The 447182-nt window shown below is 68.1% G+C and carries 449 protein-coding genes and 3 tRNA genes (2 of these 452 only partly in view); 175 read left to right on the top strand and 277 right to left on the bottom strand.

All coding sequences use genetic code 11. The features are described 5' to 3' along the window. From AB0E56_RS08055 to AB0E56_RS08045, 3 genes are all read right to left on the bottom strand, one after another. Positions 1-338: the 5' portion of a carbohydrate ABC transporter permease gene (locus AB0E56_RS08055; RefSeq protein ID WP_359798042.1), read on the bottom strand. 622 nt of this gene lie to the left of the window's left edge; the window shows 338 of its 960 coding nt (coding positions 1-338); the start codon lies at positions 336-338; its stop codon lies off the left edge, out of view. After that, positions 335-1474 (bottom strand): sugar ABC transporter permease, encoded by a 1140-nt coding sequence (locus AB0E56_RS08050; protein WP_359798040.1) that lies wholly within the window; start codon positions 1472-1474, stop codon positions 335-337. Before AB0E56_RS08050 ends, AB0E56_RS08055 begins: the two co-directional genes overlap by 4 nt. A 103-nt stretch (positions 1475-1577) precedes the next feature. Continuing rightward, a complete protein-coding gene (locus tag AB0E56_RS08045) occupies positions 1578-2897 on the bottom strand; it encodes an ABC transporter substrate-binding protein (RefSeq protein WP_359798039.1) in 1320 nt (439 codons plus the stop codon). 282 nt (positions 2898-3179) lie between these two features. Here AB0E56_RS08045 and AB0E56_RS08040 point away from each other — a divergent pair, with 282 nt between their 5' ends. After that, a complete protein-coding gene (locus AB0E56_RS08040; RefSeq protein WP_359798038.1) occupies positions 3180-4184 on the top strand; it encodes a LacI family DNA-binding transcriptional regulator in 1005 nt (334 codons plus the stop codon). Between the two features lie 70 nt (positions 4185-4254). Here AB0E56_RS08040 and rplL read toward each other — a convergent pair whose 3' ends face one another. Both rplL and rplJ read right to left on the bottom strand, forming a co-directional pair. Next, positions 4255-4638, bottom strand: a complete 384-nt coding sequence (gene rplL, locus AB0E56_RS08035; RefSeq protein ID WP_017201501.1) for a 50S ribosomal protein L7/L12 — start codon at positions 4636-4638, stop codon at positions 4255-4257. 48 nt (positions 4639-4686) lie between these two features. Then, positions 4687-5175 (bottom strand): 50S ribosomal protein L10, encoded by a 489-nt coding sequence (gene rplJ, locus AB0E56_RS08030; RefSeq protein WP_183150716.1) that lies wholly within the window; start codon positions 5173-5175, stop codon positions 4687-4689. A gap of 339 nt (positions 5176-5514) precedes the next feature. Between rplJ and AB0E56_RS08025 the strand changes: the two genes are divergently transcribed. Continuing rightward, positions 5515-6195 carry a YqaJ viral recombinase family protein gene (locus AB0E56_RS08025; RefSeq protein WP_359798035.1) on the top strand — a complete coding sequence of 227 codons (681 nt, stop codon included), beginning with the start codon at positions 5515-5517 and terminating at the stop codon, positions 6193-6195. Positions 6196-6224: 29 nt separating this feature from the next. Here the strand turns inward: AB0E56_RS08025 and AB0E56_RS08020 are convergent, their stop codons facing one another. The 5 genes from AB0E56_RS08020 to AB0E56_RS08000 are packed head-to-tail and all read right to left on the bottom strand — an operon-like array spanning position 6225 to position 9263. After that, positions 6225-6722 (bottom strand): hypothetical protein, encoded by a 498-nt coding sequence (locus tag AB0E56_RS08020; protein WP_359798034.1) that lies wholly within the window; start codon positions 6720-6722, stop codon positions 6225-6227. Next, entirely contained in the window at positions 6719-7351 is a 633-nt protein-coding gene (locus tag AB0E56_RS08015; RefSeq protein ID WP_359798033.1) for a hypothetical protein, read from the bottom strand. Before AB0E56_RS08015 ends, AB0E56_RS08020 begins: the two co-directional genes overlap by 4 nt. Beyond that, positions 7348-7962 (bottom strand): signal peptidase I, encoded by a 615-nt coding sequence (locus tag AB0E56_RS08010; RefSeq protein WP_359798031.1) that lies wholly within the window; start codon positions 7960-7962, stop codon positions 7348-7350. Before AB0E56_RS08010 ends, AB0E56_RS08015 begins: the two co-directional genes overlap by 4 nt. 49 nt (positions 7963-8011) lie before the next feature. After that, on the bottom strand, positions 8012-8629 hold the full coding sequence (locus AB0E56_RS08005) for a SipW-dependent-type signal peptide-containing protein (protein WP_359798030.1): 618 nt from the start codon (positions 8627-8629) through the stop codon (positions 8012-8014). A 7-nt stretch (positions 8630-8636) separates the two neighbouring features. Beyond that, complete coding sequence (locus AB0E56_RS08000) at positions 8637-9263, bottom strand: SipW-dependent-type signal peptide-containing protein (protein WP_359798028.1); 627 nt, start codon at positions 9261-9263, stop codon at positions 8637-8639. A 301-nt stretch (positions 9264-9564) separates the two neighbouring features. Here AB0E56_RS08000 and AB0E56_RS07995 point away from each other — a divergent pair, with 301 nt between their 5' ends. Further along, positions 9565-11250: an MDR family MFS transporter gene (locus AB0E56_RS07995; protein WP_359798026.1), complete on the top strand. Its 1686-nt coding sequence runs from the start codon at positions 9565-9567 to the stop codon at positions 11248-11250. After that, positions 11237-11725, top strand: a complete 489-nt coding sequence (locus AB0E56_RS07990) for a MarR family transcriptional regulator (RefSeq protein ID WP_359798024.1) — start codon at positions 11237-11239, stop codon at positions 11723-11725. Before AB0E56_RS07995 ends, AB0E56_RS07990 begins: the two co-directional genes overlap by 14 nt. Here AB0E56_RS07990 and AB0E56_RS07985 read toward each other — a convergent pair. Continuing rightward, complete coding sequence (locus tag AB0E56_RS07985) at positions 11664-12608, bottom strand: LysR family transcriptional regulator ArgP (RefSeq protein WP_359798023.1); 945 nt, start codon at positions 12606-12608, stop codon at positions 11664-11666. The two genes, AB0E56_RS07990 and AB0E56_RS07985, sit on opposite strands and share 62 nt — an antisense overlap. Positions 12609-12678: 70 nt before the next feature. Between AB0E56_RS07985 and AB0E56_RS07980 the strand changes: the two genes are divergently transcribed. Further along, a complete protein-coding gene (locus AB0E56_RS07980; RefSeq protein ID WP_359798022.1) occupies positions 12679-13341 on the top strand; it encodes a LysE/ArgO family amino acid transporter in 663 nt (220 codons plus the stop codon). Positions 13342-13347: 6 nt separating this feature from the next. Here the strand turns inward: AB0E56_RS07980 and AB0E56_RS07975 are convergent, their stop codons facing one another. The 9 genes from AB0E56_RS07975 to AB0E56_RS07935 form a co-directional block, all read right to left on the bottom strand. Further along, complete coding sequence (locus AB0E56_RS07975) at positions 13348-13704, bottom strand: DUF1801 domain-containing protein (RefSeq protein WP_359798021.1); 357 nt, start codon at positions 13702-13704, stop codon at positions 13348-13350. Between the two features lie 48 nt (positions 13705-13752). Next, positions 13753-14556, bottom strand: coding sequence for an amino acid ABC transporter ATP-binding protein (locus tag AB0E56_RS07970; RefSeq protein WP_359798020.1), 804 nt, complete (start codon positions 14554-14556; stop codon positions 13753-13755). Next, entirely contained in the window at positions 14543-15208 is a 666-nt protein-coding gene (locus AB0E56_RS07965) for an amino acid ABC transporter permease (RefSeq protein ID WP_359798018.1), read from the bottom strand. Before AB0E56_RS07965 ends, AB0E56_RS07970 begins: the two co-directional genes overlap by 14 nt. A gap of 3 nt (positions 15209-15211) precedes the next feature. Continuing rightward, positions 15212-16024: an amino acid ABC transporter substrate-binding protein gene (locus AB0E56_RS07960; RefSeq protein ID WP_359798016.1), complete on the bottom strand. Its 813-nt coding sequence runs from the start codon at positions 16022-16024 to the stop codon at positions 15212-15214. Positions 16025-16199: 175 nt separating this feature from the next. After that, positions 16200-16889 (bottom strand): 50S ribosomal protein L1, encoded by a 690-nt coding sequence (gene rplA / locus AB0E56_RS07955; protein ID WP_359798014.1) that lies wholly within the window; start codon positions 16887-16889, stop codon positions 16200-16202. Between the two features lie 11 nt (positions 16890-16900). Then, positions 16901-17332: a 50S ribosomal protein L11 gene (gene rplK, locus AB0E56_RS07950; protein ID WP_359798012.1), complete on the bottom strand. Its 432-nt coding sequence runs from the start codon at positions 17330-17332 to the stop codon at positions 16901-16903. A gap of 289 nt (positions 17333-17621) precedes the next feature. Then, positions 17622-18653, bottom strand: coding sequence for a transcription termination/antitermination protein NusG (gene nusG / locus AB0E56_RS07945; protein ID WP_359798011.1), 1032 nt, complete (start codon positions 18651-18653; stop codon positions 17622-17624). Between the two features lie 42 nt (positions 18654-18695). Next, positions 18696-18968, bottom strand: coding sequence for a preprotein translocase subunit SecE (gene secE / locus AB0E56_RS07940; protein ID WP_359798009.1), 273 nt, complete (start codon positions 18966-18968; stop codon positions 18696-18698). A 40-nt stretch (positions 18969-19008) separates the two neighbouring features. Continuing rightward, a tRNA-Trp gene (locus tag AB0E56_RS07935) sits at positions 19009-19081 on the bottom strand. Positions 19082-19358: 277 nt separating this feature from the next. Between AB0E56_RS07935 and AB0E56_RS07930 the strand changes: the two genes are divergently transcribed. Together AB0E56_RS07930 and AB0E56_RS07925 are read left to right on the top strand one after the other, a co-directional pair. After that, complete coding sequence (locus AB0E56_RS07930; protein ID WP_359798007.1) at positions 19359-21098, top strand: HSP90 family protein; 1740 nt, start codon at positions 19359-19361, stop codon at positions 21096-21098. 25 nt (positions 21099-21123) lie between these two features. Beyond that, a complete protein-coding gene (locus tag AB0E56_RS07925) occupies positions 21124-23922 on the top strand; it encodes a hypothetical protein (RefSeq protein ID WP_359798005.1) in 2799 nt (932 codons plus the stop codon). 8 nt (positions 23923-23930) lie between these two features. Here the strand turns inward: AB0E56_RS07925 and poxB are convergent, their stop codons facing one another. The 8 genes from poxB to gabT all read right to left on the bottom strand — a co-directional run bounded on the left by poxB (position 23931) and on the right by gabT (position 34978). Further along, complete coding sequence (gene poxB, locus AB0E56_RS07920) at positions 23931-25655, bottom strand: ubiquinone-dependent pyruvate dehydrogenase (protein WP_359798003.1); 1725 nt, start codon at positions 25653-25655, stop codon at positions 23931-23933. 111 nt (positions 25656-25766) lie between these two features. After that, complete coding sequence (locus tag AB0E56_RS07915) at positions 25767-26657, bottom strand: hypothetical protein (RefSeq protein ID WP_359798002.1); 891 nt, start codon at positions 26655-26657, stop codon at positions 25767-25769. 172 nt (positions 26658-26829) lie between these two features. Then, entirely contained in the window at positions 26830-28194 is a 1365-nt protein-coding gene (locus tag AB0E56_RS07910) for an NAD-dependent succinate-semialdehyde dehydrogenase (RefSeq protein WP_359798000.1), read from the bottom strand. Between the two features lie 11 nt (positions 28195-28205). After that, complete coding sequence (locus AB0E56_RS07905) at positions 28206-29672, bottom strand: NAD-dependent succinate-semialdehyde dehydrogenase (protein WP_359797998.1); 1467 nt, start codon at positions 29670-29672, stop codon at positions 28206-28208. Positions 29673-29717: 45 nt separating this feature from the next. Next, positions 29718-31262 (bottom strand): APC family permease, encoded by a 1545-nt coding sequence (locus AB0E56_RS07900; protein WP_359797997.1) that lies wholly within the window; start codon positions 31260-31262, stop codon positions 29718-29720. Continuing rightward, complete coding sequence (locus AB0E56_RS07895) at positions 31262-32146, bottom strand: universal stress protein (protein ID WP_359797995.1); 885 nt, start codon at positions 32144-32146, stop codon at positions 31262-31264. Before AB0E56_RS07895 ends, AB0E56_RS07900 begins: the two co-directional genes overlap by 1 nt. After that, a complete protein-coding gene (locus AB0E56_RS07890) occupies positions 32146-33528 on the bottom strand; it encodes an NAD(P)/FAD-dependent oxidoreductase (protein WP_359797993.1) in 1383 nt (460 codons plus the stop codon). Before AB0E56_RS07890 ends, AB0E56_RS07895 begins: the two co-directional genes overlap by 1 nt. Positions 33529-33616: 88 nt before the next feature. Beyond that, on the bottom strand, positions 33617-34978 hold the full coding sequence (gene gabT / locus AB0E56_RS07885; protein ID WP_359797991.1) for a 4-aminobutyrate--2-oxoglutarate transaminase: 1362 nt from the start codon (positions 34976-34978) through the stop codon (positions 33617-33619). Positions 34979-35075: 97 nt separating this feature from the next. Here gabT and AB0E56_RS07880 point away from each other — a divergent pair, with 97 nt between their 5' ends. Continuing rightward, positions 35076-36584, top strand: a complete 1509-nt coding sequence (locus AB0E56_RS07880; RefSeq protein WP_359797989.1) for a PucR family transcriptional regulator ligand-binding domain-containing protein — start codon at positions 35076-35078, stop codon at positions 36582-36584. Positions 36585-36615: 31 nt separating this feature from the next. On the opposite strand, the gene AB0E56_RS07875 is transcribed toward AB0E56_RS07880, so the two are convergent. Beyond that, entirely contained in the window at positions 36616-38067 is a 1452-nt protein-coding gene (locus AB0E56_RS07875) for a helix-turn-helix domain-containing protein (RefSeq protein ID WP_359797987.1), read from the bottom strand. 133 nt (positions 38068-38200) lie between these two features. Here AB0E56_RS07875 and aceA point away from each other — a divergent pair, with 133 nt between their 5' ends. From aceA to AB0E56_RS07860, 3 genes are all read left to right on the top strand, one after another. After that, entirely contained in the window at positions 38201-39526 is a 1326-nt protein-coding gene (aceA, locus tag AB0E56_RS07870) for an isocitrate lyase (RefSeq protein ID WP_359797985.1), read from the top strand. Positions 39527-39575: 49 nt separating this feature from the next. Next, the gene (gene aceB / locus AB0E56_RS07865) at positions 39576-41231 is read left to right on the top strand and encodes a malate synthase A (RefSeq protein WP_359797983.1); all 1656 of its coding nucleotides are present in this window, start codon (positions 39576-39578) and stop codon (positions 41229-41231) included. A gap of 95 nt (positions 41232-41326) precedes the next feature. After that, positions 41327-41758, top strand: a complete 432-nt coding sequence (locus tag AB0E56_RS07860; protein ID WP_359797981.1) for a hypothetical protein — start codon at positions 41327-41329, stop codon at positions 41756-41758. A 16-nt stretch (positions 41759-41774) separates the two neighbouring features. On the opposite strand, the gene AB0E56_RS07855 is transcribed toward AB0E56_RS07860, so the two are convergent. After that, positions 41775-42293, bottom strand: coding sequence for an Lrp/AsnC family transcriptional regulator (locus tag AB0E56_RS07855; RefSeq protein ID WP_359797979.1), 519 nt, complete (start codon positions 42291-42293; stop codon positions 41775-41777). 106 nt (positions 42294-42399) lie between these two features. On the opposite strand from AB0E56_RS07855, the gene ald reads away from it, so the two are divergent. Together ald and AB0E56_RS07845 are read left to right on the top strand one after the other, a co-directional pair. Beyond that, positions 42400-43485: an alanine dehydrogenase gene (gene ald / locus AB0E56_RS07850; protein ID WP_359797977.1), complete on the top strand. Its 1086-nt coding sequence runs from the start codon at positions 42400-42402 to the stop codon at positions 43483-43485. Positions 43486-43656: 171 nt separating this feature from the next. Next, a complete protein-coding gene (locus tag AB0E56_RS07845) occupies positions 43657-44856 on the top strand; it encodes a pyridoxal phosphate-dependent aminotransferase (RefSeq protein ID WP_359797975.1) in 1200 nt (399 codons plus the stop codon). A 103-nt stretch (positions 44857-44959) separates the two neighbouring features. On the opposite strand, the gene AB0E56_RS07840 is transcribed toward AB0E56_RS07845, so the two are convergent. From AB0E56_RS07840 to AB0E56_RS07785, 12 genes are all read right to left on the bottom strand, one after another. Beyond that, positions 44960-45361 (bottom strand): VOC family protein, encoded by a 402-nt coding sequence (locus AB0E56_RS07840; protein ID WP_183152859.1) that lies wholly within the window; start codon positions 45359-45361, stop codon positions 44960-44962. A gap of 96 nt (positions 45362-45457) precedes the next feature. After that, positions 45458-46879: a GntP family transporter gene (locus AB0E56_RS07835; RefSeq protein ID WP_359797973.1), complete on the bottom strand. Its 1422-nt coding sequence runs from the start codon at positions 46877-46879 to the stop codon at positions 45458-45460. A 39-nt stretch (positions 46880-46918) separates the two neighbouring features. After that, positions 46919-47809 (bottom strand): NAD(P)-dependent oxidoreductase, encoded by an 891-nt coding sequence (locus AB0E56_RS07830; RefSeq protein ID WP_359797971.1) that lies wholly within the window; start codon positions 47807-47809, stop codon positions 46919-46921. Then, positions 47806-49233, bottom strand: coding sequence for a four-carbon acid sugar kinase family protein (locus AB0E56_RS07825; RefSeq protein WP_359797969.1), 1428 nt, complete (start codon positions 49231-49233; stop codon positions 47806-47808). Before AB0E56_RS07825 ends, AB0E56_RS07830 begins: the two co-directional genes overlap by 4 nt. A 150-nt stretch (positions 49234-49383) precedes the next feature. Beyond that, complete coding sequence (locus tag AB0E56_RS07820; protein WP_359797967.1) at positions 49384-50094, bottom strand: FadR/GntR family transcriptional regulator; 711 nt, start codon at positions 50092-50094, stop codon at positions 49384-49386. Next, on the bottom strand, positions 50091-51224 hold the full coding sequence (locus AB0E56_RS07815; RefSeq protein ID WP_359798273.1) for a UDP-N-acetylmuramate dehydrogenase: 1134 nt from the start codon (positions 51222-51224) through the stop codon (positions 50091-50093). Before AB0E56_RS07815 ends, AB0E56_RS07820 begins: the two co-directional genes overlap by 4 nt. Positions 51225-51234: 10 nt before the next feature. Continuing rightward, a complete protein-coding gene (locus AB0E56_RS07810; RefSeq protein ID WP_359797966.1) occupies positions 51235-51636 on the bottom strand; it encodes a MaoC/PaaZ C-terminal domain-containing protein in 402 nt (133 codons plus the stop codon). Then, complete coding sequence (locus tag AB0E56_RS07805) at positions 51636-52106, bottom strand: MaoC family dehydratase N-terminal domain-containing protein (protein WP_359797964.1); 471 nt, start codon at positions 52104-52106, stop codon at positions 51636-51638. The genes AB0E56_RS07810 and AB0E56_RS07805 overlap by 1 nt, the downstream gene beginning before the upstream one ends. 30 nt (positions 52107-52136) lie before the next feature. Continuing rightward, positions 52137-52934: a sulfite exporter TauE/SafE family protein gene (locus AB0E56_RS07800; RefSeq protein ID WP_359797962.1), complete on the bottom strand. Its 798-nt coding sequence runs from the start codon at positions 52932-52934 to the stop codon at positions 52137-52139. 37 nt (positions 52935-52971) lie between these two features. Then, positions 52972-54519: a tripartite tricarboxylate transporter permease gene (locus AB0E56_RS07795; RefSeq protein ID WP_359797960.1), complete on the bottom strand. Its 1548-nt coding sequence runs from the start codon at positions 54517-54519 to the stop codon at positions 52972-52974. Beyond that, positions 54519-55088: a tripartite tricarboxylate transporter TctB family protein gene (locus AB0E56_RS07790; RefSeq protein ID WP_359797958.1), complete on the bottom strand. Its 570-nt coding sequence runs from the start codon at positions 55086-55088 to the stop codon at positions 54519-54521. The genes AB0E56_RS07795 and AB0E56_RS07790 overlap by 1 nt, the downstream gene beginning before the upstream one ends. 1 nt (position 55089) lies before the next feature. Beyond that, positions 55090-56109, bottom strand: a complete 1020-nt coding sequence (locus AB0E56_RS07785) for a tripartite tricarboxylate transporter substrate-binding protein (protein WP_359797956.1) — start codon at positions 56107-56109, stop codon at positions 55090-55092. Positions 56110-56273: 164 nt separating this feature from the next. Between AB0E56_RS07785 and AB0E56_RS07780 the strand changes: the two genes are divergently transcribed. Together AB0E56_RS07780 and AB0E56_RS07775 are read left to right on the top strand one after the other, a co-directional pair. Further along, positions 56274-57494: a PAS domain-containing protein gene (locus AB0E56_RS07780; protein WP_359797954.1), complete on the top strand. Its 1221-nt coding sequence runs from the start codon at positions 56274-56276 to the stop codon at positions 57492-57494. A gap of 88 nt (positions 57495-57582) precedes the next feature. Further along, a complete protein-coding gene (locus AB0E56_RS07775; protein WP_359797952.1) occupies positions 57583-59157 on the top strand; it encodes an AMP-binding protein in 1575 nt (524 codons plus the stop codon). Between the two features lie 24 nt (positions 59158-59181). Here the strand turns inward: AB0E56_RS07775 and AB0E56_RS07770 are convergent, their stop codons facing one another. The 12 genes from AB0E56_RS07770 to AB0E56_RS07715 form a co-directional block, all read right to left on the bottom strand. Continuing rightward, entirely contained in the window at positions 59182-60615 is a 1434-nt protein-coding gene (locus AB0E56_RS07770; RefSeq protein WP_359797951.1) for an FAD-dependent oxidoreductase, read from the bottom strand. Then, on the bottom strand, positions 60612-60893 hold the full coding sequence (locus AB0E56_RS07765; protein ID WP_359797949.1) for a (2Fe-2S)-binding protein: 282 nt from the start codon (positions 60891-60893) through the stop codon (positions 60612-60614). The genes AB0E56_RS07770 and AB0E56_RS07765 overlap by 4 nt, the downstream gene beginning before the upstream one ends. Next, positions 60890-62068, bottom strand: a complete 1179-nt coding sequence (locus AB0E56_RS07760) for an FAD-dependent oxidoreductase (protein ID WP_359797948.1) — start codon at positions 62066-62068, stop codon at positions 60890-60892. The genes AB0E56_RS07765 and AB0E56_RS07760 overlap by 4 nt, the downstream gene beginning before the upstream one ends. Then, positions 62065-62994, bottom strand: a complete 930-nt coding sequence (locus AB0E56_RS07755) for a dihydrodipicolinate synthase family protein (RefSeq protein WP_359797946.1) — start codon at positions 62992-62994, stop codon at positions 62065-62067. Before AB0E56_RS07755 ends, AB0E56_RS07760 begins: the two co-directional genes overlap by 4 nt. A 27-nt stretch (positions 62995-63021) precedes the next feature. Further along, a complete protein-coding gene (locus AB0E56_RS07750; RefSeq protein ID WP_359797944.1) occupies positions 63022-63411 on the bottom strand; it encodes a nuclear transport factor 2 family protein in 390 nt (129 codons plus the stop codon). After that, the gene (locus AB0E56_RS07745; protein WP_359797943.1) at positions 63408-65087 is read right to left on the bottom strand and encodes a DUF885 domain-containing protein; all 1680 of its coding nucleotides are present in this window, start codon (positions 65085-65087) and stop codon (positions 63408-63410) included. The genes AB0E56_RS07750 and AB0E56_RS07745 overlap by 4 nt, the downstream gene beginning before the upstream one ends. Then, a complete protein-coding gene (locus AB0E56_RS07740) occupies positions 65084-66310 on the bottom strand; it encodes an amidohydrolase family protein (RefSeq protein ID WP_359797941.1) in 1227 nt (408 codons plus the stop codon). Before AB0E56_RS07740 ends, AB0E56_RS07745 begins: the two co-directional genes overlap by 4 nt. Continuing rightward, positions 66307-67143: an ATP-binding cassette domain-containing protein gene (locus AB0E56_RS07735; RefSeq protein ID WP_359797939.1), complete on the bottom strand. Its 837-nt coding sequence runs from the start codon at positions 67141-67143 to the stop codon at positions 66307-66309. Before AB0E56_RS07735 ends, AB0E56_RS07740 begins: the two co-directional genes overlap by 4 nt. Beyond that, positions 67140-67964 (bottom strand): ABC transporter ATP-binding protein, encoded by an 825-nt coding sequence (locus AB0E56_RS07730; protein ID WP_359797937.1) that lies wholly within the window; start codon positions 67962-67964, stop codon positions 67140-67142. The genes AB0E56_RS07735 and AB0E56_RS07730 overlap by 4 nt, the downstream gene beginning before the upstream one ends. Then, positions 67961-68866, bottom strand: coding sequence for an ABC transporter permease (locus AB0E56_RS07725; RefSeq protein WP_359797935.1), 906 nt, complete (start codon positions 68864-68866; stop codon positions 67961-67963). Before AB0E56_RS07725 ends, AB0E56_RS07730 begins: the two co-directional genes overlap by 4 nt. Beyond that, positions 68863-69867, bottom strand: a complete 1005-nt coding sequence (locus AB0E56_RS07720; protein WP_359797934.1) for an ABC transporter permease — start codon at positions 69865-69867, stop codon at positions 68863-68865. The genes AB0E56_RS07725 and AB0E56_RS07720 overlap by 4 nt, the downstream gene beginning before the upstream one ends. 96 nt (positions 69868-69963) lie before the next feature. Beyond that, positions 69964-71562 carry an ABC transporter substrate-binding protein gene (locus tag AB0E56_RS07715; protein ID WP_359797933.1) on the bottom strand — a complete coding sequence of 533 codons (1599 nt, stop codon included), beginning with the start codon at positions 71560-71562 and terminating at the stop codon, positions 69964-69966. A 177-nt stretch (positions 71563-71739) separates the two neighbouring features. Here AB0E56_RS07715 and AB0E56_RS07710 point away from each other — a divergent pair, with 177 nt between their 5' ends. Then, complete coding sequence (locus tag AB0E56_RS07710) at positions 71740-72285, top strand: XRE family transcriptional regulator (RefSeq protein ID WP_359797931.1); 546 nt, start codon at positions 71740-71742, stop codon at positions 72283-72285. A gap of 81 nt (positions 72286-72366) precedes the next feature. Here the strand turns inward: AB0E56_RS07710 and rplQ are convergent, their stop codons facing one another. The 44 genes from rplQ to AB0E56_RS07490 form a co-directional block, all read right to left on the bottom strand. Continuing rightward, positions 72367-72933, bottom strand: a complete 567-nt coding sequence (gene rplQ, locus AB0E56_RS07705; protein ID WP_359797930.1) for a 50S ribosomal protein L17 — start codon at positions 72931-72933, stop codon at positions 72367-72369. A gap of 32 nt (positions 72934-72965) precedes the next feature. Continuing rightward, the gene (locus AB0E56_RS07700; protein WP_017201565.1) at positions 72966-73955 is read right to left on the bottom strand and encodes a DNA-directed RNA polymerase subunit alpha; all 990 of its coding nucleotides are present in this window, start codon (positions 73953-73955) and stop codon (positions 72966-72968) included. Between the two features lie 133 nt (positions 73956-74088). Further along, positions 74089-74487, bottom strand: a complete 399-nt coding sequence (rpsK, locus tag AB0E56_RS07695; RefSeq protein WP_045249905.1) for a 30S ribosomal protein S11 — start codon at positions 74485-74487, stop codon at positions 74089-74091. A 31-nt stretch (positions 74488-74518) separates the two neighbouring features. Beyond that, the gene (gene rpsM / locus AB0E56_RS07690; protein ID WP_359797927.1) at positions 74519-74893 is read right to left on the bottom strand and encodes a 30S ribosomal protein S13; all 375 of its coding nucleotides are present in this window, start codon (positions 74891-74893) and stop codon (positions 74519-74521) included. 145 nt (positions 74894-75038) lie between these two features. Then, complete coding sequence (rpmJ, locus tag AB0E56_RS07685; RefSeq protein ID WP_005050492.1) at positions 75039-75155, bottom strand: 50S ribosomal protein L36; 117 nt, start codon at positions 75153-75155, stop codon at positions 75039-75041. A 64-nt stretch (positions 75156-75219) separates the two neighbouring features. Next, the gene (gene infA / locus AB0E56_RS07680) at positions 75220-75441 is read right to left on the bottom strand and encodes a translation initiation factor IF-1 (protein WP_017201569.1); all 222 of its coding nucleotides are present in this window, start codon (positions 75439-75441) and stop codon (positions 75220-75222) included. 162 nt (positions 75442-75603) lie between these two features. Next, on the bottom strand, positions 75604-76266 hold the full coding sequence (locus AB0E56_RS07675; protein ID WP_359797924.1) for a thioredoxin domain-containing protein: 663 nt from the start codon (positions 76264-76266) through the stop codon (positions 75604-75606). Continuing rightward, positions 76266-77117 (bottom strand): type I methionyl aminopeptidase, encoded by an 852-nt coding sequence (gene map / locus AB0E56_RS07670; protein ID WP_359797922.1) that lies wholly within the window; start codon positions 77115-77117, stop codon positions 76266-76268. The genes AB0E56_RS07675 and map overlap by 1 nt, the downstream gene beginning before the upstream one ends. Position 77118: 1 nt before the next feature. Further along, entirely contained in the window at positions 77119-77715 is a 597-nt protein-coding gene (locus AB0E56_RS07665; RefSeq protein WP_359797920.1) for an adenylate kinase, read from the bottom strand. Beyond that, a complete protein-coding gene (secY, locus tag AB0E56_RS07660; RefSeq protein WP_359797919.1) occupies positions 77712-79034 on the bottom strand; it encodes a preprotein translocase subunit SecY in 1323 nt (440 codons plus the stop codon). Before secY ends, AB0E56_RS07665 begins: the two co-directional genes overlap by 4 nt. A gap of 183 nt (positions 79035-79217) precedes the next feature. Then, entirely contained in the window at positions 79218-79868 is a 651-nt protein-coding gene (gene rplO / locus AB0E56_RS07655; RefSeq protein ID WP_359797917.1) for a 50S ribosomal protein L15, read from the bottom strand. Next, positions 79868-80053: a 50S ribosomal protein L30 gene (gene rpmD / locus AB0E56_RS07650; protein ID WP_017201575.1), complete on the bottom strand. Its 186-nt coding sequence runs from the start codon at positions 80051-80053 to the stop codon at positions 79868-79870. Before rpmD ends, rplO begins: the two co-directional genes overlap by 1 nt. Next, the gene (rpsE, locus tag AB0E56_RS07645) at positions 80053-80730 is read right to left on the bottom strand and encodes a 30S ribosomal protein S5 (RefSeq protein WP_359797915.1); all 678 of its coding nucleotides are present in this window, start codon (positions 80728-80730) and stop codon (positions 80053-80055) included. The genes rpmD and rpsE overlap by 1 nt, the downstream gene beginning before the upstream one ends. Before the next feature lie 20 nt (positions 80731-80750). Beyond that, the gene (gene rplR / locus AB0E56_RS07640; protein ID WP_017201578.1) at positions 80751-81110 is read right to left on the bottom strand and encodes a 50S ribosomal protein L18; all 360 of its coding nucleotides are present in this window, start codon (positions 81108-81110) and stop codon (positions 80751-80753) included. A gap of 2 nt (positions 81111-81112) precedes the next feature. Then, positions 81113-81649 carry a 50S ribosomal protein L6 gene (gene rplF / locus AB0E56_RS07635; protein WP_359797913.1) on the bottom strand — a complete coding sequence of 179 codons (537 nt, stop codon included), beginning with the start codon at positions 81647-81649 and terminating at the stop codon, positions 81113-81115. A gap of 6 nt (positions 81650-81655) precedes the next feature. Next, complete coding sequence (rpsH, locus tag AB0E56_RS07630) at positions 81656-82054, bottom strand: 30S ribosomal protein S8 (protein WP_017829198.1); 399 nt, start codon at positions 82052-82054, stop codon at positions 81656-81658. 132 nt (positions 82055-82186) lie between these two features. Beyond that, positions 82187-82777: a 50S ribosomal protein L5 gene (rplE, locus tag AB0E56_RS07625; protein WP_105670832.1), complete on the bottom strand. Its 591-nt coding sequence runs from the start codon at positions 82775-82777 to the stop codon at positions 82187-82189. After that, positions 82777-83136, bottom strand: a complete 360-nt coding sequence (rplX, locus tag AB0E56_RS07620) for a 50S ribosomal protein L24 (RefSeq protein WP_359797911.1) — start codon at positions 83134-83136, stop codon at positions 82777-82779. Before rplX ends, rplE begins: the two co-directional genes overlap by 1 nt. A 2-nt stretch (positions 83137-83138) precedes the next feature. Beyond that, on the bottom strand, positions 83139-83507 hold the full coding sequence (rplN, locus tag AB0E56_RS07615) for a 50S ribosomal protein L14 (RefSeq protein ID WP_017201583.1): 369 nt from the start codon (positions 83505-83507) through the stop codon (positions 83139-83141). Beyond that, the gene (rpsQ, locus tag AB0E56_RS07610) at positions 83504-83821 is read right to left on the bottom strand and encodes a 30S ribosomal protein S17 (protein ID WP_359797909.1); all 318 of its coding nucleotides are present in this window, start codon (positions 83819-83821) and stop codon (positions 83504-83506) included. The genes rplN and rpsQ overlap by 4 nt, the downstream gene beginning before the upstream one ends. Then, positions 83821-84138, bottom strand: a complete 318-nt coding sequence (rpmC, locus tag AB0E56_RS07605) for a 50S ribosomal protein L29 (RefSeq protein ID WP_017829202.1) — start codon at positions 84136-84138, stop codon at positions 83821-83823. Before rpmC ends, rpsQ begins: the two co-directional genes overlap by 1 nt. Next, positions 84138-84557, bottom strand: a complete 420-nt coding sequence (rplP, locus tag AB0E56_RS07600) for a 50S ribosomal protein L16 (protein ID WP_045264642.1) — start codon at positions 84555-84557, stop codon at positions 84138-84140. Before rplP ends, rpmC begins: the two co-directional genes overlap by 1 nt. After that, positions 84557-85312, bottom strand: a complete 756-nt coding sequence (rpsC, locus tag AB0E56_RS07595) for a 30S ribosomal protein S3 (RefSeq protein ID WP_017201587.1) — start codon at positions 85310-85312, stop codon at positions 84557-84559. Before rpsC ends, rplP begins: the two co-directional genes overlap by 1 nt. Continuing rightward, positions 85312-85710, bottom strand: a complete 399-nt coding sequence (gene rplV / locus AB0E56_RS07590) for a 50S ribosomal protein L22 (RefSeq protein ID WP_359797906.1) — start codon at positions 85708-85710, stop codon at positions 85312-85314. The genes rpsC and rplV overlap by 1 nt, the downstream gene beginning before the upstream one ends. Continuing rightward, the gene (gene rpsS, locus AB0E56_RS07585; protein ID WP_017829205.1) at positions 85710-85991 is read right to left on the bottom strand and encodes a 30S ribosomal protein S19; all 282 of its coding nucleotides are present in this window, start codon (positions 85989-85991) and stop codon (positions 85710-85712) included. The genes rplV and rpsS overlap by 1 nt, the downstream gene beginning before the upstream one ends. A gap of 12 nt (positions 85992-86003) precedes the next feature. Further along, positions 86004-86843, bottom strand: a complete 840-nt coding sequence (gene rplB, locus AB0E56_RS07580) for a 50S ribosomal protein L2 (protein ID WP_017201590.1) — start codon at positions 86841-86843, stop codon at positions 86004-86006. Between the two features lie 20 nt (positions 86844-86863). Further along, a complete protein-coding gene (rplW, locus tag AB0E56_RS07575; RefSeq protein ID WP_017829206.1) occupies positions 86864-87187 on the bottom strand; it encodes a 50S ribosomal protein L23 in 324 nt (107 codons plus the stop codon). Continuing rightward, positions 87184-87846, bottom strand: coding sequence for a 50S ribosomal protein L4 (gene rplD, locus AB0E56_RS07570; RefSeq protein WP_183150773.1), 663 nt, complete (start codon positions 87844-87846; stop codon positions 87184-87186). Before rplD ends, rplW begins: the two co-directional genes overlap by 4 nt. 2 nt (positions 87847-87848) lie before the next feature. Further along, complete coding sequence (rplC, locus tag AB0E56_RS07565) at positions 87849-88508, bottom strand: 50S ribosomal protein L3 (protein ID WP_359797903.1); 660 nt, start codon at positions 88506-88508, stop codon at positions 87849-87851. Between the two features lie 8 nt (positions 88509-88516). Beyond that, a complete protein-coding gene (rpsJ, locus tag AB0E56_RS07560; protein WP_017201594.1) occupies positions 88517-88825 on the bottom strand; it encodes a 30S ribosomal protein S10 in 309 nt (102 codons plus the stop codon). 844 nt (positions 88826-89669) lie between these two features. Next, complete coding sequence (locus tag AB0E56_RS07555) at positions 89670-89882, bottom strand: hypothetical protein (protein WP_183150775.1); 213 nt, start codon at positions 89880-89882, stop codon at positions 89670-89672. Between the two features lie 151 nt (positions 89883-90033). Beyond that, complete coding sequence (gene tuf, locus AB0E56_RS07550; RefSeq protein WP_017829210.1) at positions 90034-91224, bottom strand: elongation factor Tu; 1191 nt, start codon at positions 91222-91224, stop codon at positions 90034-90036. A 150-nt stretch (positions 91225-91374) separates the two neighbouring features. Continuing rightward, complete coding sequence (gene fusA, locus AB0E56_RS07545) at positions 91375-93489, bottom strand: elongation factor G (RefSeq protein WP_359797900.1); 2115 nt, start codon at positions 93487-93489, stop codon at positions 91375-91377. An 87-nt stretch (positions 93490-93576) separates the two neighbouring features. Beyond that, positions 93577-94047: a 30S ribosomal protein S7 gene (rpsG, locus tag AB0E56_RS07540; RefSeq protein ID WP_017201608.1), complete on the bottom strand. Its 471-nt coding sequence runs from the start codon at positions 94045-94047 to the stop codon at positions 93577-93579. Positions 94048-94052: 5 nt separating this feature from the next. Continuing rightward, positions 94053-94421, bottom strand: coding sequence for a 30S ribosomal protein S12 (rpsL, locus tag AB0E56_RS07535; RefSeq protein WP_017201609.1), 369 nt, complete (start codon positions 94419-94421; stop codon positions 94053-94055). Positions 94422-94662: 241 nt separating this feature from the next. Beyond that, positions 94663-95310: a spermidine/putrescine ABC transporter substrate-binding protein gene (locus AB0E56_RS07530; protein WP_359797897.1), complete on the bottom strand. Its 648-nt coding sequence runs from the start codon at positions 95308-95310 to the stop codon at positions 94663-94665. A gap of 175 nt (positions 95311-95485) precedes the next feature. Further along, entirely contained in the window at positions 95486-95917 is a 432-nt protein-coding gene (locus tag AB0E56_RS07525) for a hypothetical protein (protein ID WP_359797895.1), read from the bottom strand. A gap of 65 nt (positions 95918-95982) precedes the next feature. Further along, positions 95983-97005, bottom strand: a complete 1023-nt coding sequence (locus AB0E56_RS07520; protein WP_359797893.1) for an ABC transporter — start codon at positions 97003-97005, stop codon at positions 95983-95985. Between the two features lie 112 nt (positions 97006-97117). Beyond that, a complete protein-coding gene (locus tag AB0E56_RS07515) occupies positions 97118-97270 on the bottom strand; it encodes a hypothetical protein (protein ID WP_183150780.1) in 153 nt (50 codons plus the stop codon). A 68-nt stretch (positions 97271-97338) separates the two neighbouring features. Next, the gene (locus AB0E56_RS07510) at positions 97339-97992 is read right to left on the bottom strand and encodes a hypothetical protein (protein WP_359797892.1); all 654 of its coding nucleotides are present in this window, start codon (positions 97990-97992) and stop codon (positions 97339-97341) included. Continuing rightward, positions 97989-98321 (bottom strand): PadR family transcriptional regulator, encoded by a 333-nt coding sequence (locus AB0E56_RS07505; RefSeq protein ID WP_359797890.1) that lies wholly within the window; start codon positions 98319-98321, stop codon positions 97989-97991. The genes AB0E56_RS07510 and AB0E56_RS07505 overlap by 4 nt, the downstream gene beginning before the upstream one ends. A gap of 69 nt (positions 98322-98390) precedes the next feature. Beyond that, positions 98391-99305, bottom strand: a complete 915-nt coding sequence (locus AB0E56_RS07500) for a sugar ABC transporter permease (protein ID WP_359797888.1) — start codon at positions 99303-99305, stop codon at positions 98391-98393. 1 nt (position 99306) lies between these two features. Then, complete coding sequence (locus tag AB0E56_RS07495; RefSeq protein ID WP_359797887.1) at positions 99307-100911, bottom strand: ABC transporter permease subunit; 1605 nt, start codon at positions 100909-100911, stop codon at positions 99307-99309. A gap of 70 nt (positions 100912-100981) precedes the next feature. After that, on the bottom strand, positions 100982-102190 hold the full coding sequence (locus AB0E56_RS07490; RefSeq protein ID WP_359797885.1) for a maltose ABC transporter substrate-binding protein: 1209 nt from the start codon (positions 102188-102190) through the stop codon (positions 100982-100984). A gap of 188 nt (positions 102191-102378) precedes the next feature. Between AB0E56_RS07490 and AB0E56_RS07485 the strand changes: the two genes are divergently transcribed. Further along, positions 102379-102867 carry a YajQ family cyclic di-GMP-binding protein gene (locus AB0E56_RS07485; RefSeq protein WP_045264630.1) on the top strand — a complete coding sequence of 163 codons (489 nt, stop codon included), beginning with the start codon at positions 102379-102381 and terminating at the stop codon, positions 102865-102867. A 483-nt stretch (positions 102868-103350) separates the two neighbouring features. Then, positions 103351-103983 carry a GntR family transcriptional regulator gene (locus AB0E56_RS07480; protein WP_359797883.1) on the top strand — a complete coding sequence of 211 codons (633 nt, stop codon included), beginning with the start codon at positions 103351-103353 and terminating at the stop codon, positions 103981-103983. A gap of 6 nt (positions 103984-103989) precedes the next feature. Here the strand turns inward: AB0E56_RS07480 and AB0E56_RS07475 are convergent, their stop codons facing one another. Genes AB0E56_RS07475 through AB0E56_RS07455 form a run of 5 tightly spaced genes read right to left on the bottom strand, consistent with a single transcriptional unit; the run spans position 103990 to position 108875 of the window. Beyond that, positions 103990-104997 carry an alpha/beta hydrolase gene (locus tag AB0E56_RS07475; protein WP_359797881.1) on the bottom strand — a complete coding sequence of 336 codons (1008 nt, stop codon included), beginning with the start codon at positions 104995-104997 and terminating at the stop codon, positions 103990-103992. A 57-nt stretch (positions 104998-105054) separates the two neighbouring features. Then, positions 105055-106428 carry an FAD-dependent oxidoreductase gene (locus tag AB0E56_RS07470; RefSeq protein WP_359797879.1) on the bottom strand — a complete coding sequence of 458 codons (1374 nt, stop codon included), beginning with the start codon at positions 106426-106428 and terminating at the stop codon, positions 105055-105057. A 59-nt stretch (positions 106429-106487) separates the two neighbouring features. Further along, a complete protein-coding gene (locus AB0E56_RS07465; RefSeq protein WP_359797877.1) occupies positions 106488-107549 on the bottom strand; it encodes a polyprenyl synthetase family protein in 1062 nt (353 codons plus the stop codon). A 46-nt stretch (positions 107550-107595) separates the two neighbouring features. Further along, complete coding sequence (locus tag AB0E56_RS07460) at positions 107596-108315, bottom strand: class I SAM-dependent methyltransferase (protein ID WP_359797875.1); 720 nt, start codon at positions 108313-108315, stop codon at positions 107596-107598. Then, positions 108312-108875, bottom strand: a complete 564-nt coding sequence (locus AB0E56_RS07455; protein ID WP_359797874.1) for a hypothetical protein — start codon at positions 108873-108875, stop codon at positions 108312-108314. The genes AB0E56_RS07460 and AB0E56_RS07455 overlap by 4 nt, the downstream gene beginning before the upstream one ends. A 56-nt stretch (positions 108876-108931) precedes the next feature. Between AB0E56_RS07455 and AB0E56_RS07450 the strand changes: the two genes are divergently transcribed. Beyond that, positions 108932-110185, top strand: coding sequence for an isochorismate synthase (locus AB0E56_RS07450; protein WP_359797872.1), 1254 nt, complete (start codon positions 108932-108934; stop codon positions 110183-110185). Between the two features lie 6 nt (positions 110186-110191). Here AB0E56_RS07450 and AB0E56_RS07445 read toward each other — a convergent pair whose 3' ends face one another. From AB0E56_RS07445 to AB0E56_RS07435, 3 genes are read right to left on the bottom strand one after another with little or no spacing between them, the layout of a single operon-like run. Further along, positions 110192-111034 (bottom strand): polyphosphate kinase 2 family protein, encoded by an 843-nt coding sequence (locus AB0E56_RS07445; protein WP_359797871.1) that lies wholly within the window; start codon positions 111032-111034, stop codon positions 110192-110194. A gap of 16 nt (positions 111035-111050) precedes the next feature. Continuing rightward, positions 111051-112700, bottom strand: a complete 1650-nt coding sequence (menD, locus tag AB0E56_RS07440; RefSeq protein ID WP_359798272.1) for a 2-succinyl-5-enolpyruvyl-6-hydroxy-3-cyclohexene-1-carboxylic-acid synthase — start codon at positions 112698-112700, stop codon at positions 111051-111053. A gap of 14 nt (positions 112701-112714) precedes the next feature. Next, positions 112715-113065: a PLD nuclease N-terminal domain-containing protein gene (locus AB0E56_RS07435; RefSeq protein WP_183150789.1), complete on the bottom strand. Its 351-nt coding sequence runs from the start codon at positions 113063-113065 to the stop codon at positions 112715-112717. Positions 113066-113140: 75 nt separating this feature from the next. On the opposite strand from AB0E56_RS07435, the gene AB0E56_RS07430 reads away from it, so the two are divergent. From AB0E56_RS07430 to AB0E56_RS07415, 4 genes are all read left to right on the top strand, one after another. Next, positions 113141-113569 carry a hypothetical protein gene (locus AB0E56_RS07430; RefSeq protein ID WP_359797869.1) on the top strand — a complete coding sequence of 143 codons (429 nt, stop codon included), beginning with the start codon at positions 113141-113143 and terminating at the stop codon, positions 113567-113569. Positions 113570-113640: 71 nt separating this feature from the next. Then, complete coding sequence (locus AB0E56_RS07425; protein ID WP_359797867.1) at positions 113641-114297, top strand: thioredoxin domain-containing protein; 657 nt, start codon at positions 113641-113643, stop codon at positions 114295-114297. A gap of 126 nt (positions 114298-114423) precedes the next feature. Then, positions 114424-115230: a tyrosine-protein phosphatase gene (locus AB0E56_RS07420; protein WP_359797865.1), complete on the top strand. Its 807-nt coding sequence runs from the start codon at positions 114424-114426 to the stop codon at positions 115228-115230. 43 nt (positions 115231-115273) lie between these two features. Then, entirely contained in the window at positions 115274-117349 is a 2076-nt protein-coding gene (locus tag AB0E56_RS07415; RefSeq protein ID WP_359797864.1) for a DUF2156 domain-containing protein, read from the top strand. A gap of 24 nt (positions 117350-117373) precedes the next feature. On the opposite strand, the gene tet(42) is transcribed toward AB0E56_RS07415, so the two are convergent. Beyond that, positions 117374-118660 carry a tetracycline efflux MFS transporter Tet(42) gene (gene tet(42), locus AB0E56_RS07410; RefSeq protein ID WP_359797863.1) on the bottom strand — a complete coding sequence of 429 codons (1287 nt, stop codon included), beginning with the start codon at positions 118658-118660 and terminating at the stop codon, positions 117374-117376. A 70-nt stretch (positions 118661-118730) separates the two neighbouring features. On the opposite strand from tet(42), the gene AB0E56_RS07405 reads away from it, so the two are divergent. Continuing rightward, the gene (locus AB0E56_RS07405) at positions 118731-119348 is read left to right on the top strand and encodes a TetR/AcrR family transcriptional regulator (protein ID WP_359797862.1); all 618 of its coding nucleotides are present in this window, start codon (positions 118731-118733) and stop codon (positions 119346-119348) included. A 20-nt stretch (positions 119349-119368) separates the two neighbouring features. On the opposite strand, the gene arfB is transcribed toward AB0E56_RS07405, so the two are convergent. From arfB to AB0E56_RS07390, 3 genes are all read right to left on the bottom strand, one after another. Continuing rightward, complete coding sequence (arfB, locus tag AB0E56_RS07400) at positions 119369-119809, bottom strand: alternative ribosome rescue aminoacyl-tRNA hydrolase ArfB (protein ID WP_359797860.1); 441 nt, start codon at positions 119807-119809, stop codon at positions 119369-119371. Between the two features lie 55 nt (positions 119810-119864). Beyond that, a tRNA-Met gene (locus AB0E56_RS07395) sits at positions 119865-119940 on the bottom strand. Positions 119941-120027: 87 nt separating this feature from the next. Continuing rightward, positions 120028-121014: a WYL domain-containing protein gene (locus AB0E56_RS07390; RefSeq protein ID WP_359797858.1), complete on the bottom strand. Its 987-nt coding sequence runs from the start codon at positions 121012-121014 to the stop codon at positions 120028-120030. 62 nt (positions 121015-121076) lie between these two features. On the opposite strand from AB0E56_RS07390, the gene AB0E56_RS07385 reads away from it, so the two are divergent. From AB0E56_RS07385 to AB0E56_RS07375, 3 genes are all read left to right on the top strand, one after another. Continuing rightward, complete coding sequence (locus tag AB0E56_RS07385; RefSeq protein WP_359797857.1) at positions 121077-122123, top strand: ATP-binding cassette domain-containing protein; 1047 nt, start codon at positions 121077-121079, stop codon at positions 122121-122123. Continuing rightward, a complete protein-coding gene (locus AB0E56_RS07380) occupies positions 122120-122899 on the top strand; it encodes an ABC transporter permease (protein WP_359797855.1) in 780 nt (259 codons plus the stop codon). The genes AB0E56_RS07385 and AB0E56_RS07380 overlap by 4 nt, the downstream gene beginning before the upstream one ends. Positions 122900-123047: 148 nt before the next feature. Further along, positions 123048-123908, top strand: coding sequence for an SDR family oxidoreductase (locus tag AB0E56_RS07375; RefSeq protein ID WP_359797853.1), 861 nt, complete (start codon positions 123048-123050; stop codon positions 123906-123908). Between the two features lie 10 nt (positions 123909-123918). Here the strand turns inward: AB0E56_RS07375 and AB0E56_RS07370 are convergent, their stop codons facing one another. The 5 genes from AB0E56_RS07370 to AB0E56_RS07350 form a co-directional block, all read right to left on the bottom strand. After that, on the bottom strand, positions 123919-125307 hold the full coding sequence (locus AB0E56_RS07370; protein ID WP_359797851.1) for a DUF6716 putative glycosyltransferase: 1389 nt from the start codon (positions 125305-125307) through the stop codon (positions 123919-123921). Beyond that, positions 125304-126176 (bottom strand): N-acetylneuraminate synthase family protein, encoded by an 873-nt coding sequence (locus tag AB0E56_RS07365; RefSeq protein WP_183150798.1) that lies wholly within the window; start codon positions 126174-126176, stop codon positions 125304-125306. Before AB0E56_RS07365 ends, AB0E56_RS07370 begins: the two co-directional genes overlap by 4 nt. Positions 126177-126270: 94 nt before the next feature. Next, positions 126271-127431, bottom strand: coding sequence for an acylneuraminate cytidylyltransferase (locus tag AB0E56_RS07360; RefSeq protein WP_359797849.1), 1161 nt, complete (start codon positions 127429-127431; stop codon positions 126271-126273). A gap of 14 nt (positions 127432-127445) precedes the next feature. Then, a complete protein-coding gene (locus AB0E56_RS07355; RefSeq protein ID WP_359797848.1) occupies positions 127446-128789 on the bottom strand; it encodes a polysialyltransferase family glycosyltransferase in 1344 nt (447 codons plus the stop codon). Then, a complete protein-coding gene (locus AB0E56_RS07350) occupies positions 128786-129766 on the bottom strand; it encodes a glycosyltransferase family 2 protein (RefSeq protein ID WP_359797846.1) in 981 nt (326 codons plus the stop codon). The genes AB0E56_RS07355 and AB0E56_RS07350 overlap by 4 nt, the downstream gene beginning before the upstream one ends. Before the next feature lie 406 nt (positions 129767-130172). Between AB0E56_RS07350 and AB0E56_RS07345 the strand changes: the two genes are divergently transcribed. Beyond that, on the top strand, positions 130173-131111 hold the full coding sequence (locus AB0E56_RS07345; protein ID WP_359797844.1) for a hypothetical protein: 939 nt from the start codon (positions 130173-130175) through the stop codon (positions 131109-131111). A gap of 9 nt (positions 131112-131120) precedes the next feature. Next, positions 131121-131426 carry a DUF4229 domain-containing protein gene (locus AB0E56_RS07340; protein WP_359797843.1) on the top strand — a complete coding sequence of 102 codons (306 nt, stop codon included), beginning with the start codon at positions 131121-131123 and terminating at the stop codon, positions 131424-131426. A gap of 36 nt (positions 131427-131462) precedes the next feature. On the opposite strand, the gene AB0E56_RS07335 is transcribed toward AB0E56_RS07340, so the two are convergent. The 3 genes from AB0E56_RS07335 to AB0E56_RS07325 form a co-directional block, all read right to left on the bottom strand. Continuing rightward, entirely contained in the window at positions 131463-132437 is a 975-nt protein-coding gene (locus AB0E56_RS07335) for a 1,4-dihydroxy-2-naphthoate polyprenyltransferase (RefSeq protein ID WP_359797841.1), read from the bottom strand. Between the two features lie 51 nt (positions 132438-132488). Then, complete coding sequence (locus AB0E56_RS07330; protein ID WP_359797839.1) at positions 132489-132779, bottom strand: DUF4287 domain-containing protein; 291 nt, start codon at positions 132777-132779, stop codon at positions 132489-132491. Positions 132780-132885: 106 nt separating this feature from the next. Further along, positions 132886-133344, bottom strand: coding sequence for a winged helix-turn-helix transcriptional regulator (locus tag AB0E56_RS07325; RefSeq protein WP_359797837.1), 459 nt, complete (start codon positions 133342-133344; stop codon positions 132886-132888). A gap of 71 nt (positions 133345-133415) precedes the next feature. On the opposite strand from AB0E56_RS07325, the gene AB0E56_RS07320 reads away from it, so the two are divergent. Further along, the gene (locus tag AB0E56_RS07320) at positions 133416-134855 is read left to right on the top strand and encodes a DUF6421 family protein (protein WP_359797835.1); all 1440 of its coding nucleotides are present in this window, start codon (positions 133416-133418) and stop codon (positions 134853-134855) included. A 131-nt stretch (positions 134856-134986) separates the two neighbouring features. After that, on the top strand, positions 134987-135646 hold the full coding sequence (locus AB0E56_RS07315; protein WP_359797834.1) for an SDR family oxidoreductase: 660 nt from the start codon (positions 134987-134989) through the stop codon (positions 135644-135646). 51 nt (positions 135647-135697) lie between these two features. Here AB0E56_RS07315 and AB0E56_RS07310 read toward each other — a convergent pair whose 3' ends face one another. After that, positions 135698-137161: an MFS transporter gene (locus AB0E56_RS07310; RefSeq protein WP_359797832.1), complete on the bottom strand. Its 1464-nt coding sequence runs from the start codon at positions 137159-137161 to the stop codon at positions 135698-135700. 55 nt (positions 137162-137216) lie between these two features. On the opposite strand from AB0E56_RS07310, the gene AB0E56_RS07305 reads away from it, so the two are divergent. After that, on the top strand, positions 137217-138284 hold the full coding sequence (locus AB0E56_RS07305; RefSeq protein WP_359797831.1) for a low specificity L-threonine aldolase: 1068 nt from the start codon (positions 137217-137219) through the stop codon (positions 138282-138284). A gap of 33 nt (positions 138285-138317) precedes the next feature. Here AB0E56_RS07305 and AB0E56_RS07300 read toward each other — a convergent pair whose 3' ends face one another. The 7 genes from AB0E56_RS07300 to AB0E56_RS07270 form a co-directional block, all read right to left on the bottom strand. Next, entirely contained in the window at positions 138318-139040 is a 723-nt protein-coding gene (locus AB0E56_RS07300; protein ID WP_359797829.1) for an FCD domain-containing protein, read from the bottom strand. Positions 139041-139054: 14 nt separating this feature from the next. Continuing rightward, positions 139055-140497: an aldehyde dehydrogenase family protein gene (locus tag AB0E56_RS07295; RefSeq protein WP_359797827.1), complete on the bottom strand. Its 1443-nt coding sequence runs from the start codon at positions 140495-140497 to the stop codon at positions 139055-139057. A 1-nt stretch (position 140498) separates the two neighbouring features. Beyond that, positions 140499-141884, bottom strand: coding sequence for a glutamine synthetase family protein (locus tag AB0E56_RS07290; RefSeq protein ID WP_359797825.1), 1386 nt, complete (start codon positions 141882-141884; stop codon positions 140499-140501). After that, positions 141869-142633, bottom strand: a complete 765-nt coding sequence (locus tag AB0E56_RS07285) for a glucose 1-dehydrogenase (RefSeq protein ID WP_359797823.1) — start codon at positions 142631-142633, stop codon at positions 141869-141871. The genes AB0E56_RS07290 and AB0E56_RS07285 overlap by 16 nt, the downstream gene beginning before the upstream one ends. A gap of 22 nt (positions 142634-142655) precedes the next feature. Continuing rightward, the gene (locus tag AB0E56_RS07280; protein WP_359797822.1) at positions 142656-143429 is read right to left on the bottom strand and encodes a gamma-glutamyl-gamma-aminobutyrate hydrolase family protein; all 774 of its coding nucleotides are present in this window, start codon (positions 143427-143429) and stop codon (positions 142656-142658) included. Positions 143430-143466: 37 nt separating this feature from the next. Beyond that, positions 143467-144951 (bottom strand): APC family permease, encoded by a 1485-nt coding sequence (locus AB0E56_RS07275; protein WP_359797820.1) that lies wholly within the window; start codon positions 144949-144951, stop codon positions 143467-143469. Positions 144952-145073: 122 nt separating this feature from the next. Further along, positions 145074-145679, bottom strand: a complete 606-nt coding sequence (locus AB0E56_RS07270; protein ID WP_359797818.1) for an NUDIX hydrolase family protein — start codon at positions 145677-145679, stop codon at positions 145074-145076. Positions 145680-145751: 72 nt separating this feature from the next. On the opposite strand from AB0E56_RS07270, the gene AB0E56_RS07265 reads away from it, so the two are divergent. The 8 genes from AB0E56_RS07265 to AB0E56_RS07230 all read left to right on the top strand — a co-directional run bounded on the left by AB0E56_RS07265 (position 145752) and on the right by AB0E56_RS07230 (position 155759). Further along, positions 145752-146408 (top strand): alpha/beta fold hydrolase, encoded by a 657-nt coding sequence (locus AB0E56_RS07265; RefSeq protein WP_359797816.1) that lies wholly within the window; start codon positions 145752-145754, stop codon positions 146406-146408. A 246-nt stretch (positions 146409-146654) separates the two neighbouring features. After that, positions 146655-148337 (top strand): ATP-binding cassette domain-containing protein, encoded by a 1683-nt coding sequence (locus AB0E56_RS07260; protein ID WP_359797814.1) that lies wholly within the window; start codon positions 146655-146657, stop codon positions 148335-148337. A gap of 148 nt (positions 148338-148485) precedes the next feature. Then, the gene (locus AB0E56_RS07255) at positions 148486-153087 is read left to right on the top strand and encodes an ATP-dependent helicase (RefSeq protein WP_359797813.1); all 4602 of its coding nucleotides are present in this window, start codon (positions 148486-148488) and stop codon (positions 153085-153087) included. Positions 153088-153130: 43 nt separating this feature from the next. Further along, positions 153131-153379, top strand: a complete 249-nt coding sequence (locus AB0E56_RS07250) for a type II toxin-antitoxin system prevent-host-death family antitoxin (RefSeq protein ID WP_359797812.1) — start codon at positions 153131-153133, stop codon at positions 153377-153379. Beyond that, entirely contained in the window at positions 153376-153642 is a 267-nt protein-coding gene (locus AB0E56_RS07245) for a Txe/YoeB family addiction module toxin (protein ID WP_359797811.1), read from the top strand. Before AB0E56_RS07250 ends, AB0E56_RS07245 begins: the two co-directional genes overlap by 4 nt. 19 nt (positions 153643-153661) lie before the next feature. Next, positions 153662-154498 (top strand): EI24 domain-containing protein, encoded by an 837-nt coding sequence (locus AB0E56_RS07240; protein WP_359797809.1) that lies wholly within the window; start codon positions 153662-153664, stop codon positions 154496-154498. Then, positions 154498-155271: a DNA-formamidopyrimidine glycosylase family protein gene (locus AB0E56_RS07235; RefSeq protein ID WP_359797808.1), complete on the top strand. Its 774-nt coding sequence runs from the start codon at positions 154498-154500 to the stop codon at positions 155269-155271. Before AB0E56_RS07240 ends, AB0E56_RS07235 begins: the two co-directional genes overlap by 1 nt. An 80-nt stretch (positions 155272-155351) precedes the next feature. Beyond that, entirely contained in the window at positions 155352-155759 is a 408-nt protein-coding gene (locus AB0E56_RS07230; protein ID WP_359797806.1) for a DapH/DapD/GlmU-related protein, read from the top strand. 37 nt (positions 155760-155796) lie between these two features. On the opposite strand, the gene AB0E56_RS07225 is transcribed toward AB0E56_RS07230, so the two are convergent. Next, entirely contained in the window at positions 155797-156456 is a 660-nt protein-coding gene (locus tag AB0E56_RS07225) for a response regulator transcription factor (protein WP_359797804.1), read from the bottom strand. Then, a complete protein-coding gene (locus tag AB0E56_RS07220) occupies positions 156449-157696 on the bottom strand; it encodes a PspC domain-containing protein (protein WP_359797802.1) in 1248 nt (415 codons plus the stop codon). The genes AB0E56_RS07225 and AB0E56_RS07220 overlap by 8 nt, the downstream gene beginning before the upstream one ends. A gap of 114 nt (positions 157697-157810) precedes the next feature. Here AB0E56_RS07220 and AB0E56_RS07215 point away from each other — a divergent pair, with 114 nt between their 5' ends. The 4 genes from AB0E56_RS07215 to AB0E56_RS07200 are packed head-to-tail and all read left to right on the top strand — an operon-like array spanning position 157811 to position 161244. Continuing rightward, positions 157811-159430: a PspC domain-containing protein gene (locus AB0E56_RS07215; protein WP_359797801.1), complete on the top strand. Its 1620-nt coding sequence runs from the start codon at positions 157811-157813 to the stop codon at positions 159428-159430. After that, positions 159430-159741: a hypothetical protein gene (locus tag AB0E56_RS07210; RefSeq protein WP_359797800.1), complete on the top strand. Its 312-nt coding sequence runs from the start codon at positions 159430-159432 to the stop codon at positions 159739-159741. Before AB0E56_RS07215 ends, AB0E56_RS07210 begins: the two co-directional genes overlap by 1 nt. 10 nt (positions 159742-159751) lie before the next feature. Beyond that, on the top strand, positions 159752-160492 hold the full coding sequence (locus tag AB0E56_RS07205) for a LysR substrate-binding domain-containing protein (protein WP_359797798.1): 741 nt from the start codon (positions 159752-159754) through the stop codon (positions 160490-160492). 35 nt (positions 160493-160527) lie between these two features. Beyond that, the gene (locus tag AB0E56_RS07200) at positions 160528-161244 is read left to right on the top strand and encodes a GMP synthase (RefSeq protein ID WP_359797797.1); all 717 of its coding nucleotides are present in this window, start codon (positions 160528-160530) and stop codon (positions 161242-161244) included. A 1-nt stretch (position 161245) separates the two neighbouring features. Here the strand turns inward: AB0E56_RS07200 and AB0E56_RS07195 are convergent, their stop codons facing one another. Both AB0E56_RS07195 and AB0E56_RS07190 read right to left on the bottom strand, forming a co-directional pair. Beyond that, entirely contained in the window at positions 161246-161716 is a 471-nt protein-coding gene (locus tag AB0E56_RS07195; RefSeq protein WP_359797796.1) for a glutaminase, read from the bottom strand. After that, the gene (locus AB0E56_RS07190; RefSeq protein ID WP_359797795.1) at positions 161713-162927 is read right to left on the bottom strand and encodes a cation:proton antiporter; all 1215 of its coding nucleotides are present in this window, start codon (positions 162925-162927) and stop codon (positions 161713-161715) included. The genes AB0E56_RS07195 and AB0E56_RS07190 overlap by 4 nt, the downstream gene beginning before the upstream one ends. Positions 162928-163013: 86 nt before the next feature. Here AB0E56_RS07190 and purU point away from each other — a divergent pair, with 86 nt between their 5' ends. Further along, positions 163014-163865, top strand: a complete 852-nt coding sequence (purU, locus tag AB0E56_RS07185) for a formyltetrahydrofolate deformylase (protein ID WP_359797793.1) — start codon at positions 163014-163016, stop codon at positions 163863-163865. On the opposite strand, the gene AB0E56_RS07180 is transcribed toward purU, so the two are convergent. Continuing rightward, complete coding sequence (locus AB0E56_RS07180; RefSeq protein ID WP_359797792.1) at positions 163862-164923, bottom strand: nitronate monooxygenase; 1062 nt, start codon at positions 164921-164923, stop codon at positions 163862-163864. The genes purU and AB0E56_RS07180 overlap by 4 nt on opposite strands. Positions 164924-165020: 97 nt before the next feature. On the opposite strand from AB0E56_RS07180, the gene AB0E56_RS07175 reads away from it, so the two are divergent. Then, positions 165021-165293, top strand: a complete 273-nt coding sequence (locus AB0E56_RS07175) for a DUF6412 domain-containing protein (RefSeq protein ID WP_183150827.1) — start codon at positions 165021-165023, stop codon at positions 165291-165293. 62 nt (positions 165294-165355) lie between these two features. Next, positions 165356-166135 carry a membrane protein insertase YidC gene (yidC, locus tag AB0E56_RS07170; RefSeq protein WP_359797791.1) on the top strand — a complete coding sequence of 260 codons (780 nt, stop codon included), beginning with the start codon at positions 165356-165358 and terminating at the stop codon, positions 166133-166135. Here the strand turns inward: yidC and AB0E56_RS07165 are convergent. Then, the gene (locus AB0E56_RS07165) at positions 166107-167024 is read right to left on the bottom strand and encodes a DMT family transporter (protein WP_359797789.1); all 918 of its coding nucleotides are present in this window, start codon (positions 167022-167024) and stop codon (positions 166107-166109) included. The two genes, yidC and AB0E56_RS07165, sit on opposite strands and share 29 nt — an antisense overlap. 64 nt (positions 167025-167088) lie before the next feature. Then, positions 167089-167988 (bottom strand): SDR family oxidoreductase, encoded by a 900-nt coding sequence (locus AB0E56_RS07160; protein ID WP_359797787.1) that lies wholly within the window; start codon positions 167986-167988, stop codon positions 167089-167091. Positions 167989-168162: 174 nt separating this feature from the next. Here AB0E56_RS07160 and AB0E56_RS07155 point away from each other — a divergent pair, with 174 nt between their 5' ends. Both AB0E56_RS07155 and AB0E56_RS07150 read left to right on the top strand, forming a co-directional pair. Next, on the top strand, positions 168163-169164 hold the full coding sequence (locus AB0E56_RS07155; protein ID WP_359797785.1) for a PfkB family carbohydrate kinase: 1002 nt from the start codon (positions 168163-168165) through the stop codon (positions 169162-169164). After that, positions 169161-169934: a 5'/3'-nucleotidase SurE gene (locus AB0E56_RS07150; protein WP_359797784.1), complete on the top strand. Its 774-nt coding sequence runs from the start codon at positions 169161-169163 to the stop codon at positions 169932-169934. Before AB0E56_RS07155 ends, AB0E56_RS07150 begins: the two co-directional genes overlap by 4 nt. Here AB0E56_RS07150 and AB0E56_RS07145 read toward each other — a convergent pair. Beyond that, on the bottom strand, positions 169931-170278 hold the full coding sequence (locus tag AB0E56_RS07145; RefSeq protein ID WP_359797783.1) for an ATP-dependent DNA ligase: 348 nt from the start codon (positions 170276-170278) through the stop codon (positions 169931-169933). The two genes, AB0E56_RS07150 and AB0E56_RS07145, sit on opposite strands and share 4 nt — an antisense overlap. Before the next feature lie 80 nt (positions 170279-170358). Here AB0E56_RS07145 and AB0E56_RS07140 point away from each other — a divergent pair, with 80 nt between their 5' ends. The 4 genes from AB0E56_RS07140 (at position 170359) to AB0E56_RS07125 (ending at position 172320) form a co-directional block, all read left to right on the top strand. Beyond that, the gene (locus AB0E56_RS07140) at positions 170359-170715 is read left to right on the top strand and encodes a hypothetical protein (protein WP_359797782.1); all 357 of its coding nucleotides are present in this window, start codon (positions 170359-170361) and stop codon (positions 170713-170715) included. Positions 170716-170784: 69 nt separating this feature from the next. Next, on the top strand, positions 170785-171291 hold the full coding sequence (locus AB0E56_RS07135; RefSeq protein WP_359797781.1) for an FHA domain-containing protein: 507 nt from the start codon (positions 170785-170787) through the stop codon (positions 171289-171291). Between the two features lie 91 nt (positions 171292-171382). Further along, on the top strand, positions 171383-171796 hold the full coding sequence (locus AB0E56_RS07130) for a CBS domain-containing protein (protein ID WP_183150833.1): 414 nt from the start codon (positions 171383-171385) through the stop codon (positions 171794-171796). A gap of 5 nt (positions 171797-171801) precedes the next feature. Beyond that, positions 171802-172320: a CinA family protein gene (locus AB0E56_RS07125; RefSeq protein ID WP_359797779.1), complete on the top strand. Its 519-nt coding sequence runs from the start codon at positions 171802-171804 to the stop codon at positions 172318-172320. Here AB0E56_RS07125 and AB0E56_RS07120 read toward each other — a convergent pair. The 6 genes from AB0E56_RS07120 to AB0E56_RS07095 form a co-directional block, all read right to left on the bottom strand. Continuing rightward, positions 172314-173402: an alcohol dehydrogenase catalytic domain-containing protein gene (locus AB0E56_RS07120; protein WP_359797777.1), complete on the bottom strand. Its 1089-nt coding sequence runs from the start codon at positions 173400-173402 to the stop codon at positions 172314-172316. The genes AB0E56_RS07125 and AB0E56_RS07120 overlap by 7 nt on opposite strands. 8 nt (positions 173403-173410) lie before the next feature. Beyond that, positions 173411-174118, bottom strand: coding sequence for a phosphonatase-like hydrolase (locus AB0E56_RS07115; RefSeq protein ID WP_359797775.1), 708 nt, complete (start codon positions 174116-174118; stop codon positions 173411-173413). After that, entirely contained in the window at positions 174115-175254 is a 1140-nt protein-coding gene (locus AB0E56_RS07110; protein WP_359797773.1) for a TIGR03364 family FAD-dependent oxidoreductase, read from the bottom strand. The genes AB0E56_RS07115 and AB0E56_RS07110 overlap by 4 nt, the downstream gene beginning before the upstream one ends. Beyond that, positions 175251-177008 carry a phosphonate ABC transporter, permease protein PhnE gene (phnE, locus tag AB0E56_RS07105; RefSeq protein WP_359797771.1) on the bottom strand — a complete coding sequence of 586 codons (1758 nt, stop codon included), beginning with the start codon at positions 177006-177008 and terminating at the stop codon, positions 175251-175253. Before phnE ends, AB0E56_RS07110 begins: the two co-directional genes overlap by 4 nt. Next, the gene (phnC, locus tag AB0E56_RS07100; protein ID WP_359797770.1) at positions 177005-177829 is read right to left on the bottom strand and encodes a phosphonate ABC transporter ATP-binding protein; all 825 of its coding nucleotides are present in this window, start codon (positions 177827-177829) and stop codon (positions 177005-177007) included. Before phnC ends, phnE begins: the two co-directional genes overlap by 4 nt. A 140-nt stretch (positions 177830-177969) precedes the next feature. Continuing rightward, the gene (locus AB0E56_RS07095; protein ID WP_359797768.1) at positions 177970-178899 is read right to left on the bottom strand and encodes a phosphate/phosphite/phosphonate ABC transporter substrate-binding protein; all 930 of its coding nucleotides are present in this window, start codon (positions 178897-178899) and stop codon (positions 177970-177972) included. 170 nt (positions 178900-179069) lie between these two features. On the opposite strand from AB0E56_RS07095, the gene AB0E56_RS07090 reads away from it, so the two are divergent. Further along, positions 179070-179813, top strand: a complete 744-nt coding sequence (locus AB0E56_RS07090; protein WP_359797767.1) for a GntR family transcriptional regulator — start codon at positions 179070-179072, stop codon at positions 179811-179813. A gap of 250 nt (positions 179814-180063) precedes the next feature. Here the strand turns inward: AB0E56_RS07090 and AB0E56_RS07085 are convergent, their stop codons facing one another. Beyond that, positions 180064-181206 carry a histidine kinase gene (locus tag AB0E56_RS07085; protein WP_359797765.1) on the bottom strand — a complete coding sequence of 381 codons (1143 nt, stop codon included), beginning with the start codon at positions 181204-181206 and terminating at the stop codon, positions 180064-180066. A gap of 226 nt (positions 181207-181432) precedes the next feature. Between AB0E56_RS07085 and AB0E56_RS07080 the strand changes: the two genes are divergently transcribed. Continuing rightward, positions 181433-182089, top strand: a complete 657-nt coding sequence (locus AB0E56_RS07080; RefSeq protein WP_359797763.1) for a response regulator transcription factor — start codon at positions 181433-181435, stop codon at positions 182087-182089. Between the two features lie 27 nt (positions 182090-182116). Here AB0E56_RS07080 and AB0E56_RS07075 read toward each other — a convergent pair whose 3' ends face one another. Beyond that, a complete protein-coding gene (locus AB0E56_RS07075) occupies positions 182117-182980 on the bottom strand; it encodes an EamA family transporter (RefSeq protein ID WP_359797762.1) in 864 nt (287 codons plus the stop codon). Positions 182981-183247: 267 nt separating this feature from the next. Here AB0E56_RS07075 and AB0E56_RS07070 point away from each other — a divergent pair, with 267 nt between their 5' ends. The 3 genes from AB0E56_RS07070 (at position 183248) to AB0E56_RS07060 (ending at position 186607) form a co-directional block, all read left to right on the top strand. Further along, a complete protein-coding gene (locus tag AB0E56_RS07070) occupies positions 183248-184531 on the top strand; it encodes a M18 family aminopeptidase (protein WP_359797761.1) in 1284 nt (427 codons plus the stop codon). A 67-nt stretch (positions 184532-184598) separates the two neighbouring features. Beyond that, positions 184599-186041: a cytosine permease gene (locus tag AB0E56_RS07065; protein WP_359797760.1), complete on the top strand. Its 1443-nt coding sequence runs from the start codon at positions 184599-184601 to the stop codon at positions 186039-186041. Beyond that, complete coding sequence (locus AB0E56_RS07060) at positions 186038-186607, top strand: isochorismatase family protein (protein ID WP_359797759.1); 570 nt, start codon at positions 186038-186040, stop codon at positions 186605-186607. Before AB0E56_RS07065 ends, AB0E56_RS07060 begins: the two co-directional genes overlap by 4 nt. A gap of 72 nt (positions 186608-186679) precedes the next feature. On the opposite strand, the gene AB0E56_RS07055 is transcribed toward AB0E56_RS07060, so the two are convergent. Further along, the gene (locus tag AB0E56_RS07055; protein ID WP_359797757.1) at positions 186680-187993 is read right to left on the bottom strand and encodes an MFS transporter; all 1314 of its coding nucleotides are present in this window, start codon (positions 187991-187993) and stop codon (positions 186680-186682) included. A gap of 81 nt (positions 187994-188074) precedes the next feature. Between AB0E56_RS07055 and AB0E56_RS07050 the strand changes: the two genes are divergently transcribed. Next, entirely contained in the window at positions 188075-188920 is an 846-nt protein-coding gene (locus tag AB0E56_RS07050) for a LysR substrate-binding domain-containing protein (RefSeq protein WP_359798270.1), read from the top strand. Positions 188921-189059: 139 nt separating this feature from the next. On the opposite strand, the gene AB0E56_RS07045 is transcribed toward AB0E56_RS07050, so the two are convergent. Beyond that, a complete protein-coding gene (locus tag AB0E56_RS07045) occupies positions 189060-189770 on the bottom strand; it encodes an MBL fold metallo-hydrolase (protein ID WP_359797755.1) in 711 nt (236 codons plus the stop codon). Positions 189771-189850: 80 nt separating this feature from the next. On the opposite strand from AB0E56_RS07045, the gene AB0E56_RS07040 reads away from it, so the two are divergent. The 6 genes from AB0E56_RS07040 to AB0E56_RS07015 all read left to right on the top strand — a co-directional run bounded on the left by AB0E56_RS07040 (position 189851) and on the right by AB0E56_RS07015 (position 195543). Further along, positions 189851-190375, top strand: coding sequence for a WHG domain-containing protein (locus AB0E56_RS07040; RefSeq protein WP_359797754.1), 525 nt, complete (start codon positions 189851-189853; stop codon positions 190373-190375). 58 nt (positions 190376-190433) lie between these two features. Then, positions 190434-191489: an alpha/beta hydrolase gene (locus AB0E56_RS07035; RefSeq protein WP_359797752.1), complete on the top strand. Its 1056-nt coding sequence runs from the start codon at positions 190434-190436 to the stop codon at positions 191487-191489. A gap of 174 nt (positions 191490-191663) precedes the next feature. Further along, positions 191664-192515, top strand: coding sequence for a tryptophan 2,3-dioxygenase family protein (locus tag AB0E56_RS07030; RefSeq protein WP_359797750.1), 852 nt, complete (start codon positions 191664-191666; stop codon positions 192513-192515). Further along, positions 192515-193474: a hydrolase gene (locus AB0E56_RS07025; RefSeq protein ID WP_359797749.1), complete on the top strand. Its 960-nt coding sequence runs from the start codon at positions 192515-192517 to the stop codon at positions 193472-193474. Before AB0E56_RS07030 ends, AB0E56_RS07025 begins: the two co-directional genes overlap by 1 nt. Position 193475: 1 nt before the next feature. Then, positions 193476-194714: an aminotransferase class V-fold PLP-dependent enzyme gene (locus AB0E56_RS07020; RefSeq protein WP_359797748.1), complete on the top strand. Its 1239-nt coding sequence runs from the start codon at positions 193476-193478 to the stop codon at positions 194712-194714. Further along, a complete protein-coding gene (locus AB0E56_RS07015; protein ID WP_359797746.1) occupies positions 194704-195543 on the top strand; it encodes a PaaX family transcriptional regulator C-terminal domain-containing protein in 840 nt (279 codons plus the stop codon). Before AB0E56_RS07020 ends, AB0E56_RS07015 begins: the two co-directional genes overlap by 11 nt. Here the strand turns inward: AB0E56_RS07015 and AB0E56_RS07010 are convergent. After that, entirely contained in the window at positions 195540-196034 is a 495-nt protein-coding gene (locus AB0E56_RS07010) for an FBP domain-containing protein (protein ID WP_359797745.1), read from the bottom strand. The genes AB0E56_RS07015 and AB0E56_RS07010 overlap by 4 nt on opposite strands. A 295-nt stretch (positions 196035-196329) precedes the next feature. On the opposite strand from AB0E56_RS07010, the gene AB0E56_RS07005 reads away from it, so the two are divergent. From AB0E56_RS07005 to AB0E56_RS06995, 3 genes are all read left to right on the top strand, one after another. Then, a complete protein-coding gene (locus AB0E56_RS07005; RefSeq protein WP_359797744.1) occupies positions 196330-196677 on the top strand; it encodes a hypothetical protein in 348 nt (115 codons plus the stop codon). A gap of 134 nt (positions 196678-196811) precedes the next feature. Beyond that, the gene (locus tag AB0E56_RS07000) at positions 196812-197129 is read left to right on the top strand and encodes a hypothetical protein (protein ID WP_359797742.1); all 318 of its coding nucleotides are present in this window, start codon (positions 196812-196814) and stop codon (positions 197127-197129) included. 170 nt (positions 197130-197299) lie between these two features. Further along, a complete protein-coding gene (locus tag AB0E56_RS06995) occupies positions 197300-197509 on the top strand; it encodes a CsbD family protein (RefSeq protein ID WP_359797741.1) in 210 nt (69 codons plus the stop codon). A 78-nt stretch (positions 197510-197587) separates the two neighbouring features. On the opposite strand, the gene AB0E56_RS06990 is transcribed toward AB0E56_RS06995, so the two are convergent. Further along, positions 197588-197752 (bottom strand): hypothetical protein, encoded by a 165-nt coding sequence (locus AB0E56_RS06990; protein WP_017201713.1) that lies wholly within the window; start codon positions 197750-197752, stop codon positions 197588-197590. A gap of 120 nt (positions 197753-197872) precedes the next feature. Between AB0E56_RS06990 and AB0E56_RS06985 the strand changes: the two genes are divergently transcribed. From AB0E56_RS06985 to AB0E56_RS06960, 6 genes are all read left to right on the top strand, one after another. Continuing rightward, positions 197873-198139, top strand: a complete 267-nt coding sequence (locus AB0E56_RS06985; RefSeq protein WP_359797739.1) for a Rho termination factor N-terminal domain-containing protein — start codon at positions 197873-197875, stop codon at positions 198137-198139. Between the two features lie 8 nt (positions 198140-198147). Next, entirely contained in the window at positions 198148-199278 is a 1131-nt protein-coding gene (locus AB0E56_RS06980) for a YbdK family carboxylate-amine ligase (protein WP_359797738.1), read from the top strand. A gap of 41 nt (positions 199279-199319) precedes the next feature. Then, on the top strand, positions 199320-200717 hold the full coding sequence (locus AB0E56_RS06975) for an MFS transporter (RefSeq protein WP_359797736.1): 1398 nt from the start codon (positions 199320-199322) through the stop codon (positions 200715-200717). Positions 200718-200848: 131 nt separating this feature from the next. Then, complete coding sequence (locus AB0E56_RS06970; protein WP_359798268.1) at positions 200849-201592, top strand: endo alpha-1,4 polygalactosaminidase; 744 nt, start codon at positions 200849-200851, stop codon at positions 201590-201592. A gap of 112 nt (positions 201593-201704) precedes the next feature. Further along, positions 201705-202757, top strand: a complete 1053-nt coding sequence (locus AB0E56_RS06965; RefSeq protein ID WP_359797734.1) for an iron-containing redox enzyme family protein — start codon at positions 201705-201707, stop codon at positions 202755-202757. After that, entirely contained in the window at positions 202754-202957 is a 204-nt protein-coding gene (locus tag AB0E56_RS06960) for a CDGSH iron-sulfur domain-containing protein (RefSeq protein ID WP_359797733.1), read from the top strand. The genes AB0E56_RS06965 and AB0E56_RS06960 overlap by 4 nt, the downstream gene beginning before the upstream one ends. A gap of 83 nt (positions 202958-203040) precedes the next feature. On the opposite strand, the gene AB0E56_RS06955 is transcribed toward AB0E56_RS06960, so the two are convergent. From AB0E56_RS06955 to AB0E56_RS06935, 5 genes are all read right to left on the bottom strand, one after another. Continuing rightward, positions 203041-204432: an NAD(P)/FAD-dependent oxidoreductase gene (locus tag AB0E56_RS06955; protein ID WP_359797731.1), complete on the bottom strand. Its 1392-nt coding sequence runs from the start codon at positions 204430-204432 to the stop codon at positions 203041-203043. Between the two features lie 116 nt (positions 204433-204548). Beyond that, a complete protein-coding gene (locus AB0E56_RS06950; protein ID WP_359797730.1) occupies positions 204549-205361 on the bottom strand; it encodes an ABC transporter permease in 813 nt (270 codons plus the stop codon). A 7-nt stretch (positions 205362-205368) separates the two neighbouring features. Further along, complete coding sequence (locus tag AB0E56_RS06945) at positions 205369-206196, bottom strand: ABC transporter permease (RefSeq protein WP_359797728.1); 828 nt, start codon at positions 206194-206196, stop codon at positions 205369-205371. A gap of 74 nt (positions 206197-206270) precedes the next feature. Further along, positions 206271-207455, bottom strand: a complete 1185-nt coding sequence (locus AB0E56_RS06940) for an extracellular solute-binding protein (RefSeq protein WP_359797726.1) — start codon at positions 207453-207455, stop codon at positions 206271-206273. A 62-nt stretch (positions 207456-207517) separates the two neighbouring features. Next, positions 207518-208588 (bottom strand): ABC transporter ATP-binding protein, encoded by a 1071-nt coding sequence (locus tag AB0E56_RS06935; protein ID WP_359797724.1) that lies wholly within the window; start codon positions 208586-208588, stop codon positions 207518-207520. Between the two features lie 118 nt (positions 208589-208706). Between AB0E56_RS06935 and AB0E56_RS06930 the strand changes: the two genes are divergently transcribed. Genes AB0E56_RS06930 through AB0E56_RS06910 form a run of 5 tightly spaced genes read left to right on the top strand, consistent with a single transcriptional unit; the run spans position 208707 to position 212000 of the window. Beyond that, positions 208707-209495, top strand: a complete 789-nt coding sequence (locus tag AB0E56_RS06930; protein ID WP_359797722.1) for a GntR family transcriptional regulator — start codon at positions 208707-208709, stop codon at positions 209493-209495. A gap of 38 nt (positions 209496-209533) precedes the next feature. Then, entirely contained in the window at positions 209534-210241 is a 708-nt protein-coding gene (locus AB0E56_RS06925; protein WP_359797720.1) for a cache domain-containing protein, read from the top strand. Positions 210242-210291: 50 nt separating this feature from the next. Beyond that, positions 210292-210675, top strand: a complete 384-nt coding sequence (locus AB0E56_RS06920; protein WP_359797719.1) for a metalloregulator ArsR/SmtB family transcription factor — start codon at positions 210292-210294, stop codon at positions 210673-210675. After that, on the top strand, positions 210672-211163 hold the full coding sequence (locus AB0E56_RS06915; RefSeq protein WP_359797718.1) for an SRPBCC family protein: 492 nt from the start codon (positions 210672-210674) through the stop codon (positions 211161-211163). The genes AB0E56_RS06920 and AB0E56_RS06915 overlap by 4 nt, the downstream gene beginning before the upstream one ends. Before the next feature lie 51 nt (positions 211164-211214). Continuing rightward, on the top strand, positions 211215-212000 hold the full coding sequence (locus tag AB0E56_RS06910; protein WP_359797717.1) for a DNA/RNA non-specific endonuclease: 786 nt from the start codon (positions 211215-211217) through the stop codon (positions 211998-212000). A gap of 4 nt (positions 212001-212004) precedes the next feature. Here the strand turns inward: AB0E56_RS06910 and AB0E56_RS06905 are convergent, their stop codons facing one another. Beyond that, positions 212005-213093: an alkene reductase gene (locus AB0E56_RS06905; protein WP_359797715.1), complete on the bottom strand. Its 1089-nt coding sequence runs from the start codon at positions 213091-213093 to the stop codon at positions 212005-212007. A 245-nt stretch (positions 213094-213338) separates the two neighbouring features. Then, complete coding sequence (locus AB0E56_RS06900; protein ID WP_359797713.1) at positions 213339-213872, bottom strand: hypothetical protein; 534 nt, start codon at positions 213870-213872, stop codon at positions 213339-213341. Positions 213873-213940: 68 nt separating this feature from the next. Here AB0E56_RS06900 and AB0E56_RS06895 point away from each other — a divergent pair, with 68 nt between their 5' ends. Further along, positions 213941-214519, top strand: coding sequence for a hypothetical protein (locus tag AB0E56_RS06895; protein ID WP_359797711.1), 579 nt, complete (start codon positions 213941-213943; stop codon positions 214517-214519). A 124-nt stretch (positions 214520-214643) separates the two neighbouring features. Here the strand turns inward: AB0E56_RS06895 and AB0E56_RS06890 are convergent, their stop codons facing one another. From AB0E56_RS06890 to AB0E56_RS06875, 4 genes are all read right to left on the bottom strand, one after another. Further along, positions 214644-215141 (bottom strand): MarR family transcriptional regulator, encoded by a 498-nt coding sequence (locus tag AB0E56_RS06890; protein WP_359797709.1) that lies wholly within the window; start codon positions 215139-215141, stop codon positions 214644-214646. A gap of 54 nt (positions 215142-215195) precedes the next feature. Further along, positions 215196-215651 (bottom strand): MarR family transcriptional regulator, encoded by a 456-nt coding sequence (locus AB0E56_RS06885; RefSeq protein WP_359797707.1) that lies wholly within the window; start codon positions 215649-215651, stop codon positions 215196-215198. A 1-nt stretch (position 215652) separates the two neighbouring features. Next, positions 215653-217368, bottom strand: a complete 1716-nt coding sequence (locus AB0E56_RS06880; RefSeq protein ID WP_359797705.1) for a DHA2 family efflux MFS transporter permease subunit — start codon at positions 217366-217368, stop codon at positions 215653-215655. 79 nt (positions 217369-217447) lie between these two features. After that, a complete protein-coding gene (locus tag AB0E56_RS06875) occupies positions 217448-217723 on the bottom strand; it encodes a helix-turn-helix transcriptional regulator (RefSeq protein ID WP_359797704.1) in 276 nt (91 codons plus the stop codon). A 291-nt stretch (positions 217724-218014) separates the two neighbouring features. Between AB0E56_RS06875 and AB0E56_RS06870 the strand changes: the two genes are divergently transcribed. Together AB0E56_RS06870 and AB0E56_RS06865 are read left to right on the top strand one after the other, a co-directional pair. Then, complete coding sequence (locus AB0E56_RS06870; RefSeq protein WP_359797702.1) at positions 218015-218485, top strand: hypothetical protein; 471 nt, start codon at positions 218015-218017, stop codon at positions 218483-218485. 30 nt (positions 218486-218515) lie between these two features. Continuing rightward, a complete protein-coding gene (locus tag AB0E56_RS06865; protein WP_359797700.1) occupies positions 218516-219097 on the top strand; it encodes a hypothetical protein in 582 nt (193 codons plus the stop codon). Between the two features lie 140 nt (positions 219098-219237). Here AB0E56_RS06865 and trpS read toward each other — a convergent pair whose 3' ends face one another. From trpS to AB0E56_RS06845, 4 genes are all read right to left on the bottom strand, one after another. Further along, positions 219238-220278 (bottom strand): tryptophan--tRNA ligase, encoded by a 1041-nt coding sequence (gene trpS, locus AB0E56_RS06860; RefSeq protein WP_359797699.1) that lies wholly within the window; start codon positions 220276-220278, stop codon positions 219238-219240. Between the two features lie 165 nt (positions 220279-220443). Further along, positions 220444-221535 (bottom strand): aspartate--tRNA(Asn) ligase, encoded by a 1092-nt coding sequence (gene aspS / locus AB0E56_RS06855; protein ID WP_359797697.1) that lies wholly within the window; start codon positions 221533-221535, stop codon positions 220444-220446. Continuing rightward, on the bottom strand, positions 221478-221744 hold the full coding sequence (locus AB0E56_RS06850; protein WP_359797695.1) for an OB-fold nucleic acid binding domain-containing protein: 267 nt from the start codon (positions 221742-221744) through the stop codon (positions 221478-221480). The genes aspS and AB0E56_RS06850 overlap by 58 nt, the downstream gene beginning before the upstream one ends. A 139-nt stretch (positions 221745-221883) precedes the next feature. Next, on the bottom strand, positions 221884-222831 hold the full coding sequence (locus tag AB0E56_RS06845) for a DMT family transporter (protein WP_359797693.1): 948 nt from the start codon (positions 222829-222831) through the stop codon (positions 221884-221886). Positions 222832-222865: 34 nt separating this feature from the next. Here AB0E56_RS06845 and AB0E56_RS06840 point away from each other — a divergent pair, with 34 nt between their 5' ends. Together AB0E56_RS06840 and AB0E56_RS06835 are read left to right on the top strand one after the other, a co-directional pair. Beyond that, positions 222866-223519, top strand: a complete 654-nt coding sequence (locus tag AB0E56_RS06840; RefSeq protein ID WP_359797692.1) for a helix-turn-helix domain-containing protein — start codon at positions 222866-222868, stop codon at positions 223517-223519. Beyond that, positions 223516-224268: a GDSL-type esterase/lipase family protein gene (locus AB0E56_RS06835; RefSeq protein WP_359797690.1), complete on the top strand. Its 753-nt coding sequence runs from the start codon at positions 223516-223518 to the stop codon at positions 224266-224268. The genes AB0E56_RS06840 and AB0E56_RS06835 overlap by 4 nt, the downstream gene beginning before the upstream one ends. Here AB0E56_RS06835 and AB0E56_RS06830 read toward each other — a convergent pair. Beyond that, positions 224237-224605, bottom strand: a complete 369-nt coding sequence (locus AB0E56_RS06830) for a hypothetical protein (protein ID WP_359797688.1) — start codon at positions 224603-224605, stop codon at positions 224237-224239. The two genes, AB0E56_RS06835 and AB0E56_RS06830, sit on opposite strands and share 32 nt — an antisense overlap. Before the next feature lie 75 nt (positions 224606-224680). On the opposite strand from AB0E56_RS06830, the gene AB0E56_RS06825 reads away from it, so the two are divergent. Then, positions 224681-225046 (top strand): hypothetical protein, encoded by a 366-nt coding sequence (locus AB0E56_RS06825; protein WP_359797687.1) that lies wholly within the window; start codon positions 224681-224683, stop codon positions 225044-225046. Between the two features lie 78 nt (positions 225047-225124). Here AB0E56_RS06825 and AB0E56_RS06820 read toward each other — a convergent pair whose 3' ends face one another. The 6 genes from AB0E56_RS06820 to AB0E56_RS06795 form a co-directional block, all read right to left on the bottom strand. Next, positions 225125-229315 carry a PQQ-dependent sugar dehydrogenase gene (locus AB0E56_RS06820; protein WP_359797685.1) on the bottom strand — a complete coding sequence of 1397 codons (4191 nt, stop codon included), beginning with the start codon at positions 229313-229315 and terminating at the stop codon, positions 225125-225127. A 188-nt stretch (positions 229316-229503) separates the two neighbouring features. After that, positions 229504-230256 carry an ABC transporter ATP-binding protein gene (locus tag AB0E56_RS06815; protein WP_183150887.1) on the bottom strand — a complete coding sequence of 251 codons (753 nt, stop codon included), beginning with the start codon at positions 230254-230256 and terminating at the stop codon, positions 229504-229506. Then, complete coding sequence (locus tag AB0E56_RS06810) at positions 230246-231010, bottom strand: ABC transporter ATP-binding protein (RefSeq protein ID WP_183150888.1); 765 nt, start codon at positions 231008-231010, stop codon at positions 230246-230248. Before AB0E56_RS06810 ends, AB0E56_RS06815 begins: the two co-directional genes overlap by 11 nt. Then, on the bottom strand, positions 231007-232122 hold the full coding sequence (locus tag AB0E56_RS06805; protein ID WP_244632132.1) for a branched-chain amino acid ABC transporter permease: 1116 nt from the start codon (positions 232120-232122) through the stop codon (positions 231007-231009). Before AB0E56_RS06805 ends, AB0E56_RS06810 begins: the two co-directional genes overlap by 4 nt. Continuing rightward, the gene (locus AB0E56_RS06800; protein ID WP_359797682.1) at positions 232106-232990 is read right to left on the bottom strand and encodes a branched-chain amino acid ABC transporter permease; all 885 of its coding nucleotides are present in this window, start codon (positions 232988-232990) and stop codon (positions 232106-232108) included. Before AB0E56_RS06800 ends, AB0E56_RS06805 begins: the two co-directional genes overlap by 17 nt. 7 nt (positions 232991-232997) lie before the next feature. Continuing rightward, positions 232998-234236, bottom strand: coding sequence for an amino acid ABC transporter substrate-binding protein (locus AB0E56_RS06795; protein WP_359797680.1), 1239 nt, complete (start codon positions 234234-234236; stop codon positions 232998-233000). 127 nt (positions 234237-234363) lie between these two features. Between AB0E56_RS06795 and AB0E56_RS06790 the strand changes: the two genes are divergently transcribed. The 6 genes from AB0E56_RS06790 to AB0E56_RS06765 all read left to right on the top strand — a co-directional run bounded on the left by AB0E56_RS06790 (position 234364) and on the right by AB0E56_RS06765 (position 240355). After that, entirely contained in the window at positions 234364-235377 is a 1014-nt protein-coding gene (locus AB0E56_RS06790; protein ID WP_359797678.1) for a LacI family DNA-binding transcriptional regulator, read from the top strand. Positions 235378-235419: 42 nt separating this feature from the next. Then, positions 235420-236124 carry an FCD domain-containing protein gene (locus AB0E56_RS06785; protein WP_359797676.1) on the top strand — a complete coding sequence of 235 codons (705 nt, stop codon included), beginning with the start codon at positions 235420-235422 and terminating at the stop codon, positions 236122-236124. A gap of 118 nt (positions 236125-236242) precedes the next feature. Then, on the top strand, positions 236243-237115 hold the full coding sequence (locus AB0E56_RS06780) for an NAD(P)-dependent oxidoreductase (RefSeq protein ID WP_359797674.1): 873 nt from the start codon (positions 236243-236245) through the stop codon (positions 237113-237115). A gap of 41 nt (positions 237116-237156) precedes the next feature. Further along, positions 237157-238503 (top strand): MFS transporter, encoded by a 1347-nt coding sequence (locus AB0E56_RS06775; protein WP_359797673.1) that lies wholly within the window; start codon positions 237157-237159, stop codon positions 238501-238503. After that, the gene (locus AB0E56_RS06770) at positions 238503-239357 is read left to right on the top strand and encodes a transketolase (protein WP_359797672.1); all 855 of its coding nucleotides are present in this window, start codon (positions 238503-238505) and stop codon (positions 239355-239357) included. Before AB0E56_RS06775 ends, AB0E56_RS06770 begins: the two co-directional genes overlap by 1 nt. Further along, a complete protein-coding gene (locus AB0E56_RS06765; RefSeq protein ID WP_359797670.1) occupies positions 239354-240355 on the top strand; it encodes a transketolase C-terminal domain-containing protein in 1002 nt (333 codons plus the stop codon). Before AB0E56_RS06770 ends, AB0E56_RS06765 begins: the two co-directional genes overlap by 4 nt. 7 nt (positions 240356-240362) lie before the next feature. On the opposite strand, the gene AB0E56_RS06760 is transcribed toward AB0E56_RS06765, so the two are convergent. Both AB0E56_RS06760 and AB0E56_RS06755 read right to left on the bottom strand, forming a co-directional pair. After that, positions 240363-241862 (bottom strand): arylsulfatase, encoded by a 1500-nt coding sequence (locus tag AB0E56_RS06760; RefSeq protein WP_359797669.1) that lies wholly within the window; start codon positions 241860-241862, stop codon positions 240363-240365. Between the two features lie 84 nt (positions 241863-241946). Next, entirely contained in the window at positions 241947-242840 is an 894-nt protein-coding gene (locus tag AB0E56_RS06755; RefSeq protein ID WP_359798266.1) for a formylglycine-generating enzyme family protein, read from the bottom strand. A gap of 80 nt (positions 242841-242920) precedes the next feature. Between AB0E56_RS06755 and AB0E56_RS06750 the strand changes: the two genes are divergently transcribed. Then, complete coding sequence (locus AB0E56_RS06750) at positions 242921-243226, top strand: NIPSNAP family protein (protein WP_359797667.1); 306 nt, start codon at positions 242921-242923, stop codon at positions 243224-243226. 32 nt (positions 243227-243258) lie between these two features. Here AB0E56_RS06750 and AB0E56_RS06745 read toward each other — a convergent pair whose 3' ends face one another. The 7 genes from AB0E56_RS06745 to AB0E56_RS06715 all read right to left on the bottom strand — a co-directional run bounded on the left by AB0E56_RS06745 (position 243259) and on the right by AB0E56_RS06715 (position 251553). After that, positions 243259-243597: an L-rhamnose mutarotase gene (locus tag AB0E56_RS06745; protein ID WP_359797665.1), complete on the bottom strand. Its 339-nt coding sequence runs from the start codon at positions 243595-243597 to the stop codon at positions 243259-243261. Next, a complete protein-coding gene (locus tag AB0E56_RS06740) occupies positions 243594-244910 on the bottom strand; it encodes an MFS transporter (protein WP_359797664.1) in 1317 nt (438 codons plus the stop codon). The genes AB0E56_RS06745 and AB0E56_RS06740 overlap by 4 nt, the downstream gene beginning before the upstream one ends. A gap of 66 nt (positions 244911-244976) precedes the next feature. Next, positions 244977-246434 (bottom strand): L-fucose/L-arabinose isomerase family protein, encoded by a 1458-nt coding sequence (locus AB0E56_RS06735; protein WP_359797663.1) that lies wholly within the window; start codon positions 246432-246434, stop codon positions 244977-244979. Between the two features lie 41 nt (positions 246435-246475). Continuing rightward, a complete protein-coding gene (locus AB0E56_RS06730) occupies positions 246476-247930 on the bottom strand; it encodes an L-fucose/L-arabinose isomerase family protein (protein ID WP_359797662.1) in 1455 nt (484 codons plus the stop codon). 48 nt (positions 247931-247978) lie between these two features. After that, positions 247979-248989: an ABC transporter permease gene (locus AB0E56_RS06725; RefSeq protein ID WP_359797661.1), complete on the bottom strand. Its 1011-nt coding sequence runs from the start codon at positions 248987-248989 to the stop codon at positions 247979-247981. A gap of 26 nt (positions 248990-249015) precedes the next feature. Then, positions 249016-250518: a sugar ABC transporter ATP-binding protein gene (locus tag AB0E56_RS06720; protein ID WP_359797660.1), complete on the bottom strand. Its 1503-nt coding sequence runs from the start codon at positions 250516-250518 to the stop codon at positions 249016-249018. A gap of 27 nt (positions 250519-250545) precedes the next feature. Then, positions 250546-251553, bottom strand: coding sequence for a substrate-binding domain-containing protein (locus AB0E56_RS06715; protein ID WP_359797659.1), 1008 nt, complete (start codon positions 251551-251553; stop codon positions 250546-250548). Positions 251554-251747: 194 nt separating this feature from the next. Between AB0E56_RS06715 and AB0E56_RS06710 the strand changes: the two genes are divergently transcribed. Next, the gene (locus tag AB0E56_RS06710) at positions 251748-252776 is read left to right on the top strand and encodes an alcohol dehydrogenase catalytic domain-containing protein (RefSeq protein ID WP_359797658.1); all 1029 of its coding nucleotides are present in this window, start codon (positions 251748-251750) and stop codon (positions 252774-252776) included. A gap of 93 nt (positions 252777-252869) precedes the next feature. Then, positions 252870-253892: a LacI family DNA-binding transcriptional regulator gene (locus tag AB0E56_RS06705; RefSeq protein ID WP_359797657.1), complete on the top strand. Its 1023-nt coding sequence runs from the start codon at positions 252870-252872 to the stop codon at positions 253890-253892. A 15-nt stretch (positions 253893-253907) separates the two neighbouring features. Here AB0E56_RS06705 and AB0E56_RS06700 read toward each other — a convergent pair whose 3' ends face one another. The 4 genes from AB0E56_RS06700 to AB0E56_RS06685 are packed head-to-tail and all read right to left on the bottom strand — an operon-like array spanning position 253908 to position 259621. Further along, positions 253908-256517: a family 78 glycoside hydrolase catalytic domain gene (locus AB0E56_RS06700; protein ID WP_359797656.1), complete on the bottom strand. Its 2610-nt coding sequence runs from the start codon at positions 256515-256517 to the stop codon at positions 253908-253910. Beyond that, the gene (locus tag AB0E56_RS06695) at positions 256514-257374 is read right to left on the bottom strand and encodes a carbohydrate ABC transporter permease (RefSeq protein WP_359797655.1); all 861 of its coding nucleotides are present in this window, start codon (positions 257372-257374) and stop codon (positions 256514-256516) included. The genes AB0E56_RS06700 and AB0E56_RS06695 overlap by 4 nt, the downstream gene beginning before the upstream one ends. Next, positions 257371-258264, bottom strand: a complete 894-nt coding sequence (locus tag AB0E56_RS06690; RefSeq protein ID WP_359797653.1) for a sugar ABC transporter permease — start codon at positions 258262-258264, stop codon at positions 257371-257373. Before AB0E56_RS06690 ends, AB0E56_RS06695 begins: the two co-directional genes overlap by 4 nt. Before the next feature lie 55 nt (positions 258265-258319). Next, positions 258320-259621 carry an extracellular solute-binding protein gene (locus AB0E56_RS06685; RefSeq protein WP_359797651.1) on the bottom strand — a complete coding sequence of 434 codons (1302 nt, stop codon included), beginning with the start codon at positions 259619-259621 and terminating at the stop codon, positions 258320-258322. A 114-nt stretch (positions 259622-259735) separates the two neighbouring features. On the opposite strand from AB0E56_RS06685, the gene AB0E56_RS06680 reads away from it, so the two are divergent. The 10 genes from AB0E56_RS06680 (at position 259736) to AB0E56_RS06635 (ending at position 269120) form a co-directional block, all read left to right on the top strand. Further along, positions 259736-260770, top strand: coding sequence for a LacI family DNA-binding transcriptional regulator (locus AB0E56_RS06680; protein WP_359797649.1), 1035 nt, complete (start codon positions 259736-259738; stop codon positions 260768-260770). A gap of 64 nt (positions 260771-260834) precedes the next feature. Next, the gene (locus AB0E56_RS06675; RefSeq protein ID WP_359797648.1) at positions 260835-262235 is read left to right on the top strand and encodes a threonine/serine exporter family protein; all 1401 of its coding nucleotides are present in this window, start codon (positions 260835-260837) and stop codon (positions 262233-262235) included. Between the two features lie 209 nt (positions 262236-262444). Further along, on the top strand, positions 262445-262720 hold the full coding sequence (locus tag AB0E56_RS06670) for a hypothetical protein (protein WP_359797646.1): 276 nt from the start codon (positions 262445-262447) through the stop codon (positions 262718-262720). Positions 262721-262795: 75 nt separating this feature from the next. After that, positions 262796-262963 (top strand): hypothetical protein, encoded by a 168-nt coding sequence (locus AB0E56_RS06665; protein ID WP_359797644.1) that lies wholly within the window; start codon positions 262796-262798, stop codon positions 262961-262963. A 39-nt stretch (positions 262964-263002) separates the two neighbouring features. Next, on the top strand, positions 263003-263641 hold the full coding sequence (locus tag AB0E56_RS06660) for a cyclodeaminase/cyclohydrolase family protein (protein WP_359797643.1): 639 nt from the start codon (positions 263003-263005) through the stop codon (positions 263639-263641). Positions 263642-263734: 93 nt separating this feature from the next. Next, positions 263735-263881, top strand: a complete 147-nt coding sequence (locus AB0E56_RS06655) for a hypothetical protein (protein WP_359797642.1) — start codon at positions 263735-263737, stop codon at positions 263879-263881. A 156-nt stretch (positions 263882-264037) separates the two neighbouring features. Next, positions 264038-264823, top strand: a complete 786-nt coding sequence (locus AB0E56_RS06650) for a hypothetical protein (RefSeq protein ID WP_359797640.1) — start codon at positions 264038-264040, stop codon at positions 264821-264823. A 19-nt stretch (positions 264824-264842) separates the two neighbouring features. Further along, positions 264843-266372 (top strand): VaFE repeat-containing surface-anchored protein, encoded by a 1530-nt coding sequence (locus tag AB0E56_RS06645; RefSeq protein WP_359797638.1) that lies wholly within the window; start codon positions 264843-264845, stop codon positions 266370-266372. A 144-nt stretch (positions 266373-266516) separates the two neighbouring features. Then, positions 266517-267221, top strand: coding sequence for a sigma factor-like helix-turn-helix DNA-binding protein (locus AB0E56_RS06640; protein ID WP_359797636.1), 705 nt, complete (start codon positions 266517-266519; stop codon positions 267219-267221). Positions 267222-267317: 96 nt separating this feature from the next. Continuing rightward, the gene (locus tag AB0E56_RS06635) at positions 267318-269120 is read left to right on the top strand and encodes a sigma-70 family RNA polymerase sigma factor (RefSeq protein ID WP_359797634.1); all 1803 of its coding nucleotides are present in this window, start codon (positions 267318-267320) and stop codon (positions 269118-269120) included. A 3-nt stretch (positions 269121-269123) separates the two neighbouring features. On the opposite strand, the gene AB0E56_RS06630 is transcribed toward AB0E56_RS06635, so the two are convergent. From AB0E56_RS06630 to AB0E56_RS06605, 6 genes are all read right to left on the bottom strand, one after another. Continuing rightward, positions 269124-270170, bottom strand: coding sequence for a LacI family DNA-binding transcriptional regulator (locus AB0E56_RS06630; RefSeq protein ID WP_359797632.1), 1047 nt, complete (start codon positions 270168-270170; stop codon positions 269124-269126). Next, complete coding sequence (locus tag AB0E56_RS06625; protein WP_359797630.1) at positions 270167-273010, bottom strand: FAD-linked oxidase C-terminal domain-containing protein; 2844 nt, start codon at positions 273008-273010, stop codon at positions 270167-270169. Before AB0E56_RS06625 ends, AB0E56_RS06630 begins: the two co-directional genes overlap by 4 nt. Next, positions 273007-275613 carry a glycosyl hydrolase gene (locus tag AB0E56_RS06620; RefSeq protein ID WP_359797628.1) on the bottom strand — a complete coding sequence of 869 codons (2607 nt, stop codon included), beginning with the start codon at positions 275611-275613 and terminating at the stop codon, positions 273007-273009. Before AB0E56_RS06620 ends, AB0E56_RS06625 begins: the two co-directional genes overlap by 4 nt. A gap of 1 nt (position 275614) precedes the next feature. Beyond that, the gene (locus AB0E56_RS06615) at positions 275615-276448 is read right to left on the bottom strand and encodes a carbohydrate ABC transporter permease (protein WP_359797626.1); all 834 of its coding nucleotides are present in this window, start codon (positions 276446-276448) and stop codon (positions 275615-275617) included. Next, positions 276445-277299 (bottom strand): sugar ABC transporter permease, encoded by an 855-nt coding sequence (locus AB0E56_RS06610; protein ID WP_359798264.1) that lies wholly within the window; start codon positions 277297-277299, stop codon positions 276445-276447. The genes AB0E56_RS06615 and AB0E56_RS06610 overlap by 4 nt, the downstream gene beginning before the upstream one ends. Before the next feature lie 149 nt (positions 277300-277448). Next, positions 277449-278768 (bottom strand): ABC transporter substrate-binding protein, encoded by a 1320-nt coding sequence (locus AB0E56_RS06605; RefSeq protein ID WP_359797625.1) that lies wholly within the window; start codon positions 278766-278768, stop codon positions 277449-277451. A 191-nt stretch (positions 278769-278959) separates the two neighbouring features. Between AB0E56_RS06605 and AB0E56_RS06600 the strand changes: the two genes are divergently transcribed. Then, a complete protein-coding gene (locus AB0E56_RS06600; protein ID WP_359797624.1) occupies positions 278960-280045 on the top strand; it encodes a zinc-dependent alcohol dehydrogenase family protein in 1086 nt (361 codons plus the stop codon). After that, positions 280042-280779, top strand: coding sequence for an SDR family oxidoreductase (locus AB0E56_RS06595; RefSeq protein ID WP_359797622.1), 738 nt, complete (start codon positions 280042-280044; stop codon positions 280777-280779). Before AB0E56_RS06600 ends, AB0E56_RS06595 begins: the two co-directional genes overlap by 4 nt. Before the next feature lie 16 nt (positions 280780-280795). On the opposite strand, the gene AB0E56_RS06590 is transcribed toward AB0E56_RS06595, so the two are convergent. Next, a complete protein-coding gene (locus tag AB0E56_RS06590) occupies positions 280796-281743 on the bottom strand; it encodes a YhfZ family protein (RefSeq protein ID WP_359797620.1) in 948 nt (315 codons plus the stop codon). A gap of 65 nt (positions 281744-281808) precedes the next feature. Beyond that, complete coding sequence (locus tag AB0E56_RS06585) at positions 281809-283296, bottom strand: FAD-binding oxidoreductase (protein WP_359797619.1); 1488 nt, start codon at positions 283294-283296, stop codon at positions 281809-281811. 162 nt (positions 283297-283458) lie between these two features. Between AB0E56_RS06585 and AB0E56_RS06580 the strand changes: the two genes are divergently transcribed. Genes AB0E56_RS06580 through AB0E56_RS06555 form a run of 6 tightly spaced genes read left to right on the top strand, consistent with a single transcriptional unit; the run spans position 283459 to position 289517 of the window. Continuing rightward, positions 283459-284193, top strand: a complete 735-nt coding sequence (locus tag AB0E56_RS06580; RefSeq protein WP_359797617.1) for an ATP-binding cassette domain-containing protein — start codon at positions 283459-283461, stop codon at positions 284191-284193. Beyond that, a complete protein-coding gene (locus AB0E56_RS06575) occupies positions 284190-285206 on the top strand; it encodes an ABC transporter permease (RefSeq protein WP_359797615.1) in 1017 nt (338 codons plus the stop codon). The genes AB0E56_RS06580 and AB0E56_RS06575 overlap by 4 nt, the downstream gene beginning before the upstream one ends. Positions 285207-285246: 40 nt before the next feature. Further along, positions 285247-286251, top strand: a complete 1005-nt coding sequence (locus AB0E56_RS06570; RefSeq protein ID WP_359797613.1) for an ABC transporter substrate-binding protein — start codon at positions 285247-285249, stop codon at positions 286249-286251. Between the two features lie 54 nt (positions 286252-286305). Beyond that, complete coding sequence (locus AB0E56_RS06565) at positions 286306-287145, top strand: hypothetical protein (protein ID WP_359797611.1); 840 nt, start codon at positions 286306-286308, stop codon at positions 287143-287145. A gap of 3 nt (positions 287146-287148) precedes the next feature. Next, positions 287149-288513 carry an FGGY family carbohydrate kinase gene (locus AB0E56_RS06560; protein WP_359797609.1) on the top strand — a complete coding sequence of 455 codons (1365 nt, stop codon included), beginning with the start codon at positions 287149-287151 and terminating at the stop codon, positions 288511-288513. Continuing rightward, positions 288510-289517: a PfkB family carbohydrate kinase gene (locus AB0E56_RS06555; protein ID WP_359797607.1), complete on the top strand. Its 1008-nt coding sequence runs from the start codon at positions 288510-288512 to the stop codon at positions 289515-289517. The genes AB0E56_RS06560 and AB0E56_RS06555 overlap by 4 nt, the downstream gene beginning before the upstream one ends. A 300-nt stretch (positions 289518-289817) precedes the next feature. On the opposite strand, the gene AB0E56_RS06550 is transcribed toward AB0E56_RS06555, so the two are convergent. After that, the gene (locus AB0E56_RS06550; RefSeq protein WP_359797605.1) at positions 289818-290462 is read right to left on the bottom strand and encodes a TetR/AcrR family transcriptional regulator; all 645 of its coding nucleotides are present in this window, start codon (positions 290460-290462) and stop codon (positions 289818-289820) included. Between AB0E56_RS06550 and AB0E56_RS06545 the strand changes: the two genes are divergently transcribed. Beyond that, positions 290461-291903 carry a DHA2 family efflux MFS transporter permease subunit gene (locus tag AB0E56_RS06545; protein WP_359797603.1) on the top strand — a complete coding sequence of 481 codons (1443 nt, stop codon included), beginning with the start codon at positions 290461-290463 and terminating at the stop codon, positions 291901-291903. The genes AB0E56_RS06550 and AB0E56_RS06545 overlap by 2 nt on opposite strands. 34 nt (positions 291904-291937) lie before the next feature. Here AB0E56_RS06545 and AB0E56_RS06540 read toward each other — a convergent pair whose 3' ends face one another. From AB0E56_RS06540 to AB0E56_RS06530, 3 genes are all read right to left on the bottom strand, one after another. Next, a complete protein-coding gene (locus AB0E56_RS06540; RefSeq protein ID WP_359797601.1) occupies positions 291938-292429 on the bottom strand; it encodes a glutathione peroxidase in 492 nt (163 codons plus the stop codon). Positions 292430-292479: 50 nt separating this feature from the next. Further along, positions 292480-292929 carry a MarR family transcriptional regulator gene (locus tag AB0E56_RS06535; RefSeq protein ID WP_359797600.1) on the bottom strand — a complete coding sequence of 150 codons (450 nt, stop codon included), beginning with the start codon at positions 292927-292929 and terminating at the stop codon, positions 292480-292482. 100 nt (positions 292930-293029) lie between these two features. Next, positions 293030-294040: an alpha/beta hydrolase gene (locus AB0E56_RS06530; protein ID WP_359797598.1), complete on the bottom strand. Its 1011-nt coding sequence runs from the start codon at positions 294038-294040 to the stop codon at positions 293030-293032. 102 nt (positions 294041-294142) lie between these two features. On the opposite strand from AB0E56_RS06530, the gene AB0E56_RS06525 reads away from it, so the two are divergent. The 3 genes from AB0E56_RS06525 to AB0E56_RS06515 all read left to right on the top strand — a co-directional run bounded on the left by AB0E56_RS06525 (position 294143) and on the right by AB0E56_RS06515 (position 295645). Then, on the top strand, positions 294143-294304 hold the full coding sequence (locus AB0E56_RS06525) for a hypothetical protein (protein WP_359797597.1): 162 nt from the start codon (positions 294143-294145) through the stop codon (positions 294302-294304). A 165-nt stretch (positions 294305-294469) separates the two neighbouring features. Further along, the gene (locus tag AB0E56_RS06520) at positions 294470-295204 is read left to right on the top strand and encodes an alpha/beta hydrolase (protein ID WP_359797595.1); all 735 of its coding nucleotides are present in this window, start codon (positions 294470-294472) and stop codon (positions 295202-295204) included. A gap of 90 nt (positions 295205-295294) precedes the next feature. Then, on the top strand, positions 295295-295645 hold the full coding sequence (locus AB0E56_RS06515) for a glyoxalase (RefSeq protein ID WP_359797593.1): 351 nt from the start codon (positions 295295-295297) through the stop codon (positions 295643-295645). A 32-nt stretch (positions 295646-295677) separates the two neighbouring features. Here AB0E56_RS06515 and AB0E56_RS06510 read toward each other — a convergent pair whose 3' ends face one another. After that, on the bottom strand, positions 295678-296886 hold the full coding sequence (locus AB0E56_RS06510; RefSeq protein ID WP_359797592.1) for an MFS transporter: 1209 nt from the start codon (positions 296884-296886) through the stop codon (positions 295678-295680). Between the two features lie 92 nt (positions 296887-296978). On the opposite strand from AB0E56_RS06510, the gene AB0E56_RS06505 reads away from it, so the two are divergent. Then, positions 296979-297512: a CGNR zinc finger domain-containing protein gene (locus AB0E56_RS06505; protein ID WP_359797590.1), complete on the top strand. Its 534-nt coding sequence runs from the start codon at positions 296979-296981 to the stop codon at positions 297510-297512. Between the two features lie 14 nt (positions 297513-297526). On the opposite strand, the gene AB0E56_RS06500 is transcribed toward AB0E56_RS06505, so the two are convergent. Then, positions 297527-298498, bottom strand: coding sequence for a YafY family protein (locus tag AB0E56_RS06500; RefSeq protein WP_359797588.1), 972 nt, complete (start codon positions 298496-298498; stop codon positions 297527-297529). Between the two features lie 61 nt (positions 298499-298559). Between AB0E56_RS06500 and AB0E56_RS06495 the strand changes: the two genes are divergently transcribed. The 4 genes from AB0E56_RS06495 (at position 298560) to AB0E56_RS06480 (ending at position 303115) form a co-directional block, all read left to right on the top strand. Beyond that, positions 298560-299717: an epoxide hydrolase gene (locus tag AB0E56_RS06495; RefSeq protein ID WP_359797586.1), complete on the top strand. Its 1158-nt coding sequence runs from the start codon at positions 298560-298562 to the stop codon at positions 299715-299717. 115 nt (positions 299718-299832) lie between these two features. After that, a complete protein-coding gene (locus AB0E56_RS06490) occupies positions 299833-300762 on the top strand; it encodes an alpha/beta hydrolase (protein ID WP_359797585.1) in 930 nt (309 codons plus the stop codon). 2 nt (positions 300763-300764) lie between these two features. Next, positions 300765-301793 carry an aldo/keto reductase gene (locus AB0E56_RS06485; protein WP_359797583.1) on the top strand — a complete coding sequence of 343 codons (1029 nt, stop codon included), beginning with the start codon at positions 300765-300767 and terminating at the stop codon, positions 301791-301793. Between the two features lie 86 nt (positions 301794-301879). Continuing rightward, complete coding sequence (locus AB0E56_RS06480) at positions 301880-303115, top strand: MFS transporter (RefSeq protein WP_359797582.1); 1236 nt, start codon at positions 301880-301882, stop codon at positions 303113-303115. 47 nt (positions 303116-303162) lie between these two features. Here the strand turns inward: AB0E56_RS06480 and AB0E56_RS06475 are convergent, their stop codons facing one another. Then, positions 303163-303474, bottom strand: a complete 312-nt coding sequence (locus AB0E56_RS06475) for a hypothetical protein (RefSeq protein WP_359797581.1) — start codon at positions 303472-303474, stop codon at positions 303163-303165. A gap of 113 nt (positions 303475-303587) precedes the next feature. On the opposite strand from AB0E56_RS06475, the gene AB0E56_RS06470 reads away from it, so the two are divergent. Continuing rightward, a complete protein-coding gene (locus tag AB0E56_RS06470) occupies positions 303588-304160 on the top strand; it encodes a YdeI/OmpD-associated family protein (RefSeq protein ID WP_359797579.1) in 573 nt (190 codons plus the stop codon). Positions 304161-304914: 754 nt separating this feature from the next. On the opposite strand, the gene AB0E56_RS06465 is transcribed toward AB0E56_RS06470, so the two are convergent. Beyond that, positions 304915-305796, bottom strand: coding sequence for a helix-turn-helix transcriptional regulator (locus AB0E56_RS06465; RefSeq protein WP_359797578.1), 882 nt, complete (start codon positions 305794-305796; stop codon positions 304915-304917). A 166-nt stretch (positions 305797-305962) separates the two neighbouring features. On the opposite strand from AB0E56_RS06465, the gene AB0E56_RS06460 reads away from it, so the two are divergent. Continuing rightward, positions 305963-306988 carry a zinc-dependent alcohol dehydrogenase family protein gene (locus AB0E56_RS06460; RefSeq protein WP_359797576.1) on the top strand — a complete coding sequence of 342 codons (1026 nt, stop codon included), beginning with the start codon at positions 305963-305965 and terminating at the stop codon, positions 306986-306988. A gap of 101 nt (positions 306989-307089) precedes the next feature. Next, entirely contained in the window at positions 307090-307851 is a 762-nt protein-coding gene (locus AB0E56_RS06455) for a glucose 1-dehydrogenase (RefSeq protein WP_359797574.1), read from the top strand. A 959-nt stretch (positions 307852-308810) separates the two neighbouring features. Here the strand turns inward: AB0E56_RS06455 and AB0E56_RS06450 are convergent. Next, on the bottom strand, positions 308811-309950 hold the full coding sequence (locus AB0E56_RS06450) for a tyrosine-type recombinase/integrase (protein WP_359797572.1): 1140 nt from the start codon (positions 309948-309950) through the stop codon (positions 308811-308813). 363 nt (positions 309951-310313) lie between these two features. On the opposite strand from AB0E56_RS06450, the gene AB0E56_RS06445 reads away from it, so the two are divergent. The 3 genes from AB0E56_RS06445 to AB0E56_RS06435 all read left to right on the top strand — a co-directional run bounded on the left by AB0E56_RS06445 (position 310314) and on the right by AB0E56_RS06435 (position 311956). Next, positions 310314-310547 (top strand): helix-turn-helix domain-containing protein, encoded by a 234-nt coding sequence (locus AB0E56_RS06445; RefSeq protein WP_359797570.1) that lies wholly within the window; start codon positions 310314-310316, stop codon positions 310545-310547. A gap of 188 nt (positions 310548-310735) precedes the next feature. Then, the gene (locus AB0E56_RS06440; protein ID WP_359797568.1) at positions 310736-311491 is read left to right on the top strand and encodes a hypothetical protein; all 756 of its coding nucleotides are present in this window, start codon (positions 310736-310738) and stop codon (positions 311489-311491) included. 87 nt (positions 311492-311578) lie between these two features. Beyond that, entirely contained in the window at positions 311579-311956 is a 378-nt protein-coding gene (locus AB0E56_RS06435; RefSeq protein WP_359797566.1) for a hypothetical protein, read from the top strand. A 401-nt stretch (positions 311957-312357) separates the two neighbouring features. On the opposite strand, the gene AB0E56_RS06430 is transcribed toward AB0E56_RS06435, so the two are convergent. Beyond that, on the bottom strand, positions 312358-312717 hold the full coding sequence (locus AB0E56_RS06430) for a hypothetical protein (RefSeq protein ID WP_359797564.1): 360 nt from the start codon (positions 312715-312717) through the stop codon (positions 312358-312360). A gap of 163 nt (positions 312718-312880) precedes the next feature. Continuing rightward, positions 312881-313057, bottom strand: coding sequence for a hypothetical protein (locus AB0E56_RS06425; protein WP_359797563.1), 177 nt, complete (start codon positions 313055-313057; stop codon positions 312881-312883). 60 nt (positions 313058-313117) lie between these two features. Here AB0E56_RS06425 and AB0E56_RS06420 point away from each other — a divergent pair, with 60 nt between their 5' ends. Genes AB0E56_RS06420 through AB0E56_RS06410 form a run of 3 tightly spaced genes read left to right on the top strand, consistent with a single transcriptional unit; the run spans position 313118 to position 315062 of the window. Further along, complete coding sequence (locus AB0E56_RS06420; protein WP_359797562.1) at positions 313118-314350, top strand: ATP-binding protein; 1233 nt, start codon at positions 313118-313120, stop codon at positions 314348-314350. Between the two features lie 17 nt (positions 314351-314367). After that, positions 314368-314631: a helix-turn-helix transcriptional regulator gene (locus AB0E56_RS06415; RefSeq protein ID WP_359797561.1), complete on the top strand. Its 264-nt coding sequence runs from the start codon at positions 314368-314370 to the stop codon at positions 314629-314631. Next, positions 314628-315062: a hypothetical protein gene (locus AB0E56_RS06410; RefSeq protein WP_359797560.1), complete on the top strand. Its 435-nt coding sequence runs from the start codon at positions 314628-314630 to the stop codon at positions 315060-315062. Before AB0E56_RS06415 ends, AB0E56_RS06410 begins: the two co-directional genes overlap by 4 nt. A 42-nt stretch (positions 315063-315104) precedes the next feature. Here the strand turns inward: AB0E56_RS06410 and AB0E56_RS06405 are convergent, their stop codons facing one another. Both AB0E56_RS06405 and AB0E56_RS06400 read right to left on the bottom strand, forming a co-directional pair. Beyond that, complete coding sequence (locus tag AB0E56_RS06405; RefSeq protein ID WP_359797558.1) at positions 315105-316001, bottom strand: DUF6602 domain-containing protein; 897 nt, start codon at positions 315999-316001, stop codon at positions 315105-315107. Positions 316002-316023: 22 nt separating this feature from the next. Further along, a complete protein-coding gene (locus AB0E56_RS06400) occupies positions 316024-320907 on the bottom strand; it encodes a type ISP restriction/modification enzyme (RefSeq protein ID WP_359797556.1) in 4884 nt (1627 codons plus the stop codon). Between the two features lie 212 nt (positions 320908-321119). On the opposite strand from AB0E56_RS06400, the gene AB0E56_RS06395 reads away from it, so the two are divergent. The 5 genes from AB0E56_RS06395 (at position 321120) to AB0E56_RS06375 (ending at position 325098) form a co-directional block, all read left to right on the top strand. Continuing rightward, positions 321120-321725 carry a GIY-YIG nuclease family protein gene (locus AB0E56_RS06395; RefSeq protein WP_359797555.1) on the top strand — a complete coding sequence of 202 codons (606 nt, stop codon included), beginning with the start codon at positions 321120-321122 and terminating at the stop codon, positions 321723-321725. A gap of 8 nt (positions 321726-321733) precedes the next feature. After that, complete coding sequence (locus tag AB0E56_RS06390; RefSeq protein ID WP_359797553.1) at positions 321734-322873, top strand: hypothetical protein; 1140 nt, start codon at positions 321734-321736, stop codon at positions 322871-322873. A gap of 120 nt (positions 322874-322993) precedes the next feature. Beyond that, positions 322994-323524 (top strand): hypothetical protein, encoded by a 531-nt coding sequence (locus tag AB0E56_RS06385; protein WP_359797551.1) that lies wholly within the window; start codon positions 322994-322996, stop codon positions 323522-323524. A gap of 65 nt (positions 323525-323589) precedes the next feature. Continuing rightward, on the top strand, positions 323590-324228 hold the full coding sequence (locus tag AB0E56_RS06380; protein ID WP_359797549.1) for a hypothetical protein: 639 nt from the start codon (positions 323590-323592) through the stop codon (positions 324226-324228). A 99-nt stretch (positions 324229-324327) separates the two neighbouring features. Next, entirely contained in the window at positions 324328-325098 is a 771-nt protein-coding gene (locus tag AB0E56_RS06375; protein ID WP_359797547.1) for a metallophosphoesterase, read from the top strand. 97 nt (positions 325099-325195) lie between these two features. Here the strand turns inward: AB0E56_RS06375 and AB0E56_RS06370 are convergent, their stop codons facing one another. Continuing rightward, the gene (locus tag AB0E56_RS06370; protein ID WP_359797545.1) at positions 325196-325681 is read right to left on the bottom strand and encodes a hypothetical protein; all 486 of its coding nucleotides are present in this window, start codon (positions 325679-325681) and stop codon (positions 325196-325198) included. Between the two features lie 183 nt (positions 325682-325864). Beyond that, entirely contained in the window at positions 325865-326089 is a 225-nt protein-coding gene (locus tag AB0E56_RS06365) for a DUF2283 domain-containing protein (RefSeq protein WP_359797544.1), read from the bottom strand. A gap of 111 nt (positions 326090-326200) precedes the next feature. Here AB0E56_RS06365 and AB0E56_RS06360 point away from each other — a divergent pair, with 111 nt between their 5' ends. Genes AB0E56_RS06360 through AB0E56_RS06350 form a run of 3 tightly spaced genes read left to right on the top strand, consistent with a single transcriptional unit; the run spans position 326201 to position 328053 of the window. After that, the gene (locus AB0E56_RS06360; protein ID WP_359797543.1) at positions 326201-326707 is read left to right on the top strand and encodes an excisionase family DNA-binding protein; all 507 of its coding nucleotides are present in this window, start codon (positions 326201-326203) and stop codon (positions 326705-326707) included. Positions 326708-326709: 2 nt separating this feature from the next. Next, entirely contained in the window at positions 326710-327282 is a 573-nt protein-coding gene (locus AB0E56_RS06355) for a PIN domain-containing protein (RefSeq protein ID WP_359797541.1), read from the top strand. Between the two features lie 12 nt (positions 327283-327294). After that, positions 327295-328053 (top strand): nuclease-related domain-containing protein, encoded by a 759-nt coding sequence (locus AB0E56_RS06350; protein ID WP_359797540.1) that lies wholly within the window; start codon positions 327295-327297, stop codon positions 328051-328053. Between the two features lie 36 nt (positions 328054-328089). Here AB0E56_RS06350 and AB0E56_RS06345 read toward each other — a convergent pair whose 3' ends face one another. Next, complete coding sequence (locus AB0E56_RS06345) at positions 328090-328944, bottom strand: GIY-YIG nuclease family protein (protein ID WP_359797538.1); 855 nt, start codon at positions 328942-328944, stop codon at positions 328090-328092. 96 nt (positions 328945-329040) lie between these two features. On the opposite strand from AB0E56_RS06345, the gene AB0E56_RS06340 reads away from it, so the two are divergent. After that, positions 329041-329553, top strand: a complete 513-nt coding sequence (locus AB0E56_RS06340) for a hypothetical protein (protein WP_359797537.1) — start codon at positions 329041-329043, stop codon at positions 329551-329553. 89 nt (positions 329554-329642) lie between these two features. Then, a complete protein-coding gene (locus AB0E56_RS06335) occupies positions 329643-330407 on the top strand; it encodes a DUF4839 domain-containing protein (RefSeq protein WP_359797535.1) in 765 nt (254 codons plus the stop codon). Between the two features lie 14 nt (positions 330408-330421). Here AB0E56_RS06335 and AB0E56_RS06330 read toward each other — a convergent pair whose 3' ends face one another. Then, complete coding sequence (locus tag AB0E56_RS06330; RefSeq protein WP_359797534.1) at positions 330422-330916, bottom strand: hypothetical protein; 495 nt, start codon at positions 330914-330916, stop codon at positions 330422-330424. Between the two features lie 2 nt (positions 330917-330918). After that, positions 330919-331143 carry a DUF2283 domain-containing protein gene (locus AB0E56_RS06325; RefSeq protein WP_359797532.1) on the bottom strand — a complete coding sequence of 75 codons (225 nt, stop codon included), beginning with the start codon at positions 331141-331143 and terminating at the stop codon, positions 330919-330921. A 318-nt stretch (positions 331144-331461) separates the two neighbouring features. Between AB0E56_RS06325 and AB0E56_RS06320 the strand changes: the two genes are divergently transcribed. The 5 genes from AB0E56_RS06320 (at position 331462) to AB0E56_RS06300 (ending at position 336883) form a co-directional block, all read left to right on the top strand. Next, positions 331462-332487, top strand: a complete 1026-nt coding sequence (locus tag AB0E56_RS06320; RefSeq protein ID WP_359797530.1) for a LacI family DNA-binding transcriptional regulator — start codon at positions 331462-331464, stop codon at positions 332485-332487. Between the two features lie 102 nt (positions 332488-332589). Next, a complete protein-coding gene (locus tag AB0E56_RS06315) occupies positions 332590-333912 on the top strand; it encodes an extracellular solute-binding protein (protein WP_359797529.1) in 1323 nt (440 codons plus the stop codon). Positions 333913-333970: 58 nt separating this feature from the next. Next, positions 333971-334897 carry a sugar ABC transporter permease gene (locus AB0E56_RS06310; protein ID WP_359797528.1) on the top strand — a complete coding sequence of 309 codons (927 nt, stop codon included), beginning with the start codon at positions 333971-333973 and terminating at the stop codon, positions 334895-334897. Further along, positions 334897-335763: a carbohydrate ABC transporter permease gene (locus AB0E56_RS06305; RefSeq protein ID WP_359797527.1), complete on the top strand. Its 867-nt coding sequence runs from the start codon at positions 334897-334899 to the stop codon at positions 335761-335763. The genes AB0E56_RS06310 and AB0E56_RS06305 overlap by 1 nt, the downstream gene beginning before the upstream one ends. A 22-nt stretch (positions 335764-335785) precedes the next feature. After that, positions 335786-336883 (top strand): glycoside hydrolase family 172 protein, encoded by a 1098-nt coding sequence (locus tag AB0E56_RS06300; RefSeq protein ID WP_359797525.1) that lies wholly within the window; start codon positions 335786-335788, stop codon positions 336881-336883. 298 nt (positions 336884-337181) lie between these two features. Here the strand turns inward: AB0E56_RS06300 and AB0E56_RS06295 are convergent, their stop codons facing one another. The 12 genes from AB0E56_RS06295 to AB0E56_RS06240 form a co-directional block, all read right to left on the bottom strand. After that, positions 337182-338441 carry a mannitol dehydrogenase family protein gene (locus tag AB0E56_RS06295; protein ID WP_359797523.1) on the bottom strand — a complete coding sequence of 420 codons (1260 nt, stop codon included), beginning with the start codon at positions 338439-338441 and terminating at the stop codon, positions 337182-337184. A 393-nt stretch (positions 338442-338834) separates the two neighbouring features. Beyond that, complete coding sequence (locus AB0E56_RS06290) at positions 338835-339857, bottom strand: LacI family DNA-binding transcriptional regulator (protein ID WP_359797521.1); 1023 nt, start codon at positions 339855-339857, stop codon at positions 338835-338837. 71 nt (positions 339858-339928) lie between these two features. Beyond that, a complete protein-coding gene (locus AB0E56_RS06285) occupies positions 339929-341404 on the bottom strand; it encodes a hypothetical protein (protein WP_359797519.1) in 1476 nt (491 codons plus the stop codon). A 36-nt stretch (positions 341405-341440) separates the two neighbouring features. After that, positions 341441-342277 carry a carbohydrate ABC transporter permease gene (locus tag AB0E56_RS06280; protein ID WP_359797518.1) on the bottom strand — a complete coding sequence of 279 codons (837 nt, stop codon included), beginning with the start codon at positions 342275-342277 and terminating at the stop codon, positions 341441-341443. After that, on the bottom strand, positions 342274-343128 hold the full coding sequence (locus AB0E56_RS06275; protein WP_359797516.1) for a sugar ABC transporter permease: 855 nt from the start codon (positions 343126-343128) through the stop codon (positions 342274-342276). Before AB0E56_RS06275 ends, AB0E56_RS06280 begins: the two co-directional genes overlap by 4 nt. 14 nt (positions 343129-343142) lie before the next feature. After that, positions 343143-344468 (bottom strand): ABC transporter substrate-binding protein, encoded by a 1326-nt coding sequence (locus AB0E56_RS06270; RefSeq protein ID WP_359797514.1) that lies wholly within the window; start codon positions 344466-344468, stop codon positions 343143-343145. 291 nt (positions 344469-344759) lie between these two features. Then, on the bottom strand, positions 344760-345665 hold the full coding sequence (locus AB0E56_RS06265) for a carbohydrate kinase (RefSeq protein WP_359797512.1): 906 nt from the start codon (positions 345663-345665) through the stop codon (positions 344760-344762). Continuing rightward, positions 345662-346024 carry a putative quinol monooxygenase gene (locus AB0E56_RS06260; protein ID WP_359797510.1) on the bottom strand — a complete coding sequence of 121 codons (363 nt, stop codon included), beginning with the start codon at positions 346022-346024 and terminating at the stop codon, positions 345662-345664. The genes AB0E56_RS06265 and AB0E56_RS06260 overlap by 4 nt, the downstream gene beginning before the upstream one ends. Before the next feature lie 85 nt (positions 346025-346109). Then, positions 346110-347507, bottom strand: a complete 1398-nt coding sequence (locus AB0E56_RS06255; RefSeq protein ID WP_359797508.1) for a glycosyl hydrolase family 32 — start codon at positions 347505-347507, stop codon at positions 346110-346112. Positions 347508-347539: 32 nt separating this feature from the next. Continuing rightward, positions 347540-348277 carry a carbohydrate ABC transporter permease gene (locus AB0E56_RS06250; protein WP_359797506.1) on the bottom strand — a complete coding sequence of 246 codons (738 nt, stop codon included), beginning with the start codon at positions 348275-348277 and terminating at the stop codon, positions 347540-347542. Between the two features lie 101 nt (positions 348278-348378). After that, positions 348379-349335, bottom strand: a complete 957-nt coding sequence (locus AB0E56_RS06245; protein ID WP_359797504.1) for a sugar ABC transporter permease — start codon at positions 349333-349335, stop codon at positions 348379-348381. Then, complete coding sequence (locus AB0E56_RS06240; RefSeq protein WP_359797502.1) at positions 349332-350609, bottom strand: ABC transporter substrate-binding protein; 1278 nt, start codon at positions 350607-350609, stop codon at positions 349332-349334. The genes AB0E56_RS06245 and AB0E56_RS06240 overlap by 4 nt, the downstream gene beginning before the upstream one ends. A 246-nt stretch (positions 350610-350855) precedes the next feature. Between AB0E56_RS06240 and AB0E56_RS06235 the strand changes: the two genes are divergently transcribed. Continuing rightward, positions 350856-351845, top strand: a complete 990-nt coding sequence (locus AB0E56_RS06235; RefSeq protein WP_359797501.1) for a LacI family DNA-binding transcriptional regulator — start codon at positions 350856-350858, stop codon at positions 351843-351845. A 288-nt stretch (positions 351846-352133) separates the two neighbouring features. Here the strand turns inward: AB0E56_RS06235 and AB0E56_RS06230 are convergent, their stop codons facing one another. The 12 genes from AB0E56_RS06230 to AB0E56_RS06175 all read right to left on the bottom strand — a co-directional run bounded on the left by AB0E56_RS06230 (position 352134) and on the right by AB0E56_RS06175 (position 362430). Then, positions 352134-352919, bottom strand: a complete 786-nt coding sequence (locus AB0E56_RS06230; protein ID WP_359797499.1) for a triose-phosphate isomerase family protein — start codon at positions 352917-352919, stop codon at positions 352134-352136. Continuing rightward, positions 352912-353385 carry a ribose-5-phosphate isomerase gene (locus tag AB0E56_RS06225; RefSeq protein WP_359797497.1) on the bottom strand — a complete coding sequence of 158 codons (474 nt, stop codon included), beginning with the start codon at positions 353383-353385 and terminating at the stop codon, positions 352912-352914. Before AB0E56_RS06225 ends, AB0E56_RS06230 begins: the two co-directional genes overlap by 8 nt. Then, complete coding sequence (locus AB0E56_RS06220) at positions 353382-354662, bottom strand: Tm-1-like ATP-binding domain-containing protein (protein ID WP_359797495.1); 1281 nt, start codon at positions 354660-354662, stop codon at positions 353382-353384. Before AB0E56_RS06220 ends, AB0E56_RS06225 begins: the two co-directional genes overlap by 4 nt. 60 nt (positions 354663-354722) lie before the next feature. Then, positions 354723-355361, bottom strand: coding sequence for an NAD(P)-binding domain-containing protein (locus AB0E56_RS06215; protein WP_359797494.1), 639 nt, complete (start codon positions 355359-355361; stop codon positions 354723-354725). Then, positions 355358-355669 (bottom strand): antibiotic biosynthesis monooxygenase family protein, encoded by a 312-nt coding sequence (locus tag AB0E56_RS06210; RefSeq protein WP_359797492.1) that lies wholly within the window; start codon positions 355667-355669, stop codon positions 355358-355360. The genes AB0E56_RS06215 and AB0E56_RS06210 overlap by 4 nt, the downstream gene beginning before the upstream one ends. A 31-nt stretch (positions 355670-355700) precedes the next feature. After that, positions 355701-356513, bottom strand: coding sequence for a carbohydrate ABC transporter permease (locus tag AB0E56_RS06205; protein WP_359797490.1), 813 nt, complete (start codon positions 356511-356513; stop codon positions 355701-355703). Next, the gene (locus tag AB0E56_RS06200; protein WP_359797488.1) at positions 356500-357459 is read right to left on the bottom strand and encodes a sugar ABC transporter permease; all 960 of its coding nucleotides are present in this window, start codon (positions 357457-357459) and stop codon (positions 356500-356502) included. The genes AB0E56_RS06205 and AB0E56_RS06200 overlap by 14 nt, the downstream gene beginning before the upstream one ends. After that, positions 357459-357968 (bottom strand): nuclear transport factor 2 family protein, encoded by a 510-nt coding sequence (locus AB0E56_RS06195; RefSeq protein ID WP_359797487.1) that lies wholly within the window; start codon positions 357966-357968, stop codon positions 357459-357461. The genes AB0E56_RS06200 and AB0E56_RS06195 overlap by 1 nt, the downstream gene beginning before the upstream one ends. Beyond that, the gene (locus tag AB0E56_RS06190) at positions 357965-359539 is read right to left on the bottom strand and encodes a GMC family oxidoreductase N-terminal domain-containing protein (RefSeq protein ID WP_359797485.1); all 1575 of its coding nucleotides are present in this window, start codon (positions 359537-359539) and stop codon (positions 357965-357967) included. Before AB0E56_RS06190 ends, AB0E56_RS06195 begins: the two co-directional genes overlap by 4 nt. A gap of 29 nt (positions 359540-359568) precedes the next feature. Beyond that, positions 359569-360987, bottom strand: a complete 1419-nt coding sequence (locus tag AB0E56_RS06185) for a sugar ABC transporter substrate-binding protein (protein ID WP_359797483.1) — start codon at positions 360985-360987, stop codon at positions 359569-359571. 124 nt (positions 360988-361111) lie between these two features. Continuing rightward, positions 361112-361585 carry a cupin domain-containing protein gene (locus AB0E56_RS06180; RefSeq protein WP_359797482.1) on the bottom strand — a complete coding sequence of 158 codons (474 nt, stop codon included), beginning with the start codon at positions 361583-361585 and terminating at the stop codon, positions 361112-361114. Next, positions 361582-362430 (bottom strand): phosphoenolpyruvate hydrolase family protein, encoded by an 849-nt coding sequence (locus AB0E56_RS06175; protein ID WP_359797480.1) that lies wholly within the window; start codon positions 362428-362430, stop codon positions 361582-361584. Before AB0E56_RS06175 ends, AB0E56_RS06180 begins: the two co-directional genes overlap by 4 nt. 175 nt (positions 362431-362605) lie before the next feature. Between AB0E56_RS06175 and AB0E56_RS06170 the strand changes: the two genes are divergently transcribed. Together AB0E56_RS06170 and AB0E56_RS06165 are read left to right on the top strand one after the other, a co-directional pair. After that, complete coding sequence (locus AB0E56_RS06170; protein ID WP_359797478.1) at positions 362606-363226, top strand: GntR family transcriptional regulator; 621 nt, start codon at positions 362606-362608, stop codon at positions 363224-363226. Between the two features lie 46 nt (positions 363227-363272). Further along, the gene (locus tag AB0E56_RS06165) at positions 363273-363509 is read left to right on the top strand and encodes a hypothetical protein (RefSeq protein WP_359797477.1); all 237 of its coding nucleotides are present in this window, start codon (positions 363273-363275) and stop codon (positions 363507-363509) included. Positions 363510-363987: 478 nt separating this feature from the next. On the opposite strand, the gene AB0E56_RS06160 is transcribed toward AB0E56_RS06165, so the two are convergent. From AB0E56_RS06160 to AB0E56_RS06145, 4 genes are all read right to left on the bottom strand, one after another. Further along, positions 363988-364908: a uracil-DNA glycosylase gene (locus AB0E56_RS06160; RefSeq protein WP_359797475.1), complete on the bottom strand. Its 921-nt coding sequence runs from the start codon at positions 364906-364908 to the stop codon at positions 363988-363990. 879 nt (positions 364909-365787) lie between these two features. Further along, complete coding sequence (locus tag AB0E56_RS06155; RefSeq protein WP_359797474.1) at positions 365788-366639, bottom strand: metallophosphoesterase; 852 nt, start codon at positions 366637-366639, stop codon at positions 365788-365790. 407 nt (positions 366640-367046) lie between these two features. Beyond that, positions 367047-367298: a hypothetical protein gene (locus AB0E56_RS06150; protein ID WP_359797473.1), complete on the bottom strand. Its 252-nt coding sequence runs from the start codon at positions 367296-367298 to the stop codon at positions 367047-367049. A gap of 30 nt (positions 367299-367328) precedes the next feature. Beyond that, positions 367329-367964: a hypothetical protein gene (locus AB0E56_RS06145; protein ID WP_359797471.1), complete on the bottom strand. Its 636-nt coding sequence runs from the start codon at positions 367962-367964 to the stop codon at positions 367329-367331. A 216-nt stretch (positions 367965-368180) separates the two neighbouring features. On the opposite strand from AB0E56_RS06145, the gene AB0E56_RS06140 reads away from it, so the two are divergent. After that, positions 368181-369074 (top strand): hypothetical protein, encoded by an 894-nt coding sequence (locus AB0E56_RS06140; RefSeq protein ID WP_359797470.1) that lies wholly within the window; start codon positions 368181-368183, stop codon positions 369072-369074. Between the two features lie 156 nt (positions 369075-369230). On the opposite strand, the gene AB0E56_RS06135 is transcribed toward AB0E56_RS06140, so the two are convergent. Both AB0E56_RS06135 and mobC read right to left on the bottom strand, forming a co-directional pair. Then, complete coding sequence (locus tag AB0E56_RS06135; protein ID WP_359797468.1) at positions 369231-370643, bottom strand: relaxase/mobilization nuclease domain-containing protein; 1413 nt, start codon at positions 370641-370643, stop codon at positions 369231-369233. 2 nt (positions 370644-370645) lie between these two features. Beyond that, on the bottom strand, positions 370646-371164 hold the full coding sequence (gene mobC, locus AB0E56_RS06130) for a plasmid mobilization relaxosome protein MobC (RefSeq protein ID WP_359797467.1): 519 nt from the start codon (positions 371162-371164) through the stop codon (positions 370646-370648). A gap of 626 nt (positions 371165-371790) precedes the next feature. On the opposite strand from mobC, the gene AB0E56_RS06125 reads away from it, so the two are divergent. Then, positions 371791-374010 (top strand): hypothetical protein, encoded by a 2220-nt coding sequence (locus AB0E56_RS06125; RefSeq protein ID WP_359797465.1) that lies wholly within the window; start codon positions 371791-371793, stop codon positions 374008-374010. A gap of 247 nt (positions 374011-374257) precedes the next feature. On the opposite strand, the gene AB0E56_RS06120 is transcribed toward AB0E56_RS06125, so the two are convergent. From AB0E56_RS06120 to AB0E56_RS06105, 4 genes are all read right to left on the bottom strand, one after another. After that, the gene (locus AB0E56_RS06120; RefSeq protein WP_359797464.1) at positions 374258-376717 is read right to left on the bottom strand and encodes a S8 family peptidase; all 2460 of its coding nucleotides are present in this window, start codon (positions 376715-376717) and stop codon (positions 374258-374260) included. Between the two features lie 140 nt (positions 376718-376857). Further along, positions 376858-377814, bottom strand: a complete 957-nt coding sequence (locus tag AB0E56_RS06115; RefSeq protein WP_359797462.1) for an ATP-binding protein — start codon at positions 377812-377814, stop codon at positions 376858-376860. A 239-nt stretch (positions 377815-378053) separates the two neighbouring features. After that, positions 378054-378144, bottom strand: a tRNA-Ser gene (locus AB0E56_RS06110). A 45-nt stretch (positions 378145-378189) separates the two neighbouring features. Beyond that, positions 378190-379236, bottom strand: a complete 1047-nt coding sequence (locus AB0E56_RS06105; protein WP_359797461.1) for a hypothetical protein — start codon at positions 379234-379236, stop codon at positions 378190-378192. Positions 379237-379367: 131 nt separating this feature from the next. Here AB0E56_RS06105 and AB0E56_RS06100 point away from each other — a divergent pair, with 131 nt between their 5' ends. Beyond that, on the top strand, positions 379368-380144 hold the full coding sequence (locus tag AB0E56_RS06100; protein ID WP_359797459.1) for a hypothetical protein: 777 nt from the start codon (positions 379368-379370) through the stop codon (positions 380142-380144). 11 nt (positions 380145-380155) lie between these two features. Here the strand turns inward: AB0E56_RS06100 and cydC are convergent, their stop codons facing one another. From cydC to AB0E56_RS06075, 5 genes are read right to left on the bottom strand one after another with little or no spacing between them, the layout of a single operon-like run. Beyond that, a complete protein-coding gene (cydC, locus tag AB0E56_RS06095) occupies positions 380156-381823 on the bottom strand; it encodes a thiol reductant ABC exporter subunit CydC (protein ID WP_359797457.1) in 1668 nt (555 codons plus the stop codon). After that, positions 381820-383481, bottom strand: coding sequence for a thiol reductant ABC exporter subunit CydD (cydD, locus tag AB0E56_RS06090; protein ID WP_359797455.1), 1662 nt, complete (start codon positions 383479-383481; stop codon positions 381820-381822). Before cydD ends, cydC begins: the two co-directional genes overlap by 4 nt. Further along, positions 383478-384506, bottom strand: a complete 1029-nt coding sequence (cydB, locus tag AB0E56_RS06085; protein ID WP_359797454.1) for a cytochrome d ubiquinol oxidase subunit II — start codon at positions 384504-384506, stop codon at positions 383478-383480. Before cydB ends, cydD begins: the two co-directional genes overlap by 4 nt. A gap of 14 nt (positions 384507-384520) precedes the next feature. Then, positions 384521-385936 carry a cytochrome ubiquinol oxidase subunit I gene (locus AB0E56_RS06080; RefSeq protein ID WP_359797453.1) on the bottom strand — a complete coding sequence of 472 codons (1416 nt, stop codon included), beginning with the start codon at positions 385934-385936 and terminating at the stop codon, positions 384521-384523. Next, positions 385923-386636, bottom strand: coding sequence for a helix-turn-helix domain-containing protein (locus AB0E56_RS06075; RefSeq protein WP_359797452.1), 714 nt, complete (start codon positions 386634-386636; stop codon positions 385923-385925). Before AB0E56_RS06075 ends, AB0E56_RS06080 begins: the two co-directional genes overlap by 14 nt. A 100-nt stretch (positions 386637-386736) precedes the next feature. On the opposite strand from AB0E56_RS06075, the gene radA reads away from it, so the two are divergent. Further along, positions 386737-388104, top strand: coding sequence for a DNA repair protein RadA (gene radA, locus AB0E56_RS06070; protein WP_359797450.1), 1368 nt, complete (start codon positions 386737-386739; stop codon positions 388102-388104). Positions 388105-388119: 15 nt separating this feature from the next. Here radA and AB0E56_RS06065 read toward each other — a convergent pair whose 3' ends face one another. From AB0E56_RS06065 to AB0E56_RS06050, 4 genes are all read right to left on the bottom strand, one after another. After that, positions 388120-388530, bottom strand: a complete 411-nt coding sequence (locus AB0E56_RS06065) for a dehydrogenase (protein ID WP_359797449.1) — start codon at positions 388528-388530, stop codon at positions 388120-388122. A gap of 338 nt (positions 388531-388868) precedes the next feature. Then, on the bottom strand, positions 388869-389516 hold the full coding sequence (locus tag AB0E56_RS06060; RefSeq protein ID WP_359797447.1) for a hypothetical protein: 648 nt from the start codon (positions 389514-389516) through the stop codon (positions 388869-388871). Between the two features lie 71 nt (positions 389517-389587). Beyond that, the gene (locus AB0E56_RS06055; RefSeq protein ID WP_359797445.1) at positions 389588-390088 is read right to left on the bottom strand and encodes an amino-acid N-acetyltransferase; all 501 of its coding nucleotides are present in this window, start codon (positions 390086-390088) and stop codon (positions 389588-389590) included. A gap of 122 nt (positions 390089-390210) precedes the next feature. Continuing rightward, positions 390211-392742: an ATP-dependent Clp protease ATP-binding subunit gene (locus tag AB0E56_RS06050; RefSeq protein WP_183150960.1), complete on the bottom strand. Its 2532-nt coding sequence runs from the start codon at positions 392740-392742 to the stop codon at positions 390211-390213. Between the two features lie 273 nt (positions 392743-393015). Here AB0E56_RS06050 and AB0E56_RS06045 point away from each other — a divergent pair, with 273 nt between their 5' ends. From AB0E56_RS06045 to AB0E56_RS06020, 6 genes are all read left to right on the top strand, one after another. After that, the gene (locus tag AB0E56_RS06045) at positions 393016-393657 is read left to right on the top strand and encodes a hypothetical protein (protein WP_359797444.1); all 642 of its coding nucleotides are present in this window, start codon (positions 393016-393018) and stop codon (positions 393655-393657) included. Then, the gene (locus AB0E56_RS06040; RefSeq protein WP_359797442.1) at positions 393657-394430 is read left to right on the top strand and encodes a hypothetical protein; all 774 of its coding nucleotides are present in this window, start codon (positions 393657-393659) and stop codon (positions 394428-394430) included. Before AB0E56_RS06045 ends, AB0E56_RS06040 begins: the two co-directional genes overlap by 1 nt. Further along, on the top strand, positions 394427-394663 hold the full coding sequence (locus AB0E56_RS06035) for a helix-turn-helix transcriptional regulator (RefSeq protein ID WP_124896437.1): 237 nt from the start codon (positions 394427-394429) through the stop codon (positions 394661-394663). The genes AB0E56_RS06040 and AB0E56_RS06035 overlap by 4 nt, the downstream gene beginning before the upstream one ends. A 41-nt stretch (positions 394664-394704) precedes the next feature. Continuing rightward, positions 394705-394950 (top strand): CopG family transcriptional regulator, encoded by a 246-nt coding sequence (locus AB0E56_RS06030; protein ID WP_359797441.1) that lies wholly within the window; start codon positions 394705-394707, stop codon positions 394948-394950. Further along, entirely contained in the window at positions 394947-395399 is a 453-nt protein-coding gene (locus AB0E56_RS06025; protein ID WP_359797440.1) for a TA system VapC family ribonuclease toxin, read from the top strand. Before AB0E56_RS06030 ends, AB0E56_RS06025 begins: the two co-directional genes overlap by 4 nt. A 106-nt stretch (positions 395400-395505) precedes the next feature. Then, the gene (locus tag AB0E56_RS06020; RefSeq protein ID WP_359797438.1) at positions 395506-396930 is read left to right on the top strand and encodes a dicarboxylate/amino acid:cation symporter; all 1425 of its coding nucleotides are present in this window, start codon (positions 395506-395508) and stop codon (positions 396928-396930) included. Positions 396931-396991: 61 nt separating this feature from the next. Here AB0E56_RS06020 and AB0E56_RS06015 read toward each other — a convergent pair whose 3' ends face one another. Together AB0E56_RS06015 and AB0E56_RS06010 are read right to left on the bottom strand one after the other, a co-directional pair. After that, on the bottom strand, positions 396992-398725 hold the full coding sequence (locus AB0E56_RS06015) for a sodium:proton antiporter (protein ID WP_359797436.1): 1734 nt from the start codon (positions 398723-398725) through the stop codon (positions 396992-396994). A gap of 45 nt (positions 398726-398770) precedes the next feature. After that, complete coding sequence (locus tag AB0E56_RS06010) at positions 398771-399088, bottom strand: MerR family transcriptional regulator (RefSeq protein ID WP_359797435.1); 318 nt, start codon at positions 399086-399088, stop codon at positions 398771-398773. 124 nt (positions 399089-399212) lie between these two features. Here AB0E56_RS06010 and AB0E56_RS06005 point away from each other — a divergent pair, with 124 nt between their 5' ends. The 4 genes from AB0E56_RS06005 to AB0E56_RS05990 all read left to right on the top strand — a co-directional run bounded on the left by AB0E56_RS06005 (position 399213) and on the right by AB0E56_RS05990 (position 401282). Continuing rightward, positions 399213-399635, top strand: coding sequence for an Hsp20/alpha crystallin family protein (locus AB0E56_RS06005; RefSeq protein ID WP_359797433.1), 423 nt, complete (start codon positions 399213-399215; stop codon positions 399633-399635). Positions 399636-399700: 65 nt separating this feature from the next. Further along, positions 399701-399928, top strand: coding sequence for a DUF2795 domain-containing protein (locus AB0E56_RS06000; RefSeq protein ID WP_359797431.1), 228 nt, complete (start codon positions 399701-399703; stop codon positions 399926-399928). Between the two features lie 40 nt (positions 399929-399968). Further along, positions 399969-401009: an LLM class flavin-dependent oxidoreductase gene (locus AB0E56_RS05995; protein ID WP_359797428.1), complete on the top strand. Its 1041-nt coding sequence runs from the start codon at positions 399969-399971 to the stop codon at positions 401007-401009. A gap of 66 nt (positions 401010-401075) precedes the next feature. Next, positions 401076-401282, top strand: coding sequence for a methyltransferase (locus tag AB0E56_RS05990; RefSeq protein WP_359797426.1), 207 nt, complete (start codon positions 401076-401078; stop codon positions 401280-401282). A 45-nt stretch (positions 401283-401327) separates the two neighbouring features. Here the strand turns inward: AB0E56_RS05990 and pheA are convergent, their stop codons facing one another. Continuing rightward, positions 401328-402278, bottom strand: coding sequence for a prephenate dehydratase (gene pheA / locus AB0E56_RS05985; protein WP_359797425.1), 951 nt, complete (start codon positions 402276-402278; stop codon positions 401328-401330). A gap of 77 nt (positions 402279-402355) precedes the next feature. On the opposite strand from pheA, the gene pgm reads away from it, so the two are divergent. After that, a complete protein-coding gene (gene pgm, locus AB0E56_RS05980; RefSeq protein WP_359797424.1) occupies positions 402356-403999 on the top strand; it encodes a phosphoglucomutase (alpha-D-glucose-1,6-bisphosphate-dependent) in 1644 nt (547 codons plus the stop codon). 63 nt (positions 404000-404062) lie between these two features. Here the strand turns inward: pgm and AB0E56_RS05975 are convergent, their stop codons facing one another. The 6 genes from AB0E56_RS05975 to AB0E56_RS05950 all read right to left on the bottom strand — a co-directional run bounded on the left by AB0E56_RS05975 (position 404063) and on the right by AB0E56_RS05950 (position 415278). After that, positions 404063-409408, bottom strand: coding sequence for a cell wall-binding repeat-containing protein (locus tag AB0E56_RS05975; protein ID WP_359797422.1), 5346 nt, complete (start codon positions 409406-409408; stop codon positions 404063-404065). A 265-nt stretch (positions 409409-409673) separates the two neighbouring features. Next, positions 409674-410780, bottom strand: a complete 1107-nt coding sequence (locus tag AB0E56_RS05970; protein ID WP_359797420.1) for a glycerate kinase — start codon at positions 410778-410780, stop codon at positions 409674-409676. Further along, positions 410777-411847 (bottom strand): LacI family DNA-binding transcriptional regulator, encoded by a 1071-nt coding sequence (locus AB0E56_RS05965; RefSeq protein WP_359797418.1) that lies wholly within the window; start codon positions 411845-411847, stop codon positions 410777-410779. The genes AB0E56_RS05970 and AB0E56_RS05965 overlap by 4 nt, the downstream gene beginning before the upstream one ends. 98 nt (positions 411848-411945) lie before the next feature. Then, a complete protein-coding gene (locus AB0E56_RS05960; protein ID WP_359798263.1) occupies positions 411946-412818 on the bottom strand; it encodes a sugar phosphate isomerase/epimerase family protein in 873 nt (290 codons plus the stop codon). Between the two features lie 107 nt (positions 412819-412925). Further along, the gene (locus tag AB0E56_RS05955; RefSeq protein ID WP_359797417.1) at positions 412926-414107 is read right to left on the bottom strand and encodes a dihydrodipicolinate synthase family protein; all 1182 of its coding nucleotides are present in this window, start codon (positions 414105-414107) and stop codon (positions 412926-412928) included. 7 nt (positions 414108-414114) lie between these two features. Beyond that, complete coding sequence (locus tag AB0E56_RS05950; protein WP_359797416.1) at positions 414115-415278, bottom strand: Gfo/Idh/MocA family oxidoreductase; 1164 nt, start codon at positions 415276-415278, stop codon at positions 414115-414117. Between the two features lie 146 nt (positions 415279-415424). Here AB0E56_RS05950 and galT point away from each other — a divergent pair, with 146 nt between their 5' ends. From galT to galE, 3 genes are read left to right on the top strand one after another with little or no spacing between them, the layout of a single operon-like run. Continuing rightward, complete coding sequence (gene galT, locus AB0E56_RS05945; protein ID WP_359797414.1) at positions 415425-416624, top strand: galactose-1-phosphate uridylyltransferase; 1200 nt, start codon at positions 415425-415427, stop codon at positions 416622-416624. Then, positions 416621-417802, top strand: coding sequence for a galactokinase (gene galK, locus AB0E56_RS05940; RefSeq protein ID WP_359797412.1), 1182 nt, complete (start codon positions 416621-416623; stop codon positions 417800-417802). The genes galT and galK overlap by 4 nt, the downstream gene beginning before the upstream one ends. 49 nt (positions 417803-417851) lie before the next feature. Further along, positions 417852-418832, top strand: coding sequence for a UDP-glucose 4-epimerase GalE (gene galE / locus AB0E56_RS05935; protein ID WP_359797410.1), 981 nt, complete (start codon positions 417852-417854; stop codon positions 418830-418832). 4 nt (positions 418833-418836) lie between these two features. On the opposite strand, the gene AB0E56_RS05930 is transcribed toward galE, so the two are convergent. Genes AB0E56_RS05930 through AB0E56_RS05920 form a run of 3 tightly spaced genes read right to left on the bottom strand, consistent with a single transcriptional unit; the run spans position 418837 to position 422287 of the window. Then, positions 418837-420162 (bottom strand): MFS transporter, encoded by a 1326-nt coding sequence (locus tag AB0E56_RS05930; RefSeq protein ID WP_359797409.1) that lies wholly within the window; start codon positions 420160-420162, stop codon positions 418837-418839. Further along, on the bottom strand, positions 420159-421088 hold the full coding sequence (locus AB0E56_RS05925; RefSeq protein WP_359797408.1) for a polysaccharide deacetylase family protein: 930 nt from the start codon (positions 421086-421088) through the stop codon (positions 420159-420161). Before AB0E56_RS05925 ends, AB0E56_RS05930 begins: the two co-directional genes overlap by 4 nt. Positions 421089-421138: 50 nt before the next feature. Next, the gene (locus AB0E56_RS05920; protein WP_359797406.1) at positions 421139-422287 is read right to left on the bottom strand and encodes an ROK family transcriptional regulator; all 1149 of its coding nucleotides are present in this window, start codon (positions 422285-422287) and stop codon (positions 421139-421141) included. Positions 422288-422738: 451 nt separating this feature from the next. On the opposite strand from AB0E56_RS05920, the gene AB0E56_RS05915 reads away from it, so the two are divergent. Further along, positions 422739-423596 carry a M23 family metallopeptidase gene (locus tag AB0E56_RS05915; RefSeq protein WP_359797403.1) on the top strand — a complete coding sequence of 286 codons (858 nt, stop codon included), beginning with the start codon at positions 422739-422741 and terminating at the stop codon, positions 423594-423596. A 58-nt stretch (positions 423597-423654) separates the two neighbouring features. Beyond that, complete coding sequence (locus AB0E56_RS05910) at positions 423655-424179, top strand: GNAT family N-acetyltransferase (protein ID WP_359797402.1); 525 nt, start codon at positions 423655-423657, stop codon at positions 424177-424179. 14 nt (positions 424180-424193) lie between these two features. On the opposite strand, the gene AB0E56_RS05905 is transcribed toward AB0E56_RS05910, so the two are convergent. Further along, positions 424194-425645 (bottom strand): gamma-aminobutyraldehyde dehydrogenase, encoded by a 1452-nt coding sequence (locus AB0E56_RS05905; protein WP_359797400.1) that lies wholly within the window; start codon positions 425643-425645, stop codon positions 424194-424196. Positions 425646-425744: 99 nt separating this feature from the next. Here AB0E56_RS05905 and AB0E56_RS05900 point away from each other — a divergent pair, with 99 nt between their 5' ends. Both AB0E56_RS05900 and AB0E56_RS05895 read left to right on the top strand, forming a co-directional pair. After that, positions 425745-426212: an Lrp/AsnC family transcriptional regulator gene (locus AB0E56_RS05900; RefSeq protein ID WP_359797399.1), complete on the top strand. Its 468-nt coding sequence runs from the start codon at positions 425745-425747 to the stop codon at positions 426210-426212. 28 nt (positions 426213-426240) lie between these two features. Continuing rightward, the gene (locus AB0E56_RS05895) at positions 426241-427644 is read left to right on the top strand and encodes an FAD-dependent oxidoreductase (RefSeq protein WP_359797397.1); all 1404 of its coding nucleotides are present in this window, start codon (positions 426241-426243) and stop codon (positions 427642-427644) included. 36 nt (positions 427645-427680) lie between these two features. Here the strand turns inward: AB0E56_RS05895 and AB0E56_RS05890 are convergent, their stop codons facing one another. The 5 genes from AB0E56_RS05890 to AB0E56_RS05870 all read right to left on the bottom strand — a co-directional run bounded on the left by AB0E56_RS05890 (position 427681) and on the right by AB0E56_RS05870 (position 432265). Beyond that, positions 427681-428640 carry a site-specific DNA-methyltransferase gene (locus AB0E56_RS05890; protein ID WP_359797396.1) on the bottom strand — a complete coding sequence of 320 codons (960 nt, stop codon included), beginning with the start codon at positions 428638-428640 and terminating at the stop codon, positions 427681-427683. Next, on the bottom strand, positions 428619-429668 hold the full coding sequence (locus tag AB0E56_RS05885; protein ID WP_359797393.1) for a biotin/lipoate A/B protein ligase family protein: 1050 nt from the start codon (positions 429666-429668) through the stop codon (positions 428619-428621). The genes AB0E56_RS05890 and AB0E56_RS05885 overlap by 22 nt, the downstream gene beginning before the upstream one ends. A gap of 38 nt (positions 429669-429706) precedes the next feature. Further along, positions 429707-430444, bottom strand: coding sequence for a DUF1684 domain-containing protein (locus AB0E56_RS05880; protein WP_359797392.1), 738 nt, complete (start codon positions 430442-430444; stop codon positions 429707-429709). Positions 430445-430639: 195 nt separating this feature from the next. Beyond that, positions 430640-431491, bottom strand: a complete 852-nt coding sequence (locus AB0E56_RS05875; RefSeq protein WP_359798262.1) for an alpha/beta hydrolase — start codon at positions 431489-431491, stop codon at positions 430640-430642. A 36-nt stretch (positions 431492-431527) separates the two neighbouring features. Further along, positions 431528-432265, bottom strand: coding sequence for a copper homeostasis protein CutC (locus tag AB0E56_RS05870; RefSeq protein ID WP_359797389.1), 738 nt, complete (start codon positions 432263-432265; stop codon positions 431528-431530). A gap of 63 nt (positions 432266-432328) precedes the next feature. On the opposite strand from AB0E56_RS05870, the gene AB0E56_RS05865 reads away from it, so the two are divergent. The 3 genes from AB0E56_RS05865 (at position 432329) to AB0E56_RS05855 (ending at position 434463) form a co-directional block, all read left to right on the top strand. Then, a complete protein-coding gene (locus tag AB0E56_RS05865; RefSeq protein ID WP_359797387.1) occupies positions 432329-432769 on the top strand; it encodes a MarR family transcriptional regulator in 441 nt (146 codons plus the stop codon). Positions 432770-432774: 5 nt separating this feature from the next. Next, entirely contained in the window at positions 432775-434112 is a 1338-nt protein-coding gene (locus tag AB0E56_RS05860) for an MFS transporter (RefSeq protein ID WP_359797385.1), read from the top strand. 63 nt (positions 434113-434175) lie between these two features. Then, on the top strand, positions 434176-434463 hold the full coding sequence (locus AB0E56_RS05855) for a hypothetical protein (RefSeq protein ID WP_359797383.1): 288 nt from the start codon (positions 434176-434178) through the stop codon (positions 434461-434463). 268 nt (positions 434464-434731) lie between these two features. On the opposite strand, the gene AB0E56_RS05850 is transcribed toward AB0E56_RS05855, so the two are convergent. The 6 genes from AB0E56_RS05850 to AB0E56_RS05825 all read right to left on the bottom strand — a co-directional run bounded on the left by AB0E56_RS05850 (position 434732) and on the right by AB0E56_RS05825 (position 439237). Continuing rightward, a complete protein-coding gene (locus AB0E56_RS05850) occupies positions 434732-435268 on the bottom strand; it encodes a hypothetical protein (protein ID WP_359797382.1) in 537 nt (178 codons plus the stop codon). A 32-nt stretch (positions 435269-435300) separates the two neighbouring features. After that, on the bottom strand, positions 435301-436506 hold the full coding sequence (gene rocD, locus AB0E56_RS05845) for an ornithine--oxo-acid transaminase (RefSeq protein ID WP_359797380.1): 1206 nt from the start codon (positions 436504-436506) through the stop codon (positions 435301-435303). Beyond that, positions 436503-437381: a dimethylargininase gene (gene ddaH / locus AB0E56_RS05840; RefSeq protein ID WP_359797378.1), complete on the bottom strand. Its 879-nt coding sequence runs from the start codon at positions 437379-437381 to the stop codon at positions 436503-436505. The genes rocD and ddaH overlap by 4 nt, the downstream gene beginning before the upstream one ends. A 166-nt stretch (positions 437382-437547) precedes the next feature. Then, complete coding sequence (locus AB0E56_RS05835; RefSeq protein ID WP_359797377.1) at positions 437548-438540, bottom strand: NAD(P)-dependent alcohol dehydrogenase; 993 nt, start codon at positions 438538-438540, stop codon at positions 437548-437550. Then, positions 438537-438773 (bottom strand): helix-turn-helix transcriptional regulator, encoded by a 237-nt coding sequence (locus tag AB0E56_RS05830; RefSeq protein ID WP_359797375.1) that lies wholly within the window; start codon positions 438771-438773, stop codon positions 438537-438539. The genes AB0E56_RS05835 and AB0E56_RS05830 overlap by 4 nt, the downstream gene beginning before the upstream one ends. Further along, positions 438773-439237, bottom strand: a complete 465-nt coding sequence (locus AB0E56_RS05825; protein ID WP_244632158.1) for a hypothetical protein — start codon at positions 439235-439237, stop codon at positions 438773-438775. The genes AB0E56_RS05830 and AB0E56_RS05825 overlap by 1 nt, the downstream gene beginning before the upstream one ends. A 151-nt stretch (positions 439238-439388) precedes the next feature. On the opposite strand from AB0E56_RS05825, the gene AB0E56_RS05820 reads away from it, so the two are divergent. Further along, positions 439389-439928 carry a hypothetical protein gene (locus AB0E56_RS05820; protein ID WP_359797372.1) on the top strand — a complete coding sequence of 180 codons (540 nt, stop codon included), beginning with the start codon at positions 439389-439391 and terminating at the stop codon, positions 439926-439928. Here AB0E56_RS05820 and AB0E56_RS05815 read toward each other — a convergent pair. Genes AB0E56_RS05815 through AB0E56_RS05805 form a run of 3 tightly spaced genes read right to left on the bottom strand, consistent with a single transcriptional unit; the run spans position 439889 to position 446558 of the window. After that, positions 439889-443551, bottom strand: a complete 3663-nt coding sequence (locus tag AB0E56_RS05815) for a proline dehydrogenase family protein (RefSeq protein ID WP_359797370.1) — start codon at positions 443549-443551, stop codon at positions 439889-439891. The genes AB0E56_RS05820 and AB0E56_RS05815 overlap by 40 nt on opposite strands. Before the next feature lie 59 nt (positions 443552-443610). Continuing rightward, complete coding sequence (gene pntB, locus AB0E56_RS05810) at positions 443611-445008, bottom strand: Re/Si-specific NAD(P)(+) transhydrogenase subunit beta (protein ID WP_359797368.1); 1398 nt, start codon at positions 445006-445008, stop codon at positions 443611-443613. Beyond that, positions 445005-446558 carry a Re/Si-specific NAD(P)(+) transhydrogenase subunit alpha gene (locus AB0E56_RS05805; RefSeq protein ID WP_359797367.1) on the bottom strand — a complete coding sequence of 518 codons (1554 nt, stop codon included), beginning with the start codon at positions 446556-446558 and terminating at the stop codon, positions 445005-445007. Before AB0E56_RS05805 ends, pntB begins: the two co-directional genes overlap by 4 nt. A gap of 188 nt (positions 446559-446746) precedes the next feature. On the opposite strand from AB0E56_RS05805, the gene AB0E56_RS05800 reads away from it, so the two are divergent. Continuing rightward, positions 446747-447182, top strand: partial view of a hypothetical protein gene (locus tag AB0E56_RS05800; RefSeq protein ID WP_359797364.1) — the 5' portion only. It continues 269 nt past the right edge of the window; 436 of the gene's 705 nt are visible here — the first part of the coding sequence; the start codon lies at positions 446747-446749; the stop codon falls past the right edge of the window.

Genomic DNA, 447182 nt, shown 5'->3' with positions numbered 1-447182 from the left:
GCGGGGATCGTGATGACGATCGAGTTGAAGAACGATTCCAGGATCGTCAGCTGCGTGGTCCCCGACTGCAGCACGGCCACGTAGTTGTCCAGCGTCAGCTGCGGGTTGGTGAAGACCGTCCACCAACCCGTCGTCTCGATCGCGTCCCTGTCGCGGAACGACGAGATGAAGAGGCCGAGCGTCGGGATGGTCCACACGACCGCGATCACGATCGAGGCGACCGACGCCCACGGCCGGCTGAGACGCTTGCGCGCGCGCCCTGCTGAGGCCTCGAACCGCCCGGCGGTGGTGATCGACCTGGTGCTGGCTGCGGTGTCTGAGTTCACGGTGTCGGTCATCGGATCTCCCGCTGCTTCTTGATCTGGCGTGCGTTGTAGATGACGATCGGCAGCACCAGGATGAACAGGATGACGGAGAGCGCGGCGCTGCGCCCCGCCTCGAACTTCGAGAACTGGGTGTACATCTCATTCGCCAGCACCGAGGTGCCGTAGTTTCCACCGGTCATCGTTCGGACGATGTCGAACACCTTCAGCGAGGCGATGGAGATGGTGGTGAGGACGACGATGAGCGCCGGGCGGATCGCCGGTATCGTCACCGACTTGAACCGCTGCCAGGCATTCGCACCGTCGAGTTCCGCCGCCTCCAGCAGCTCGGCCGGGACGCCCTTGATCGACGCGGAGAGCACGACCATCGCGAACCCGGTCTGCACCCAGATCAGCACCACGATCAGGGCGAGGGTGTTCCACGGGCTGTTCAGCAGGAACTGCTGCGGCTCGCCGCCGAACCAGACCAGGATCTGGTTGAGCAGACCGATCTGCTCGAACTCAGGGCCGCGGTATGCGTACAGGAATCGCCAGATGATGCTGGCGCCCACGAACGAGATCGCCATCGGCATGAAGACGAGGAGCTTGTAGACCTTCTCGCCCCGGGTGCGGTCGATGAAGACCGCGTAGGCGAGGCCGACGACGGTCGAGAGCGTCGGGACGAGCAGCACCCACACGATCGTGTTGATGACCGAGATCACGCCGTCGGACTGGGTGAAGATCCACAGGTAGTTGGAGAACCCGACGAAGGTGCTGCCGGTCGAGTTCCAGAATGAGGCGTACACGGTCTGGATCGACGGCAGGATGAGGCCGGCGAGCAGCAGCAGCATCGCCGGGGCCATGAAGGCCACGAGCTGGATCAGGTACCCCGCACCGTCGCGGGACCGGTAATCCAGGAAGAAGAACAGGGCGCCGACGGCGACCGCCACTCCCATCGCCCAGTAGTAGGAGTTGAAGAACCACATCACCGCGAGCGGGATGAGCAGGCACATCGCGAGGCGGATGCCGGTGTAGAGAGCACCTCTGCGCGGTGCGATATCGACGAGCAGCAGGATCACCACGACGACCACCGCGAACGCGATGACCACGGCGAGGGCCTGGAGGATCGGCGGGAGTGTCCCGATCCATTGGAAGAACACAGTCGCGTTCATGGATTCCCCTTCAGGAGACGGAGCTGATCAGCGGTCGACGCGGCGGAGCGCTGACCGGGTGTGAGAAGGAGGGCCGCCCCGCCGGGCGGCCCTCCTCATCCGATCAGCTCGACGGCCAGCCGGTCTCGATCTGGGTCAGCACCTCATCGGTGGAGGTGCCGTTGATCCAGGCGACCATGCCCTTCCAGAACGTGCCGGAGCCGACAGCACCGGGCATCTGGTCCGAGCCGTCGAAGCGGAACGTCACCGAGTCGTCCTGGAGGAGCTTGATCGACTCCTGCAGGATCGGGTCCTCGACGACGCTGAGGTCGACGCCCTTGTTCGCCGACGTCACGCCACCGAGGGCGAGACGGCTGTTCGCCCACTCGGGGCTGGACAGGTACTCGAGCACCTTCTGCGTCGCCTCGGAGTCGCTGAACGCGCCGACGATCTCGCCACCGCCGGTGATGAGCGTCTCGTCCGGGCTCGGGCTCGGCGTCAGGAACGCCCAGACGTCGCCGTCCTCGGCGAAGTTCGTGCCCTCGGGGTAGAAGCCCGACAGGAACGAGGCCTGGTGCGTCAGCGCGCATTCACCGCTGGCCACCTTCCCCGCCACATCTCCGAACGCCGTGGAGTTGATCGACCGCACGTCACCGAAGCCGGCGTTGACGTACTCCGGGTTCAGCAGCAGCTCGCCGGTGGCGTCGAACGCCTCCTTGATCTGCGGGTCGGTGAACGGGATCTCGTTCTTGACCCACTGGTCGTAGACATCGGGGCCCGAATTGCGGAGCACGAGGTCTTCGATCCAGTCGGTGCCCGGCCAGCCCGTCGCGACGCCGGACTCGAAACCGGCGCACCATGGCGCGGCGCCACTCTTGTCCTTGATGGTCTGCGTCAGCGTCAGCAGCTCGTCCCAGCTGGTCGGCTCTTCGACACCCCATTCGGCGAACTTCGTCGGCGAGTACCAGATCCATCCCTTGACGCTCGCCATCAGCGGTGCGCCGTAGAACGTGTCCTCGTAGGTGCCGAAGTCGACCCACCCCTGGGTCCAATACTCCTCGGCGTTCTTCTTGACCGCTTCCGGAGCCGGCTTCAGGAGGTCACGTGAGGCGTAGTCCGCGAACAGGCCGGGCTGCGGGAAGATCGCGATGTCGGGCGGGTTGCCGCCCTGTGCGCGCGTGCCGAGCTGCGTCTCGAAGTCCTGACTGCCCTCGTACTTGATGTCGATGTCGTTCTCCTCGGCCCAGTCCGCCCAGGACTCCTGGAGCAGTTCGGCCTCGGCGTCGACGATCGTGCCGTAGATCGTGACGGTGTTGTCTCCGCCGCCGCCTCCACCGCCACCTTCCGGCGCCCCTCCGGGAGCTCCGCATCCGGCGAGCGCGATGCCCGCGACCCCCAGCAGGGCAAGTGGCGCATAACGCCGGGAACGCTGTGACAGAGCCATGTGAATTCTCCTCTTCGAGTACAGGTTCCCTCGTGGTGCGACGCCACCCCGCGGCATCGTTCGGGAACCGATTCCAGGCCAACATACTGTTGTACCGTGGCCCCGCACAACACGCGAGGGTCACAAGCTCGCAACCATTCGAGGCCGCGCTCGAGCGCGGATGGGAGCGCTCCCTCGTGAACCATGTGGAACCGGTTCCTTTTTCGCACGTCACGGACTACGCTGTCACCCGGCGCGCTCAGCGCCGCCCCACGCAGGCGTGATCAGGTCGAGGAGGACCGGATGAGCACGATCGCGGATGTCGCGGCGCGTGCCGGGGTGTCGAAGGCCACGGCGAGCCGCGCCCTGAGCGGACGAGGTTACGTCTCGGAAGACACTCGCGCGCGGGTCGAGGGTGCGGCGCGCGACCTGTCCTACGTCGCCCATTCCTCTGCCACGAGCCTCGCGACCGGGCGGACCCAGACGGTGGGTGTGGTGATGCCGCCGGTGGACCGGTGGTTCTTCGCCGAGTTGCTCGCCGGCATCCAGGAGTCCCTGTTCGCGCTCGACTACGACCTCTCGCTCTACGGCGTCCCCGAGGGCTCGCAGACGAGGGAGCGCCTGTTCGAGAGCGTGCTGCCCGGTCGACGCTTCGACGGGATCATCGCCGTCGGAATCCAGCCGAGTGCGCGCGAACTCGAGCGCCTCCAGCGCACGGCCCGCCCCCTCGTGAGCGTCGGCCCGTACAGCGAGGGCTCGAGCGCCGTCTCCATCGACGACACGGCTGCCGCGCGCATCGCCACCGAGCACCTGATCGAACTCGGGCACAGCCACATCGCCTTCGTCGGCGGATCGACGGATGCCGGCGAGCTGAGCTTCGGAGATGCCAGGCGACTCGACGGCTATCGCGGCGCCATGCACGCGGCCGGCCTCTTCGACCGTGCCCGTGTCGCCGGGGCCGCGCCGACCATGCCCGGCGGATACACGGCGACGGCCGGACTCCTGGGGGACCGCCGGAATCGGCCCACCGCGATCGTGGGGGTGTGTGACGAGGCGGCGATCGGCGCGATCATCGCCGCCCGACGGCTCGGGATCGCGGTGCCGACCGAGCTCAGCGTCGTCGGCATCGACGACCACGAACACGCCGACATGTTCGCGCTGACCACGATCGGCCAGTCACCCAGGGAGCAGGGGCACCAAGCCGTCCGACTGCTCGTGCGGCGCATGGATCAGCCGGAGGCTCCGCTCGAGCAAGTCGCCGCAGCATCCGCTCTCGTGGTGCGCAATTCGACCGCTCCTCCGCGCTGACTTCGCTGGGGGAAACGCACGAAGGCCCCGGGCAGAACCCGGGGCCTTCGTGAAGAACGCTGAAGCGTGATTACTTGAGGGTAACCGTCGCGCCGGCCTCTTCGAGAGCAGCCTTGGCCTTCTCGGCGGTCTCCTTGTTCGCGCCCTCGAGCACGGCCTTGGGAGCACCGTCGACGACGGCCTTGGCCTCGCCGAGACCCAGCGAGGTGAGCTCGCGGACGGTCTTGATGACCTGGATCTTCTTATCGCCAGCAGCCTCGAGGATGACGTCGAAGGAGTCCTTCTCCTCTTCAGCCTCGGCAGCACCTGCGCCACCCGCAGCGCCGGCGACGGCGACGGGTGCAGCAGCGGTGACCTCGAACTTCTCCTCGAACGCCTTCACGAAGTCGTTGAGCTCGACGAGGGTCAGGCCAGCGAACTGCTCGAGCAGCTCCTCGGTGGAAAGCTTCGCCATGATGTATCTCCTAGATAGATGGGGTTGTTGTACGAGAACGTCGGACGCTTACGCGGCCTCGGCGGTCTCGAGCTTTTCGCGAAGCGCGTCGATGGTGGCCGCAGCCTTGCCCATCGTCGCCTTCATCATGCCCGCAGCCTTCGCCAGCAGAACCTCACGGCTCTCGAGCGAGGCGTACTTGTTGACCTCGTCGGCGGTGAGGGCGTTGCCCTCGAAGATGCCGGCCTTGATCACGAGAAGCGGGTTGGCCTTGGCGAAGTCACGCAGAGCCTTGGCGGTGGCGACGAAGTCGCCGTGCACGAACGCGACAGCCGACGGACCCTTGAGGTCGTCGTCCAGCGCGGAGATGCCAGCCTTGTTGGCGGCGATCTTGGTCAGCGTGTTCTTCACCACGGCGTACTCAGCGTCCTGACGGATGCTGTTGCGCAGCTCCTTGAGCTGGGCAACCGTCAGACCGCGGTACTCGGTCAGCAGAACGGCAGTCGAGTTCTCGAATGACTTCGTGAGCTCGGCGACCGATGCATCCTTCTGCGCCATGGTCACTCCTTGGTGTGTACGAGGCGCCGCACGGTGGTGTGGCGCCGACCTGGACCACCTGCACAACAGAAAAGCTCCGGCGCAAGCGCACGGAGCTTCGGGAAGTTCGTGTCCTGCGCGGGCCCCTGCTGAGCAGAGCTTCGATCCTGCGTACTCACGCACGCACGATGACCAGCGGTCTTCGGTTACCCACACTCTACCCCACGCCCTTCCTTCCCCCAAATCCCCGCCCCTTCCCTCCCCACCCCTGACGACAGGTCGCGCGCTCGGAGGGAAAGGGAAGGAGAGGGGGCGGCGTGTGCGGGAGGGAGGGTCGGCGGACGGGGTTAGGGTCGAAGAGTGAACCCGGAACTCGATGCACGCATCGTCGCGGATTCACGCGACCGCGTGGCGTGGCTGCGGGCGCGATCACGGGGCATCACCGCGACCGACGTCGCAGGTCTCACCTCCGAGAAGTCCATCGCCAGGGCGGCCGACTCGAAGCTCGGCGGCGGCCCCCGCTTCGGCGGCAACGCGTACACCGATCACGGTCGACGGCGCGAACCCGAGATCGCCGCCTGGGTCGCGGCGACACACGGCATCCTCCCCTCGTCCGCCCTCTTCCGCGCCGAGGTCGAGCACCGCCACCTCGCCACGCCCGACGGCATCGCGGTCGACGCCGACGGACGCGTGAAGCTCGCCGAGATCAAGACGACGAACAAGGCTTTCCGCGGCATACCCCGCACGTACCTCCGCCAGGTGTGGTGGCAGCAGCATGTGCTGGGAGCCGAACGGACCCTGTTCGTCTGGGAGGAGCACGTCGACTTCGCCCCGGTCCACGACGAGCCGCGCTGCGTGTGGATCGACCGCGACGACCGTGAGATCGCGAAGCTCGTGGCCCTCGCCACCGACCTGATCGACGAGCTCTACCGCCGCACCACCGGCCAGCAGGTTCCGAGCCGGATCGTGGACGCCGCCGCGAGCCGCCGCGAGCAGCTGCGCGAGCGCGACGCCTTCCGCGCGCTGGCCCTCGCCGACTGATCGGGCGCCCCACCGGCACGACACGCCGCTCAGGTACAGGTGTTGTTGCCGCCGAGACCCAGCAGACCACCGACCGACAGCGTGCGCGTCACAGCCGGCGATGCCCATGACGTCCCGGAGTAGATGCTGTCGACGCGCACGGTGTTGGTCGATCCGAGAAGGCTGCCCAGGAGTGTGTTGAGCAGCCCGGAGCTGATGGTGGCCGAATAGGTGTACGGCCCCGTCCCGCTCTGCGTGACGCTGGTGTTGTCGACCACCACATTGTTGATAGACAGCCGCTGCTGCACCTTCTGATAGGGCGACGTCCACGTGATCGTGAACCCGGTGAAGGTTCCGAGGAGGCTCGTGACCGTGCATGAGGTCACCGTGGGCGTCGAGAGTGTCGCCGCGGTGAAGGAGCCGGAGGCGTATTCGCGGTCGGTGAAGGCGGCATCGGTCAGCGGCACGGGGGGCGCGGACGCGATGCCGACGAGCACGGCGACTCCGACGAGGCCCGCAGCCAGACGTGCGCGTGTCGAGCGGCTCATGGTGCACGCTCCTCGTCGCGCGCCGCTTCTCGGCGATGCCGCAGCACCAGCGACGCGCCCCAGAGCACCAGCGCCGCACCCGCGGCCATGGCCCACGGGGCACCCGGTGGCGTTCCTGTCGTCGCGAGGCCTCCGTCCGACCCGATGCTGACCGTCTCCCCCGCACCCTGCGCGAGCACGCGGACGTCGGTGCTGCCGGACGCGTCAGCAGGATCGAGGACGATGTCGAGACGGACGTGCGCGGTCTCGGTGTCGGCGATCTCGGCGAGCGGCACTTCGACCCCGTCGCGCGGGATGCTCCACGCCGTGCGCAACTCGTTCGCGCCGCCCGGACACCCGGCGGGGGTCCACGCCTGCGAGCACAGGGAGATGTCCAAGAGGAGTCGGGCGTCTCCCGTGGCGCTGACGGCGATCCGCACCACTCCGGGATCCGGGGCGTTCGCACTCACCGCGACATCCCAGCGCACGGGCTGACTAGGGAGGAGATCGGCTGCCGCCTCCCAGTCGGCGACCGAGACGAGGCGCAGCACGGATCCCTGGATGACCTGCGTCGACGGCGCCGCCCATGCGGTCGTGGGGAGCGCCGCCAGGACGACGGCGAGCGATGCGGCGGCGAGCACGCGTCTCATGGCCCGTTCCCGTCGACATCGACACCGCTCCGACCGGATCGGCGCGGCCAGAACGCCCACACCACCAGGGTCGTTGCCGCCACCGTCAAGGAGCCCAGCACGACGGGGTTGCCCATGCCCGCGACGATCAGCGCGATGCCGGGAACCGCGAACAGCACCGTGCGCACGGACGTGACCGGGTACGGGAACGGGTCGTCGGCGGCGTTCGCGTCCCCCCGCATCGTGATGATGCGCTCATCGGCAGCCGCACCGGGCGCGATCGTCGTGACGCGGTGAGTCACCGGGAGCTCGCCGTCGCGATCCACGGTGACGACGTCTCCGACCTCGATCTCGCTCGCGGGTACACGCTGCACGACCGCTACGGCACCCGCGGGGATCGTCGGTGCCATCGAGCCGGTGCGGAACATGATGAGTGTGACTTGCGCGGTGAAGGCGAGCACGACGAGAAGGATGCACACAGCGCCGGCGATGGCAGCCAGCCAGAGCAGGATGTCGCCGAGGATCCGGCCGGGGCGCAGGCGCGCACGGACGGGAGTCGAACCCGTGCCAGGCCGCACGGCGGGCGATGGCGCAGCCTCCCGCAAACTCCGCCGTGTCGTCGGGGTGGTCATCTCCTCCTCCTCTCCTCGGCGTCCGCGCTCCTGTCGACGAAGCGCCCTGCTACGACGACGTCCCCTGGATCTGCCAGGTCTGAGCCATCGTGAGCCCCTGGGCCGCATTGGGCGCGGTGCTCGGGAGCGTGACCGCGAAGCAGTAGTTGACCTGGGCCGTTCCGTTCGCTGCCACGACCTGCGCCGTCGCTCCCGCTGCCGTCAGCGCCGAACCGTCGGCGACCACCGAGGTTCCCCCGGCGTAGCTGGTCGACGTGCAGCTCGTGCCGGAGATCGTGCGCACCCCGTAGGTCAGGTAGGACGCGAGGCCCGTGCCCGTCGGTGTTCCCGCCGTCAGCAGCAGCGTCCCCGCGACCGAGGGATTGGCCGTCTTGACGCTGAACAACGCGTATGTCGTGTTCCCCGGCGCCATCGCGGTCGGAGCCAGCTGGAAGTTCAGAGCGGCGGCCGTGCCTGTGGTGGCGTGGCTCGAGAACGTCGCCCCGTCGACCGCGCCGACGATGTCGAACCTCCCCGCGACGAAGTTGGCGGAACCGAACTCGGAGTCGTTCCATGCGGCGAGAGTCGCAGCCGCGCCGATCCCGAGCACGAGCCCGCCCGCGAGGACGGCTCGCAGCCGAAGGGAGTGCAGCCGACGTCGCTCCCGCGCCGCTCTGCGGGTGGACATCGCGGACTCAGTTCGTCGAGGTCGCCGTGAACTCCCAGGTGGCGTTGGTCACCAGGCTGGGCTCCAGCGCGGCATCCGCCGTCACGGCGATGCACAGCTGCACCGCCGTCCCCGGGTCCGTCGCGGTGGCGCCTGCGGTCAGCGGCACCGTGGTGGCTCCGGTCTGGGCGTCCAGCGTCGCACCGCTGGCGATCGGGGTGCCCGTCGCCGTCGTCGCATCGCAGGTCGCCCCCGGCGCGAGCTGGTAGATCGCATAGGAGAGGTGGTCGGAGTTCGAGGAGGCGGCGGCATCGGCCGTGGTGCCGTCCGCGACGAGATCCGCTCCGGACGTGGTGCCCGCAGCGAGCCGAACCCAGAACCCGGCGTAGACGGAGTCGGTGGGCGACATGTTGTCGACCACGTCCGCCGGGAGGCTGAAGTCGAGCGTCGCGGCCGTGTCGCCGTCCTCGGTGTTGTGATCGGCATAGGTGGTGCCGTCGGTCGAGCCCTGCAGGTTGAACGCGCCCGCCGTGAACGTGCCGTTCGCGAACTCGGAGTCGTTCCACACCGCGAGTGTGACAGCGGTGCCGACGCCGAGCACGAGCCCTCCGGCGAGCACCGCCAGGACCTTGCGCTGGGTTGCCTTGGTTGCCATGTCGCTTCCCCCTCAGGAATCCGTGAGCCACGTGAATGCCTGTGTCCGGGTCGCTCCTCGACGATGAGCATCCGCGTGTGTGCGCCATCCTCTCCCCGGCCCTCGCGCAGAACAAGGTGATTTCGCGCACGACCGTCGCCCATCGCGCGCAGTCCGAGGAGGTCGGCGGATTGTTGACGTAGATCAACGATCGTCGTATAGTTGACCCAGTTCAACCATCCTGAGTGCGCGCCAGAGCTGTCGCAGCATCCTCCCCGCGACTCACGAAAGGTCCCGCATGCCCACGGACTCTCCCGTAAAGATGACGCATCGCCAGGTGCTCGAGGCCCTCACAGGCCTCCTGCTCGGCATGTTCGTCTCGATGATCGCGACCACGGTCGTCTCCACCTCGATGCCCGTCATCGTGCACGACCTCGGCGGCGACCAGGCCGCGTACACCTGGGTCATCACGGCCACGCTCCTCACGACCGCGATCTCCACGCCGATCTGGGGCAAGCTCGCCGACCTGTTCAACCGCAAGCTGCTCATCCAGATCGCGATCGTCGTCTTCGTCGGCGCCACCGCCGCGGCCGGATTCGCGCAGGACACGAACACGCTCATCGCCTTCCGCGCCATCCAGGGCATCGGCGGTGGCGGACTCGCGGCATTGAGCCAGGTCATCATGGCCGACATCATCAGCCCCCGCGAACGGGGCAGGTACATGGGACTGTTCGGCGCCGTGATGGCGGTCGCCACCGTGGGAGGCCCGCTGCTCGGCGGATGGATCACGGATGTCGCGAACTGGCGCTGGAACTTCTTCGTCGCACTGCCCTTCGCCGTCACGGCCCTGATCATCCTGCAGAAGACTCTGCACATCAGCACCGAGCGCACCCGCAAGGTGTCCATCGACTATCTCGGCATCGTGCTGCTCTCGGCCGCGGTCTCGCTGATCCTGATCTGGATCACCAACGCCGGATCCACGTTCGACTGGTGGAGCACCGAGACCGCGCTCATGGTGGGCGGCGCGATCGTCGCGGCCATCGCCTTCGTGATCGTCGAGCTCAAGGTGCGCGAGCCGCTCATCCCGCTCACGCTCTTCCGTGGGCGCACGTTCACCCTCTCGGTGCTCGCGTCGATCTCGATCGGCGTCGCGATGTTCGGCACCTCGGTGTACCTCGCGCAGTACATGCAGCTCTCCCGCGGCGCTACGCCGACCGAGGCCGGCCTCATGACGTTGCCGATGATGGCCGGACTCCTGATCTCGTCCATGGTCATCGGTCAGCTCGTGACCCGCTTCGGCAAGTGGAAGGGCTACCTGGTCCTCGGCTCCGTGCTGTTGATCGCCGGCTCGGTCCTGCTCTCGACGCTGCACTACGACACGAACTTCGTGCTCGTCTCGATCTACATGTTCGTGATGGGCGCCGGCGTCGGCATGACGATGCAGAACCTCGTCCTGATCGTGCAGAACGTCGCGAAGCCGAGCGAGATGGGTGTCGCGAGCTCGGGCGTGACGTTCTTCCGGAGCCTGGGCGGCACGATCGGCGTGTCCGTCATGGGCGCCGTGCTGGCGAACAGCCTCACCGGCCTCTTCTCCGATGGGAAGGAGCGCCTGGGAGCGGCGATCGCGAAGCTCGGCGAGAAGGGCGCGGAGGTCGCCGCCCAGCTCTCCAGCGGAACGCTCCCCGAGGTCAGGCTCCTGCCGGAACCCGTGCGCTCGATCATCGAGGACTTCTACGCGCAGGCCATCTCGCACGCGTTCCTGATCGGCATCCCGCTCGCCGTGATCAGCCTGGTCGCGATCCTGTTCCTGCCGAACCGCCCCCTCACGACCATGACCACGACCGAGCGCGCGCAGGCCGACGCCGCGAAGAAGAGCACGGTGGAAGACGCTGCCGACGTCGCGATCGCCGATGCGGCGGCCGTCTCCGGTGCGACGACCGGGAGCGTGGCTGTGGTCGGTCGGTCCGGCGACGGCCGCACGGATGCGTCATCCGATGCCGGACGCTGAGCGCGCCTCCGACACCCCCGAGGCGCGGGCCGCTGCGGTCCGCGCCCTCGAGGCGGAGTTCGGCGAGCTGATCACGCACTTCCGCCGCGTGATCACCGAGAACGCGAACAGGGTGAGTCCAGGCATGCTGCCGGGCGCCTACAAGATCTTCACCACCATCGCGCGCTGCGAGAAGGCGACGGTCTCGACCCTGTCGGAGCGGATGCTCATGGACAAGGGGCAGGTCAGTCGCACCGTGCGCGAACTCGAGGAGCTCGGCCTGGTCGAGCGCTCCACCGACCCGGTCGACGGCCGCTCGTTCCCCCTTCAGCTCACCCCTCGGGGCGAGGAACGGCTCGCAGCTGCACGCCTGCCTCAGGAGGGCAGACTCCTCCGGACGCTCGAGGACTGGAGTCTCACCGACATCGGCAATCTCACCCGGCTGCTGCACGCCCTGGCGGCCGGCGTGACGCCCGGCTCTTCCGCGGCGGAGTGACCGACCGGCGACCGAGCACCCGATGAGCCTCGGCCGCGATCTCCTCCGCGATCGTGTCGAGCAGTTCCGAGCGCAGATTCCACTGCTGCCAGAAGAGCTCGACCCGAAGCGCCGGTCCCCCCAGAGGCACGAGCCCGGCGGAGTCCTGCAACACGGGCAGCATCCCCCAACCCAGTCCCAGCTCGACGGCGAGCGCGTAATCGTGAGAGGCCGGGACGTAGTGTCGCGGCACACCGTCCTCGCTGACCGACATCGCCCGCAACCACTCGTGCTGCAACGTGTCCCGCCGATCGAAGTCGACGAACGGCGCGGACGCCAGGGCCGTCGCCGTGACTCCCTTCGAGAACCATCGCTCCGCGAAGGCGGGCTCGGCCATCGCGCGATACTCGAGCACACCGAGGGGTGTCGCAGAGCACCCGGCGACCGGAGTCTCCTCGCTGGTGACGGCGGCCATCACTGTGCCCGATTCGAGCAGCCGAGCGGTGAAGTTCTGGTCGTCGCGGTGCAGATCGAAGTCGATGCCATGTCCGGCTGACAGCCGGGCGAGTGGGGCGAGGAACCACGTCGCCATCGAATCGGCGTTCACGGCGAGGGGGACGCTGATGCGAGGGGCGCCGCCGGCATCGTCGATCCCCACACCGACGAGCGCGTCGTGTTCGAGCAGGGCGACCTGCCGCGCCAGACGGACGACGGCCTCGCCTGCTTGCGTCAGGCGCGCTGGCTTGGTGCGGACGACCAGGATGCGACCGAGCTGCTGCTCGAGCGTCTTCAACCGTTGGCTCACTGCCGAGGGGGTGATCCGAAGTCGCCTCGACGCCGCGTCCAGGGTGCCTTCGTCGACGATCGCGGCGAGAGTGGCGGCCAGGTGCGGATCGATCCTCACATAAGAGATGCTAATGGTTCGGTAGGAATCTTCGCTTCTCCTGATGTCGTTCGGTTCCTAGGCTGGAGCCATGCTCACCGTCCTCGCCGGCCTCGGTCTCGGCCTCTCCCTGATCGTCGCCATCGGCGCGCAGAACGTGTTCGTGTTGCGACAGGGGATTCGTCGAGAGCACGTGATCGCCGTCGTCGTCATCTGCGCGCTGTCCGATGCCGCCCTGATCGTGGCGGGCGTCGCCGGACTCGGGTTCGTCCTGTCGGCGGCGCCCTGGCTCGTGGTCGTGGCCCGATGGGCGGGTGCGCTGTTCCTGGCGGTCTACGGCATCCTGGCCGCGCGTCGCGCCTGGCGTGGCGGCGAGGAGCTCCGCGTGGACGGAACCGACATCGCGGGCACCGACCCGTCGATGCTCCAGGGCCCGACGACGACACTCCCCCGCACGGGGCTGGCACCGGTCATCCTCACCACGCTGGCCCTCACCTGGCTCAATCCGCATGTCTACCTCGACACCGTGCTGATGCTCGGCTCGATCGCGGCCACCCACGGCGACGAGCGCTGGCTGTTCGCTGGAGGGGCGATCGCGGCCAGCATCCTCTGGTTCACGGCGCTGGGCTTCGGCGCCCGCTATCTGGGCCGGTGGCTGCGCACTCCCCGGTCGTGGCGGATCCTCGACGCCGTGATCGCGGTCGTCATGATCTCGATCGCGATCAGCCTCGTCGTCCCGGTACTCGGCGGCTGACGGGCGTCAGGCGCCGTCGATCTGGGAAAGACGGGCCCGGATGAGGCTCTCGAGCGCCTCGGTCGGGATCGGATGCTCGGGCTGGAAGCGGATCGTCCCCTTGTCGATCCCGATCCCCGGATGCTCCTCGAGGGCGCCGGTCACCGCGGCGACCGCATCCTGACTGAACGGATACACGCCGATGTGCTTCTTCGCCCGCATCACCGACAGAAGGGGCTTGCCCCGGTGCACGAGGGCCGGCATGCCGTAGCCCTTTCCCTGCTCCGCGTCCGGCGCCTCCCTGCGCGCGATCGCGTAGATCCGATCGATCGCGTCACGATCCGCCTGGTTCTGTTCTGCGAGGTAGTCGTCGATGGTTCCCACGATCGCATCCTGGCACTGTTCGTCGAGCAGGTCGAGGGTCCCGGCGGATCAGGCGCCGTCGAGCGGACGCATGATGCGGGCGAGGAACCGTCGGGTGCGCTCCTGCTGCGGCGCGCGGAAGAGCTCGTCCGGAGGGCCCTGTTCGACGACGACGCCGTCGTCCATGAACAGCACCTGATCAGCGGCCTCGCGCGCGAAGCTCAGCTCGTGGGTGACGACGGCCATCGTCCACCCTTCGTCGGCGAGTTCCTTGATGACCAGGAGCACCTCGCCGACGAGCTCAGGGTCGAGCGCGCTGGTCGGCTCGTCGAAGAGCAGCAGATCGGGTTTCAGGGCGAGCGCGCGCACGATGCCGACGCGCTGCTGCTGGCCGCCCGAGAGCTGATGCGGTCGGGCATCGGCCTTGTCGGCGAGTCCCACCCTGTCGAGCAGGGCGAGCGCCTCGTTCACGACCTCGGTCTCGGGTCGCCCCTGCACCCGCCACGGCCCCTCGATCACGTTCTCCAGGACCGTCAGATGGGGGAAGAGATTGTGGTGCTGGAACACCATCGCCGACCTGTCCCGCAGGGCGAGCCGCTTCTGCTTCTGCTCACGGGGTCGCGGCCTGGGGTCCGACGAGAAGTCGAGGTCGGGTCCGCCGGCGACCACGATCGTTCCGGCGTCAGGGGTCTCGAGGCCGTTGAGCGCGCGCAGCACGGTCGTCTTGCCGGAACCGCTCGGCCCGATGAGCACCACGACCTCGCCGCGGTGCAGGGTCAGATCGATGCCGCGCAGCACCTCGTTGCCGCCGAAGCTCTTGCGCAGGCCACGGGCGGTCAGAAGCGCGTCCGCGGTGTTCTCAGTGGGCGACACGGCTGTCGAGTCTCCTCTCGAGGGCGCTCTGGCCGAAGGAAAGCACGAGACAGAACACCCAGTAGACCAGCGCGGCGGCGAGGTACACGACCATGAACTCGAGCGTCGTCGCGGCGATCTGCTGCGCGACCTTGAACAGTTCCGTCACCAGGATCAGCGAGGTGAGAGACGTGTCCTTGACGAGCGAGATGAACGTGTTCGACAACGGCGGCACCGACACCCTCGCCGCCTGCGGGAGGATGATGCGGGTGAGCGTGCGCGTGCGGTTCATGCCGACCGTGTACGCGGCCTCCCACTGCCCCTTGGGGACCGAGAGGATGGCGGCGCGGACGACTTCGGCGCCGTAACCGCCGACGTTGAGCGACAGGGCGATGATCGCGCTCGGCCACGGATCGAGCGTGATCCCGATCGACGGCATGCCGTAGAAGATCACGAACAGCTGCACGAGCATCGGCGTTCCGCGGATCACCGAGATGTAGAACCGGGCGACGCCCGAGACGACCGGGTGCACCGAGATCCTCATCAGCGCGACGCCGACCGCGATGACGAGCCCCAGGGCGAACGACAGCAGCGCCAGCGGCACCGTGGCCGTCAGACCCGCCCAGGCGATGGGCCCGAGCGAGTCGAAGAACAGCTGCCAGGGGCTCTCCATCGACTACTGGGTGACGTCTTCGCCGAAGTACTTGTCGCTGATCTCGGCCAGCGTGCCGTCGGCGCGGAGCTCCTCGAGCGCGCCGTCGACGGCATCGACGAGCGCCTCCTTGTCCTTCGTGAACACGAAGGCCTGCTCACCCGCCTCGTCGGTCTCTGCCGCGATCTTCAGACCGGTCGGGCTGTTCGTCGTCTCGTAGTCGAGGAACGTCAGCTTGTCGTTCACAGTCGCATCGACGCGCCCCTGACGCAGCAGCTCGACGGCCTGCGCCCATCCCTCGACGGCTTCGACCTTGGCTCCGGAGTCCGTGGCGAGCTCATACCAGTTGCTCGTCAGCGACTGCGCGGTGGTCTTGCCGTCGAGGTCGTCGAACGAGGAGATCGAGTCGTCGTCCTCCGCCACCACGATCACACCGGGCGAGACGGTGTAGGGCGCACTGAAGAGGTACTTCTCCTCACGCTCGTCGTTGATCGAGACCTGGTTCGCGATGACGTCGAAGCGTCCGGCGTCGAGGCCGGCGAAGATCGCATCCCACTGCGTCTCCTGGAACTTCACCTCGAGGCCGAGCTTGTCGGCGACCGCCTGGATGATCTCGACGTCGAAGCCTGTGAGGTCACCGGAGCCGCCGTCGTCGTGGAAGCTGAACGGGCGGTAGGTGCCCTCGGTCGCGACCGTGAGGGTACCGTCCTGCACGAGCCCGAAATCGGAGTCTCCGTCGCTGCCGGAAGTGTTCCCGGGGGTGCTCGACCCGCTGCAGGCGGTGAGCGCGGCTGCGGCGACGACGAGTGCGGTGACGGCGATGAGACGACGGGACATGGACCCTCCTGGGGTGAGATGCGCGGGTGCGAGTTTACGCGACGGCCGCGGGAACTCCCTCACAGTACGCGTGGTCGCGGCCGTTCGACGCATCCGATGACGATTCGTTTCCGAGGGTCGCGCTGACGCAGAAACGCCCCCGGGTTGAACCCGGGGGCGCTTCAGCGAGTCAGACTCAGATGGAGTTGACGTCCAGCGGGATGCCGGGGCCGAAAGTGGTCGACACCGCACCCTTCTGGATGTAACGGCCCTTCGAGCTCGACGGCTTGAGGCGGACGATCTCCTCGAGGGCAGCGCCGATGTTCTCGTTCAGCTGCTCTGCGGTGAAGGACGCCTTGCCCACGACGAAGTGCACGTTGGCGTGCTTGTCGACGCGGAACTCGATCTTTCCGCCCTTGATCTCCTCGACGGCCTTGGCCGGGTTCGGAGTCACGGTGCCGGTCTTCGGGTTCGGCATCAGACCACGGGGTCCGAGCACCTTTCCGAGACGACCGACCTGGCCCATGAGCTCCGGAGTGGAGACAGCGGAGTCGAAGTTGGTCCAGCCGTCGGCGACCTTCTGGATGAGCTCAGCGCCGCCGACCTCATCTGCACCTGCGGCGATCGCGGCCTCGGCAGCGGGGCCGGTGGCGAACACGATGACGCGGGCGGTCTTACCGGTGCCGTGCGGCAGGATGACGGTGCCGCGCACCATCTGGTCTGCCTTGCGGGGGTCGACGGCGAGCTTCAGCGCGACCTCGACGGTCGAGTCGAACTTCGACGAGCCGGTCTCCTTCGCGAGGGCGACGGCCTCGGTCGGGGTGTAGAAACGGTCTGCCTCGATCTTCTCGGCGGCAGCCTTGTAAGCCTTGGACTTGGTAGCCATGATTATTCTCCTCAGCCCTCGACCGTGATGCCCATGGAACGGGCGGTGCCGGCGATGATCTTCGAGGCGGCCTCGACGTCGTTCGCGTTCAGATCGGCCTGCTTCTGCTCGGCGATCTGACGGACCTGCTCCTTGGTGATCTTCGCGACCTTGACGGTGTGCGGGGTCGACGAACCCTTCGGCACACCGGCGGCCTTCTTGATGAGCTCCGCAGCCGGCGGGGTCTTCAGGATGAACGTGAAGCTGCGGTCCTCGTAGACGGTGATCTCGACGGGGATGACGTTGCCGCGCTGCGACTCGGTCGCGGCGTTGTACGCCTTGCAGAACTCCATGATGTTGACGCCATGCTGACCGAGCGCGGGGCCGATCGGCGGCGCCGGGTTGGCTGCACCGGCGTTGATCTGAAGCTTGATCAGGCCGGTCACCTTCTTCTTCGGTGCCATTCTCTTTCCTTTCGTCGAATCGGATGCCGAAGCATCCGTTTCTCCCACGAGTCCGGCATCTCCGGACCGTGGTCGCGTGCGCGCGCCGAAGCGTCGCACAAACCACACAAGTATACCCGACCAGAGCGACGCGCTGGCGCGCCGCCTCCCGCCCTCGCTCACTCCCCCATGAGGGGCCAAGACACGCCGCGCCTGTCGCATGCAACACGGCGTTTCCTGACCCCTCGACAGGGCCGCAGACGCGAGAACGGCCACCCCCGGAGGGACGGCCGTTCTCGAGGGACCGGTGTCAGACCATCTTGGTGACCTGGTCGAACGACAGCTCGACCGGGGTCTCGCGCTCGAACAGGGAGACGAGAACCGTGAGCTTGCCGCTCTCGGGCTTGATCTCGCTGATCGAACCGGGAAGCCCCGCGAACGAGCCCTCCTTGATCGTGATGGTCTCGCCGACCTCGAAGTCGACCTCGGCCGGCAGCGGGCGGGCGACGGCGACGCCGCCCTTCGATGCGATGTTCTTGGCCGTGGGGACGTCCTTGACCTCGACGAGCGACTTCAGCATGTTGAAGGCCTCTTCGAAGCGCAGCGGCGTCGGGTTGTGCGCGTTGCCCACGAAGCCCGTGACACCGGGGGTGTGACGCACGACCGACCAGGTGTCTTCCGTGAGCTCCATGCGCACCAGCACGTAGCCGGGGATGCGCACGCGGGTGACCATCTTGCGCTGGCCGTTCTTGATCTCGACGACATCTTCCATCGGGACCTCGACCTGGTAGATCTCGTCCTCGACCTCGAGCGTCGACTTGCGCTGCTCGATGTTGGCCTTCACCTTGCGCTCGAAGCCCGCGTAGGAGTGGATGACGTACCACTTGCCCGGAAGCATGCGCAGGTCCAGGCGGAAGGCCTCGTACGGGTCTTCCTCGGCATCCTCGTCGGACTCGTCGCCGGCGGGGCGGTCGTCCTCGCCGTTCACGTCGGGGCCGTCGTACGGGGTGACCTCTTCGGCCTCCTCCGCCTCCTGCTCGGCGACCTCTTCGGCCGCAGATTCGTTGAGGACCTCAGCGGCAGCCTCAGACTCAGCCGCTTCGTCCAGGTTGAGAGCGTCGTTCACGATGGCGTCCGCCTCCGGGTCGTCGATGTCGATGTCGATGTCTTCCGTGTCATCCTCATCGCCGTCCTCGTCTTCGACGTGGACCGCGACGTGTTCGGCCGAGGTGACCGAGAGCTCTTCCTCGGCGAGGACGTTGCCCTCCTGGGCTTCGTCTTCCTCGCTGGACTGCTCTGCGGCGGTCGCCCAGTCGGCGTCGTCGGAATATCGTTCAGACACGTTGCTTCTTCTCCATAGCTGCGGCGCGAGCCGCGGGGGTCATCAGCCAGGGATTCCGAACACCCAGTGCGTCACGAATGCGAACAGAGTGTCCAAGCCGTAGACGATGCCCATGACGATGATCACGAAGACGAGCACCACCAGGGTGAACTTGAACAGCTCCTTGCGAGTCGGGGTGACGACCTTGCGGAGCTCGGCGATGACCTGGCGGATGAACAGGGCGATGCCCCCGAAGAACCGGGAGAAGGGGTTGCCCTTCTTCTCACGGGTGGCGCCGGCCGCGACGAGCTCGCCGCGCGGTTCGTCCTGATCCATCCTGAATGTACCTTTCGTGTGTCAGCGTTGCGCTGACGCGCAGGGCGGACAGGAATCGAACCTGCAACCTGCGGTTTTGGAGACCGCTGCTCTGCCAATTGAGCTACCGCCCTAGAGACCGGAAGGCCTCGTGGGTGTCTTCCACTCTGCCACCGCATCTGCGATCGGGAGACCCCAGGCACGGCGAAAGAATGCAGAAAACAACTGCTCCACAAGCATACGGCATCGATCCGATGCTGCCGAACCGGAACCGGAATACGCGTTGTTGCTAGGCTCGGCGAGCGGGAAACAGGGGGAAGGGGCGCGAGTGAGCGCGGATGTGCAGCAGTTCCAAGTGGATCTGCGCGGAGTCGTCGACCTGCTCAGCAGGCAATCTACTCCAGTCCTCGGGTGTACCTGCGAGAGCTCCTGCAGAACGCCCGCGACGCGATCGCCGCACGCCGCGAGGTCGACGGCGGAGGCGGACGCATCCGGATCACCCCGCTGACCGCCGAGAACGGCGAGTTCGTGCTGCGGGACGACGGCGTCGGCCTCACCTCCTCAGAGGTCGCCGACCTGCTGGCGACCGTCGGCCGCAGCTCCAAGCGCGACATCTTCGACCTCCCCCGCAGTGACTACCTCGGCCAGTTCGGCATCGGGCTGCTCAGCTGCTTCATGGTCGCCGACACCATCGTGATCCGCTCCCGCAGCGCCCGTGGCGGCGCCTCTGTGGAGTGGACCGGGAGCGCCGACGGCACCTTCCAAGTCGTGGAGATCGAGGAGGAGCTGCCGATCGGCACCAGTGTTCACCTCGTGCCGCGCTTCGACGCCGACGAGCTGCTGAGACCAGCCGCTGTGCACGAGCTGGCGACCACCTTCGGCGAGTTCCTACCGGTCCGCGTGACGGTCGACACCGCTGCGGGCGACATCGACATCACCAGGGATCCACCGTTCCTCGATGCCGCGAGCGATCCCGATGCGGCGGTGCAGTACGGACGCGATCTCCTCGGCGCGAGCCCGCTCGACGTGATCGAGCTGAGCGAACCTGCTACCGGCACTCGTGGCCTCGCCTACGTCCTCCCCTATGCCCCTCCCCCCGGCGCGCGCCAGGCATCGCGCATGTACCTGGGGCGGATGCTGCTGTCGGAACGCGTCGACGACGTGCTCCCCGACTGGGCGTTCTTCGTGCGCGCTGTCGTCGACTCCACGGGCCTCGCCCCCACGGCCAGCCGGGAATCCCTCGTCGAAGACGCGGCGCTCGAGCGCGTGCGCGAACAGCTCGGCGCCGGCATCCGCCGTTGGGTCCTCGAACTGGGACTGCGCGAGCCGCATCGCCTCGCGCAGTTCGTCGCGGTGCACGAGGTGGGACTCAAATCGCTCGTGCGACACGACGAGGAGCTCGCGCACTTCATCTCGCGCTGGCTGACCGTCGAGACGACGCACGGAACCGTGCGCATCGGCGACCTGGTGCAGCGCTATCCGCACGTCCGCTACGCGCAGAGCGTCGACGAGTTCCGGCAGGTCGCCGGCATCTCCCCCTCCGACGAGGTGCTCGTCAACGGCGGGTACCTGTACGACGCCGACCTGATCAGGATGCTGCCGGAGCTGTACCCGCATGTCACCGTGGAGCAGGTCGACGTCACCGGCGAACTCGACCGTCTCGATCCACCTCCCCTCGACGACCGCGAGGCCGCCCTCGCCCTGGAGACCCGCGCCGGTGCGGTGCTGGCGGCGTCCGAGTGCTCCGTCGTGGTGCGCTCGATCGACCGCCCCGACCTCTCCGGGCTCTACGTCGCCGATCCCGAGGTGCTCAGGGCCATCGACCGCAGTCGCACCAAGGGCATCACCGGCGCCCTCTGGGGTGGCGTACTCGACCGCATCGACCAGGCACGGTCGTCCGCGCGGGAGGAAGACCTGCGCGCGCGGCTGTGCCTGAACTGGTCGAACCGCGTGGTCCGGGCACTCGTGCGCGTGCAGGACGACGCCGTGTTCGCCCGCACCGTGCAGCTGCTCTACATCCAGGCCCTCCTGGCGGGGCACCATCCTCTCTCCGACGCCGATCGCGCGCTGATGACCACCGCGCTCGCCGACCTCGTCTCGCTCTCGGCCGGACTCGAAGGGGATCAGATCCCCTTCGGGGACGCCCGCTGACACTCTCCACCGAAGGGTTCCGTCCATGGCACGTCCGAAGAAGCGCTTCCAGCAGTTGATCGAGGAGATCGATCGCACGCCCTGGGGGCCGGCTGAGCAGGCCCTCGTCGCGGAGGCGGTGGCGCTCGCCGTCGAGATCGGCGATGAGCGCCTCGAGTACGAGGCGCGCATGCGGCAGACCGCCTCGGCGAACATGGGCGGCGCGACCGACGTGATGCTGAACTCGTTCGCGTGGTGCCTCGCGCATCACGACGCCGATCCGCAGCGTTTTCCCGCGGACCTCGACAACGGGGGCGCCGACCTGATGTGGCAGTTCAAGTGGATGGCGTCCTCGCTGCGCTCCTCCCCTGCGTTCTCGCAGGAGCAGATCGCCGCCGTGCTCGACGACATGGAGTCGCACTACCGTGCCGCAGGCCTCGGCGTGAGCGGTGTGCTCACAGCGCGGTTCGAAGACGCCTGGGATGCCGGGCGCATGGACGAGGCGGAAGCGCTGCGCGTGCAGCTGGAGACGACGCCTCGCGACGACCACAGCCACTGCGATGCGTGCGGGCGCAGTCAGATCGCCGGGTTCTACGCGGAAACGGACCGTGACGCCGAGGCGATCGTGCTCGTCGAGGAGATGATCGAGGGCGGGTTCTCCTGCGGGGAGGAACCCGAGCACGCGCTCTCCCGCGCGCTGCTCCCCTACCTCCGCGCCGGACGCTCCGACGAGGCGAAGACCGCCCATCTGCGCAGCTACCGTCTGGCCAAGGACAACCCCGACAACCTGCGCATCGTCGCGAACAACATCGTCTTCGCCGCGATCACGGGCAACGAGGCACGCGCCCTCGCGCTGGTGGAGAAGCACATCGCCTGGCTCGCGCACGACGGACTGAACGTCGACGCGCACTTCGCCGCCCTCGCAGCCCTCGCCGTGGCGCTGGACCGCGTCACCGCTGCCGGGCACGGCGACGCACCGGTGCGCGGCGCGGAGTCCCCGGCGCTGGTGCCGTTCTTCGGCGCGCACGACGGCGCCTGGAGCGCGTCCGAACTCGCGGCGACGGCGTGGACCGCTGCCGAGCGCATCGGCGCGGCGTTCGACGAGAGGGACGGCACCGACGGGCACGCGCGCAGCCTGGAGCGGATGCGGGCCCTCGCCGGCGAGCAGTACGACGTGCCGATCCGGTCCGACGTCTTCGTCGCCCCCACCACCTCCGCCGCCCCCACCGACGCGGACGCGTGGTTCGAGCGCGCGATGCAGCTCGCGCAGTTCGGCGCCGAGCACGAGACGCTCCAGGCTCTCCCGCACGCTCTCGAGGTCGAGGATCCGGCGAAGCGGGCTCAGCTGCTGTCGATGCGCCTCGGCATCCTGATCGCGCTGGAGCGGGCGGACGAGGCCCTCCAGCTGCTCCCCGAGCGCATCGCCGCGCTGCGGGCGGCCGGCCTCGACGCGCAGGCCGACCTCGAGCAGCGCCTGGGGCTGGCGACCTTCGGCCTCGACACACCGGAGACGACGGCAGCTCTGGAAGAGGCCATCGCCGCCGCCGACGATCTCCCCGCCTGGTCACGCGGCGACCTCGCGATCAGCCGCGCCGCCCTGCACCTGCGCTCGAACGAGCCGGATGCCGCGCTGGATCACGCCGAGGTCGCGGCCAGGTCGTTCACCGAGGCGGAAGACGCACGACTGGCCAACACCACGACCCTGCTGGCCATCTCGGCGGTGCTCAGCAAGGGCGACCTCGAAGCAGGATCCGCACTCCTCGATCGCCTTCTCGCGCAGGACGACCTCAGCACGGGGCACCGCGCGCAGGCTCTGCAGACGCGCGCCAGGGTCCGCGGCGGCACGGGTTCGTACGGCGAGGGCGCTGTCGACGCCGATGAGTCCTGCCGCCTGCTCGCCGACCTCGGCGCGACGCGGGCGCTCGGTGAGGCGCACCTCCTCGCCGGCGCCCTGTGGGAAGACGCGGACGACCCGGAGAAGGCCGTCTCCCGTTACCGCCTCGCGGCCAGGATCGCCGCCGAAGAGGGTGGCGACGCGACCGGCGTGGACTTCCGCCTCGCGCGCGCCATGCTGCGCGTCGGCGATGCGGAGGAGGCAGCCGAACTCTTCGGCGACGTGCTGCAGCGCGAGGAGGAGGCCGAGGCTCCTGCCGGCTCTCGCGCGATGACGGCCTCCATGCTCGCTCGTGCCCTGAGCGCTGCCGGCGAGTTCGGGCAGTCCGTCGGCGCGCACGGCTATGCCTCCGAACTGTTCGGTCAGGCCGAGGAGCATGCGGATCAGGCGATGTCGATGACCGAGCAGGCCAAGATCCTCGCGCGCTTCGAGGAGCACGACGACGCGATCGCCCTGCTCGAGTCGGCCGCCGAGATCGTGCGGCGCGCCCCGGACGCGGTCGGAGCACTCACCGAGGTCCTGCACAGCCTGGGGCAGGCGTACGGCGGACGCGGTGACGAGCGGGCGTTCGCGCTCTTCGACGAGGTCGCCGCCCTCGCACAGCAGCACGAGGCCGGGTGGCTGCTCGCCGATGTGACCGACTCTCGCGGACGTGCCCTGGCCGAACTCGGTCGCGTGGACGAGGCCGTCTCCGCCGCTCTCACGGCCGCAGACGGATTCGCGGCGCTCGGAGACCTGGGCTCCGCGGGAGGCTCCGAGCTGTTCGCCGCGCGCGTCCTCGCCGGCAACGAGCGCTCAGCCGACGCCGTACCCGTGTACCACAGCGCGATCGAACATGCGGTAGGCCACCCTCCGCTGCACCAGGTCGCTTCGCTCGAGCTCGGCAACGTGCTCGAAGCACTGGGGCGCCACGGCGAGGCGGCCGAAGTGCGTGCCGTCGTGGAGAGCTGAGCGCCCCCTCAGAACAGCTGTCGCCAGTTCGCCTTGGCGAGGTCGAGGAGCTCGTCGCCGCGGCCCGACATCACGGTGCGGATCGCATACAGCGCGAAGCCCTTGACCTGGGCGGCCTCGATCGCGGGCGGCATGGACAGCTCCTGCCGCTCGGTGACCACGTCCAGCAGAGCGGGGCCGTCGTGCGCGAGCACCTCTCGCACCGCATCGGGAAGATCCTCGCTGCGCTCCACACGCCGCGCGAAGATGCCCATCGCCTCGGCGATCGCCGCGAAGCTGGGGTTGTCGAGGCCGGTGCCATAGGTCACGAAGCCCGCGGCCTTCATCTCGAGCTCGACGAAGTTCAGCGAGGAGTTGTTCACGACGATCGTCTTCACCGGGAGCGCATTCTGGGTGAGCGTGAGCAGCTCGCCCAGCATCATCGCGAGCCCGCCGTCGCCGGCCAGGGCGACGACCTGCCGGTCGGGATACGCGACCTGAGCGCCGATGCCGTGCATCAGGGCGTTGGCCATGGATCCGTGCGTGAACGACCCGATCAGTCGGCGCTCCTCGGTCATCGACAGGTAGCGCGCGGCCCACACGGTCGGTGAGCCCACATCGGCGGTGAAGATCGCGTCGTCAGCGGCGTACTCGTCCAGCAGCCGCGCAAGATACTGCGGGTGGATCGGCCGCTTGGACTTGGCCGGGACCGCCAGCTCGTCGAGCTTCTTGCGCGTCTTGCGGTAGTGCGCGACGGCGTCGTCGAGATGCCCGCGGTCGTCGTTCCTCGCGATCCGCGGCAGCAGGGCCTCCGCCGTGGCACGCACGTCGCCGACCAGACCCAGGTCGAGGGGATGCCGTTTGCCCAGCTGTGATCCGCGGATGTCGACCTGGATCGTGGTCGCACCGTCCGGATAGAACTGCTCGTACGGGAAGTCGCTGCCCAGCACCAGGAGGGCATCGGCCGCCTCCATGGCTCTGAATCCGGATGCGAAGCCGAGCAGGCCCGTCATGCCCACGTCGAAGGGATTGTCGTACTCGATGAACTCCTTGCCACGAAGGGCATGCACGATCGGTGCTCCGAGCTTGTCGGCCAGGGCGATGACCTCGTCGTGCGCCCCCTCGACCCCGGCGCCGGCGAGGATCGTGACGCTCTTCGCCGCGTTCAGGAGCGTCGCCGCCTTCTCGAGCTCTGCGGCGCTGGGGACGATCACGGGACGGGCGCGTTCGATCACGACGGCACGGTCGTCGGCGATCTCGGCCAGCGCGACGTCACCGGGGATGACGAGCACGGCGACGCCGCGCTCCTCGATCGCCGCCCGCATGGCGATCTCCATCAGCCGGGGCATCTGCTTCGGGTCGGCGACGTACTCGACATAGACGCTGCACTCGCGGAAGAGCTCCTGCGGGTGCGTCTCCTGGAAGTACCCTGTACCGATCTCGGTCGTGGGGATGTGCGCCGCGATGGCCAGCACCGGGACGCGGGAGCGCTGCGCGTCGTACAGGCCGTTGATGAGGTGCAGGTTACCGGGACCGCAGGAGCCGGCGACGACCGCGAGCTCGCCCGTGGTGGCGGCATCCGCCGCGGCGGCGAACGCGGCGGACTCCTCGTGCCGGACGTGCACCCAGCGGATCGTGCCGTCCTTGCGCAGCGCATCCGTGAAGCCGTTCAGCGAGTCCCCGGGGATGCCGTAGACACGGTCGATCCCGTTGGCGTGCAGAGTCTTGACGATGTTCTCAGCGACGTTGGCCATGTTCCGACCCTACGCCCGCCGCGGTCGTGCGGGGCGGCGCTACGTCCAGGCTGAGAGGTCAAGATATGCCGCTCGCACCCCGTGGCATCCGGCTTTCTTTGACTCCTCACCTCAACGAGTCGCCGTGAGCAGACGACGAATCCGGCGCACGAGCGCGTCAGGATCGTCGAAGTCTCGGCGGGTGACCACGATCATGCGATAGCCGAGCGATTCGAGCTCGGCGCGGCGGATCTGATCCCGACTCCACTGATCAGGGTCTCGGTGGTGATCCCCGTCGTACTCGATGACGAGGCCTTCGTCGGCATAGAGCATGTCGACGCGCGCCACGAATCTGTGATCGTGCCAGATCTCGACATTGCACTCCGGACGCGGCAACCCGGCCTCGATCAGAATCAGCCGCACCATGGATTCGCGCGGGGACTCGGCACGACCATCCGCCAGTTCGAGCGCGCGCTGCCGCACTCTCGCCCCGCGCCCACCCGCGAATCGTTCATGGAGACGCACGAGTTCCTCCGCCGAGACGAGCGGATGCCGAGTACTGAGGAGCGCATCCGTGAGGGCGAGGAACCGCGGCAGACGCATGACGCGAGACACGTCCACCCACGTACGCGCAGGCGACAGCACGGCCAGACCTCGGCGTCGGACCACGTCGTCACTCTCCAGCACGAGCCGATGACCGAGAACACCCTTCCTGCGAATTCGGGTCTCCTCCGGGGGCACGCCGATCCGCGGCCGCGCCCATGCCTCTGCTTCCTGCTGCGCCGCCAATGGCAGACCCCACAGGCAGGCGGCCGTCGTGCCGCAGACGAACGCGTGCGGCGGAAGCGCAGCCAGCAGCAGGGACACGGTCTCCGCGCCGACGAGCCGTCTGCGAGCGCGCGTGCCGTGGAAGGGGCTCGAGAGATCCTTCGCTCGCAGACGGCGCGGGGTGATTCCCCGTGCGAGCGCATCGGGGACGGTGAAGCCGTTCGGAGTCCCGGGCGGCAACGGCGATGGATGCATCCGCCGATCTTCGCCCCTGCGCTTGCCTGCGGCGTGCGCCTGCCCCGCGTGCTGTGGACACCATTCCCACGCGAGCTGCCGTGCAGAGAGAGATATGCAGCAGGTGAGGAGTCGAAGAACGCCGCCTCCCGAGACCGGGAGGCGGCGTTCTTCGACTCTTCAGCGCGAGAGGTCAGCCGACGCGGATGAGCTTCTTGTTCACGAACTCGTCCGCGGCCAGGTGCCCGAGCTCACGAGAGGTCCCACTGCGCTTGATGCCGCCGAAGGGCAGCTCGGGGCTGTCCGCCAGGACGAGGTTCACGTAGACCATGCCGGCCTCGATCCGGTCGGCCACACGCTCGGCCTGTTCGGGGTCGGTCGTGAAGACGTACGACCCGAGGCCGAACGTGGTGTCGTTCGCGAGAGCCACCGCTGCGTCCTCGTCCGCGACGCGGTACACGACCGCCGCAGGTCCGAACAGCTCCTCGCGGTACACGTTCATCTCGGGGGTGACGTCGGCCAGCACGGTCGGCGCGAAGAAGGCACCCTCCCGCGTGCCGCCGGTGAGCAGCGTCGCGCCCTGCTCGACCGCCTGGTCGATCTGCTTCTGCAGGTTCTCGGCGGCCGCCTCGGACGAGACCGGACCGAGCACCGTGTCGTCGAGCATGGGGTCGGTCGCCTCGACCGCCGCCATCGCCGCCGTGAACTTCTCGGCGAAGGCGTCGTACAGCTCGTCGACGACGATGAAGCGCTTCGCCCCGTTGCACGCCTGACCGTTGTTGTCGAGGCGCGCGTCGACCCCCGCCTGCACCGTGGCGTCGAGGTCGTCCGTGGAGAGGACGATGAACGGGTCGGACCCGCCCAGCTCGAGCGCGACCTTCTTCAGGTTGCGGCCGGCGACCTCGGCGACGGCCGCTCCCGCCCGCTCGGAGCCCGTGAGCGAGACGCCCTGCACGCGGGGGTCGGCGATCATGTCGGCGATCTGCTCGTTCGTGGCGAGGACGTTCTGGTATGCGCCCTTCGGGAAGCCCGCATCGTGGTAGATCGCCTCGATCTCGCTCGACGACTCGGGGCACTGCGGCGCGGGCTTCAGCAGGATCGTGTTGCCGACGATCAGGTTCGGCGCCGCGAAACGCACGATCTGATAGGCCGGGAAGTTCCACGGCATGATGCCGACGAGCGGTCCGAGCGACGAGCGTCGGATGATCGCCGACCCGTCGCCGAGGATCTTGATGGGCTGGTCGGCCATGATGTCTTCGGCCTGGTCGGCGTAGTACTCGGCGATGTCCGCGGCGAAGTCCACCTCGCCCAGCGCGGCCTCGCGGGGCTTGCCCATCTCGCGCACGAAGATGTCGGCCAGCTCCTCCCGGCGCTCACGGTGCAGTTCGGCCGCGCGCCGCAGCAGCGCAGCCCGGTCGGCGACCGTGGTGGACCGCGACCACTCGCGGTGCGCCTCGTCGGCTGCCGCGACGGCCTCCTCGATCTGCGCGTCGGTGAACGTGTCGAAGGACGACAGCGTCTCTCCGGTGGCGGGGTTGATGACGGCGTAGTCGGTCATGACGTGTCCTCTCAGGAGATCGGGATCAGCGTGTACTTCGTGGACAGGTACTCGTGGATGCCCTCGAAGCCGCCCTCGCGACCGACGCCCGACTGCTTGACGCCGCCGAACGGAGCCGCCGCGTTGGAGACCACACCGACGTTGAGACCCATCATGCCCGTCTCGAGGCCGTCGATCATCCGCTGACCGCGCTGCAGGTTCTCGGTGAAGACGTACGAGACGAGACCGTACTCGGTGTCGTTCGCGAGGCGCACCGCCTCCTCCTCGGTCTCGAAGGTCGCGATCGCCAGCACCGGTCCGAAGATCTCCTCGCGGAGGATCGCACTGCCCGCAACGACGTCGGTCAGGACGGTGGGCTCGTAGAACGACCCCGTCCCCTCGACGGCCTTGCCGCCCGCGAGCAGCGTGGCTCCGCGCTCGACGGCGTCGTCGACGAGCTCGCCGGCCTTCGCCACGGCGTCCGCGTCGATGAGCGGACCGATCGCCACTCCCTCTTCCGTGCCGCGGCCGATCTTCATGCCGTTCACGCGCTCGGTCACGCGCTTGGCGAACTCGCCCGCCACGTCCTTGTGCACGATGAACCGATTGGCCGCCGTGCAGGCCTGTCCGATGTTGCGGAACTTCGCGGCCAGCGCACCCTCCACGGCCTTGTCGAGGTCGGCGTCGTCGAACACCACGAACGGGGCGTTGCCGCCGAGCTCCATCGACACGCGCAGCACGCCCTCCGCCGCCTGGGCGATGAGCTTGCGGCCGACCTCGGTCGATCCGGTGAAGGACAGCTTGCGCAGACGCGGGTCGGCGATGATCGGCGCCGAAAGCGCGCTCGACTTCGAGGTCTGCACCACGTTCACGACACCGGCGGGGAGCCCGGCCTCTTCGAGGAGCTTCGTGAAGTAGATCGTGGTCAGCGGGGTCAGTGCCGGGGGCTTGATCACGACGGTGCAGCCGGCAGCGAGCGCGGGCGCGATCTTGCGCGTCGCCATGGCGAACGGGAAGTTCCACGGCGTCACGAAGAACGAGGGCCCGACCGGACGCTGCGAGACGACCATGTGGCCCGTGCCCTCCGGGTTGATCCCGTACCGGCCGGAGATGCGCACGGCCTCCTCGCTGAACCAGCGCAGGAACTCGCCGCCGTAGACGACCTCGCCACGGGCCTCGGCGAGCGGCTTTCCCATCTCGAGCGTCATGAGCAGAGCCAGGTCCTCCTTGTGCGCCTGCACGAGGTCGAACGCCCGGCGGAGGATCTCGCTGCGCACGCGCGGCGCCGTCGCGGCCCATGCGTCCTGCGCGGCGACCGCGGCGTCGAGGGCGCGGATGCCGTCGGCGGGGGTCGCATCGGCGATGGTCCGGATCACGGCGCCGGTCGCCGGGTCCTGCACGTCGAACGTGCCGCCGGTCTCGCCGTCGATCCACTCGCCGCCGATGAAGAGGCCGGTGGGGATGCTGTCGAGCAGCGCCTGCTCGGTCTGAGTGCTCATGGGTTCTCTTTCCGTGAGGAGGATGGGGCTGGGGGTCGGGTCGGGTCAGCGACGGCGTCGGCTGGGCGGAGCATCGATGCTCAGCGTCTCGCCGCGGAAGAAGGCGGGACGGCGGACCGCGTTCCAGATCATCACGACGATGCCGACGACGATGATGAGCATCCCGAGGATGAACACGATGCCGACACCACCGATCTGCGACCCCGAACCGTAGGCGGGGTCCATGGAGTCGATCAGCGTGGTGAAGAAGAGCACCGCGAGGATCGCTCCACCGACGAGCGGGAACAGGAACGTGAAGAAGAAGTTCCGGGTGGAGTCGAACCACTGCTTGCGGAAGTACCAGACGCACGCGAAGGCGGTGATGCCGTAGTAGAAGCAGATCATCATGCCGAGCGTGAGGATCGTGTCCCACAGCGTGTCTTCGCTGACCACACGCATCACGGCGTAGAACGCCGACGCGACGATCGCCGAGACGATGGTGGCGTACCCAGGGGTGAAGAAGCGCGGGCTGACCTTCGCGAACGACTTCGGCAGCGCGCCGTAGTGGCCCATCGCCAGCAGCGTGCGTGCCGGTCCGACGAAGGTCGACTGCAACGACGAGGCCGAGCTGGTGAGCACGGCGAGCGAGACGAGGAAGGCGAGCGGTCCGAGGATCGGGCCCGAGAGGTGGAAGAACACGTTCTCCTGGATGTCCTCGTTGCCGAGGCCGAGCGCGCCCGTGCCGACGCCGGCGAACATGATCATCGCGACCGCGAGAAGCAGGTACAGGGAGACGATCGTGAGCACCGTGACGGTGGCCGCCCGGCCAGGGGTCTTCTCCGGGTCCTTCGTCTCCTCGTTCATGGTGAGGGTGACGTCCCAGCCCCAGAAGATGAAGATCGAGAGCGAGAGACCGGCCGCGATGGCGCTGAAGGACGAGATCGCGAACGGGTTGAACCAGTTCAGGTCGAACGGCTGGTAGTCGAACCCGTTCCCGCCCACCGCCTGCACGATCGCGGCGATGGCGAAGAAGACGAGCACGAGGATCTGGAAGCTGACGAGCCAGTACTGCAGCTTCTGCGTCGTCTGCATGTCGCGGTACGAGATCCAGGTCGCGCCGAGCATGAACAACAGGCAGACGCCGATGTTGATCCAGGTCACGCTCGCCAACCCGGCGATGCCGGGATTGCCGGTGATCTGCGAGATCAGAAGGAAGAGGAAGTCGACCGCGATGCCGGCGAGATTCGACAGCACCAGGATCGTCGCGACCACCAGCCCCCAGCCCGCCATCCAGCCCACCCAGGGTCCGAACGCGCGCGCGGCCCAGGTGAAGGATGTGCCGGAGTCGGGCATCCGGTTGTTCAGCTCGCGGTAGCCGAAGGCGACCAGGAGCATCGGGATGAAGCCGACCAGGATGATCGCCGGGATCTGCGCGCCGACCGTCGAGGCCACGGGTCCCACGGCGGCGGTGAAGGTGTAGGCAGGGGCGATGCACGAGATGCCGATGACGACGGCGCCGATCAGGCCGACCGTGCCGGCGCTCAGGCCCTTCGTGGAGATGCCGGTCGTGACGCCGGATTCGGGCTCCGTCGCCCGGTTGGTGCTGCTCATCAGCGGTCTCCTGCTTCGTTGCGGGTGCGCGGGACGACGATCATGGGTACGGGGAGCTCGTGCAGCATCTTCGCCGCCGTGGAACCGAGGAAGAGGCGACGCGGCTGGGCGAGCCGGCTGGAGCCGACGAGCACGACTTCACCGGGGAGCCAGGAGAGATGCGCGACGGCGTCTTCGACGGAGTCGCCCGGTGCCTTCTCGACGGCGGCGCTGCGTCCGTCTGGCAGCAGCTCGGATGCGACCGCGAGGACCTCCTGCGCATGCGTGTCGCCGACCGTGCGGATCGCGCCGGTGTCGAGACCGGGCGGCACGTCGAACGGCACCAGCGACACGAGCCGGAGATCGACCCCGCTGTCGCCGGCGAGCGCCACCGCCTCGTCGAGCAGGGCGTCGGCGCCCGGGCGCGAACCCACCGCGACGGTCACACGGGGGATCACGTGGTCGTCTTCCTGCGCGGTGCCCACGGGCGCGAGCGCGACCGGGATGGTCGACGAGTGCAGCAGCTCGGACGCGACGCTGCCGAGCCGGTGGCGCCCGAGGATCCCTCCCCCGGCCGCACCGATCACGATCAGCCTGGCGTCGAACTCCTCGCCCGCGGAGATGAGCCCCTCGGCGAACGACTCGGAGAATCGCACGTGGCCGCTGCGCGTCAGCTCCTGCGGGAGGCGGACGACGGCGTCGGAGAGCCACGTCCGGGCCTGCGCCTTGATGTGCTCCTCGTAGGCGCGCTCCGGCGGGACGGCCGCGCTGCGCGTGCCCTCGTTGGGCAGCACGATGACCAGGTGGAGGGTCGCCCCGATGCTGCGCGCGATCCGCGCGCCGAGGGCCGCGGCATCCGCTCCCGCATCCGTCGCCGTGTACCCCACGACGATCGAGCCGGTCATCAGCCGATGCTCTCGACGGCGCCGGCGTCGCGACTCGCGTCGACGATCTGGGAGGCGACGAGGTGTCCCATGCGGATGGCCCCGTCGACGTGCTGGTACCCGGCACCGGCCATGTCGCTGCACGCGAAGTGGATCGGGCCGACCGCCGTGCGCAGGTCAGGGCCGTAGCGGTGGAGGCCGCCGAGGTCGAAGCTCGCGGCGTAGGCCCCGCGGGTCCACTCCTCACTGCCCCAGTCGCTCTCGTAGTAGACGACCGGGTTCTTGGCCTCGGGGCCGTAGTAGTGCGAGAGCGACTCGAGGATGCGCTCCTTGCGCTCCTCCGCCGACAGCTCGAACACGCCGTCGGCGTTGGCGTCGGAGACGAAGCCCACCAGGGTGCCGCGCTCGTCGCCGTGGTTGGTGTTGTCGTACGCCTCGTGCGACAGCTCGTACGGGCTGAACGCCGTGCCGCTCAGGCCCTGCTCACGCCAGAACGGGCGGTCGTAGACGGCGTGGACCTTGATCACGAAGCCCATCGAGAGGTGCTGGTGCAGCTGGTGCTGCCGCCGCGGGAGAGGCGGCACGAAGGAGATGCGGTTGTACAGGATGGGCGCATGGGCGAGGATCGCGTGGCGGGCGCGCACCGTGACCTCGTCGGTCGTTGCCACGACGCCGGCGTCCGACCACTCGAGGCTGCGGACGGGCTGGTTCAGCAGCACGTCGTCGCCCAGACGCTCGGCCAGGCGCAGCGGCACCTGCTGCAGGCCGCCGACGACGCGCTCGTCGAGGATGAAGTCGGCATCGACGAGGTTCGAGTACGACCCGGCGGACGCCGCCATCAGCAGCGACTGCAGCAGCGAGAACGCGTGTGTCGGCTTGGTGAGCATCGCCGATCCGGTCGCGAAGGCCAGGTTGCGCACCGCTTCGTCGTCGTCGGTCTGCTGACGCAGCCAGGCGTCCCAGGAGATGGAGTCCCAGTCCGCCGCGTTCGGGTGCTCCCACGGCTTGTCCGGGTCGATCTCGGCGACCAGCGCGTCGAGGATGTCGGTGATCCGGGCGATCTCCGCCTCGGTCGACGGCGCCACCGGGAACATCTCGCCCGTGAAACGGTGCGCCTTCCCGTCGGGGCCGACGTACACACTGTCACCCTCGCGGTAGCGGCTGTAGGTCTCGAGCCCGAGCTCCTCGATCGCCTCCTTCAGCGCGTCCTGGTCGGGCGAGACCCACTGGCCGCCGATCTCGAGCATCGCACCGTCGATGACGTCGGTCCACAGTCGTCCCCCGACACGGTCGCGGGCCTCCAGGACGGCCACCGACAGGCCGGCTTTGCGCAGGTCGTTCGCCGCCGTGAGCCCTGCGGCTCCGGCGCCGACGATCAGCACGTCGCGAGTGATCTCAGCCATCTGCAACTCCTTCGTTGGGGGAATGCGGGGGAAGAAGTACCGGTCGCGACCCGAAATCCCCCGATCAGGGTCGCGACCGGACGAGTGGTCAGGCTGCGGCGAGCGCAGCCGAGACGATGTCGAGGCCTTCGTTCAGCAGGTCGTCGCCGATCGACAGCGGCGGGAGGAAGCGGATGACGTTGCCGTACGTTCCACAGGTGAGCACGATGACGCCCTGAGCGATGCACGCCTTCGCGACCGCGGCGGTGAGGGCGGCGTCCGGCGCCTTGGTCTCGGGGTCGACGAACTCTGCCGCGATCATCGCGCCGTGACCGCGGACGTCGCCGACGCGCGGGTCGTCCTGCTGGATCGCCGTGAGACGATCCTTCAGGATCACGCCGATCTCCTGCGCCCGCTCGATCACGCCGTCGTTCTCGAACACATCGATCGAGGCGAGCGCCGCGGCACAGGCGATCGGGTTTCCGCCATAGGTGCCGCCCAGACCACCGGAGTGCGAGGCGTCCATGATCTCGGCGCGTCCGGTCACGGCAGCGAGCGGAAGGCCGCCGGCGATGCCCTTCGCGGTGGTGATGAGGTCGGGCTCGATGCCGAAGATCTCGCTCGCGAACATGTGGCCGGTGCGGGCGAACCCGGTCTGGACCTCATCCGCGATGAAGACCACGCCGTTCGCACGGCACCAGTCGACGATCGCCGGGAGGAAGCCGTCGGCCGGGACGATGAAGCCGCCCTCGCCCTGGATCGGCTCGATGATGACCGCGGCCAGGTTGTCGGCGCCGATCTGCTTCTCGAGCTGGAGGATGACGCGGGCTGCGGCTTCGCCGCCCTCGAGGCCGTCGCGGAACGGGTACGACATCGGCGCGCGGTAGACCTCGGGGGCGAACGGGCCGAAGCCGCTCTTGTACGGCATCGACTTGGCGGTGAGCGCCATGGTCAGGTTGGTGCGGCCGTGGTAGCCGTGGTCGAAGGCGACGACCGCCTGGCGACCGGTGTGCTTGCGGGCGATCTTGATCGCGTTCTCGACCGCCTCTGCACCGGAGTTGAACAGCGCGCTCTTCTTCGCGAAGTCGCCGGGAGTGACGCGGTTGAGCGCCTCCGCGACGCCGACGTACGACTCGTACGGCGAGATCATGAAGCAGGTGTGCGTGAACTGCGCGGCCTGGGCGGCGACGGCCGCGGCGACCTTGGGGTGCGCGTTGCCCACGGTGGTCACGGCGATGCCGGAGCCGAGGTCGATCAGCGAGTTGCCGTCGGCGTCGACGACCACTCCGCCACCCGCGGCTACGGCGGCGATCGGCACGGTGTGGCCGACGCCTGCGGCCACGGCATCCGCCTTGCGCGCCAGGATCTCGGCCGAGCGTGGGCCGGGGAGGTCCGTGACCAGGCGACGCTCCTGCGGGAGGTCGGGTCCGCCGAGAGGGACTGCGGGGGCTGCGGTGTCGAGGAGTGCCATGTTCGCGAGCGTACGGCCGGTGCCGAGACTCTCGCACTCACCGACCCGTACAATCTAGGAGACCGTTTCGCCACTGTGTATATCCGGAAGGATCTCGATGGTCACCACCGACCAGCCGACCCTGCGCGCCCTGCTCCGTCGGCGTGACCTCGGCCTCGCGCTGGTGCCGCGCGAGAGCGACCTGGCGGAGGGAGCGCTCGATCGCCCGCTGCGCTGGGTGCACAGCTCCGACCTCGCAGACCCCACGCCCTTCCTGTCGGAAGACCTGGCGCTGTTGACCACCGGGACGCAGTTCGACGAAGCGGTCGACGTCGACACCTACGTCGGTCGCCTCGCCGACCGGGGTGTCCTCGGTCTCGGCTTCGGCACCGACGTGCATCGCTCCGGGATCCCCGATGAACTCGTCGCCGCGTGCGACGCCCACGCGATGCCGTTGTTCGCCGTGCCGTACCGCACTCCGTTCATCGCCGTGGCCCGCGCCCACTCCGAGGCCATCGCCGCCCAGGCCTATGCGCGGCGGTCCTGGGCGCTGGACACCCAGCGCGCCCTCGCGCTCGCGGCGCTGCGCCCGAGCGGACTCGACGCCACCATCGCAGAGCTCGGGCGGCGACTCGGGGTCTGGGCCGGGATGTTCGACGCGGCGGGGGCCGCCGTGGCCTCGCACCCACGCGATCAGCTCGACGCGGACGTGCTCGACGCCCTCGGCGCGCGGGTGATGGAGATCCTGACCCGCGGGTTGGAGGCCGGGCAGTCGCTCACCCTCGGCGAGAACACGTTCATGTTGTTCACCGTGGGACGCGGCGGCCACCTCCGCGGAGTGATCGCGCTGGCCATCGACGCGCTCGACCCCGAGGCGCGCTCCGTCGTCACTTCGGTGATCGCGATGGCCGGACTCGCGATGGAGCAGAGCGAGCAGCTCGCGAGGAGCCGTCGACGTCTGCACTCGCAGCTGCTCGGGTCCTTGCTCGCCGACGACCCCGCTCTCGCCAGAAGGGTGCTGGGCAGTCTGCCCTCTGCCCCGATGGTCGTCGCCGTCGCCGCGGACGCACCGGCTGGTCCGCTCACGGATTGGTGGGAGAGACACCGCGCGGAGCACGGGACCGCGGTGTTCCTCGCCGAGTCCGAGGACGGCGTCACGATGTGCGTGTCGGCCGACGACGAGACCCTGCTCGACGAGGCGGCCGCGCGGTTCGGCATCCGCGTCGGCGCCTCCGACCCCGACACCTACGACTCCTTCGCCCGCGCGCACGCCCAGGCACTCACGGCGTTGCGGCAGCAGAGTGCGCACGGGGTCGCCCGCTACGCGGACACGGTGGGGTCGAGCATCCTCACGGCGCTCGCCACGGACGAGGCGCGTCTGGTCGCGGAGTCACGGCTCGCACCCGTGCGCGAACACGACGCGCGCACCGGGGCCGAACTCGAACGGTCGCTGCGCACCTGGCTCGAGCACGATGCGAGGGCCGAGTCCGCTGCCGCCGCACTCGGCATCCATCGACACACCCTGCGCTCCCGCATCGCCCAGGCCGGCGCCCTGCTCGACGTCGACCTGTCGACGTTCCCCGCCAGGGCCGAGCTCTGGACCATCTTGCAGACCGCCCGCGACTGACCCCTCCCCCGAGCGCGCGGGGGCGGAGGGACTACCCCGGGGCGTGCGCCTCGAGGAACTCGTACACGTCCGTGGTGTCCACACCGGGGAAGGCCCCGGTGGGCAGGGTCGCGAGCAACGTGCGCGGGGTCTTCACGTTGGGCCAGGAGTTCTCGCGCCAGCGCTCCTCCAGGTCGGCCGGAGCCCGGCGGCAGCACACCTCGACCGAGTGCTTCGAGACCCCGCGATGAGAGGTGTCGCGCCCCACGAACCACTTCGTGTCGTCGAAGCGCACACCCACGCTCACGGAGTGCAGCCCCTCGCTCGACGACTCCACCCGCGCGGTGCACCAGTACGTGCCGTTGCCGGTGTCGGTGTACTGGTAGTACGGGTTGAAGCGGTCGTCCTCGTCGAACACGACCCGCGAGGTCCAGCGGCGGCAGCACATCTGTCCCTCGATGGCGCCGAGCCTGTCTGTGGGGAAGTTCACGTCGTCGTTCTCGTACGCCTTGGTGATGGTCCCGGACTCGTGCACCTTGAGGAAGTGCACGGGGATGTCGAGGTGACGCGTGGCGAGGTTGGTGAAGCGGTGCGCGGCCGTCTCGTACGACACGGAGTAGGCGTCGCGCAGGTCTTCGATCGAGATCGCCCTGCGCTGCTTGGCGTCTTTCAGCGCGGGCACCACATGCGCCTCCGGGATGAGGAGCGCACCGGTGAGGTAGTTGGTCTCGACGCGCTGCCGAAGGAACTCGGCATAGCTGCGCGGCTCGGAGTGCCCGAGGATGCGACTCGACAGCGCCTGCAGCACCGCGGTGCGAGCATCGCCCTTCGCGGGCACGCTGCTCGACAGATAGAGCCGTCCGTTGGCGAGGTCGGCGACGCTCCGGGTCGTCTGCGGCAGGTCGGGAGCGTAGTGCAGGGTGAACCCCAGGTAGGCCGCGATCTCGGAGGCGGTGCGCTGGGTGAGCGGACCACCGGGATGCCGGACCGCAGCGAGGATCTCGGCGGCCTTCTCTTCCAGGTCGGCGAAGTGATTGTCCTGCCGCCGCATCAGGTGTCGCAGTTCGACGTTCGCCCGCCGCGCTTCTTCCGGTGTCGCGGCGCGCTCGTCTTTGAGCCTGTCGATCTCTCCGTGCAGCGCGAGCAGCGCCTTCAGCGCATCAGTGGGCACGCTCTTCGCGATGCGGAACGGCTCGATGCCGAGCGCCTGGAAGGTCTGCCCCTTCATCGCGCGCTCCAGGGCGATCTCGACCGCGCTGCGCTCGTCCAACGGCTCGCCCTCCAGCAGCGCATCGATCGTGACGCCGAGCGCCTTGGCGATCGCCTGCAGCTGCGTGAGCTTCGGCTCGCGCTTGCCGGTCTCGATCATCGACAGCTGGCTGGGCGCCCGGTCGACGGCCGATGCGAGGTCATCGAGGGTCATGCCCTTCGCCGTCCGGAGCTGGCGGATGCGGCGGCCGATCGTGAGGGCATCGGTCTCTTCTGCAACGTCGACGGTGCTCATGCGGCCGATTCTGTCACAGAAACAGAATTTCGGACGATCTTCTCCTCGATTTCGGTTACCAAGGTCGCGGAACTTCACCCACAGTGGAACCACGCCACACCGGCACAGCCGCCGGATCCACCGAGGAGAGACCATGACGAACACCGCCAACACCCCGACGCCCCGCCCCGCCGGTCTGCGAGCCGGCGACCAGGTTCAGACGGCCGCCGAACTCCAGGAGATCTGGGACACCGACCCCCGCTGGGACGGCGTCGAGCGCACCTACACCGCCGAGGACGTCATCCGCATCCGCGGCTCGGTCAGGGAAGAGTCGACCCTCGCGCACCGCGGCGCCGACAACCTCTGGAACCTCCTGCACACCGAGGACTACGTCAGGGCGCTCGGCGCCTACACCGGAGGCCAGGCCGTGCAGCAGGTGCGTGCAGGGCTCAAGGCCATCTACCTCTCCGGGTGGCAGGTCGCCGCCGACGGCAACCTCGCCGGCCAGACCTACCCCGACCAGTCGCTCTACCCCGCGAACTCCGTTCCGGCCGTCGTGCGCCGCATCAACAACGCCCTCATCCGCCAGGACCAGCTCGAGCATGCCGAGGGCGAGACGACGCAGGACTGGCTCGCGCCGATCGTCGCCGATGCCGAAGCCGGATTCGGCGGACCCCTCAACGCCTACGAGCTCGCGCAGTCGCTCATCCAGTCCGGGGCGGCAGGAATCCACTGGGAGGACCAGCTGGCCAGCGAGAAGAAGTGCGGCCACCTCGGCGGCAAGGTGCTCGTTCCCACGCAGCAGCACATCCGCACCCTGAACGCCGCCCGCCTCGCGGCCGATGTCGCCGGCGTGCCGACCGTCATCATCGCGCGCACGGATGCCCTCGCCGCCGACCTGCTCACCAGCGATGTCGACGAGCGCGACCAGCAGTTCACCACCGGCGAGCGCACCACCGAGGGGTTCTACCGGATCCGCCCCGGCATCGAATCGGTCATCAGCCGCGGACTCGCCTTCGCTCCTTACGCCGACCTGCTGTGGGTGGAGACCGGAGAGCCCGACATCGCCCTCGCCCGGGAGTTCGCCGCCGCGATCCACGCGCAGTTCCCCGGTAAGCTCCTGGCCTACAACTGCTCACCGAGCTTCAACTGGAAGCGCCACCTCTCCGACGCCGAGATCGCGACCTTCCAGCAGGAGCTGGCCGATCTGGGCTACAAGTTCCAGTTCATCACCCTGGCCGGCTTCCACGCCCTGAACCACTCGATGTTCGACCTCGCCCGCGGCTACGCCGAACGCGCCATGAGCGCGTACGTCGAGTTGCAGGAAGCCGAGTTCGCCGCCGAGGCCGACGGCTACACCGCCACCAAGCACCAGCGCGAGGCGGGCACCGGCTACTTCGACGTCATCTCCACCGCGCTCAACCCCGACAGCGCGACCCTCGCCCTCGCCGGCTCCACCGAAGCCGCGCAGTTCCACTGATCCCCGTCGCCTTCCTCGCACCGCGACACACACCGAAGGACTCACGATCATGACCACTCCCACCGCTCCCCCGACCACGGCTCCCATCCAGACCACCCAGCAGGGCCCGTCGATCGAGGTCACCGGCCCCCTCCGCGACCGCTACGACGAGATCCTCACCCCGGCAGCGACCGCCTTCCTGACCGAGCTGCACCACCGCTTCGCGTCGCGCCGCCACGATCGTCTCGCCGACCGGATGCGCCGCCGCTTCGAGATCGGCAACGGGCACGACCCCCGCTTCCGCGAGGACACCGCGCACATCCGCGACGACCGGGACTGGCGCGTCGCCGGCGCCGGCCCTGGCCTCGAGGACCGCCGCGTCGAGATCACGGGTCCGACCGACCCGAAGATGACGATCAACGCGCTCAACTCGGGCGCGCGGGTGTGGCTCGCCGACCAGGAGGACGCCACGAGCCCGACCTGGAAGAACGTGATCGAGGGTCAGCTCTCCCTGCACGACGCCATCCGCGGCGAGCTCTCCTTCACCTCGCCGGAGGGCAAGGAGTACCGCGTCACGGCAGAGCGCACGCCCACGATCGTGATGCGTCCACGCGGCTGGCACCTGCCCGAGAAGCACATCGCGTTCACGGACCGCGCCGGACGTCGCACCTCGGCATCGGGCTCGCTGGTCGACTTCGGTCTGTACTTCCTGCACAACGCACAGGCTCTGATCGACGCGGGGCGCGGACCGTACTTCTACATCGCCAAGCTCGAGTCCAGCGAAGAGGCGAAGCTGTGGGACGACGTGTTCTCCTTCAGCGAGGAGTACATCGGCATCCCGCACGGCACGATCCGGGCGACCGTGCTGATCGAGACCCTGCCCGCGGCGTTCGAGATGGACGAGATCCTCTACGAGCTGCGCGACCACTGCGCCGGGCTCAACGCCGGACGCTGGGACTACATCTTCTCGATCATCAAGAACTACCGGGGCCGCGGAGCGCGCTTCGTGCTGCCCGACCGCAGCGAGGTCACGATGACGGTGCCGTTCATGCGGGCGTACACCGACCTGCTCGTGCAGACCTGCCACAAGCGGGGAGCCTTCGCGATCGGCGGCATGAGCGCGTTCATCCCGAACCGCCGCGACCCCGAGGTGACGGCGCGGGCCATCGAGAAGGTCTCGGCCGACAAGAAGCGCGAGGCGGGCGACGGCTTCGACGGCACCTGGGTCGCGCACCCCGACCTGATCCCCACGGCTCAGGCGGAGTTCGACGCCGTGCTCGGTGAGCGCCCCAACCAGGTCGACCGTCAGCGGGACGATGTCCACGTCGAGGCGCGCGACCTGCTCGACCTGCACATCGGCCGTCCGATCACCGCCCAGGGCGTGCGCGACAACGTGTCGGTCGCCATCCGCTACCTGGAGGCCTGGCTGCGCGGACTCGGCGCCGTGGCGATCGACAACCTGATGGAGGATGCCGCGACGGCCGAGATCAGCCGCTCGCAGGTGTGGCAGTGGATCCACCAGGACCGCACCACGCAGGACGGCACCCCGATCACGGCCGACTACATCGAAGGGCTGATCGCCGAGGTGCTCGCGCAGGCGACCCGCAGCCACGGCGACCGGTTCGACGACGCCGCCGACATCTTCCGCGAGGTCGCGCTGCAGGAGGAGTTCCCCACGTTCCTCACCCTGGGCGCATACAGCCGGTTCCTGATCGACGAGGACTGAGCGCGCGCAAGAGCCCCCGGGCCACGGCTGACGCTGTGGCCCGGGGCGCTTCCGTGTCCGGAGCCGGTTCGGGCACGCGGGCGTAGCCTGGAGGCATGACCGACGTCTGGGCGGACATCGCCACCGAGTTCCTGCACTTCTACCCGCGCGGCCGGCGGCTGCTCGCAGTGGCGGGGGCGGATGCCGAGCGCTCGAGACAGGCGGCGGACCAGCTCGGCGCCGCACTGACGGCGTCGGGACAGCACGTCGTCCGGGAGCACTCTCCGGAGGGCGAGGAGGGCGAGCTGCGCACCGTGGTCAGCGCGTTCCGGGAGGGACCGAAGAGCGACGACGTCCTGCTCGTCTCGGGCCCGGCCGCCCTGATCGGCGAGCGCACCAGGGGCATGTGGAACTATGCGCTGTGGCAGCTGACCGGCGACGAGCCGCCGCACACCGTCGCCGGATCGATCGTGGACGTGAGCGATCCCGAGCACCCGAAGCGTCGGTTCGCCGACTACTGCGCGCTGCCGGCCGCGTACGGCGCCTGACGCATTTCCGCGACGGTCACCGGAACGACGCGGCCACCGAGTTGCGGTGGTAGTCGAACACGATGCTCGTGCGCGTGGAGGCGACGCTGCTCTGCGCCGAGAGGTGCTCGAGCACGAACTCGCGCATCTCCGACGAGTCGGCGACCGCGATGTGCAGCAGGAAGTCGTCGTCGCCGCCGAGGAAGAACACCTGGATCACCTGGGGCAGCACGCGGACACGATCCGCGAACTCGACGATGCTCTCCCGCCGCCCGCTCGGGCGGAGAGTGACGCCGATGACGGCTTGGAGCCCGGCGCCCAGCATCCGCTCGTCCACGCTCGCGTGGAAACCCGTGATGACCCCGCGGTCGACGAGGGCGCGCAGGCGGGTGTGGGCGGTCGACGGCGCGACGCCGAGGCGACCGGCGAGTTCCGCGTTCGTCATGCGACCGTCTGCCGTGAGCAGCTGCACGATCCTCGCGTCGATCGCATCGAGGGCCGGGGCCCGAACGGTGTTCGGCTCGGGGGCGTCAGAGGTCGTCTCCATACGAAGCATTATTCAGGATCTCTCACCTTGACGAATGATCTTCACTGATTCTGTTGTTCCATCGATGTTTCTGCGATCCTGGGTGCCGACCCACGCACATCACCCTGGAGGATCAATGAAGATCGGCGTCCCCACCGAGGTCAAGAACAACGAGAACCGTGTCTCCCTCACCCCCGCCGGCGCCGACCGCCTGGTGCACGAGGGCCACCGCGTGCTCGTACAGTCCGGTGCGGGGCTCGGCTCGCGCATCACGGACGACGACTACCGCGACGCCGGTGCCGAGATCGTCGACACTGCGGCCGAGGCCTGGGGGGAGGCCGACCTCGTCATCAAGGTCAAGGAGCCCATCGCCCAGGAGTACGGCTTCCTGCGCGAAGACCTCACGCTCTTCACCTACCTGCACCTCGCCGCCGACCGCGCGCTCACCGAAGCCCTCGTCGCCGCGGGCACCACCGCCGTCGCCTACGAGACCGTGCAGCTGCCAGACCGCAGCCTGCCTCTGCTCGTGCCGATGAGCGAGATCGCCGGACGCCTCTCGGTCACCATGGGCTCGTACTCGCTGCTGCGCTCCCAGGGCGGTCGCGGGATGCTGCTCGGCGGTATCGCGGGGACGCCCCGCGCCAAGACCGTCGTGATCGGCGGCGGCGTCGCGGGCGAGCACGCCGCGGCGAACGCGCTGGGCCTCGGCTCGAAGGTCACCGTGATCGACGTGTCGCTGCCGCGCCTGCGCGAGCTCGAGCACCGCTACGGCGGCGCGCTCGAGACGCGCGCATCGAGCCGCTACGACATCGCGGAGGAGCTCAAGACGGCCGACCTCGTGATCGGATCCGTGCTCATCCCCGGTGCCGCCGCCCCCAAGCTCGTGACCGACGACATGGTCGCCACGATGAAGCCCGGCTCCGTCCTCGTCGACATCGCGATCGACCAGGGCGGTTGCTTCGAGGGATCGCGCCCGACGACGCACGACGACCCGACGTTCGCGGTGCACGACTCGATCTACTACTGCGTCGCGAACATGCCCGGCGCGGTTCCCGAGACGGCGACGCGGTCGCTCACCAACGCGACCCTCCCCTACGTGTCGGCGATCGCGGGCAAGGGCTGGGACCGGGCCGCGTCCGAGGATGCAGCGCTCGCGAAGGGCCTGAACGTGCAGGGCGGACGCATCACCCTTGACGCCGTCGCGCAGGCGCACGGCCTCTGACCCCGCGCCACCCGCACGCGCCGTACCCGTCCTGAGGGGTCAAGACACGCCGCATCCGCCGAACCGGCTAAGGCGTGTCTTGACCCCTCAGGATGCGTGCGCTCGAGAACACACGATCTTGATGCGTCACTGCCACCACGAGCCAGCTCGTCGCCGAGTACGCTCGTAACCGTGACCGAACGCGCTCCTCTCTCTCGCAAGCTGTCCGCCATCGCCGAGTCCGCGACCCTCAAGGTCGACGCCAAGGCCAAGGCCCTCAAGGCCGAAGGCAAGAACGTCATCTCGTACGCCGCGGGCGAGCCCGACTTCGCGACGCCGCAGTTCATCGTGGACGCCGCCGCCGAGGCTCTGGCCGACCCGGCGAGCTACCGGTACACCCCGGCGCCCGGACTGCCCGCCCTGCGTGAGGCGATCGCCGCGAAGACCCTCCGCGACTCCGGCCTCGAGGTCTCGCCGAGCCAGGTGATCGTCACCAACGGCGGCAAGCAGTCGGTGTACCAGGCGTTCCAGACCGTGGTGAACCCGGGCGACGAGGTGCTGCTCCCCGCGCCGTACTGGACCACCTATCCCGAGGCCGTCCGCCTCGCCGACGGCACCCCCGTCGAGGTGTTCGCGGGTGCCGACCAGGAGTACAAGGTCACGGTCGAGCAGCTCGAGGCCGCCCGCACGGCGCGCACCACTGCGCTCGTGTTCGTGTCACCCTCGAACCCCACCGGCTCGGTGTACACCGCCGAGGAGACCAAGGCCATCGGCGAGTGGGCGCTCGAGCACGGCATCTGGATCATCAGCGACGAGATCTACCAGAACCTCACCTACGAGGGCGTCAAGGCCACCTCGATCGTCGAAGCCGTCCCCGAGGTCGCGGGTCAGACGATCCTCGTCAACGGCGTCGCGAAGACCTATGCCATGACCGGATGGCGTGTGGGCTGGATGGTCGGACCCGCCGATGCCATCAAGGTCGCAGGCAACCTGCAGTCGCACCTCACGAGCAATGTGAACAACGTCGCCCAGAAGGCCGCGATCGCCGCCCTCAACGGCCCGCAGACCGAGGCAGAGCAGTTCCGCGAGGCCTTCGACCGCCGCCGCCGCCTCATCGTCTCGGAGCTGTCGAAGATCGACGGCCTCGTGGTGCCGAACCCGCTCGGCGCGTTCTACGTGTACCCCGACGTGCAGGGCCTTCTCGGTCGCACCTGGGGTGGCGTGACCCCGACCACCTCGCTCGAGCTCGCCGACCTCATCCTCGACCAGGCAGAGGTCGCGGTCGTCCCCGGTGAGGCGTTCGGCCCCTCCGGGTACATCCGCATGTCGTACGCCCTGGGCGACGACCAGCTCCTCGAGGGCGTGCAGCGCCTGCAGCGACTGTTCGCCTGAGCCGGCGGGTCACCGAGACCCCGCCCTTCCGCCGAGACCCCCTCGCAGCCGCGTCGGTACGAGGGGGTCTCGTCGTCTGCCCGGGGGCTCCGGAACCCCCGGTTCAGTCCTCGGGGTGGAAGCCGATCAGCCAGCGGATGCCGTAGCGGTCGACGAGCGTGCCGTCGTAGTCGCCCCACGGGCGCTTCTGCAGCGCGTCGATCACACGACCGTCGGCGGCGAGTGCGTCGTACCAGTCGGTGAGCGTCAGCGCATCGGCGGTGCCGAGCAGCGACAGGAACATGCCGCCCATCTGCACCGCGTCGTCGTCGGCGCCGGCGTCGGCTCCGGCGAGTTCGACGAGTCCGCTCAGCTGGCCGTGCGCGACGGCATCGCCCGGCCCGTCATGCCGACCGGCCGTCGCATAGTCGAGCAGCTGCAGCTCACCGCCGAACACCGACTGGTAGTGACGCAGCGCCTCCGCGGCGTTGCCGGGGAACAGCAGGTACGGGATCAGTCCGCTCATGCCGCGAGCGTAGCGCCAGCGGCGGACGCCGGCCACCGGGACCAGGCACGACGAACGGCCGCCACCCGAAGGTGACGGCCGTTCGTCGGCACGCGATCAGGCGACGGGGATCGCCGCGTACAGCACCCACGTGAGCGCGAAGCCTGCCACGCCCAGGACCGTGGTGAGCGGAGTCCACGTCCGGAGGCCGTCTTTGACCGACAGGCCCAGGTACCGCGTGACCACCCAGAAGCCCGAGTCGTTCACATGGCTGAGGCCGAGCGCGCCGTAGCCGATCGCGACGGCGAGCAGCGCGGTGTGCACGGTGTCGAGCCCCATCGCGGCGACCGAGGGCAGCAGAAGCCCTGCGGTCGTGGCGATGGCGACGGTGGCCGAACCCTGAGCGGCGCGCATGATGAGCGAGATCAGGAAGGCGGCCAGCAGCAGCGGCATCCCGCTCGAGGCGAGCACGTCGGCGACCGCGCCGCCGATGCCGGTCTCGGTGAGGACACGTCCGAACGCTCCTCCGGCTCCCGTCACCAGGATGATGACGGCGGCCGCGGGCAGAGCGGACTCCATGACCTCGCCGAGGTGTGCCGCAGACCAGCCCCGCCGGATGCCGAGCAGGTACATGGCTGCGGCGATCGCGACCATGAGGGCGAAGATCGGCTGACCGATCATGCTGAGGAAGCCGTTCCAGAAGGACCCCTTCTCGAACAGCGGCGCGACCGCGGTGCCGAGCATGATGAGCACGAGCGGAAGGAGGATGAGGCCGAGGACCGTGCCAGCACCCGGCGCCTTCTCGCCCTCGCCGAGCCCGCTGCTGAGCGTCGACTTCTCCGTGCCGAAGTTGTCGTACATCTCCTTCGTGGCTGCGAGCATCGCGAACTCACGGGTGTTGATCCATTTCGCGACGAGGTACGACAGCACGCCGAGCGGCACGGAGATCGCGAGCGCGAAGATCGTCACCCAGCCGATGTCGGCGCCGAGGATCGCGGATCCGCCGACGATGCCGGGGTGCGGGGGCACCGCGACGTGGACGGCGAGCATGATGCCGGCGACCGGGAGCCCGAACTTGATCGGGTTGAGCCCTGCCACTTTCGAGAAGGCGAACACGATGGGGATGAGGATGATGAAGCCGGCGTCGAAGAACACCGGGATGGCGAGGATGCCGGCGGCGACCACGAGCGCGATGCCGACCCGCTTCGGGCCCAGCCAACCCGTGAATCGCCCGGCGAGCGACTCCGCGCCGCCGGAGAGCTCGATGATCTTGCCGAGCATGGACCCGAGGGCCACCAGCACGGCGACCGAGCCGAGAGTGCCGCCGACACCGGCGATGATCGCCTGGATGACGCCGAGTTGCTCGGGCGTATCACCGTCGGCAGGGATCGTGGTGAGCGGCAGACCGGCCGCGATGCCGACGATGATCGACACCAGGATGAGGGCGTAGAACGCCTGCATCTTGAACCGGATGATGAGCAGGAGCAGCAGGCCGAGGCCTGCGAGGCCGATCAGGATGAGGATCGGAAGAGGAAGCATCTCTGGATCTCTTCTTTCAGTGAGGGCGCGACGTCGCGCTCAGGACAGTCGTTCGGGTGCGACGACGCGGATGACGGCGGAGTCGTCGAGGGCACCGAGGCCCTGCGCTTCGCCGAGGAGGAACAGCTGCTCGGCCGCGGCGGCGACCGGCGTGGACAGGTGTGCACGGCGGGCGGCATCGCCGACGATGCCCAGGTCCTTCACGAAGATGTCGAGGCGGCTCAGCACCTCGGCGCCTTCGGGGTCGTACGCCTCGAGCGCACGGGGGCCGCGGTTGCCGAGCATGAACGAGTTCGCCGCTCCCGCAGTGAGCGCATCCAGCGTGCGGGAGCGGTCGAGGCCCAGCGCATCGGCGAGGGCGAGCGCTTCGGCGGCAGCGGCGATGTGCACACCGCACAGCAGCTGATTCACGGTCTTCAGAGCCTGTCCGTCGCCGGGCTTGTCTCCCACGACGGAGAGCGTGGACGCGAGCTGCTCCAGCACGGGGCGCGCGGTCTCCACGGCGGCGGGGGTCGCGCCGACGACGATGAGCAGATCGCCCTCCCCTGCGCGCACGGGGCCGCCGGACAGCGGAGCGTCGACGAGCTCTGCGCCGTGGATGGCGAGTTGCTGGGCGATCGCCTCGATGCCCTCGGTGCCGACGGTGCTGGTGAGGATCACGGCCGCGCCATCGGCGAGATGCGTGGCGAGCCCGTCCTCTCCGAAGAGCAGTTCGTCCAGCTGCGCGCCGGTGCGCACGGCGACCAGCACGGCGTCGGCGCCGTTCACGGCCTCGGCCGCCGACGACGCGGGGATCACACCGGCTTCGGCGGCGAGGGCGACACGCTCGGCAGCGATGTCGAAGCCGCGGACCGTGAAGCGCTGGGCGAGGCGGCCGGCCATCGGCAGCCCCATGGCGCCGAGTCCGATGACAGCGACGGTGGTTGTCATGATTGTCCTTCCGGGTGGGTTCCATCGTCGCCTGCGAGAGTGGCGACGACCGTGACGAGGGAGTCCGCGTCGCCGACGTTTCCGGCGAACACGACGTAGGGGATGCCGACGGCGGGGCCTGTCTCCGGCTGCCACAGCGACACGAGGCCGGGGAGCATGGGCCCGAGCACGGTCGCGCGACGGATCTCGAGCGCCTCGCTGGCGACGTCGCTCGAGGTGATCCCGCCCTTGGCGATGACGAAACGGGGAGGGGCGATCGCGAGCACGCGGCGCACGAGTTCGACCACTCCGCTCGAGACGCGGCGCGCGATCGCGAGGCTCTCATCCCCGTCGGCACCGGTGATGAGCTCGCGCGTCGTATGCACGATCACACTCCCCTCGTCCAGCGCGGCCGCGGCGGCATGCGCCTGCTCCTCGAGGTGCGCCTCGCGTTCGGGGCCGATGAGCGCCCGCACGTCGAGCTCGATCGTGCGCGTGTTCGGGCGCGCGGCCTTCAGGGCGTCGAGCTGTGCGGTGGTGAGCGGCACGTGGCTGCCCACCACGACCAGCCCGCCGCGGTCGTGGGCGAAGGGGATGTCCTCCGCGCGCATCGGTTCGGCGATCTCCTGCCCGAGGTGCGCACGGACGTAGGGGGGTCCGACGCGGAGCAGCACGTCCTTCTCACGCAGGCGATGCAGCGCGAGGGCGACGGTGCTCATGTCCGCTTCCTCGACGACGTCGACGGCCACGACCGTACCTTCGGGCAGCGCGTCGAGGAACTCCATGACGGCGTGGACCCCCGCCCGGATGGTGCGGAGGTGGAGGCCGGCGACCGCGGAGGCCGGGATCCGTCCCCCGGTCTTCTCGGCCACCCAGTCGCGCAGGTCGGAGGAGCGGTAGCCGAAGGTGGCATCCGCGGCGAACGGGGTCTCGCCGACCGGGGTGGCCTCGCCGTCGGTGACCCAGTAGTGGACGGAGTCGACCGTGAGTCGACCGGCGTCGGGGAACGCGGGGATGAGCAGCGTCAGCGAAGGAGTCCGCCCGGTGCGCGCCGCGACCTCCGCCGAGAGGACATCGGTCTCGAGCGGGAAGTGTCCGCGCAGGGTGGAGTCGCTGCGGGAGACGAAGGTGACGCGCCGACCCTGGGCCTCGGCGGCATCGAGCGCCACCGCGACGATCTCCCGGTTGCGCGCAGCCGCGACGTCTTCGTCGAGCGACCGTGTGTTCGTGAGCACGTAGACCGCGGCCGCACCGGTCGCGAGAGCCTCGTCGAGGTCGGCGCGCTCCCATCGGGTGAGCACGGGGAGATTCGCGACCGACTGCGTTCCGGTCGGGTCGTCGTCCAGCACGATAAGCACGTCGGCGGGATCGACCTCGGCGCGCACGTCGGCGGCGGTGACCTCGAGCGGTGCGGGCAGGGGCGCCAGCAGGTCGTCGATGTGCACACGAACTCCTTCGTTCCGGGGAGACGGTCCGTGGCTGGGGAACCACGGACCATGTGGGGGATCTGGACCGTTATCCGATATCAGATATCGATGAGCGTACCCCAGCATCGCGTCATCGCCAAAACGACGCAGCGCGCGGATGGCGCGCGGTCAGCGGCCGTGCACGTAGTGCAGCAGGTCGTCGCGCGTCTGCCTCATGTGGCTGCGCATCGCCTGACGGGCGGCCGCGCCGGAGCCCGTGCGCATCGCCTCGAGCACCGCGGCATGCTCGGCCAGGGCGTGCTCGCGGATGTCGGCGACGGCGCTGGTCTCGCTGCGTGTCGCCTGCAGCATGGTCGTCAGCGGGCGCATCGAGGCGACCAGGATGCGGTTGTCCGCCGCCCGGATGATCACGTCGTGGAAGGCGAGATCGGCGGCCACGAATCCGTCGACGTCGGCCCGATCGTGCGCTGCACGCATCTCTTCCAGCAGCGACTCCATCTCGGCCAGGTGCGCGTCCGACCGCCGGCCCGCCGCGAATTCCGCTGCGCCGGTCTCGAACATCATGCGCATCTCGAGCATCTCCACGGAGGAGCGCTCGCGGGCGCCGGCGCTCTGCGCGTGCCGCACGACCGCGTCGAGGCCGGTCCACTCGTCGGTGGGCGCGATGCGGTGCCTGGTACCGGGCACCGCGACGATGACGCCCTGCGCCTGCAACAGCCGTACCCCCTCGCGCATCGTGAGGCGCGAGACCCCGAACTGCTGCGCGAGCTCCCCCTCAGGGGGCAGCGGTTGGCCCGCCTCGAGCCGGCCGCCGATGATCTCGTCGAGCAGACCGTCGACGACGGCCTGCGTCCGCGAGACCCGCTCGACCTTGGTCACAGGTCGACGCCCACCAGCACGGGCTCCGGCTGCAGCACCAGACCGAACTCCGCATGCACGCGGCTCTGGATGAAGCGGGCCAGCTCGGCGACCTCGGCGGCCGTCGCCCCTCCGCGGTTCGTCAGTGCGAGCGCATGTTTCGTCGACACCGACGCACGGGACCGCGGGAGCTTGAACCCCTTGCGGATGCCGGCCTGCTCGATCAGCCAGGCGGCGCTCACCTTGACGTCGGAGACCGTTGCAGGCTTCGACAGCGGCACCTGTCCGTCGTATGAGGCGAGCGGGATCACCGTCACCGCGTCGAGGTCGGGGGCGACCGGCCAGCGCGGGCACTCCGGAGGGAGCGCCGTCGCCACCGCCGCCGTCACGATCGCGTTCTGGAAGAACGAGCCGACGCCGTGGGTGTCGGGGTCGCTCTCGTCGAGCAGCATGCCCTTGGACGCGCGGGTCGCGAGGATGCGCTCGCGCACCCACGCCAGCGGCACCGGGGCCTCGTCGACGAGACCGAGCGCGCGACGCAGCTGCTCGCCGCGCACGATGCGCTCGTTCGCGACCACGAGGTCGACCGTCACCGAGAGGATCACGGCGCGGCGCAGCGGCACGCTTCCGTGGTGATGCTTGAGCACCGAGGTGCGGAATCCGAGTCCGAGGTCGGCGGCGGGAACGGTCGAGACCTCGCCGGTCGACTCGTCGATCAGCTCGACCTCGACCAGCGTCTCCTGGATCTCCTGCCCGTATGCGCCGATGTTCTGCACGGGGGACGCCCCGACGGTCCCGGGGATGCCGCTCATCGCCTCCAGGCCCGCGTAGCCGTGCGCGACGGCGTAGGCGACCAGGTCGTCCCAGCCGTGCCCCGCCTGAGCCCGCAGGCGGACCCGCCCCTGATGCGGGGACGGCAGCTCTTCGATGCCCTCCGTGCGCACACGGATGACGGTGCCCTCGAAGGGCTCGTCGCCCACGAAGAGGTTCGATCCGCCGCCGAGCACGAACCACTCCTCGCCGCGGTGCCAGGTCTCGCGCAGAGCCTCGATCAGCGCCGGGGTCGTCGTCGCATCCAGCATCCGCTCGGGCGCCGCACCCGTGCGGAGCGTGGTCAGCTCGGAGAGCCGTACGGGTTCGATCTCCTGCATCACAGCGCTCTCATCGGACGGCGATGCGCAGCTGCGCCTTGACGAGCACGGTCGTCTCGTCGAACGTGACCTTGAGGTCGATGCGCGCCACCTCGTCGTCCACCGCGCCCACCGTGGCGGTGACGTGGATGTCGGCGCCGTGGACGGGATCGACAACAACCGGCTTCGTGAAGCGCACGCCGTAGTCGAGCACGCGCGTCGCGGGGTCGAGCGCCGTGATCACCACGGAGGAGGCGATGCCCATCGTGAGCATGCCGTGCGCGAGCACACCCGGCAGGCCGACCGATGCGGCCACGTCGTCACGGTAGTGGATGGGGTTGAAGTCTCCTGAGGCTCCCGCGTAGCGCACGAGCGACTCACGGGTCAGGTGCACGGTGCGCTCGGCGAGCACGTCTCCGACGGTGTAGCCCATCAGGCGGCCTGCCCTTCGTCGGTGCTTTCCTCGGCGCCGACGAGCAGCACGCTCGTCGCGGTGACGACGTGGGCGCCCGACGCGTCGGAGATCTCGGCTTCGCTGGTGATCATCGCGTTGCCGCCCATCATCCGGATGCCGGTGACGCGCAGCTGCCCCGTCAGCTCGTCTCCCGCGACGATGGGTCGAGTGTAGGTGAAGCGCTGCTCGGCATGAATGGTGCGTGCGAGCACGATGCCGGAATCCTCCTGCGCCAGCAGCTGCTGGAGCGTGAGGTCTTGGATCACCATCGCGAAGGTCGGCGGAGCGACCACGTCGTCGAAGCCGAGCGCGCGTGCCGCTTCGACGTCGGAGTGCTGCGGGGCGTCGGCGAAGACGGCACGCGCGAACTCGCGCACCTTCTCGCGGCCGACGAGGTACGGGGCCGTCGACGGGAACTCCCGGCCGACCAGTTCTTGGTTCACTGCCACCCCTCGATCCTACCGAGGCCCGACCGACAGTCAGCCGCGGGTGCGTCCGCGAATCGCCTTGATCGCCATCTGGACGGCGATGACCACGAGGTATGCCGCGAACAGCATGTTGCCGAGCGTCGGGTCGACGATCGTCGCGAGCCAGGCGCCGAGGGCGGTCGTGGTGCAGGCGGAGACCCCGATGAGCAGGGCGGCGAGCAGATCGACGTTGCGGTTGCGGAGATTCCCGACGGTGCCTGAGATCGCTGTGGGGATCATCATGAGCAGCGAGGTGCCCTTAGCGACCAGATCGCTCGTGCCGAAGGCCAGCATCAGCACGGGGACCACGATCACACCGCCGCCGACGCCGATGAGGCCGGCGAGGATGCCGGTGCCGATGCCGACGGCGACGAGCGCGACACCCGTGAACCAGGTGAGTTCGAAGGCGGCATCGCGCGACGGGATCACCAGGAACAGACTGACGATCACCACGAGGAGGAAGCCCACGAAGCCCCAACGCAGAGCGGTCTGCGAGATGCGCGGCAGCAGTCGCGTGCCGATCTGCGCGCCGACCACGGCCCCGGCGGCCAGGATGATCGCCGGGATCCAAGCCACCGAACCGGTCGTGGCGTAGGAGATGACCCCGACGCTCGCGGTCGGCACGATCGCGGCGAGCGAGGTTCCGGCCGCCAGCCGCTGGTCGAAGTGGAGCAGGAGCACCAGCAGGGGGACGATGACCGTGCCGCCGCCGACGCCGAACAACCCGGAGAGGAGGCCCGCGAGGAGACCGATCCCTATGAATGCCGTGTAGGCGCGAGGCCCTCGTGCGGGGGCCTGTACGTCACTCACCGGATCAGCCTACTCGCGGCCTCCTCCCCGCTCGAACTCATACCTCGGAGTCGGCCTTGATCGGCACGGCGATCGACGCGGTCAGAGCCTGCTCGTACCGACGCTGCCGGCGTCGCAGCCACAGCCCGCCCACGATCAGGAGCGCGAGCACCCCGTAGGCGATCGCCGCGAACGGCTGCATGACCAGAGTGCTCGGGTCTCCCTGACTGAGCTGCAGCGCCTTGCGCAACTGCTCCTCCGCCATCGGCCCGAGGATCATCCCGACCACCAGAGGCGCCACCGGGTAGCCGTACCTCCGCATGAAGAATCCGAGGATGCCGACGACCAGCAGGATCACGATGTCGGACGGCGAGCTGTGCAGCGCGTATGCGCCGAAGGCGGCGAACAGCAGGATGCCCGCATACAGGTACGGACGCGGGATCTGCAGCAGCTTCACCCACATGCCCACGAGCGGCAGGTTCAACACGATCAGGATGACGTTGCCGATGTACAGGCTGGCGATCAGAGCCCACACCAGGTTGGACTGGCTCTCGAACAGCAGCGGTCCCGGCTGGATGCCGTACGACTGGAACGCCGTCAGGATGATCGCCGCGGTCGCGGTGGTCGGCAGCCCGAGCGTGAGCAGCGGGACGAGCACGCCGGCCGCCGCCGCGTTGTTGGCGGACTCCGGGCCGGCAACACCCTCGATCGCTCCGCGCCCGAACTCGTCACGGTGCTTCGACAGCTTGCGCTCGGTCGCATACGACAGGAACGTGGCGACGTCGGCTCCCCCGGCCGGGATCGTGCCGATCGGGAAGCCGATCGCCGTGCCGCGCAGCCACGGCTTCCACGACCTCCGCCAGTCGGCTTTCGTCATCCAGGACCGCCATCCACGGGTGACGGGGATCACGTCGACGCCCCCGTGCCGCAGCCGCGCGGCGATGTAGAACGTCTCCCCCACTGCGAAGAGCCCGACCGCGACGAGGACGATGTCGACGCCGTCCGACAGCGCGGGGAGTCCGAGCGTGTATCGCTGCTGACCCGAGAGCCAGTCGGTGCCGACGAGCCCGAGGAACAGGCCGACGCCGAGGGAGAGCATGCCTCGTGAGATCGAGCTGCCGATGAGGGCGCCGACCGTGATGAAGGCGATGACGATGAGGGCGACGTAGTCTGCGGGGCCGAGGTTCACCGCGAACTGCGCGAGCAGCGGGGCCAGCAGTGTCAGCCCCAGCGTCGCCAGGGTGCCGGCGATGAAGGAACCGATGGCCGCCGTGGCGAGCGCGGCGGCGCCACGCCCGAGCCTGGCCATCTTGTTGCCCTCGATCGCCGTGACGATCGAGGCCGACTCCCCCGGGGTGTTGAGGAGGATGCTCGTCGTCGAACCGCCGTACATGCCGCCGTAGTAGATGCCCGCGAAGGTGATGAGCGCCGTGGCGGGGTCGAGCGTATACGTCAGCGGAAGCAGCAGCGCGACCGTCATGGCCGGTCCGATCCCCGGCAGCACTCCGACCGCCGTGCCGACGAAGACGCCGAGGAATGCGAATGCGAGGTATTGCGGCTGCAGCGCCGTCGCGAATCCCTCCAGGAGCAGGGTCCAGCTGTCCATCAGAACATCCTTCCGAGCCAGCCGAGAGCAGGACCCCACGGCAGCGACAAGCCGAGCAGTCCGCCGAAGACGATCTGGATCACGAGGGCCACGGCGATGCCGATCACGAAGGCCATCCACCACCGCTTGGCGGCGAGCGACCAGGCGACGCCGCCGAACAGCAGAGCGGCCGCTGGCGCCCACCCCAGCGGCTCGATCAGGAGCAGGTGCGCGACGACCAGACCGGCCAGCTTGGCGAGAGTGACCCAGTCGGTCGGGAGGGTCTCGTCGATGTCCTCCGCCTCCTCCGCACCGCCGCGTTCACCGCGCAGGACACCGACCAGCACCGCCACGGCGGAGGCGAGCAGGATGACCGAGACGAAGATCGGGAAGACGGTCGGGCCGGCCTTCATGCCGACCGGGACATGGATCAGGAAGATGCCGACGACGGCGAAGACGCCGAGCGCGACCATGATGGCGGCGAACACCAGTTCGCCGACGGGGACGGAGGACCCTGATCGTGCGGGTCGGCCGTCCAGGCCGACCCGCACTCCCTGCTCCTCGGTCCCCGGTGAGGCGGGGACCGTCATGTCACTGCACCAGCCCGATGTTCTTCAGCGTCGCGGTGACCTCTTCGATGTTCCCCGTGAGGAACTCGTCGAACTCCTCGCCGACGAGGAACGCATCGGTCCACCCCTTGGTCTCCAGCTGCTCAGTCCACGCCTCCGACTCGTGCAACTCGGTGATCACGCGCACCAGTTCGGCCTTCTCCCCGTCGGAGATGCCGCCCGGGGCGATGACACCGCGCCAGTTGGTGAGGACGACGTCGTAGCCCTCCTCGGTGATGGTCGGGACGTCGGGCAGCTGCGGCACCTGCTCCTCGCTCGATACGGCGAGCGCCCGGAGTGCACCGCTCTCGATGTGCTGCGCGAACTCTCCGACACCCGAGATGCCCGCCGCGACCTTGCCGCCGATGAGCAGCGGCACGGCCTCACCACCGCCGGAGTTCGGGGTGTAGTTCAGCTTCTCCGCGATCTCCGCGCCGCCCAGGCCCGCCTCCTCGAGCATGAGCCCGGCGAGGATGTGATCTGCGCCGCCAGCGGAACCCCCGGTGATCGTGACCGCCTGACCGTTGTCGGCGATGTCCTCCACGAGGTCTTCGAGCGTGTCGTATTCCGATTCGGCGGGGACGACCACTACGAGCGGCTCGTCCGTGAGTCGGGCGATGGGCGTGGTGTCCTCGATCCGCACGGCGGAGGCATTGGTCTCCACCGCACCCACCATGACGAGTCCCATGACCATGAGGGTGGCCGGGTCCTTCTCGTTCGCGAGCTGCGCCAGCCCGACGGTGCCGCCCGCGCCGCCCACGTTCGTCACGGGGGCTGAACTCACCAGCTCATCCTCGGTGAGCACCTGCGAGAGCGCCCGGCCGGTCTGATCCCATCCGCCACCCGGATCGGCGGGGACGACGATCGAGACATCCGTGATGGTCGCGGCCTCGGCCTCGTCTCCACCACCGTCCGTCGCTGCGCCGCCCCCGGCGCAGGAGGTGAGGGTGAGTGCGGCCACCGCCGCCAGGGCGGTCAGGGCTCCGATGCGTGCGTTCTTCATGTGCGCTCCTCCTTGAGCGTTCGTGAATGCTGTGGATCAACAGTGGAAGGCGGCGACGTCGCGCTCAAGCTTCGGAAACCATTGGTCGCAGTTACGGAACTATTGGTCGCGAGCCGTGCACTCCCCCGCTCGCACCCCCTGCGTCGGACGACGACAATGGTCAGGTGGCCTCGAAGATGACGCTCCGTGTGCAGCTGTTGGTGCTGCAGGCGTTGATCGTGTTCCTGGTGACCCTCGCGACCGGTATCGTGGCGGGCGCCTTCCAGGAGCAGGCGCTCCGCGAGGCGTACAAAGACCGGATGCAGGCGGTCGCACAGTCGATCGCCGCCCTTCCCGCCGTGCAATCGGCCTTCGACGACGCCGACCCCTCCGCCGCGATCCAGCCCATCGCCGAAGTCATCCGCGAGGCGTCCGACCTCGCGTACGTCGTCGTTGCCAACGAAGACGGCATCCGGTACTCCCACCCGAACCCGTCGCGCATCGGGGAGAAGGTCTCCACCGACCCGTCGATACCCCTCTCGGGCGAGATCTACGTGGGCACGCAGACCGGGACCCTCGGCACCTCCTGGCGCGTCAAGGTCCCCATCCGCGACGACGAGGGCACCGTGATCGGCACCGCCTCCGTCGGCATCCTGGAGTCCGAGCTCAACGAGGAGTTCAGCGCGAACCTCGTGTGGCTGATCTCGGCGATGCTGGCTGCCGCCGTGCTCGGGGTGTTCGGCTCGGCGTGGGTGACCTCCGTCATCCGGCGCCGCATCTACCGGCTCGAACCCCACCAGATCGCGGCGCTCGTGAAGAACCAGGAGACCACGCTGCACGGTCTCAGCGAGGGCGTGATCACGGTCGACGACAGGGGACGGATCACCCTCGTCAACGATGCGGCCGCGCGCTTCCTCGGCACTGACGCGGCCCACCTCGACGGCGCCCCCGCCGCCGAGGTGCTGGGAGAGGAGCTGGCGACGGTGCTGCGCGAAGGCGAGGCGGCTGGTCGCCCTGTGATCGTCGGCTCGCATGTGCTGGTCGCGCGGAGCACCGGAAGCGAAGCCGATGACGGCGGTGTCGGGGCGACGCTGCTGCTGCGCGACCACACGGAGCTCCACGACGTCGTGCGCCGCGTCGAGGCGGCCGACGCCATCATCGCCTTCCGCCAGCGCTTCGGCATCCCCAAGGGCCTCAGCGCCGAGACGCTGGAGCGGGTGTCCTCCGCGCTGGCCGCACGCACCGACGCCACGGCGAGCGAGATCGGCGACGATCTCGACATCTCCCGGGTCAGCGCGCGACGCTACCTCGAGCACCTCGCCAGCTCCGGCCGGGCCACCCGCTCCCTCGATTACACGACCAAGGGCCGACCGAGCACCCGTTACGGCTCCATCGACGCCGTCTGAGGGTCATCCGACTCTGGGACGCAGTCCCGTTCTGTGCGACACTGGATCGCATTCGACGACGACGTCGCCCCGGATCGAAGGAGATCTCATGGTTCGCAGTGCCTATCCCGATGTGGAGATCCCCGACATCTCCATCCACGAGTTCCTCTTCGGCGATCTCGGCGACGACGAGCTCGATGCCGTCGCCCTCGTCGACGGTGCGAGCGGAGCCACCACCACGTATCGACAGCTCGTGGGCCAGATCGACCTCTTCGCCGGCGCCCTCGCCGCTCGGGGCGTGGGCGTCGGCACCACGGTCGGGGTGTTGTGCCCGAACATCCCCGCGTTCGCGACCGTGTTCCACGGCATCCTCCGCGCCGGGGCGACGGCCACCACGATCAACTCCCTCTACACCGCGGAGGAGATCGCGAATCAGCTGACCGATGCGGATGCCACCTGGCTCGTGACGGTCTCTCCACTGCTCCCCGGAGCACGCGCTGCCGCCGAGAAGCTCGGTCTCCCGGCCGACCACCTCATCGTGCTCGACGGCGCCGAGGGACACCCCTCGCTGCCGGCGCTGCTCAGGGAAGGACGGCCCGCTCCCGACGTGACCTTCGACCCCGCCACCCACCTCGCCGTCCTCCCCTACTCCTCTGGCACCACCGGGCGCCCGAAGGGGGTCATGCTCACCCACCGCAACCTCGTGGCCAACGTCTCGCAGTGCCGTCCCGTGCTGGGCGTCGAGGCGAGTGACCGCGTGCTGGCCGTGCTCCCCTTCTTCCACATCTACGGCATGACGGTGCTGCTGAACTTCGCCCTGCGCCAGCGCGCCGGGCTCGTGACCATGCCCAAGTTCGACCTGCCGGAGTTCCTGCGCATCATCGCCGAGCACCGGACGACCTGGGTGTTCGTGGCTCCCCCGATCGCGGTCGCTCTGGCGAAGCATCCGATCGTCGATCAGTACGACCTCTCGTCCGTCAAGGTCATCTTCTCGGGCGCCGCACCTCTCGACGGCGCCCTCGCGGCCGCCGTCGCGAACCGTCTGGGGTGCATCGTCACGCAGGGCTACGGCATGACCGAGACGAGCCCCGCCGTGAACCTCACCTCCGAGACGCGAGACGACGTCGACCGTTCGGCGATCGGCCCCCTCGTGCCCAACACCGAGGCGCGACTGGTCGACCCGGAATCGGGCGAAGACGTGGCGACGCCCACCGAAGGCGCCAGCGAGCCGGGCGAGCTCTGGGTGCGCGGTCCGCAGGTCATGGTGGGATACCTCAACCGCCCAGACGCCACGGCCGAGATGCTCGACGCCGACGGCTGGCTGCACACCGGCGATGTCGCGACCGTCACCCCCGACGGCATCTACCGCATCGTCGACCGGCTCAAGGAGCTCATCAAGTACAAGGGGTACCAGGTCGCCCCCGCAGTGCTGGAGGCCGTGCTGCTCGAGCACCCCGCCATCGCCGACGCCGCTGTGATCGGCGCACTCGATGAAGACGGCCAGGAGGTTCCGAAGGCGTTCGTCGTGCGGCAGCCGGACGCCGAGCTCGACGCGGATGCGGTCATGGCGCATGTCGCCGCCCACGTCGCGCCGCACGAGAAGGTGCGACAGGTCGAATTCATCGACGTGATCCCGAAGTCGAGCTCAGGGAAGATCCTCCGCAAGGACCTGCGCCTCCGCTGACGCCGGCCCCGTGCCGGCCTGCGCTCAGTCGCCGTCGAGGAGCTCGGCGTACGTCTGCAGGGAGACCGGCTTGACGGGCAGCTGCGCGGCGAAGCGACCGGCATCGGGGACCGTCCCCCCGCGCGCCGCGGCGACGGCACCGGCCACGGTCGTCTCGCAATACCGTCCCTGACACGGCCCCATGCCGGTGCGACAGCTGAGCTTTACCGCATCCACGGTGTCGGCATGCGGATTCGCCTGCAGGAATCCGTCGATGTCGGAGCGCGGGATCGCCTCGCACCGGCAGACCGTGGTCGCCGGTGTCGCGAGCGCCGTGAGGCCGGGGCGTTCCGGGGCGAACATCCGCTGCACGACCGCCGCGAACCTGCGCGCCTTCCGCAGGTCACGCTCGATGGCCCTGGACCGTGCGGCGGTCACGGGTCGGCCCAGACGTGCGGCGATGACCGCTGCTGCGGCGGTCCCCTCGGCGCGCGACTGCTCCGCGCCGGACACCCCCGTGGGTTCGCCCGCGGCGAAGACCCCGGGGACATCCGTCTCGAAATCGCGGTCGACGGCCACGAGCCAACCGCCCGCGACGGAGTCCCAGCGCATCGCGCACCCGAGGTGACGCGCGAGCTCGGTGGAGGCGTGGAAGCCATAGCCGAGCACGACGGTCCTGGCCGGAATCTCGCGTTCGGGGCCGCGTACCCGCCACGCACGATCGGCTCTCGCCACACGGACGGCGCTCACGTCCCCGTCGCCGAGGATCGCGGTGGGGACCGTCGCCGTCCTGATCCGCACGCCGCGCCGCACGAGGGTGAGCATGCAGCCGGCGAGCTCGGCCAACAGCCGCGCATGCCCGGGGACGGCCGGGGCGGCGAGGAACAGCTCGCGCAACGAGGGCAGTCCACGGGCGAAGACCACCTCCGTCACCTCGGCTCCCGCACGCACGAGCTGGGCGGCCACGATCAGCATGAGCGGGTGCGACCCCGCCAGCACGACGGGTCCTGCGGCACGCATGTGCTGGGACTTCAGGAGCCCCTGCGCCGCACCGGCCATCAGCACCCCCGGGAGCGTCCACCCGGGGATCGCCACCGGCATGTCATAGGCACCTGTCGCGATGAGCACTCGCCTGGCGGGCGCGCGTCGTGCGCCCTCCGGCCTCGCGACGAGCACCTCGAAGTCGTCGCGGCCGGTCGATCGGGTGTCGAGGATCCCGAACACGGTCGACTCGAACCACCACTCGACCCCTGGCGCGTCGGCGGCATCGGCGAGCAGCCGAGCCGCCCACGGATAGCCCACCGGGGAGCGCACCGGCTCGCCGAACTCCGCCGGGGGCTGCCGGAAGATCTGTCCGCCCGCGGCGCGCTGCTCGTCGATCACGAGCGTGCGCAGACCCTGCGCGGAGGCTTCGACGGCGGCGGCGAGACCTGCCGGTCCCGCCCCGACGATGACGAGGTCGTACGGCTCGGAGCTCATGCGTCCGTCCGCACGTCCATGCCCTCGCGGACCGTGGTCAGGCATGTCCTGGTGAGCGGTGCATCGTCGACCGTGACGGCGCACTCGAAACAGGTGCCCATGTTGCACAGCGGTGCCCGCCGCTCGCCGTACCTCCGGGCGAAGGTCCGCTCGCCCGCCGCGAGCATGGCCCCGGCGACCGTCTCGCCGGCGACCGCGATCACACGGCGACCGTCGACCGTGAAGGCCACGTCGCACCGACGCGGTGCGGTGCGTTCGGCGAGGGGTTCGTTCTTCATGCCATGACTCCGAATCTGTCCGGTGCGTACGGCCGGAGGTCGACCTGGGGCGTCCGCCCGGCGGCGAGATCGCACAGCGCGCTGGCGAAGCTCGGTCCGAGAGTGAACGCCGACCCCCCGGTGGCCACGAACATCCCTGGGCACCCCGGCACCTCCCCCACCAGCGGGAGCTGGTCTGGCGTGATGGTCGTCGTCCCCGCCCAGGAGCGGACGACGGGAAGTCGTGCGGTACCGGGGACCACGCCGATCGCCGCGCGGGCGTTCCCGACGATGGACTCCGGCAGCAACCGTGGGCGCACCTCGAGGTCCGGCGCCCCCGCCCTCCGGCCGAGGGCGGCAGGCCAGCCGCCGCCGATCAGCACCGTGCCCTCCTTGGTCTGCTTGAGCGACAGCTTCGTCCCGGCGTGCTGCACCAGGTGGTCGATGAAGGGCGCGGTGGGCGCGGTCACGCTCATCATGAGGGCGAGCGGGATGGTCGGCAGCTGCGCTCCGGCGATCTCTCCGACCTCGGTGGTCCACACGCCAGCCGCGATCATGACGGTCGTGGCGTGCACGCGCAGCTCGCCTTCCGGACCGTGCGCGGTGACCCTCCACCCGCCGGCGTCGCGCTCCAACGCCGTCACGCGGGTGTGCGTGCGGACGTGCGCCCCGCGCCGCACGGCTCCGCGGACGAGAGCGGGGCCGGCGATGCGGGTCTCGGCCTTGCCCTCCAAGGGGCAGTAGGCAGCGGCGACGACCGAGTCGGACAGGTACGGCGCGATCCGTCGAGCTTCGTCTCCGTCGAGCAGCGAGACATCCAGGCCCCACTCCTGCTCGAGGCCGACTTTGCGTTCGAGCACCGCGACCTGCTCCGCGGTCTCCGCGAGCATGAAGCCGCCGCGTTGCACGACGCCGACCGACTCGCCGAGCGCATCGCCCAGCCGCGTCCATGCCTCCGCCGCGTGCAGGTGCAAGGGCATGGCCGCGGCAGCCGTCCGCGCCGACTCCCAGCCGTTCTCGACCATCCGGTACTCGAGCTGGAAGTGCAGGCTCCCGGCGTTCTGCCCCGAGGCGTGCTGGTTCAGCTGATCCTTCTCGAGCAGCAGCACGGAGGCGCCCTCGCCCGCCAGCATCCAGCTCAGCGCCCCGCCCAGCAGACCGCCGCCGATGACGAGCGCGTCGTACCGCACGGTCACGACAACGGCACGGTCGTGATGCCGAGCCCCTCCAGCGTCGCGCGGACCCGGTCGACCTGCTCCTCCGAGAGTTCGAGCAGGGGGCGCCGCACGAAGCCCGCCGGCACGCCCTGCAACCGGAGCGCGGTCTTCATGATCGCCTGCTGGTTCCCGAACTGCGCGCCGTAGTCGGGGCCGAACCAGCTCGTCATGACCACCCGGTCGCGCGCGCCGAGCTCGACCGCCCGCGCACGATCCCCCGCGGCGAGCGCGTCCCAGAATCCCGGGTGATCGCGTCCGAGCGGAGCGCCCGAGCCCATCAGTCCATCGCCGTGCCCGAGCGACACGAGGTCGGCGCCCAGCGCGTTCGTGGGGACGCCGAAGTAGCGGACCCGATCCTCGACGAGGTACATCGCGTCGAGGAACGCCCGGAAGTCGCCGGTGGAGTTCTTGATCGCCACGACGTTCTCGATGTCTGCGAGCTCGCCGAGCAGATCCGGGCTCAGGTCGACGATGCATCCGCGCGGCCAGTTGTAGACCGTGATGGGGAGCGTCGTACCGTCGGAGATCTCCTGGTAGAACGCCACGATCTCCTCGCGGGTGGGCACCATGTACGGCGGCGGGGTCACGAGGATCCCGTCGAGGCCCGCCTCCTCCGCGGCGTGCGCGTGTCGGATGGCCTCGGCCGCCGTGAACGCGTTGCATCCGCCGATCACACGCATGTCCGCCCGGAAGCGGCCGCCGAGCGCGAACAGCTCCGCCCGCTCGGCCTCGGTCATGCTGAACCACTCGCCCGAGGTCCCCGCGAGGATGACGCCGTGCATCCCCTGCTCCGCGAGCCACTGCATCTGCCCCTCGAACGCGGTCGCGTCCAGCGCCCCCTCGCGGGTGAAGGGGGTGGTGATCGCGGGGATGTACCCGTGCCAGTCGACGGTGTTGCGGTCCATATGTGTCTCCTTCTCCGGCTCGGCCGCTTACGCGACGGGCATGTCCTGGGCGTGGTGGTGCACGATCCGCCAACCGCCCTCGTCGCGGCGCACCACGTCGGTGACGCGCACCCGTTCGATCAGTCGGTCGTCGTCGGCCGGGCGCACCTCCAGCTCGTAGCGGATCACGCCGGTGTCGCCGAAGTCGCTCGTCACGATCCGGGTGGGTACGACGCGCGGCAGGCTCGCACGTCGCTCCTCGGGGGACACGGCGGGTCCGCGCAGCTCGTCGAGTTCGGCGATGCCGTGCATGAGCGTGGGCCACGGCGTCTCCCACACGGTCACGTCGGCGGCGAGTCGCGCGTCGAAGGCCGCGCGGTCGGCGAGGTCGCGGTACAGGTCGAGGACGAAGCGCTCGAGGTCCGTCTGGGTGGTCATGCGTCTTCCTTCATCGAGTCGTGCAGCAGGCTGTCGCGCAGCGGCGCGAGGCCCATCGGCCCGAGCGCGAGAGCCCGGGTGTGGAAGTCGAGCGCCGAGGCCCCGCTCGCGGTGCGGGCCTCATCCCAGAGCTTGGCCCCGACCTTGAACGCGAGCGCCTGACCGGGCCAACCGAGGTAGCGGTCGACTTCGAAGCGAGCGGTCGCCGGGTCGACGAGGCCGTAGTGCACGAGGAAGTCCCGCGCGATCTCCGGGGTCCACTCGGTGCGGTCCGTCACCTCGTTGCGGCGCACCGGACGACCGGTGTGCAGCCCGATGTCCGCGACGATGCGCACGGTGCGCCACAGTTGGCCCAGCAGCATCCCGAGGCGCTCGGCCGGGGTACGCAGCAGCCCGAGCTCGTCCGACAGCGCCTCGGAGTAGTGCGCCCACCCTTCCGCGTAGCCGTGGATCTCGCACAGGTAGCGCTGCCACGGATGCAGAGACGTGTTCGCCCTGTTGACCGCATGTTCCAGGTGGTGGCCAGGCACGCCCTCGTGATGCAGGCTCGTGAGCTCCTGCCAGGTCGGCACCGAGGAGGCGCCGGCGGGGAGCGTCCACACGCTCTTGCTGCGGACCGAACCGTCCGGCGCGCCCGGCGTGTAGTAAACGACGCCCTTCGCCGCCCGCGGGACGACGATGTCGACCTCGCGGATGTCGGCCGCGAGGCGGAAGGCCGTGCCGTCCACCCGCTCCAGCGTCCAGTCCAGGCGGTCCCGGAGCCAGCCGACGACGTCGTCCGCGTCCACCCGGCTGTCGGCGTCGGCGGCGAGCACGCGTGCTGCCTCCGCCACATCGGCCTGACCGGAGACGCCGACGATCTCTCCCGCGACCGCGCGGGCGGCGCGCCACAGGCGGTCCAGCTCGCTCCAGCCGTAGTCGTACACCTCGTCGAGATCGAGCGCGGTGCCGAGGAAGCTCTGCGCCGTGGCGCGGTAGACGATCTCCCCCACGGCATCCTGCTGCGGCGCAACGGGGAGCAGCTCCTCGCGCAGCATCCGCTCGAACTCCGCCATGGACGCGGTGGCGGCCTGCGCCGCCCGGTCGAGCGCGGACCGTCGAGCGGGAGACAGCGCTGCCCTCCGGAGGGAGCGGAAGTAGTCGACGCCGTCGGGGTCGATCCACCCCGCGACCTGATCCGCGACCTCGCGTACCTGCCGCGCCGCAGCGACGCCCGTCCCGGAGAACTCTCCGCGCTCCCCCGCTGACCGCGCCCATCGCAGTCGCTCCTGCAGCTGGGTGATCGCGTGTGGCACAGCGGCCAGCCGCTCGATCACCACGTCGCCCGAGGTGTCGTCGGCGACCTCGACGTCGTCGAAGGCCTCGCGGATCTGGTGCACCGGTGTCGCGAGCGGGGCGAGCAGCCGGGCGGAGAACCCGGTGTCGAACAGCGCGACGTCGCTGTCCATGCGCTCGCGCAGAGCGGCATGCAGCCCCGCGTCCTGCGGTGCCGGCTCCACGGCGGCGAGCTCCGCGCGAGTGCGCGCGTCCAGGTCCCGTCGCTCGGTCGCCCAGGCCGCGCTGAAGTCCGGCAGCCGGTCGCCCGCCGGGACGCCGAGCGCCTGTGCGGCGGTCGGCTCGTGCTCCGCGAGGGCAGCCACGTAGGCGTCGGCGATGCGGATGGTCGGACGGGTCATCGCGAGGCCCGGTCGTCTCGCACCACGATGCCGCCCTGCATCACCCAGTCGATCCCGCGGAGCGCGGCGACGTCAGACGTCGGGTCGGCCGCCGTGACGATGAAGTCCGCGCGCGCACCCTCGCGGATGACACCGAGGTCGTCGGCGCCGAGCAGCTCCGCGGCATGCGAGGTCGCCGACCGCATCACGTCGAGCGGCGTCATGCCCGCGTCGACCATGAACTCCATCTCGCGCACCGTCGCGGTCGTCCCGTCGAAGGCCGCGGCCGGGGGCATGTCCGTCCCCATTGCGATGCGCACACCGCTGGCGATGGCGTTCTCCAGGCTCTCCCAGTGCCGGGGCCCCGCGCCGAGCGCGCGCTCCTTCATCCAGGAGGGCACTCCCTGCGCGTCGAAGAACTCCTCGCAGCGGCTCACCGAGATGGTCGGCACGTACCAGACGCCGCGCTCGCTCATCAGGTCGGTGACCTCGCGGGTGAGCTCGTACCCGTGCTCGACGCAGTCCAGTCCCAGCTCGATCGCACGGCGGAGGGTCTCGGACGGCCCGACGTGCGCGGTCACCTTGCGGCCCCAGTCGTGCGCGGTCTGGATGACGGCGGCCATCTCGTCGTCGGTCAGCTGAGGGGTGTCGATCTGCTCGTGCTCTCCGGCGATCCCGCCCGAGATGCAGACCTTGATCAGGTCGGCTCCGTGCCGGATCTGCAGCCTCGTCAGGCGCCGGAGGTCGTCGGCCCCGTCGCCCTCGAGCGCGTCAGACTCCCAGCCGTGTCCGCCGGTGCAGCACAGGGCGTGGCCTGCCGTGTAGAGGCGCGGTCCGGCGACGATGCCCGCGTCGATGCCTCGGCGCAGGGCGAAGTCGAGGTAGCGGCTTTCGCCGACGAGCCGCGCGGTGGTGACGCCGGCGTGCAGGGTGCGCCGCGCGCTGTCCGCCATCACGAGCAGCAGGTCGGGGTCGCCCTTCGAGGCGATCGCCGCACCGGCGGTGCCGGGCAGCGCGAGGCCGAGGTGCACGTGCATGTTGATGAGCCCGGGGCTGAGCACGCGCCCCGAGAGGTCGACGACGCGGGCGTCGCCCGCGTCCAGCGTTCCGGCGGGTCCGACGGCCGCGATCCTGCCCTCGGCGTCGACGAGCACGTCGAGGTCGTCATGCAGGCGGTCGGAGCGTCCGTCGAAGATCCGCGCTCCCGTGAGGAGGGTGCGGCGGTCCTGGTCGATGGCGATCATGCTTCTCCTCCTCGGGTGGGAACCGCTCCGGTCCCCGCCAGGTCTTCTTCTCGGCCGGGCAGCTTCTTCGTGGTCCCGATCTCCGGGATCGCCTCGATGAGACGCTGCGTGTACGGATGCTGCGAGTTCTGCCACAGCTGCTCGCTCGGTCCGCGCTCGATGATCTCACCCGCGTACATGACCGCGGTCTCGTCGGCGATCGCACGCACGAGCGACAGGTCGTGCGAGATGAACAGCATCGCCATGCCGAGGTCGCGCACGAGGTCCTGCAGCAGCTCGACGATCTGCGCCGAGGAGAAGGCGTCGAGTGCGGTGACGGGTTCATCGGCGACCACCACGCTGGGCTTCGCGGCCAGCGCGCGTGCGATCGCGAGGCGCTGACGCTGACCGCCCGAGAACTGCGCGGGGTAACGCGACGCCGCGGACTCGTCGAGGCCGACCAGACGCAGCAGACGTGCCACCTCCGCGGCACCGGCCGCGCGGTCGAGTGCGGTGGGAGCGCCGTCCAACAGCTGCGCGCCGATCGAGCGGCGCGGGCTGAGCGAGGCGTACGGATTCTGGAACACCATCTGCAGGCCGCGGTCCCGGCGCGGACGACGCCGCATCGTCAGCGGATGCAGCGACTCCCCCTCGAAGCGCACCGCACCGGAGGTGGGGCGATCGATGCCGACGGCGACCCGGGCGAGCGAGGATTTGCCGCACCCCGACTCGCCGACGAGGCCGACGATCTGACCGCGCTCGACGGTCAGGGAGACGCCCTTGACGGCGTGTACAGGAGGCGCACCTCGCCGCCGGTGGGTGACGACGACGTCCTCGATCTCCAGCGCGCTCATCGTGCCTCTCCTCGGGGGGTCCGCTCGGCCGCGAGCGACTGCGCGCGCGAGGCGATCAACGCCCTGGTGTACTCGTGCGACGGGGTGTTGAGGATCTCGTTGGTGGCGCCGTGCTCGACCACCGTTCCGTCCTTGAAGATGTAGGTGCGGTCCGCGATCGCGCTCATGACGCCGAGGTCGTGCGTGATGAAGAGCATCGACACCCCTGTCTCGCGGGCGAGCCGGTCGAAGAGGCGCAGGATGCCGGCCTGCACGGTGACGTCGAGTGCCGTGGTCGGCTCGTCGGCGATCAGCAGCCTCGGTTCGCACGCGAGCGCGATCGCGATGGCGGCGCGCTGCCGCATGCCACCCGAGAACTGGTGCGGGTAGGCGGTGATCGCCTGACGCGGGTCGCGGATGCGCACCAGGTCGAGCAGCTCGATAGCGCGCGCCGTCGCCTGCTTCTTGCTCACACCGGTGTGGTGGATCAGGTGCTCGGTGATCTGCGTGCCGATGCGCAGCAGCGGGTGCAGCGCCGCCGTCGGGTCCTGGAAGACGATCGAGATGCGGTTTCCGCGCACCTCGTCGAGCTCGCGCGTGCTGAGGGTCAGCAGGTCGCGACCATCGAACATCACCTTCCCTGACGCGGTCGCGCCTTCGGGCAGGATGCCCATCACGGCGGATGCGGTCATGCTCTTGCCGGAGCCGCTCTCGCCCGCGAGGCCGACGACCTCGCCCTCGGCGATGCGGATGTTCGTGTCGTGCACGAGCTCGACCTGGCCGTCGGGGGTCGGCATCACGACGGAGAGGTCCTCGATCGAGAGGAGGGGCGCAGCGGTCATCGCTTCCTCGCATTCCGGGAGCGCGGGTCGAGGTAGTCCTGGATCGCGTCGCCGAGCAGGTTGAAGGCCATCACGATGGTGAGGATCGCGAGGCCGGGGAACAGGCTGATCCACCAGTTGGCGAGGTTCTGCGACCCCAGGGCGATCATCGCGCCCCACTCCGCCGCCGGGGGCCGAGGCCCGAGGCCGAGGAACGAGAGCGCCGCGAGCATGAGGATCGCGTTCCCCAGCTCGATCGTGGCCATGACCAGCGCCGGTCCTGCACTGTTGGGGATGACGTCCTTCACGATGGACTTCATGGTCGTCGACCCGAGAAGGCGCCCGGAGTACACGTACTCCTGCTCGCGCACGCTGAGCACGGAGCTGCGGATGATCCTGGCGTACAGCGGCCACGACACGATCACGAGCGCGAGCACGGCGTTGCCGACACTCGGCCCGAACGCCGCGGCGACCGCCATCGCGAGGATGATCTGCGGGAAGGCGAGCACGAGGTCGGCCACGCGCATCAGCACGTTGTCTGCGGCCTTGCCGAAATAGCCGGCCGCGAGCCCGACGGTGCCGCCGACGAGCAGCGAGAACACCACGATCGCGAGGGCGAGCGGAAGCGAGAGCTGCGCACCGTAGATGACGCGGGTGAGCACATCGCGACCCAGGTCGTCGGTGCCCATCCAGTGCTCCGCGGTGGGCTCCTGCAGGAACGGACCGCTCGTCTCGAGCGGGTCGTACGGCGAGATCACGGGCGCGAGAAGCGCTGCGAGCGCCCAGGCGGCGATGACGGCGGTCGACACCACGGTCACGGGGGTCCAGAACGAGGTTCGCGGCGTGAATCTGCGACTGCGGAAGAGGCCGCGTCGGCGTGGCTCCTTCGCCACGGCGAGCCGGTCGGAGGACAGGATGGTCATTTCGCTCCGATCCGGGGGTCCACGATCGTGTACAACACGTCGACGAGGAGGTTGATCAGCGTGTAGACCACGGCGATGAAGAGCGTCACGCCGAGGATGGCCTGCAGGTCGAGCGAGAGCGCGCTCTTGTAGGCGTACTGCCCGAGGCCCGGCCAGGAGAGCACCTGCTCGACGAGGACGGCGCCGCCGAGCAGCGAGGCGAACATCAGGCCGGTCACGGTGAGCACGGGCAGCAGGCCGGCCTTGAACACGTGCCGCCAGGTGATGGTGCGACGCGGAAGGCCCTTCGCGGTCGCGGCGCGGATGTACTCGGCGTCCAGCACCTCGATCATCGCCGACCGCACGAACCGCAGCAGCCCGGAGACGGTGAGCGCGGTCAGGATGCCGACCGGGAGCACGAGGTGCCACACCGCGTCGGCGAACACGTCCCACTGCCCCGCCAGGACGGCGTCGAGGCTGTACATCCCGGTGACGGTGGGCGGCGGGTCGTACTCGTTGCTCAGGCGACCGCCGTTGGGCACGACGCCCAGCGCGTAGAAGAACACGTAGAGGGCGACCAGAGCCAGCCAGAACGGCGGGGTGGACAGACCGATGAGGGAGACGCCGCGGATGCCGCCGTCGATCGCCGATCCCTTGCGGGTGGCGGCGATCATGCCAAGGGCGACGGCGATGACGATCGCGAGGATCATCGCCGGCAGCGCGATCTCGAGCGTCGCGGGGATGTACTGCGCGAGGTCCTGGGTGATCGGCCGATGCGTCTGCTGCGAGACGCCGAGGTCGCCCTGGAACAGGTTCGCCATGTAGCGGCCGTACTGCACCCAGACGGGTTGATCGAGGCCCCACTTGCGCTCGAATGCGGCGCGCAGCTCGGGATCGTCGTACGCCTGCTGAGACAGGTTGGCCGCCGCGGGGTCGCCGGGCACGATGGTCATGAGCGCGAAGGTCACCACGGTGACGCCCCAGAGCAGGATGATCGCGCTGATCAGCCGTCGGCCGATCATGTGCAGGAGAGCTGGCTTTGCTCGTTCGCCTTCGGTGAGGGAGAGAACCGGAGGTCGGCCGCCCGAAAGGAGCGACGGGCGGCCGACCGGGGCGGGTTACTTCGCAGCGATGGCCGCGAGATCGACCGTCCATCCGGCGGGTGTGTAGTCCGCACCGACCAGGTTGGCGGTGGCGACGACGATTCCCGCGTTGTTGGCCAGCACGACGTACGGCGAGGTCTCGTTCATGACCTTCTGCCATTCGACCATCGCCTCGGTGCGTCCCTCGGGCGTCACCTCGGCGTTGACGGCGTCGCTCGCTTCGACGGCGCGCGGGTCGGCGCGCTCCGCGGTCCAGCCGACGCGGGTGGAGGTCGACGCGCCCGGTGCCATGTTGTTGACGAGCGAGTCGGATGCCGGGTAGTTCAGGCTGTTCGGCGAGAAGTTGATCTCGTTCTTGCCCTCCGACTGCGACTGCAGGAAGACGTTGATCGGCTGCGGCTGGAGTTCGATCTCGATGCCCGCCTTCTTCGCGTCCTGCTGCACCTTCGTGACGATGGTTCCCAGGTCGACACCGCGGTAGGTGATGGCCGGGTAGATCAGGTCGGCCTTCGGCGCGCTGATGCCGGCCTCCTCCAGGAGCGCGACTGCGGCGTCGATGTCCTGCGGCTGCACCTCGGACTCGTCCAGGGCGCCGCCGAAGGCGGGCGGGACCAGGCCTGCGGCGGCGGTCGCCCCCTCGCCGAAGAGCTCGGCGATGCCGGCGCCGTCGACGGTCGCGCGCAGCGCGGCGACGAAGGCCGGGTTGGAGGTGATCTCCGATACCGCAGGGTCCTGGTTCAGGCTGAGGAAGTACGAGGTGTCGGCGACGCCGGAGACCTGCAGGTCGTCGGAGAGCTCGGCGGCCTGGGGGCCGGAGAGGTCGAGCGCGATCTCGTCGGCCTTGGCCCGCGAGATCGTGAGCTTCTGGTTCTGCACGTCGACGTTCTGCACCACCACGCGGGAGTATGCCGGAGCGTCGCCCCAGTAGTCCTCGTTCGCCTCGAGGACGACCTTGGAGCTCGCGTCGTAGCTCTTGATCGCGTACGGACCAGAGCCGAGGCTGAGTTCGTCGAGCTGGGTGCCGATGCCGTCGGTGGTCGCGGCGTCCGCTGCATCCGTGGCACCGAGCTTCTCTGCGGCCTCGGCGTTGAGGATGCTGGCGGCCGGCATCGCGAGCACGACAGGGACGTTCGGGTTCGGCGTCGGGCTGGTGACGACCACGGTGTCGTCGCCGTCCGCGGCGAAGGTCAGGCCCTGCACGGTCTGCGACGACGAGCCCTGCAGGTTCTGCAGGCGGGTCAGGCTGAAGACGACGTCGTCCGCGGTGACCGCAGAGCCGTCGGCGAACGTGGCGTCGGGGTTCAGCGTGAACGTCCAGGCGGTGCCGTCTTCGGACTGCTCCCATTCGCTGGCGAGCTCGGGCACCACGGTCGTGACGTCGGAGCCTTCGTAGGTCACGAGCGTCTCGTACAGTGCGTGCACGATGATGTTCCCGGTCTGCTCGTAGACGAATCCGGGGTCGAGCGTCTTCAGGACGAAGGAGGTGTCGACGGTGAGCGTACCTCCCCCACTTGCGGCGGCGTTGTTCGATGAAGCTGAACAACCGGAGAGGGCGAGTGCAGCCACGACGAGCGAGGACGCCAGGGCAAGGGGTTTCGCGAAGGATGAGTTCATCGTCGATACTTCCTGTGATCAAGGGGAAAGACGCAGTAGAGTGCTGGAGTGTTGGTCCGGTGGCTCGTGCGCTTCGGGAGCGGATTTCAATCTGATCGAGATTTTCAATGCGATTAAAAGATACAATCACATTGAAATCGAACGCGCAAGACGGACCCCGTTCGATCGAAAGGACCGATGAACCACGTGCTCGGCGAACGCCTCAAATCCCTCAGAGCCGCCAAGGGTCTCACCCTCCGGCAGCTCTCCGACCTCTCCGGCCTGTCGGTGAGCATGCTCAGCCAGATCGAGAGCGGCTCCGCGGATCCGAGCCTCGGTTCCCTTCGCAGACTCGCGCAGGTGTTCGAGGCCTCGATCGCGACGCTCTTCAGCGATCCGGACGCTCCCAACGTCTCGGTGAGCCGCCCGGGCGCACGCCACCGCCTCAGCGGATCGGATGCCGGTTTCGTCTACGAACGGCTCACACCGGGTCGCGGCGACCTCGAGGTGCTGACGGCCGACATCCCTCCCGGAGCCGCGAGCTCCGAGCATCCGTGGGGGCACCCGTCGACGGAGTGCGCCTACGTGATCAGCGGCGAGCTGACCGTCGAGATCGCCGGCGAGACGCACATGATCGCCGCGGGCGAATCGATCACCTTCGACTCCCGCCAGCCCCACCGCTACCTCAACGCGAGCGATGACACGACCTCGATCGTCGTGTCCGTCACTCCCCCGTCGCCCTGATCCCTCGAGGTTCACACCGCAGGAACACGAAGAAGCCCGCCACCCCGGAAGGGGCGGCGGGCTTCTTCGTGAGTGAGATCCTTACTCGGACTTCTTCTCGACAGCGTCCTCGGCGGCAGCCTCGGCTGCTTCGCCCTCGGCCTGCGACTCGGCACCGGCGTCGGCGGCCTCCTCTGCGGGAGCCTCCTCAGCGGCGGGAGCCTCCTCTGCGGGAGCCTCCTCGACGACCTCGGCGGGCTTGTCGGCCTTCGGAGCAGCCGCCTTCTTGGTCGACTTCGCCTTCGGGGTGACGGGCTCGAGGACGAGCTCGATCACGGCCATCGGAGCGTTGTCGCCCTTGCGGTTGCCGACCTTCGTGATGCGGGTGTAGCCACCCTCACGGTCGGCCACGAGCGGCGCGATCTCGGAGAACAGGACGTGCACGACTTCCTTGTCACCGATGACCGACAGCACGCGACGACGCGCGTGCAGGTCGCCACGCTTGGCGAAGGTGATCAGACGCTCGGCGAGCGGGCGGAGGCGCTTGGCCTTCGTCTCGGTCGTCTTGATCGACTTGTGGGTGTAGAGCGCCGCCGCGAGGTTGGCAAGCATGAGGCGCTCGTGTGCGGGGCCGCCTCCGAGGCGGGGACCCTTGGTGGGCTTGGGCATAATCGTCTAGCTCCTGGTCAGAGTGTCGGGTTTCAGAAGGACTCGTCTTCGCTGCCGCCGTAGAAGTGGGCGCCGTCGAAACCGGGCACCGAATCCTTGAGCGACAGACCGAGCGAGATGAGCTTGTCGCGCACCTCGTCGACCGACTTCTGGCCGAAATTGCGGATGTTCATGAGCTGCGTCTCCGAGAGGGCGACGAGTTCAGAAACGGTGTTGATGCCCTCACGCTTCAGGCAGTTGTACGAGCGGACCGAGAGGTCGAGGTCTTCGATCGGCATCGACAGCTCGCTGGAGTTCACAGCCTCCACCGGCGCCGGGCCGATCTCGATGCCCTCGGCCTCGACGTTCAGCTCGCGCGCGAGACCGAACAGCTCGGTGAGCGTCTTGGCAGCCGAGGCGACGGCGTCGCGGGGGCTGATGGCCGACTTGGTCTCGACGTCGAGGACGAGCTTGTCGAAGTCGGTGCGCTCCCCGGCACGGGTCGCGTCGACGCGGTAGCTGACCTTGAGGACCGGCGAGTAGATCGAGTCGATCGGGATCTGACCGGCCTCGGCGTACTCGTTGCGGTTCTGCGTCGCGGAGACGTAGCCACGGCCGCGCTCGATCGTGAGCTCGAGCTCGAACTTCGCGGTGTCGTTCAGCGTCGCGATGACGAGCTCGGGGTTGTGCACCTCGACACCGGCCGGGGCCGAGATGTCTGCGGCGGTGACTTCGCCCGCACCGGTCTTGCGCAGGTACGCGGTGATGGGCTCATCGCGCTCCGAGGAGACGACGAGCTGCTTGATGTTGAGGATGATCTCGGTGACATCCTCCTTCACGCCGGGGATGGTGCTGAACTCGTGCAGCACGCCGTCGATGCGAACGCTGGTGACCGCGGCGCCGGGGATCGACGACAGCAGGCTGCGGCGCAGCGCGTTGCCGATCGTGTAACCGAAGCCGGGCTCCAGAGGCTCGATGATGAACCGGCTACGGTTCTCGACGATCTTTTCCTCGGTCAGTGTGGGACGCTGTGCAATAAGCACTCTGTGTTCCTTTCGATCACATGCCCGCTATATGACATGTGGTGGGGTGAGGTTTTGAGTTGTGGAAGTCGATGCCCGTACGCGGGCGACGAGCCGCTCGGACCACGAAGGGCCGAGCGGCTCGACACGCGTATCAGACGCGGCGGCGCTTCGGCGGGCGGCAGCCGTTGTGCGCCTGCGGCGTGACGTCCTGGATCGAACCCACCTCGAGGCCAGCGGCCTGCAGCGAGCGGATCGCGGTCTCGCGGCCGGAGCCCGGACCCTTCACGAAGACGTCGACCTTCTTGACGCCGTGCTCCTGCGCCTGACGCGCAGCGGACTCGGCAGCCATACCGGCGGCGTACGGGGTCGACTTGCGCGAGCCCTTGAAGCCCACGCCACCCGACGATGCCCAGCTGATGACAGCGCCGGACGGGTCGGTGATCGAAACGATGGTGTTGTTGAACGTCGACTTGATGTGGGCCTGGCCCAGCGCGATGTTCTTCTTTTCCTTGCGGCGCGGCTTGCGCGCGGCGGCCTTGGGTGCAGCCATGACAGTGTTCTCCTAGTCCCTGGGGCCGCGCTTAGCGGGCCTTCTTCTTGCCTGCGACGGTGCGCTTCGGGCCCTTGCGGGTACGGGCGTTGGTCTTGGTGCGCTGACCACGGACCGGGAGACCACGACGGTGGCGGATGCCCTCGTAGGAGCCGATCTCGACCTTGCGGCGGATGTCTGCGGCGACCTCGCGGCGCAGGTCACCCTCCACCTTGTAGTTGCCTTCGATGTAGTCGCGGAGGGCGATCAGCTGGTCGTCGCTGAGGTCCTTCACGCGGATGCTCTCGTCGATGTCCGTCGCCTTGAGGATCTCGACCGAGCGGGTACGGCCGACGCCGTAGATGTAGGTAAGGGCGATCACCACGCGCTTGTCGCGCGGGATGTCAACGCCGGCAAGACGTGCCATGCGGTTCTCCTGGGTGTTGTGGAGGTGTGGAACAGGATCGGTGCCCGGGCCTCCGCCCGAGGTGTCCCCCGCTCACGCGGGTTCTGATCCTGCCGTTGTGTATTCAGTTGTGAGATGTGCGCGAGCGATGCCGCGCAGCGGGGGCTCAGCCCTGGCGCTGCTTGTGACGCGGGTTGCTCTTGCAGATCACCATGACGCGGCCGTGACGGCGGATCACCTTGCAGTGATCGCAGATGGGCTTGACGCTGGGGTTGACCTTCATGATGTTTCCTGTTCGCTGTCTTCGTACCGCCCCGGTCCGGGGCAGGCCGTTACTTCTCGACCGATCAGCGGTAGCGGTAGACGATACGGCCGCGGGTCAGGTCGTAGGGGCTGAGCTCCACGACCACACGGTCCTCGGGGATGATGCGGATGTAGTTCTGCCGCATCTTGCCGGAGATCGTTGCAAGGACCTTGTGTCCGTTGCTGAGCTCAACGCGGAACATCGCGTTGGGCAGAGCCTCGGAGATCACGCCCTCGATCTCGATGACACCGTCTTTCTTAGCCATAGCCTCGCTGACGCTTCTGCAGACCGGTCGATCTGCGGTGGGTGATTGGATTGCGGTGCTGCGCCGACGGACACGCCGAATCAAGGCACAAAGCACCAAAGATCTATGTTAGACGCTCTGGAGGCATCCGGCAACTCGAACACCGGGTGCGAGGCTCCCGACTCAGCCGAGCAGCTTCTCCATCTCGGTGATCTCGCCGGCCTGCAGGTCGAGGCGCTTGCCGTTGACCTCGACGGTCGGTGTGCCGGCGATGTCGTTGGCCTTGGTCTGGTCGCCGACGAAGTCCATGTACGTGCCGTCCGCGATGCAGTCCGCGGCGGCTCCCCCGCCCGCCTGCTCGGCGAAGGCCGCGAGCTCGTCGTCGGTGAGACCAGGGGTGTTCTCCTCCGGCTGGTTCGCGAACAGGAGGTTGAAGTAGTCCAGCGCCGCTTCCGGCGCCTTCTCCGCCACGCAGTACACCGCTGCGGCCGCGCGCGTGGAGTACTTGGTGTTCTGCGAGTACCGGTCGAGGATCGAGATCGGGTGCAGGTTCAGCGTGATCGTGCCGTCGGCGGCTGCGGCCTGCAGCTGCTCGCCGTACTGCTTCTCGAAGTCACCGCAGATGGGGCACATGAAGTCGACGAAGGTGTCGATCTCGTCCTCGCCGTCGCCGAAGGAGATCGCGCCCGTCTCCTCGTTGATGATGTCGCTCTTCGGGGCAGCGCCGGGAGCCGTCGCCTGGTTGTTGAGGAACACCACGAGTCCACCGATCGCCACCAGCACCACGACAACGGCGATGGAGACGCCGATCGCGAACCAGTTGGTGTTGCTCTTCGCCGCTGCCATTACTTTCCGATCTCTCGAGGCTCGACCCCGAACGGGGCGAGTCCGGCTCTTCCACCATCGGGCGCGGTGAGCACCCAGATACCACCATCATGCAGGGCGACGCTATGTTCCCAATGAGAGCCGTCTGTGCCGTCGACGGTCGTGACCGTCCAGTCGTCGTCCTCGATGAACGTCGCGTCGCCGCCGGCTGTCACCATCGGCTCGATGGCGAGCACCAGGCCCGGCTTGACCTCTTCGCCGCGGTCCGGGGTGCGGTAGTTGAACACGCTGGGCGCTTCGTGCATCTTCCGACCGATGCCGTGGCCGACATACTCGCGGAGGATGCCGTACGGCTCGCCTGAGATCGCCGAAGGACCCTGAGCCTCGATGTAGTCCTGGATCGCGGCGCCGATCTCATCGATGTGCGACACGGATGCCATCGCGGCGATGCCAGCCCACATCGAGCCTTCCGTGACCCGCGACAGCTCCTCGCGGTGCGCCACGAGCTCCGGCCGATCCGGGTCGGGCACGACGACCGTGATCGCGCTGTCGCCGTTCCACCCGCGGTACTGCGCTCCGCAGTCGACGGAGACGATGTCGCCCGGCTGCAGGACCCTGTCGCCGGGGATCCCGTGGACGACCTGCTCGTTGACCGAGATGCACGTCGTGTGGCGATAGCCCCGCACGAGCTGGAAGTTCGACTCCGCTCCACGGGCGAGGATCGTCCGGTTGGCGACCGCATCGAGTTCGAGCGTCGTGATTCCGGCGGTGATCAGCGGCCGCACCGTCTCAAGCGCTGCCGCGGTGATGAGTCCGGGCTCGACCATGGCTCGCAGTTGAGCCGGGGTCTTGTAGATCGACCGCCGGAACATCTCAGGCTGCGAGGCGCAGGCCGCGCGCGGCGAGAGCCTTGGCGATCCGCTCGGTGATCTCGTCGAGCGTGCCGACGCCGTCGATCCGGTCGACGATTCCCTTGGCGCCGTAGACCTCGAGGATCGGCGCGGTCTCACGCTCGTAGATGTCGAGTCGATGGCCGATCGCCTCGGGGGTGTCGTCGGACCGCCCCTGCTCCGTCGCGCGGAGCGACAGGCGGGACATGCTCTCCTCGCGCGGCACGTCGAGGAGGATGACGGCGTCGAGCGCCTCCCCCCGCTCGGCGAGGAACGACTCGAGGTGCTCGACCTGCGCCGTGTTGCGCGGGTAGCCGTCGAGCAGGAAGCCCTGTGCCGCATCGGGCTGGGAGAGCCGGTCACGCACGATCTCGCTCGTCAGCTCATCCGGAACGAGGTCGCCCTTGTCGAGGATGGCCGTGACCTGCTGGCCCAGAGGCGTCCCCTCCTTGATGTTCGCGCGGAAGATGTCGCCGGTCGACACGACCGGGATGCCGTAGGACTCGGCGATGCGCACGCCCTGCGTGCCCTTTCCGGAGCCCTGCGGGCCGACGATGAGAAGACGTGCGGTAGCTGTCATCGGAGAAGCCCTTCATAGTGACGCTGCTGCAGCTGAGCATCGATCTGCTTGACGGTCTCGAGACCGACACCCACGATGATGAGGATCGACGCGCCGCCGAACGGGAAGTTCTGGTTCGCGCCGACCGTGGCCAGCGCGATCAGCGGGATGAGGGCGATCAGACCGAGGTACAGCGAGCCGGGAAGCGTGATGCGGGTGAGCACGTAGTCGAGGTACTCGGCGGTCGGACGCCCGGCACGGATGCCGGGGATGAACCCGCCGTACTTCTTCATGTTGTCGGCGACCTCGACCGGGTTGAAGGTGATCGCCACGTAGAAGTAGGTGAAGCCGATGATCAGCAGGAAGTACGCCGCCATGTAGACCGGGCTGTTGCCGGTGGTGAAGTTCGCGGAGATCCAGGTGACCCACTCGGGCGGAGTCGATCCGTCCTGCGGGGTGTTGAACTGCGCGATGAGAGCCGGGATGTACAGCAGGGACGACGCGAAGATCACCGGGATCACGCCGGCCATGTTGACCTTGATCGGGATGTACGTGTTCGTTCCGCCGTACGTGCGGCGGCCGACCATGCGCTTGGCGTACTGCACGGGGATGCGGCGCTGCGACTGTTCGACGAAGACGACCAGGCCCATCACGACGATGCCGACGAGGAGCACGAGCAGGAAGATCTCGAAGCCCTTGGTCTGCCAGATGAGGCCCATCGCGCCGGGGAACGTCGCGGCGATCGAGGTGAAGATGAGGAGCGACATGCCGTTGCCGATGCCGCGCTCGGTGACGAGCTCGGCGAACCACATGATGAGGCCGGTGCCTGCGGTCATCGCCATGATGATGAGCAGCTGCGCCCACCAGACGTCGTTCGTGAGCAGCTGCTGGCAGGCCGCGAGGTCGGTCGAACCGAAGAGCTGTCCGCTGCGCGCCACCGTCACGAGGGTCGTCGACTGGAGGAGTGCGAGCGCGATCGTCAGGTAACGCGTGTACTGGGTGAGCTTGGCCTGACCGGCCTGGCCCTCCTTGTGCAGCGCCTCGAAGTGCGGGATGACCACGCGGAGGAGCTGCGTGATGATCGTGGCGGTGATGTACGGCATCACACCGAGGGCGAAGATCGACAGCTGCAGCAGTGCGCCACCGGAGAAGAGGTTGACGAGTCCGAGCAGACCCTCGGTGCCCGCGTTCTCCGCGAGGCACGCCTCGACGTTCGGGAAGTTCACGAACGGAGCCGGGACGTTGGAGCCGAGCCGGTAGATCGCGATGATGGCGAGGGTGAAACCGATCTTCCGACGCAGGTCTGGAGTGCGGAAGATCCGCGCGATGGCGCTAAACAAGGACGTTCCTCCTGAAAAGGTTGCCGATACCCGAAGGACGGCTGAAAGACCAGGGTAACGCAAACCGGGGTTGCCGAATCGCGTCACCGATATCCAGGCCGCGGGACGCGGCGCCGGAGTCTGGGCTCGAGGTGTGCAACCACAAGAGGGGCCGGAGATTCTCCGGCCCCTCTTGTGCTGCGGTTACTTGACGGATCCGCCCGCCGCAACGATCTTCTGCTCGGCAGAACCCGAGACCTTGTCGACCGAGACGGTGAGTTTCACGGCGATGTCGCCGCCTCCGAGAACCTTGACCTTCTCGTTCTTGCGAACGGCACCCTTGGCGACCAGGTCGCCGATGGTGACCTCGCCACCCTTCGGGTACAGTTCCGCGAGCTTCTCCAGGTTCACGACCTGGTACTCCACGCGGAACGGGTTCTTGAACCCGCGCAGCTTCGGGGTGCGCATGTGCAGCGGCATCTGCCCACCCTCGAAGCCGACGCGAACGGTGTTGCGCGCCTTGGTGCCCTTGGTACCACGACCAGCGGTCTTGCCCTTGGAGCCCTCACCACGGCCGACGCGAGTCTTGGCGGTGTTGGATCCGGGGACCGGACGCAGGTGGTGCACCTTCAGCACACCGGGACGGGACGCCGCAGCATCCTTCGCCGGCGCGGCCTTCTTGGCAGCGGGCTTCTTGGCAGGAGCCTCAGCCTTGGCGTCGGCCGCGGAGGTCTTGGCCGGAGCCTTCTTCGCGGCCGGCTTCTTCTCAGCCGGCTTCTTCTCGGCGGCAGCCTTGGGAACCGCAGCCTTCTTCGTGGCCTTCTCAGCCTCGACGGCCTCGTTCTTCTCAGCCATTAGTCGATCTCCTCAACCTTGACGAGGTGTGCGACGGTCTTGACGTAACCGCGCGTCTGCGCGTCGTCGGGGCGGACGGTGGTGTCACCGATCCGCTTCAGACCGAGGCTGCGCAGCGTGTCGCGCTGGTTCTGCTTCTCGCTCACCTTGGACTTGATCTGCGTGACCTTCAGTCGCGCGGCCATCAGGCACCTACCTTCTGTGCGGCGATGGCGTCGGCCTCGGCACGCACGAGGCGTGCAGGGGCGACCTGATCGAACTCGAGGCCACGACGAGCGGCGACCGCACGAGGCTCCTCGAGCTGCTTCAGGGCGGTGACCGTCGCGTGCACGATGTTGATCGTGTTCGACGAGCCGAGCGACTTCGACAGCACGTCGTGGATACCGGCGCACTCCAGCACGGCGCGGACCGGACCACCGGCGATGACACCGGTACCGGCAGCAGCCGGACGGAGCAGGACGACGCCCGCAGCAGACTCACCCTGCACCGGGTGCGGGATGGTGCTTCCGACGCGCGGAACGCGGAAGAAGTTGCGCTTGGCCTCTTCGACACCCTTCGAGATCGCCAGAGGGACCTCACGGGCCTTGCCGTAGCCGACGCCGACCAGACCGTTGCCGTCACCGACGACCACGAGGGCGGTGAAGCTGAAGCGACGACCACCCTTCACGACCTTCGAGACGCGGTTGATGGTGACGACGCGCTCCAGGAACTGGTTGTCTCCACGGTCGCGCGAGTTGCGGTCGCGGCCACCCTGGTTGCGGTCACCGCGGCCACCGCGGCGGCCATCACGCTGATCGCGAGTCGGCTCTGCCTGCGTGGTGCCGGCAGCCGTCTCGGAAGTGGCAGCAGCCGCTTCGGTCACTTCGTTCTCCTTGTTGTCACTCACAGTGCCAGACCCCCCTCGCGGGCGCCGTCGGCGATGGCGGCGACACGACCGGCGTAGCGGTTGCCGCCACGGTCGAACACTGCCTCGGAAACGCCAGCGGCCTTCGCACGCTCGGCGAGGAGCTCGCCGACCTTGCGGGCCTTGGCGGTCTTGTCACCCTCGAGCGAGCGCAGGTCGGTCTCGAGCGTCGAAGCCGACGCCACGGTGTGACCCTTGCTGTCGTCGACCAGCTGCACGAAGACGTGGCGGGCCGAACGGTTGACGACGAGACGCGGACGCGCCTCGGTGCCGACGACCTTCTTGCGAAGGCGGGCGTGACGACGCGCGCGGGCGTCAGACTTTGACTTGAGAGCCATGGTTACTTACCACTCTTTCCGGCCTTGCGACGCACGTTCTCGCCGGCGTAGCGCACACCCTTGCCCTTGTACGGCTCGGGCTTGCGGATCTTGCGGATGTTCGCAGCTGCCTCACCGACAGCCTGCTTGTCGATCCCGCTGACGGTGAGCTTGGTAGTGCCCTCGACCGTGAGCGTGATGCCGGCGGGCGGGTCGATCAGGACCGGGTGCGAGAAGCCGAGGGCGAACTCGACCGAGCTGCCCTTCTGCTGCACGCGGTAACCGGTACCCACGACCTCGAGACCCTTGGTGTAGCCCTGGGTCACGCCGATGATGTTGTTGTTGATGAGCGTGCGGGTCAGGCCGTGAAGCGACCGCGACTCGCGCTCGTCGTCGGGACGGGAGACCACGACCTGGTTCTCCTCGACCGCGACCTCGATGGGGCTGGCCACCGTGAGGGTGAGTTCACCCTTGGGGCCCTTCACCGCGACCTCACGGCCGTCGACCGAAACGGTGACGCCCGCAGGCACGTCGATGGGAAGTCGTCCAATACGCGACATTTCGAATTACCACACGTAGGCGAGAACTTCTCCGCCCACGCCCTTCTGCTCTGCCTGACGGTCGGTGAGAAGACCGGAGGAGGTGGACAGGATGGCCACGCCGAGACCGCCGAGGACCGTGGGGAGCTCGGTGGACTTCGCGTACACGCGGAGGCCGGGCTTCGACACGCGCTTGATGCCGGCGATCGACCGCTCGCGGTTCGGGCCGTACTTCAGCGTCAGCGTCAGGTTCTTCCCGACGCGAGCGTCAGAGGTCTCCCAGCCGGCGATGTAGCCCTCCTGCTGGAGGATCTGGGCGATGTGCGTCTTGAGCTTGCTCGACGGCAGGGTCACGGAATCGTGGTGCGCCGAGTTCGCGTTGCGCAGACGGGTCAGCAGATCTGCGACCGGGTCTGTCATTGTCATTGTTGTTGTCCTTTGTTCATGAGGTTCCGGCTGCCGTTACACGACAGACGGCCTGCGATGACACGCAATTTTCTATTGTACGTGCACATCGACGGGCTCAGCGACACGAGACCACTGAGCCCGTCGAGGGTGTTACGCCTGTGCGTCTTCCGAGCGGAACGGGAAGCCGAGGTGACGGAGCAGTGCCCGACCCTCGTCATCCGTCTTCGCGGTCGTGACGACGGTGATGTCGAAACCGCGAACCCGGTCGATCTTGTCCTGATCGATCTCGTGGAACACGCTCTGCTCCTGGAGACCGAAGGTGTAGTTGCCGTTGCCGTCGAACTGCTTGGCCGAGAGACCGCGGAAGTCGCGGATACGGGGCAGGGCGAGCGACACGAGGCGGTCGACGAACTCCCACGCGCGGTCACCACGGAGGGTGACGTGCGCGCCGATGGCCTGGCCCTCACGCAGCTTGAACTGCGCGATGGACTTGCGGGCCTTCGTGACGATCGGCTTCTGGCCGGTGATCTTGGTGAGGTCGTCGACCGCGCCATCGATCACCTTGCTGTCGCGAGCTGCCTCGCCGACACCGGTGTTCACGACCACCTTGACCAGTCCGGGGATCTGCATGACGTTCGCGTAACCGAACTCCTCCTGCAGCGCCTTCTTGATCTCGGAGTTGTACTTCTGCTTCAGGCGCGGCTGGATCTTGCCAGCCGGCGCGGCAGTGTCGGTGCTCATCAGAGGTCCTTACCGCTCTTCTTCGCGTAGCGCACGCGGACGGTGCGCTTCACGCCGTCCTTCGTCTGCTCCTCGACCCGGTGGCCGACCTTGGTCGGCTTCTTGGTCGAGGGGTCGACGAGTGCGACGTTCGAGATGTGGATGGAGGCTTCGACGGTCTCGAGGCCTCCGGTCTTGGTGCCACGCTGCGTCTGTCCGACGCGGGTGTGCTTGGTGACGTAGTTCACGCCTTCGACGATGACGCGGTTCTTCTCGGCAAGGACGTCGAGGACCTTGCCCTGCTTGCCGCGGTCGCCGCCACGCTCCTGCGTGGCACCGGTGATGACCTGGACCAGGTCACCCTTCTTGATCTTCGCCATGATTAGATGACCTCCGGCGCCAGCGAGACGATCTTCATGAACTTCTTGTCGCGAAGCTCACGACCGACCGGCCCGAAGATACGGGTGCCGCGGGGCTCCCCGTCGTTCTTCAGGATCACTGCGGCGTTCTCGTCGAACTTGATGTAGGAGCCGTCCGGACGACGGACCTCCTTCTTGGTGCGGACGATGACCGCCTTGACGACGTCGCCCTTCTTGACGTTGCCACCGGGGATCGCGTCCTTGACGGTCGCGACGATGGTGTCACCGAGGCCGGCGTAACGACGCTTCGAGCCACCGAGCACGCGAATCGTGAGCAGCTCCTTGGCGCCGGTGTTGTCGGCGACCTTGAGTCGGGATTCCTGCTGGATCACTTGGCCTTCTCCAGAATCTCCACCAGGCGCCAGCGCTTCGTGGCGCTCAGCGGGCGGGTCTCGTTGATCAGGACCAGGTCGCCGATGCCGGCGGTGTTCGCCTCATCGTGCGCCTTGACCTTCGAGGTGCGGCGGATGACCTTGCCGTAAAGCGGGTGCTTCACGCGGTCTTCGACCTCGACCACGATGGTCTTGTCCATCTTGTCGCTGACGACGTAGCCACGACGCGACTTGCGGTACCCACGGGCATCCACATCGCGCACGTCGTGAGCAGCGTGCTCAGCCTCGACGGCGGCTTCCTTCTTGGTGGCCATCACTCAGCCTCTTCCTTCACGGCGTCGTCAGCGGAATCCGCCTTCTTCGCCTTCGACTTGGTCGCCTTCTTCGCGGGAGCCTCGACCGGAGCGGGCGTCGCACGGATGCCCAGCTCGCGCTCACGGATCACCGTGTAGAGACGTGCGATGTCGCGCTTGACGGCGCGGATGCGGCCGTGGCTCTCCAGCTGGCCGGTGGCCGACTGGAAACGGAGGTTGAACAGCTCCTCCTTGGCCTTGCGCAGCTCCTCGACGAGGCGCTGGTCTTCGAATGTGTCGAGCTCTGCCGGAGCGAGCTCCTTGGTGCCGATCGCCATTACGCGTCGCCCTCCTCGCGCTTGATGATGCGTGCCTTGAGCGGCAGCTTGTGAATTGCACGGGTCAGAGCTTCGCGAGCGAGCTCCTCGTCGACACCCGCGACCTCGAAGAGGACACGGCCCGGCTTGACGTTGGCGACCCACCACTCGGGCGAACCCTTACCGGAACCCATGCGGGTCTCGGCAGGCTTCTTCGTGAGCGGACGGTCGGGGTAGATGTTGATCCACACCTTTCCACCACGCTTGATGTGACGGGTCATCGCGATACGAGCGGACTCGATCTGACGGTTCGTCACGTAAGCGGGCGTGAGGGCCTGGATGCCGAACTCGCCGAAGGAGACCTTCGTGCCGCCGGTGGCCTGACCCGAGCGTCCCGGGTGGTGCTGCTTGCGGAACTTGACCTTACGGGGGATGAGCATTATGCCGACGCTCCTTCTGCGACAGGTGCCTCGTTGCGCGGGGCACGGCGGCGGTCGCCACCACGGTCGTCACGACGAGCCTTGGGTGCGTTGGCCTGCTCGCGAGCGAGCTCCTTCGCGGTCAGGTCGCCCTTGTAGATCCACACCTTCACGCCGATACGGCCGAACGTGGTCTTCGCCTCGTAGAAGCCATAGTCGATGTTCGCGCGCAGCGTGTGCAGCGGCACACGACCCTCGCGGTAGAACTCGGAACGGCTCATCTCGGCGCCGCCGAGACGGCCGGAGACCTGGATCCGGATGCCCTTGGCGCCGGCGCGCTGAGCGCCCTGGAGACCCTTGCGCATCGCACGACGGAACGCCACGCGAGCGGAGAGCTGCTCTGCGATGCCCTGAGCGACGAGCTGAGCGTCGGCCTCGGGGTTCTTGACCTCGAGGATGTTCAGCTGGATCTGCTTGCCCGAGAGCTTCTCGAGGTCGCCGCGGATGCGCTCGGCCTCGGCTCCACGACGACCGATCACGATGCCCGGACGGGCGGTGTGGATGTCGACGCGGACGCGGTCACGGGTGCGCTCGATCTCGATGTTCGAGACACCGGCGCGGTCGAGCTGCGTCTTGAGCAGGTTGCGGATCTTGATGTCCTCGGCGACGTAGTCGGCGTAGCGCTGACCCGGCTTCGTCGAGTCAGAGAACCAACGCGAGACGTGGTCCGTCGTGATGCCGAGACGGAAGCCGTACGGGTTTACCTTCTGTCCCATTACTTGCTCGCCTTCTTGTTGCTGTCACCCGTGGCGGCCGGAGCTGCCTCAGGCGTCGAGAGCACGACCGTGATGTGGCTCGTGCGCTTCTTGATCTGGAAAGCGCGACCCTGTGCACGGGGCTGGAAACGCTTGAGCGTCGTGCCCTCGTCCACATACGCGTTCTTCACGTACAGGTCCTGCTCGTCGAGGAACTCGCCGTCGCGATCTGCCTTGACCTGCGCGTTGGCCATGGCCGACGCGACAAGCTTGTAGATCGGCTCACTGGCGCTCTGCTGAGCGAACTTGAGGATCGCCAGAGCCTCCTGGGCCTGCTTGCCCTTGATGAGCGCGACGACACGACGAGCCTTCTGAGGGGTCACGCGGATGTGTCGCACGCGTGCGATCGATTCGACCATTAGCGGCGCCGCCCCTTCTTGTCGTCCTTCTCGTGGCCGCGGAAGGTGCGGGTGGGCGCGAACTCGCCCAGCTTGTGACCGACCATGGTCTCGGACACGAACACAGGGATGTGCTTGCGTCCGTCGTGGACCGCGATCGTGTGACCCAGCATGGCCGGGATGATCATGGACCGACGGGACCAGGTCTTGATGACGTTCTTGGTGCCGGCTTCGTTCTGCACGACCACCTTGCGAAGCAGGTGATCGTCGACGAAGGGGCCCTTCTTAAGACTGCGAGGCATCTTCTCTTACTCCTACTTACGCTTCTTGCCGGCGTTACGACGACGCACGATGTACTTGTCGCTTTCCTTGTTGGCGTGACGGGTGCGACCCTCAGCCTGGCCCCACGGGGAGACGGGGTGACGACCACCAGAGGTCTTACCCTCACCACCACCGTGCGGGTGGTCGACCGGGTTCATCGCGACACCACGCACGGTCGGGCGGACGCCCTTCCAGCGCATGCGGCCGGCCTTGCCCCAGTTGATGTTCGACTGCTCGGCGTTGCCGACCTCGCCGATGGTCGCGCGGCAGCGCGCATCGACGTTGCGGATCTCGCCCGAGGGGAGACGCAGCTGGGCGTAGGGGCCGTCCTTGGCGACGAGACGGACGGATGCACCGGCCGAACGTGCCATCTTCGCGCCGCCGCCGGGGCGGAGCTCGATCGCGTGGATGACGGTACCCGTGGGGATGTTCTTCAGCGGGAGGTTGTTGCCCGGCTTGATGTCAGCCCCGGCACCCGACTCGACGATGTCGCCCTGCTTCAGCTTCGCCGGAGCGAGGATGTAGCGCTTCTCACCGTCGAAGTAGTGCAGCAGCGCGATGCGCGCGGTGCGGTTGGGGTCGTACTCGATGTGAGCGACCTTGGCGTTGACGCCGTCCTTGTCGTTACGACGGAAGTCGATGACGCGGTACTGGCGCTTGTGGCCACCACCGATGTGACGGGTCGTGATGCGGCCCTGGTTGTTGCGACCACCGGTCTTCGAGAGCGGGCGCAGCAGCGACTTCTCCGGCGTCGATCGAGTGATCTCGGCGAAGTCAGCCACCGACGAGCCGCGACGGCCCGGGGTCGTGGGCTTGTACTTGCGAATAGCCATTATTGTCCTTATCCCCCGGATCAGCCGATTGCCGTGAAGATGTCGATGGTGCCCGACTTCAGGGTGACGATGGCGCGCTTGGTGTCCTTGCGCTTGCCGGTGCCGAAGCGGGTGCGACGAGCCTTGCCGACGCGGTTGAGGGTGTTGACCCCAGCGACCTTGACGCCGAAGATCTTCTCGATGGCGAGCTTGATCTCGGTCTTCGAAGCGCGCGGATCGACGAGGAAGGTGTACTTGCCTTCGTCGATGAGCCCGTAGCTCTTCTCGGACACGACCGGCTTCAGGATGATGTCGCGCGGGTCCTTGTTCAGGGCCGTCTGGAGAACAGATGCCTGCTCGCTCATGCGGAGACCTCCTGGTTGGCGCCGGACTTGGAGGCGATGAAGCCCTCGAGCGCGGCCTGGGTGAAGACGATGTCGTCGGAGACGAGCACGTCGTAGGCGTTGAGCTGGTCGAACGACAGCAGGTGCACGTTGCCGAGGTTGCGCAGGCTCTTGAGCGCGAGCTCGTCGCCGCGCTCGATGACGACGAGGACGTTCTTCGACGTGGCCACCTGTGCGAGGAAGCCCGCAGCAGCCTTGGTCGAAGGCGTGCCCTCGGTGCCGAACGTGTCGATCGCGTGCAGGCGGTCGCCGCGGAAGCGGTCGCTGAGCGCGCCCAGCAGGGCGGCGGCGATCATCTTCTTGGGCGTGCGCTGCGAGTAGTCGCGCGGCTTGGGGCCGTGCACGATGCCACCACCGGTCATGTGCGGCGCGCGGATCGAGCCCTGACGGGCGTTACCCGTGCCCTTCTGCTTGAAGGGCTTGCGGCCGGCACCCGAGACCTCGCCACGACGCTTGGTCGAGTGAGTACCCTGGCGAGCCGCCGCGAGCTGCGCGACGACGACCTGGTGGATGAGCGGGATGTTCGTCTTGACGTCGAACAGCGCGGCGGGAAGCTCGATCGAGCCAGCCTTCTTGCCGTCTGCCTTGAGGACGTCGAGCGCGAGAGTCGAGTCAGCCATGATCAGGCACCCTTCACTGCGTTGCGGACGTAGACGATGCGGCCACGAGCACCGGGGACGGCGCCCTTGACGAGCAGCAGACCCTTCTCGATGTCGACGGCGTGCACCGTGAGGTTGAGGACGGTCACACGCTCGCCACCCATACGGCCGGCCATGCGCATTCCCTTGAAGACGCGGCTCGGGGTCGACGATGCGCCGATGGAGCCGGGCTTGCGGTGGTTGCGGTGTGCACCGTGCGAAGCCGAGACGCCCTTGAAGTTGTGACGCTTCATGACACCGGCGAAGCCCTTGCCCTTGCTCGTGCCGACGACGTCGACGAGCTGGCCGGCCTCGAAGGTGCCGTCGACCGTGAGCTCCTGGCCCAGGGTGTAGTCGCCGGCGTCCGCGGTGCGGATCTCGGTGACGTGACGGCGCGGCGTGACGCCGGCTGCTTCGAAGTGCGCGGAGAGCGGCTTGTTCACCTTGCGCGGGTCGATCTGGCCGTACGCGATCTGCACGGCGTTGTAGCCGTCCTTCTCGGGCGTGCGGACCTGGGTCACCACGTTGGGTGCCAGCTCGATCACGGTGACGGGAACGAGCTTGCCGCTCTCGTTCCACACCTGGGTCATACCGAGCTTCGTGCCCAGCATGCCCTTGGAAATCTTGGAGTTGATGTCAGCCATGTCGAACCTCAGAGCTTGATCTCGATGTTGACATCGGCCGGGAGGTCGAGACGCATCAGCGAGTCGACGGCCTTGGGCGTCGGGTCGACGATGTCGATCAGACGCTTGTGGGTGCGCATCTCGAAGTGCTCGCGGCTGTCCTTGTACTTGTGCGGCGACCGGATGACGCACACGACGTTCTTCTCGGTCGGAAGGGGCACGGGTCCGACGACGGTCGCGCCCGCACGGGTCACGGTGTCGACGATCTTGCGTGCGGACGTGTCGATGACCTCGTGGTCATACGACTTCAGGCGAATGCGGATCTTCTGTCCCGCCATTGTCTGCTCTCTCTCTTTAGGCGTCTTACCGTCCGGGACCGGGTGGCCCTGGGGCATTGGACGCACGTCGGCGCTGTTCGCGCCTCGGCACGAGAACGGCTCTCGCGAGTCGATCTGCTGCACCACTGTTCTTCTGTCAGCCGGACGCGGTGAGGCGAACGGATGCCGACCTCCACCGCGCACGGCGGAACCCTCATGATGAGGGGTGTCGGGGTGTGTTCTGCTACCCGCGGCCTAGAACCCTGCACGCTCCCGGAGGAGGCGCCGTCTATGCACTGCCCTGGCAGTGATCCGGCGCACGCACAGCGGCGCCGAAATATCGAACCTGTCTATTCTGCCATGGCCGATTTCACTTCTGCAAACCCGGGCGTGTCGCGCCGTCGCGAGCGACGCTCCCGACACCTGATTCCGGCGTCAGATCCCAGGAGATAGCGGGGCGAGGCATCCCCATGCCTCGCCCCGCTTGGGGAGGGCGTTCAGTGCGAGGGGGCACACCGAACGCGAGTAGCCCGGCGTGAAGGGACGCCGAACTCCTCGACTGAAGGCGCGACGGAAGACCCGCCGCGCAGGCAGGGAGACGCTCAAGCGCACGGAGTGCGCGCGTCGCACGATGATCCCCAAGATCGTTGTCCCCAGTTTCAACGCGGAAAGCCGCGTGCTTCGGGAAACCGAACCCCTTCGGCTTCCCCGACCGCAAGATCCCCAGGCGGTCGAGACGATCCTACTCGATACGACAGTGAATTCGCCACATCCGCGGCGGTGCACGATGAAGGCTCTTCCCCGCACGCGCGAAGCGGCGACCCACCCGGAGGTGGATCGCCGCTCGGATCAGGTTCGGTTGGTGCTACTCGTTGCCGACGGCCTTGTCCGCGCTGTCCCGGATCTCATCGATCTTGTCGGCAGCACCGGGGGCGATCTTCTTCGCGAAGTCGGCGACGCCGTCGAGGACCTTGTCGCTGATGTCCTCCGCCTGCTCGCTCTTGACCGCGTCCGCGATCTTGTCCTTGTTCTGCTCGTAGAGGTCTTTGCCCTTGTTGACAGCGTCCTCGATACCCATGTGAATCCCCTTCTGACGTGAATGCCGTCGACCGGAGGTCGACCACACTCATTGTGCATGTCCCCTCCCCCGAAGGGAACCCTCCGCACACCGTGTCAACGACAGCGGGGCCGGACCCGAAGGCCCGACCCCGCTGCGAGGAAGCAGATGCTTACTTGATGATCTTCGTGACCGTACCGGCGCCGACGGTGCGTCCACCCTCACGGATGGCGAAGCCGAGGCCCTCCTCCATGGCGATCGGCTGGATCAGCTCGACCGTCATGTCGGTGGTGTCGCCGGGCATGACCATCTCGGTGCCCTCGGGCAGCGAGATGACGCCGGTGACGTCGGTGGTGCGGAAGTAGAACTGCGGGCGGTAGTTCGTGTAGAACGGGTTGTGACGGCCACCCTCGTCCTTGGACAGGATGTACGCCGTGCCCTCGAAGTCGGTGTGCGGCGTGACCGAACCCGGCTTGACGATGACCTGACCGCGCTCGACGTCCTCACGCTTCGTGCCACGGAGCAGGAGACCACAGTTCTCGCCGGCCCAGGCCTCGTCGAGCTGCTTGTGGAACATCTCGATACCCGTGACCGTGGTCTTGACGGTCGGACGGAGTCCGACGATCTCGACCTCGGAGTTGATGGCCAGCGTGCCACGCTCGGCGCGACCCGTGACGACGGTTCCACGACCGGTGATCGTGAAGACGTCCTCGACGGGCATCAGGAACGGCTTGTCACGGTCACGCTCCGGGTCCGGAACGCTGTCGTCGACAGCCTGCATCAGGTCCAGGATCGCCTGGGTCCACTTCTCGTCGCCCTCGAGAGCCTTGAGAGCAGAGACACGGACGACAGGAGCGTCCTCGTCGAAGCCCTGGCCGGCGAGCAGCTCGCGGACCTCGAGCTCGACGAGCTCCAGGATCTCCTCGTCGTCGACCATGTCGGACTTGTTCAGCGCGACCAGCAGGTACGGAACGCCGACCTGCTTGGCGAGCAGCACGTGCTCACGCGTCTGAGCCATCGGGCCGTCAGTGGCGGCGACCACGAGGATCGCGCCGTCCATCTGAGCCGCACCGGTGATCATGTTCTTGACGTAGTCGGCGTGGCCGGGAGCGTCGACGTGCGCGTAGTGGCGCTTCGGGGTCTCGTACTCGATGTGCGAGATGTTGATGGTGATACCACGCTGGCGCTCTTCCGGCGCCGAGTCGATGGAAGCGAAGTCACGCTGCACGTTGGTGTCGGACGGGTACTTGTCAGCAAGCACCTTCGAGATCGCTGCGGAGAGCGTGGTCTTGCCGTGGTCGACGTGACCGATCGTTCCGATGTTGACGTGCGGCTTGGTCCGCTCGAACTTGGCCTTAGCCACTGGGTCCTCCTCAGGACGTCGTTGTAGAGGTGACCGGGCACTGGTTTGCGACCGGTTCTCTACGGGTTAGGTTCTCAGTTTAGTAGAGAGGGAATGTGAAGTTGTAGGTGACCTGGGAGCCGGACCGGAGCCCGGCTCCCAGAAGGGTGATTACTCGCCCTTGGTCTTCTGGACGATCTCGTCGGCCACTGCGCGGGGAACCTCAGCGTAGCTGTGGAACTCCATCGAGTACACGGCACGGCCCGAGGTCTTCGAGCGCAGGTCGCCGATGTAGCCGAACATCTCGGACAGCGGGACCTGAGCGCGGACCACCTTGACGCCGGCGGCGTCCTCCATCGACTGGATCTGGCCACGACGCGAGTTCAGGTCGCCGATGACGTCGCCCATGTACTCCTCGGGCGTGCGGACCTCGACGGCCATCAGCGGCTCGAGCAGCACGGGGTTGGCACGACGAGCGGCCTCCTTGAAGCCCATGGAGCCCGCGATCTTGAACGCCATCTCCGAGGAGTCGACGTCGTGCGCCGCGCCATCGACGATGGTCGCCTTGACGCCGACCATCGGGTAGCCCGCGAGGACACCGACGTTCATCGCGTCCTGGAAACCGGCGTCGATCGACCCGATGTACTCACGAGGGATGCGACCACCGGTGACGGCGTTCTCGAACTCGTAGGTCTTCTCGGAGTCGAGCTCGAGCGGCTCGATCGTGAACTGGATCTTGGCGAACTGGCCGGATCCACCGGTCTGCTTCTTGTGCGTGTAGTCGTGCTTCTCGACGGCCTTGCGGATCGTCTCGCGGTACGCCACCTGCGGCTTGCCGACGTTGGCCTCGACGTTGAACTCGCGCTTCATGCGGTCGACCAGGATGTCGAGGTGCAGCTCGCCCATGCCCTTGATGGTCGTCTGACCGGTCTCGGGGTTGAGCTCCGTGCGGAAGGTCGGGTCCTCCTCAGCGAGCTTCTGGATGGCGACACCCAGCTTCTCCTGGTCGGCCTTGGTCTTCGGCTCGATGGCGACCTCGATGACGGGCTCGGGGAACGTCATCGACTCGAGGACGACCGGAGCTGCCGGGTCGGTCAGGGTGTCACCCGTGGTGGTGTCCTTCAGACCGATGACCGCGTAGATGTTGCCGGCGGTGACCGAGGGGACCGGGATCTCCTTGTTGGCGTGCATCTGGAAGATCTTCCCGATGCGCTCCTTCTTGTTCTTGGTCGAGTTGACGACGGCAGAACCGGAGTCGAGGTGACCCGAGTACACGCGCACGTAGGTGAGGCGACCGAAGAAGGGGTGCACGGCGACCTTGAACGCCAGGGCGGCGAACGGGTCGTTCGCGTCCGGGTGGCGCTCGATGATCGTGTCGTAGTCCTTCGGGTCGTGCGCCTCGATCGAGCCCACGTCGAGCGGGTTCGGGAGGAAGTCGACGACCGCGTCGAGCATCGGCTGCACACCGCGGTTCTTGAACGCGGAGCCGCAGAGCACCGGGTAGATCTCGCTGGCGACGGTCAGCTTGCGGATCGCGCCCTTGATCTCGGCGACAGTGAGCTCTTCGCCGCCGAAGAACTTCTCGAGCAGCGCGTCGTCGGTCTCGGCGACGGTCTCGAGGAGCTGCTGACGGTACTCGTCGGCCTTCTCCTTGAGGTCTTCCGGGATCTCCTGGATCTCGTAGGAGGCGCCCATGGTGACGTCACCCTTGGAGTCACCCGCCCACACCAGGGCGCGCATCTCGATCAGGTCGACGACGCCGATGAAGTCGCTCTCCGCGCCGATCGGCAGCTGGATGACGAGCGGCTTGGCGCCCAGACGGTTGACGATCGTGTCGACGGTGAAGTAGAAGTCCGCGCCGAGCTTGTCCATCTTGTTGACGAAGCAGATGCGGGGGACGTTGTACTTGTCGGCCTGACGCCACACGGTCTCGGACTGGGGCTCGACACCCTCCTTGCCGTCGAACACGGCGACGGCACCGTCGAGGACGCGGAGCGAGCGCTCCACCTCGACCGTGAAGTCCACGTGACCGGGGGTGTCGATGATGTTGATCTGGTTCTTGTTCCAGAAGCAGGTCACGGCGGCAGACGTGATCGTGATGCCGCGCTCCTTCTCCTGCTCCATCCAGTCGGTGGTCGAGGCGCCGTCGTGCGTCTCGCCGAGCTTGTGGTTGACGCCCGTGTAGAACAGGATGCGCTCGGTCGTCGTGGTCTTGCCGGCATCGATGTGCGCCATGATGCCGATGTTGCGGACCTTGCTCAGGTCCGTGAGCACGTCTTGTGCCACAGGAGTGTCCTTATCTTTTGGAGCAGTCGTACTGCGAAGAGGGGGTGCCCGCCCCTCGGTGTGTGACCGAGGGGCGGGCGAAGCTGTTTACCAGCGGTAGTGAGCGAACGCGCGGTTCGACTCGGCCATCTTGTGCGTGTCCTCGCGGCGCTTGACCGCGGCACCCAGGCCGTTCGACGCGTCGAGGATCTCGTTCTGGAGACGCTCGGTCATCGTCTTCTCACGACGGCCCTTCGCGTAGCTGACGAGCCAGCGCAGAGCGAGCGTGTTGGCGCGGTGAGGCTTGACCTCGACCGGCACCTGGTAGGTCGAGCCACCGACGCGGCGGCTGCGGACCTCGAGAGTCGGGCGCACGTTGTCGAGCGCCTTCTTGAGCGTGGCGACGGCGTCCTGACCGTTCTTCGCCTCGACGCCGCGGAGGGCGCCGTAGACGATCGACTCGGCCAGCGACTTCTTGCCGTCGACGAGGATCTTGTTCACCAGAGAGGTGACGATCGGTGCGCCGTATACCGGGTCGTTGACGACGGGGCGCTTCGGGGCTGGTCCCTTACGAGGCATCTAACTCAACCCTTCTTCGCGCCGTAGCGGGAACGAGCCTGCTTACGGTTCTTGACAGCCTGGGTGTCCAGGGCGCCACGGACGATCTTGTAACGCACACCGGGGAGGTCCTTGACACGACCGCCGCGAACGAGCACGAGCGAGTGCTCCTGCAGGTTGTGGCCCTCACCGGGGATGTACGCGGTGACCTCGGTGCCGTTGCGGAGCTTCACACGAGCGACCTTGCGCATCGCCGAGTTCGGCTTCTTGGGCGTGGTGGTGTAGACGCGGGTGCAGACCCCGGCCTGCTGCGGGTTCGACTTGAGCGCCGGCGCCTTGGTCTTGGTGACCTTGGGCGAGCGACCCTTGCGAACCAACTGCTGAATGGTTGGCACGTTCTCTCCTCATAGTGCTGCACGGTGACAGCGTGATGGGTTTCACATCATGACCCACCGGCACGCCGGATTCGACGAGCTTTTGGTGTGGTGGGTATGCCGTGGGGGCGGACCGGCATGGTGCCGACGCCCAGTGCGCACGTCAAGACGTGCACACACCTGGTCAAGTGTAATGCCGCGTAACGTGGCGGTCAAATGAACGTGCCCCTCGATGCGGCCTCCGCGCGCCGGATGCGCACTCTCAGGGCAGGTCGGGGTCGAACGGCGAGTCCAGGGACTGGGTCAGCTCCGCGAGCAGAGCCTCGATCTGCGGCTCGACGTGCTGCGAGATCGCCGCCTGGATGTGGATACGGTGCCGCAGCAGGATGCCGCAGATCTCCCGCCCGACGAGGTTCGCGTACTCGTCGGCGAGGGCGACCTCCTGGCGCAGAGCGATCTTCGCCTCCTCCGTCAGCGGCGGCAGCGCCGGCAGCTCGGCGGCGGAGTCATCGGCGAGCCCCGCGATCGTGAACAGGAAAGGCGCACCAGGCACCGGCTCGGGATCCAACGGCAACCCGTCGAACTCGGGGTCGAGGTCTTCCGCCGGGCGGTAGCTGCGGGCGCGGTTGCGGGCGGCCTGCTGGTCGAGTTCGCGCTGCAGCATCGGCAGGTTCCTCGCCGTGTAGTCGGCGACCGCGTGATCGACGATGGTCTTGATCCGCGTCGAGAGCCCGTGCTGTACGCCATGCGGGGTGTCCGCTCCGATGCCCGCCGCGGAGAGGATGGGCGACCCGAGGCAGCGGCGGCATGGCGCGACACGACCGCGATGGGTGGCCGGCTCCCAGCGCGGCACCCAGCGCAACCAGGCCTCGACGGCCTGGTCGACCTGCGTCTCCAGTGAGCGCTCCACCCCACCAGCGTACGGCGCGTCGCCCGTCGTGGTCACGATTTCCGGTGTTCCGGCGAGGCGGTCTTCGGTTCGACGCCGACGATCAGCCGAGGTGTGGACGATCGTCCGACTCCATGCCGCGGAACAGTCCGCAGATCGTCACCGTGTCGGCGGATCGGCACGAGGGAGCGCACCCTCACTCGTCTTCGTCGCGCTCCCACGGCCAGCGCGGATGTGAGGCGCGGGTGCGGCGCAGGGCGATGCCGCCCCAGCTCGCGACGAGTCCGGCCAGGAGGAGGACGGCGCTCGCCCCGCCGCGGACGAGGTCGCCTGCCACGGAGGTCGCGATGACGAAGCCGGCACCGAGCAGCACCCCGAGCCACACGATCACCAGGTGTGCAAGAGCGGTGAGAAGGGCGATCGTGACCGTCGCGCCGTACGATGGCCGGTCGCGACGGAGAGCCGACCACAGCGTGAACGCGAACACCGCAACGGCGACCGCCATCCCGATCGCCCCCGGGGCCTGCCCGAGCCCTGGCACCGCGATGATGTCCGTGTCGGTGGCCACGCTCAGCGCGCCCAGCCCGAAAAGCGCGAGGGCGAAGAAGCTGATCGTCGCGAGGACCACCGCGAGGACAGCCGAAACCCCCGCGGACTCGGGCCCGCGGGGGTTCGGTGTGGTGGAGTCCGTGGCTACCTCGACAGGGTCGGGCCGGCTTCGAGGGTGCGCTCATACTCGCGCTGCGCCTCGGCGTTCAGCTCGGTCTTGCGTGCACCGCTGCGGGAGACCCAGGCGCCGAACCAGATGGTCAGCTCGCGGGCGAACACGAAGGCGGCGATGGCCAGGGGCGCCAGCAGCTGCTCACCGGCGAGTTCGAGGCCCTCCGACGCCGTGAGCTTCCAGAACGGCGCCTCGAAGAGCTGCCCGAGGATGTGTCCGGCATAGGCGATGACGCCGACGATGATGCCGAACACGACCCAGAGGCCCCAGCGACCGCGGTTGATGATCGCTCCCAGCAGCCAGAAACCGAGGAAGAAGACGACGACCGGCGTCCAATAGCCCCACGTGGTCAGCGGTGCGAGCGCCTCCTGACCGATGTTTTCACCGTTGACGTCACCGGCGATCGCTCGGAGGCCGAGGGCCGTGCCGAGGTACAGGATCGCGAAGACGAGCGTGGCGAGGAGCCCGATGAGACCCGCGGTTCCGCGGTTGCCCCGGTCGCGCGGCGGCTCTGGGGCCTGGACGAAAATCGGCTGCGGCTGCGCTGCGGCGGTCGCGGCGACCAGCGGCTCGGAGGGGACGATCCGGGTGTCGGAGTCGTCTCCATACGGCGTGTACGCTGCGTCGGCCATCGCCGAGTCCTGGTGTCCGTACCGATCGGGATCCGTGGCGGGCGCCGCGAAGACCGAGGTGGCGTCGGCGTCTCTGGACTCGTCCGCGGGAAGCCGGGGTTCCTCGGCCACGACCGGGGATACGGCGGGCGGCGGCGACGCGAACGTGCCAGGGTGGTCGCGCTCTGCGGCCTCGAATGCGGCGAGGTCGGGATCGACCGGCCTCTCGGCAGCGGCGTCGGTCGGCTCCGCCTTCGGCGCGTCGGAGGCACCGGGGACATCCGCACCCGCTGCGGCGGCGGCGTCGAGGCCGGCGTTCGCGCTGCCGACGACGTCGTCTACGTCAGCCGGCTTCTCGGGCTGGGGAACGTCGGGGTCACTCATGGGGTGCGCCTCTCATCGGAAATGTGCATTGTGAGGGTACCGCCCGGCGGACGACCGCTCCCGCAGGCGTGCCGACGTGTCGTCATACACGGGACCTGAGCTCGCGCGCCCCTCAGGGAAGCGCATCGCGCAAGGCGTCCCCCGCGAACTCCGCGAGCGTCGGCAGGATCGGCAGCGAGAGCCAGATGAGCGCTCCGATGACGCCGACGCAGACGATGCCCGCGAACCAGCTCATCACGAGATTGCGCCCAGCGACACGTGCCATGCTCTCACGGTACGACCGCAAGGCAGCACGGCCGGGGAGCAACGCCGGGAGTCGTCCCCACGGTGCATTCAGCGGGGTACGCGCCCGCGGAGACGCCAGAGCAGCCAGAGCCCGGACACGGGGATCAGGAGGAGGCCGATTCCGAGGAAGCCCATCCACAACAGGTCGTACCACGCCGGCAGCAGCGGATTGACGACGGGCGCCGTCCCGGTGCCGGACGAACTGCCTCCGGAGTCCGACGCGCTGAACGTGACCATCGTGGAGACGAGGAGGAGAGACACCCCACCGACGACGAACGGGATGACGATCGCCACGACCTTCTCCCACGTCCTCCAGAGCGGGCTCAGGCTGACCAGCACCGCGCCGACGAACCATCCGAGGACAGGGAGGACGAACCCGCCGAAACTGAGCGTCAACGCCGCCGCGATCGCGAAACCGCGGGTCGACGTCGTCGGCGGACGAGGTGCGGACGGCGCGGCGACGGGCGGAGCGGTGACGATCGTGACGGCGCCGGGCACCTCGTCCTGCGCCTCGCGTGCGATGGCCACGGGGTCGCCGAGCTGCGCGATCCGCATCTCGGTGGCTGCGGCGTCGAGACCCTCGAGCTCCTCGACGATGCCCCCGCGGATGTCGGACGCGACACCGTGGGGCAGTCCCCGCATCGCCTCGTCGAGTCGCGCGAGGTAGTCGTCGCGCAGAGCGTCTGCGGTGGTCTCTGTCATGATCGTCCCTCTCCGACGATGCCCGTGACGACACGGGCGAACGGTGCCCACTGGGCGCGGAACCGGTCGAGCTGCTCGGTCCCGGCCTCCGTGAGGCGGTAGTACTTGCGCACGGGCCCGCTCTCCGACGGGAGGTCGAAGGTGCTGACCCACCCGTTGTCCCGAAGCCGTCCGAGCAGCGGGTAGAGCGTTCCGATGCTGGCGATCAGCCCCGCTCCCGTGAGCGCTTCGGCCAGCTGCCAGCCGTACATCGGCTCGCGCGCGAGCAGGCCGAGCACGCAGTACTCCACCACCCCTTTGCGCATCTGCGCGCCGATGTCAGCTGTCATGCATGACAAGGTAGCATGTGATGCACGCTACCGCGACGAGGAAGTGCGCGCGGGCACCTGAGGGGCTGGTCAGCCCTTCGTCGCGCCCGCGGTGAGTCCGCCGACGATGTACTTCTGGAGGAAGAGGAAGAGGATCATGACGGGGATCGCCGCCATCACGGCACCGGCAGAGAACGCGGACCAGTCGGCATAGCGTGGGTTCGCGACGAGCTTGGTGAGTCCGACGACGAGCGTCTGCTGTTCGACATCCACGAGCATCACACTCGCGATCACGTACTCGTTGACCGTGCCGATGAACGACAGCAGCCCGACGACCGCGAGGATCGGCGCCACCAGACGCAGGATGATCGTGAAGAAGATGCGCGCGTGTCCGGCGCCGTCGATGCGGGCGGCCTCGTCGATCTCCTTCGGGATCGTGTTGAAGAATCCGTACATGAGGTAGGTGTTCACACCGAGGGCGCCGCCCAGGTACACGAGGATCAGTCCGGTGTGGGTGTTCAGCCCGATCGCCGGGAACCAGTCCCCCAGCGTCGACATGAGCAGGAAGATCGCGACCACGGCCAGCAGCTGCGGGAACATCTGGACGACGACGATCGTGACGAGTCCGACACGACGCCCGGCGAAGCGCATGCGGGAGAAGGCATATGCCGCGCAGGCCCCGATGAAGACCGTCACGGCCCCCGTGACCACGGCGATCAGCAGAGTGTTCAGGAACCACTGGCCGTAGGGGTTCTGCGGATCGCTCAGAATGCGCACGTAGCTGTCGATCCCGACCGCCGAGAACAGCTGGTTGGATCCGGTCAGTGTCCCCTTCGGGTTCAACGACGCCGAGACGACGTACAGCAACGGGAACAGGGCGAACACGCTGACGACGATCGCGACCAGGTGTCGCCAGCCGGTGTCGGCGAACCAGGCGCCGAAGCTGCGGCGACGCGGGGCGAGGGCCTTCTCTTCCCTGGTGGAGCGAGGGGTGGCGGTGCTCATGTCAGTTCAGCTCCTCGAGGGCCTTGGTCTTGCGGAAGCTGATGATCGAGATGGTCGCGACCACGACGAAGATCAGGATCGTGAAGGCGGAGGCGAGACCGTAGTCGCGGGTCTGCCCGGTGAACGCGACCTTGTAGACCATGGAGATCAGGATGTCGGTGTGCCCGACCGGGATCGATACGTCGCTGAAGCGCGGACCGCCCTTGGTGAGCATGTAGATCAGGTTGAAGTTGTTGAAGTTGAACGCGAACGACGAGATCAGCAGTGGCGCGACCGTCACCAGCAGCAGGGGCAGCTTGATGCGACGGAAGATCTGCCACGGATTGGCGCCGTCCATCACCGCCGCCTCGTTCACGTCCTCGGGGATGCCCTGCAGCGCCCCCATGCAGACCAGGAACATGTAGGGGAAGCCGAGCCACAGGTTCACCAGCAGCACGGACGCCTTCGCCAGTGCCGGATCGGTCAGCCACGGGATGGACGCCCCGCCGAAGATCACCTGGTTGATGAAGCCGAAGCTCTCGTTCATCATCCCGGCCCAGACGAGCGCCGACAGGAACGCCGGGAACGCGTACGGGAGGATGAGGATGATCCGATAGCCGTTGCGGAACCGCATCTTGGTGTTGTTGAAGACCAGTGCGAGGAGCAGGCCGAGGAAGAACGTCGTGGCGACCGAGATCAGGGCGAACGCGAAGGTCCAGAGCGTGACCGAGATGAGCGGGCCGCGGATCGAGGAGTCGGTGACCGCACGCACGAAGTTGTCGAAGCCGACGGTGGTCTGCCATCCGGGCAGCAGCTGCTCCCCGGAATCGGACGTGAACGCGCCGTCGCCCGTGTCGGAGTAGACCGTGCCGGTCGTGGTGTCGGTGATCGTGTCGGCATCCGCGTCGTATGCGAGCGTCGAGACGTAGAGATAGCCCTTCTGGCCGTCGGGTGCCCGGAGGCTGCCGTCGTTCGGGTCGTCGCTGAACGGGACCGACAACTTCTCCAGTTCTTCCGAGAGCGTGAAGACGGTCGCGAGCGGAAGAGTGGTCCACCCGTCCGTCGAGACGGCCTTGCCGCCCTCGAACTCGGCGTCGACCTCTTCCAGCGGCTGCTCCGCGGTGCCCACGAGCGCGTCGCCGGAGTCGGGGTCGGTGACCAGCAGGCCGTAGGTGCCGAACTGCTCGACGACCGTGACGGGGAAGGTCGGCGAGTCCTCGACGCGCTCCTGCGCGGAGGCGAGGAGGGAGGAGATGGCCTGCTCCTTCGTCCCGTTGTGTCCCGTGCCGTAGTTCGTGAAGCCGATGTAGCCGGTGTAGAGCAGCGTGAAGACCTGGAACACGATCAGGAAGATGATGCCCGGCGTCAGGTACTTCGCCGCGATGCGCTTGCGGGAGAAGTAGATGTAGTTGACGAGCACGGCGACTGCGACGACGATGCCGAGGATCAGCCACTCCTGGTGCAGGAAGAGCACGAACGCCGCGTACAGCGCGATCGCGTCGACCACGGCCAGGAGGAGGATCTTCAGGAGCATCCAGCCGACCGGTCCGGATGCGGCTTCCGCGATCTTGGCCGCCTGCCGCTGACGTCGGGTCGGAGGAGCGATGCGCTCTTCGGTGTCTGTCATGTCGTCCTCGTCATGATCCTGCCGGGGCGGGCGGTGGACGCCCGCCCCGGCAGGGCCAGTGTGCTGTCTGCTACTTGATCGCGGCGGTCACGTCGTCGACGAGCTTCTGCCACGTCGTCGCCGGGTCCGCGCCGTTGATGATCGCCGCCTCGGCGACGCCCCAGAACTGCCAGACCGCACCCATGGCCGGGATGGCGGGCATCGGCACGGCATCCGCACCGACGGCCTGGAAGCCGGCGATGATCGGGTCGGAAGCCGCCGTGTCCGCTGCCGCGGTCAGCGCGGGCAGGACGTTGCCGGCCTTGAACAGTTCGAGCTGAACATCTTCGGTGCCGATGTAGTTGACGAGGAAGTCGTTCGCGGCGACCTTGTTCTTCGACTCGGAGCTCACGAAGAAGCCCTTCACGCCCGCGAACGGCGAGGCCGTCTCGCCGGTCGGGCTCGGGATCGGGTCGATCGCGACGTTGATGCCGGCGTCCGTGGCGGCGCCGACGTTCCACGGGCCGGTCAGCCAGAAGGCGGCCGTGCCGTCGAGGAACTGCTGCTTGGCGATCTCGCCGTCGATGTCGGTGTTCAGCACGCCCGCAGCGCCCTGCGCACCCAGCCAGTCGGCGAAGGCGAAGCCGCCTTCGCTGCCGAGCTGCAGGTCGGTGGAGTCGTAGCTGCCCGAGTCGTCGGTGCCGAAGACGGGAGCGCCGAACGCGGTCTGGAACGGGTACAGGTGATACGGGTTGCCCTCGGCCCCCTGCTCCACGACGAACGTGCCCTTCGAGACCATGTCGTCGAAGCTGGTGGGTGCCGTGGGCACGAGGTCGGCGTTGCGCAGCACCGCGATGTTCTCGACCGCGTACGGGAGCATGTAGACGGTGCCGTCGTAGGTGGCGGCCTGGAGCGCGACCGGGAGGTAGTCCTCAGCGCTGTCGCCGAGCTCGATCGGAGCCACGACGCCGTTGGTGGAGAGCTCGCCGAGCCAGTCGTGGGCGCCCATGACCACGTCGGGGCCCTTGCCGGTCGGCACCTGCTGGATGAAGTCGTCCTTCATGTCGTCGACGGACTTGCCGACGAGATCGACCTTGACGCCGGTCTTGTCCTCGTAGGAGTCGGCGGCGCCCTGCAGCGCATCGACGCGCTCCGCATCGACCCAGACGACCAGTGTGCTGCTGTCCTTCGAACCCGAGTCGTCGCCGCCGCTGGTGCCCGCGGAGCAGCCGGCAAGCGACAGAGTCGAAACGATGGCGATGGCGCCTGCGGCGACGATGCCCCTCTTGTTCACCTTCATTGGTGTGTGCCTCTCTCAATGCTGTTGGCCTGCATGGACTGCAAGCGCTTACAGTATGCATCGAAATCGAGGGACTTTGCAACGAGGCAGGGTTGCGATATCAACCTGTGACCGAGCGATTCCGACGATCGCCGTGTGAAAACGCTTCCACGACTCTCGAAAATCAGCAGGCTCGATACACTTCCTGTATGGCTGACAGTTCCTTTGACATCGTCTCGAAAGTGGATCACCAGGAGGCCGAGAACGCCCTGAACCAGGCACGCAAGGAGATCGAGCAGCGCTACGACTTCAAGGGCACTGGCGCATCGATCGCCTGGAGCGGCGAGAGCATCCTGATCATCGCGAACTCGGAGGAGCGGGCCAAGGCCGTGCTCGACGTGTTCCAGTCGAAGCTGATCAAGCGCGGAATCTCGCTCAAGAGCCTGGAGTCGGGGGATCCCTTCGCCAGCGGCAAGGAGTTCCGCATCGTCTCGACGCTCAAGGACGGCATCTCCTCGGAGAACGCGAAGAAGATCAACAAGATCATCCGCGACGAGGGGCCCAAGGGCGTCAAGAGCCAGATCCAGGGAGACGAGCTGCGCGTGCAGTCCAAGAGCCGCGACGACCTCCAGTCGGTCATCGCCCTGCTCAAGGGCGCCGACCTCGACCTTGACCTGCAGTTCATCAACTACCGCTGAGGCTGCGCGCCGACCCTGACGGCGAAGACCCCCATCCGCACTGGCCGGGTGGGGGTTTCTCATGCGGTCCTCAGGAGTGTCATGCTACCTTTCATCATATTGCATTCCGATATTTGGGCTGAAGTGCTAAAGACTGGATTCGGTCGCCTCGCTGCGGCTGACGACGTGATCGTGGGATGACGCACTGCCGGTGTACGGCTGGGCGATTTCGGGAATCGCGAGGGCCTACCCTCGTGGGGACGAGGCCACGGCAGTTCCATGCGTTCACGTCTTCCGCGGCCGGCGGATGTCCCGTATCCGCCGGCCGCAGAACCACGAGAAGAAGAACAAGAAGAAGGATCCCGTTCGCCCTTTGTTCCGCGCCCCCACGCGGATCACGGAGTCGGATGGGCGTAATCGGCATCCGATGCGGCCCCTGACCTACTCGCCCTCCGGGCGGACCGGGGGGCGCTCGGGATGAGAAGGGCTACTGGGGGCAGATCCATGGGCAGTATCGGATCGACGAGTATCGGCGAGAGCAAGCAACTCCTCGCCGAAGAGGTCTTCCACCACGTGGGGAGACTGATCATCGACGGCACATTGGCAGGGGGCGAGCGCATCCGCGACGTCGACGTGGCGGAGGAGCTGCACGTGTCGCGCACACCCGTTCGTGAGGCGCTCCAACGCCTCGAGAGGTTGGGACTGGTGACCATGTATCCGAGCAGGTACACCGAGGTCACGGAGGTGACCCCCGACTCGATCGCGCAGTCGCTGGACTTCGCGGGCTACCAGGCGGGGATCGCCGCGCGCCTGGCCGTGCCGCGCCTCTCCGCGGCACAGCGCGAGCACGTCGGCAGGCTCATCACCGCGCTGCCGGCCTCGCTGGACGATCCGAGCACGACGTGCCAGGCGCGATGGGCTGTGTTCTCCTACCTGGCCGACCGGAGCGGGAACGCACAGCATCGGACGCTGATGGAAGACGCGAGCATCGTGCTGTTCCGGAACCTCCGCGACTGGGTGGTACCCGCGGCGGACCGAGCTCGGATGCGCACGGTGTACGCCGACTTCGCCGAGGCGGTGCGACGCGGCGACGGCGACACGGCCGAACGCCTCGTCAGGGCGATGTACTGCCTGTGAGCGACCTCACCAGGTGGCGCGCCAGCCCGTGACCCAGCGGTCGAGACGCCGATAGGCCTCCTCGCGCGCCTCGTGCCGGGAGAGGAAGACGTCGTGCAGGGCGCCGTCGATGCGTTCGACCGTCACACTCGGGCCGAGCCGGAGCGCCGCGCGGGCGATGTCGTCGACGACGAGCACGGAGTCCGCGGAGGTGATGTCGTCCGACCACCGGGTCGGGGGGACGAAGCGCGCCGACAGCAGCACACACACGGGCGCGCTGATCGACAGCCCCGCCGCCACGGTCTTGTGCCCCGACAGGATCGCGTGCAGCCAGCCCGCGTACACCGCCATGGTCTGTGCAGGACGCCAGAGGGGATTCACCTCCATCGGGTCGTCCGGATCGGCGACCTCCTGCTGCGCGCGGGAGTAGAAGCCGAGGTCGACCTGGGGCGCTGCCTCCAACGGACGGATCCGCGCCTGCAGCTCGACCATCGGCGCGATCGCGGCACGTGCGGGCGCGAACTGGAACTCCAACCAGGGGCTGTTCAGGATGACCGCATCGGCCGCATCGGGGTGCCTCGACGCCCAGAGGCTCAGGGTGAGCCCCCCTGTCGAGTGACCGAGCAGGACGAGACGACGGGTATGCGGGGACTCCCCGACCGGACGCCCCATCGCCCCCAGCGCGGCGGCGATGTCTTCGTCGTAGGTGGCGAGATCCGCGACGTATCCCGGCGTCTGCCACTCACGCAGGCTGCGACCGTACTTGCGCAGATCGAGCGCGTAGAAGCGGGCGCCTCTGGAAGTCCAGAAGCGCGCCAGTCGCTTCTGGAAGAAGTAGTCGGACCATCCGTGCACGTACAGCACGTCGACGCCTTCGAGCAGGGGCACAGGGCCGCGGACGCGCTCCCACCACCCCGGCTCGACCGGAAGCGCACGGACCAGGGTGGCCATGACAGGACCCTGCTCGTCGACACCGAGGTCGAGGGTGAACTGCTCGAACTCGTCGCCGAGCACATCCGGGATCCAATCGGCCATGCGTTCCTCCCCCGTCGTCGCCAGGCTAGCCGACGCCGCCGCCAGGGGCCGACAGGGCTACTCGCCGCGCGAGACGCGCACCATCTCGTCGCGCGGGACCACCTTGACGCGCGCACGCTCCACCGGCGCACCCAGCGCGATCTCGTGCTCGTCGAGGCGGTGCCATCCGTCAAGGTCGGTCCAGCGAACGCCGCGCTCACGCAGGAGTTCGACGATCGACTCCTCCGAGGGATCTTCCGGGTGCCACCAGGAGCCCTGGTCGTTGATGATGTGCCGCACCGTCTCCATCGCATCGGACTTCGTGTGCCCGATCAGACCCACGGGGCCGCGCTTGATCCAGCCGGTGGCGTAGATGCCGGCGACGCGCTCGTTGGAGTCCTTCGCGAGCACCTGACCCTCGCGATTGGGGATCACACCGTGCTTCTTGTCGAACGGCACTCCCGGCAGCGGCGACCCGAAGTATCCGATCGCGCGGTACAGGGCCTGGAGCGGCACCTCGCGCAGCTCGCCCGTGCCCACCGCACCGCCCTGACCGTCGGGCTTCGTGCGCTCGTACACGAGGGCAGCCACCCGTCCGGCGTCGTCTTTGCGGACCTCCACAGGGCGTGCCCAGAAGTGCAGGTGCAGACGGCGCGAAGCGGAGCCTCTCGCGTTGTTCACCGAGTCGCGCTTGCGCCACGACTGCAGGATGCGGTCGATGACCATGACCTGCTTGTTGCTGGCGACGGCGTCTTTCGCCGCGTCGTCGTAGTCGAAGTCCTCGTCGTACACGACCATGTCGACATCGCGCAGTTCGCCGAGCTCACGAAGCTCCAGCGGCGTGAACTTCACCTGGGCAGGGCCGCGGCGCCCGAACACGTGCACATCCGTGACCGCGCTGGCCTGGAGACCCTCGTAGACGTTGGCGGGCACCTCGGTGACCAGCAGGTCTTCGGCGTGCTTGGCGAGCATCCGCGCCACATCGAGCGCGACGTTCCCGTTGCCGAGCACTCCGACGGACGCGGCGTCCAGCGGCCACTCGCGCGGAACATCCGGGTGCCCGTCGAACCAGCTGACGTAGTCGGCCGCGCCGTAGGACGCGACTGCGTCGATGCCGGGGATGTCGAGCGTGGTGTCGCGGATGGCGCCGGTCGCGAAGATCACGGCGTTGTAGTGCTTCTTGAGGTCGTCGAGAGTGATGTCCTCGCCGAAGCGGACGTTGCCGAACAACCGGATGTCACCGCGATCCAGCACATCGCGCAGGGCCGTGATGATGCCCTTGATGCGCGGGTGGTCGGGGGCGACGCCGTAGCGCACGAGCCCGTACGGCGCCGGGAGCTGCTCGAAGAGGTCGATCGACACGTCGAACTTGCGCTCGGCCTTCAAGAGGATGTCCGCGGCGTAGATGCCGGCGGGTCCCGCACCGACGATGGCCAGTCTGAGCTTGGTCATGGGAGGTCCTTTCGTATGCCGACGCAGCCGGCGGGCCACCAGAAGGCGCCCGCACCGGTTCAGCTGGAGCGTTCGGCGAGGGTCTCAGCGAATCGTGTCAGCGCCTCGCGCACCGTGCCACGCGGAAGCGGCTCGAGGGCGTCGACGGCATCCTGCGTCCAGGAGTGTGCGAGTTCGAGGGTCTTCTGCGTCACCGCGTGATCACGGAGCTCGTCCAGGACCCCGCCGAGGATCGCCGGGTCCGCACCGTCGGCGATGAGGGCGACCCCGTCGTCGATGCGTGCGGCCAGGTCGACCGACGCCGCATCACCCTCGGCCTTCAGCAGCAGATAGGGCATCGTCGGCACGCCGGCGCGCAGGTCGGTACCCGGCACCTTGCCCGTCTCCTCGGGCTTCGCCGACAGGTCGATCACGTCGTCGAGCAGCTGGAACGCGACGCCGATCTTCTCGCCGTACACACGGAGCGGCTCCTCGAACGCGGTCGGGGCGTTGGAGAAGATCACGCCGCCCTGAGTGGCCGCGGCGATCAGCGAACCCGTCTTGTCGGCGAGCACCTGGATGTAGAAGGCGATCGGGTCGTCGTCGGGCTGCGGGCCGAGGGTCTCGTGCATCTGCCCGAGGACCAGGCGTTCGAACGTGTCGGCCTGAAGACGGATGGCGCGCTCGCCCAAGCGCGACATCAGCTGGCTGGCGCGGGAGAACAGGATGTCGCCGGTGAGGATCGCGATGTTGTTGCCCCAGACCGCGTGTGCGGCAGGCACCCCGCGACGGCGGTCGGCGCCGTCCATCACGTCGTCGTGGTACAGCGAGCCGAGATGCGTGATCTCGAGCGCCTTGGCGACGTCGACGACTTCGGCGGTGTTGCCGTCTCCGAGCTGAGCGGCGAGCAGCGTGAGCACCGGACGGATGCGCTTGCCGCCCGCCTCGTAGAGGTAGCGGCTCGCGGCATCGGCCAGGGGGTCGGCGACGCGCACATCGTCGGCCAACCCGGTCTCGACGAGCTCGAGACCCTCTTCGATGGCGCGCGCGACCTTGCGGGCGGCGGGGCCGATGAAGACACGGTCGCTGAACCCGAGACGGCTCGCCAGCCGCGAACCCGGGGCGATGGGGCTCGAAGTCACGATCTCAGCCTACCTGCGTCGTGTGCGGCGATCGCGCCGGACGAGGTCACGAGGGCTTGCGCGCTCTGTGCAGGGCGACGATGCCGAACGACAGGTTGCGGTAGGCGACGTCGGTCCATCCCGCCTCGCGGATCCATGCGGAGAGCTTCTTCTGGTCCGGCCACTCGCGGATCGACTCGTTCAGATAGTCGTAGGCATCGCCGTTGGTCCCGGCCACGCGCGCGACCCGGGGCAGCACCTGCGCGTTGTAGAAGCGGTAGGCACTGCGGAAGAGCGCGCCGGGCGGGGTGGAGAACTCGTTGATCACGAGCCGGCCGCCGGGCCTGGTCACCCGGTACAGCTCACGCAGCGCCTTCTTCGGGTCGTTCACGTTGCGCAGCGCGTACGACATGGTCACCGCGTCGAACTCGGCATCGGCGAACGGGAGATCCGTCGCATCCGCCTGGACGAAGGACAGATTGCGCATGGCGCCGTGCCGACGCTCGCCCTCGGCGAGCATGCCGGGCGAGAAGTCGGCGGCGACGACCTCGGCCCCGCTGCGCGCGAGGGATGCAGAGGACGACGCGGTCCCCGCGCCGAGATCGAGGATCTTCTCCCCCGGTTTCGGCGCGACGGCGCGCGTGGTGGCGGCGCGCCACAGGACGTCGTTGCCGAAGGTCATGGCCGTGTTGGTGCGGTCGTACCCCGCGGCGACCTGGTCGAACATGCCGCTCACGCGGGCGGGGTCCTTGCCGAGATCGGCGCGGTTCTTCTCGTTCGAGGTCACGGATCCAGTCTAGGCGCGAGGCCCAGCGCCTCGAGGCGGTCGAGCCACGGATCCGCGGTGGCGTCGTCGAACGGTGCGACCTGGGTGCGCACCCGCTCCTCCAGGTCGAGGGCGAGATCTTCGAGGCGCGTCATGACCTCGACGGGGTAGCCGTATCGGACGCTGTGCTCCGCCCATTCGTCACGGTCGTCGACCCAGGTGCCGCGTGCACCCTCGACCCGGACGACGTCGAGGTCCATGTCGATGCCGGTCGCCAGCAGCGGGTCGTCCGACCACCGGATCTCCCAGCCGAGGTCGATGTAGACGCGCATACCCCTGGGGTGACGCCGGTTCACGGTCACGGCATGATCCGCACTCGCCGGCACCAGCGTCACGTTCGGGCCCGCCGCATGGAACTCCGCGCCAGGACGGATGCTGTGCCACCCGATCGGCTGGCCGATCCAGTCGCCCCACCCGTCCGCCCCGAGGTACACGCACTCGTGGCGCCAGTGCGGCGACCCGTCCCACTTCCGCCACTGGAAGACCATCTCGGTGCCGGGTGCGGGGCGCGCGTCGCTCATCCGTTCACCCTACGACGCCGGAGTTCCGGGTCGTCGACGCGGCATAGGCTGGACTCGTGCACACCACTCACCTGGTCGTGGAGACCCGCGAGATCGACCCGGTCGAAGACCTCCTGGCGTACGCCGACCCCGCCCGTCCGCTCGCCTGGCTCCGCCGCGGGGACGGGATCGTCGCGGTGGGCGAAGCCCTGACGGAGCTGCGCCCCGGCCCTGCGGCCGACATGGCCCGCACGGAAGCGCTCGCCACCGTGTGGCGCGGGATCTCGGCCCGCGCGGAGATCTCCGACCCCGTCGGACTCCCCGGCACCGGTCTCGTCGCCTTCGGCGCCTTCACCTTCGACGAGGAGTCCGCGGCCGACAGCGTGCTCATCGTGCCCTGGCGGGTGCTCGGCCGGCACGGCCACCGCTTCTGGGAGACGCGCATCCGACTCGCGGCCGACACCCGGCAGGCGGCGGGGCTCGCCTCGCACCCGTACGGACCGCATTGGGCCGGCACGGTCGGGCCCGGAGCGCAGAGCCCGCAGGGATATCAGGACTCTGTGCGTCGAGCCCTGGCGCGCATCGGCGAGGGCGAGCTGAGTAAGGTCGTCCTCGCCCGCGACCTCACCGGGACGATCCCCGTCGGCTCCGACCTGCGCCGCCTCGTGCGTGCCCTGTCGACCGGCTACCCCGACACCTGGGCGTTCGCGGTCGACGGGCTGATCGGCGCGAGCCCGGAGACCCTCGTCACCGTTCAGGACCGCACCGTGACCGCCCGCGTGCTCGCGGGGACGATCGGGCGCGGCGCCGATGCGGATGCCGACACCGAGGCGTCGACGCACCTCGCCTCCAGCACCAAAGACCTCGACGAGCACCAGTACGCCGTGCAGAGCGTGCTCGCCTCGCTGCGCGCGCACACGAGGGCACTGGCGGCGAGCGAGCAGCCGTTCCTGCTCAAGCTGCCGAACCTCTTCCACCTCGCCACCGACGTGGAGGGCGAGCTGGCCGACGGAGAGTCCGCGCTCGATCTCGTGCGTGCGCTCCATCCGACCGCCGCCGTCGCCGGGACACCGACCCCCGCGGCGATCACCGCGATCCGCGACCTCGAGCCCTTCGACCGCGGACGCTATGCGGGGCCGGTGGGGTGGGTGGACGCCGAGGGCAACGGCGAATGGGCCATCGCGCTGCGCTGCGCCCAATTCACGGCAGGGGAAGACGCCATCGGGGTCACCGCATACGCGGGTGCGGGAATCGTCGCCGGCTCCGACCCGGAGAGCGAACTGCTCGAGACGCGGGTGAAGTTCCGTCCTCTGGTCGACGCCCTCGCCTGACGCTGCTCAGCTGGCGGCGAGGCGCTTCTTCTCGGCCTCGACGTCGAAGTCGGCGGCGGGCCACTGCGGGTCGATGTCCTCGAGCGCCGCGAGCAGCAGCTCCTGCACCGCGAGCCGCGCATACCACTTGGCGTTCGCGGGAACGACGTGCCACGGAGCGACATCGGTCGAGGTGCGGTCGAACACGGCCTGATAGGCGTCCATGTACTGCGGCCACAGCATCCGCTCGTCCACATCGCCGGGGTTGTACTTCCAGTATTTGTCCGGCCGTTCGAGGCGCTCCATCAGACGCTCCTTCTGCTCCTCCGGCGAGATGTGCAGCATGACCTTGACGATGCGGGTCCCCGACGCGGCGATGCGCGCCTCGAACTCGTTGATCGCGTCGTAGCGGCGCTCGATCTCGGCAGGCGGCGCGAGCTCGCGAACGCGTCCGATCAGCACGTCTTCGTAGTGCGAGCGGTCGAACACGCCGATGAAGCCGGGTTCAGGCAGGCGCTTCTCGACGCGCCACAGGAAGTCGTGCGCGCGCTCCTCCGCGGTCGGCGCCTTGAACGCGGCGAGCGCCACGCCCTGCGGATCGACGCCGCCGACGACGTGCCTGACGATGCCGCCCTTGCCTGCCGAGTCCATCGCCTGGAGCACCAGGAGCACCGAGTCCTTCGCCGTGCCGACCCGGCTCTCGGCGAACAACCGCTCCTGGAGCCCGTTGAGGTCGTCGAGGCCCGCCGCGAGATCGGCCTGCCCCCGCGACTTGCCGTGGTCGTACCCGGGCTTGCTGTCCGGGTCGAGGTCGGCGAGACGGAAACCGCTGCCGACGCGGAGCGTCTGCGTCCAGGTGTGCGCGTTCATACGCACATCCTGCCAGTCAGCGCGGCAACGGCACCTCGATGATCTGACGTCCGCCGCGAGGCGAGGTCAGCGCCTGGTCGAGCGCCGTGCGCGTCGTGACCCGCTGGTACTCCCACCCGTACGCGAGGGCGAGGTGCTCGAGGCGGACCGTCTGTGGCGTGTAGAACGCGCGATCGAGGTCGGCCGCGCGTGCGGAGGACGCGACTTCGAGCGAATCGAAGATGGTCCCGCCCCCGTCGTTGCCGACGATCACCTGGAGCCGCGGCTCGGTCTCATCGGGCGGGAGGAGCAGGGCGCCGACATCGTGCAGGAACGCGAGGTCGCCGAGCAGCACCCTGGTCACCCCGGGTGCGCCCGCGGCCTGACTGGCGAGGGCGATGCCCGTCGCGGTGGCGATCGTGCCGTCGATGCCGGCGAGACCCCGGTTGGCGTGCACCGGGACCTTCTTGCCGCCGAGCACCTGATCGGCGACCCTGACCAGCCGTGACGAGCCGAACACCAGTCGGTCATGCGGCCAGGTGGCGCGCCACACGGCATCGACCAGGAGCTCGCGGTCGAGCGGGCGCCGGACGGCGTCGAGCTCGGCCTTGACGGCCTCCCGTCGAGCGGCGAAGTCGGTGGAGGCGAGCCCCTCAGGGTCTGGGGCGTTCTCGCTCAGGTCGACGACCTCGGCCGCCGACGCCTGGAGCCATGCGCCCAGCCACTCGCGGTCGGGTGCACCGGGGGCGACGGAGACCGCGCCGACGCCGCGGGTGCGGTGGTTGAGGTCGAGTGCTTCGCCACCGCGACGCCGGGCGATGACCTCGACATCGGTCCGCGACAGGAGCGCGGCGACCTCCCGGCTGAGGGTGGGGTGGCCGAGCACCACGACGCGCTCGATGCGTCCGCCGAGGTCGTCGCGGGCGAGCAGCCGCCGATAGCCGTGCACGAGGTGGCGCCCGAACCGCGCGCCGCTCACGATCTCCGCGATCAAGGGCCAGCCGCCGGTGTAGGCGAGCTCCTCGGCATCCGGCCCCGCATCCGCGCCGGCGACCACGACGGTACGCGGCCCGCGTTCGAGCACCAGCCCCTCACGCGTCGAGGGGTGCGGCGCATCGCCGGGAGCCACCCCCACGGTCGGCAGCGCGCCGGACAACGGTTCCCGCGAGGGGAGGTTCAGGTGCACGGGGCCTGCGACCCCCGGCAGGGCGTGCTCGATCTCGCCGGCCCCCATCGCCGCGGTGACCGCACGCTCGCCGAGCCCCGACCAGTCGCCGTCTCCCGGCACGGGGGCATCGACCTGATCGCGCACCCACGGGTGGAAGAGGCCGTCTTGGAGCGTGGCCTGGTTCGCGCCGACCCCGCGCAGTTCGGGCGGGCGGTCGGCCGTGAGCAGGAGCAGGGGGACGCCGGAGTGGAACGCCTCCATCACGGCAGGCAGCAGATTGGCGACGGCCGTTCCCGATGTGCAGACGACCGCGACCGGAACGCCCGTCTCGCGGGCGATGCCGAGAGCCGTGAAACCGGCGACACGCTCATCGATGCGAACGTGCACCCGCACATGGCCCTCCTCCGCGAGACCCACCGCGGCGAGCGCGAGCGCCTGCGACCGGGAGCCGGGAGACAGCACGACGTCGCGCACACCGTGGGCGATGAGGTCGGCGATCAGGGATGCCGCGGCATCCATGGCCGGCGATGAGGTCACGGGCGCTGGTCCGTGGCCGGCGGCTCGTCGGTCTCGTCATCGAGGCGGGCGAGCTCCTCCTCGAGCCGGCGGATCCGCGCGTCCTGTTCCGTCTTGCTGATGCTGCGCAGGAACGCCGGATCGTCGTCCGGAGCGATGACGGGGCGGGTCCCGGAATCGTTCGCGCGGCGACGGCCGATCACGAACCACAGGATGCCGCCGATGACGGGCAGGAGCACCACGATGAAGATCCAGGCGGTCTTGGACACGCCTCGGTGCCGCGTCGCCGGCTGCACCGCGCAGTCGACGATGCTGTACACCCAGAACACGGCGGCGAGGAAGCCGCCGATGATCAGTAGTCTCGCCACCCCTCCAGTGTAGGCGTGTCGGCGCCGTACCGGCCCCGGAGGGGACAGAGGCACCGTTGCTAGACTGCGCGGGAAATGCTGCCCACATCGCCGGATCGGATACCGCGAGCGCGGGACGAGCGGGTGCTGGTCGCTCGGATCATCACCGCCGTCGGCCTCGCGCTGCTGCTCGTCGTCGGCGCCTGGTCGACCTCGCACGGCACGGCCGATCTGCACGCGACACTGTGTCTCGCGGCCGGCGTCTCGGACCCGACCTCCACCGCATCGGGCACGGGCTCCGCGACGGACACCCCTGCGGTCGACGCGGTGTCGTCCGACGCGGCGCTGTGCCTGATCGCGGCGCTCTGCGTCGTCGCGCTCGTGCTCCTGTTCCGCCGGCTCGTCGATCGGCGGCGTGGCCTGCACCTCACGCACGCACCCCGGACGACGGCACCGCCGCGTGCCGGCCCGCGCATCCTCGTTCCCGCTCTCACCCTCGCCCAGCTCTCGATCTCCCGCACCTGAATCGCGACGCGCGCATCGAGCCGCCTCGGCGGCATCCTTCCCCGTCGTATCCCCGTGTGTCTGGAGACCCCATGAAAACCTCTGTCAAAGCGACCCTGATCACCATCGCCGTCGTCATCGTCCTGCTCATCGCCGCCATCGTCATCGCGCTCTCGCAACGAGCTCCTTCCCCCTCCACCGACGACGGGGTCACTCCCCCGCAGCCTCTGCGCACCGATTCGCACGTGCTCGACGACGGCGGCGCGGACGCCGTGACCGTCGTCGAGTTCCTCGACTTCGAGTGCGAGGCGTGCGGCGCGTTCTACCCCGTCGTCGAAGAGCTTCGCGACAAGTACGCGGGCGACATCACCTACGTCGTGCGGTACTTCCCCCTGCCGGGGCACATCAACTCGACGCAGGCCGCGATCGCCGCGGAGGCCGCTGCCCAGCAGGATCGCTTCGAGGACATGTACCACCGGCTGTTCGAGACCCAGGCGCAGTGGGGCGAGAACACCGAGGAGACGCCCGAGGTGTTCCGGGCCTTCGCCGAAGACCTCGGGCTCGATCTGGCAGCCTACGATGCGGCCGTCGCCGACCCCGCCACCGCGGAACGAGTGCAGGCCGACAAGATCGACGGCGAGGAGTTGCAGGTGAACAGCACGCCGACGTTCTTCGTCGACGGCGAGCAGGTCGTGCTGCAGGACTGGGACGATCTGGAGCAGGCGATCGAGAACGCGATCAGCGGCTGAGCGCGTCGCTGCGCACCCACGTCGACACTCCTTCTGCGTCGTACCGCAGGAGGGGTGTCGGCGTGCTCGTCCCGCGGGGCCCTGCCGATACGCTGACACCAGAATCACGGAGAGGGTTGAACGACGATGGAGCTGACGTCGATCCTGCAGGGGACGCACAATGCACGAGGACTCGGTGGACTGCCGACCTCGGGAGGCGGAACCGTCGCCTCGGGCCTCCTCTTCCGCGCCGACGCGCTCGCGGCGCTCACCGACCTGGGCCTGCAGGAGCTCGTCGACCTCCGCATCGGCACCGTGATCGATCTGCGCACCGACGCCGAGCGCTCGCGTGCGGCGGATCGCCTGCCGGAAGACGGGAGCGTGACGCTGCTGCCGTTGCCCATGCAGGGCGGCGCCATGGACGAGATGGTGAAGCATCTGATCCCATCGGGACGCGGTACCGGTCTCTCCGTCACCCAGGTCGCCGAGGCGCTGAAGCGGGTGCCCACCTTGGAACAGTTGTACGTCTCGATCCTGGAGGGCAGTGCCACGCAGTTCGCGACCGTGGCTCGGACCGTGCTCACCGCATCGCGCACCGATCGCCCCGGCGTCCTGTTCCACTGCACGGCCGGCAAGGATCGCACCGGCCTCGCCGCGGCCATCCTGCTGTCGGTCGCCGGGGTGCCGCGCGAGGCGATCGTCGAGGACTACACGCAGACCGAGACGAACCTCGCCCTGGGCCTCGCGGATGCCCTCACCGGACTCATCACCTCCCTCGGCGTCCCCCTCACGCCGGGACTGAAGACGCTGGCCACCGAGTCGCCGGCGTCGGCGATCGAGGCCGCACTGGACTGGATCACCGCGAACCACGGCGATGTCACGGGCTACCTCCGCAGCGGCAGCATGGACGAGGCCGAGATCACCGATCTGCGTCGGGTGCTGCGCGGTGAATAGACGGCACTGCACCGCACGGTGATGTCATCGCTACGCTGAGCGCATGACAGAGCAGCGCTCCCCCGGACCGCGCCGCGCCGCCGCCGTCATCCGGCGGATCCCGGCGACGCTGACCATGGTGCTGCTGATCCTCGTCGTCGGGGTGGTCTGGCACGGGCTCTGGGCGCCGTTCGAGGACGCGACGCTGTTCCCGACCGTCGCCTACGGTCTGCCGAACCTCGCGGCCGGAATGTGGTGGACCCCGCTGACCGGCACGTTCTTCGTCAACCAGCCGTGGGTCTACCTGTTCACGATCGCCGGCTTCTGGGGCATGGCCTACCTGGAGTTCCGCCGCGGCTCACTGGTCGCGCTCGCCTACTACGGGGTCGGGCAGCTGTTCGCGATCTTCGCGACCGCCCTGCTGCTGCTCGTGCTGTCGCAGTTCCCGTGGGCATGGGCCACCGAGCAGGCACAGGCGCTCGACGTCGGAGCATCCGGCGGCACCATGGCCTGCATCGCCGCAGCCGTCGGCCTGTTCCGGCCGCCATGGCGCGTGCGCGGCTGGCTCATCCTCCTCGGCTTCGTGTTCATCGCGATGCTGTTCTGGGGCAAGGTCGCCGACCTCGAACACCTGCTCGCGGTGCTGCTGATCCTCGTCGTCGATCGCACCCTGCGCGTGCGGCACACGACCGTCCGTGAGCAGAGGCTGATCGCGGTGGTCTCGATCCTGGTCCTCGGGGCGGTCGAGATCATCACCACCCTCGTTCCGACGGACGGACCCTTCGGGCCGACCGATCCGGCGTCAGGCGGCTTCATCGACCTCGCGATCGACCTCGTGGTGATCCTCGTGCTCGTGAACGGGCTTCGTCGTGGCCGGCGCTGGACCTGGGTGCTCGCGCTCCTGCTCGGACTGTTCAACGTTCTGGTGGCTGCCCTCGTGCTGACCCTCATCACGGTGTTCAGCCAGGCCCAGCTCGACCTGCGCTGGGACGGCGAGACCGAGCTCGCGCTCGCGAACGGCTTCCTCTGGCTCGTCATGCTCATCTATCTGGTGTGGGTGCGTCACGCGTTCCGCGCACGGCGCAGGGCGAAGCTCGGGCTCCAGCCGGCCCCGACGACGGATGACATGAAGCGGGAGCTGCACACGCACGGGGGCGGGACCCTCTCATGGATGACCACGTGGGAGGGCAACAGCTACGCCAGGGTCGCCGGCGGCATCGTCGCGTATCAGCGCCGCAACGGCGTCGCACTCACGCTGGCCGACCCGATCGGTCCGGCGGATGCGCGCGCCGAAGCCGTCGGCGACTTCATCCGCACCGCCGAACTCGCCGGGCTGGTCCCCTGCTTCTTCAGTGCGGACGAGGCCACGCGCGCAGCCGTCCCGCCGACGTGGCGCAGTCTCGTCGTGGCGGACGACACGATCGTCGACCTTCCTGGACTGGAGTTCACGGGCAAGCGGTGGGGTCCCGTGCGCACCTCGCTCAACCGGGCGGGACGCGAGGAGATGACCTTCCGCCTGACGCAACTCAAGAAGGAGCCCTGGGGCGTACAGCAGCAGTTGCGCGGGATCTCGGAGGCGTGGGTCGGCGACAAGGATCTGCCGGAGATGCGGTTCACGCTCGGCACCCTCGATGAGGCGGAGGACCCCGAGGTGCGCCTCGCCCTGGCGATCGCTCCCAACGGCGATGTCGACGGCTTCCTCTCCTGGCTTCCCGTGTACGGCGGCGACGGCGCGGTGCGGGGCTGGACCCTCGACCTGATGCGGCGACGCGATGGCGGCTTCGGCCCGGTGATGGAGTTCCTGATCGGCTCCTCCGCGAAGCAGTTCTCCGAGGAGGGCGCGCAGATCATGTCGCTCTCCGGCGCCCCGCTCGCCCACGACTACCCTCCGGACGCCGGCGTGATCGCCGCACTCAGCGAGCGCCTGGCCGACGCCCTCGAGCCGGTCTACGGGTTCGGGTCATTGCACCGCTTCAAGCAGAAGTTCCACCCGCGCTACGAGACCATGTACCTGCTGTTCCGCGACGAGAGCGACCTCACCCGGATCGGCGGGGCACTCACGCGGGCGTTCCTGCCGGATGCGACGCTGCGGCAGTTCGCCGGAGCAGGGCTCGAGCTCGTGCGCGGGGGCAAGGACTGAGGGATCCGCACCCCGGTCGCGCCCTCAGGCGACCGTATCCGCGAGCTCGTTCGGCACCTCCCAGGAGCGTGCCGCCGTCGGACGCGTGGCGGTGTTCGCGATGTGCGCCCGGCTGACGACGACCAGCGCGACGATCATGAGCGCGACCCCGAGCCAGTACGGCGCGGCATGGCTGACCAGCGCGTACAGCGCTCCCGCGATGAGGGGAGCCACCGTGCCCATCGCCGCGTTCAGCGACTGGGTCGCACCGCCGAGCCATCCCTGCTCGTCGTCTCCGACGGCGTTGGACATCGCCCCGTCCATCGCGGCCTGCGAGGCGCCCTGACCCGCGGCCAGCATGAGGGCTCCGACGATGAACACCCACGGCTGGGCGAAGATCGAGGCGACGACGGCGAGAGCCGCGAGACCGATCATCTGCGCGACGATGCCGCTCACGATCACTCCCCGCTCGCCGATACGGGGAAGCAGGACGCCGAGCAGCACACCTTGGATGAGGATGTCGATGATGCCGACGGCGGCCGTCAGGAGTCCGATCTGCGTCGGGCCCCACTGCACGGCGTCGAGCGCGAGGACGCTGAAGTTGTTCACGAAGAAGCCGAACGGGAGCGCGAGCAGGCCGAAGCCGATCATCAGCCCGCGCAGCTCCGTGCGACCGAACGCGTCCTTGAAGACGGCGAAGGGCTGCAGGTCGCGCAGTCTGATCGACGTGATGCGGTTTCCGGGCTGGAGGCTCTCCGGAAGCAGGAAGATGCTGAGGATCGCGATCGTGAGCGCGACGGCGGCAGTGAGGAACACCGGGAGCTGGATGCTGATGGCCGCGAGCAATCCGCCGAGCGCTGGGCCGATCATCGTGCCGATGCCGGAGAGCGCACCGAGAAGGCCGAAGCGCTTCGCGCGCTGCTCTGGCGGAGTGATGTCGGCGAGGTAGGCGAAGAGGGCGGGCAGGTCGCCCGCGGTCAGGCCTTGGATGACGCGGGCCAGCACCAGGATCCAGATGGCGCCGCCGATGCCGAACAGCGCCATCGAGAAGGCCGCGCCGAACGCGGCGACGATGATCACGGGTCGGCGGCCGAAGCGGTCGGACAGGCGTCCGAGGAAGGGTGCGGCGAGGAAGGCGCACAGCCCGTTGACCGCCTCGAGCACTCCGACCCAGATGGCGAGGTCGCTCTCGTGCGAGACGTACTGCAGCACGACGAACGGGAGGACGGGGAGGACGACGGTCATGCCGATGACCGTCAGCATCGTCAGCACGATGAGCATGATCCAGGCGCGGTTCTGGTCGCGTCGCGTGAGGTATTGAGGTGAAGTCATACCGAAAGTGTAGTCATACCAGTTTTGGTGTCAATACAGATTTGGAGTTGGTCCACGCTATGCTGAGCGCATGACGAACGCTGAGCCACTCGGACGACGCGAGCGGAAGAAGGCCGCGACACGCAAGGCGATCTCCGACGTCGCGACGAAGATGTTCCTGGAGCGCGGCTTCGACGACGTGAGCATCCGAGAGGTCGCCGACGCCGCCGACGTCTCACCGACCACGGTGTTCGCGCACTTCCCCCAGAAGGAGGCGCTCGTCTTCGACGAAGACGACGAGCAGCGCGACCGCCTCGTCGCCGCCGTGCGCGATCGCCCTGCAGGGAGCACGATCAACCGTGCGATCCACGACTTCTACGCCGCGGAAATCCGCCTGAACGTCGACGAGCACGGCGACGAGGTCACCCGCACCTTCATGCGCTTCCTGAACGAGACCCCCGCGCTGCGCGACTATGCGGCCAAGATGTGGCTCCGACACGAGGACGCCCTCTCGGACGCCATCGCCGACGAACTCGGAGTTCCTGAGCCCACGGCCGAGATCCGCGTGTACGCGCGCTTCATCCTGCAGATGCAGCTTCTCGTCAACGAGAACGCCGACCCGTTCGCCACTCTGGAGGCAGGGTTCGTCATCCTCGAGAACGGCTGGGCCCCGGTCGAGAGCGGATTCGCCACCTCACCGAAGCACTGACGAACGCGCGCGAATCGCCGTCAGTCCTCGCGGGGGCGACGACGCAGGCTCTTGACGTCGGTGCGCCGCTGCTTCGCCTGCAGCCGACGCTCCTTCGACCCTCGACTCGGCTTCGTCGGTCGGCGCGCCGGCGCCGGGGGACGCAAGGCCTCGGCCACCAGGACGACCAGCCGATCTCTCGCGGCATCCCGATTGCGCAGCTGGGCGCGGTGCTCGGAGGCGGCGATCGTCAGCACTCCTCCGACCAGGCGTCCGCTCAAGCGCTCGAGGAGGCGGTCGCGTTGAGAGGGCGACAGCGCCGCCGAGTTCGCGGCATCCCACACCAGCTCCACGCGGGAGTCCGCCGTGTTCACCCCCTGCCCTCCTGGTCCGGAGGACCGCGAGAAGCGCCACGACAGCTCCGCCTCGGGGATCGTCAGACCCGCCGAGACGCGCAGTCCTGGACGATGGGCGGAGGGCATACCTCCATCATCCGACCTCGGGAGCACGACTTCGACCCGCAGCACCCGAGAGAGTTGGACGCGACGGCGGGAGTCGAACCCGCAACGCCATCAGGTATGAACTGAAGCCCGGGACCGCCCGGATCGCCGCGATGGGAATGACGTTACCTGGCCGTGACCTGACCCGCCAGGACCGTTGCCTGAGATAACCCTATGAGTCTGCGGATGACGCGTTCCGGTCACCCGAGGTCTTCCGGAGCGGGGGCGTCCAGCGCACGCAGCAGCCGCTCGACGGCCTCCCTCAGCTCGGAACGATGCGGGTCCGACAGCGCGACCGCGTACTCGACCCCTTCGGGGATCCAGAGCAGCGCATACATCGCCTCACGCCAGTCGGAGCCGCCGAAGGGCCACCGCGTCCGATCCTCTCCGACGGCCGATGCCCCCTGCGACCACGGTCCGAACCGCTCCTGCATCTCGGCGAGCGGCAGCTGCATCACCGCTGCGGCCTCGACCTTCTGCGGCGACCACGACGACGCGATCAGCACGCGCTCCTCGATCTCCTCCTCGCTGATCTCCCGACGGGCGAACAGCACGCGCGTGTGCTCGACCGCCACGATGCGGTCGACGCGGAAGGTGCGCCAGTCCGCGCGATCGAGGTCCCAGCACAGCAGGAACCATTTTCGTCCGGCAGGAGCGAGCGCATGCGGCTCGACGCGACGGACGCTCTCGCGCCCCTCGCCGTCGACGTACCGCAGGCGCAGGCGCTCGGTGTCGCGGGTGGCGAGGGCGATCTCGCCGAGCACCTCGGGTGAGACCACCGGCCCCTCGCCGATCCGCGGCGCCTGCACGGATGCGGCGAGCGCGTTCACCCGCTGACGCAGAGCCGACGGCAGAACCTGCTCGAGCTTGGCGAGGGCCGTGAGCGTGACATCGGGGCCGCCCACGAGCTGCTGGGTGGCGGCGACGCGCAGCCCGATCGCCATCGTCACGGCCTCGTCGTCGTTGAGCAGCAGGGGCGGCACCGCGCTCCCGGCCTCGAGTCGATACCCTCCGGCGGCTCCCGGCGACGACTCCACTCGGTATCCGAGTTCGCGCAGCCGGTCGACATCGCGACGAACGGTGCGTTCGGTCACGCCCAGCCGCGTCGCGAGCTCCGTCCCCGGCCAGTGCCGGTGCGTCTGCAGCAGATTCAGCAGTGCGAGTGCGCGGGAGATGGTGTCGGTCATGCGTCTCAGATTGCCAGACATCGAGGACAGGATCTGTCCGCAGTGGTTTCTACGCTCTCCCCATGAACGAATCCCTCATCGAGACCGAAGGCCTGACCAAGGTCTTCACCGTCAAGAAGACACCGGTCAACGCCGTGACCGACGTCTCCTTCACCGCCGTGCGCGGAGAGCTCGTCGCCTTCCTCGGACCCAACGGCGCCGGCAAGTCGACGACTCTGCGGATGCTCACCACCCTCATCCCGCCCACCTCCGGAAGCGCTCGTGTCGTCGGGCACGACATCCACACCGACGCGGCGGGAGTCCGCGCCCGCATCGGGTATGTCGGTCAACTCACCAGCGGCAGCTTCTCGCAGCGGGTGCGCGACGAACTGCTCAGCCAGGGCGCCTTCTACGGGATGTCGAAACGCGACAGCATCCGTCGCGCTGACGAGCTGATCGCCTCGCTCGACCTCACCTCGTTCGCCTCGCGGACCGTGCAGCAGCTCAGCGGCGGCCAGAAACGTCGGCTCGACATCGCCCTCGGGCTCATGCACGCGCCCCCGCTGATCTTCCTCGACGAGCCCTCCACCGGACTCGACCCGCAGAGCAGGGCCAACCTCTGGGAGCACATCCTCGATCTGCGCACGCAGCACGGCACCACGGTCTTCCTCACCACGCACTACCTCGAGGAGGCCGACCGGTACGCCGAGCGGGTGATGGTCATGGACAAGGGACGCATCATCGCCGACGACGACGCCGCCTCCCTCAAAGCCACCCTCGCCGGCGACGTGCTGACCTTCGGCTTCGCGAATGCGGCAGAGGCGGCGAGCGCCCGCGCCGTGGTGGCTCGCCTGAGCGCTGCCGACGTCACGATCGACGGCCCCTCGATCTCGCTCGCGGTGCCCGAGGGCGACCGACTGCTTCCGGTGGTCGTGCGCGAGCTCGACGCCGCGGGCATCCAGGTTCGCCGCGCGACGGGCGTGCCGCCGACGCTCGACGACGTCTTCCTCGCCCTCACCGGACGCACGCTGCGCGAAGCCGGCGAAGGGACGGATGCCGCAGAAGAGGAATCCGACACGGAGCCGGCACCCGCCGCCGCCGAACCCCGCACGACAGGAGTCCGCTCATGACCACCACCGACACGCTCGTGCGACCGAACCTCGCACGCGACACCAGGAACGTCCTGAGCCGGGAGCTCAAGCCCGTGCTTCGCGATCCGTTCACCCTGATCTTCAGCCTGCTGCAGCCGCTCGTCTTCCTCGGCCTGTTCGCCCCTCTGCTCATCGGCGACTCGGGGCAGCCGGCCGGAGAGACCCTGGCCTGGTTCGTGCCGGGAGTGCTCGTGATGATCGTGCTGTTCGGTACCGGGGCGACCGGATCGAATCTGCAGTACGAGATGATGACCGGCTCTCACGAGCGCACACTCGTGGCCCCGCTCGCACGCTCCTCCCTGCTGGTCGGACGTGCGCTCAAGGAGATCGCGCCGATCGTGGTGCAGGCGCTGGTGATCATCGCTGTCGCCTGGCCGTTCGGGTTCGCGGCCGACATCCCCGGCCTGTTGATCGGGCTGGCGCTGCTCGCCGTGTTCGGGGTCGGCCTCGGGTCACTGTCGTACTCCCTTGCGCTCGCCACGAAAGATCGGGAGTGGCTGTTCTGGGGTGTGCAGCAGTCGCTGATCTTCCCCCTGCTGATCCTGTCGGGGATGCTGCTGCCCCTCGACGCGGCCCCCGACTGGATGCGGGTCGTCGCCTCGGTGAACCCCGTCAACTGGGTCGTCCAGGCGGAACGCGCCCTCTTCGCGGGAGACCTGGGTGACGCGACCGTGCTCTGGGGGTGGGTCTCGGCACTCGCGGTCGCGGTCGTCGGGCTGATCGTCGGGGTCAGGGCCATCCGTCGCAGCAGCTGAGACCTGCGCAGTGCCGCCGCGATCGAGCCTGGACGCGGCGGCACTCGTGCGCCTAGCGTCGGGCCGCTCCGCCGTCAACCGGTTCGCCCCGCGAGGAGGCTCCGGCTTACCGTCGCTCGCACCGACGATCAGCGCACTGGAGGCCGACATGCCCGAATTCCCGCACGACGACACGACGACGAACCCCTTCGCCGCGGAACCGCAGGATCGCCTCGACGCCAACCCACGGCGCGCGATCGTCACAGGTGCGGACTCCGGCATCGGCCGCGCGACCGCCGTCGCCCTGGCCGCCGCGGGCGTCGATGTGGCCCTCACGTGGCACAGTGACGAGACGGGCGCACAGGAGACCGCCGATGAGGTCCGCACCCACGGCGCGAGAGCCGTGGTCGCGCGCCTCGACGTGACGGACATCCCGGCGTGCGGCGACGTCGTGGACGGCCTCATCGACGAGCTCGGCGGCTTGGACGTGTTCGTGAACAACGCCGGGGCGGGGCTGCAGACGCCGTTCCTCGACGTCGCCCTCGATGAGTGGAACAGAGTGCTCGACACCGACCTCACCGGGCCGTTCGTCTGTCTGCAGCGAGCAGCGCGAGCCATGGTCGCGGCAGGCAGAGGAGGACGACTGATCGCCGTGACGAGCGTGCACGAGCATCAGCCGATGGTGGGGGCCAGCGCATACGACGCCGCCAAACACGGCCTCGGCGGACTCATGAAGAATCTCGCGCTGGAGCTCGGTCACCACGGCATCAGCGCCGTGAGCGTCGCTCCGGGTGAGATCGCGACGCCGATGACGGGTCAGACCGACACAGACCCCCGCACGGAGGACCGACCGGGTATCCCGCTCGGTCGGCCCGGAGACGCTCGTGAGGTCGCCGCACTCATCGCCTTCCTCGCCTCCCCCGAGGCCGCCTACATCTCCGGAGCCTCGGTGGTCATCGACGGCGGCATGCTGCAGATGGGCCCGCAGGCGGGGGCGGCCGTCGACACGCACGACTGGCGGACCCTCTGAGGGCGGAGTCTCAGCGCCGAAGCGAGTCGTGGAACGGGTTGGGCTCGAGGGTGTAGTCGGTCGTCGAATCGGCCCAGGTGCCGCCGTCGGAGGGCGTCCGCCGCCCGCGCACGGCAGCGAGCGCACGCGTCATCGGCGCTCCGACCGCGAGCGCCATCGCCCCCTGCACCGTGCGGTCCTCTCCTCCGAGGACGCTCGCCCGGTGCCAGGCCTCATGCATGGATCCGCCCTTCGCCGCGGGCACCCTGCGCGGAGGAAGCGCCCCCGAACGCCGCAGCGCCACGAGCCGCTCGACCCGCTCCCACCAGGTCGACTCCGCCTCGGGGTGGAAGTAGTTGTCGCGCAGCCAGTCAGGATGCGGATGCCGGAACCGGCCTGAGACGACCTCGCTACGTCCGCCCAGCAGACCGCTGCCGACGAACACCGTGTTCAGCAGGCTCTTGCTCACCCCGAACGAGTCGAGGGCGATCACGGGCACGCCGAGAGCGGTGGCCTCGATCGCGGCCGTGGAGCTGACGGTGACCAGACCGGCAGCGGTCTCCAGCGCCGTGGCCATCGGGTCGTACGAGTACACGAGGTTCGGCGGTCGGCGATGCGGCAGCAGGTCGTGGTAGGGCTCGCGTTCGAGGTGCGTCTCCGACTCGCCCGGCCGCGACCGCAGCTTCACGACGACGCGACGACCCGGCTCGGCCTCCGCCGCACGGACGAGCGTCGCCGCGATCTCGGCGCGCTCCGCACGGGTCGCGGGAACCAGTGCCTGCGCGGCGAACACGATGTCGGTCGCCGGCGGCCGCACCGGGGCACCGGGGCCGGGACGTTCGGCGACCGCGACACCACTGCCTCCCCCGACGACGGCTTCCGCGCGCACCCGCTCCGGTCGCAGCAGCCGCTGCCGCCGCCGCGCGAACGGGAGGGTCGCGAGAGCCGTCGGCACCTGCACGCCGATGCGCCGGCCGAGCTCCTCGAACGCCCGCAACTCGCGATGCGAGTGCAGGACCAGCAGGTCCGTGTGCCTGCGGTAGTCGAGTGCACCGCGTTGCGCGGGGATGGCCATGCCGGGAAGCCCGGAGACGGTGACCGGCCGGTGCTCCAGCGCATCGATCATCCGTCCCATCAGTCGCACGAACGGACCGCGACCGGCGAGCACGACCACATCGGGGCGCTGCCCTGCGAGCCAGCCGGCCGCTTCCGCGAACGAGACGCGGGTCACGTCCTCCGGCCCGAGAGCCGTGCCGGCGAGGGCGGTCCGCTCCTGCGCGGCACTGACCGTCAGCGGGGTGCGCACGAGCAGCAGGTGCGGCCGCAGACCGGGGACGGCGCCCAGCAGCGCCGCCGACCACTTCACGAACGAGTCGGCGTCGGCGATCGCGACGACCCTGATGCCCGCGGCGTCCGTCATGCGGGTACGCGGCGGAGCTTCGCCATCGGGGCCTGCTCGCTGTCGAACACGCGCTTGACCCCGTCGCCGACAGCGCGCTCGATCACGCGGATGTCGCGGACCAGGTGCTCGAGACCCGTCGGCTCGAGCGAGGCCGCGTGATCGGAGCCCCACATCGTGCGGTCGAGGGTGATGTGCCGCTCGACCGCGACAGCCCCCATCGCCACTGCCGCGAGGGAGATCTGCAGTCCGCGCTCGTGCCCGGAGTACCCGACAGGGATGCCGGGATACCGGTCGCGGAGCGTCGCGATCACACGCAGGTTCGCCTCCTCCGGCTCGAGCGGGTAGGTGGAGGTCGCGTGCATCAACACGACACGGTCGGTGCCGAGCGTGTCGAGCGCGCGGTCGATCTGGGCGATCGTCGACATCCCCGTGGAGAGGATGACGGGCTTGCCCGTCTCGCGCAGAGCCAGCAGCAGCTCGGTGTCGGTGAGGCTGGCGGAGGCGACCTTGTGCGCGACCACGTTCAGGTCTTCGAGGAACTCGACGCTGGGGACGTCCCACGGCGAGGCGAACCAGTCGAGCCCGAGCATGGTCGCGTGGTCGCCGATCGCGACGTACTCGTCATGGCCGAATTCGACGCGGCGGCGGTAGTCCAGGTAGCTCATGACACCCCAGGGCGTCTCGCGGGGCACGTCGCGCATGTGCTCGGGCGTGGAGATCTCCGGCGTGCGCTTCTGGAACTTCACGGCGTCGGCGCCCGCGCGGGCCGCGACGTCGATGAGGCGCTTCGCGATGTCGACGTCGCCGTTGTGGTTGAGGCCGATCTCGGCGATGACGTAGGCCGGACGGCCGCCGCCGATCACTCGCGAGCCGATGCTGACAGTCATGGTTCCTCCGGTCGTCCAACGCGGGTGCGATCCCCTCCCTCCTGACTACGGGCCGAGGGTGAACGCCGGGCGAAGACCGGGTTACCGGTGTCGGTCAGCTCGACAACACCCGTTCGATCAGCTCGCGCACGGCGCCGTCGCCACCACGACGCCGCAGCACGACCCTGGCCTCCTCGCGCACGAGGGGATGCGCGTCGGCGACGGCGACCGGCCACCCGACGATCCGCATCGCCGGCAGATCGTTCACGTCGTTGCCGAGGTAGGCGATGTCGGTGAGAGCCACCCCGTTCTCCCCGGCCCAGTCGCGCAGCGCCGTCTCCTTGTCGTCGATGCCGTGCAGCACGGGCACGCGGAGCTTGGTGGCGCGTGCGCGGACGACGGGGTTGACCTCGGTCGAGAGGATCAGCAGCGGGATGCCGGCACGACGCAGCATCGCGACCCCCATCCCGTCCTCGCGGCTGACGCGCACCCGTTCGCCGCCGTCGGCGTCGATGATCGCCGTGTCGTCGGTGTGCACCCCGTCGAAGTCCGTGACGACGGCGTGCACCGGGATCGGCTGCGGCGACTCGTGCAGGCTCGCCAGCGCCCTGGCGATGCGGAGCTGTTCGGCATCGTCGATCTCGATCGCCGTCCACTCCGGCACCGCCGCGATGTGGATTCGACCGAAGAATCGATGTCTGTGCACGCGGAAACCCTCGGCACGGAACACGTAGAACGCACCGGTCTCGAGATAGTGCGGCTCCCGGTCCTGCCGGCGGGGGCGGTGGGCGGCGTCGTGGTTGACGGCCTCCGCCGCGTGATCTTCGCCCTCTCGCCAGAGGAAGCCGTAGGTCTCGTGCGCCGAGAAGACGCTGTCGGCGCGGTCCGCCCGCACCTCGTCGACGGCCGCGGAGAGCGCCTCGCTCGAGATGAACGGCGATGTCGCCTGCAGGAAGGCCACGACCTCCACCCGGAGACCCGCCGCCTCCAGCTCATCCAGCGCGTGCAGGAGCGCGCTCTCCGACGTCGCGGTGTCGCCGGACAGCTCGGCGGGACGGCGGACGACCCGTGCCCCGGCTGCCGCCGCGACCGTCGCGATCTCGTCGTCGTCGGTGGAGACCACGACCAGATCGACACCTTCCGCCGTCTGCGCCGCCCTGACCGCACGCGCCACCAGGGGAAGGCCTCCGACCCGCTGCAGGTTCTTGCGGGGCACCTGCTTCGAGCCGCCGCGTGCGGGGATGATCGCCACCGTGAGGGGCCCGTGCTCGTCCATGTCCTGCATCCTCGTCATCGTCCTCGTATCGCGCGCCAGGCCTGCCCGACGCGTCGCCGCGCACCCAGGGCGTTGAGGCGCCACTCCTCGACCCTGCCCACTCCCCCGGCCGGACGCAACGCACGGCGCAGCGCACTCTCCCTCGGCGCGCCAGGGAGCTGCAGCTCGGCGAGGCGACGCGGGGGGAAGTATCGGTCGCGTTCGAGTGGATCGAGTCCGCGCAGCAGCTCCTCCGCGCGCCCGCGCAGGTGTCCGGCGATCACGGGCTGCATCGCGTACCCGACCGCGTCGATCAGCAGCTGCAGTCGAACCGGATCGGCGTAGGGCGAGGCCTCTCGTGTGAGGGCGTCGACCAGGACCGCGGGGATCCGGTTGCTGTTCTCGTACGGAGTCAACGCCGCCAGCACGGTCTCGCTCCCCGCCGAGCCGATGGCGCGACCGAAGAGGGTCTGCACGGTGGGGAGCGCTGTCGAGAAACCGGCGACGACGGCCACAGCATCGAGGCGTTCCGCGAGCAGCTCCGCCGCGAGCGGGCCCCGATACTCGACGAACTCGACACCGTGCGCGATCGCCCGCGCGCGTACCGCCGCCGTCACGAGCGGCGGCGCCGCGGGGTGCGGCTTGAAGACGATCCGCTGCGGCGACCACCGCACCGCACGGTCGATCAGCCGCCGCTGGAGGTCGATCTCCTGCGCGCGCGTCATCAGTCCGAGAGCAGACAGATACTGGCCGAGCACGAGCACGGTCGTCGCGTCACCCTCTCCGCCGACAGGATCGCCGGGGTCCGTCTCCTGCAGCGCCGCGGCGAACGACGCCGGTGACACCGGCACGACCTCGGCGCGCGGAGAGCCCACCAGGGGCTTCACCCCCGGCACCACATCGGCGTGCACGACCCGTTCGACGCGCGCTGCGACCGGATACGGCATACGAACCCGCATCGGCGAATACGTCATGAGTCCGTCTCCGATGACCGTGATCCGCGCGTGGGGGAACACGGTCATGAGCGTGCGGGCCGGCGCGACCTGCGGACTCTGCACGAACAGCTCCAGCTCGCGCGGATCGAGGCGCCACACGCGGGCGAGCAGCCGCTCGAGCAAGGGCAGATCGCCGTCGGCCGGCTCCCACGAACTGGGATGCATCGGGCCGAGCAGCTCCTCCAGCGGCTCCATGCGATCGAACCGGCCGCGCAGCGATGCCAGCACCGGATCCTCGCCGATGCCGATGGCGGTCTCGGGCACGCGCGACGAGGTGAACGGCACGAGGACTCGCTCGACGCCGGTACCGAGAAGGCCCTGGTCGATCGCGGCGGCAGCCGTGGCGAGTCCATAGGCGCTGTGGAGGGCGAAGATCTGCGTCACGACGCTCGTCCTGCCTGGCGGAGGATGCGAGCGAGCACCCGGCGCCGCGATCCGTCGAAGCGCGCCAGCACCGACGCGACCTCGGCAGCGGGGAGCGTATGGAGCATGTCTCTGATGCCGGAGCGCATCTCCGCCCGCACGCGCGGGGTCATCCGCCGTGCCCGCACCAGGTGATGGGAACTGAGCGCGAGCGCGGTCCACACGACCTTCGGCAGGAACCGCTCGGCATCGGGGTCGCGCTCGACCACGGCGATGACCTCGCTCATCGCTCGTGCGAAGTCGAGCTGCCGCCGGTCCCTGACCTGGGTGAGCGAGGTGCCCACGCCCCGCCGATACAGCAGCGCGGGCGCATCGACCACAGCGAATGACTCCGCCTGCAGGTGCAGCCGCCAGATCCAGGGCCGGTCCTCTGCCGTGAACAGCCCCTCGGGGAAGTCGGCCAGACCGCGGTCGATCATGCGGCGGTGGAAGATCCCCGCCCACGCGTAGGGGTAGTCGACCATGGTGGACTCGGTCTCCGGGAGGATGGCCTCCCGTGGCGCGATGACTCGCTCACGCCAGGGGCTCGGCGCGCGCACGAGCGTCCGCTGCATGCCGGTGACCCTGACGTGGTCGGTGCGGAGGAAGTCGGCGTCCGATTCGCGCAGCCGCGACGCCAGCACCTCGAGCCGTCTCGGCTGCATCCAGTCGTCACCGTCGACGAAGCAGAACGCCTCACCCTCGACGTGCGCGAGACCCTGGTTGCGTGCCGTCGCGAGCCCCCGTGCCGTCGGATTGCGCACCACCTCGGCGTGCGGAAACCGCTGCGCATACTGCCGCATGAGTTCGCCCGTGTCGTCGCGGGACCCGTCGTCGATGGCCACGAGCTTGAGCGCGGATGCGTCGTCGAACTGTCGTGTGAGCGTCTCGAGCGTCGTCCCGATGTACTCGCCGGCGTCCTTCGCGGGAAGGATGACGGTGACGAGGGGTGTGCGCACGAAGCTCCTGGGGCAGACGGTGTCCGGGAATCGTGCCAGGCGTTCGTTGCCGGACGGCATCGCGGAGGTGAACGACCGGTGTCGGCGGACGGCGCGCCCCCGAAGACAGACTGAGGTGTGGCCCCGTACCCGAACGGGACCACACCTCCCAGTGCTTCGCACTGCCGAACGCCTGACGTTCGGGGAAAGGGACCGCCGATGACGATCCCCTCCGTCTCGAGTTCCGCTGACCCCCATCAACGGACCTCGCGACGATCTCGTCGCCGCGCCCGTCCCCCAGAGACGGACGCGGCGGCACGGTAACATGATACATGTCAGAAGGTGTGAGTCTGAACGAATGCCGACAGTGAGCACGTCGCCGCACGGCTGGTTCGCGCGAAACCGGCATGTCGGCGACGATGGGAGCATGCTGTGGCCCTTCGGATCGACCTGGCGCCCCGTGCGGCAGAGGAGACGCGACACCGTCGATCTTCGCTGGCTGAGCGCCAGGACCTGGACCAGGCGCTGGTACCCGCAGGGCATCGATCTGGGCGAATGGCAGGGGCGGCGGACACTGGCCGTGAGCTGGTTCCGGCAGGATCTCGCAGGGACGCACCTGGCCTCCCGCGTGACCCTGGTCGACCTCGAGCGCTCGCGACACCTGGACATCCTGCTCACCGTCCCTCGCGACGGCGACGGCGACGCCGACGAGCTCGATCCCGCGCCGATCCACGCCGGAGGACTCGCCTGGTTCGAGGACCGGCTGTTCGTCGCCGCGACGCGACGCGGCATCTGGGAGTTCGACCTGTCCGACATCCGCACGGTGCGCGGAGCCGACGCCCAGCGCCTCGCCGGCGGTCGTCCGCGCGGTGGGCGGACGACCGCCCTCGCCGCCGTGCGCACCCGCGTGCACCCGGTCTCCCTGCGCTGCTCGTACCTGGGGCGGGTGTTCGACGAGGCCGGCATCCCTCTGCCCCGCGTCCTCATCGGCGAGTACCTCAGGGAGGACACCGGGCGGATCGGCGAGTTCACCATCCCAGGCGCCGGGAACGAGGGGTTCGTCGAAGAGGATGTCTTCACCCCGGGGATCGCGCGGATGCAGGGCGCCGTCCGCTGGGCGGACCGGTACTTCGTGTCGCAGTCGGATCATCTGCGCCCCGGCACGCTGTGGAGCGGTCGACGCGAGGCACTGCACGAAGAGCGCGTGCCGCTGCCGGTCGGATGCGAGGACCTGGCGCTCGACCTCGACGCCGGACTCCTCTGGTCGCTCGGCGAACACCCCTGGCGCCGGGTGGTGCGCGGCATCCCGCTCGCGCGACTGGGCGTCGATAGCGGGCACACAGACTCGACCGAGAGGCGAACGTAGACTGGAGGGGTGAAGAAACCCGCGCCGATCCTCGTCTACACCGTGCTGCGGCTGCTGGCGTTCCTCGTTCCGCTCGCCATCCTCTGGGTGTTCTTCCCGATCTTCCGGGAGTTCTGGTGGCTCGCCGCGATCTTCGCCGCGCTCATCGGCATGAGCATCTCGATGCTGTTCCTGCGCACGCCGCTCACCGACGCCTCCGCACGACTGCAGGAGCGCCGCGAGAGCCGCACCTCGGGCGGCCAGGCCGATGCGGACGCCGAGGATCAGGCGATCGACGACACGAGCACGTCCGTCGACGGAGACCCGCGGCCCTGACGGTTCGGCTCGCGGTCCTGACGGTTCGGCTCGGGCTCAGCCGACGAACGCCCAGAACAGCGCGCCGGCGTAGAGCAGTGCGGTCAGCGACGTGAGCGCGAGCGCGGTGACGAGTTCCTTCGGCTGGCGGTAGGTCCAGACGATGAGGATCGCGGGCAACCCCGCAAGGAGCGCCAGCAGCGAGAGCCACGCGATCGGGAACAGCAGCGCGAGGAACGCGGCGATCCCGAACGGAGCGAGCACGAAGAGCGTGAACAGCACCTGCGTGGCCCGACGGCCGATCAGCACCGTGAGGGTGCGCTTGCCGACCTCGCGGTCCTGATCGATGTCGCGCAGGTTGTTGGCCAAGAGCACGGCGCAGGCGAACAGACCGGCCGCGATCGCCCCGAGCCAGGCCTGCTGCGGCAACTCGAACGCCTGCACCCAGGTGGTGCCGAGCGTCGCGACGAGTCCGAAGAACACGAACACGAACACCTCGCCCAGCCCGTAGTAGCCGTACGGCCGCTTGCCCCCGGTGTAGAACCAGGCGGCGACGATGCATGCGGCTCCGACGGCGAGCATCCACCACTGCCCCGTGCGCACCGCGATCGCGAGTCCGACGAGTGCCGCGAGCGCGAAGAACACCAGTCCGATGATCAGCACCGTGCGCGGCGCCACCCGCCCTGACGCCGTGAGCCGCGCGGGCCCGACACGGTGGGCGTCGGTGCCGCGGATGCCGTCGCTGTAGTCGTTCGTGAAGTTCACGCCGATCTGGAGCAGCACGGCGACGGCGAGGCACGCGAGCGCGATGACCCAGTGGAACTCGGGCCCGGTGCTGCGGGCGGCTCCCGTGCCGATGACGACCGGGGCGATCGCGAGCGGCAGGGTGCGCAGGCGTGCGGCCCCGATCCAGTCGGACACCGTGACCGGCCCCGCTTCGACGACGGGACGCTTCGCGGGGTTGCCGCTGGTGCGGGCCGGGGTGCGCTTCGCGCTCTGGGTCTTCTTCTTGCGCTGTGAGGATGCTGCCACCCACGGAATCCTAGTGGCCGCACCGATGGCCGACCTCCGCGGGCTGCCGGGTCAGGGGTTCGGGTTGCTGTCCTTGCCGTCGAGCCACAGCGTGTTCGATGCATCGCCGTGCGCTCCGCCCGTGCCGACATGCTTGTCGCTGATCTGCGGGCCCTTGGTGATCACGTGCACGAGCGCCATCGCGTGCCCCTGACCGAGCTGGTAGTCCTCTTTGAGCCACGCGACGATCGGCGCCGCCTTGGTCGTCTGGTCGAACCCCTTCTCGGTGGCGAGTTCGATGAACTGCCGCGGAGTGAGGCCGGTCTTGGTCTCGATGTTGTCGAGGTACGCCTGGAAGGACATGCGTGCTCCGGTGCTCAGTCCTCGTCGAGGAACGTCTGGATGATGGTGGCCGTCTCAGGATAGGGATGCCGGTGCAGTCGTGCACCCCGCCCGGCTCGCGCTCGGACTATTCGGCCGAGTCCACCGGGATGATCGGGCGGTGCTCGTAGTAGGTCTGCAGCACGACGGTCGTACGGGTGCTGACGTTGGCGGCGAGGCGCACATCGCGCACGAGTTCCTCGAGCGCCCGCGGTGACGCGACACGGACGAACAGCATGTAGCTGGCGTCACCGGCGATGGAGTGGCAGGCCTCGATCGCCGCGAGATGTTCGAGCAGCTCGGGGGCGTTGTCGGGCTGCGCGGGGTCGAGCGGGGTGATCTCGATGAAGGCGGAGAGCGGGGTGCCCACCTGCTCGGGGTCGAGGATCGCCCGGTATCCGGAGATCACTCCCCTCGTCTCCAACCTGCGCAGACGCGACTGCACCGCGGAGACCGACAGCCCGACGGCGTCGGACAGCTGAGAGAGGGTGGCGCGCCCGTCACGGGAGATCGCGGCCAGGATCGCGCGGTCGACAGAATCATCCATGGCTGTAAGATTATCGTCAGGATTCCGTATACGCAGGAATCTTTCCTTTGAAACTCCGATCGGAGGTCCCGATGTCCCTTCTTTCCGCCAACAGTTCCGCTGTTCAGGCCATCGTCGGCGAACCCGAGGTCGTCGAGGATGCGTCGACCGCCGAGCAGTCCGCTGCATGGGCGCAGCTCAAAGAGGCCGCGATCGCGATCCGGGAGATGCAGATCAAAGACGGCTCGATCCCGGACGCCGCGCACCACTCCACCGCACGTGACCTCGTCGGCGCCATCACCGCCGGCATCCGCGCCCTCGCGCCCGCGTTCCCGCATGACGCCGAGTACCTCGCCGCCTCCGTGGTCGACTTCGACCGCTGGGCATCCGAGGACTTCGGCGTGCCGGACTTCCTCGACTCGCTGATGGCGTTCCAGCCGCAGCAGACCCGGGTCGACGGCATCCGTCACCTCGTCGTCTTCCCGATGTACACGCAGAACGGCTCGAGCGACCGCCTGGTCGAAGCTCTGATCGTCGAGACCATCTGGCCGGAGTTCATCGCGGCTCTCGAAGCCGGCGACTACGGCAACAAGCTGTTCGTCTCGCTGCGGCTCGTCGACTTCACACCCGGCTACGACACGAACTCTGCCGTGCTGTTCCCCGAGACCGTCGCGATGCGCGAGATCCCGACCTTCACCTGGGGCGCGATCTTCCAGGACCGCGAGGCGGCCCGCTACCGTCGCGTCGTGCGCGCTGCGGCCGGGATCACGAACCTCGACCTGCCGGAGCGCGCGGCCGCGATGCTCGATGACCAGCAGATGGCCGAGAAGACCTTCGTGATGTGGGACATCATCCACGACCGCACGCACATGCGCGGCGACCTGCCCTTCGATCCGTTCATGATCAAGCAGCGGATGCCGTTCTTCCTGTACTCGCTCGAGGAGATGCGGTGCGACATGACGGCGTTCCGCGAGTCGGTGAAGATCGAGCGCGCCCTCGCCGCCCGCATCGCCGACGGTGAGGAGCTCACCGCGACTGAGCAGGAGATGCACGACTACGCGCACCTCGTGCAGTACGCCGTGATCTTCGACCGCATCTTCCGCTTCGCGATCACGGGCACCCGGACACGCAACTACGACGCGGTCGGCGGACAGCTGCTCTTCGCATGGCTGCACCAGCGCGGCGTGCTGCACTGGACGGACACCGCCCTCGCCTTCGACTGGGACGCCGTGCCCGATGCCGTGGTCGCCCTGGGTGACGCGATCGACGACCTGTACTGGCACTCGATCGACCGCCCCAAGGTCGCGCACTGGCTCGCCGCATACGAGCTCGTCCGTGGCACGCTCACCCCGCATCCGGCATCGCAGTGGGCTCGCGGGCTGTCGGACGAGATCCTCGCCGGCGCACCCAAGGGCTACACGGATGCCGTGATGGACGACGAGTTCCCGCTGTCGATGTTCTTCGAGACCCTCGACAAGAAGATGAAGCCGGTCATCGAGTCGACCGTCGGCATCCGCGGCACGGACGACTGACCACCGCGCGCGCACGGCGCGCGCTCCCGTTGTGACGCTGGGGCGCACCGCGCTGCGGCCGGAACCTGATCTGCGGAGTCTTCCGCCGGTTCCGGCCGCAGACGCCCCCCCGATCCGGAAGAGTGGAGCACATGGCTGCACACACCGACGCGCGACTCTCCGACCGCACCGTGCTGCTGGCGGGTGCGACCAGTGCATCCGGCCTGGCCGCGACGCGCGCACTCGTCGCCGCAGGCGCCCATGTCGTCGCGACCGGCCGGTCGACGCAGCGGCTGCAGGAGCTGGCGGATGCCGGCGCACAGGTCGTGGTCGCCGATACGACCTCGCTCGAGGAGATGACGACCCTGGCCGCACGGATCGACGCCGTCGATGCGGTGATCCCGCTGGTCGGCGGGTGGCGCGGCGGGGGCGGTCTCGCGGGGCAGTCGGACGCGGACTTCGCCGCACTGCTGCCGGCGCTCGACGCCGTCCGCGCGACGAGCCGGGCGTTCGATGTCGCACTCCGCGCATCCGGTGCAGGGCGGTTCGCGATCGTGTCGTCCACCGCGGTCGGTCGGCCCCTCGCGGGAGGTGCGAACTATGCGGCGGTCAAGGCCGCGAGCGAGGCGTGGACCAGGGCGGTCGCCCAGGGCTACGCCAAGGCTGCGCGGGACGCCGCCGAGCCGTTGCGCGCCGCAGCCGTGGTCTTCCGCGCCAAGACTCTCGATCCCCAGGCGCTGGCCGCTCGTATCCTCACGCTGTGGGACGAGGACGCGGCCGACCTCAACGACCGGGTGATCGACCTCGACTGAGCACGACCGCCGTCCGGTCACGCCGCGTGGCTTCGGCGAATCGTCCGTCTCTCAGCGAGGCTCGGGGGGCATGCCAGGGACGACCGGCGGGGCGTCACTCCGTCGGACGCGGTCGGACGGAGATGACGACTCCTCTTCGACTCCTGCGCCGGGATCGCCGGTGCCGTCGCCCTCACTCGTCTCGCCGTGGTCGACGTCCTGCTCCGGCGCCTCGGCATAGAGCTCGGTGAGCTTGCGGTACGAACGTGTGAAGAACGCCAGCGTGGCGGCCACGACCATGATCAGTCCCGCGAACAGGCAGATGAGCGCGATGCCACGGGCTTCGCCTTCGCCGAGCAGCCAGCCCCACTGCTGCCGCCCCGCGGAGGTGTTCATGTACGGGATGACCAGGAACTCGGCGATGGGAGCGATCAGGAATGCCGTGATCGGGGCCGCCGCCGCCTCCATCGCCGCAGCCACACCGAACACACGACCCTGCCGTTCGAACGGCACGACCTTCTGGATCACCGTCTGCTCCGCGGCCTCGACCGGAGGCACGAGCGCCATGTAGATCCACATGCCCACCACGTACAGCGGCCACCACTCGCGCAGCATGAACACAGACCCCAGCAGCCCCATCGCGATGACGACGAGCAGCATCGTGCGCATGGGCTTGGGCCCGAGGCCGAACTTCGCCACGAGACCGCCGCCGATCAGGAAGCCCGTCGAGGCGAAGGCCAGCGCGAAACCCCAGGTCTGCGCATCGAAGAGCGTCAGCCCGTAGGGGTCCATGAGCGCCATGTAGACGCCGCCGATGAGGTTGTTGAACGTCGAGAAGATGATCAGCGCGAACAGGCCTGGCGCGAGCCGGATGGCCCGGACGCTGCCCCGGAAGTCGAGGGCGCTCGACGCATCGGGATCGGGCTGCGGCGTCCCCTCGGGGATGCGGATGAACAGCAGGTGCGCGAACGTCAGCGCCATGGCGGCGATCGCGATCGCGAGCGTCCATCCCATCCCCAGGAAGCCGATCGAGAGCCCGGAGAACACGCTCGTGACGAGGAAGGCGATGCCCTGCACGGTGCCCACCAGGCCGTTGGCGTTCGCGCGCTTCTCTTCGGGGATGAGCAGCGTGACGGTCGTGGACAGCGCGATGTTGCGCAGCTGCTCGATCACTCCGCCGAAGAGGATCACGCCGGAGAACACCCAGAACCAGGGGCCGCCCAGATCGAGCAGAGCCGCTTCGGGCTGCCACAGGTACAGCACGCCGGCGACGAGGAAGGCGATGGCCGAGATGACGCTCGAGATCACCATGACGGTGTGCTTGCGATTGCGGTCGACGATCGTGCCGAAGGCCATGGCGAAGAACGCGACGAACAGCATGTAGGCGCCGCCGATGACCCCCGTCGCCAACACGGACTGCGTCTCGATGTACACCCAGAACGTGAGGGCGAACCAGAGGAAGCTCGTCGTCACGTTCGCGATGAGCGTGTTGACGAGGACGTTGCCGAAAGCCCTCTTCGCTGCGGTGCGCTCCATGGGTTCGAGGGTAGGGCGGGCCGGGGACATCCGGTAGGGCAATTAGGCTGGGGAGGTGAGCATCCAGCATGACCCCGCGATCCGCGGCTTCGCCAGCGACAACTATTCCGGCATCCACCCCGAGGTCCTCGCGGCCATCGCCGCCGCGAACGGCGGGCACCAGAGCGCGTACGGCGAGGATGCCTACACCGTGCGTCTGCAGGAGGTCTTCCGGGCGCACTTCGGCGACGACGTCGAGGCGTTCCCCGTCTTCAACGGCACGGGTGCGAACGTGACCGGCCTGCAATCGATGCTGCCGCGCTGGGGCGCGGTCATCGCGGCGTCCACCGCGCACATCAACGTCGACGAGGCGGCCGCGCCCGAGAAGATCGGCGGGTTCAAGCTGCTCACCGTCCCCACCGACGACGGCAAGCTCACCCCCGAGCTCATCGACCGGGAGGCGTGGGGCTGGGGCGACGAGCATCGCGCCCAGCCGCTCGTGGTCTCGATCACCCAGTCCACCGAACTCGGCACCCTGTACACCGCCGAGGAGATCCGCGCGATCGCCGACCATGCGCACGAGCGCGGCATGAAACTGCACCTCGACGGCGCGCGTCTGTCGAACGCGGCCGCCGCCCTCGACCTGCCGCTTCGGGCGTTCACCCGCGATGCCGGTGTCGATGTGCTGACGTACGGCGGGACCAAGAACGGCGCCATGCTCGGCGAGGCGATCGTCGTGCTGAACCCCGGAGCCGCAGACGGCCTGAAGTTCTCGCGCAAGTTCAACATGCAGCTCTCGTCGAAGATGCGGTTCGTGTCGGCACAGCTGATCGCGCTGCTCGAGGGCGACCTGTGGCTGCGCAACGCCCGGCACGCGAACGCCATGGCGGCACGACTGCGCTCGGAGATCGAGGACGGCATCGCCGACGGATCGATCCGCGGCGTCGAGTTCACCCAGCCCACGCAGTCCAACGGCGTCTTCGCGACGCTGCCGGAAGGCGTCGCCGACAAGCTCCGCGACGTGTTCCGCTTCTACGACTGGGATGCCGCCCGCCGCGAGGTGCGCTGGATGTGCGGGTTCGACACGGAGGAGTCCGACGTCGACGCGTTCGTGGCCGAGCTCTCCCGCCTCACCACCGCCTGAGCGCGCATCACCGCCTGAGCTCCGACCAGACGGTCAGGACTCCACGACGCGGGTGAACTCCTCGCGCGTGGTGTGCAGGTGCGCGCGCATCGCGGCATCCGCGGCCTCGGCGTCGCCGCGGCGGACCGCATCGAGGATCTGCTCGTGCGCGTGCCAGCTCGACTCCTTCACGAAGTCGAAGCTCATGAGGTCGACCGGCTCGAACATCCGCACCCTCGCCTCCTCGACCGCATCCCGCACGAACGAGTTGCCCGACGCCTCGGCGAGCGCGATGTGGAAATCGGTGTCGGCGATGCGCGACTCCGCCTTCGTGACCGCGTCCGCGAGGTCGCGCTGCGCCTGCGCCATGGCCTCGAGGTCGGCGTCGCTGCGGCGCGTCGCGGCCAACGCCGCCCCTCCGGACTCGACGATCGCACGGAACTCGGTGAGCTCCCCGATCTCGGCCGACCGGGTGCGCACCTCTTCGCGGATGAGTCTCGGGTCGAGCGCGGCATCCTGCACGAACGCCCCACCGGACGCCCCGCGCGAGATCACGATCTGACCGCTCCCCTCGAGGATGCGCAGCGCCTGCCGCAGCGTCTCGCGCGAGACCCCGAGCTGCTCGGCGAGCTTCCGCTCCGGGGGGAGGCGGTCACCCGGTCGGATGCGACCGAGCGCCATCTCGCGGCGGAGGAACCCGGCGACGGCCTGGTACCCGGACACGGGCTGGAGCACGGCACGGGAGAAGTCGTGCGGCGCGTCGTCACGCTCGCTCATCCGTGCTCCTCCGATCACAGGGGAAGTCCGGGGCGGTCCCGCCCCACGACCTGCTTCCCCACGAAGAAGTCAAGCACATCGGCGTCGCCGTGCCCGCCAAGGCCGCTCGCCCCGAAGAAGCTCTGCGCCGAGTCGGGTGCCATGTCGAGCACACTCGTGCCGTTGACCTTGACCTCGCCGGCGATGAGCCTCTCGCCCAGTGCCGCAGCGGCCGGTTCATCGGCACCGAACACGTAGCCGGCGAGTCCGACCTGACCGGTGTTCGCGAGGGCGACAGCCTCGTCCTCGTCGGCGTATCCGCCCACGAGGAGCATCGGCCCGAAGACCTCGTCCGGGAGACCGGGCCCGTCGAGCACCGCCACGGTGGGCTCGAAGAACCATCCCTGCGCCGGCACCTGCGACACCTGCAGCACCTCGGCACCGGCAGCGGCCAGACGCTCGCGCTGCGCGACCAGCTCGTCCCTGCGCGCGGCGAAGGCCACGGGGCCGACCTCTGTCGCCTCGTCGAGGCTCGACCCGATCGCGCGTCGTCCGAACTCGGCGATCAGGCGTCCCGCGAGCTCGTCGCGGCGCTCGCGGTCGACGAGCACCCGGCGCGGCGCCTCGCACCACTGGCCGGAGAGCTTGAGGACGCCGTCTGCCAGCGACGACGCCGCCTGATCCAGGTCGGCGTCCGCACGGACGATCGCGGCGTTGTTCGACCCCAGTTCCAACTGCAGGCGGGCGAAGCGGGGGGCGGCCGTCGCGGCGATGGCGCGACCGGTCGGCGTCGAGCCCGTCATCGAGATGGCCGCGATCCGCTCGTCCGCCACGAGGGCGCGACCGACTCCGCCGCTGCCCTGCACGAGGCCGACCACGCCGTCGGGGATGCCGGCCTCGTGCACACCCTCCAGCAGCAGCTGTGCGCTCCACGGCGAGAACGATGAGGGCTTGAGCACGACGGCGGCTCCTGCGGCGAGCGCGAACGCCGTCTTCTTCACGGCCATCGCGCTCGGGGCGTTCCACGGCAGGATCAGGGCCGTCGGGCCCCACGGCACTCGACGAACATGCACACCGCCCTGATCGGACGGCAGCTCGCGCACATCGCCGACCTCGACCGCCCGCCGCGCCGCGTCTCGCAGCGTCGCACCGTTCGCCCCGCCGAAGAGCCGGGTGACCGCGATCGGCACGCCGCTGTTGAGGGCGTCGAGGTGTGCGATCTCCTCGGCGCGCTCGTCGAGCCAGTCGGCGAGGGCCATGAGCTTCTCGGCCCTGCGCTCCGGAGCGAGTCCGCGCCACCGTGCGTCGTCGTGCGCCTCCTGTGCGGCCGCCACCGCACGATCGACCTGGTCGAGCGAGCTCGACGCCGAAGCCGCGAGCGCCTCGCCGGTGTTGGGGTCGTGCAGCCACGTGCCGTCGCTCTCCGGACTCTCCTCGGCGACGCCGCCGATCCAGGTGCGCAGGGCGGGATAGGTCATGTCAGATCCGATCGAAGTAGCGGTGCAGGTCCCAGTCCGTGACGCGAGACATGAACGTGGTCCACTCGTGGTCGAGGAGCACCTGTTGGTGCGAGATGAGTTCGGGGGCCAGCAGGTCCCGCACGAGCGGGCTCTCGCCGAACAGGATGCTCGCCCGCCGAGGATCCGTCGGCATGGCGTCGTCGCCGGGGAGGTCGTAGGCGCTGCCGACCACGGCGTCGCCGAGCACGGTCTCCTTCTCCATGCCGTCGCGGGCCGAGGCGAGGACTCCGGTGAGGGTGAGGTACGGGTTCGTGTCGGCGCCGGGCAGGCGGAACTCGAAGCGCAGCGCCTTCGCGGAATGCCCGACCACACGCACGGTCGTCGTGCGGTTGTCGAACCCCCAGGTCTGTCCGCTCCCCGCCACGTCGGACGAGTTGCTGCGTCGATAGGAGTTGACCGTCGGCGCGTACCAGGCCATCAGCGCGGGTGCGTGCTCCAGGGCTCCGGCGATCGCCGACCGCATCCGTGCACTGAGGTGATCCGGTGCCGACTCGTCCCAGAACACCGCGGTGCCATCGTCGTCGACGAACGACACGTGCACGTGGCAGGAGGATCCGGGCTGGTCGTTGAGAGGCCGGGCCATGAACGTCGCCGACATGCCGGCGCGCGCCGCGGTGTCGCGCACCGCCAGCTTGTAGAGCGCGTGCCGATCGGCCATCTCCAGCGGGTCGCCGTACTCGAAGGTCATCTCCCACTGCCCGAGTCCCCATTCGCTCTGCGCGGCCTCGACGAGGATGCCGCTCGCGCGGAGGTCGGAGCGCAGCTTCTGGAAGAACGGCTCGTAGAGGTTGCCCTCGTGGATCATGAAGTCCGACGGCGTGAGAGTCGTCGGGTCGAGGTCGCGGAAGCCGGAGCGCCGCAGCTCCCGGGGGTCGTTGCGGAAAAGGTAGAACTCCAGCTCGGTGCCCGCGAGCGGGGTGAGGCCCATCCCCCTGATCCGCGCCAGCTCCTGCTTCAGGATCACGCGAGGCGAGATGGGCATCGGCTCGTGCGTGTGCACGTCGACCGGGTCGGCGAGGCAGATCGCCACACCCTCGAGCCAGGCCGCAGGTCGCAGCGTCTCGAGGTCGGGGATCAGGGTGACGTCCGGCACGCCGTTGTGCATGCCGCACAGCGCGAACCTGTTCGCATCGATCAGCTCGAGTCCCTGGTCGATGTCCCACGCCCAGGCGCACGTGCAGATGTCGACGCCGTTCTCGACCACGCGGCCGAAGCCTTCGACCGGGATGCGACGGCCGACCAGCCGGCCCTGCATGTCGGGCGTGGCCACGATGACCGTGCGGATGCCGGCGGCCTCCAACTCGTCGGGCGCGAGGCGCACATCGTCGATCATCGCGTCAGCCACCCTCCGTCGACGGGGAGCTGGATGCCGTCGATCCAGGACGCCTCGTCGCTGAGCAGCCAGGATACGGCGGCGGCGATGTCGGACGGCAGGCCCACGCGCGGCACGAGCAGCCGCTGCTTCATGAACTCCAGCGCCTCGTCGCTCGTGACGCTCTCGTAGTCGAAGAAGTCGGTGGCGATGGGGCCGGGGGCGACGCAGTTCACCCGGATGCCCTTCGCCGCGAGCTCCACCGCGAGGGCCTTGGTGAGCATGGGGACGCCGCCCTTGCTGGCGTTGTAGTGCGGCTGAGCAGTGCCGGTGCTCGTCACCACGACCAGTGCCTCGACGGTCGACAGGTTCACGATCGCGCCTCCGCCGGACTCGGCGATGAGCGGCGCGACCTCCTGCGCGACGAGGAACTGCCCCTTGAGGTTGATGTCGAAGACGAAGTCCCAGGCCTCCTCCGTGAGGGTCTCGAACGAGTGCTCCGTGACGACTCCGGCGTTGTTGACGAGCAGGTGCAGCGAGCCCCACGTCTGGCGGGCGAGGTCGACCGCCGCCCGGATCTGCTCCCGCGAGCGCACGTCGACCACGGCCGAGATCGCGCTGCCCCCTGTCGCCTCGATCAGGCGCACGGTCTCGGCCGCCCCCTCGGCGGAGACGTCGGTGACGAGGACGCGCGCACCCTCGCTCGCGAGACGGAGCGCCGTCTCGCGTCCGATCCCGGAGCCCGCTCCGGTGAGGAAGGCGTTCTTCTCTGCGTGTCGCATTTCTTCTCCTGTTCTGCGTCGCCTAGGCGACGTTCTGCGTCTGGGAAGCGGCGCCGTGCGCCGCATATGCCTGTGCCTGATCGACCAGCCACCCGAAGATCGGGTCGCCGTCGAACGTCTCGGGATGCCACTGCACCCCGACCACCGGGTGCCCCTCGAGCTCGATGGCCTCGACCACGCCGTCCGGCGCCCAGCCGGTCACGATCACGCCGTGCCCCGGCACGTCGACCGCTTGATGGTGGAACGAGTTGACGCGTGTGCTCTCGCCGTAGAGCGCGTGTGCCACGCTGCCGGCGGAGAGCCTCACCTCGTGCACGCGGTGCGCGCGGGGGTAGGCGTAGGAGCCGTGCGACTCCCCCTCGCCCGGAGCGAGATGCTGGCGCAGCGTGCCACCGCGGACGACGTTGAGCAGCTGCGCGCCGCGGCACACACCGAGGAGCGGGAGACCACCCTCGATCGCGGCCTCGATCAGCCCGGCCTCGAACGCGTCGCGCTGCGGATCGACCAGCGGGGTGAACGGACCGGGGACCTGCCCGTACAGGCGGGGGTCGACGTCGTCACCTCCGACGATGACGACGCCGTCGAGTCGTTCGACGAGCTCGGCCGGTTCGGCGTCCATCGGCAGATGCACGGGGAGGCCGCCGGCGCGGAGCACCGAGGTCGCGTACTCGCTGAGATACGCCTCGAGCGGTGCGTCGGCGAAACCGTGCGGTGCGCCGATCGCGGCGCCGCGCAGGCGTCGTCCGGAGACGCCGATCAGGGGTCGGGGCAGGGCGGGGGTGCTGATGATGTCCATCCTTCGAGTGCGAGCGTGCGGAGCGGCGGTTGCGAGGTCAGGCGTTCTCGTCGAAGCGGCGCACGATCTGGGCGTACGCCTCTGGCACCTTCACGCGCATGATCGCGGCCTGCACGAGCCCGATCACCGGGGCGATCACCACGACGGCGACGAGCGTGATGCTGATCGGTCCCCAGGCTGGATTGCCGTCCGCATCGACGTCGCTCACCAGCAGCGGGAAGTTGGCGGCGATCAGCACGGCAGAGACCGCGAGCCCGACGAATCCGAGGACGGGGGCGATGACCGTGTGCCAGGGGCTTCGCAGCGCCCTCGTGCGGGCGAAGTACACGACCACGGCGAGGCAGGTCACCGCCATCAGGATCACGATGGCCAGGGTGCCGATGCCCGCGAACCAGGAGAAGATGTTCTCCGGCGCGAAGCCGATCAGGGCGAGCACGATGATCGCGATGCCGGAGGTCGCCACCTGCACGATCGATGCGACGTGCGGCGAGCCGTGACGGCCGTGCACCGCCCCGACCCGGTCGGGCAGCAGACGCGCATTGGCCATCGAGTGGTGGTAGCGGGTCAGCACGTTGTGCAGCGACAGGACCGCGGCGAACATGCTCCCGAGGAACAGCACCGCGACGGCGATCGACCCGATCGGTCCGAGGTACTGCTCGGTGACGCGGGTGATCAGGGTGGTCGGGTCGGCGGCGGCCTCGTCGATCACCGCACCCTCCCCGACCCCGACCACGATGGCCCACGCGGCGAAGGCGTAGAACACGCCGATCACGATGGCCGAGGCGTAGGTGGCGCGAGGGATCGTGCGCTCCGGGTCGCGCACTTCGTCGCGATACACGACCGTCGACTCGAACCCGATGAAACTCGCGATCGCGAACATGAGCCCCAGCGCCGGGGCACCGGAGAGCACGTTCTGCAACAGGAACGAGCCGAAGGTCACGCCGTCGGCCCCGCCGGTGAGGAGGATCACCACGCCCAGCAGCACCACGATGCCGATCTCGGCGAGCAGCACCACCACGAGCACGCGTGAGCTGAGCTCGATCTGCCGGTAGCCGAGGGCGCCGACGAGCGCGACCGAGGCGAGTGTGAGCAGCCACCACGGGATCTCCGGTCCCCCGAGGAGGACGATGCTGGAGCTGATGGTCGCACCGAGGTACGAGAACACCGCGATCTGGACGGTCGTGTAGCAGACCAGCGCCAGGTACGCCGTGGCCAGACCGGGTGTACGGCCGAGCCCGTGGGTGGCGAACACGAAGAAGGATCCCGCTTTGGGGAGGTAGCGGCTCATCGCCGTGAGGCCCACCGAGAAGAGCAGCAGGATCACGGTGGCCACGAGGAACATGACCGGGAACCCGATGCCGTTGCCCACGAGGTAGCCGATGGGGACGAGTCCCCCGACGACCGTGAGCGGTGCCGCGGCCGCGATCACCATGAAGGTGACGGAGACCGCTCCGAGGTTCCCGCGGAGACTGCGCTCCGTTGGTTGTTCCGTGCCACGAGACGTCGTTGTCGAAGCATCCATGTCAAGCATCCTTTTGCCGATTGGACTAATGGTCTACTTTCTAGCCCATTAGATTCGACGGCGCAAGGGTCGACGGTGAGATCGGCACGACGGACCCCCGCGGAGGCGCGGAGGAGGGGGTGTCAGCGGAGGAGACCGAGGCTGGCGAGAGCCTGACGGATGAGGGTGCCCCTGCCGTTCTCCATCTCGGCGGCGACGGCATCCGACCCCGCGGCCTCCGGCGAGAACCAGGTGACCTCCAACGCATCCTGACGCGGTTCGCACGTGCCGGTGACCGGGACGACGAAGGCCAGCGACACGGCGTGCTGCCTGTCGTCGTGGAAAGCGCTCACGCCCGGGATCGGGAAGTACTCCGCCACCGTGAAGGGCAGCGGCTGCGGCGGCAGCAGCGGGAAGGCCATCGGCCCGAGGTCGTTCTCGACGTGACGGAACAGCGCATCGCGGATCGTCTCGCCGAACCGGACGCGTCCGGACACGATCGTGCGGGTCATCTCACCCATCGGCGTGGAGCGCAGCAGGATGCCGATCTCGGTCACCTGCCCCAAGCCGTCGGTGCGCACCGGGATCGCCTCGACATAGAGCATGGGCAGTCGGCGCCGCGCCTCTTCGAGCTCGAACTCGCTCAGCCAACCGGGGTTCGCATCCGGAACGGGCGGGTTCGCATCCCGGAAGCCTCCGAGACCGTCGTCTTCGGGCTCCGGCTCGGGATCAGGTGTGCGGACCGCCATGTGTCCTTTCTACCAGCCGCCTCCCCCGATCGACACCGGCAGCACGTCGGCACCCCCTGGCAGGATGGCGGTGTGAGCGAGAACCTGACGATCGACGACAGCGCGACCCGGTGGTCGCACCTCGAGCGCGAGCGGATGCCGCTGCTCGTGCTGCTGCACGGGTACGGCGCGGACGAACACGATCTCTTCGGACTCGTCCCTCACCTCCCGAAGGACATCGCCGTCGCATCCGTCGCGGCTCCCCTCGCTCCGCCGTGGCCCATGCCTGGGCGCTCCTGGTACGCGATCGAGGGGCTCGACGGTCGCAGCCCCGAGGCGGTGACCGTCGCGGCCGAGGCGTTCCTGCGCTGGCTCGACGACGTCGCACGGGATGCCCCTTCGGTCGCACTGCTCGGGTTCTCGCAGGGCGCCGCCGTGTCGCTGCAGGCCCTGCGCCTGGCACCCGACCACTTCGGCGCGGTGGTCGCCCTGAGCGGATACGCCGCGTCGGGCGAGCTTCCGGGCGACGAGACCCTGGCCGAGCTGCGCCCGCCGGTCTTCTGGGGCCGCGGCACGCACGACGATGTCATCCCGCCCGCACTCGTCGATCACACGGCGCAGTGGCTGCCCGCGCACTCCGACCTGTCCGGCCGGGTGTACACGGGGCTCACGCACAGCATCTCCGAGGAGGAGCTCGCCGACGTGCACCGCTTCCTCACGAAGTGGATCGAGGGGATCGCCAAGGAGTAGCTCAGCGCGGATGTCCGACACGCCCGGGTTGCGCAACAGCGACACGCCCGGGTATCGTCGGGGAGTCCTGTCCGCCGTGTCTGGAAGTCCTTTGATCTGATCCGTCGCCTCCGCGCTCCTCTTTCCGCGCGCTGACCCGACGATCGCCGACTCCACGGCAGACCCTCTCCTCCGCACTCCGTGATGTCTACACGGCCCGGCAGGGGCTCGGTGTCAGTGCACCCTCGCACTCGACAGGAGACACTCATGTCAACCCCCACCACCCTTCACGCGTCGGTCGTCCTCGACCGGCTCACCTTCACCTGGCCGGACGGATCTGTCGCTCTCGACGGCATCTCCGGCGCGTTCGGCTCCGGCCGCACGGGCCTCGTCGGTCGCAACGGCGCCGGCAAGTCGACGCTGCTCCGTCTGATGGCCGGCCAGCTCGTTCCGACCTCGGGCACCGTCACCCCCTCGGGCGAGGTCGCGTACCTCCCGCAGCAGCTCACCCTCGACGTCGACCGCCGCGTCGCCGAACTCCTCGGCGTGTCCGCAGCGCTCGACGCCGTGCGGGCGATCACCGCGGGCGACGTCGATCCCGCGCACTTCGATGCGGTCGGCGACGACTGGGACATCGAGGCACGCGCCGAGGCCTCGCTGGCGGAGGCCGGGCTCGCCCCGGAGTTCCTCGACCGCAGGGTCGGAGAGCTGTCCGGCGGTGAGGCGGTGCTCGTCGCGATCGCCGGCATCCGTCTGCGCCGCGCGCCGATCACGCTCCTCGACGAACCGACCAACAACCTCGACCGGGATGCCAGGGCGAAGCTCGCGGCGATGGTGCGCGCCTGGAAGGGAACGCTCATCGTCGTCAGCCACGACCTGTCGCTGCTCGAACTGATGGATGACACCGCAGAGCTCTACGCCCAGACGCTGAGCGTGTTCGGCGGTCCGTATTCCGAGTGGCGGGCGTGGCTGGATACGGAGCAGGATGCCGCGAAGCAGGCCGAGGTCGCCGCCGCCCAGGCCCTCCGCAAGGAGAAGCGCCAGCGGATCGAGGCAGAGGTCAAGCTCGCTCATCGCGCTCGCACGGCGAAGAAGGCCGAGATCGAGAAGCGGGTGCCGAAGATCATCGCGCACGGCCGGAAGATGGCCGCCGAGGTGTCTGCCGGCAAGCTCCGCACCGAGGTCGGCGCGAAGGAGGACGCGGCGCGTTCGATGCTCGACGAGGCCGGTCGGCGCGTGCGGTCCGACAGCTCGATGAAGATCGAGCTGCCCGATCCGCAGGTCTCACGCACCCGCCGCATCGCCGAGATCGGCGATGACGAGCGGGCGTGGGTCATCCAGGGGCCGGAGCGCGTCGCCCTGATCGGGCGGAACGGCGCGGGGAAGACCACGCTGGTGGAGCGGTTGGTCGCCAGCGGTGTGCGCGACCAAGGAGACCCGTCCGGACTCACCTTGCGATCCACATCGGAAGAGGATCCTGGCGCGGAAGTCCTGAGTCCGGAACGGCCGACGCTGCGTGCCGAGGCCCTCACCGATCAGATCGGCTACCTGCCGCAGCGGGTCGACGGCCTCGACGAGGAGCGGTCGGTATTCGAGAACATCGCGGCCGCGGCCCCACAGGTGCCGGAGAAGGAGCTGCGCAACCGCCTCGCCCGGTTCCTGATCCGCGGCGCGACGGCCGAGAGACCGGTCGCCGCGCTGTCCGGCGGCGAGCGGTTCCGTGTGGCGTTGGCGAAGCTCCTGCTCACCGACCCCGCCCCGCATCTCGTGGTGCTGGACGAGCCGACGAACAACCTCGACCTCGACACGGTCGACCAGCTCGTCGAAGCGCTCCGCGCCTACCGGGGCGCCGTGCTGATCGTCAGCCACGACGACGCGTTCCTCGCGCGGCTCGACCTCGACCTCACGCTCGAGATCGACGAGGAGGGCGCCGTGCGCGAAGTCGTCTGACGGCCCGGCCGCGATGCACGTCACGCCTGCACGACCGAAACACGCCTGCACGACCGGATGCCCCTTCGGCTCGTGCAGGCGTGACCTCGTCGTGCAGGCGTGACCCCGTCATGGCCCCGATGTCGGTGGCGTCGACTTAGATGGAGGGGTGAGCGACGTGCTCGACCGTTTCACCCCCGCCACGCAAGACTGGTTCCGGGGGGCGTTCCCCGCGCCCACCGCCGCCCAGGCCGGGGCATGGGATGCCATCTCGGCGGGCAAGCACGCGCTCGTGGTCGCGCCCACCGGCTCGGGCAAGACCCTGTCCGCGTTCCTCTGGGCGATCGACAGCGTGTTCCGCGAGCGCATGGACGAGGCGGCCCCTCCGGCGAAGGGCGATCCGCGCACGCGCATCCTCTACATCTCGCCGCTGAAGGCCCTGGGCGTCGACGTGGAGCGCAACCTCCGTTCCCCCCTGATCGGCATCGGTCAGTCGGCCAGGCGCCTGGGTGTGCCGGCGCCGGCGGTCACCGTCGGGGTGCGGTCGGGCGACACCACGTCGAGCGATCGACGCAAGCTGGTGTCCGATCCGCCCGACATCCTCATCACGACCCCCGAGTCGCTCTACCTCATGCTCACGAGCCGTGCGGGCGAGACCCTGCGCGGCGTGCACACCGTGATCATCGACGAGGTGCACGCGGTCGCGGCGACCAAGCGCGGCGCCCACCTCGCCGTGAGCCTGGAGCGTCTCGACGCCCTCCGCCGCGCGAACGGCATCGAGGTGCCAGCGCAGCGGATCGGCCTTTCGGCGACGGTCCGCCCCATCGACGAGGTGGCCCGGTTCCTCGGCGGCGCGGCGCCGGTCGAGATCGTGGCGCCGCCGGCATCGAAGACGTTCGAGCTCGGTGTCGTCGTGCCCATGGACGACATGACCAATCCGCCGCCGCCTCCCGGCGTCCCCGGCGAGGCGGCAGATGCCGAGTACAGCGAGGTCACCGGTTCGGTCTGGCCGCATGTGGAGGAGGCGATCGTCGACCGCATCCTGCAGAACAACTCGACCATCGTGTTCGCGAACTCCCGCCGCCTGGCTGAGCGCCTCACGGGGCGCCTGAACGAGATCTACTCCGAGCGCATCGGCGTCGAGCTTCCGGCAGCGACCGTGCCTGCGGCCATGATGGCGCAGGCGGGAGCGACCGCAGGCGCCGACCCCGTGCTGGCCAAGGCCCACCACGGCTCGGTGTCGAAGGAGCAGCGCGCCCAGGTCGAAGAGGAGCTGAAATCAGGGGTGCTGCGCTGCGTGGTCGCGACGAGCAGCCTCGAACTCGGCATCGACATGGGCGCCGTCGACCTCGTCATCCAGGTCGAGGCTCCCCCCTCGGCCGCCTCCGGCCTGCAGCGTGTGGGCCGCGCCGGCCACCAGGTGGGCGAGATCAGTCGGGCCGCCCTGTTCCCCAAGCACCGCGGAGATGTGCTGCACACCGCGATCGTGACGGAGCGGATGCTGGCGGGCAAGATCGAGGCCATCCAGGTGCCGCGCAATCCGCTCGACATCCTGGCACAGCAGACGGTCGCCGCGAGCGCCCTCGGCGCCATCAGCGTCGAGGAGTGGTTCGAGACCGTGCGCCGTTCCGCCCCCTTCCAGTCACTTCCGCGATCGGCCTACGAGGCGACTCTCGATCTGCTGGCGGGCCGCTTCCCCTCCGACGAGTTCGCCGAGCTGCGGCCACGACTGGTGTGGGACCGCGATGCCGGCACTCTCACCGGGCGCCCCGGCGCGCAGCGCATCGCGGTCACCAGTGGGGGCACGATCCCCGACCGAGGACTGTTCGGCGTCTTCGTCGCGGGCGAGTCGACGGGCGCACGGGTGGGCGAGCTCGACGAGGAGATGGTCTACGAATCCCGGGTGGGCGACGTGTTCACCCTCGGCACCACGAGTTGGCGCATCGCCGAGATCACCCATGACCGCGTCAATGTGATCCCCGCATACGGCCAGCCGGGAAAGGTGCCGTTCTGGCATGGCGACGGCATCGGGCGTCCGTTCGAGCTCGGCGAGGCGCTGGGGGCGTTCTCGCGGGAGGTCTCGTCCGCCGCCCCCGAAAAGGCGCAGCAGCGGCTCATCGACGCGGGCCTCGACGAGCAGGCGCGTGCGAATCTCATGGCGCACCTCTCCGAGCAGCGCGAGGCGACGGGCACGCTCCCCACCGACCGCACGCTCACAGTCGAGCGCGGCCGCGACGAGGTCGGCGACTGGCGTGTCATCCTTCATTCCCCGTACGGCATGAAGGTGCATGCGCCCTGGGCCCTCGCGATCAACGCCCGGGTGCGCGAACGGCTCGGCGTCGAGGGCTCGGCGGTCGCGAGCGACGACGGCATCATCGTGCGGATCCCGGATGCCGAGGCCGAACCTCCTGGTGCCGAACTGTTCGTGTTCGACCCCGAAGAGCTCGAGCATGTGGTCACCCAGGAGGTGGGCGGCTCCGCCCTGTTCGCCTCAAGGTTCCGGGAGTGCGCCGCACGCGCCCTGCTCATGCCGCGCATGAACCCGAACAAGCGCACCCCGCTCTGGCAGCAGCGACAGCGGTCGGCGCAACTCCTCGAGGTGGCCAGACGGCATCCGACGTTCCCCGTGATCCTCGAGACCCTGCGCGAGGTGCTGCAGGACGTCTACGATCTCCCGTCGCTGCGGAAGCTCGCGACCTCGATCGCCGACCGCCGCATCCGGCTGGTCGAGACGGAACCGGGCCAGCCCTCGCCCTACGCCCGCGACCTGCTGTTCGGCTACGTCGGCGCGTTCATGTACGAAGGGGACTCACCCCTCGCCGAGCGTCGGGCGGCCGCGCTGTCGGTCGACCCCGCGCTGCTCGGCGAACTCCTCGGCACCGTGGAGCTGCGTGAGCTGCTCGACCCCGACGTGATCGCCCAGTTCGAGCGCGAGGCCCAGCGCCTCGCCCCCGACCGTCGCGCCCGCGGCCTCGAAGGCGTCGCCGACCTCCTGCGCATGCTCGGGCCCCTCGACGCCGAAGAGGTCGCCCTGCGCCTCGACCCGGGGAGCCTCACCAGCGAGGCAGGCGAGACCGTCGAGGCGGCCACCGCCACCGCCCTGCTGGACGAGCTGGTGAGCGCGCGCCGCGCGATCCCCGTGACGATCGCCGGCGCGAACCGTGTCGCCGCGATCGAAGACGCTGGACGGTTGCGCGACGCGCTGGGCGTTGCGCTCCCAACCGGGATCCCCGTCGCTTTCCTCGAACCCGTCGCCGACCCGCTCGGCGACCTGGTGGCCCGCCACGCGCGCACGCACGGCCCGTTCACGACGGATGCCGTCGCCACGAGGTTCGGCCTCGGCGCCGCGGTGGCCCGGCACACCCTGCAGCGGCTGGAGACGACAGGGAGGCTCACGAGCGGCTACTTCCTGCCGGAGGCCGCAGGCAGCGGCGACGCGATCGAGTGGTGCGACTCCGAGGTGCTGCGTCGGCTTCGCATGCGCTCGCTCGCGGCCATCCGCGGCTCGGTCGAACCGGTCTCTCCCGAGGCGTACGCGCGCTTCCTCCCGGATTGGCAGCACATCGGCCGACCGCTCGAGGGCGTCGACGGGGTGCTCACCGTGATCGAGCAGTTCGCCGGCGTCCCGATCCCCGCGAGCGCGTGGGAGTCGCTCGTGCTGCCGTCCAGGGTGCGCGACTACTCCCCGGGGATGCTCGACGAGCTCACGGCCGCGGGCGAGGTCATCTGGTCCGGCCACGGCACCCTGCCGGGACGCGACGGCTGGGTCTCGCTGCATCCCGTCGACCTCGCGCCTTTCACCCTCCCCGAGCGCGACGCCGAGATCGCACCGGATTCGCTGGAGTCGCGGATCCTCATCGCGCTCGACGTCGGCGGCGCCTACTTCGCGAGTCAATTGAAGGAGATGGCCGCGGCCGAGAACGAGCAGTCCGTCCTCGAGGCGCTGTGGTCGCTCACGTGGTCGGGCTATGTCACCAACGACACGTTCGCGCCGATCCGCTCTCTGCTGGCCGGGGGTTCCCAAGCCCACAAGGTGAAGCGCAGGGCTCCGCGGGCCCGCACCTATCGGGGCATGTCGCTCACGGGCTCGACTCCCCGCCCCACGTCGATCGGCGGGCGCTGGTCGATGCTGCCCCCACTCGAAACCGACGCCGCGCGCCGAGCCACCGTCACCGCCGGCCTCCTGCTCGATCGCTACGGCGTGGTCACCCGCGGCGCCGTGCAGGCCGAGGGCGTTCCCGGTGGCTTCGCCCAGGCGTACCGCGTCCTCGCCGGGTTCGAAGAAGCAGGGCACTGCCGCCGCGGCTACGTGATCGAGAAGCTCGGTGCCGCGCAGTTCGCCGCCTCCGGCACGGTCGACCGGCTGCGAACCTACGCCGGGCTCGCCGATCCGCCGCCGCGCACGGCCGTGACGCTCGCCGCCACCGACCCCGCGAACCCCTACGGCGCCGCGCTCGGGTGGCCCAAGCTCGACGGCGTCTCGCATCGCCCTGGGCGCAAGGCGGGAGGACTGGTCGTGCTGGTCGACGGCACGCTCGTGCTCTCCCTCGAACGCGGCGGCCGCACCGTGCTGTCGTTCAGCGACGACGAAGAGGTGCTGCGCGCCGCCGCCGCCGACCTGGCCGCGACGGCACGCACCAGACGCCTCGACACCCTGACCGTCGAGAAGATCAACGGCGAGGGCGTGTACGGCACCCTGCTCGCCGTCGCCCTGCAGGAGGCCGGGTTCGTGGCCACTCCCCGCGGATACACCCTCCGCAAGGTCGTCTGAACCGTTCGAGTGGTACCATAAGTGGTACGAGAGAGGTGAGGAAATGGCCATCACAACCAGCGAAGCCCGCCGTGATCTCTTCGGCCTGATCGAGCGCGTGAACCTCGATCACTCCGAGATCGAGATCGTGTCCCGCCGCGGGTCCGCCGTTCTCATGTCGAAGTCGGAGTACGACTCGCTGATCGAGACCAGCCACCTTCTCCGCTCCCCGGCGAACGCGAACCGTCTGCTCGCCGCCCTCGCCGCGGCGCAGGCGGGCGAGGTCGCAGAACACCCACTCGACGAGGCATGACCGCGCGACTTCTCGTCTGGACCGCCGAGGGGCGGGAGGACTACGTCCACTGGCAGACCGAGGATCGTCGGACGCTGAAACGCATCAACCTCCTCCTCACCGACGTGATGCGCGACGACCCGTTCGAGGGGATCGGCAAGCCCGAACCGCTCAAACACGCTCTTGCCGGAGCCTGGTCTCGGCGCATCGATGAGACGAACCGACTGGTCTACACCGCCGACGACCATCAGGTCATCATCCTGCAGGCGCGCTACCACTACTGACGCACCTACGCTGGATGTCATGATCCGAGAGTTCGCCGCCGGCATCCGCACCCTGCTGCGCGGATTCGGACTGTGGCGCACCCGGCCGGGACTCATGGTGCTCGGTCTGATCCCCGCGATCATCGCCCTCGTCGTGCTCGCGGCCGCTCTCGTCCCGCTGGTGATCGGTCTGCCCACGGTGTCATCGTGGCTGACGCCGTTCGCCGAGGGATGGCTCGAGCCGTGGAAGGGCCTGCTGCGCGCCGCGGTCGGTTTCGTTGTCGTTGCCGCAGCCCTGGCGCTCGCCAGCGTCGTCTTCAGCGCCCTGACCCTGACGATCGGCGACCCGTTCTACCAGCGCATCTGGCGCGCGGTCGAGCTCGACCTCGGCGGAGCCCCGCCCGCCGACGGTGGCAGCTTCTGGACGACCCTCGGCGAGGGGCTGCGCCTGGTGCTGCTCGGCATCCTGATCGCGATCGGCGTCCTCCTGATCGGGCTCATCCCTGCTGTCGGCGGTTTCCTCGGGCCTGTCGCCGGAGTTGTCCTGACCGGGCGGCTGCTCGCGCGCGAGCTCACGGGACGCGCCTTCGACGCCCGCGACCTGAGTCCCTCCGACCGTGCCGCGCTGTTCTCCGGCAGCCGCGCACGCGTGCTCGGCTTCGGCGTTGCGACCCAGCTGTGCTTCCTGATACCGGGCGGAGCGGTCGCCATCATGCCGGCCGCGGTCGCCGGCAGCACGATGCTCGCGCGCGACATGCTCGCCCGCACCGCGATCACCGCATCCCCTCCCTCGCCCCACCCCGTGCCGCCGCACCTCGACTCGCCGCACCCGGTGTCGCCCCCGCCTCCGCCTGCCGCCGCCAGCGAGGGCTCCTGATGCCGGAGGGCGATACCGTCTTCCGCACCGCGCGGCGTCTCGACGAGGCGCTGGCCGGAGCCGAAGTCACCCGCTTCGACCTCCGCGTGCCGCGGTTCGCGACGCTCGACCTCACCGGGCAGCAGGTGCACGGGGTGGTGCCTCGCGGCAAGCATCTCCTCGCGCGCATCGGCGACAGCACGCTCCATTCGCATCTGCGCATGGACGGTGCATGGTTCCTCTATCGGCCGGGTGAGAAGTGGCGGCACCCGGCGTTCAAGGTCCGAGCGATCGTCGGCACGGACGAGCACGAAGCCGTGGGCGTCGACATCGCCGAGATCGAGGTCGGCCCCACCCGCGACGAGGATCAGCTCGTCGGGTACCTGGGGCCGGATCCGCTCGCGGACGACTGGGACGCGGCGGAGGCCATCCGACGACTCGGCGCCGACACCCGCAGCATCCACGTCGCTCTCCTTGATCAGCGCAACGTCGCAGGTTTCGGCAACGAGTATGCCGCAGAACTCCTGTTCCTCCGCGGAATCCTGCCGACACGCCCCGCGCCGGAGGTCGACGTGGCCGCCCTCCTCGACCTCGGAGTGCGCACCATCCGCGCCAACCGCGACCGTCGCCACCGGACCTTCACCGGCATCGATCGTCCTGGTCAGGGCACCTGGGTATACGGCCGCGCCGGACGCCCGTGCCGCCGCTGCGGAACCCTCATCCGCCGCGGTGAGCAGGGCGCGGATCCCACCCGGGAGCGCATCACGTTCTGGTGCCCGGTCTGCCAGCGCTGACCACATCCATCCGAGGGAATGAATCCGCCCCTGCCGTGGTTGTTGATATATCCGGAGAACTCCGGAGCACGGGAGGAATCGTGGGCAAGAACTACGTCGACATCGAGAACGACCAGGGCGCGACGCTGCGGTACCGCAAGCACGCGAACGGCCGAGGTCTCGTCGCGCACGGCGCGAAGGTGCATCCGAAGGCGCACATCGAAGCGGGTGCCTACATCGAACCGGGTGCGCGCGTCGGGGCCGGGGCGACCATCGCCCGCGGTGCCTGGGTCGACGAAGACGCCGTGATCGGCGAGGGTGCGTTCGTCGACGCGCACGCGCACATCGGTCAGGGAGCCGCGATCGGCGACCACGCCTACGTGGGTGTTCGCACCGACGTAGGCGCCGGAGCACGCATCGTCCGTGGCGCCAGGATCGGCGACGACGAGACGGTCGCCGCGGGCCTCACCATCGCCACCGACCAGAAGGGCCTCTGGCTCGCAGCCTGACCGCGCCTCGCGGCCAGAGCGGCCCGACACGCGTCGGCTACAGCAGTCGCCGCTCCGAAGCCCAGGCGGTGAGTTCGTGACGTGATGACAGCTGCAGCTTCCTCAGCACGGATGACACGTGGGTCTCGACGGTCTTGATCGAGATGAACAGCTCGGACGCGACCTCTTTGTAGGCGTAGCCGCGGGCGATCAGGCGCATGACCTCCTGCTCGCGCGCCGAGAGCCGGTCGAGCTCGTCGGTCGCGGTCGCGGTCTCCCCGGCGACCGCCCCGAACGCGTCCAGCACGAAGCCCGCCAGCCGCGGCGAGAACACGGCGTCACCGTCGGACACGGCATGCACGGCCTTGCTGACCTCGATGCCGGATGAGCCCTTGGTGATGTATCCCCTCGCCCCCGCGCGGATCACCCGCACGACATCGGCCGCGGCATCCGACACGCTCAGCGCGAGGAATCGTGCCTCGGTCGGCGCCGAGCCGCGGATCACGGCCTCTCCCCCGGTCGCGTCGTCGCCGGGACCGCCCGGCAGATGCACGTCGAGCAGCACCACATCGGGCTGCGTCCTGCCGATCACGGCGATGGCGGACGGCACATCCGCTGCCTCCCCCACCACCTCCACACTGGCGTCGAGATCGGCGCGCAGACCGGAACGGAAGATGGAGTGGTCGTCGACGATCACGACCCGGATGCTGTCAGCCACGGTTCTCCTCCCGAGTGGACGCGGGGCGGGAGGCCGATCTCTCGCCGTTGGTGCCCGAGGTGATGCTCAGATGCACCTCGGTGCCGTGCTCGTCGCTGCGCACGGCTCCCGATCCACCGGCGCGACGCATCCGGCCGATGATCGACTCGCGCACCCCCAGTCGGTCGCTCGGCACGTCGTCGAGCGAGAACCCGGCGCCACGGTCGCGGATGAACACGTCGACGCCCGTCGCGCTGCCCTCGATGTAGACCGAGATCTCGCCTCCCGCGTGCCTCGCGGCGTTCAGGATCGCCTCGCGCGCCGCCGCCGCCAGCTCGCCGCTCGCCCGCTCGGCCGAGAGGCCCGCCGAGACGACGTCGATGCGTACGGGGTAGTCGAGCTCGAGCGCTCCCGCATAGTCGCGGAGATCAGTCGGCAGGTCGCTGTCTGCCGGGGCGTCGCCGTCGTACAGCCAGGCCCGCAGCTCGCGCTCCTGCGCCCGTGCGAGCCGAGCGGCCTCGCTGGAGGCCCCGGCTCTGTTCTGGATCAGCGCGAGGGTCTGCAGCACCGAGTCGTGCAGGTGCGCGGCCATCTGACTGCGCTGCTCCTCGCGGATGCGGCGGACCCTCTCACCGGACAGCTCACGCCAGCGCGGGATCAGCGTCGACGAGATCACGGCCGCGAGACCCGCGAGAGGGAGGAGCACGAGCGCGACCCCCGACCGGGCGATGGGCCAGGAGAGCAGAACCGTGAACAACAGCGCGAGCAGCAGGATCGCCAGAATACGCACGCTCATGGTGTGCCGCGGCCCCCTGGCGGTATCGGTGCGATCGATGAGGGTGGCCCAGAGTCCGGCTGCAGTCGCGAACGCCGCCGTCGCCCCCACCACGACCGCCGCGAGGTCAGAGGGGATCGATCCGCTCAGCCAGTCGCTGCCGCCGCGCCAGACCAGGACGACGAGCATCCCCACAGCAGCAGGGGCGAGGAGGATCCACGCGACGGGCACGCGCCTGGTCGGCGCCTCCTCCCCGTCGGTCACGGGCATGAACGCCCAGCACCATGCGTAGAGGACGACCCCGGCACCGCCGCACAGCGTCAGGGCGATGAACAACGCCCGGATCAGCGCTACGCGGACCCCGAGGTGCCTGGCCAGTCCCGCACCGACCCCGGCGACCAGGCAGTCACGGTCGCGCGTGAGCGGCGGACGCGGCGGAGCGGCGACACGAGGTGGTCGCGCGGAAGCGTGCGCCGAAGAGGACATGCGCCAATCCAATCACCCGGCTGCGCTCTCCGGGGCTTCCCGGGACCGGAATCAGGGGCCGCTCAGGGGTTCCCCCCATGGCGGGCGGCCGCGGAGGACGACCAGGATCGAAGCATGACGATTCCGACCGCGCCACCGCCCCCTGCCGACCACGCCGCCCCGGCCACCGGCACTGCAGGCACCGGCATCCCCCGTGGCGCCGAGCGATTCCTCCTCTGGGTGGCCGGTCTCGGCGTCGCACGGACCGAGGGCTGGCTGGGAGGCGTGGCGGCCGGCATCGCCGCACGGCTGCGCATCGACCCGCTGATCGTGCGCGGCGTCCTGGTGGTCGCGGCGCTGTTCGGCCTTCCCGTCATCTTCCTGTACGCCGCAGCCTGGGCGCTGCTGCCCGACGTGGACGGCCGCGTGCACGTCCGCGACCTGCTGCGTCGCGACTACCAGCCGGTGCAGTGGGGGATCCTCGCGATGGCGGTCATCGGGCTGTTCCCGACCGCGCCGCTCGCCGGCCGCCTCTTCGGTCTCGGCTACGACGGCTGGTCCGCCCTGTCCTTCCTCAGCTGGATCGTCGGGCTCGTGCTCGTCGCCGTCCTGCTGGTCCTGATCGTGCGTGCTGCGCGCCGCACCCCGGGTGCTTCCGCGCCGGATCTGCCGATGGCTTCCGCAGATCCGGCGGCCCCGGCCGCGTCCGTCCCCCTCGGCGATTCGGGTGTCGCCGAGGGGGCGGACGCCACACTCCCAGGCGGCGCGTACGCAGCGGCGGATGCGGACACCGTGGTCGCGGACGCCGTCGCCACGGCCGAGATCACGGCATCCGACCTTGAGCCGGTCGATCCCGCCGCGAGCACGACTGCTCCTCCCGCACCGCCCGCCCCGCTTCCCCCCGGTTCGCAGGACCCCGCCGCTCTCGAGGCCTGGCGCGCCCAGCACGCCGCCTGGAAGGAACAGGACCAGGCATGGCGACGCCAGCAGCAGGATGTCGAGCGCGCCGCACGCGACCAGCTCCGACGTGAGCGCCAGGCGGAGGCCGCCGTGTTCGCCGCCGAAGCCGCCGAGCGTCGACGCATCCGTCGCGCATCGAACCCGCGCGCCGGTTTCGCGTTCGCGGCGACCATCATCGGCCTCGCGACCATCACGGGCGCGGCGGTCGGTCTGGTCGCAGGTGGCGAAGTCGTCGGTGTCGCACTCGGACTGCTCGCCGCCGCCCTCATCCTGGCGCTCGGCATGATCGTCGCCGGGGCGTTCCGCCGGCGCAGCGGCTTCCTGGCATTCCTCACCGTGCTCACGCTCGTGAGCGGTCTCGTGACCGGCGCGTTCTCGACATTGCAGGACTTCAGGTTCGGCTGGGCGTCGGTCACGAACTATCGCGCGGAGCACATCCAGCAGCCGTTCGGCGAGCTCTCCGTGACGCTGAACCAGCACCAAGGCGCGCCTCGGCCGATCGTGATCGAGAAAGGCACCGGCTCGACCTTCATCTACGTGGATCCGGGCGTCCAACTGCAGCTGCGGGCGACCGTCGACACCGCGAAGGTCACCTGGACGCGCGTCGATGCCGAGTACTACGGCGTCATCGACTCCGGCACCTGGCCGGCCACCCAGCGCGAAGGAGAGTCGGTCGTGAGCGAGAACATCTCCGCGGAGAACGCCTCGACGACCACGATCCAACCCGTCACCATCGATCAGAACAGCGGCGAGATCTCGATCACCGTCGTCGAGCCCGCGAAGGAAGACCAGTGATGAGCACTCCCACGACCACCGAGGCGACCACCCGTCCCCGCACGCGCTGGGCAGCCATCATCTGGGGACTGCTGTTCGCGGCCGTCGCCGCCGCCGCCCTCGGCCAGCTCGCCGACGCGAACCGTCGTGAGACGATCGCGGACGCGCTGATGGCCATGACACCCGCCACGACCACCGCGTTCCTCCTCCTCACCGCCGGCGTGCTGCTGCTGGTGGGCGGGGCCGCGGGTCTCGTCCGCCGTGCGCAGCGCACGCTGTCGGCCGCAGCGTCCGAGGAGCGACGAGAGGTGCCTGACCCGCTCGCCGAGTAGCCTTGACCACATGGCGAATCAGGGAAGACGGCCCGCGAAGGGGGCCGGCCGCGGCACACCGGTACGTCGGAACAAGGCCGCCCCTGCGGAGCGATTCCCCCCGCAGAAGCCCAAGAAGAAGACCGCCAAGGTCGTCTTCGACGCCCCCCCACCCGAACCCGAAGCACCGCGCACCTTCCGACTGGGCGCGGTGCCCGGTGCGACTCCGGGCAAGTGGATCGACGCGTGGAAGCAGCGGATGCCTCATGTATCGCTCGAACTCGTCCCGCTCGAGGCCGCCACACAGCGCACAGCTCTCGACGAGGTCGATGCCGCTCTGGTGCGACTGCCCCTGACGGACCAGTCGCTGCACATCATCCCCCTGTACGACGAGGTTCCTGTCGTCGTCGCATCCACCGACTCCCACCTGATGGCGGCCGAACAACTCACGGCTGCCGACCTCGAGGGCGAGGTGGTGATCGCCCTGTCGGACGACGTGCTCGGCCCGATCGATCTGCCGGGGACGCAGCAGGCCCGCTTCGACGCCCTGCCGACGAACGAGGCGATCGCGACGGCGGCATCCGGTATCGGCATCGTGATCGTCCCGATGTCGCTGGCACGTCTGCACCACCGCAAGGACGTCGACCACCGCGTGCTCGCCGACGGACCGACCTCGACGGTCGCTCTCGTCTGGCCGCGCGAGCGCACCACGCCCGACGTCGAGACGTTCGTCGGCATCGTCCGCGGTCGCACCGCGAACTCCTCCCGGTGACCGGCGACGCTCCGCACGCTCGTTAGAATCTCCTGATGGCCTCGCTTCTCTACGTCTGCGTGCGGCCCGAGACCGGGGCAGCCGATGCCGAGCACGCCTCGTTCCGGCGGGCGCTGGGCGTCGACGTGGTCGACCGGCTCGATCTGCTGCAGACGTCGCTCGACCTCGACCGGGTGCGCGGGTATCGCGGAGTCGTGGTCGGGGGCTCTCCCTACAACGTCTCCGACGCGGAGAAGTCCGCCGAGCAGCTCCGCGTCGAGGCCGACCTCGAGGCCTTGGCCGGCGCCGCGATGGCCTCCGAGGTCGCCGTGTTCTTCACCTGCTTCAGCATCGGTGTGGTCACCCGCCTGCTCGGCGGAGAGGTCGTCACCGACACCCCTGAGCCTGCGAGCGCGACCGTGATCGACACGACGGCGGAGGGCGCGACCGATCCCGTGTTCGGCCCCAGCGGCCCGGCGCTCACGGTGTTCACGGCGCACAAGGAGAGCGCGGTGAGCACCCCTCCCGGTGCCGTGCTGCTGGCTACCAACAAGGTCTGCCCGGTGCAGGCCTACCGCGTGGGCACTCATCTGTATGCCGCGCAGTTTCATCCCGAGCCCACTCCGCGCGACTTCGCCGACCGGATGACGTTCTACCGCACCACCGGCTACTTCGACCCTGACGAGTTCGATGCCGTGCAGCAGCAGGTGCTCGCGGCGTCCGTCACCGAGGGCGCTGCGCTCCTGCGGCGCTTCGCGCAGACGTTCGCCTGAGTCAGCTGTCGGCGGATCCTCGCAGCAGGGCGATGCGCTCCCGCAGGTATGCCTCGAGGGGCATGAACCCTCCCCCCGTGCTCCATCGCACCGAGGGGACGCCGTCGACGAGAGCCAGGGGGCCGGAGGAGCCTCCGGCATCCACGGCGTCGACGTCGATCACGCTCCATCCGACGTGCACGACGTCCCCTTCGTCGAACCCTCCTCGAAGGGCCTCGGCCCGGCGTTCGGCTCGCTCCCTCGCCGACTCGGCCGTGTAGCCGCGGCGCCCGGGTTCGGCAGCACGAAGCACCTCGGCCGTGGCCAGCGCGTGCGTCTCGGTCAGCAGCAGCACGCCCAGGTGCCAGGCCTCTCCGACGCGCACGATGCGTCGCCCCCGCCACCGCGAGTCGCGCTGCTCTCCCAGCGCTTCCCTCGGCGCCCCCGCGAGGTTCTGCACGGCTGCGGTCAGCAGAGCGGATGCCGTCGTCACAGCTCCCCCTGCACGGACTCGCCCGCACGCGGAGGACCCACGACCTCGGCCCGATCGCCGCGCAGGGTCATGCCGATCAGCGGATACAGCAGCACCGAGAGCATGCCGGCCCCCACCAGTGCGGCGGCGGTTCCGGTATCGAGCATGTCCTGGTCGACGCCGATCGCCGTGACCGCGACGATGATCGGCAGGCCCGTCGCCGCCAGCAGTCCGAGCGCCGCACGGTCGCGGACGCTCATGCCCTGCGGAGCCGACAGCTGCGCCGCCGCACCGCGGATGACGAGCAGCGCGATCAGGAAGATCGGCACGAGGGCGAGCGCCGTGGGCGAGGTGAGCAGCGCCTGCAGATCGAAGGTCACGCCCGTGTAGAGGAAGAAGATGGGCACCAGGAAGCCGAAGGCGATCGCCTCGATCTTGCTCTCGACCTGCTCCGCGGACTCCTTCGGTGCACGCGCCATGATGATCCGCCACACCGCGCCGGCTACGAAGGCGCCGAGCAGCATGTCGAGATCGAGCATTACGCTGAGGCCGACGAGAGCCGCGATCAGAAGGATGACGAAACGCACCCCGAACTGATCGGACGTGTGCAGCGTGGCGCGGACGATTCGATGCAGCCGCCCGTGCGGAACACGGTGCGCGAGCAGGACGGCGAGACCCGCCAGCACGACGAAGGCGAGCAGCACGGCGGTCGCGATGGGCGTGGTCCTGGTGCTGAGGAAGATCGAGATCGCTATCAGCGGCAGGAACTCCCCGACCGCTCCGACCGTGCTGATCGCGCGGCCGAAGGGCGTGTCGAGCTCGCGCGCATCGCGCAGTATCGGCATCAGCGTGCCCAGCGCCGTGGAGCTGAGGGCGATGCCGATGACGACCATCCCCTCGCCCGGCGCGAAGAAGAACCCGAGCCCGATGCCGAGCAGCACGCTGAGGAGCCACCCGAGCGAGGCGCGGGCGAGGGGCTTCCCCGTCACCTGACGGAAGTCGATCTCGGTGCCGGCGACGAAGAACAGCAGCGCGAGGCCGAAGTCGCTGAGCTTCTCGAGCAGCGGCCCCGGCTCGACCCATCCCAGCACGGCAGGACCGACGAGGATGCCGAGCACGAGCTCGAACACCACGATCGGCACGCGGACGACCGGCCGGACGCCCCGGGCGAGCAGGGGCGCGGCGACAGCCAGCAGGGGGATCAGCACCAGGCCGAGGTCGCTCGCTTCCACGAGTCTCAGAGTAGCGAGTGGGCTCCCGCGATTCGCCCCCGGTGTGCATCCACGGCAGAATCGATGCACACCCTGGAGGAGCCCCCATGTCTCAGCCCGATACCGCCCGCCTGCTCATCGCCTGCGACGATCAGCCCGGCATCGTCGCCGCCGTGGCCGGTGTGCTCGCCCAGCACGGGGCGAACATCATCTCGCTCGACCAGCACTCGACCGACTCCGAGGGTGGACGGTTCTTCCAGCGCACCGTGATCCACCTCGACGGCCTCGCCGCCGCACGTCCCGCCCTCGAAGCCGACATCGCTGTCGTCGCAGAGCGTTTCGGCATGGAGTGGTCGCTGCACGATGTCGCCCGGCGCAAGCGCGTCGCGATCTTCGTGTCGAAGTACGACCACTGCCTGATGGAGCTGCTGTGGCGCACGCAACGCGGCCAGCTCGACATCGACATCACGATGGTCGTCTCGAACCATCCCGACCTGGCCGAGTCCGTCCGCTCGTTCGGCGTGCCGTTCGTGCACATCCCGTCCGGCGACAAGGCGGCCATGGAAGAGCGTCAGCTCGAGCTGCTGCGCGGCAACGTCGACCTGGTGGTGCTCGCGCGCTACATGCAGATCCTCACCGACGACTTCATCACCCGCCTCGACGCACCGGTGATCAACATCCACCACTCCTTCCTGCCCGCGTTCATCGGCGCGAACCCCTATGCGCGGGCCAAGGATCGTGGCGTCAAGCTGATCGGCGCGACCGCGCACTACGCGACGGCCGACCTCGACGAGGGGCCGATCATCGAGCAGGACGTCACCCGCGTGACCCACTCGGAGTCGGCCGCGGAGCTGCAGAGCCGCGGTGCCGACGTCGAGCGCCTGGTGCTCGCCCGCGCCGTGCAGTGGCATGCGGAGGACCGCGTGATCGTGCACGGCAAGTCCACGGTCATCCTCTAGACGGAGTCTTCCCTCCCGGCATCCGGCACCCCCGCCGCGAGTTCCGCGAACACCTCGGCAGCGGTGTCGAATCCGGCGAGCGGGGCGGCCTGACCCATCCACAGCGATTGCAGCTCACCGAGGTTCTGCTCCCCCGCCGGGGTGCGGAACCGACCGGTGAGCCAGTTCTGCATCGGGAACGGGGCGATCGTGCCGCTCGCCTCGATCGCCCGCACCGCACGGTTGCGGGTGCCGCGGGCCAGGCGCCCGCTCATCGCCCGGGTGAGCACGGTCTCGTCGGCCGCTGTCGAGCGGATCGCATCGCGATGGGCGGCCGTCGCGGCCGACTCGGCGGTCGCGAGGAACGCCGTCCCGACCTGCACTCCGACCGCGCCGAGCGCGAACGCGGCGGCGACGCCGCGCCGGTCGGCGATTCCCCCGGCGGCGATCACGGGCACCTCGACGGCGTCGACCACCTGCGGGATCAGGGCGAACGTGCCGACGAGCGACTCCTCGGCCGGACGCAGGAACGACACGCGGTGCCCTGCCGCCTCCGCCCCGGTGGCGACGATCGCATCCGCTCCCGCCTCGGCGAGCGCGACCGCCTCCGCCACGGTCGTCGCCGTGCCGACGATCCGGATGCCGCGGCCGTGCGCCTCCTCGACGACGGCGGCAGACGGCACCCCGAACACCACGCTGAGCACCGCGGGCTCGATCTCCCAGATCGCATCGAGCTGCTCATCGAGCGAGGGGACGTACCGTTCGGGGCGGGCAGGCACATCGACGCCGACCGCCTCGTAGAACGGCTGCAGCGCCTGCGCGAAGATCGTGTGCTGCGGGTTGGGCTCGACCTCATCGCCGCGGGGGAGCCAGATGTTCACCGCGAATGGCCGATCGGTCAGCGCGCGCAGCTCGGCTCCGGTGGCACGGATGCGGTCGCCGTCGTAGCCGTACAGGCCGAACGAGCCGAGTCCGCCCGCCTCGCTCACCGCCGCGGTGAGCCTCGTGGAGGACAGCCCGCCGAACGGGCCGAGGATGATGGGGTGCTCGATCCCGAGCAGGGCGCGAAGGTCGGTCATGCTTCGACGTTACGCCCGCGGCGTACCCGCGCGGTCGACCGTGACGATCGGGGGGCGACGTCTCGGTGCTACCCTCGCTGCAGGAGGGAGCGCGCACATGAGCGAGTGGTTCGGGCAGATGCTGAGCTTCGTCGCGACCGCGCTCGGCCTCGTCTCGATGCCCGACGCCGCGGCTCTCGGCCTCGCGATCGCGCTCCTGGCCGTGACGGCTCTGACGCTCGCGATCGTGCTGAGCGTGCGACCGGAGGCCTCCGCCGACTCCCCGCACCCGTTGCGGGCGATCGACGTCGGCACGCTCCTCACGCAGAGCGACCCCGATGCCGCAGGTCACCCCCGCCCTCGGGCGCCGGGAGTCGCGACCGCCGCGTAGTCCGTTCATTCGGGACAGCGCGGCCTTCGCCGACCCTCCCGACACCACGAACGGACACTTCCATGGACCTCTTTGCCTTTCCCCCACTCGCCGCCCTCCTCGATGCCGCCTACGGTGCGCTGACCGGGCTCTCCGACCTCCTCACCCCCCTCGCCGGGGCGTGGGCCGCCGCCCTCGCCGTCGTGCTCGTCACCCTGGTGGTGCGGGCACTCCTCATCCCCGTCGGCATCTCCCAGGCCAAGGCCGAGCAGACCAGAGCGCGCCTCGCCCCGAAGCTGCGCGAGCTGCAGCGCCGCCACAAGAAGAACCCCGAGCGTCTGCAGAAGGAGATGATGGCGCTGTACCGCGCCGAGAACACCTCCCCCTTCGCCGGCATGCTCCCGGTGCTGGCGCAGGCCCCCGTCGTCGGCATCCTCTACACGCTGTTCCTGCGCCCCGAGATCGCCGGGCATCCGAACGAGCTCCTCGCCCACGACCTGTTCGGCGCCCCGCTCGGCACGAGCCTCGTGTCGGCGCTCTTCGGCGGGACGGCGACGCCCGCGACGTTCCTCGTGTACGGCGTGCTGCTCGCCGTGATGATCGCTGTCGCCGAAGTCACCCGCCGGGTGTTCCGGCCCACGCCGGTCGAGGGCGACGACTCGCCCCTGAACTCCCCTACCATGCTGCGCGTGGTCTCGGCGATGCACTACCTGACGGCCGTGTTCGCCGCGTTCGTGCCGCTCGCCGCGGCGCTCTACCTCACGGTCACCGTCGTGTGGACCCTCGTGCAGCGCGTCATCCTGCGCCGCCGGTATCCCCTGCCGACCCCTGCGGTCAGTCGGGCAGCGGTATCGGCGCCGTGAAGGGGCCGGTGGGGCCGCCTTCACGGCGGTCCCTTCGGACACCGAGCGTGGTGCCGACGCTCGCGGCGATCACGAGGGCGACGGCGAGCATGCGCAGCGGCGTGGCGTCCTGCCCGAGGATCAGCCAGCCCGCGAGAGTGGCGAACGCAGGTTCGAGGCTCAGCAGCACACCGAACACCCGCTGCGGGAGGCGGCGCAGCGCCGCGAGCTCGAAGCTGTAGGGGATCACCGAGGAGAGCACCGCGGTGACCGCCGCGAGCAGCAGCAGCTGCGGGTCCATCGCGACCGTGGCAGCCGCCGGAACGCCGACCGGGATCAGCAGCACGGCGGCGACCACGAGCCCCATCGCCAGGCCGCTGTTGCCCGGGATCAGCGACCCGACGCGCGCACTCATCCGGATGTACATGACCCAGAAGCCCGCGGCGATCAGGATGAACACGACGCCGAGGGGGTCGAGGGGTTCGGCCCCGATGAGCCCGCCCACCCCCAGGACGACCATGCCGAGCAGGGCCACACCGACCCACGCGGCATCGGCGAGGCGGCGGGTGAGCACGGCGGCCAGCACGAGCGGTCCGAGGAACTCGATCGCCACCGCCGGGCCGAGCGGGATGCGGTCGATCGCGGCGTAGAAGAAGCCGTTCATCGCGGCCAGGGAGACGCCGAACAGCACGGCGGCGAGCCATTGCGCGCGCGTCCACCTCCCCGGTCTCGGCCGCACGATGACGACCAGGAGGAGTGCGGCGATGGCGACGCGCAAGGAGGTCACGCCCCAGGGCCCCAGCACAGGGAAGAGCTGCGCAGCGACCGCCGCGCCGAACGGGAGGGAGAGGCAGGATCCGATGACGAGCGCCACCCCGACGAGGGGGCCGGAGGCGGCGGGCTTGTGCACCAGACAAGCTTAGGTCGCGGCCCGGCGCCTCATCTGCCAGAGGAACCGCGGCGGCGGGCCCGCGTCAGAGGGGCTTGCCGCCGGTGACCGCGAGCACCGACCCGGAGGTGTACGACGACTCCGCCGAGGCGAGGTACACGTACGCCCCCGCGAGTTCCGCCGGCTGGCCCGCACGTCCGAGGGGCGTGTCGGCACCGAAGGTCGCGAGTCGTTCCGCATCCCACCCGGTCGCGGGGATGAGGGGAGTCCAGATCGGGCCGGGGGCGACGGCGTTGACGCGGATCCCGCGCGGCCCCGCTTCTTCGGCGAGCGCCTTGACGAACGCCACCTGGGCGGCCTTCGTCATCGCGTAGTCGATGAGCCCAGGTGACGGATTGAATGCCTGGACGGACGCGGTGACGATGATGCTGGCGCCCGGCTCGAGGTCGGGGTACGCCGCCCGCGCCGTGAACAGCAGGCCCGCGAGGTTCGTGTCGAACACGCGGCGCATGCGCTCCGTCGAGAGGCTCTCGAATCCGTCGATGTCGTGTTGGTACGCGGCGTTGAGCACGAGCACGTCGAGTCCCCCGAGCGCGCTGCGCGCATCGGAGACGACCCCGGTCGCGAACGCCTCGTCGCGCAGGTCTCCTGCGAAGCCTGCCCCGGTGCGCCCCGCCTCGCGGACGAGGGCGAGCGTGTCCTCCGCGTCATCCTGCTCCTCCGGCATGTGCACGATCGCCACGTCGGCGCCCTCGCGTGCGAAGGCGATCGCCACCGCCCGACCGATACCGGAGTCGCCGCCGGTGATGAGCGCGCGGCGCCCCTCGAGGCGGCCGTGACCGACGTAGGTGTCCTCGCCGTGATCCGGCTCGGGCCGCGTCCGTTCGGTGAGACCCGGCTGATCCTGCCGCTGGGCCGGGAACCCTTCCTCGCGGTGCGCGTGCCGGGGATCCGTGGTCTCGGGGTCGGGGGTGGTGTCCGTCATGTCCGCTCCTCGTGTCGCTGGGTGCCCGTCTCGATGGGTGCTCCCGAGCCTGTCGCGCCCCCGCTCTCCGCGGCAGGGGGTTGACAGTCCTAGATGCCCCGACCGTCCGTGGTCAACCCCCGCCTGCGCAGCCACCGCCGCCCGTACCGTGGGGAGGGAGGACAGGAGGACGAGATGAGCGATGTCACGATCTTCGCGCCGTCACCGACACTGACCATCACGGTCGAGGACCATCCGCAGGGAGCCGAGATCCACGTGCACGCGGGCGGCCAGGGCGTCTGGCAGGCCAGGATGCTGCGCCGGCTCGGGGTCACGGTGACCATGTGCTGTGTGCTGACCGGCGAGGTCGGCCGTGTGCTGCGGCACCTGTTGGAGGACGACGAGGGCATCGAGGTGGTCGCGGTGGAGCGCGACGGCCGCGGATCCGCTTACGTCCACGATCGCCGGGACGGTGGCAGGGTCCCGATCGCCGAGGAGGAGGGCGATCCCCTCGGCCGTCACGCCCTCGACGACCTGTACGGCGCGGTGCTGCACAACGGCACCGACTCCCGGGTGATCATCCTGAGCGGACCGGCCGGCGAAGAGGCGCTCCCCGCCGACATCTACCGCCGTCTCGCGCTCGATCTGAGCGGGGAGGATCGCCTCGTCGTCGCCGACCTCGCAGGCGAGCGCCTGAGCGCCGTGGTGGAGGGGCATGCCGACGTCATCAAGGTCAGCCACGAGGAACTCATCTCCGACGGCCTCGCCGCCGACTCCTCGATCGAGGCGCTCGCCCAGGCCATGCGCGAGCTGCGCACCCGCGGCGCGCGCACCGTCATCGTGACCAGAGCAGGCGAATCCCTCCTCCTGCTCGACGATCAGGGCCTCGTCGAGGTGTCGCTTCCCCGTCTCGAGGAGAACGAGCATCGTGGCGCGGGGGACTCCCTGACCGCCGGCGTCGTGGCGGGCCTCGCCCGAGGAGAATCGGCCAGGCAGGCGATATCGCTGGGCGCCGCCGCCGGCGCGGTGAACGTGACCCGCCATGGGCTCGGCACCGGCGACCCCGACGCCATCCTTCGGCTCAGAGAGGGCGTCGCGGTGCGCGAACTCGACGATGCCGGCAGCCGTCCCACCAGCCGCGTGAGTCCGGACGCCCTCGCCGCGCTGGCCGAACCCGCCGAAGAGGAGTCCTCATGACCCGCGCGCTCATCACGAACGACGACGGCATCGACGCCCCCGGCCTTGCCGCACTCGCGCAGGCGGCACGCACCGCCGGCCTCGAGATCGTGATCGCCGCACCCGTGCGGCAGTCCAGCGGTGCCGGCGCCTCGATCATCGCCGCGGAGGAGGACGGACGCGTCCGCGTCGACACCCGCACGCTCCCCGGTCTCGAAGAGGTCCCCGCCTACGCGGTGCACGGCGGTCCGGGGCTCATCGCCCTGATCGCCGCGCGCGGTGCGTTCGGCGCCGGCGTCGACCTCGTGCTCTCCGGCGTGAATCACGGCGCGAACGTCGGTCGCGCCATCCTGCACTCGGGCACCGTCGGCGCGGCCCTCACCGGTGGACTCAACGGCGCCAGGGGCATGGCCGTGTCGCTCGACGTCGGGATGCACCCCGAGGAGTTCCACTGGGATGCGGCCGCCGCGGCCGCCCTGCGACTGCTCCCCGGACTCGAGGCGGCGCCCGAGCGCACCGTGATCAATGTCAACGTGCCGAACAGCGCCACCACGCGCGGCTTCTCCGAGGCCTCGCTCGCGCCCTTCGGCATCGTACAGACGACCATGGCCGAAGCCGAGGAGCACTACATCCGGCTGGCCGTCGAGGAGCTGCCGAACACCCCGGAAGAAGGTAGCGACGCGGCTCTCCTGGCTGACGGCTGGGTGACCGTGACGGGCATCGACGCGATCATGTCCCGTCCATTCGCCCTCGAAGGGCTGTCGGACGTGGGGCGGATCGGCGCGGACTAGACCGGTGGCGTGACCGGGACCTCGCCCGAACCCGGTTCCTCGCCCGCCTCGGCCGGCTCGGGCACGAGGTAGAGGCCGCTCGGCGAGTTCGCGGTGAACGCGAGCGCTTCGATCCACGCGCGGTTGATCGAGGGCTGGCGGCTGCCGAAGTACTTGAAGACGAGGGAACTGCCCGGCTGGATCCACACGGTCGTGCGTCCACCGCCGACGCTCGCGTCTTCGCGCCAGCTGAACGGGAACGGCTCGCCGCGCCGCAGCTTGGCGGTGATCACGAGCTGCAGATGCGTGAGTGCGCGATCCTCGATCTCGGTCTTCACGCCGCCTTCATAGATGAACTTGCCCATCTCGGAACACTCCCTCATCGATCCTGCGTTGACCCGACACGGCGCTGTCGGAATCGCCCTCCTCTGAGTAGCGTAGGCCCATGGGCATGCTCTACTACCACGGCGCGGAGAACCCGATACAGATCGAGGATCTGGCTCTGGCCCACCTCAAGGTGGTGATCGCGACCAAGCTACGGAGGAACGAGAGTTTCACTCTATCCTGGCGGCATCCGGAAGGACATCCGGTGGGGCGGTCGACGATCTGGCTGCATCCATCCATCCCGCTGCGCTTCGTGTTCGACGAGCCGGAGCCGCCGGAGCTCCGCCCTGAGTGGATCGCGGCGATGGCCAACTCGGCCAACTCCAGCGGCGGCATCACCCTGCTCACGGCGGACATGATCCCGCACGGCGCGGCCGCCGCCGGGGAGACTCCGGAAGCGGACATCGCCCCTGTCTGAAGTCAACCCCCTCGGCGGCGTCGCTTCGGACGCCTAACGTCGTAAGCCCGACGCCGAGGAGGGCACGCCATGACCGAAGAACGACACATCGACGACCGCCCGGACGAGGGCTACACGCCCACGACGACGCACGCCGAGTGGGGTGCGGGCAACCCTCGCCTGCGCGTCACCAGAGACGACGAGCGCACCGAGTTCGCGATCGAGGCCGACACCGTGCGGATCGGGTCGGCCGAGGGCAATGAGGTCCGCCTGGAGGGCACCGACCCCGTGCATGCCACGATCACGCACGACGAGCGGGACGAGTACGTGGTGACGCTGCACGGCGAGGGCGAGATGAACTCGAACCCGGGTGCCGATGCGACGCACTCGGGCGAGCGCACCGAGACGCTGCGCACGGGTTCGCGGTTCACTGCGGGCCCATGGGAGTTCGTCTTCGCGCGTGACGAGTTCGCCGACCACGGACGCCCCTACGGTGGACGACTCGGCGGCGAGTACTCCGACCAGCCGCTGCAACCGCCGCGCCCGGACTATGCCGACGACGCCACCGCAGGAACGGACTCGACCGAGAACCCGTGATCCTGCGCCGCCCGCTTGTCAATCCCCCCGACCGCCGCGACGGGACGTCATAGCCTCGGCGGCACGGACAGACACACGACAGGGGAAGCCGATGACCATCACCCGCGACATCATGACGACCAGCCCGCGCTGCATCGGCGTGAACGACTCCCTGAGCATCGCGGCGTCGGTCATGGCCGACCTCGACGTCGGAGCGCTGCCGATCTGCGGGGAGGACAGCCGCCTCAAGGGCATGCTCACCGACCGTGACATCGTGGTGGGGGCGATCGCCCTCGGGATGGATCCGGAGACCACTCCGACCGCCGCACTCGCGAAGGGCACGCCCATCACGGTGGACGCGGACGACGACATCCACGTCGCCCTGGATCGCATGCAGGAGCATCAGGTCCGACGCCTTCCGGTGATCGCCGACCACCGGCTGGTGGGGATCGTGAGCCAGGCGGACATCGCGCGCTCACTGTCTGCGGCGACGACTGGCCGGACCGTGGAGGGCATCTCGCGGTGAGCACAATGGAAGACTCTCCCCTGGATCGCCTGAGCGAACTCGCGCAGGAGCGCGGCCTCCGCGTGTGCGTCGCCGAATCGCTCACCTCCGGCCGACTGGCGAACACCGTCGGTGCGGGTGCCGACGCCTCGGAATGGTTCGCGGGGGGAATCGTCGCGTACTTCACCGATGTCAAGGAACGCGTGCTCGGATTGACGCCGGGGACCGATCCCTGCTCGTCCGCCTGCGCCGAGCAGCTCGCGACCGGGGCGCTGCGTCTGTTCGACGGCGACATCGCGGTGTCGACCACCGGTGTCGGCGGTCCCGGCCCCCAGGGAGGCCATGAGCCGGGGACGGTGTACCTCGGCTGGGCGACCGCGGAGGGCGTGGGCCACCGTCGCCTGGCACTCACGGGTTCCCCGGACGAGGTCTTGGACATGAGCGTCGAGGCCGCCGTCCGGCTGCTCGCCTTCCACGCCGAAGCGCTGCGACCGGCGGGACCCCGTCGCGGCGGCCCGCCTCCGGAGCAGACCACCGCTCAGTGACCCGGGACCAGTCCGACCCGCAGCGGTGCGCCGGGAGCTGCCGCTTCGACGAGGGCCGCATCGACGTCGAGCAGCGAGCGCACCGCACCCACCGCGTCCCCGAAAGGGTAGGCGCGGCCGCGGCCGGCCAGGAACGCGACGGCCTCCGCCAGATCCGTCCCCGTGTAGTTGTGCACGCCGGCGATCGTCACCAGCCGTCGCACGATGCTCTCCGCGTCGAGAGGGACCGGTTCGGCGGGGAATACGCTTCCCACCAGGACGACCGTGCCGCCGACGGCCACGCCCTCGAGGGCCTGCCGCACCGCGTGTCCTGAGGCTTCGATCACGACGTCGGGTTCGCGATCGAGGACCGTGGAGCCGAACTGCGCCGCGAACGCCCGGCGCTCGGCATTCGGGTCGAGGACCTCGACCGTCGCGCCCTGTTCGACCGCGATCGCCGCGGCGGAAAGCCCGACCAGGCCGGCGCCGTGCACACGCACCGCAGCGCCGTCGAGGTCGCGATCGCGAGCGGCCCTCGCCACTGCCGCCCACGCCGTCGCCGTCGCGCAGGACGCCGGGGCGAGCACGGAAGCCGGCAGTGCCTCCGGCACTCGCACGATCGCGGTTCCCTCGCGCAACTGCACGTGGCTCGCGAACGCCCCCGTGAGGTCTCCGTGCGCTCCGACACGGTCGTGCCCGTACTTGCCCAGGGTGCGGCACTTCTGCGGCATCCCCTGCGTGCAGCGGTCGCACCGCGCGCACGACACCGTCACCGACCACACCACCCGGTCGCCGATGCGCAGCGGGGTGCCGTCGACCGTCGTCGCCCCCGCGTCGCCGGTGGCGATCACCCGGCCGACGCTCTCGTGCCCGAGAACGAGGGGCGTCGGCGCGTGACGGCGACCCTGCACGGTGTGCACGTCGGAGCCGCAGATCGTCGACATCTCGACCGCCACCAGCACGTCGCCGTCGGCGAGCGCCACGCCGGGGACCGCGATCGTCTCGTGCGGGTGGCCCTCGCCGATCCAGACCATGGCGGTCGCCGCCGGGCGCAGAGCGACGTCGCGACGGTGACCGGGAGGACGGATCAGCAATGTGCCCATGTCGACCCTCAGGAGGTCGCGACGAGCGGAAGCAGCTCGCGCTGGACCAGAGCCGCGCGGAGAGCGGTGACATCGCTCAGCACGGCATCGGCTCCCGCGGCGCTCAGTGCGGGGCGATCGTGCGCGCCCGTGAGCACCCCGGCGACGAATCCGGCACCGGCGCGACGCCCGGACTCGATGTCGCTGACGGTGTCTCCTGCGACAGCCACGGCGGCGACGGACGACGTCTGCGTACGCAGCAGCGCGGTGAGCACGAGGTCGGGTGCCGGACGCCCGCGCCCCGCGTCGACGGGTGACAGCGCGAGGTCGATGAGCCCGTCCCAGCCGAGGCCCTCGATCAGGGCGTCGCGGGTCACGGGGGCGAACCCCGTCGTGAGCACGACCGTGAGTCCCGCATCCTTCAGCCCCTGGATCGCGTCGGCCGCACCCGGGACCTCGGCGACGCCCTGCTCGGCGACGATCTCGGCGTAGGCGTCCTCGAACGCGGCGGTCGCACGGGCCGCCGCCTCCCGGTCACCCGCGGCGAGATGCGTGAACACGTCGATCTTGGACTGCCCCATGGTCACGCGGACGTGGTCGAGCGCTTCCGTCCACGGCATCCGGTCGGCGACGCCGGTGCGCTCGGCCGCCCGCTGGAACGCCTGTTCCACGACGCCGTCGTCGCGCACGGTCGTCCCTGCCATGTCGAGGACGACGAGTTCGAGGGGAGTGGTCATGATGTTCCTTCCATTGCTGCCGCCCACCCGAAGGCGGCGGCGAGGTTCTCTTCAGCCAGGCCGAGGCCGGTGGTCATCCCGATGCCGGTCGTCGCGGCGAGCACGAGCACACCGTCATCGCCCCGGTCGATCAGGAACTCCCGCGGCCCCTTGGCGTACACGCCCTGCCAGCGCTCGATCACCCTAGGCGGCGGCGCGTCGAACAGAGCCTCCGCCTCGGCGAGGAACGCGGCGAACGCCGCCTCGGGCTGGAACGGCGCAGGCGCGGCCGACGTCGCATGCGAGTCGCCGATGATCAGGGTGCCGTCGGGGAGCTGCGTGTACATCTGGTTGAGGTCGATCGCGGCGAGTTCAGGGCGCTCGGCGTGCAGACGTTCGCGGAGCGCGGCGGTCTCGGCGGTGTCCGCGAAGCGGCCGTACCGCACGAGCGACCAGCCCGTGAGCAGGGGCGCGGCGAGCGGATGCCGGAACGACACGGCCGCCCGCACCATGTCGAGGGCGCAGCGCTCGACATGGTGCCGCTCCGCCACGTCGGGCAGCAGCTGATCGATGTCGTGATTGACGGCGACGACGACACCGCCGCAGCTGATCGACCCCCTGGTGGTCTCGACGTGGTCCGCTCCGACCGCTGTGACGGCGGTGCGGAAGCGGAAGTCGACGCCCAGCGCCGCGAGGTGCCGGACGATCGCCATCGCGGCCGTGCGCGGATCGGTCTGCAGGTCGCTCTCGATGTGCGCGCCGCCGACGAGCCCATCGGCTCGCAACGGCGCGAGGCGCAGGAGCTCGGGCGCGTCGAGCATCCGGATGCCGCCCTGGTGCGCAGCGGATTCCAGCACCGCGATCTCGTCGTCGTGCCGTGCGGCGACCAGCGTGCCGGACTCGCGCAGCCAGAACCCCGCATCGCGCGCGAGCCGCAGCCACAGTTCCCGCGAGAGATCAGCGTAGCGCCGCGCCTCTCCTCCCTGCGCACCGATGCACAGGTGGCCGAAGTTGCGGATCGTCGCTCCGACCGGCGCATCGGTCCGGTCGATCACGATCACCCGCAGCCCACGACGGACGGCGGCATAGGCCGCACCGAGCCCGACGATGCCGGAGCCGGCCACGACCACGTCGGCCGTGTCGACGGCGCGGATCACCGGAACACCTTCCGCATCCACATCGCGAGACCTTCGACCACCAGCACGGTCGCGAGGATCATCAGCACGATCGCGGTCACGGTCTCATACCGCGATCCCTGGCTCGCGTTGAGCAGGTAGTACCCGACGCCGCCACCGCCCACGATGCCGAGGATCGTGGCGGCGCGGATGTTCGTGTCGAGCATGTAGAAGCTGTGCCCGATGAGTGCCTGCATCCCCTGCGGCACGGTGGCGGAGGCGTAGGTCTGCAACCGGGTGGCCCCGACGGCGCGGAGGGCCCGCTCCGGTCCGCGGTCGACTTCTTCGAAGGAGTCCGCGATGAGTTTGCCGAGCAGACCGATGCCTCCGATCGCCAGCGCGATGACGCCGGCCTGGGCGCCGAGACCCGTGATGACCACGAGCACGATCGCGAGGATGAGTTCGGGGATGCCGCGGATGCCGACGAGCAGCAGCCGTGCGGTGCCGCGCGCTCCGGAGTTCGGGGCGACGTTGCGGGCGGCCAGCGAACCGAGCAGGAGCGAGGGGAGCAGCGTGAGCACGGTGGCGGCGAGCGCGATCGCGATGGTCTCGCGCATCGCCTGGAACATGGCGCTCGCGTCGTAGTTGCCGAACGACGGCGGCCAGAACCTCGCAGCGACGTCCGGCAGTTTGGCCCAGAAGGTGAAGAAGTCCATCCAGTTGATCTGGCTCACGACGACGCTGCCGACCACGACGAGCACGGCGACGACGCCGGCGATCGTGTGGCGCACGCGCTGGGCGGTCCACGGGCGGCGCACGGCTGTCTGCGGCGAGGACGCCCAGGCAGGACGGTCGGCCGAGACCGGAGTCGCACGGTCGCCGAGACGCGGGTGCAGCAGGCGGTCGATCCACGAGCGGGTGTGCTTCTGCTCGCCGAGCATCGCGCCGCGCACCATGCTCGAGACGATCTCCATCGCGATGCAGAGGATGAAGATGACCAGCGCGATCCCGAGCCCCTTGCCGTAGTTGAGCGACTTGAAGGCGTACGACATCTCGAGGCCGAGGCCGGCGACGCCGACGTAGCCGAGCACGACGCTCCCCCGCAGGTTGATGTCGTTGCGGTGCAGCACGGTCGCCACCCAGCTGGGCAGCACCTGCGGGAGGATGCCAGCCGTGAACTCCTGCATCTTCGACCCGCCGGCAGCACGGATCGCGAGGCGCGGCCCCTCGTCGATCTGCTCGATGGCATCGGCGAACATCTTGGAGATCATCCCGATCGAGTGGATGCCGATCGCGAGGATGCCGGGGAGCGTTCCGAGCGAGAACATCAGCACGAACGCCATCGCGAGCACGACGTCGGGCAGCGCCCGTGTGAGCACGCCGATGAACCGTGCGGCGGCGCGCCAGCCGTTGCCTGGCGTGGTGTTCGAGGCGGCGAGGTAGGCGATCGGCACCGACAGCACGGCCGCGAGCAGTGTACCGACGAGCACGAGTCCGACCGTGAGCGCGATCAGCCACGCGAGGTCGGCGGGTTCGGGGAAGGAGAGCCCGCCGACGCGGGCCATGAAGTTCTCGGCGTTGCCCCAGCTCTGCACCATCGCCGGGATCGAGATGTCGACGTCGCGAACGGCGATGATGCCGAGCACGACGAGGGCGACGAGGGTCAGCGATGCCGCGATGCGCTCCGGCGAGATCGGACGACGCGGGGCGCGTTCGGCGACGGTCGCTCCGCCGCCCCGGTGAGCCGATCCATCGCCACGGGTCGCGGAGTCCGTCGGTGCGCCGAGCGCCGTCATGATGCGGCCACCTGCGCTGCCGCCTCGACGAGCTCCTCCTGCACCGCGCGGATCTCGGCGGTCGTCGTCGCGACGCGCCCGTAGATCTCCATAACCTCCGCCTTCGTGAGGTCGCCGGTCGGGGTGTCGAGCACGACCTCCCCGTGACGGAGCCCGACGATGCGGTCCGCCCAGGAGATCGCGAGGTCGACCTGGTGCAGGCTGCACACCACGGTGAGGCCTTCGTCGGCGGCGATCTCGCGGATCAGCGCCATCACCTGCTCGCTCGACTCGGGGTCGAGCGAGGCGACCGGCTCGTCGGCGAGCAGGATCGCCGGCTTCTGCATGAGCGCGCGGGCGATGGCGACGCGCTGCTGCTGTCCTCCCGACAGGGTGTCGCTGCGCTGATAGGCGCGGTCGAGCAGCCCGACGCGGTCGAGGTGCTCGAGCGCCGTGAGCTTCGCGGAGCGCGAGTAGCCCCACAGTCCGAGGCGGGGGCCGCGCACGCCGGAGAGCGAGCCGGTGAGCACGTTCTCGAGCACCGTGAGCGAGGGGACGAGCTCGAACTGCTGGAAGATGAACCCGACGCTGCTGCGGAGCTCTCGCAGTGCACGTCCCTTCAGGGTGGGCACTGCGGCTCCGAGCACTTCGACAGCACCGGAGGTGGGCGTCTCGAGGCCGTCGAGGTGGCGCAGCAGTGTCGACTTCCCCGAGCCCGAGAGCCCGAGGAGCACGACGATCTCACCGCGGGACACCTCGAGCGAGACGTCGCGGAGGGCCGTGGTCGTCCCGAATGTCTTCGTCACGCCGTCGAGTCGGATGAGGGCGTCGGATGCAGTCATGTCAGGTTCCTGGATCTTCCGGTGTTCGGGGGCGAGCGGTCGTCGTGCGGGCGGTCGAGGCGTCGAGCGGGGGTGTCCGTCGAGCGGGCGGAGCGGAGCGCACGCCCCCTCCGCCCGCTCGACGGCCGGTCAGGATGTCATCAGCCCTGGCACTGCTCCGCTTCGGTTTCCTTGCAGATGTCGCGGATCAGGTCGTAGTACGCGTCATCCACCGGCTTCGTGGCGTAGAACACGCTGCGGAAGGCGTCGGTGTCGGCACCGTCGATGCCGGCGGCGATGATGTCGTCGATCGTGATCTCGGAGAGACCGTCGATGAGCTTCTGGGAGACGTCGTCCGGAAGCGTGGACGAGTAGACCAGCGGCGCACCGGGGACCATCGTCTCGTCGATGACCTTCACCTTGTCCGACTTCTCGACCTCGGAGTCCTCGGCGAAGCCCGCCTCGCACTCGACGCCCTCGCCCACCTTGGTGACGCTCACGTCGTGCTTGCCCGCGAAGACCGGCGTGATGTCGGTCTTGGGGTCGATGCCCGCCTCGAGGAGGTTGTACGACGGGAACAGGTAGCCGGAGGTCGAAGACGGGTCGACGAAGCAGACCTTCTTGCCCTTGAAGTCGTCGATGCTCTTGATGTCGCTGCCGGCGGGGACGATCGCCTGCGAGTAGTAACCGGGCTCCTGGCCCTCGTCGGTCACGATCGAGGAGATCGGGGTGAGCTTCGCACCGTTGTTGGTGGCGGTCACGTAGGTGAACCCGGAGAACGACGCGACGTCGACCTTGCCGGCCACCGCAGCCTCGATCAGAGCGGCGTAGTCGGTGGACTCGTGGTACTCGACGGTCTTGCCGGTGATCTCGGCGATGTAGTCCATGAGCGGCTGGTAGTTGGTCTCGGTGTCGACCGAGTCGGGGACGACGCCGAAGACGAGAGTGTTCTCGTCGACCGCGAAGCCGCCCGCAGCGGACGACTCGTCGGTTCCCGGAGTGCCGGTGGCCTCCGCGGTGCCGGCACAGGCGGCGAGACCGAGGGCGAGGAGCGCGACGCCGGCGAGGGCGGGGAGAGCGCGAAGCTTCATGAGGACCTTTCAAGGGTGTGAGGGCTGATCCATGGAAGACTCTCTCAGGTGATGGAGCGAGATATGTACCTAACTCGGAAGAGTTCAGGGCCCGTTCACCCAGCATTCTCCTGGATGAACACTCCAGGAACCTGCACGCGGCGGGTCCGCTGACGAAGTAATGTACCTATGTGGCTGAAGCTGTGTACACCCAGATCGCCGAGGACCTCCGCGCGCAGATCGCTGCGGGGGAACTCCGCCCCGGCGACGACGTGCCGACCGAGGCCGAACTCGCCGTGAGATGGCGCACGTCTCGTGGTCCGATCCGCAACGCGCTGGCCGCGCTGCGGAGCGAGGGCCTGATCGAGACGAGCCGCGGTCGGCCCGCGCGCGTCGTCGCGCGCAAGGCGAATCAGGCCGTCGACGTGTCGGTGCCGTTCACACGATGGGCCCGCGAGTTGGGCGTCACCCCGGGAGCACAGACGCAGGAGCTCAGTCTTCGACGCGCCGGCGACGGGGCGGCGGCCCTCGACGTCGCCGTGGACGACACGATCGTCAGCGTGGTGCGTCTGCGTCTGCTCGACGGACGCCCGACGATGCTCGAACGACTGACCTACACCGAGGCCGTCGGTCGCCGACTCTTCGACGTCGACCTCGACCGGGTGTCGATCACGGAGTACCTGGCGTCGGTGGGCCACCCGATCGTCACCCTGCAGCACGTGATCGACGCGGTGGCCGCCGACGATCAGGATGCCGCGCTGCTCCGCGTGCCGCGAGGCACGCCCATCCTCCGCCTCACCCGGACGTCTCGCGATGCGGAGGGGCGGATCTTCGAAGCCTCCGAGGACCGCTATCTGAGCGAGGTCGTGCGGTTCACCGTGGCCGCGTCCGGGATCTCGACGGATGGGCACTACATGCGCGCGGTCGGGGCCTAGCGGCACGTACGTCCTGGCACGGCGCGAGAAAAAGCACCCGTTAACGCAGAAGGCGATCGCGAGCGCGCAAGTGTTTCAGAAGCCAGAAAGACCGCGCCCGCGATCGCAGCGCTGGGGACGCTTTATCTGGGGAACCTCCAGGATAGGGAGGGAGGCGGCTGGCCTTGAAGAGTCGAACGTCGAGACTCTTCTAGACTTTCGTCTAGGGTCTATCGAACGCCGAAGGTGGGTGCTCGCCCACTCTAGAGCATCAGACGACAGGAAGTCGGGCCGACACGACCCAGTACCCGTCCACCTCTCCGGCACTGAACTCGCCGCTCGCGCCCATGACGCGTTCCGCCATGCGCCCGAGCCCGGTGCGGCTCGAGGAGAGCTCCCGGCGCGGGGTCGTCGGCAAGGGACTGCGCAGGGTGAGATGCGCGACCTCGTCGTCGACGGACAGGAGGATCTCCACCTGTCCTTGGCCGGCGTACTTGAGGATGTTGGTGGCCGACTCTCGCGTGATGCGCGCGAGCACGATCTCGACCGCGCGCGGGATGCGCTCGTCTCGAGGGTCGCCTTCGCGGACCACCGAGTGGCCGGCGGCTTCGAACTCGCTCTGCGCTTCGTCGATCGCCGCCGCGAGGTCTCCCGTCTGCACGCTGGACGACTGGGGTCCGTCGTCGGCGAGTTCGATCACGAAGCGGAGGTCCGTCATCGCCTTGCGCGCCGCGACGCGGATCGCTTCCTGCGAGTCGGTGCTCGTCTGCGGGTCTTCGAGCATCTGCACGTGCAACGACACCACCGTGAGGTGGTGCGCGATGCTGTCGTGCAGCTCACCGGCGATCCATCGCCGCTCGGCGAGCACTGCTTGGCGTTCCTGTTCGGCACGCTCCTCGAGCTCTCGCTCGAGACGACTGCCCCTGGCGAAGGCGAGCCGCAGGGCGAACCCGACGGCTCCCGCCACCGTGGCGAAGACGAGGTAGAGGGCGACGTTCACATTGGCTTCAGCGTCGCCGTTGGCGACGAGCGCTGCTGCGACCAGGAACGCGCCGGTGTAGGAGAGGATCAGCGAAGTCCACCCCAGCCTCATGACCAGTCCAGCCGCGACGGCGGCTGCGGTCAGGACCTGGAGTTCTGATCCGGGGATGAAGGAGAGTGCGAACACGACGCCGAGGGCGCATGTCGCGATGAGCGGCTTCCAGAGATAGAGCGCGAACGCCGCGGTGGACGAGACGCTCACCAGAAGTGCGACGGGGTTCACACCGGGTGTGGTGAAGAAGCCGATGACGTCAGCGGCGATGGTGATGGAGACGATCACCAGAACGACGATGCGTTCGATCGCGCTGAGCTTCTCACCCCGGGCCAGTCGGAAGCTGTCCGCGGATTCCCGGGTCGAGTGGTCGAAGGCCATGCTTCACTATCTCCTATTCGCCAGCTAATCTAGCTGTGGAGACCAAAGAACTTGCCAACCTGCTGCCAGAAAGTCATAACGTTCACCTCCAATTTCTAACTGTTCGTCGATGTCTGTATTCATCTTCTCGGCGATGCACGGTGAGCACATCTGTCTCACGTCTAGAGCTTTTTGGCCAAAGGTCCACATCGTGTGAGCCCGCCGCCCGCGCCGTTAGGCTTCGTTCATGCAGGAAATCCGTGTAGTGATCGTCGACGACGATCCCCTGGTGCGCTCGGCTCTGTCGCACTTCGTCTCGCGCGATCCGAACATCACGGTGATCGCGCAGGCGGAAGACGGGGTGGAGGCCATCTCCACCGTCGAGCGGGAGCAGCCCGACGTGGTGATGATGGACGTCCAGATGCCCGAGATGGACGGCATCGAAGCAACCGGGGTGATCGCCGAACGCTGGCCGCACGTCCGTGTTCTCGCGGTGACGACGCTGGACGGGAGCGACACCGTGCTGCCCATGCTGAGTGCCGGTGCCTCGGGCTACCTGCTCAAGGATTCCAGCGCGGAGGAGATCGTCACGGGTGTCCGTGAGGTGCACAGCGGTGCGAGTTCGCTGTCACCCCGGATCGCGTCGATGCTCATCAAGCACGTGCGCGACTCCACACCCGTGGCTGCCGATGCCGAAGCACTCGAACCGCTCACCGAGCGTGAGGCCGAAGTCCTCCAGTGCCTCGCGAAGGGCATGTCCAACGCCGAGATCGCCAAGGCGCTGATCGTCTCCGAGGGCACCGTGAAGGCGCATCTGGGCCGCATGATGGCCAAGTGGCACCTGCGCGACCGCGTGCAGATCCTGGTCACCGCTGCACACGCGGGCCTCGTCAGCTTCCGCTGACCTCCCCGCCGCGCCTCGGAGCCGCCGTCACATCGCCAGCAGCACGATCCCCGCGACGACGACCAGCGACGCCCCGATCCGCCGCCACGGCTTCGACTCCCGCAGCACGAACACCCCGAACAGACTCACCAGCACGACACTGACCTCGCGCAGGGGTGCGACGAGCGCGACCGGGGCGATCTGGATGGCCGTGAGCACCAGGATGTACGACAGCGGCGACAGGATGCCGAAGACGAGGATGCGGCGCCATTGGGTGCGGCCGAGCGCCCACACCGCGTTCCATCGCCGACGGACGGCGATCGAGTAGAAGGGAACCTGGAGCAGGGTCGTGCCGACCATGAAGGCGACCGGCGACAGGTTCCAGGTGCGCACCGCGTGCGCATCCCAGATCGTGTACACGGCGATCGCGACGCCCGTGAGCAGACCGAAGAGGATGCCGGGGTCGATGCATCCACGACGGGCGGAGCTGCCGCGGTCGATCAACCCGATCGCGACCACGCCGACGATCACAGCGGCGACCCCGACCAGCGCGATCGCCGACGGGCGCTCCCCGAGCAGGAGGACCGCCACGATCACCGACAGGAAAGGGCCGGTGCCGCGCGCCGTCGCGTAGACGGTCGAGAGGTTCCCCTCGCGATACCCCCGCTGCAGCACGGTCATGTACGCCACGTGCAGCGCTGCCGAGACAGCGACGCCCAGGGCGAAGGAGCCGAGGTCGTCGGCGCCGAGTCCGCCGGTGAACGGCACGGCGCCGATCCACACGACCGTGCTGGCGACGGCGCCCCACCACAGGAACGGCGCACCGGCCCTGCTGATGCCGTGTGCGATGACATTCCAGGCGGCATGGGCGATGGCCGCCCCGAACACGAGGACGAACGCGAGCGGAGACACGACGAGACCCTTCCGTCCGGCGCGCGGCGCGACGAACAGGGTCCTCCGGGCTTTTGTCCTGTCAGATGACGGCCCTCCTGCGGAGGAGGACCGTGGCGCCGCTCGGACCAGACGGGCGCGAACCCCGGAACCCTAGGCGCTATCGGGACAACCCTAACGCGCCAGGATGAACGCGCGGCAAACGACCGCGCCGGCGACCCTCGACGGATCGGACAGCAGGGCACCGCGACTACGCTCGAAGCACGCCCGTCTCCAGGAAGGCACGTCATGCCCGTCACTCCGGTCGCCCTCGCCCACGCCGAGGACCTCGCCGACTTCGTCTCGGCCTCACCCTCGAGCTATCACGCGGCGGCAGAGGTCGCCCGACGACTCGAAGACGCCGGGTACACGCGTCTTCGCGAGGAGGATGCCTGGCCCGCACAGGCCGGCGGACGGTTCGTCGTGGTGCGCGACGGCGCGACGATCGCGTGGGCCGTGCCCGAGGACGCCTCGGCGACGACTCCCGTGCAGATCTTCGGCGCCCACACCGACTCCCCCGGCTTCAAGCTCAAGCCGCAGCCGACCACCGGGTCGCGCGGATGGCTGCAGGCGGCGGTCGAGGTGTACGGCGGACCGCTGCTGAACTCCTGGCTCGACCGCGAACTCCGGCTCGCGGGGCGACTCGCACTGGCCGACGGCCGTGTCGTGCTCGCCGACACCGGTCCCCTGCTGCGCCTCCCCCAGCTCGCCATCCATCTCGACCGCGGGGTGAACAACGGCCTCGCGCTCGACAAGCAGGTCGAGACGCAGCCGGTGTGGGGACTCGGCGACGCGAGTGAAGCCGACATCCTCGCCGAACTCGCCTCCTCCGCGGACGTCGCCGCAGCCGAGATCCGCGGGTACGACGTCGTGGTCGCCGACGCGGCGCGCGGGGCGGTGTTCGGAAAGGACCGTGCGTTCTTCGCATCCGGCCGCCTCGACGACCTCGCCTCGGTCCACGCCGGGGTGGTGGCGCTCGCCGCACACGAGGCGAAGAGCGGAAGCCCGATCGCCGTGCTCGCCGCCTTCGACCACGAGGAGCTCGGCTCGGCGTCGCGCTCCGGCGCCGCGGGGCCGTTCCTGGAAGACGTGCTCGAGCGTCTGTACGCGGGGCTCGGCGCGGACTCGTCGGCGCGACGTCAGGCCTACGCGTCGTCGTGGTGCCTGTCGAGCGACGTCGGCCACTCGGTGCACCCGAACTACGCCGCCAAGCACGACCCGGTGGTGCAGCCGGTGCTCGGCTCGGGCCCGATCCTGAAGCTGAACGCCAACCAGCGGTATGCCACGGATGCCGTGGGCACCGCGTCGTGGCGGACGTGGTGCGAGCGCGCGGGCGTCGTCACGCAGGAGTTCGTGTCGAACAACAGCGTGCCGTGCGGCTCGACGATCGGTCCGATCACCGCCACCCGCCTGGGCATCCGCACGGTCGACGTGGGCATCCCGATCCTGTCGATGCACTCCGCACGCGAGCTCGCCGGGGTCTCCGACCTGCACGACCTCGCCCGCACCGCGCAGTCGTTCTTCGCGGGCTGATCGACGCGGGAGCTGTCCCCTCCACGAACTCCGCCCCTCGAGGTCACGGCAGTGCCAGGATGTGACCATGACGGACATCAAGGCGGGACTCATCGAGCGCGCGGGCATCGAGATCATCCCCGAGTCGGAGCGCACCGCGAAGCCCCGTGACCTCTTCTGGCCCTGGTTCGCGGCGAACGTGTCGGTGTTCGGCATGTCGTACGGGTCGTTCGTGCTCGGCTTCGGGATCTCGTTCTGGCAGGCCACAGTGGTGTCGGTCATCGGCATCGTGGTGTCGTTCCTGCTGTGCGGCTTGATCGCGATCGCGGGCAAGCGCGGTTCCGCGCCGACCATGGTGCTCTCACGCGCGGCGTTCGGCGTTCAGGGGCAGAAGGTGCCGGGCATCGTGTCGTGGCTGACCTCGATCGGGTGGGAGACCTTCCTCGCGATCATGGCCGTGCTCGCCACCGCCACCGTGATCACGCAGCTCGGCGGTGACGGCGACAGCATCGCGCTCAAGATCATCGCGACCGTGATCGTCGCCGCGCTGATCGTCACGGCATCCGTCCTCGGCTACCACACGATCATGAAGCTGCAGTCGGTGCTCACCTGGATCACCGGCATCGTGACGGTGCTGTACATCATCCTCGCGGCGCCGCAGATCGACCTCGCGGCCGTGATGGCCCGCCCCGACGGGGGCATCGGCCAGGTGATCGGTGCGCTGGTCATGGTGATGACCGGTTTCGGGCTCGGCTGGATCAACATCGCCGCCGACTGGTCGCGGTACCAGAAGCGCACGGCGTCCGACGGGGCCATCGTCGCGTGGAACACGATCGGCGGCTCGGTCGCCCCGGTGATCCTGGTGGTCTTCGGTCTGCTGCTCGGCGGCTCGAACGAAGATCTCATGAACGCGATCGCAGCCGACCCCATCGGCGCGCTCGCGTCGATCCTGCCGGTCTGGGTGCTCGTGCCCTTCCTGCTCACGGCCGTGCTGGCGCTCGTCTCCGGCGCGGTGCTGGGCATCTACTCATCGGGGTTGACGCTGCTGAGCCTGGGCATCCGCATCCCGCGTCCGTCCGCCGCGGCGATCGACGGAGTGATCCTCACGATCGGCACGATCTTCGTCGTGTTCTTCGCGACCGACTTCCTCGGACCGTTCCAGAGCTTCCTGATCACGCTCGGCGTTCCGCTCGCCTCGTGGGCGGGCATCCTGATCGCCGACATCCTGCGCCGCCGGAAGGACTACGACGAAGAGGCGCTCTTCGACAGCCGGGGTCGCTACGGCGCCTGGGACTGGACCTCGATCGCCACGATGGTCGTCACCAGCGTGATCGGGTGGGGCCTGGTCGTGAACAACTTCGCCGAAGACGCCGCGTGGAACAACTGGCAGGGCTATCTGCTGTTCCTGATCGGCGGCAGAGACGGTGACTGGGCCTACGCGAACCTCGGGGTGTTCTTCGCACTCGTGCTGTCGTTCCTCGTCACGTATTTCGCACGGGCGGCCAAGATCCGCCGGCAGGAGAACGCGTGAGCTCTTCTGCGACGGGTGAACCCTGGCTCGTGGTGATCGATCCGCAAGTGATCTTCGCCTCCCCCGACTCCGCGTGGGGTTCGCCGTCGTTCCCCGAGGTCGTGCCGCGCATCCGCGCCCTGGCGGAGGCGTTCGGCGACCGGGTGCTGGTCACGCGCTGGATGCCCACCGCCGACCGCACCACATCATGGGGAGAGTATTTCGCCGCCTGGCCGTTCGCGGATCAGCCGCCGGAGGATCCGCTGTTCGATCTCGTCGCGGATGCCGTGGGGCTCTCCCCGCACGCGAGCATCGACCTCCCCACGTTCGGCAAGTGGGGTCAGGACCTGGAGGCGGTCGTCGGGCACGGCGCCCACGTGGTGCTCGCCGGGGTCTCGACAGACTGCTGCGTGCTCTCGACGGCCCTCGCCGCTGCGGACGCGGGCGCTCACGTGACGGTCGCGGCCGACGCGTGCGCGGGCTCCACACCCGAGAATCACGCCGCCGCGCTGCACGTCATGGGGCTGTATCCACCGCAGATCACGATGGGCGACACGGCCGGGATCCTGTCGACCATCGGCCGGTGACGATCCCTCCGTGACGATCTGCGGAGGAATCGGCCGAGATCGTCCGGGAATCGTCATCGACTCCGGGAATCGTCACGGCGTCCGGGATCGCACTCGTCGCACACGGAGCCGGATCCCCCGCAGGCCCCACGTACGGACGGTCACGGCGACGACGACGCAGGCGGCGACGAACGGCACTCCCCCGGCGACCAGGAACCCCGCCGACAGTCCCCACGTCTGCACGATGGCGCCGACGACGACGGCCCCGACGGTCTGCCCCGCCGCGACGATGACGAGATACAGACCGGAGACCCGACCCCGGATCGCCGGGTTCGTCGACAGCTGCACGAGCGCTTCGGCACTCGTCGCGAACATCACGCGCAGCAGCGACAGCACGACCACGGACAGCACGAAGACCGCGTCGATCCGGGCGAACGCCGTGCCGACCATCGCCGCCGCGAACAGGACTGCTCCCGTCACCACCACAGGAACGCCCACCGTCCGCCGCCGCGTCGACAGCACAGCGCCGAGCAGCGCCCCGAACGCCCCTGCTGCCATGTACAGGCTGTACCCGCCCGGACCGGTGTCGAACCCGACGTCTCTCGCCGCGGCGGCGAACAGGACGTTTTGCGTCATCCCGAAGGTCGCGACGAACACCATGAGCACGAGCGGCCAGCGGATGCCGGGCTTGCGCCACGCATAACGCGCCGCCGCCGTGATCCCGGTGCCGAGTTCCGGCACACGCACGAACCGCGGGATCTCCGCGGCGCGCAGGCGCGTCAACGCGGTGAAGGAGAGCACGGCGAGGACCGCGGAGATCGACAGCGCCCACGGCGCACCGAAGAGGATGAGGACAGCGCCGCTCGCCGAGACGCCGCCCAACGAGGCGGTGTGGAACGCTGCGGCGTTGATGCCGATAGCCGTCTGCAGCCGCTCTCGCGGTACGACCTGCGCGATCAGCGCTGAGCGGGCGGGCCCTTCCGCCACCGCTGTGAACCCGCCGAGGGCAGCCGCCGCATAGATGTGCCACAGCATCAGCGCATCGAGCTGAGCCAGCACGGCGAGCGCGATCATGACGCCGGCGGCCGTGCCGTTCGCGATGCGGATGACCCGCAGCCGCGGGAAGCGGTCCGACAGCGACCCTCCCCACAGACCGAAGAGCAGGATCGGGGCGAACTGGAAGGTGACGGCGAGTCCGACAGCGGCGACGCTGCCCGTGAGCTCGAGGATCAGCCAGTCCAGCGCGATGCGCGAGACCCAGGCTCCGATCGATCCGACGAGCATCGAGACGAAGACCCAGCGGAAGCTGCGGACGGCGAGCGTGGCACGGACGTCTTTGCGGCCGCGCTGGACGATCACGGGGATGGGAGAGGTGTCGGGAGTCGGGGTATCGCGCGTCATCGACATGATGCGTCCAGGCTAGGGACGACTCGACCTCCCCATTCAGACATGTCATGATCGCCATATCACTCATTCGAAAGGTGAATGATGTTCGACCCCCAGCTGCTGCGCACCTTCGTGGCCCTCGCCGAGACGCGCAGCTTCACGCGCGCAGCCGAACAGCTGCAGACCAGCCAGTCGACCGTGAGCCAGCAGATCCGCCGCCTGGAGCGCGCCGCGGGCAGGACGCTCGCGCTGCGAGACACCCGCACCGTCGAGCTGACCGACAACGGCGAGGCGATGCTCGGCTTCGCGCGGGTCATCCTGAGCGCGCACGACGCCGCTGCCTCGTACTTCGACACCTCGGCGATGCGCGGTCGACTGCGCTTCGGCTCGGCGGACGACCTCGCCCTCACGGAGCTGCCGGCGATCCTCCGCGAGTTCCGCCGCCTCTACCCGCAGATCGACCTCGTGCTCACGGTGGGACAGAGCCCCGCGCTCGCCCGTCGTCTGCGCGCCGGTCAGCTCGACCTCGTGTACGTCAAGCAGGAGCCGGGCCTGCCGACCGGCCGCCTCGTCCGCCGCGACCGGCACGTCTGGGTCGCACACGAGAGCACCCGGCTCGACCCTGGTGCCCCTGTCCCCCTGATCGCCTACCCCGATCCGAGCCTGTCGCGCGCCGCCGCGATCGACGCGCTCGCGTCCATCGGCCGCAACTGGCGCATCACCTGCAACGTCCGCGACGTCAACGGTGCTCTCGCCGCCGTCAGGGCCGGGATCGGCATCGCGGTGCTCCCGCGGGCCATGGTGCCGACAGACCTCGTGCCCGTGAGCCCGACCTTCGGCCTGCCCCGCCTCGGCGAGATCGACTTCACCCTGCTGACGAATCCTCGCGCGGCGGGCGGCCCCGTCGACGCGCTGAGCGCCGCCATCGTCGGGCACTCCGGCGACTGAGGCCCCGGACGCGAGGAGGGCCGTGACGATCTGCGGAGTAGGTGAGGTTCTGCGGCGGAATCGGCGAGGGTGATCGGGGAATCGTCGCCGGTTCCGCGAATCATCGCCGGTCCCGAACCCCGTCCGCCGATCCGAAGCCTCAGGCCGCGGCGCGCACGGCAGCGGCGATGTCGGCAGGAGACCCCTGCCACGGCGCCCCATGACCCGGGAGCACCCAGGAGGCGGGCAGGTCTGCCAGACGGTCGAGGGAGGCGAGAGCGACCCCCGGCTCATCCGTGAACGGGGCGGGCTGTGCTCCGGTCCGACCGGTGAGCACGTGCCGCGTGGTGAGCGCATCGCCGACGAACACCGCGTCGGCGGGCGGGATGTGCACCGCGATGCTGCCCGGCGAATGCCCCGGCATCCCCACCACGACGGGAGCGCCGGGCAGGTCGAGCACATCGCCGTCGGCGACCTCCACGACGTCGTGGACGTAGTGCGTTCGGAGCGCGTTCTTGCGGAGTCCGTACGCGAAGAAACCCAGGGTGGGCGCGAGTCTCGCCGGCCCCATCGGGGTCTTCGGCTTCTCGCCGGTGCGTACCCGGTGACTGTCGGCCGCATGGATGAACACCGGCACACCCGCCCCCCGGCGCAGACGCTCGGCGAACCCGATGTGGTCGCTGTCGCCGTGGGTGAGGACGAGGCCGCGGACGTCGGACAACGGCCGTCCGATCTCGTCGAGCTCGCGCTGCAGGTCGTGCCAGTGACCGGGGAGCCCGGCGTCGACCAGGGTGATCCCCTCCGGCAGGTCGACCAGGTACGCGGCGACGATGTCGTTGCCGATGCGGTGCAGGTGCGGGGCGAGCTTCATGGGGGATCCTCTCGGAGTGTTTGCGATGGCTACGTTACGTAGCTATCATGGCTATTGTCAATAGCCATGAAGGAGGACGCATGCCGACACCGGAACGCACATCCCTCGAGGAGATCGTCGCGGCAGGACGCGAGATCCTCGAGGTCGCCGGCCCCGCTGGCCTCACCATGCAAGCCGTCGCCGCGCGCGTCGGCGTGCGCGCACCCTCGCTGTACAAGCGGGTGCGCGATCGCGATGCGCTGCACGCCGCCGTCGCCACGGCATCGGTCGACGCCCTGACCGTGCGCCTCGACGCCGCCGCCGACGACCTCGCCGCACTCGCAGACGCCTACCGCGCCTTCGCCCGCGCCCACCCCGAGGGGTTCCGCATCATCTTCACCGCGGCCGTTCCCCACGATGCCCTCGAACGCTCCGCCGCACCCGTCATCCGCGCGTGTGCCGCCCTCGTCGGCGAAGACGACGCCCTCGACGCGGCCCGCCTCTTCACGGCATGGGCGACGGGCTTCCTGCAGATGGAGCTGTCGGGTGCGTTCCGCCTGGGCGGCGACGTCGAGCGGGCCTTCGCCTATGGCCTGCGCCGGCTGCTCGCCGGACTCACCCGCTGACGGCCGGGACAGGGACCCGACGCCTCGCCTCTGCCACACTGGTGCCTGGGAGGGGTCCATGAGCATCGACGCGCATACCGCAGAGTCCGCACGCCCGAAGAAGGCGCGCAAGCCCTGGCGCCGGACGAAGGTGGTGCTGGGGATCATCGTCGCGGTCGCCGCCGTGATCGCGATCATCGGATCGATCACGCCATGGCCGTCGGCGATGATCATCCGCGCGGTGTTCACCAAGGGCGGCGACGAGACCGCCGCCGAGATGGACAAGTACGTGCCCGAGACGAAGCTCGACGTGCAGAAGGACGTCGCCTACGGCGACGACGGCGCAGACACCACCATGGACGTCTTCCGCCCCGCATCCGCCACCGGAGCACTGCCGACCGTGGTGTGGATCCACGGCGGGGCCTGGATCTCCGGCGCGAAGGAGAACGTCGATCCGTACATGCGCATCCTCGCCGCCGAGGGGTACACGACGATCGCGGTGAACTACACGATCGGCCCCGAGGGCGTCTATCCGCTCGCCGTGCACCAGCTCGACGCGGCACTCGCATACATCGACGAGCACGCCGACGAGCTCGGGGTCGACCCGCAGCAGATCGTCCTCGCCGGCGACTCCGCAGGCGGACAGCTCGCGAGCCAGATGGCCACTCTCATCACGAGTCCTGCCTACGCCGAGATCATGGACATCACGCCGTCGCTGAAACCGGACCAGGTGGTGGCCACCGTCCTCAACTGCGGCGTCTACGACCTGGCTGCCCTCGCACAGCTCGACGGCATCGCCGGATGGGGATTCAAGTCGGCGATGTGGGCGTACTCCGGCACGAAGACCTGGGCGGAGGACTCGACCGGGGCCACGATGTCGACCATCGACTGGGTCACCGCGGACTTCCCGACCACTTACATCTCCGGCGGCAACGGGGACGGACTCACCTGGCTGCAGTCGATTCCCATGGCGAAGCGCCTGGGTGAGCTCGGCGTCGATGTGACGACGCAGTTCTGGCCGGCTCCGCACGAGCCGCAGCTGCCGCACGAGTATCAGTTCCACCTGGACCTGCCGGACGCGCGGACGGCCCTGCAGAAGACCATCGAGTTCCTGGACGCGCACACCACCCGTTGACCCTCGTCCCGGTCCGCCCCGGTCCGTCCGATGCCCCGGACACTTGTCGGGTGTGTGCACGGATGTCGGGCGGAGGGGGCTGTTCCGGCCCGACATCCGCGCGAGCGCCCGACATCCGTCCAGGCTGACGTTTCACACCTGTGACGCTCGCCACGAAAGTGATATGTTCGGCGCATGCACACCGAGAATGAGCGCGCCCTCGAATCCGGGATCGTCACCGACCTGTCCGGGCGGATGACGTACGGGTCGTACCTGGCGCTGGACCAACTGCTCACAGCGCAGCGCCCGGTGAGCGAACCGCAGCACCACGACGAGATGCTGTTCATCATCCAGCACCAGACCACCGAGCTGTGGCTCAAGCAGCTTCTGCACGAGCTCTCCTCCGCGCGCGAGCTGCTGGCCAGGGACGACCTGCGCGAGGCCCTCAAGCGCATCGCCAGGGTCAAGCGCATCCAGGACGTGATGACGCAGCAGTGGTCGGTCCTCGCGACCCTGACCCCGACCGAGTACGCCCAGTTCCGCGGGGCGCTCGGCAACTCCTCGGGCTTCCAGTCCGTGCAGTACCGGGCGGTGGAGTTCGCGCTCGGCAACAAGAACGAGAAGATGCTGAGCGTCTTCCGCGACCACCCGGCCAACCTCGCCCTGCTCACCGCGGAGTGGGAGAAGCCGACCCTGTACGACGAGTTCCTGCGCTTCGCCGCCCGCCGTGGGCTGCCCATCCCGTCCGTGATCCTCGAGCGCGACGTGCGCGAGCCGTACCGGGAGACCCCGGAGCTCGTGCCGGCGATCCGCGAGATCTACCAGGACCCGAGCCGCTACTGGGACCTGTACGAGGCGTGCGAAGACCTCGTCGACCTCGAGGATAATTTCCAGTTCTGGCGGTTCCGGCACCTGAAGACGGTCGCTCGGACGATCGGCATGAAGGTCGGCACCGGCGGCTCCAGCGGCGTCGGCTTCCTGCAGCGCGCACTGGATCTGACGTTCTTCCCCGAGCTCTACACGGTGCGCACCGAGATCGGCAGCTGATGCGTTCCGTGACGTTCTTCGACGGTTCCGGCTGGCGCGCTGGCGTCGTCGAGGCCGTCGACGGGCGTGCCCGGCTTCGTGACGATGTCCCGTCGACCGAGTTCGCGCCCCTCGACGGCGTGATCGTCGGCGGTTTCACCGACCACCATGTGCACCTCCAGCTCGTCGACCATGCGCAGCTCGCGGGGTCGCGCCTCGGACGCGTGGTCGACCTCGGCGGCGACCCCGACGCGCTGCGCACGCTCGCCGCGCACGAGAGGCCGGTCCGCGTCGAGTTCGCCGGCGCCTTCCTCACCGCACCCGGCGGCTACCCCTCCGACCGCAGCTGGGCGCCGAAAGGCGCGGTCCGCGAGATCGCCGACGCGGACGCCGCGGCCGAGGCCGTGGCCGAGATGGCCGCGGCGGGAGCGTCGCGCCTCAAGGTCACCAGCAACAGCGCAGCGGGACCTGTGCTCCCGGATGTGCTCTTCCGCACGGTCGTCGGTCTCGCCGCCGACCACGGCCTGCCCGTCGTCGCCCACGCGGAGGGCCCCGGCGAGGCGCAGCGGGTGGCCCGGCTCGGTGCAGCCCTCCTCGCTCACGCGCCCTTCACGGAGCGCCTCGATGACGAGGAGATCGCACGCCAGACGGCCTCGGTCTCGTGGATCTCGACGCTCGCGATCCACGACGGCCCCGTGCAGGAGATCGCGGTCGACAACGTGCGACGCTTCCACGCGGCAGGAGGCACCGTGCGCTACGGCACCGACTTGGGCAACGGGCCGATGCCCGTCGACCTGAACCCGCGCGAGGTCGCCGCCCTCCGCAAGGCGGGCCTCGACACCATTGCTCTGCTGCGCGCGCTCGACCCCGTCGATCCACTCGACCCCGACGCCGTTCTGCTGCTGCTCCCCCGCGCGACCCCGGCGTCCGCCGATCCGCTCGACGCCCGCCCCCTCACTCCCGCAGACCTGAAGGTGTGACATGACCGATCCCCGCGACATCCTCCTGCTCGACACGGCCCGTTCCCTCGACGCGGCCGACCCGCTGCACGCGCACCTCGACGCGTTCGCCGAGGCGCCAGGCGTCACCGCCTACCTCGACGGCAACTCGCTCGGCCGCCCGCTGCGCGACATCCCCGAGAAGCTCGCCGCCTTCGTGCGGGACGACTGGGGGACCCGCCTGATCCGCTCCTGGGACGAGCAGTGGATGGCGCTGCCGATGCAGCTCGGGGACCGCATCGGCCGCGTCGCTCTCGGTGCTGCCGCAGGCCAGACCGTCGTCGCCGACTCGACCAGCGTGCTGATCTACAAGCTCATGCGCGCCGCTGCGGCCGCCGACCCCGCCCGCACCGAGCTCGTGATCGAGGCGGGGAACTTCCCCACGGATCGGTTCCTCGCCGAGGGCGTGGCCGCCGAGACGGGCATGACACTGCGCTGGCTCGAGCCCGACCCCGTGTCGGGAGTGACGGTCGACGATGTCGCAGCGGTCGTGACGGAGCGCACAGCCCTGGTGTCGCTGAGCCACGTGGACTACCGCTCCGGCGCCCTCGCCGACATGCGCGGCATCACGGCGGCCGCGCACGCATCCGGCGCCCTCATGATGTGGGACCTCTGCCACTCGGTCGGCGTCGTGCCGATGCAGCTCGACGAGTGGGGCGTCGACATGGCCGTCGGCTGCACCTACAAGTACCTCAACGGCGGCCCGGGCTCCCCCGCGTTCGCCTACCTCCGTCGCGGACTCCAGGGCGTGCTGCGTCAGCCGATCCAGGGCTGGTGGAGCGCCGCGGACATCTTCGCGATGGGTCCGGAGTACGTGCCGTCCGGCGACATCCGCCAACTGCTCAGCGGCACCCCGCCGGTGACGTCGATGCTCGCGATGCAGGGCATGCTCGACCTCATCGAGGAGTCCTCGATCGACGGCGTGCGGACGAAGTCGCAGTCGCTCACCGACCTGGCCGTGCGGGCGTACGACGAACTCCTCGCCCCGCTCGGCGTGCGCCTGCTCAGCCCGCGCGACGCCGCACTGCGCGGCGGTCATGTGACCATCGGCCACCCCGACTTCCGCGACGTGACACGGCGACTCTGGACGGACGGGATCATCCCGGACTTCCGGTTCCCCGACGGCATCCGCCTCGGCCTCTCTCCCTTGAGCACATCGCACTTGGAGACCGTCACGGGGGTCATCGCGGTTCGGGACGCCCTGGAGTCCGGTGACTTCTGAGCGTGCAGCCGCGACCGTGCTGGACGACATCGATGCACGGCCCGGCAGCACCGCGTCTCTGCTGCGCACCCTGGTCGGCCTCTTCCTCCGGCCGCTCGGCGGGTGGATCTCCGCAGCCGACCTGGTCGCGCTCGCCGGCGACCTCGGCATCGAATCCGGCGTGGCACGCACCGGCATCGCCCGATTGAAGCAGAAGGGCCTGCTGATCGCCGAACGCTCCGGGCCGATCGGCTATCGGCTCAATCCGGCCGCCGTCAGCATGCTGGAGCGGGGCGACAGACGCATCTTCCGGATGCGCGAGATGACGGATTCCGACACCTGGTGCCTGGTGTCCTTCTCGATCCCCGAGAGCGCCAGGAGCATCCGCCACCAGCTGCGTCGACGCCTGCACTGGATCGGCGCCGGGGTCGTGTCGCCCGCACTGTGGATCTGTCCCGGTCACCTGCAGGCGGAGGCTCTGCAGATCTTGGAGGAGCTGGGCGCGCGTCGGTGGGCGACGCTGTTCCAGGCATCCGCACCCGTCGTCGCGGGCACCCTCGTCGAGGCCGCGGCGCAGTGGTGGGACCTGGCTGCGCTGCGCACCGAGCACCTCGCGTTCCAGGAGTCTCTGACGACGCTCCCCGACGATCCGTTCGCCGCATACGTGCAGCTCATCGATCGCTGGAGGGTGCTGCCATACACCGATCCGGGACTTCCCCCCTCGATGCTGCCGGCCGACTGGCCAGGCCGCCGCAGCTTCGACGAGTTCGCACGCCTGTCGACGGACCTGGCGGGTGCGGCCGAGGAACACGTGCGCGCCCGCGTCGGCGGACGCGCACACGTCGCCTAGATGGCGCGACCGGCGACCTCCGCGAGGAAGCCGGCGACGTGCTCCTGCAGCCGCAGGATGCGCAAGTCGCGGGCGAACTCACGGTCGAAGCCCTGATATGCCAGTGGCGGCAGGATCCTCACGTTGCGGTTGCAGCCGAACTCGGAGCAGGTGAGGACGCCGACGGAGTCGCCCTTGCGCCCCGCCGCGCCGGCCTTGCGCGCCACGAACAGCTGGACGTCGTTGCGGAGCGTGACGTCTTCGCACCACGAGCACTGCGCGCGGGCGATCACCCGCTGCTCCGCCCGCTGCAGGAACACGCCCACCGGAGCGTCGTCGATCCACGCGACGACGTAGGCCCGGCGGGGCATCTTCGGATCGACCCAGCCCAGGAAGTCGAGCCGGTCGAAGTCGACGTCGGCGAACCCGGGAGGCAGGGTCAGGTCGGACACCTCCTTGCGGGAGGCGTTGAGGAAGGATGCGCGGATGCCGCGCTCGTCGATGGGACGCATGAGAGAGGTGCTTTCGAGGTGGATGCCCACGGAGGGCGAAACGATGGAGGAAGGATCCCGACGGGACGCCGGGTACGACTCGGCACCGGCGACGGGGGTCCGCCTCCGGTGGGTCCTCAGCCTCTGTCTGCGGCGCGGGAAGCGCCTGCAGCTCCGCTCTGCGCCGCGAGGGCGCTCATCGACGACAGCACCCGGCGAGCCTACACCCGTTTGTTTCGCTCCGTGTCGACCGGTCTGGGCAGCGGCGGGCGGTCGACTTAGTCTTTCCGGAACGTCGAACAAGAAGGAGACCGTCGTGTCCACGCCGCTGAACCGCCCCTCGCCCCTCCCGGTGCGTGAGCGTGCGGCGTGCATGTGCAGCCACGGCGACCGGTGCTCCTCGTTCGCGCCCGGCCACGCGCTGCACCTGATCCAGGCGCGCATCGCCTCGGCGACGCCGACCGCGTGGGTCGATGCTCTCGTCGAGTCGACGGACGCCCTCACCGGTGATCTCGTCGTGCGCACGCTCGATGGAGACGTCCACGCACTGTGGAACGCCTCGGGGGCCGCGCTCGAAGCCGCACCCGGCACGCCCGTCGCACTGCACGAGCGCTACGGGGTCCTCGCGGTCGGGCGCACCCAGTTCAACGTCGCCGCCGTCTGACGGCCCTGCTCAGCGAACAGCTCGCCGCTCAGGCACCCGCCATCATCATGTTCTTCATCGCCATGCAGGCGTCCATGCAGGCCTGGCACGCCTGAGCGCACATCCGGCAGACCTCGCTCATGTCGGCGTGCTCCATGCACTCGTCCATGCAGGTCTGGCACATCGCGATGCACGCGTCCAGCATCGCCATCATCGACGCGGGCGTCATCCCCTGCATCCGCATCATCGAGCGCATCATCGTGTTGCACATGTCAGCGCAGTTCATGCACGCAGGGGAACAGTCCATCATCTGCGTCGAGCACACCGTGCAGGCCTGCTCGCACGCGGCACACGCATCCATGCACGCCTGCATGACCGACATGTCCATCATCTGCATGTCGGGCATCGACTCCATGCTCTTCGACATGGCGCCCATCATCATCGAGTCCATCGCACACCGCTTCCGTGAGTAGAGACCGGCGGGCAGGACCACCCGCCTGGCGCCAGGCTAGTCGCTCGCGGGGTTCGCGTCGATGCGCGGAACGCTGACATGGCCTGCGCCGATTGTCAATCCCGTGGCCCCTTCCACGCGTGCATGCGAGGGTCGGAATCAGTCGAATCCGACCCATGAGAGGAGCAGGACATGAGTGCTGCAGACGACATCAAGAACGCCGCCGAGAAGGCCTCCGGAAAGGTCAAGGAGGGCGTCGGAAAGCTCACCGACAACGAGCGTCTCGAAGCCGAGGGCCAGGCCGACCAGGTGAAGGCTTCGGCCAAGCAGGCCGGCGAGAACGTGAAGGACGCGGCCGAGAAGACTGGCGACAGCGTGCGCGACGCGTTCGACAAGAAGTAGACGCAGGGCCCCGGACGCCGAAAGAGGTGAGGCCCGCCGATGGGCGGGCCTCACCTCTTCAGGATCAGACCTTCAGTGTCAGACCTTGCGGCTGCCGCTGATCGCTCGGATCAACCAGGCGATCACAGCGATCGCGAGGAGGACGAGCCCGACCCACAGAAGGAACTGGAGCGACTGCACCAGTCCTCCGGTGATCGCAAGGATCACAGCGACGACGATGACGATGATCAGGAGGATGTTCATCGGTCTTTCCCTTCTTTCGGGGCGCAAGCGCCCGACTGCGGTGACCCAACGGTATCCACGGATGGAGATCTCGCAGAGGGGGTTGACTTCCACCCTCCGAGTGCGCGAAAGGACGAGCACATGCCTGGACGACGGAACAATTCGCTGAAAGACCCCGAACTCTACGAGGAGCTGCGCGATGACGGGGCCTCGAAGGAGAAGGCCGCACGCATCTCGAACGCGGCCGCGAAGGAAGGCCGCAGCACGGTCGGCCGCCGCGGGGGCGAGCACGGCGATTACGAGGACTGGACCGTTCCCGAACTGCGCAAGCGTGCGAAGGAACTGGGACTGACCGGGTACAGCGGCAAGCGGAAGTCCGAGTTGATCTCGGCCCTCAGGAATCACTGAGGCCCCGGATGGCGCGTTTCGGCATCGAGGAGGAGTTCCTCTTCCTCGATGAGCACTCGCTGGCGCCCGTGATTCTCGCTGCGGGCACCCGGGAGCGCATCACCCGCATGCGAACCGGCGGCGAGGTGACCCAGGAGTATCTGACCTCGCAGATCGAGTGCCTCACGGAGCCGGTGGCCACCGCCGCGGATGCCGAGGAGCAGTTGCGCCATCTGCGCGGTCTCATCGGATGGCACGCCGGGGAGCAGCACGCCATCGCCGCCGGCACGGGTACGGCGTTCGCGACGACCCGCACGTCGACCGTCTCCCCCTCACCGCACTACGACGGGGTCTCGGAGCATCTCGCCCACCTCACCCGCGACCACGAGGTCAACGGCCTCCACGTGCATGTCGAGGTGACCGATGACGAGGAACGGGTCCGTGCGCTGAACCGCGTGCGGGGATGGCTGCCGGTGCTGCTCGCGCTCAGCGGCAACAGCCCGTTCGCGAGCGGCCGCGACTCGGGGTTCGCCAGCTGGCGCAGCATCCTCATCCGCAGGCTCCCTACTTCGTGGACGCCCCCGCGATTCCACGACTTCGACGACTACTCCACCCAGGTGCGCAGACTCATCGACCTCGGCGCGATCACCGAGTCCTCCTCGCTGGCCTGGGCCGCGCGGATCTCGGCGCGGTACCCGACTGTCGAGGTGCGGGTGTTCGACGCCCAGCTCACCGCCGAGGACTCCGTGCTCGCCGCGCTCCTCGCACGGGCGCTCGTCCTGACCACGGACCAGCCGCAGGCGGATGTCGGCGTCGACGGCATCGATGCCTCCCTCTGGACGGCGGCCCGGCACGGGATGAGCGCTCGACTGCTCGACCCGACGACGGGCGAGATCGATGACGCCTGGGCGATCGCGGACCGGATGCGGGCGGCGATCGCCCCCGCCCTGCACGAGTTCGGAGACGACGACCGGGTCGGGGCCGCGTTCGACCTTCTGCGCGCTCGGGGAACCGGCGCGGAACGGCAACGCCGAGCGGTCGCCGAAGAGGGGACCGACGGGCTCGCACGACTTCTTCGGGCCGGCACTCCCCTACCGCACCCGGTCCCCCGAACCGATCCGCTCCCGGAACCGCACCAGGAGCCGGTGCCGGCACCCTGAACCGCGGGCCCCACGTCCGAGGCCGGGAGTAGTGTCGGCGTGTGCCATCCTTCGCTCCGCTCCAGCGGCTCGTGATCTCGATCGCGGTGCTCGCTTCGTTCGTGACCTTCCTCGACGGCACGGTCGTGAATGTGGCGCTGCCCGCGATCAGCCGCGAGCTCGGCGGCGGCATCACCACGCAGCAGTGGGTGGTCGATGCGTACCTCATCACGCTGAGCGCCCTGATCCTGCTGGCCGGCTCGGTGTCAGACGCCTACGGCCGTGTGCTGGTGATGCGCATCGGACTCATCGCGTTCGGCATCTCCTCCATCGCGGTGGCCGCCGCCTTCGATCCCCTCATGCTGATCGTCGCCCGCGCGGCGCAGGGGGCGGCGGGCGCTCTGCTCGTCCCGAGCTCCCTCGCGCTGATCACGGCGACGATGCGTGCCGACGTGCAGTCCAGGGCGATCGGGGTGTGGACCGCGTTCACCACGGGCGCACAACTGGTCGGCCCGTTGCTCGGCGGGCTGTTCGTCGACTTCCTGTCCTGGCGGTTCGTCTTCCTCATCAACGTGATCCCGATCGGCGTCACGCTCATGCTGCTCGCCCGTCTCCATCTTCCCGAGCACCCGCGAGGCATCAAGGTCGACTGGTGGAGCGGCGCGCTGTGCGCGATCGGCCTCGGCGCCGTCGTGTTCGCACTGATCGAACAGCCCAACCTGGGCTGGCAGTCGCCCGCCATCTGGATACCGGCCGTCGCCGGTGTGATCCTGTTCGCCCTCTTCCTCGCCCGCCAGCAGCGATCGGCGTCGCCGCTCATGCCGCTGTCCCTGTTCCGCGTGCGCGACTTCGGGTGGGGCAACCTCGCCACGCTCTTCGTGTACGCCGCGCTGTCGTTGAACGGCTTCGTGGTCGGCGTCTACCTGCAGCAGGGCGCGGGACTGAGCGCGACCGCCGCCGGGCTCGCCAGCCTCCCCATGACGATCCTCATGATCCTGGTCAGCTCGCGCGCCGGGCAGTGGGCCGGCAGGTGGGGGCCTCGCATCTTCATGACCGTCGGCCCCCTGATCATGGCCGTCGGCGCACTCATGCTGCTCCTGGTCTCGGCCGACTTCGACTACTGGTGGCAGGTGCTGCCCGCGATGATCGTGATGGGCCTCGGCCTCTCGCTGACCGTGGCTCCCCTGACCGCCGCGATCCTCGGTGCGATCGACGAGAAGCACTCCGGCATCGCCTCCGCCGTGAACAACGCCGTCTCCCGCGTGGCCGGACTTCTCGTGGTCGCCATGCTGTCGACCATCGTCGGCGGCACCCTCGACCTCGACGGGTTCCACAGTGCGGCATGGGTCACCGCGGCGCTGCTCGTGGTGGGCGGCGTCGTCTCATGGATCGGCATCCGGCGGAATCCCGCAGAGGCCGCACCCGCAGACGTGGTCGCCTCGGAGCCGGACACGCATTGACCGCGTCGGTGACCGCGCGCAGACTGTACGCATCCTCGCCCCGCACCCGGAGGTCCCGCGCGCTGAACCGGGCGCACAGCATCGCGGTGCTCGTGGTCGCGACAGCTCTGCTCGTCCTCGCCGGGTGCGCGATGCCGCCGACCACGGACTCCGTCGTGCTTCCCCCTGCCGGCGCCGTGCCCGACTATCAGCTGGGCGGCTCGTACGAACCGGCATCCGAGGTGGGCATCGTCGGGAGGGACCGGAACGCGGATCCCGCACCAGGCGTCTACTCGATCTGCTACGTCAACGGCTTCCAGACCCAGCCGGGCGAGCTCGACGCCTGGGCCGAAGACCTTCTGCTCCAGCGCGACGGCGAGGTCGTGTTCGACCCTGACTGGCCGGATGAGGCCCTGCTCGACACGGCGAGCGCCGACGCACGACAGCGGATCGCCGACATCGTGACTCCGTGGATCGAGGGCTGCGCTGATGCCGGCTTCGACGCGGTCGAGTTCGACAACCTCGACTCCTACACCCGGTCGGCAGGGGCGCTCACCCTCGACGACAACCTGGCGTTGGCCGCACTGTTCGTCGATGCCGCGCACTCGTCGGGACTCGCCGCGGGGCAGAAGAACGCCGCCGAAGACGCCGCGGTGCTGCACGAGCGGGCCGGCTTCGACTTCGCGGTCACCGAGGAGTGCGCGGCATACACGGAGTGCGACGCCTACACCGCCGTGTACGGAGACCACGTGATCGACATCGAGTACACGGACGAACTCCCCCGCTCGTTCGCCGAGATGTGCGACGACGAGAGCTCGCCTGCCTCGATGGTCCTTCGCGACCGCGAACTCGTCACCCCCGACGACGACCACCACGTATTCGAGATCTGCCCCTGATCGACCGCGACCGCTGCGTCTCCTGCCCTGTCGAAGCGCGCGCGTCAAGTCCCTGGCTCCGAGCCGACTCTGCTTGCAGGATGGGACTCCACACCGAATGGGAGCCAGACTCATGACCATCTCCGCCCCGGCGACCGCCTCCGACACGGCCCTCCCGTTCCGCGACAGAGGGCCGGTGAGCCGAGCCGTCATCGCGCACCTCACGGACGACGATCACGAGGTCACCGACCACACCGCCCTCGCCGCCGACGCCGTCGCCTCGAGTGCCGACATCATGCGCGACGACGACATCCAGCTCGCGCTCTTCGTGCTCTACGCCTCGGCGTACGGGTCGCTCCCGCAACTCGATGCCGACCGCGAGTGGGACCCCGCACTCCTGTCGACGCGGCGCGTGCTCGAGACCGCCTTCGAGCAGACCCTGCGCGCGAGCGTGCCGATGCCGGAGCTGCCGGAGCCGACCGTCGATGCCGTCGGCCGCGCCCTCTTCGCTCTCGCCGCGGCTGACACCGGGCCGAGCCTCTCCCGCTACGTCGCGCGGAAGGCGACCAGGGAGCAGGCGGAGGAGACGTTCATCCTGCGGTCGGTGTACACGCTGCGGGAGGCGGATCCGCACTCCTGGGCGATTCCGCGCCTCAAAGGCCGTGCGAAGGCCGCGCTCGTGGAGATCCAGGCCGACGAGTACGGCGGAGGACGGCCGCAGCGCGTACATGCCGAGATCTTTGCGAGGGCCATGCGCGGCGCCGGCCTCGACGACACGTACGGAGCCTACGTCGACGACGCGCCGGCGATCACGCTCGCGTCGCACAACATGATGTCGCTGTTCGGCCTCAACCGACGGCTCGTCGGGGCGATCGTCGGGCACCTGGCGGCATACGAGATGACGTCGTCGATCCCGTGCAAGCTTTACGCCGATGGGCTGCGCCGGCTCGGATTCGGCGACGACGTCACCGAGTACTTCGACGAGCACGTCGAGGCGGATGCGGTGCACGAGCAGATCGCCGCGCGCGACCTCGCCGGCAGTCTCGCCGAGGATCACCCCGAGCTGCTGCCGGACATCCTGTTCGGCGCAGCCGCCTGCCTGACGGTCGACGGCTGGGCCGGAGCGCACACGCTCGAGTCCTGGGCGGCTGGTTCCTCGGCGCTGCGACCCCGGGTGTCGTCATGAGCGGCAGGGAGCCGGTGACCATCACCCCGTACCCGGACGGTCCGCTCCTGGTGCGTGGTGACGTCGAACTGCGCACCAGCGACGGCGATCCGCTTCCGCCCCACCGACGCACGGTGGCCCTGTGCCGCTGCGGGCTGTCAGCGATCAAGCCCTTCTGCGACGGGACCCACAAGGCGGCGGGATTCCGCACCGACGACTAGGCGTGTCACAGGGCCGCTTCCGGCGAGGTCCGGGTGGGGTGGTGACGTCCCCACCCCACCCGGCGTTACTCTCCCGCTGCGCACTACGACGCGACGAGCACCGCCTGCGCCGCCTCGAGGCCGCTGGAGTGGGCGGCGGCGACCGAGCTCTTGATCGCTCCGGCCCAGAACAGCGTGTCCTTCGCCGGCCGGTAGATCGTGTCCTGGTCGCGCTCTCCCGTGGCATACGCACCGAACGCGAACTCGTCATCGCGCCAGTCGTAGTTCGAGGCGGCCACGTAGTTCAGCCCCTGGTCGCCGGCGAGCTTGCGCACTCCGGCTAGGGCCGCGTCGAACCGCTCCTTCTCCGGGAGCGCGAGCAGCTCCCGGGCCCGGTCCCCGGTGTCCCAGGCCACGATGAGCTGACCGTCGTAGCCGGGCATGCCGGTGGACTCGTCCCAGAACTGGCAGGGCCCCTCGTCATGCTGGTTCACCATGTCGAAGCTCTCCGGGCGCACCGGGTGATCGAACTCCAGGATGGTCTTGTAGGCGACGGTCTGCTTCACCGCGTCGATGGCCGCCAGGCGGTCGTCCTCGAGGGGCGGCGAGAAGGTGATCGAGCCCTTCTGCAGCACCCCGATGGGCACGGTGACCACGCAGGCGTCGGCCTCGAAGGTCTCCGCGCCGGCCTGGACGCTGACCCCGGATCCCGAATAGTCGATCGCCTCGATGGGCGTCTGCAGTCGGACCTCGACGCCCTCGCCCACGGCATTCAGGATGTCGACGTAGGGGGCGAGCAGCTTGTAGTCGCCCGCATAATCATCGGGCTCGACGACGCCCGTCTTCGACACCGTGAGACACGCGGTCAGGGTGTCGACGACCCCGTACGCCGGATAGACGGCGAACTGCTCGGTGTCGACCTGGATGCCCAGCAGCGCGAGCGGGTAGTTGGTGGGTGCGATGCCCAACCGCTCGAGGTACTGCAGCGCCGATTCCGTATCGGACGGCTCGGGCAGCGGCACAGAGAGAGCGGGAGCACCCTCGGGGAAGGCGTAGAACTCCGGGGTGTCCCAGCCGACCCACGGTGTCGCCGGACTGTAGCGCGAGAACTTGTTCTCGAACTTGCGTCCTTCGATCCCGAGTTTCTGCGCCCACGCCCACGTCTCTGTATCGGGCCCGCCGTGACACAGCGAGGCACCTCGCTCATGCGGGATCGACAGCAGCGTGCGGTCGGTCCACATGCGGCCGCCGACCCGATCGCGCGCTTCGAGCACGATCACCTTCTTGCCGGCATCCATCAGCTCCCGCGCGGCCGCCATCCCCGCCGAGCCGGCGCCGATGACGATGACGTCGTACGTCCCTCCGCCGCTCTTCGCGGCGGGCGAGGGTGACGCCTCGTCCGGCCCGCATCCGACGAGCATGATCGCACCCGCCCCGAGCATCCCGCCCAGCAGTGCGCGCCGCGAGAAGACGACGTCGCTCATGCGCTTTTCCATCAACGAACTCCTTTGATCGTGGAAACATCCTGAAACCGCTCACTACCAGGACTGCAGCCCCCTGCAGTCGCCCCAGATGCCGGGAGCGCCGTGCGCGGCGACTCCCGTTTTCCGCGTCAGTCGCGCTCGTCGACCTCCTTCCCGAGCCGCTGTGAGATCCACACCGGGATGAACGACGCGAGGATGACGACCGTCGCGACGACGTTGACGACGTTGGCCTCGTTGGGCCTGGCCATCTGGTTCATGATCCACAGCGGGAGGGTGTCGACGCCGGGCGGGGCCGTGAAGATCGTCACGTACACCTCGTCGAAGCTGAGGGCGAAGGCAAGGATCGCACCGGCGATCAGGGCGCTGCGGAACTGCGGGAGCGTCACGAGCAGGAAGGTCTGCCAGGGACTCGCCCCCAGGTCCTGCGACGCCTCCTCGATGCTCGGGTTCATACGTCGCAGCCGCGCGAGCACGTTGTTGAACACCATGACGATGCAGAACGTGCCGTGCGCGATGATCATCCCGTAGAAGCCGACCTGGATGCCGATCGGCTCGAGCAGCTGGTTGTAGGTGTTGTTCAGGGCCACGCCCGTGACGATGCCGGGCAGGGCGATCGGCAGCACGACCAGGAGGTTCACGGCACGCTGGCCGAAGAACGAGTACCGCTGCAGCGCGAACGCCACGAGCGTGCCGAGGATGACCGCGATGACCGTCGCCCCCGCTGCGACGAGGACCGAGTTCAGCAGCGCGGCTCGAACGGGCTCGCTCGTGAAGGCCTTGCCCCACCATTCCAGGGAGAACCCGGCGACCGGCCAGCTCACGATGCGGGCGGCGTTGAAGGAGTTGAGCACGACGAGCGCGAGCGGGATGTACATGAACGCGAGGACGATCGCGACGACGACCCCGAGGACGATCTTGGAGGTGCGGGACAGTCTCAGCATGCGCGACTCACATCCTTTCCAGGGCACCGGTGCGCTGCACGCTCACCAGGTAGATGACGACGAATGCGATCGGGACCAGCGAGTACGCGGCCGCCAACGGCGGGTTGAGGTTGATGTTCGATGCGATCACGCTGCCGATCATCTGGGTGTCCCCTCCGACGAACCGCGCGACCAGGTAGTCGCCGAGGCTCAGCGAGAACGTGAAGACGGAGCCGGCGATCAGCGCCGGTTTGATGAGCGGGAGGACCACGGTGACGATCGTGCGCCAGGAACCCGCGCCCAGGTCGGCCGACGCATCGAAGAGGTTCGGCGGCACCTGGCGGATCGCCGTGTAGACCGGCACCGCCATGTACGGCAGCCACAGGTAGGTCAGCGTGAGCACCACCGTGAAGACCGTGAACCCCGGTCCGCTGAGTCCGAACGGGGCGAGCAGCCAGTTCGCGAAGCCCTGCTCCGTGAAGGTGATCCGCATCGCGAGCACCTTGACCAGGTAGCCGGCCCACAGCGGAAGTGTGATCGAGACGGCGAGCAGGGCCCGTAGCCACGGCGAGGCGACCTTCGCCATGAAGATGCCGAGCGGCACGGAGATGAGCACCGCGAGCACCGTGACGGCGAGCGCGATCCCGAGCGTGCGCAGCGACGTCGACAGGTAGGCGGGGTTGACGAAGAGCTGCTCGAAGTTGCGCAGCGTGAACCCCGGCTTCACCTTGGAGGTGAAGGGGTCGGTGATCCAGAAGGCGGTCACCAGGAGCATGACCAGCGAGAAGATGTAGATCCCGATGAGCCAGGTCATCGGGAGGGCCAGGAGCCCGGCGATCCGGAGGCGGCGCTTCATGTCGATCCCGTTCGTGAGTGCGGAAGATCTGCGGGGGTGAGGGGCGGGCCGGGTGACCCGCCCCCCGATGCGGCTCAGCCCTTGACCGAGAGCCAGGCGTCCGTCCACTGCTGGAAGTTGGTGCAGGTGACGTCGCTGCGACCGTCGATGCACTGCTCGATCGGCGTCGTCCAGAACCACACCTTCTTGAAGTACTCCTCGTCGGTGGCGTTGAAGTAGTCGCAGTGCGCCTTCGCCTCATCGCTCGTCTCGCAGAAGGCGGCGTTCGCGGGGGCCATGCCGAAGTTCATCGCGATCGCACCGTTGACCTCGGGCGAGGAGGAGTAGTCCATCCACGCATACGCGCAGTTCGGGTTCTTCGACTCGGCCGCCAGCATCCAGGCGTCCGACCAACCCGTCGAGCCCTCTTCGGGAAGGATGCTCTTGAACTTGTCGTCCTCGGTCAGCTTGCGCAGCACCTCCCACGAGGTGCCGAGAACCGAGGTGCCACCGGCGAACGAGGTGATCTGCGCCGCGGGGTCGGACCAGTACTCCGAGACGAGGTCGTTCTGCTGCTTGAGCAGGTCGACGGCCGCGGCCAGCTGCTCCTCGTCGAGCGCATACGGGTTCGTGATGCCGAGGTCGGGCTCGTGCGCCATCAGGTACACCGCGGCGTCGGCGATGTAGATGGGCGCGTCGTAGGCGATGACCTTGCCCGCGTAGGGGCTGTCCTTCTCCCACGCGACGTCCCAGCTCGTGGGCTCCTCGGTCACGACCTCGCTGTTGTACTGCAGGATGTTCGCGCCGCGTCCGATCGGGATGCCGTAGGACTTGCCGTTGATGGTGTCGTAGATCTGTCCCTTCATCCCCTCGACGATGTCGTCGCCGAAGTTCGGGATCAGCTTGAGGTTGAGGGGCTGCACGTCGCCGCCCGCGATCAGGCGGAGGCTGGCGTCGCCGGATGCCGAGACCAGGTCGTAGTCCCCGGTGCGCATGAGCTGCACCATCTCGTCGCTCGTGCCGGCGACACGGCGGTTCACGACGCAGCCGGTCTCTGCGGTGAACTCATCGCTCCACGCCGGTTCGACGAACCCGCTCCAGGCGACGATGTTGACCTCGCCCTCGTTGTCGCCGAGCTCCTCCATCATGGCGATGTCGGGAACGTCGATCTGGAGTTCTCCGGAGCCTTCGGAGGTGGTGTCGTCGCTGCCGGAACAGCCGGACAGGGCCAGGACGGCGACGGCCGCCATCGCCGTGGTGGCCAGGATCTTCTTACGCATGGATCGCTCCTTCGTGATCGGTGCTGCGGATGTTTCTCGTGGTGTTCGGATGGTGCGGTGTTTCAGGGGAGCCGCGCCGCGTGGTCCGGAGACCAGACGGCACGGACGTGGTGTCCTCGGCCGAGATCGTCGTCGGCGGAGTGCCGGGCGTTGGGGCGTTCCGCGATGAGGTCGATGCCCGCCTCGGTCGCGATGAGGTACCGCGTGGCGGGGCCCGTGTAGACGACCTCGCTGATGGTGCCGGCGAGCGAGACCTCGCCGGTGGCCGTAGGCGCATCCGCACCCGTCAGCCGCATCCGCTCCGGACGCACGCTCATGGTGCGGCGGTCGCCGGTGAGGCCCTCTGCGAGGTCTCCGCCGATCAGGTTCGACAGGCCGAGGAACCGGGCGACGAACTCGGTCTGCGGACGCTCGTACACGTCGCGTGCGGTGCCGATCTGCTCGATGCGGCCGCCGTTGAACACCGCGACCCTGTCGCTCAGGGTGAGCGCCTCCTCCTGGTCGTGCGTCACGAAGATGAAGGTGATGCCGACTTCGCGCTGGATCTGCTTGAGCTCGATCTGCATCTGCTCCCGCAGCTGCTTGTCGAGCGCACCCAGCGGCTCGTCGAGCAGCAGCACCTGGGGACGCAGGATGAGCGCGCGAGCCAGGGCGATGCGCTGCCGCTGGCCTCCGGAGAGCTGATGCGGCAGGCGATCGGCGACGTGGTCGAGCCGCACCTGCTCGAGAGCAGTCCGAACACGTGCGGCCCGCGCGCTCTTGCCTTCTCCACGCACGCGCAGGCCGTAGCCGACGTTGTCGGCGATGGTCAGATGGGGGAAGAGCGCGTAGTCCTGGAACACGGTGTTCACCGGCCGGACGTGCGGGGGCGTGCGGGTCACATCCGCCCCGGAGAGGCGGATGCTGCCACGGGTGACGTCTTCGAAGCCGGCGATCATCCGCAGCACGGTCGTCTTGCCGGAGCCCGAGGGGCCGAGCATCGACAGGAACTCCCCCGAGGCGACGTCGAGGTCGAGCTCTCGCACGGCGGTGAACTCGCCGAACGACTTCGTGACGCCGCTGAGCGTCACCGTCCCGTCTGGGCGGGCGGCGTCGGAAGATGCTGCGGGTGCTGCGGGGGCCGTGGCGATCATGTCGCGCTCCTCGGATCGTCGTCGAACTCGGAAGATTCACCAAAACATATAAACCCAGAGGTAATATGTCAACAACGATTTTCTTGGGTATGTTGATCGAGGAAGGGAGAATCGCAGCATGGCATCGAGCACGACGACGCATCCGACGCACGCCTCTGCCGCCTCCTCCCCCGACCCCGAGCACCAGCAGCCGCACCGCCTCCAGGGCGCGCTGTTCCAGCCGATCGGCGACGAGGGCAGGGCGGAACTCGTCGAGCGCCGGCTGGTCGATGCGATCACGCGCGGCCACCTCCGCGCTGGTGAGCGACTCCCCTCCGAGGCCGACCTCAGCAAGAGCCTCGGCGTGGCGCCGGTGACCGTGCGTGAGGCGCTGCTCGCCCTGCGCGGCCGCGGCCTCGTCGTCACCCGGCGCGGGCGCAACGGCGGCAGCTTCGTCGCGGCGCACGCCGATCCGCTGACGTTCGCGCGCGAGGCCGTGCGGCGCACCTCACGCCTGGCACTGCGTGACCTCGGCGCGCACTACGCGGCCATCACGGGCGCGTGCGTCCGGCTCGCAGCTCGGCGCGCAGACCCCAGCGAGACGCAGCGGGTCCGACGGCGGATGGAGCACATCGAGGAGCTCGACGCCGAAGCACAGCGCCGCCTCCTCGACGACGTGCAGATCGAGATCGTCGCACTGAGCCAGTCGGCCCGCCTCACCCGAGAGCAGATGAAGCTCCAGGCCGAGCTCTCGCCTTTCCTGCGTCTGGTCGCGCACGAGACCGAGAACCTTCGGCGGCAGGGCGCCCACCTCGCTGCCGTGATCGACGCCGTCGAGGCCGCTGACCCGGATGCCGCCGGCGCGAGGACCGAGCTCATGGCGGCCGAGACCATCGACGCCCTGATCCGCATCCAGGCGACCGGCTAGACCCCCACGACCCGCATCGACGTGCACAGGAGGACGCGATGAACGCCGCAACAGACACCACCCTCAACGCCGCAGCCGCGATCGTGGAGGACTACTTCTCCACGCCCGTCCGCGCCCTGGTCGACTGGGTGGAGCCCTTCGCCGCCCAGGTCTCCGTCGCGCGTTCCGGGGGCCCGCTGACGCGCTCCAAGATCGACGCGCTCGTGCAGCCCCACGCGCTGAAGACGCTCGCGCTGCGCGGAGTACCCGTGTACGGATCGGGGTTCATCGCGGCCATCGACCTGCTCTCCGATGCGCACAGCCACCTCGCCTGGTGGCAGGGCGAGGATCGGCGCCAGCTCGTGCTCGCCTCGCAGTCGCTGAACAAGGAGAACATCGACTACAGCGCACTCGAGTGGTTCCGGGTGCCGATGGCCACGGGCGAGCCCCACGTCGCGGGACCCTACGTGGACTACCTGTGCAGCGACGAGTACACGATCACGATCGCGGTGCCGGCCGAGGTCGACGGCTTCCGCATCGGCGTCGCCGGGCTCGACCTGCTGGTGTCGGCCGTGGAACAGGACCTGACGCACCGCTTCGCCGCCCTCGGGAGCGAGGTGACACTGACGAACGGCGTCGGCCGCGTCGTGGTGTCGACCGACCCCCGTTGGGCCACGGGCGACTCGGTGCGCGGCAGCGGACTCGCCGAGCTGCCGCGCGCGGCGTGCGCGGGAGTCGCGCTCGACGTCATCGTCGATCCGGGGTGAGAGGACAAAGCCATCTTCTATTTAGGTAACCAATCAGTTACCATTCAAAGATGGACATCTTCGCAGCGATCGCCGACCCGATCCGCCGGGACCTTCTGCGTCGGCTCGCGGCAGGCCCTGCCAGGGTCGTGGATCTCGCGGCGCACCATGACGTGTCGCGACCGGCCGTCAGCAAGCACCTGCGCATCCTCACCGAATCCGGGCTCGTCCACGGAGAGGACCGCGGACGTGAACGCCACTACGCCATCGACACGGCTCCACTGTCGACGCTCACCGCGTTCCTCGACGAGCTCACGGTCGTGCGGGCACCTGTGACGCCCCACCACCTCGACGCGCTCGACACCGAGGTGCATCGCACGGCCCGCGACCGGCGTCGCGCCGCACAGTCTTCCGCCTCCCCATCCGCACCCACCTCCGAGGAGCAGAGCGCATGACCCCCACCGGAATCTTCGACGCCGACAACCGCACCCTCTCACTGCAGCGCGAGTTCGCCGCATCCGCACCCGACGTCTGGGCCGGCATCACCGAATCGGAACGGCTCGCCCGCTGGTTCGGCACATGGACCGGAGACCCCTCCACCGGGCGGATCATGGTCACGATGAACGCCGAGGCCGAGGCCGTCCCACCCGCCCCGTACGAGATCCACGCGTGCGAACCGCCGCACCGCCTCGATGTCAGCGCGATCGACGAGTACGGCCAGTGGCGCCTCGTCGCCGAACTCGTCGAAGCCGACGGCCGCACGACGCTCACCCTCCGTCAAGAGGACGTCGACACCGACACCCTGGGCGAGACCGGACCCGGATGGGAGTGGTACCTGGACCGGCTCGTGGCCGACGTCGCGGGCACACCGCTCCCCTCTCTCGCCGACTTCGACGACGAGTACATGCCCCTCGCCGCGGCCTATGCGGCGCTTTCGTCCTGAGCGCCCACGCGTGAGGGTGCGGACGTCGGAGGCCCCGGGCACCATGGGAGCATGACCGACGGCTACGACCCGGACTTCCTTGAGACGATGCTGCCGCTCCCCAGGCCCGCGCAGCCGGTGCGGGCGCTGCCCTACCCGCGGTTCAGTGTGCTGCTGGATCCGGTGCGACGGCTCGCGGCCGTGACCGCGGTCAACATCGACGGTGCGAAGCTTCGGGAGCTGCCGCGCACGGGCGAGTGGCGCCTCGACGAGCGCGCTCCGGCGGCGGAGCAGACCGGGCCGGAGGTGTATGCCAGGAACGACCTCGACCGCGGTCACCTCGTGCGCCGACGCGACCCGGGATGGGGCGAGGTCGCCGAAGCCAGGGCGGCGAGCCAGGCGACGTTCTTCTACCCCAACGCTGCACCGCAGGCGGCCGACTTCAACCAGTCGAAGGAACTCTGGCTCGGCCTCGAGGACCACGTGCTCGCCTACGCCGAAGCGACGGACCAGCGCGTGTCGGTGTTCACGGCCCCGGTCCTCGCCGATGCCGACCCGCCGTATCGGGGCATCCGCATCCCGCTCCGGTTCTGGAAGATCGCCGCCTGGCACGGAGCCGACGGCCTCGCCGCCGCGGGCTTCGTGCTCGATCAGTCCGAGCTCGTCGACCTGCGCGAGAGCACTCTCGCGATCCCGCCTCTCGGGTCATTCCGCACGTTCCAGGTGCCGGTCGCCGACGTGGCCGCCCTGACCGGCATCGACCTGGGGCCGTTGGTGGAGGCGGATGTCCTCGGTACCCCTGGCGCACGTGACTCCGGGTGGCGCGCGCTCGAATCCTCGCGCGACATCGTCCTATGACGCCTCAGACGCCGGCGCGCACGCCCTCCAGCGCGGGGTAGTCGGTGTAGCCCTCCGGGGTACGGCCGTAGAACAGTGCGGGCCGCGGCGCGTTGAGCTCTGCGTCTTCGCGCCAGCGCTCGACCAGGTCGGGGTTCGCGATCACGGGACGCCCTGCGGCGACGGCATCCGCCCACCCGGCGGCGACGAGCGCCTCGGCCGCTTCCCGGGTGGTGTCGACGGCGAAGCCGGTGTTCGCGATGAGGGGTGCGCCTGCGATGCGACGGATGTGCTGGACGAGCTCGCCGGACGGGTCGATGTGGAGCACGTCGATGAAGGCGAGATCGAGCGGTGCGAGCCCCTCGGCGACAGCGGTGTACGTCGCCAGGACATCCGCATCGTCCTGCTCCAGGACGCCCTGGATGTTGTGCTGCGGCGAGAGACGGATGCCGGTGCGGTCGGCGCCGACGGCAGCCGCCACGGCCGTGGCGACCTCGATCGCGAAGCGGGCGCGGTTCTCGGGCGATCCGCCGTAGCGGTCCTCGCGGACGTTCGACACCGGCGACAGGAACTCGTGGACGAGGTACCCGTTGGCCCCGTGAACCTCGACGCCGTCGAAACCGGCGGCGATCGCGTTGCGTGCGGCCTGCGCGAACTGCTCGACCACCGCGGGGATCTCGTCGAGGGTGAGCGCATGCGCCACGGGAAGATCAGCCTTGCCCACCGGCGTGTGCGTCTGCCCCGGTGCGGCGAGAGCACTCGGCGCGACGACCCGCGGCTCCCCCGAGATCTCCGGATGTCCGACCCGACCGCCGTGCATGAGCTGCATCACGATCGTGCCGCCCGCCGCATGGACCGCGTCGGCGACCGGACGCCATCCGTCGATCTGGGCGGTTGTGACGATGCCCGGCTGGCCCGCGTAGGACTTGCCCTCCGCTGCCGGCCAGGTGCCCTCGGAGATGATGAGGCCCTGCCCCGCCCGCTGCCGGTAGTACTCCACCATCGTCGCGGTCGGCACGCCGTCATCGTCCGCACGCGTGCGGGTGAGCGGCGCCATCACGACGCGGTTGGACAGCTGCAGGGCGCCGAAGACGGCCGGTTCGTAGAGACTCACAGTGGGAGGTAAGCCGCGCGCAGACCCTCGTATTCCCCTCGACCGCCATCGCAGCAGATCCACCGTGGAAGCGGTTCGCAGCTCTTGCTCGAGCGGAACGCGCGACACGGTTATACGCGCTGCGTCCGCAACTGGGGCGAGGATCCGGACAGGACCGCCGCGGCTCTCCCCGGCGCATCGGAACGGGCGACCAGGGTGGCGAGGATAGACCGCCAGTTGCATGTCTGGTTCGATGGTTGCTGTCGTCAGCTGCGGGTGATCCCGTAGTACGAGCGGCTGGACGTGAACGTCGTGGATTTGTTCGGGGCAAGGTTGTCGCCGGCACCGCTGCGCCAGAACGTCGTGTTGTAGCTGCCCGAAGAGATCCGGGTCACGCCGCTGATGCTGATGTCCATCTGCCCTGTTCCGAACCAACCGTTGTTCGTGCCGTTGTACGCACATGCATCGCCGACCGCGCAACCTGGGCCACGCACGCTGATTGCCCGAACGCTGATGGCGGGCTCGACGTAATACCCGGCGATGACGTCGCCGTCATCGCCGACGAGCAGTTCCGCTGGCCAGGTGTCCGTCGACATCACCTGGAGCTCGGCTTCGCTCTGCGTGCCGACCATCCGTTCCAACCTTTCGGTGATGGCCGCGTAGGGGTCAACTTGCACAGTCTCCGGTGCCGTCGCGGTAATCGGCTCTCGCTCGGTCGCGTAGGCGGGCGCGGCAAGACCGGCTAGGCCCGCAATCGCAATGACAGCGATGGCCGATGTCGCAGCTCGCTTTCCGAACATGGCATTCTCCTTTGGTAATGGAATGTAACACGCTACTCCTCATCACGGAATTGACCAAAGGAGAACGGATGAGCGATGCCCAGGAACGGGAAAGCTTGGAGCGGCTCGTGTATGGAAGGGCCGAGGCGGCTACGCCCGCACAGCTACAGCGTCTGTCAGAACTACAGCGCCGAACCACACCGGAGGATGCTTCCACAGCGCCTCCGACGGGCGCGGCGAACGTGGGGCCTCACGGCCAGGGGCGGCGATGGGTGACGCGCTGCGTCGTCCCGGGCACGGCCGTCCTCGTTGGCATCGCAATCGGCGTGGGTGTCATGGTGTTTCAACCCGCGCGGCCGATTGCCGGGGCGACTCCGCCCGTGGAATTCCTGAAGCCCGATGGAACTTTCTACTTCGGAGTGGTGGATGGCGCTCGTGTGTGGGCGGGGCCAAAGGCGGGCCAAGCCCTGGGCGCGCCTCTGCAGGACCAGTGCGTCCTTGTGTTCAGCGATCGCCAGTCAGTCGCGTCCGTTGAGTGCGCTGCGAACGCGTCGGATGTCACCGTTGAGGTGAGGGATCCGAGCGCGGGATCGGTGATCGACTACACCGTGGCCTTTTCCGACGGCGACAGCTTCCCCTCGCTCTCCGTGACCCGCCGCAGACAATGAGTCCTCTGGCTGTCCATCGCCGGCCGCGCACTTCGCGAGTGCCCACCTGTCGTGGTCGGCGCTTCCGCCACGACCCCATGTCCGACGTCGTCAGAGGCTCCCGCTGACTGCGTGTTGCGCGAATTCAGTTGCCCCCGAGGGCGGCGAGCAGGTCGGCGAAGTGGTCGAGGTCGGCGGCCGTCCATCGGCGGAGCCGCTCCCCGATGCGTCCCTCGTACTGCGAGCGGGCCAGGGCGATGCGCTCCTGGGCGAGATCGGTCGCCACCAGCACCCGCGCACGCCGATCCTCGGGGTCCGGCACGCTCTCGACGAGCCCCAGCTGTTCGAGCTGACGCACCTGGCGGCTCACCGCCGACTTGTCGGTCTGCAGGCGCTCGATGATCGCCCCGGCGGATGTCGCCTTGCCGGTCGCGATCGACGTCAGCACCTGGTAGCCGAGCGGCTGGAGGTCGGGGTGCACGGTCGCGGCGGCCTCGCGCCAGCTCACCCGGATCCGTGCGAAGAGCCGCCCGAGTTCGTGCTCGACCCTGGTGACGGCCTGGTCGAGGTCCGCGTCTTCCAGCCGGTCGGCGTCGACGGCGGATGCGGGGTTCTCGGCAGGGGCGTCGGAGGAGGCGCTCATGCTCGCCAGTGTACGGCGAAGCCCCGCTGTCGAACGTGACAGCGGGGCTTCGGCTCAGACCTCGGAGAGCAACCGGAAGACCTTGGAGGCCGCGTGGATCTCCTCGGCCGTAAGCACGTCGATCACGGCCTGCAGTCGGGTGCCGTACTCTCGGCGCACCTCGGCGAGCGCGGTGCAGGCGTGCGGCGTGGCCGTCAGGACCCGAAGCCGACCGTCGCGCTCGTCGGGCCGGGACTCGAGCAGTTCCAGCTCCTCGAGCATCCGCACCTGGCGGCTGATGACCGACTTGTCCATCTCGAACCGCTCCGCCAGCTCGTGCGCATTGGCGGTGCCGGCACGGGCGATGAAGGTCAGCAGCTTGTAGCCGGCGACCTGCAGGTCGGGGTGCACACGCGCCGCCGACTCCCTCCAGAGCGACCTGGTCCTCGCGAAGATGAGGTTCAGGTCGGCCTGGAGGTCACCGAGCGCACTGTCGACATCCGTCGAGGCGACCGCTCCCGGGGGCAGCATGTCAGCGCTCCTGGTCCCGATCTTCGCGCTCGAGCACACGCACCGCACCCGTCGTGGGCGACGCACTCGACGCTCCCTCGATGCGGATGGCGCCCGTGGAGAGCGACGCGCCGACCTCGGCTTCGGAGACCTCGATCACCGACTCCTCGGCCTGCTCGAGCATCTGCTCGGCGGCGTTCTTCGTCGACAGCGGCTTGTTCTTGATGAACGCGATCGCGATGACGGCGATCACTGCGAGCGGGATGGCGATGATGAACGCGTCGGCGATGCCGTGGCCGTATGCGCCTTCCACGATCGTGCGGATCGTGTCGGGCAGCTGTCCGACCTTGGGGACGTCACCCGAGGCGAGGTGCTTCAGCGCCTCGACCTCGGCAGGCGTCTTCGGCGTGAAGCCGTCGAGCGCGTCCGTGATGTAGTTCGCGACGCTGGTCGACAGCAGCGACCCCATCACGGTGACGCCGATGGTGCCGGCGATCGTGCGGAAGAAGTTCACGTTCGACGAGGCCGCCCCCAGCTGCTGCGGCGCGGTGTCGTTCTGCACGATGAGCGTCAGGTTCTGCATGACCATGCCGAGCCCGGCGCCGAGGACGAACATGTAGACCGCGACGAGCGGGAACGGGGTGTCGTAGCGCAGGGTGGCCATCAGGCTGACGCCGACGGTCGCGAGGACAGAGCCCGTCAGCATCCAGCCCTTCCACTTGCCGAAGCGGCTCACGAGCTGGCCGATGATGATCGACGCACCCATCTGGCCGATGATCATCGGGATGGTCATGAGGCCGGACTCGGTGGGCGTGGCGCCACGGGCCAGCTGGAAGTACTGCGCCAGGAACACCGAGGTGGCGAACATCGAGACGCCGATGGCGATCGAGGCGACGACCGACAGGGTGAAGGTGCGGTTGCGGAACAGCGACATCGGGACGATCGGTTCCTTCACGAAGAACTCGACCGTGATGAACGCGGCGATCGCGACGCCGGCCGTGACGATGAGCATGATGCTCGTCGAGGAGTCCCAGTCGAACTGGTTGCCGCCCATGGAGACCCAGATCAGCAGCGTCGAGACGCCGACGGCGAGCAGCACGATGCCGAAGTAGTCGATCGAGACCTTCGCGCCGCGCTGGGGCTTCGGCAGGTGCAGCGTGAACTGCAGCAGCACGAGCGCGAGGATCGCGAACGGGACGCCGACGAAGAAGTTGGAGCGCCAGCCCCACACGTCGGTGAGGAGTCCGCCGAGCAGCGGGCCGCCGATGGTGCCGAGGGCCATGATGCCGCCGACGACGCCCATGTACTTGCCGCGCTCGCGCGGCGAGATGATGAGGGCCACCGCGATCATGACCAGCGACATCAGGCCGCCGACGCCGATGCCCTGGATGACACGGACCGCGATGAGCATGTTCGTGTCGGTCGAGAAGCCGGCGATCACCGTGCCGACGGTGAAGAGGATGAGGGAGATCTGGACGAGGACCTTGCGGTCGACCAGGTCGGCGAGCTTGCCCCAGATGGGGGTGGAGACGGCGGTCGCCAGAAGGCTCGCGGTGATGACCCAGGTGTACTGGGACTGGGTGCCGCCGAGGTCGGCGATGATGACCGGCATCGAGGTGGACACGACCGTGCCCGAGAGCACGGCGACGAACATGCCGACGACGAGGCCGGAGATCGCGGTGAAGACCTCGCGGGCCGAGCGCGTCGTCTCGGGAACTGCGGATGGGGTGTTTGTCACGGGGTTGACGCTCCTGCGTAGAAAGTTGATCGAGGTCAACCATACTCCGATAGTTGCGAAAGCGCAACTATCGGAGTACTCATCCGGCTTCCCCGTCCAAGGGTCGTTCGGTGCTGTCGATGCCCTTGAGCGTGTCGAGGAGCGCTTCGTCGAGCTCGAGCGTGTGGAGGACTCGCATGAGGGTGCTGAGCTTTGGATCCGGGAGATGGTGGGGGTCAGGAGTGGCTTGCTCGAGGCACCGGTATGTCGGAATGGAGCAGTCGATCTTCTCCGCCATCTCTTCCTGGGAGAATCCGCCGGCGTTCCGAAATGCTCGTAATCGCTCGGCGACCAGCGCCAGAACGCGCGATGGCATCAGCGGCCTCCCCCGTGTTGCACGACCAAGAGAGAGCGCATGATTTCACGCGCTCCTCAAGAAGTCCAGAAGCTGCGTCTTCTGGACTTCCTCGAATGAGGACGAAGGATGAAGACATGTTGCTACGAGTCGCGGCCTTGGAGAGCATTCGCGCCGGCCGAGTGTTGTCTTGTCGGAGACGATGGGTTGCAGGGGCCCGCAGTCCCCTCCGGCACGACGAATGGACCTGACATGCAACGGCAACCGGCAAACCCGAGCGACCTTCTCGCACAGCGGAATGAGCAGGAGGCGATGATGTATGACGCTGATGCTCGTATCTACGAACTCGCGACGCCCGCCTGGCCCGCACGGCTTCTCGATTTCCCGCTCCACGTCCCTGTCTCCTACGTGTGGACAGGTTTCTGGGGCACCCCAGATGGTCAGCGCGCACCCGGCCGACCTGCGGTCACGATCGCGACAGCGAACCGCTCCGGTACGGCAATGCTCCTCGAGCGTCTTGGTTTTACCCACCCCCTGACAGTCTCGACAGGTCACACCGTGCGCTTCCTTGGGCGCCCCACGGTGCGCGAGCAAATCTTCAATAGCGACGGCACCGGTGATGCGCTGGCAGTGTTCGAGGACGAAGACACCACAGTGGCCGTCGTCGCTCGTTCCCTCACTGCCCTGCCACCCCAGATCACGGTCCGACCTATGGGTGACCGCGATGGGCTCGTGGAGGAATGGAAAGCACTGTGGGGTCCATACCCCACAGCTAAGAAGTGAGGACCGTGCTCCTCACGAGAAGGAGGAACGATGAAGATCCGCAAGTCAGCTGTCAGTGGCGCAGGAGCGACACTGTTCGCATTGGCTCTCTGGGTGCCGACGGCAGCGCAGGCAACCACCACTGGCCCCATCGACGTGGTCGACGAGACCGAATCGCCGGTGACGCTCGCTCCCATGACGATCGACTGCGAGACGTTCAGTGAGAGCGATCGACAACGAGCGATCATCGAGGGCATCAACCTGTGCGGGGCACTGTCAGGTGATGGCTCGACAAACGCCGAGAAAGCACAGACCGTGGGAGACTGCGGCGTCTCATCAATCTACGTCGACCGGAACTCGGGCGGAAACCTGCGGATCTCCTACGGCCTGCACTCCACCGCAGGTCCGATCATCGCCCGCTCAGTCACCGCAACCTGGGGACCATTTGACACCGGATCAAACTACGACCTAGGCCCTGTCGGGCAAGAAAGCTACTCCAACTCCCTCACCGGCGCCTCAGTCCCTCGCGGCGCCATAGGCGGCGGCACCCTCCGCGGTAGCGTCACCATCGCAGGGTGGACCTTCACCTGCGACATCGTCGCCGACGACCCCGTCCACCCACTCAACCCCTGACCGGGGATGTGTTGAGACAGGAACGCGCCCCACGCCTGGCCGTATTGCGGGCGCGAGGCACATTCTCATGATCGAACACCTGGATCCCGATTCGCGTCACCACGGGTCGGATCACGATAGCCACGCTCCTCCACGTTCGCTCAGTACACCGTCCCCATCGCGTCGCGCACCTGCGCGAGTGTGGCCTCCGCCACCGCCGCGGCGCGCTCATTGCCCTGCCGCAGGACCGACTGCACAAGACCCACGTCTGCGGCGAGCTCTCGGCGACGCTCCCGAAGCGGTGCGAGGAATTCGTTCACCGCAGCGGCCGTCACGGCCTTCAGCGCACCACTGCCTCCGCCTCCGATGCTGTCCGCCAGCTCCTCCGGCGAGGTATTCATACACAGAGCGGCTGTCGACAACAGCGCCGAGACTCCTGGGCGCAGTCCGGGGTCGAAGGTGATGCGTCTCTCGTGATCCGTTCGCGTGCGACGGATGACCGCGACCGTCTCATCGGGTGTCATCGACAGGGCGATCGCGTTGCCGTAGCTCTTCGACATCTTCCGACCGTCCAGCCCCGGCACCTCCGGAGTGGCGGTGATCAGCGGCTCCGGAACCGGGAAGATCGCACCGTACCGCTCATTGAAACGTCGCGCGATCACCCGCGTCATCTCCACGTGCGGAAGGTTGTCCTTCCCGACCGGAACGAGGTTGCCCTTGCAGAACAGGATGTCCGCAGCCTGGTGCACCGGGTACGTGAGCAGCAGGCCGCTCAACGCACGGCCTGAAGCCTCGGCCTCCGCCTTGACAGTCGGGTTCCGATGCAACTCCGCCTCGGTGACGAGGCTGAGGAAAGGCACGAGCAACTGGTTCAGAGCGGGTATCGACGAATGCGTGAAGATGGTCGTCCGTGCGGGATCCATCCCTGCGGCGAGATAGTCGAGTACCGCCCCGTAGACGTTCTCCCGCACATGCGCCATGGTGTCCCGGTCCGTGATGACCTGATAGTCGGCCAGCACGAGGAACGTCTCCACGCCGACCTGCTGCAGACGCACGCGCTCTCTGATGGTCCCGAAGTAGTGCCCCAGATGCAGCGGCCCGGTCGGCCGCTCGCCGGTGAGCACCCGGAACTTCTCCGGGTGCTCACCGACGGCGGCGGCGAGTTCCGTCGAGCGCTGCGCAGCGGCGATGAATGACTCCATGTGTCTCTCCCAGGATGATCGGGAGCCACACGGAGTTCTCTGGTGCTGCCACGAACTGCCGTGCAGCCCGTGAACATGCTTCAACCGGCTGCTATTGCAGCCACCACCATGCGGAGCGGTTGAAGTTCATGGATCGATGCTACCGCGCGGTTCGCGCACCTCCACCTAGGGCGAGAGGCGATGCAGGTCGCGCGGGAAGAGCGTCACCTCCCGGATGTTCGACGCCTCGATCAGGCGCGACACCCAGCGCTCGAGACCGATCGCGAAGCCGCCGTGCGGGGGCATGCCGTGCGCGAACGCCGACAGGTAGGCCACGTAGGCATCCGGCGACTCGCCGCGGCCCTCGATGGCGGCGATGTAGTCGGAGTGCCGGTGCAGCCGCTGCCCACCGGTGACGAGTTCGAGGCCACGGAAGATCAGGTCGAAGCTGTTGCTCCACCGCGGGTCGTCCAGCTGCGGGTGCGTGTAGAAGGGCCGCTTGCGCATCGGGTAGCCCTCCACCGCGAGCACATCGCTGCCGTGCATCTCCCGTGCCCACTCGCCGAGAGCGCGCTCGTGCGAAGGCGCCAGGTCTGGTTCGTCGTCGGGAGCACCGACCAGTCTCAGCGCCTCGCGGAAGTGGATCACCGGGATCTCGTCCGGGATCGCGGGGAGCACCACGTCGAGGCGGTCGAGCGCGTCGGGGCTCTCGGCGCGCATGCCGTCGACCATCCCGCGCAGCACCTGGTGCAGCACGGCGAGCACATCGCGGTGGTCGCGGATGAACCCGAGCTCCGCGTCGAGCGACACGTATTCGGCGAGGTGCCGCACGGTGTCGTGAGGCTCCGCGCGGAAGACCGGCCCCGTCTCGTAGACGCGCTCGAAGACGCCGACGAGCTGCTGCTTGAAGAACTGCGGGCTCTGGGCGAGGTAGGCCGTCGAGCCGAAGTATTCGACGGGGAAGACGTTCGCCCCCGACTCGGTCACGCTGTCGACGAGCTTGGGCGTCTGGATCTCGGTGAACCCCGCGGCGTCGAGAGTGCGCCGGAACCCCCGCAGGCTCGCCGCCGCGAGTTCCCATTTCGCACGCTGCACCGGGTGCCGCCAGGTCACCGCGGCGTGGTCGAGGACGGTGGGAAGAGCCGCATCGAGAGCAGGGCGCCACAGCTCGACGACCGGAGTACGAGCCGGCTCCGAGAGCAGGGAGATCACGGGCGCCGTCACCTCGACGCCACCGGGGGCGTGCGGGTTCGCCGTCGCCGTGCCGTCGACGCGCACGACGGTCTCCTCACCGGGAGTCCGTCGGTTGGCACCTCTTCAGGGCGGAGCACGACCTGCGCGAGCCCCGAGCGGTCGCGGACGATCAGGAACGACACCTTCGCGAGCTCACGGCGGCGATGGACGTGACCCATGAGGGTGACTCTCGCCCCCGGAGGCGCGTCGGGAAGGTGAGCGGCGAGCGTGCGGGCGGGGTCGGATGTCGACATGATTCCTCCAGGTGGCGAAAGCCCTGGAGGTGCGGGCGGGGGCTAGATCGCGGTGCCACCACACCTTCGCCGATCGCTCATCGGCCTCTCGTCGATCCGCCGGACGCGCGGGAACTGCCTGCCCGAGGGCGGAGGGGCGTCACTTCCTCGCAGATTCCGCCGCCATCGTAGCACCGCGGTCGGCGTCGTCCCGCCCCCGCGCCTCGCTCACGAGCACGGCAGCCACACCGGCTGCGCACAACCCGAATCCGAGGACGGTCACCGGGGTGAGGGGCTCGCCGAGGAGGAGGGCGCCCGCCGCCGCGGTCGTGGGCGCGATCAGGAAGAGCAGGGCGTTCAGCGCCGCGATCCCGACCCGGCGCAGCAGCCACCAGTAGAGGCCGTACGCCGCGAGCGTCGGGAACGCCGCGGCGAATCCGGCGGCGAGCCAGAAGGGCCCGGAGGCCGGCGGCACGATGTCGCCGGTCAGCACGGCGATCGGGACGAGCGCCACCGCGGTCGCCGTCACGTGGATCGTCAACGTGACGAGCGTTCCCGTGCGCGGAGCGGACCGCCGCTGCAGGAAGGTCGCGACGATCAGACAGGCCATGGCAGCGGCGGGCCAGAGATACGCGGCCGGATGCGTGCCGGAGTCTTCGAGCTGGGAGCGGACGACGAGCACGACGCCGACCGCACCCGTCAGGAGCCCCGCCCACTGCGCCGCGCGCACGCGCAGGCCGAGCAGCGGGCCGACGAGGACGGCGACGACGAGCGGCTGGACGGCATCGATCAGGGCGGTCGTACCGGTCGCGACCCCCGAGGCGATCGCGGCGTACACCGCGGTGCAGTAGCCGAACTGGGCGAACAGCCCGATGAGCGCCTGGCGCCGCACGTCCGCCCTCGTGATGCCGCGCGCCGCGCCGGTGAGCCCGACGACGACGAGCAGGATCGCGGCGAGCGGGACGAAGCGCCAGACGAGGAGCGCCAGCGGCGAGATCTCGGACGGGGCGATCGCGGGCACGAGGAAGCCGGAGCTCCAACTCACCACGAACGCTGCGGATGCCGCCACGGTGACGCCGACCCGAAGTATACTGACCTGTTTACTCATCTCGATTACTATACAGGTTGGTATACTCGTTGTCATGGCCGTCCCCGTCCCCGAACTCGCCCCCCTCACCCCTGGCGCCTCCCGGGTGCTCGACGCCGCGTCGCGGCTCTTCTACGAGCGCGGCATCCACGCGGTGGGGGTCGACACCATCGCCGACGCGGCCGGCGTCACCAAGAAGACGCTGTACGACCGCTTCGGCTCCAAAGAAGCGCTGGTCGTCTCGTACCTGCAGCACCGCGACGCGCGCTGGCGGACTCACCTCGTCGACCACCTCTCCCGCGTGCCCGAATCCGGAACGGATCGGGTACTCGCCGTCTTCGATGCGGCGATCACGTGGTCGGAAGAGAACAGCCCGAAAGGGTGCAGCGCGATCAATGCGCGCGCCGAGATCGGCGACGGGCACGACGGACACCCCGTCTTCCCCGAGGTGGCCCGCCAGAAGGCCTGGCTCCTCGACCTCTTCACGACGCTGTGCCGCGAAGCGGGCTGCGCGGATGCCGTACTCACCGCGCAGGCGATGATGCTGCTGTACGAGGGCGCGATCGTCACGGTCGGCATGGAAACCTTCGCCCAGCCGTTCCACGTGGCCAGGCGCCTGGCGGCCTCGATGCTGGAGGACGACGGCGCAGCGCGACGCGACGGGGTCGAGCCCCCGCACCGGGGAGGATCCGCGGGAGCGGTCGCGTGAGCTCCGGGTCGCGGTATCGAGGAGGCCTCTGCGCACTCGCCATCGGCGCGACCGCACTGCTGGCCATGACCGGCACGGTCGCCCTGACGTACCGGCGCATCATGTATCCGCCGGTCCCCCGTGTTCGGCAGGACCGGATCCACGTGGCGGCCGTCGGCGACAGCAACACCTACGGTGCGGGCGTGCTGTTCCGGGGCCGCGCACGTCGCTCGTATCCCGGACGTCTGCAGCAGCTCCTCGGCGAACGGTACCAGGTGCTGAACTACGGCGTGAACCGGCGGACACTCCAGCACGACGGGGACTGGCCCTACGACGCGACGCCGTCCGCCGAGGCTTCGGTTCGGGTCGGGGCGGACATCGTGCTCATCATGCTCGGCTCGAACGACGCCCGCGGCGAGAACTGGAACGCGGCGCGCTTCGAGTCCGAGCTCGTCGCGTTCGTCGAGCGCTACCGTGCCGCGGGAGCGACCGTCCACCTGCTGACGCCTCCCGTCGCGTTCGAGAACCGTCGCGGCGTCTCCGCGCGGACCATCGAAGCGGAGGTCGTCCCCCTCGTTCGACGAGTGGCGCGCGCACGCGACATCGGCCTCATCGACGTCTTCGAGATCACCAAGGCATCGGTCGCGAGTCACCCCGACGGCATCCACCTCGACGCCCGGTCGAGTGCGATCGTCGCCGCAGCGGTCGCAGAGGCACTCGCGCTGCCGTCGCCTCCGCTCAGCCGCAGAACGCCGCGGTCGAGTCCTTGAGCTGCTCGATGGCCTCGATGGTCTCGGGCGCCTGCAGGTCGGTCATGCCGCCGATCGTCGCGGCGCCCGAGCGGATGAGATCGCCCAGCCGGCCGTCGACGTTCTCCGCGAGGCCGTCGAGCGACGCGACGAGGTCATCCCGCGCGGCGTCGGCCTGTTCCGCCGAGACCTCGCCCTGATCCAGCAGCGACTGGTACCGCCCGTAGGCGTCGTCGATGGTCGTGCACGTCGCCGCGACATCGATGCCCATGGCGTCGCCCGCCAACTGCGTCACCTGCGAGCATCCCGCGAGAAGGCCGACAGCGAGGACGAGGGGGAGGACGACGATTCGGCGCATGCCCCGAGGGTAGCCGGGGTTGCTGGGGCGAGCCTGGCCGCCCTGGGCGCAGGCCCGACCTGTAGTGTCCCCTTCATGCGTGTCTTCAGCGGCATCCTCCTCTGGCTCGTCGCGACCGTGAGCGGCGTGATCGGCGCCGGCTGGTTCAGCCTCGCCGGACTCGGCTGGGCGGGCGGCTTCATCGAGAGGAGCTACTGGGACGACGAGAGCGGGATCGGCGTCGCGTTCGGGATCTTCGGCCTGGTGGTGTGGCTCGGGCTGCTCGGCGCCTCCTTCGCGGTGCTGCGAGGCGGTGCCTACCCGGCGACCCGTGGGATGCGCATCGCGTCGGTCGTGCTGACCGTCGTCAGCGTCGCGGCGGTCGTGACGGCGTGTGCGCTCGCGATCGGGTGGCCGGAGCCGCCGAGCGAGTTCCCGACCCCGCCCTGGAACCGCGCCTGAGCACACGCGGTCGGGCTCGGCGCACACGCCGCGGGCAGGAGGCGGAATCCGCCTCCTGCCCGTGGACCTGCCGAGCCGCTATCCGCCCGCGGACACCAGCGTGAACGCGACCGTCGTGGCGTTGCCCGCCACGTCGTACACGACCAGCGTGTTCGTCCCGGCCTTGGCACCGAAGGCTCCCGGCTTCACGAAGTTGAGGTCGGACCAGACGTTGTCGGTCAGATCCTTCGTCACACCGTTCAGCGTGAGGCGATCGATCTTGCCGGCGTCGTTCAGCTTGTACGAGACGAGGCTGTAGGTCCCGTCCGCGCCGACCGTGAACTGCGCTCCCGTCTTGACCGTGACAGTCGGCGCCGTCACGTCGAGCGTGAAGGTCACGGTGGTGGCGTTGCCGGCCACGTCGTACACGACCAGGGTGTTCTTCCCGGCCACGGCGCCGAACACGTCGGGCTTCACGTGGTTCAGGTCGGACCAGACATCGTCGGTCAGATCCTTCTCGACCCCGTTGAGCGTCAGCCGATCGATCTTCCCCTCGTCCTGGAGCTTGAACGACACCCGGCTGTAGACGCCGTCGCGACCGACCGTGAACTCCGCGCCGCTCGTGACCGTCGCCACGGGTGCCGTGGTGTCGGTCTTCGCCGCCGTGACGGTGAGGTCGCGGAGGCGTCCGAAGTTGTCGAACGAGCCGAAGCCCACCCGACCCTCGGGGAACGTCTTGTCGTTCGCGGTCATCAGGGGGGTGTCGAGCCCGTCGACGTAGACGGCGATGTCGCCGCTGTCGGCGCACCGCACCAGGCGCACGTCGTGCCACTCCTCGTCGGTGACGGCCGGCGGCGCGCCCACGGTCCCGTCCCACTGGTCGTCGATCCGCTCGCGGTCGGCCTTGTTCACCTTGAAGATGCCGTTGTGCGGGTAGATCGAGTTGTCCTGCGAGAGGTGCGCGTAGTAGTACTCCGTGTCCGACTTCCAGCCGAACACGATGATCACATCGCGGTTGTTGACCGACGCCTTCTCGTCCAGCCGCACCTCTCCGGTGAGATCGAACGATCCGAGCTCCGGCCCCTCGGTGAGGACCGCGTACTCGAACGGACGGCGGATCCCGTCGTTCGGGTTGGTACCCGCCTCGGTGAGCACGATCTGGTCGCCGGGGAAGTCCCACTTCGCGGGTGTCCGCGGCGCCCAGTCCTCCTCCGACATGACGTCCGAGAGGACGACCCCGTCCGGTGTGCAGGTCGGTGGGGTCGGCGGCTCGACGGGCGGCACGGCGTACAGCGCGTATTGCGCGGCGATCTGTTCGGCCGTCGGGACGGTGTCGAGCAGCATGATGTCGTCCATCCGACCGTTGAACGGGTTGGCCTCGCGCGTGTTCTGCGGGAAGCTGCCACCGATCTTGATCCCGGCCGGTGCGGTGTCGGATGTGGATCCCGAACCCCACGGATTGGCCGCGGTGTACTTCCCCGCGAGCTCCTCGCCGTTCATGAACAGCTTCATCTCGCCCGCCGCGAAGTCGAAGGTCGCCGCGAGATGGACCCACTGCCCCTTCTTGAGGATCTCGTTCCACGGCAGGTCGGCGGCGAACGTCCAGGAGCCGGCACCGTCGACGCGGCGGCCGAGGGCGACGAGCTTGAGTTCGCCGTCGACCGTGATCACCTCGAGCAGCGCCCGCACCGCGTGTCCGTCGGAGGTGCCGGTGAGCACGCCGGCGAGACCGATCGCGTTGTACACGTCGTCGGGGTTCGCCGTGCCCGAGTTCGGAGCGGGGTGATCGCCGGTCGGCTTGAACCAGCCCATGACCGATGCCTTGTCGGTGCCCGCGAACGCGTCGAGCGAATCGACGCCGTCCGCGTCGTAGATGCCGGCCTTCCAGTCGTCGTTCGATGCCGTCCGCGGACTCATCTGCTGGGTCTGCAGTGCCTCTCCCGCACCGGGGTAGGCGCGGTCGGCCACGCGCATCTCCACCCCGCCGTTGATCAGCGAGATGTCGGTGCCGGAGCGCCCCTGGTCGACCTCGACGGTCGGCTTCGCGGCATCCGGGTGATCGAAGTCGTGGTGCGTGACGACGTTCGGAGCGAGCGCCGGAAGGACGAACGGGTTGCTCGGCTCATCGACCTCCCGCGCGCCTGTCACCTTCCAGATCTTGCCGTTCGCCTTGGAGACGAGGTAGAGCTCGCCGTCGGCGTCGGAGCCGAATCGCAGGTCGACGCGCTTGTCACCGACCAGCTCCTGGAACGTGGTCTCCTCGCCGTCGGCGAAGACCCGCAGCTCCTCGATCGTGGCGAGGTCGTCGATGTCGCCGTCGTTGCGCACCATCTCCTCGGCATCCGTGGACAGCACCCAACCGCGCACCAGGTCCGTGAAGAGGTACCGCCCCTGGAGTTCGGGGATGTCGCCGCGGTAGACGAATCCGCCGTTCACGGCCACTCCGGCGTCACCGGTCTGACCGGGGTCGCGGTTGTGATCGTAGGCGGCCACCGGATAGGTGAACCCGTTCTCGGCATCGTCCTCCGGAAGCGGGAAGATCTGCCGGTTGTCGGCCAGGAACGAACCCTCGCGCACCGACCAGCCGAAGTTGTCGCCCGGCTCGACGGCGTACACCGACTCGACCTGCCATTCGCCGATGTGGGCGAGGTACATGGTGTGGTCGCCCTCGGTATCCCAGCTGATGCGGTGCGGATCGCGCATGCCGACCGCGTAGATCTCGGGCAGCGCATCGGCGTCGTCGACGAACGGGTTGTCCGCCGGCACGCCGTATTCGCCGTTCTCGCTGTCGTCGCCCGTGGGGTTCACGCGCAGGATCTTGCCCTGCGGTGTGGCGAGGTCCTGCGGGTTGCCGTTGCCGACGCCGTTGCCGCCGTCTCCGACGAGGATGTAGAGGTTGCCGTAGTCGGCGTCGCCTTCTTCGACGGTGGGGTTGAACGCGATCTGCTGCACGGTGTGCACGCGACCGGCGAACGGGATGCGCATGACCTCCCGGTGCGTGCCGGAGAAGGTCTCCGCCGACGGGTCGCTCGCCTTCCACTCGGTGATCACGCTGTGGAACGCGGTGGTGCCGAACGCCGGGAAGTCGGGGGTGTCCTCCGTCAGCGCCGTGCCGCCCTCGGTGTGAACGGTGTAGAACAGACCGTTCTCGGCGAAGTCGGGGTGGAATTCCGCGGAGCCGAGACCCGTGCCCAGACCTGCACTGTTGTGGAAGTTGTCGATGAACTCGTTCCGCACGTTGAGGTACGGCACGTACTCGCCCGACTCCTTGTCGACCAGGTACAGGATGTCGTTGTTGTCGGGCACCATCAGCCGACCGGAGTCATCAGGCACCTCGTCGAGGTGCGTGATGCGGTTGTGCCGCACCAGCCGCTGATCCTGCGTGGCCGGGGTCGTCTGCGACTTCGGCAGTTGCGCGAGCTCGGTCACCTCGATGCCGAGGTCGGCGAGCGCGGGATCGGGGAGCGGGTTGAGCAGCGGCTCGTTCGCCGTGCCGCCGGGGGCGCAGTCGCCGGGGTTGCCCGTCGCGATCGCGAGGTTCTCCCCCGTGGTGTCGACGGCGACGTCGTCGAGCAGCAGACGACCGGTGCTCGTGGCGCCGTTCTTCCAGAAGAACCGGTCGAGTGCGCCGTTCACCGCCTGGCGGAAGCCGAACTGCTGCTCGGTCCCCTCCGGGAGTCGGGTCCGCTCCTCGTACGCGCCACCCTGGCTGTACACGGTGACCTTGTCTGCCGCGTTGTCGGCGACGATCCACACGCACTGCCAGGCGTCCTTCGACCACACGCCGGCGGGCTTGAACGCTCCCCCGTCGCGCACGCGCAGCACGTCGTCGTTCTGGTTGTTCACATAGGCACGACTGTTCACGTAGTCGTTCGGCGCATCCACGTCGGTGAGGCCGAACGACGTGTCGACGCTGCCGGTGCGCAGGAACCGGAAGAAGAGCGTTCCGGTGGTGCCCTCGGCGATCGCCGGGATCGCGCGATACGACTGCTGCCCGCCACCGACGGACTCGACGACCTGGTTGTTGCCGTTCAACGGGTCGGCGATCACCCGCGGAGCGGCGGAAGACGTCCATCCGTCCTGCCCGTTCAACGCGACGCGCTGGTACGCCTCGAAGTCGATCAGCTCGGTGAACGGCTCGGCTGCAGCCGCGGGGGCTGCGGTGAGCAGGGCACCGACGACGGTCGCGGCCGCGACCACGGCCGCCGCGCGTCGCAGACCGGAGGATCGAGGTGGTGGGGCGGCCGATCGGATGCTCGCGCTCGCTGGTCGCATGGTTCGTTCGTGCATCGGAAACCTCTCAACGTCATCGTCGTGCGGTGTCGTGCCGATGGGCCGTGCTCCTTCCCCGGGGCGGCACTGCAGCGGGGAAGGGTCCTGCGGTCTTGCAACTCAGGGCGTAAACGCTTTCGCAAGCGCTTCCGCCGAACGGACGAGAAAGGCGGGAGGAGGCATCCATCGCCTCCCCCCGCCCTGGTTCATCCCGCGTCGGGAACGGCCGGCTTGCCGCCGAGATACAGCGCGGCGAGGGTCGGATCCGCGAGCAGCTCGGATGCCGGACCCGAGATGTGCACGCGCCCGAGGTCGAGCACGCAGCCGATATCGGCGGTCTCGAGCGCCCGCCGCGCGTTCTGCTCCACGAGCAGCACGGCGGTTCCCGCATCGCGCATGCGCACGATCTGCTCGAACACCTTCTCGGTGGTCTTGGGGTCGAGGCCCATCGACGGCTCATCGAGGAGCACGACCTTGGGGCTCACCATGAGCGACCGCGCGAACTCCACCTGCTTCTGCTGTCCGCCCGAGAGGAGCCCCGCGAGCTGCTTCCACCGCTCCCCCACGATCGGGAAGAGGTTCTGGACGAACTCGACCCGCTCCTGGATGACCTTCTGATCCTTGAGGGTGAAGGCGCCGAGCATCACGTTCTCGCCGACCGTCATCTCCCGGAACACGCTGTGCCCCTGCAGCACGTGCGCGAGTCCGTGACGCAGCATCGACTGCGGTCCCTCCCCGGTGATGTCGCGGCCGTCGACGCGGATGCTCCCCGACCGGGGCTTGAGCATGCCGCTGGCCACCTTGAGCACTGTCGACTTGCCGGCACCGTTGGGTCCGACGAGGCAGACCACCGATCCTGGCGGCACCTCGACGGTGAGTCCGCGGAGCACGAGGGCCGCACGGCCGTAGCCGGCTTCGATGTCGCGCAGCTCCAGCAGGTTCTTCGCTTCAGACTCCAAGGTAGGCCTCCAGGACTCGAGGGTCTTGCTGGATGATCTCGGGGGTTCCCTCGGCGATCTGACGCCCGCGGTCGAACACCACGACGTGGTCGCACAGACTCATGACCATCTCCATGTTGTGCTCGACGATGATGAACGTCTTGCCCTCCTCGTTGAGCTCGCGCACGAGGGTGGCGATGCGTCCGATCAGGGCGGGGTTCACCCCACCGGCCGGCTCGTCGAGCATGATCGTGTCGGGCTCGCCCATGAGCACGCCCGCCAGCTCCAGCAGCTTCTGCTGGCCGTAGCTGAGGTTGCGCGCCTCGGCGTGCTCGAGGTGATCGATGCCGACGCGTCGCAGCCAGCCGCGCGCCCGCTCCAATTCGTCCGGATCGTGTGCCGAGCGCAGCTGCTGGCGAATGCTCGTGCTGCGCACCGCCACGAGCAGGTTCTCCATCACGGTCATGCGCGGGAAGACCCGGCAGAGCTGGAAGCTGCGGCCGATGCCGGCGCGGGCGATGCGGTCGGGCGACTTGCGGGTGATCGCCTGCCCCCGGTAGCGGACCTCGCCCGAGTCGGGCTTGATCATGCCGGTCACGCAGTTGAAGAAGGTGGTCTTGCCCGAGCCGTTCGGCCCGATCAGGCCGTTGACCTTGCCCTCCTGGAAGGTGACCGTCGCCCCGTCGACGGCGGTGACGCCGCCGAAGGACTTGGTCATCTCGACCGTGCTCAGGCTCTCGAGCGTGCGGGTGGACTGTGCCGTTGGGGCGTTCATGACGACGTCTCCTTCGTCGAGGCATCCGCTGTTCGGGCCCTGTTCTGCTCGAGCAGCTCGCCGGCGGTGACCTCGCGGATCGACGCGGCGTTCGACGACCGGGTGAACAGTCCCTTCACGGCGGGGATGATCCCGTCGGGCATGAAGAGCACGACGATGCCGAGCAGGATGCCGGTGGCGATGAGGTGGAACTGCGTGTCGCCGAACTCGAGCTTGAAGTACTCGAGCGCGATGCCGACGACGACGGCTCCGAGCAGCGGGCCGAAGAGGTTGCGCACTCCGCCGAGCAGGGCCATCAGCACCATGTACGAGCCGATGAGGATCGAGAACTGGAAGATGGGGTCGAGGTCGCCGAACCACAGCGCGTAGAGACCGCCGCCGAGCGACACGAACAGCGCCGACAGGACGTAGGCGATCAGCTTGTACCGCGTGGTGGGGACGCCGAGGGCCTGCGCCTTGTCCTCGTCTTCGCGGACCGACTTGAGCGCGGTGCCGAACTTGGACCGGTCGATGATCCACCACACGACGAGCGCGAAGGCCAGCAGGCCGGCGAACAGGTAGTAGAAGATGCGGTGGTGCTCGGGTCGCAGCACGTCGAACGGACGCGGGACGTTGAGCCCCTCGGAGCCGCCGGTGACCTCGCGCCAGCTCTGGAACACCAGCAGCATGATGAGGACGAAGGCGATCGACACGATCACGAACGAGGCGCCGCGCACCCGGAGGGCGGCGATGCCGATCGGGATCGCGATGATCGAGACGAGCACCGCCGCGAGGATCCAGGCGACGAATCCCGGCAGATCCAGGTACTTGATGAGAAGTCCCGTGCCGTAGGCGCCGAGGCCGAAGTAGGCGGCATGCCCGAGGGAGATGTATCCCGTGAAGCCGCCCATGAAGTTCCACCCCGTCGACAGCACGGCGTAGTTGAGGATGACGACGCCCGCCGACAGGATGTACGGGTTGGGGGCGATCAGCGGGAAGGACAGCACGAGCGCGGCGCCGACCACGAGCAGGACGAGGCCCACCCACCTGCTCGACTTCCGCCGCACGGGGGCGGGCGGGGCGACCACGACCGTCTCGGTGGCGATCGGCTCTCTGCTAGAAACGCTGGGCAAGACGACCTCCGAAGAATCCTTGCGGACGGAACATGAGCGTGGCGAACAGCGCGACGTAGAACACCGTCTGCGCCCACGTCGGCCCCAGTGGGAGCTGGAGCAGGCTCTGCGCGACCCCGAGGACGAGGGCCGCGATGGCTGCTCCGGGGATGCTGCCGAGGCCGCCGACGACGATGATCGCCATCAGCGGGCCGATCCAGTGCCAGTGCAGCGAGGGGTAGATCGTGGCGTCGAGCGAGAGCGCGGTGCCGCCGATCGCCGCCGTGGCGAGTCCGAGTCCGAATCCGTAGCCGGCGACGCGGTCGGTGTTGATGCCGACCAGTCGCGCGGCTTCGGGGTGCTGGATCGTCGCGCGCAGCGCCTGCCCGAACTTGGTGAACTTGAGCAGCACGAACAGCAGGGCGAGCGCGACCGCGGCGAGGCCGAAGGCGATGAGCTTGACCACCGGCACCTGCGCGCCGAAGAAGTCCAGACTCGCACTCGCGTACGGCAGCGGGATGCGGCGCTGGGTGCCGGAGAAGAAGAACCCGAGCGCCCCTTCGATGATGAGCGCCACCGCGAAGGTGAGCAGCACCGACATCATGGTCAGCGTCAACGGCTTGAGCCTCGACACCAGCAGACGTTGCATGACGACGCCGGTGAGGAAGAACAGCGGCACCGTGACGACGAGCGACACGAGCGGGTCGATCCCCGTCTCGCGGTTGAACCACCAGGCGAGGTACGCCGCCAGGATGAGGAAGGCGGAGTGCGCGATCATGACGACGCGCATGATTCCGAAGTACAGCGTGAGCCCGGCCGCCAGGAGGGCATAGAGCCCTCCCAGCAGGACGCCGAGGATCAGGCTTTGCAGCAGCAGTGCTCCACTCACGTGCGGATCACCACGTCGGCTTCGGGTACAGGAAGTCGGCTTCCTTCACGTCCTCGGGGAGGACGATCAGGATCTCGCCGTCGATCCACTGCTGGATGAGGTGGGCGCCGGTGGGCTTGCCCGTCTCGTCCCAGCTGAGGGGTCCGACCACGGTCTCGACCTCGTTGTCACGCAGCCAGTCGATGAGCTCCTGCTGGCATTCGCCCTGCTCGGCGCATCCGACGGCCTCGACGGCTGCGGCGACGACCTGTCCGGTCGTGTACGCGTTCGCCTCGTCCTCCGCCGGCGGGTTGCCGTGCATCTCGGTGTACTTCTCGACGAATTCGATGTTGCTCGGGAACTGCGACTTGGGCGAGTATCCCGTCGGGGCGAGGATGCCCTCCGTCGCTCCGCCGATGGCTGCGGCGAACTCCGGGTTGGTCGGGGCGGTCGAGAACGCGGCGAGCTCGGGCTGGTAGTTCAGCTGCTGCAGGGCGATGATGAGGTTGACCGCGTCCTGGTACTGCGTGCCGCCGATGACGATGTCGGCGTCGGACTGCGCGATCTTCGCGGCGATCGTGGAGAAGTCGGTCGTGTTGGGCGGGTAGACCTCGTCCACGAGGATCTCGACGCCGGCCTCCTCGAGCTTGTCCCTGAGACCGTAGGCGGTGCCCTGGGCGAAGGGGTCGTCCATGGCGGCGACGGCTGCGGTCTCCGGGCGCTGGTCTTCGGGAAGAGCCAGCAGGTAGTCCGCGAGGTTGTTGTAGTGGTCGTTGGCGATCGCGGGCGCGGCGTAGAAGAGGTTGTCGAAGCCCTGCTCGAAGACCTCCTCCGCGGCGCCGGCCGGCTCGACGAAGAGCATGCCGTACTCCTGCGCGACGCGGGCGGAGGGGACGACGAGCCTGGTCGAGAACGGACCGAACACGAGGTCGACGCCGTCCTGCGCGATCAGGGACTCGTAGTCGGAGACGACCCGGTCGGCGTTCGACTGGTCGTCGAGGATCTTGAGCTCGACCTGGCGACCGAGGAGGCCGCCGTTCTCATTGACGATGTCGCGCCACGCTTCGTAGCCTCGCTCGACGCCCTTGCCCGGCTCCGAGAAGTCGCCGGTGAGCGGGAGGGAGATGCCGATGACGATCGGATCGTCGGAGCCGCCACCCCCTTCGCCCTGGTCTCCGGTTCCGGAACAGGCCGAAACCGTGAGCGCGGCGATCGAAAGCGTTCCGATCGCGGCAGCGATCCGTCGACCGTGTCTGGGTGCAGTCATCCGAGTCTCCTACGTCATCGTAGCGAAAGCGCTTTCGTAAGCGCTTCCGCCACTATAGTGGGACGGAAGAACGAAGAGCAACCTACAGCGCAATCAGCGTCGATCTTGCTCCTCAGGGGGAGGCTTCGTGAAGCGTGAGGGCGCGCCACGACTCATCGATGTGGCCGAAGCCGCCGGCGTCTCCCTGGCGAGCGCTTCGCGAGCGATGTCCGGCGGATCCGGGATCTCACCCGAGGTCGCCGAACACGTCCGCGGCATCGCCCAGGCACTCGGCTACGAGCCCAACATGCATGCGCGCGGCCTCGCCGGGGGGCTCGTGCCCACGATCGGACTCGTCGTGCACGAGATCGGCGACCCCTACTTCTCCGACATCGCCAGCGGCGTGATCCGCAGTGCGACGCAGCAGAACCGATCCGTGCAGATCGCTCAGGCCGACCGCACGCCCGACAGCGAACTGGCCCAGGTGAAGTCGCTGCTGCGACAGCGCATCGGCTCCATCATCATCGCCGGCTCCGGGTACGCCGACCCCGCGATCGAGCAGCCCATGGCGGAGGCGCTGCTGGACTTCACGGTCGCGGGAGGACGTGTCGCGGTGATCGGCCGCCACCACCTCCCCGTCGATGCGGTGCTCCCCGACAACCATCGCGCCGGCGTCTCCGTCGGACGGCACCTCGCAGACCTCGGGCATCGCCGGATCGGCGTGGTCGCAGGGCCGCCCGAACTGAACACGGTCGCCGACCGCATCGCGGGGCTCCGCGAGGGCACGAGCGATCCGGGCGTCGAGCTCACCGTGGTCTCCAAGGCGTTCACGCGCGAGGGCGGCATCGCCGGTGCGCGCGAGCTGCTCGACCGGGGCCTCACGGCCATCGTCGGACTCAACGACGCGATGGCCATCGGCATCCTCAGCGAGCTGCGACAGCACGGCATCCGCGTGCCGGAGGAGATGTCGGTGGTCGGCTTCGACGACATCGCCGTCGCGCCGGACGTGGCGCCCGCGCTCACCACGGCGCGCATCCCCATGTTCGAGATGGGTCAGCACGCGGTCTCCCTCATCCTCCGACCGGCGAGCGATGAGGCCCGGACCATCACGACGGCGCACGAACTCATCATCCGCCAGTCCTCGGGGCCTCCCCCGGCCTGACCGCGGCGCGGATATCATAAAGGTCGACCAATCGGAGCCGCCGTGACCACGACCTTGGAGACGCTCGTCTCCCGCCTCGTCGCCCTCGCCGTCGAAGAGGAGGGCTCCTCGGCACGGCGCCTGCCGCCGGAGCGCGAACTCGGCGATGCGCTGGGGATGAGTCGCGGGGCGCTGCGCGAGCACCTCGCGGTCCTCGAGCGCCTCGGCTTCCTCCACCGCACCCAGGGTCGCGGCACGTACATCGACGCTCCGGGCGACGACTTCGTCCGCAGCTACTTCACGATCGCGAGGGAGCTCGGCTACCTGACCGACAGCCAGTTCGCCGAATCCCGCGTGCTGCTGGAAGAGACCGTCGCCGAGGCCGCCGCCGCACGCGCGACCGCAACCGACGTCGCCCGCCTGCGCGAACTCGTCGATCAGATGGTCGCGGCGACGCGTTCCGGAGACCACGAAGCGGCCTTCGAGGCAGATGTCGCGTTTCACCGGAGGCTCCAGAGCATGGTCGACAATCCGGTGCTCCGCCTCATCCACGACGGGCTGAGCCACGTGCTGCGCGAGACGATCCGCGTGCGACGACTGGACGCGGTCGCCGTGGAGACCCCGGACGCCGACGGCGTGCTGCGCACGGACAGCGTCCACTACCCGATCGTGGACGCCCTCGAGGCCGGAGACGCAGAGGCGGCGCGAGCCGCGATGCGCGAGCACTTCCGCAACTGGCAGTCGCTGCCGATCGCCGCGCACCGCTGAACGAGAGATTGGTATAACCAATCTTGACATGCCCGCTTCGCGGTCGTATTCTGATCCACGGATTGGTTAACCAATTCTCGGATCAGCAGCCACAAGGACCAATGGAGGTCAGCGAGTCATGCCGGACACCGCCGCAGCAGTCACATTCGTCGGTTTGGGTGCGATCGGACTCCCCATGCTCCAGCGCCTCGTGGACGGCGGGCTCGAGGTCACCGGAGTCGACCCGTTCCCCGGCGCCCGCGAACGCGCACAGGCGGTCGGAGCCGCGACGGTCGAGGCCATCGGCGACGCGCCAACGGCCGCAGTCGTGGTGGCGATGGTCGCGACCCCCGACCAGCTCGACACGCTCGTGGACCAGGCTCTGGCCGCCGGAGCCGTTCGCGGACAGCTCTGGGTGGTCATGAGCACCGTCGGGCCCGAGGCCGTCGTCTCGGCCGCCGCACGACTGACCGACGCCGGCGCCGCGGTGGTCGACGCCCCGGTCACCGGCGGTGTCGCGCGAGCTCGCACCGGCGAACTCACCATCTTCGCGTCAGGAGCGGAGGCGGCGATCGCCCGCCTCGAGCCGGTCCTCTCGCGGTTCGGCGCCGTGCGCATCGTCGGCGATGCGGTCGGGCGTGGACAGGCCATCAAGGTCGTCAACCAGCACCTCTGCTCCGTGCACATCGTGGCCGCCGCGGAGGCGCTCGCTCTGGCGTCGGCGCTGGGGCTCGAGCCGGCCGAGGTGCTGCCGCTGCTCGAATCCGGTGCCGCCGGATCCTGGATGCTGTCCGACCGCGGCCCACGGATGCTCGAAGGCACCGATGTCGAGGTCACGAGTCAGATCAACATCTTCGTCAAGGACTCCGGACTCGTGTACGACGCCGCCCGCGCCGCCGGGGCCGAGAGCCCCCTGCTCGACGCTGCACGCGAGCGCTACCTCGCCGCCCAGGCAGCCGGCCTCGGCACACGCGACGACTCGCGCGTGATCGAGACCTACCGCCGCCGTTGACGGCCACCACAGCTCACCGCCCTGTTCAAGGAGGAACACCCATGGTCAACATCACCCGTCCCCCGGCGCGCACGCCGCAGCGCGACAACCCCGTCAAGGTGTCGATCGCATCGATGATCGGCACCGCCGTCGAGTCGTACGACTTCTTCATCTACGGCACCGCCTCTGCCGCGTACTTCGGCTCCGTCTTCTTCCATGCCGAAGACCCGGTCGTCGGCGTGCTGCAGTCGTTCGCCGTGCTGGCGGTCGGCTTCTTCTTCCGCCCGCTCGGCGGCTACCTCGCAGGCCATTTCGGTGACCGCATCGGCCGGAAGACGGTCCTGCTGGCATCGCTCATCGTGATGGGCGCCGCCACCTTCCTCGTCGGGCTCCTCCCGACGTACGAGATGGTGGGTGTCCTCGCTCCGATCCTGCTGATCCTCCTGCGCGCCGTGCAAGGGATCGGGTTCGGCGCCGAATGGGGAGGCGCGGTGCTGATGGCCGTCGAGCATGCCCCGGCGAAGCGTCGCGGGTTCTTCGGCTCGGTGCCCCAGATCGGCATCCCGGCCGGGTTGCTCCTCGCGAACGGCACCTTCCTGGCCTCGAACGCCCTGTTCGAGGGCGACTGGGTGTGGCGCGTGCCCTTCCTCCTCTCGATCGTGATGGTCGCGATCGGTCTCTGGATCCGCCTCGGCGTGAAGGAGTCCCCCGAGTTCGAGAAGATGAAGCAGGCCGGAGAGATCCACAAGCAGCCGGCCATCCAGGTGCTCAAGCGGGACTGGCGCCTGGTGCTGCGGATCATCGGACTCCGTCTGGCCGAGACCGGCGGCTACTACATCACCACCAGCTTCGTGCTCTCGTATGTCGGGCTGGCTGCTATCAGCGACTCGCAGTACGTGCTGTGGGGAACCATGATCGGCTCCGCCCTCGGACTCGGGTCGCACCTCCTCTACGGGGCGCTCAGCGACCGGATCGGGCGCAAGCGCGTCTTCCTCATCGGCGCGATCTTCACGATCCTGTTCGGCATCCCGATGTTCCTGCTCATCAACACCGGCGCCGTGATCATGATCATCGTCGCGGTCGCCCTGAGCCTGCTCTTCAGCCACGACCCGATCTTCGCGGTCGAGTCGAGCTGGTTCAGCGAGCTCTTCTCCCGCGATGTGCGCTCGTCCGGCATCTCGCTCGGCTACAACGGCGCGTCGATCGTCGCTGGCCTGCTTCCCTTCCTCGCGACGGCGCTCTATGCCGGCGTGGGATGGCTCGGACCTGCTCTGCTCTTCGTGGCCCTGGGCATCATCTCCACATCCGTCGCAGCCGTCACCCGAGAGACGGCTCCCATCCGCGTCGGCGACGCGACTCCTCCATCGGACGTCGCCCTCGCCGCCCCCGCCACCGAAGGAGCACGATGATGACCACCGCATCCGACCGCGCCCGACGCATCCGCGACAGCGCCCACCGCATCCGCCTGAACGCCCTCCACATGGGAGAGGTGCAGGGGCAGGGCTACGTGGGCCAGGCGCTCGGCGCCGCCGACGTGCTCGCCGCGGTATACCTCGACCAGCTGCGCCACCGCGCGGACGACCCGCACTGGGACGACCGCGACCGGTTCCTGCTGTCCACCGGCCACTATGCGATCGCCCTCTACGCCGCGCTGGCCGAGGCGGGCATCATCCCGCAGGAGGAGCTCGACACCTACGGCTCCGACGACTCGCGGCTGCCCATGTCGGGGATGGCGAGCTACACCCCCGGCATGGAGATCTCCGGCGGTTCGCTCGGCCACGGCCTCACGGTCGCGGTCGGCATGGCACTGGGTCTTCGCCACCAGGGCAGCGATGCGCGCGTGTTCACCTTCCTCTCCGACGGCGAGCTGAACGAGGGGTCGACGTGGGAGTCGGCGATGGGCGCCGCCTCCCATCGGCTCGGCAACCTCACCGCACTGGTCGACATGAACGCGCTGCAGGCCGACGGCCCGACCGCCGACGTCCTGTCCATCGAACCCGCCGAGGACAAGTGGGCCTCGTTCGGCTGGCACACCCAGCGCGTCGACGGCAACGACCCGGAGGCGATCCTCGCCGCGTTCGACGCGATAGACGACCGCGACCCGGTGGGCGCACCCCAGGTGATCCTCTTCGACGTGAAGGTCGGCAGGGGCGTCCCCCTGCTGGAGAACCGCGAGAAGAACCACTTCATGCGCATCGACGAACACGAGTGGGCGATCAGCCGCGAGCAGCTCATCGCGGGCTACGAAGGAGCGAACAGATGACCACCCCCACGAAGCCGAAGCTGAAGACGTCGGCGATGATCGCGTCGTTCGCCGAGCCGGGGCAGAAGACGGCTTCCGCGCCGTTCGGCGAAGCGCTCGCGCGGCTCGCCGACACCGACCAGCGGATCGTCGGCCTCAGCGCCGACCTGGCCAAGTACACCGACATGCATGTCTTCCGCGACGCGCACCCCGAGCGGTTCTTCCAGATGGGCATGGCTGAGCAGCTGCTCTTCGGCGCTGCCGCCGGCATGGCGGAGGTCGGGCTCGTCCCCTTCGCGTCGACGTACTCCGTGTTCGCGTCCCGCCGCGCGTACGACTTCATCGCCCTCGACATCGCAGAGCCGAACCTCAACGTCAACGTCGTCGGGGGTCTTCCCGGACTCACCACCGGGTACGGGCCCAGCCACCAGGCGACCGAGGACATCGCGATCTTCCGCGGCATGCCCAACCTCACGATTGTCGACCCCTGCGACGCGGTCGACATCGCGCAGGCGGTGCCCCAGCTCGCCGCATCCGCGGGGCCGACGTACCTCCGCCTGCTCCGGGGGAAGGTGCCGACGGTCCTGGACGAGTACGACTACTCCTTCGAGCTCGGCAAGGCCAAGGTCGTGCGTCCGGGCAACGACGTCGTGTTCGTCTCCAGCGGCCTGATGACGATGCGCGCCCTGCAGGCGGCGGAGCGCCTCGCCGCGCACAGGATCGACGTCGCGGTCGTGCACGCCCCGACCATCAAGCCGTTCGATGAGGAGACGGTCCTGCGCGAACTCGACACGCCGCGGCTCGCACTCACCCTCGAGAACCACACCGTGGTCGGCGGGCTGTTCGAGACGGTCGCCTCCGCCCTGGTGCGTCGCGGAGCCACCCGCCGCGTCGTCCCCGTCGCGCTGCCCGACCGCTTCCTCGACGCGGGAGCCCTGCCGACGCTGCACGAGCGCTATGGCCTCGCGACCGATGTGATCGTCGATCGCGTCATCGAGGAGCTCCGCGCCGCGGACTGACCGACGCTCAAGAGCTCCCGACCGTCGAATCCAGCTTCGCCATCACCTGGTTGATGGTGAACGAGGCCGACTCCTGTCGGGCGGGGAACTCGACGAGAGTGCCCAGCGTCTTCGCGACGTACGCCTGCGCAGGGATCATCAGGAACACGTGTTCGAGCACCCAGTCCCAGTACGTGTTCGATGTGATGTCGGCGCGTTCGAAGGGGTCCGTCCGGAGGTTGAAGAGCTTCGGGAAGCGCAGCTCGATGTAGGGCTCCTGCCAGACCTGGAGGGTGCCTGCGGCGCGCTGCTCGAGGAAGACGAGCTTCCAGTTCTCGAAGCGCAGGGCCGTGAGGTCGCCGTCGTCCGAGACGTAGAAGAAGTGCCGCCGTGGACTGTGCTCGGCCGTCCCGGTGATGTAGTCGAGCTGGTTGTGCCCGTCGAGGTGCACCTTGTAGTCGGTGCCGTGCAGCGCCGTGCCCGACTTCAGACGGTGGGCGATGTCGTCGTCGCCCACCGCAGCCAGCAGCGTGACGAACCAGTCGTTGTGACTCACGATCCCGTTGAGCGTCGTGCCGGCGGGGATGCGTCCCGGCCAGCGGACCATCGCGGGGACGCGGTAGGCGCCCTCCCAGTTGGAGTTCTTCTCGTTGCGGAACGGGGTCATCCCGGCGTCCGGCCAGCTGTTCATGTGCGGGCCATTGTCGGTCGAGTACATGACGATCGTGTTCTCGGCGAGCCCGAGTTCGTCCAGAAGGTCGAGCAGGCTCCCGACGACATCATCATGATCGAGCATCGTGTCGTGGTAGTTCGACTGCCAGCGCCCTGCGCGTCCCTTGCTCTCCTCCTTCGTGTGGGTGCGGAAGTGCATGTGCGTCGAGTTGAACCACACGAAGAAGGGCGTGTCGTCTGCGGCCTGGGTGCGGATGAACTCGGCGGCGGCGTCGCGGAACTCCTCGTCTACCGTCTCCATCCGCTTCTTCGTCAGCGGGCCGGTGTCTTCGATCCGTTGTGTCCCGTTCTCGCCCGCCCAGGAGTGGATGACACCACGGGGACGGAACCTCTCGCTGAAGCCAGGGAACTCCTCGTCGGTCGGGTAGTCGGGGTGCTCCGGCTCCTCCTCCGCGTTGAGGTGGTACAGGTTGCCGAAGAACTCGTCGAAGCCGTGGGCGGTCGGCAGATGCTCGTCGCGGTCGCCGAGGTGGTTCTTGCCGAACTGACCCGTGGCGTACCCGTGGTGCTTGAGCGCGTCGGCGATCGTGGGGTCTTCGGGCTGGAGCCCCAGCTTCGCGCCTGGCATGCCCACCTTGGTGAGTCCGGTGCGGTACGGGTTCTGTCCCGTGATGAAGGCGGCACGACCGGCGGTGCAGCTCTGCTCGCCGTAATAGTCGGTGAACTTCACACCCTCGTCGGCGATCCGATCGATGTTCGGCGTCCGGTAGCCCATGAGCCCGTCGGAGTATGTGCTCAGGTTGGCGATGCCGATATCGTCGCCCCAGATGATGAGGATGTTGGGCTTGTCAGCCATGCCTGACTCCTTGCGTCGACCGATGAGGCGGGCGGATGCCCTCGGTCGAGCCAAGCACTCTCCGCGCCCCGCGCGAAGGGCGCCTCACTCGGAGCGGGTGAGGCGGAACCCGATGTGAGACATGCCGGTGTCTTCGGCCTGCGGCGAGCGCGCGGCCGGCCGGAACCGCAGACAGTAGTCCGGCGAGCACAGGTGCGAGCCGCCCTTGAGGACGCGACGCGGGATGGCGGGGAAGCCCGCCTGCGCGCTCGCCGCCGCCAGCAGGTTCGTGCGCTTGCCCTGGTCGACGGGAGTGTCGGACAACCGGATGTGCCTCGGCGTGTAGAAGTCGGTCGTCCACTCCCACACGTTCGCGATCATGTCGTAGAGGCCGTAGCCGTTGGGCGGGTAGGAGCCGACGGGAGCAGTGCCCCCGACGCCCTGGTTGTCGTAGGGGAAGCGTCCCAACCAGGAGTTCGCCTGGGCGACGCCGCCGGGATACGCCTCATCGCCCCATGCGAAAGCCGTGCTCTCCTGTCCCCCACGCGCCGCGTACTCGTGCTCGACCTCGGTGGGCAGTCGCATCCCGACCCAGTCGGCATAGGCGACGGCGTCTTCGAACGCGATGTGGACGACGGGATGCTGCAGCAGCTGTTCGATCGAGGAGTCGGGGCCGAACGGCCGACGCCAGTGCGCCCCCGGCTGCCAGCGCCACCAGTTGCGCCAGTTCCGCAGGTCTGTCGGACCGGGCGTCGGGGTGAAGACCATCGAGCCGGGGACGAGATCCGCGGGGTCGGCGCCGGGGAAAGCTGCGGGGTCGAGCGGACGTTCCGCGACCGTCACGTACCCGGTCGCGTCGACGAACTCCGCATACTGCTCGTTCGTCACCTCGTACCGGTCGATGAAGAACGAGGCGACCTCACGCTCGTGCACCGGCCGCTCGTCGGGGTAGAAGTCGTCCGACCCCATCAGGAACCTGCCGGCGGGGATGCGGACCATATCGCGCGAGTTCGTCACGGGACTCAGCGTAGTCACCGGCTGCGGTTCGATGGCCGGCGCACCTCTGGAAGGATCGTCCCATGATCACGATCCACCTCCGCTACGAGATCGACCCCGACAAGCTCGACGACTTCACCGCGTACGGGCGGACGTGGATCCGACTCGTCGCCAAGCACGGCGGCACCCACCACGGCTACTTCATGCCGAGCGAAGGAGACAGCGACGAAGCGTTCGCCCTGTTCACCTTCCCCTCCCTGACCGCGTACGAGGTCTACCGCACGGCATCGCGCACCGACCCGGAGTGCGTAGAGGCGTTCGAGTTCGCCCGCACCACGCGGTGCATCCGGCGGTACGAGCGCCGCTTCCTCAGCCCCGTGTTCGACTGAGTCCTCCGGAACCGGCGCCCGTCGACCGTGCCTCAGTCCAGGTGGAAATACTCCTCCCACACGTCCAGAGCGCCGTCGGGTCGGCCCCGCTCGAAGTACGGCGCCATCGATGCCTGCCACCGGGTGTTGACCTCGCGGCGGGCCACCTCGGACTGCGCCCGTGCGAAGTCCTCGGTCTCCAGATAGCCGATCACGATCCCCTCGTCGCGACGAATGAACAGCGAGTAGTTCGTCCACCCCGCCTCGGTCAGAGCGGCGAGCATCTCGGGCCAGACCTCGGCATGGTCGCGGAGGTAATCGTCGACACGACTCGGGCGGAGCCGCATCGTGAAGCAGACCCGCTGGATCGCCGGAGACGCAGCCGCACTCATCGCACCACCGGTTCCTGCTGCGCGGACGCTCCCGCGCCGTAGCGCTCCTCCTCGATCTCCTTCAAGCTCCGACCGCGCGTGTTCGGAGCCCAGATCGCACCGACGAGAAGTGCGACGGCGAGGAAGCCGATCATGATGAGACCGACGTTGGCGACTCCGGTCGTGGCGAGCAGTACGGGGAAGAAGTAACTGAGGAAGCCGATGGCAAGACGCGCAGCGAAGAAGAGCAGACCCTGCGCGCCCGCGCGGTACGGAGTGGCGAACAGCTCGCTCGCCCACAGTCCGTAGAACGCCTGCGCGCCGATGCCGGCCGACAGGCCCCAGAGCACGGCGAACGTGATGAGCGTGGCGGTCCCCGGCTCACCGAAGACCAGCGCCATCCATCCGAGGATGCCCATGACGGCGCCGACGATGTAGAGCAGTCGCCGCGACATCCGGTCGGCGAGCAGCATGAAGCCGAAGTAGGTCGCGATGACCGTGCATCCCCACACCAGCACCTGCAGGAGGTCCTGCTCGACGACGCTCTCGACACCGGCGGCCTCGTACACCCGGGGCATGAAGATACCGGCTTGACCGGCGACGATCCCCCAGAAGCCGTAGATCCCGAACAGGAAGAGCAGTGCGGTGATGTTGACCCTCTTCGACAGCAGAGCTCCGAAGCCGCGGCCCGTACGCGAGGCCGTTCCGCTCTTCACCTCCTTCGCGCTCGTCTCCTTCTGGTCCTTCCACAGCTGAGACTCCGGCAACCCCTGCCTGACCCACCAGACGACGGCAGCTACGACGAAGAGATGCAGGAAGATCATCCGGCTGCCGAAGAGCTCGAGCGGTGCGAGCAGAGCGGCGAGCGCGAACCCGATCAGCGGCCCGAACGACCAGGCGAGCTGCGCCGTCCCGACGTGCTTCGCGCGGTTCTTCGACGGCGCCTGCTCGGCGATGTATGTCCAGGATGCGGGGACTCCGGCGCCGACGGCGATTCCGGTGATGATGAACCCGAGGAACAGCATCGGCACGTTCACCGCGAACGCCGCGAGCAGGACGCCGATCATGAACACGACGAGGTCGTACGTGTAGATGAACTTGCGGCCGAGGCGGTCGCTCAGCGGGCCGCCGAGCATCGCGCCGATGGCCGCGCCGAAGGCGTTCGCGCTGAACGCCGCGAGCAGCCCGGCGGTCAGATCGGTGAACCCGAGTTCTGCCTGCCAGAAGCCGAGGCTCGTCGCGATCGCGATGATCGAGCCCGCTTCGATGTAGTTGGACATGGCGACGGCGATGGTGGCACGCCATCCCGTCGTCGAGGTGCTGCCGATCTTCACGGTGTTCTCCTTTGGAGGTGGCCCTGGCGGGACCGCCGGGGGTGTGGTGAATTGCGGAGGATGCGATCAGCCGACCGACACCTGGCGGAACTCGATGCCGAGCAGATTCGCCGCGGCGCGGAAGTCCTGTGCACGGTGTCCGGTCGACAGCGCCCAGTGGTGGTCCACGCCGCTCGCACTCCAGGCATCGACCCACTCGCCCGGGTGGCACCCGAAGTCGACCCGGGAGGTCGTGTTGCCGATCGCGAGCAGCGGGCCGGGGACCACTTCGCCCTCCGAGGCGACGAACACGTAGCTGCCGTCCCGCTCCTGGCCGACGCCGAACGTGGTCACCGGTCCCTCTCTGACGTCGAACTCGACGCTCACGCCCCACCCGCGCTTGCCGTGATAGATGCCGAGTCCCCGCAACAGCGGGTCCCGCTGGCTGATCGCCAGGTGCGCGGGACCGTCGTGACCCATCTCCACGACGCCGTCGAAGAAGTTCAGGGCCTGGATCTCGGTGAACGAGCCACCCGCGCCGATCGTGTCGGCCACCAGCATGGCGATGCTGTTGCGGAGTTCGTATTCGCCGGCCATCGGGACCCCGCGCGCCGTCAGCAACGAGGCGCCGAGGATCATGCCGGCGCCCAGACGCTCGTGCTGCTCGCCGTTGAGGCCGCGGTGGTAGTAGGCCATCGAGTCGAGCTCGAAGTCATCGACCAAGCGGTCGAGTCCGACCGACACCTTCGCACCCCAGGCCAGGTCGTCTTCATTTACGGACGCCTCATCGAGGACGAAGACCTCCCTGGCGAGAGCGATGCGCTCGCGGAGTTCGCCGTCTGTGACGCCTTCCACGCGCACCCGCAGGTCGTCGAACTCGACCACTTCCACGTGCGAGCCGAACTGGGTGGACACCGAGGTCAGGTCCGTCGAGACGTCGAGCATCCCCGGATACAGATGTCCCATGAGCCCATGACGCGCGTGACGCAGCGTCGCGCGGACGTCCGCGGCGGCGATCCAGCGTTCGATGCGCGCCCATGCGCTCTCATCGCGCAGGTATCCCGAGACCGAGCGGAATTCGATACCACCGCGCCGGAAGACGTTGCCGACCTCGGGCACCGCGCACTGTCCGCAGTACGCGAGCCACTGGCCGGTGTCGAAGGTCGCATGGTCCATGGATTCCGTGGGCTGCAGGTCGATCACCAGGACCGGGGCCCCGGAGCGCTGTGCGATCGGGAGGACCATCGAGGCCGTCAGATACGTGGTGAGGAAGACGACGATGAGGTCCGGGTCCGCGAGGCGGAGCTTCTCGGCAGCGGCGGCCGCATCCTTCGCATCCGAGATGAAGCCCACATCCGTGACCTCGGCATCCAGATTCTGGAAGCGTTCACTGACATAGCGGGACGATGCCTGCAGCTGAGGGAGCAGGTCGGGGAACTGCGGCCAGTATGCTCCGAGGCCACCGGCGACGAGGCCGATCCTGGTCTTGCGACGGTTCTTTCGGGGAAGCAGTTCTGCGATGCGGGCACGACGAACGTCGCTCATGGTGATCTCCTGATTCTTGAGGGGAAGTGTCGGGGTCCGGATTACGGCTGGACCAGGCGGAATTCTGCGCCGAGGAGGTCGGCGAGCACCTCGATGTCCTTCGCGAGATGGCCGACGGCCATCGACCAATGGTGGGTCGAACCGGACTGTGCCCAGGCGTCGGTCCAGTCGCCCGGATCGCACCCGAAGTCGACCCGCGTGGTCGTGTTGCCGATCCTGATGGCCGGCCCCGGCACGGCTGTGCCCTCCGAGGCGATGAATCGGAGGCGGCCGTCGTGCAGCTCGCCGATCGAGAACTGGGTGACGGGCCCAGGGCGCACGGTCGCTTCGACGGATGCCCCTCCCCCGGACTTGCCGTGGAACACCTCGAGGTTGCGCAGGACGGGGCGGTCCGAGGTGATCGAGGCATCCGCGGCGTCGTTGTGACCGAGCTCGACGTGGCCGCGGTCGAAGTCGAGCGCCTGTCCTTCTGTGAAGGTGCCGCCTCCGCCCAGCTGGCCCGTGATGAACATCGCGATGCCCGCACGGAGCTCGAACTCAGTGACGGTGGGAACACCGCGGGTCGACAGCAGCGTCGCGCCGATGGGGAACGCCGTGGCCAGTCGACTGTAGATGTCGTCGGAGTTACCCATGTGGAAGTAGGCGAGGGTGTCGAGGTCGTACTCCTCGATCAGGCGATCGAGGGCGACCGAGACGCGCGCCTGGAAGCGGATGTTCTCCAGGTCGGCGCCCTCGTCGACGGCGAACACGCGGTGCACCGTGCTCAGCGCCGCCTCGGTCTCGGCGTCGGTCACCCCGTCGTAGAGGCGGCGCAGGTCGTCGAGTTCGAGGATCTCGACGTGCCCTCCGAACGTGGAGTAGGTCGACGTGATGTTGGAGGCGATGTCGAACATCCCCGGGTACAGGTGACCGAGCAGACCGTAGCGACCGCGGCGCAGGTTCGCCACCACCCCGGTCGCTCGCACGTAGCGGCCGATCTTCGTCCACGCGCGCTCGTCGTCGAGGTATCCGGACACGCTCCTGGCCGGGAGACCGAGGCGCTCCAGCGCCACGCACATCTCCGGGAGCCCGGCCGACCCGGCATAACCGAGCCAGTCACCCGTGCCGAAGTTCGCGTGGTCCATGCTCCGCCCCGGCTGCAGACACACCAGGAGCACGGGCGCGCCCCCGTACTTGAAGATCGGCAGCACCTGGGCGCTCGTCATGTAGGTCGAGACGAAGAGCACGATCAGGTCGACGTCGGCCTGCCGGATGCGGTCGGCGGCAGCCGCGCCGTCGACGGGATCGGACACCACACCGAAGTCGGTGACGGTCGCTCCGATGCCCTCGATGCGGTCGGCGATGGTCGACGCGGATGCGCGCACGGTGTCGAGCAGTCCGTCGAACTGCCCCCAGTAGACGCCGAGACCGCCGGACACGAGCGCGATCTTCGGCGTCCCGTATGCGACGCGGGAGAGCGGTTCGGGAGCGATCACAGGAAAGGGGTGCGTGGTCATGAGAGTCCTCGATGAGTTGGGATGGGGTCGGCGGTCAGAACGATCGGGTCACTCGACACTCTTCTTCCCCCTTCGGCTGAGCAGGATGTTGATGAGCACCGAGACGACGATGATCGCGCCGGACACGACGTCCTGGATGTACGAGTTGACGCCGAGCAGGATCAGGCCGTTGCCGATGATCGCGATGAAGATGACGCCCAACAGCGTTCCGAGCATCGACCCCCGCCCCCCGGCGAGCGCGGTGCCACCGACGACGACCGCGGCGATCACATCGAACTCCAGTCCGGTCGCCGCACCGCTGTTACCCGATCCCAGACGGGCCGTCAGAAGGATGCCGACCACCGCCGCGAGCAGGCCAGTGATCGCGAAGACCGCGATGCGTGTCCGGGTGACATGGATGCCGGAGAGCATCGCTGCGCGCGCATTGCCGCCCACCGCGAAGACCGAGCGGCCGAAGCTCGTGCGGGTCGAGACGAAGTAGAAGATCACGAAGAGCACGAAGAACACGACGACGGGCGTGGGGACGGGACCGATCGAGCCCGCCAGCACGTCCATGAACTCGCTGGTCTCGACGGGGACGGGCAGGGCGTTGGTCATGAATTGCGCGAGCCCGCGGTAGGCGCTCCACAGGCCGAGCGTGACGATGAACGACGGGATGCCGAGCACCGCGCGCAGCCAGCCGGCCACACCGCCGACGACGAGACCGCCGATGAGCACGGCGACCGTGCCGCCCGGGAGCCCGATGCCCCAGGGACCGGCCATCTCGGCGAGCATGACGGACCAGAAGGCCACGGCCGGCCCGATGCTGATGTCGATCTCACCGGAGACGATGACGAGGGTCGCGCCCCACGCGACGATCCCGACCGTGGCCGCGTCGCGGAGGATGCTCCAGACGTTGTTCTCGGTCGCGAACCCCGGGGCGACGACGGAGAGGATGATCACGAGCACGACGATCGCGACCGCGAGTCCGATCTCGTTGATCCGCTGGGTGTTGAGCGCGCGCAGGAACGGCACGCCACGAGTCGTCCCCGGTGCGCCGGGGGTGATTGTGCTGGTCATGAGGTGTCCTTCGGGTATGGGAGAACTCAGTGCTCGGCGATGGCGCTCGAGAGGATGGCATCGATGTCGATGTTGGGCGCGCGGTGCTCTTCGACGATCCGTCCGCCACGGAGCACGACGACGCGGTCGCAGACGGAGGGCAGCTCCTCCATCTCGCTCGAGACGAAGACGATCGACTTGCCGGCGGCCGCGAGCTCCCGGATGAGCGCGTAGATCTGCGCCTTGGCCTCCACGTCGACGCCCCGCGTCGGCTCGTCGAGCAGAAGGATGTCGCTCTCGGCATGCAACCAGCGGCCGATGATCGCCTTCTGCTGGTTGCCGCCGCTGAGAGTGTCGATCTCGGCCCTGGCGCTCGACGTCTTGATACGCAGACGCTCGATCAACGCGGTCGCCGATGCGGCCATCTTGCGCGGCGAGGTGAATCCTCCTGTCGAGACCGCCCGCCAGTCGGACACCACCATGTTCTCGTCGACGCCGAGCTGCGGGAAGATGCCGTCCTGCTTGCGGTTCTCCGGAGTCATGCCGACGCCGCTGCGCAAGGCGATGCGATGTCCACGGCCGGTGAGATCACGGCCGTGCACACGCACGGTGCCCGCCGCCGGCGCGGTGACGCCGTTGACGATCTTCAGCAGTTCGGTCCGACCGCTTCCGAGCACACCCGCGATCCCGAGCACCTCGCCCCGCCGGAGGTTCAGGGAGACCCCGTGCAGGAACGGCTCGTCGTGGATGTCCGCCACGTCGAGCACGACCTCGCCGAGTTCTGTCGGCGCCTCCGCCACGGGGGCGAACTGCTCGACGGCGTTCCCGATCATCATGTGCACCACCTCGCGGGTGTCCACATCGGCCAGGGGCCGGGTGTCGATCAGACGACCGTCGCGCATCACGGAGGCGGTGTCCGCGACCTGTCGGATCTCGTTCAGACGGTGGCTGACGTAGAGGACGGCGACACCGCCGGCGGCGATGGTCTGCACGGCGTCGAGGACCCGGCCGACCTCCGCGGCCGCGAGCGAACTGGTCGGCTCGTCGAGGATGAGCAGTCGCGGCTCGTCGTGGATGGCCCTGGCGATCTCGACGAGCTGCTGATCGGCGACGCTCAGATCATCGACGGCCTGTCCCGGCTCGATGTCGAGGTCGAGACGTGCCAGCGCGTCGCGGGTCGCGGCGTGCATCCGCCGGTAGCTCAGCGCTCCCGCAGACGACGGCCACCGTCCCATGAACATGTTCTCCGCGACGCTCATGCTGCCGATGAGGGAGAGTTCTTGATAGACCGTGCGAACTCCGAGTCGGTGCGCGCCTTCGACACCACCGGCGCCGAGAGGCTCGCCGCCGAGGACGACGTCCCCGCTGTCCGGGGCCTCGGCCCCGGACAGCAGACGGATGAGCGTCGACTTGCCTGCCCCGTTCTTGCCGAGCAGTGCCCGGACCTCGCCCCGACGGATCGTGAAGCTCACGTCGTCGAGCGCGACGACGGGACCGTAATGCTTCGATGCGCCGACGACTTCGGCCACAGGCTCGTCAATTGTCATCATTGTGCTCTCCCGATCGGTGATGGGGGTTTACGGGATGCCGTCCGGGTGCGTCTCCAGCCATTCGGTCCCCTGCTCAGGCGCCGTGTAGACGTCGATCGGCACCGGCACCGAGTACTCCTGCGACTCGCCGTCGAGGATCGCGATGGCGGCGGCGATCGCCGCCTTGCCCACCGCGATGCCCGAGACGTCGATCGAGGCCTTGAGGATCGTGTTGTCGACGAGGGCGTTCGCGAGGTCGGCCGTCATGTCGGATCCGAACACCACTGTCTTGCCGGCGAGCCCCTTGTTCTCGACCGCTTTCACCGCGCCGATGGCCGCGCCGCCGGATTCGCCGTAGAAGGCGTCGATGTCGGGGTTGGCTGTGAGGATGTTCTCCGCGACGCCGATGGACTCGGTCGGATCGGTCCCCTCCTGGTTCGCGACGATCTCATAGGCGATGCCGCGGTCGGTGAGCGCCTTCTCGAAGCCTTCGCGGCGGTCGACGCACACCTCGACGAACTCGCAGTTGAGCACGGCGATACGAGGGTCGGTGACGGCGTTCGCCTCGAAGTAGTCGGCGGCCGCTTCTCCGGTCTTGTACCCGAACTCGACTGGATCGCCGAAGGCATACGCGTTCACGTACTCCTCGGCGTCGGCCTCGTTGATGCAGGTGTTGTAGCAGACGACCGGGATGTCGGCGTTCGAGGCGTTGCGCAGCGCTGGCGCGGAGGCATCGGCGGAGACGGCCGACAGCAGGATGGCGTCGACCTGAGATGAGATGAGCGTGTCGATGAAGGCGGACTCCTTGGAGGCATCCGCTGCAGCGTTCGTCTCGACGAACTCCACCTTCTTTCCTGCTTCCTCGGCACCGAGTTCGACGCCCTTCTTCACGCCGGCATAGAAGCCCTGCGTGTCGAGGTAGATCGCACCGATCTTGAGGGTGTCGTCTTCGGCACCGCCTCCTCCTCCGGCCTGTCCGGCGCAACCGGTCAAGGCGAGACCGAGGACGAGGACGGCGGCGGCCGCCGCTCGGATTCTTGTTGCTGTGAGATCCACGATGATCCCTTCCGCGTCGCGTGCGACGCTTCAAGCTCTCTTCACCACAGCCACATCGGTGCGGTATAGTCCCTGAAACTGAAACGTCTCAGGTGGCGGCCCCAACTTTATGCTCAGGGCGGGAAGCTCGTCAAGCGGGCGGCCCGAAATAGTCGCCGTGACAGCCTGAGAACCGCGAGAAGACAGGAAACACGATGTCACCAGAGCTGCTGACCGACACCTCCCGCACGATGCGCGCCCTCGTGCTGCACGGCAAAGAAGATCTGCGCTTCGAGAGGAGGGATGTCCTCCGGCCGGGTCAGGGCGAAGTACGAGTCGAGATCGGCTCGGTCGGCGTCTGCGGGTCCGACAAGCACTTCTACCTCGAAGGGCGGGCGAGCAGCGACATCGTCACCGATCCCCTGGTGCTGGGCCACGAGTTCGGCGGGCGCATCGTCGAAGTGGGCCCGGGCGGCGATGAGGCGCGCGTGGGGCAGCGCGTCTCCGTCGAACCGCTCATGGCGGACCCCCTCTCGCCTCAGGCACGACGCGGGAGCTACAACCTCGACCCCGGCCAGAGGTTCTTCGGGGTCCCGGGCACCGACGGGGCTCTCCAGCAGTACCTGAACGTCCCGGCGGAGAACGCCTTCGCCATCCCCGACTCCGTCAGCGACGATGCCGCCGCGATGGTCGAGACGATCTCCGTTTCCCTCAACGGGGTCCGCAAGGCCGGGGTCTCGGCCGGAAGCCGCATCCTCATCACCGGTGGCGGACCGATCGGTCTCTTCGCCGCGCAGCTCGCTTTCCTCCAGGGCGCGTCACGCGTCGTCCTCGTCGAGCCGCAGAGCGAGCGGCGCGCGAAGGCGGCGAGCTTCGGATGCGAGGTCTCCGCCGACCTCGCCTCCGTCGACGAACTGTTCGACGCCGTGATCGAGTGCACCGGCGTCGGAATCGTCCGGCACGACAGCTGCCTCAAGGTCGCGCCGGGCGGCAGAGCGATCTTCATCGGCGTCGGCGCCCAGGACGCGTCGATCCCGATGCCGGCGATCATCGAACGCGAGGTGTCGGTGCAGGGCGTCATGAGGTACGCGTTCACCTGGCCGACGGTCATCGATGCGGTGGCGTCAGGGCGGATCGACGCGGATTCCCTGGTGAGCCGCACACTGCCCTTCGACCGGGCGATCGAAGCATGGACGGTTCCGCTGGCTACCGAGGTCAAGACGATGATTCACGTGAATCGCTGATCGCGGGCGATATGTTTAGGGACGATCCGGCGGGCACATCGTCGGCGTGAACAGCGGCGCTGGCGGGCGGCGACCGCATTTTCTGGAGAGCACGTGAACACTGAGCGACAACCGGATCAGATCGATGTCGCGCGGCTGGCAGGCGTCTCTGTCGGCAGCGTTTCGACGGCGATCAACAGACCGGACCTCGTCTCCGAAGCGATGCGCCGCCGCGTCCAGGCTGCGATCGATGAGCTCGGCTACGTCCCGAACCGCTCCGCGGCCACGCTGCGGCGCGGCGGCGCCAGCCGCGTGCTCGGCCTCATCATCCCCGAAGTGACGAACGCCTTCTACGCGGCGATCGCGGATGCGGTCGTCGATGCCGCCGACCAGCACAACTACGCCGTCTCGTTGTGCGTCACCCACGAAGACCCCGCACGAGAACGGCGTCACTTCGAGTTGCTGGCGCAGCAGCGCGCCGCCGGTGCGCTCGTGGTCCCGATCAACCCCGAAGCCGAGCGGCTGGCGATGCTGCGCAGCATCGGCACGCACATCGTCCTCGTCGACCGCCTGATCGACACCGCCCAGGGGTGCTCGGTCGCCGTCGACGATGTGCACGGCGGCAGGCTGGCCGTCGAGCACCTGCTGAGCACGCCCGGCACGGGGGTCACCCTGATCAACAGCCACCACTCGATCACGCAATGCCGCGACCGTTACGAGGGTTCTCTCGCTGCCCTGCGGGACGCCGGACGCGCCGAGGGCGAGCTGGTCGAGATCATCGTCGACGAGATGACCGTGGAGGCAGGGATAGCGGCCGCGGAGCAGATCATCGCGAGCGGTGCACCCCGACGGATCTTCTGCATCAACGACCAGCTGGCGACCGGAGTCCTCGAGGGTCTTTCCCGGCACGGCGTCTCCGCCCCGCGCGACGCTCGTGTCATCGGCTACGGCGACCTGGGCCTCGACGGGCGGCACGCGCTCTCCACCATCGGGCAGCCGAAGCAGTCGATGGGGCTGGACGCCGTCGAGCTGCTTCTCGACGAGCTCGACGACGGCTCTCACCACGTCCACTCCGCGAAGGTCATCGCCCCGCAGCTGATCGCTCGCGAGTCGACCGCATCGATCGGCAGTCGATGACCCGCTGAGCCTGCCTCAGGCGGCGACCGCGGAGGGCACGGCCACGACCCTGTCGAAGCGTCCGCCCGACGCGATGCGGACCTCGTCCTGACCGGGCAGGCGGATCGTGCCCTCGACGCCCGTCGGCACCGAGAGGGAGTAGCGGATCCCGTCGGCCACGCGCTCCCAGGACCCCTCGATCAGACCGTACGGCGAGTCGAACGCGATACGTGCGTGGTCGAGGTCGCCGCCGGGTTGCGGTGCCCATTCGATCCTGCGGTAGCCGGGAGCCGCCGGCGACAGTCCGCCGATCACCCGGTGCATCCAGTCGGCCACGCTGCCCAGGGCGAAGTGGTTGAAGCTCGTCATCTCCCCCGGGTTGATGGTCCCATCGGGCAGCATGGAGTCCCAGCGCTCCCAGATCGTGGTGCCGCCCATCCTGACCGTGTACAGCCACGACGGGCACTCGGTCTCGAGGATCAGGTCGTACGCGGTGTCGACGTGCGCGGTCGCGGTCAGCGCATCGCTGATCACCGGAGTGCCGGCGAAGCCCGTGGCGATGCGGTTGCCCGCTTCGCGGACCAGCGCGGCCAGGCGGTGACCCGCAGCCTCTTCCTCGGCCGCGCTCAGAAGACCGAATCGGATCGCGAGCGCGTACGCGGTCTGCGCGTCGGAGGTGAGCGTGCCGCCGGGCCGCACGTACTCCGCGCGGAATGCGTCGCGAGCCTCGTCGGCGACGCGCGCATAACGGTCGGCGTCGGCCGCGAGCCCGAGGAGGCGTGCCGTGTCGGCGAGTCGCCGCGTCGAGAACGCGAAGTACGCGGCGGCGACGAGGTATCGATCGGTGCGGGCGTCCGCCGGGTCGTGCGGCGGCGCGGCGGGGTCGAGCCAGTCGCCCAGCTGGTGCCCGTCCCGCCAGAGCCGGGCGGGTCCGGACTGCGCGATCATCCGCTCGACCCAGGCGCGCCCGCTGTCGTACTGACGGCGCAGCACATCGAGGTCGCCGAACCGCTCATGCAGGGTCCACGGCGTGAGCACCGAGACGTCGCCCCACACGGCTCCCGTGCGGATCGGGTTCCACGTCGGACCGCCGGGGATCACGGGGACGAACCACGGGATGGTCCCGTCGGGCAGCTGCTCCAGCGCGACGTCGGTCAGCCAGTTCTCGAGGAACCCGGCGGAGTCGTACAGGAACGACGCGGTCGGGGCAAACACCTGCACGTCACCCGTCCACCCCAGGCGCTCGTCGCGCTGCGGGCAGTCTGTCGGGATGCTGAGGAAGTTGCCGCGCATGCCCCAGCGCACGTTCTCGTGCAGCCGGTTCAGGTCGGGGTTCGAGGTCTCCAGCCACCCGGTGCGTCGCATGTCGCTGTGGATGACCCGGGCGACGACGTCGCCCTCCTCGATCTCGTCGGGCCCGGTCACGGTCGCGTACCGGAAGCCGTGGAAGGTGAACTTCGGCTCCCAGATCCGCGCGGGTCCGCCGTCGAGGGTGATCGCGTCGCGGGCGGCGGCCAGACGCAGCGGGCGGATGCCAAGCTCGCCGTCTTCGAGCACCTCGGCGTGCCGCAGTTCGATCGTGTGTCCCGCCGCGCCATGCACCCGCACACGCAGCCGGCCGACGAGGTTCTGCCCGAAGTCGAGCAGGTGGGTCGTCGCGTCGATGCGGGAGACCGTCACCGGCGCGAGCTCCTCCGTGCACCGCACCGGCGGCAGGACGGGGGCGACGAGCGTCCGCGGGTCGCGGTGCCCGACGCGCACGGGCGTCCATCCTTCGGCCTCCGCTCCCGGCGTCGACCAGCCGGGCTGCTCGGCGCGGGCATCGTGCTCCTCGCCGTCGTAGAGCCCGGACACGAGGATCGGGCTGGGGGCCGCCGACCAGTCGGCGTCGGTCGCCACGGTCGTGCGGCTGCCGTCGTCGTGGGTGATCTCGAGCTGGGCGATGAGGGACTGATCGGTGCCGTAGAGGTCACGGTAGCCGCCGTTGAAGCCGAGGCGCCCGCGGTACCATCCGTCGCCGAGCCACGCGCCGAGGGTGTTCTCTCCCTCGGCGAGGTGGTCGGTCACGTCGAACGTCCAGTACACGAGGCGCTCGTCGTACTTCGTCCAGCCCGGTGAGAACTCGTGGTCGCCGACCCTGGCGCCGTTGATCTCCGCCTCGTACAGGCCGTGGGCCGTGACGTACAGGCGCGCACGGGCGATGGGCCGGTCGACTGTGAAGGTGCGGCGCACGAGCGCGGGGCGGCGCTCGGTGTCGGGCGCCTCAGGCCAGCCCGCGCCGACCGGAGCGGCGACCCAGTCCGAGGGCTCCAGGAGTCCGGTCTCGGCCTCGGCCGCGTCGCTCCACGGGGACCACGCGCCATCCGCACCGCGGACCCGGACCCTCACCTGCACCCGCTCGCGGGACTCGAGCGGCTCGAACGGCCAGGCCACCAGCACCTGTTCCGCGTCGGAGCCCGAAGCGACCGTGACATCGCCGTCCCGTGTGCACTCGAGCTGCCACCCGTGCTGCGTCCACCCCTCCGGCGCCTGCGTGCGCCACGAGATGCGCGGGGTGCGCGAACCGAGGCCGAGGGCGTCGTCGACGTGCTCGAAACGAGGGAGGGAGACCTTCACTGTTGACCTTTCAGGGGTACGGGCGCTCATCCCTTGACCGCTCCGGCCGTCAGGCCCTTCTGGATGCGCTGGTTGAGCACGAGGTAGATGATCAGCAGCGCGAACACGTTGATGCTGATCGCGGCGAACAGCGGACCGTACTGGGTGGTGCCGAACTGACCGTTGAAGTTGAGGAGTCCGACCTGCAACGTGCGCAGGTTTCCGGAGTTCGCGAAGGTGAGCGCGATGAGCAGGTCGTTCCAGAAGAAGAAGAACTGCACGAGCCCGACCGTGAACAGACCGTTCTTCATCATCGGCAGGGCCACCGAGAAGAACTGCCGGTAGATGCTCGCACCGTCGAGGGTCGCGGCCTCGAACACCTCGCGCGGGATCGCCCGGAAGTAGGTCGCCATCAGGAACACCGTCAGGGGCATGCCCGTCGCGGTGTACGTGATGATGAGGGGCCAGAGCGACCCGGTGAGCCCGAGCTGGAAGTAGGTGCTGAACAGCGGCAGCAGGATCATCTGCGTCGGCACCATGATGCCGGCGAGGAACACGATCAGCACACCGCTGCGGCCCTTCCACACGAGCACCTCGAGCGCGAAGGCGGCTGCGGTGCCGAGGAGCAGCATCAGGAAGAGCGAGGGCAGCACGGTTATCGCGCTGTTGAAGAGCGACTGGCCGAGCCCGGCCGTATCCCACGCGGTGACGTAGTTGTCGAAGTTCCACTGCTCGGGCAATGCCCACGTCGGCGCCTCGAGGAACTCGCGCTGCGACTTGAACGAGCCCAGCAGCAGCCAGATCAGCGGGTAGCCGACGACGACGAGCAGCACGGCCACGAGGATCGCGATGGGGGCCTTGCGGAGGATTCTCGTCGCGCGGCGGGATGCGGTCATCGAGGTGCTCATGCCACGCCTCCCTTCTTCGCGGTGCGCGCATTGGCGCGGAAGATGAACACCGTCACCACGAGGCAGATGATGGTGAGCAGCATGGCGATGGTCGAGCCGTAGCCGTAGTTGCCGTACGTGAACGCGTTGTCGAACATCGAGATGGTGAGCGGGCTGGTCGAGGTGCCGGGCCCGCCGTTGGTGAGGGCGAGCACGCTGTCGAACACCTTGAGGGTGCCGTTTATGGAGAAGATGAGCGACGAGACGAGCACCGGCGCGGAGAGGGGCAGCACGATGTGGCGCACGAGCTTCCAGCCGCTCGCCCCGTCGAGGCGTGCCGACTCCAGCACGTCTTCCGGGATGTCGATCAGGCCTGCGTACAGCAGCACACCGTAGAAGCCCATCGAGCGCCAGATGTCCATGATCGCGATCACGATGAACGCGCTGCCGCCGTCGCCGAACCAGTCGACGGGGACGCCGCCGAGGCCCGACAGCACCGAGTTCACGACGCCCTCGGTGGGGGCGATCGAGAAGAGCTGCTGGAAGAGCAGCGCCACCGCCACCGTCGGCATGACCACCGGGAAGAACACCAGCGTCCGGACGATGCCGGAGGCGCGCTTGAGCGCGAAGACGTAGAGGAGGGAGAGGAGGTAGCCGAGCAGCACCTGGCCGATCGTGACGACGACCGCGTACTTCAGGGTGAACAGCAGTGCCGCGTGCACCTCGGAGTCGCCGATCAGGCGGGCGAAGTTGTCGAAACCGACGAACTCGAACCCGACGATGGCGTTGCCCTCGAACAGCGTGTAGCCCATCGACCACACGACGGGTATGAGCATCACCACCGAGTAGATGAGCAGGGCGGGACCGAGAAGGATGGCGATCGCCTTGCGGTCGCCCAGCACGTTCTGCATACGTTCTCCTGAAGGATGAGGGGGCGGCGTTCGGGTCGCCGCCCCCTCGGGGCTGTTACTGGTCGAGGTCCGCCTGGACCATCGACATGAAGTCCTCGGCGGAGATGCTGCCGCTGATGAGGGGAGCCGCGTTGCGCTGGCTGGTCGTGGTGGCCTCCGCGGAGAAGAGCGCCTCGAACCACAGCACGGTGGTCTCGGTGTCGGCGACCTGCTCCTGCACCATCTGGGTGAGCGGAGGAACGTCGGAGACCTCGGTGTTCAGCGCGAAGCCCGAGACCCGGTTCTCCTGCTCGAGGGCGACCGAACCGTAGTTCTCGGTGATGCAGCTCAGCCACGCCTCGGTGTCGTCGTTCACGGCCTTGGCGTTCATGGTGATCGGCAGTCCGACGTTGGCGGCCAACTGCGAGCGGTCGCCCTTGCCGCCATCGACGCCGGGGAACGGCATGAAGCCGACGTTCTCGGCGCCGATCTGGTTGGCCTCGGGGTCGTTCGCCTGGCTGAGGAACCACGAGCCCATGTAGAACATCGCGGCGGAACCGTTCAGGAACTGGTTCTCGCTGGTCGCCATGTCGATGCTGCCGACGCCCTGGCCGAAGTAGCCCTTGGCGCCGAGGTCGGCGATCGCCTGTGCGGCCGCGACGTACTCGGGGTCGGTCAGCTTGGCGTCGCCGTCGGCGACCTTCTGGAGCGCATCCGGCCCGAGGTCGCGGAACAGGTAGCTGGAGATCAGGCGCGTGATGGGCCAGCCCTGCTCACCGCTGGCCGAGAACGGCTGGATGCCCGCGGCGTCGAGCGTGCCGGCGGCGGCGACCAGGTCGTCGAACGTCTGCGGCTCGTCGATGCCCTGCTCGGCGAAGATCTGCTTGTTGTACCAGATGCCCTCGACGTTGTACTCGAACGGCAGCGCGCGGAATCCGCCGTACAGGTTCTCGATCGTGGAGATGGCGGCAGGCTCGATGTCGTCGATGACGTCGAGGTCGGTGAGGAGTTCCTCGAAGTCGGCGACGTTGCCCGATTCGGCGAGCGTCTTGGTCAGGGCGGGCGCGTTGCCGGCGCTGAACAGCACGGGCAGGTCGCCCTGTCCGGCCTTCAGCTGCAGCTGCTGGTCGAGGTTGGACTGCGGGACGGTCTCGACGTCGAGCGGGAGCGTCTCGCCTTCTGCGGAGCATGCACCGCCGGCCAGCGTCTCCAGGACGGCGGGAACCTCGGTGTTCTCGACGTTCACGAACAGGGACAGCGAGTCGGTGCCCGCCGTCGATCCGCCGCCGCCGCCACAGGCGGTGAGGGCGAGGGCCGATGCTCCGGCGATCGCGGTGAACGCACCGCGCCTCCAGAGCTGTGCTGTGGTCAGCTTCATTCTTTTCCTCCTTGAAACGGGCGAGCCGCGTTGATCACACACTTGAAGCGCTTCAGATAGTACGCTTGAAACGATTCAAGGCGCAAATGCAGGATCGATGACGAACGGACACGCATGACAGGCTCCTTCCCCGACACCGGACGACCCCGGCCCGTGATGGCGGATGTCGCTCGGCACGCGGGAGTCGCCCTCGGCACCGTGTCGAACGTGCTCAACAACCCGCAGATCGTGGCGCACGAGACCCGGGAGCGGGTGCTCAAGGCGATCGACGAACTCGGATTCGTGCGCAACAACGCCGCGCGGTCCCTCGTCACCGGACGCGCCGACACGGTCGGGTTCGTGATCGTCGACGTCGGGAACTCGTTCTTCGTCGAGATGGCACGCGGTGTCGAGGAAGAGCTCGACGAGCACGACATCCGCCTCCTGCTCGCCAACAGCGACGTCGACCTCGCGAAGCAGGATTCGTACATCGGCGTGTTCGAAGAGGCCAAGGTGGCGGGGATCCTCCTCGCCCCGCTCGACGCGCCGCTCGACGCCGCCCGCGCCGCACGGCATCGCGGCATGCCCGTCGTGCACGTGAACTGGCCCGGCGACGAAGACTCCTGCGGCGTGGTCGTCGACGAGGAGCTCGGCGGCTACCTGGCAGCGAGGCACCTGCTCGACCAGGGCCTTCGCCGCCTCGCATTCGCCGGCGGACCGTTCTCCCTCTCCGCGATCGCCCAGCGCCACACCGGCGCGCGTCGAGCGGTCGCCGAGGTCGACGGCGCCGATCTCGAGACCATCGAGACGCACAGCATCACCGTGCGGGGAGGGTACGCGCTGGGCGAGCAGCTCAGCTCCCGCCCGGCGGCAGAGCGTCCGGAAGGCCTCGTGTCCGCCTCGGATGCGCTGGCGGCCGGAGCGATCCAGACCCTGCAGCTCGCCGGGGTGCGCGTCCCGGCGGACATCGCCGTGGTCGGCTACGACAACAACCACTTCGCGCAGGACAGCTCCGTGCCGATCACCAGCGTCGGACAACCGGGACACGAGATGGGCCGCATCGCCGCCCAGGTGCTCTACGAGGAGATCTCCTCGCCCGCCGAGCACCGCCACCGGACGATCACCCTCACCCCGACGCTGTTCCCTCGCACGAGCTCCGCCGCGGTCTGAGTCCGGGCGGGGACACTCCCGTCGCGTCGCACGGAAGCCCGCGGTGGCCGGGAGAATGGACGACATGTCCGCGAGACCCCGTCGGCCGCTGCTCACGTCCGTGCGCCGCCTGCTGCACACCGACCCCTCGGCCGTCGCGCACACCGAGGCCATGCCGGTCATCGACGAGCGCACCGTCCCTCGCGTGCTCGATCTGGCGACCAGGATCGGCGAGTCGATGTTCGCGGTCGGCGCGTCCGCCCACGAGGTCACGCTCGCCATCACACGGGTGTGCGACGCATACGGGATGAAGGGCGTCCAGGTCGACGTCACCTACAACTCGATCACGGTGTCGTTCCACCTGAGCGGCGAGGTCTGGCCCGAGACGCTGGTCCGCGTCGTACGGGTGACGGCACCAGATCACGCGAAGCTGCAGCGCGTGCAGGCGCTCGTCGCCGACATCGACGACGGACTCGACCTCGAGTCCGCACGCACGGCCTTCCGGGTGATCCGTCGGATGCCGTTCCGCTACCAGCAGCCGGTCGTCATCGTCGCACGGGCGCTGCTCGCCGTCGGAGTGAGCATCATGCTCGGAGCCTCGCCCCTCATCGTGGGTCTCACGTTCGTGGCCGCACTGTGCGCCGCCCTCACTCAGGCCGGTCTCGCACGACTGCGCGTCCCCCTGTTCTTCAGCCAGATCGCGGGAGGCTTCGTCACCACGGTCGTCGCCGTCGCGGTGTCGGCTCTCGGGGCCGCAGGGATCGAGCCGTTCGTCGGCATCCGCCCGTCGATCATCGTGGCCTCCGGCATCGTGCTGATGCTCGCCGGTCTCACCGTCGTCGGCGCCGCGCAGGACGCGATCGACGGCTTCGCCCTGACCGCGGGCGGACGCATCCTCGATCTCACGATGCAGACCCTCGGGGTGGTGATCGGCATCCTCGTCGGACTCGAACTCGGAAGCGTCCTGGGCTTCACGATGGACCTCCCCGACGACCCTGCCCCGTTCGGTCCGCTCCTCGGCCAGTTCGCCGGGGCGATCATCATCGCCGTCGCCGTCGCCGTGTTCAACGGCGCGGGCATCCGGATCATCCTCGTGAGCGCACTGCTGAGCGCCCTCACCATCGCCGGGTATTCGGGCGCGATCGCGGTGAACCTCCACTCCGCCGCGGCGAGCGCGCTCGGCGCCCTCCTCGCGAGCGTCGTCGGAATGCTGATCGCCCGCAACCTGCACGTGCCGTCGGTCGCGGTGACGACCGCGGCGATCGTTCCCCTGGTTCCCGGAGTGGCGGTGTTCCAGGGGCTTCTCGAGATGGTGCACGCGGCCGGCACCTCGACGGGGATGCTCTTCGCCGGCGGATCGCTCATCGACGCCGCCGTCATCGGCATCGGCCTCGCCTCCGGAGCCTCCCTCGGCCTGTACCTGGGTACGCCCATGCGCGCGACCCTCGCGAGCGTCGCGAAGACCCGCGCGCGGGTGCGGCGCTGACGACGGACCCGCGGCTCCGCCCCGGGTCGGCCGTCCGGCGCCCTCCGACCGAGTTGAGCAATATGCAGGCTCAGCGTAAAATATCCGGTGAATTCTGGCGGGCTGACGGGCGCCCGTTCGACCACCTGGTGCAGGATTCTGCGTCCTCGGGTGCGGTGCGCTCCTCAGCTGCTGATGCTGACATCGATTGGAGTGTTGAGATGTTCACGATGCCCGATCCCCGATTCGAGCTCAGGAAGATCACCGATACCGAGTGGCTGATCCTCGATCACCGCTACGCGGCCGACGACTCGCGCCGCACCATCGCCTGCGTGTATCAGGTCGACGCGGTGGAGGTCGAAGCCGTGTGGCTGCGCGACCTCCCGCTCGCGAGCTCCTACATGTCCGCGGCCGACGTGCTCGAGGACGTGCAGCGGTTCCACTCCGGACGCCGCGCCGAACGCCCGGTCCCCATCCCGCATCTGCCTCCGCTCGCCACCGCCTGACGACGGGCTTGTCAACCCGCTCGCCTTCCTCGGCTGCACCCCACACAATCGTGGGACACACGAGAGGAGCGCGACATGAGCAGCCACGACCGGAACGACATCAGCACCGAGGGGTCGCCCGGCCCCGAGGAGAACGACAACCTCGGAGCCGAAGACGGCAAGGGCACTCCGCCGACCGTCCCGCCGACCGATGGGGACGACGCGGACGGCGATGTCCTCGCCGACGACCCCGAGGACGGATGAGAACCGTGGTCCGACCTCGACCCGCGTGAGGTGACACGAGTGGGTCAGAGCAGCGCGGGTCAGAGCAGCGAGGTGCCGACCTCACTCCCCGTCGACGACTGGCTGGCGGAGCTCGGCGACTCGACCGGCGCTCCGGGAGGCGGCGCGGCCTCGGGAATCCTGCTGGGCGTGGCCGCGTCCCTCTTCCGGATGGTCGCGGCGTACACTCCCGACGACCCCCGCGCAGCGGAATCCGCGGGTCGTCTGGTCGAGCTCCGCGCCGACGCGCTGCGCGCAGCCGAGACCGACGGTGCGGTCTCCGCGGACTTCGGAGCGGCCCTCGGGCTTGCTCCTGATCATCCGGATCGCGGCGTGCGTGTCCGGGACGCCGCGCTCGGCGCCGCTCACTCCGCAGGGAGAATCGGTCGTGTCGGGATCGAATTGATCCGTGAGATGAGGCTGCTACGCGAGATCGGGAACCCTCACCTGACTGCTGACCTCGCCGTGGGCGCCGCCGCGCTCGCCTCGGGGATCGCCGGAGCATCGGTCACCCTCCGAGCGAATCTCCGCACGGCCCGCGCACACCATGCGCCACCCACGGCGTTGAGCGAGACCGTCGCCGAGGCCTCTCGGTTGTCGGAGGCACAGCGAGAAGTCGAACAGTTCAGCGCGGAACTCTCCTCGGAGTTCGACGACTGATTGTGGGCCCGGCCACGCGTCCTGTCAACGGGAAGGCGCAGGACCGGCTCCGGAGGGACACTGGTCGCCCACCCACCGCGAGAGGAAGCCCCTATGTCCGCCCCGCAGAACGACACGAACGAGGAACCAGCCGTCGAGGCAGAAGGCATCGATCCGGATATGCCGTCGACCGACGACGCAGGCGAAGACGGAGTCGAGGACGACGAAGACGACGACGTCGATCTCGCCGACCTGCCATAGCGGCGATCGTGTGGCTCGTCCGCTCGTTCAGCCGGGAGCACCACGTGGACGACGCCGCGGAAAAAGTTCTGACCCCTCGCGTCACCTTTCCGACCCCTCCGACTCCTTCTTCATGTATCGACCCATGGTCGTCCGAATCGAAGGGGAGTTGGATAAATGGAAAAGACAGAGGCACGAGTGCCGGGGAACGGTCTGTCGCGCAGGACGGTGCTGCATGGCGCAGCGTGGTCTCTGCCCGTGATCGCCGCCGCGGTGGCCGCACCCTTGGCAGCGGCATCGGCAGCCTGTTCGGCGACGATCAGCACCAGCACCGCCACATACTCGCGACTGAGCGCCACTTCGGCCGTGTTCACCTGGAGCAATCTCTTCGGTGACGGCAAGGCCCTCACGCTCACCCTCACCGCCGCCCCCAACGGCGCGAGCAACATGACCATCAACACGGCGAACAATCTGCTGCTGGACTCCACCACTCAGGGCGGGGAGGCACAGCCCAGCGTGCGGCTTTCGCTCGACACGGCGGACCTGCGCAACATCGGCGGCGGGGAGCGGGTGACGTTCACCTTCGCCTACGACGGGGCACCGACGACGATCGACAACCTGTCGTACAAGATCAAGGACATCGACGGCTTCCAGGCGCAGGACGGCCTCGGGGGCGCGGAGCGCGTGTACGTGTCGGAGGGCACCGGCACCTACGACTCCGCGTGGGTCCGAGGCCAGGGAACCGGCACCGACCCGTGGCGGCCGTTCACGGGTTCCCCGAACGTCGAGGTCGTGCCCACAAGCACCTCCGGCAACGTCGCCGTCACCACACCGTTCACCAGCGCGTTCACGCTCACCTTCGTGGCCAACAACTCCGGACGCTCTGCCACGGACCGACCGAACCAGAACATCTGGGTCGGGCCGTTCACCTTCACGGCCGTCAACCCCGCCTGCCAGGCATGACCGGCACGGGGGACGAGCGATGAGGAGCAGGAAGACGACGAAGAGCGCGATGCGAGCGGGACGATGGGTCGCGGGCGCGGTGCTCGCACTCGGAGCCGTCATCGCCCCCGTCGGACTCGGCGCGGCCACGGCGGCAGAGGTCGAGCCCGGGGACGCGGTCTACATCGGCGGCAAGCAGGGGTACGGGGGCACCGGGGTGTTTCCGATCTGGTCCGGAGGCGTCCAGACCGGCGAGCCCGACTATTGGGCGTACTGCATCGAGCACGACGTCACGGCGCGGACGGGACTCGTGGGAACCGCCGGCGACATCGACAGCTACCTGGGCAGCAACCACTTCACCGACCCTGCTGTCACAGGGAAGGTGCTGTGGGTGCTGGCGAACAGCTATCCCGCGGTGAGCCTGGAGGAGTTCGGGGCCGCGGCCGGGGTTCCCGCGATCACGCGGAACGACGCCATCGAGGCCACCCAGTACGCACTCTGGCGGTACACCGACCTGACCTTCGATGCCGCATGGGCGTGGGAGACGCCCGACTCGGAGGCCGCCTACTGGTACCTCGTGAACGGCGCGAACGCGAGCCCGGGACTGTCACCGGAGGACTTCGGGGTCACCGCCGCGGTGACGGCACCGGGTGCGGCGCAGACGGCAGGGACGCTGGTGGGTCCCTTCGTGGTGAGCACGAACCAGACGTCGGTCGCCGTCACGGTCGACCCTGCGCTGTCGGTCACCGACGGGAACGGGACAGCGCTCGACCTGAGCACCGTCGCCGACGGTCAGGAGCTCTACCTCGACCTTCGCGGCAGCACGGCGGCAGGAAGCGCCACGGTGCAGGTCGCGGCAGAGGGGTCGAGCAGCACCGGAACGGTGATCTCGGTGCCGAACACCCCGGGTGGGACGCCGACCGCGGCCGACCACGCGCAGTCGATCATCCTCGTCGCTCCCGACACGACGAAGACGACCGCGGAAGCCACCGTGCAGTGGGCGGCGCAGCCGGGTGCCGCCCAGCCCGTGATCGGCACCTCGCTGCTCGACGCCGCAGACGGCGACAGGGTGCTGGACTGGAAGGGCGGAACGGTGGTCGACACCGTGGCCTATCAGAACCTGGTGCCGGGGACGGAGTACACGCTCTGGGGAGAGCTGATGCGCAAGTCCGACGGCCAGGCCACCGGCATCACGGGATCGACGACGTTCACGCCCACCACGCCGGATGGCTCGGTGGAGGTGGACTTCGTCGTGCCGGAAGGGTTCGACGGAGAGGTGCTCGTCGCGTTCGAGGCGCTCTTCGAGGGCACTGAGCCCTCCGGCGAACCGCTCGCGGTGCACCAGGACATCGACGACGCGGCGCAGACCGTCACGGTGGAGGCTGCGCCGGTCGTCGTATCCCCGACCCCGACCCCGACCCCGACGCCCGGCGCTCCGGTTCCTGCGGGCGCGGGCAACCTCGCCGCCACGGGCGGCACGGTTCCGCTCGCGGCCACCGCGGTAGCCGTGCTCGCCGTCGTCGTCGGCGCGATCCTGATGCGGGCACGCCGGCGCGGAGTCGACGTCTGACGTCGGCCACGCTGCGAGGGCAGAGGCAGGGAGACCGTCTCCTCGCCTCTGCCCTCACTCCGTTCCGGGGATGACCCCTTCCGGGGGTCGCGCGTGACCCCCGGATCACTTCCGCTTGTGCGGTCACTTCCGAAGGGAGCTCACGTGCACGGTGACAGCGACGGAGCACGGCGCGTCCGCCGGGCTGCGGTCGTGGACGAGTCCGTGCTCCAGCGCACGCGCGTGGGGCAGCTGCTGTCTCAGGAACTGCGGTTGGAGGTGGTACACGCCACCGCGACTGTGGGCCAGTTCCTCGCCTGGATCGAGCGCACCGACCGCACCCGCTGGCCGCATCTGCTGGTGATCGCGCTCGACATCCACCCCGGGTCCTCGCGTGATCTGACCGTCATCGCGGCGCTCCGTGCCGCCGGCATCCGCGTGCTCGCTCTGCTGTCGTCGCGCAGTCGTGTCCTCACGAATCAGCTGGTCACGGCGGGCATCGACGCGGTGGTGGCGACCGCCGACGATGAAGACGCATTCCTCGCGGCGGCGCAGACGGTGTTGAGCGGCGGGTCGACGATCAGCGCCGGCGCACGCCCACCGGCGCCCGGACCCGAGGGCGCTCCCCGCTTGAGCAGGCAGGAGGAGCGCGTGCTCGCCCTGTACGCATCCGGTCTCACGATCGCCGAAGTCGCGGAGCGGATCGGCGTGCGGCACGACACCGCGCGCAAGTATCTGCAACGCGTCCGCGACAAGCTCTCGATGCCGGGCCGCCCCGCGCGCTCGAAGCTTGAACTGGCACGAATCGCGTGGGCTGAAGGGTACGTTCTGTCGATCGATTCACCTCCGCACGCGTCGAGTCCTCACTAATATTGAAGGCACATTCAAATCTGACCGATCGTGGAAATCAGGCTGCGATCGACTGCTCGTCGAAGATGAGCGGGCGTTCTTCTGGAAAGGGAAGGCGTGGAAGATTCTCGTGGGGACGCCGAACTCCTTCGAGCACTCCGAGAAGGCGATCAGGCCGCGTACGCGGCGCTGTGGGAACGTCATGTCGGCGCCGCGCTGCGGTATGCGCATCGGTTGTTCCCGTCCCACCCCGAAGACCTCGTCTCCGAGGCGTTCGTCGCCGTCTACCAGCAGGTGACGACGACGAGCCGGGGACCCGAGTTCGCGTTCCGCTCGTATCTGAAGGCAGTGATCCGCAACACCGCGATCCGGTGGCGGAAGGAAGCCGAGCACATCGACGACACCGTCGAGGCGGATCAGGTCGACTTCCGCGACGCACTCCGAATCGTGGAACGGCAGTCGAACGCGCATCAGCTCCTCGGAGCGTTTCAGGCGCTCCCCGAGCGGTGGCAGCGGGTCCTCTGGCTGACCGAGGTCGCCGAGATGCCCCGGCCGGAGATCGCGGTCGAACTCGGCATCAAGCCCAACGCCGTCTCCGCCCTGCAGCGCCGGGCCCGCACAGGGCTCAAGGTCCACTGGCTCACGGCGCAGGTTCCCACGCGGCTGCGCGACGACGAGGCGCATGCCGCGCGGCTCTTCCCTCGACACCTCACGGAACCGCAGGATGCGACCGTGGCGCAGGAGGTCGCCGACCATGTGTCGTCGTGCGACCAGTGCGGCGAGCTGCTTCTCAGTCTGCGCAACGACGCCCAGCGTCTGCACGGCGTCACCCTGTCGGCCGTCGGCTTCGGCGCCCTGGGTGTCGTGGTGCCGTCGGCGGGCGCCTTCGCTCCCGGCACGGCTGCTGCCGCGGTCGCCGCCCTCGCCACCGGCGCCGGAGTCGGCGTCACGAGTCTTCTCGCCGGCGGGGTGGGCGTGCTCACCGCCGGCACGCTGCTGCTCGGCACCCTGCTGTTCCCCGGGGCCGCGCCGATCGCCGTCGCGCCCGCACTCGCGGAGACCGACACCGCGTCCGCCGTGGAAGCGCCAGCCCTCCCCGGCGTCGGCGCCCCGGCCGGCACGGATGCGACGCCAGCGCCGCTCCCCGCCACGCCCCCGCCGTCTTCACGCCTCGGCCGCTGGAACGACGATCCGACGGTCGACTCCGTCGACCTCATCAACGACCCCGATGCCCCCGTGCCCCTCAGCCCCACGCCTCCGGGTACTGCTCCGGGGACGACACCGGGTCCGGGAGAGAGCCCCGGTTCGACGCTGAGCCCTGGCCTCTCGACGCCCGCCACGCAGTCCGGATACCTGGCGCCGGTCCTGACCGGAGTGGCCACGGCCGGCTCCGCCGTCGGGGTCGACGTCGACGGCGCCCGTTACACGCCGGAGGTCGCACCGGACGGGGCCTGGTCCTTCGATCCGCGCGCCCTCGAGCTCGCCGCCGGCACGTACGACTACCAGGCCTGGGCCTTCGATGACGCAGGGCAGTCTCCCGCGACCACGGGGAGTTTCACGATCCTCCCCATCGTGATCGAGGGTTTCGAAGACATCGTCGGCACCGAAGACATGCAGATCGCGGAGGCGAGCACCACCGGCCTGGTGATCGCCGCCACCGGCCCCGCGAACGGCTCGATCTACATCACCACGATGCAGGGTCACACGGCGATCTTCCCGCTCGACGACACCGGTCACGCCGTGAAACGACTGCGGATGCACTCCCGCGGCTGGTACTGGTTCACCTTCCGCGCGCTCGATGCGGACGGGTTCTGGGGACCACCGGAGGAGCGTCCGCTCGACGTCTACGACCCCGACATCATCTTCGACCCGTGGGGACCGGGACCGGAGGAGATGACCTTCGAGGTCGTCGACCCCTGATCCTCAGGTCACCCCGGGGCGCTCGGCGCTCGAGGCCCGGACGTGGAGCGCCGGCTCGAAGACCAGATGACGCACCGGCGGAGGCTGGGAGGAGTCCCGCGCCTCGATCGCGTCCAGGAGAAGTTCGAATGCGGCTTCGCCGTGGGTGTCGCGCGTCGCGCGCACCGACGTGAGCGGCACGATGGATGCGGCGGCAACGGGAACGTCGTCGTAGCCGACGACCGCGATGTCCTCCGGCACCCGGACGCCGCGTTCGATGAGCGCCTGCATCACGCCCATCGCAATCATGTCGTTCACCGCGAAGAGGGCGTCGGGTCGGTGCGCGGATTCGCGAGCCGCCAGCATCGCACCGATGCGGACACCGTCATCGATGGACCGGTCGACGCACTCGATCACCTCGATGGAAGCCGTCCCGTGAGGTGAGAGCGCATCCTGCAGGCCCGTGAACCGATCGGTGACCTGCCTGATCGTGAATGGGCCGCCGGCGAACGCGATCCGCCGCCGCCCCGACTGCCACAGATGTTCACCGACCAGGAACCCGCCACGGCGGTCGTCGACCGACACCGACGGCTGCTCCGCCGCTCTCGCCTGCCTGCTCACCATGACCGACGGAATGCCGCGTGCACGCATCTGCGCGAGTTGCTCCTCGATCTCGTGCCGGGTGGCGACGATCAGGCCGTCGACGCGCTGCTCCTCGAACATCGCGATGAGGTCGAGCTCTCGCTGTGCATTGCCGTGCGAGCTCGCGATCAGCACGGAGTATCCCGCCGCGGATGCCCGACTCTCGACGCCCTCCGCCACGAGCCCGAAGTACGGGGTGGAGACCTCGGGGGCGACATAGCCGATGATGTGACTGCGCCCGTTGCGAAGCTGCCCTGCTGCGCTGTTCCGGACGAATCCCAGAGCCTCGATCGCCGCCTGGATGCGCTTCCGCTTCTCTTCGGAGACGCGTTCGGGGGCGTTGAGATAGTGCGACACCGTTCCGATGGACACGTGCGCCTCGGCTGCGACTTCTCGCACGCCGACCCTGGCCGTTCTGGCAGCTGTCACGAGGCCACAGTACCAAGGGCCGACCGCCTGGCCGGGTCTCCCCGCGCGGCGAGCAGCTCGGCCATATGCATGCCCGAACGCCGGTACAGGTCGTCGGCCTGGGTACGACAGGAGAACCCGTCCGCCAACAGCAGGGCGTCCGGATGCTCCCGCAGCGCCGGGCCGAGGCCGAGCTCGGCGACCGCGACCGAGAGGTCGTAGTGGCCCTTCTCCATCCCGAAGTTGCCGGCGAGCCCGCAGCATCCGTTGAGTTCGATCAGCCGCGCCCCGGTGTTCTCGAGCAGAGCGCGGTCTGCGGCGAATCCCATGACGGCGTGATGATGACAATGCGGTTGCACGATGATCTCCACGCCAGACAGGTCGGGGGGACTCCACATCGCGGCATGCGCGCCTCGACGATCGGTGAGGAACTCGGCGAGCGTGAAGACCCCCCGACGGGCCTGGACGGCACGCGTGTCGTCCGGCAGGAGCTCATGAGCGTCCTTGCGAAGCACGGCGAGGCAGGAGGGCTCCAGCGCGACGATCGGCGTGCCCGCGGCGAGGAGGTCGGCGATCGCGTCGAGCATCCGCGTCAGCTCGCGCTTCGCGGCATCCAGCTGCCCGGTCGTGATGAGGGTGAGGCCGCAGCACACGTCCGGGCTGACGACCCGCACTCGATACCCGGCCTCCTCCAGCACGGTGACAGCGGCGCGCGCGGCATGCGGACTGATGGCATTGCTGAAGCTGTCGGCCCACAGCGCGACTTCCGGACCGTCCCGCCGCGCGCTCGGACGCCGCCGCCACCACGAATGGAAGGTCTGTTCCGGAATCCGCGGGAGGGACCGGCGCGGGTCGGCGCCCATCGCGTGCATTGCGAGCCGTGAAAGGCCCCGCGCCCGCCCGACCGTGTTCACCAGGCGGGGAGCGAGGGCGATCACACGCAGCCATCGGGGCAGCCGGCCGAGCGTGTAGTGCGCGAGGGGTCGGATGCGCCCGCGATAGCGCTGGTGCAGGACTTCGGATTTCATGGTCGCCACGTCGACCCCGGCCGGGCAGTCCGAGGAGCAGGCCTTGCACGACAGGCACAGGTCCAGCGAATCCGCGAGCTCGGCGCTGTGCACGCCGTCGGCGAGGAATGAGCCGTTCGACACCTCCTGCAGCACGCGTGCCCGCGCGCGTGTGGTGTTGCGCTCGTCGCCGGTCGCCCGGTACGACGGACACATGAAGTCGTGACCGGCTGCGCCCGTGGTGCGACACTTGCCGACGCCCGTGCACCGGTGTGCGGCGACGGCGAGATCGCGCCGGTCCTCGCGCAGGACGAAGCCGACCGCCGGCAGCGGGCGTGCACGCGGGAGCCGGAGGTCATCGTCGATCGGGGCGGGTGCCACGATGACCCCGGGGTTGAGCACGTCGTCCGGATCGAAGTGCGACTTCACAGCGGCGAACAGGGCGATGGCCTCCGGCGAGTACATCTGCGCGAGCAGCGCACCGCGCGCCCTCCCGTCGCCGTGTTCGCCCGACGGGGAGCCGCCGCGCTCGAGCACCAGCCGCGCCGCCTTCCGGATGAACTCGGCGAAGCCTGCCGGGTCGGTCGCGAGGGGGAAGTCGATCCGGGTATGGACGCATCCGTCGCCGAAATGACCATAGGAGAATCCGCTGACACCGTACTCCGCCTTGAGATCGTCGAAGGCGCGGAGGTACCCGCCGAGATGCTCCGGCGGCACCGAGGCATCCTCCCACCCTGCCCACGCGGGCTGACCCTCTGCCGTCCGCCCTGCGAGACCGACGCCGTCGGCCCGCACCGCCCACAACGCGCGCGCGTCCGCACCGTCGTCCAGGACCCGTGTCGACACCGTCTGCGCGGCCTGAGCGATCTTCTCTGCGGCAGAGCGGGCCGCCGCAGCATCGGGCCCGTGCGATTCGACGAACAACCACGCGCCTCCCCGCGGCATGTCCGGCACCCGCACATCGGGACGAGACCGCTGCACCGCCGCGAGCAGTGCGGCATCGAGGCTCTCGATCGCCAACGGCTTCTCCCGCAGGATCGCCGGCACGTCGTCGGCCGCCGTCGCGATGTCGCTGTAGGCGAGCACCGTGAGGGCGGTCGCCGCGGGGATCGGGACGAGCCGCAGCACCGCCTCGGTGACCACGGCGCACGCCCCCTCCGTGCCGACGAACGCCTTGGCCAGGTCGCGGCCGTTCTCCGGGAGGAGATGCTCGAGGGCGAACCCCGACCCCTGACGCGAGTACTTCCCGAACTCGATGCGGATCGTCGCGAGGTGCTCCCCCACGAGGCGCTCGAGTTCCGGTGCGTCGGCTAACCCACGCCCGAGGACGCGCACCGCACCGGTGCCGTCCACGACCCTCAACCTCTCGACGTTGTCCGATGTGCGACCCCAGGTCATGGCACGCGGCCCGCAGGCGTTGTTGCCGATCATCCCGCCGATCGTGCACCGCGACTGCGATGAGGGGTCGGGACCGAACCGCAGCCCGTGCGCTGCGGCCGCGCGCTGCAGATCGGCGAGGACGACGCCGGCGCCCACCCTCGCGGTACGCGCCTGCGGATCGATCTCGAAGATGTCGCCGAAGTGACGACTGAGGTCGACGATGATTCCGGCGCCCACCGCGTTGCCCGCGATCGACGTCCCTCCACCCCGTGCCGTGACCGGCACACCGTGCTCACGGCCGAAGCGCACGATCCGGCTGACATCCTGCTCGTCGGCGGGGTAGACGACGGCGGCAGGGAGTAGACGGTAGTTCGACGCATCCGAGGTGTACTCCGCTCGGCGCCGACGACTCGTGTCCACAGTGCCGCGCAGGTCAGCCGCCAAGACGTCGAACGGCGGGTCGACGACGCTCACGGTGCCGATGCGCGCAGCACGGGGACGGCGAGCAGCCCCGAGGCGACCCGGTCACCGGCGCGATCGAAGTCCTGCATCGTGAATCGGCGGCCGTACCAGCGACGGGTGCCTTCGGCATCCGCGACGATCCGCGGATCGTGGGCCATCCGGTTGCCGTTCGTGTTCGCGATCTCGATCTCCAGGGTGTTGCTGCCGACGCGAAGATGCGCCCCGACGGGCAACCGATAGGGCGTGCCCCAGACGACCCCGACGACCTCGCCGTTCACGCGGACTTCTGCCACTTCACCGACGGGAGGACGCACCGAGACGCGGAACGATCGGCCGCGTATGCCCTGCGCCTCGTCATCGCCCGCGACATCGGGGACGACGTCGCCGAAGTCGAGGACCGTGTGATCGCCGAGGAGCGGGCTGCCCTGGGGGATGTCGACCGTGCGCGTGTACCGGGCCGTCCCGGAGAAGGCGGCTCGCTCCGGGGTGTCTTCCCACCGGTGCGGGACCGTGACCGATCTCGTGTCGGCTCCGGGGAAGGACACCTCCCACTCGGGCATCTCCAGGGTCGCGCCGCCTCGCGAGGTCGGGTCCCCCTCCCCCGGCCGGATGCTGTCGCTCTCGTCGCCTCCCGTCACCAGGATCACCGCCTCGTACGGTTCGAGGGTGATCGCGATGCCCTGCTGCGGGTCGCGGACCGGGCGCACGGCGCCGTCGAGAAGCGACCACAGTTCCGCAGACGCTGCGCGCGTGCGAGGCAGCACAGCGGTGTCGATGCGCGTCGCCCCGGTGTTCGCCAGCAAGAAGAGCTCCGTCGCTCCGACCTGTCTGCGGGTGATGCCGAGGTCGGGTTGGTGGCCGACCGTCGCCAGCGGCCGGCCGATCGACTCGTCGAGGAGTCGCACGGCCTCGGCGGGGTCGACGGCCGCTCGAGCTTCGGGCAGGAGTGCGGCCGAACGACCGATCGCGATCACGGTCCGACCGGCGGCGAGCGCGCCCCGCAGTTCGTCGAGCGTGGCATCGGGGATCACTCTGACGTCAGGGAGCACCACGGCGGGATAGCGCTCGGCGGCGGTGCGGGAGGCGTCGTCGTCCCACGCGTCGAAGTCGTACCCGGCCTCACGCAGGGCGGTCGGCAACGCGTCTCCGATGACGTCCTTGCTGGACTGCCACAGGTTCAAGGAGGATTCCGCGTCGCTGAACATCGTCGCGTACGCCGCCCTGGTCCCGGCGTAGAGCGCGACGTCGACCGCGGGCGCGCCCTGGCGCATGATCCACGCCAGCCTGTGGGTGTATCGCATCAGCGCCGGCATGGCGGGCCACCACGGGTTGCGGGCGTCGAGGGCTCCCGAGGCGTACAGCATGCGGCCGAGGCTCGGCGACTCCTGGTCATCGTCCTCGAGCGGAGTGCACGGCCAGCCGTGCCCGATGAAGTGGTTGACCCCCAGGAGGGCGTGCTCGTGCAGTTCGCCCCTGAGGTCGAGCGGGGTCGCGCGGAACGACGGGGAATGCACCCAGGTCCAGATCTCGGACGACACCACCCGCCGGTCGTACAGGTGTGCCGCCGACGTCGCCCAGCGCGACTGGGTGAGCTCCTTCCAGCCCCACCCCTCGCCCTCGAAGAGATCGGCATGACGGAAGCTGCTGATGCCGGCGGGTGGTTCCCCATAGCCCTGGATCCGGAAGGGGACACCACGGCCATGCGCCCACTGCTGCAGAGGGCTCACGAAGTTCTCCTCGTACAGCTCGGTGAGCGTCAGGTAGTAGTCCGCGCGAAGCTCCTCGCCCGCCGCCGCACGGGTGTGCAGGTGAGGGAGCAGCGGCAGGGCGTCGTAGCCCCGGCGGCGACGGAACTCCTCCAGCACGCGGGGAGTCCAGTCGGCCGCATACGCTTCGAGGCTGTCACAGAACACCGAGCCCACGCGCTCCGCATCGACGCTGTCGAGGAGGGGATCGCACACCGCGGCGATGTGCTCGCGGACAGCGCTGAGGCTGTAGTGGTCGAACACCGGCCCCTCGGCTCCGGCCGCGGCGCGCTTGACCTGCTGTCCGGTGCGGCGAGCGGTGGCGATCAGGACCACACGTGGGCCGAGGCCGCGAGGGATGCGGGTGCTCCCACCGGTCGACGGCACCATCGTGTACTCCAGGGGCGGTTCCTGAAGCGAGCCGTCGCCGATGTACACCGCCACCAGCTCATCGCCAGGCCAGCCGGGGCGCCAGTCGAACACGAACTCGTCCACGCCGATCTCCCGGCGCTCCCACCACAGGCGCCGTGCGGCGTTGTCCGGCGACACGTCGGGGCCGCCGAAGGACCAGCCGCTTCCGAGCGTGATGTCGAAGCGCATCCCGAGCGAGGCCGCATGGTCCGCGGCGAAGCGCACGTTCGCGAGGAAGCCGTCCGACATGAACCGATCGGTGTGCTCCGTGAGGGGGTAGACGACGGCGAGCTCGACACCACCGATGCCGACGTCGCGCATCGTCTGCAGGTCGCGCTCGATGTCGGCGCGCGCGACGTCGGGGCCGAACCACCACCAGCGCATCATGGGACGAGACCCCTGCCCCGGATCGACGAACCCGGTGCGCAGCTCGGCAAGGCTCTGAGAAGAGGTCGACATGTTAGCCCTTCACCGCGCCCGCAGTCATGCCGGCGACGATCTGACGGTTGAAGAAGATGTAGAGAAGAAGCGGGATCACGGTGATGATCAGCACGTTCATGAAGAGCAGGTTGTAATTGCTGAGCTCCTCGCTCTGGAAGTTGAACAGGGTGAGCTGGGCGGTGACGTTCTCATCGCCTGGCAGGAAGTACAGCGGACCCGTGAAGTCGTTGAAGACGTGGACCACCTGGATCACGATGACCGTCACCACCACCGGCTTGAGCAGGGGAAGGATGACGCGGAAGAAGATGCGCAGCGGTCCGGCACCGTCGATCAGCGCGGCTTCGTCCAGCTCCCGGGGGATGCCGGAGACGAATGCGCGGAACAGGATGATGCTGAACGAGAGGTTGAAGGAGATCTCCATGAAGATCATCCCCGGCATCGTCTTGAAGAGTCCCAGCATCTGCAGCACCCAGATCGTCGGCACGATCGCCGGCGGGATGATGAGGCCGGACAGCACCAGCGCGTTGATGACGCCGCTCCACCGGCCGGGACGGCGTTGCAGCACGTAGCCGACCATCGCTGCGAACACGACGATGAGCGTCACGGAGCTCACGGTGAGCACCGTGCTGTTGAGGAGCGAGCGCGGCACCATGAAGTTGTTCGTCTGGAGCACCGCGACGAGGTTGTCCCAGAAAGCCCACTGCGTGGGGAGCGAGAAGGCGAGCTGGGATGCTTCGGACTGCGTCTTGGATGCGGTAACCAGGATGAACGCGAACGGGACGAGGAAGACGACGACGGCGACGATGATCGCGACGATGCCGAGCACGGAGCTGCGGATCCGGGCGGTTCTCATTGCTGCACCTCCTTGCGGTTGAGCCAGCGATACAGGGGGAAGACGATGATCGCGACCACGAGGAACAGCACGACGTTCCCCGCCGTCGACAGCCCGTAGAAGCCGGCCTGGTACTCCTTGAAGATCGCGGAGGCGACGACCTCGCTCGCGAAGCCGGGTCCACCGCCGGTCATCGCCCAGATGAGATCGAATGAGCGGAGTCCGCCGATCAGCGACAGGGTGATCACGCTCGCGGTCGCCGGTCTCGCCAGGGGGATGATCACGTGGCGGAGCACCTGCGAGGCGTTCGCTCCGTCGACGCGGGCGGCCTCGAGGTACTCGGCGGGGATGGCCACGATGCCCGCGATGTAGATCAGGGTCGCCAGTCCCAGGCCCTTCCACACATCGACGAGTGCGACGGAGAGGAGGGCGAGGTTCGGGTCGGTGAGCCATCCCGGCCCCTGCACCCCGATGCCGCTCAGCGCGGTGTTCACGAGACCGTCGAACGGGTCGAGGAGGACTTCGAAGGTGACACCGACGCCGATCGTCGACACCAGCACGGGGAAGAAGATCACGGAGCGCAGGAATCCGCGGGCGATGATCCGCGACGTGAGGAACAGCGCCAGCAGGAAGCCGATGACGACCTTCAACCCTGACGTGACGATCGCGAAGATGAACGTGTTCGCGAAGCTCTTCAGGAGCATGGGCTCCTTGAAGAACGTGACGAAGTTCTCGAGGCCGATGAACTCGATCTCGAAGAGCGACCACCGCGTCAAGCTGAAGTAGAAGGCGGCGACCGTCGGCACGAGGAAGAACACCCCGTAGACGACACCGGCCGGCAGGTAGAACCAGGTCGGATACGTCGACCGCATCCGCTTGCCCAGGTCGCGCTGGAAGAGAGGGCGGGGCCGCCCCGTCTTTCCTCGCGGCTGGACGAGAGTCTCTGTCGCTGTGTGCACCGATTCCTCCTCGATCCGGGTGCGGGAAGGGGTGGGCCGGCGGGCGACCCACCCCGCGGTCGTCACCAGCCGGGCAGACCGAGCTGCTTCGCCTGCTTGGCGACGTCGTTGTCGTAGTCGGCGGCCGCCTTCTCCGCAGAACTGATGCCAGAGCCGATCTCGACGGAGAACTGCGGCAGGTTGGTGCCCTTGACCGGTGACAGGAACTCGAGCGCGAGGGAGCTGCGATCTCCGTCGACGTACGATGCGACGTCCGAGACGAACGGCATGGCGGTGTCCGGCACCGCGCATCCCTCGGTGAGGTACGGACCAGCCGGAGACGCCGTCGCCGCGTGCACCGCGCACCCCTCGGGGCTGGAGAGGAAGCCGAGGAACTCCTCGGCCGCCGCGCGCTTGTCGTCCGGGATCGACCGCGGGATGTATGCGGCGAGCGGCATCCAGATCGTCATCGTCGCCGTGTCCGCGGACGACGTGGGGACCGCGAAGAACCCGACGTCGTCCGCGGCGTCAGGGTAGTTGGCTGTGACGTTCGTCGCGACGTAGTTCGTCAGCATCGGATAGTGACCGGCTTCACCCTCGGCGACGAGTCGGATGCCGTCGTCGTAGGTCGCGCTGGCGAAGTCGCGGTTGAAGGCCTCGGCGTCGGCGAGGGTCTCGAGCTTCTCGAACGAGGTGAGGGCGGGCTCCTCCGCGAAGGAGCGCTCGTTCATCGTGTACTTCTCCGCCCAGTCCGGATCCGTCGCCGCGACGTTGGCGAAGTCGGCGAGGATCAGGATCTGCGCGGTGAAGTTGTCACCGTACGTCTGAACCACGGGCACGAGCCCGGCCGCCGCGATGGCCGCGTTGTTCTGCTCGAACTGCGCCCACGTCTCCGGGATCTCGAGACCGAGCTGCGCGTAGACCGCCTTGTTGTACATGATGCCCCCGGCGCGGCTGGTGCCCCACGGCACGCCGTAGGTCCCGTCGTCACCCGACACCACCGAGAGGAAGTCCTCGGAGATGTCGCCGAGGAACTCCTGGTCCGACAGATCGACCAGCGAGTTGTCGGGACTCAGGCTGCTGAGCAGCGAGCCGCTGTTGAAGATGAAGACGTCGCTCATCTCGCCCGTCGACAGCCGCGTCCTGATGACGTTCTCGCCGTCGGGCCCTGTCGGCCTGGTCTCGACCTTGATGGTGATGTCGTCGTGCGTCTCGGTGAAGGCATCCGCGTAAGCCTCGGCCAGCTCTTGATCGACACCGGAGGGGACGAGGAGCGACAGCTCGACGGCTTCGCCTTCTGCTCCGGTATTCGCCGAGCACGAGGCCAGGGCGCTTGCCAGGACGATCGCCGTCGTGGTCGTCAACGCCAGCCGCCGTCGCGAAGATCGGGTGATTTTCTTCATTGAAACTCTCCTAATTGAACCGTTTCATTCAGCGTAGGCCAGATCTGTATGGGAACGCAAGGAGAAAATGAACCGATTCAGAATTCTAGCGCCACAAGATCCGGCATGGATGTGCATAGTGCGGCGGGAGGCCCACCCTGATCAGCGTTCTGCACATTCACCCGCATCGCGCGAGCCCGCAGAATGAGTCCATGCCCCCTCTCGACATGCGCGCCGTCGTCTATGACCGCACCGGCGAGCGCCCCGTGCTCACCCGCATCGCGATGCCCGAGTGTCCGCCCGATGGGGCCCTCGTGCGTGTGGAGGCGACGGGAGTGTGCCGGTCGGACTGGCATGCGTGGCGGGGACACGATCCCGTCGTGCTCCCCCACGTGCCAGGGCACGAGTACGCGGGCGTGGTCGCCGAGGTCGGACCCGAGGTCCGGGGTTTCGCGCCGGGCGATCGCGTGACGGCTCCCTTCGTCAACGGGTGCGGACGGTGCGAATGGTGCCGCTCCGGACAGGCGCAGGTGTGCCCGGACCAGACCCAACCGGGATTCACCCATCAGGGCTCCTTCGCCGAGTACGTCGTGGTCCGCGCCGCGGACACGAACCTCGTCGCGATCCCGGCCGGCGTCGATGCGGTCGCCGCGGCGTCGCTCGGGTGCCGCTTCGCCACCGCCTATCGGGCCGTCACCGCGCACGGTCAGGTCGGCGAGGGCACCGAGGTCGCCGTGTTCGGGTGCGGCGGTGTCGGCCTGTCGGCGGTCATGATCGCCACAGCCCTCGGCGCGACCGTCACGGCGGTCGACGTCTCTCCGGCCGCGCTGGAGCGCGCCCGTGCGCTCGGCGCCGCCCACACGGTGGACGCGAGGGATGCCGACACGGAGGAGGCGGTCGGCCGGGCGACGGGCGGCGGTGCGCACGTCACGATCGATGCGATCGGATCCGCGGCCACCGCACAGACGGCGATCCGCAGTCTGCGACGCCGCGGCACGCACGTGCAGATCGGCCTCATGTTCGGCGACGACGAGTCAGCATCTGTGCCGTGGGGGCGTGTGATCGCCTGGGAGCTGGAGATCATCGGCTCCCACGGCATGCCCGGCGCAGACTATCCCGCGCTGCTCGACCTGGTGCGCGACGGGCGGTTGCGGCCGGACCTGCTCCTCGGCTCGGTCGTCGATCTGGAGGGCGCCATCGACGCCCTGGTCGCGATGGACGACCCGCAGTCGAGCTCCGGGATCGTGGTCGCCCGCGTCGACGCCGTCACAACGACGTCATCGAAGGAGCACGCATGAACGGCACGGATCCTCTGCCCCGACTCGAGAACCGCGTCGTGGTCCTGATCGGCGGCGGCTCCGGCATCGGGTTCGAGGTCGCACGCCGGGTGATCGCGCTCGGCGGGTCCGTGGCCCTCGGCGGACGGACGGCGTCTCGCCTGGAAGCGGCATTCGCGCTTCTGGGCGAGCAGGCGCGGTGGCAGACAGTGGACACGGCGGACCCCGCGTCGATCGAGGCCTTCTTCGCGTCGGTCCCCGTGGTGGACGGCATCTTCACGACAGCCGCCGAGTACGTCGTCGGACCCATGCGGGAGCTCGACGCGACCGACGCGGCCTCGCCCTTCGAGTCGAAGTTCTGGGGCCAGTACCGCGTCGTCCGCGCCGCGCTGGATCGGCTCTCGCCGGATGCGTCGATCGTGCTGATGTCGGGAGCCGCCAGCGTGCGGCCCCCAGCTGCCGCTCCCGCCTATGTCGCCGCGAATGCGGCGATCGAAGGGCTCGCGCGCGGTCTCGCGGTGGAACTCGCCCCGGTCAGGGTGAACGCCGTGTCACCGGGGACCATCGACGGCAACCTGTGGGCGAACCGCGACGAAGCCGCCAGAACCGCCTCCTTCGCGCAGTTCAGCGCCGACACGGTGCTGGGCCGACCCGGGCGGGAAGACGAGGTCGCGGATGCCGTGATCCACCTGCTCACGAACCGCTACACCACCGGTTCCACCCTCTACGTCGACGGCGGATACGCCCTTCGCTGATCCGGCCCCGTCGGCGTCACCTCGGCCAGAACTCGGTCTCCGACTCGGCGCTGGCGGCGAGACGGAGCAGACGTTCCTGGATCTTGATGACCTCGGCGGGCGAGACGAAGCGGAGCAGGGCGTTGACCCCCGCATCCAGCTCCCGGGTCACGAGCACCGCCCTGGTCACATCGCGCACGGCGTCGAGCGTGCTCTCTCGCAGCGGCCGCACGTTGAGCCCGGCGAGCTCCGGCGAGATCACGGTCGGCATCGCGTGCCAGATCGCGGCGTCGACGCGGCCGCGGAGCACCGCAGCCGGGGCCGACACGAACCGCCAGTCGACGAACTCGACATCGCTGTCGGCGAACTCGGTCTCGGTGAGCAGCTGATGGTCGTGCGACGCCCGGTCGATGCCGACGCGCAGTCGCCGCCCCTTGACCGGCTTCGGGCTCTCGACGACGACGAGCGAACCGGGTGAATAGAACGTCGACTCGCCGAGGTCCAGCGATCGAAGACCGGGGAAGTCGTCCCGGTGGCGTTCGAACGCACCTGCCGAGGTCACGACGGCATCGGCGTTCTCGAGGTGGAGTCTCTCCAGCCGACGCCGAGCACCGGCGAGCGCATTGACCACGACCGGAACACCCTGTCGCGCGAGCGGCTCCTGCAGGGCCTCCAGGATCCCGTGCTGCTCCACCGGCCCAGGGGGAGGCATGATCAGGGAGAAGTTCCCGAGCTGCGCCTCGCGCCACAGCTGCCCGACGTTGCGCGAGACGACGAGCGTCCCCTGGTGTCCGTGCGATGACAACGTGATCGCCCCGGTGTCCTGCAAGCTGCGCAAGGCCTTGACCACGGTTCCAGCCCCCGCACGCGACGTGTGCTGAAGGTCCTGCACGGTGGGGATGCGCTGACCGACCTCGCGCGTCAGCAGGACCCGCGCAAGGACGGCTCGGACGTCGGCTTTCGATGTCGAGGAGGCTGGCGGCATCCCCCCATTCTGACGCCACGACGTGGCCGTCGCCATCCGAACGGCCGTCGCGTCCTGCCGCACGATCACATCCCGAGCTTGCCGGGATTCAGGATTCCGTCGGGGTCGAGGGCCGACTTGAGCTTCTCGAGCACGGGGAAGCCCGTCCCCAGCGAACGAGCCACCCATGCCTGACGGGCGAGGCCGCCGCCGTGGTGGTGGGAGACCTCGCCGTCGTGGGCGATCACGATCTCCATCGCGGTCGACCAGATCGCCTCGAGGCGGGCCAGCGCGGTCTCGTCGTCGTCCGCACGGCCGAGCAGGATCAGGTAGAGCGAGGAGCCCTGCTCGTACACATGCGAGAAGTGTCCGAGCACCTCGTCTGCGAACGGCCGCAGCGCCTCCTTCATCTCGGCGTACATCGCCGGCAGCCGGCTCCACATGTTCGCGACCTCGACCGTCTCGGCATAGCCGCCCTTCTCCGCGAGGAGTCGCTCCACGGTGGAGAAGTCGAATCGTCGCCCGAGCCAGGCTTCGACGGGCCCGCTGCCGATCGACGAGCCGCCGCGAGCCTCGGCGATCCGCGAGAGTTCCGCGAACTCCGCGCGCGCGACGCTCTCGACGCCCTCCGCTCCGAGGAACAGCACCGGCGCATCACCTTCCCGATCGGGCACGGCGTGGCGCGCCTCGTCCGCGTCGTAGAACCGCACGAGGAACGGCCGCAGACCGGCCTGCGACATCTCCCGCATCGCGTCGACACCCGCGGCCACGCTCGGCATGGTGAACGCCTCGATGAAGCGCGCCTCGGGAATACGGAACACCTTGAGCGTCACTTCGGTGACGATGCCGAGAGTCCCCTCCGAACCGATCAGCAACTGCTTGAGATCGGGCCCCATCGCCGCACGGGGGCGTTGGCCGAGCCGTGCGATCGAGCCGTCGGCGAGAACACACTCGTACGACACGACCAGGTTCTCGATCCCGCCGTAGCGCGAAGAGAACTGCCCGGTGGCCCTGGTGGCGATCCAGCCGCCGATGGTGGAGCGATACAGCGACTGGGGGAAGTGGTTGAGCGTGTAGCCCCGCTCCCCGAGCCACGTCTCCAGGTCGCCGCCCATGACCCCTGCGGGCGCCGTGACGGTGGCGTCGGTCTCATCGAGGACAGGCTCTCCCCCGAGGCCGGAGAGGTCCATCACGATTCCTCCGTGCATGGGAAGCGGCTGTCCGGTGACGGAGGATCCGAGCCCGCGCACCGTGAGGGGCGTCGCGGAGGTTCGGGCGATGTCGACGACCTCGACGATCTCCCGGACGGTGCTGACACGCACGACGACATCCGGCCGATGCGGGTGCCGATCGAGCTTCTGCCAGACGGTCGAAACCGGCCAGGTGTCATGGCTGGCGGCGTCGAGAGCGACCGCAGCGGTGTCCACTGCGCTCTCCCCCAGCGCATCCAGCAGTGCGTCGGTGGCATTGATCGTGGTCATGGCGGGTCTCCCTGTCGGATCGTGCGTGCGCCAGACGCCCGCTGCTGCGCCGACGACCGTGTCGGCACGGAGCGAACGCGAAAGCGAGCTCATGCGTTCACCATACACAGGGATGAATATTCCGTCTACTGAATTCTCCTCGGCAAAATCCTTGTTTTCTCGACAAATCTCTGCGTACTATCAATCATCAAGATTCTGATCAATGCAGATTGGCACCCGACAATGACGACTGAACCTCTTCTTGAAGCGCGCGATGTGACGAAACACTTCGGCGCGGTGCAGGCGCTGCGCGGCGCGAGCTTCCGGATCTTCCCCGGCGAGGTGGTCGCGCTGATGGGCGACAACGGCGCGGGCAAGAGCACCCTCATCAAGACCATCTGCGGCGTGAACACTCCGGACACGGGCGAGATCCTCTTCGAAGGACGCTCGATCTCAGGCTGGCACCCGAAGGCCGTGCAGGCGCTCGGCATCGAGACCGTGTATCAAGACCTCGCCCTGGCACCGGATCTCGACACCCCTGCCAACCTCTTCCTCGGACGCGAGCGTCTGATGCCGGGGGTTCTCGGGGCGCTCGGGGTCCTCGCGCGGCGGTCGATGCGGGACGAGGCCAGCAAGGTCCTGACCGACCTCAACGTGAGGATCAAGGACGTCCGGGCACCCGTGAACAACCTGTCCGGCGGTCAGCAGCAGAGCGTCGCCGTGGCCCGTGCCGTCACCTGGGCGGACAAGCTCGTCATCATGGACGAACCGACCGCAGCACTCGGGGTCCCTCAGACGCAGGCCGTGCTCGCGCTCATCAGACGGGTCAAGGAGTCCGGGCGTTCGGTCATCCTCATCAGCCACAGCTTGCCGGATGTCATGCAGGTCGCCGATCGGGTCGAGGTGCTGCGACTCGGTCGCCGGGTCGCCCAACTGGTCACCGCAGAGACGAACGACGCACAGATCGTCGGCGCCATGACCGGCGCCTGGACGCAGGAGGCCGCAGCATGACCACAGACACCACCACCCTGCCGGACGCCGACGACGACACGAAGCGCCGCCGTTTCCGGATGCCTCGGTTGCTGGGCTCGGCGACCGACATCACCGCGATCCTCATCCTCATCGTCGTCGTGTTCGCGGTGCTCGACCCGCGGTCGTTCTTCACGCCGCAGAACTTCACCCAGATCCTCATCAACGCCGCCCTGCTGCTCGTCATGGCGGTCGGCGCCACGTTCGTGCTCATCACCGGCGGCGTCGACCTCTCGGTCGGATCGGTCCTGGTCTTCTCCGGCGTGATCGCCGGCAAGGTCATGGAGTGGTTCGGCAGCGCAGGGTGGGGTGCGAGCATCGCGGGGATCGTCGCCGCCCTCCTCGCCGGAACGGCGTGGGGATGCGTGAACGGGCTCGTCATCACCAAGTTGCGTGTGCCGCCGCTGATCGCGACGCTCGGCTCGTACGGAGCAGCCCAGGGGCTCGCCCAGATCATTACCAACGGCAACGACATGAAGAACATCCCCACGGAGCTCGTCGACACCATCGGATTCGGCCGCATCGCCGGGATCCCGATCCTGGTGATCATCGCCGTGCTCGTGGCGGTGATCGGCGGACTGATCCTCTGGGCGACCCGGTACGGCCAGCGGACCTACGCCGTCGGATCGAACGCGGAAGCGGCGAGGCGTGCGGGCATCAACGTCGACCGCCACCTGCTCAAGGTCTACGCGGTCGCCGGCATGCTGGCAGGACTCGCGGGCATCCTCAGCTACGCCAAGTTCGGCACGACGACCCTCGCCGGGCACGCCACCGACAACCTCAACGTGATCGCTGCCGTCGTGATCGGCGGAACAAGTCTCTTCGGCGGCGTAGGCACGATGATCGGCACGGTGGTCGGAACCCTCATCCCCGCCACACTCGCGAACGGCCTCGTCATCGTCGGCCTGAACAGCTTCTGGCGGGACTTCGCCGTCGGCATCGTCCTCGTAGCCGCCGTCTATCTCGACCAGCTGCGACGACGATCCCGCAAATAGCCCATCCACCCGATCAACGACATCCACCCGAGGAGAAACCATGAACGCAACACGCAAGGTCAGTGCCGTCCTTGCCGCGACCACGCTGGTCGTCGCGCTGGCCAGCTGTTCCAGCAGCGACGCAGGCGGCGGCGACGGCGGAGGCGAGGAGGGCGACGCCTACTCGATCGCCCTCATCCCCGGAGTCGCCAACGACGCCTACTACGGTTCGGTCGCGTGCGGAGTGCAGGCCGTCGCCGACGAGAACGGCGCGACCGTCGACGTGCAGGCTCCCAACAGCTTCAGCCCGACCGACCAGATCCCGATCCTGCAGTCCGTGATCGCGACGAGTCCCGATGCGATCATCATCGCGCCCACCGACTCGAAGGCTCTCTACGCGCCGCTGCGCGAAGCCGTGGAAGCCGGCATCACGGTCGTCCTCGTCGACACCACCCTCGACGACCCGTCGATCGCGGTCTCACAGGTGAGCTCCGACAACGAAGAGGCCGGGAAGGTGGCCGCCGAGACCCTGGCCGAGGCGCTGGGCGACGAGGCTGGTTCGGTGATCACCGTCAATCTCACGGCCGGCGTGACGACGACGGATGCGCGCGAAGCCGGCTTCGCCGAGGCCATCGCCGGGGTCGACGGCCTCGAGTACCTCGGCCAGCAGTACTCCAACAACAGCGTCCAGACGGCGGAGTCGATCGTGTCGGCCGCCATCGCCGCGAATCCCGACCTCGTCGGAGTGTTCAGCACCGCCGCATTCAACACCGAGGGCGCGGTCGCCGCACTCAAGTCCGCCGACATGCAGGACACCGTCAAGGTCGTCGGCTTCAACGCGAACCCTCCGGGGATCGAGCAGATCAGCAATGGAGACGTGTTCGCGCAGGTCGTGCTCAAGCCGTATGACGAGGGCGTCCAGGCGGCAGAGCAGGCCTTCAACGCGCTGAACGGCGACGAGGTCGAAGAGGTCATCACCACCGGAGCACTGGTGGCGACCGCCGACAACCTCGACGATCCTGAGATCCAGAAGTACCTGTACAGCTTCGACTGCCCCGCCTCCTGACCCACCCCGTGGGCCGGTGCTCGCGGGTGCCGGCCCACCGATGAAAGGATCCCCATGGATTCCCGCACTGGCAAGAAGATCCGCCTCGGTCGTCTGCTGAACCCGTCGACCCAGCGCGGCGTGGTCGTCGCCGCCTCCCACGGCGTGATGAGCGGCCCGCCGTCCGGCCTGAAGACCAGAGCCGAGATCGCGGACGTCTTCGCCCAGCTCGACCTCGCCGACGGCGTCATGGTGTCGCCCGGGATGGTGCCGCTGACAGAGGACTTCTTCGTCGGTCGCGGCCGCCCGGGGCTGGTTCTCCACCTCGACTGGAAGAACCACGGGCGCCGGATCTACACCCCCGGCACGGACGGACGCAGCGAGGGTGTGCTCGCACAGCTCGCGACGATGGAGGAGGTCGCGGCCTCCGGCATCGACGCCGTGATGACGTACCTCTATCTCGGTCAGCGCGACAGCACCCTCGAGCGTGCGGAGATCGAACGCAACGCTCGCATCGTCCGCGACGCCGAGCGGCTCGGCCTCGCCGTCATCATCGAACCCCGGTCCGCGCTCGAGGCCGAGGGCGACGAGGCGTTCTCCCCCGAGGTGCTCAGCCTCTACTGCCGCATCTCGGCCGACATCGGCGCCGACATCGTCAAGGTGATCTGGAACGGTTCGGTGGAACGTTTCGCTCCCGTGGCACAGACGTGCTTCGCACCGATTCTCGTCGCGGGCGGCCCGGGCGGAGAGTCCCCGGAGGAGACCTTCCAGCTCGCAGCCGACTCCATCGAGGCCGGTGCCGCCGGAGTCATGTTCGGGCGCCGCGTGTTCCGCGCCGAAGACCCGGCCGGCGTGCTCGCTGGTCTGCGACAGGTCGTGCACCACGATGTCCCGGTCTCCGAGGTCTCGGTCTGACGGATGTGGTTCCTCGGCATCGACATCGGCACCACGCACGTCAAGGTCGTCGGTGTCACCGCGGAGGGGGTCGAGCTCGACCCCCTCCGAACCCGCACCCCGGTGACCCTCGTCGACGGCGGGACCTTTCACGAGGGGGGTGAGATCTGGGACTGCGTCCGAGAGCTCGTCCGCGCCTATGCGCGAGGACCCGTGCGGGATGCCGGAGGAGGGGCCCTCGCCGGTGTCGCGGTCGGATCCTTCGGCCAGGAGGAGTCCTTTCCCGTCGATGTCCGCGGAACCCCGCTGGCGGGGTCCCGCGCGTGGTGGGAGCGCTGGCCGGAGCGAACCCTCAGCGCCGTGGCCGTGGAACATTTCGACTCCGTGGGGCATTTCCGCACCTCCGGCATGCGGTTCCGTGACAACCAGTCGCCCGACCGCATCGCACGCCTGCGCTCTGACCACCCCGATGTCTGGGCGCGCACGCATCGCTGGGTGGACTTCGGCGCCTTCGTCACGTTCCGGCTGAGCGGCCGGTGGGCGCTCAGCTCCACCCAGGCGACGCACAGCCAGTTCTTCGACCTCCTCACGCTGGAGCCCGACCGGGCCAGCCTCGATCTGGTCGAGATCGAGGCCGAGTTGTTCCCGGAGGTCGTGCACCCCGGGACACGGATCGGCGCGTTGCTCCCCGATGCGCTTCGCGGAGTCCCGATCGCCGACGGCGCCGCCGTGTACGTCGGCGGCCACGACCAGGTGATGGCCGCGTATGCGAGTTCCGTCCACGACGGCGCATCCGCCGTGGACGCCGTCGGCACGGCCGAATACGTCATGCTCACCAGCGGCACGTTCCCGCTCGATGAGCGCCTGCATGCCTTCGGCGCGGACGTCGAACGCGGATGGATGCCGGACCAGTACGTGCTCGGATGGGGCCTGCCGACGGGGAAGATCCTCCAGCAGCTCGCGGAGAGGTTCGTCGAGGGCGACTTCGACCGCCTGATGGCCGCCCTCGATTCCGACCTCCCTTCGCCGTCGCATGTGCACCTCCGCGTGAACGACCTGCACGCACGCGCGGACGACCTCTTCCACATCGAGGGCATCGACGAACGGACGCCGCCCGACGACATCGTGCGCGCATGCGTCACCGACCTGTCGGTGCAGATTCGCGACACGGTGCGGACGATGGCCACGATCGCCGAGGCGCCTCTGGATTCCATCGCGCTCACGGGCTCGCTGTTCCAGCGCCCTGAACTGGTGCGTCACCGCGAACGCCTGTGGAACGTGCCCTTGAGGGTGAGTCGGCTGCGAGAGGCTGCGGCCGTCGGAGCCGCCGAGCTCGCCCGCGCATCACACGCCCGCGCCACCTCGACCATAGGAGACCGGATCGCATGAAGGTCGTCATCGCCTCCCTGAATCCCGCCATCGAGCGGCTGCTCGTCGTGGACGAGAACCGTCCCGGCACGGTTCATCGGCTGATGCGCAGTGAGACCCTCGCAGGTGGCAAGGGCGTCAACGTCGCGCGCGTGCTGGCCCAGCTGCATTCCCCGGCGTTCGCCCCGCTCGACGACGGCGGACACGTCGAGGTCTCCTCCGTGCTCGTCGGTCCGCTCGGAGGCCCGACCGGTGACCTCCAGGCGACACTGCTCGCCGCCGAGGGGCTGGTCTCCGAGACCACATCGGTCGACGGATGGACGCGCGTCAACGAGATCCTCGTCGATGAGTCGCGACCTGACGGCGCCACGGTGTACAACGCGCAGGGCCCGACGATCAGCCCGCACGAGTCGGCGGAGCTGAACGACCTCGCCGTGTCGTCGCTCGACGGCGCGGCGATGCTGGTGTGCACCGGCAGCCTGCCTCCGGGAATCCCCGACGACTTCTACGCCACCTGGATCGGTGCCGCTCGCGAACGTGGCATCCGCACCCTCCTGGATGCCCACGGCGCTGCGCTCCGACTCGGCGCCGCCGCAGCGCCCGACATCATCAAGGTCAATCGCGACGAGATCGCCGACCTCGCTGCCGACGAAGGCGTCGACCAGGCAGAGCTGATCCGGGGGTGGCGCGTGCGCGGAACCGAAGCCGTCATCGTCACCGATGGCTCAGAGCCCCTGCGTGCAGAGATCGCCTCCACGGCCTGGGACATCGATGCTCCGACCGTCGCGACGCGCAGCGCGGTGGGGTCGGGGGATGCGTTCACCGCGGGACTCGTCTGGAGCATCCTCGCCAGACCCGCCGCATCGTGGCCGACGCATCTGGCGCTCGCCGTCGCATGCGGAGCGTCGAATGCAGCCAGCACTTTGGCCCGGCTGTCGGACGCTGTGCCGCCGCGGAGTCTCGTCGACCAGGTGCGGCTCCGCGCTGTAGATCCGTCGCGGCCGCGTAATGGATCGGCCCGCTGAGCGTCTTCCTCCTGGGGGATATATCGCCACGGCGCGGCATGCCCCTGCGCGAGGCCTGATCCCGTGACGCGAGGATCGGCGCCCCGCTCCGCAGCCGCCGATCATGACGCGAAACCAGGAATCCATGCCCCGCACAGCCCGACCCCCACGCCTCCACCCGACAGCCGGACGACGGCGCATCTCGCCGTGGTGGGGCTGCGCTGTGGCGACCGTTGCCGGGCTGGGCGCGATCGGCATGGCTGTCACCGCGTGGTTCGTGCGCTGAGCATCACCTCGCCCTGACGGGAGCTCACGACCCCGTCAGCGGGACCCGACGTCGGACTCGCGCGGCCCGAACGCCGCGAGGAAGGTGTCGACGCCGTCTTTGACGGGCTGATCGAGTTCGGATTCGCCGAGTGTGCGCCCGCCGAATCCGCTCGCCGACAGGGCATCGTCCGTGACGAGGGACATGAACTGCCGTGCGGCGCGCGGCGCATCCCGCAATCGCAGGTATCCCGACATGGACAGTTGCGCGAGCTTTCCGGCGAGCGCGTCGATGGTGCGTGCGCGATTCGAGTCCCTGATCCCGTCGAGCAGTTCCGGGAATCGCGCCCGCTCGGCGAACTGCAGGCGCATGAGCGCGGCGCCATGGGCGTGCGAGACGCAATCCACGAGAGCGCGCCCCAACCGCTCGAGTTCTGCCCGAAGGTCCGTGGGGGTCAGATCGAGGGAGGCGATCACGCCGAGCACGCGTTCGTTGGCCTGTTGCGAGCCGTGCTTCACCGCGGCGGTGAAGAGCGCCTGCTTGTCGCCGAAGCGGTTGTAGACGGTGGGCTTGGCGACCCCTGCGTTCCGCGCGATCTCGTCGACGTTGCCGTCGGTGAAGCCATCCCGCCCGAAGACGATCAGTGCGGCCGCGAGGATCGCCTCGCCCTTGTCCACGCGTGATCCGGTAGCCGTCTTCATGTCCCCAGTTTACTTCTCGGTCGCATCAACTGTACGCGGGGGTACAGTTGTACTCATGCGTACAAAAACTCGTACTAATACGTTAATCAGGCCTCCCGCTTCTCTCGGTGCCACTGCTGCCGTCCTCGTACCGGGGGGCGTCCTCGCCGTGCTGAGCACGACCGTCGTCGGGGTCGCGGTCCCCGACCTGGTGACGGAGTTCGGCGCCGGGGTGGACGCCGCGCAGTGGGTGACGACCGCATTCCTCCTCGCCGCGGGCATCGCGATCCCCGTCAGCGGCTGGTCGAGCGTCCGCTTCGGCGTCCGAGTCACCTGGCTCGTCGCGGTCGGCCTGTTCACCGTCGGGTCGCTGATGTCCGCGTTCGCAGGCGACTTCGGCACGCTCACCGCGGCGAGGGCGGTGCAGGGTCTGGGCGGCGGCGCGCTCGAACCCGTCATGCTCACCGCCCTGGCGCAGCTGGCGGGGCCGGAACGCATAGGTCGTGTCATGGGCAGCGTGGCTGCCGTGATCTCGGTCGGGCCCCTCGCCGGCCCTGTGCTCGGCGGGATCGTCGTCGACTCGCTGGGGTGGCGCTGGACGTTCCTGTTCACTGCCGTCATCGCCGTCCTGGTCATGCTCGGCTCGCTCGTCGTTCTCCGCGGGCAGGAGCGCAGCGCGATCCGGTTGGACCTGCCGGGGCTGCTGCTGCTCGCGCTCGCCACCATGCTCGGACTGTTCGGGCTGTCCCGCGGATCCTCGGCGTCCGGCTTCGACGGCATCACGATCACCGCCCTCACCGCCGCCGTCGCGCTCCTCGGGGGGTTCGTGCTCTGGGCGCGCCGGCGGGGCGACCAGGCGATCGTGAACCTGGCGACCTTCCGCGCCCGAGGATTCGGTCCTGCGGTGACCGTGATGGCACTCATGGGCGCCGCCATCTATCCGCTGTTCTTCGGGCTCCCGCTCTACTACACAGGCGTGGCCGGGCTCAGCGCGACGGCGGCGGGCCTCCTGATGCTCCCGTTCGGTCTCGGCACCCTGATCGCGATGCCCATCGCCGGGCGCCTCAGTGACCATGTCGACGGCCGGATCCTGGTCTGGTCGGGCGCCGGGCTGGGGCTCGCGGGCTTCATCACACTGCTCACCACGGGAGCGTCCACGCCGCTCTGGAGCTACGCGGGGATCGCGCTCGCGATCGGGATCGGCCTCGGTTCAATCGGAAGCCCGACCGTCTCGACGATCTACCGGGTCCTGCCCGCAGTCCTCATCCCGTCCGGAAGCACGATCCTGTTCGTCGTGAACCAGCTGGGTGGAGCGCTCGGGGTCGCCGCGCTCGTCGTGCTCATCGGCGCGGACGGCTGGTCTCCCGAAGTCGGCACCGCGCCGTTCTGGCTACCGGTCACCGCGCTCTTCGCGATCGCGCTGACGGCGAGTCGGCTCCGCCCCCGTCGTGCACTCCCGTGACCGAGGATGACGCCCGGGGCGCCGGGCGTCATCCTCACGGGGCGATGTCGAGCCATTCCTCGATCGCAGCGACGACCTTGGGGTCGTCGGGCTCGGTGCGAGGACGGAACCGCTTGACACGTCCGTCCGGGTGCACGAGGAACTTCTCGAAGTTCCACGCCACCTTTCCCGCCTTGCCCTCGTCGTCGGCGACCGTCGTCAGCTCCTTGTAGAGGGGGTGCGCCCCCCGGCCGTTCAGACGGACCTTCTCGGTCATGGGGAAGCTGACACCCCACGTCGCCGAGCAGTACTCGGCGATCGCCTCTGAAGACCCGAGCTCCTGGAGGAACTGATTGCTGGGGAACCCGATCACGGTGAACCCCCGCTCCGCATACGTGCGCTGAAGCTGCTCCAGCTTCTCGTACTGCGGGGCGAGCCCGCACCGCGACGCGACGTTGACGACGAGCGCCACCTTGCCGTCGGAGAGCGAGCCGAATGTCGTCGGCGCCCCGTTCAGGGTGGTCACGGGGATGGGGTTCAGTTCCATGGTGTCTCCTCGGGTGTCATGAGGTCTGCAGCGCAGACTCCCGTCCTGCATCAGAGTGGCCGTCGTTCGGGGGGGAACGCCTTGACGCTCTCGCGGAGCGCACTCAACCGGGTCAGGAGGTCACGCGCTTCGTCGGCCTCGACGCCGAGAGCGCGGGCGATGCAGTCTTCGAGCCATCCGAGTTCGTCGCGGATCGCCAGGCCCCGAGCGGTGGAGCGCACCAGCACGCGGCGCCGGTCCGCCTCGTCGACCGAGCGCTCGACGAGTCCCGCGGTCTCCATGCGGGTCAGCAATCCCGTCACGCTGCTGGAGTCCAGGTGCAGGTGCTCGGCGATCTCGCCGGCGGTCAGCTCTCCCCGATCCCACAGCACCGCGAGCAGGACCACTTGCTGATAGCTCAACCCCCAGGGCGCCAGGAGGTCTCGATACAACCGGACCGTCGCCTGCGTGGCCGTGTACAACGCGTGACAGAGCGAGTCGTCGAGCGCGTGCGGCGTCATGTTCAAAGCCTTGCATACAAGAACTTTGCATACAAGAGGAATCCTCGCCCGCGACTGAAGCATCCGTCTCAGGGTGCGGCGACGCTCCCGGGCGCGCGATTCACCCCTCGACCGCGTGCGGGAGCGCGAAACTCACCAGGCTCACCACGAACTTGCCCGGTTCTTCGTGCATGCACAGGTGTGCCGAATTCTCGAACCAGACGACGTGCTTCGCCGGTGCCTCCACCTGCTCGATCCAGCGTGCGACGGGAGGCGTCGGCGTCGTCCAGTCGTGGCGGCCGAGGAACTGGAGCATCGGCACGTCGAACGTGAGCTGATCGCGCGCGTCGAAGCCGAGCAGCGCGGGAAGGACTCCCGGCATGGTCACCTGCTGCCCCACGCCGATCAGCTCCAGCTCCTCATCGGTATAGTACGGCGACAGCTCCTGCGACTCCATGAAATACGCGGCGTCGGTTCGATACGCCGACAGTGCCCCGTAGTGCTGCGCCCAGCGGCGGCAGGTGACGATCCGCTCGGGTGTCAGAGGCTCGCTCCCCGGATACTCCCCGAGGGCTGTGAGCTCGGCGACGGCCTGTTCGTTCTGGTCGGCAATCGCGCTCCGCATCGCGAACCCGAAGCTCTCCACCTCGTTCTCCGGCCCGGAGATGACCTGACCGACGCCGATGTACGCCCAGAGCAGGTCGGGTCGCCGTCGCGCGAGCGTGAGTCCGATGATGGTCCCCCAGCTGTGCCCGAGCACCCCGACCTTCCGCACACCCAGCTCCCCCTGGAGCCAGGCGATCAGCTCCACGAGATCGTCGACATAGCGGTCGACACGCAGATCCATCCTTTCGGTCGCACTCCCGGCGGACCTGCCGCTCGCGCGCTGGTCGTAGTTGACGACGGTGAAGTACTCTTCGACGCCCCTCTGCCAGATCCACGACGAGGGCAGCGACGGGAGCGCCGGCCCGCCGTGGCAGACGATGAGGACCGGATTCGCTGTGCTCCGACCGCGGATCGAGACGAACTGCTCGACGCCGCCGAGCTCGACGAAGGTCGTGCGATCGATCGCATCCGGGTTGGGGATTCTGCAGAGATCCGCGATCACCGCGCGGCCCGTCTGTTCACTCATGTCCGTAGCTTAGGGAGGTTGACGGACGTCGGGCTGCCGTCAACCCCCTGACGGCCGCGAGCACGCAGGGGTACGGTCGCGGAACCGAACGAAGGAGAGACGATGAGCGATCCGCAGAACACCCATGGCACGCCGGGCCCCGACGAAGAGGCCGACACCGCATCCGGCGGTTCCCCCGACGACACCCCCGACACCGACGAGGTGCTCGAGGAGGAGACCACCGACGAGAACGGCAAGCCGCTCGAGAACCCGTCAGGCGGCTGAGCGATCCGAAGGCGCAGGCCATTCGTCGGGTAGCATTACCGGGTCCGTGCGAGAACGAGGGAGGTGCACCAATGAACGAATCGACGTGGGTGCTCCCCTCAGGGGTCACGGTCGGGCGGTAGGTCGCCCGGGAGCGCCTCAGGACAGCTCCCGAAAGGTGCGATCATGCACTTCACCTCCGAACACCTCCTCGCCCCCGGCGTCGTCGAACGCCGCTTCCTGCTCGGCGAGGTCCCCGGCATCCTGTGGACGCCGTCATCCACTCCCGCCCCGCTGATCCTGATGGGGCACCCCGGCGGACTGCGAGGCATGCATCCGCGGCTGTCTGCGCGTGCCCTCGCGTCCGCGGAACTCGGCTTCGCGACCGCGACCATCGAACTCCCCGGAGGCGGCGACCGGCCCCGGGATCCCGAGATGGACCGGGCACGGGCCGACCTGCACCAGGCGCTGCGGTCGAAGTCTCCGCTCGGCGACATCGTCGAACGACTCGTCCTGCCCCTGGTCGAACAGGCCGTGCCGGAATGGCAGCGCACGCTCGACGCGCTCCTCGAACTCCCCGACATCGGCGGCCCGGTCGGGTACTCGGGTGGACCCATCGCCGTGGGCGTGCGTCTGGCCGCCGTCGACGATCGCATCGCCGCGGCCGGCCTGTTCGCGGGCAGCTATGTTCCGCGGACGACGTTCGACGAAGCCAGGAGCATCACGATCCCGCTGCACGTCCTCCTCCAATGGGACGACGAGGGCAACGACCGGCAGCTGGCGCTCGACCTGTTCGATGCCTTCGCGTCGACCGAGAAGACGCTCTATGCCAGCCTCGGCGGACACCGCGGTGTCCCTCCGCAGGCAGGAGAGGATGCTGCCCGGTTCTTCGCCCGACACCTCACACCCTCAGCTACCTGACGGCGGGCAGCCGACCCTCCGCGCGGCCCGGCGTGCGTCCGCCGTCGGGCCGTCGCCCTCGGCGAGAGGTCGAACTGCGACAATGTCGGCATGCGCGTCGACAGAGTCGTTCCCAATCTCACGGTGCTCGATCTTCGCCGGGCGGTCGCCGAGCATTCGGCAGCGCTAGATCTCCGCGTGCTCATGGACCACGGGTGGATCGTGACACTCGGCGATGACGCGGGGCATCAGCTGAGTCTGATCACACGGGACGCGACCGCTCCGGTCAACCCCGACGTCTCCGTCTTCGTCGACGACGTCCACGAGGCCTTGGCGCGTGCCGAGTCGGCCGAGTTGGAGATCGTCCATCCTCTCACCGTGGAGCCCTGGGGCGTCACGCGCTTCTTCTATCGGGCGTCCGACGGCAGGGTCGTCAACATCGGAACGCACACCGACGGCTGACCACTGCGTCACCGATCGGTGGGGGCGGGCTTTCAGCGCGGGCTGCTCGAGTGACGGACGATCGCCAGCGATCGGTCGAGCACGACTGTGCCGGCTGCAGCAGCGACGACCACCGCCGCCCCCAGGATCAGGGGCAGCGGTGCGCGAGCGACCAGGAGCCCCGCCAGAGCGATGCCCGCCGACGAGAACACCACTTTCAAGCCGGCCATGGTCATGAAGATCTGAGCGCGGAGTTCGGGTGGCGAGTACTCCGTTCGCGCGGCCAAGCTCGCGGCGAACTGCACGGAGCCCAGGAACCCCGTGAGTGCGTAGGTCAGCGCGGCCAACGGAAGCGTCGGGGCGAGCGCGCAGAGGAACAGTCCGGCACCGATGCCCACAGCGGCGCAGACCACTCCCCGCTCCGGTGCGCCGCGCAGGGGACGGACGATCGCGGTCGTGGAACCCGCCAGGGTTCCCACGCCGAAGGCCGACGCGAGGATGGCGGCCGCGTCCGGTCCGCCGAGTTCATGCACCCTCGACGAGGCGACCGCGAGAATGGGGACGGCGCCGACCGCAACCGCGGTCATCGACGTGCACACCGTGACTCGCCGCAGGGGGCTGTTCGTGAAGAGTGTCCGGGCACCCTGCCAGATGGAACGGCGCGGTTCGACACGGTGGTCTCGGGTCACGGACGACCGCATCGGCGGGAGCGCGGCGAGTGTGACTGCGGCGAGCAGGGCCAATGCAGACACCGCGAGCACCGCGATCATGGGGCTGGCCGCAGTGCTCACGAGCGTGACGAGCAGAGGCCCGAACGCAGCCGCCAGCCCATACGTCAAAGCGTCCAGCCCGTGTGCACGACGTTGCCGTGACCGCTCATCGGCCACCAGCCCGCCGAGGCGGCTGCTCAGCCCGCCCGTCAGGAGAGGGCCGCAGCTTCCCGCGATCACGAGGGCGCCCACACTGAGCGCGTGCCACCCGTGGGCGAAGGACACGGCCGCGATTCCCACGGTCAACGCGTAGACCAGGAACGCTGCGGCGAGCACTGCGCGCGGTCGTGTGGAGCGATCAAGGATGGGCGCGACGAGCGGACCCGCCAGGTGTGGCGCAGTGAGGGCGGCGGCCAGGATTCCAGCGACGGAAGAACCGGCGGGCGACGAGGTCGCGAGGAGCACGAATCCCACGATCGCGCCCGCGTCGGCGCTTCGCACGAGCGTGGCCGACACCGCGTACGCACTGACACCTCGTCTCGGTCCGCCCACTCGGTCTCCACCCTGTCGTACATCACCGGCTGAGGTGGTGACGAATGCGATCGAGTCTTGCGTCGAAATGCGTCACCTGTCAAGGTGGTGATGTGGAATTCGCGTTCGTTGCGGGCAACCTTGCCCTCGATTTCGTGGCGACGATCGCGTCGAGGGACACGGTCGCGGAGGAGAAGCTGTCGACGCCCACGGACCTCGCGGAGTGGCTGGTCCTCAGTGGAGCAGTCTCGAAATCCTCCGAGATCTCCGCGGAGGAGTTCGAGCGTGCCATCGGGTTTCGCGAGACGATCTATGCCGCCTTGCGAGACCGCATAGCGACGGACACCGTCGATGCGGGTGCCCTCGCGGCGATCAATTCCGCAGCCGCCGGTCCGACGCCTGTACCGGTGCTCTCCGGAGGCAGGGTCGCCACCTACGGAACCGCGACCGCAGCCATCGCCCTCGTGGCGCGCGCCGCACAACTCGCACTGACTGATCCCCGCTTGCGGTTCTGCGCGGGAGCCGGCTGCACCCGTCCGTTCATCGACGCATCTCGTGGTGGCACCCGTCGTTGGTGTGGCATGTCGGGCTGTGGTGATCGCGCGAAGGCGGCAGCGTACCGCCGCCGGTCTTCAGCCAAGCGCTGAGTTCGACCCCCGCGTCAGGCATCCATCGGGTTCGCAGTGCTCCGGAGCATTCGTTCCCCTACTTCTCCCAGCGCTCGACGCACCTCTTCTCCTTCCAGCACCTCGAACTCGATACCGCTCATACCGATGTACAGCGCGAACTCCTCGGGAGCACGTGACCCTGCGGTGAGGATGCTGGTGCCATCCCCTGCGGCCTCGACCGACGCCACGGTGGCGTCGAAGAGCTGGGATACGCGCTCTGCCGGAGCGTGCATCCGCAGCCGTGCGCGGTAGGGATACGGCGCCGTCGTGATGCTGCGCGTCGTGAAGTCCCGCAGTGCCTCATCGGGGATGTCGCGTCTCGGAAAGGCCTCGCGCAGCGGAAGGGGCCGGCGGATACGATCCACGCGCAAGGTTCGCCAGGCCTCGTGTTCCGGCACCCAGGCGATCAGGTACCAGCGCTCTGTCGTATGGACGATGCGGTGCGGTTCGACGACGCGCTGCACCTCGACGCCGTCGTGACGCGTGTAGTCGATGCGAAGCCGCGTGCGACCCGCGATCGCCGACGCCGCAGCGGTCACGACGCCGAGGTCGATGTCCGAGCGGATCTGCCCGTCCAGCGGCACCATCGCCTGTTCGACCTCGGTTATCTGCCGCCTGGTCGACGATGAGAGCGATTGCTCGAGCTTGGCGAGGGCCCGCGCGGCGGCGTCCTCCATCCCCGTGATCACGCCGCCGGCGGCGGCCCTCAGCCCCACGGCGATCGCGACGGCTTCGTCGGGTGCGAGTGCGAGCGGAGGTATCTCGGCGCCGGGGCCGAGCCGATATCCGCCGTGACGGCCGCGCGTCGCTTCGATGCCGTACCCGAGCTCGCGCAAGTCCTCGATATCGCGTCGGAGCGTGCGATCACTCACTTCGAGGCGATCGCGGAGTTCGGCCCCGCTCCACTCCCGGCGGACCTGCAACAGGGACAGGAGGGCGAGGGTGCGTCCGGTGGTGCGCGTCATGCCTTCATCCTCGTTCAGTATCAGGCCACATCATGACCTCAAACCTCGAGAGCATGAAGTCATGACCACGAATGAGACCGTCCACCCCTTCCGCATCGATATCCCGGAGTCCGCTGTCGCAGACCTCCGCCACCGACTCGCGAATGCTCGATTCGCCGACCCCCTTCCTGTCGACGACCGCAGCGCCGGCATTCCCGCAGCCGAGCTGGAGACTCTGATCTCGCACTGGGCCGATCACGACTGGCGCGCGACGGAAGCGCGGCTGAACGCCGTCCCGCAGATCCTCACGATGATCGACGGGCAGAACATCCACGCAGTCCACGTGCGGTCACCGCACGCGGACGCGACTCCGCTGCTGCTGATGCACGGATGGCCGGGGTCCTTCCTCGAGTTCGAAGCGATGATCGGCCCCCTGACCGACCCCGTGGCACACGGCGGCGACGCATCCGACGCCTTCGATGTCGTGATCCCCTCCCATCCGGGGTTCGGGTTCTCGACACCGCTGGTCGGCCGCGACTGGAAGCGCAGCGACATCGCCGTCGTGATGCTCGAGCTGATGACAAGGCTCGGCTATGAGCGCTTCGCCGTGCAGGGTGGCGACATGGGCGCGGGGGTCGCGCCGGAGATCGGGCGGCTTGCGCCGGATCGGGTCATCGGAGTGCACGCCAACGGCTCACTCGGCTCGTTCGTCGGACAGGTCGACGACGAGACCGCTGCGGCGCTCACTCCGCTGGAACAGGACCGCCTGCGCCGCGTCGGCGAGTTCATGCAGAAGGAGTTCGGATACATCGCCATCCAATCGACGCGGCCCGGCGTGATCGGAGCCATGACCTCGGACAGTCCGGTCGCCCAGTTCGCCTGGATCCACGACAAGCTCCAGGCGTGGACGCATCCGGCTGAGACGCCGGCCGCCGATATCTTGGGCGAACGATTCCTGTTCGACAACGCATCGCTGTACTGGTTCACAGCGACCGGAGGCTCAGCGGCATACGTCGGATACGCACAGGATGCCGGTTGGGGCGCGGTGCCCACCAGCTCCGGTGTCCCGACGGCCGTGATCGTCTTCGCGCACGACGTCGGATTGCGCTTCGCCGAGGAGAAGGCGAACAACATCGTGCGGTGGACCGATGTCGAGGGACGCGGAGGGCATTTCGCCGCACTGGAAGAGCCCGACGTGCTGCTGGCCGACATCCGGGACTTCTTCCGGTCGCTTCGCTGACCGCGCCGATCCCGTGGTGAATCCAGGATGGCGCGTCGGCGCTCAGACGCCCGCCGAGACGGAACGAGACTCGGCGGGCGGCCGGAGCGTCGGCGGCCTCTGCAACCATGGAGCGATGACTGACCATCGACTCGGCCGATCCGTTCGCTGGCGAGGACGCCACGTCGCGTGGGATCGATTCGGTGACGGGCCGCCGCTCGTCTTCCTCCACGGAACACCCTGGTCCTCGGCGCTGTGGCGACCCATCGCCGACGCGTTGTCTTCGCGCTTCACCGTGTATCTGTGGGACATGCCCGGGTACGGAAGATCCTCGAAGGAGGAAGGTCATCCTGTCGATCTGGGTGTGCAAGGCGAGTTGTTCGCGCACCTGTGCGATGAGTGGGGTCTCACGAGGCCGCACGTGGTCGCGCACGATATCGGCGGGGCAGTGGCACTCCGCGCTCAACTCCTCCACGGCACTCGCTACGCGTCGCTCTGCCTTGTCGACGTCGTCGCACTGGCACCCTGGGGCTCCCCGTTCTTCCGGCTGGTGAAGGAGCACGCAGGAGTCTTCGCGCAACTGCCACCCGTTGTCCATCGTGGTGCGGTCGAGGCGTACATCCGGGGCGCGAGCCACCGCGGACTAGCTGATGACGCGTTGAGCATGCTCGTGCAGCCGTGGACCGACGCCGAAGGCCAGGCCGCGTTCTACCGTCAGATCGCCGAGGCCGACGAGGCCTTCACCGACGAGGTCGAGAGCAGGTACGGCGAACTCGACGAGCCCGTGCACATCGTCTGGGGCCTGGACGACGCATGGATCCCCAGCGACCGTGGCACCCGACTTCAGGCGATGATCCCCGGCGCCTCTCTCGCAGAGATCGCCGATGCCGGGCATCTCATCCAACTGGACAGCCCCGAAGCGCTCACGGCTGATCTCACCCGGTGGCTCGAACTCCACCGTGGCGCGCCCGCAGATGTTCGCGACGAGCTCGACAGCGCCGAAGGAATACGTCCGACGACCGGAGCGTCGTATCCGTCGACGCCCGACGACCACGACATGGAGTGACGATGCTTCCGTACAGACGACTGGGAGGAACGGGCATCTCCGTGTCTCCGTACACACTCGGCACGATGATGTTCGGCTCCATCGGCAACGGCGACCACGACGATGCGGTACGGATCATCCACTCCGCTCTCGACCGCGGGATCAATTTCGTCGACACCGCCGACATGTACTCCGCCGGCGAGTCGGAGGTCATCGTCGGCAAGGCGCTCCAGGGCCGAAGGGACGCGGTGGTTCTCGCCACCAAGGGGCATTTCCCGCTCGATGACGACCCCGCGCCGAATACCAGCGGCAACTCGCGTCGCTACCTCATCCGCGCCGTCGAAGCGAGCCTGCGCCGCCTGGGCACCGACTACATCGACCTGTACCAGGTGCACCGCCCCGATTGGGACACCGACATCGAGGAGACGCTCGGAGTCCTGACGGACCTCGTTCGAGAGGGCAAGATCCGAGCCTTCGGGAGCTCGACGTTCCCGGCCCACGAGATCGTCCACGCGGATCAGGTCGCACGCGAGCGGAATCTCATGAGGTTCCGCACCGAGCAGCCGCCCTACAACATCCTGGATCGCGGGATCGAGGCCGACGTGCTGCCCGTCGCCGAACGGCTCGGTCTCGGCGTGCTGACCTGGAGCCCGCTCGGCTTCGGGTTCCTCACCGGCAGGTACCGCAAGGGTGTGTCCGTCGAGAATGCCGGGCGCTCAGCCCTCCGTCCCGCATGGTTCGACCCGAGCGACCCGACGACGGCCCGCAAGCTCGACGTCGTCGAGCAGCTGGTCGAAGTCGCCGACGGCATCGGCGCCACCCTGCCCGAACTCGCGATGGCGTTCCCGCTTGCGCACCGGGCCGTGACGTCGGTCATCATCGGCCCCCGCACCATGACACAGTTGGATGCCGCCCTTGCCGGGGCCGATCTCGTGCTCGACGATGCGACCCTGGATCGCATCGACGAGATCGTCGCCCCCGGCGAGCGGGTCTACAACGCCGCACCGCCGACCTATCCGTGGCTCGTCGACTCCGCCCGCCGACGCCGCTGAGGGTGAGATCGGTCGTGCTCTCCCGCGGGAGATGCGAGGTCTGATTTCCGCCAGAACTGCGGATGCCGCCCTGGTGGACTCGACGCATGGCAAGCACCCGACGCGACCCTCTCCCGCACCGGTTCACACGCATCGCGTGGTCGAGCGTCATGACCCAGATGGCGGAACAGATCGCGTTGGTCGCCGTACCCCTGGCTGCCGTGCTCGCGCTCGATGTCGGAGCGACGGAGACGGCGCTGCTGCAGGTCGCGCAGACCCTGCCGTTCCTCGTGCTCGCGCTGCCCTTCGGACTCGTCATCGATCGCACTTCTCCGCGATACGTCCTCGTCGCCTCTGAACTGCTGCGAACGGCCACGCTGGGTGGCATCGTCGTCCTCATCGCGCTCGACACCCTCTCTCTCGGCGCCCTTCTCGTCCTCGGCTTCGTGGGCGCGATCGGCACAGTGGGTGTCAGCGTCGCCGTCCCTTCATCGGTGCCTCGGCTCGTCGCCCATGACCGCCTGATGGATGCCAACAGGTGGCTGGAGCTCGGCAGGAGCGCCGCCTTCATCTGCGGACCGATCGTCGCGGGCGCCATCGTCTCGGCAGCAGGGGCCGAGACGGCGCTGGTGGTGGCGACCGTCGCCTGCGCGGCTGCGGCTGCGCTGCTGCTCCGACTCGACATCCCTCGGAACGCAACAGCGATTCGCGCATCGGTCTGGCGCGAGGTCGCGCATGGGGTGGGGTTCGTCCTGAGCCACCCGCTTCTCCGTCCGATGATCGTCACGTCGACGATCTTCAACATCGGATGGTTCCTGATCCAGTCCGTCTTCGTCGTCTATGCGCTGGATCAGTTGGGCATGACACCGACGACGGTGGGAATCGCACTGGGATCGTACGGGGCGGGGATGGTCATCGGGGCGGCGCTCGCCCAGCCGCTCTCACGGCGGACCCGCTTCGGCCGGATGACGGTGCTCGGACCCGCCGGCGGCTTCATCGCGGCCATCATGATGGGCATGACCCTGTGGATCCCGACATCCGCTCTGGCATTCGCGTCGTTCTTCCTCTTCGGTTTCGGACCCGTGCTCTGGTCGATATCCACGACCTCGCTGCGTCAGGCAGTGACGCCTCCCCCGATGATCGGTCGGGTGTCGTCGTTGGTGGTGGTCTCCACGTATGGCGCGCGACCGATCGGCGCCGGTCTCGGCGTGGTGATATCGGCCACGGTCGGATTGTCCTGGTGTATCGCCGCAGCGGTCATCGTCTTCGCTGCGCAGCTGGTGGTCGTCCTCGCCTCCGCGCTTCCGTCCGTCCGGACGCTTCCCGCCCTGACCACCGAGTGATCGAGCGGAAGACGATGCGCGTCGGCTGTCGTCGGTGTCCTGCTGGGTCAGGATTCCGGGGTGTCGAGAACCTCGTCCACGAGCTGGATACCACCGGTGGAGCTCGCGGAGTGCATGAGCTCTTCGACCCATCTGACGTTCAGTTGCGGTGCGTCGGGTTCGTCGAACGTGAATCGCAGCGGGATCGACGGGTGAAGCCAGATCGTCGACCTTCCGACCGGGTCGCCTTCGGGATGCTTCCAGGAGAGCGTGAAGCTCTCGTTGCGACGAAGCTTGGTCGCGATGACGATCTTGAGGTGCGCGAGTGCGCGGTCCTCGATGTGGATCGCGTCGCCGTTGCCGTACTGGATGGTGCCCATGACTGCACCTTAGCCCGAGGGCCCGTGTCCGATGAACGAGTGTGACGACGACCTCGCCGGGCAGCGGTACACCGACACGGCGAGCGTCTGACCCCGGGGACTATCCTCCCCTCATGGCCGACCGCGCGAACAAGCCCGAGCTGCACGCAGATACCGTCGCGGACTGGGAGGCCTGGCTGAGTTCGGACCCCGATCCGAACGGGGTGCGACTACGACTGCGCAAGAAGGCGACGACCCGACCAGGGATCACGTACGCCGAGGCACTGGATGTCGCGCTGTGCTTCGGGTGGATCGACGGGCAATCGCACGCGGTCGATGCCGACTACTACCTGCAGACCTTCACGCCGCGGCGACCGAGGAGCATGTGGTCGAAGGTCAACATCGGTCACGTGACGAGGCTGATCGCGGAAGGCCGTGTGCGCCCAGAAGGTCAGCACGAGATCGACCGCGCGAAGGCGGACGGCCGATGGGACAACGCGTATCGCCAACGCGACGGCGACCTCCCCGCGGAGCTGAAGGAAGCTCTCGACGCGGACCCGCAGATCGCCAGAGCCTTCGCATCCCAATCAGCGCAGAACCGATTCGCGATGGCCTTCCGTGTCGCCAACCTCAAGCGACCCACCTCGCGCGCCGCTCGCGTCGCCGAGTACGTCGAGATGCTCAAGCGAGGCGAAACCCTTCACTGAGAAGGACAGCGCACAGAGTCGGTGTGCCGCCCGACTCTACGACTCCGTCGCACCCCGCCCCTGCTCTGTGTCAGATGCCGGAACAGAGGCGCGGAGGATCCACCCATCCGCTGTCGCTTCCGATTGCAGTTGCCCACCATGGTGCATGAGGCGCTGGCGGGCGCGCACGAGCCCCCGCCCTCCGCCGCCGTCGGTGAATCCTGTCGCCGACGGCGAGCTCGAAGCCTCGCCTGCGGAGCGAAACGAGATCACCGAAGATGGCCACACCTTCTACCAATACGTCGTCCCCGAAGGCTCGCTGACGATGCAGCGGTGGGCGCACTCTCTGGTGGTATGACGTCCAGGGTGGATCTGTGATCAACTGTCGTTCAGCCACACCGTTTTGAGTGAGCATCGGAAAGAGGCGAGCCCATGCGATCTTGGCTGATCTTCATAGGAAGCGTTGGCGCCGCCCTGATTCTCCTCGCCCTGCTTGCGACTGGCTTACCGTCAGCGTCACCGATGATCTTCCTCATCGGTACTCCGATCGTCGTCATCGGTGCCGGCTTGGGAGCCAAGTTCGTCCAGCGCAGGAACAGAGCCTTGCGGCGTGAAAGCCTCAAGCTGGGGCAGCGCCCTTAGTGATCGCGAGCTTCATCGTGGCGTGAGCCACGCCAGCCCGAAAAGGAGACGGCAATGCCCCGGACGGAGTCTGGCAGGGGCGTGGCGTCGTGCGCTGTGGCGTTCATGGTTCCTTCGGGAGAGATGGAGGCCTTTAGACGGAGGCATGGCGGGCGCGGTCGGCGATGTTCTCGGTGGCGGCCCAGGAAGCCAGGAGCTTCAACCCTTCCGCGCTGGGGCTGTCGGGTATCGCGGGGTAGACCGTGAGGGAAAGCCCCGGATCGCCTTCGAGTTCGAGGGTCTGGAAAGTGAGTTCGAGCAGTCCGATGACGGGGTGACGGAACTGCTTCATGCCCGTGTAATGGTGACGGACGTCGTGTGCCGCCCAGCGGGCTCGGAACTCGTCGCTGCGCATCGACAGCTCGCCGACGAGCGAGGCGAGCTGGGCGTCGTGCGGGCTTCGGCCCGCTTCTCTGCGCAGCATCTGGACGTTGATGTTCGCGGCGCGATTCCAGTCCGGGTAGAAGTCCGCGGCCCGCGGGTCCAGGAAGATGAACCGCGAGTGATTGGCCGGTCTGAGCGTGCCGCGGAACATCTCTGAGTTCATCGCGTAGCCGAGGTCGTTGGCCGCAAGGATGTCCATGCGGTTGTTCGCGATCGTCGCCGGGGCGTCGCGGATGCTGTCGAGCAGATACTGCAGCTCCGGACGCACGGCTGCGACGGGCGCTGTCTTGGTGGGACGACGGGGGTTGTCGTTCTGATGGCGGGCCATGTCGAACAGGTGCTCTCGCTCGGCGTCGTCCAGGGATAGGGCGTGGGCGATGGCTGTGAGGATGCTGTCGGACGTGCCTGAGAGGTTTCCCCGCTCGAGGCGCGTGTAGTAGTCGACGCTGACACCGGCCAGGAGCGCGACCTCTTCGCGGCGGAGACCTGTCACACGTCGGCGGGTGCCGAAGCTTTGGATGCCCACCTGTTCGGGGGTGATGCGGGCGCGACGGGTGGTGAGGAAGTCACGGACCTCTTCGCGGTTGCTCATGCCTCCACGCTAAGCCGATTCGCGTGATCTATGGAGGGGCTGTCAGAACCGGGTTAGACAGCGCCTGGCACGCCAGCGCAGAACGGCGTCTGATGGTACTCAGCAACTCCGACGTTCGCGGCTCATCCGCGGTGTCGGAAACAGCACGAATCGAAGGAGTCCCACCATGCGTGGAGTAGTCATGTACGCCCCCGGCGACGTCCGCGTCGAAGAACGAACCGATCCCACGATCGTCGAGCCGACGGATGCCGTGATCCGGGTCACGGCATCCTGCGTCTGCGGCTCAGACCTGCACCCGTACCGCGGGGTGGAGCCGCTCGGCGAGCACCCGCAGCCGATGGGCCATGAGTACGTGGGTGTTGTGACAGAGATCGGCGATCAGGTCAGCACCGTCAAGGTGGGCGACTTCGTCGTGGGGTCCTTCTGGGCGTCCGACAACACGTGCGATATCTGCCGCACGGGCTACCAGTCGCACTGTGTGCACCGCGTGCTCATGGGGACCATTGGCACGCAGGCCGAGTATGCCCGCATCCCTCTCGCCGACGGCACACTGGTCGCTACCCCCGGACAGCCGGAGGCGGACCTCGTCCCGCATCTGCTCGCGGCCTCCGACGTCCTGGGAACGGGATGGTTCGCCGCTGTCGCCGCGGAAGCAGGTCCTGGCAAGACGGTCGTAGTCGTCGGTGACGGTGCGGTCGGTCTCCTGGGAATCCTCGCCGCGAAGCAGCTGGGCGCCGAGCGCATCATCGCGATGTCCCGTCACGCCGATCGGCAGGCGCTTGCTCGTCACTTCGGCGCCACGGACATCGTCGAAGAACGCGGAAACGACGGGGTGGCGAAGATCAAGGAACTCACCGACGGACTGGGCGCGCACAGCGTCATCGAAGCCGTCGGCACCCAGGAATCGATGAACCAGGCCATCCGCGCCACCCGCCCCGGTGGGCACGTCGGGTTCGTCGGCGTCTCGCACGACGTCTCCCTCGAAGGCGGAGAGCTGTTCATGTCCGGAGTGCACCTGCACGGTGGCCCGGCCCCGGTCAGGCAGTTCCTGCCCGACCTGATCCAGCTGATCTGGGACCGCAAGATCGACCCCGGCACAGTCTTCGACCTCACCCTTCCCCTGGACCAGGCCGACGAGGCCTACAGGGCCATGGACGAGCGTCGCGCCACCAAGGTCATGCTCACCGCCTGACCCATTCACCGGCTGACCGACACGCGTCGGCACCCCGGCGTGACCGGAGGGGCTCACCTCTCGCCGGCCGCCACACAACTCTTGAAGAAGGAACAACCCTCATGCTCAACTACGACTTCTCCGGCAAGACCGCCTTCGTCACCGGCGGCAGCGCCGGAATGGGCGAAGCCACCGTCCGAGCGTTCGCGAACGCCGGCGCCGCTGTCGCAATCATCGACTGGAACGGCGACGCCGCCCAGGCACTCTCCAACGAACTCAACGCTGCTGGCGCGAAGACGATCGCGATCACCTGCGACGTCTCCAACGAAGGGCAGGTCCGCGACGCCGTCGCCGCCACGGTCGACGCCTTCGGCAGCCTCGACATGGCGTTCAACAACGCGGGGATCCAGAACCCGCCCACCGACGCCTCCGTGGAGACCGAAGAGGCGTTCGACGCCACGGTCGCGGTCAACCTCAAGGGTGTGTGGGCGTCCATGAAGCACGAGCTCGTCCAGATGCGCAAGCAGGGCAGCGGCGCGATCGTGAACTGCTCCTCCCTCGGCGGGCTGGTCGGTGGAGCGGGACGCGCGACCTACCACGGCACCAAGCACGGCGTGATCGGGCAGACGAAGAGCGTCGCACTCGAGCAGGGCCAGTTCGGCATCCGCGTCAACGCCGTCTGCCCCGGCACCATCGCCACCCCCATGGTCGACCGCATGGTCGCTCGCGGCGAGTTCGACCTCGAGACCGTCGCCGCCGGGGTGCCCATCGGACGCCTCGGTCGCCCCGACGAGATCGCTGCCGCCGTCCTCTGGCTCAGCAGTGACGACGCCAGCTATGTCACCGGCGTCGCCCTGCCCGTGGACGCCGGGCACACCGCGTAAGCATTTCGCGCGAGTGCGATCGGCCCTCCGCCGAGATGTCCAAGAGTGGGCAGTGACCTGGCTGCCCACTCTTAGGGTGCGGTCGCCGCATACCCCGCCACATATCGAAAGCATGACCGAACGCGACTCGCGGCGCGGCTGTCGGGCTGACCAAAACGGTCCGCCAGAACCGGGTTACCACCCACCTCTGCGGCATGGCGGCAGCCTCCAACGAGAGTGAGTAACCAACGATCGTGATCGGACAGACCCCGCCGAGAACCCGACCCGGCAGATCATCGCTCGTCGCTGCTCGCGCTGACCGCCGAAGGCAGAACCACCCTCGAACGAGCCCGCACCGCTCTCACGGCACTGAATGAGCAGTTGACCGAGGGCTTCACCGAGACCGAACTCGATGCCGTCCAACGCTGGCTCCACCACGTCGCCAAACTAGAAAAATCGTCACCGGCCGCAACCCACAGCGACACCTGAGGCACCACCTTTTATGCGGCCTCCGCTTAGTCGTGGTGCCGCTTAGTACGCGTAGTGGATGTGCTCTCGATGATGCTGCGGGTCCTCGATCTCATCAAGGATCGCCCGCGCAAAGTCGGCACCCTCGCATCGTGGCAACAGGCCAGATGCCGCGGGGTCCCTTCTGTTATAGCTGCCGCACCGCAAGCCGACGCCGCGGCAGCGACGGTGGGGTTTGAACCCAGATCGCATCGCGGCCTCGAGAGGTCCCGCGCGGCACTCTGGTGAGGCGCTCTCCGAATCTGCACCACGGATGCACCACTCCCCACCCCGGACACGGAAAAACCCCCGATCTCTCGGGGGTTTCCATGGCGGTGACGGTGGGATTTGAACCCATATCGCAACTCTGGAACCCCCGTAGCAGCAGGCGGAATCCCCGGAATTTCGCGCTTCTTCTTCACATCTGCCCACAAGATCTCACGAGCCAGCGCAGGCGTTACGTTACCGCTGTGTTACTGCTGGAGAGCGGCTGACCTCTGAAGATCGAGAGCGGCTGCGACCTCGTCCAGGTCGTCTTCGAAGAGGTCTGCGTAGGTATCTAGCGTCATGGCAGCGCTCGCGTGCCCGAGCATCCGCTGAACAGCTTTCACGTTCGCCCCGGCACTAATCGCCAGAGAGGCGGCCGTGTGCCTCAGATCGTGCGGCGTGACGCGCGGCATCACGCCGGGGAACTCCCCTCCACGATCTTCAGCTTCGACCGCAGCGAGGGCATCTTCAGCCCGAGCCCGTTTGCTTGCTCCGGAAAACCAACCGGACTTTGCGTTTCCGGGCCTCAAGTATCCTCCGGCATCCGCTGGGAACACCAGATCGTCGGCGTTCTTGCCCTGTGTTGCGCGCGTCAGTGCGCCATCCAGGAAGCCCGGGAATACGACTGAGCGCCGCTCGTGCGTCTTGGGCGAACCGACAACGACGTGACCGTTCACGATGACGGCGTTGACGTTGACAATCAGACGACGACGCTTGAGGTCGATATCACGCACACGAAGCCCAATGGCTTCTCCCCAGCGAAGACCCGTATAGGCGAGGAACCTGACGAAGTCCGGGTACTGAGAAGCGATTGCCAAACGCTCCACCTGGGCGTGGGACAAGTAGCCGCGTGGCTTCTTCTGCTTGCGCGGAGTCTTCACCTCGCGAGCAGGATTGGACTGCAGCCGCCGGTCGCGTACCGCGCCATCCAGAATGGCCGCCAACACACCGTGGCAGCGCTTCACAGTCGTCGGCGATCGATCCCGGCTGAGTTCGGCAACCCACGTTGCCACCTCCGTGTGGCGGATGGTCCCCACGGCGCGATCACCCCACGCGGGGTCAACATGGATCCGCCAGGCACTCTCGTCGCTGTGGAATGTTGAAGGCTTGACCGCCGCCTCATGCGCGACAAGCCATTGCGCCCCGAGCTCGCCCACCGTGATGCGCGATTCGCCAGGGGCGATGTATGCACCCTGCAGCTTGGCCGACTCGACGGTGGTGATGTATGCCTCAGCGTCCCGCTTGCGCAGGAAGCCGCCTTTGCGCGCAGTCTTGCCGTCGGGCTTCCGGTAGCGAGCTTCCCAACGTTTGCCGGCCTGGGTGTCGTAGGCATATGCGCTGCCCATTGAACTCCTATGCGGTGGGTCGTGATTGATGGGGACAAATGTGAGCATACGGTGATCCGGCTGATCTCCAGAGCGCTCAGAAGCAGTCTGATGTGAGCAGATTCGTCAGTTCTGTTGATAAACGAGTGAAAAGTGATGCTAAAGTAAATCTCCCAATTGAACAGATGGCCCGAAGATCAACTAGACATAAAGGGCAAGTACGAGGTAAAGCACTTCAAAGGTCGAGCCCTCAGGGGTAGCACTTCCGCGAAGTCCAAGTACGCGATAGAGACGGTGCGAAAACGGCACCACCGACGCCAGACGGCCGGCCACACGACTAGGCGCTCGGGTCTCTTGGAAGCAAAGCTGCTCCAAGGGATCATTATGTCCGCACCCACCCTCGAGGCCACAGGTTCTTCGCTTCTCGCCTCCCTTATCTCTCCGGCGACTCTCGCCGACGCACTCGGAACAACAGAGCGCACGCTCAGCGAGTGGCGAATCCGCGGCTACGGTCCGTCGTACCTCCGCGTCGGCCGCACCGTCCGCTACCGTCCTGAGGCCGTTGACTCGTGGCTCCTCGCACAGGAGCGCAAGAGCACGGCCGAGGAGCAGCGCTGATGTCGATGCCGCAGACTGCCCCACAGCACGGACCGGATGTACCGTATGTACCGCCGATTAACTCCCCCGCATCTCTTCCGAGTCCTGCCCACGCCCTTGGAGTGGGCAAGAGTGGGCATGGCGGAGAGGTTTTCGGTTCCGACCAGGTCGTCCCCACGCGCGCCCGCCCTGTTCTTGAGGTGACGGGAGTGGGCACCGCATGGGCCTCGATGGGCGCTACCGGGCACAGTTCGTCGGTGTCTCCGGTTCAGGCAACGAATGCACTCCAGCCTCCCGGAGCGACGCCGATCCGCGCGCGAATGTGGAAGTTCTCTCTGCCGCTCCGGCACCCCGACACGGGGCGCCTCTTCGCCGACATCGACCACCTCAGTGCCGGACTCCAGCGCAGATCAATCGACCGCTATATGTGGCTGATCCATGACCGCGACGAGGGTTCCGCTCCTCACTTGCAGGGTGCGTTGCGTCTGACGAACTCCCGCACATCGACGCAGTTATCCTCGATTCTCGGCCTGCCGGCTACGGCGCTGCGTCCGCTTCGCGACCGTTCTGGTCAACACGGGGCGTTCGAGAGGTACTGCCGCTACCTGCTGCACGAGAGCATCGAGGCACAGGAAGATGGCAAGTTCCACTACTCCGACTCCGCAGTGCACTCCAATTTCGACTTTCGCGACATGATCGACCGCTACTTCGGCTTCGCAGCCTCCGGATGCGTTCCTACTGTTGAGTCGACGGACCAGATCCGCCTCAAGGTCTACAACGGCGACATGACTCCGTCGGAGGTGCATGCCCTGCATCCGATGATCTTCATCCGCAACCACAAGAGCCTCGAAGAGCTCTATCACAAGGGGCGGCACGACCGTGAGATCGCCACCACACTCGCAGAGCGCGCTGCCCGTGAGGGCGAAAGCGCAAGTGACTCGTCGGCGGAGATTCGTGCCGCGTAGTCGTCAGACCGCATTCGGCGGCAATCACCAGACCGAGCGCCGCGAGCCGGGGCTGCATTTGAACACAACGATCGATAGGACCCAACCATGAGGAAGACGAGATCACAGCTGCGCGCGGAGCAGATTGCCCAGTTGCAAGCAGAACAGGCGGAGCACGAGAGAAGCGTCGAGACGGCGGTGAAGGTCGCAAAGTACGCCCGTTGCGCTGTCGTTGAGGAGCTCTACGAACTGCTCGATGTGCGGGCCGAACACAAACCAAGGGAGAGCAAGAACGGAGTCATTCAGGTCTCGACCGACAGGGATGAGACGAAGAGGACGACTCGGCTCCTTGACGCCGTCACCCAGCTATTGGCGTCGCGCGAGGACTCATTGACGTTCGAAGCCGACTGGGGGCGAACAGTCCTCAGCCCCAACGAGACCGCCCAGTTCGCTGGCACAGCCGGAGACTTGATCCCGACCACCTAAACCAGCTTCCGCGGCAACGCTCCAAAGATGAAACCCCGCGCGATCGTTGGATCGTGCGGGGTTTCGTGGGAACATGCTCTCCCATCTCGGCTCAACAGTGTGGGAACGCAGTTTCTTGGGCTCTCAGTCGGCAGAGGGCGGCACGCCTTGCCGCCCTCTGCCGCTCCCGCCATCGCCTGTTCCGAGGACCTCAGCCTCGATCTTCGCGAACGCCCGAGCTTGGGCCACCCACACCGCGGCAACAGTGTGTGTGAGGTTTTCGCGGTGCTGCACAGCGAGGTGATTCCATGCCAACCGGTCGTCATTAGTCATCCGCGCTTGACCATCGGCCAGAAATCGAGCGGTCTCATCAAAGAGCCGTAGCCGGTGTGCATCGAACTCATTGCGCCAACCGTTCGAATTCACTGGCTGGCCTCACGTCGCACGCCCCACTCCGGCCGGTGGGCTTCAATATCGTCGAGTGCGTTTTCCAGTTCGGCGCGCGTCATCGTTACGGTGGCGAGCACGCTCTTCCCCGCAAGCGCGACGTTGTATTCGTCGGCGTGGCGGTCGTGGCAGGCGATAATCGTCTGTTCCTCTCGATGTCCGCGAGCAGCAGGGAAAGTCAGTCGCCATCGATCGAAGATGACTTCGTCTTTCCAGACCCTGTCAGACACCCACCCCCGGGAGGTCAACAACTGATCCAGCTCGTCATCGTACGCACCGCAATCCAGGCCGTACGGCCAGGTGCTCTCTCCGTAGGGATACTCCGCGTCGGTCATGCGGCCAACGTAGGGCACATATAGAACGAACGACTTATCTCCCCGACCAGCTAGACACGCAGTTTGATTGTTCTTACTCAGACATGAGTGAGTTCGGTATCCGAAATCTCATGTGTGACACGCCGACGTTGCCGGTCAGTGGCTCATCGCAATCCCGAGAAATCTACTCGAACGGATCGATCACCGTGTGCACGCCGTGCAACGGGCAGATGAAGCTGATCCGCATGCCCTCGGCTGTCTCGAACGGCACCGGCTCGCAGTCACGCTGGCACTCAGGGCACGTCCTGTGCAACTCTCGCCCCTTGGCATCTTCGCCGTGCGGGCTGTCTACGAACGACATGCCGCCTCCCCGTGCTCGATAACCTTATCAAGAGAGCTGGGGGCTGATAAAGTTATCAGCATGCGCGATGCTCTCGACAATCCGTTCAGCCCCGGCTCCGACACTATCCCGGAGGTCTGGGCGGGGCGTACCGAGCAACTGAGCGACTGGCGTGATGTCGTCCGCCCTCGCCGGCTTGCCGGCCTCTCTGAGCGCGGCCGGACGATCCTCGGGGAGCCGGGGCTCGGGAAGTCCACCCTGGTCCGCAGGATCGCGCAGGAGGCGTCTCGTGCCGGGGACTGGGTCACCCCGCAGCTGCGCATCCCCGCCGGCAGCGACCCCCTCAAGCTCGTCGCCGACGCCGTGCTGAAGCTCGCGGACGCTGCGGGTCTTCCCACCTCGCGCGAGAAGCGCATCGGAGATGCGATCTCCCGCGTGCAGGCCGTGGCCGCCTCCGGCATCTCGCTCACCCTCCGCAGCGTCGACGGACCCGAGCCGTACTCGGCGCTCACAGATCTGCTGATCGAGGTCGGCGTCGCGGCGATCGCGCGGGGCGACGTCATGGCGCTGATCCACATTGACGAGATCCAGAACATCACCGACGAGAAGGCTCTCTCGCAGCTGCTGATCGCGCTCGGCGACACCCTCACCCACGAGCTTGAGGTCGATGTCCCCGGTGGCGCGCGCGTCCGACGGTCCCTGCCTCTTGCCGTCTATCTCACGGGCCTGCCCGACTTCGAGGACATGGCTGGCGCGCGCAAGGGTGCGACCTTCGCGCGGCGCTTCAAAACGACCACGCTCTCTGCGATCGACGACGAGGACCTCGCCGCGGCGTTGCAGGAGTTCGTGCTCGACGGGTGGGAGGTGCCCGACGGCGCCGGCAGCACAACCCGTGTCCGGATGGACCCGGACGCCGCGGCGATGATCGTCGACATCTGCCGAGGTGAGCCGTTCCTGTTCCAGCTGGCCGGCGAGCAGGCCTGGTACGCCGGCACCACGCAGACCATCACCGCGGACCAGGTGCGGCAGGGCTGGCGTGGCGCTCAGCGTGAGGCCACGGCGCACGTCGAGCGCATCCTCGAGCGCCTCCCCGCACGTGAGAAGCAACTGCTCCAGGCGATGGCCGCGCTCCCACGTACTGAGCGCACGCTCACCCGCATCGCAGAGGCGATGGGCTTCTCCAAGGTCACCGACGCCGGCCCAACCGCCCAGCGTCTCGATACCGTGCGTGGCATCATCGACCGTGGCAAGCCCTACTCATTCCGGCACCGCGCGGTCGAGGCATACCTCACCAGCGACTGGCCGAGCATCTGAGATCTGGAGGTACCACCATGGCACGCACATCATCCGCCGCAGCCGTCCAACTCGGAACAACGCTCCGGGAGCTCCGCTTGCAACGCGGGCTCACCATCGATCAGCTCGCCGCGGCTAGCGGCATCGACTCTTCCAACGTGCGTAGCTACGAAAGGGGCAGGGCGATGATGAACGTCAAGACCCTCGTGCGCCTCGCTGAGGCACTGGAAGCGGAGTCCGGCGATCTTCTCTCGGGAGTCACCGCGGCGATATTCGACGCAGATCTGCAGGTGGACGCATGACCGTCCACGCCTCCGATTCCTCCGAGCAGCGCACGGCCGAGCGAGCCATCATCGCGGCTGTTGCCGAGCAGTTGAACGTGACGCTCGCGCCGGCACGGATCGCGATCGACGATGCGCACGTCGAGATCGACGGAGCGAGCCCCGATCGCACCGTGCTCGTCGAGGCCTACGCCCGCGTCGGAGCGCTCAAGGGTGCCCAGCCGCGCAAGCTCGCCACCGACGCATTCAAGCTCGCCTGGGCAGGCCAGAAGGTCGGTGCTGTCCGACTCGTCATCGCTGTCGCCGATGAGGCGGCGGCGCAGTATCTTCGCCGCCCCGGCGCCTGGCTCACGGCTGCGATCCGGGACGCCGGCATCGAGGTCCTCGTCGCTGACATCGGTGACTCTCTGCGCGAATCGATCATCGCCGCTCAGGCACGGCAGTACCGCTGAGGTGAGCCCCCGGGAGCTCACCAGCCGTGCCGGCACCGCCGATCAGTGATACTCCGGGCGCCATTCATCATCGCTGAACATCCGGTACGGCAGTTTCTTCAGGACCTCTGCGCTGTAGATGCCCTCGAGCGGCCAGCGACGCAGCATCCCTTCACCGACACCCTGCGTACCTGTCAGCCTGAATCCATCGGCGAGCGGTTGCAGAGCTGGATCATGGTACGCGAGCTTCGTGATCAGACCGGCAATGAAGCTCGCCACCGGAGCGATGCTTTCCTCTGGATTGCTGAACGCATAGCCGGCGGACGCGACGGGCATATTCACTGCACCGTCTGACATCGCTGACATCGCTTCCCCAGGGACCCATGCCACTCTGCCTGCTGTCACGCAGGCGAGGTCGGGTACGCAGATGAAATCCAAGAGCTCGCGGGGATGCGACACGCTTGCCTGAGCTGCTTCCACGTGAGTCTTCAGTACGCTCAACGGGTCCGCCTGCCACGCGTGCGATAGGGATAGAAGCCCATACGGATACGCGCCGTGCAGCTCGCGTCTGGGACTGCCTTTCCGCACGTGCATCGATCGCCTGAGGGTGATCGCACTGTCGACGGCTTCACGGATTCCCTGTGGCTTCAGCGTCGATTTCACGCTGAATGCGGCTGCGACTCCGGAAGCCATGATGTTCGGATCATCGCGAAGCGCTGGCGGGTAGGACGGGCGAAGGATGACGATATCGGTCTCGAAGAGCTTGTCGCCGATCTCTGGAACGATGTACTTGCGCATGACGACCTCGTAGGACGGCGGGAGCCACTCCTTCAGGAACGCCACCCAGGTCTGCTCTGCGATGTGGCCAGCGTGCTGCGGGTCAGTCCTCGCGCCCTCGAATGCCTTCGCGTGTGACCGCTTTGCATTATCGGCCCACTCGAGTAGCTTCTCGTGATGCACTTGGGCTCGAGATGAGACTCCCTCAGCCACCAGCAACCTCCAGCCCCGGTAGCCCCTTCACGATCTTCATCGTCTCGGTGCTCACCGTCGTGATCCTGCTGATGAGGTCGAGGATGTACCGCTCGTCGCCGTGCTCGGCGCCCCAGGCGTTGGGATCGTTGACGATGCCTGATGGCTTGTCGGCCTTAACCTGGTAGCGCTCGAGGATCCAGTCGAGCGCGGAGCGGGAACCGAGCATGTACTCGTGAGCCTCGGCCGGGATGCCTGTGAGGGTGATGTCGTCGTTGTAGATGACGGTGCTTTTGTCGACGCCCTTGCCGGCCTTCCCGTAACGCATCTTTGTCACGCGCAGCGAGGCGTCCTCGCGTTCGGTGACCGTCAGCGGATACTTCTCCGCGCTCTCGTAGTTCAGGTGCAGGTCGCTGAGCGCGCGACCAGCCTTCACGAACTCCCGGAAGGCCTTCACCTTCGGGATCCGCGGCAACATCTTCTTCAGATCCGACTCGAACTCGGCGCGATACTCGGGCGAGTGCAGCAGCCCGTAGACGTAGAAGAAGACGTCGTCCTTCGTGACCTTCTTGTCGTAGGTGTCTTGGAAGTCGCGGAGGATCTCGTCGGTGATGTTGTCGACGCGCTCGTACTTCGGAGCGTTCTCGCTGGTGCCGCTGAGGTCGAGACGCCCCTCGATCTCATCGAAAACGGGCAGTGTCCCGGAGCCGGGGAACAGCGTCGTCGGATCGTCCTCGATCTCGCGGTAGGTGTAACGCGGGAAGAACTGGCCGCCACTGCCGGCTCCTGTGACGTGCAGGTCGGGAATGCAGTCGAGCATGAGCACGGAGAACGGTACGACCGAGCCGGCCCCGACGTAGTAAATGCCGACGTTTGGCGTGCTCGACGAAGGGAACACCTGCCTCAGCTGACCTTGACGGTGGTTGAGAGTCGGATCGAAGTAGACGTTCTGCTTGAAGAAGGGGCGATACATGCCGATGTACTCAAGGTGCTTCTTCACTACCTGGATTGTTGTGTCTCGCACGAACTCAGCGCGCAAGGTGCTCGTCCACTTGATCTCTGACTCAGGCTGACGAGTGAAGGCAGCCGCATCCTTCGGTGAGCCCGCATCTCGCCACATCTGCCGAGCATCTTGGAAGGCAGAGATCATCCCGGTGACCTGCTGCTTCAGCGGCGCCGACGCAGAGGAATACACCCAGGCGTCCCGCCCAGACTCCAAACCTCGGCCAAAGTTGCCGAACACCCGGGTCTCGCGTGCTTTCGCCTTGTCCTTCTCGCCGATTGGGGTGAACCTCGCGAATGCATCGCTGCGCTTGCCCGTCCAGTCGCCTTCCGGCGACGGTTCGATCTGCGTCCACGGCATCCCACTCACCGAGCCGAAGTCGGCGATCTTGCCGAGCTTCTGCTCGGTGGTGAGGTAGTCGCCAATGTCGTAGTAGTAGAGCTTTCCCGGAGCCTGCTGCTGCGGGTTTTTCACGAGCAGCAGGATCGCGACAGTCGTCCGGGCGCCCTGCCCGAAGACATTGTCCTTCTCCATGCGCCGGCGCTCGCCCGCGGTGCGGGCGTTCCCTCGCAGGTTGAACACATACACGCTGGTGAACTCGTCGATCAACGAAAGGCGAAGACCGTCTGCCGTGTTCCCGTCGATGTAGCCGCCATTGGAGACGTAGCCGACGATCCCCTCGTCACCGATGCGGTCCGAGGCCCAGCGCATCGCGCGAATGTAGCTGTCGTAGAGGTTGTTCTTGTTCGTGGCCGTCGACCGTGCTGCATAGGTGTCACGGATGTGAACGTCGAGGGTCGGGTAGCTGTTGTTCTGGTTGTCGTCGTTGCCCGAGCTCTGGCCCTTGGAGTACGGTGGGTTGCCGATGACGACGCGGATGTCGCGCTCTTTCTGCTTGATCACCCGGTCGTTGTTGGCCGCGAAGACGCCGAGGTCGTCCATCTTGTCGTCGTCCTCGAACATCTGGAAGGTGTCCGTGAGCACGATGCCGTCGAAGGGTACGTAGTTGCCGCCCTGCAGCGAGTGGTAGGTCTCCTCGACGTTGATCGCGGCGACGTAGTAGGCGAGCAGCACGATCTCGTTGGCGTGCAGCTCGTAGCGGTACTTCCGCGCGAGATCCGTCGGCTTGATGAGGCCTGACTGGAGCAGCCGGACGATGAAGGTGCCCGTTCCAGTGAACGGGTCCAGCACGTGCACGCCCTCATCCGAGAGCGACGAGTCGAACTCGTCCTTCAGGATGTCGTCGACGGAATGGATGATGAAGTCCACGATCTCGTTGGGCGTGTAGACGATGCCGAGCTTCTCGCTGGTCTTGGAGAACGCGGTGGAGAAGAACTTCTCGTAGAGCTCCTTGACGATCGTCTGCTTGGCGCCAGCGTCGTCGATGTCGGCAGCCCTAGTCCTGACACTCTCGTAGAACTGCTCGAGCTTGTCGGTCTCGTTCTCGAGGTTCTGACCGTCGAGGACCTCGACCATCCGGTTCATCACCTGAGAGACGGGGTTGTTCTCGCTGAACGCGTAGCCCTCGAACAGGGCGTCGAATACCGGCTGCGTGATCAGGTGCTGAGAGAGCATCTGGACGGCATCGTCGTGCGAGATGTCGGGGTTGAGGTTCAGCCGGAGACCTTCGGTGAACGCCTCGAACTCCTCGCGGATGCGCTTGTTCTTTCCGCCGATGAGCCCCTCGATGCGCAGCGTGTGCGCCCGGGCGATCTCGGCGACGTCCTTGGCCCAGTTTTCCCAGTACCGCCGCTCGCCGACCTTCTGGACGATCTTCGTCAGGATCGCGTCCCGCCATGCCTCGATCTTGGAGAAGTCCAGCTGCTGCTGGGCTGCAACCTTGTCCGTCCCAGTGACGACCGGATCACCCGAGTCGTCGTCGCTCTTACCGCCGCCCATGCCGATCACATCGACCATCAGCCGATCGGTCTTCTTGGTGAGATCGAGCTTGTTGACCTCGGCGTCGAAGCGCTCGTCGTGCGCGCGCAGCGCCTGGAGCACCTGCCACACGACCCGATACTTGTCGTTGTTGTTCAGTGCCTCAGAGGGAGTGACCCCCGAGGGCACGGCGATCGGGAGGATCACGTAGCCGTAGCGCTTGCCGACCATCTTGCGCATGACGCGACCGACCGACTGGACTACGTCGACCACGGACTTGCGCGGGTTCATGAACATCACGGCATCCAGCGCCGGCACGTCCACACCCTCGGACAGGCATTTCGCGTTGGAGAGCACTCTCACCGTGTTCGTGGGTGCTGCTTCCTTCAGCCAGTCGATCTTGGCGTTACGCACCAGCATGGACTGCGTGCCATCTACGTGGTCGGCCTGGACATGAAGCAGCTGTGAGGTGTCCTCACCGGCTTCGGTGAGCCGTTCGATCTCGCCCTCGACAACCTGCTGAAAGGCATTCGCGAGCTTCTTGGAGGTGTTGATGTTCTGCGCGAACATGACCGCGCGCTGCATAGGAATCGGATCGTCGTCGTACTCGGTGGGGATCACCGACCTCTTGGCCAGGCCGTTCCAGGTCCCGACGATCTTCGCCGTGTCCTCCATTGCGAGCTCGTAGCCGTCGCGTGCCATCAGTGATTGGAACTCGCGGGCGATGAACTCCTCGTCGACGGCGAGCACGAGCACCTTGTAGTCGGTGAGCCGGCCCATCGAGACCGCCTTGCCGAAGCCGAGGCGGTGGAACTCGGGACCGTAGATGTCGACATCGTCCATGTCGGCGAGCTTCGCGCCCACCTCGCCGGCCTTCTTGCGGGTGCCGTCGGAGAAGATCCGCGGCGTCGCGGTCATGTACAAGCGCTTCTGGCCCGCGACGAAGCTTTGGTCGTGCACCTTCATGAACGCGCTCTCGTCGTCTGAGGTGAGAGCGGCCCCCGTGGTCCGGTGCGCCTCGTCACAGATGATGAGATCGAACTCGGGTAGGCCCAGGCCCTGGGCCTTCGAGATCACCGGGAGCGACTGATACGTCGAGAACACGACGGTGATCCGGTCGGAGGCGTCGCCCTTGCCGACCTGTGTGAGAAGCGCGGAGGCGTTCGTGGTCGCGGGATAGGCGAGATCGGTGACCGGGATATCCTCCTCGGTGCGGCGCTTGCCCACCGAGACGTCAGAGCACACCGCGAACGCCCGTAGCGGCACCTCCCCCTGGATCGTCCACTCCTTCAGCGTCTGGCTGAGCAGAGCGATCGAGGGCACGAGGAACAGCACGGTCCCGCCGCGTGGGACCACCTTCTCGGCGAGCCGGAGGGAGGTGAAGGTCTTACCGGTCCCGCAGGCCATGATGAGCTTGCCGCGGTCTTGCTCGGAGAAGCCCGCCAGCACGTCCTTGATCGCGGTCTGCTGGTAGTCGAACGGGTTCTTGCGCGGCTTGGTCGCCAGGTCTCCGGGCTCGTCCCAAACGAACTGCGACCAGTCGATCGACGACTCGTCGAGGTCCTGCACGCGCAGCCGCTCGACGGGGATGTTCTGGCCGGCGATCGCCTCCTCGGCGTTCTTGCCCCAGGTGTCGGAGGTGGACACGATCAGCCGTGAGACGAACTCCGCGGCCCCGTCGGGACCCACCTTCCCAGAGGCCGAAAGGAATGAGTCGAGCATCGCCTTGGTGACGGTCGTCTTCGGAGCGAAGAACTTGCACTGGATCGCCGTGAGCTCGCCGCTGTCGCGGCTGCGTGCTACCAGGTCGATCCCGGTGTCGGGCCTGTTGCCGCGGCCGGGGTACTCGCTCCAGCGCCACACCTCGTCGAAGAGCTGTGCGTACTGAGCGTCGATTTTCAGGAAAGCCTGGATGAGACGCTCGAAATGCGCGCCCTTGTCGTACTCGTCGAACGCGACATTGCGGTACTGCTCCAGCACATCGTGAATGCTCCGCACGCGGGCCAGGTCAGACATAGATGCTCATTTCAACTTGTGATTCCTGCCGGAGGGCATGGGGGTGCCCACGTATAACTTATCGAGTGCAATCACTACTACAGCTCGTGCCACCCGTTAGGCGCTTTGTCTTCCTCATCGGCGCTGCCGCAGCACCACGATGGTCTGCAGCGCTGACCGATGGGGTGTGAGCAATAAGCAGCAGCGTCCCCACGCCTCAGTAGAGTCACCCCATGACTACCTCGCCCGTCGACGACCTCGCCGCGGCCGCCGTCGCCACGCTCACCGGAGAGCGTTGGGTGATTACGGAAGCTGCGCAGCACATCCCTGCTCGCTCTGGGCTGTACGCCATTTATGGCGATGAGCAGGCCTGGAACGACCTCGAGATCGCTCCCGCACCGGACCAGCCGCTGTATGTCGGCAAGGCCGAGGCGAGTCTGGTCTCCCGTGACCTCAATGGCCACTTCGCCACGAACCCGAAGTCCAAGCCGCGCACCGGCGGCTCTACCGTCCGACGGTCGTTCGCAGCGCTGCTGCGTGAGGCGCTCGATCTCCATGCTGTGCCGCGCAACCTGGCGAAGCCCGAGCGCTTCGCGAACTACGCCCTCGCCGAGGGCGGCGACGCACACCTCAACGAGTGGATGCACTCGCGCCTCACGCTTGCCGTCTGGCCCGCGCCGGCGGGGATGCCAGTCCCTCTCGGAGAGATCGAGACCGCGGTCATCGGGCACTTCACTCCGCCCATCAACCTGGACAAGAACCCCCGCAAGCTCACCCGGCTGAGCCGCGCACGCGCCGACATGGCCGCCGAGGCCGCCGCGTGGCGCCCTAGAAGTTGACAGCGCCGATGGAACTCGAGATCACCAGCACCCCGCGCGAGACGCTCGTGTGGGCGCCGACGACGCAGGACGCAGCTCAGCTGCGCCGCGAGCTGACCGACACTGGCTTCCTCGTGATGGATGCCGACCCGTGGGAGCTGGACGCCCTCGGCCGGATCCCCGAGGGTGAGCATCACGAGTTCGACCCCGCCCGCATCTTCAACGTCGAGATCGGCGCCGAGGCGAACGCGAGCCTGCAGGCGCTCGTCGACGACGGGTACACGCTCATCTGGCACCGCTGGCAACCCCGGCCGGGAAGAGGCATCTGGGGCGTCGCCGTCAAGGTCCCGCCCCGCCGTGGCCAGCGCACCAGCACCTCCACGCCGTCTGAGTCCGCGGTGCACTTCGGCCTCCCCGTCCGCGCGACCCGCGGGCTGCGCCTGCGGATGACCCGCGACACCTACGCCCGGATCAACAAGCGCTCGTCGCTGGATCGCTGGTCCCGCGAGAGGGACCCGGAGCTCTGGGACAAGCTCGACGAGTTCTACGAGGACGCTGATCACCGGATCTACACCGACGCCTGGTGCGAGGAGATGCAGACCCAGGCGCTGGCGAACTTCGACCTCAACATGGCGCACTTCGCATCCCTGGACCACGCTGCGTTCGATGCCGCGCTGCAGCGCGCTGTGAAGAGCCAGCGCCGCATGGTCGAGGTCACCGACCTCACGAAGTGGGACGGTGTCGCTGGGCTCTACATCATGGTGCTCGATGAGTACCGCCAGGCGTACGTCGGGGCCACGGATGCCTTCGTCGGCATCCAGAAGCGCATCAAGCAGCACTGGAGCGGGACGAAGCCCCTCGACCGGCTCATCTGGGGAGATCCCGGGACCTCGATCCTCTCGATCGATAGCTTCCGGGCGCTCGACACCACTCGCATCTTCGCCCTGAAGTCCTCACGCTCGTTCGCCGGCGAGAACCCGCTGCTCGATCAGTTCCCGCCTGAGTACATGCTCAACCGCATCCCCGGCGGCCGCGACGTCGCCAAGCTCGCCGCCATCGTCGGCGTCGACAAGGTCATGAAGCGGCGCGAGTTCTCTGCGTTGTCGTCCACGACAGGTCTCGGCGCGACCGTTCCCGGTTTCGGAACTGAGCCTCGTCGTCCGGTGTAGCGCACCCACCATTCAGGCTACGAACGGACGCCTCTGTGCCGATAGTCAGTACGACCGCTGAGTCGGGATATGGCTCTGGTGCACCCGTGTCGGAGACTCCCCATACTGTGAGGCTGCACCATGAAAGCAGGAGAGAACATGACGAGTTTTCAGACCAAGATCATCGCCCTTTCCTCGCTTTCTGACATCATCGACGCTTTCACAACCGTTCTCGAAGCGCCCGCAGAGTCTGGTGTCGCCCACACGGAAGCGCAGCGCGCGGTGCTCGGTAACGTCCGCGCGGCATACATCAACCAGAGGCAGATCCCGATTCCTGCCGACACCTCCGCGGCACGCGGTGCTTTCATCGCACTGCAGCACGCCGCTGACACGATCGCAGAGTTCCGCATCACCCTCGACGGGGATCACCTACCCGACGTCGCCCAGCTCATCGCAGATGATGCGGATGATGCTGGTCGGTTGAACCCCATGCGTCTGTTCGAACTCGAGGACCTCGTCTTTGGCCTCTTCCCGATCTCCGCTGTCGCGGCTGCGCTGAGAAGCCACGTCGATAGCGTCACGATGTCCGCCGTCCCAGAAGGCGCGATCGCGCTCGTGATCGTCGAAGAAGCTACCGACTGGGACACGTGGATGTCCACGTTCGCCCGCTGACCACCAGGTCTGACCGACCCAATCACGCGACCACTCGGTCGCGCCCACGAAGGAGAACTCATCACATGGTGAAGCTCATGAACGTCGACCAGCTCGTCAAGATCGCCGCCGGCGCCGGGATCGTGCTCGAGGAGGCTACCCCTGAGACCGAGAACCTGTACGTTTACGCGGTCAAAGCTGAGAACCCCGCGGACCAGCACACGGTCTACGTCGGCAAAAGCGCGTCGAACAGTCGCAGCGTCGCCGAGGCGAACGTGGAAGGCCAGGACTACCGGGACCGCATCGGCGTCGGTTTCTCCGCCCTTGTGAAGGAGAACAACGCGGTTCGCCATTCGTTCCGCTACGACCCCACCTCGTTCGACCCGGCGCCGCTTCTCGCGCACATCGCGGAGCACAACTGGCACGGCGGTGCCATCGACGCGCTGCGAGAGCACCTGAGCGGTGCCGTGGCCGAGCACCCGTCGTTCTCGGATGCCTTCGTAGAGCAGTTCCTCGTTCGCATCCACGTCTGCACCGGACGCCTGATCGGCAACTCCCAGTTCGCGTCGCAGTGGGAGAAGACCGTCAACGGCCTCCCCAATGTCGTCGCCGTCCTCGCCGCCGACATCGCTCGAGAGAACGGCACCCTCCCCAAGAACACCGACCTCGACACGACTCCCGGGGCGGAAACCTCCGACGACCCTTCGCCGGAGAGCGCCGCGTAGGCGACCGTTCGCTCTACATCGAGTCCTCCTCGTCACGTCGGCGGGGAGGACTCGGCCATCGTCAGCAGATCTTCCTTGACCAAGAGCTTGAGAGAACGCATGCCCACATACGCCATCTCCGACATCCACGGCCACGCTGAGCAGTTGCGCAACGCTCTGGCCACGATCCCCTTGGTAGACCCAGGAACACGCCTCGTCTTCCTCGGCGACTACATCGACCGCGGGTCGGATTCGCTGGGCGTGATCGAGCTCGTCAGAGCGACCCAGCGTGCGCACCCCGATCAGGTCGTCGTTCTCGCCGGCAACCACGACCTCTGGTTCATCGACTGGCTCGACGATGACGACAACGAACTGACGTGGCTGATGAGTGACCTCGACCTGCTCACGGTGAAGTCGCTGCTCGAACCGATGGTGCTCGCCCAGGCTCTCGGTCACGAGGACCCGACCTCTGACGCGTCCGATCTGGATGGCACCACGATGAACCGCAACATCAAGGCTGCCGTGCGGGCCCGACGAGCAGACCTGATCGCCTGGATCCGCAGCCTGCCACTCGTGCACGAGACCGACTCGCACGTCTTCGTGCACGCCGGCGTCGACGAGGATGCCGGGGAGCTGTGGCGCCACGGCACCCCTGAGTACGTCTTCACGGAGAAGTTCCCCGCGACGACCGGCCCGATGCTGATCGGCAAGAGGATCGTCGCCGGACACGTCCGCACCACTGCGCTTCACAGAGATCCTGGCGTGCACACCGTGTTCGCTGACGAGGGCCACCTCTACATCGACGGATACGTAGAGGCCACCCACCGGCTCAACGTGCTACGCATCGAGGATGATGGCTCCTGGTCGGAGAGTTCGGTGGGCCTGGACTGACGACTCGGCCTGCACCAGCTGAAGCCAGCCAGCACGGCACAGCCCCCACCACTCTCTCCGAGTGCGTGGGGGCTGTTCTGTCGCGCGAGCAAGGTGTCTACTCGCGGCTGAGACGCACCGTCATCGTCGTGCCCATCGCGGTGACGTCGTAGCTGAGCTCGTCGTTCTCGTACGTGAACGTCTTGGTCGCATCACCCGAGGCCATGATCGACTTCTCGGTCTTGGCCGTGTCGTTGGCCGAGTCGAACGAGAATGAGTTTACTTCTGCGGGGATCTCGACGGTGCCGGCCCAGTACAGAGACTTCGTGTCGCCGGCGTCGGCGACCCAGTAGACCTCGATCGTGTCACCGGTGATGGTGGCCTGCTGCCAGCTGTCTTCCGAGTTGGAGTTGTTCTGCTTCCACTCGCCCTCCAGGCTCACCGGCTCCGGTGCTTCCTCCTCCTGGACCTGCTCGGTTTCCGGCTTCGAGCCCTCGTTCGAGGACGAGCCGGAAGACTCCGGCGACGAGCACCCCACGACGCTGATGCCGAGGAGTGCGAGAAGTGCAATGGTTGCGCCGAGCTTGGGTGCTGTGATGTTCAAGGGGGTGCCTCTCAACTGTGGATATGCCGACGCTGACCGTATCAGCGCCCATAGACACTTTCGGACGACAGAGCATGTTGCGAAAGTCGTTACCGGAGCGCGAGACTCAGTTCCAGTTCATCCCGTGCGGCTGGGTGGTGTCGAGCGCCTTCTTCCAGAACGACTCGCGCGCCAGGATCGTGCCTACGCCTGATCGATCCGCTCGGCACCGGCGAGAAACTCTCCGTCCAGGAGCTTGGTCGCCCCGATCACCTCGATGCCGAGCAGCACGCCCGCCTGGTCGAAATCGAGCACGACGGTGCCGCCGGCGGTGTCGACGATCTCGTTGCGCACGGAGCGCCCGGGCGCGATCTCGGAGACCAGCGTGATGTAAGCGGCGTCTGCTTCGGCGTCGAATGTGGTGCGCATTCCCGAAGCCTATGGGGCGCGGCGGACATGTCGTCGCCGATTGGGTCGCCTCGACCTGAGTCGATTTTGATCGATATGGACGAATTGGATGATTTGAGCGATAATGGCTGTATGACCACCACAGCCGCGCGCACGAACGACCCGCTTGTCGTCGATCCGCCCCAGGACCTCAGCGAGATGCTTGAGCTCGCCCGATTCCTGGAGGATCACGCTGCACCCGCGATGCTGCTCGGTCCCGATGGCGAGCAGATCCCCCTCCCCATGCAGGCGTACGACGTGCTCCGTCAGGTCGTCTCGGCAATGGAGCGTGGCGAGGCCGTCAGTGTCGAACCGATCGATCGACAGCTGACGACCCAGCAGGCGGCAGCGCTGCTCGGTGTCAGCCGGAGCACCCTGGTCCGGCTGCTCGATGAGGACGAGCTTCCCTTCGAGCGGCTCGGCGAGTCCAGGCATCGCAGGCTCCGACTGCACGATGTGCTCGCGTACCGCGATCGCAAGCGCGCCGACCGTCGCATCCGCCTCGACGAGCTCACACGACAGGCCGACGAAGACGGACTGTTCGACGTCGATGCTGACGCCTATCGAGAGGCACTGGCCGCGGCTCGGAAGCAGTCGTAGCGGTGGCCCGGTTCGCGGCGTTTCTCGATGCGTGCGTGATCGTGCCGCTCGCGCCGTGCGACACGATGCTCCGCATGGCCGATGCGGGCGCGTTCCGGCCGCTCTGGTCCCAGAAGGTGCTCGACGAGGCGCTCAGCGCGCTCGAACGCATCCACCCTGACGCCGATCCGAGTAGGTTCCGCAGCCGCTTCCGGTCGATGAACGAAGCCTTCGACGACGCTCTTGTCGAAGGCTGGGAGTCGCTCGTCGCAGGTATCGAGCTACCCGACCCCGACGACGCCCACGTTGTCGCAGCAGCGCTCCTGGGACGTGCCGATGTCATCGTCACCGAGAACGTGAAGGACTTCCCCGACTCTGTGCTGACACCATTGGGGCTCGAAGCGATCCGCACCGACGAGTTCCTCCTGGACCAGTTCGATCTCTCGCCAGGCGCCACCTGTCGGATCGTCAAAGAGCAGTCGGCTGCGATGCGGCGGCCGCCGGTGGAGATCAGCCAGCTCCTTGATCGGCTTGCCCGTAGCGGCGTGCCGAGCTTCGCGCAACGCGTCGCTGCGGAACTGCAGCGCGATTCCTAACGAAGGCTCACCATGACGACCAAGTCCACAGCTCAGCTGGCCCGGGACGCACCGCCCTGGAGCGCTCCGCTCGAGCAGATCCGCTCTACGGCCGCCCCCACTGCAGCTCCCGAGATCGCCGAGGGAACAGCGGGTGCATCGGCCCGCCTCGAATACGAGCGCCGCCGCGACAACCGTCAGCAGAGAATCCGCACGAAGCACCCCAAGCTCGGCGGTCTCATCCTCGCTCTGTCGGACGAACCTCAGAACACTCGCGCGTGGGAGCGCGGCGCGATCGGCGAGGAGATGCTCGCCGCGAGGCTGAAGAAGCTACCAGCGCCCGCCAGGGTCCTCCACGACAGGCGCATCCCTGGCACACGCGCGAACATCGGCCACATCGCCATCACGCCGTCAGGTGTCTGGGTAATCGACGCCAAGAGGTACAAGAACAAGCGCCCAGAACTCCGCGTCGACGGCGGCATCATCCGCCCCCGCGTGGAATCTCTGCGCATCGGCGGCCGCGACGGCACCAAGCTCGTCGACGGTGTCCACAAGCAGGTAGCGCTCGTGCGTGCTGCCCTCAATGACACAGGCATGTCCGAGATCCCCGTCCATGGGGCGCTCTGCTTCCTTGAGGCGGACTGGCCGATGATCGGCGGGAGCTTCACCATCGACGGCGTCCACGTCCTCTGGCCGCGCCTGCTCGTCAAGCGCATAGGCGCCGCGCCGGAGCTGGGGCTCGACGTCGACGCCGTGCATGCCGAGATCGCCACAAGCTTTCCTGTTGCCTGACCCTCGTGTACGACAATCGCCACGGGAACGCGAGACTCAGTTCAGGTTCATCCCGTGCGTACGGCTATCCAGTGCCAGCTTCCAGAATGACTCCCGCTTCAGGATGGTGTCGGCTCTGGTCTTGGGGTCGAAGATCTCGAGGATCGAGTACTGGAAGTTCCCGATGATGTGCGAGTCGCCGAGGCCGGCGCGCAGCTGCTCGAGTTCGACGTTGCCGCCGGTGAGGTTCTTCAGGTGCGCGTATCCGGACCAGCGCTGCCAGAGGCCGTTGGCCTCGCCGGACGCCGAGCCGACGTAGAGCCGGCCGTTGCTGAGATCGGTGATGACGTAGACGCCCTTCACGCTGGAGAGCGCGTCCTTCCAGCTGGGTTCGTCGTTCGCGATGATCCTCTGCAGCTCGTGGTGCCTGAGCCTGACGTTCTGATACCCGGGGAACGTGCCGAGCTTGGTATCCGGCGCGAGCTCGTACACTTCGGGATTGAGGCTCGCCTGCACCCCCGCGTAGTGCCGCAGATACGGGCTGCGGCCGATGGGTGTTTCGAGCTTGATGATGAGGCGCTTGATGTAGTCCTCGTGCAGCGGCAGCGGTATCAGGTCGTATCCGAGGTCGTCGTACCGGTCGGGCTTGATCTCGCTGACCTCGAACGCGCCACCGAAGATGAAGTACTGCGGCCCATAGGGGTAGTACTGCGCGAAGGCGAGCAGGAAGCGGGCATTGCCCATGTTGTTGTTCGTCTGCTTGGTGCGCCACCGGCTCAGGTTGATCCAGTGCTCGTGATCGTCCATGAGGAAGTCCCACGCCTCGCCGCTGCCGTCGCCGGCACGCATGTTGAACTTCACCTTCGTGAGCTGCGGCTCCGGAACGGGCAGGAAGTCGGTGAAGGTGATCAAGAGCTGCTCCCATCGGTGCTGGCGACGAGCGAACTGACGCTCTCATTGGTCACTCTACGGATGCGCCCGGTCTCCCGACGGTGGAAGGATCGCACCATGAACACCTCGCGCGCAGAAGACCGCCGTGCCCGCGCTGCGATCGCTGCGTTCGATCTCATCGAGACAGAGGTTCGGCCGCACCTGGCCGCCGGCGGCAACCTCTGGACCAAGGGGTCAGGAGGGTACCCGCGCCGGCTTCGGCAGATGCTTGGTGCGCTCGACGACGGCCACCCGGTGACCTTCGCTACGAGGGACGCGATGGAACTGCCGGCGACCGAACGCACGATCGAGCACGTGATCCCGTTCAAGCGGATCATCGTCGAGATCGTCGATCCGAGCCAGGCTGACCCGCGATCGAACATGCACCGGGAGCCGATCGCAGGTGGGCCTGCCACGTCGCCGGAGCACCTGCTGTCGATCTTCGATCAGCTCCTGCAGAAGTGCTGGGTCACCAAGGACGAGCACGACCGCCTGAACCGCGCCGGCCGGAGTCTCCAGTGGGATGCTCCCGACGGCGACGGCTGGGCGCGTTATCGCCTCGCCGATGTGGTCGCGTACCCGCTCGCCTAGCTGTCGCGCTCGGACTGAGCGCCCACCCGATATGCTCACGATGACCCGGCAGTGAGCTGTCCTCCCGGGGATCTGGGAGGGAGAAACCGATGTCGGACACTGGTGCGCACCCTGAGGCCGAGACCGTGAAGTACGAGACCAAGAGCGTCCAGACGGTGCGCGGCACCGAGAAGCTCATGATCTCGAAGTGGGAGAAGGACGGCTGGGAGCTGGTCAGCCAGAACCCCGGCAAGCTCCGCACGGAGCTGGTGTTCCATCGGCCGAAGCCTCCGCTGCCGTGGAAGCCGCTCGCCATCATCGGCGGTGTGCTCGTGGTCCTGGGCATCTTCATCGGCATCATGGTCGCCATCACAGGTGGCGACAAGGACGACACCCCGGCGCCGGCGGACACCCGCAGCTCCGAAGCCGTCGCGCCGCGAGACGAGCCTTCGACAGAGCCCGACGAGCCCATTGCAACGGCTCCCGCCGAGGAAACTCCGCTGACTGCCGCGAACAACGCCGACCTCGCGGCTCTGCTCACCGGTCCCCAGGATGGCCCCGCCGTCGAGGCCTTCGCTCAGCAGTACGCCGGCCAGCTCATCGAGTTCGACGGCTCCATCGGGGCGATGAACAACCACGAGGGCTACACCACCCGCTACGACATCCTCATCTCTTACGGCGACTACAGCGAGACCCATTCGAACGGTGGCCCGAGCTTCCAGTTCCGCGACGTCAACATCACGAACGACCTGCATCTGACCGGCGATGTTCCCGACACGATCGGCGTCGGCACCAACGTGCACGTCATCGCCCGAGTCGGATCGTTCAAGGACCCGCTGTTCCAGTTGGAGCCGGTACAGACCAGCGTGCGCTGACGCGCAACAGAGGCTCAGGCGTTCGTTGTGGGCCTCGGCTTCGGAAAAGCCACCGTCTCACCCTCGCCGAGCGAAAGCACCGTGCCAGAGTCCAGGGTCACGACGATCCCCTCGGTCGAGTGCTCGACACGGATGATCGCGCCATCGGCGGTGACCCGGCCCAGGTCTGACGCCGTGAGCGTCGCTGCCTTCTTCAGATACGCCTGCGCCTTCGGCGGGCCATCCGGTGCGTCCGGCGCGCACGTCTTGCATCGCCTGTATCGACCCACCGTCGCGAGCTCCTCGAGCGTGACGTAGACGGCGTCGTAGTACCAGCGCTCGGTGCCTTCGTTCGGGCCGATCAGCGCGAGCCCATCCTCGTAGGACTCGAGGATCCGCGAACCACCCGCCGGCAGCTCCTCCCGAAGATCGCCGCGCACCTGATGCTGGATCGTCGGGCAGTCCTCGCGATGCAGGACATACGGCTGCTCGCTGTTCCGGTTGAGGACGAGGCGGACGTTCGCCGACATGCCTACTCCTGGTCGAACCGCTCGGCGCCGGCGAGGAACTCTCCGTCCAGGAGCTTTTCCGCGCCGAGGACCTCGACGCCGAGGAGCACCCCTGCCTTGTCGAAGTCCAGCACCACCGTGCCGCCGGCGGTCTCGACGATCTCGTTGCGCACTGAGCGTCCCGGGGCGATCTCGGGCACGAGCTGGATGTAAGCGGCGTCTGCCTCGGCGTCGAACGTTCTGCGCATGCCCGAAGCTTACGCGGGAGAGTAGGTCCCTGAGCCATAAGTGCAATCGTTGTCTGTATCAAGCAGCCCGTTCGAGAGTCGGAGCTACATTGCGAAGTCGAGTCGCTCCGCTTGGACTTTGGGGCGGAAGTGCACCTTTCGAAGTTCGTGTCGAACAGCCCGGACGAAGGTGGCGGAGGGAGATCATCGCGAGGACTAGGGCATAACGGTTCAGTAACGGCATTTTGCGTCAACACGTTTGACGTTCATACCGTCAGGTCAAACGATTGATGTACCTGGGTACTCACGCATCAAACGATTGACGTCGAAGGAGTCGCCATGATCACGCTGAAGGACCTCGCAGCCGCTGTCGGCGTGAGCGCGTCCTCCGTGTCGTTGGTGCTCAATGATCGCCACCAAGGGCGGGTGAACACGGAGACAGCATCCCGGATTCGCGCTGCCGCAGCCGAGATGGGGTACATCCCCAACGTGCTCGCCCGTGGACTGCGAACCAAGCGCACGCATACCATCGGCTTGCTCTCCGATGGCGTAGCCAGCGTACCTTTCGCCGGGCGCATGCTCGAAGGAGTGCAAAGCCGTGCCTGGGATTCGGGTTATCTGGCGATGATTATCGAGACGATCTCCCGTCCGGAGCTCGTTGCCCAGTCGTCGCGATCGCTTCTTCAGCGAGATATCGATGGAATGATCATCGCAGCCGACTACCACCGCGTGGTAGAACTACCGTCAATTCCTCCGACGCTGCCCGTAATCGTTCTCAACGGGATCCCCGCGCCAGGCGTCACGGCCGACAGCGCTGTTCCGGATGAGGAAGGCGGCGCCCGCTTTGCCGTCAGACGACTCATCGAAGCAGGGCATCGTCGCATCGCCTTCTGTAATGTGGGCGGGGATCGATTCGTCGCCTCAGAATTGAGACTGCGTGGCTATCTGGAAGCGCACGCAGAATGCCAGATCGCCACCGACAATTCTCTCATCGTCGACCTGCCTGATCCCAGCACTACTCATGCGCTGGGCCCCCTGAGGCGATTACTTTCGATCGAGGCAAGGCCCACCGCATTGTTCTGTTTCTCAGATCAGATCGCCTTTGCCGCCTATCAGGTCTGCAGCGAGCTCGGTCTTCGCATCCCGGACGATCTTTCGATCATCGGATTCGACGACCAGGAGTTCATCGCTGATGCCCTTCAGCCGGGGCTCACCACGGTTCAGTTGCCACATCGCGCCATGGGGGTCTGGGCTGCCGGGCGTGTTATCGACCGCATACATGGGGACGCAGACGGGCCACCTACTTCCGTGCGCATCACCTGCCCCCTCGTCGAAAGGGACTCTGTAGGCCCACCAGTGGCCTGATCCCATCACCCATACCCCGGCGGCGCAGACGCGTCACCGGTACCCGGGCACGCCTGGCGCGCCACCACCATCGAAAGACCGATCCACCCTACGGAGGAAACAATGGCAACCATCACGCGCAGGTCGCTGCGCTTGGCAGTCGGCATCGCGGCCGCCGCCGTTGCAGTGACGTCCCTCACCGCTTGCGGGTCGTCTGGCGACGACGCCGGCAGCGACACCTTCACGATCCTGCAGTATGAGAACCCCGAATCCGCACAGGGTCAGGGATGGCAGCTCGCCCTCGAGCTGTTTCAGAAGAAGCACCCCGATGTGAAGGTCGACTTCCAGACCACGAGCTTCGACGCCATGCGACAGAACGCGAAGATCACCCTCACGGGTGACAAGGTCCCTGACGTGATCGAATTCAACAAGGGCAACGCCGACGGCGGCCAGCTCGCGGGTCAGGGCCTGCTCACCCCACTGAACGATCAGGTTGAGAAGTACGGCTGGGACAAGAAGGTCACGGGCGCGATGCAGGCTTTCGCCCAGTACGACGAACAGGGCCTCGCAGGTTCCGGTGACTGGTACGGCATCCCGAACATCGGTGAGTACGTGATGTTCTACTACAACAAGGATCTCTGGGCGAAGGCAGGCATCACCGAGGAACCCACCACCCTTGAAGAGTTCGAGGGCGTCATGGACAAGCTTCTTGCAGCGGGCATCACGCCGATCTCCTCGTCGGCGTCGACGAGCCAGGGCTTCAACCAGATGTGGATCTGGTACTCCTTGGTCGGGGCTGAAGCGGACCGCAAGTCGATCGACGACTTCATGTTCCTGCGAGAGCCGGTCGATTTCTCAAAGGACCCGTGGAAGGGAGCAGCTGACCGATTCCAGTCCTGGATCGACAAGGGCTACGTAGGAGAAGAGCTTGGGGGCTTGAACTTCGAGCAGGCGACGGTGAACTTCCTCAGCGGAGACAAGGCGATGCTGATCTGGAATCAGGGCGAGTTCGCCCGGATCCGCGAGCAAGCGACGTTCGACTGGGACTACTTCACCCTCCCCGGCGCGAACATGCAGATGGGCTCAAGCGGCCACCTCTGGGGCGTGCCCGCGAACGCGAAGAACAAAGAGCTCGCATACGACTGGGTCGACATCACGCTGAGCGAGGAAGTCCAGAACAAGATCGGCCAGCTCGGAGGCCTCCCCCTCGCTGGCGATGCCTCCACTATCGAGGACGACCTGACACGCGAGTACACCGAGCGGTTCAACGAGCTCCTCGACGCGGATTCGCTCGCGTTCTACCCGGACTACCCCGTCCCGGGCTTCCTCGACTTCATCCAGTCGAACATGCAGGCGATGTCCAACAAAAACGAGACCTCCGACGAGTACACGGACAAGCTCCAGAAGTTCTACGACGACGGACGCGAGACAGCCCTAGCCGGCTGACCGCTCCCGGGGGCCGCCGCTCGCGGCGGCCCCCGCATCCGCGAAGGAGACACCAACCATGTCATGGACAACCGCACACAGGCAGCGGCCCCTCGAGCGACGGGGCTCGTACTGGCTCTACCTGCTTCCGCTCGCCGCCGGATTCCTGATCGTCGTCGGCGCACCGTTCGTCATGAACGTTTACACGAGCCTGTTCCATTGGAAGGGCGGCCAGGCGCCGATGCGCTGGGCCGGACTCGAGAACTACATCGACCTGTTCCACGACGACACCTTCTGGCGGTCGTTCCAGAATACTTTCGCCATGATCGTGGCGATCACGATCGTGCCGACGATCATCGGCATCCTCCTCGCCGCGCTGCTGTTCGACTACCTCGGCCGTCGCTTCGGCGACAAGGCCATCGCCGTTCTACGCGCGACGTACTACGTGCCCCAGATCCTTCCGATTGCAGTTGCGGGCTTCATCTGGGCCTGGATCCTGGACACTCAGAACGGCTCGATCAACCTTGCCCTCAAGGGCGTCGGGATCACGAATCCCCCGGACTGGCTCGGCAACCCGGACATCGCGATCTATGCCGTCATGCTCATGCTCATCTGGCTGCAGATCGGCTACCCGGTCGTCATCTTCATGTCGGCCCTGCAACGGGTGGACCCCGAGCTCTACGAAGCGGCGGAGCTCGACGGTGCCGGCTGGTGGCGCAGGTTCCAGGCGATCACGATCCCGCAGATCCGCCCCGAGATCTTCGTCGTAGTGCTCACCGCGACGATCGCCGCCCTGAAGGTGTTCGCCCCGATCCTGATCCTCACCGGTGGCGGACCAGAGGAGTCGACCACTGTCCCCTCGTACTACGCCTACCGCAACTTCTTCGAGCTGTCGCGTGTCGGCTACGGCTCGACCATTGCGACCGTGATGTCGGTCGTCATCTTCGCCGTCGCTGCCGTGATGCTTGTCTGGCAGCACCGCGAGACCCGAAAGGAGCACAGCTGATGGCCACCATGTCTCTTACCAATCCCACCGCCTTCGATCGCCCGCGCCGCACTCGGATGAACTGGGTGATGCTCGCCGTCGCGATTCTGGTCGCCATCGTCATGGCCTCGCCATTTCTGCTGCTCGTACTCAATGCATTCAAGACAGGTGCCGACTACTCCGCGCACGGTCCGCTGGCCTGGCCGACGACCTTCACCTTCGACGCCTTCATCAGCTACCTGAACAGGGTGAACTTCCCGCTGGCACTGTGGAATTCCATTCTCAGCTCGACAGTGATCGCGTTCGCCGGCACGGGTCTGGCGCTCCTGGCGTCCTACGCGATCGGCATCGGGCGGATCCGAGCACACACAGCCGTCACTGCGATCCTGCTCATCGCCACGATGGTGCCGCACGAAGCGCTGATCTATCCGCTCTTCTACGGCGCTCAGGCCACCAAGACGCTGAATACGATCTGGTCGATCGTCATCGTATTCACGATCCTCTGGGCCGCCTATGGGACATACATCCTCTCCAGCGTCATGTCGACGTTCCCCCGGGAGATCCTCGAAGCGGCGGCGATCGACGGAGCATCCCGGTGGCGCATCCTGTGGAGCGTCGTCTTCCCGATCGTGCGACCGACATTGACCGTCCTGGTCGTATTCACCTTCATCTGGTCATGGAACGAGTTCTACATCCCGCTCATCCTTCTCGCGGATCCCGCATCGCAAACCGTGCCAATCGCACTCTCCACACTCCGAGGACAACACTCGATCGACATCACGGTGGTCAATGCCGGGTCGTTGCTGTCCCTGATCCCCACGCTCATCTTCTTCCTCATCTTCCAGCGCACCATCAGCCGCGGCGTGACCGCGGGTGCTGTGAAGTAGCCCCACGAAAGGACACGACACGATGCCCACCTCCTGGAACAGCCTCCGCAACGACGGCTCCATTCGCAGCCACGCAATCAATGCAGAGAACCCAACCGGAGCCCCCGGCGCCGCCGGCGCCGCGAGCTCGAACCTCGGCCCGGGACGCAAGGGCAGCGCCTGGTACGAACTCCCCGCGGGCGGCACCGTCACCCTGGCGGAGATCTCAGGCAGCGGAGTGATCAGGCACATCTGGATCACCGTGACCGACAAGACGCCTGCAGGCCCGTTCGTGCTACGCGACCTCGTCCTGCGCGCATACTGGGACGGAGCCGAGCACCCGCAGATCGAGGTGCCGGTGGGCGACTTCTTTTGTAACGGCTTCGGCACCAGGGCCCTCGTCACGTCAGAACCGATCGTCGTCGCCCCGACCGGAGGCATGAACTCGTACTTCCCCATGCCGTTCCGCACCGCCGCACGCATCGAGGTCGCGAGCGAACACGGCGATGACATCGGTCACCTGTTCTTCCAGATCGACTATACGACCGGCGATGACTTCGACGACTGGCCCGGCTACTTCCACGCCCAGTGGCGGCGGAGCAACGGCACAACGTCGCTCGGCGAAGATCATGTGATCGTCGATGGAATCGAAGGCACAGGCACCTACGTCGGCACATACGTCGCGCTCGCCTCGCTGCAGCGCTACTGGTGGGGCGAAGGTGAGGTCAAGTTCTACATCGACGGAGACTCTGATCTGCCCTCGCTGTGCAGCACGGGGCTGGAGGACTACGCCGGTGGCGCATGGGCGTTCCAGAACGCCCTGCGCGCCGACCCGGAGCCCGAACCAATCCCGTTCAGCGCACCCTACTTCGGTTACCCGTTCGCCAGCGCGAAGGACGAGACCAAGGCGTCGGAGTTCTGGACTCCGATGTTGCCGATGCACGCGGTGTACCGTTGGCACCTCCCGGACCCTATCTTCTTTCAAGAGAACCTGCGGGTCACTCTTCAGCAGATCGGCACCTGGGAACACGGTCTCTTCGAGCGTGCCGACGACATCTCCACAACGGCCTACTGGTATCAGAGCACGCTGTCCGCGCCGTTCCCGCCCCTTCCGTTGGCGGTCGAGCGTACGCCGCGCTGACGCGCGCTTGAGCGAATGCCACATCCCCGCCAAAGGGGCGCGAGGAAAGGGCGACTGGCGGCGTCGACGGAACATGGGGCGGGCATCACCGACACCAGCAAAGACGATCTCTTCAACTATTCTGCTGATCGAGGAGACCGATGACGAGCAACCCGACCGGAGGGCCACGTGCTGGGTTACTCATCCTCAACATCGGACAGGTGTAGCGGCCCAGACGCCTAGCCTCAGTCGGCGCACCGTGGCGCTGGTTGAGGCTAGGCGTGCCATATATATCCGCTTCAGGGACTTCACACTACGATCAGGCCAACCGGCGCAAGACCTCCACCGCACCGATGCCGTCGAGATCGCGCAGCACCTCACCCAGTGCTGCGGCGAACCGGCGGTCCTCGTGCAGCCGCTCGAGAAGCGGATACGCCTTCGCCGCGTCCGCGCTTTCCTGCGGCCTGGCACGGGTCCACGCCGCGACGATCGACACAGCCGCCTGCGGCACCCATCCGCTCGCGAGCGCCTCGGCGATCACCGGCAGCACGAAGGCGTTCATACGGTTCGCTGAGTCCATGCCCAGGCGCTCCAGAGTGTCCGCGATAGCCGCATTCGCGAAGCGCTCGAGCAACGTCGTCTCGTACTCATCGAGGTCGATCCCTGGCACCGGTGCGAGCGTCTCTCGCGCCTCAGTCATATACCGACGAAGCAGACTCTGTATGAGCGGATCAACTGCCGCCTCGTGGGCGTAGTCGTATCCGAGAAGAAGCCCGAAGTATGCCAGCGCCTGATGGCTGGCGTTGAGCAGGCGCAACTTCATCAGCTCGTATGGTCGAACGTCATCAACGAGCTGCACGCCGACCTTCTCTAGCGCCGGGCGCCCGTCAGTGAATCGGTCCTCCAGCACCCACTGTGCGAACGGCTCGGCGATCACGGGCCATGCATCGTCCACCCCGAACTGCTCACGCACCAAGGCGCGATCCGCGTCCGTCGTAATCGGGGTGATGCGGTCGACCATGGAACACGGGAAAGCGACGTTCTCCTCGATCCAGTCGGCGAGGTCGTCGTCGTCACGCCTTGCGCATTCCACCACGACGCGTGCGGCGATCGCGCCGTTGTCCTGCAGGTTGTCGCAGGACATGACGGTGAACGGTACGAGTCCCGCCGCACGCCGCCTGGCCAGCGCGTCGACGATAAGTCGGAACGCGCTCGGGGCCGAGGTCGATTCCGTGTCGGGCAGTACGTATCCTCCCTCGGTGATTGTGAGCGATACGATTTTCGTGACGGGATTGGCAAGCTGATCAACGACCGCTGCGGGGTCGTCCGGCGCGAAGAGGTAGTTGATGACCGATCCGATCACCTGGGCGCGAGTGCTGCCATCCGGATTCTTCAGCACGAGCGTGTAGAGGTCCTCCTGGCTGGCCAGCGCGTCGCGCATCCGTACGTCCGAGGGCAGGACGCCGACGCCGCAGATTCCCCAGTCGCTCTCTCCGCTTGCGAGCAATCGATCGACGAACATCGCCTGGTGCGCGCGACGGAAGTTGCCCACCCCAAAGTGGACGATGGCGGGCACCACAGCAGATCTGTCGTATCTCGGACCGGGGACGGCGGTCACACCTGGGATCGGGAGTGCTGGCATCAAGAAAACCTCTCTTCGGTGCTTCGTCGAGACGCACGGCGTGCATGACGATCAAATTAGATTCTGGACGCGCGGCGGCGCCGATCGGGCGAGGTTGTCGGGGACGGACTCGACCTGCACCCGCGTGTAATCGTTGGAGTGCTCGGCCAGCAACCGGGCGGTTTCGCCGTGTTCGACCACCACACCGCCTTGCAGGACGATCGTCTGCTGAGCGATATGCCGGATTGCGCCGAGACGCTTGACGATGACGCTGCGGTCGGTTCGTCTGCTTTCATGAACATCGGACGTCCGGTCAAGGCTTCGGACTCCGAATCACGCCCGCGTTCCGCCCTAGACAGTTCGTCGCCCTCGAGGAGGCTCCGCAATCGATCCTCTATCACACAGCGATGGCGCCAGACGCACAACCCTGTGCTCGACTGCAGGGTTGGCGATCCGTGTCAGTACTAGTTCGACGGCGTTCGAACCGACTTCCTCGGTCGGCTGCGCGAGGCATGTCACGGGATGGTCTAGAAGGTCAATCCATTCGATGTCGTCGAACGCGGCGAACGAGACATCCCTCGGGATGACGAGGCGCAGATCGGACAATGCCCGCAGGATTCCGAGGCTCATCACGTTCGACATCGAGAACAGCGCTGTCGGTCGATTCTCCCGGGCGAACAGCCGCTCCGTTGCGTGACGCGCCCGACTCGCATCGAAGACGTCCAGGACCGCGAGCGACTCGTCGCAGACCAGCCCGCGGTCCGTATGCGCTTTCCTCCATCCCTGCATCCGTTCGGTGGTCGTACTGTGACCGGCACGACCACCGACCACGGCGATACGTCGATGACCGGCATCGAGCATCTGCCCCACCACCTCGGCCACGGAGTCGACATTCTCCACGAGCACCTGATCGAGATCGAGCGGAACCGCGCGATCGACCAGCACAACTGGTACACCGATCTCCTCGATCTGCTCGAACGAGATGGGATCCGTAGACGTCGTCGGCGCGACTATCAGCCCATCCACCATCCTCTCCACGAGCGCTTCGATGGCTTCGCGCTCGAGCGCAGGATCCTCATCGGCATTGGCGACGAGCAACGTGTATCCGCGGGTCCTCAGAGCACCCGCTATCCCGCGCATCACCGAGGTCGAGTAAGTATTCGCCACGTCGGACGCGACAAAACCGATGGACTCCGAAGTCGCTGTGCGCAGCGCACGCGCGTATGGATTGGGGCGGTATCCGGTGCTCGCGATAGCCCTCTGCACCTTCTCAATGGTCGACGGGCTGACATACCGGGTGCCGTTGATGACGTGTGAGACCGTCGCAGTCGAAACGCCGGATATTCGTGCCACATCTGCTAGTGACGTTGACATGCGCCCCTCCTGTGCGTGCGCCGAGTGGACGCATTCGATTGAAGCCTACTCAGTCTCATATCGGGGTCGCTTCACATGCTCAGCTCTCGAACACGGATGTCCGACACGGTCACTGTTCCCGCGGCAGCCACGAACCCGAGCCGGCCCCTGGGCACGTCGCTGAGCGCAAAACACTGGGTCAGGGCGTCGTCGACATATACCTCGACAAAGGTGCCCCGCACAAGCACCCGGAATCGGCTCCCCTCATCGCGCAACGGTGTCGTGCTCACTCCGTCCTCGTCCCAGAACGAATATCCGTTGGTGCGTCCGATCTCGAACTTTCCAGCGGCATCCAACGTCATGGCGGTCCCGTTCCACGACTCGTCCCCCTCAAGGATGATCCCTGCGGCCACGGTGCGGTCGTCGTATGCTGACCCCCGCAGAGTCACTTCTACGCACACGCCCTTGTCGAAGTCATACCGGAAGGGCATCATCACGTGGGAGTAGAGCGGTGCTTCGACCGTGACTGACTCGTCATGACCGACAGTGAGCGACTGCGCAAGTCTCGCCTCGACCAGGTCCACAGTGCTCGGCAGGTCACGCCCGAGCATCGCTTCGTTTCCGGTCCACCAGTGGAGCGACAGGATGCCATTGGAGATCTCGGCCTTCTTCAAGGGAGCCATCCAGGTGCCCATCTTCGGCATGACCGTCGCGATGAACCGGCGCGACTCCAAGGAATGGTGCGCGACGAGCAGCTCTTCGCCACAGGGATAGAAGCGCGCAAAGTAGGTGTGGTGCCCCATGGCGGATACGAGCACGGGCGGCTGGTTCGGATCGAGTTCGAACGGACCCTCCTGCGCAGCGGCGCGCACGACGTAGACGCCTCCTACCGCTTGCGAGTGATGCTTCGCCCAGTCCAGCCCGAGAGGGATCTCCGCAAGCGCCGCGAACATGAAGTACTGATCGCCGACGCGTGTGGTTCCACCGATCTCCAGACGGTCTGGCCAGAAGCCCGGTTCGATCACCGGAGCCCCTGTCGTGAATACGACGCCGTCCTGGGAGGTCACCGACGCGCAAGTACCTCGTAGGCCAACGGGGCCGTCCTTGGACACAGCGGTCACGTAGCCGAAGTATCCTTCGCCCCTCGCGTCCGGGTTTACCCAGATGTTGTCCCACCGTTGCTGCGAGATCTCGGTTTCGTCGGCGTACCACTCGGCGCTCGTTCGCGAGATTGACTGCTCTGCCGGGATGCGTCGCCAATGCAGGAGGTCCTCCGACTCGGCGAAGAAGATCTCGAGGGTACCGTTCCTGCTCTCCGAGAAGTTGAAGACGTACTTGTCGCCCGCCTTCCAGGTGTGCCCGGCACCGAGATACTCAGCGTCGGGGGCCTTGGTGATGATCATCCCGCGGTCGGCGAAGTGCACGCCGTCGGCGGATGTCGCCAGTCCGATCCCATCCCACGGACGGTCGGGTCGGGAGTTCGCCAGGTAGAACAGGTAGTGGATTCCGTTCTCGTAGTACAGCCACACGTCCCAGAGCGTCGAGTTCGTGGTGGAGGAGAAGAGCATTTGCGGGTGCCTTTCGAGTTTGTTTTCTGTGAGGGGTTACTTGATGGATCCCTGAGCGATGCCCTGGATGAACTGTCGCTGCAGCAGCGCATAGATGACGATGCTCGGGATGGCGGCGAGAACCGTCGAGGCGGCTACAAGCACCGTGTTCGAGGTGAACGCGGTCTTGAGGAACGCGAGTCCCAGCGGCACAGTCCGCAGCGACTCCGTGTTGATGAGGACAAGTGGAATGAGGTAGTCGTTCCACACCGTCAGGAACGTGAGCACGACGGTCGCCGAGACAGCCGGGCGCGCGAGTGGGAACATCACCCGGAGGAATGCCGTGATCTCGCCCCCGCCGTCGATGAACACGGCCTCGCGCAGCTCTCCCGGAAGGTCTTTGAACGCGGCGCGCATGATGAAAACGGCTAGTGGCAGGCAGATCGCCGATTCAGCGAGCACGAGGCCGGGCAGGGTGTTGTACAAGCCCAGGTTCTGCTCGATGAATGACAGGGCGGTGACGATGCTCACGGCCGGCAGCATCAGGCCGATGAGGAAGACCGTGAAGATCGCCTCCCGTCCGCGGAATCGCATCAGCGCGAACGCATATCCGGCGAGGCTGGAGGCGATGACGACGATTGCCAGAGTCGGCACGGCCACGATGACACTGTTGAGGATGTAGCGACCTATCCCCGCTTCGTTCCAGGCATCGACGAAGTTACCCAAGAGCCAATCGTTCGGCAGCCCGAGCGGGTTCGTGGCGAGTTCAGTGTTGCTCTTCAGCGCGATCGACAGGATGATCGCCACCGGCGCCAGCGAGACGAAGGCCACGAAGACGAGGATGACCTGGAGGCCGACCCGGCCAGCCCTCACTCTGACGTCGGTCCCGCTCATACAGCATCACGCTCCCTCGACCGCAGATACACGACGGTGGTGATCAGAATGATGAGAACCATGAACATTGCGATCGCCGAGCCGTAGCCGATATCGAGGTTCTGGAAGGTCTCACGGTAGATCTTCGTTCCGAGTACCTCGGTCGAACCGGCTGGGCCGCCGGCGGTCATCACGAACACGATGTCGAACACACGTACGGTGTTGATGAAGACCACCAATACAACGATGTTCGTTGTATTGGCGATCGCCGGCATCGTCACGTACCGGAACCGCTGCCAGGCAGAAGTGCCATCGACTTTCGCCGCGTCATACAGCGACGGATCGACGGCGTTGAGCCCTGAGAGGAACAGGGTCATGCAGAAGCCGTATCCCGTCCAGTTGGCCGCCGTGGCAAGCGCGAACAACGCCAGATTCGGGTCGCCTGTCCAGTTCTGGGTGAGCGCGTCGAGGCCCACGGCCCCCAGGCCGGCGTTCAAGGTGCCGAACGAAGGGTGGTAGATCCACCCCCAGGCCAGCGCCACGACGACGGTCGGCAGCACATAAGGCAGAAAGTAGATCGCTCGATAGACGGTACGCCCGCGAGGTCTCGCCTGCTGAAGAACGATCGCCAACGCCAGTCCGATCACGATCGGGAACACGGCGAGGATCACCCACTTCAGGTTGTTCCATGCGGCCGACCACACCGAACCGTCGGCGAGCATCTGGATGTAGTTGTCTATGCCGACCCACTCGTACGCGGGCGACAAGCCGTCCCACTTCCAGAGGCTCATCACCGCTGTCTGTCCGAGCGGCGCCAACAGGAAGACGCCATAGATCGCAGCTGCCGGCAGAATGAACAGGTACGGAGTCACCCGCCAACGACGGCTCACTTCGCATCAGCCCACGCGGCCTGGTCCTTCTCGAGTTGCGCCTGCAGCTCATCGATGACGTCTTGCGGCGTCGTGGTGCCCGCGAGGATCCCCTGCAGCCCTGCGACCCAAACCTGAGTTTCCTCCGCGCTGTTGTTGAAGCCGACGTCGACTGCTCCTCCGTTGTCGCCGGCGTCCTGGATAATCTGCATCGCCTGCTGCTGCGGCTCAGTCATCTTGTACTCGGCAGCGTCGAACTCCACGGCGGGGAACCGCTGATCTGTTTCGATCCAGGAGGGGAAGGTGGAGACGTCGGTGAAGCCCTTCACCAGATCGAGGACAGCCTGGCGCTTCTCGTCATTCTGGTCGAGCGACGACGAGAGGAACCAGGCCTTTCCGGTTCCGACGTACGCCTGGAACGGCATGCCATCCGCCACGGGGAACCCTGTGAAGCCGAACTCGAATGCGTCTGGATTCGCCTTCTCGCATTCCGCCATCGCATTGAACATCCACGGCCCCTTGACCATGAATGCGGTTCCGCCAGCGCAGAAGTCCGCCGTGTGATTCTCGTCAGGGATGCCACTGGCGTCAGCGGTGAAGTACCCGGCATCATTCCACTTCTTGAACTTCTCGAGCATCTCGAGCCATCCATCGTCGGTGTAGGCGCCATCACCGTCCGATGTTGCGGCGACGATCTCATCGGTGGGTATCGTCGCGTAGCTCAGTGCGTGCATCATGTGTAGGCCGGCATAGCAAGGACCGCCGCACGCGAGCACCATGGGCGTCGTGCCGTCGGCCGCTGCGAGCACCTTGTCCATCGCGGCTTCCAGGTCTTCCAGAGTCTGGGGAACTGGGATCCCCAGACGGTCGAGAATCACCCGGTTGTACATGAGTCCGACCGTCTCGAGTTCGTTGCCGACGGCATAGGGCGTGCCGTCGTATGTCAGTCGCTGCTGGGTTGAGGGTACGAGGTTGTCCCAGCCGTTCTCCTGCCAGACGTCGTCGAGTGCCGACACCTGTCCCACATTCACGTAGCGCCCGAGGTGGTTCGGCTCGGTGCCCGTGTACACCAGATCCGGACCGGACGCCTTACCGAGTGTGCTCGGGAGCTTGACGTCGAAGTCGGCGGTGTCCATGACGACGGCGTTCACCGTGTATCCGGGATGCGATTCTTCGAATTCCGAGATGACCTGCTTCGCCGTTTTGGTCGAGATACCACCCTCGAATCCCCAGTAATTGATCGTCTTGTCGTCTGATTCCGTATGTCCCGCACTGCCCGTGCATCCGGTCAGGGCGATACCTACTGTGATCACGGCCGCAAGGCCGAAGATTGCTCGTCTCATCTCAATCCTCCGTTGGCTTGTTCGAGTCCGAAACACTACGTAAACGATTACGCAATCGCTTACGTCTAGTAAACGACCAGATCTCCGCGCGTGTCAAGAGCGATCGTCGATGCTCTTGGCGCGCGAGGCGCGACCCGGCCGAGTGGGCACCTTGATCATTGCCACCGACTACTGCATCAACGCCGACCGGTGTCCCTGCCACTTCACGAGCGTTAGGCCGCCGGGGCCTGCTTCATCGTGTGATCGCGTCGTGCAGCGTATGGCCTTGGCCCGGTCAAAGGCGGAAGCGGGTCAGATGAGCTCGTTCCGACGAGGGGGGTTCGCGCCGCGCCTCGACACGGTGATCGCCGCCGCGCGTGTGGCCCAGTCGAGGATCGACGCGAGATGGCTTGTCGCCGCATTCCGCAGTGCTGCGCGAGCGGTACCGCTTGACCACCCCTCGTCGATCAGGCTATCGATGAACGCCCCCATAAAGGTATCTCCGGCTCCGACGGTGTCCACGACTTCGACGGTTCGGCCAGTCACGTGGACCTCTCCGGAGTCAGCGATTGCAAAGGCGCCGTCTCTGCCCTCTGTCACGACAACGATCGCGGGTCCCGATTCCTGCCAGGCGCGGGCTGACGCGTGATGGTCGCGATCAGGGTAGAGCCACCTCAGGTCCTCATCGCTCGCCTTTACCGCGTCAGCCCGCCTGACGAGCGCCTCGACGCGTTGCCGCGCGACATCCCGATCGGGGATGAGCGCTGGCCGGATGTTCGGATCGTAGGTGATCAGCGCGTCACCACGCTGTTGGTCGAGCAAGCGGAGTACGTCTGATGCGCCGGGTTCGAGTAATCCGGCAATCGACCCGATGTGGACCAGTTCCGCTTGCTCCACGTCGACTCCCGCGAGCGTCCATTCGATATCGAAGACGTAGGTGGCTGCCCCTGACGCATCCAGTTCCGCGGTTGCCGTTGCTGTGCGGGTGATCTCCGTGGATTCGATTGCCACATCGGAATCGGCCAGCCATTTCCGCAGGAGTTGCCCGTGGCTATCCTGACCGAGCGCGGTGAGCAGCCGTGGCGACCGTCCAAGGCGGCCGAGGGTGATCGCGACGTTCGTCGGGCTGCCGCCTGGGTTCTCGTCCACTGTGCCGTCGGCGCGGTGGACGACGTCGATCAGCGCCTCGCCGACGACGAGCACGCGGGGGGCGGTCACGAATGCCACCCCGCGACCGAGGTGGGAGTAAGGAAGCGGAGAGTGCTTCCCTCCCCGACGATGTGCTCAGCGAGACGCGCGTTGAACTCCGTTCCCGCGTCGGCTCGGAGATGCGCGTCGAACGCATCGCGATCATGGTAGACCTCGAACACAAAGAAGTCAGAGGGCGACTCGGCTCGCCTATATACGTCGAAGACGATGTTGCCAGGTTCTTTCCGGACGAGCTCGGCGTAATCCCTGATCAGACGCATCACCTCATCGTCGGAGCCGGCACGCGCAGTGAACTCGGCATGCAGGACTACGTGGTCCAATGTGGGCATCCTCGGCCTCTCGTGAATGTTGTGCTGGCGTGCCGCCAAGAAACGCTGCGATCGCAGTTGCGCGCAATGGTAACCGCGGGAGGCCACGAGCTCCTATGAGGAGTTGCGGCCTCCCGCGTCACACTTACGGAGTGGTCGAGACGACCACTTCCCCGACGGAGATCGCACCATCCGCGACCTCGATCGAAAGCTGAGTACCCGCCGGAGCGTTAAACCGAGCGTTCAGCGCCACGTCGTCGACGTATAGCGTCGCGATGTCGCCGTCAAAGACCAGTGCAATCGCATGTTCCGCGCCATCATCGATCGAGAGTGGGCGGTCCAGATCGCGGTTGTCCAGCTGACCCCAGGGCCAGTTCGGGAACCGATCGAACTCAAGACGCCCCTCCGTGACTCGAAGCGCGAACTGATACCCGCGCTGTGCGATCGGGTCCTCCGCGAAGCGGATGTTCACCACCCTCGTGCCCGGGGCAACGCGCAACGTCGTCGAGACGAGCGCTGTCCGAGGAACCTGCGGAGCGAGCACCTGTTCAGCGACCCCGTCGCGGCGATCGAGCTCGAAACCGGGCATCGTCGAGACTGTCCGCGACTTGAGGTGCTTCATGACGGCGTCGGGGATCTTCGCCCCCAGCGTCCCGTCAGAGCGAACGACGATCTCGTGGATCACTAGCGTGCCACCCCACTGCCAGCTCTTGGTGTCATCGTCGTCCCAGCGCGTCGGCACCCAGCCGACGAGATAACGGTGCGTGCCGTCTGATACCGAGCGCGCGGCGTAGTACGCGCGGCCATCGAACGCATCATCTGCGGTGGCCTCCCAGGGGCCCTGCAGGGAACGAGCACGGCGGTAGATGGTCTTGGACTTGTCGGAGTACTCCGTGACGAGGTGGTACCACCAGTCACCCTCCTGGAACAGGTCCGGCATCTCGTGCATCGTGTAGAGCCCCGGCGCCCAGAAGTCTCCCTGGAACTCCCAGTTCTCAAGATCCTTGGACGTGAAAGCCACGGTGCTGCCGGTCGCCTGAGTCTTCGGACCCGCCTTGCGGGCGCCGAGGATCATCAGGTACTCGGCTCTCTCTTCATCCCAGATGACCCACGGGTCTCGCCAGTCGTCGGGGTCATATCCCGGCTGCGGCGCCACAACCGCCTTGTCAGTCTTGACCCAGTGGATGAGGTCATCACTCTCGGCGATCATGAGCACCTGCGAGGGCTTGCCCTCGGCTTCGAAGTGGTCGCGGTTGTAGCCGGTGTACATGGCGATGAACTTGTCGTTCGCGCGGATGACCGATCCGGCGTAGATGAACTGGTCCTGGTCGTGGTCTCCGCCACGCACGATGGCGTCCCCGAGGTCTTCGTAAGTCACGAAGTCGGTAGTGCGGGCCAGTGCCCACCCAAAAGGTTCGCAATTGGGGAGCGGTCCAGGATTGCGCAGGTCGCGCTGGTGGAAGAGGTAGAAGGCGCCGTCATGGTAGATCGGCATGCAGTCGCCGAACCAGGTGCCGGGATGCTGGTAGTAGACCTCAGGCATGGATTCTCCTTTGTGGGGTTGAGGTTGGGGCATCAGATCTTCGCGCCGCCGAGGCTTGAGGCGAACACCCGCTGGAAGAGGAGGAATACGATCACGGTGGGCAGGGAGACGAAGAGCGCTCCTGCAAGCACCACCGGCGGGCCGACCGTGCCGTAGTTCGACTGAAGACCCGCAAGCGCCGCCATCACCGGACGGATCTCCTCCGAGTAGCTGAGAGTGATTCCGAACAGCAGTTCGTTCCACACCCAGACGAACTGGAAGATGAACGCTGCGGCGAGGGCCGATTTCGACAAGGGCAGGAAGAACCGCGTGAAAACGGTCCACCAACCGGCGCCGTCGAGCTGGGCGGCCTCGTTGATCTCGGGCGGAATCGACAGCATGTGGTTGCGCATGATGAAGAAGGAGAAGGGGACGCACGTCGCGATGTAAATCAAGAACAGACCCCATCGCGTGTCGTAAAGACCCGTCTCGGCGTATCCGGTGAACAGCGGGCGCAAGAACGCTTGGGCGGGAAACAGTGCACCCGAGTAAATCAGCCAGAACCAGAAGGTGCGCCAGCCACCGGGAATCGCGGAGACCGCGAATCCGGCCAATGCAGCCACGAGGACCGCCAGCGCCCCGGCCAGCACGGCGTACAGCAGCGAGTTCATCAGCGATGGGCCGAGGTCGACGGCCTGCCATGCGATGGCGATGTTCTCGAACAGTGCGAAGCCCTTCGGGAACCAGGCCACTTCACCGCTATAGGCCTGGTTGGACGTGAATGCGTTCACGATGATGAGGTACGTCGGAACGAACCAGAGCAAGGCGAGCAGGATGATCAGCGCCGCGCGCAGCGCGGCACCCGCGCGAAATATGGTCTTCATGAGTGGCCTCAATCGTTCTTGAGCTGTTTGCGCAGGTAGGTGACCGAGACGGCCACGACGACGACGGTGAGGACGACGGCGATCGCGGCGCCGGAGCCGGGGCGCTGCAGGACGAAGCTCTGCCAGTACATCGATACCGCCAACGTCTCTGTCGCCCGGCCCGGGCCGCCATTGGTCAGCACCCAGATGAGGTCGAAGGATTTCAGACCATTGGCCAGGCTGATTCCCATGACCACGGCCGTCGTTCCGCGCAGCTGCGGGAGAGTGATCTGGAAGAACCTCCGCACGCCGTCGACACCGTCGAGGGCGGCAGCTTCAAGCGTCTCGCGCGGAATGCCTTGGAGACCGACGAGGTAGAGGATCACCGCAACGCCTGATGCCTGCCACGAGTTGGCGAGAATCAACATGATCGTGTTCCCGGGCCACTCCAGCAGCCACGGCTGCGCCAAGGCGCCGAGCCCGACGCCACGAAGGAAGGAATTCAGAGCCCCGGAGTCCTGGAGGACGAAGTTCCACACAACAGCAACAGCCGTGCCGGACAGAGCGTACGGCAGCACGATCGCGAGTCGCGCCCACTTGCCCCAGTTGACGGTGTTGGTCAGCGCCGCAATCGCCAGTCCCAGGCCGACCGGAATGATCACGGTTCCCACCAACCACATCAGGGTGTTGACGAGGGAGCGAACGATCACCGGGTCCGAGAACAGACGAGCATACGAAGCGAACCAGCTGAACTCGGGATCGAGAATGGCGTCGTCGAAAAAGCTGCGCCACACCGTCGCGAAGAAGGGAACAAGACTCAGCACGCCGACCAGTGCGACCGCCGGCAAAAGGAACAACAGCCGCGGGCGACCACGAGTGATCCGATCACGCCGCCGAAGGGCCGCAGAATTGTCCCCGACAGGCCGCACACCTTCACCGCTACGTGAACCCGTAACGACCGCTCGGGTCTCCGTGAGCTGGCTCATCGTGTGGCCTCCGTCCAGTACGACCACTCCGAGGCAGCCTTCTCCTCGAGTGAGCGGAGCACAGCCCGAGGATCACTCGGATTGGCCATGAACCCACCCAGATCCTGCGTCACCCCTACGACGAGAGGTGGCGGCGAAGCTTCCCAATACCGATTGACGACTTGAACCTTGTCGCGACGAATCTCGGTCTGCAGACGCTGGCTGGTCTTGTCGGTCCACGGCACCTTGGGGTTAGCCGAGGAACCTGACAAGAAGTCCGACCAAGGCTGTTGCACCTGCGGGTCAAGCCATGACGCCATCGCCTTCGTGACCTCCGCCACATGAGGGGAACGTCGCGGCACAACGAGGCCCGCGACCTCCGTGACAACGGCCTGAGGGTGGCCATTGACCATCGGCAGGAGAAAGGCGTCGTAATCGGTGCCTGACTTCATACCGAGTTTCTGAAGGTTCTGCGAACTCCAGCTCACCGGCGTCGGCCACATCCCGATCTTCTCGTTCTGCAACATGCCCGGGAAGTTGTCACTCACGGAGTCGGCGGAGGCGTGGTAACCCTTCCCGATCATCTCCTGCCACAGAGCCATGAGCCCTTGAGCTTCCTCGTCGGCGAAGGAAGCGCGGTTATCGCACAGCCGAACAAACCACTCGGGGTCGTAGGCGGTGGCGAGAATGCTGAACCAGTTCGCGACAGGCCAGATGTTCACTTGGGTGGTGCCGATGGGGGTGACACCGGCTGCCTTCAGGGACTCACAGACGTCGACGAACTCGCTCCATGTCGTCGGAGTCGTGAGCCCGAGCCTGTCGAAGAGCGCGACGTTGTAAAACATCACGTAGAACCCCTGGATCAACGGCAACCCGAACACGCCGTCCTGGAAGCTGAACGCGGACCGCAGGGAGTCGTCGAGCCAGCCCTTCGCTACAGCCGTGTCCCATGCGCTCGTGAGGTCGGCAAGCCCTCCCGTGCGGGCGAGGTCTTGCATGCGATAGCCGCTACCCCATTTCACGAGATCCGGCGGGTTCTTCGTCTGTAGGAGCGAACGGACGACCTGCTCGTACGCTGTTGCGTTAGGGATGGTCTGCGGATCGATGGACCAGCCAGTCTTCTTTGCCAGTTCGGCGCCAGCCGCCTCGTAGCCTGGCCCCCAGGAGGCCGCGTCATTGAAGAACTGGATCGCACCGCCCTTCCCTGGCGAGGTCGACTCGGTCCCAGTGCAGCCGGCGAGCAATAGCCCGACACCGGCCAGTCCTGCGCCAAGGAGGAACTCACGTCGCTGCATTGCGATGCCCCTTTCTATGACGACGTTGTCAGGGCAATTACGCAATGGTTTGCACACTCGCCCGCCGCTACCCACACACGATAGGTCGGTCGGAGCTCGCTCCTCTACGCGAATTCGCGACGATCAGCAGCATGAAGCGCCTAGGAACCCCGTAGTCCCGCATCTTTTCGCGTATGACAACGATGACAGAAAATTGTGATCTAGACTGTCCCCTGAACCGGCAGATTCGCAACCCTGGAGGTCGGCATGAGCGCAGAGCGCGCCAAGATGGAGGATGTTGCCCGCCTCGCCGGAGTGAGCGCCAAGACCGTCTCCCGTGTACTGAACCAGGAGGCCTACGTGGCAACTGACACGCGCGAGCGCGTGCTTGCTGCAATGCGGGAATTGTCGTACCGTCCCAACCCTGCGGCGCAAGGACTACGTCGGTCGACATCGGGATCCATTGCGTTTGTTTGCGAAGACATCTCCGAGCCTTTCGCTGCGCAATTGGCACTCAGCGTGGAACGCTCTGTCGGCGACCGGTACGTCGTGATCGTCGCTTCGATGTTGGGTGATGTCAAACGAGAGCGCGAGACTCTCGAGTCCCTCGCCGCGGGACACGTCGATGGCATCGTCCTCAGCCCGACACCAGCCTCCAAGGGCTACTTGGCACGTCTGCTACGCAGCACCCCCGTTGTGTGTCTCGATCGGCCTGCCCGAGGTCACGAGACGGATGTCGTTCTCTCGGACAATGTCGGAGGGATGGCCTCAGCGGTGCGGCACCTGATCGCCGCCGGGCACGATCGCATCGCCTACCTGGGCGACGCCGAGGAAGTATTCACCCAGAAGGAGCGACTCGAAGGCTATAGATCGGCGCTGCGAGAGGCCGGCATCGAGCTGGACCTGTCGCTGGTGTACCAGCACGCCCCAGACAGCCAGCGGATCGGCAAGCATCTCAGCTGGTTCCGCCAGATCCGCCGTCCGCCGACCGCATACGTCTCAGGAAACTCCCTGACCACACTCGCGATGATCCATGCCGGATTCGACGCCGCGTCGGACGCCTTCGTCGCCTTCGACGATTTCCCGTTGGCTGACGTTTTCGGCGGGGGCATCAATGTCGTAGCCCAAGATGCCGAAGCGCTGGGAGCCGAGGCAGTCCACACGCTGATGAGACGCATCGACAACGACGCTGCACCCGTCAAGGCGACGCGAATCGGCACACGGCTCCTCATCAGGAACTCAAGTTCACTCCGATGAGCCGTGTGCCAATCCGCATAGTCCCTGTCGGTTCTGCCCAGAGACACGATCTCGCCCACGTTCAATGCCATCGCAGAGGTGAGGACATGACGATGCTGGCGGCGACATCTGGACAAGTAGCAGTCGCGACGACCGTGCGACATGCTCTCATTCGAGTGCTCGTCGGTGATTGCGGCGCTTAGCCGGCTCCGCAGGGCCCGTTCCACGTGTTCTCGCTCGGGTTGACAACTGCGCACGCGAGGGTGGGCGACGGCGGGTGCCGCCAAGTCAACTGAGTTCGCGCGACGATCAGGCTCGTCTGGGCTTCACAGAAGCGGCCTCCTCGATGATCCGGGCGACGGTGTCGGGGTCATGGGCGAATCTGCCAAGGAAGAGTCCGTCGACTCCGGCGCCGAGACGGGCGAGGGTGCCGAGTTGGGCGCTGCCCCCGTAGATGACCGAGGCATCCTGCCAGCCGAGCTCGTCGAGTCGTGCCCGCAGCGCCGCGATGACCGTTAGCACGTGCTCTGGATCGGCGGCAGTAGCGCGTCCGATAGCCCATTCCGGCTCATAGGCGACGACGACGTTCTGGCCGTCGCGCGGGGCTCCGGTCTCCGAGAGAGCCGTGGCCAGCCTCGCGACGCAGACTGCAGCGGCTTGGTTGGCGCCGCTCTCGTCCGGCTCCCCGACGCACAGCACCGGTGTGAGGCCGCTGCTCAACGCCACGGCAGTCTTCCGCGCGATCATCGCATCGTCTTCGCCGAAGTGGCGACGCCGCTCGGCGTGTCCTACCTCGACATACTCGCATCCGACATCTCTCAGGTCCGAGCCCGTGATCGCACCGGTGTACGCACCGCGGCTGTAAGGACTGAGATCCTGAGCCCCTATGCCGACCCGTGTCCCGTCCAGCGCCGCACGGACTCCGGGCAGCGCCGGCAGGGCCGGGAGCACGAAGAGGCGGACATCTCCGTCGACCACGGCGGGATGATCGCGCACGATAGCCGCGAGACGAGACGCCCAGGCTGCGCTTTCCGCCACGTCGAGGTATGCCTTCAATCCGATGCCTAGCAGAATTCCACCGTGTACGTCAGCCACAGTGTCCCGCTCCCTCGTATTCGGAGATGACGGAGACCTTCACCGCCGATGCGGAGGACTCGTCGAATTCGTAGCCCAGCCATTCGCGTACCAGTCGCTTCGCGAGTTCGATTCCGATCACGCGCTGCCCCAGGCACAGCACCTGAGCGTTGTTGCTGAGCACGCTGCGCTCGACACTGAAACTGTCATGCGCGGTCACTGCTCGGATGCCGGGCACCTTGTTGGCTGCGATCGCTACGCCTAGCCCCGTGCCGCACACCAGTAGCGCCCGGTCGGCCCGGCCATCGCCAACCTGCTCGGCCGCGGCGATCGCCACCCTAGGATAGGGGGCATGGCCGTCTCGGTCGACGCCGACATCGAAGACCGAGGCGACTCGAGCGTCCCCGGCGAGTACCTCCTTGAGCGCTTCCTTGTAGTCGTACCCGGCGTCATCGCTGCCGACGACGATGCGCAGTCCTTCGTTCATGATCTCTGTGCCTCACTTTCGGCGGGGGTCTCATTCGCGTCGTGATCGTGGTCGTGCTCCATCAGTGCAAGGAACCTGTCGGCGACGAGGTCGGCGAACGCGGGGTCGTTGGCGTCGAGGGGCGACCGGGTAACGGGGATGCCCTCGCGAAGACCGGATGCCAGCCGATCGGCGAAGTCTGCATCGTCCTCGGGCGCCGCGAACGGTCCGTCGTGCGCGGCGTAACTGTCGAATCCGCCGGACGGGATCACGACCTCGACGGGTCCTCGCGCGCTGTTCAGCCGGTCCGCCACCTCATCGGCGACATCCCGCAGCTCGTCGCGGGTCGCCCGGACGGCGGTGACCTGATCGTTGTGTCGGATGATCGGCCGCGCACCGTCTCGCAGATCCGCCGGTACCGTGTCCCACGGACCGAAGTTGATGACCTCCACGGCGCCGGGCACGACCAGCTGAGGAAGGCCGCTGTCGCCTGCGGCTCGCATCCGCCGCGGTCCGGCGACGAAGATCCCGCCGTGGAGGTCGTCCGTCACCTCCTTGATCGTGTAGTCGATCACGCCGGCGAGCACGCCTCCGTCGAGCAGCGATTCCATCGCCCGCCCGCCCGAGCCGACGGCATGGAACACGACTGGGTCGTACCCGGTCTCCTCCAGCCGCGCGACCACCTGTAGCACACCGGGTGTGGTCACGCCGAGCATGGTGATGCCGACCGCCGGACGCACGAGATCCGTCGTCTCGTGGGTCACGCTCATCATCCCGGCCAGTGCGCCTGCGGCGTTGCTCAGGATCGGCCGGGAGATCCGGTTCAGGCCGGCGATGTCCGTCACCGAGTGCATGATGCACAGATCGGAAGATCCGACATAGGAGCTGACGTCTCCGGATGCCATGGTCGAGACCAGCAGCTTCGGGAGACCGAAGGGCAGATGTCGCATCACTCCGCTGAGCAGGGCGCTGCCGCCGGAGCCTCCGAAGCCGAGGATGCCGTCGCAGCGCCCCTGCGACATCAGGCGGTCGACGATTTCGATCGCTCCGCGGGTCATCAGTTCGAGCGCGGCCGAACGCGCCTCGTCGGACTCGGTTCCTGTTCGCAGCGCGTCCAGTTCGCCCCCTGCAGCGGCTGCCACCTCAGCGGCCGTGATATCGGGGATGATGCCGGGATCACCCAGGATTCCGACGTCCATCAGGATCACCTCCGCACCAGCGGCACGCAGGACCGAGCGTGCGAAATCGTACTCCCGGCCCTTGGTGTCGAGGGTGCCGATCAGTACGGCTGTCGACATGTCGAACTCCTCTCGGGGTTGGACCGTTGCGGCCACCGCACCGGTCGGCCGCAACGGAAATCAGGCTCGGTTCTCCGCGTCGTCGGGGAGGCCGAAGAAGCGCCACCCGGTCTTCATCGTGAAGTCGCAGTAGGTCCGGTCGAGCGTGAGCATGAGCGTGACCATCGGGTCGATCAGGCGCGCGTTGTGCAGCGGGCCGCAATCGAGCATGCGGTGGTCAAGTTCCGCGACGAGCTTCTCCACCACTGCCTTCGCCGCCGGGTCGTCCGCCGCGACCTTCACGTCGGGGCGGTGTCCGTCGGCTGCCAGCGGGGCGTTGATGGTGGCCGCGAAGTTGTCCTTGAAGGCCGCGACGAGGCCGTCCGTCGTACCCAGCGCATCCGCCGTGTACTCGACTGCGGCGCGCGCGTTGTCTGGTAGGTGATCGAAGGGATTGGAGATGTCGATGATTGTCTTGCCTGCGAGCTTGTCCTTCAACGCGCCGACCAGCGGAGCTACCGCAGGGAACGGCACGGCGAGCACGACCACCTCGGCTGGCTCGACGGCTTCATCGGTGGCACCGACGAAGGAGGCCTCGAACTCCAGCCCGGCATTCTCGACTGATCGGGTGCCGATCCGTACGTCGTGTCCCGCGCGGGTCCAGCCGATACCCAGGGCGTTGGCCATGAGGCCGGTTCCGATGATGGCGATGGTGCTCACTTGCTGTTCTCCTTCTCGATGATCGTCGTGACGTGCACAGCTTCAGGTGCTTCCCGGAAATACGGCTCCAACACGGCAACGAAGGACCGGAACCCGTCGGATGCCGTGAAGCGCTCGGTGTGGTCGGCGAGGTCCTCCCACGTGACCAGGAAGAGATACTCTCCGGGTGTCTCCAGCACCCGCGTCAGCTGCGAGTCGCGATGCCCGTGGGCCGCGCGCACGAACGCGATGGCGTCGGCGAACGCTGATTCGAACTCTTCGGTGCGGGCGGGGTCGACGCGGACCTTGGCCACTTCAAGAATGCTCACGATATCTCCTTGTTCTCGGTTCGGGTCGCGCTCACTTGATCCCCGAGGTCTTCAGCGAGGCGACGATGTAGCGCTGCAGGATGAAGAACACGACCAGCGTGGGCAGCGCGGACAGGAACGTGACAGCCATCATGTAGCCCCAGGAACCCTGGTACTGGGTCTGGAAGCTGGTGATGCCGACCTGGACCACCCAGAGACTGGAGTCCGTGGTGATCGTGAGGGGCCACATGAACAGGTTCCAACTGGCCAGGAAGTTGATCACGGCCACGGACACGAAGGCCGGCCGTGCCACCGGCAGGAAGATCTGCAGGAAGGTGCGCACGTGTCCACAGCCGTCCAGGCGGGCGGCCTCCTCGAGCTCCCGGGGGACGGTCAGGAAGAACTGCCGCATCAGGATGGTCGCGAAGCCGCCGAACAGGGTGGGCAGGATGATCCCGATATAGGAGTTCAGCATGCCGAACTCGCGCACGATGATGAACAGCGGAACTAGGAGTACGGGAAGTGAGACGAACATGGTCGCGGCGACCCCGAGGAACGCCACGTCCCGGCCCCGGAAGCGGAGGCGCGCGAGTGCATAGCCGGCCATCGAGTGAATGACTAACACCAGGATGGTCGATGCGACCGAGACGATCACACTGTTCAGCAGCCACTGGAAGACCTGCGAGTCCGTGACGGCGAACCGCAGATTCTCCAGTGTCCAGCCTCCGCTGTCAGTCTGCAGCGACTGCAGGACCATGACCAGAAGTGGCGAGACCACGGCGATCGCGATGAATCCAGCGAGCAGCGGCTTCAGGATGCGCCCGGCCCGGGGTCGCCCTGCGCGGAGTACATCATTCCTCGACATCGAATCTCCCGGAATTCGTCGTGCGGAAGAAGACCGCGGCGGTCACGAACATCAGCACGGTCAGCACGGTGGACATCGCGGCCGCGTAGCCGAACTGCCCGTACTGGAACGCCTGCTGATAGATGTAGTAGATAGTCAGCGACGTGGCGTTGGCCGGCCCGCCCTTGGTCATCACGAAGACCAGATCGAAGGACTGCAGACCTGTGAGGCCGATCACCGTGCCCATCAGCACCACGAAGAAGATCGTCGGTCGCATCATCGGCAGCGTGATCCGCCAGAACTGCTGGGGAGCGCTGGCGCCGTCGATCCGGGCGGCCTCGTACAGTTCGGCGGGGATGTCCTGCCGTCCGCCGACCATGACGAGCATGTAGAAGCCCATGAACGACCAGACGCTGATCCCGATCACCGTGGTCAGCGCCCAGCCGGGCTCACCGAGCCAGGACGGCACGGGCAGGCCGAGCGCGCCGGCGATGTTCGCGATCGTTCCGTTGCCATCGGCGAGCAGGAAGCGCCAGACCAGTGCGGTGGCGACCAGGCTGACCGCGTTGGGCGCCAGCAGAAGGGCGCGCCACAGCCCGACCCCCGCGTACTCGGTGTGCACGAGCAGGGCGAGCGAGAGGCTCGCGACAGTGAGCGCCGGCACGAACACTGCCGCGTAGATCAGGGTGACTCCGAGGCTCGACCAGAACAGCGGGTCTCCGAGCATCCGCTGGTAGTTCGCCAGGCCGACGAACGTCGCACCGCCCAGGCCGACGTCGAACAGCGACATCACGATGGACAATCCGGCTGGTACCGCGATGAACACCAGCACGCCGACCGCGAGCGGTGACAGGAAGCCGAGGGCGGCCAGGCCGTCCCCGCGGGCTCCACGGCGCGCGATGCGGCGCATCTCAGGCGGCACGACCAGGGCCCTGGTGGCGTCGCGGGCCTTGGTGGCGTCGCTCATCACAGGCTCCCTCTCGGCGGCATGATCCGCCACGGCGCCGCCGGCGTCGACAGCGCGACGAACTGCTCGGAACGGGAGATCCGCCATCCCCGGCCGGTTCGCCGATAGGTCTCCACATACCGCGCGGCGTACCAGGACGAACCGTCCGGATCGCGGCCCGGCACCAGCACGCTCCATTGCCCCGAGGCCTCGTCACCGTCGATCTCGACCAGCTCGTTCGCGACGAAATGGATCGAGAACGCCGAGCGGGAATGGTGGGCGGTGAGGAACTCGGTCAGGGCCGCAGCGCCATCGACCCGCGTCATCGTCGCGTCCGCGTCGACCGGTGCGATGAACACGACGTCGTCCGTGAACACGCGTGCGACGAAGCCTGCGACATCCATGGTCCGTTCGGTATTCCACGGCGAGTCCACGCCGTCCTGATAGATGTGCTTGAGGCGCCGGATCTCCTCATGGTCCTCGAGGCGGCGCAGCCGCGCCGCGAGATCACCGATGTCAGAGGTGGTCATGTCAGGTCCGTTCCCCGCGCGTCTTCGGTGATGAACGCCGCAGCCTTCTCACCGATCATGAATACCGTGGCGTTCGGGTTCGCACCGACGATCGTCGGCATTGCCGACGCGTCGGCGACGCGCAGCCCCGGCACGCCGCGGACGCGCAGTCGCTCATCGAGCACCGCGCCCATCGGAGCCGTGCTGGTCGGATGCCAGAAGCCGTGCCCGTAAGCGCGGACGTAGGCGAGGATGTCGGCATCCGACTCCGACTCGGGCAGAAGCCGTGGGCGGACGATCAGGCGCTGCATCGCCGGTTCGCGGATGATCGCGAGGTTCAGCCGGATCGCGTCTGCGATCAGCTTCCGGTCGCGTTCGTCGGTGAAGTGATTGTGCTGGATCAGCGGGGCCGCGGTGGGGTGAGACGACCGCAGCCGCACGCTCCCGCGGCTGTGCGGACGCAGCACTTGGACGGTGATCGTGAAGCCGGCACCCGCGCGGTCTGAAATCGTGTTCTGCGGACCGTTGTAGTACGGATACACCATCGTCTCGGTGTCCGGCGTCGCCCCGCCCTCCGCAGCGAAGAAGCCGCCGGCCTCGCCGAGAGCGGACCCCGCTTCGGCGGGACCGGTGGTGGAGAAGTAGTACAGCCCCACGCCGGGGTGATCCTGCAGATTGTCCCCGACGGGAAGGTCCTGCACGACGTCGATGCCGAGACTGCGCAGATGTTCGGCGTGCCCGATGCCGGAGAGCATGAGCAGCTGAGGGGTGAGGTAGGTCCCGGCGGAGACGACGACCTCGCGCCGGGCGCGCAGCACCCGGCGCTCACCGAGGTGCTCGACCTCGACGCCGACCGCGCGGCCGTGCTCGATGACCACGCGCATCGCCCGAGTGTGGGTCAGCACCGTCAGATTCCGGCGGTCCTCGGCCGGCTCCAGATAGGCGGTCGCCGACGAGACCCGGCGCGATCCATCGATGCTGAGCGGGAAGAACCCGGCGCCGAACTGAGTGTCCCCGTTGAGGTCGTCGTTGCGAGGGTATCCGGCCGACATGGCAGCCTCCACCCACGCGGCAGAGACCTCGTGCGGCTGGGCAGCCTCTTCGACAACGATCGGCCCGTCCCCGCCGTGCCGATCGGATGCCGCGCCGCGGCGGGTCTCCATCTTCGTGAAGGTCGGCAGCACCTCCTCGGCCCCCCAACCCAGGAGACCGCTGTTCCGCCAGCCGTCGTAGTCCTCGCGTGCGCCCCGGAGGTAGATCATCCCGTTCATGGACGAGCTGCCGCCGAGCACCTTGCCTCGGGACAGGCCGAGACGACGGCCGGCGAGCCCCGGCTCCGGCTCCGTGTCCAGATCCCAGTCCGACGCCGTCAGCTGCTGGTCGGGCCAGCGAGACGGGACGTCGAAGATCTCGGACTTGTGCGAGCCGCCGGCCTCGACCAGCGCCACCTCCACGTCCGCCTGCTCGCTCAGACGCGCCGCGATCACGGCGCCTGCGCTGCCGGCGCCGACGATGACGTAGTCGAACTCCTCCACAGCGCGTGCGCTCTGCCCCTGCTCAATCAATCTCTCTTCTCCCTGTACGTCGTGCATTGCTGCATCCGTGGATGGTGGCGCCGCGGTCAGACGATTTCGCCGCCCTGGTAGCTCTTCAGATAGCTCTCGATGGTCTGCTGGGCTACGCCCGCAGCCTCAGCCGCATCGGCGCCGTTGAGCATCGTGCCCTGGACAGCGTCACTGACCGCTTTGAAGATTGGGCCCGGCCAACGCTGCTCGGCACGGACGCGGGTGCCGTCGCCCACGACGTTGTCCAGGACGTTCTTCAAGTTGGGGTCGTCGAAGTAGCCGCGGGCGAGCGCGAACTCGTTCACAGAAGCACGGGTGGCGAGGTCTCCGTTCTTGGCCACGGTCGCCCAGTCGGCCATCCGCTCGACGCCCTCCTTGTCCGTGGATGCCAGCAGCCAGGCGACGAATTTGGCTGCCGCCTCCGGGTTCTTGCCGTTCTTGTTGACGACAGCAGCCCAGCCGCCCGAGGTGGTCCAGTACTCCCCGTCGACCGGACGCGGCAGCTTGAAGGTCCCGTACCGGAAGTCCGGCGCGTTGGTGTTCAGGATGGAAATGACCGAAGAGACCATCTGCTGCATGCCGCAGTATCCGGATCCGAGGTTGCCGAGGATATCGCCCGAGTTTCCGTTCTTCACCGTGCGCGGCGAGACCTTGCGGTTGATAGAGTCCTGCCAGAACTTCAGCGCGGCGATCGTCCCGGGAGAGTCGAAGCTCGCCTTCCCGTTGGTCACGGCGTCACTGCCGCCCTGCCACATGAACGGCGCCCACTCGAAGTTCTGCAGTGCACCGGGTGTGGTCTCCCACAGCTGCCCATAGCGCCCGGCCCCCGTGAGCTTGTCAGCCACGTCGAGCAGTTGGTCCCAGGTCTCCGGGATGTCCCCCTCCGACAGCCCGGCTTTTTCGAAGGCCTCATGGCCGAAAAACATCAGCAGCGGCTCGGACTCCAGCGGCAGACCGTAGATCTTACCGTCGTCCATCCGAGCGCCCATGACGCCCCCGGCTTCGAAGTCGGCGATGGCCTCCTTCGAGAGGTACGGGGTCAGATCGAGCATGACGCCCGCGTTGTAGTACTCCAGGAAGAGAGCTGAGCTGATGATGAAGATGTCCGGCCCCTTGCCCGACGCGAACTGGGTGGCCAGCTTGTCACCGGAGAGATAGTTCGAGGTGGGCACGTAGGTGAGGTTGACCTGCGTGTCGTTGTTCTTGTTCCAGGCCTTGACGTTCTTCGTGAACCAATCCGCCTGGGTCGTGGTCGACGTGCCTTGCACTGTGCCTGTCGGCGCCGGGGCATAGAACTGCCAGAAGTCGAGAGCCTTGCCGTCACCTCCTCCGGACGATGATCCGGAAGGTGCGCACGCCGCGAGCAGCGAGCCAGAGGACAGCGCCAGGGCGCCGTATCCGGCCGCGCGGAACAGCGAACGTCGTGAGAGCGAGAGATCGATAGCGCCGGCGGATGAGGGGGTGAGCGATGACATCTGAGGATCCGTTCTTCGATGAATGGTCACTGCGGTCTGGGTAGCGCCGTCCACACGGCGCCTGGTGTCTTCGGCTGCGAAGACGCCCGCACGTCACTCGGGGCGGGTGACTGCGGACTCGGCGTCACTCGGTGTGGGTGACGGTGAACTCCGGGTCGCCTGGCTCGAACGAGGTCTCCCACTGCACTGGGGCGGCCGCAGGCAGGAATGCGCGCGGAAAGCCGAGGTCCTCGTCGCGGGGTGCGATCTCAAGGCCGGGGCCGTAGAACACCAGCATGTGCAACGGCGCCCACCCCTTGTTGTGGGTGTCGTGGTAAGTGCCGCGCGGGATGCGGATGTAATCGCCACGGGTGACCGGGACACGGTTTCCCTCGCCGACCGTGGCGTAGCCGTCGCCGGAGATCACGTACAGCACCTCGTCGGAGCGCTCATGAACATGCCAGGAGTGCGAATGACCAGGCAGCACGACGGTCTCGATGACGGTCAGCTGGCTGTCCGGATGCGTCTGCTCCGAGATCAGCAGCTTGTTGGTGCCCCACGGAACGACCTCCGTCTCGCGGTCTGTCGGCTTGATCACGGGGTTTTGGGGGTTCGTCATGCTTCTTCTCCTTGCTCGCGGTGCTTTCCGAGACGGAGTCCGCGGAACTGGGCGATGGTGGAGCGCACCGCCTGCTCGACAGGGAGTCTCTCAATGCTCGAGGCGCCGAGGAACCCGTCGACGTCGACGCGGTCGAGCACGACTTGGACGTTCTCGGGAACATCGAACGGACCGCCGTGCGCGACGACCCAGACGTCGGGATTCTCCTTCCGCGCCGCGCGAGTCATCGCCTCGATATGACGGCAGCCCTCATCCAGATCGACTGAGGTCGGTGCGCCGATCAACCCGCCCACTGTGAGGCCCACGTGCGCCCCGATCACGTCGGCTCCCGCCGCTGCCATGGCCGCAGCCTCGTCTGGGGTGAACGCGTACGCCACCGTGAAAACTTCGCGGCGGTTGCACTCGGCGATCAGCTCGACCTCCTTCGGGTACCCGAGCTCGGTCGAGTCGATATGTTCGCGGAAACGGCCGTCGTAGAGCCCTGCCGTCGGCACGTTGGTGATTCCTGAGTAACCGAGCTCGAGATAAGCATCGATCAGCACCGGGAACGGACGGTAAGGATCGGCAGCGCCGATGCCGCCCACCACCGGGGTGTCCTCCACGACCGGCAGGACCTTGGCAGCCAGATCGATAGTCATGCCGTTCGAATCGCCGTAGGCGAGATAGCCGGAGAGCGACCCGTGTCCGTCCATGCGGAACGGTCCGGTGTTGTACGCCATCAGCACATCGATGCCCGCGCGGTCGGCGGCCTTCGCGATGAGGCCGATGCCCGCCCCGCCCAGGACGAGGACCTCGCGCGCGTCCACACGTGCCTGCAGCCGACGTCGCACTTCCTTGCGGGTCATTCCCTGCATCCGATCATCTCCTCATCGTCATCGATCGAGGCAGCCGGTTCGGCTGACCTTCTTCATCGCGTACAGGCCCGTGTTCTCCGACCTCATCGCACTCACTGTACGCAATGCGGACAGTGAGTACAATACGGGCGGGGTTAGTGTGTGTCAATAACCGAAAGGGGTATCCATGACGCCGGATCAGATCGCGGCCTCGCTGAGCCAGTCAATCCGTGAACAGGAGTTCCCGCCAGGATCCGCCCTGATTCAGGAAGACCTCGCGAAGCGATTCAAAGTGAGCCGCAATCCGGTGCGTGAGGCGCTGCGGATCTTGGCAGCCAATGGGCTCGTGACAATCACCCCTGGGAACGGCGCCACCGTCCGGGTGCTATCCCTCGACGAGCTCAACGAGCTGTATGACATCCGCCTCGCGCTCGAGCTCCAGATCGCTCCGTTCATCATCGAGGGCGCCACCAAACGGGCGGTGGCAGCGCTGCATGCCCTCGTAGCCCGGATGGAAGCCGCTGAGACGACCGCGGACTGGATGCGGCTGAATTTCGAGTATCACCAGCTGGTGTACTCGCTGGCGAACCGGCGATACACCGAGGACATCCTGCACAGCGTGCTCTCGGCAGTCCAGCCGTACTCGTTTCAGAACGCCGTGCAGCTCGACGGGCGATCACGGTCCGACAGCGCCCACCGGGAGATCATCGCGGCGATCTCTGAACAGGACGCCGCCAACCTCGCTCGCCTATTCCGCGAGCATCTGCAGCATACTCGCGAGAGGCTCTCCACCCTCTATGAGGAGTGATCAGCCATCTCAAGGGCATCTGGAGTAGATGCCGGACGGAGGCGCAGTGGGTGCGACCGTCACGCGTGACGCGATCCTGCAAGCCGCTGTAGAGGTGTTCGCTGAGCACGGCTACGAGCGCGCTACCCTCCGCGAGAGCGAGGCCCGGCCTCACAGTCGACCCACCGAGGCGCTCATCGCCGCCTACGCCGTCGACCCCGGAATCGCAACAGGCCAATTCGATTTCATCGGCTTCGTCACCGACACGACCGCAACCACGATTTCCGGACTGCTCGCAAGGTAGGACACACCCGCCTGAACCTGACCAGGTGGCGCACGACTTGCTCGGCGATCTGCTGTTCATCGATGATCTCTCCTGTCACAGGATCGATGATCTCGATGGCCTGGCTCATGGCCCTTCCTTTCGGTTTGGCCAGTCCGAATCCACCTCTCGTGACAGTCCCCGCTCAGGGACTTGACCCCGACCCCCGCCCGGGCCGACAGCGCAAGGGCTCAAACGCAGCGCAGAACCGCCGTTTACGAGGCGAAACGCGAGATCCACTCGTAATCGTGCACTCAACGCTTTAAACTCAGACTCAGCCCCATCTCACTTCAAGGGGCGTTGATCTAACCGCCGATATTCGCACATTGTCCGGACTATCGGCCCGAAGCCCCTTTACACACCCTCTGGCGCCAAATCCGCCACGGGGGAGTACGAGCACGCGATGCGCATCTGCGTCTCCCTGGGACGCTCACAAGGGATGGCCGGGTGCAGCTAGGAGCTACAAAGCCCAGTCGACCGCGGGGCGTCCAGCCGATCTGAGGAAGTCGTTCGCTTCGGAGAAGTGACGCGCATCCGCAAAACGCGGAAATCGCGATGCGACCTCCTGCCGCGGATGCGTAGACCGCAGGATCAGGTGATGAGCAGGAAGATGGACCCGGTCCGCTAAATCATTGGCAGGGTCGCCCCACAACATGAAAACGACAGGGTCGGTCTTCGCCCCGACAATTTCTAGAGCAGTTCGCGTGAACTCGCGCCATGGGTCGGAGTCTGATCCAGGCGAATTCTCCTTGACCGTCAAAGACGTGTTGAGGAGCAGCACTCCACGGCGCGCCCACGCCGTGAGGTCACCCCCGTGCGCTGGGCGAGAAAAGTGCACTCGGCTGTCTTTTTCGAGACTGTCGAACACTCGACGCAGCGAGTGCGGTGGTGTCATGCCCGGACCGACAGAAAAAGCAAGCCCGTCAGCTTGGTCTACCGTGTAGTAGGGGTCCTGGCCGACGATTACAACCTTGACATCGCGCAGCGGAGTTAGCTCAAAGGCGCGGAACACCTGTCGGCGATCTGGGAGGGTTGCGCGTCCGCCGGTATACACGCGCGTCAATACGCTATCGATCAGCTTTGTCGAGAATCCCGCCACTTCGAAGGCACGCGACCAGTCGTCCGGCAGCAGGTGCGAGTTGGGTAGTTGAGCGATTGATGGTGAGCCTAGCGCTACCGTTTCGTGGTTATTCGGGATCTCGTCCACGGTGGATCGATTGTTTAGGCGATTAGCAATGACGATGGCGATCGTCGTTCCGACGCCAATGATCAGGAAACGACCTGCGGGAACCGATCCTGGTTCAGACGAGTGGAACGGGAACACCTGGTAGCTGAGCCAAAGGGACAGAAAAAAGCCGCCGAACCCGATGACCGCGCTCATCGGGGGAGCCATTCGTGGTGGCTGTCAACCGTCTCGCACGAGCCCATCCTTCCGATGAATCGTCCAAGACGCTCTGGATTGCCCAATGCCGGGCACGTACCGCGCGGCCTCGCCTTCGGATGACACATAGCGGAAGGCTACCAACATCGGGGCGGGCCGGTCTCCTGCTCCCAGTACCGACGGCCTGACCGAATTCGCAACACAGGTGGCCGATCGGTGAGGTGGGTCCACTAGGCGCCTTACAGAGCGTATGCGAAGGGCCGCAGCGGATGATGTCAGTCGCCTCCCCTACTCTCATCTTGGCCGGAGGAACGGAGCCGGCAGTGGGCACGAACAAGCGATACGCGCATCGCTACGACCAGATGACCGAAGAGCGGATTCTGGAAGCATTCGTCATCAAGCACGGACCGTTGCAGTCGTTGACGCCCGAGGAGAGCGAGCTCGATCGGCTCCCGTTGACGATATATCCCGACGGGCACCGACCGAAGGTGAAAGCGTAGGTGCGGTTCGGATCGCAGCACGCCCGGACCGACGCCGTGATCGTGCGAACGAACAGTCTCGCGGCCGGCATCGAGTTCAGCATTCGTGGAACCGGCTACCGCTGCTGGGTATGGGGAACGCCGTGACTCTCGAGTCCGCACCTGAGGCCGAGTGCGGAGCTAGGACATCCGGCGCAGTCGGTGCGTAAAAGCAGACGGTGGGTTCATGATCTCGAAGCGGGCAAAGTCACGTCGTCGCTGGGCGCAGCGATCGACGTCGCAGCGGCACTCGGCTACGAAGTCCAGCTTCACTTCAGTGAGCGTTCGGCAATGCTCGACCAAGTGTTCGAGGATCGGGAGACGCCTGCTGACGTTGACCCTCGAGCAGCGACCGCTTGCATCAGCGCTGTCTGATGAAGGCGTGTGGAAGTGGCGTGAACTCGAGTGTCGAGAGGTCCAGGGTGCCGGCGTTTCCTGCGAACGTATCTCGATCGAGGCTAATCACCCTCCGGCCGTCGGCGAGGGGCACGTCACCATAGACGTGCATGTGGCCATGCAGGTGCACTGCGGGTTGGGTGGCGTCGCTTACACGCTGGACCCGCTCTCGTTGTGACGCAGATATTCCTAGCGCCTCAAGTGAGTATCCGAATGGATTGGTGGTCAGGACTGACTGCACTGAGGGCGTAGTTCGCACTGGCGACTCATGTGTCAGTAGAACGTCCGCGCGCCCAGCCGCGATGGCCGCGTGCTCCATTGCGTCCGTGATGAGTTCGTCTTCGAACCAGTCCTTGCCCGCGGTTCGAAAGCTCTTGTCGACGCTGGAAGCCCCGCCTAGGGAGAGCAGCACGCGACCGCGGATCGTGAACGTGAACGGTCGGGGAAGGAGCCAGGCGACGTCGCTCACACGGATCGCCTGACCTGGGGAGGCTTCCTGCGCCGGAGTGATTTTGTCCCACGTCTCATGGTTGCCGAGCGTCACCAGCACGCGCTCGATCCCGGCGTTCGTCGCCCAGAAGTCGACGGCGGCAGCGCTCCGACCACCGTGATCGAAGCCATAGTCACCGACTTGGAGGATCGTGCGCATCGTCGGGTCGAATCGGTGCATCGCGGGAAGGAGCGTTTGAATCCAGCCTGCGTTGCCGTGCAGGTCCCCGACGACCCACACTCGCTCTTCTGGGAGGTCGAAGGTTCCGGTGCTCTCCACCGTCGCCATCCCTCGATATCGCGGTTTCGTCGATCGTTCAGCGCTCACGCTTCGTCCTGAAGGCAAAGAACTTCCTCAAGCAAGGCGACGACGTACGTGCCGTAGTGCAGTCCAGAGTCTCGTGCGCGCTCCTTGATGAGGCGGCCGAACTCGATGGGTGGCCGCACCATTATCGAGTCTCGGCCGCGAGTGACATGAGGGCGTGTGGAATACCCCTTGGGATTCCGGAGCGAAGGCTCCGGAGCGTAGTTCGGCATTTCAAACTGCTGAGCGAGAAGGGTGACCACGTGCTCGCCGGCTGTCATATGGTTTCGACGTCCTTCGCGTCGGAGCAGAGCGCCGAGTTCAGGGCTTGGACGGATCACGATGGCATCACGAGGTCCTTTGCTCGGCCGTCCCGGGTGCGTCACGCTCCCACCTCCGCGGTGGCAGGGCCCGCCTCGCGCGCCGTTGCGTCATTCATCGGCACGCGACTCGTCGTCGTGCCCGATCGCTGTTTCAATCTCGGCGAACGCTTGAGCTTGGGCAACGAACACTGCGGCCACGTTGTCACGGAAATTGCTCTGGGCCTTCGGGGTGAGTTCGCTCCAACTCGGTAGCTCACCGCGACTGGCGCGAGCTTGCCCATCGACGAAGTGTCGGGCGGTGATATCGATGAGTCGTACCCGGTGTGCGGGCCATTCTTCCCGCCATGTGTTCGCGGACATTCAAGAAGCCCTTCTCTGTTGCGGGGATGGTCAGCGATAGCGTGCGGAGTCGAGGATCTGCTGGATGTCGTCGAAGCTGCCGCCGTCGAGCAACCAGTCACGCGGTGTCTGCATTGCAACGGCGACCAGGCTCGCTTGGCGTGTTGCCATGAACGCGGCAGTGCTGATCCAGTTCCGCTGCGTGCCGACGGCCTCGACGAGCTCGCGAAGATGAGGAATGAGCGGTTCGGGATGGCCGATGTTGAACTGAAAGACCGGGAACCGCAACCGCTGTGCGATCGTCACGGCATAGAGTTCGCGCTCGTCGACAGCTCTCAAGACGTGGTCCGCGGGCTTGTCCAGATAGCTGGCTACTTGCTCAACGGGCCAGGTGGCATGAAGCGCGGAGAGGAAGCTCTCGGCGCCTTCGATAGTCAAAGACCCTCGCACAACTCTGTCGCTGATTCGTGAGACCTGCGTCGGGGTGAACGCACCCGAGCTGAGCAGATACTCGACTTCGGCTTTCGTTGGTGGGACGGGCGCTCGCATAGCTCTCAACATGTCGGTCAGTGCAGCGATCAACCATTCCGGATCGTCGGTCAGCCGGCTGATCGCATCGACGAGCGCGCGGACGGAGCTCTCCGAAGGGTTCGTATCAGTCGTGCGATCGTCGTTTTGGCTTCCCACCCGATATACCGTAATTGCACGGTGGAGACGAATTGTGAACTGCGGGAAAATTCGCGTGGGGAGCTGTGTGCAAACATAATGATTTATCAATGAAAAGCACGTTTGTGCTCGTTTCATGCTCGCAGGAGATTAATAGATTCGAGGCCACTGTGCTGGTATTAACTGCGCATCAAAGGTTTCTCGGACGCCGGGGTCTCTGACCTGACGGTAATTGCTTTGGACGTTGATGGCGTCCTCAACGCGTTCGAGCGAGAGCTTGGGCCCTCCTTCATGACGGTGTACGTGGTGCGGTGGCCGATTCGGTGGCAGCCTGCCGTCATCGATCGACTACGCATGCTGTTGCTACGCCCCGGCGTCGAGGGCGCCTGGCTCACCACCTGGCTGGAAGAGCGTTGGCTGCTCGACGAACTGGAGCAGGTACTGGGACTCGACGGGCTGATGCCGCACCGTGCCAGCCATCCCGCCGTTCAGGCCATTGATGGCGGATCACGCATCGACTCCCGCTTCGATGCATGGGCGACGTTCGTTCCAGAGTCACAACATTGGTGGAAGCTGCGAGCTGCGGACGTGCTCACCGATCAGCTTCGGCCCGCACGCTTCGCGTGGGCGGACGATGAGCTGACCCTTTCGACGCGCACCCCGGTTGGACGGTGGCGCCCCGGGCGAACGCACAATCAGTTGCTCTTGCGACCAGACCCGATGGTGGGCCTGAGCGAAGCTGATCTTCGCCGTCTGGAGGACTGGGTCAGTGAGGGGCACGGGGGCGGTGAAGCTGATGCCGTCGGCATCCTCGTCCGAGACCTGATCGACGGACTTGGGCCAACGCTCGTCGCGGCGCTGGCGGGGGAGACGGACCTTCGCCTCGTGCAGCGATGGACTGACGGCGTGGCTCCTTTCCCAACTGCCGGCCTGCGCGAGCGCCTCGCCTGTGCGCATAGAGTGTGGCGGCGAGTAGCCGCTGCGGAAGGTGATGGGGTTGCTCGGGAGTGGTTTGTGGCCTCGAACCCATGGCTTCAGGACGACACGGTTGTCGCGGCGATTGCAGAGAGCCGGCTCACAGAGGTGTCGATCGCGGCTCAGGCGCTCGTAGACGAATCCTGGAGCGGCTGAACGTATGGCAGCTTCTCCCGGCACATGGTGCCTCGCCGGCTCACTATTCGCGACCAGTAACCGTAGAAGCGCGTAACGCTGCTTTCGCCGATACCCATGGGGCACGTTGCAGGTTGATTCGGCTCAAGCGACCTCGGGCGGTATCGCGACAGCCGGCTATTCGCCGAAGCCGCGATCCCGCTGACCACGTTCCGCCGTCGGCTCCGAATCGTCGAGTTCAGGGAATCTGAGTCCCGGACGGCGTCGTTTGGGCGCCGTCTGCAAAATCTGCTTCGGTGTGGTCGGATGTGACGGATGCTTTGGCTGGAGATTTGCCGCGTCGGCCTGATCCAACTTGACGTCAACGACATCTGCATTGAGAACCTCGGCTGGCGTTTTTCGCTGCGAGATTTCTCCGTGTTGCGTGGGCGCGGCTGCTTCAGGAGCAGTCGCGTTCGGTGAAGCCTCGTGACCTTCAACTCCAGCGCGTACGGATTTGGTCGCCACAACAGGGTTGAGCGCTTCAGCGAGCATGCTCGCCGCGAGCTCATCAGCCTGCGTTGCGGCTTCGGCGAGGGCTACCTGCATGTGTTCTTGCGCGGTCAGCCGGCGGTGAACTGACAGGCTCGCAACCGGCTGTGCCTGCATCACCCGGTTGCGAGCGAACGCCTCGTCGACGGCATCCATGTCGTAAGCGAGACCGAGTGTTGTGCAACGCCGCCGATCGCTCGCTGCGAGTTCAGCCCATGTTCCGTCCGGTTCCTCGCGCAACATGCCGTACGAGATACCGCGACCCTTCTTGCCGCGTTGCTCGATCTGCACGCCGCGTGATCTGCCCACCGCGACGAAGCTATCCCAGTTGATGACCTGTGGGTCTCCGAGCGTGGATTCGATGCTCGCCTTCAGGACGGTGAGGCTGAACGGCTGTCTCGTGCGCCGGACGCCGAGCTCGTCTGCGATGTCGCATTCGGTTTCCCAGATGATGTGTCGCTGGAACTCGCGCAGCTCGCGGTTCGCCGACGATCCAGCACGACGTAGTCCACTCGGCTCTCCACGTTCGAACCGCTCTGTCGCGTCGCTGAAGGCCTGCTTCAGGTCAGCGCGTTGCTCGAATCCCTGCTCCTCCAGCACCCGCTCGTGTGCCTCGACAAGGCGTGCATGGGTAACGATGCCGCTGTTGAGGCTGCGACCGGTCTTCGTCTCGATCGAGTTCGCGACGAGGTGATTGTGGACACAACCTGTGCGCCCATCGCGCTGGGTCACGACGAGCACTTGGCGGTCAGGAAACCGGTCCTCAGCGAGTGCCACGCCGAGCTTCTGAGCGGTCATCCAGGCGTCTGGATCTTCCGGATCCAGCTCATCCTTCGCGAACGACTGAATGACGTGGTAGGCCTGCACGAACGCGCCCGCCCTGTCTTTGCCCCACTTCTTGCGGACGTCGCGCATCTGCTTCTTCGCAACCGACACCAGCATCCCGCCGGTACCGGAGGCCATGACGTAACGCTCGCCCTTCTGGTCGGGCTTGTCCTCGAGGGCGTAGCTGATCAGCGCATCGGCGGAACGCGTGGAGCTTGCAACCACAACAGGCACGGCTACACCGCTCCGCGCGGAGGCAGACCGTGGTCGACGAGAGATGCGATGCGCTTCTCAATACTGTCGGGAACGTCACGCAGTTCAGCAACTGTTCTTAGCGCTGCTGACAGCTCAGCGGAGTTGACCGAGTCGCCCATGTTCAGCCGCTTCGCGATCTGGTTGATGTTGCCGCCGATGCGCGCGATGTGATTGCGGATCGGGCCGAGCTCGTAGCCGAGCCGATCGGAGATGTCAGCCAGTCCCCAGTCGGTCGCGTTCGGTCCGCTGCGCTCGATCGCGAGTGCTCTGGCTTCGACTTCCGCGGCTCCCTCGCGGTCGGTGATGAGGAGGCGCAGAGCTTCGGAGAAGGTGACCTCTTCGAGGTCGCGTCCGGAGGACTTGGCCAAAGCTCGCCGCACGTCCTCGACGGCTCGTTCCTCGTCGTCGCTGAACCTCAGTGTGCGGCGCTTCGCGAAGTTGACGGCCTTCTTCCTCGGACGACGCGGCGTCGCTTCGCTCGCCTCGTCGATCCTCGTCATCAGTCCGTCCACTTCACTCGGTTCTTCATGCAGTCTGGGCCTCTGTCTCCCCGCTCCGCGAGGGTGGTCCCAGACTACAAGAAGAACGGCAAGCAGTTTATCCGTCGGACATATCGCTGCGCTCCTGTCTTCGGATACCGCTTGGTCAGGCCTCCGGCCCGACACCCGGATGGAGTGCGGATCTTGGCATCCGTCGTGCCGACAAGGTCGCCCAGAACATGTCGGCGTTCGCACTCGACGCTGCAGGACGCCTGAGGGTGCTGCAAGCGTCGAAGACGTCCGACGCAGCAATCCGAGCGGCACGACTGCGTCTACGCCCGACTCATTGGCAACGGCTGTGCCTGGAAGCTGATGGCGTGCGAGCCTTACCCAGGGGGGGATCGCCGCCCAACTCGGCTAGGCAGACGCAGTCGTCCGCAGCGTCGACTCGACAGCCACGCTCGACGGCGTCGTCGAGGAACGCGGGGTACGGCACAGTGCACTTCTCGTGCAGCCGCCTCGTGTGGCTAAGACCGACGCGACGTCTGCGACAATCGCCATTCGAGGAGCTTGCGAAACACGGAGGAACAGTGGACGAAGGCTGGCAGTTGACCCGGCTCGGTTGGCGAGCATTTCAGGACCTTTGCATGGCAATTCTCTCGTCGACGTTCGGACAGACCGTCGAGCCCTTCGAAGACGGCAACGATGAAGGCAGAGACGGTGCGTTTCGCGGCGTCTGGCGCGACGAGCTCGCTGAGCAGGATCTAGCGGGAGCTTTCGTGATTCAGGCGAAGCACTCCTCGGCTGACAAGACGATCTCCCTGAGCAATCTGGCCAGCGAGTTGCCCAAGATTGCCGACCTTCACCGCCGGGGCCTCTGCGACAACTACGTCCTGATGACCAATTGCCGAGTTACGGGCGAGTCGAACGCCGCGATTGTCAAGGCCATCAGAGCGCTCGGCGTGACGGATGTCCGCGTCTGGGCGCGGACTTGGATCGAGGACAAGCTATCCAACAGTCCGGAACTGCGCCGAAAGGTGCCCAGAGTCTACGGCCTAGGTGACCTCTCAGAGATTCTGGATGACCGTCGCAGGCAACAAGCTAGCGCGATACTGCACGCGCTCGGCTCGAGTACGGCGACCTTCGTTTCAACAGCGCCTTACCGCGCCGCACTGGACGCCCTCGATCGGCACCGTGCCGTCGTTCTGCTCGGGGGACCCACGGTCGGGAAGAGCGTGATCGCACAGATGCTTGCCCTAGGCGCGGTCGATGCCGGCGGCATGGATGTGATCAAGGCGACGTCGGCTTCGGAGTTCCTCGAGGCGTGGAACCCTGGCAACCCGAATCGCATGTACTGGGTCGACGATGTCTTCGGCGAGCTCTCGGCCGAGCCATCCTTACTGGACGCGTGGAGCCGCAACATGGCCGCGCTGCTCGCGGCGCGTGCCCAAGGAAATCGGTTTGTGTTCACCTCTCGTGACTACATCTACCGGGAAGCGGTACAACGCCTCAAGGAGTCGAACGTTCGGTTCTGGGACAACGCGAGAATCGAGGTGGTCGTCAGCGACTTAACAGCTGCGGAGCGCCAGATGATTCTCTACAACCACATGAAACTTGGGAGTCAATCACTTGATTTCCGTTCGCGCATCAAGCCTCACCTCGCTCACGTCAGTAGCTTGAGGAGCTTCACACCGGGCCTCGCATATCGGCTCGGGAACGCACGCTTCACGCAGCTTCTAGACCCGAGCGATCGGTTTGCCGTCACATCCTTCTTTAACGATCCCACGGCGTACCTGGACGAGGTTATTGGGCAGCTGAACGCCAGAGACAAGGCAGCGATCGCCCTCCTTTTCGCAGCCGGAAGTGAACTGCATTTACCTATCCAGGACTCGGCTCGCGCGCGCGCCCTGGTAGTTGACCTCGGATCCACCCTTGAATCGGTACCGCCTGCGCTTGAGTCTCTCGACGGCACATTCGTCAAGTCGGAGAAGTTCCCCGTGGGCGCGACATACACCTTTGCTCACCCGACGATCCGTGAGGCAGCGAACCGCTTCCTTCAGTCGGGCGTAGCCACAGTCGCGAGTATCGTCAGGGCCACTCCGTTTCCAGACCTCGTGGGGCAGATTGATCTACGTCATCCGGACGCAATCCCGCACAAGGAGCGGGGACGCCACCTCATCGTCGGAGAGGTCGAGGGGCCTTCCGTTATTCAGGCAGCATTGCGCCACCTCAGCGGTGCTAAGGGGTTCGACGGATGGCGTGCCAAGTCTGACCTCCTAGAGTTGCTCGCGCGCCGAGCAAGCCCCGACGCGCGAGCGCTATTTGTGGCTACCGGCGCGGAGTATGTGTCCGAATGGGCCAAAACCGTCGTCCATAGCCGCTCAGCACGACGCCTGTTCGGGCTTCTCCAGAAGGAGCAATCGCTTCCTGAAGAGGCTCGGGCGGTGGCGCTGAGCCAACTCGTTGACGCGGCACGCGACCTTCGATCGTCGGCCTGGACGACAACTGAATGGCTGACGGAAGCCGAAGTCACGGAGATCCGGGAGGAGGTAGAAGGCGCGCTGCAATATCCTGACGACCTTCTACAGGGACTCAGTGATTCATACGACGTCGAGTCGAACCCCGATAGTTACTTGGAGGACTACTGGAGCACGGTCGATGAATTGCGAGAGATCTTCGCCGACGACGAAGAGATCGTCGCTCGCGTGAACTCCTACGAGTCGAGACTCGAAGTCGTCACGGCTGAGGTGAACTTGATGTCGCAATATGCGCCATGGGACGATGACGAGGATCACCGCCGCGACGAGATGAAGGATCTGCAGTCTGGAGAAAGTACGCGCAGCATCTTCGATGACGTTGACGAGTAGTCAACTTCGACCGAGCAGGCCGTTCTCGTTTCTCTGTCTGGCCCTTTGCTGACGATAAGACCACTTATCGCAACTCTCCGGTGCAGCGCTTGGATCCCTCGATCGACGTCGTCACCGCAGCGGGAAGCTTCGCGGACCCCGTCCTGCGACAGAGAGGCTCATGAATCACCACCGAGCACTGACCCCCAGTGACGTAACCCCCACAAGAAGTTAGGGGCGAAGGATGTCTCACCGAGAAGCGATGGCGTCAGACTCGCTCACGGAGCTGCGATGCGACACGCTGCCTGAGAGTGGCCCGGATCTCATCATGGATGGTCGTCGATGTCTCTACTCGTGTCTCGATGGAGACCACGATCCCGTATCGAACGCTGTTTCCGCGTCGAAGCGTCTGCCCATCACGCATGCAATCCACATTGATAGGCAAAGCCCCTCCTGCCACGAAGGCCATCGCCCGCTCCCCCTCGATGATCTCGTGCTGGCAACTTCCCCGACGAACTGCATGGTGCTCAGCCTCAATCCTCTTTCCTGCGGTGAGTCGTTCATCTGGGGTGTCGAAGAATACTTTTGTCCCTCTGTAACGTGACAGCTGTCCCACCGTCGGCGCCATGTATGCGAGCGTCAATGTAATCCGGTGCCACTCCGGTCGGGCTCGGAGTGAGCTTGGCAGCGGGATCGAGTATGAGTGGCGCTGGTCGCGTTCAATCGACCCACCCGCGACCAGAACTGCACGATTAGTCGCCCCGGCACCGAGACGTGAGCGATCGATCGCCCCGTAGCCGAGAATCGCGGTGAGCTCTCGACGGGCTCGCTGCGGGTCCATGCCGAGAACTCGCTTGAGATGAATCGCTCTCTCGCCCCACGAACTCGCATGCACAAGCAGCGCCTTCGCAAGCACGGGATGGTAAAGAGCGTCCGGAAACTCGGGATCGCCTGGATCCGCTCCGGCCTCGAGCACATCGAACACGGCGCTAGCTTCGCGCGAGACCAGAGCAGTCGCGTTGCTCGTCCCGTATGTGTAGGCGACGCTGTTGTTTCCGCCTTGACGAGACGGAGCCGCAACCTGCGTGCCGGGCGGCGACGCTGGAGAGTGACGAGCGACAAGTTCGACGAGACCCTCCGCATCGCTCGCGACTGGTCGGCTGTACAGAACGCGGCCACCTGAGTGATAGATGTCGGGCTTGATCGAGCGACCGACCCCTGGCCCCACAGCGCCGTAATGAGCCGGCATCCCAGGAAGCGTGAGGTCCCAGACGCCATCTGGAATCGCGAGCTCGCCACTTTCGTCGGAATGAATTGCACCGACAGTGAGCGCATTTAGCGCGTCGCCAGGTGGAAGCAAGCCGCGTAGCCGTGTAAGCGCGCGGGCGACACGATGTGCCTCCTCGCGCGCAGTCTCCTCATCCTCGGCGGCAGCGGCGGGAATTCGGATTGGCGAGGAATGGTTCCCCGCGCTCACGATGAAAAGCAGGTTGTAATCGACGGCGAGCCAATCCAAGAGTCGCCCCAACGGGCTCATCCGCCGAACCAGTGCCCTGGATTCGACTCCTATGGACAGGTTGACGATTCGAACACTCGGGGCGGTGGGGGCGCGGCCGCCGTCACCTTCCACCATCCGCAAGATCGCGCGGTGAAGCAGATCAGGCAGCAGTTCACTATCTGGTACCTGCTCGTGCCCAGCAATGAACTCATGCGGCCGTAGGAGGGGCCGAACGTAGAGCTTCCGCTGAAGGGGGTCGCTCCGCGCGGACAGGTCTCCGTGAAGGATGAGCGAGGCCATCGCTGTTCCGTGATGCCGAGACGCGACCGAATAGTCGCGAGAAAACTCGTCTGGGTCGTCGATGACGAGTCGTCCAGACAGTGTTTGGTGATTGGCGAACGGCAAACCATCGAAGAGCGCGATCCGCGGCAAGCCCGTCGATTCTCCAGCCTCGGGGAGGCGCTCCGCGCTCACCGGTTCGATCGTCGCTGGGGCGACAGTCATTGGAGCGCTCGGACTGACGAACATGACAGCGTCAGCGGTGAGAAGGTCGATGGCGCTCGCACCACGCTCCAGCACAGACACTACCTGCTGCACGGGCATCTCGACCAAGAGCGCGTGGTAGGCGATGCCCGCGATCTGCGCGACACGCACGACCTCACCCCCCGAGGAGGTGACGATATCAACGACGTGTTCCTCTGCCTTTAGACGCGCTGCTGCTTCCTTCCGATACCAGAGCTCTACTTCCACCCGAACTGTGCTGATGAATTGCCCGGCGACGTCCAAACGTTCGCGCCACTGGTTTAGGAGCCCTGTCTCGCGAACGCGGTCCGAGGGACCCCATGGCCGGATCGAGCGTAGCTGCTCGAAGGCACTTCGGAAGCGAGCGAGGCCTCGTGCGAACTCCATGTCGGGGTCAGCTCGCCAAGCGTCGAAGAGTCGCACGAGCTGACCTGCGGCTTCAGAGTTCGAGAAGGCGAGGCTCAGCGACCGCTTGACCTGATCCTCGAGTCGTCCCTCAGACTGACTGAAAAGGTAGAAGTCATCATCGGGATCGTCGTCCTCTCCCAGTACTTCCGCGAGGAACTCCAAACCCTCGACCTTATCGATGGCGTTCCGAAAGTCCTCGATGGTCCCAGCCAGGTCGAACACAAGAACAAGTTCGGGGTCGACCTCTTCAGACGGATCGATCGTGAGTTGAGCGCGTCGGCTATCGAACGCATCGACCAATTCTTGGAACTGAGTGGTTAGCCTCTCACCTTGTCTACGATGCCCGGGTCCGCGCACAGCAGGAGGCACAGAAGCGGGTTGCGGCGCCCGGCTCCCGATCTCCGGGACCCCCATGCCGAGGAGCGGCCGCGGCTCTCCGGTCACTCAGATGCCTGACTGCGCCAATGGTCGAGACGCTCTTTGACAATCTGGCGAATGTCCGGATCCGGGAGTTGCAGCACGGCTCGGCGACGCACGTCGAGAGCAAACTCTTCGAGTTCTGCAAAGCTTGCGCCTGCCAACTTGTCGGCAAGAGTCCTGGGAGCGAAACCCAGATCTCCACCGAAACGCGCGGCCAACCGTTCTAGGTACCGAGTCGATTGCGTCCGACTTGGCGCTTCCAGCTCCGCCCTCACTTGGAATCTGCGCCACGCGGCTCGATCGAGCAACTCGCTGTGATTCGTCGCTCCGACGAGGACGACGTGCGCAGGGAGGCGATCGATCTGAAGCAGCAGCGTCGACACTACCCTCTTGATCTCTCCGGTCTCGTGCTCATCGGCCCGTTCCTTCGCGATAGTGTCGAGCTCATCGAAGAACAGCACACACCGACGGGTTCGAGCGAACTCGAACGCACTGTCCAATCTTGCTGCTGTCTCCCCGAGGAAGCTAGAGACCACACCCTCGTACCGAACGACGTAGAACGGCAACATCAGCTCGGAAGCGATGGCTTCGGCAACGCTGGTTTTTCCATTGCCAGGCGGGCCCGAAAGCAGCACGCGGTTTCTCGGCTCGATGCCGTAGCTGCGCAGTAGCTCCGCGCGCGATTGCTCCTCGACAAGTTCAGCGATCACGCGGCCCGGGACCGGCGCCAGCTCGATCTCGTTGAGCCGCCGCTGAGGCACGATCTCCTCCACGAGGTCGCGAACTGCCGCCGCTCGTTCATCCCTCTGGCGTCCTTGGCCTGTCGTGGTAATGATCTCGGACAGCCGGTCGGCTAGCAAATGATGCTGATTGGCGCGCTCCTCAGCGATGACAGCTTCAACGAGAGTGCGAAAACGATCCTTATCGCCGGATCGCTCCGCCGCCACGAGGTCCAGAAGTAAGTCTGCTCGCGCCATCGACAGGCTCCCTCCGGTCGGCATTCGTCTCATCTGGAAGTGTAGCCACTCCGTCACGTCCCGCGGGGACGTTCGTATCGCTGGGCGCGCGAGTGCGAGCGATGACCCGCCAGTAAGGGCTTTACACCTGAGGAATCGCCAATCCTGGAACGTTACCGCTGCGTTACTGCACGATTCGCCGTGGGAGTGGCAAAGGCCCCGCATCCCAGTGTTTCCAAGGGGAGTCGGGGCCTTCGCGGTGGCGGTGACGGTGGGATTTGAACCCACGGTAGGGGGTTACCCTACACAACTTTTCGAGAGTTGCACCTTCGGCCGCTCGGACACGTCACCGCGGAATAGCTTACGCGACGAGCGGCGAGCGCGCGAATCGAACGGTCACCAGGCGGTGGCGACCTCGGCGTGGGTGCGGAGGATGCTCTCGGTCGAGCCGGCGGGCGCTCGTCCGATGCCGCACTCGGTCGCGACGCCGAACGTGGTCGTGAACGGCGCTGCGGCGGCGATGCGGCGCTGTGCTCCCTCGGCGCCGTCTTCTCGGTGCACGAGTCCCAGGTACAGCTCGTCGACCGGGGCGAGGTCGGCGAGCGGGGCGAAGTACCCCGCATCGTCGCGCTCGATCGGCACCGGCAGGTGCAGCCAGGTGAGCGGTCGGCCGGATGCGGCCATGACCGCGTTCGCGTACCGCACGAGGTTCGCGGCGTCCGTCGGCTCGAAGAAGTGCTTCTCCCCCGCGTCGCCGTAGCAGAGGTGCACTCCGACCTCGACGTCGCCCGGAACGGCGTCGACCAGCGCGGCCAGGCGCGACACGAGACCGTCGAACGGATCCCCCGGCCACCACGCCTCCATGACGGCGCCGTAGCCGGCCGCGCGTTCGATGATGCCCATCTCGCTGGCGACGTCCCACTGCACAGCGAGGTCGTCATGCGGGATGGCAGCGAGGATCTCGTCGAGCTCGCGCAGGATCGCCGCGGTGTAGACGGGCTCGATCGCGGCACGGTCGTCGCCGTGGAAGAAGGAGGAGATCACGGCGAGCGGAGTCGGCAGCGACACCTGGAACCGCACGTCGGCGGGAACCGCACCCTCGGCACGAAGGCGCGTGAACACGGCGTACGACTCGATCGCTGCGGATGCATAACCGAGCGAGGGCAGCACGATGCTGGCGGCATCCACTCCCTCGGCGATGCGCAGGCCGCGCGCGTCGATGCCCGCCGGGAACGGGATGGGCTCCTCGCCGATGCGTTCGATGCCCTCCGCCCGGCCGATCACGTCGGGCTGGAACATGATCCAGTGGAACCGCTTGCCCACCTCACCGTCGGGGATGCGACGGAGCCGGTCACCCAGCATCTCCGCGGCCGTGCGGATCGTGGTCTCGGCGTCGTCGTAGTTCACGCTGCCCACGAGGAGGGCGCCCTGCGGCTGAGTCATACCTCCAGAATATCGGCGCGGACCGTGACGTTTTCCCCGGCCTCTGCTCCGACACGACCCTCCGCCACGAGTTAGGATTGCCTAAGAACCCGCCGCCTGTGGGGGCAGCGATGACGGGAAGGATGCGCAGCGTGGGATTCATCACGTCGGAGGCTCTGACCGAGACCGGATACGTGGTCCTCGACGATCACTCCACTCCGGTCGACCCCGCCGAATGGCGCGACCTCGAATACGTCGGCTGGCGTTCGTCCGGTATCACGCGCTTCGCCCCGCTCACCAGCTATGCGGGCGACGTCGAATGCAACGGCTTCTGGAATCACACGCCACCGCGCACAGACAAGGACGGCGTGTGGGTCGACTCCCAGGTCGCCATCGCCCCCTCGCTCCAACGCCTGGCACAGGAACCCGGAGCCGGCGTCGGACGCTGCCGGGTGATCGAGCTGCAGCCCAACGAGTACGCCGACGCGATCTACAACCTGCACCAGGACGACAACAACCGCCTCAACGAAGAGGGCACCGGCTGGGTGGTCCGCGGGTTCTTCAACCTCTCCGACGATGACGAGTCGATGTTGATCCTGCGTTCCGACCGCTTCGACCCGGCGACCGAGATCCGACTGTCGCTGCACGCGGGCTCGCGCATCGTCGTCGACACGCAGCGCTTCTGGCACGCGGTCTGGCACCGCGGCACAGCACCGCGCTACGCACTCATCACATCGTGGACCAGCGGACCGGAGCTCGACGCGTACATCGCCGAGAACCACGGCGATCCGCACCCGCCGACGATCGACCTCGACGCGCCGTTCGTCGACGCGGCACAGGTCGAGATGCACCGCCGGATCGAGGAGCGCCGCCGGGCGTTCGAGGCCCAGGGCATCGTGATGGAGCCGCCCGTCGACATGAGCGTCTGATCCCCTCGCGATCAGACCGTGCGACCGCGCTCGATCCGCACCACGCGATCGACCGTGCCCTCCGGCGGAGGCACGTGCGAGATCAGCAGCACCGACTGGCCGCCCGTGGCCTCGAGCAGGTCGCGCAACAGCGCATCCGAGGCGTCGGGGTCGACTCCGGCGGTCGGCTCATCGAGCACCAGCACCGGGAACCCGCGCAAGAGCGCCCGTGCCAGCGAGATCCGCTGCGCCTGGCCGCCCGAGACCAGGGCGCCGCGATCACCGACCCGTGCGTCGAGGCCGCCGCGCTCGCGGACCCACTCCCCCAGCCCGACGCGGTCGAGCACGTCGAGCAGTTCGTCATCGGTCGCACTGTCACGCGCGAACAGCAGGTTCTGGCGGATGTCCTCGTCGAACAGCTGAGGGTGCTGTTCGCACAGGCCGATCACCCGGCGCAGCGCGACACCGGAGAGGTCTGCGGCGTCATGCCCGTCGATGCGGTATTCGCCCTCCACGCGCAGGAAGCCGACGAGCGCTGCCGCCAGCGAGCTCTTGCCCGCCCCGCTGGGCCCCGCCACCAGCACCCGCTCGCCCGGACCGAGGTCGAGGTCGACACTCCTCAACGCGGGGACGCCACCCGGCCAGTTCGCCCGCACATCGCGCAACCGCAGTTCGGGAGCACCCGCGAACTCGACCTCCTCCCCCGCGTCGGTCCGCAGCTCGGCCGGCATCGTCTCAGGGAGCACGTCTACGATGCGCTCCGCGCTCGAACGCACGCTGCGCCAGGAGGCCGCGGCGATCGGAACCGCCCCGAAGATCTCGAACACCACCATCGGCACGAGCACGGCGACCGCGAGCCACGGTCCGTCGATAGTGCCGTCGGCGAGCCCGGGGGCGGCGGCGGCGAGCGCCCACACCGACGCGGCACCAGCGACCGCTGACACCACGCCAGCGGCGATGGCCTGCGCGAGGGATGCGCGGTCGACCACCCGGCGCAGCGCGGCGTCGGCCGCCGCGATACGTGCACGACCCTGCTCCTCCACGCCGTATGCGAGGAGGACGTCGAGGCTGCCGAAGTAGTCGACCAGGGCGGCGGAGAGCTCTGCCCTCCGTGCGGACACCAGCGACTCCGCCTTCGATCCGAAGAGCCAGCCCAGTCCGATCGCAGCCGCCGCGGCGACGAGCAGGCAGACGGCGAGAGTGAGCGCGGCAGCGGGCGAGACGAACGTCAGGAATCCCACGGCCCCGACCGCGACGAGAGCGGCGACGCCGAGAGGTTGGACCACACGCAGCGGCAGGTTCTGCAGGTTCTCGACATCGTCGACCAGGGCAGTGAGCACCTGACCACGGTCGGTCGACCCCAGACCGGCCGGCGAGAGCGGGATCAGCCGTCGCACCATGTCGGCGCGGGTCGAGGCGAGCTGACGCAACGCGGCGTCGTGTCCGCTCAGACGCTCCAGATACCGGGTGACGGCGCGCGTCACCGCGAAGAAGCGCACCCCGACCACGGCGATCGACAGCGGCACGAGCGAGTCGACGATCGATGCGCTCACGATCAGCCAGCCGCTCACGGCGAGCAGGCTCACGGCGGCGGCGGCCGAGAGCAGACCCCACACCAGCGCGGGGAGGAAGCGTCCCGCCGGCGGTTGCGCGAGGCCGAGGATGCCCCGGATGCGCTGCGTCCGTGCGTCCCCGCTCATGCACTCACCCCCACTGCCACGACCCGGTCGGCGATGCCCCGCGCGGACCGACGGTGCGAGACGAGCAGCACCGTGGCCCCGGCATCCGCCCTCTCCCGCAGCGAGCGCCACAGCCGCTCCTCGGTCGCTGGGTCGAGGGCGCTCGACGGTTCATCCAGCACGAGGACCCCTCCGCGTCCGACGGCCTCGCGGTAAAGGGCCCTGGCGACCGCCACGCGCTGCGCCTGTCCACCGGAGAGCCCCGCGCCCTGCACGCCGAGCACGAGTCCGAGGTCGATGCCCTCTGCGCAGGCGGCGTCGAGGGCGGCACGGACGCGTGCGGCGTCGGGGTCGTCATCTCCCAGTGCGACGTTCTCCGCCACCGTGCCCCGCAGGAGTCCAGGACTCTGCCCCGCCCACGCGAGCCACTGCGACGGCGCGAGTCGCCGCACATCGAGTCCGGCGTAGGTGGCCGTCCCCTCGAAGTCGCTCGCCCCCCGCAGCGCCGCGAGCAGACTCGACTTGCCCGATCCGCTCGGCCCTTCGATCAGGGTGACCGTGCCCGGTTCGGCTGTGAACGAGACGGGCGGCAGCTCGCGCACCCTGAGTCCCTCGACGACGAGCACCCCACCCGGTGACACCTGTCGGGCCGTTTCACGGATGTCGGACGGTTCCGCGGCGATCCGTCCGACATCCGTGATTCCGTCCGACATCCGTGAGGCGTCTCCCCGCGTGCGCTCGGCGTCGAGCACCTCGAACACGTCCTCGGTGGCGGCGACGCCCTCGGCGGCCGCGTGGAACTGCACGCCCACCTGGCGGATGGGCAGGAACGCCTCAGGGGCGAGCAGCAGCACGAACAACCCGACCTCGAGCGTCAGGTCACCCGAGAGCAGCCGGAACCCGACTGACACGGCGATCAGGGCGACGGCGATCGAGGCCAGCAGCTCCATCGCGAAGCCGGACAGGAACGAGAACCGCAGTACCTTCATGGTCTCGCGGCGGTACTCGTCGGCGGTGACCTCGATACGGTCGGCCGCCCGCCGGTCGCGGCCGAACAGCCGCAGGGTCGACAGTCCCTGCACGGTGTCGGCGAACCGGGCAGCGAGACGCTGCAGGGTCTGCCACTGTCGCGCCTGCACCGTCCGCGTCGCCATGCCGATCAGGATGAGGAACAGCGGGATGAGGGGCAGCGTGATCACGGCGGTGAGTCCGCTCGGCCAGTCCTGCCACCACATCACCGCGACCAGCACCGGCGTCGCGATGACGGTCAGCACGAGCTGTGGGATGTAGCGGGCGAAGTACGCGTCAAGAGCCTCCAGCCCGTGCCCGGCGGTGACGGCGAGAGCGGCCTGGTTCCGCTGCGCCAGCCACCCCGGCCCGAGCCGACCGACCGCCGCGACGAGAGCCGCCCTGAGCTGCATGCCGGTCTTCGCCGCCGCACGCGTGCCCGCCGCATCCGACGCCGCGATCAGGAGTCCCCTCAGCAGGGCCGCCAGCAACAGCCACAGCAGCGAGCCCGAGACGTCGCGCCCCGCGATGGCGCCGGTGACCGCGTCGGTCAGCAACCACGCGAAAGCGATCGTCACGGCCGTCTGCACGATGCCGATCGACGCGGATGCCGCGAGGAAGCCCCTCGCGGCACCTGCGTACTTCAGCAGTCTCGGATCGACGGGTTTCACGCGTGCGCCGGAGCCCCCTCGATGGAGGTCCGGGTGACGCGCTTGCGGAAGACCCAGTAGGTCCAGGCCTGGTACGCGAGCACGAGCGGCATCGCGATCAGGGCCGTCCAACTCATGATCTGCAGCGTATACGGGGTGCTCGACGCGTTCGCGATCGTGAGGCTGTATGCGGGATCGATCGTCGACGGCATCACGTACGGGAAGAGCGCGGAGAAGAGCATCACGACCGCGAACATCACGGTGAGCATGCCGGCGAAGAACGCCCAGCCGTCACGTCGGATGAGCGACGACCCGACGGCGGCGATCAGGCTCACCGCGGCGAGGACTCCGGCCCCGATGACGAGCCAGAGCAGAGGGGCCTCGCGCCCCATCGCGATCATGACCGTCCAGACCACCGTCGCCGCCGCGACGAGGATCGTCGGGATAGCGGCCTTCTTCGCGAGCTTCTGCGCATCTTCATGCACCTGGCCGTCGGTCTTGAGCGCCACGAACAGCACGCCGTGCAGGAAGAAGAGCAGCAGCGTGGTGACGCCCACCAGCAGCGCGTACGGGTTCAACAGCGAGAAGAAGCCACCGACGTAGATGTGGTTCTCGTCGATCGCCACGCCCTGCACGATGTTGCCGAACGCGACGCCCCACAGTAGGGCAGGCACGACCGAGCCGATCACGATCATCCTGTCGAAGCCCTGCTTCCACTTCCGGCCCTCGCGCTGGTGACGGTACTCGAACGAGACGCCGCGCAGGATCAGTGCCAGCAGGATGAGCAGGAGGGGCAGGTAGAAGCCGCTGAACAGCGTCGCGTACCACTCGGGGAAGGAGGCGAACAGCACGGCGCCCGCCACGATCACCCAGGTCTCGTTGAGGTCCCAGACCGGGCCGATCGTGTTGATGACCTGACGCCGCGAGACGTCGTCCTTGCCGAGGAACGGCAACGACATGCCTACCCCGAAGTCGAACCCGTCGAGCACGAAGTACCCCACGAAGAAGAAGGCGACGATGAAGAACCAGAGCGTTGCGAGATCCATGATGCTCCTCCTTCTCAGTAGACGACCGACGGCAGCTGGGCCGTCTCGTCGTGCGGCTGTTCTTCGGTGTCAGGGCCCTTCTGCGCGGCCCGGATGATGAGCCGGATCTCGACCACGGCGAGCGCGGCGTAGATCGCGGTGAACGCGATGAGGGAGATCAGCACCTCGAGTCCGGAGACGCCGGGCGAGACGCCGTCCTGCGTCGTCATGAGACCGAACACGATCCAGGGTTGCCTGCCCATCTCGGTGAACACCCAGCCCATGATGTTGGCGGCGAGCGCGAGCGGGAACGACCAGATGGCGAGCTTCCACATCCACGGAGCCGGGGGCTTTTTGGCACCCTTGCGGGTGAGCCAGAGGCCGGCGACCGCGACGAGCGCGGCGGCGATGCCCAGGCCGATCATCCAACGGAACGCCCAGTACGTGATCCAGAGGATCGGGGCGAAGTCGGTCAGGCCGGTCGCCGCGTAGGTCTGCGCGTACTCCGCGTTCAGGTCGTTGATGCCGTGCACACAGGCGTCGAGCGTGTGCGTCGACAGCAGCGACAGCAGGTAGGGCACGCGGATCGAGAACAGCTCGGAACTGCCGTCCGGGGTTCCGAGCGTGAAGATGCTGAACGAGGCGTCAGGCCCGCACACGGTGTTGAAGGTCGCCTCGGCCGCCGCCATCTTCATCGGCTGTGCCGCGTACATCGCGAGTCCCAGCTGGTCGCCCGTGAGCACGACGCCCGCAGTGGAGAAGATCATCGCCCACAGCCCGAACTTGAGCGAGATGCGCATGGTGTCGAAGTGCTGGCCGCGCGCGAGGTGCCAGGCCGAGACCGAGATCACGACACCGGCGGCGAACATCAGCGCGCCGAAGATGGTGTGCGGGAACGCGGCGAGCGCGACGGGGTTGGTCAGCAGCGCCCAGAAGTCGGTGAGCTCGGCGCGGTTCGTCGCCTCGTTGAAGGTGTAGCCGACCGGGTTCTGCATGAACGCGTTGGCCGCGATGATGAAATACGCCGAGAGGATGCTGCCGATCGACACGCACCAGATCGTGGCGAGGTGCAGCTTCTGCGGGAGCTTGTCCCAGCCGAAGATCCACAGGCCGATGAAGGTCGCCTCGAAGAAGAAGGCCAGGAGCCCCTCGAACGCCAGCGGGGCGCCGAACACATCGCCGACGAAGCGGGAGTAGTCGGACCAGTTCATGCCGAACTGGAACTCCTGCACGATGCCGGTGACCACTCCCATCGCGAAGTTGATCAGGAAGATCTTGCCGAAGAAGCGGGTGAGGTGGAGGTACTGGACCTTGCCGGTGCGCACCCACGCGGTCTGGAAGATCGCGGCGATCAGCGCCATGCCGATCGTGAGCGGCACGAACAGGTAGTGGTAGACGGTCGTGAGCCCGAACTGCCATCGGGCGAGCGCGAGCGGGTCAAGCCATTCCATGCACGACTCCTGTTCTGTGAGACTGCGTCGGGCGATGACGCAGTTGCTCGGTGTGCGCGTTCAACCGGGCGGAGGTGTCGCGCAGCTGCACGGTGCAGTCGGAGGGGAGCACGGCTTCCTGCACGCGCTCGGCAGCGAGCGGCCCGCCGGCCTCGTTCAGCACGCTCTGCATCAGCCCGAGGTGCACCTGGCACAGCATCGGCCGGTTCTCGGGCAGTCCAGCCGCGTGCGGACACGGACTGAGGTCGACCGTGAGCCGATCGCCGTCGACGATGGGCTCGAAGCCGCTCTCCTCGAGGTGCTCGACCAGCGCGTCGAGCTGGTAGGTGGCCTCGCGTCCCAGACCGGAGGCCGCACCCGGGTGGATGCTGCGCAGCAGGTCGCCCCGACGGGCCGCGGCCTTGGCCTTGTCGCGGGCGACCGGGCTCGACGCGCCGGGGTCGCCGGTGGCGGCGCTGTAGAACGTGCGAGGACGCCCCCTGGTGGTGCGGTGCTCGACCGTCGGGATCACGTATCCGCCCTCGATCAGCCGCTGCAGGTGCTCGCGCACCGTGTTGGCGTGCAGGCCGGTGGCCTCGCACAGATCGCCGATCGAGAGCTGACCTTCGGGATGCGTGTGACGCGCTTCGAAAAGCAGGTGCAGGATGCGCACCCGGGAGTAGCTCGAGATCGGCCCGCAGACGGACCCGCCGTTGGACATGACACCAGTATCGCGCGGAGCCGGCGGTCTACCGGGTAAAAGGGGCCGTGAATAATGCCCGGTCGATAGGCATGTCCGATCCCGGCGATAGCCTGGGGGCATGGCCACCCGGAAACCCGCTCCTCCCGCGTATGTGTGCACGGAATGCGGGTGGACGACCGCCAAATGGGTGGGCCGCTGCGGCGAGTGCCAGCAGTGGGGAACGGTCCAGGAGCAGGCGGCGCAGACCGGAATCCTCCGTCGGGTCGGGCCCGTCGCCCCGAGCGCCGAGCGCACTGCGCGGCCCATCACGCAGATCACCACGCAGGACGCTCCTCGACGCAGCAGCGGCGTCGGCGAGTTCGACCGCGTGCTCGGCGGCGGCATCGTGCCGGGTGCCGCGATCCTGCTCAGCGGCGAGCCGGGCGTCGGAAAGTCGACCCTGCTGCTCGAGGTCGCCGCACAGGCCGCGCGCGGCGGACGACGTGTGCTCTACGCGAGCGCGGAGGAGTCGCCGGGTCAGGTGCGTCTGCGCGCGGAACGGACGGGCGCGCTGCACGACGAGCTGTACCTCGCGAGCGAGACCGACCTGGCGACGATCCTCGGCCACATCGACGAGGTCAAGCCGCAGCTCGTGATCGTCGACTCGGTGCAGACCGTGTCGTCGTCGCTGATCGACGGGGCGGCGGGGCAGCCCAGCCAGGTGCGTGAGGTCGCGGCGACGCTGATCCGCGTCGCGAAAGACCGCGACCTGCCCATCATCATCGTCGGCCACGTCACGAAAGACGGTCAGGTCGCGGGTCCGCGCGTGCTCGAGCACCTCGTCGACGTCGTGTGTCATTTCGAGGGCGACCGGCAGACGTCGCTCCGCTTCATCCGCGCCCTCAAGAACCGTTTCGGTCCGACCGACGAGGTCGGCTGCTTCGAGATGACCGGCGACGGCATCGCCGAGGTGCCCGACCCGTCCGGCCTCTTCCTGTCTCAAGGTGCGACCGAACCGGGGACGTGCGTGGCGATCTCCCTCGAGGGCCGCCGTGCCCTCCCCGTCGAGGTGCAGGCGCTCACGGTTCCGAGCAATGCGCCGAACCCGCGTCGCATCGTGCACGGCCTCGATTCATCGCGCGTGGCGATGGTGCTGGCGATCCTCGAACGTCGTGCCGGCGTGCCCACCGGCAGCCTCGACGTCTACGTGTCGACCGTCGGGGGCGTGCGCTTCACCGAACCGGCGGCCGATCTGGCCATCGCGATCGCGGTGGCCGGTTCGATCCAGCAGATCTCGGTGCCGCGCACCGTCGCGGCGGTCGGCGAACTGAGCCTCGCCGGAGAGATCCGACCCGTGACCCAGGTGGCCCAACGGCGGTCCGAAGCGGCCAGACTCGGCTACGAACAGGTCGTCGATGATCGGTCGAAGACACTACGCGCCGCGCTCGGCGACGTCCGCGCGCGCAACACCTCGCGCCGTTCCGATCGCGACATCCCGCCGTTCTGATCGGACGCCCGCGTCTCAGGCGTCGAGGGCCTTCAGGAGTTCGGCGGGTTCGGCCTGCATCGGGTGCGGGCCCGCGATGTCGAGGAACACCGTGGTGATCGGATGGGCGGCGAGGAACTTCCGCAGCCAGTCGGCGGTGAAGATGCCCACACCGGGCGGGAGGTTGGCCGGCTTGTTGTTCGCGTCGCTGAACAGCAGCAACGCCAGGTCGCCGGAGTTCGGGTCGCGGTAGGTCCATACCTCGCCGCTGTCGAGCGGATTGTCGCGGGCACCGGGCTTGATCAGTGGCACGACGGTGGTGCCGTTGCGGAGGGCGAGGGCGACGGCCGCGACGTCCTGCTTCTCGAGGGCCTGCGCCAGAGCCTCCGACCGGAAGTCCTCGGGCGCGGGCTTCTTCTTCGAGGTCTTCGACTTCTTCGCTGCCATGTCTCCAGCTTATTCACGGTGCGCAGGACAGCGCGCGGAATCCGGCTGCGGATACGATTGGGGCCCTCTCGAGTCCTCCATTGGGGACTGGGGTACTCGAGAGGGCCCTCGGACTCTCGAGCGGCGATGTCGAAGCGCTGGGGACGCTGTAGTTCGACGCCACTGGGGATGGCTTGTGCCGCATGATGCGGAGAGTCATCTCAATGGTATCCCAAAGAACGGCGACTGTCAGCATCGGACGCCCCCACGAGCCGACGTCGGCTCATTCCGCACGCGAAGAGGCGCGCCGCGACGAATTTCGAAGCGCCCGGACGTCGATCGCTTCGATCTCGAGGCGGTCAGTACAGGAGGATCTGCGCGGTCGTGAGACTCGTGAACCCGCCGATCGAGACCTCGACGTGGTACGACGCTCCCCCGCCGGGTGCACGCTGCCGGTTCTCCTGCGCGCACGTCTCGACGCTGGAGCGCGTGCGGTCCCAGGTGACCGGGTCTTTGCTGGTGACCGTCGTCCCCGCGGCGAGCGTCGCGACCATGCTGCTGGGGTTCTCCTGGCAGTCTGTCGAGCGCCACCACACGTCAGAACCGCTGGACACGGTGAACACCTGCGTCGTCGATCCGACGTCGATCGTGCAGTCCTTCGCCCCCTTGTTGGTGAGCGAGATCGAGAGCTTCGGCATCACCCCTGCGGCATACGTCTCGGCGTCGGTGACGGCCGTGACCTCGATGTCCTTCGCCTCGCACGCCACGATCGCGGGCGTCTCCTCCGTGGACGGAGAGGGCGAGGGGGACGCGGAGTCGGTGGTCGGTGTCGTCGTCGAGGGCGCCGCGGAGGGCGAGGCCGACGGCTTCGGAGCGACATCGGCCGCCGCCCACGGTCGAGCGATCAGGAGCCAGGCCCCGACGCCGACGACAGCCAGCAGCAGGACGAGCCCGATCACGACGACCAGACGCCGTCGACGGTAGACGGCGGCGGAGCGACGGGGCATGCCTCCAGGCTAAGCGATGCGGCGCGTGCACCCTGGGAGCACGACGGGCAGTCGCGGTCTGCGCCGGCCGCTCAGAGCACCTTGAGCATGCGGGTGTTGCCGAGCGTGTTCGGCTTGACGTGGGCGAGGTCGAGGAACTCCTCGACACCGGCGTCGCCGCTGCGCAGCAGCTGGGAGTACACATCGGGGTCGACGACCTGCTCGCCGATGGGCGTGAAGCCGCGACGGGCGAAGAAGTCGACCTCGAACGTGAGGCAGAACAGGCGCGAGAGGCCGAGGCTCCTGGCGGTCTCCTCCAGGCGGTCGACGATCGCTCGGCCGACGCCGTGGTGCAGCCAGTCATCGCGGACGAGCAGCGTGCGCACCTCGCCCAGGTCTTCCCAGATCACGTGCAGCGCGCCGCATCCGATCAGCACCCCGTCGGCCTCCGCGACGACGAACTCCTGCACCGCGCCGTAGAGCACCGCCAGATCCTTGCCGAGCAGGATGCGCTGCTCCACGAGGGGCTGCAGAAGGTTGCGGATGCCGATGATGTCGGCGCTGCGCGCCGGACGGACGATGTACTCGCTCACGCGACAAGCCTAGAACCCGCGGCTGAGCGCACCCCTCAGCGGCGGGCCGGTATGGGCGAACCCGCGAGCACACAGGAAAGGGGCGGATGCCGCAGCATCCGCCCCTTCGGGTTCTGTCGAGGTCACTCCCCGCTGGCGACCGCCAGGTCGGGGGTGCCGGCGATCGCACCGCCGCCGGTGTTGACGCCGACCGCGACCTTCTCGCCGCGGGGGCCGTGCTCGAACAGGAACTGCCCGTCCTTCGCATCGACCTTGACGTGGTCGCCCGGGTTGAGCTCGCCGTGCAGGATCTTCTCGGACAGACGGTCCTCGACCTCGTGCTGCATCGCGCGACGCAGCGGTCGGGCGCCGAGGGCCGGGTCGAAGCCGATCTCGATGAGACGCTCCTTGGCCGCCTGCGACAGCTCGATCGTCATGTCGCGGTCGAGCAGGCGATCGCCGAGACGCTTGGTGAACAGATCCACGATCTGCACCAGCTCCTCCTTCGACAGCTGCGGGAACACGATGATGTCGTCGACACGGTTCAGGAACTCGGGCTTGAAGTTGCGCTTCAGCTCCTCGTTGACCTTGCCCTTCATCCGCTCGTAGGTGGTGGAGTTGCTGCCCTCGATCTGGAAGCCCACAGGTCCACCGGCGATGTCACGCGCACCGAGGTTGGTGGTCATGATGATCACGGTGTTCTTGAAGTCGATCACGCGACCCTGACCGTCGGTGAGGCGCCCCTCTTCGAGGATCTGCAGCAGCGAGTTGAAGATGTCGGGGTGCGCCTTCTCGATCTCGTCGAAGAGGACCACGCTGAACGGCTTGCGCCGCACCTTCTCGGTGAGCTGGCCACCCTCTTCGAATCCGACGAATCCGGGAGGGGCGCCGAACAGGCGCGAGACGGTGTGCTTCTCACCGAACTCGCTCATGTCGAGCGAGATCAGTGCGGCCTCGTCGTCGAACAGGAACTCGGCGAGAGCCTTGGCCAGTTCGGTCTTTCCGACGCCCGTGGGGCCGGCGAAGATGAACGAGCCCGACGGGCGCTTCGGGTCCTTGAGACCGGCGCGCTGGCGACGGATCGTCTTGGAGAGCGCCGCGATGGCCTCTTCCTGACCGATGACCCGCTGGTGCAGGGCCTTCTCCATGAAGACGAGTCGGCTGGACTCCTCTTCCGTCAGCTTGAAGACGGGGATGCCGGTGGCCTGTGCGAGCACCTCGGCGATCAGGCCTTCGTCGACGACCGCGGAGGTCGCGACGTCGCCCGCACGCCACTGCTTCTCAAGACGCAGACGCTCGGCGAGGAGGCTCTTCTCCTCATCGCGGAGGGATGCGGCCTTCTCGAAGTCCTGCTCCTCGGAGGCGATCTCCTTCTGCTCGCGCACGGCGGCGATCTTCTCGTCGAACTCCCGCAGCTCGGGCGGGCTCGAGAGGATCGACAGGCGCAGGCGTGCGCCGGCCTCGTCGATAAGGTCGATGGCCTTGTCGGGGAGGAACCGGTCGGAGACGTAGCGGTCGGCGAGGTTCGCGGCGGCCACGATCGCGCCGTCGGTGATCTGCACCTTGTGGTGCGCCTCGTAGCGGTCGCGGAGACCCTTGAGGATGTTGATCGCGTGCGGCAGCGTCGGCTCGTTGACCTGCACCGGCTGGAAACGGCGCTCGAGTGCGGCATCCTTCTCGAAGTGCTTGCGGTACTCGTCGAGCGTGGTCGCACCGATCGTCTGCAGTTCACCGCGCGCGAGGAGCGGCTTCAGGATGCTGGCCGCATCGATCGCGCCCTCGGCGGCACCCGCACCCACGAGGGTGTGGATCTCGTCGATGAAGACGATGATGTCGCCGCGTGTGCGGATCTCCTTGGTGACCTTCTTCAGGCGCTCCTCGAAGTCACCGCGGTAGCGGGAACCGGCGATGAGCGAGCCGAGGTCGAGCGAGTAGAGCTGCTTGTCCTTCAGCGTCTCGGGCACATCGCCCTTGACGATCGCCTGGGCGAGACCCTCGACGACGGCGGTCTTGCCGACGCCGGGCTCGCCGATCAGGACCGGGTTGTTCTTGGAGCGGCGGGACAGGATCTGCATGACCCGCTCCGCCTCCTTCTCGCGCCCGATGACCGGGTCGAGCTTGTTGTCGCGCGCCGCCTGCGTGAGGTTGCGTCCGAACTGGTCGAGCACGGCGGACCCGCCCTGGGCGCTGGACTGTGTGTCGTTGGTCTGCGCACCGACGGAGGCCGGCTCGCGCCCCGGGGCGCCGGAGAGCAACTGGATGACCTGCTGACGGACCTTGTTGAGATCGGCGCCGAGCTTGACCAGCACCTGGGCCGCGACACCCTCGCCCTCGCGGATGAGGCCGAGCAGGATGTGCTCGGTTCCGATGTAGTTGTGACCGAGCTGCAGTGCCTCGCGGAGGCTGAGCTCGAGCACCTTCTTGGCGCGCGGCGTGAACGGGATGTGGCCGGTCGGCTGCTGCTGACCCTGGCCGATGATGTCCTGCACCTGCTCGCGCACGGCGTCGAGGGAGATGCCGAGGCTCTCGAGGGCCTTGGCGGCGACGCCTTCACCCTCGTGGATGAGACCGAGCAGGATGTGCTCGGTTCCGATGTAGTTGTGGTTGAGCATCTTCGCCTCTTCTTGGGCGAGGACGACCACTCGACGGGCTCGGTCCGTGAATCTCTCGAACATGCTGTGACTCCTTATTCGCACGGGGCGAAGACGCGTGAAGCGCTTGTACATCGAGAGTAACCACCACATCGGGCCGGTATGCCCGTGTTCGCCGTGGGCATACCGGGGGTTGACCGAGTTATCGACAGTCGTTATGTTAACGACAGTCGATAACAACGGTCCGCGCGGACCGACAGGAGGGGACATCGTGAACGAGCTCCACCTTCGACCATCGGCCGCCGTCGTGCTCGACATCGCGCGGCGACTCCCGCACGACACGGAAGGGCTCGTCTGATGACCGCCACCGCCACGACCCCCACCCGCTCCGAGAAAGCGGATGCCATCACCGTGATCCTCTACGCCGCCGTCGCGCTGATCACGGTCGGCCTCGCCACCGTGCTCCGCGTTGGCGGCACGTTCCGTGAGACGGGGGTCGCGTGGACGGTCCCGATCGACCAGCAGCCGATCTCGGCGACGACGGACTCCGGGACCATCTCCGTCGAGGGACTCGCCGACGAGGCGTTGGTCATCGCCGCCGACGTGAACGCGGTGTCGACCACGGCGATCATCGCGGCCATCGTCCTGTGGGCCCTCGCCGCGATCGTGGTCATCGCCGCGGTGACCCTGGTCGCCTGGAACTTCCTGCGCGGGCGGTTCTTCGTCCGCGCGAACGTCCGGGCGTTCACCGCGATCGGATGGACGCTCGTCGGCGCACCGATCCTGATCGTGATGCTGGAGACCATGGGGCGCAACGGCGTCACCGCAGCGCTCGGCATCGGCGACGGGGAGCCCGCGCATCCGCTCGAGTTCTGGACCATCGCGCCCTTCTTCGCGACCGGGGTGACGGTCGGGCTGATCGCCGTCGCGTTCCGCCGCGGCATCCGCCTGCAGAACGAGAAGGCCGCACTCGAGAAGGAAACGGAAGGGCTCGTCTGATGCTCACGTTCGGATCGGCGGAGATCTGGCCCTCACTCCTCTACATCGCGATCGGGCTCGCGGTGATCGCCCTCGTCGTCCTGATCCTGGTCTGGAACGGACGCCGGCGGGGCAGCCGGACGATCGCACTCGACGCCGCGCTCACCCTCTCCGGATGGTGGATCCTGCTCTCCGCGGTGAGCGCCGTGGTCTTCATCGTCAAGGCCTTCACGGTCGACTGGGCCGAACTCCACGGAGAGACCTACGTGTACGTCGGTTGGCCCGACAGCCTGCCCTGCTCCGAATTCGGCGACACCGCCACGACCATGCTCACCTGCCGGGGCGCGAGCCTGTCGGAGTTCACGGTCACGAACGCCTCTCTCGGACTCCGGCTGCTCGCTGCCGCCGCCCAGCTGAGCACCCTCGCCCTCACCACGATGCCCGCCGTGATCGTCGCCATCATCTGCTTCCACACCCTGCGCGGTCGAGTCTTCTCGCACATGGTGGCGCGGGCTCTCACCGGGGGCGCGATCGCGGTCCTGGTCTTCGGCGTGGCGGCCGACCTCCTCGGCGGCATCGCCGCCACGACCGGCCTGCGCGAGGTGTTCACGCCCGACAGCGAGTGGTACCCCTCTGCCTATCAGCTCACCGTCACCCCCCTCCCGTTCGCCGGCGCACTCGGGCTCCTCGCCCTCGCCGCCGTCTTCCGGCAGGGGACGCGCCTCGACCAGGACAGGGCGCGCCTTCAGCAGGAGACCGCACGACTGCAGAAGGACACGGAGGGCCTGGTGTGAGTCCTGCCGAGAGCGACGACGAGTTCACGGGCATCCACTGCCGGCTGGACGAGCTGCTCGTCGACCGCGGCATGACCCTCACCGAGCTGAGCGCCGCGGTGGGGGTCAGCATCGTGAACCTCTCCGTACTGAAGAACGACCGCGCCCGCGCCATCCGCTACTCGACGCTGCGCGCGATCTGCGAGGCCCTCGACTGCGAGGTCGGCGACCTGCTCGTGCTCGCCCCGCGCTGATACGTAGGCAGATGTCTGCGCCCGCGCGTATGCTTGTCTGCATGCGCACCACATTGAACCTCTCCGAAGCGCTCGCGACCGAGGCGAAGGCTCGTGCGGCCGCCGAGGGACGCACCTTCACGAGCTTCATCGAAGAAGCCCTGCGCGAACACCTGGCGAAGCGCCGACCCACTGCGACCGTCGAACCCCTGCCGACCTTCGGCGACCCGCGCACATCACGATTCCTCGTCGACATCGATGACCGCGACGCCGTGTGGGAGGCACTCGAAGAGGCCCCGATCCGATGATCGTGCCCGACGTCAACATCCTCGTCTACGCGTTCCGCGCCGACTCCGCAGAACACCAGACCTATGGCCCGTGGCTGAACGAGGCGCTCGCCCACGAGTCGATCGGAGTGTCGGACACGATCCTCAGCGGGTTCGTCCGCATCGTCACCCACCCCCGGATCACCACCGCCCCCGCACCGGTCGAGGCGGCGCTGGCCTTCACCCGCAGCCTGCTCGCCGCCCCGCGCACGCAATGGCTCACGGCAGGACCGCCGGCCTGGGACCGGTTCGACGCCCTCGCCGCACGCGATCGAGGCATCCGTGGGAACCTCGTCCCCGACGCGTACATCGCCGCCCTGGCCCTGGCGAACGGCGCACGCCTCGCGACCCGCGACCGCGGCTTCGCCCGATTCCCCGACCTGAGGTGGTTCGATCCGGGTTCGGACATGCCGGCACGCGGAGCGAGCTGAGTGCACCGCGTCATCGTTCGTCATATCCGCCCAGGGAATTCTCAGGGAGTCCTAGCGTTGAGCCTCATGGCGTGCACTCGGCGCGCCGCGATTCTGGAGTCCCTCAATGAGCACCACCGCACGCGCCCAGAAGGCGCCTGATACCCGCGGACCGGTCCGGAAGCTGCTGACCTCGTTCGGCTTCCAGATCCTGGCCGCCCTCGTCCTCGGTGTCGCCGCCGGCCTGATCGGCCGTCAGCTCGGCGCCACCGCCGAGAACCCGAACGGCCTCTCCGCGACCCTGGACACGATCGGCAGCTCGTACGTGACGCTGCTGCGCGCCGCCGTCGTCCCCCTCATCTTCACGGCCATCGTCGCGAGCATCTCGAACCTGCGCCGCGTGCAGAACGCCGCGCGCCTCGCCGGCCAGACCATCCTCTGGTTCGCGATCACCGCCTTCATCGCCGTGATCATCGGCATCGGCCTCGGTCTCGTGATCCAGCCGGGCAACCGTGCGGGCGAAGGCCTCGAGACGGGCGACCCCTACACGGTGGGCACGTGGTGGAACTTCCTCCTCGGCCTCATCCCGCAGAACTTCCTCGGCCTCACGGTCAGCACTTCGCCCGGTGCGGCCGACGGCACGTTCAGCTCGAGCGTCGGCTTCAACATCCTCCAGGTGATCGTCGTCGCCGCGGTCGTCGGCATCGCGGCGCTCAAGGCCGGCAAGAAGGCGGAGCCGTTCCTCGTCTTCACCGAATCGCTGCTCAAGGTCATCCAGCGGGTGCTGTGGTGGATCATCCGCATCGCCCCCATCGGCACCTTCGGCCTCATCGGCTCGGCCGTCATCAAGTACGGCTGGGAGAAGCTCGCGGCCCTCGGCTGGTTCGCTGCCGCGATCTACATCGGCCTCGCGCTCGTGCTGTTCGTCGTCTACCCGATCCTGGTGCGCACCCACGGCCTGTCGATCAAGCAGTACTTCTCGGGTGTGTGGCCCGCGGTGCAGCTGGCCTTCGTCAGCCGCTCCTCGATCGGCACGCTGCCTCTCACGGAGCGCGTCACCGAGCGCAACCTCGGTGTGCCCCGCTCCTACGCGTCGTTCGCCGTGCCGCTGGGCGCGACCACGAAGATGGACGGCTGCGCCGCGATCTACCCGGCCATCGCCGCGATCTTCGTCGCACAGTTCTTCGGCATCGAGCTGAACTTCGTGCAGTACCTGCTGATCGTGATCGTGTCGGTCGTCGGATCCGCGGCCACCGCCGGCACCACGGGCGCGGTGGTCATGCTCACCCTGACGCTGTCGACCCTCGGCCTGCCGCTCGAGGGCGTCGGCCTCCTGCTCGCGATCGACCCGATCCTCGACATGGGCCGCACCGCGGTCAACGTCGCGGGCCAGGCGCTCATCCCGACGATCGTCGCCAAGCGCGAGGGCATCCTCAACGAGGACCTCTACAACGCGCCGCGCGAGGGCCTGCCCTTCGCCGACGACTCGGGCGACGACGAGGCTCCCGAGGCGGACGCCTCCTCCGACAAGGAGCCGGTCGCCGCGCGCTGACACCGTCCCGCCTCACGAGAGCGCCCCGCCCCTTCCGGGACGGGGCGCTCTCGCATCCCGGCTAGGCCCGGCCGGGCTGGCGCGTCGCACCGCGGGTGTCGAGCGCGAGCTCCTCCGCGTCCATCGCCGCGATGAGTTCGCGCATGACCTCCTCGTCGAGGTTCCCCGCGTCGCGCTCGGCGAGCAGGATGTCCCGTCGCACCTGCAGCCATCCCTTCGACAGGGCGACGAGGTCGTCGTACGACGGCCGGCTCGCCGCGTCCTCCATGCTCTGCGCCTCGTCGGTGTCGTTCTCGACCCGTGTCATGCGCCGGGTGAAGGCGTCGAACACGCGAAGGTCGACCTCGCCGTACTTCGCCTCCCATTCGACGCGCTTCTCGGCGAGGAACTCCTTCCCGGCCTCGCGGCTCTTCGCACGCACCTCGGCGAGAGCCGCCTCGTCCTCCTCCTCGTCGACGTCGCTGGCGATGCCGAGCCCGCGGATGAGCAGCGGCAGGGTGAGCCCCTGCAACAGCAGCGTGCCGACCGTGACGATGAACGCGACCACCACGATCGCGTGCGACGCCTCGGCATCGAGCGTGGCGAGGTCGGCCGCGGCGACCGCGATCGCGAGCGTCACCACGCCTCGCATCCCCGCCCACGAGATGACGGCGTTGTCCTTCCACGAGAGCTGCAGACCCGCCATCCGCTCGCGCACGATGCGGGTGCGCAGTTCGTCGGCGCTGTGCTCGCTCCACCGTCGCGATGCACGGTGCCTCTTCTCGAACTCCCCGGATTGCACCCCGCGGTCCCAGCGCTCCAACCGGCGGCGGTCCTGGAAATTCGCCCAGGCGCTGGTCGGGTAGATGTACAGCGGCCGCACGAGCAGCACCACCAGCAGGACCGCCCCAGAGAGCAGCAGGATCGGACCGACCGACTCGCTGCCGAGATCGCGGAGCACCCGGGGGAACTGCAAGCCGATGTACGCGAACACGAAGCTCTCCAGCAGCAGGTCGGCCGAGAGCCACAGCGGCTTCTCCTGCTGGCGCGTCGTGTAGTCGGTGCGCGGAGAGTTGTAGCCGACGTAGAGACCCATCGCGACGACCGCGAGCACGCCCGATCCCAGAAGATGCTCGGCGATCGCGTACGCGCCGAACGGGGCGAGGAGTCCGAACGTGCCGATCACGACGGCGTCGCTGATGCGCATGCGCAACTGATGCAGCACGATCCCGAACACGAGACCGACGGCCACCCCGATGCCGACCGCGAGAAGGAACTGCCAGATCCCGTCCCACACCGACACCGTCGCACCCGCGATCGTCAACGAGGCGAAGACGCGGTAGAGCGTGAGCGATGTCGCATCGTTGATGAGGCTCTCACCCGACAGCACGGTCATGATCCGCCGAGGCAGCCCGAGGCGGCGTCCGATCGCCGCAGCCGACACCGCGTCGGGCGGAGCCACGATCGCGCCGAGCAGCAGTGCGCCGGGAAGCGTCAGCGACGGCAGGATCCACCACGCCACGAAGCCGACCGCGACCGCCGTGAGCAGCACGAGCCAGATCCCGAGCCTCCGGATCTGCGGAAGGCTGCGCTTGAAGCCGACGAACGACACGTCGAGCGCGGCCGAGTACAGCAGCGGCGGCAGCACCAGGCTCAGCAGCACATGTCCGTCGATGTCGAGGTCGGGTGCGAACGGGAGGAACGACGCGGCGAGGGCCAGCGTCGTCACCAGCAGCGGCGCCGGCCACCCCCGGGAGCGTGCGAACGCGGCCACGGCGACCGCACCGACGAGGACGTAGAAGATGCCGGCTTCCATGAGGGAAGCGTATCCGCCCGCGACGCGGCGACCATGCGCTGGACGTCAGCGGGGCTCAGGGCGTTTCCGCGCCGGGGCGGAGGGGCCGTCGTCAGCCAGAGACTCGCGCAGATCCGCGTTCTCGTCCTGCAGTTCCAGCACCCGGGCGATCCCGGCGGTGTTCAGGCCGTCCTCCCGCAGCCGTGCCGCACGACGCAGCCGGGCGATGTCGTCGTCGCTATAGCGCCGCGTCCCTCCGTCGCTGCGGGCGGGGGCGAGCAGCCCCTTGCTCTCGAACAACCGCAGAGTCGCCTCCGGGAGATCGACGAGCTGAGCCGCCACGGCGATGCCATAGAGCGGTGTGCGCGAATCGCGATGCGTCATCCTGAGAGATTCCTTAGATCGGGTTGCGAGATCTTCTGAGTTTGTTCTATAACAAATCTACAGCACAGATGCAGATGATCTGCATCAGACTACCGCCCTTCCGGGCCGCACGAAAGGAGACATCATGGCACTCACCTTCGACCCGTTCAGCCAGCTCGACCGCTTCGCAGCGAGCGTGCTGGACACCGTCCGCGCACCCCGGCTGATGCCGGTGGATCTGTATCGCGACGGCGACCGGTACATCCTGCACGCCGACCTCCCGGGCGCCGATCCCGGATCGATCGACGTCGATCTCGACGGCGGCCAGCTGACCATTCGCGCCCAGCGCACCGCCGACACCAGGGAGGGCGTGCGCTGGCTCGCCCGCGAGCGCGGCGCAGGCTCGTTCCTGCGCCAGTTCTCGCTCGGCGAGGGCGTCGACCTCGACGGCATCAGCGCCTCGTACGAGAGCGGTGTCCTCTCGGTGATCATCCCGGTGAGCGAGCGCGCCAAGCCGCGCAAGATCACCGTCGAGTCCGCGGAGCAGCGGCAGGCGATCGACGCCTGACCCGTCGGGGGCGGCGTCCGCGCCGCCCCCGACGAGCCCTCGCCCCTCTCGAGAAAGGAACTCCCATGGCCCTCTCCCCCGCGCTCGATCGCTTCCTCGCAGAGATGGAGTATCCGGCCACGCGAGATGACCTGCTGCGCGAGGCCGCGCATGACGGCCTGGCCGCGGAGGAGCGCGCCGCGCTCGCCGCGCTCCCCGAGCAGAACTACAGCGCCGCCTGGCACATCCGCGCTCGCCTCGCACGTCAGGCCTTCGCGGAGGCGCTGACTCCCGCATCCGCTCTCGTCGCCTGACCGGGGAATGCCGGAGACGGGCGGCGGGTTGTCCCTCGGGATGAATGACGTCGCCCTCTCCGTCCTCGACCTCGTCCCGGTGCGCACCGGCCAGACCAGCTCCGAGGCCATCGCCGCATCCCTGTCGCTCGCCGAGACCGCCGACCGCCTCGGCTATCGCCGGTACTGGTTCGCCGAGCACCACAACATGCCAGCGGTCGCGTCCACCACGCCCCCGGTCCTGATCGCTGCCGCCGCCACCCGCACCTCGCGCGTCCGTCTCGGCTCCGGCGGGGTGATGCTGCCCAACCACGCACCGCTCATCGTCGCCGAGCAGTTCGCCGCGCTCGAGGCCATCGCCCCCGGCCGCATCGACCTGGGCCTCGGTCGCGCCCCGGGCAGCGATCCCGTGATCACACAGCTGCTGCGCGGCTCGGGCACCACGAGCGACGTCGAGCAGTTCCCGCGCCATGTGCAGGACATCGCGGCACTCCTGTCGGCCGAGGGTGCGGCCCTGCGCTTCACTTCAGGCGGTGAATACACGGTGCGCGCCACGCCGTCGGCAACCGGCGTCCCCGAGGTATGGCTGCTCGGGTCGAGCGACTACTCGGCCCAGCTCGCTGCGTCCCACGGACTGCCCTACGTGTTCGCGAACCACTTCTCCGGGCAGGGTCTCGAGCGCGCGCTCGACCTGTACCGCACGGGCTACCGTCCGAGCGAGGAGCACCCGGAGCCGCGCACCTTCCTCACCGTGAACGCCGTGGCGGCGCCCACGCAGGCGGAGGCGGAGGCTCGGGCGCTGCCGCAGCTGCGGATGATGGCCCGTCTGCGCCTGAACAAGCCGCTGGTCGCCCTCGAGACCGTCGAGGAGTCCCTCGCCGCCGCCACGGATGCTGCGACCGACGACGTCGTGCACGCGGCCCGGTCCCGCTGGTTCGTCGGCACCGGCGATTCCGTCGCCGGCGAGGTCACCGCGTTCGCGGAACGGTACGGCGTCGACGAGGTCATGTTGTCGCCCGTCGCCGGTGCGTACGAGTCCGAGCCGAAGGATTCCCCGGCCGGTCGCGCCCAGACACTGGAGCTCGTCGCCGCTGCATCCTGAACATTGTCAAGCCCTGGTCTTCCCCGATGGGGAGGCGTACTCTCGGCCGCAGAGAGGGGTTCGACGATGAGCACCAAGACACTCGCACTCTGGGTCGCGTACGGCACGAACGGCGTGGTCGGGAGCATCCGCCACGACGACGAGGGCTACACCGTCACCATGGTCGGCTCGGACACGACCACCGGAAAATATCCGAGCCTCGCCTCTGCGAAGGGCGCCCTGCATTCCCATATGGCGCCCGGCAGCGATTGGCCGCGCTTCCAAGAGCACTGAACCACGGCATCCGCCTGACCGAGCTGGGCGGTCAGGTGGATGACGTCAGGCTTCCGGCTCGCCGGAAAGGATGCCGCGGAGCCAGTCGCGGGCCTCGACGAACACGTCGTCGGAGTACCGATCGGGGTACTGCACGATCTGCCGGTCGGCGCGCGGATACGACCCGAGGAAGACGACGCGAGGGCTGAACCGCCGGATGCCGAGCAGCGCGTCGGCCATGCGCTCGTGCTCGATGTGCCCGTCGGCGTCGATCACGAAGCGGTAGCGTCCGAGTTCGTCGCCGATGGGGCGGGACTCGATGAGCGAGAGGTTGATGCCGCGCGTCGAGAACTGCTCGAGCATCTCGAGCAGAGACCCGGGGTGGTCGTGCGGGAGTTCGACGATCAGCGAGGTCTTGTCGGCGCCGGTGGGTTCCGGCGAACGCGTCGTGCGGGTGACCAGGACGAAGCGGGTCACCGCCTGGGCGTTGTCGCCGATGCCCTCCGCCAGCACGTCGACGTCGTAGTGGTTCACGATGCCGGGGGCCGCGATGGCGGCCTGCGCCGGCAGCGTCCCGTCGAGCACGCCGATCGCCGAGGCGACGTTGCTCGCCGCCGGGACATGCGAGTGCGACGGCAGATGCTCTCCGAGCCAGCCGTGACACTGCGCGTACGCGACGGGGTGCGCCGCGATCACCTCCACCTGGTCGAGCGTCGTGCCGCGGGGGGCGACGAGCACGAAGTTCACCCGCACGAGGTACTCGCCGATGATGCGCAGACCCGGGAGCGTCGCGAGAGCGTCCTGCGTGGTGGACACACCGCCCTCGATGGAGTTCTCGATCGCGATCATCGCCGCGTCGCTTCGGCCCTCGAGCACGTCGGCGAGGGCCTCGCCTACGTTGTGCACGGGACGCCAGTCCTGACCACGGGCTTCGGCCACCTGGTCGAGCGCCGCTTCCGTGAACGTTCCAGCGGGTCCCAGGTAGCTGTAGGTGCGGCGTTCAGTCACGGGTTTCACCTTAGCCCTCGGCGACCGGGCCCGTGTTCGGTGACTTCTCGGATGCGATCGCGCGTCTCAGGGGGCAGACTGAGAAGATGACCAGCCGTGCCGGCCTCCCCGCGGAGGAAAGTGACCTGATCGATGTCGACGAGCTGATCGCCGCGTACTACGACCGCGCGCCGAATCCGGAAGTGGCGGCGGAGCGGGTCGTGTTCGGCACCAGCGGCCATCGCGGCTCCTCGCTGTCGAACAGCTTCAACGAGAACCACATCCTCGCCACGACCCAGGCGATCGTGGACTATCGCGCCGCACAGGGCATCTCCGGCCCGTTGTTCCTCGGGCGGGACACGCACGCACTGTCGCTGCCGGCCGAGCGCAGCGCCATCGAGGTGCTGCTGGCGAACGGCGTCGATGTGCGCGTCGACTCCCGCGACGCGTGGGTTCCCACGCCGGCGCTGAGCCACGCGATCCTCACCCACAACCGCGGCAAGGCGGCCGACGACCCGACGCGCGCCGACGGCATCGTCGTGACCCCGTCGCACAACCCTCCGCGCGACGGCGGCTTCAAGTACAACCCGCCCCACGGCGGCCCCGCAGACACCGACGCGACGGGGTGGATCGCCGACCGGGCGAACGCGCTGATCGCCGCGGGACTCGAAGGCGTCGCCCGGGAGCGCTTCTCCGACATCGACTGGGATGCACTCACCGGATACGACTTCCGCGACGCCTACGTACGCGATCTCCCGTCCATCATCAACATCGACGCGATCCGGAACGCCGGGGTGAGCATCGGCGCCGACCCGCTCGGCGGCGCCTCGGTCGAGTACTGGGCGCTCATCGCCGAGGTGCACGGCCTCGACCTCACGGTCGTGAACCCCGAGGTGGACCCGACCTGGCGCTTCATGACGCTCGACTGGGACGAGAAGATCCGCATGGACCCGTCCTCGCCGTCGGCCATGGCGTCGCTGGTCGCGAAGAAGGGCTCGTACGACGTTCTCACCGGGAACGACGCCGACGCCGACCGGCACGGCATCGTGACTCCGGACGCCGGGCTCATGAACCCGAACCACTACCTCGCGGTGGCGATCGACTACCTGTTCTCGCACCGGGAGGACTGGCCGCGCGATGCCGCGATCGGCAAGACGCTGGTGTCGTCGATGATCATCGATCGCGTCGCCGAATCGCTGGGCCGCCGGTTGCTGGAGGTGCCGGTCGGATTCAAGTGGTTCGTGCCCGGACTCCTCGACGGCTCCGTCGCGTTCGGCGGTGAGGAGTCGGCCGGAGCGTCCTTCCTCCGCAGAGACGGTTCGGTGTGGTCGACGGACAAGGACGGCATCCTGCTGTGCCTGCTCGCCGCCGAGATCATCGCGGTCACCGGGAAGACGCCGTCGGAGCGCTATGCCGAGCTGGAGCAGGCGTTCGGCGCCTCGGCATATCAGCGGGTCGACGCCCCGGCCACGCCGGAGCAGAAAGCGACGCTGGGCAGGCTCGCGCCGGAGGCCGTGACCGCGACGACTCTCGCGGGCGAGGACATCACCGCCAAGCTCTCCCACGCGCCGGGCAACGGGGCGGCCATCGGCGGCCTCAAGGTGCAGACCGAGCATGCCTGGTTCGCCGCGCGTCCCTCCGGCACGGAAGACGTCTACAAGCTGTACGCCGAGAGCCTGCGCGGGCCCGAGCACCTCGCCGAGGTGCAGGCCGAGGCCCGCGCCGTGGTGTCGGCCGCACTCGGCGACTGACCCGATCGCTGCGGCGACGACGACCGTCGGGGGAACGATCTGATCGCTCCCCCGACGATGTCGTCAACGTCGGATGTAGGTCTCCGCCTGCTTCTTCACGGCCTCGCTCACCGCGCCCGTGCCACCCAGGATCACGATCCGCTGCGGCTTCAGACGCGCCAGCTCCGCCGACACCACCGCGGGCAACGCCCCCGGCTCCGTCAACAGCACCGGACCCCCGAGGTGACCCGCCGCCGCCGCACCCGCCAACGCATCAGGGAAGTCCCGGCCGCTCGCCAGATACACGACCGGCACACCCGCCGTCGGGAACGACGCCTTCGACACCTCGACCGCCGTCTCATACCGACCAGGCCCCGACTGACGCGAGACCCCACCCGACGTGTACGCGCCGGCCTGCTTCTTCACGGCCTCGCTCACCGCGCCCGTGCCACCCAGGATCACGATCCGCTGCGGCTTCAGACGCGCCAGCTCCGCCGACACCACCGCAGGCAACGCCCCCGGCTCCGTCAACAGCACCGGACCCCCGAGATGACCCGCCGCCGCCGCACCCGCCAACGCATCAGGGAAGCCTCGGCCGCTCGCCAGATACGCCACCGGCACACCCGCCGTCGGGAACGACGCCTTCGACACCTCAACCGCCGTCTCATACCGACCAGGCCCCGACTGACGCGAGACCCCACCCGACGTGTACGCGCCGGCCTGCTTCTTCACGGCCTCGCTCACCGCGCCCGTGCCACCCAGGATCACGATCCGCTGCGGCTTCAGACGCGCCAGCTCCGCCGACACCACCGCGGGCAACGCCCCCGGCTCCGTCAACAGCACCGGACCCCCGAGGTGACCCGCCGCCGCCGCACCCGCCAACGCATCAGGGAAGTCCCGGCCGCTCGCCAGATACGCCACCGGCACACCCGCCGTCGGGAACGACGCCTTCGACACCTCAACCGCCGTCTCATACCGACCAGGCCCCGACTGACGCGAGACCGCGGCCGCTGGTGCCGTCGGTGTGACCGCCGTCGACGCTGCAGAGGCCGCAGACGACCCGATCGCGTTCGACGCCTTCACCGTGAACGTGTATGCCGTGCCGTTCGTCAGACCCGCGACCGTCGCCGTCGTGGCCCCCGTCGTCGTGGCCGTCTTGCCACCGGGCGACGCCGTCACGGTGTAGCCCGTGATCGCGGAACCGCCGTTCGACGTCGGCGCCTTCCACGACACCGTCGCCTGCGCGTTGCCGGCCACCGCCGTCACCGCGGTCGGCGCATCCGGAGCCTTCGCCGCGCCCTTGGGCGTGACCGCCGTCGACGCGGCAGAAGCCGCAGACGAGCCGATCGCGTTCGTCGCCTTCACCGTGAACGTGTACGCCGTGCCGTTCGTCAGACCCGCGACCGTCGCCGTCGTGGCCCCCGTCGTCGTGGCCGTCTTGCCACCGGGCGACGCCGTCACGGTGTAGCCCGTGATCGCGGAACCGCCGTTCGACGCCGGCGCCTTCCACGACACCGTCGCCTGTCCGTCGCCGGCCACCGCCGACACCCCGGTCGGAGCGCCCGGCGCCGTCGAAGCCTTCAGGGTGGTGAACGAGACGCGCGGCGACTCCGTACCGGCTCCGACCGCGTTGACCGCGGTCACCGATGCGGCGTAGGTGGTCTGCGCGGTCAGGCCGGTGAGGGAGAAGGACTCCCCCGTGACGGCGATCTCACGCACGAGCGCACCGCCGGTGTAGATCCGCACCGAGTAGCCGGTGATGGGCGAGCCACCCGAGGCGGGCGCGGTCCAGTCGAGCTGGGCGGACGTCTCCTGCAGCTTCGACGCGACCGGCACCGCCGGGGTCTTCGGCACCGAGGGCTTCGCCGTCACCGTCAGCGTCGCGATATCGGTGGTCTTCGTCGTCCCGCCGGAGGTGAAGACCGCACGCACCGCTGCGCCGGAGTCGGCGAGCGCCGCGGTGAGTGCGAGCGTCGAGTCCGTCGCGCCCGCGATCGTCGTGAACGTCGAAGCCCCCTTCTTGCGCTTCTCCCAGCGGATCGTCGGTGCCGTCACGCCCGATGCCGCGGCGCGGAAGGTCGCGGTCTCACCATCGGTCACCGTGACGTCGACGGGCTGGCGCTGGATGGTGAACTCGTCGCTGATGGACTGCTCCGGCGTACGCGGCGCCTCCCCGGAGGCGAGAGCGCGCAGCTGCAGCGGGACGTTCACGGTCCCGCCGGCGGAGACCTCGACGGGATCCGCCTCGCTCAGCGTCTTCTTGCCGTCGAACCACGTCGTGCCCGTCGCCGGCGAGTACACATACAGTCCGTACGACCCCGCCTCCACCGGAGGCAGCGTGTAGTTCCCCGACTCATCAGTACTGGTCTCGATGTCGAGGATCGTGCCCCCCGGCGTCGCACCGAACATCTCGGTCAAGGGCGCGAAGAACGCGCCGATCCCCGAGGCCGGCAAGGCCGCAAGACCCACGGTGGCTCCCGCGAGCGGATTGCCGTCGGGGTCGGAGACCGAGCCTGTGACGACCCCACCGAGGCGCATGGAGGCGTCGATGCCCGTCACCGGCTTGCTCGCGACATCGACCTTCGTCGCGGATGCCGCGGTCGTCGCATCCTTCCACCACTCCTCGACGTAGAGCCCGTTCCAGTTCGTGAAGCTCACCGTGTACGCACCGTTGGCGAGGGCCGGGGTGCGATACGTGCCATCGCCGGCGGTGGTCGCAGAGGCGACGCTCTCCCCCGCAGCGTTCCAGACAGAGACCTGGATGCCGGGCAGGGGATTCGACGTGTTCTCGGCGGTCGCCCTGCCGCTCAGCCGCTGACCCTTGGCGAGCGCGAAAGTGATGTCCTTCAGGTCGGCGCCGGCGACGGTGATACGACGCGTCGAGGTCGAATAGGTCGTGGAGGCTTCTGCCGCGGAGACGTTCCAGGCACCGGGCGAGCCGACCACGATGCGGTACGACCCGTCGGCCTGGGTCCGGCCGTACACGGTCGAGTAAGTGACGAGCGACTGCGCCCGCACGGACTCCCCGGACACCGGCTCACCGGTCGTCGCATCGGTGAGACGGCCGCTGACCGCCCAGCCTCGCTGCGTCGTGATGTCGAGCACGGTCTGCTTCCCGGCGACGACGGTGAACGGCGTCGTCGTCTCACGCAGCGCGTCGCCGTTCTCGGAGTACCCGGATGTGCGGATCCGATAGGACCCCGGTTCGACGGAGAAGCCGAACTGCGCACCGAACCCGTAGGCGGAGTCCACGTAGTTCCACCACTCGCCGTCCTGGCGTTCGATCGTCACATCGGCGCGCGCGATGTCCGATCCGTCGGTGGTCCGGAGCGCTCCCGTGACGTTCAGGTTCTTGCGCAGATCGAAGTCGACCCCGGTGAAGACCTTGCCGGCGACGACCGTGATCGGCGTGGCCTGGTCCGAGGAGGCGGCGCCGTCCCAGTAGTCGCCGTTGACCGACGCGATCCAGGTGCCCGCGAGTCCGGACACCTCCCACTTCACGGCGGAGCCGTCGGTGACGGGTACCGCGATGGAGCGGTACTGGGAGCCGTCCTGCTGGCTCAACGAGACCCAGTACGTCTGACCTGCGACGCCGGTGAGGGTTCCGCTGATCGTGCCGCCGAGGACGGCGGTGACGTCGGCGCGGAACGTCGCGTCGAGGCCGAGCTCGATCACGACCGCCGCCGGGTCGCTCGCGGTGGCGCCGTACCAGACGTCGACGACGCCGCTGGAGCCGGAGGTGACCTTGACGACGTAGTTCTCGCGATTCAGTCCCTTGAACGTGTAGCGACCCTGCGCATCCGTGGTCGCCGTGGCGACGGGCTGGTCGGTGTTGTGCGCGGCGAACACCGAGACCGTGGCGCCCTTGACCGCAGCGCCGCCCGCGAACGAGACCGTGCCGGTGATCGACCCGCCCTTCACGGCGACGAAGTCGATGCCGTCGTAGACCGCGCCGTCGGTCGTCGCGCGCACGAGATCAGCCTCGGCGGCGCTCCTCTTGCCGTCGTACCACTGCTGTGCGGATCCGGTGGAACCCGCCTGCGTCAGGCCGACGGTGTACTCGCCGGCGGAGAGGCCCCAGGACGAGTATGAGCCGTCGGGTCCTGTCACGCTCGACCCGATGATCGTGCCGCCCTGACTGAACGAGATCGTGTCGCCTTCGCGGGGCGTCCCGTCGGGGTCGGTCGATGTGCCGGTGATGCGCACACCGGCCGCCATCGCGGCGTTGTAGCCGGTCAACGACCCGGACGCCGATGTGACGGTGATCGTTCCGGCGTTCTCCCAGCTGCTGACACCGGGCCAGTAGGTGGGCGGCCCCGAGCTGTAGAAGCTCAGGTCGTAGGTGCCGGGCACGACGTTGAGAAGGGTGTACGTGCCGTCCGCCGCGGTGGTCGCGGACCGGGAGAGGCTCCCCGACGTCCACGGGCGCGGGTTGAGCGTGACACCGGCTCCTTCGACCGGCTTCCCCTTCAGGTCGCGGACCGTACCCGAGATCGTGCGGGAGCTGATCGTCACGGCGATCCCGATGCTCGTCACCGCACCGTTCACGACGATCGGCTTCGCGGTGTCGTACGAGCTTCCCCCGTAGTACGCCTCGATGCCAAGACCGTACCCGGTCACCGATGCGCGATACGTGCCCTTCGGAACCGTCACCGACCAGGAGGTCGAACCCGTCTTGATCGAAAGCGGGATCTCGAACTGCGAGTTCTCCGCCGTCAGCTGGAGCCGGGTCTCGGTGGGCGAGAGCGGGCCGGTGACCGTCACGGTTCCCGACACGGCATGTCCTGCGACGAGCGCGACATCTCCGAGCGTGGAGACGGCGGCCTCGGGCTCGAGGACCCATCGGCCCTCCGGCCAGCTCCCCGGGATGATCTTGCGGTCGGTGCCGATCATCCCGGTGACATAACCCGCGCCGGGGGTCACCAGGAGGGCGAACGGACGCGCCGTGTCGACGTTCAGGGTGAAGGTGCCGTTCGCGCCGGTCGTGATCTGCGCGAGGTCTCCGGGACCGTCGCCGAAGAGGGGCTCTGCACGGAGGTTCACGCCGGCAGCAGGGGCGCCGGCCGGGGTCACGAAGCGTCCGGAGACGGTGACCCTGACGACCTCGCCGTACGTCGATTCGGGCAGGTCGGCCGCTGTCGCCGACCCGTCGGTGGCACGCGCCTGCGTCGTCGGCGTGTCCGCGCTCGGCGGCTCGGGGGCGGAGGCCTCGTCGGAGCGGGCATCTGGCGAAGGGACGTCAGCGGGCTCCGTGCTGATCTGGGCTCCATGCGCCGCGGAGACGACAGCGGGATCGTCGCTGACCAGATCGGGGGCCGCGGCGGTGACGACCGTCGACGTCGCGGGCGCGGACTCGCCAGCGACGGCGGGAACCGCGGAGGACGCGATCAGGGCGAGAGCGGTGAGCACGACCCCGCCGGTGCGGAGCATGCGGGACCACCGCCCCCGGTGGGAATCGGACACCACGGCGCGACGGCGCGAACGGACAGGACTCACGGACAATCTCCCCTAGATCGAGCGAAGCCGGCTCAGTCCATTCGATCGAACAACCGGTATTCTGCGCTGATCGTAGCAGAGGGCGAACCATACGTCGGATGAACATATTCCGAAGGACACAACGCCGTGTCCGCGGCACATCGGAAAGGATGCCGAACGACCCTGCGGCGACGAGGCCCCGGCGCGTCGCGCCCCGCCCTCACACCGCGGCGCGTGCGAGCAGCGCGCCGGCTTCGCGGAGCCAGCGCGAGGGGTTCGCAAGGGCCTCGTCGGACGACCCGGCGACGTCGGAGAGAGATGCGCATGCCGCGAACAGCGCGGTGTCGGCATCCGCGGTGATGCGGCCGGCGGCGAGCATCGCGCGCGCTCCGGCGGCGGCGGCTAGGCCGGCGAGGAACGAGGGGACCTTGCCGTCACCGGACTGTCCGTCGTAGGACCCCTCACCGGTGATGACGACGTCGGCATCGGCCATCGCCGCGGCGAGGCCGATGAGCTCTGCCACCTCGGCAGCACCGGGAGCGAGCACGCCGCCCCACGCGACGAGCGCGGCGCCGGTGCCTCCGGCTGCACCGTTGCCCTCCCCCGCGTGGTCGATCCCCAGGAGGTCGGCGAGACGGCGCAGACCGTCGTCGACCAGTGCGACGTCATCCGGGTCGCGCAGCCCCTTCTGCGGCCCGAAGACCGCGGCCGCACCGCGAGGGCCGGTGAGGGGGTTCGTGACGTCCGTCAGCACCCGCACCTCGGGGGCCGCTCGCAGGCCCGACAGATCGACCGAGGCGATGTCGGCGAGGCCACGTGCCCCCCGCGCGACGGGGAGGCCGGACGCGTCGAGGAACCGTGCCCCCAGCGCCGACAGCATCCCGGTGCCGCCGTCTGTCGAGGCGCTCGAGCCGATGCCGACCACGAGTCGTGAGACACCGCGGTCGAGGGCATCGGCCATGGCCTGCCCCAGACCCGTAGTGTCGGCGTCCCACGGGCGCAGTTCGTCGAGCAGCTCGATGCCGGACGTCGAGCCGAGATCGACGACGGCGGTGCCACCCGGCGCCTCAGCCGTCGGCGGCAGCAGGAGCCAGGTGGTGTCGATCCGCACGCCGGCGGGGCCGTCCACCGCGACCGGCACGCGCACGGCACCGGGCACGGCGGCCTCGAACGCCGCGACGGTGCCTTCGCCGCCGTCGGCCATGGGCCGATGCACGAACACGGCGGACGGTTCGACGGACGTCCAGCCTTCGGCCAGTGCCGCAGCCGCATCCGCCGCCGTGATCGTCCCCTTGAAGCTGTCGGGCGCCAGCACCACCGTGGTCATGCGGCGACACCAGGCGTGCTCGCGCGCACGACGACCTCGAGCGGCAGGGGCACCTGTTCCCAGTCGGCGTCGACCGTGGCGCGGAAGGCCTGATAGCCGACCTCGCTCAGCGGCACCCGCACGGTCGTCAGGGCGGGAGAGACATCGCCGCTCACGGGGACGTCGTCGAAGCCGCACACGGCGATGTCGGCGCCGACCTCGCGACCGGCGTCGCGGATAGCCGACATGGCACCGATCGCGACCACATCGCTGATCCCGAAGACGAGGGTGTCTCGCGCGACACCGTCGGCGAGCGCGGCGGCCATCTCCGCGGCACCCGACTCCCGGCGGAAGCCCCCTCGCCGCACATCCTGGACCACGCCGCCGGCTCCCTCGAAGCCGGCGCGGAATCCGGTCAGACGATCGTCCGAGGTACGGACGCCCTCTGCCGCGCCGAGCGCGATCGCAGAGCGGTATCCGAGAGCTGCCATCCGTCGACCGAGCGCTTCCGCTCCGGAGCGGTTGTCGATCTCGATGCGATGGTCTCCGCCGCCGTCCGGTCCGAACGACACGACCCTGCCGCCCAGACGGGCGAACTCGGCGAGCTCCTGTGCCGTCTCGACCTCCATCGGCTCCTGGGTGCGGGAGGCGGCGAGGATCAGGCCCCGCGGCCGCTGCCCCCGGAGCGCGCGCACGATCCTCGCCTCCCGCGCCGGGTCGCGCTCCGTGATGGCGATCGTCACGACGAGCCCGTGCTCGTCGGCGCCGCGGGCCACGCCGGAGGCGATCAGGCCGAAGTACGGGTCGGCGATGTCGGCCACGAGGAGGGCGATCACCGGCGACATGCCGCGAGCCGTCGCCTGGGCCGACACGTTCGCCGTGTAGCCGAGCGCGGCAGCCGCGGTCTCCACACGCTCGCGGTACTGCTCGGCGACCTTGCGCTCGGAGCCGTTGAGCACGCGGGAAGCCGTCGCCAGCGAGACGCCGGCCTCACGGGCGACATCGTGCAGCGTCGGCGCAGGCCCCCTGGCATGACGCGGCGTGCGTCCGGGCGATGTTCCGTCCGCGGACGCTGCGGGCTTGGTCATGACCCCGAGCCTACTTCGCGGTGCGCCGTCATGCCGACCCCGCCCCCGGGACGGATACCTGTCACGATGTCATCCTCTCAACTCCGGGGCGCCTCGGCTCAGGGCAGATGCGGCGAGACGGCGGCCGCGAAGGTCTCGGCCGTCCGGCGCACGACGTTCTCCGGCGCATCCGCCCAGACGTCGGCGTTGAAGATCTCGACCTCGATGTCGCGGTCGTACCCTGTGGCCATGACCGCGCGGGTGAGCGATCCGAAGTCGATCACGCCGTCGCCCGTGTAGTGGCGCGACAGCAGCACGTCCTCCGCGAGCGGCGTCTTCCAGTCGCACACCTGGTACGTGGCGATGCGGCCCTCACGACCGGCGCGGGCGATCTGCGCGAGCACCTGCGGGTCCCACCAGATGTGGAAGGTGTCGACCGCGGCGCCGACCACATCGGCGTCGAAGTCGGCGGCGATGTCGAGCGCCTGACCGAGTGTCGAGACGACCGCCCGGTCCGAGGCGTACATCGGATGCAGCGGCTCGATCGCGAGCGTCACCCCCGCCGCCTTCGCTTCGGGTGCCAGAACCCCGATCGCATCGCGCACACGCTCCCGTGCACCGATCAGGTCGCGCGACCCCGAAGGGAGTCCACCCGCGACGAGCACCAGCACCGCCGCCGACCCCTCGGCACCGGCGGCCGCGAGGGTCGCCGTCTCCTCGATCGCACGGCGGTTGTCGTCGAGGGCCGCGTCACGCTCCGGGCCGACCGGGAGCGTGAAGAACCCGCCACGACAGTGCGTCGTGAACCGCAGCCCCGAGTCCGTGAGCATCCGGGCGGCGGTGTCGAGGCCCACCTCGTTCACGGGCTCGCGCCAGAGTCCGATCGCTTGGACCCCGGACTCGGCCGTGACCCGCAGAGCCGTCTCGAGGTCGGCATGCTTGATGGTTGCCTGGTTGATCGAGAGACGCGGGTCCGGCGTGGTCGTGTCCATCTGTCGGGCGGATGCACGGATGTCGGCGGCTTCCCCGGCGTTTCCTCCGACGGACGTGCTTTCTTCCTGCAGGTGTGCGCGCGGGGGCGTCGAACCCGGCACGGCGGTCATGCGTCCACCCCGTTCAGCTGGAGCATGGCATGCCACCGCTCACGGGCGAGGCCGGGCTGCTCGAGGGCGAGGGAGGAGTTCGCGAGTTCCACGATGCGGCTCAGATGCGGCAGGCTCCGTGCGGAGTGCAGCCCTCCGACCATCTGGAACGCCGGTTGATGACCGTTGAGCCAGGAGAGGAAGGCGACACCCGTCTTGTAGTAGAACGTGGGGGCTGCGAAGACCTGCCGGCTCAGCTCCTCCGTGGGTCCGAGGATGCGCAGATACGCCTCCGCGTCGCCGGCGTCCAGGGCCTGGATGGCCGCCGAGGCCACGGGTGTGATCGCCGCGAACGCCCCCAGCAGCGCATCCGAGTGCTCGCGCACCCCCGCGCTGCCATCCGCTCGGGCGCCGGCGATCAGGCGGACGTAGTTGAAGTCGTCGCCCGTGAACATGCGCACGGCTTCGGGGAGCCGTTCGCGCACCGAGATCTCGGACTCGGCGTTCAGGAGGCTCATCTTGACGCCGGCGACCTTGTCGGGGTTCTCGGCGATCACGTCGAGTAGCACCCCCGACGCCGTCTGCCAGTCGTCTGCCCCGAAGTATCCCGCGAGCTCCGGGTCGAAGGCTGTGCCGAGCCAGTGCAGCACCACGGGCACCGTGGCCCTCGAGAGCACCTCGCGGTACACGCGACGGTAGTCCTCGGCACCGGTCGCGACGCGGGCGAGATGGCGCGAGGCCATGAGCACGGGACCTGCGCCCTGCTCCTCCGTGAAGTGCAGCTGCTCGAGGTAGGCCGCGATCACCTGGTCGAGCGAGATGTGCGGCTCTGCGATGTGGTCGGTGTTGACACCCACCACGACGGAGCCGCCCTCCTCACGGGCGACCTCGGCGCTGCGCGCGATCAGCTCGCGGGTCGCCACGGCATCCAGGCCCATGTTCCGTTGCGCGGTGTCCATCGCGTCGGCGACGCCGAGTCCCCAGGAGTACACGTTGCGGCGGAAGGCCAGGGTCGCGTCCCAGTCGATGTCGGCGGGCTGCCCCGGGGTGTTGTCGGCGTGCACCTTCGGCACGACGTGGGCGGCAGCGTACGCGACGCGGCTGCGCAGAGGAGCAGAGGGCCGTGCATAGACGCCCGAGTCGTTCAGCGCGACATCGGCGGTCTCACCGGTCGCTCGGAGGAGCCGGAGGGTGCTCATGCGCGCCTCAATCCAGGGTGAGGGGCTCGAGCGCGATCTTGCGACCCTCGGCGCTGGAGGTCAGCCCCGCCTCGGCGAACTGCACGCCGCGCGCTCCCGCGAGCAGGTCGAACGGGTACTCCGTGCCCTCGACATAGGAGACCAGGTACTCCTCCCACTGCTGGCGGAAGCCGTTGAGGAAGACGTCGTTGGTGGGCACCTGCTGCCAGTCGGCGTCGTAGTCGCGGGTGTCTTCCAGATCAGGGTTCCAGACCGGCTTCGGGGTGGCGTTGCGCGGCTGGATCTTGGCGCCGAAGAGCCCCACGACGGCCGAGCCGTGCGTGCCGTCGACCTGGAACTCGACGAGCTCGTCGCGGTTGACCCGCACGGTCCACGAGGAGTTGATCTCGGCGATGATGCCGCCCTCGATCTCGAAGATGCCGTACGCCGCATCCTCGGCGGTGGCGGTGTAGTGCTCGCCCTTCTCGTCCCAGCGGTCGGCGATGTGCACGGCCGCCTGCGCGTACACGCTCGTGACCTCGCCGAAGAGGTTCTCGAGCACGTAGTTCCAGTGCGGGAACATGTCCGTGATGATGCCGCCGCCGTCTTCGGTGCGGTAGTTCCAGCTCGGGCGCTGCGCGGGCTGCCAGTCTCCCTCGAAGACCCAGTAGCCGAACTCGCCACGCACCGAGAGGATGCGGCCGAAGAAGCCGGAGTCGATCAGGCGCTTGAGCTTCTGCAGCCCTGGCAGGTAGAGCTTGTCGTGCACGACGCCGGTCTTCACACCGGCCTGCTGTGCCAGGCGCGCGAGTTCGAGCGCCTCGTCGAGCGATTCGGCGGTGGGCTTCTCGGTGTAGATCGCCTTGCCGGCGGCGATGGCCCTGCGGATCGCGGACGCCCTGGCCTTGGTCACCAGGAAGTCGGCGTAGATCTCCCACTGCGGGTCGGCGAGTGCGGCATCGAGATCGGTCGTCCAGTCGTCGATGCCGTGCTTCGCGGCGAGTTCGGCGAGCGTGGCCTCATTGCGGCCGACGAGCATCGGCTTGACCGTGATGCGCGAGCCGTCGGGGAGCTCGATGCCGCCCTGCTCACGGATCGCCAGGATCGAGCGCACCAGATGCTGCCGGTAGCCCATACGGCCGGAGACGCCGTTCATGATGATCCCGATCTCGCGGGTGTTCGCCTGTGTCATGGTGTTCCGTTCCTGTCGCGGGACGCTGTCCGTGCTTCCCGGAAAGAGATTGGAAAGCGCTTTCCCAGATCATGCCACGAGAGTCCGTCCGATCGCAAGCACGGCACGCTCCTCGACGCCGACGGCCGCACACATAGCATGTTCACGTGAGCACGCCCGATCTTCCCGAGGTGCACACCCAGACCCTCGGCGCCGGCGTCGTCAGGCGCGCCACGACCCTCGCCGACGGCCGTGATCTCTTCTACTACGACGACCCCGACACCGCACTCGGAGCCGATCGCGCCGTCGACGCCCGCACCCTCGACGCACGCCCGGGTACGGCCACGATGCGCCTCGATGTACTGACCGGCGACTGGATCACGGTCGCAGCGAACCGCCAGAACCGCGTCATGATGCCGAGCGCGGATGCCGACCCGCTGGCGCCGCAGACACCGGGCAACCCCTCGGAGGTTCCCGCGCGTTACGACGTCGCCGTGTTCGAGAACCGTTCCCCCGCCTTCGGCCCGGCCCTCGCCGAGGCCTTCGGCGCAGCACCACCAGCCGAGAACGCGCCGCGCGGCCTGGACGACCTCGCCGGCCTCGGCCTCGGCCGCACCCGCGCGGCCGTCGGACGCTGCGAGGTCGTCTGCTTCAGCCCCGAGCACTCCGGCTCGTTCGGCACCCAGTCGGTGACGCGCGCCCGCACCGTGATCGAGGCCTGGGCCGATCGCACGGCCGCGCTGTCGCAGCTGCCCGGCGTCGAGCAGGTGTTCCCCTTCGAGAACCGCGGTGAGGCGATCGGTGTGACCCTGCCCCACCCGCACGGGCAGATCTACGCCTACCCGTATGTGACACCTCGCACCGCGCGCGTGCTCGAGTCGATCGACCGGACCGCCCCCGACCTGTTCCACCGGATCCTCGAGTCGGAGCAGGCCTCGGAGCGGGTCGTGTTCCGCGGCGAGCACTGGACGGCGTTCGTGCCCTTCGCAGCGCGCTGGCCGCTCGAGGTGCACCTGATGCCGCACCGACACGTGCCCGATCTCGCCGAGACGACGGATGCCGAGCGCGACGAGCTCGCCCCGCTGTACCTGCGCCTGCTCCGTGGAATCGACGCCATGTACGAGACGCCGACCCCCTACATCGCCGCCTGGCACCAGGCTCCTGTGCGCGTCGGCCGGGACACCGTGCGCCTGCATCTGCAGCTCACGAGTCCGCGGAGGGCCGCCGACAAGCTGAAGTATCTGGCGGGGTCAGAGGCCGCGATGTGGGCGTGGGCCGCGGAGGTCGCACCGGAACAGGGTGCAGCACGCCTCCGCGATGCCGTCGAACGGGCGTCGCAGGGCCCGAACGAAGCGGACTCGGCGTGACCGGCGCCCTGGACGCGGCGTCGGCGCTCTTCCGCGAGCTCACCGGGTACGAGCCCGACGGCCTCTGGTCGGCACCGGGGCGCGTGAACCTCATCGGCGAGCACACCGACTACAACGACGGCTTCGTGCTGCCGTTCGCCATCCCGCAGCGCACCGTCGCCGCGGTCGGCCTTCGCGACGACGACCGGATCCGTGTCGCCTCGACCTTCGCGGACGAGCCGGTGTCGGTCGGCCTCGACGAGCTCGACCGGGTGTTCCCCACGACACCGGGCACGCACCCGGCCGTGCCCGAATGGGCGGCCTATCCTCTCGGGGTCGCCTGGGCCCTGCGCGCGGCGACGGGGGCGACGGGGCGCGGAGTCGACATCGCGATCGCGTCGGATGTGCCGGTGGGCGCTGGACTCTCCTCCTCGGCGGCGATCGAGGGTGCGACCGCCTCCGCCCTGAACGAGCTGTGGCGCACCGACCTCGACGGCACGGCACTGGCCCGCATCGGACGGCGAGCCGAGAACGAGGCCGTCGGCGCTCCCACCGGGATCATGGACCAGATGGCCTCGATGCGCGGCGAGCGCGACACGGCCATCTTCCTCGACTGCCGCACGCTGCATGCGGAGCGCGTGCCACTGGGCATCGCCGATGCCGGGCTCGCGATCCTCGTGATCGACACGCGTGTGACGCACGCGCACTCGACGGGCGGCTACCGCGAACGCCGGGCCTCGTGCGAGCTCGGCGCCTCCCTCCTCGGCGTGCCCGCCCTGCGCGATGTGTCGGTGCAAGACCTGTCGCGAGCGCAGCAGGTGATGGACGACGTGACGTTCCGGCGGGTGCGGCACGTCGTCACCGAGAACCAGCGTGTGCTCGACACCGTCCGGGTGCTGCGGGAGCAGGGCGCGAAGGCCATCGGCGAGCTGCTCATCGCCTCGCACGCCTCCCTGCGCGACGACTTCGAGATCTCGACCGCCGAGCTCGACACCGCGGTCGACGCCGCGCTCGCCTCCGGTGCCCTGGGTGCGCGCATGACCGGAGGCGGCTTCGGCGGCGCCGCGATCGCCCTGATCGACGCGGACGCCGTCGCCGAGGCGTCGGACGCCGTGACCGCAGCCTTCGCGGCATCCGGATTCTCCGCCCCGCACCTGTTCCCGGTCACCCCGGCGGCGGGACCGCGGCGCGACGCCTGAGAGAATGATCCTTCGGGCCGCGACGTCTCCGCGGCAGGAGAGGAACGCCATGTCATGGATCGTCACCGGCGGCGCCGGCTATATCGGAGCCCACGTCGTACGGGCCCTCGCGGACGCCGGGCTCACCCCGGTCGTGCTCGACGACCTCTCCAGCGGCGTGCCGTCGTTCGTGCCGGACGGTGTGCCGTTCGTGCGGGGCAGCATCCTCGACCGTGACCTCGTGGAGCGGACGCTGCGAGACCATGAGGCCGAGGGCGTCATCCACGTCGCCGGCTACAAGTACGCCGGTGTCTCGGTGCAGCGCCCCCTGCACACCTACGCCCAGAACGTCGAGGGCACCAGGATCCTGCTCGAGGCCATGCAGGCCGTCGGCGTCGCGAACATCGTGTTCTCCTCGTCGGCAGCGGTCTTCGGCACGCCCGACGTGGCCCTCGTCGAAGAGGACACCGCGAAGAAGCCCGCCAGCCCGTACGGCGAGTCCAAGCTCATCGGCGAATGGCTGCTGCGCGATCAGGCGATCGCCACCGCCGACTCCGCACGACCGCTGCGGCACACCTCGCTGCGGTACTTCAACGTGGTGGGCTCCGCCGATCCTGCCGTGTACGACGTCAGCCCGCACAACCTCTTCCCGATCGTGTTCGAAGCGCTGCTCGCGGGCAGGACGCCGAAGATCAACGGCGACGACTACGCCACCGAGGACGGCACGAACGTGCGCGACTACGTGCACGTCGGCGACATCGCGGCAGCGCACGTCGCGGCCGCGCAGCGCCTCGCCGACGGCCGTCCGATCGAGGCCGCCTACAACCTCGGCTCCGGCGACGGCCTCAGCGTGAAGCAGATCATGGACGCGGTCGCCCGCGTGACCGGCATCGACTTCACGCCGGAGATCGGCCCCCGTCGTCCCGGCGACCCCGACCGGATCGTGGCCACCGGCGAGCTCGCCGCCCGCGACCTCGACTGGACCATGCGCTACACGGTCGACGAGATGGTGCGCACGGGGTGGGAGGCGCGGCAGGCGGCTCGGTCCTGAGACCTCACAGGTCTCGGGTGCGGATCGGGTAGAGCCAGAAGCACAGCCACGCGAGGGCCGTGAAGCCGAGCGGGATGACCGCGAGCATCAGTCGGATGCCGCCGTCGACGGCGTCCGGCTGCGCATCACCGAGTGTCGCGTCGAACCCCGACGCGGTGAGTACCGCCGCGGCGACGACCGCCTGCAGCACGACGGATCCGCGCACCACGAAGCCGTTCACTCCGAAGTAGGCGCCTTCACGGCGGTGGCCCGTGCGGACGGCATCCTCGTCGATGATCTGCGCGAGCACCACTTCGAGCAGCTGCAGCAGTCCGCCGACGCCCACGCCGACCGCGACGCCGACCAACGCCGCCCCGAGCACGTTCGACGGCGCGAGGTAGCCGAGCACGGCCGCACCGAACACCGCCACGCTCCACAGCAGCGCGGTGCGCGGCGACGTGCGACGCACCACCGCGCTCCAGAGCACGATCGAGGGGATCGCGGTGACGAAGATCGCGCCGAGCAGCAGACTCCCCTCCCCTTCCGGCGCGTGCAGCGAGTAGCGCACATAGAAGGGGATCGCGGCGAGGATCACGGCGATCGAGGTCTGCACGAACAGCGATCCGAGCACATACGGCAGGAACGCGCGGTTGCGGAACGTGTACCTCAGCTGGTCGCGCCACCGCATCGCCTCGCTCGCCGCCTCGGGCACGCGACGCTCGATCATCCCGCCGAGGAACGACCACACGAGCAGCGCCAGGCACACCGCGCCGAGCACGAGCGCCATGCCCGGCCAGCCGATCGCGCTGTAGAGGGCGGGAGCGCCGGCCGTGCCGAGCACCATGCCGAGGATCGCGAAGATCTGCCGTGGCACGTTGCCGCGGGCGCGCTCTTCGGTCGTGCGGAAGATCTCGGGGAACAGCGCCGAGATGTTGAGCACCACGACGACGAACGCGATGTCGTAGACCGCGACGACGACGAGGAACCACGCGATGAGGCCGGCGACGGGGAGCTCCGGCGGCATCCACACGAGCGCGAACGCGACGACCAGCGGCACGATGCCCAGGCCGATCCACGGGATGCGACGCCCCCACGGCGTGCGGATCCGGTCGGAGATCGCACCGACCACCGGGTTCAGCACCGCGTTCAGGATGCCGTGGGCGATCATCGCGACCGCCACCCACCCGGCCGGCACGGCGAGGTGCGACACGTAGAAGTAGACGACGAAGGCCGAGAAGGTCTGGGCCATGAGCTGCGTGGGGAACCCGGAGGCTCCGAAGGCGATGGTCTGCGCCCTGGTCGGGGCCGCGTCGAGACGGCGGTCGCGCAGGCGTTCGGTCAGCGTCGTCATCGATCGGCTCTCCGCTGCAGCTCGCGGAGATCGCGCCAGCCGATGCGCACGAGCGCTTCGTCTTCGATGGCCTGGAGCACCGCGGGATCGCCGAGCAGTCGCAGCTCGTAGCCGCGCTTCGCCGCGCCGAAGTCGACCGCCGCCCGCAGCTCGTCGTCGTCGACCATCGGGTGCAGGTAGATCTCGGTCACCCCGGCGGGCACGGCCCTGAGCAGCGCGATGAACCCGTCTCGCACCTGCTCGTATGTCTCCTCGTCCGTCGTGCCCTCGCCGCGCAGCTCGAAGGGATGCGACCACAGCCGATCGATGATCTCGACACCGGCCGCATCGGCGGCCGCGGCTGCCTCGTCGAGCTTGGCCTGCAATCCGGCGTCGTCGCCCACGCCGTCGGTGCTGCGGGGAAGGCGGAACGGGAGACCGTTGCGGGCGGCGAGCTCGAACACCGTGCGGAGGAAGTCCCGGCCGGTGACGAGGCCGTAGACCGATCCCATGTGGTTGTCGAGGTGCGTCACGTCGACCCCGGCATCGAGCGCGGCCTGCAGCTGCGCGGCGATCTCGGTCGCGACGTCGTCGTCGGATGCCGTGCGCTCGACCGACGCGACGTCGACCGGGAAGAAACCCGCTCGATCGACCAGGGTCGACTCCGTGCCGGTCAGCGGGCGCCAGCGGTACCGGCTCCACTCGCTCGTGAGCACGAGGTGCACGCCGATGTCGAGATCGGTGCGGGATGCCGCGAACGCGAGCGCTTCGGGAGACCACGCGCACGGGACCATGACCGTGGTGGAGTCGATCCGGCCGGCGGCGAGGAGGTCGACGATCGCGGCGTTGGCCGCATGGCACATCCCGAAATCGTCGGCATTGATGATGACCGCCCTGGCGCCGGGGGCGAGTCCGAGACGGTCTGCGAGGTCGGAGGGAGCGGTCATGGGGGTCCTGTCGGGTCAGAACAGCGGGGTGTCGGGGCGGCGGATCGCGTTCAGCGGCCGGGTTTCGCCGCGGGAGTGAGGATGCGGGTGAACAGAGCGCCTCGGAGTGCGGCCGCAGCCTCCCCGACCGCACCGACGAGAGGGGCCTCGGGGCCGAAGGAGGAGACGAGGAACCGCAGGGGCAGCTGCGCGGAGTACTCGCTCGCGACGCGCCGGATCGCGGCCACCAGCTCTGGGTGGGCAGCGGTGCCGCTGAGGATGAACGCCTCGGGGTCGAGCACCAGGCTCACGCTGCCGGCCACGAGGACGATGCGTCTGCCCACCTCCGCGACGATACGCAGCGAGGTCTCGTCGCCCCCGGCGGCCGACTCGAGGTGCTCGGCGAGCGACATGTCGGCGTCGCCCCCTGCAGCCAGCGCGAGGTCGCCGACGACGGCGTCGCTCACGATCGGCGCCCCGATCGGGAGCGGAGTCTGCGGCAGGTACATGACCTCGCCGGCGACGCCGGAGAATCCGCGATGCAGTGCGCCGTCGATCACGATGCCGGCGCCGAGGCCGTCGTCGAGGAGCAGCAGGGCGAAGCTCGCCAGGTCAGCACCCGCTCCGACCGTGAGTTCGGCGAGGGCGGCGAGGTTCACGTCGTTCTCGATCCGGACGGGGCACTCCAGCTCGGCGGCCAAAGCCGCACGGAACGCGCCCCCGTCTGGACCGAGGTCGTCGCGGATGCCGCCGTCCGCCGTGACGATGCCCGGCACGCCGACGACGGCGAGATGTACGGCGTTCTTGGCCGCCCTGAGCGTGCGCCGGCAGTGCTCGACGAGCCCGATGATGTGCGCGACGCGATCTTCGTTCGCGGGGAACGCCGCATGATGCTCGGCACGCACCGCTCCGCCGGCGTCGACGAGGGCCACGTGGGCCGCGTGGTGGTCGACATGGACGGCGGCGGCGAACCCGAGCCGGGGGTGCAGGCCGACGCGTCCGGCCGCTGGTCCGCGCGTCTCACGGTCGAGGCCGGCAGCCGCGACGGCTCCCGCTCCCTCCAGCATCCGCAGCACCTGGGTGACAGCCGTCCGTGAGAGGCCCGTCGTCGACATCAGCTCCGCGCGGGTCTGCGGGCCGCTGCGGGCGAGTGCCTCGAGGATCGCGCGGCCGTTCAGAGTGCGGAGCAGGCCCTGAGGTCCCGCGAGTGGTCTGGACATGTGTTCCCTGGGGTCTGGTCCGTGCGCCGATGCCCGCCAAGCATGCCACATCAGGTCGCACCCGTCGACACTTCGCGTCGCACTCGTCGCCGCGAGCCGGTCGATGGTCGTGCCCCTCTTCCGGCCGGGAAGGCGTCGACGTGCGCTCGATTTGACCTTCCCGGTCGCGGCGTTTACATTACAGAACGGTAACGGTCGCGCTCGAGGGGGGATCGACCCGCCGCGCACACCTGCTTTTCCCCGGAAGGACCCCGTCACGAACGCCCTGCCACCTGAGCACGCTCACGACGCCTCGGACGCTCCCGCAGAACACCCTGCCGCACCCCGACCGCTGTTGCGACGCGACCTGCGCAACGCCGCGATCACGGATCCGCAGCCGCGCCGCGCGACCGTCGATACGCAGCGGCGCCGCGCAGTGACCGCTCCCGAGGAAGTGACGACTCCCGAGGAAGTGACCGCTCCCGAGGAAGAGGTCACCCCTTCACCGCAGCCCGCCGCGACGGACGCGCCCGCGCCCTCGAACCCTCGAAAGCGTCCAGCGCGTAAGGCACCCCGCGCCCGTGCACCTCGCGCACCTCGTGCACCTCGCGCACGGCGACCGTGGGCCAAAGCCAAGGCACTCGGCGCCACCTTCGCGATCGGCGTCATGGTCACCGGAGCGGCTCTGCCCGCACTCACCCCCACCGGCGATGCGTCCGCCGCTGCGGCCAAGGCCGCCGTATCCGCCGTCGATGTCGCGCAGTCCTACACGTCGGCCGACGACATCCGCGCCGAGATCGCTCCGCGGGGGAACTTCTCCGCGACGACGCCGGAGGAGATCAAGGAGACCCGGTCCCGTGCCGTCGCCGCCGCACTCGCTGCCGGCATGCCGCTCGGGAGCGCGGTCGACATCCCGGTCGCCGACCGCATCGTCATGCCGATGGCAGACGGTACGTACTCGTTCACCGACGGGTTCGGCGCCTCACGCCCGGGCCGATCGCACCTCGGACAGGACTTCGCCGCCGGAGTGGGGACGCCGATCAACGCCGCCATGAAGGGCTGCGTCTCCCGCTCCACCGAGAGCTATCAGGGCTATGGCGTGACGATCCAGATCGAGAGCATCGTCGACGGACAGGCCGTGAGCACGGTGTATTCCCACATGACGTACGGCAGCCGAGCGGTCGAGGTCGGCGACTGCGTGGAGGAAGGCCAGTACATCGGCGACGTGGGATCGACCGGTTACGTGTTCGGCTCCTGCCTGCACTTCGAGGTCCACATCAACACGGTCGCCATCGATCCTCTGCCGTGGATGCGGGAACACGTGAGCTGAGCGGACGCGCGATCCGCCGGGTCGCGCCCCCTGTCTCCCACCACCGTAGGGTGGATGGATGAGCCCGCTGGTGATCCGCGACGCCCGTATCGAAGACGCCGAAGAGGTCGCCGGCGTGCACGTCCGCTCCTGGCAGGTCGCCTATCGCGGCCTCATCGACCAGTCCGTGCTGGACGGCCTCTCGATCGACGAGCGGGCAACGGGGTGGCGACGCATCATCGCGCAACCGCTGCCGACCGGACTCGGACTCCTGGTCGCCGAACGCGAGGGACACGTCGTCGGCTGGGCGTCGATCGGGTCGGGCCGCGACCCCGACGGTCTCGCCGACGGAGAGGTCTACGGCATCTACGCCGATCCCTCGGCCTGGTCGACCGGCGCAGGACACGCGCTGCTGGAGGCCGCCGAGCATCGGATCGCCGCAGCGGGCCACACCCGCGCCTACCTGTGGGTGCTCGACGGCAATGATCGCGCCGATGCCTTCTATGCCCGCCATGGGTGGGAGGAGGACGGGGCGATCAAGATCGAGGAGCGCCCGCAGCTCACCCTGCGCGAGCACCGCCGGGTGAAGACACTGTCCTCCTGACCGGTCGGACCGCCTCAGTCGAGCGCGCTCATCACGTGCTTGATGCGCGTGTAGTCGTCGAACCCGTACTGCGACAGGTCTTTGCCGTATCCCGAGTGCTTGAAACCGCCGTGGGGCATGTCCGACACGAACGGGATGTGCGTGTTGACCCAGACGCATCCGAAGTCGAGATCGCGCGAGAACCGCATCGCCCGCCCGTGATCGGTGGTCCAGACCGAGGCGGCGAGCGCGTACGGCACGTCGTTCGCGAGCGCCAGCGCCTCGTCATCATCGGTGAACGACTGCACCGTCAGCACGGGGCCGAAGATCTCGCCCTGCACCACCTCGTCGTCCTGGTGCACGCCCGTGACGATCGTGGCCTCCCAGAAGTAACCGCGATCGCCCTGCCGCCGTCCCCCGGTCTCGATCTTCGCGTGCGCGGGGAGACGGTCGATGAACCCCTGCACCTGGGCGAGCTGTGCCGCGCTGCTGAGCGGACCGTAGAGCACGCCCTCCTCGGTCGGACCGCCCGTGCGCGCGTGGCTGCGCGCACGGGCCACGAGCGCGGCGACGAGTTCGTCGTGACGGGAGGCGTGCACGAGCACCCGCGTCGCCGCCGTGCAGTCCTGCCCTGCGTTGAAGAAGGCGCCGGTCACGATGCCCTCCACCGCCTTGTGCATGGCGGCATCCGGGAACACGATGGCCGGCGCCTTGCCGCCGAGCTCGAGATGCACTCGCTTGACGTCGTCCGCCGCCGACCGCGCGACCGCCATCCCCGCCCGCACCGACCCGGTGATCGCGACCATCTGCGGGGTGGGGTGCTCCACCAGCGCGACCCCGGTGTCGCGGTCGCCCAGCACCACGTTCATGGCGCCTGCCGGCGTATGCCGTGCGACGATCTCGGCCAGCAGGAGCGTCGTCAGCGGCGTGGACTCGGCCGGCTTCAGCACGACGGTGTTCCCGGCGGCGAGCGCGGGCGCGATCTTCCACACCGCCATGTTCAACGGGTAGTTCCACGGGGTCACCTGGCCGATCACGCCGATGGGTTCTCGGCGCACGAACGACGTGTGCCCGGCGAGGTACTCCGCGGCGGCGCGCCCCTCGAGGCTGCGGGTGGCACCGGCGAAGAACCGCAGCTGATCTACTGACTGCATGACCTCGTCGGCGACCAGGGTCGCGCGCGGCTTCCCCGTGTCCTGCGACTCCAGGTCGGCGAACTCCTCGGCCCTGGCCTCCATCTCCTCGGCGATGCGGAACAGCGCGAGCTGCCGATCGGCCGGAGTCGTGTCGCGCCAGATGGGGAAAGCGACGGATGCCGCGGCGTACGCGGCATCCACGTCGCCGCGATCCGAGATCGGGAGCTCACCGTACGCCTCTTCCGTGACCGGATCGAGCAGGGGCATCCGCTGCACACCGCTGGCGGGGACGAATCGCCCGCCGATGAAGTTCTGCAACGGCGCCGAGGTCTTCAGAAGAGTGCGAGACATGGGGACATGGTAGCGACGCGAGCGCGAAATCGAAAGATGAAGCCGCACTACACAACGGAATCAGTTGTGCGCAGCGCTCAACACTGACAATATCGTCACATGAGCACGAAAACAGCACAGCCTACCCTGGATGACATCTCGAAGCGCATCGTCGAGCTGCTCCAGGAAGACGGCCGTCGCCCGTACGCCGAGATCGCCCGCGAGGTCGGACTCAGCGAGGCCGCGGCGCGGCAGCGCGTGCAGCGGATGACCGAGGCGGGCATCATCCAAATCGTCGCCGTCACCGATCCGATGCAGCTCGGCTTCCACCGCATGTCGATGATCGGCATCCGCGTCTCGGGCGACCCTCGCGCGATCGCAGAAGAACTCACCGAGATCCCCGAGCTTGCCTACGTGGTCGTCACGCTCGGCACCTTCGACATCCTGGTCGAGGCGGTGTGCGAGGACGACGCGCACCTCATCGACCTCATCGCGACCCGCATCCGCACCATCCCCGGCGTCGCGCACACCGAGAGCCTGCTCTACGCGGGGCTCTACAAAGACCTCTACAACTGGGGAACGCGCTGAGGCGCCCCCTTTCCACATCGGAGTGAACATGGGCACCACCGTCTTCGAACGTCAGCCGCCGCCGCAGGGGGTCGTCGACGACTCGCTGCGCGATACGCGCCTCGGCGTCTTCTGGCTCGACGACGTCGAGCGGCCCACGCACCCGGCATTGCAGGGAACCGTCCGCACCGATCTCGCCGTCGTCGGCGGCGGTTACGCGGGGCTGTGGACCGCCGTACGCGCCAAGGAGCGGGACCCGGGACGGCGGGTCGTCCTGCTGGAGGCGTCGCGCATCGCCTGGGCGGCTTCGGGTCGCAACGGCGGCTTCTGCGAGTCGAGCCTGACGCACGGCCACGAGAACGGTGTCAACCGCTGGCCGGAGGAGATCGACCGGCTCGAGGAGTTGGGACACGCCAACCTCGATGGCATCGAGGAGACCATCGCCCGCTACGGCATGGATGCCGAGTTCGAGCGCACCGGACAGCTCGCCGTCGCCGTCGAGCCGCACCAGGTCGAGTGGTACCGCGACGAGGCGGGCTTCCTCGACCGCGAGGCCGTGCAGGCCGAGGTGCACTCCGACACGTTCCTCGCCGGCGACTGGGACCGCGACGGCTGCGCGATGGTGCATCCGGCGAAGCTCGGCCTCGAGCTGGCCCGCGTGGCCGTCGACCTCGGCGTCGAGGTCCACGAGCACAGCATGGTGCGCGCGATCGAAGGCGACGGCTCCGGTCCGATCACCCTGGTCACCCCGAACGGACGGCTCGTGGCCGATGCCGTCGCGCTCGGCACCAACGTGTTCCCCTCGCTCCTCAGGCGCAACCGCCTGATGACCGTGCCCGTGTACGACTACGTGCTGATGACCGAACCGCTATCGACGGAGCAGCTCGCCTCCGTCGGGTGGTCGAACCGCCAGGGCCTGGCCGACAGTGCGAACCAGTTCCACTACTACCGGCTCACCGCCGACGACCGCATCCTGTTCGGCGGCTACGACGCGATCTACCACTTCGGCGGCAAGGTGCGCCCGGCGTACGAGGATCGTATCGAGAGTCACCGCAGGCTCGCCTCGCACTTCTTCACGACGTTCCCGCAGCTGGAGGGTCTTCGGTTCACGCACCGCTGGGCGGGGGCGATCGACTCGTCCAGCAGGTTCTGCGCGTTCTTCGGTACCGCGCGCAGGGGGCGCGTGGCGTACGCGACCGGATTCACCGGTCTCGGCGTGGGCGCGACACGCTTCGCCGCCGACGTCATGCTCGACAGGCTCTCGGGCGAGGAGACGGAGCGGACCGAGCTGCGGATGGTGCGCGAGAAGCCGATCCCGTTCCCGCCGGAGCCCGCCGCCTCGATCGGCGTGAACCTGGTGCGCGCGGCGATGAACCGGGCCGACCACGACGAGGGCAGGCGAAACCTGTTCCTCAAGACGCTCGACGCACTCGGCATGGGGTTCGGCTCGTGAGCGGCCTCGCCGCCGGTGCGGCAGTAGATGCCCGGGTCAGTCGAGCGTCGTCGCCTCGGCGTGCGGCATCCGCGCCCTCATGATCCGGACGGCCTCGGGGTTGTCGTCCACGAGCACGGCATCGCGTCCGAGAGCCGAGGCCACCGCCCCCGCCGTCCCGCTCCCCGCGAAGAGGTCGAGCACCCGGTCACCGGGACGGCTCGACGCCGTCACGATGCGCCGCAGGATCCCCTCGGGCTTCTGCGTCGGGTAGCCCGTCTTCTCCCGTCCCGTCGTCGGCACGATCGTGTGCCACCACACGTCGGTGGGCAGTTTGCCGCGCGCTGCCTTCTCGGCCGTGACGAGCCCAGGGGCCATGTAGGGCTCGCGGTCGACCTCGTCGGAGTTGAAGACATACTCCCGCGGGTTCTTCACGTACACCAGGATCGTGTCGTGCTTGGTGGGCCAGCGGCTGCGCGACTTGGCGCCGTAGTCGTACGCCCAGATCAGCTCGTTGAGGAAGCAGTCCCGCCCGAACACCGCGTCGAGCATGACCTTGGCGTAGTGCGCCTCCCGGTAGTCGAGGTGCAGGTACAGCGTGCCGTCGTCGGCGAGCAGCCGCCACGCCTCCTCGAGCCGCGGCATCAGGAACGCCCCGTAGTCGTCGAAGCGGTCGTCATAGGCGCGCAGCATCCCGCGCACCCGCTCGTACGCGTGGCCATGGAACCCGTGGCGCACCTCGGTCTCGCCCACCGGGGGTGCGGGGTCCGAGACGACCGCGGCAGAGGCGTCGGCGTCGTCACTCCCGGGCTCGGGAGGTTCGTCCTGGGGCGCCGACGCCCGACGCGCGGTCACGACCTGGCGCTCCTGGGTGCGTCCGGTGTTGAACGGCGGGTCGAGGTACACGAGCGTGAAGGATCCGGAGGGCAGCGTCGCCGCGACGGCGAGGTTGTCCCCCTCGATGATCGTGACCGCCCCGCGTGCCGGATGCGGTGTCACGGCACCCGATGCAGCCACGCGTCGGTGGCGAACTTCGACTCCACGAGCGCCTCGGCGTCGGCGTACTCGTCGGCGCTGACCGACCCCGTCTCGGCGTCGGTGAGCGAGCGGAAGGTGTCTTTGAACCGCTCGATGATCTCGGCGCGCTCGAGTCCGGTCTGGCTCCGAAGCGGGTCGACGCGCTTCGCGGCCGACGCCGTGCCCTTGTCGCTGAGCTTCTCGCGTCCGATGCGCAGCACCTCGGTCATCACCTGACCGTCGATGTCGTAGGAGAGGGTCGCGTGGTGGAGCACACCCCCGTTGGCGAGACGCTTCTGCGCAGCGCCGCCGATCTTGCCGGTGGGGCTCGCGATGTCGTTCAGCGGCTGATAGACCGCGTCGATGCCGAGGGACCGCAGCGCCTGCAGCACCCAGTCGTCGAGGAAGGCATACGAGTCGGCGAAGGTCATGCCCGCGACGAGGGATGCCGGCACGTACAGCGAGTACGTGATGATCTGCCCCGCGGCCATGAGCATCGCCCCACCGCCGGAGATGCGGCGGACGACGTCGAATCCGTGCCGGGCAGCGCCGTCGGGGTCGACCTCGTTGCGATACGACTGGAACGATCCGATCACCACGGCCGACTCGTCCCACTCCCAGATGCGCAGGGTCGGACGGCGACGCCCCTCGCCCACGCGGGCAGTGAGGACCTCGTCGAGGGCGAGGTTCATGCGCGGCGAGACGGCCTTGTCGTGCACGATCTCCCAGTCGAAGTCGCGCCAGCCCGGAGCAGTGACGAGCGCGCGGCGCACGGCCGTCCCCACCGCCTCCGGCGTGAAGCCGAGCAGCTGCGCACCGTCGGGCAGGGCCCCGCGGACGGCGGCGGCGATCGCGGTCGCATCCGATTCGACGGGCAGCCCGTTCACGGCGTCGTTGATATCGTCCAGCGCCGAGTCGGGTTCGAGGAAGAAGTCTCCTGCGAGGCGGAAGCGGGCGATCCTGTCGTCCTCGATCTCGAGGTCGACGACGACGAGCTTTCCCCCTGGGACCTTGTATTCACCGTGCACGCCTCCAGCTTAAGCCGCACGGCCCGTGATCCGGCGGGTCAGCCGCCGAGGACGACGACTCGCTCCCCGGCACGGATGGGCGTCGAATAGCGGTTGCCCGGCGGGGGCAGGGGGCACACGAACTGGTCGGAGAACGCGCACGGCGGCAAATACGCGCGGTTGAAGTCGATCACGGCGGTGCCGTCGTCGCCGGGCTCGTCGACGGGGAGGAACCGGAAGCGGTAGGTCTCGAGCCCGTTGGTGCCGTCGGCGAACACCGCGCTCAGGGCACCCTGCCCGTTGCGGGTCACGGTCAGCGTCTGTGCGGCGCCCGCCAGCTCGAAGCGCAGCCGACCGGCCACGGGCGTCTCCCGCGCGGCGCCGTCGACCGACGTGATCACGATCTGCTCATCCGGTGTCTGCTCGAAGACCGCGGGCAGCCGCCACCGCTCATCCGGTGCGTAGGCGTCGATCGCCGTGAACCACTCCCGCTGGGGTCGCGCAGAGTTCAGCACGCGCAGGGCGACCGCGCCGTGACGGTCGAACACGCGGAGCTCACGACGCCCGATGCGCAGCGTCTCGGACCCCCGCAGCGTCACGGTCGACCCCGCCTGCCCGAGCTCGCTGCCGCGGATGCCCCCGTCACCCGTGAGGGCCCACAACCCCGGGATGCCGTCGACCGCTGCGGCCTCCGTGATGAGCCAGTTCGTCGACTCCAGCGCGGAAGGCCCGTACTCGGATCCCGCGTAGCGCTCGCGGGATGCGTGCCAGTCCTGCCAGTCCTTGACGAAGCTCATCGGAGCGGATCCTCCCCTGCGAGGGCGGCGCCCGCAGGCACCTGCTCGCTCATACGCGGATTACTGCCCCGAATCTACGGCGGCGCTCCTCGCATCGATGTCGTCTCGTCACACGCCTTCACCGCACGTAACGCCGCGTCATACCCGCACCGTCGGGGAACCGCGCCGACCGGGAGCGGTCGACCGGAAGAGGTCTCAGCGCGCGGGGATGTGCGCGTCGAGCCACGCGAGCACGTCGGCGCGCACCTCGGCTTGCTGCAGCTCCGCGAAGATCTCGTGCCGCGCGTCGGGGTACACGAGCGTCGTGACGTCGGTGAGTCCGGAGCGGCTGCGGTACTCGTCGGCGAGCTTGTGCACGCTGCGCGGCCCGCCTACCGGGTCGTCGCGCCCGACCAGCAGCAGCATCGGGATGTCGCGCCCGAGGTTCTTCGCCGGGCGCCCGTAGAGCCGGGCGGCCTCGATCGGACCGAAGAGTTTGAGGAGGGGGACGTCGGTGGTCAGCGGGTCGTCGGCGAACGCGGCCCACACCGCGGGGTCACGGCTGAGCCACTCGAGACCCGTGGCCCCCTCCCCGGACCAGCGCGCGTTCAGGGGCGCGGCGTTGAGCGAGCCGGGCATCCGCAGCGCGGAGCCGGAGAGGATGACGGCATCCCAGGCCTCGGGGTGATCGTTGACGAGCATCTGCGCGAGGAACGAGCCCCACGAGTGGCCGAGCAGCACGAGCGGAAGGTCGGGGTTCTCCTCGCGGATGAGGCCGGTGAGCTGCCAGACCGCCTCCTTCGCCGCCCGCAGTCCGCCGACACCCAATCGACCGAGTCGCTCGGGGCCGCCGTGCTGACGGATGCCGGTACGCCCGTGTCCTCGATGATCGTCGGCGTATACGTGGAACCCGGCGCCGGTGAGGGCCCCGATCAGCGCGCCGTACCTGCCGGCGTGCTCGCCGACGCCGTGCAGCAGCTGCACCACGCCGCGCGGCGTCCCTTCGGCGGGATGGACGTCGTAGACGATGTCGACGCCATAGGCGTCGGTGAACTCACGGGTATCCATCACGGTGCGAGCCTACCCACCGCCTGTCGCGGCCGCCTACCGGCCGAGGGCATCCCTGATCGCGAAGGCGATGGCGCGATCGGTCACCTCGTAGCCCCCGACCCCGTCGGAGGCGGAGCCCATGCGCACGCCGCCCTCCTCGACCACCGTGCGCTTGGCGGAGAAGTGGATCGCATCGACGCCGGCCGCCGCGAGCGCGGGGGCGCTCGTCGCGTCGACGCCGCTGCCGGCCATGATCTCGATCTCGCCCTCGGCCGCGGCGACGAGCGCACGCAGGGTGTCGAGGCCGTCGATCGCGGCGGACGCGCCTCCGGAGGTCAGCACCCGCTGGAGGCCGAGCTCGCGAGCGCTCCGCAGCGTCGCGACCGGATCGGCGGTGACGTCGATCGCCCGATGCAGCGTGACCGGTGCCCCTTCGGCCGCGTCGCGCAGACGGGCCATGGCGAACAGGTCGAGTCGCCCGTCCGCATCGAGCGCCCCGATGACGACGCCGGAGGCCCCGAGCGCGATCGCGTGGCGCACATCGCGCTCGGCGACCGCCAGCTCGTCCGCCTCATAGTGGAAGCCGCCCGCGCGCGGACGCACCAGCACGTGCACCTCCGGCCCGTCGGCTCCGGCCGCCTCGACTGCGAGCTCGAGCGTCGCGGGCGACGGGGTCAGACCACCGAGAGCCAGCGCCGATCCGAGTTCGACGCGGTCGGCGCCGACCTCCGCGGCGATGCGTACTCCGGCGGGGTCCTGCACGGCGATTTCAAGAGCGAGCGTTCGGGTCACTCCTCCATTGTGCCCGTGCCCGTCCCACCGGCCGTCGCGAAAATTAGATAGACTATCTAAGTAATGTCTGCGTCCGATGAATCCCTCCACCGCACCGCCACCGATCTGCGCATGGCGACCTTCCGGCTGGCCAGGCGCCTCCGGTGCGTGCGCGCCGCGGACTCCATGAGCGACGCGCAGCTGGCCGTCCTCGCCGATCTGCGCATGAACGGACGGCGGACGATCTCCACGCTCGCACAGCGCGAGCGCGTCACCGCCCCGTCGATGACCAGCACGATCAACGGACTCGAGGAGCAGGGGTTCGTCGTGCGCACCCCCGACGAAGACGACCGCCGCCGCGTGCAGGTCGACATCACCGAGGCCGGAGCCGAGATCGTCGTCGAGACCATCCGCCGCCGCGACGAACTGCTCGCCGACATGCTCCGCGAGGTCGACTACACCGAGGACGAGCTCGCCACGCTTCGAGAAGCCAGTGCACTGATGCGGCGGGTGGTGGAGCGATGAGCGCGATGTTCCGTTCCTTCGCGAACGTCAACTACCGCATCTGGTTCGCCGGCGCCCTGGTCTCCAACGTCGGCGGCTGGATGCAGGCGACCGCCCAGGACTGGGTCGTGCTCACCGAGCTGACCGACAACGACGCCACGGCGATGGGCATCACCATGGCGCTGCAGTTCGGGCCTCCGCTCGTGCTCGTGAGCCTGACCGGGTGGGTGGCGGATCGTTTCGACCGACGGCACATCCTGCTCGCGACCCAGACGGCGCTGCTGGCGCTCGCGATCGCGGTCGGCGTGCTGCTGCTGGGCGGCGTCATGACCTTGCCGATGATGTTCGGCTTCGCCCTCGGGTTCGGCATCGTGAACGCGTTCGACGCTCCGGCGCGGCAGGCGTTCGTCTCCGACATGGTCTCGAAGGGCGACACCTCGAACGCGGTCGCCCTCAACTCGGCGTCGTTCAACCTGGCGCGCATGATCGGGCCGGCGGTCGGAGGGCTGCTGATCGTCGCGATCGGCTCCGGATGGGTGTTCATCGTGAACGCCGCGACCTTCCTCGCGATGATCCTCGCGGTGTCGATGCTGCGCACCGGCCTGCTCGCCCCGCGTCTGAAGAGCCGCAGTCGTGGCGGACTGGCCGCCGGATTCCGCTACGTGTGGGGACGCAGCGACCTGCGGGTCGTGTTCGTCACGGTGTTCCTGATCGGGGCGTTCGGCATGAACTTCCCGATCTTCGCCTCGACCATGGCGCTCGAGTTCGGAGCCGGCGCCGACGGCTACGGGGTGCTCAGCTCGGTGCTCGCGATCGGCTCGCTCATCGGCGCCCTGCTCGCGGCTCGGCGGGATCGGGCACGCGTGCGCGTCGTGATCCTCGCCGCCGGCGGTTTCGGCATCGCGGCCTTCGTATCGTCGGCGATGCCCACCTACGCCTCGTACGCGGTCACACTCACGTTCACCGGATTCATGATCGTGACGCTGCTCACCACCGCGAACGGCTACGTGCAGATCACGACCGACCCCGCGCTGCGCGGCCGTGTCCTCGCGCTCTATATGGCGGTGATCATGGGCTCGACCCCGGTCGGCGCTCCCATCGCCGGGTGGGTCGCCGACACGTTCGGACCGCGCGCGGCGATCATGCTCGGGGGCACGGCCGGCTTCGTGGCGTGCGCGATCGGGGTGATCTGGGTCGCGACGTCCGGTCGCCTCCGGCGCGCGGAGAACCGCCGATTCCTGCTCACCCTCGACGAGACCCGACCGCTGAGCGTCGTCGAGCCGGTCGATCCGATCGAGTTCAGCGACGAGGCGGCGGTGACCACGCCGATCCGCCGTCCGCGGGAAGGCGATCTCGAGGGCTGACTCCCGCCGCACGGTTTGTCAACGCCCTCCACGACACGGGGGTCGCGTACATATGGTCGCAGCATGGACGAGAACACAGAACGCACACCCCACCCGCAGGACCCGGCCGAAGGCGCCCCCGGTGCCGGTGTGCCGGATGAGGACTCCGGCCAGGGCGACGGCACGGGAGGCGCGATCCAGGGCGACAGCTCCCGCGGCGAGTCGACCGGCGGGGCGATCCAGGGCGATGCCGGTCAGGGCCACCGCTCGGCGCTCGGCGGCGACGAAGGCACCGAGGATCAGCTCGATGCCGACAATCAGGCCGAGGAAGACACCCTGAGGACGCTCGACCCCGACTCTCCCCCGGCCTGACCCGCCGCGTCACCGTCCCGGGTGCCGGCACCCGTCGGACGGATGCCCGACCACGCGGTGCCACCCGTCGGACGGATGCACGGATGCGCACGTGCCACCCGTCGGACGGATGCACGGCGCGCACGTGCCACTTGTCGGACGGATGCACGGATGCAGGACGACACGCCGCGTCCTGGCCCCGCATCCGTCCGTCCTCCCGACATCCGTGCGCCACGCGCGCGGTGGCCTCCCGACATCCGTGCGCCATCCGGACGGAATCGGGGCCGGGTCACGCCGCGAGATCGGACGAGACCAGCCCGATCGCGAGCATCGCCACGAGCACGAAGGGTGTGACGGTCGCGGCCGTCCAGGCCAGTCGGGTCCAGCGCGGCGCGGGCTCAGCGTCGAGCGGCACGAAGATCGTGCACACGAGCAGGGCCGACCACGCGAGGCCCGCCACCACCACGACGGCGGTGTAGCCCCGCTCGACGCCGTCGAACGCATCCGACCATCGGCTCAGCAGCAGCGGGGCGGAGGCCGCGATCGTCCACCCCCACGCGTTCAGGAACACCAGCCAGGTGACGGGCGGCGGCAGCGCCGTGGCCTTGCGCCAGCGGAGCACGGCGCGCGGAAGCGACCCGAGGACCATCGCGAGCACCGTCACGGGGATCAGCGCGAGCATGCCCGGCGACCGAGGCATGAGCAGTCCGGCCAGCACGGCCAGCACCACCGGCAGGATCACGTTCAGCCCCGACCACCACGACCACGCGGCTCGGTGGATTCCGCGCGCCGCCGTCGCGCGGTGCGCCGCTTCTCTCGTGCTCATGCTCCCCCCGCGATGAGCCTAGCGACCCGGGGTCACACCCCGAGGACGAGCTTGAGCTGCTCCACCGCCCAGTCGAGCTCGGTCGCGCGGATCACGAGGGGTGGCGCGATGCGGATCGTCTGGCCGTGGGTGTCCTTCACCAGCACACCTCGTTCGAGGAGCTTCTCGGCGACCTCGCGCCCCGTGCCCTTCGCCGGGTCGATGTCGACACCGGCCCAGAGCCCCGCGATGCGCACGGCTGTGACCCCGTTGCCGAGCAACGGCGTGAGCGCCTGTTCGAGGTGGGCGCCGAGCGCACGCGCCCGCTCCTGGAACTCGCCGGTCTGCAGCAGTTCCACCACGCGCAGCCCGACGGCGGCGGCCAGCGGGTTGCCCCCGAACGTCGACCCGTGCTCACCGGGACGGATCACACCCAGCACGTCGGCATTCCCCACGACGGCCGACACCGGGAGGATGCCGCCGCCGAGCGCCTTGCCGAGCAGATACAGGTCGGGCACGACGCCCTCGCGGTCGCACGCGAAGGTCTCTCCCACGCGTCCGAGTCCGGCCTGGATCTCGTCCGCGATGAAGAGCACGTTCTTCTCGTCGCAGATCTCGCGGATACGACGCAGGTAGCCCTCCGGCGGGATGACGACGCCCGCCTCGCCCTGGATCGGCTCGACGAGCACGGCGGCCGTGTCGGCGGTGATCGCGGCGGCGATGGCCTCCGCGTCGCCGTAGGGCACCACATGGAAGCCGGGGGTGTACGGGCCGAAGTCGTCGCGCGCGGACTCGTCGTCGCTGAAGCTGACGATCGTGGTCGTGCGACCGTGGAAGTTGCCTGCCGCGACGATGATGCGGGCCCGACCCTCGGCGATGCCCTTGACCCGGTAGCCCCAGGCGCGGGCGACCTTGATCCCGGTCTCGACCGCTTCGGCGCCGGTGTTCATCGGCAGTACGAGCTCCTTGCCCGCGAGTTCGGCGAGGGCCGCGGCGAACGGTTCGAGCCGATCGCTCTGGAACGCGCGGCTCACGAGCGTGACACGGCCGAGCTGCTCGGTGACCGCGTCCACGAGAGCCGGATGCCGGTGCCCGAAGTTCACGGCCGAGTATGCCGCGAGCAGGTCGAGGTAGCGCTTGCCCTCGACATCGGTCACCCAGGCACCCTCCGCCTCGGCGATGGTGACCGGCAGCGGGTGGTAGTTGTGTGCGACGTGCGGCTCGGTGCCCGCCTCGGTCGTCTCGTCGACGGCGGTCACTTCGCGCCTCGCAGTTCGAGCGTGCAGCACTTGATGCCGCCGCCGCCGAGCAGCAGCTCGGACAGGTCGACCGTGATCGGGTTGTAGCCGCGCTCGCGGAGCTGCTTCTCGAATCCGGTCGCACGCGGGGAGATGATCACGTTGTAGCCGTCGCTCGAGGAGTTCAGCCCGAACACCGAGCCGTCCTCGTCCGACACCAGGATCGCGTCGGGGAAACGGCGCTCCAGCTCGGCACGGCTCGCGTCGTCGAACGCGCCGGGGAGGTAGGCGATGTTCGCCCGCTCTGGCCCGCCGTTCTCGACACCCTGCACCGGGTCGAGCACGGCGATCGCGGTGTCGAGGTGGTAGAACCGCGGGTCGGTGAGGTTCAGCGACACGACCTCACGGCCGAAGATCTCTCCGACCTCGCGGTGGCTGTCGCCCGTCGACCGGAATCCGGTGCCTGCCAGGATCACGTCGCCGACGAGCAGGAAGTCGCCCTCGCCCTCGTTGACCTCCTGGGGCATCACGGTGTCGTAGCCGGCGGCGCGGAACCACTCGGCGAAAGCGGGGGCCTCGCCCTGACGCTCGACGAAGCGGAACTCGGGCACGTACGCGCGGCCGTCGATCAGGAAGCCGCCGTTGGCCGTGTAGACCATGTCGGGGTATCCGGCGAGCGGCTCGATGAGCTCGACCTCGTGGCCCAGCTCGACGTACAGGTCGTACAGCTTCTGCCACTGCGCGACGGCGTTGGCGGTGTCGGTGGGCCGCGAGGGCTCCATCCACGGGTTGATGGAGTAGTTGACGGTGAAGTGCTCCGGCTTGCACATCAGGTAATGGCGGCGGTGCGCGGTGCGCACGGGGGCGGCGGAGACGGCGGTTTCCGGCGTCGACATGGATGCTCCTCGAATGGACGGGCGCGGCGGACGCTGTCCAGGGGCCCGGCGGTCCTTCGACCCGCCGCTCGTTCAGAGCCGGCGGCGGGGAAGATGCGACTCGAGCACGCCGGAGTCCATTGTGCCATCCGCGCCCTGTGTGCCGCCAGAGGCCCGAGCCCGTGCCTCAGGACCCGTGCACGACCACCTTGCCCACGGTGTGGCCGGCCTCGAGGTGGGCGAGCGCGGCGGGTGCCTCGGCGAAGGGGTACTCCCGCTCGATCACCGGCACCACCCGCCCCTCGGCCACGAGTTCGAGGAGTTTGGCCAGCACCTCCTGCCGGGGCGTCGCAGCGAGGGGACGGATGCGGCGCGCGCCGAGGGAGAGTACCGCCGCTCGCAGCATCCGCGGCACAGGCCCGAGCACGTGCCCGCCGTCGCCGGTGACCAGCACGATCGAGCCGCCGTGGACGACCAGCCGCTGCAGCTCTCGCAGAGGCATCCCTCCCGCGATGTCGATGATCGCGTCGAAGCGTCCGGTCGGAAGCTCGCTCAGCGGCGATTCCCGGTGATCGAACGTGCGGACCGCGCCGAGGCGCTCGACGAGCGGGGCGTTGCGTGTGCTGCAGGACGCCCAGACCTCCGCCCCGCGAAGCGCGGCCAGCTGCACCGCGAACGTGCCGACGCCGCCGGATGCCCCGATGATCAGGACGCGCGGGGTCGCCGCCCTGAGCCCGACACGAGCCAGGTCGAGCGCCTGCCACGCGGTTCCTCCGGCGATCGGCAGGCTGGCGGCGGTCGCGGGCGCGACGTCGGGCGGGATCGGCACGAGGCGCGAGGCGGGCACGCGCACGTACTCCCCCAGGCCGCCGCCGCCGACCAGTTCGCCGACGACCTCCTCTCCTACCTCGGCGCTGACCACATCGGGTGCGACCGCGACGACGGTGCCGGCGACCTCCATGCCCCGCACCGGATGCTTCGGACGGGTGAGCCCGAAGACCGGCCGCACGAGGAGGGGGTCGCCGAGCAGGAGCCGCACATCGCCGGCGTTCAGCCCGGTGGCCCGCACCCGCAGCAGCACCTCGCCGTGGTGCGGCACCGGCACCGGGATCCGCTCGAGTGCGACTCCTTCGGCGGGTCCGTAGGTCTCGCGGCGCCAGGCCGACATCGTCTCGGTCATGATGCTCCTTCTGGTGACGGCGGGGCGGGGTACTGGAAGACCTCGTCGAGGCCGACGCCGAAGGCACGGGCGATCTGGAAGGCGAGCTCGAGCGTGGGCGAGTACTTCTGCTGCTCGATCGCGATGAGCGTCTGCCGCGTCACCCCGATCGTGCGCGCGAGCTCGGCCTGGGTGAGCCCCGCCTGTTCGCGGTGCAGTCGGATGCTGTTCGAGACGAGGGTGGGTTTGACCATCAGACGAGCCCCCGCCGGTAGGCGATCACCCTGGCGACTCCGCCGACGAGCGCCGAGACCGCGAACCCCGCGAACATCGTGTTGGCGATCCAGAACACGTCGGCTCCGACCGCGCAGAGCAGGATGACCCCGAGACCGGCGATCACGACGAAGGCCTGCTCGACGCGCGAGCCCATGCGGTTGATGTCGCGGTCGCGGATGTCGGAGCGCCCGACCCCGTCGGGGTCCTTCGCTCCGGCGATCATGCCCCAGACGATGCCGATGACGATCGTCGCGACGATGCCGCCGCCGATCACCCAAAGCATCAGCGGGAACCAGTCGACCGCGGTGAGGGGCCCGCCGGCCGCCTGCTGGAGCACCAGCACGACGTACACGACCATCGTGATCGGGCTCACGATGAGTCCCGCCCAGGCGTTGCGCTCTTCGTAGACCATGATGCCTCCGATGTAAAAGATTCTTGACACGCACAGCGTACGCCCGCGCACTCGCGGGTGTCAAGAATTCTTTACACTTCGGTCACCGCGCCTCCTGGCGCCCGTTTAGGGATTGATCCCGTCCGTGCTAACACGTAACGTTTCAGAAGGCGAGGGCACGCAAACGTCGTGAGGACAACCAGTGAGAAACCGCGCACGGGGCACGTCCCACTCCATCGCGGCGATCGCCGGCGCAGCATCAGCGTCGGCGATCGCCCTGTTCTGCATGTACGCAGAGGCCTTTTCCTGGGGTGTGAACCGTGGCACTCTTCTCGACGCCACCCTCACGCCGATCGGCTATGTGACGCCCACGTTCTCGTGGACGTTCATCCTGGCGGAGGGCCTGCTGTGCGCCGCAATCGCCGTGTTCCTGGTGCGCGACACGGTCGCTGCCTATCGGCGGACGCGGTTGGTATCCGCGGCAGTCGCCGCCGCGATCATTCTGCTCATCGCGATCGTCTCGCAGATCACATCCCCCGGCGGATGGGCTTTGAGCGCACTCCCGCTCTGGCAGCGCGGCGGCCACTTCCTCGCGACGTCGAGCGCTTACGTCCTATTCACGGCGCTCCTCGCGCTCTGCGCCTGCACGAAGTTCACTGTTCTCTCCCCGAAGACAACGGACACACCGGACGGCGACAACCCTCAGATCACGTCGCTGCTCCAGGGGTCGAGGTTGCCGTAGCGGTGCGCGGTGATCGAGATCGACTGCTCGTGCACGAACGGCAGCAGTTCGATGCGGGCGGCGGCCGTGACCTCGCCGTCGTATACCGCGAGGTCCGGGTCCCCGCCCGAAGCCTCGGCCAGGGCGGTGTGCAGAGCCGCGACGGCCGCACGACCGCCGACCAGGCGCACCCTGTCGCTCACCGGCAGCACGGGAACCCCCTCGACGACGGGGTCTTCGCGGAGCATCCGCTGCATCCACTCCTCGTCACTCTCGAGGAACACCGGGGCATCGAGGTCGCCCAGCGCGCGACGCACGTCGCCGGGCAGCCCGACCGGGGTCGACAGCACGAAGTCGGCCCCTGACCGCACCCCGGCGATGACGACGCGGAGGAGGTCCTGCAGGGCGGCGTCCGCGGTCGCACGGATCTCGACGGGCACCGGGCGGTAGCGGAACAGGTTGCGCTCGACGCCGAGGTGCGAGACATCGCGCACCTGGCCGAACTCGCGGTCCCAGGCCAGCGCATCCGAGAGGGCGGAACGGCGCAGCCACTCGAACGACTCGTACTCGAGCGACGACTGGGCCGACTCGATCAGCGCGGTGATCCGGGAGTCGAGGCCGCGCAGATGCAGAGTGCTGGAGGCCGGACCACCCGGCTGCGAGCGCCAGGATCCCAGCCCGATCAGGTAGTTCGGGCCACCGGCTTTGGCGCCGGGGCCGACGGCGGAGCGCTTCCATCCGCCGAACGGCTGCCGCTGCACGATGGCCCCGGTGATGCCGCGGTTCACGTAGAGGTTGCCCGCCTGCACCCGGTCGAGCCAGTACGCCAGATCGTCCGGGTCCTGCGTGTGCAGTCCGGCGGTGAGGCCGTACGCGACGGCGTTCTGCATCTCGACCGCGCGGGCGAGCGTCGGTGCGTGCATCACGCCCAGGACGGGGCCGAAGAACTCCTCGGTGTGGAAGCGCGAGCCCGGCTGCACCCCCACGCGCACACCCGGGGTCCACAGCCGCCCGCTGCCGTCGTCCTCCGGAGACAGGGCGGGTTCTATCAGCCACTGCTCCTCGCCTTCGAGCTCGCTCAGCGCCCAGGCGAGCTTGCCGCGCGGCTTCTCGATCACCGGACCCACTTCGGACAGCGGATCGCTCGGGGGTCCGACGTGCAGCGAGCGCACGGCATCCGCGAGCTGGCGGGCGAATCGCGCGGAACGGCCGACCGGACCGACGAGGATCGCGAGCGACGCCGCGGAGCACTTCTGCCCGGCGTGACCGAACGCGCTCTTCACGAGGTCGGCGACCGCGAGATCGAGGTCGGCCGACGGCGCGATGATCATCGCGTTCTTGCCGCTCGTCTCGGCGAGCAGCGGCAGGTCGGGTCGCCACGAGCGGAACAGCGCCGCCGTGTCCCAGGCGCCGGTGAGTATCACGCGGTCGACCGCCTCATGCGTGACGAGTGCGCGCCCGAGATCACCCTCTTCGATGTCGACGAGCGCGAGCAGGTCACGCGGGACACCGGCCTGCCACAGCGTCTCGGCGATCACGGCGGCGCAACGGCGCGCCTGCGGCGCCGGTTTGAACACCACTCCGGAGCCCGCGGCGAGCGCGGCCAGCACTCCCCCGGCAGGGATCGCGAGGGGGAAGTTCCACGGGGGCGTGACGAGCGTCACGGCGGCGGGGACGAAGACGGCGCCCGCGATCGCGTCCAGCTCTCGCGCCCTGGCGGCGTAGTAGCGGGCGAAGTCGACCGCCTCGCTCACTTCGACGTCGGCCTCGGCGAAGACCTTGCCCGTCTCGGACGCGGCGACCTCGATCAACTCCGCCCGCCGGGACTCCAGAGCTGCGGCCGCACGCAGCAGCACGTCGGCACGCTCGGCAGCGGGTCGGCCTCCCCACGAGGGCGCCGCGTGCTGGACCCGCCGCACGGTCTCCTCGAGGGTCTCCGCGTCGTCGATCCGTGCGGCGCCGATCGTCGCGACTCCGAGGTCCGAGACGGGGATGCGCTCGCGCACGCCGCGGGCCCAGTCACGGTTCGCGGGGAGCGCCGGGTCGCTGTCGGCGGTGTTCCAGAAACCGGGTGCGCCGCCCGCGTCCTGCTCCAGCTCGCGGGCGGAGTACACGGCCGTCTCCAGGAACGCTTCCCTGCCGGCGTCGTCCGACCCGCGGGAGATCCCGAGCACGGCCTTGGTGAGGTCGGTCTCCGGCACGGGCGCGACCGGGGCGGGGCGCACGGACTCGTGCACCGGAGCGAGCCGATTCTGGGTGCGGCGCGGGCCGCTGCGGAACGTGGGGTCGGTCGAGCGGTCGAGCGCGTCGAGGAAGCGGTCCTGCTCGCGCACGAAGAGACCCTCGTCGTCTCCGAGCCGGAACGCGGCGGAGAGGAAGTTGTCGGACGAGGCGTTCTCCTCCAGGCGCCGCACGAGATAGCTGATCGCGACGTCGAACTCGGCGGGCGCCACCACGGGCACGTAGAGCAGCACGGGGCCGACCTCGCGCGACACGGCCTGCACCTGGCCCTGGGCCATGCCGAGGAGCATCTCGAACTCCACGGCATCCCGCACGCCGCGCTCCCCGGCGAGCAGCCACGCATAGGCGATGCCGAAGAGGTTGTGACCGGCGATGCCGAGCTTCACGCCCGCGGTGTGCTCAGGCTGCAGCGCCCAGTCGAGGCAGCGCAGATAGTTCGCATCGGTGTCGACCTTGGCGTCGAAGGTCGCGGGCGTCCAGCCGTGCATCGTCGCCTCGACACGCTCCATCGCGAGGTTCGCTCCCTTGACGAGGCGCACCTTGATGCGGGCGCCCCCGTGCGCGACGCGGTCCTGCGCCCAGGCCGTGAGCTCCTGCAACGCGGGGAGCGCATCGGGGAGGTAGGCCTGCAGCACGATGCCCGCTTCGAGTCCGGCGAGCCGCGGATCCTCCAGGATGCGCGTGAAGACGGCGATCGTGAGGTCGAGGTCGCGGTACTCCTCCATATCGAGGTTGATGAACGTGCCGTCGGCGGCCGCAGTCGCATACAGCGGGAGGAGCCGATCGACGACCTCGTCGACCACCTCGTCGAAGGCCCACATCGACAGGTGACTCATGATGGCCGACACCTTGACCGACACGTAGTCGACGTCTGGCCTCTTGATCAGCTCGTGGATGCCGTCGAGCCGGCGCCGCGCCTCCGCCTCTCCGAGCACGGCCTCGCCCAGGAGGTTGAGGTTCAGGCGCGACCCCGAGGCGCGGATCCGCTCGATGGCCGCACCGAGCTTCGCGGGGCGCGCATCGACCACGAGGTGCCCGACCATGTCGCGGAGCACGCGGCGCGCGATCGGCACGACGGGCGAGGGGAGGATCGGGGCGACTCCCCCGCCGAGACGGACGACCGAGCGCAGGTACCAGGGCAGGAACTCGGGCACGATGGGGGCGATCCGATGAAGTCGTGAGGCCGCGGCGCTCAGACTCTCCGGCCGCATCACCCCGTCGACGAAGCCCAGCGTGAAGGGCAGTCCGTTGGCGTCCTGCAGCACGCCGGCGAGACGCGCGGCGGCGGGGTCGGGCTCGACGGCTGCGGCCTCGATGACCCAGCGCCGCGCGAGGTCGACGGCACGGTCTGCGAGGGGTGCGGATGCCACGGCATCCGCCGGGGATGACGACGACTCTGCCATGGTCCCACCCTAGGTCTGGATGCCCCCGCAGCGCGGGAGCCCGCACCCCTCGCCGCGGCTCACAACGCCGCGATGATGTCCTCCACGCGCTGCTTGGCATCGCCGAACAGCATCTGCGCGTTGTCGCGGAAGAACAGCGGGTTCTGCACGCCCGCGTACCCGGCAGCCATCGAACGCTTGAACACGATCACGTTCTCGGCCTCCCACACCCTGAGCACGGGCATCCCGGCGATCGGGCTCCCCGGGTCCTCGGCGGCGGCAGGGTTGACGGTGTCGTTCGCGCCGATCACCAACACGACCGAGGTCGAGGCGAGGTCGTCGTTGATCTCGTCCATGCTCAGGACGATGTCGTACGGCACCTTCGCCTCGGCCAGCAGCACGTTCATGTGACCCGGGAGGCGACCAGCGACCGGATGGATGCCGAAACGCACCTCCACCCCCCGCTCACGGAGCCGACGGACGAGATCGGCCACGGGGTACTGGGCCTGCGCGACGGCCATGCCGTACCCGGGGGTGATCACGACGCTGCCTGCCGCGACCAGCATCTCCGCCGCACTCTCTGCCGTGATCTCGCGGTGCTCGCCGTACTCGGTGTCGTCTGCGGTCGAGGCCGCGATGCCGAAGCCGCCGGCGATCACCGAGAGGAAGGAGCGGTTCATGGCCTTGCACATGACGTAGGAGAGGTAGGCACCGGACGAGCCGACCAGCGCACCCGTGACGATCAGCAGGTCGTTGTTCAGGAGGAACCCGGCCGCGGCCGCCGCCCATCCCGAGTAGCTGTTGAGCATCGAGACGACCACCGGCATGTCGCCGCCGCCGATCGAGGCGACCAGATGCCAGCCCAGGGCGAACGCGAGCACGGTGACCGCGATCAGGAGCCAGAGCTGCTGGTCGTTCACGAACCAGACGGTGAGCACGACGAACGCGATGAGCGCCCCGATGTTCAACCCGTTCTTGCCGGGGAGCATGAGCGGCTTCGACGACATCCGCGCCGAGAGCTTCAGATACGCGACGATCGATCCGGTGAAGGTGACACCGCCGATGAAGATGCCGATGAAGACCTCGGCGTTGTGGATGCCGACCAGCTGCGGCGCGATCTCCGGGTGGGCGAGGTAGCCGTTCCAGCCGACGAGCACCGCGGCCAGGCCGACGAAGCTGTGCAGGAGCGCGATGAGCTCGGGCATCCCGGTCATCTCGACCGCGCGCGCACGCCAGAGCCCGATGGCCGCGCCGATCAGGACCGCGGCGACGAGCAACCCCAGACCGAGGAAGGCCCCGGTGCTCCAGGCGTCGGCGACTGTGAGAGCCACGGTGGCGAGAAGCGCGATCGTCATGCCGGAGATGCCGTAGACCACCCCGGCGCGGGCGGACTCGTGGCGGCTGAGACCCGCGAGGCTCAGGATGAACAGCAGGGCGGCGACGATGTAGGCCGCCCCCGCGAGGGCGTCGACCGTCATTTCCGGCCGCCCTTCGCCGATGTCCCGAGCGTGAACATGGCCAGCATCCGGCGGGTGACCGCGAACCCGCCGAAGATGTTGATCGATGCCAGCAGCACCGCGACAGCGGCGAGCACCTGCACGATAGGCAGGGGCGAGGTGATCTGGAGCATCGCGCCGACCACGATGACGCCCGAGATGGCGTTGGTCACCGACATCAGCGGGGTGTGCAGCGCGTGGTGCACCTTGCCGATCACGTAGAAGCCGATCACGACCGACAGCACGAGCACGGTGAAGTGCTGGGGCAGCGGAGCCGGCGCGAACGCGTTCACGGCGAACAGGGCGGCGACGCCGACGACGATGAGCGTGACCTTGCGCGCCGCGGACATCTTCTTCGCCGGAGCGACCTCGACCGGGGTCGCGGGTGCCTTCGCCGAGGGCGCCGCGGCGACCTGCACGGCGGGCGGCGGCCAGGTGACCTCGCCGTCGCGCACGACCGTGACCGAACGCTGCACGACGTCGTCGAAGTCGATCACCAGACGCCCGTCCTTCGCCGGGGTCAACAGGGCGACGAGGTTCGCCAGGTTCGTGCCGTAGAGCTGCGAGGCCTGCGCGGCCAGGCGCGATGCCAGGTCGGTGTAGCCGAGGATGATGACGCCGCCGTCGGTGACGACGCGTTCGCCCGCGACGGAGCCCTCGACGTTGCCGCCCTGACCCGCTGCCATGTCGACGATGACGCTGCCCGGCTTCATCCGCGCGACGTCGGATGCCGTGATGAGGCGAGGTGCCGGCCGTCCGGGGATGAGCGCGGTCGTGATGATGATGTCGACGTCGGCGGCCTGCTCGGTGTAGATCTCAGCGGCTCGACGGTCGTAGTCGGCACTCGTCGCCTTGGCGTAGCCGTCGGTGGAGGCGGCGACCTCGACGTCGACCGGAAGATAGCTGCCGCCGATCGAGGTCACCTGGTCGGCGACCTCGGGGCGCGGATCGGTCGCGCGGACGATCGCGCCGAGGCTCGACGCCGCGCCGATGGCCGCGAGCCCAGCGACCCCGGCCCCGGCGACGAGCACCTTGGCCGGCGGCACCTTGCCCGCCGCGGTCACCTGACCCGTGAAGAAGCGGCCGAACTCGTGGGCGGCCTCGACGACGGCGCGGTATCCGGCGATGTTCGCCATCGAGCTGAGCACGTCCATCGACTGTGCGCGCGAGATGCGCGGCACGGCATCGAGCGCGAGCGCCGTGATGCCCCGCTGCGCGAGCGACTCGACGAGGTCCGGACGCAGCGCCGGCGAGAGCAGTGCGATCAGGGTCGCACCGTCGGCGAGGAGTCCGATCTCCTCATCGCCCGGGGCCGTGATCGCGAGGACCACTTCGCTCCCCCAGGCCTCGGTGCGGTCGACGAGAGCCGCACCCGCCGCTTCGTACTCCGCATCGGGATAGGAGGCTGCCGCGCCCGCTCCCCGTTCGACCCTGACCGTGTGGCCCAGCTTCCCGAGCGACGCGATCGTCGCCGGGGTGGCCGAGACCCGTGCTTCGCCCGCAGGCTCCCGCACGATGCCGATGACTGCCACTGCTTCCTCCTCCGCCCGTCTGCGTCGACGGGATACCGGGGCTTCTGCGCCCCTGACTTTTCGCTCAGAGTACTGAGCGGCGTGCGGGAAACGCCCCCTCTTCGGGTCTGTGACGGGGAAAGAAGCGGAGTTCTTGCGGAAAGCGCAGGAGGACTCGGTCGAGGTGCTGTCGGTCCTATGCTGTTGCCGTGACCACCCCGCCACCGGAGACCCCGACCCCCGGGCAGGATCCGGCCGTCGCCGCGTCGAACGCGAGCGCGCGGGCGAAGGTCCTCGGCTGGGCGCGGCGCAGCATCGACCTGATCCCGACATCATGGCTGATCACCGGCGCGGGCGCTGTGCTGCTGGCGACGACCGCCGTGTTCGGCGGGCTGGAGGCCGCGGCGGTCGATCCGACTCCGGTCGTCGAGGTCGGCGAGACCTTCGCCGGCTCCGACCTGGAGATGACCGTCGTCGGCGTCGAACTGCGCGACGAGTTGAGCGATGAGCGCGGCCGGACCCTGGTCTTCCCGGACGAAGAGAAGGGCGAGCGGATCCTGGTCGTCACGGTCGACGTCACCAACACGTTCGACACGCCGCGACCGTCGACGGCGAACGCCCCGCAATCCCCGGTCGTCGACGGCA

The organism is Microbacterium sp. NPDC028030 (assembly GCF_040637855.1).
In the GTDB taxonomy this organism is placed as follows: Bacteria; Actinomycetota; Actinomycetes; order Actinomycetales; family Microbacteriaceae; genus Microbacterium.
This window is presented reverse-complemented; position numbering and strand designations above follow the sequence as displayed.

Bases quoted from the DNA above. Each gene is read 5' to 3' on its own strand.
- AB0E56_RS07385 (WP_359797857.1), top strand. From the start codon at position 121,077: ATGAACGAATCCCTCATCGAGACCGAAGGCCTGACCAAGGTCTTCACC.
- AB0E56_RS05850 (WP_359797382.1), bottom strand. From the start codon at position 435,268: ATGAGCACGAGAGAAGCGGCGCACCGCGCGACGGCGGCGCGCGGAATC.
- AB0E56_RS06115 (WP_359797462.1), bottom strand. From the start codon at position 377,814: ATGGCGCGAGCAGACTTACTTCTGGACCTCGTGGCGGCGGAGCGATCC.
- AB0E56_RS07455 (WP_359797874.1), bottom strand. From the start codon at position 108,875: ATGAGCGACGCGCGCCCCGCACCCGGCACCGAGATGGTCTTCCAGTGG.
- AB0E56_RS06945 (WP_359797728.1), bottom strand. From the start codon at position 206,196: ATGAAGCGCCGCCTCCGGATCGCCGGGCTCCTGGCCCTCCCGATGACC.
- AB0E56_RS06235 (WP_359797501.1), top strand. From the start codon at position 350,856: ATGAGCGCAGAGCGCGCCAAGATGGAGGATGTTGCCCGCCTCGCCGGA.
- AB0E56_RS06415 (WP_359797561.1), top strand. From the start codon at position 314,368: ATGGCACGCACATCATCCGCCGCAGCCGTCCAACTCGGAACAACGCTC.
- AB0E56_RS06515 (WP_359797593.1), top strand. From the start codon at position 295,295: ATGCGCGTCGACAGAGTCGTTCCCAATCTCACGGTGCTCGATCTTCGC.
- AB0E56_RS07370 (WP_359797851.1), bottom strand. From the start codon at position 125,307: ATGACGGACGCCGCGGGCATCAGGGTCGTCGCGATCGCCGACGCCGAC.
- rplA (WP_359798014.1), bottom strand. From the start codon at position 16,889: ATGGCTACCAAGTCCAAGGCTTACAAGGCTGCCGCCGAGAAGATCGAG.
- AB0E56_RS07980 (WP_359798022.1), top strand. From the start codon at position 12,679: ATGCTCACCGTCCTCGCCGGCCTCGGTCTCGGCCTCTCCCTGATCGTC.
- AB0E56_RS08040 (WP_359798038.1), top strand. From the start codon at position 3,180: ATGAGCACGATCGCGGATGTCGCGGCGCGTGCCGGGGTGTCGAAGGCC.
- AB0E56_RS06710 (WP_359797658.1), top strand. From the start codon at position 251,748: ATGTCACCAGAGCTGCTGACCGACACCTCCCGCACGATGCGCGCCCTC.
- AB0E56_RS07215 (WP_359797801.1), top strand. From the start codon at position 157,811: ATGACGATTCCGACCGCGCCACCGCCCCCTGCCGACCACGCCGCCCCG.
- rpsH (WP_017829198.1), bottom strand. From the start codon at position 82,054: ATGACAATGACAGACCCGGTCGCAGATCTGCTGACCCGTCTGCGCAAC.
- AB0E56_RS06830 (WP_359797688.1), bottom strand. From the start codon at position 224,605: ATGCGCCGAATCGTCGTCCTCCCCCTCGTCCTCGCTGTCGGCCTTCTC.
- AB0E56_RS06520 (WP_359797595.1), top strand. From the start codon at position 294,470: ATGCACTTCACCTCCGAACACCTCCTCGCCCCCGGCGTCGTCGAACGC.
- AB0E56_RS06395 (WP_359797555.1), top strand. From the start codon at position 321,120: ATGACTACCTCGCCCGTCGACGACCTCGCCGCGGCCGCCGTCGCCACG.
- AB0E56_RS07095 (WP_359797768.1), bottom strand. From the start codon at position 178,899: ATGAAGCTTCGCGCTCTCCCCGCCCTCGCCGGCGTCGCGCTCCTCGCC.
- map (WP_359797922.1), bottom strand. From the start codon at position 77,117: ATGTTCCGGCGGTCGATCTACAAGACCCCGGCTCAACTGCGAGCCATG.
- AB0E56_RS06570 (WP_359797613.1), top strand. From the start codon at position 285,247: ATGAACGCAACACGCAAGGTCAGTGCCGTCCTTGCCGCGACCACGCTG.
- AB0E56_RS05860 (WP_359797385.1), top strand. From the start codon at position 432,775: ATGTTCCGTTCCTTCGCGAACGTCAACTACCGCATCTGGTTCGCCGGC.
- AB0E56_RS07180 (WP_359797792.1), bottom strand. From the start codon at position 164,923: ATGACCGACCTTCGCGCCCTGCTCGGGATCGAGCACCCCATCATCCTC.
- AB0E56_RS07485 (WP_045264630.1), top strand. From the start codon at position 102,379: ATGGCTGACAGTTCCTTTGACATCGTCTCGAAAGTGGATCACCAGGAG.
- AB0E56_RS07380 (WP_359797855.1), top strand. From the start codon at position 122,120: ATGACCACCACCGACACGCTCGTGCGACCGAACCTCGCACGCGACACC.
- AB0E56_RS06655 (WP_359797642.1), top strand. From the start codon at position 263,735: ATGTCCGCCCCGCAGAACGACACGAACGAGGAACCAGCCGTCGAGGCA.
- AB0E56_RS06915 (WP_359797718.1), top strand. From the start codon at position 210,672: ATGACCCCCACCGGAATCTTCGACGCCGACAACCGCACCCTCTCACTG.
- AB0E56_RS06770 (WP_359797672.1), top strand. From the start codon at position 238,503: ATGACCACCGCATCCGACCGCGCCCGACGCATCCGCGACAGCGCCCAC.
- AB0E56_RS07500 (WP_359797888.1), bottom strand. From the start codon at position 99,305: ATGAGCACCGCCACCCCTCGCTCCACCAGGGAAGAGAAGGCCCTCGCC.
- AB0E56_RS06960 (WP_359797733.1), top strand. From the start codon at position 202,754: ATGAGCGGCAGGGAGCCGGTGACCATCACCCCGTACCCGGACGGTCCG.
- AB0E56_RS06205 (WP_359797490.1), bottom strand. From the start codon at position 356,513: ATGTCGAGGAATGATGTACTCCGCGCAGGGCGACCCCGGGCCGGGCGC.
- AB0E56_RS05865 (WP_359797387.1), top strand. From the start codon at position 432,329: ATGTCTGCGTCCGATGAATCCCTCCACCGCACCGCCACCGATCTGCGC.
- AB0E56_RS07765 (WP_359797949.1), bottom strand. From the start codon at position 60,893: ATGAAGAACGAACCCCTCGCCGAACGCACCGCACCGCGTCGGTGCGAC.
- AB0E56_RS05895 (WP_359797397.1), top strand. From the start codon at position 426,241: ATGGGCACCACCGTCTTCGAACGTCAGCCGCCGCCGCAGGGGGTCGTC.
- AB0E56_RS06930 (WP_359797722.1), top strand. From the start codon at position 208,707: ATGGCATCGAGCACGACGACGCATCCGACGCACGCCTCTGCCGCCTCC.
- rplQ (WP_359797930.1), bottom strand. From the start codon at position 72,933: ATGCCCAAGCCCACCAAGGGTCCCCGCCTCGGAGGCGGCCCCGCACAC.
- AB0E56_RS07010 (WP_359797745.1), bottom strand. From the start codon at position 196,034: ATGCGTCCCATCGACGAGCGCGGCATCCGCGCATCCTTCCTCAACGCC.
- AB0E56_RS07200 (WP_359797797.1), top strand. From the start codon at position 160,528: ATGGCCTCGCTTCTCTACGTCTGCGTGCGGCCCGAGACCGGGGCAGCC.
- AB0E56_RS06990 (WP_017201713.1), bottom strand. From the start codon at position 197,752: ATGAACATCCTCCTGATCATCGTCATCGTCGTCGCTGTGATCCTTGCG.
- AB0E56_RS05900 (WP_359797399.1), top strand. From the start codon at position 425,745: ATGAGCACGAAAACAGCACAGCCTACCCTGGATGACATCTCGAAGCGC.
- rplR (WP_017201578.1), bottom strand. From the start codon at position 81,110: ATGGCTCTCAAGTCAAAGTCTGACGCCCGCGCGCGTCGTCACGCCCGC.
- AB0E56_RS07470 (WP_359797879.1), bottom strand. From the start codon at position 106,428: ATGACCAAGCTCAGACTGGCCATCGTCGGTGCGGGACCCGCCGGCATC.
- AB0E56_RS07490 (WP_359797885.1), bottom strand. From the start codon at position 102,190: ATGAAGGTGAACAAGAGGGGCATCGTCGCCGCAGGCGCCATCGCCATC.
- AB0E56_RS06730 (WP_359797662.1), bottom strand. From the start codon at position 247,930: ATGACCACGCACCCCTTTCCTGTGATCGCTCCCGAACCGCTCTCCCGC.
- rplC (WP_359797903.1), bottom strand. From the start codon at position 88,508: ATGGCTGACATCAACTCCAAGATTTCCAAGGGCATGCTGGGCACGAAG.
- AB0E56_RS07160 (WP_359797787.1), bottom strand. From the start codon at position 167,988: ATGACGGACACCACCCCCGACCCCGAGACCACGGATCCCCGGCACGCG.
- AB0E56_RS06015 (WP_359797436.1), bottom strand. From the start codon at position 398,725: ATGGAAGCCGGCATCTTCTACGTCCTCGTCGGTGCGGTCGCCGTGGCC.
- yidC (WP_359797791.1), top strand. From the start codon at position 165,356: ATGGACCTCTTTGCCTTTCCCCCACTCGCCGCCCTCCTCGATGCCGCC.
- ald (WP_359797977.1), top strand. From the start codon at position 42,400: ATGAAGATCGGCGTCCCCACCGAGGTCAAGAACAACGAGAACCGTGTC.
- AB0E56_RS07895 (WP_359797995.1), bottom strand. From the start codon at position 32,146: ATGACCGGCTCGATCGTCGTGGGGTACACGGCGACGGATGCGGGAGCG.
- AB0E56_RS06955 (WP_359797731.1), bottom strand. From the start codon at position 204,432: ATGGAAAAGCGCATGAGCGACGTCGTCTTCTCGCGGCGCGCACTGCTG.
- AB0E56_RS06850 (WP_359797695.1), bottom strand. From the start codon at position 221,744: ATGTCGACATCCGACCCCGCCCGCACGCTCGCCGCTCACCTTCCCGAC.
- AB0E56_RS07445 (WP_359797871.1), bottom strand. From the start codon at position 111,034: ATGAACGCGCACACCTGGACGCAGACGCTCCGCGTCGGCAGCGGTTTC.
- AB0E56_RS05855 (WP_359797383.1), top strand. From the start codon at position 434,176: ATGGACGAGAACACAGAACGCACACCCCACCCGCAGGACCCGGCCGAA.
- AB0E56_RS06690 (WP_359797653.1), bottom strand. From the start codon at position 258,264: ATGCAGAACGTGCTGGGCGACCGCAAGGCGATCGCCATCCTTCTCGGT.
- AB0E56_RS06010 (WP_359797435.1), bottom strand. From the start codon at position 399,088: ATGACGCATCGCGATTCGCGCACACCGCTCTATGGCATCGCCGTGGCG.
- aceB (WP_359797983.1), top strand. From the start codon at position 39,576: ATGACCACTCCCACCGCTCCCCCGACCACGGCTCCCATCCAGACCACC.
- AB0E56_RS06175 (WP_359797480.1), bottom strand. From the start codon at position 362,430: ATGACCCGCAAGGAAGTGCGACGTCGGCTGCAGGCACGTGTGGACGCG.
- AB0E56_RS06825 (WP_359797687.1), top strand. From the start codon at position 224,681: ATGCGTGTCTTCAGCGGCATCCTCCTCTGGCTCGTCGCGACCGTGAGC.
- AB0E56_RS07120 (WP_359797777.1), bottom strand. From the start codon at position 173,402: ATGGGCACATTGCTGATCCGTCCTCCCGGTCACCGTCGCGACGTCGCT.
- AB0E56_RS07295 (WP_359797827.1), bottom strand. From the start codon at position 140,497: ATGACCTATCCCGCCCTGCGCACCTGGATCGGCGGCGTCGCCGAGGAG.
- rpsG (WP_017201608.1), bottom strand. From the start codon at position 94,047: ATGCCTCGTAAGGGACCAGCCCCGAAGCGCCCCGTCGTCAACGACCCG.
- AB0E56_RS06465 (WP_359797578.1), bottom strand. From the start codon at position 305,796: ATGAGCAACCGCGAAGAGGTCCGTGACTTCCTCACCACCCGTCGCGCC.
- AB0E56_RS07035 (WP_359797752.1), top strand. From the start codon at position 190,434: ATGAGCATCGACGCGCATACCGCAGAGTCCGCACGCCCGAAGAAGGCG.
- AB0E56_RS07020 (WP_359797748.1), top strand. From the start codon at position 193,476: ATGACCGATCCCCGCGACATCCTCCTGCTCGACACGGCCCGTTCCCTC.
- AB0E56_RS07210 (WP_359797800.1), top strand. From the start codon at position 159,430: ATGAGCACTCCCACGACCACCGAGGCGACCACCCGTCCCCGCACGCGC.
- AB0E56_RS07815 (WP_359798273.1), bottom strand. From the start codon at position 51,224: ATGCAGGAGATCGAACCCGTACGGCTCTCCGAGCTGACCACGCTCCGC.
- AB0E56_RS05905 (WP_359797400.1), bottom strand. From the start codon at position 425,645: ATGTCTCGCACTCTTCTGAAGACCTCGGCGCCGTTGCAGAACTTCATC.
- AB0E56_RS06750 (WP_359797667.1), top strand. From the start codon at position 242,921: ATGATCACGATCCACCTCCGCTACGAGATCGACCCCGACAAGCTCGAC.
- AB0E56_RS06160 (WP_359797475.1), bottom strand. From the start codon at position 364,908: ATGAGCGCGGTCATCGGGTTCGGCGGCTTTTTTCTGTCCCTTTGGCTC.
- AB0E56_RS06285 (WP_359797519.1), bottom strand. From the start codon at position 341,404: ATGCTCTTCTCCTCCACCACGAACTCGACGCTCTGGGACGTGTGGCTG.
- AB0E56_RS07790 (WP_359797958.1), bottom strand. From the start codon at position 55,088: ATGACGGTCCCCGCCTCACCGGGGACCGAGGAGCAGGGAGTGCGGGTC.
- AB0E56_RS07285 (WP_359797823.1), bottom strand. From the start codon at position 142,633: ATGCGACACGCAGAGAAGAACGCCTTCCTCACCGGAGCGGGCTCCGGG.
- AB0E56_RS06665 (WP_359797644.1), top strand. From the start codon at position 262,796: ATGAGCAGCCACGACCGGAACGACATCAGCACCGAGGGGTCGCCCGGC.
- AB0E56_RS06170 (WP_359797478.1), top strand. From the start codon at position 362,606: ATGACGCCGGATCAGATCGCGGCCTCGCTGAGCCAGTCAATCCGTGAA.
- secE (WP_359798009.1), bottom strand. From the start codon at position 18,968: ATGGATCAGGACGAACCGCGCGGCGAGCTCGTCGCGGCCGGCGCCACC.
- AB0E56_RS06745 (WP_359797665.1), bottom strand. From the start codon at position 243,597: ATGAGTGCGGCTGCGTCTCCGGCGATCCAGCGGGTCTGCTTCACGATG.
- AB0E56_RS08010 (WP_359798031.1), bottom strand. From the start codon at position 7,962: ATGACCACCCCGACGACACGGCGGAGTTTGCGGGAGGCTGCGCCATCG.
- ddaH (WP_359797378.1), bottom strand. From the start codon at position 437,381: ATGTCGACGCCGGAAACCGCCGTCTCCGCCGCCCCCGTGCGCACCGCG.
- AB0E56_RS06795 (WP_359797680.1), bottom strand. From the start codon at position 234,236: ATGACTGCACCCAGACACGGTCGACGGATCGCTGCCGCGATCGGAACG.
- AB0E56_RS06900 (WP_359797713.1), bottom strand. From the start codon at position 213,872: ATGTTCGGAAAGCGAGCTGCGACATCGGCCATCGCTGTCATTGCGATT.
- AB0E56_RS06455 (WP_359797574.1), top strand. From the start codon at position 307,090: ATGCTCAACTACGACTTCTCCGGCAAGACCGCCTTCGTCACCGGCGGC.
- AB0E56_RS05960 (WP_359798263.1), bottom strand. From the start codon at position 412,818: ATGGACACGACCACGCCGGACCCGCGTCTCTCGATCAACCAGGCAACC.
- AB0E56_RS06150 (WP_359797473.1), bottom strand. From the start codon at position 367,298: ATGTCCGCGAACACATGGCGGGAAGAATGGCCCGCACACCGGGTACGA.
- AB0E56_RS07270 (WP_359797818.1), bottom strand. From the start codon at position 145,679: ATGGCGGTCCGCACACCTGATCCCGAGCCGGAGCCCGAAGACGACGGT.
- AB0E56_RS07880 (WP_359797989.1), top strand. From the start codon at position 35,076: ATGGTCACCACCGACCAGCCGACCCTGCGCGCCCTGCTCCGTCGGCGT.
- AB0E56_RS08045 (WP_359798039.1), bottom strand. From the start codon at position 2,897: ATGGCTCTGTCACAGCGTTCCCGGCGTTATGCGCCACTTGCCCTGCTG.
- AB0E56_RS07040 (WP_359797754.1), top strand. From the start codon at position 189,851: ATGCCGACACCGGAACGCACATCCCTCGAGGAGATCGTCGCGGCAGGA.
- rplO (WP_359797917.1), bottom strand. From the start codon at position 79,868: ATGGCTGAGAAGAACGAGGCCGTCGAGGCTGAGAAGGCCACGAAGAAG.
- AB0E56_RS06590 (WP_359797620.1), bottom strand. From the start codon at position 281,743: ATGCCGCCAGCCTCCTCGACATCGAAAGCCGACGTCCGAGCCGTCCTT.
- AB0E56_RS07220 (WP_359797802.1), bottom strand. From the start codon at position 157,696: ATGTCCTCTTCGGCGCACGCTTCCGCGCGACCACCTCGTGTCGCCGCT.
- AB0E56_RS06065 (WP_359797449.1), bottom strand. From the start codon at position 388,530: ATGGCAGCGAAGAAGTCGAAGACCTCGAAGAAGAAGCCCGCGCCCGAG.
- pgm (WP_359797424.1), top strand. From the start codon at position 402,356: ATGACCAGCCGTGCCGGCCTCCCCGCGGAGGAAAGTGACCTGATCGAT.
- AB0E56_RS06180 (WP_359797482.1), bottom strand. From the start codon at position 361,585: ATGACGAACCCCCAAAACCCCGTGATCAAGCCGACAGACCGCGAGACG.
- AB0E56_RS07055 (WP_359797757.1), bottom strand. From the start codon at position 187,993: ATGTCGATGACGCGCGATACCCCGACTCCCGACACCTCTCCCATCCCC.
- AB0E56_RS06075 (WP_359797452.1), bottom strand. From the start codon at position 386,636: ATGTCCAACGGCGGGTCCGTCTGCGGGCCGATCTCGAGCTACTCCCGG.
- AB0E56_RS06995 (WP_359797741.1), top strand. From the start codon at position 197,300: ATGAGTGCTGCAGACGACATCAAGAACGCCGCCGAGAAGGCCTCCGGA.
- AB0E56_RS06320 (WP_359797530.1), top strand. From the start codon at position 331,462: ATGATCACGCTGAAGGACCTCGCAGCCGCTGTCGGCGTGAGCGCGTCC.
- AB0E56_RS07710 (WP_359797931.1), top strand. From the start codon at position 71,740: ATGAACCACGTGCTCGGCGAACGCCTCAAATCCCTCAGAGCCGCCAAG.
- AB0E56_RS07745 (WP_359797943.1), bottom strand. From the start codon at position 65,087: ATGACCCGTCCGACCATCCGCATCGCCGACGCCTACGTGGCTGCCCTC.
- AB0E56_RS06780 (WP_359797674.1), top strand. From the start codon at position 236,243: ATGCCGGACACCGCCGCAGCAGTCACATTCGTCGGTTTGGGTGCGATC.
- AB0E56_RS06725 (WP_359797661.1), bottom strand. From the start codon at position 248,989: ATGACCAGCACAATCACCCCCGGCGCACCGGGGACGACTCGTGGCGTG.
- AB0E56_RS05880 (WP_359797392.1), bottom strand. From the start codon at position 430,444: ATGAGCTTCGTCAAGGACTGGCAGGACTGGCACGCATCCCGCGAGCGC.
- AB0E56_RS06475 (WP_359797581.1), bottom strand. From the start codon at position 303,474: ATGGGCACCATCCAGTACGGCAACGGCGACGCGATCCACATCGAGGAC.
- AB0E56_RS07925 (WP_359798005.1), top strand. From the start codon at position 21,124: ATGGCACGTCCGAAGAAGCGCTTCCAGCAGTTGATCGAGGAGATCGAT.
- AB0E56_RS06430 (WP_359797564.1), bottom strand. From the start codon at position 312,717: ATGACCGACGCGGAGTATCCCTACGGAGAGAGCACCTGGCCGTACGGC.
- AB0E56_RS06470 (WP_359797579.1), top strand. From the start codon at position 303,588: ATGGCCGACCGCGCGAACAAGCCCGAGCTGCACGCAGATACCGTCGCG.
- trpS (WP_359797699.1), bottom strand. From the start codon at position 220,278: ATGGAGTCATTCATCGCCGCTGCGCAGCGCTCGACGGAACTCGCCGCC.
- AB0E56_RS06755 (WP_359798266.1), bottom strand. From the start codon at position 242,840: ATGGTCCGCATCCCCGCCGGCAGGTTCCTGATGGGGTCGGACGACTTC.
- AB0E56_RS06775 (WP_359797673.1), top strand. From the start codon at position 237,157: ATGGTCAACATCACCCGTCCCCCGGCGCGCACGCCGCAGCGCGACAAC.
- AB0E56_RS07415 (WP_359797864.1), top strand. From the start codon at position 115,274: ATGACAGAGCAGCGCTCCCCCGGACCGCGCCGCGCCGCCGCCGTCATC.
- rpsQ (WP_359797909.1), bottom strand. From the start codon at position 83,821: ATGGCCACCAAGAAGGAAGCCGCCGTCGAGGCTGAGCACGCTGCTCAC.
- AB0E56_RS06375 (WP_359797547.1), top strand. From the start codon at position 324,328: ATGCCCACATACGCCATCTCCGACATCCACGGCCACGCTGAGCAGTTG.
- AB0E56_RS06365 (WP_359797544.1), bottom strand. From the start codon at position 326,089: ATGCGCACCACATTCGACGCCGAAGCAGACGCCGCTTACATCACGCTG.
- AB0E56_RS06765 (WP_359797670.1), top strand. From the start codon at position 239,354: ATGACCACCCCCACGAAGCCGAAGCTGAAGACGTCGGCGATGATCGCG.
- AB0E56_RS07045 (WP_359797755.1), bottom strand. From the start codon at position 189,770: ATGAAGCTCGCCCCGCACCTGCACCGCATCGGCAACGACATCGTCGCC.
- AB0E56_RS06000 (WP_359797431.1), top strand. From the start codon at position 399,701: ATGGCCCTCTCCCCCGCGCTCGATCGCTTCCTCGCAGAGATGGAGTAT.
- rpsM (WP_359797927.1), bottom strand. From the start codon at position 74,893: ATGGCACGTCTTGCCGGCGTTGACATCCCGCGCGACAAGCGCGTGGTG.
- AB0E56_RS06700 (WP_359797656.1), bottom strand. From the start codon at position 256,517: ATGAGCGCCCGTACCCCTGAAAGGTCAACAGTGAAGGTCTCCCTCCCT.
- AB0E56_RS07135 (WP_359797781.1), top strand. From the start codon at position 170,785: ATGACCGAAGAACGACACATCGACGACCGCCCGGACGAGGGCTACACG.
- AB0E56_RS06050 (WP_183150960.1), bottom strand. From the start codon at position 392,742: ATGTTCGAGAGATTCACGGACCGAGCCCGTCGAGTGGTCGTCCTCGCC.
- AB0E56_RS06550 (WP_359797605.1), bottom strand. From the start codon at position 290,462: ATGAAGACGGCTACCGGATCACGCGTGGACAAGGGCGAGGCGATCCTC.
- AB0E56_RS06840 (WP_359797692.1), top strand. From the start codon at position 222,866: ATGGCCGTCCCCGTCCCCGAACTCGCCCCCCTCACCCCTGGCGCCTCC.
- AB0E56_RS06820 (WP_359797685.1), bottom strand. From the start codon at position 229,315: ATGCACGAACGAACCATGCGACCAGCGAGCGCGAGCATCCGATCGGCC.
- phnC (WP_359797770.1), bottom strand. From the start codon at position 177,829: ATGACTGCATCCGACGCCCTCATCCGACTCGACGGCGTGACGAAGACA.
- rpmJ (WP_005050492.1), bottom strand. From the start codon at position 75,155: ATGAAGGTCAACCCCAGCGTCAAGCCCATCTGCGATCACTGCAAGGTG.
- AB0E56_RS06240 (WP_359797502.1), bottom strand. From the start codon at position 350,609: ATGCAGCGACGTGAGTTCCTCCTTGGCGCAGGACTGGCCGGTGTCGGG.
- AB0E56_RS06865 (WP_359797700.1), top strand. From the start codon at position 218,516: ATGAAGATCCGCAAGTCAGCTGTCAGTGGCGCAGGAGCGACACTGTTC.
- AB0E56_RS05910 (WP_359797402.1), top strand. From the start codon at position 423,655: ATGAGCCCGCTGGTGATCCGCGACGCCCGTATCGAAGACGCCGAAGAG.
- AB0E56_RS07390 (WP_359797858.1), bottom strand. From the start codon at position 121,014: ATGACCGACACCATCTCCCGCGCACTCGCACTGCTGAATCTGCTGCAG.
- AB0E56_RS07150 (WP_359797784.1), top strand. From the start codon at position 169,161: ATGACCCGCGCGCTCATCACGAACGACGACGGCATCGACGCCCCCGGC.
- AB0E56_RS07855 (WP_359797979.1), bottom strand. From the start codon at position 42,293: ATGCTTCGTATGGAGACGACCTCTGACGCCCCCGAGCCGAACACCGTT.
- AB0E56_RS05835 (WP_359797377.1), bottom strand. From the start codon at position 438,540: ATGACCGAGACGATGTCGGCCTGGCGCCGCGAGACCTACGGACCCGCC.
- menD (WP_359798272.1), bottom strand. From the start codon at position 112,700: ATGGATGCCGCGGCATCCCTGATCGCCGACCTCATCGCCCACGGTGTG.
- AB0E56_RS07240 (WP_359797809.1), top strand. From the start codon at position 153,662: ATGATCCGAGAGTTCGCCGCCGGCATCCGCACCCTGCTGCGCGGATTC.
- AB0E56_RS07085 (WP_359797765.1), bottom strand. From the start codon at position 181,206: ATGGCCTTCGACCACTCGACCCGGGAATCCGCGGACAGCTTCCGACTG.
- AB0E56_RS06185 (WP_359797483.1), bottom strand. From the start codon at position 360,987: ATGTCATCGCTCACCCCCTCATCCGCCGGCGCTATCGATCTCTCGCTC.
- AB0E56_RS07300 (WP_359797829.1), bottom strand. From the start codon at position 139,040: ATGAGCGAGCGTGACGACGCGCCGCACGACTTCTCCCGTGCCGTGCTC.
- AB0E56_RS07375 (WP_359797853.1), top strand. From the start codon at position 123,048: ATGCCCGAATTCCCGCACGACGACACGACGACGAACCCCTTCGCCGCG.
- AB0E56_RS06645 (WP_359797638.1), top strand. From the start codon at position 264,843: ATGAGGAGCAGGAAGACGACGAAGAGCGCGATGCGAGCGGGACGATGG.
- rpmC (WP_017829202.1), bottom strand. From the start codon at position 84,138: ATGGCGATCGGCACCAAGGAGCTCGCTCCGGCAGAGCTCGACACATTC.
- rplD (WP_183150773.1), bottom strand. From the start codon at position 87,846: ATGGCTGACTCGACTCTCGCGCTCGACGTCCTCAAGGCAGACGGCAAG.
- AB0E56_RS06615 (WP_359797626.1), bottom strand. From the start codon at position 276,448: ATGAGAACCGCCCGGATCCGCAGCTCCGTGCTCGGCATCGTCGCGATC.
- AB0E56_RS06560 (WP_359797609.1), top strand. From the start codon at position 287,149: ATGTGGTTCCTCGGCATCGACATCGGCACCACGCACGTCAAGGTCGTC.
- AB0E56_RS06935 (WP_359797724.1), bottom strand. From the start codon at position 208,588: ATGATCGCCACGGCCCCCGCAGCACCCGCAGCATCTTCCGACGCCGCC.
- AB0E56_RS08005 (WP_359798030.1), bottom strand. From the start codon at position 8,629: ATGTCCACCCGCAGAGCGGCGCGGGAGCGACGTCGGCTGCACTCCCTT.
- AB0E56_RS07475 (WP_359797881.1), bottom strand. From the start codon at position 104,997: ATGGCCGATTGGATCCCGGATGTGCTCGGCGACGAGTTCGAGCAGTTC.
- AB0E56_RS07735 (WP_359797939.1), bottom strand. From the start codon at position 67,143: ATGAGCGCGCTGGAGATCGAGGACGTCGTCGTCACCCACCGGCGGCGA.
- AB0E56_RS06290 (WP_359797521.1), bottom strand. From the start codon at position 339,857: ATGTCAACGTCACTAGCAGATGTGGCACGAATATCCGGCGTTTCGACT.
- AB0E56_RS06605 (WP_359797625.1), bottom strand. From the start codon at position 278,768: ATGAAGAAAATCACCCGATCTTCGCGACGGCGGCTGGCGTTGACGACC.
- AB0E56_RS07905 (WP_359797998.1), bottom strand. From the start codon at position 29,672: ATGAGCACTCAGACCGAGCAGGCGCTGCTCGACAGCATCCCCACCGGC.
- rplB (WP_017201590.1), bottom strand. From the start codon at position 86,843: ATGGCTATTCGCAAGTACAAGCCCACGACCCCGGGCCGTCGCGGCTCG.
- AB0E56_RS07675 (WP_359797924.1), bottom strand. From the start codon at position 76,266: ATGGCAGCGGCGAAGAGCAACACCAACTGGTTCGCGATCGGCGTCTCC.
- AB0E56_RS06360 (WP_359797543.1), top strand. From the start codon at position 326,201: ATGACCACCACAGCCGCGCGCACGAACGACCCGCTTGTCGTCGATCCG.
- mobC (WP_359797467.1), bottom strand. From the start codon at position 371,164: ATGACGAGGATCGACGAGGCGAGCGAAGCGACGCCGCGTCGTCCGAGG.
- AB0E56_RS07785 (WP_359797956.1), bottom strand. From the start codon at position 56,109: ATGAAGAACGCACGCATCGGAGCCCTGACCGCCCTGGCGGCGGTGGCC.
- AB0E56_RS05925 (WP_359797408.1), bottom strand. From the start codon at position 421,088: ATGACCGCTCCCTCCGACCTCGCAGACCGTCTCGGACTCGCCCCCGGC.
- AB0E56_RS07665 (WP_359797920.1), bottom strand. From the start codon at position 77,715: ATGACAGCTACCGCACGTCTTCTCATCGTCGGCCCGCAGGGCTCCGGA.
- AB0E56_RS07145 (WP_359797783.1), bottom strand. From the start codon at position 170,278: ATGGGCAAGTTCATCTATGAAGGCGGCGTGAAGACCGAGATCGAGGAT.
- AB0E56_RS06270 (WP_359797514.1), bottom strand. From the start codon at position 344,468: ATGAGACGAGCAATCTTCGGCCTTGCGGCCGTGATCACAGTAGGTATC.
- aceA (WP_359797985.1), top strand. From the start codon at position 38,201: ATGACGAACACCGCCAACACCCCGACGCCCCGCCCCGCCGGTCTGCGA.
- AB0E56_RS07755 (WP_359797946.1), bottom strand. From the start codon at position 62,994: ATGGACCGCAACACCGTCGACTGGCACGGGTACATCCCCGCGATCACC.
- AB0E56_RS06190 (WP_359797485.1), bottom strand. From the start codon at position 359,539: ATGCACGACGTACAGGGAGAAGAGAGATTGATTGAGCAGGGGCAGAGC.
- AB0E56_RS07365 (WP_183150798.1), bottom strand. From the start codon at position 126,176: ATGACTGTCAGCATCGGCTCGCGAGTGATCGGCGGCGGCCGTCCGGCC.
- AB0E56_RS07555 (WP_183150775.1), bottom strand. From the start codon at position 89,882: ATGGGTATCGAGGACGCTGTCAACAAGGGCAAAGACCTCTACGAGCAG.
- AB0E56_RS06485 (WP_359797583.1), top strand. From the start codon at position 300,765: ATGCTTCCGTACAGACGACTGGGAGGAACGGGCATCTCCGTGTCTCCG.
- AB0E56_RS06530 (WP_359797598.1), bottom strand. From the start codon at position 294,040: ATGAGTGAACAGACGGGCCGCGCGGTGATCGCGGATCTCTGCAGAATC.
- phnE (WP_359797771.1), bottom strand. From the start codon at position 177,008: ATGACGGCGCTCGGCGCACCGACGGACTCCGCGACCCGTGGCGATGGA.
- AB0E56_RS06870 (WP_359797702.1), top strand. From the start codon at position 218,015: ATGATGTATGACGCTGATGCTCGTATCTACGAACTCGCGACGCCCGCC.
- AB0E56_RS07830 (WP_359797971.1), bottom strand. From the start codon at position 47,809: ATGACAACCACCGTCGCTGTCATCGGACTCGGCGCCATGGGGCTGCCG.
- AB0E56_RS06245 (WP_359797504.1), bottom strand. From the start codon at position 349,335: ATGAGCCAGCTCACGGAGACCCGAGCGGTCGTTACGGGTTCACGTAGC.
- AB0E56_RS07875 (WP_359797987.1), bottom strand. From the start codon at position 38,067: ATGAGCACCGTCGACGTTGCAGAAGAGACCGATGCCCTCACGATCGGC.
- AB0E56_RS06315 (WP_359797529.1), top strand. From the start codon at position 332,590: ATGGCAACCATCACGCGCAGGTCGCTGCGCTTGGCAGTCGGCATCGCG.
- AB0E56_RS07155 (WP_359797785.1), top strand. From the start codon at position 168,163: ATGAGCGATGTCACGATCTTCGCGCCGTCACCGACACTGACCATCACG.
- AB0E56_RS07175 (WP_183150827.1), top strand. From the start codon at position 165,021: ATGAGCGAGTGGTTCGGGCAGATGCTGAGCTTCGTCGCGACCGCGCTC.
- AB0E56_RS06620 (WP_359797628.1), bottom strand. From the start codon at position 275,613: ATGTCGACCTCTTCTCAGAGCCTTGCCGAGCTGCGCACCGGGTTCGTC.
- AB0E56_RS06350 (WP_359797540.1), top strand. From the start codon at position 327,295: ATGACGACCAAGTCCACAGCTCAGCTGGCCCGGGACGCACCGCCCTGG.
- AB0E56_RS06675 (WP_359797648.1), top strand. From the start codon at position 260,835: ATGTCCGCGAGACCCCGTCGGCCGCTGCTCACGTCCGTGCGCCGCCTG.
- arfB (WP_359797860.1), bottom strand. From the start codon at position 119,809: ATGCCCTCCGCCCATCGTCCAGGACTGCGCGTCTCGGCGGGTCTGACG.
- AB0E56_RS06970 (WP_359798268.1), top strand. From the start codon at position 200,849: ATGCCGCCGACCACGGACTCCGTCGTGCTTCCCCCTGCCGGCGCCGTG.
- AB0E56_RS06540 (WP_359797601.1), bottom strand. From the start codon at position 292,429: ATGGAACTGAACCCCATCCCCGTGACCACCCTGAACGGGGCGCCGACG.
- AB0E56_RS07740 (WP_359797941.1), bottom strand. From the start codon at position 66,310: ATGATCGCCATCGACCAGGACCGCCGCACCCTCCTCACGGGAGCGCGG.
- AB0E56_RS05970 (WP_359797420.1), bottom strand. From the start codon at position 410,780: ATGACCACGGTGGTGCTGGCGCCCGACAGCTTCAAGGGGACGATCACG.
- AB0E56_RS06105 (WP_359797461.1), bottom strand. From the start codon at position 379,236: ATGACTCAGCCGCAGGGCGCCCTCCTCGTGGGCAGCGTGAACTACGAC.
- AB0E56_RS07065 (WP_359797760.1), top strand. From the start codon at position 184,599: ATGACGGACATCAAGGCGGGACTCATCGAGCGCGCGGGCATCGAGATC.
- AB0E56_RS06280 (WP_359797518.1), bottom strand. From the start codon at position 342,277: ATGAGCGGGACCGACGTCAGAGTGAGGGCTGGCCGGGTCGGCCTCCAG.
- AB0E56_RS06720 (WP_359797660.1), bottom strand. From the start codon at position 250,518: ATGATGACAATTGACGAGCCTGTGGCCGAAGTCGTCGGCGCATCGAAG.
- AB0E56_RS06495 (WP_359797586.1), top strand. From the start codon at position 298,560: ATGACCACGAATGAGACCGTCCACCCCTTCCGCATCGATATCCCGGAG.
- AB0E56_RS07995 (WP_359798026.1), top strand. From the start codon at position 9,565: ATGACGCATCGCCAGGTGCTCGAGGCCCTCACAGGCCTCCTGCTCGGC.
- AB0E56_RS06125 (WP_359797465.1), top strand. From the start codon at position 371,791: ATGGCAATTCTCTCGTCGACGTTCGGACAGACCGTCGAGCCCTTCGAA.
- AB0E56_RS06045 (WP_359797444.1), top strand. From the start codon at position 393,016: ATGACCGCCACCGCCACGACCCCCACCCGCTCCGAGAAAGCGGATGCC.
- AB0E56_RS07910 (WP_359798000.1), bottom strand. From the start codon at position 28,194: ATGACCGACTACGCCGTCATCAACCCCGCCACCGGAGAGACGCTGTCG.
- AB0E56_RS05975 (WP_359797422.1), bottom strand. From the start codon at position 409,408: ATGCTCCGCACCGGCGGGGTCGTGCTCACCGCTCTCGCCCTGATCGCG.
- AB0E56_RS07315 (WP_359797834.1), top strand. From the start codon at position 134,987: ATGGCTGCACACACCGACGCGCGACTCTCCGACCGCACCGTGCTGCTG.
- AB0E56_RS06500 (WP_359797588.1), bottom strand. From the start codon at position 298,498: ATGACGCGCACCACCGGACGCACCCTCGCCCTCCTGTCCCTGTTGCAG.
- rpsJ (WP_017201594.1), bottom strand. From the start codon at position 88,825: ATGGCGGGACAGAAGATCCGCATTCGCCTGAAGTCGTATGACCACGAG.
- rplV (WP_359797906.1), bottom strand. From the start codon at position 85,710: ATGGTCGAATCGATCGCACGCGTGCGACACATCCGCGTGACCCCTCAG.
- AB0E56_RS07140 (WP_359797782.1), top strand. From the start codon at position 170,359: ATGGGCATGCTCTACTACCACGGCGCGGAGAACCCGATACAGATCGAG.
- cydB (WP_359797454.1), bottom strand. From the start codon at position 384,506: ATGGATCTCGCAACGCTCTGGTTCTTCATCGTCGCCTTCTTCTTCGTG.
- AB0E56_RS06535 (WP_359797600.1), bottom strand. From the start codon at position 292,929: ATGACGCCGCACGCGCTCGACGACTCGCTCTGTCACGCGTTGTACACG.
- AB0E56_RS05990 (WP_359797426.1), top strand. From the start codon at position 401,076: ATGAGCACCAAGACACTCGCACTCTGGGTCGCGTACGGCACGAACGGC.
- AB0E56_RS06545 (WP_359797603.1), top strand. From the start codon at position 290,461: ATGTCCCCAGTTTACTTCTCGGTCGCATCAACTGTACGCGGGGGTACA.
- AB0E56_RS06650 (WP_359797640.1), top strand. From the start codon at position 264,038: ATGGAAAAGACAGAGGCACGAGTGCCGGGGAACGGTCTGTCGCGCAGG.
- AB0E56_RS07965 (WP_359798018.1), bottom strand. From the start codon at position 15,208: ATGGAGAGCCCCTGGCAGCTGTTCTTCGACTCGCTCGGGCCCATCGCC.
- rpmD (WP_017201575.1), bottom strand. From the start codon at position 80,053: ATGGCCGCGCGACTGAAGGTCACGCAGATCAAGTCCAAGGTGAGCGAG.
- AB0E56_RS06910 (WP_359797717.1), top strand. From the start codon at position 211,215: ATGACCGACGGCTACGACCCGGACTTCCTTGAGACGATGCTGCCGCTC.
- AB0E56_RS08015 (WP_359798033.1), bottom strand. From the start codon at position 7,351: ATGAGACGCGTGCTCGCCGCCGCATCGCTCGCCGTCGTCCTGGCGGCG.
- AB0E56_RS06875 (WP_359797704.1), bottom strand. From the start codon at position 217,723: ATGCCATCGCGCGTTCTGGCGCTGGTCGCCGAGCGATTACGAGCATTT.
- AB0E56_RS07310 (WP_359797832.1), bottom strand. From the start codon at position 137,161: ATGGAGCGCACCGCAGCGAAGAGGGCTTTCGGCAACGTCCTCGTCAAC.
- AB0E56_RS07840 (WP_183152859.1), bottom strand. From the start codon at position 45,361: ATGAGCGGACTGATCCCGTACCTGCTGTTCCCCGGCAACGCCGCGGAG.
- AB0E56_RS06400 (WP_359797556.1), bottom strand. From the start codon at position 320,907: ATGTCTGACCTGGCCCGCGTGCGGAGCATTCACGATGTGCTGGAGCAG.
- AB0E56_RS06490 (WP_359797585.1), top strand. From the start codon at position 299,833: ATGACTGACCATCGACTCGGCCGATCCGTTCGCTGGCGAGGACGCCAC.
- AB0E56_RS06565 (WP_359797611.1), top strand. From the start codon at position 286,306: ATGGATTCCCGCACTGGCAAGAAGATCCGCCTCGGTCGTCTGCTGAAC.
- AB0E56_RS05930 (WP_359797409.1), bottom strand. From the start codon at position 420,162: ATGACGACGCTGACCGAACGCCTGCGCGACCGCCGTCTCGACGCGGCC.
- AB0E56_RS07795 (WP_359797960.1), bottom strand. From the start codon at position 54,519: ATGGACAGCTGGACCCTGCTCCTGGAGGGATTCGCGACGGCGCTGCAG.
- AB0E56_RS07420 (WP_359797865.1), top strand. From the start codon at position 114,424: ATGGAGCTGACGTCGATCCTGCAGGGGACGCACAATGCACGAGGACTC.
- AB0E56_RS06670 (WP_359797646.1), top strand. From the start codon at position 262,445: ATGCCCGATCCCCGATTCGAGCTCAGGAAGATCACCGATACCGAGTGG.
- galE (WP_359797410.1), top strand. From the start codon at position 417,852: ATGTCATGGATCGTCACCGGCGGCGCCGGCTATATCGGAGCCCACGTC.
- AB0E56_RS06575 (WP_359797615.1), top strand. From the start codon at position 284,190: ATGACCACAGACACCACCACCCTGCCGGACGCCGACGACGACACGAAG.
- AB0E56_RS07050 (WP_359798270.1), top strand. From the start codon at position 188,075: ATGTTCGACCCCCAGCTGCTGCGCACCTTCGTGGCCCTCGCCGAGACG.
- AB0E56_RS07810 (WP_359797966.1), bottom strand. From the start codon at position 51,636: ATGGGCTACACCGTCGGAGACGTGCTCGCCGAGCGCACCGTGCACCTG.
- AB0E56_RS06760 (WP_359797669.1), bottom strand. From the start codon at position 241,862: ATGGCTGACAAGCCCAACATCCTCATCATCTGGGGCGACGATATCGGC.
- AB0E56_RS07480 (WP_359797883.1), top strand. From the start codon at position 103,351: ATGGGCAGTATCGGATCGACGAGTATCGGCGAGAGCAAGCAACTCCTC.
- AB0E56_RS06225 (WP_359797497.1), bottom strand. From the start codon at position 353,385: ATGAACGAAGGACTGCGCATCGTCGTCGGCAGCGATGACGCCGGGTAC.
- AB0E56_RS06525 (WP_359797597.1), top strand. From the start codon at position 294,143: ATGAGCGATCCGCAGAACACCCATGGCACGCCGGGCCCCGACGAAGAG.
- AB0E56_RS06950 (WP_359797730.1), bottom strand. From the start codon at position 205,361: ATGCTGAGACTGTCCCGCACCTCCAAGATCGTCCTCGGGGTCGTCGTC.
- gabT (WP_359797991.1), bottom strand. From the start codon at position 34,978: ATGGCACTCCTCGACACCGCAGCCCCCGCAGTCCCTCTCGGCGGACCC.
- AB0E56_RS06200 (WP_359797488.1), bottom strand. From the start codon at position 357,459: ATGAGCGACGCCACCAAGGCCCGCGACGCCACCAGGGCCCTGGTCGTG.
- AB0E56_RS06460 (WP_359797576.1), top strand. From the start codon at position 305,963: ATGCGTGGAGTAGTCATGTACGCCCCCGGCGACGTCCGCGTCGAAGAA.
- radA (WP_359797450.1), top strand. From the start codon at position 386,737: ATGGCCACCCGGAAACCCGCTCCTCCCGCGTATGTGTGCACGGAATGC.
- AB0E56_RS07080 (WP_359797763.1), top strand. From the start codon at position 181,433: ATGCAGGAAATCCGTGTAGTGATCGTCGACGACGATCCCCTGGTGCGC.
- AB0E56_RS05815 (WP_359797370.1), bottom strand. From the start codon at position 443,551: ATGGCAGAGTCGTCGTCATCCCCGGCGGATGCCGTGGCATCCGCACCC.
- AB0E56_RS07515 (WP_183150780.1), bottom strand. From the start codon at position 97,270: ATGGCACGTGTCGCTGGGCGCAATCTCGTGATGAGCTGGTTCGCGGGC.
- AB0E56_RS06680 (WP_359797649.1), top strand. From the start codon at position 259,736: ATGACAGGCTCCTTCCCCGACACCGGACGACCCCGGCCCGTGATGGCG.
- rplP (WP_045264642.1), bottom strand. From the start codon at position 84,557: ATGCTCATCCCCCGTAAGGTCAAGTTCCGCAAGCAGCACCACCCGGGA.
- AB0E56_RS07245 (WP_359797811.1), top strand. From the start codon at position 153,376: ATGACCGCGCGACTTCTCGTCTGGACCGCCGAGGGGCGGGAGGACTAC.
- AB0E56_RS06965 (WP_359797734.1), top strand. From the start codon at position 201,705: ATGACCATCTCCGCCCCGGCGACCGCCTCCGACACGGCCCTCCCGTTC.
- AB0E56_RS06340 (WP_359797537.1), top strand. From the start codon at position 329,041: ATGAACACCTCGCGCGCAGAAGACCGCCGTGCCCGCGCTGCGATCGCT.
- AB0E56_RS06385 (WP_359797551.1), top strand. From the start codon at position 322,994: ATGAAAGCAGGAGAGAACATGACGAGTTTTCAGACCAAGATCATCGCC.
- AB0E56_RS07275 (WP_359797820.1), bottom strand. From the start codon at position 144,951: ATGGATGCTTCGACAACGACGTCTCGTGGCACGGAACAACCAACGGAG.
- AB0E56_RS06450 (WP_359797572.1), bottom strand. From the start codon at position 309,950: ATGGGCAGCGCATATGCCTACGACACCCAGGCCGGCAAACGTTGGGAA.
- AB0E56_RS06895 (WP_359797711.1), top strand. From the start codon at position 213,941: ATGAGCGATGCCCAGGAACGGGAAAGCTTGGAGCGGCTCGTGTATGGA.
- AB0E56_RS06335 (WP_359797535.1), top strand. From the start codon at position 329,643: ATGTCGGACACTGGTGCGCACCCTGAGGCCGAGACCGTGAAGTACGAG.
- AB0E56_RS06695 (WP_359797655.1), bottom strand. From the start codon at position 257,374: ATGAGCACCTCGATGACCGCATCCCGCCGCGCGACGAGAATCCTCCGC.
- AB0E56_RS05875 (WP_359798262.1), bottom strand. From the start codon at position 431,491: ATGGATACCCGTGAGTTCACCGACGCCTATGGCGTCGACATCGTCTAC.
- AB0E56_RS06330 (WP_359797534.1), bottom strand. From the start codon at position 330,916: ATGTCGGCGAACGTCCGCCTCGTCCTCAACCGGAACAGCGAGCAGCCG.
- rplW (WP_017829206.1), bottom strand. From the start codon at position 87,187: ATGAGCGAGCAGGCATCTGTTCTCCAGACGGCCCTGAACAAGGACCCG.
- AB0E56_RS07025 (WP_359797749.1), top strand. From the start codon at position 192,515: ATGCGTTCCGTGACGTTCTTCGACGGTTCCGGCTGGCGCGCTGGCGTC.
- AB0E56_RS06060 (WP_359797447.1), bottom strand. From the start codon at position 389,516: ATGCCCCGTCGCTCCGCCGCCGTCTACCGTCGACGGCGTCTGGTCGTC.
- AB0E56_RS08050 (WP_359798040.1), bottom strand. From the start codon at position 1,474: ATGAACGCGACTGTGTTCTTCCAATGGATCGGGACACTCCCGCCGATC.
- AB0E56_RS06005 (WP_359797433.1), top strand. From the start codon at position 399,213: ATGGCACTCACCTTCGACCCGTTCAGCCAGCTCGACCGCTTCGCAGCG.
- AB0E56_RS07890 (WP_359797993.1), bottom strand. From the start codon at position 33,528: ATGGCTGAGATCACTCGCGACGTGCTGATCGTCGGCGCCGGAGCCGCA.
- AB0E56_RS06980 (WP_359797738.1), top strand. From the start codon at position 198,148: ATGGCGCGTTTCGGCATCGAGGAGGAGTTCCTCTTCCTCGATGAGCAC.
- AB0E56_RS06885 (WP_359797707.1), bottom strand. From the start codon at position 215,651: ATGCTGCCCCCGGGAGCGGTCGCCTCGACGGATGTCGACAGTGCGCTC.
- AB0E56_RS06410 (WP_359797560.1), top strand. From the start codon at position 314,628: ATGACCGTCCACGCCTCCGATTCCTCCGAGCAGCGCACGGCCGAGCGA.
- AB0E56_RS05950 (WP_359797416.1), bottom strand. From the start codon at position 415,278: ATGACACAGGCGAACACCCGCGAGATCGGGATCATCATGAACGGCGTC.
- infA (WP_017201569.1), bottom strand. From the start codon at position 75,441: ATGGCTAAGAAAGACGGTGTCATCGAGATCGAGGGCGTGATCTCCGAG.
- AB0E56_RS05955 (WP_359797417.1), bottom strand. From the start codon at position 414,107: ATGAGCACCCTCCGGCTCCTCCGAGCGACCGGTGAGACCGCCGATGTC.
- rpsS (WP_017829205.1), bottom strand. From the start codon at position 85,991: ATGCCTCGCAGTCTTAAGAAGGGCCCCTTCGTCGACGATCACCTGCTT.
- AB0E56_RS07915 (WP_359798002.1), bottom strand. From the start codon at position 26,657: ATGCATCCATCGCCGTTGCCGCCCGGGACTCCGAACGGCTTCACCGTC.
- AB0E56_RS06685 (WP_359797651.1), bottom strand. From the start codon at position 259,621: ATGAAGCTGACCACAGCACAGCTCTGGAGGCGCGGTGCGTTCACCGCG.
- pntB (WP_359797368.1), bottom strand. From the start codon at position 445,008: ATGACGGTCGACGCCCTCGCGGGGGCGGCCTACATCGTCGCCGCCCTG.
- AB0E56_RS06195 (WP_359797487.1), bottom strand. From the start codon at position 357,968: ATGACCACCTCTGACATCGGTGATCTCGCGGCGCGGCTGCGCCGCCTC.
- AB0E56_RS06925 (WP_359797720.1), top strand. From the start codon at position 209,534: ATGAACGCCGCAACAGACACCACCCTCAACGCCGCAGCCGCGATCGTG.
- AB0E56_RS07250 (WP_359797812.1), top strand. From the start codon at position 153,131: ATGGCCATCACAACCAGCGAAGCCCGCCGTGATCTCTTCGGCCTGATC.
- rplF (WP_359797913.1), bottom strand. From the start codon at position 81,649: ATGTCGCGTATTGGACGACTTCCCATCGACGTGCCTGCGGGCGTCACC.
- AB0E56_RS06920 (WP_359797719.1), top strand. From the start codon at position 210,292: ATGGACATCTTCGCAGCGATCGCCGACCCGATCCGCCGGGACCTTCTG.
- poxB (WP_359798003.1), bottom strand. From the start codon at position 25,655: ATGGCCAACGTCGCTGAGAACATCGTCAAGACTCTGCACGCCAACGGG.
- AB0E56_RS07280 (WP_359797822.1), bottom strand. From the start codon at position 143,429: ATGGACATCATCAGCACCCCCGCCCTGCCCCGACCCCTGATCGGCGTC.
- AB0E56_RS05830 (WP_359797375.1), bottom strand. From the start codon at position 438,773: ATGGTCAAACCCACCCTCGTCTCGAACAGCATCCGACTGCACCGCGAA.
- AB0E56_RS07260 (WP_359797814.1), top strand. From the start codon at position 146,655: ATGTCAACCCCCACCACCCTTCACGCGTCGGTCGTCCTCGACCGGCTC.
- AB0E56_RS08000 (WP_359798028.1), bottom strand. From the start codon at position 9,263: ATGGCAACCAAGGCAACCCAGCGCAAGGTCCTGGCGGTGCTCGCCGGA.
- AB0E56_RS07070 (WP_359797761.1), top strand. From the start codon at position 183,248: ATGCCCGTCACTCCGGTCGCCCTCGCCCACGCCGAGGACCTCGCCGAC.
- AB0E56_RS07125 (WP_359797779.1), top strand. From the start codon at position 171,802: ATGGAAGACTCTCCCCTGGATCGCCTGAGCGAACTCGCGCAGGAGCGC.
- AB0E56_RS07425 (WP_359797867.1), top strand. From the start codon at position 113,641: ATGAAAACCTCTGTCAAAGCGACCCTGATCACCATCGCCGTCGTCATC.
- AB0E56_RS07720 (WP_359797934.1), bottom strand. From the start codon at position 69,867: ATGATCGGCCGACGGCTGATCAGCGCGATCATCCTGCTCTGGGGCGTC.
- AB0E56_RS06445 (WP_359797570.1), top strand. From the start codon at position 310,314: ATGTCCGCACCCACCCTCGAGGCCACAGGTTCTTCGCTTCTCGCCTCC.
- AB0E56_RS06845 (WP_359797693.1), bottom strand. From the start codon at position 222,831: ATGAGTAAACAGGTCAGTATACTTCGGGTCGGCGTCACCGTGGCGGCA.
- AB0E56_RS06555 (WP_359797607.1), top strand. From the start codon at position 288,510: ATGAAGGTCGTCATCGCCTCCCTGAATCCCGCCATCGAGCGGCTGCTC.
- AB0E56_RS06420 (WP_359797562.1), top strand. From the start codon at position 313,118: ATGCGCGATGCTCTCGACAATCCGTTCAGCCCCGGCTCCGACACTATC.
- AB0E56_RS07715 (WP_359797933.1), bottom strand. From the start codon at position 71,562: ATGAACTCATCCTTCGCGAAACCCCTTGCCCTGGCGTCCTCGCTCGTC.
- AB0E56_RS06890 (WP_359797709.1), bottom strand. From the start codon at position 215,141: ATGAGCGCCTCCTCCGACGCCCCTGCCGAGAACCCCGCATCCGCCGTC.
- AB0E56_RS06025 (WP_359797440.1), top strand. From the start codon at position 394,947: ATGATCGTGCCCGACGTCAACATCCTCGTCTACGCGTTCCGCGCCGAC.
- AB0E56_RS06305 (WP_359797527.1), top strand. From the start codon at position 334,897: ATGGCCACCATGTCTCTTACCAATCCCACCGCCTTCGATCGCCCGCGC.
- AB0E56_RS07990 (WP_359798024.1), top strand. From the start codon at position 11,237: ATGCCGGACGCTGAGCGCGCCTCCGACACCCCCGAGGCGCGGGCCGCT.
- AB0E56_RS07405 (WP_359797862.1), top strand. From the start codon at position 118,731: ATGACGAACGCTGAGCCACTCGGACGACGCGAGCGGAAGAAGGCCGCG.
- AB0E56_RS06595 (WP_359797622.1), top strand. From the start codon at position 280,042: ATGAACGGCACGGATCCTCTGCCCCGACTCGAGAACCGCGTCGTGGTC.
- AB0E56_RS07510 (WP_359797892.1), bottom strand. From the start codon at position 97,992: ATGACAGAGACCACCGCAGACGCTCTGCGCGACGACTACCTCGCGCGA.
- AB0E56_RS07130 (WP_183150833.1), top strand. From the start codon at position 171,383: ATGACCATCACCCGCGACATCATGACGACCAGCCCGCGCTGCATCGGC.
- AB0E56_RS06390 (WP_359797553.1), top strand. From the start codon at position 321,734: ATGGAACTCGAGATCACCAGCACCCCGCGCGAGACGCTCGTGTGGGCG.
- AB0E56_RS07205 (WP_359797798.1), top strand. From the start codon at position 159,752: ATGGCGAATCAGGGAAGACGGCCCGCGAAGGGGGCCGGCCGCGGCACA.
- AB0E56_RS07430 (WP_359797869.1), top strand. From the start codon at position 113,141: ATGCTGCCCACATCGCCGGATCGGATACCGCGAGCGCGGGACGAGCGG.
- rpsK (WP_045249905.1), bottom strand. From the start codon at position 74,487: ATGGCTGCACCCAAGGCCGCCGCGCGCAAGCCGCGCCGCAAGGAAAAG.
- rplE (WP_105670832.1), bottom strand. From the start codon at position 82,777: ATGAGCACCGACACTGCCGCGCCGGCTGGCAAGATCCAGCCGCGCCTG.
- AB0E56_RS06080 (WP_359797453.1), bottom strand. From the start codon at position 385,936: ATGGAATGGCTTGACCCGCTCGCGCTCGCCCGATGGCAGTTCGGGCTC.
- AB0E56_RS07860 (WP_359797981.1), top strand. From the start codon at position 41,327: ATGACCGACGTCTGGGCGGACATCGCCACCGAGTTCCTGCACTTCTAC.
- AB0E56_RS06610 (WP_359798264.1), bottom strand. From the start codon at position 277,299: ATGCGGTCGACGTATCCGACCTGGTTCTACCTGCCGGCCGGTGTCGTC.
- AB0E56_RS07505 (WP_359797890.1), bottom strand. From the start codon at position 98,321: ATGACAGCTGACATCGGCGCGCAGATGCGCAAAGGGGTGGTGGAGTAC.
- AB0E56_RS07360 (WP_359797849.1), bottom strand. From the start codon at position 127,431: ATGGACGAGCACGGGCCCCTCACGGTGGCGATCATCCCCGCACGCGGC.
- AB0E56_RS07960 (WP_359798016.1), bottom strand. From the start codon at position 16,024: ATGTCCCGTCGTCTCATCGCCGTCACCGCACTCGTCGTCGCCGCAGCC.
- AB0E56_RS07495 (WP_359797887.1), bottom strand. From the start codon at position 100,911: ATGACAGACACCGAAGAGCGCATCGCTCCTCCGACCCGACGTCAGCGG.
- AB0E56_RS07000 (WP_359797742.1), top strand. From the start codon at position 196,812: ATGCACTCGTCCATGCAGGTCTGGCACATCGCGATGCACGCGTCCAGC.
- AB0E56_RS06300 (WP_359797525.1), top strand. From the start codon at position 335,786: ATGCCCACCTCCTGGAACAGCCTCCGCAACGACGGCTCCATTCGCAGC.
- AB0E56_RS07330 (WP_359797839.1), bottom strand. From the start codon at position 132,779: ATGTCCTTCCAGGCGTACCTCGACAACATCGAGACCAAGACCGGCCTC.
- AB0E56_RS07725 (WP_359797935.1), bottom strand. From the start codon at position 68,866: ATGACCATCCTGTCCTCCGACCGGCTCGCCGTGGCGAAGGAGCCACGC.
- AB0E56_RS07235 (WP_359797808.1), top strand. From the start codon at position 154,498: ATGCCGGAGGGCGATACCGTCTTCCGCACCGCGCGGCGTCTCGACGAG.
- AB0E56_RS07115 (WP_359797775.1), bottom strand. From the start codon at position 174,118: ATGACCACTCCCCTCGAACTCGTCGTCCTCGACATGGCAGGGACGACC.
- AB0E56_RS07900 (WP_359797997.1), bottom strand. From the start codon at position 31,262: ATGAGCAGCACCAACCGGGCGACGGAGCCCGAATCCGGCGTCACGACC.
- AB0E56_RS06020 (WP_359797438.1), top strand. From the start codon at position 395,506: ATGAGCACCACCGCACGCGCCCAGAAGGCGCCTGATACCCGCGGACCG.
- AB0E56_RS07325 (WP_359797837.1), bottom strand. From the start codon at position 133,344: ATGGATGATTCTGTCGACCGCGCGATCCTGGCCGCGATCTCCCGTGAC.
- AB0E56_RS06735 (WP_359797663.1), bottom strand. From the start codon at position 246,434: ATGAGCGACGTTCGTCGTGCCCGCATCGCAGAACTGCTTCCCCGAAAG.
- AB0E56_RS06585 (WP_359797619.1), bottom strand. From the start codon at position 283,296: ATGAGCTCGCTTTCGCGTTCGCTCCGTGCCGACACGGTCGTCGGCGCA.
- AB0E56_RS07030 (WP_359797750.1), top strand. From the start codon at position 191,664: ATGCACACCGAGAATGAGCGCGCCCTCGAATCCGGGATCGTCACCGAC.
- AB0E56_RS08020 (WP_359798034.1), bottom strand. From the start codon at position 6,722: ATGAGCCGCTCGACACGCGCACGTCTGGCTGCGGGCCTCGTCGGAGTC.
- AB0E56_RS06435 (WP_359797566.1), top strand. From the start codon at position 311,579: ATGAGGAAGACGAGATCACAGCTGCGCGCGGAGCAGATTGCCCAGTTG.
- AB0E56_RS06220 (WP_359797495.1), bottom strand. From the start codon at position 354,662: ATGTCGACAGCCGTACTGATCGGCACCCTCGACACCAAGGGCCGGGAG.
- AB0E56_RS07345 (WP_359797844.1), top strand. From the start codon at position 130,173: ATGCTGTGGCCCTTCGGATCGACCTGGCGCCCCGTGCGGCAGAGGAGA.
- rplK (WP_359798012.1), bottom strand. From the start codon at position 17,332: ATGGCACCGAAGAAGAAGGTGACCGGCCTGATCAAGCTTCAGATCAAC.
- AB0E56_RS06425 (WP_359797563.1), bottom strand. From the start codon at position 313,057: ATGTCGTTCGTAGACAGCCCGCACGGCGAAGATGCCAAGGGGCGAGAG.
- AB0E56_RS05965 (WP_359797418.1), bottom strand. From the start codon at position 411,847: ATGACCAAGCCCGCAGCGTCCGCGGACGGAACATCGCCCGGACGCACG.
- AB0E56_RS06380 (WP_359797549.1), top strand. From the start codon at position 323,590: ATGGTGAAGCTCATGAACGTCGACCAGCTCGTCAAGATCGCCGCCGGC.
- AB0E56_RS05995 (WP_359797428.1), top strand. From the start codon at position 399,969: ATGAATGACGTCGCCCTCTCCGTCCTCGACCTCGTCCCGGTGCGCACC.
- AB0E56_RS06985 (WP_359797739.1), top strand. From the start codon at position 197,873: ATGCCTGGACGACGGAACAATTCGCTGAAAGACCCCGAACTCTACGAG.
- AB0E56_RS07520 (WP_359797893.1), bottom strand. From the start codon at position 97,005: ATGAGTGACCCCGACGTTCCCCAGCCCGAGAAGCCGGCTGACGTAGAC.
- AB0E56_RS06325 (WP_359797532.1), bottom strand. From the start codon at position 331,143: ATGCGCAGAACGTTCGACGCCGAGGCAGACGCCGCTTACATCCAGCTC.
- purU (WP_359797793.1), top strand. From the start codon at position 163,014: ATGTCTCAGCCCGATACCGCCCGCCTGCTCATCGCCTGCGACGATCAG.
- AB0E56_RS07750 (WP_359797944.1), bottom strand. From the start codon at position 63,411: ATGACCACCCAGACGGACCTCGAGCGCTTCGTCCTCGACCTGTACCGC.
- AB0E56_RS06940 (WP_359797726.1), bottom strand. From the start codon at position 207,455: ATGCGTAAGAAGATCCTGGCCACCACGGCGATGGCGGCCGTCGCCGTC.
- rpsC (WP_017201587.1), bottom strand. From the start codon at position 85,312: ATGGGACAGAAGGTAAACCCGTACGGCTTCCGTCTCGGCATCACGACG.
- rplX (WP_359797911.1), bottom strand. From the start codon at position 83,136: ATGGCGAAGATCAAGAAGGGTGACCTGGTCCAGGTCATCACCGGTGCC.
- AB0E56_RS06030 (WP_359797441.1), top strand. From the start codon at position 394,705: ATGCGCACCACATTGAACCTCTCCGAAGCGCTCGCGACCGAGGCGAAG.
- AB0E56_RS06040 (WP_359797442.1), top strand. From the start codon at position 393,657: ATGCTCACGTTCGGATCGGCGGAGATCTGGCCCTCACTCCTCTACATC.
- AB0E56_RS06255 (WP_359797508.1), bottom strand. From the start codon at position 347,507: ATGCCTGAGGTCTACTACCAGCATCCCGGCACCTGGTTCGGCGACTGC.
- AB0E56_RS06600 (WP_359797624.1), top strand. From the start codon at position 278,960: ATGCCCCCTCTCGACATGCGCGCCGTCGTCTATGACCGCACCGGCGAG.
- AB0E56_RS07835 (WP_359797973.1), bottom strand. From the start codon at position 46,879: ATGCTTCCTCTTCCGATCCTCATCCTGATCGGCCTCGCAGGCCTCGGC.
- AB0E56_RS06480 (WP_359797582.1), top strand. From the start codon at position 301,880: ATGGCAAGCACCCGACGCGACCCTCTCCCGCACCGGTTCACACGCATC.
- cydC (WP_359797457.1), bottom strand. From the start codon at position 381,823: ATGAGCGGGGACGCACGGACGCAGCGCATCCGGGGCATCCTCGGCCTC.
- AB0E56_RS06810 (WP_183150888.1), bottom strand. From the start codon at position 231,010: ATGAACGCCCCAACGGCACAGTCCACCCGCACGCTCGAGAGCCTGAGC.
- rplJ (WP_183150716.1), bottom strand. From the start codon at position 5,175: ATGGCGCAGAAGGATGCATCGGTCGCCGAGCTCACGAAGTCATTCGAG.
- AB0E56_RS05920 (WP_359797406.1), bottom strand. From the start codon at position 422,287: ATGTCCAGACCACTCGCGGGACCTCAGGGCCTGCTCCGCACTCTGAAC.
- AB0E56_RS07320 (WP_359797835.1), top strand. From the start codon at position 133,416: ATGTCCCTTCTTTCCGCCAACAGTTCCGCTGTTCAGGCCATCGTCGGC.
- AB0E56_RS07775 (WP_359797952.1), top strand. From the start codon at position 57,583: ATGGTTCGCAGTGCCTATCCCGATGTGGAGATCCCCGACATCTCCATC.
- AB0E56_RS07770 (WP_359797951.1), bottom strand. From the start codon at position 60,615: ATGAGCTCCGAGCCGTACGACCTCGTCATCGTCGGGGCGGGACCGGCA.
- rplL (WP_017201501.1), bottom strand. From the start codon at position 4,638: ATGGCGAAGCTTTCCACCGAGGAGCTGCTCGAGCAGTTCGCTGGCCTG.
- AB0E56_RS06310 (WP_359797528.1), top strand. From the start codon at position 333,971: ATGTCATGGACAACCGCACACAGGCAGCGGCCCCTCGAGCGACGGGGC.
- AB0E56_RS07730 (WP_359797937.1), bottom strand. From the start codon at position 67,964: ATGACCGCTGCGCCCCTCCTCTCGATCGAGGACCTCTCCGTCGTGATG.